Below are 461,373 nucleotides of genomic sequence, written 5' to 3'. Positions count from 1 at the left end.
ATGGCAGAAACACCCAAAGAATCTAAATAATTTATTTTATCTAAAACACCTTGTAAATCGCCACCGTAGCGTCTCATTTGAACTTTATCTACAAATTTAGTTAATGTGTTTCCGTAGAAATCTTTATGGTTTTTATAGTCTTTAAAATATGCATCATCTTTATACCAATCTTGTGTCCATGGAGTAATTTTCCAACCTTTTGGAACAAAACCAGGATAAGAACCTTTAATATCTTCCGAAGTCGGATCATTAGTTGTATCTCCATTATGAAAACGTTCAACAGCGATTTCATACCAAACAACTTCCTTAGTCCATTTTGGTGGAGCATCTAAAAGAGTAGAAGCACTATGGTTTATCTGAATTTCTTTTTGAACTTCTTTTTTACAACTAATACAACATAAAAATAATGTTACAAATACGAATTGCTTAATTAAAATAGAGTGTTGAAATCTCATAAGAAAACAGAAATTAAATTAATTGTAATGATGAATTAGAAGCAATAGTACTCATGTCTTCTATTGATTTAAAAGTGCCTATTTTTATACCTGGACTAGAAGTTCTGGGTTTTGTTCCGTCTCCATAACTCGTATTTCCGTACATAAAAAGGATGCCGAATTTTCCTGATTCTATAGGAGAACGCCAATACACAACATCGCCAGCTTCAAAAATTTCTTTTTGACTTCCATCAAATTCAATATCTAAATCATATTGATAAAAGAAAACTTCACCTCCAATATTATTGGCAACTCCTGTTAGCGAATCATGTTTTATAAGTTGATTGTACATGTAAGACGAAGTATCCCATTCTATTTTTATCTGATTATCGTTGTATTGAAGTAGTCCTTTCATTATTTAAATACATTCTTTAGAAAGGTTCAAGTTAATTATTTTGTAGAAACGATAGAGTGACTTTAACGCTTAATTTTTAGTTCATATACCAACAATAAAAAAACACTAGTAAAATAGAAATGAATCATATTTTACTAGTGTTTAAAACGTATTAAAAATACTCTTATTTATGCTTCTGCTTTATTGTTTTTTTGTGCATTAATTAAAGCAATTAAGTTTTTAAGAGGCTTTTTAATTGTAGTAGATTCAGCTCTTTCTAACATTACCATTGCTTTTTTTAATAATCTATCATAATCTGCATCAGGATAAACTTGTATTAATTCTTTAAAATATTTGTCGATACCTCTAGCGTAAGTTTCTTTTTCTTTTTCAAAGAAAGAATTTTCTTTAGCGGCTAAGTTCAAGTAATCATCGTAGTTAATGATTAACTTTTTGATGCTTGGCTTTATTTTATCATCTAATTCTTTGTCTTCTACATTTTTTGAGTTTGCTAAAACTTGATCAAATTTTAAGTCAAATGCAGCTAATTGTAAACCTAAACCGAATTGCCAAATTTCTAGCATTTCTTTACCATAAAGATATCTATTATTTGTATTGGTGACATTATAAATCTGATTCATATCTTTCCATTGTGATAAGAATTCAGAAGCAATCTGGTTTTTTTGATTTAAATCTAGTTTAGCATCATCTAAGAATTTTTTATAATTCTCAGGGTTAATTAACTTTTCGAGTACTATTCTTTGTTCAGGATTATCAAAAGTAGGTTTAGTTTCATTACCTTCATAAGTGTATCGTAAATCGAAAATTACTTTATCATAATCGTTTACATCCCAGTATTCTTTATTAACAGGGAAATTATGTTTCTCAGTAGAACAACTAATAAAATAAAAAGCTGTTAAAAGCACCATAAAAACGCTACATCTTTTCATGAATTGAAATATTTAGTTTTTTTAAATTCGGTTGCAAATTTAATTAACTAAATATTTTGATAATGAGCTTTTTATGTTAACTGTATGTATAGCTACTAAAAACAATAAAAAAGCAATTTTTTTATTATAAAATGCTGTTTTTATATCATTTTTAAAGGGAAATAGTAATGTTTTTAACAGTATTGAGTGTTAAAATGTTTCAATATGTAACGTATTACTCTTCGATTTTAGTAACTATTGCATTAAAAACGTTTTTATAATATTCACTGTATTCAGGTAAAAGTACATTGTCATATGTTGCAGTATGATTCAGTATGTCTAAATCATATAATTTTAATCCGGCTACTTCACTTTCTTGGATTGTTAATGTTTCTATCGGTACTTTTAATTCAGCAATAAACACATGATGAAATTCATTATCTATAATTCCATTAGGATGATTTACTTGATGTTTCCTTGTTCCTATTTTAATTAAATTTTCTGGAGAAATATGATAGCCAATTTCTTCTTGAACTTCCCTAAGGGCAGCTTTTTCAATAATTTCTCCAGCACCAATATGACCAGCAACAGAAATATCCCACAACCCTGGAAAAACTTTCTTGGTGAAGGCTCTTTGTTGAAGTAGTATTTTACGATCAGTAGTATAAATCCAAATATGAACAGTAGGATGGAAGTAACCGTATTTATGTGCTTCAGATTTTAAACAAGTTTTTCCGGTATAATTTCCTTGTTCGTCAACGATGTCAATTAATTCATCTTCCATGTAGAGATTTTAATTTTCTGTATTTTCCTCATCAAATAGAGTTGAAATTTTTATTTTTCTTAATAAACCTTTATTGTTCTTTTTTTGCTGAAAAAACATTTGTTTGAATAGTACTATTTTATCCTTAAAAATAGAATCGTTGAGTATTTTGTTATAGCATGAAAAATAAAAAATATCATCACTATGGTTGTTAAAATCAGGAACAAATAAAGCTTTTAATTCGTTTTCCATTTTTTTATTTTGAAGCTCTGCTTCAGTAAATATAACTTTGGAGAATTGTAGGCTATCCAGTTTAGCTATTTTTTCAGCCTTTGTTTTATTGGTGTAAAACTCGTCTTTTTGAATTTGTTTAGTTAATTCAGTTTTTAATTTTTTATTGTAATAGTAAAACTGTAAGGCGATATATTTTGTAATGGTATCAGATACGGTTAAATTGTTTACTCTAAATTCTTTATTATTATAGGTGTCTGATAAAAATATATTAAAACCTAAACTATCTTTATACTTAAAAAAATCATCTATATATTTTATGATCTCTTCATTTTCTCGTATATAATTTCTTCCTATTTGATGTGAAGAAGTGTGTTCATTTCTATATTTTCTATTGGCTTGTATTGAAGCTTTAAGACCTTTTTGGTTATTATTAGTAAAGATTAATATGTTTTTAAATTGTTCTTGTTTTTCAGTTGTAAGAGTTCTTAAAGTTGAAATTTTAGTATTCACTTTTTTAAAACTTTTGTTTACTTCTTCGGCACTACCACCATAATAAACTTTTTCTAAGGCATTTCTATTCTTGTGTTTTTGATTTGTATTTAAGAGAAAATACCAAAATATTAGTCCTCCAAATATTAAAATTTTTATAAATAAATATGGGAAATTATATTTTTGTTTTTTCATAATTTAAAATCAGATCTCTATTTCAGAAAGAATACATTTAGTTAGTTTTTCAAAATGCGCTTCAGTATTATATAAATGACAAGAAATTCGAATGTAATCTCCTCTAAAAGAAACAAAGATTTTCTCTCGAGTTAATTTTTCTTTTAAGGCTTTTTTGTTAACAGATTCAGGTAGTTTAATTCCAAATAAATGTTTAGCTCTGTAAGTGTCTTCTTCAATTTCGCATCCAGCCTTTTTAAGTTGATTTACAGAAGATACTGTAATTTTATGACAATAATCTTGAATATCTGACGCTTTCCATTTTAATAATTGGGTGATTGCAGCTATTTGCATTTGAATGTAAATAAAACTTCCATGTTCACCTACAGAATAGCGATTTGCCAATGCTTTATAGTTAGATTCATAATTGGTAAGATTGGTTAAATTTTCACTACCTAATCGGTTTGCCCAATTTTCTTCAATAGGATTTCCATTATCAAAATAAGACCCAAAATAAGCATAACCACAACCATAAGGCCCAAAAAGCCATTTGTAACCTGCACAAACCATAGCATCAGGTTGAATTTCTTTAACAGAGAATGGTAAGGCTCCTATAGATTGACTTCCATCTATAATCAAAAGTGCATCATGCTGTCTAGTTTTTTTGCGAATGGCTTTTAAATCAAAAATAGTTCCATTTGCCCAATGGATATTTCCTAAAGCAATTAACCCCGTATTAACATTTATAGCATTTAATATAGCTTCGTTCCATAGTTTTCCGTTAATTTCTTGTTGAACTATTTTAAGTTTAGCATTGTACTTTTTAGCTAGTTTTTCCCATACATAGTAATTACTAGGAAACTGTTCTTCAATTAATACAATTTCACTGTTTTCCTTTAAAGAAATATTATGAGCTATAGTTGCTAATCCGTAAGAAACAGAAGGAATGTTTGCAATTCTATTGTAATCATTTACATTAATGAGTTGAGCGAAAAGTTTTTTTAATTCTGTTACTGGATTAAAGAAATCTGAACTTGGTATTAAGTAAGGTCTACTTTTTTCTTTTACGGCTCTAAGTCCAGCTTCTTCAATACTTTTAAAAGAAGGTGATAAGCTTGCGATATTTAGGTAAGTTACATCTTCTGGAAGATCAAATAAATGCTTTTGATTTGTTAAACTCATTTGAATTGATTTTTCATAAAAATAAATAATACCATTTTGAACTTTAGTTAAAATTATTACAGTTTTTCAAACTTGTTCAAAATACTACAAATTACATACTCCTGTTTAGTTATACTGTAAAATGATTATGTTATTTATTCGTAATCTAATTGATTTTCTTTAACAGTAAACTGCTTTACTTTTCCGTTATGTTTCCCTTTTAAATCTTTTAAGAACATAGATGTAAAAGAGGTGATGTTTTTATGAAATGTAATACTATCTATTGGTTTGTTGTAACAAGAGAAATAAAAAACTCCATAATTATCAGGGCTTATTCTAGGAGCAAAGAGTTTTATTAATCCGCTTTGTTTTATTTTTTGATCTTTTAATTCTGATTCGCTTAAAATAATTTTAGAAAATTGAATACTGTCTAATTTAGCTAATTTTTTTTCTTTTGATTCAAAAGAGAAACTAAAGTGGTTATTGGGCTTTTCATTGATACGTTTGGCTAAACGTTTTTTCTGCTTTTCAGTATAATAATAAAAATAAGAAACTTTAAATCTGTAATTTGTATCAATAGCGTTTGTTTGCATCAATTTTACTTCTTGATTTTTAAAAGCATTTAAAACATAAATATTAAAACCTAGACTGTCTTTTCTATTAAAAAAATCATTTATATAATCAATATCCTCTTCATTTTTTTGAATTGTATTATAGCCAATACTGTAAGGATTTTTATAGTTGTCTCTGTATTTTCTGTTGGCTTGTAAAAGAGTAGTAACAGTTTTAGTTGTATCGTTGGTGAAGACTAATAGGTTATTATATTTTTTTGCTTCTTTATTTTCAAGTTTGTTGAGCTCTATTAATTTTTCATTTCTTTTTTGTATCGTAGTATTAGCTTCAGAAACGCTACCTCCATGTAGTATTAACTCACGTTCTTTTTTATCTTTATATGCTTTTATAAGTCCTGGTCCAAACCATTGGAATAGAAAAAAAGCTATAGTACCACCATAAATCAATATTTTTAAGCCTAAAAACTGGAAATCAAACTTTTCTTTTGCCATTTTATAAAATTAATATCGATTAAATATATTGCTAAAAAAAGAAACCCTTGCAAATTAATAAATATCTGCAAGGGTAAAGAGTTTTTTTGTATTGCTTTTACTTAAAATAAGAGAAATCTTCTCCGTTTTCAATTTTTAATAAAGCTTGATATATCATTTTAATTACATTCTCTACATCTTCTCTGTGAACCATTTCTACGGTTGTATGCATATATCGTAATGGTAAAGAAATTAAAGCAGAAGCAACTCCTCCGTTACTGTAAGCAAAAGCATCAGTATCTGTTCCAGTAGCTCTAGATAAAGCAGAACGTTGGAAAGGAATGTTGTTTTCTTCAGCTCCTTCGATAATTAAATCACGAAGCTTTTGTTGTACAGCTGGAGCATAAGCTACAACTGGGCCTTTACCAATTTCTAAATGACCTTGTTTCTTTTGGTCGATCATTGGAGTAGTAGTATCGTGAGTTACATCAGTTACGATAGCTACATTTGGCTTAATAGTTTGCGTAATCATTTCAGCACCACGTAAACCAATTTCTTCTTGAACTGAGTTGGTAATATATAAACCGAAAGGTAATTCTTTTTTATTTTCATGAAGTAAACGAGCAACTTCAGCAATCATAAAACCACCCATTCTATTGTCTAAAGCTCTACAAACGAATTTATCTCCATTTAATACATGGAATTCATCTGGATATGTAATTACACAACCGACATGAACACCTAAAGCTTCAACTTCTTCTTTGTTTGTACATCCAACATCTATAAAAATGTTATCTGGTTTTGGTGGAGTTTCATTTCCGCGATCTCTGGTATGGATTGCTGGCCAACCAAACACACCTTTTACAATTCCATTTTTAGTGTGAATATTGACAATTTTACTTGGTGCAATTTGATGATCACTTCCTCCATTTCTTATCACATAAATTAATCCCTTATCTGAAATATAATTTACATACCAAGATATTTCATCTGCATGACCTTCTATAACTACTTTATATTTTGCATCCGGATTAATAACTCCAACTGCACTACCGTATGTATCGGTAATAAAATCATCAACATATGGTTTTAAGTAATCCATCCATATTTTCTGACCTTCCCACTCGTATCCTGTAGGAGCGGCGTTATTTAAGTATCTTTCTAAAAAATCAAGTGATTTTTCGTTTAAAATAGATTTGTTTTCTCCCATTATAGTATATGTTAATTATTCTTCTTCCTCTTTACCAGAATCAGGTCCCCAAAAACGTCTTTTTTCTCGATATTCTTGTTCTTCTTTTATTTGTTCTGGAGTTAAAACTTTTAAGAAAGAAGGGTGTTGTTCTATAGCGTATTCGATTTTCTCTACAATACTAGCAACATCTTCGTTTTCATAATCAATTTCTAAAGGTTCTTTAATCACCATAGATTGAAGAACATTTCTTTTTTTAATCATTAATCCTTTTTTATCAAAAGAACGTCTGAACCCATCAATAACAATCGGAACAACAGTTGGTTTAAAAGTTTTAATGATATGTGCAGTTCCTCTTCGTATTGGTTTGAATGGAGTTGTAGTACCTTGTGGGAATGTAATTACCCAGCCATCGTTTAATGCTTTTCCAATATTAGAAATATCAGACATTTTTACTTGTCTTTTAACATCTTTACCAGCATTTCTCCATGTTCTTTCTACAGAAACAGATCCAACATAAGCAAAAACTCTAGGTAAAAAACCAGAACGCATAGTTTCTCCAGCAGCTACGTAGTAAATATTTAATTTCGGTTTCCACAAGTAACCAATATTCTTAATATTATCATCTCTACCTTTTAAGGCAGCATTAAAAACATGAATCATAGCTGCAACATCAGCAAAATAAGTTTGATGGTTTGATATGAATAATATGTTTTTATCGGGTAATTGTCTTAGTATGTCTGATCCTTCTATTTGTAATTCATTAAAACTTCGATATCGACCATGAGATATAATTCCTAAAATTTGAATTAATAATCGTTTTACAAATAAAATATGACCAAAAGGATTCCTTTTAAACAGGGGCATAAAAACTTCTTTAATTAAACAAATTTACAAAACATTTTTAATCATGATTCTTTTATTAAGTCTTTTATTTCAGATAGAATCATGGCTGTAGCTCCCCAAACCACTTGTTCGTTTAATAAAAAGCAAGGAACAGCTATTTTTTTCATGTAAGAAGTGTCTAGCTCAACCGATGAGATTTTTGAATCATCCAATAAGTCATCTAATTGTACTTCAATGATTTCTGCAACTTCTTTATTGGTAACATAGTTCGGTTTTTTGTTTAAGTATCCAATGAAAGGAGTTACCATAAAATTACTTGGTGGAATGTAAGTGTCTGAAATTTGTCGAATAAGTTGTACACTATTTCTATCGACTCCAACTTCTTCTTCTAATTCTCGTAAAGCGGTATCGGCAAAAGTTTTATCTTCTTCGTCTGCTTTTCCTCCGGGAAAACTAATTTGAGCAGAATGTGTACCCTTGTAACTAGCTCTCTTTGTAAGTAAAAACACAGTTTTTCCTTCAGAATCTGGGTAAAAAAGACAAAGAACAGCTGCTTTTCTAGGATTATTTTTTTTTATAGTTTCCTCAGAGATTTTAATTCTTATTTCAGGAACTAATTTAAATTGAGAGGTAGTACCTCCTAAATCGTTGTTTTTTATTGCGTTTATTTGATTTTTAAAATATGTAAAATCCATTAAAGGTGTTACTTTTTCTAGTTTGATGTGTCTAATATAATGGCTTGAAGTTTGATTCAAGTTAATAAATAACTAAAATACAAATATGAATAGAGAAAATAAATACCAAAAATTATTCTTAAGTATTCTTTTTGATCTTATTGGATATGCTTCTTTTTTAATTCCAGTATTAGCTGAGTTTACAGATATTATTTGGGCACCTGCTTCAGCTTATATTATGACCAAAATGTATAAAGGAAATCAAGGGAAAATTGCTGGAGCAATTTCTTTTATTGAAGAAATTGCTCCAGGATTAGATATCATACCAACTTTTACTTTAATGTGGCTATATACCTATGTATTTAAAAGAAAAAAAGAAGCTAAGAAAACAATTGATGTTTAATTATTTCTTGAATAAGAAACCTAAACCTAGTCGAGATAAAAATTTCTTTTCAAATTCCCAAAAGAACTTAAATTGACCAAATAACCAGCCAACTATTGGTAAAGTAGTTTGATAAATAGGGAATATTAAAAGTATTCTTAAAGGATAATAAATCCAAGGATTTAATGTTCCTGGCGATAAACCAAGAAAATTAGTAATTGGTTTAGCAACCCAAGCAGAAAATGAACCATTAATGGCAAATACTATTAAGACGGCAACAACATCCCAAGTTGTTTTAAGTCCCCAACGTTCTTTTAATTTATCCACAGAAAAAAGTTAAATAAAGGGCAAATGTATACAAAAGAAAAAGGGTAAACAAGCATGTTTACCCTTTTGTTATTATATAAATTGAATCTTATTTCTTACCAAATAAACCACCTAAAAGTCCGCCAAGTAAACCTCCAGAATTTTTCTGACTTCCGCCTAATACCATACCAGCTACATCATCTATAACACTTCCATCTCCATCAGCGTCTAATATTTTTTCTAAAAAGCTTTGCTCTTGTTGTGTGCTGTTTCCACCTAACATTCCGCCTAATAAGTCACCGATTCCTCCAGAGTTACTTAATCCGTTTTGTTTAGATTGTTTTCCTAAAACTCCCATTAAAATAGGAGCTGCAGTTTTTAAAATATTTCCAACAGCACCAATATCCATTCCGGTTTTCTGACCAATAACTTGTTCAACTCCTTGTTGTTTAGCTCCTAAAACATGGCCTAAGATTTTTCCTCCATCATTTACTACATCATTGTTTACACCACCATTAAACAAATCACCAAGGTTATCTAATATTCCACCATCGTGCTTATTTAAAGCTCCCATTAAACCTTCAGCTCCTTCAGGTGTAGCTGCATTACGTTGCATTGCTTTCATTAAAACAGGTAAAGCCATTGTTAAAACACTTCCTGTTTTACTGCTATCTTGTCCAGTAGATCCAGCAACTCCATTGATAATAGTTTTACCCATTGGGCTATTTAGTAAGTCTAAAATTCCTTCCATTTTTTTGATTTTAATATTAATTCTTCAATTATGTTGACACAATATACAAAAACAAAGTCACAATTTTCCTGTAAATTATAAATACGCTAATTGTATTCTATTTTATATTTTTACGCAAACTAAATTAAATTTATGAAGAAATTAGCACTACACTGGAAGATCTTGATAGGAATGGTTTTGGGGATTCTATTCGGATTAATAATGACAAATGTTAGTGGAGGAAGTACTTTTGTAGGAAATTGGATAAAGCCTTTGGGCTCTATTTTTGTAAAGCTCTTAAAATTGATAGCTGTTCCTTTAATTATTGCTTCATTGATTAAAGGAATTTCTGATTTAAAAGATATTTCGAAGTTTAAAAATATAGGATTAAGAACTATAGCAATATATGTAGGTACTACAGTAATTGCAATTACCATAGGCTTATTATTAGTGAATGTAGTAAAACCAGGAGATGGAATTTCTGAAGAAACTATTCAAAAATTAACAGAAACCTACGCGAATAGTGGAGGAGTTCAATCGAAAATAGCAGAAGCTACTCGTCAAAAGTCAAGTGGACCACTTCAGTTTTTAGTTGACATGGTACCTGACAATGCTATAGCAGCAATGAGTAATAACAAAGCAATGTTACAAGTAATTTTCTTTGCTATTTTCTTAGGTATTTCAATGTTATTGATAGGAGAGAAAAAATCAGAGCCTCTTAAAAATTTCTTTGATTCTTTAAATGAAGTAGTATTAAAAATGGTAGATCTTATAATGTTATCTGCTCCTTATGCTGTTTTTGCATTATTAGCAAATGTAGTTGTTTCTTCAAATGATCCAGATTTATTATTAGCATTGTTGAAATATGGTGGAACTGTTGTTTTTGGATTATTCTTAATGATAGTTTTCTATATGATTTTAGTAAGTGTGTTTGTGAAAAAAAATCCGTTATGGTTTTTAAGTAAAATTTCCCCAGCACAATTACTAGCTTTTTCAACTAGCTCAAGTGCGGCAACTTTACCTGTTACAATGGAACGAGTTGAAGAACATGTAGGAGTAGACAAAGAAGTGTCAAGTTTTGTATTACCAGTTGGAGCAACAATTAATATGGATGGAACTAGTTTGTACCAAGCAGTAGCAGCCGTATTTATTGCACAAGCTTTAAGTTTTGATCTTACTTTTGCAGATCAGTTAACAATAATTTTAACAGCATTATTAGCATCAATTGGTTCTGCAGCTGTACCTGGAGCAGGAATGGTGATGTTGGTAATTGTTTTAGAAGCTGTAGGTTTTCCTGCAGATAAATTAGCTATTGGATTAGCATTAATTTTTGCAGTAGATAGACCGTTAGATATGTGTAGAACAGTTATTAATGTTACAGGAGACGCAACTGTTTCTACTCTAGTAGCAAAATCTGTAGGTAAATTGGGAGATCCTAAGCCAAAAAACTGGGACGATCATTACGATGAAGTAAAATAATTTTATTTCTTTATCATATATAAAAAAATAGTAATTTTATAAACACCAGTACTTCATTTAGTACTTGGTGTTTTTTAATGTAATAATCAAATTTTAAACTAACTTAATTTATAATTACTTAAATGAATATTTGTTTTTTAATGTACCCTTGGGAAGAAATTAATCCAGAAAAAGATTCTTCTCTAACACTTATTCATGAGTGTGCAAAAAGAGGACATGGAGTAGCTATTTGTACACCATCTAACTTAACAATTCGTAATAGTGTAACGAATGCTTTTTGTACCATTATCAATAGGATGGAAAAAGTTCCATCTTCGTATAAAACATATTATAAGAAAGCAACTGTAAGAGAAGAAATGTTACCTTTAGCTGGGTTTGATGCCATTTTTATGAGAGCAAATCCGCCTTTAGATCCATTAATGCTGAATTTCTTAGATTCTGTAAAAGATGATGTGTTTATCATTAACTCAGTACAAGGGATGCGAGAAGCAAATAATAAGTTATATACAGCGGTTTTTGAGGATCCAAATAACGAGATTATTCCAGTTACTCACGTTTCAAAAAATAAAAACTACCTTATAAAGACTATTGAAGAATCGACTTCAGATAAAATGATTTTAAAACCATTAAATGGTTATGGAGGATCAGGAGTTATTTTAATAGAGAAGTCAGCAATGGGAAATATTAATTCTTTATTAGATTTCTACATCAGTAAAAGTGATGGTTCATCAGATTATGTAATTCTTCAAGAATATATTGAAGGAGCAGAAAAAGGAGATGTTCGTATTTTAATGCTAAACGGATTGCCAATTGGAGCGATGAAAAGAATTCCTGGAGATAAAGATCATCGATCAAATATAACCGCTGGTGGTACCGTAGAAAAGCATCGATTAACGCCAGCAGAAAAGATTTTATGTAAAAAAATTGGTCCGAAGCTAGTAAAAGACGGATTGTATTTTGTTGGAATTGATGTAATCAACGGAAAATTAGTTGAGGTAAATGTTATGAGTCCAGGTGGAATTACATATATCAATAAAGTTTCTAAAGTAAGACTTCAAGAAAAAGTAATAGATTTTTTAGAAAGTAAAGTATTAGAAAAGAATGCAGCTTTCAGAAGAATGACAGACTTAAAGCGTAGAGTAGAAGAAGCTTAAAAGTTATTTATGATGTTAAAAGTTGATAAATCTATAGTTTCGGTACAATGGCTTCATGAAAATATAGATAACAATGATTTAATTATTTTTGATGCAACCATACCTAAGGTAACTTCAAATACAGTTTCTAATACTAAAAAAGAAATTATTCCAAACGCAATTTTCTTTGATTTAAAAGGAGTGTTTTTAGATAAAGATGGTAAATTTCCTAATACTTTTCCAGAAACATCATATTTTGAAGAAAAAGTGCAAGAAATAGGAGTGAACAAAAATAGTTGTATCGTAGTTTACGATGATTTAGGAATTTATTCTTCAGCAAGGGTTTGGTTTTTATTTAAAACTTTTGGTTTTAATAATATTGCTGTTTTAGATGGTGGACTCCCTGAATGGAAAAACCAAAACTTACCTGTGGTAGAAGAGTTTGTTACTAAACTAAATAAAGGAAACTTTAAAGCTGAATTTCAAAGTGAAAAAGTAACATTTACTAAAGATGTTTTATCGAACATTGAAAAGCAAAATTATTGTTTAGCAGATGCTAGATCCAAGGAGCGTTTTTATGCAGAAGTAAAAGAGCCACGAGAAGGATTACGAGGAGGACATATTCCAGGTTCATGTAGTTTACCACATACAGAATTAAAAGAAAATGGGAAGATGAAAACTATGAGTGAATTGAAGGCTATTTTTAAAGCTATAAATCCTACAGATAAATCATATATGTTTTCTTGTGGAACAGGAATTACAGCTTGTATTCTTGCTTTAGGATTAGAATTAACAGGACAGGATAATTACACAATTTATGATGGTTCTTGGACCGAATGGGGAAGTACCCTAAACTTACCAATTGAAAAATAATATGATAATAGACTGGACAAAAACTGAGTTTGAAGCATATGTGTTATTGTATGCAGCACAGTGTAATATGTTAGAAACAGAGGAAGAAAGAAAGTATATACTTTCTAAAGTAGATGAGAAAACATTTAACAAAGTACATACCCAAATTGTTTTTGATAAAGAGGAAGATATTTTAGAAAATATTAAAGAGTATTTATTAATTAATAAATTTTCTCAAGAAGAAAAAAGAGCATTAATTAAAGATATAAAAGAAGTCTTTTTTGCAGACGGAACTGTAGATAAAGTTGAGAAGTCGATTTTTAAAACATTACAAAAGATTTTGAATTAAATGGAGAGATTATCAGTTCAAGAAATTATTCATAAAATTACTTCTGAAGAGGTTTTTGAAGCTGTTTCAAATGAGTATTCTTTCACTGTAAAAATTGATGATTATGTACCATATGTTTGTGGAGCTGTACATGATGGACATCAATTTAGGAAAGAATTGTGGAGTAATTGTTTGCATACTGAATACGATCGTTGGTATGAAGAAGATCCTTGTACAAAACAAATGATAGCATCTCATCCAATTGTAATTGCAGGTTTAGATTCTCGATTCGAATATGATTTAAATAGAGCTCCAGATAATGCGATATATGAAGATGCTTGGGGAAAACAACTTTGGAAAACTCCTTTACCATCTGAACAAAAAAGTAAAAGTTTACAAAAACATTCGGCATTTTATGAAGTTGTTCATGCCTTAATACATAAAATAGAAGAGAAATTCGGATTGTGTATTGTTTATGATATGCATAGTTATAATTGGCAACGTTGGGATAGAGAAGTGCCAACTTGGAATTTAGGTACATCTAATGTTGATCAAATTCGTTTTAAACAAGAAATAGAAAGTTGGCGAGCAATTTTAGAAAAAATGCCTTTGCCAAAAGGAATAAAATCTACTTCAAAAATTAATGATACTTTTCAAGGAAATGGGTATTTCTTAAAATATATCACTCAAAATTTTAAAAATACTTTGGTTCTGGCAACTGAAATCGCTAAGGTTTATTGCGATGAACTCAATCAAGTTATATATCCTGAAGTTGTACAAGCTGTAAAAGTTTATTTAGATGTAATGTTAAAAGAACATGCAGAAACTTTTTATGCAAAACATAAATCTTAACTTTGCTACTTAGAGTTTTTTAAATGATAATGGATACTTCTGTAAAAGCACAAAGACTATTAGATATAGACAAGCAAATTGATACGCTTGTTAAGAAAATTGAATTATTGAGATATGTAAATCCTGTTAATATAGAAGAGGAAAAACAAAAGTTTTTTGCTTCAAAATATTTAACAGATCCAGATTTTAAATATCCAGAAAGAGATTTCGATAAATTTAAATTGCATAGTCAGTTTTTTGCTTTAGAATTAGAAGCAATAGAAGATGAGAGGGTTAGAAACTTATATGAAGAAATCATTTATTTCTATTCAGGATTAATTCAATGTATAGAAACTATTGGAGAAGGGAAGAAGTTTTACTACAATAGTTTACGATCTTTTGGTTCTCCTACAGAAGCCGATGTAGAGAACGCAAAATTTATTCTTCATTTTGAGGATGATACAGATAATAATCCTATTTTTCAGCCAAAATATTCACCATCTGAAGCCGAGGCAATTTTCAAAACTTATGGGGAGAAGTACGACTTTGATTTCAATATCAAACATTCTTCAAAAATGAGTGCTATAGCTATGGTGTTAAATAGTACCAAAAGTTTAGTTATAAACAGTAATCATACGTATTCAGAAAATGAAATGGCCATTTTAACCAATCATGAAATTGGAGTTCATATGGTAACTACAATGAATGGTTTGGAACATGATTTAAAAGTTTTTTCTCATGGGTTTCCTAATAACGAAGAAACTCAAGAAGGGTTAGCCGTTTTTAGTGAATATATGTCTGGAAATCTAACTATAAAACGGTTGAAAGAATTAGCATACCGAGTTTTAGCTGTAAATGGTTTAGCTAAGGGATATTCATTTTCTAAGACATTTAGATTACTTCACAATACTTACGATTTAAATAGAGAAGCAGCTTTCTATATAACATTAAGAGCCTACAGAGGAGGAGGTTTTACAAAAGATTATTTATATCTAACTGGTTTAAAGAAAATATATAATTATTATAAAGAAGGGAAAGATTTAGGAGTATTACTCACTGGAAAAGTGACACTAGAATTTGCAGATGATATTAAATATTTGATAGATCAAGGTTATGCTGTACCACCAAAATTTATTACAGATTCTTATGCTATGAATGGTAATTCAAATAGAACAATAAACTTTATTCTAGATAATTTAAAGTAGGTTATTCAATAGAGGTTGAGTCATTACTTGCAAGAGTTGAAATCTCAGATCTCTGAGTTAAAAGTAAATCTAACCATTCATTAAAATTATTAACTCCGTAGTATAACTTTTTTTCTTCTTTATTGAAATAAGCTATTGGCCATTCACCTGTGTTATTGCTATCGTCTTCAGTTAACCAACACCAAACGCCTTTTTTTGAGTCTTCAGAAGTTAGACATAAAATAGAGTTTGTATTGATTTGTAATCCATCTTCATCTTCAACTTTTCGATCTGTATTTTCTAAGTATTCGGATAAAAATAAAGGCTTTTTGACATTAAGGATTTTATTGTCATAAATAGATCCACCATTACCGAAATATTCCAAAAAAGTAACATAAGATTGTGGGAAAATCAAATCCAAACGTTGTTCTATTTCTTGGATATCAAAATGTGTAAGTTTCCCTCCAATTTTCTGATGTTTTTCATAATCATCAAGCAATTTTATAATTTGCTCCATGGTATCATCTTCAGTTTTACTATCTAATGTAACCGAATCTATCTGGTCTCTAACTCTTTTTACCATTTGAAGTTTTTCTGCTACATTTTTCTTCTCCGCATTAGATTTCGACTTTTTAGATATGTATATAGATAAGCCTCCAAACGATAATATAAATACAAGCGTAATAAAAAACGCTTTTAATGACGTTGCTTTCATTAAAATAACTCAATTAATTCCTTGTAATCAGAGATAATCATATCAGCATTTTCTAAAGTTTGATTTGTAACTACAGGATTATTATATCCCACAACAAATACACCAGCATCATTTGCCGCTTTAATACCGTTATCAGAATCTTCGATTACAATACATTCCCCCTTATTATAACCACCCAAATGTACAGCTTTTTCAAATATCTCAGGATGTGGTTTAGAAGCTTTTAAGTCAGCACCACTAATTTTGGCTTTAAAATATTGTTGAAGATTAAATCTATCAAACACTCTATTAATATTTACCATAGCAGAAGAAGATGCTAAAACCAAAACATATCCTCTGTTATAAAAGTATTTAATTAAATCTTCAACGCCATCTATTAATTTTAAATTTGGATCAGTTTCAAAAAAATCTACGTATCGTTTTCTTTTGTTTAAAACTAACTGTTCAGGTTGTTCATTCAAATTAAAATGTGCAACTAATTTTTGAAAAGCATTTAGAGTAGACGAACCTGTAAAAGATGTGTACAGTGAATTGCTAACCTCTAGTCCTAAAGATTCAAAAACTTGATAATAAGCTTTTTTATGTAGTTCTTCCGAATCTATTATGACACCATCCATATCAAAAATCACACATTTTAAATCTTGTACCATTTAATTTAAAAATTTCGATGTTAATTCTGGGGTTGGTATCATACACTGTTCTTTTTTACCAAACCACCTGTAACGATTTTTGGCTATAAAATCGTAGGCAAGATTACGTAAAGGTTTTGGAATTAACCAGAAAAAATAAGTTAATTTCCAAACACTTCCGAAGGAATTCATAATTTTTAATGCTGCTGAGGATTTAATGTAATAGGTTGAAGTGGGTTCAAATAAAATAATAGAATCTATTTTAGTTGTATCAATGTTTAAATGTGCAAGTATTTCTTCTCCAGTTTTCGATTGTAAAGACGTAAATAAAAAGTTATTTTTCTTATCATATTTAATAACCTTTAACACAAAATCATTACATAAATTGCAAACACCGTCAAATAATATGATTTGTTTCTCTTTAGGGAAATCATTCATAAAAAAAGAGATTTAATTTTTTTTACAAAATTACGATAACTTCTTGTAACAAATATTAATTGTCGGCGTCTAGTGTTTATAAGTGTACTTAATACATTTTTAATGTATGCTTATTTTAAAGTAACAATTAACTAGCCAATATGATTCGAATAGAAGCACTACACAAATCTTATCCAATAGGAAAAGATTCTCTACATGTACTTAAAGGACTTGATTTACATATAAAAGAAGGTGAATTTGTATCTATTATGGGATCTTCGGGTTCTGGAAAATCAACATTATTAAACATTGTTGGTTTATTAGACAGTCACGATGAAGGGAATTATTACTTAAACGGACAACTAATTCAAAACCTAAACGAAAAAAAGGCAGCTATCTTAAGAAATAAATTTCTTGGGTTTGTTTTTCAATCCTTTAATTTGATTTCATACAAGACAGCAGTCGAAAACGTTGCATTACCACTATACTACAAGGGTATGGGAAGAAAAGAACGTTTAAAAATAGCCCAAGAATATTTAGAAAAGGTAGAACTTGGACCTTGGGCGAATCACTTACCAAATGAATTATCTGGAGGACAGAAACAAAGAGTCGCAATTGCTAGAGCTTTAGTAACCAAACCAAAAGTAATTTTAGCAGATGAGCCAACTGGAGCATTAGATTCTAAAACAACAGATTCTGTGATGGACCTTTTAAAAGGTATCAATGACGAAGGAATGACAGTTTTTGTAATTACTCACGAGGAAGATGTAGCAGAACAAACCAATAGAATTGTTCGTTTAAAAGATGGAGTAATTATTAGTGATGAGTATACTAATAAACAAGATTTGAAAAAAGTTTACTAGTATGTTCGATATAGATTCTTGGCGAGAGATATTTCAAAGTATTAACAAAAATAAACTTAGAACTGTACTTTCTGGATTTACCATTTCATTTGCGATTTTATTATTCACATTACTTTTTGGGATAGTAAATGGTCTTCAAAATTTTTTTACTCAAGCTTTTGTTGATGATGCCAATAACTCAATGTTTGTGAGAGTTTGGAAAACCACTAAACCATATAAAGGGTTGCAATCTGGTAGACGAATAAAATTAAAAAATAAAGATTTAGATTATATCGTTGAAAACTACTCTGATAAAATTCAATACATATCAGCTAGAAAGTATTTAAGTGCTCAAGTTGTTTATAAAAATAATCAAGATAATTATAATATTAGAGCCGTTCATCCAGATCACAGATATTTGGAAAAAACAATTATTGACGAAGGTAGATTTATAAATCAATTAGATTTAAATCAAAACAATAAAGTAATTGTTATTGGACGTTTGGTAAAGAAAGATCTTTTTGGAGAACGAATAGCTTTAGGTAAATATGTTAATGTTAACAATATATCTTACAAGATAGTTGGAGTTTTTTCCGATGAAGGAGGAGACCGTGAAGAACGTAATATTTATATGCCGATAACAACGGCACAAAAACTTTACGGAAACAATGATTTTATCGATAATATTTTAATTGGATATAATCCAAGACTTACGATTGATAGAGCTTTAGCATTTGGAAATGGATTAGAAAGAGATTTAAAGCAACGTTTAGATATCCATCCAGATGATCAGAGTGCCTTATTCATTAGAAATATGGCAGAGGCAAATAAAGGGGTTGGCCAATTAACTACAGCTTTATTTTTTATAGTAATTTTCGTTGGTTCAGGAACATTAATAGCAGGAATAATCGGAATTAGTAATATCATGATTTTTTCGATTAAAGAACGTACAAAAGAATTTGGAATTCGAAAAGCATTAGGAGCTAAACCAGTTTCAATAATAGCTATGGTAGTAAAAGAATCACTCTTAATTACAGGTTTAGCAGGGTATTTTGGACTTTTACTCGGAACCTTTATACTTGATCAAATAGGTGATGGATTAGAGAAGTATTTTATCTATAACCCTAGCGTAAGTACAGGAATAGTTGTAGGAGCAACAATTATCTTAATATTAGCAGGTTTACTTGCGGGATATTTACCAGCGAAAAGAGCAGCACAAATCAAACCAATTGTAGCACTAAGAGCAGATTAATTATGATTAAATTTTTATTTGATTCAGATACTTGGCAAGAGATTTACGGAGGAATTCGTAAAAACAAAACTCGTACAGTGATTACGATTATTGGAGTGCTTTGGGGAATATTCTTGTTAGTTGTTCTTTTAGGAGCTGCTAGAGGAATGGAAAATAATTTTAAAAACTTATTTGGTGATTTTGCAACAAATAGCTTAGTAGTTTGGACACAAAGAACAGATAAACCTTTTAAAGGATTTCAAAAAGGGAGAAGAATCCAATTAAAAACAAGAGATGTAGAAGTGCTACAGGAGGAGTTTAAAGGACGCTTAAAATATATTGTACCACGATGTCAAACCATGAATTTAATGGTGAATGGTTTTAAGTCTGGAGATTTTCAAGTCAGTGGAGATTATCCTGTTTTAGATAAAGTCCAAAAGAAGAATTTGATTTATGGAAGATTTTTAAATCAGAATGACATAGATAACAAAACTAAAGTAACTGTAATAGAGGAAAATATTTATAAACAGTTGTTTGAGAAAAATGAAGATCCTATAAACCAATACATCATTATTAATAATGTAAACTATAAAGTAGTTGGAGTTTATAAATCTGGAGCAATTGATTTTGATGGTGACACAGCTTACATACCATTTACTACTTTTCAGCAAATTTATAATAGAGGAAATAGAATAGATTGGATGATGATTACTGCAGAAGAAGGGATAGATATTGAGCAGTTTGAATTAGATATTCAACTAGCTTTAAAAAACCTACATACGGTAGATCCTGAAGATAATAAAGCACTAGGAGGTATCAACTTAGGAAAAGAAATAGGAAAGTTTACAGGTTTTTTAACTGGAATGCAATTTTTAACTTGGTTTGTAGGAATAGCAACATTAATAGCAGGAGTTTTTGCCATTGGAAATATCTTATTGATTACGGTGAAAGAAAGAACCAAAGAAATAGGGATACGAAGAGCGTTAGGAGCAACTCCAATAGAAATAAGATTACAAGTGATACTAGAATCTATTTTCTTAACTGTCGTGGCAGGAATGTTAGGAATCATTTTTGGAGGTCTTGTTCTTTACGGAATAGATAAAGCATTTGCTACAGGGCCAGATGCAGCATTACTAAATCCAACAGTTAACATTCCAATCATACTAATAGCTTTCGGAATTTTAATAGTATTAGGAACATCAATAGGATTAATACCAGCTTATATGGCAACTTTAATAAAACCCATAGAAGCATTAAGAGAAGAATAAAATAATAATCAGACTTTATAAATAAATACAATGAGTAAAAGAGCCAAAATTATATTAGCAATTGTAGCAATTTTGTTTGCAGCCGTTTTAGTTTGGTTTGCGAAAAAGAACAAGAAAAATGTGGTCGAATATGAAACTGAAAAACCTTTCAAAACGACTATCGTTAAAAAAACAGTAGCAACAGGTAAAGTAGTACCGTTAGAAGAAGTAGAAATTAAGCCTCAAATAGCAGGAATAGTTGATAGAATTTTAGTTGAAGAAGGTCAAGTTGTTAAAGCAGGAGATTTAATTGCAACAGTTAGAGTGGTACCAAATGTTGAAGCTTTAAACTCAGCAAATAATGAAATTAAAAACGCACAATTATCTTACGAGAACGCAAAAACACAGTTTGATCGTAACAGAAGTCTTTTCGAAAAAGGTGTAATTTCTAGACAAGAGTTTGAAAACTCAGAACTTTCGTTTAATAATGCGAAGCAACGTTTATCGAATGCAAAGTCTAATATGGATATTGTAAAAAGAGGAACAACTGCTGGTTTAGGAAATGCCGCAAATACCAATATTAGAGCAACTTCTTCTGGTATGATAGTAGAGATTCCCGTTAAAAGAGGATATCAGGTAATTCAGAGTAATAGCTTTAATGCTGGTACAACAATAGCTACTATTGCAGATATGAATAAAATGATATTTGAAGGAAAAGTTGACGAATCTGAAGTAGGAAAATTAGTTAGAGGAACTAAATTACAAGTATCTCTTGGAGCGATAGAAGATAAAAAGTTTCCTGCAATATTGAACTTTATCGCGCCTAAAGGAACTGAAGAAGCAGGTGCTGTTCAGTTTAAGATTAAAGCAGATGTAACTTTAGATGATAGTAATTTCATTAGAGCTGGATATTCTGCAAATGCAGATATTGTTTTAGAAAAGAAAGATGATGTTTTAGCGATTAAAGAAGCTTTATTACGTTTCGATAAGAAAACTGAAAAACCTTATGTTGAAATAAAAAAGGAAGATGGTAAGTTTGAGAAAAAGGAATTAGAATTAGGTATTTCTGATGGAGTAAATATTGAAGTTAAATCTGGAGTTACAACAACAGATGAAATTAAAATATGGAACAAAGCATCTAAAGATAAAAAAGACGAAGAAAAAGATAATTAACGAATCTAATTATTAATAAATAACAAAAAGGAGCTGTTTAACAGCTCCTTTTTTATTTTTAATGATGTTGGTCTAATCATTCCTACCATTAACCGTTAAAAACCTACGAAACAGTATTTTTCCTGAGAGATTTGAGTGTTTTAATCGTAAATTGCTGTAAACATTATTGTTAAACCCCCAATTAGCGAATCTCACCATGAAGAATTATTACTCAAAAATTAAAAATTTCACACTTATTATTTTAATTAGCTTCTCTTTTCAAGGGCTATTATCTCAAGCAAACGAACCTTTTAATTGTGTAACCGAAGCATATTTGTTTCAAACAAATGATGTGTATGCGCAAAATTTAGCATCAGGTAATGCTGTACTAGAAGGAATTGATCTTGCTCTAGACAATATTAATGCTGTAGGTTACAACGAAAAGGACGGCTACATTTGGGGATCTTTACGATTTCCTGACAATACTATTATAAGAATAGGTAAAGATTACAGTACAACCACTTTTGAAATACCAGGAGCTAGTTTTTCTTATGTAGGAGATGTAAATAAAGATGGTATTTATTACTTAAGAAAATCAAGTAATTCATATTATACTATAGATTTAGATCCTAGCTCAGCAACATATTTAACGGTATTAGGAACACAAACAATTAGTAAATCATTAAATGTTCATGACTGGGCTTTTAATGCAGTTGATGGTAAATTATACACGGTAGAAAAAAACTCTAACAATTTATATAGAATAGATACTGCTACTAATGTAGTTGAAACTTTAGGTGAAGTTCCAATTTTATCTGGACTTAATTATACTTATGGAGCTGTATATTTCGATGTAGATGGAAATTTCTATGTATCAGCTAATCAAACAGGTACAGTTTATATCATAAGAACTGTGCAAAACGTGACAAGTAGTTTAGATATGAATTCTAATTTATTTGCATTCGGACCATCAAGTAATAGTAATGATGGAGCAAGATGTCCAACTGCACCTGTACCGCAAGAAGACTGTACTAATGGAGTCGATGATGATGGTGATGGTTTGGTAGATTGTGATGATCCTTCATGTTCAGGAGTTGCAAGTTGTCCTACCATTACGCCAACTTCAACAGGTAATAGTGGAGGTTTAGAAAGTAACAATCGTTTATCAACTCAAATCAATAGAAGAAATATTAATAGAATTAAGACAAACTATACTTTTGATGTAGCTAAGGCTAGAAAAGTAGAGAAGAATAGTTTCTATGCAAGAAGATCAAGTAATCAAAATATATCATTATGGGATTTAGTTCCTATGGATGTTATTCCAGGTACAACAGCAGTAGAAAGTTCTCCAAGTGATTTAGTAGATATCACAAATGCTACTGATTTGGTTTCTGTAGATTATATAAGAGATAATAAAGGTTATGGAACTTTATTGTTACTAAAAACAGAAAATAAAGTTTATGAGCATACAAAACATATTTGTGATCGATTCACTGGAGCCGAATTATTATCGGTATCTAACATGGAAATTAATGACGCTTTATTTATAAAATCTAGAGTTAAGCAACCAGATGGTTCTATAGAGTTCGTAGCAACTTTTTCTGTAAGAGAATCAGATGATAATTCATCTTTTATTGTAGAATCTCATTGGAATCTGGATCAATATGAAGAAAAAGGATATTACAATTTTCAAGTATGGGCGAGTTCTATAGATGACTTATATAATGTTTCTCAAGAAGTTTTAAATCTTTTAGAAGTACAAAAGCCAATTAGTGAATACAAAAGTTCAGATGCACCACTTGTATTTATTAAAAAAGCAGCATACAGAAGAGGTGGTAAAATAGATTTAGAGATCATTAATAATTTAAGACCGTCTACAATTATAATTGAAGGTAATAAAAGAGCAACAGAAACAGCAACTAGTGAACCTGTAACTTTTAATGTTGATTTAACAGGTTATATTAATAATGTGACCTTAGATATTGGAAACTTGTATGATTTCGGATTTAGATTACGTAATCAGTATAACTTAACTCCAGATGATTTATTCCTTTCAGATGGTACGTGGGGAGTTGATGATAGTTCTCAAAGATTTGTAGATACATTTAATGTTATAGCGAATAATGAAACTGATGAAGAAGGTGTATATAAAGTAGAACGAAATATTTCTTTAGTTGCAACAGCTAATCAAGATGTTTCTGTATACAGATCATTAACACCAAAATTTGAACCAGTAGATTTAACTGCTTATGATCAAATATCTTTTGATGCCAAAGGTGTTGGCACAATGAAAATGATTTTTGTTAAAGAAAGCATCTCAGATTGGAATAACCAACCTTACATCACTGTTAATCTTACAGACAATACAAAAGATTATGTTATCTATAAAGGAGATATCACATCTAACGCTAACGGAGAAGTAAATTTAAATGATGTAAAGATGTTGTTTATAACTTTAGTTGCAGATGACGGTAGTATGGTACAAAAGAATTTAGATGTAGGTAACATTAAGTTTGCTAAACAAGCTACAGCATCTATAGGTAACGAAGTTTCACTAGAGCGAGCGTTAGTTAGTCCTAATCCAGTAGAAACTAGTGCTACATTTACATTTAACTCTAAAAGTACCAATGATTATAATTTTGAAGTGTTTAATGTGTTAGGAAAACAAGTACACAGCGAAAAGATTACTTCAAAAGTAGGAAGCAATACAATAAACTTTGATAGAAAGCAGTTATCTTCAGGAATCTATTTTTATAAAATAAGTTCTAAGTCATTAGAAATGAAAGGAAAATTGATTTTTAAATAATATAGTTGTAAGGGAGAATAGAATTATTACGTCTATAAATAACAAGAAAACGTTCTTAAATTTGGTTTAACGGGTAAATAATACCATTTATCGATTATATAGCTACTAGAAATCTAAAAAATGAATTAGAAATTTTAAAAGCTTTGTAATTTAGCCAATGTAAGAAAGAATATATAATCCCAAAAAACCAAGGTCATGAAAGTTTTAGAATTGTTAAACGAAGTAATAACTAAATTATTCACAACTGAGAATCCATCAAAGATGAACGTACAAAAGATTCCAGTATATGTAAATAAAAACAAATTCCCTTTTAATAAATAAACAGTAAATGTTCGTATAATCCCCAAATTATTCACATTTCAAATGTTTTCCCCTTATTACATCTAAAGAACATGTAATTCCCCAATAAAAAAAGGAACTCTTAGACCAGAGTTCCTTTTTGCTTTTTATAAAATAACCATTAATGGGTATTGACTTCATTTTTCTTTAAAAATAATTTTGTTTAGAACACAAAAGAGAATTCAAATGAAAATCAATCTTAAAAAAATAACTTTCATAATACTTTCTATTTTTTTGATAGCCTGTAGCAGTTCAGATGATGAAATGGGCGGAGAAAGTGCAGGTGATGGTGATGATGGAAATGCATCAGATAATTTTTGCGACTTAGAATTTAGATTGAACGTAGTAGAACGTTTTTTCTCAGTTTCTCATGTTACAAATTACGAAACTCAGTTTGAAAATTATTCAATTAGAAGTTAATAATATGCGTGCAGGAAATGCTGCTTATCCAGGGAAAAGAGCCGGACAATTAAATGGTAATGAAGGAGAGTTTGATAATCCTTTGCCTGGTTCATATGATATTTCATCTGTTGATGATCAATTTTGTAGAGTTGTTAAAAGATTTATTTTTCCTGGTTTTTATATAGTAGATCATAATTTGAAACTTAATGATAACATTACGCGATTAGACTTGGTTAAGAATGATGTTTTTATGAACGACGGTATTTCTTTGTTAAGTATTGGTGGACGTTGGAATGATAGATTTGATCCAGTAGATGACCCAATAATTTCTAATGATGTTGTTTTAAGACCACAAATTACTATTGTTGATTTTTCTGAAGATTTTTTTGATCCAGGATTTAAAGTATATAATCCACGAGATTTAGCAGATGTGAGTTTACAAATTCCTATCGATGGAGAGTTAGAAGATTTTAGACCTAATTTTGGAACTAACGGTACAATAACTAAAGATGTAATTCGAAGTCAAAACTTTGAACCTAATGAAGAGATATTAGAGCAACAATATCAAATTTTGATCAAATTTACAGATGTACAATTAAGGAATTCGTTCGGAGCTGGTCCTGATCAATTACTAAATGGTTCTATTTTAATTACTTGGGTGGGAACTGATACTCCACCGCAAGAATTAAATCCAATTCAAGATTAAAATTAAAAAAGCTGTTAAAATTCTTTAACAGCTTTTTTTAATTTTTATGTGATGATGATGTTTTAACTAAACATTTTAGCTACATTTTCAGCTTTTCTACTTTCACTATAATCGTAAAAACCTTCTCCAGATTTTACTCCTAATTTACCAGCAGTTACCATATTTACTAATAAAGGACATGGTGCATATTTTGGATTTTTAAACCCATCGTACATTACATTTAAAATAGATAAACATACATCTAAACCAATAAAATCAGCTAATTGTAATGGTCCCATTGGATGTGCCATACCTAATTTCATTACAGTATCTATTTCTTTAACACCAGCAACTCCATTATATAAAGTTTCAATAGATTCATTAATCATAGGCATTAAAATTCTGTTGGCCACAAAACCAGGATAGTCATTAACTTCTACAGGAACTTTATTAATCTTTTTTGTAAGATCAACTATAAAGTCATTAACCTCATCAGAGGTATTGTAACCTCTAATAATTTCTACCAACTTCATAATAGGAACAGGATTCATAAAATGCATTCCTATTACCTTTTCAGGTCTACTTGTAGCAGCAGCAATTTGAGTTATTGAGATAGAAGAGGTATTTGTAGCAAGAATAGTATCTTCAGGGCAAACTTCATCTAAATCTTTAAATATTTTTAATTTTAAGTCAATATTTTCAGTAGCAGCTTCAACTACTAAACCAGCATATTGCACACCTTCTTTTACTGATGTAAAAGTTGATATGTTTTTTAATGTATCTTCTTTATCTTGAGCAGATATTTTTTCTTTAGCTACCATACGATCTAAATTTTTAGAAATAGTAGCTAAACCTTTATCTAAAGCTGCTTGAGATATGTCAATTAATTGAACATTGTAACCAAATTGAGCAAATGTATGGGCAATTCCATTTCCCATAGTACCTGCACCAATTACTGCAATATTTTTCATGTAAGATTTAATTTTAGTGTTGTTTTGGATTATTATTTAGAAAAACAATCGATAATTTGATGTGCTACTCGTAATGCTTCTGTTCCTTGTGTTAAGGAAACGATGGGAGTAGTTTTATTAAGAATTGCATCTGCAAATGAATTCAATTCATCTAAAATCGCATTGTTTGATTCTATCTTTGGATTTTCAAAATAAATTTGTTTTTTAACTCCTTCAGCATTTTGTAAAATCATAGCAAAATCGTCTGGAGTTTCTGGAGCATCTTTCATTTTAACAACTTCTGATTTCTTTTCTAAAAAGTCAACAGAGATGTAAGCATCTTTTTGGAAAAAACGCGTTTTTCTCATGTTCTTCATAGAAATTCTACTCGAGGTTAAATTGGCAACACAACCATTTTCAAATTCGATTCTAGCATTTGCAATATCTGGAGTTTCAGAAATAACAGAAACACCGCTAGCAAAAACATTCTTTACTTTCGATTTTACAACAGAAAGAATAATATCAATATCATGAATCATTAAATCTAATACAACAGGAACATCTGTTCCTCTAGGATTAAACTCGGCTAATCGGTGAGTTTCAATAAACATAGGACTTTCAATAATGTCTTTTACAGCAGTAAAAGCAGGATTAAAACGTTCTACATGTCCTACTTGTCCGCGTACATGATTTTGACTAGCTAAAGTTCGAATTGCTTCTGCTTCTTGTATGGTATTTGTGATAGGTTTTTCAATAAAAATGTGTTTTCCTTTTTCAATAGCTTGTTTTGCACAATCAAAATGAGAAAGGGTAGGAGTTACAATATCGACAACATCAACTGCATCAATTAAACTTTCTACAGTTTCAAAATATTTGTAGCCATATTCAGTAACTACTTTATCTGCGTTTTCTTTATTAGGATCATAAAATCCAACGAGTTCGTATTTATCAGATTCTTGTAAAAGGCGTAGGTGAATTTTTCCTAAATGACCTGCACCTAAAACTCCAGCTTTTAGCATAAATTTCAGATTTATTTTTATTGAACTGATTTACAAATCAGTGTTAACAAAGATACACTTTTATAGACTTTTTTTGGTATTTATTGCTACTTTTAGCCTGCGGAAAATTTACATGTTGTGAGAGATACTACCAAACATCAAGGACTTAGAAACCAATTAGCTACTGTGTTAAACAAAAAAGGAATAGTAGATGAAAAAGTGTTAAATGCTGTTAGAAAAATTCCACGTCATCTTTTTATCGATAGTAGTTTCGAAGATCATGCGTATCAAGATAAGGCTTTTCCAATAGCAGCAAACCAAACTATTTCTCATCCCTACACAGTTGCGTTTCAATCACAAGTATTAGAAATTAAAGAAGATGAAAAAGTTCTGGAAATTGGTACAGGATCAGGTTATCAAACAGCTGTGTTGTTAGAGCTAAAAGCAGAAGTATATACTATAGAAAGACAACATGAGTTATTCAAGAGAACTTCTTTGTTTTTACCTAAAATCGGATATAAACCAAAGCGTTTCATTTTTGGAGACGGTTATAAAGGCTTACCTGAACAAGCACCGTTTGATAAAATTATAGTCACAGCTGGAGCACCTTTTATTCCTAAGCCTTTATTAGGACAATTAAAAGTAGGAGGAAAGTTGTTAATTCCTGTTGGCGAAGGAACTCAAATTATGACTTTACTAATTCGTAAATCTCTTAAAGAGTTTGAAAAGCACGAACTTGGTGATTTTAAGTTTGTACCGATGTTAAAGAAGAAGAATTAATACAGTTATCATTTTGAAATTGCTATTTAAAAATTATGAGTATTAAAGATCATCCAAAGTTTAATGAAGCAGGTTCTTATGAGATTAATGAAAACCATTCAATGGTCTTTTTACATTCAGATGGTTTTACCGAGAGGCTACTAAATATTGATATTTTTATAACTAAATCTCATAAATATGAAGTTTATTTGAGATGCTTTAAAAAAGGAAATGATTATGGAGGTTTCAAACATGAGTTTGAATCAAATCATATTCCAAATCCTGTAATAAAATTTATCAATACAATAAATGAAATTGAAGAACTTGATTTTGGATATATTAATGATAATCACGTCTTCATTGATGATTGTCTGAGGCAAGAAATATTATTTAACCATAAAGAAAAAACTATCGGATTCTTTATTAATGGTGGAGTTACAATTAATTCAGATGATTTTAAAACAGAGTTAGGAAAAAGTTTTTTTGAGTTTTATACTTATTTGGATAATTGGAAAGAAGAATTATATAAGAGTTTTTGCTCTAAAAGTATTTAATTATAGTATACTTTAATAAATCAAGTTCTAATAAATAGAAAACACTACTTGGTCCCCTATCTTTTTATAATTTTTCGTGTTATTATAAAGTTGTTTGTTTGATCTTTCAATCTCAAAAAATAAATTCCATTAGAAAGATTATTAATATCAATAAAATTACGTTCTGTTGTTGTATTATAATTCGGAATGTCTTTCAATACTTGTCCGTTTACATTGTAGATTGAAATATCAAATGTATTGTTAGTTTGACTTTCAATTTGAAAAACATTACTAACAGGGTTAGGAATTATAGAGATATTGTTTTCTACGATTTGGTTTTCTTCTGTGCTTAATACAGGTCGATTATAAAATATTCTGCTATTTCCATTTGGAAAGTTAAAGTCATTGAGTTCTTGAGCAATAAAACTTCGAATCTGAGTCAAATTATTTCTTATAGCAGAACTGATAATTGAAGAAGGCATATAACTAGCTGGAATTTCTTTTTCATACATCGCCATATAAGTTATCATTCCTGCTAAAAAATAGATATTAGCTCTACCATGTGGATCAGAATCTTCGTATAATTCATTAAACGGAATTTGATTTGGAATCACAGAAGTTAATATCTGACTAATAATTCTTCCTACAGGAATTAAACGAGCGTTATAGCTAGGTCTAGAAGCAATAATTGCATCTTGATAATCAGTCCACCAAGAATTAAAATTTCCAGAAATTCCCATTGTAATATTATGAAATTCATCAATTTCATTTTGAGTTGGTAATGTAGGAGGGTAACTATTCATTAAATCCATCTCAGGCCAATTTCCATAAATATAAAAACGCAAATTCGGTTTTTCATTATTCAACCAATCAAAAAGTGTTTCAGTTTTACTAACTACAGTTCTACCGGTAGTTGAGTCAGCTGGATCTTGTTGTGTAGGAGAAACATATTGTATAAAATTAGCCGCAGTAATTAGAATTGTATTTGTAGTTGAGGTTGTAAATGTACCTCCAGTATCTGGATCCCATGTGCCTGGAACACCGTCATAACCAATTCCGGGATTAGGAGGAAGATTACGATCAACATGATCTGTCAATTGACCAAATGTACCAGAGGCGGCAAATGTATCAGAAGTACTTTGTACAATGTCATTTACCCAGTAAAAAGTTGCAGTTTCAGGAATTGGAGTTTCTCTTAAAGAAGAATGGTGAACTAAGCTATGTATGAAACCAAAAACTTGAACATCGTTAACTTGAGAGTTAATGTTGTATGGTTGAAATAGTGCGGTGAATATTAAAACTATTACTAAAGTAATTTTTGATTTCATATTTCTATCTGGTTTACGTTCAAGTACAGTTAAAACTAGTGAAATATAATTTAAAAACCTATTAGTTAGTTTTTTAAGTTTTGTTATTGGTAACAAAAAAATCCGCTAAAGAAGCGGATTTATTGAATTTGAAAAAAGAACGATCAACTTATTCTGCTGTTGCATCTGCAACAACAACTTCTTGTTGATAGTTTTGTTGAGTTTGCTTAGTTTTTGTTTGTGATAAGCCGCATGGTGCTGTACTTCCACATGATGTTAATCCTAATAAACCAACTACACAAATTGCAATAAATACTACTCTTTTCATTTTTTTACTTTTAGAAATGCTAATTTATAAAATTTTAATCAATTTACCAGAATCAATTTTCTCTTCAATAACGTTAAATGTTACCATTTTATTTTGAATACTGGTTAATAAATTTTCAGACATCGGTTTTCCGTCGTTCCACTCGGTAATAGATAACCATTTTTGTATGTCTTCTAATTGTTGTTCATATCGTATAGAAAGTGTTTCATCTATGTTTTCAATAGACTTGAAGTCAGAAGTACAATGATTAATAATATTTAACACTGTTTTAATTTCTTCAGGATGATTTTCTAATATTTCTTCTCGAATAGCTACAACAAAACAAGGCCATGGAGTAGGGCAATCACCAACTCTTCTAAAAGTACCATTATCTACTAAGGGTTTTGTTGTAAAATGTTCCCACATAAAATAATCGGCTTCGCCATTGGTTAAAGCGTCTATTCCTCCTTGTAGATTTTTAACAACTTTAAACTTCAATTTATCAATATCCCATCCATTGTTGTAAGCGTTTACAATGGCCATTAAATGAGAACCAGAACCATGTCTACTAATAGCTACAGTTGCATTTTCTAAATCGTCAATAGATTGAAATTTAGATTTAGCTCCTACGTGAATTCCCCAGATTAAAGGACTTTTTACAAAGGTTTGAATAATTTTTGAAGGATTACCATTAATAATATCTTTAATAATTCCTTCAGTTAAAACAATTGCAATATCAATTTCTTTTTCACGCAAAGCTTTACACATTGCTCCTGTACCACCAGGGAAATCTTGCCAACGTAAATTGATGTTTTGTTTGGTGTATTCTTTATTTTTTAAAGTGATGTACCATGGATAATTAAAGTGTTCAGGAACACCACCAACTTTTAAATTCAACATTTATTCAACTAATTTATCTAAGGTATACAAAATTAATTTTTCTACAACTACACTTGGGTTTTCACTAAAAGTTCCATTTGCTCTATTGGCTAAAATTGCATTCATAGAACATGCATGATGACCTAATAATTTTGAAAGTCCATAAATAGCTGAAGTTTCCATTTCTAAATTGGTAATTCTATGGTTTTGATATGAAAAATTATCAATTTTAGAATTTTGATTAGGGTCTTGAAGTTGTAATCGTAAAACTCTTCCTTGAGGTCCGTAAAAACCACCAGCAGTAGCTGTAATTCCTTGATGAGTTTTTTCAGAACTTAATTTATTAGCTAGCTCTTCAGAATTAGCAATTACTACAGGATAAGCTTTTCTTTCCGACCAATCGGTTTGTTTTACAAATGCTTCTTCAATATCTGGATGTGCAATATCTTTTAAGTCATAAGCTTGTAACATACCGTTTAAATCTATAGAATGACTACTTAGTAAAAAGCTGTCTACAGGAATATCGTCTTGTAAAGAACCAGAAGTTCCAATACGTGTAATATTTAATTGAGTGTGATTTTTTTTGATTTCTCGAGTTTCAAAATCAATATTTACTAAGGCATCAAGTTCGTTTAAAACAATATCAATATTATCAGGGCCAATACCTGTTGAAATTACTGAAATTCGTTTTCCTTTGTAAACTCCAGTAGTTGTTTTAAATTCTCTTTTTTGAGTAGTAAATTCTATAGAATCAAAGTGTTTAGTTACTTTTTCTACTCTATATTGATCTCCAACAAATATGATGTCTGTTGAAATATGTTCAGGTTTTAAATTTAAATGGTAAATACTACCATCATTATTTAAAATAAGTTCAGAATTTTTAATCTTCATTAAGATGTTATAATTTCAGTAGCTTGTCTGTAGCGTTTACATACAAATAACTGTACTTTTTAGACCCGCCAAGATACGAAAAATCAGAACGTAATTCTCTATAGAAGTTTAATTGATTATGAAGTACTTTAATACCATCTTCACTAAGTTTCACAGGATTTAATGAAGAAAAAAGCTTTTTTAGCTCTTTTATTTTATTGTTATACTGTATATCTCCAAAACCATAAATTTTTTGATTGTTTAATAATGAACGAACTAATTCATTTTCATTTTTTAAGTTTAAGGTATTGGCAGTATTAAGAATTGTATTTTCAACATTATTTAACCCATTTTCCATAGAAGGAAAACGTTTTAAATGTGCATTTATAGCATCAGTTAAATATATAAAAGGAGAAGAAGGGTTGAATTTATGTACAGTTTCTAATCGTAAAGGACTGTCAGAACAATACAATTGCCAAATATAATCAGCATATTCAATATCATCTTGTGATAGTGTTACCCTTTCATTATACAGTTTTATTAAGTTTTCTTTTGAAACTCCAGAAAAACCATATCTACTTTGAGAATTATCACTAATATCAGTTTGAACTAAAGTTATTTTTCTACCCTTTCTATATTTTTTAAGCCAGCTGACTACAGCAACTAGATTAATTTGACAAAATAGATCATGATCAAACCACAAAATAATTTCATCTTGATTTTGTTTACAAAGGTTTCTGTATTCCTTTAGTGTAAAATCTATAAAAGTTTTTTTAGTTACTTTATAAGCAGAGTTTAAAAAATCAAAACGGACTTTCCAAAAATCTTCACTACCAACATCTGTAGTTGTTTTTCCTTCACACAACATTTCTCTCCAGGTAATAATTTCACCATCAAGTTTTAAGTTATTTAAAATTTCGGTTGTAACATCACCATTAGTTATATGTAAATAAGTGCTCATATGTAGGAACTTAAAAATGCATTCCAATATTAGTGAAAAAAACAATATACTGAGAATATTATTTTGTTTTGATTTAATTTTTAGATGATTATTGTTTTTTTTGTTAAAAAAATGATTTTTCAAAAATTGGTTATAGGCGTTTTAACAAAAATGGTTAATACTTCTAAAGCATTAACCACCAACTCTCTTAACATTAAATCCTTTTTCTTTTAACAGTTCCATAATTTTATCACGATAATCTCCCTGAATTATAATCTTATCATCTTTAAAACTACCCCCAACAGAAAATTTAGTTTTTATTTCTTTGGCTAGCTTTTTAAAATCTTCTATAGCTCCATTATAACCATCTATAATCGTAATAGGTTTACCTTTACGTTTTTCATATTTACATAGTAAAGGTTCGTCTTGTAACCAAACATCAGGCTTTTCTTCCTGTTTTGGTTCCTCAAATTTATGATCTGGAAAAAGGTTTTTTAATTGATCTTGTAAATCCATAGTTTATTTAAAGTCTAAGGTATATAGTTGTGAGACTTTTTGTATTTATATTTTTACCAACAGCCAACAGCCAACAGCCAACAGCCAACAGCCAACAGCCAACAGCCTATTTTATTAATCCTAATTCGCGTAAACGTTCATTTAAGAATTCTCCAGCAGTAATATCTTCAAATTGTTTTGGGTTGTTTTCATCGATGCAATTTTCTAAAACATCTAATTTCATTTCAGAAACAGGATGCATAAAAAACGGAATAGAATATCTTGACGTTCCCCAAAGTTCTTTAGGAGGATTTACTACTCTATGAATTGTAGATTTTAATTTATTGTTACTATGCCTTGAAAGCATGTCTCCAACATTAATCATTAATTCGTCTGGTTCAGCTATTGCGTCTATCCATTCTCCGTTATGGTTTTGAACTTGTAATCCTTTACCATGAGCTCCCATTAAAAGTGTAATTAAATTTATATCACCATGAGCAGCAGCTCTAACAGCTCCTTTTGGTTCTTCTTGAATAGGCGGATAATGTATAGGTCTTAAAATACTATTACCATTTAAGATATGATTGTCGAAGTATTCTTCATCTAGATTTAAAAATAAAGCCAAAGATCGTAATACATATTTAGCAGTTTTTTCCAGCATTTTGTAGGTTTGTTTACCAACTTCATTGAATTCTGGTAATTCTTCTACATTTACATTTGCAGGATATTCTTTTTCTAAAGTAGGGTTATTTTCAACATATTGACCAAAATGCCAAAATTCTTTTAAATCACCTTCTTTTTTACCTTTTGCACTTTCTTTTCCAAAAGAAACATACCCACGTTGTCCGCCAATACCAGGAATTTCATACTTCTGCTTAGTTTCTACAGGTAAATCAAAAAACTTTTTGATTTGTGCGTATAAATTATCAACTAGTGTAGTGTCCAAAAAATGACCTTTTAAAGCAACAAAACCTATAGTTTCATATGCATTTCCAATTTCCTTTATAAATTTTTGCTTTCTACTTTCATCTTCAGATAAGAAATCTCTTAGATCAACGCTAGGTATTCTGTCCATTGTTAATAAGTTTGTTTATTACTTAGTGTAAAATTAGTAAAATAGAGGGAAAGCTCTAAAATTATTTATTAACAAAAGGTATTAAATAGGAAATTGTGTAATTAAAACCAAAACCTGTATTACTTTCAAAGACTCGATTAAAACCAGGCGCATATAAGGTTTTGAAGTTTTCTTGATCATCAATACTTAAACCAATCTTGTAAGCACCATGAAAACCTATAAATAAATTTTTAAAAGTTTCTACTTTTATACCAATCTGAAACTCGAACCAATGTGCTGTTAAACCAGATTCGCTAACAGGTGTGTTTACTGGAGAGTTAGGAAATATAATAGGTATATCTGGATTCCCCGTTGATATATTTGGAGTAAAGTTATTTAAAGTATGTTCAAAAATTGCTAAACCGTATCTACCACCAACATATACTTCATTATTCATATCTAACCAATTGGTATAGGTGTTCAGATTAGCTCCTAATCGTATATAATTACCTTTTGAAGTTGAAGTAGTAAAATCTTCAAATGTAATTTCTTCTTCTCTTCCAATTTCTCCTGCGATGTACCAATTTTTAGAAACCCGGTAATCACCAACAATCTCAAAGCCAGTATAACTTTTATCAATAAAACTTAATCCAGGTTTACTTAAATCTATACCTAATCGTAAACCATAACCTGTTTTATAAACTACACTATCTTTTGGTGTTTCTTTTTTTGAAGTTTTTTGAGCTTGCAAGTTAACTACAAATAAGAAAATAAATACCTTAATGGAAAATGTTAACGTGCGCATTAGTTTGATTTTTAATAGATTCTAATTGAGTTGTAGACAAACGTTCAATCCAGCCAGAGGTTTCAAAAGTAACATCATTAAAAATTACTCTAAAACCACAAGATCTAGAAACATATTCGTTTTCAGGAATGTATTTAACAGTTAGAGTAGCAGATTCATCTCCTGTATTATCGTCATTATCAGTTTCATTTCGTATGAGTGTAAATACTGTTTCTTCTGCAATAGTATTAAGTGGTATTGCTATAGAATCTGTTGAAATATTTGAAAAAAGAGTAACTCCACCAGTAGACATTGTAAAACGTTCTACTGCTTTAAATTCAGTTAAACTTTTATTGTTGTAAAAACGGAGAACAAGGTTAGGTGTAACAGGATTTTGTGTGCAAAAATCATCTTTTTCACACGATAAAAAACAAATTGTTGCTACAAATAAAATGATAGCATATTTTAAAAATCTCATAAACTATTACTTTTCAAATAAAACTACAGTTTCGATATGAGCTGTATGTGGAAATTGATCTACTAAACTTATTTTCTTAATAGCATAGCCTGCTTCCTGTAATTGCTCTGTATCTCTTGCTTGAGTAGCTGGGTTACAAGATACATAAACCATTCTATCTGCGTTTAGATTTATGATTTTTTTAAGTGTTTTAGGAGCTATACCAGCACGTGCAGGATCTAAAATAATTGTTTTGATTTTATTCTTGAATTGAGGTTGTTCTAATAAGAATTTTCCTACATCGGCAGCGTAGAATTCAACACCTTCAATATGATTTCGCTTGGCATTTTCTCTAGCATCTTCAATAGCTGAGGCAACAATATCAACCCCAACAATTTTTGCATTTTCACTACGAGAAGCTAAAATCTGACCTATAGTTCCTGTTCCACAGAATAAATCCATAACAATTGTATTGTCAACAGCTTCTTTATTCTCTAAGGCATAATCTACTACCTTATTATATAATTTTTCAGCAGACTTCGGATTTGTTTGAAAAAAGCTTTTCATACTTATTTCAAAGTTTAATCCAAGTAATTCTTCTACAATTTTATCTTTACCATATACCAAATCAATACTTCCAGAAGTAGCAATTGTTCTATCTCCAGTTTCATCATTTATAGTATGCAATAAACCAGCTAATCGATCACCAAACAATTCTTGTAAAAGCGCTATAAACTTTGGGAAACTAAATTTATCTAAATCTTTAGAAGTAGTGACAAGATTGCATAACAACTCGTTTGTTTTGTATGATTTTCGTACTACAAAATATCTGAAAAAACCTTCTTTTTTTGGTCCATGCCAAGGAGCTAAACCTGTTTCTTCACAGAAAGTTCGTATTGTTTTTAAACTATTTTCAAAGTCGGCATCAAAAAGTCCGCTATCTTTATCTAGGTTTTCACCCATCCACCAAACACCACGTCTCTTAAAACCTAATGTAAATTCATCAACATCTGTTTTTTGTTCACGATCGTAACCAATAGCAGAAAAACTATATTCCATTTTATTTCTATAATGAAATACGTTTGGCGAACTCACAAATTCATCAAAGTAATCTTCAATATTTTCAATTTTTCCTATTTTTTTGAATAACGACATGGTACTTGTGTATTTGTACTCGTGTTGTTTTTCTATAGGAAGTTGAATGTAAGGTGCGCCTGGAACTTCTTGATAATTTGAAGAAATTTCATCTTCAGAAGCTTTTAAAACATCAATTAATTTACATTCAGCGTATTTTTTCTGAGATTTCGCAACTCTAGCTTTTACTGTTTGTCCTGGTAAAGTATTGGGAACAAAAACTACAAATTCTCCGTGTTCGTTACGAATACGTCCTATACCTTTTCCTCCAAAGGCATAATCTTCAATAAGAATTTCAATAATTTCTCCTCTTTTAACAAACTTGTTACGTTCTCTTCTTGGCATCTTTATATTGATTTAAAGGATTGCAAAATTAGAAAAGATATCTCTTATTAAGATTGGTTTCGAATATTAATTTATATTAAAATGAACCTTTTGTAAAATTAAACGTCATGTAAGTGAATACAACTTATGAAAAATAAAATTCTACATACAGATGAAGATCTTGTTAAAGCGTATTTGAAAGGGGAAAAAAGAGCACTTGTGTTCTTGGTAAAAAAATGGCATCAGTCTTTTTGTAAAATCGCTTTCTCGTATGTAAATAGTTCGTTTGTGGCTAAAGATATAGCTCAAGAAAGTTGGGTAACTATAATAAATAAGCTAAATACTTTAGAAGATGCGAACAAGTTTAAAAGTTGGGCGATACAAATCGTAAAAAGGAAAGCTTTAGATTATCTAAGGAAAAAACAAAGGCAAACGAGGCATGTCATGTTGTATAGAGAAGCTGAAATAGAAGAAGAACTCCAAGAATCGATACATGAAAAGAAAGATAAATTAAGTAGAGCAATAAAAGAATTAACAATTGCACATCAGCAAGTGATTCGTCTTTTTTACGTTGAAGAAAGATCATTAACTGAAATAAGTGAATTATTAAAAGTTTCGGTAGGTACTGTGAAATCTAGATTATTTCATGCAAGAGAAAAATTAAAGAATACAATAAAATAATACATTATGAAATTTACTGAAGATATTGATAAATTGATCAAAGAAACATTAACAGAAGAAGAAGCTGTTTTTTATCAAGAACTAGAAGAGCAAACCATGTGGCAGATGGTATTTGGTTTATTCAAAGGGAAAAATAAGTGGATTTTAGTAGCCATGAATATGATTACATTAATCTTTTTTGGATTTTTTATATTCTGTCTTGTTCAATTTTTTGAAGCTTCAGAAGCTAAAGAACTAATAAAGTGGGCTTCGGGAGCAATAATATTTTTATTAGGCGTAAGTATGTTAAAGATATTTGCTTGGATGCAAATGGATAAAAACGCTTTATTAAGAGAGATAAAAAGACTAGAACTTTTACTCTTATCTTTAAAAAGAGAATAAAAAAACACAGATAAGAAATTTATCTTAATCTGTGTTTTTTGATCTGTTTATTATATAAATTGAATTATTTTTTATTGAATTTATCTAAGATTTTTTCCATTTGTTTACCTGCAGCTTCTCGTCCGCCCAAACCAAATGATAATACAACTGTTAAAGCAACAGCTCCTAAAGTAATACCAAAAGCTAAATTTATGATATCATCTGCAATTCCCATTCTTCGCAGACCGATAGCTAAGAAAATAGCTAAAACAGCAATACGAATGATATTTGCTATAAATGGATTATCATCTGACTTTAAAAAGTTTTTTGAAGCTAAGTTTGCTATCCAATTTCCTACAGCTAAAATTAATAACCCAAAAAGAATATTACCTCCAAGTTCTACAATTGTTCCCATCATTTCAGAAAGTTTAGTGAACTCTAACTTATCAATCGCAGTCATTAACCCAAATAAAATAATAAAAGCATATACAATATTTGCAATTAGTTTTTCTACGTTTGTTTTTCCAGTTAATGAAGTTAAACCAGCTTTCTGCATAAACTCGTTAATATTTAAACTTCCAAGTAAATCGCTAAGTAGTTCACTTAAATATTTACCACCAACTACGAAAACAATCATAATTAAGGTGGCTACTAATACTTTAGGAATTGCTTCAAAAAAGCTTTGTAGCATATCACTAGCTGGTGCAGAAATAGCTTCAAAATTTAAAATATTTAAAGCCACAATTAATAGAGGGATGAAAATAAAAATAAAAACGATTTTCTTTAAGATATGTACTAAATTAATATTTTCAGGTAATCGTAGTTTAGGAGTGAATTTTTGAATAGTTTCACCAGATAATTCCACTAATTCAGAAACAATTGTTGCTAGCATATATCCAATGTAAGCAACCAAGGAAGCACCTATAATATTAGGGATAAAATTAGTAAAACCATTTAGCAAGTCTTTCACAGGTTCAAGTACACTAGTCATGCCTAATTTTTCTAGTGCTAACATAAAAACTAGTATCATAATTAAGTAGTATACAAGTTTACTAATTAGGTTTCCTAAATTAATATTGTCATTGCTTAATTTTTTATCGATTTGTGTTTTAGAGAAAGCGCGTTTAATTAAGTTTTTAATTGTTCCTGCAATTAACCATCCAAGAATAATAATAATTACAGCGCTTAAAGGACCACCAAAAGATCCTGTAATGTCATTAAATGTTTTTAAAATTTGTTCCATTTTCTTCAGTTGATTTTTTGTTAATACAATTAATTAGACCTAAGATGATACTAAAAGTCACTTTGTTAAATAAATAGAAGATGGAGTTTTAAAAAAATAAGCACGAATTCTTTAGTAATTTTTGTAATCTTTTTAAATTGCAGCTCTCTTAGGGATGATTTCTCTCCCACGCTGCTTTTTCGAACTTCTTCGAAAGAATAAAGGTACAGTAGGAATGGTTATTTTATAAATTTTTAAAATTAAAGAAATGGCTGTTTTAGAAAAATTAACGTCACAGCAAGCAATCGATTTAGAAAACAAGTATGGAGCTCACAATTACCATCCGTTACCAGTAGTTTTAAGTAAAGGTGAAGGGGTGTATGTTTGGGATGTAGAAGGAAAAAAATATTATGATTTCTTATCTGCTTATTCTGCCGTAAATCAAGGACATTGTCACCCTAAAATTGTGAATGCAATGGTTGAACAAGCTAAAACGTTAACATTAACGTCTAGAGCTTTTTACAATGATATGTTAGGGCAATATGAGAAATATGCCACAGAATATTTTGGTTTTGACAAGTTGTTACCAATGAATACCGGAGCAGAAGCTGTTGAGACTGCATTGAAAATATGTAGAAAATGGGCTTATGAAGTGAAAGGAATTGATGAAAATGAAGCTGAAATTATTGTATGTAAAAACAACTTCCATGGAAGAACTACAACAATAATTTCATTTTCAAACGATCCTGTTGCTCGTAAAAACTTTGGTCCTTTTACAAATGGTTTCATCAAAATTGAATACGATAATTTACAAGCTTTAGAAGAAGCATTAGCAAATAATAAAAATGTAGCTGGGTTTATGGCTGAACCAATTCAAGGTGAAGCTGGAGTTTATGTTCCTTCTGAAGGATATTTAGCAGCAGCAAAAGCATTATGTGAAAAGTATAATGTGTTATTTATTGCAGATGAAGTACAAACAGGAATTGCTAGAACTGGTCGTTTATTAGCTACTTGTGGAAATTGTTCTTGTGAAGATAAAAATTGTTCTGGAACTCCAGATGTAAAACCAGATATTTTAATCTTAGGAAAAGCATTAAGTGGAGGAGCTTATCCTGTATCTGCTGTATTAGCAAATGACGAAATTATGAATGTAATTCGTCCTGGAAACCATGGTTCTACTTTTGGAGGAAATCCTATTGCAGCAGCAGTTGCTATTGCTGCTTTAGATGTAGTAAAAGAAGAGAAACTAGCTGAAAACGCAGATCGATTAGGGAAAATCTTTAGAGAAGAGATAGGTAAATTAGTTGAAGAGACTGAATTAGTTACTTTAGTTAGAGGAAAAGGATTGTTAAATGCGATTGTAATTAACGATTCTGAAGAGAGTGAAACGGCTTGGAATATATGTATGAGATTACGAGATAACGGATTGTTAGCAAAGCCAACTCACGGAAATATTATTCGTTTTGCACCACCATTAGTAATGAATGAAGAAGAACTTAGAGATTGTATTTCTATTATTAAGAAAACAATTTTAGAGTTTGACAACTAAGTTAATCTATAAGTCTATAACTTTTATATTCCTGTTGTTTTTAATTCTTAATTGTAAGAATAATAAACAAATAATGGAAGATGAAAAAAATTGGAAGTATTGTGGAGGTATGCATTTAAAAGATGTAATTACTTTTGAAAAAAGATACGGTTGGACTTATAATAATGATACAATTTTCTTGAAAAAGAAACCTTATGCTACTTATTATTTAAAGTTAAAATTAGACGGAAGTTATTATTTAATTTTAAAAAGCTTTTCAAAAAAAGATAGTAGTATTTTTTGTAATAAATAAAGAGGATAACATCAATATAAAAATAAAAGATCCGGAAAATATTTTCCAGATCTTTTATTTTTATAACTAAACTTATTGGTTGATAACAGCTAATTTACAATTCAATTAAGTTGCCATTTCATAAATATTCAAATGTTTCTTCAAAACTCCTGAAGGAGTGTTTTTTGTTTCGTCAAAAATTCTAGTATCTCCAAATAAAATAAAACTATCTTTTGCTCTAGAAACAGAAACATTTAGCATATTCGGCTTATTATCTTTTTCAAAGAACATAGTACCTTCATCTTCATTAGTGTATACAGAACTAAATAAAATAATACTTCTTTCTGCACCTTGTAATGCGTGCACTGTTCCTAGTTTAATATTGCTAACTTTAAAACCAGCTTCAATTAAAGCTTTAGATAATTCTCCTTTTTGACTTGCAAATGGAGTGATAATTCCTAAAACTTCTTCAATATGATCTACATTGTAAGCATCTTGTATTTTTTCTTTATTTTGTTGTAACCAAGTAATAATAGCTTTTACTTCCTGTATATTTTGTCGGCTATTGTATTTACGTTCACTTACGCCGTTAATGTGATATGCCATCATCGAAGGAAAAGCTTGTCCTTCTCTAGCTTTACCTTTCATGGGTTTTAAAATACCACCATAAGCTAATTCGTTACAGAAATCAATAATTTCATCGTTACACCTTCTATGTTCTAAAAGAATTAAACCTTGTTCTTTGGTATTATTAATTGGTGTTTCATACTCACAAGAGTTTTGAGCCATTTTCATAATGCATCCATTGGAAGCTAAAAAACCTGAATTTTCTAAAGAATACATGTCTTGTTCTTGCTGAATGATATTTAAGCTAGATAAATTTCCTTTATCAATTCTAGAAGGAATAGACCAAATAGGTTCAATTTGTTTTAAATCACCAACAACAAAAGCTTTTTTAGCTATCGCAAAAACAGGAATACTTACTTCCGGAGTAACTTGCCCGGCCTCATCAATAATTAATAAATCGATAAAATTATACAGCGGAAAATATTCAAAAATAGGTTTTCCATTTTCATTTTCTCCTTGATATTGGCTATATAAAAAGTGACTTGGTGCCATGTAAAACGTTGCCACAAAACAAGGTGTTAACATGGCTCTACGTTTCCATTTTAACATAATGGCTTGTTCTCCTGTTCCTCTTTCAGTATCTTCTTCTAAAGCTTCTCTTGTTGCTAATAACCATCTCCCTTCCCAGTAATGTGTTGCTAATAAAAAAGCTTTGTGGCGTAAAGAAACGTCTAGTTCATCATAGTAAAAACGAGGAGTAGTATTTTTCGAATTTAATTTTTCAAATTCAGAAGCCCATAACTCTTCTTCCTTCAAAATAGGGAAGCTTTCAATATTCATTTGCTTTCTCCAACTTTTCAATTTTAAATTGGTTTGAAGCGCGATGTTCAAATGATTGATAAGCTCTTTTAGATATGTATTCGTTTTTTCTTTATCGTTAATTGTGCTTTCACCTATTTTAAAAACCCACTCTTTAGGTTCTTTAAGTTCTTCACTATTAACTTTAAAGTATTCTTTTACTAAAGGAAGAAAATCAGTTTTTTTATAGCTAGCCTTTAAAGAACTTAAAGTCGTTCTCCAAGCGGTAAGTTTACCTATATTGAAGTTTTCTCGAGTAACATGATCTTCTTCGTTTAGTAGTGTTTTATTAATGAAATTAATTGACTTTATATGATTTCTAGGAAAATCGACACTGTCAATCAATTGTTCTTCAATAATTAAAATTTCATCTTGAATATGATCAATGGCATCTTCTATAGAATTGCTCTGTACATTAAAATAATTACAGTATTCGGTTAAGAAATTATATTCTGCATCTTCTAAATATTCTTCATTTTCAAGATTACATAAAGTTCCCTCATGTCCGAATAAATTACCTTTTAAGAAATTAATATCTCCTAAATACTTTTCATTCTTTCCATTTGAAGGTAAATAAGTGGCATAACCTTTAAAGTTTGGAATCCATCTTTTTGATAATTCTGTTAAGCTACTTTCAGAGTTAATAAAACTATCTATAATATTTGTTACAGCTTGATTGTTATTTGAACATGCTAAAACAATTGGAGGTTCTTCGCCAATAATAGCACTTCTAACTACTTCTGTAGCTACCAAACTTTGTAATAAAGTTGTTTTTCCAGTTCCTGGAGGTCCATTAACTGCGGTAACAGAACTTTCTTCAGCAGATAAATAGGATAATAAAGTTTTACGTTGGCTTACAGATAGAGGAAAACTATCTGACATTTGACCTAAATGTAGGTGATTGAAGTTTAAAAAATCATGATCTGTAATGGCATCTCTTTTTACAACTTGTTCAGGAGTAATTATTTTAGAGAGTAATGGTAACTCTTCATCATAATTTAATAAGTTCTCGTATAAAAATAATATACTTTTTGCTGTAGATATTTTAGAACTTACAGAAAAGTAAGTTAACTTAAACTGTGTAGTATATTTTTCAGCTCTATATTGGTATAAGTTTTTGTAAGTAATAGCATTAAAAACCTCATTAATATAGTCCCAGTATTCATTCCAAGGAACCACTTCGTCTTCATATTCTGGCATTGGAGGTTCAATTTCTTTAGCATCTAAAACTGTGTCGATAGAAGTGAAAATGAAATCGTTTTTTACATCTGCCATTGGTGTCATGTAATTACGAACAATTAGTGGGAAAATATCTTTAGGAGCAGATAATTGTCCTAGTCGATTTACTGTAGCATAAATCCAAAAAGGATGAATTAATTTTTGTTTGAATTTCGGGTTATCCGTTTGATATTCTAAATGAAAAGGAGCAATTAAAATTTTAGTTTTATCAATTTCGTGCCAGTTGCTACTGTCTTTTTTTAAGATACCACGCAATCTATTAATTCTTCTTTCTTCTGCGTCTATTAATGCTTCGGCTTGTTTATTGTTGATAAAGCCATTGCTGAGATCAGAATTATTTTGATGGTATAAATTTTTAATTTTAGCAATATCTACTGCTAAATTCTCACTATCTGTTAAGCTGTTTTTGTAGTAGTGTAACCAGTTTTTTTCGTTCATTATTTATTCCCCGTAACTTAAACTAAAGCTGGCGAAAATAGAATAATAATAAAATAAGAAGTTACTTTTTAAAGGTTTTTTATTAACGAAAAGCAGACTTTTATAAAAGTCTGCTTTTCATGTTGTTAAAAGTGAAATCGTAATTCCTTTTAAACTTTGAGTATTTTAAAAGCTATTTTTATTGCATTTGCTCTAATTCCTCCATTCGTTCTCTTAATAATTCAGGGTCTTGTAATGCATCCCAACCAATCATAGAAATTGCCCAAAAAATCATCATTATAAAAATAACACTTAGTATAATTCCTACAATTGATAATATAAATCCTGTATTTAAATTAGAGTAGTTTGTGTAAACATTAGGATTAGATAAATACAAATCTTTATCTTTTTTGTGTAAAATTAAGGCTACAACTCCTAATAAAATTCCTGGAACACCATAGCAACAACAAGCTAATATAGATAGAATACCAAGAACTAATACAGTAGTGGCATTTGGTAGTTTTCTTTCTTCAAATTCGAACATGTTTTAAAGTATATTTAATTTAAAAATAATTTATTCATTTTTATCAGGTAAGCTATAATTAAGGTTAAAACATTAATTATGGCAATAACAAGCAGTATTTTTGCTGTGATTTTCTTTTTAAGAAAAAAATGTAAACCGATGGCTAAAATAAAGAAAACAGAAGTGTAAATCGCCGGAAATAAATTAAAGGCTTTTTTAAATTCACCTTTAGCAACTAAAACAGTAGATCTTTGAAAACCACAGCCTGGGCAATCAATTCCAAACATCTTCTTGTTTAAACAAGGCAACATGTAATCTTCTGCCTTTTTATTGTCTTTTATGTCTTGCATACTTATTTAATTCTCCAAGGCGGATTTAATCTATTGTCTCCACCGAAAAATAAAATGATTTTATTCCCATCTAAATCTCTTAACCTAGCTTCACGCCAAAGCCAAGTTTGGTCTACAGGATCTTGATCAAATACGATTCCTTTTTCTTTAAGAATTTTAACTTGAGTATCTAAATCTTTGCATTCAAAATAGACATAAATTCCATCTCCAACAGGCAATTCTTCAACCAAATGAATTGAAAAAGTAGCATTTCCATCTGGGCATTCAAATCGAGCATAATGTGGAAGTGCTTCAACAATTAGCTTTAAACCTAATTGCTCATAAAAAGGAATTGATTTTGTTAAATCTAAAGAAGGAACAGTAATTTGATTTAAATTCATCTAAACGGTTATTTGAACATATCCATACCTGGAATATTTGGCATTCCGCTTTTAGCAGCTACAGCCATTTCTTGCTCATTTATTTCTCCTGCTCTTTTTAAAGCTTTGTTTAAAGTTAACACTAAATAATCTTCTAATTCTTCAGCATCTTGTAACAAAGTATCATCAACACTAATTGCTCTAATTTCTCTGTTAGCAGTAATAGTAACTTTAATTTTACCGTCAGCACCGCTTTCATCAATTAATACAGTGTTTAAACGTTGTTTAGTTTCCTCAACTTTTTGTTGTGCTTGTTTAAGCTTATCCATCATTCCAGATAAATCTCCGAACATATCTTATTGTATTTTAATAAAATTCAACTACAAAATTACTACAATACTAAACTAAAAATTAGCGAAATGAGAAAAAAACTTGTTTTAAGTATTGCTTTAAGTGTTACTTTTGCATTCTGCAAAAAAGGAAAGATGGAGAATAATATAAAACCACCTGTAGCTGATAAAAATCCAGAAAAGTTAGAGAAACATGGTGATGTAAGAATTGATAACTATTTCTGGATGCGTTTAACAGATGAACAAAAGAACGCAGAAAAAAAAGACGAACAAACTCAAAAAGTTTACGATTATTTAGAAGCTGAAAACACCTATTTTGATAAGGTAATGGGCCATACAAATAACTTTCAGGAATCTTTATTTGAAGAGATGAAAGGAAGAATTAAGGAAGACGATGAGTCGGTTCCTTATAAAAAGAATGGATATTTCTACATTACTAGATATGAAAAGGGACAACAATATCCTATTTACTCTCGAAAGAAAGGTAATTTAGAAGCTGAAGAAGAGATAATGTTCGATGTTAATAAAGAGGCAGAAGGACATGATTATATTCAACTAGGCGGGTTAAATGTGTCTCCAGATAATACTTTAGTTGCTTATGCAACGGATACAGTAAGTAGACGACAGTATTTTATCAAAATTAAGAACCTTAAAACAGGTGAAGTTTATAGTGATAAAATAGAAAATACAACAGGAGGAAGTGTTTGGGCTAATGATAATAAAACATTATTCTACACAAAGAAAGATCCTGTAACATTACGAAGTTCTAAAATTTATAAACATGTTTTAGGAACAGATACTTCTGAAGATGTTTTGGTTTTTGAAGAAAAAGATGAAACGTTCGGAACTTTTGTAACTAAAACAAAGTCGAGAAAATATTTAGTTATAGGTTCTTACAGTACAGTTTCTAGCGAATACCAAGTTTTAGAAGCTGATAATCCAAATGGTGAGTTTCGTTTAATTCAGCCACGTGAGCGTGATTTAGAATATGATATTGCTCATTATGAAGATCATTTCTATATCAAGACAAATATTGATGGAGCAACTAACTTTAAGGTTATGAAAACTCCAGAAAATAATACTACTAAAGAAAATTGGGTAGATGTTATTCCGCATAGAGAAGATACGTTTTTAGAAGATTTTTCAATTTTTAAAGACTATTTAGTTTTAGAAGAAAGAAATAATGGATTATTTAAAATTAGAATAAAACGTTGGGATGGAGCAGAGGATTACTATTTGCCTTTTGATGAAGAAACGTATTCAGCAGGTGTATATTCAAATCCTGAATTTGATACAGATGTAATTCGTTATTCGTATAACTCAATGACCACTCCAAGTTCTGTGATTGATTTCAATATGAAAGATCAATCTAAAGAAATCAAAAAAGAACAAGAAGTTTTAGGTGGAAAGTTTGATAAGAATAATTATACAAGTAAGCGTTTATGGGTGACAGCCAGAGATGGTAAAAAAGTTGCACTTTCTATTGTTTACAGAAAAGATACTAAGATAGACGAGAACACTCCGGTATTACAATATGCATATGGTTCTTACGGATATACGGTTTCTGATGGATTTTCAACGACACGTTTAAGTCTGTTAGATCGTGGTTTTATTTTCGCTTTAGCACATATTAGAGGAAGTCAATATTTAGGAAGAGAATGGTATGAAGATGGAAAAATGTTGAATAAGAAGAATACATTTAACGATTTTGTCGATTGTTCTAAATATTTAATTGATAACGGTTATACTTCTTCAAAGCATTTGTATGCTATGGGAGGTTCTGCAGGAGGTTTATTAATGGGAGCTGTAGTGAATACAAATCCTGAATTATATAATGGAATTATAGCTGCTGTACCTTTTGTTGATGTAATTTCTACAATGTTAGATGATAGTATTCCATTAACGACAGGAGAATATGACGAATGGGGAAATCCAAATGACAAGCAATATTATGATTACATTAAATCATATTCACCTTACGATCAAGTAGAATCGAAATCATATCCAAATATGTTAGTGACTACAGGATTACACGATAGTCAGGTACAGTATTGGGAACCAGCGAAATGGGTAGCTAAACTAAGAGAAGTGAAAACAGATCATAACTTACTGTTTTTACATACAAACATGGAAGCAGGTCATGGGGGTGCTTCTGGTAGGTTCGATTCATTGAAAGAAACAGCTAGAGAATACACTTTCTTATTAGCATTAGAAGACAAGTTAGAAAAATAATTATATTTTTGCGCTCGATTGAGTAAGTGTAAACGTTATTGTAAAACAAACATCTCAATTACAACTAGATGACTCAATTTTGCAATAACGTTTCTTTATATATAGAATGGATAGGAATAAAGCAATAGTAAATTCGGTTTTAGATTTAGTAGGAGAAACCCCAATAGTTAAATTACATAGTATTACTAAAGATTTACAGGGAGAGTTTTTTGCGAAATTAGAATCTTTTAACCCAGGACAATCAGCAAAAGATAGAATTGCACTTCATATTATCGAAAATGCTGAAAAGAAAGGTATTTTAACTCCTGGCGATACTATTGTAGAAACTACTTCAGGAAATACAGGATTTAGCTTGGCTATGATTAGTTTAGTAAAAGGCTATCGTTGTATTTTGGCTGTAAGCGATAAATCTTCAAAAAATAAGATTGATGTTTTAAAAACAATGGGAGCAGAGGTTCATGTTTGTCCGGCTAATGTGGCAGCAGATGATCCAAGATCTTATTATGAAACAGCAAAACGAATTCATAAAGAGACTCCAAACTCAATTTACATCAATCAATATTTTAATGAGTTAAATATAGAAGCTCATTATGCGACTACTGGACCAGAAATTTGGAAACAAACAGAAGGTAAAATTACTCACTTGGTTGCTGCTAGTGGAACTGGAGGAACTATTTCTGGAACAGGAAGGTTTTTGAAGGAACAAAATCCTGATATAAAAATTTTAGGAGTAGATGCTGTTGGTTCTGCAATTAAAAAATTTCACGAAACAAAAGAGTTTGATCCAAACGAAATTTCACCATACAAAATAGAAGGCTTAGGTAAGAATTTAATTCCTACTTCAACAGATTTTGATATTATTGATATTTACGAAAAAGTAACCGATGAAGATGCTGCTTTAGCTGCCAGAGAATTAGTTCGTTCCGAAGGTTTATTATGTGGTTATACTTCAGGAGCGGTAATTCAAGCAACACAGCAATATGCCGAAAAAGGAATGTTTAAATCGGATAGTTTTGTAGTTGTCATCCTTCCAGATCACGGAATTCGTTATATGGATAAAATTTATTCAGATGAATGGATGAAAGCTCAAGGTTTTTCTATTACTCGTAAAGTAAATATTTAGCTCTTACTTTTTTAAATTCTTCCAAATCTTTTTGCCAGGTTGTTCTGATTTCTTCTTCAGATAAGCCATTTTCTATTTGTTCTTGTAATAGTTTAGTTCCAGCTAATTTTGTAAAGAAAGAAGTAAAAAACACTTTTTCTTTTGAATGCTCTTTATGAGCATTGTAAAACTCAATTAACCATTTTAAACTCAGTTGATCTAATTTTTTTTCTGAAGATAAATCGTAACCGAAACATTCTTTGTTTTCGTGTTTTGGGTATTTAGCACCTTCATTTGGTTTTGGCGTAAAACTATATTTATGGTTTTCTAAATGGTGAAATGGACTACCTACAACTTGGAATTGCTTTGAAGTTCCTCTACCTACAGAAACATTTGTTCCTTCAAAAAAACACAAACTAGGATATAAATTAATAGAAGTGTCGTTTGGTAAATTCGGAGAAGGTTTTACAGGTAAACTATAACTAGAATTATGAGTGTAGTTTTTATTAGGTATTACTGTTAAATCACATTGAATTTCATTTTTCAACCATTTTTCTCCATTAATCATTTTACCGTATTCACCAATCGTCATTCCATAAACTACAGGAACTTTATGCATTCCAATAAAACTTTTATGTTCAGTTTCTAACATTGGCCCATCTACATAATGAGCATTCGGATTAGGTCGATCTAAAACTAGTAAAGGAATATTATTCTCTGCACAAGCTTCCATAACATAATGTAAGGTAGAAATATAAGTGTAAAAACGAGCTCCTACATCTTGAATATCAAAAATCATAAGATCTATGTCTTCTAATTGTTTTTTAGAAGGCTTTTTGTTTTTTCCGTACAAAGAAATAATTGGTAATCCTGTTTTAGTATCAATTCCATCTTTTATTTTTTCTCCTGCATCTGCTTTTCCTCTGAATCCGTGCTCAGGCGCAAATACTTTTTTTACATTAATTTTTGTTGAATTATGTAAGTAATCAACCAAGTGAATTTGAGTGATATCTGGATTAAATTTTGAAATTTTATTGATTATAGAAGTTTGATTAGCTACAATTCCAATGTTTTTATTTAAAATCTTAGGAATATAAATTCCAGTCTGATCTGCTGCTGTAAGAATTATAGTGTCCTTTTTCTCAATAACAATTTCTTTTTCTTTTTTTTCTTGAACTGGTATCTGAGAAGTTTGTTTACAAGAACTAAGAAAAAAAATCGTAGTTAAAAACAAGAATAAATATGTACTTTTGGTTGTATTAAAAAACATTTCTTTGAATTACGAATTATTTATTGCAAAACGAATAATTGCTGGTAAAGAGCATAAAAATAGTATATCATCACCAATAATAAAAATAGCAATCGTTGCTATTAGCTTGGGGATTATCATAATGTCTATTTCTGTATCTGTAAGCTTAGGTTTTAAAAATAAGATTCGTGAAAAAATAGCTGGATTTAAAGGTCATGTTCAAATTACCAACTACGACAATAATTATTCTGATGTTTCTACAGTTCCTATAAACTTAAATCAAGATTTTTACCCAAATTTCACTACTGTTTCTGGAATAAAAAAAGTTCAGCCTTACATTAATAAAGCAGGTTTAATTAGAACAAAAAATAATTTTCAAGGAATTGTATTTAAAGGAGTAAATAAAGATTATGATTTTTCTTTTTTTGAAGAATTCCTAATTGAAGGTCGATTACCAAATTACGATCAACCACGTAATAGAGAAATATTAATTTCTAAATCGATTGTTGATCAGTTGGAGTTGAAATTAAAAGACACTATAAATGTTGGATTTCAAGTAGAATCTTCTACAGGCTTTAAATCAAGAAAACCAGTTATTGTTGGAATTTTTAAAACAGGTTTTGCAGAATTTGATAATTCTATAATTGTTGGAGATTTAAAAGAAGTTCAACGAATAAACAGATGGAAAGAAGATGAAGTTGGTGGTTTCGAAATATTAATAGACAATTTTGATGAAATAAGAGAAAAAGGAGAGGAGATTAATATGAATATTAGTCCCGTTTTAAAAGCCGACACATTATTACAAACATTTTGGCAAATTTTTGATTGGTTAAAATTATTTGATAATAATGTTTGGTTTATCTTAGGAATAATGATTTTAGTGGCAGGGATTAATATGATTACAGCTTTATTGGTGTTAATTCTAGAGCGTGTTCAAATGATTGGAATTTTGAAATCATTAGGAAGTAAAAATACAGAAATAAGAAAGGTTTTTTTATATAATGCTTCTTACTTAATATTGAAAGGATTGTTTTGGGGAAATTTAATAGCTTTTGTATTATTATTTGTTCAAAAATACTTTAAGTTAATAAGTTTAGATCCACAAACATATAATGTATCTACAGTTCCTGTAGAATTCAATTTCTTGTATCTCTTTTTATTAAATTTAGGAACATTGTTTTTGTGTTTAGTAATGTTATTGCTACCATCTATGATTATTTCTAAAATACAACCATCAAGAGCAATTAAGTTTGATTAAAAATTCAATTCTTCTACAGTATTCTTCAAGGATTTATTCATATTGATAAAACCATTTTTAATTTCAGTATTTATTTTTTTTGAAAAAAGAGGAACTAATACTCCTTTAAATTTTTCACTTTGAGTAAAAGTTGTAGAACCATCTTTATTGTCTTTTAAAAAGAATCTATGTTCTCCATCAAATAATCCTTTAAATAATAATTTTCCAATCCACCTTAACTCAGTGCTAGGTATCGATTCTAATACAACTGGTTTAAATTTCATTGACTCTATTTGAACTTCTAGTGTGTTTCCAATCTCGGCAACTCCAGATATTGAAGAAATAAAAGGATTCCATTGAGGGTATGCATCAAAATCTAAAAGGGTTTTCCAGATTTTTTCTGGAGTAGCGTTAATATTTATGGAAGTAACTATTTCTGTATTCATGGTTAAATATTTTATGGATACAAATTTCTTATGGAATGAAATGATTCCTCTTGATATAAATCAAGAATTAAATTTGGTAACTATATATAATTTTACACTAGATTAATTTGGTTTTAGTGTAATGAACTTCTATATTTGTGTTGTCAAAAAGATAGTACAATGATTAACAAGGACTTCAAATCGATATTAGACTTACTTAATACTTTCCCAAATGAGCAAACTTGTATTGACCATTTAGAAAAGTTACGTTGGAATGGTAATGTTGTAAGTCCTTTTGATTCTTCAAGTAAAGTCTATAATTGCAAGGGTAATAAATACAAGTGTAAAAACACAGGTAAATACTTCAATGTAAGAACACAAACTATATTCGACAATACTAAAATGCCATTGCAAAAGTGGTTTTTAGCTATTTGGTTAGTAACTTCACATAAAAAAGGTATTTCTTCTCTACAGTTAGGGCGTGATTTAGATATTACTCAAAAATCAGCTTGGTTTATGCTACAAAGAATAAGAAACTGTTTTGGTATTGATAACGATACTCAATTAGATAATGAAGTTGAAGTAGATGAAACTTATGTAGGTGGTAAAAATAAGAATAGACACTCCAATAAAAAGGTTAAAAACTCACAAGGAAGAAGTTCTAAGGATAAAACAGCTGTAGTGGGTATGGTAGAAAGAAAAGGTAAATTAACAGCTAGAACCGTAGAAAACGTAAAATCAGAAACGTTAACATCTGAAATAATCAGAAATGTAAAAGAAAGTGCTAAATTGTATTCTGACGAATGGTTAGGTTATAAAGGTGTAAACCGTATTTACGACCATAGCATCGTAAAACATAATCAAAAAGAATATGTTAATGGTAGAATTCATACTAACACAATTGAGGGTTTTTGGTCTCTTTTAAAACGTGGTATCATTGGAATTTATCATTTTACATCTAAGAAGCATTTACAAATGTATGTTGACGAGTTTGTTTTTAGATATAACACAAGAAAAGGAACAGAAAGCAATAGGTTTAATCTTTTACTTTCAAATATAGAAAATAGAATAACATATAAAGAGTTGATAAATGGATAAGAAATTGAAAGCCACACACGAGGGAAACCTTGTCTTAAATGATTTTAACATATCTGCATACAATCTTCCAGACGGAGAGAGGGTATTAAGTAGAATAGGTTTTTTAAAAGCTATAGGTAGAACAGGAAAAGCTAAAGGAGGTAGGCAATATGACGATGAATTCAAAACACCTATATTTTTAAGTGCAAATAACCTTAAACCCTTATTAACAGAGGAAATTTTAGAGAATTCAAAACCTATTTTATTTACTGATTTAAACGGAAATGATAGCATTGGATATAGAGCAGAATTACTTCCGCAAGTGGCTCATTTATTCTCCGTTGCTTACCATAAAAATATACTAAAGCCTAATCAAAAGCATATAGGTATTCAAAGTGATATTTTAGTAAAAGCTTTTTTAAAGATAAGTATAACATCTTTAGTTGATGAGGCTACAGGTTATCAATACGAAAGGGAAAAAGACGAGTTACAAAAAATTTTAAAGCAATATATAAGTGAAGAATTATTACCTTGGCAAAAAAGATTTCCTGATATATTTTATAAAGAGCTTTTTAGATTAAATGAATGGGATTTTACTGTTAATGGAATTAAAAAAAGACCAGGAGTTATAGGTACTTGGACTAAGAAATTAGTTTATGAACAATTACCTAAAGGTGTTTTAAATGAACTAGAAAAGAATGTGCCTAAAAGTAACAAAGGAAATAAAACTGCTAGATTTCATCAACTTTTAACAGATGATATTGGAAACCCACATTTAACCGCACAAATAAACCAAATAGTTACATTGTTTCAATTATCTGACAACATGAAACATATGTGGGAACAATTTGAAAGATTAAAGTTAAGACAAAGTGGTCAAATGGAGTTACCTTTTAATTTTGACGAAAAAGGTCATACAATAGAACCTATAGAAAAAAACACTTTATCGGATTTCAATCGAAAACTTAAAAAAGGGTTAGATTACAACCCTAAAGAAGATTAAAAATTAAAAAGCCCGAAATTAAAATAATCGGGCTAATTTTTTATTTAGTGTAAACTTGTAAATAGTTACCTTAAATTTTTTACGAATTCTACTTAAAGTTTCAGGAGTCATTCCAAGCATAGAAGCTAAAAACTGTAAGGGAACTTCATTAAATAAACCTTTGTTTTGATGAAAGAATTTTAAATAACGTTCTTCGGTATTTAATGATAAATGATCAAAAACGCGATCTTCAAGTGTAGCAAAACAATTTGCAATAAACTTTTTCTCCAAATTGTGCCAGTTAGGAAGGATTTCAGATAGTTTCTTATAGTTTTCTTTAGATATGGTAAATAAATAACAATCAGTTAATGTTTGTATGTTCCAACGCGCTCTTTGATCAAAAATAAAGCTATACAAATCGGTTATGAAATAACCCTTAGTCGCTATCCATTGTGTTATTTCTTTATCTTTTGAATTTGCATAAACACGCACATAACCTTGCTGAATAAAACTCATTTTTTCACAGTACTGTTCTTTCCTGATAAAGAAATCACCTTTTAAAATCTTTTCAGCTTCAAACAAATGTTCTATACTAGAAAAATCTTCTTTGGTAATCGAAAAATAGGGTTGAATATGTTGTGCTAAATTTTCCATTGAGAGAAAATAAAATTAAAGATAACGCATTTGGAGATAAAAAAAGCACCAACTATTGTTGATGCTTTTACATGTATATAATTAAGAAATTAGTTTTCTGAATATTTGATTGCAGCTTCAATAAAGCTTAAGAATAAAGGATGCGGATTTAAAACCGTACTCTTGTATTCTGGGTGATATTGTACACCAACAAACCAAGGGTGATCTGGAATTTCAACAACTTCTACTAATCCTGTTTTTGGATTAATACCAGTTGCTTTCATACCTGCCGCTTCAATTTGTTCTTTATATTCACTATTGAACTCATATCTGTGACGGTGTCTTTCACTAATATCAGCAGTTTTATACGCTTCAAAAGTTTTAGAACCTTCAGTTAATTGGCAATCCCAAGCTCCTAAACGCATTGTACCTCCCATGTCGGTAATATCTTTTTGCTCTTCCATTAAATTAATAACAGGAGCAGAAGTTTTTTCGTTCATTTCAGTAGAATTCGCATCAGATAAGTTTAATACGTTTCTAGCAAATTCAATCACTGCCATTTGCATTCCTAAACAAATTCCTAAGAAAGGAATGTTATTTTCTCTAGCATATTTAACAGCTTCAATTTTACCTTCAATTCCACGTTCTCCAAAACCAGGAGCAACTAACATACCATCTAAACCTTCTAAATGTTCTTTAATATTATCTACTGATAATTCTTCAGAATGAATCCAACGAACATTTACTTTAGCTTCATGAGTAGAACCAGCATGAATAAATGCTTCCGTAATCGACTTATATGAATCGTGTAACTCTACATATTTTCCAATAAGTCCAATTTCTAAAGTACGTTTTGGATTCTTATATTTTTTAACGAAACAGTTCCAATCAACAAGTTCTGGTTGTTTTTCTGTAGAAAGATCCAGTTTGTTTAACACTACACGATCTAAACCTTCTTCAAACATTAAATTAGGAACGTCATATATTGTTTCAGCATCTAAAGATTGAATCACATCTTCTTTCTTTACATTACAGAATAAAGCAAGTTTTCTCTTGATGTCTTCAGAAATTTCATGTTCAGATCTACATACTAAGATATTCGGACCAATACCACTTTGCATTAACATTTTTACAGAGTGTTGTGTTGGTTTCGTTTTTAATTCTCCAGCAGCTGCTAAATAAGGAACTAAAGTTAAATGAATAACAATAGCATTGTCTTCACCAAGTTCCCATTGTAATTGACGAACAGCTTCAATATAAGGTAACGACTCAATATCACCAACAGTTCCACCAATTTCAGTAATTACGATATCATAATCGCCAGTGTTTCCTAAAATCTTAATACGGTGTTTAATTTCATCAGTGATGTGAGGAATAACCTGAACTGTTTTTCCTAAGAAATCTCCTCTTCTTTCCTTATTAATTACAGATTGATAAATTCTACCAGTTGTAACATTGTTGGCTTGTGAAGTAGGAATGTTTAAGAAGCGCTCGTAGTGACCTAAATCTAAGTCCGTTTCTGCACCATCATCTGTAACATAGCATTCCCCATGTTCATATGGGTTCAAAGTACCTGGATCTATATTAATGTAAGGGTCCAGTTTTTGAATTGTAACAGAATATCCACGTTCTTGTAGTAACTTTGCTAAAGAGGCAGCAATGATTCCTTTACCAAGTGACGAAGTTACACCACCTGTTACGAATACATATTTAGTGTTGTTCATGTAGTATTAGGTTTGGGCAAAAGTAATAACAATGATAGATTTTGCAACCAAAAAGTGTAAAAAAATGTGTGAAAATCACTCCAAAAAAAATATTCTAAAAAAAAACTTTTTAAGACTTGTCAAAATGAAAAACTGTTGTATATTTGCCCACGCTTTTAGCAGTCGAATTTACTATTAGCAAAAGATAAGTTTAGAAAAATTTTAAGATTTATTTAAAATGAGTAAGAGAACCTACCAACCATCAAAGAGAAAGAGAAGAAACAAACACGGTTTCCGCGAAAGAATGGCTTCTGCTAATGGTAGAAAAGTATTAGCTAGAAGAAGAGCAAAAGGAAGAAAAAAATTATCAGTTTCATCTGAAACGAGACCAAAGAAATAATGATTGTTATTCAATTATATAGAGGTGTTACTTTTTATTAGTAACACCTTTTTTTATACCTAATCAATTTTATATTTTTACATAAACAACACAATACAACACAAATGCCTAAGAGAGAAGAACTAAAATCGATTTTAATTATTGGATCTGGACCGATTGTAATCGGACAAGCGTGTGAATTTGACTATTCAGGGTCGCAAGCATTACGTTCATTACGAGAAGATGGAATTGAAACGATATTAATCAATTCTAATCCAGCAACGATAATGACTGATCCTTCAATGGCGGATCACGTTTACTTATTGCCTCTTAATACTCGTTCTATAATCAAAATTTTAAAAGAACACCCACAAATAGATGCAGTTTTACCAACTATGGGAGGTCAAACAGCATTAAACTTATGTATCGAGGCTGACGAAAAAGGTATTTGGGAAGATTTTGGAGTAGAGATTATCGGAGTAGATATTGATGCTATTAATATTACAGAAGATAGAGAAAAGTTTAGAGAGTTAATGGGAACTATCGATGTACCGATGGCACCACAAGCTACAGCTACTTCATATTTAAAAGGTAAAGAAATTGCTCAAGAGTTTGGTTTTCCATTATGTATTAGAGCATCGTTTACATTAGGTGGAGCAGGAGCTTCTATCGTATATAACGAAGAAGAGTTTGAAAAATCATTAACTAGAGGTTTAGAGATTTCTCCAATCCACGAAGTTATGATTGATAAAGCCATGATGGGATGGAAAGAATATGAGTTAGAATTACTTCGTGATGATAACGACAATGTTGTTATTATCTGTTCTATCGAAAATATGGATCCAATGGGAATTCATACTGGTGATTCAATTACTGTTGCTCCAGCAATGACGTTATCTGATAAAACATATCAGAAAATGCGTGACATGGCAATTAAAATGATGCGCAGTATTGGTGAATTTGCTGGTGGATGTAATGTTCAGTTCGCAGTTTCTCCAGATGAGAAAGAAGATATCATTGCAATTGAAATTAATCCACGTGTATCTCGTTCTTCTGCTTTAGCAAGTAAGGCAACAGGATATCCAATTGCAAAAATCGCTTCTAAATTAGCTATCGGTTATACTTTAGATGAATTAGATAATCAAATTACAAAATCTACTTCTGCATTATTTGAACCAACTTTAGATTATGTAATCGTAAAAATTCCTCGTTGGAACTTCGATAAGTTCGAAGGTTCTGATAGAACTCTAGGATTACAAATGAAAGCAGTAGGAGAAGTAATGGGAATTGGACGTTCGTTCCAAGAAGCGTTACACAAAGCAACTCAATCTTTAGAGATTAAGCGTAACGGTTTAGGAGCAGACGGAAAAGGATATAAAGATTATAACCAAGTAATAGATAAATTAACTCACGCAAGTTGGGATCGTGTTTTTGCAATTTACGATGCTATTGCAATGGGAATTCCTTTAAGTAAGATTTATGATATCACTAAGATTGACATGTGGTATTTAAAACAATACGAAGAGTTATTCCACTTAGAGAAGGAAATTTCTACTTATACAATTGATACTTTAGATAGAGAGTTATTACTTGAAGCTAAACAAAAAGGATATGGAGATCGTCAGATCGCTCATATGTTAAACTGTTTAGAAAGTGAAGTATACAAGAAGCGTGAAGAGTATAAAATAAAACGTGTTTATAAATTAGTTGATACTTGTGCTGCTGAGTTTAAAGCACAAACTCCTTACTACTATTCAACATTCGAGCAAGAGATTGAAACTGCTGATGGAGAACGTTATGTAGCAAATGAGAGTAAAGTATCTGACAAGAAAAAGATTATCGTTTTAGGTTCTGGACCAAACCGTATTGGTCAAGGTATTGAATTCGATTACTGTTGTGTTCACGGAGTTTATGCAGCAAAAGAAGCTGGTTACGAAACAATAATGATTAACTGTAATCCAGAAACTGTTTCTACAGATTTTGATACAGCTGATAAGTTATATTTCGAGCCTGTTTTCTGGGAGCATATCTACGATATCATTAAACATGAGAAACCAGAAGGTGTAATTGTTCAGTTAGGTGGACAAACAGCTTTAAAATTAGCTGAGAAGTTAGATCGTTACGGAATTCCAATTATCGGAACAAGCTATAAATCTTTAGATTTAGCAGAAGATAGAGGAAGCTTCTCAACATTATTAAAAGAAAACAATATTCCTTATCCAAGATTTGGTGTAGCAACTAATGCTGATGAAGCTTTAGCTTTAGCTGATGAGTTAGATTTCCCAATCTTAGTTCGTCCTTCATATGTATTAGGAGGTCAAGGAATGAAGATTGTAATCAATAAAGAAGAGTTATTAGAGCACGTAGTAGATTTATTACGTAAGATTCCAAATAACAAATTATTATTAGATCACTATTTAGAAGGAGCAATTGAAGCAGAAGCTGATGCAATTTGTGATGGAGAAAATGTGTATATCATCGGGATTATGGAGCACATTGAACCATGTGGAATTCACTCTGGAGACTCAAATGCAACATTACCTCCATTTAACTTAGGAGAGTTAGTAATGGAGCAAATTAGAGAGTATACTAAGAAAATCGCTTTAGAATTAAACACTGTAGGTTTAATCAATATTCAGTTTGCAATTAAAGACGATAAAGTATACATCATTGAGGCAAATCCAAGAGCTTCTCGTACGGTTCCATTCATTGCTAAGGCATACAAAGAACCATATGTTAACTATGCAACTAAAGTAATGTTAGGAGATAAAAAGGTTACTGATTTTGATTTTAATCCGCAGTTGGAAGGGTATGCAATCAAACAGCCAGTATTCTCATTTAACAAATTCCCTAACGTTAACAAGAAACTGGGACCAGAGATGAAGAGTACAGGAGAAAGTATCTTATTCATCGATAGTTTAAGAGACGATGATTTCTATGACTTATATTCTAGAAGAAAAATGTATTTAAGTAAATAATTACTTATGTGTAAATTATAATATGAACCTGAAGAGCAATCTTCAGGTTTTTTTATGTCTTTTTTTAACAGAAAGTTAACTTGTTGTATATGCAACTAAATTAAACCTTAACCGTAATTTTGCATCTTATAAATAGCTTTTATGGGATTAGAAAATACATTAGCGCCTTGGTTAGGTAAAACAACGAAAATGATTGACAATCATATTCAAGATATATTTCATGAGCAAAATATAAAGCTTACTAAAACACAATGGATTTTGCTGAAGAAATTAGACGAGAAAGATGGTGTGCCTCAGCAGGAATTAGCATTTTTAACTGGGCGAGATAAAACTTCGCTTACCAGGCTAATAAATACAATGGAGAAAAAGAGTTTGGTAGCTAGAATTCCATCGAAATTAGATAAGAGAATAAATCATGTTTTTTTAACTAAAAAAGGAGAATTATTATTTAAAGAAACATTACCAGTTATAGAAAGTTTTGCACAGTCGTTACAAGAAAACATTTCAGCAGAAGAGATAAAAGCAACAATCAAAGTCATTAGAAAAGTACAAGAAAATTTAATAGCTAAATCCAATAACAGTTGTATTAGCAACTAAATATAAACATGAGAAAACTAATCATATCAGTAGGAGTAGGGATATTAATCTTAGCCTTAGCAGTAATTATATCAAAACGATTTGAAAATAGTAAGAAAAAGCCAAAGAAAAAGGTAACAAAAGTAGAGAAAACAGTTTTTGTAACTTCAGTAAAGAATAAAGAAATTCCGGTTAAGATTACGGCAAACGGTAACTTAATAGCAAAAAACAAAGTAGATATTTATTCTGAAGTTCAAGGAGTTTTACAAACTGCTGGAAAGGATTTTAGGGTTGGAACTTCATATAAAAAGGGACAAACTTTACTAAAAATAAATAATCAAGAGTTTTACGCTTCTATTCAATCTCAAAGAAGTTCTTTACAAAATTTAATAGCATCTGTAATGCCAGACATTCGTTTAGATTATTCTGAATCTTTCCAAGTTTGGGATACTTATTTAAAAAACTTCGATATTAATTCAACTTTAAAACCATTACCAGAACCAAAGTCGGATAAAGAAAAGTACTTTATTTCAGGTAAAAATATTTACACGACGTTCTATAACATTAAAAATTTAGAAGTTCGTTTAGGAAAGTATAATATTAGAGCTCCTTTTAATGGGATTTTAACTGAAGCTTTGGTTACTAATGGAACCTTAGTTAGAGCTGGACAAAAAATGGGTGAGTTTATTGATACTTCGGTATTGGAACTTCCTTTGTCAGTAAGTGCAAGTTTTGCTGATCTTTTAGAGAAAGGAAAAAAGGTAGTTTTATATAATCTTGAAAAGACAAAAACTTGGGAAGGAATAGTAACTAGAATTAATGGAAAAATAGATCAAACTTCACAGACAGTTCAGGTTTTTATTGAGGTAAAAGGAAAAGGTTTACGTGAAGGAATGTATTTAGAAGCGAGTGTTGCTACGAAATCTGTTCAAGATGCTTTAGAAATCAACAGAAAGTTATTGGTAGAAAACAAAGCTGTTTATGTAGTTAACAACAATCAATTAGAGTTGGTAGATATTAATCCTGTTCACTTTAATGAAAATACGGTTATTATAAAAGGATTAGAAAATGGAACACAATTAGTCTCTAAAGCTGTTCCTGGAGCTTACACGGGTATGCCAGTGAAATTATTTTCAGAAACAAAACAAGAAGCTAAAAAATAAGGAATGAAGAAAATAATAGCATATTTTATTAAGTATCCTGTTGCAGTAAATATTATTATAATCGCTTTTGTAATTTTAGGATACTTTGGTTTTTCAACCTTAAAATCATCTTTCTTTCCTTTAACAAGAGCAAAGTTTATCAATATTAATGTTGTGTATCCTGGAGCTTCTCCACAAGAAATAGAAGAAGGTGTTGTATTGAAAATAGAAGACAATTTAAAAGGTTTAGTTGGAGTAGATCGAGTTACTTCAACATCTTCTGAAAATTCAGCAAGTATTCGAGTAGAAACGCTTAAAGATTACGATATAAACGTAGTTTTAGCAGATGTAAAAAATGCAGTTGATAAAGTTCCGAATTTTCCCACAGGAATGGAGCCGCCAGTTGTAGCTAAAGTTGAAAATGTTGCAGAGACCATAAGTTTCGTAGTTACTGGAGATAAAATTCCGTTAAAGTCATTAAAAGATATTGCAAGAAATATAGAAAATGATATTCGTAGAATTGATGGGATTTCCCAAATAACAGTTTCAGGTTATCCTGCTGAAGAAATAGAAATAGCAGTTCGAGAGAATGATTTAATTGCTTATAATTTAACGTTCAATCAAGTTGCAAATGCAGTTTCTACATCAAATATTTTAACTACAGGAGGTTCTGTAAAAACAGATGCTGAAGAATATTTAATTAGAGCGAATAATAGATCGTATTACGGAGATGAGTTGGATAATTTGGTAGTTAGAGCAGATGCTTCTGGAAGAATTATTCGATTAAAAGATGTAGCTACAGTTAGAGATATTTGGAACGAAACTCCAAATAGAAACTATTATAATGGAAACTTAGCGGTAAGAGTACAGGTAAGTAATACAAATAATGAAGATCTTTTAAGTTCAGCTAAGAAAATTAATGAGTATGTAGAAAAGTTTAATGAAGAGCACGATACTGTTAAAGTAGAAATTACACGAGATTCTTCTATTACTTTAAACCAACGTACCGAACTATTATTTAAAAATGCTTGGCAAGGAATGTTGTTGGTAATGTTATTTTTATCATTATTCTTACGTCCACGATTAGCATTTTGGGTAGCAGCAGGTTTACCAGTAGCATTCTTTGGAATGTTTATGTTAGCAGGATATTTTAATATTACAATTAACGTATTATCGTTATTTGGAATGATTATCGTAATTGGAATTCTGGTGGATGACGGAATTGTAATATCCGAGAATATTTATCATCATTTTGAGCAAGGTAAAAATCCAATTCGTGCAGCAATTGATGGAACTATGGAAGTTGTTCCTCCAATTATTTCAGCGATTACAACAACAGTTTTAGCCTTTTCGGTTTTCTTCTTTTTAGATGGTAATATTGGAGAGTTCTTCGGAGAAGTTGCAACAGTTGTAGCGCTTACATTAATTCTTTCTTTGGTAGAAGCATTAATAATCCTTCCTGCGCACGTAGCACATTCTAAATCCTTAGATAGAAACCAAAAATTATATAAGTTTAATAAGTATGCGGAAGATGTAATGGATTTTATGCGTGATAAAATCTATGCGCCAGCCTTAAGATTTGTCTTAAATTATAAATTAATAGGATTAATAATTCCTTTTGCATTATTATTAATAACTACAGGAGCGTTTAAAGGAGGTATCATTAGAGGAACATTTTTTCCGTCTATAGCAAGTGATCGTGTTTCTGTAAATCTAACAATGCCTCAAGGAACAAATGAGAAAATTACAGATAGTATTATTTCTGTTGTTGAGGCTAAAGTTTGGGAAGTAGAGAAAGAGTTTACAGAAAAGTATGGAGTAAATGGAGAACCAGTTGTAGAAAATGTATTAAAGCAAATAGGTCCGGGTTCAGCACAAGCTTCTTTACGAATTAATTTATTACCTGGAGAAGAAAGAACTTTTGGTTCTAGGGAAATTACTAATGTAATTCGAGATAGAGTAGGAGAAGTTTATGGAGTAGAATCTTTAACCTTTGGTTCTGGTGGAAATTTTGGAGGAAGTCCAGTTTCTGTTTCTTTATTAAGTAATAATATTAAAGAACTTAAGGCAGCAAAATTAGAGCTGAAAGAAGAACTGAAAAAAAATCAAGAATTAAAAGATGTTACCGATAATGATCCACAAGGAATTAAAGAAATTAAGATTCAATTAAAAGATAACGCTTATCTTTTAGGTTTGAATTTAAATGGGGTAATGTCTCAAATTAGAAGTGGTTTCTTCGGAAGACAAGCACAACGTTTTCAAAGAGGTCAAGATGAAATTAAAGTTTGGGTTCGCTACGATAAGAAAGAACGTTCATCTATTAAAAACTTAGATGAAATGCGAATCGCAACTCCTTCAGGAAGTAGAGTTCCTTTGGCTGAAATAGCAACTTATGAGATTGAAAGAGGAGAAATTTCAATTAATCATCTTGAAGGACAACGAGAGATCAAGGTAGAAGCAGATATGAAAGATGCGCAAGCGAGTGCTACAGATGCATTAACTGATATTCGTGAAAGAATAATGCCAGAAATCACGGCAAAATATCCTTCAGTAACTGCATTATATGAAGGTCAAAACAGAGAAGCTTCAAAAGTTTCAGGATCAGCTAAAGTCGTAGGTCCAGTTATTTTATTATTAATCTACATCGTAATTGTATTTACATTCCGTTCTTATGGTCAGCCTTTTATGTTATTGGTAATGGTTCCTTTTAGTTTGATCGGAGTAGCTTGGGGGCATTGGATTCACGGATTTGCTGTCAATATTTTATCCTTATTAGGAATTATTGCTTTAATTGGTATTATGGTGAATGATGGACTAGTGCTGATTAGTAAATTCAACAGTTATTTAAAAGAGGGACTTAGATTTGAAGAAGCATTATTTGAAGCAGGAAAATCTAGATTTAGAGCAATTTTCTTAACGACTATAACTACAGTAGCAGGTTTAGCACCATTAATTTTTGAAGAAAGTAGACAAGCTCAGTTTTTAATTCCAATGGCAATTTCTATAGCATATGGAATTGTAATTGCCACTTTCCTTACTTTACTAACTTTACCAGTTTTACTTTCTTTTTCTAATTATGCAAAAGTATATGTAAAATGGTTCTGGGAGGGAAGTAAACCTAGCAGAGAGGAAGTAGAAAGAGCAATTAAAGAATTAGAATCAGAAAGAGAAGAACTAGCATAAAAAGATATTCAAATGAGAAATACAATAGGAATTATATTCGGACTTTTATTAACGAGTTATTCTTTTCATGCTCAAGAACTATTAAGTAAAGAAAAGGCAGTCGAATTAACGTTAGAAAATAATTACGATATACGAATCACTAAAAATAATTTAGAGACAGCTAAAAACAATAAAAGTATTTACAATAGTGGATATTTACCAACCGTAACAGGTAATGCTGGAGCGAATTATAGGAATAATGATTCTGAAGCTGAATTTACTGATTCGAGTTTTAACAATAATAATACAGGTGTTGAATCACAAACTTACAACGCTTCTGTAGGTGTAAACTATACGCTTTTCAATGGATTTAATCGAAGTAATACATTTAAAAGATTAAAAGAGAGTTATAATCTAACCGAATTACAAGCGCGACAAGTAATGGAAAATACATTAATAACCTTGTTTATTGCTTATTATGAAGTTGGAAGATTAACAGAGAATGAAAGCACTCAAAAACAAGCGTTAACTATATCGAAAGAGCGTTTAAAAAGAGCTAAATATAGTTTTGATTATGGACAAAGTACAAAGCTTGAGGTCTTAAATGCTGAGGTTGATGTAAATAATGATAGTATAACTTATATCGATATAAAAAGACAACTGAATAATGCTAAAAGAGATTTAAATGTTGTTTTAGGAAGAAAAGTAAATACACCAGTTGCTGTAGATACTAATGTTTTGTATAGAGAAGATTTGGTATTGAACACTATCTTATCTGAAGCTAATGCTAATAATGCTAATTTATTACAATCTCAAAAGAATATTGAGTTAAGTAAGTTAGATGTAAAAATTAATCAATCAGGTTGGATGCCGAATGTTAGTTTAACAAGTTCTTATGCATGGAATAGAAATATTAGCGATCCAACAAATAGGATTAGTTTAATAAGTAGCACGCAAACTGGTTTAAGTGCAGGCGTGAACTTATCTTGGAATATTTTTGATGGCGGTAGAACTAAGACAAACGTAACTAATGCAAGAATCGCTTTAGATACACAAGAGATTCGTAAAAATCAGTTAGAAGAACAATTAGAAAGAGATGTAAACAATGCCTGGGAGACTTATCAGAATAGTTTATTTTCACTTAAGGTTCAAGAGCAAAATGTTCAAACGAATAAATTGAATTTCGAGCGTTCAAATGAACGATATAAACTAGGTCAAATATCTTCAATCGATTTTCGTCAAGCTCAGGTTAATCTTATTAATGCAGAGCTAAGTAGAAATAATGCCAAATATGTAGCTAAAAATGCAGAGCTTCAATTACTTCAGCTGGCAGGTAATTTGCTAGACAACAAAAATTTTTAAAAACAAAGCCCTAAGAAAATCTCTTAGGGCTTTTTTGATTTTCTAATAAATATACTTACTTTAAAATCGAATTTTAAAGTATATGAAAACAAAAAAATATTTGTTATCAATAGCATTACTATTATATGTTTTTGTTGCTAAATCTCAGGTTTTACCTGGTGTTCCTGTTTCAGGATTTCCAAGTGGAACAACAGCTCAGATACAAGCAATAAGTTCTCCTGTAGAAAGTGTAATTGCCTACAGCACCGATGAGAAAATTTTTTATTATTACGAAGGAACGAACTGGATTCCTTTAAATAATCCAAATTCCTTAAAAGTTGTGGTATTAAATCGTACAGGCGGTTATACTTTACCCAATGCAACGAATACATATTTCGATTTTCCTATTAATGCCGCACATACTCAAACTATAGATTCTGATGTTTTTACTGTTACAGGAAATGGAAGAATTCGAATACTTCAAACAGGTGTTTATTTAATTTCTGCTGAATTATCTACATCGGATATGCCTTCTGGAGGGACAAAATATATTATAGGAGCTTTTAGAAATGGAGGTTTAATAGGATATTTAACACGCGGATTTGTTACTTTACCTTCACAAGATTGGTGGGGAGGAACAGGAGTTTTAATGTATAGCTTAAATGCTAATGACGAAATAACTCTTCGCTATGTTTTAAATGCAGGAAGAACTCTTACAGGTCGTTTTATGAATATAGGAATAACTAAAATGAGGTGATTATTCAGATTAAAATCAAAAATTATGAAATCACTATAAACAAGTTTATTTTTCAAAATATTTTTCGCGAAGATCAGACACAATTCTTGAGTGTCTTTAAATGTTCAAGGGTTTAATCAATTTAAATCTTAATTATTATGAGAAAATCAATTTTAAATTTAGGAAAAGCATTAACTAAAACTGAACAAAAGAGTTTAAACGGAGGTGGTGTCATTCGATACTGTAACAATGTAGGAGGTTTCTGTGATCCTCTACATATTTGTGAAAGTATTCCTACACGCTTTGGTTTAGGCGTTTGTATTGGAATAGGATTAGAATAATTTTAAGCAATAGTTTATAAAAAAGCCGAAGTAACTACTTCGGCTTTTAGCGTTTAAATCTTTACCCTTCTTTAAAAGAAACCGCCGCCACCTTGTTTCTCATTACTATCTCTTTGTCTTCTCGATTTTGCTTTGTTTTTTCCACCACCAAATCGGTAATTGAATCCAATATATGCTGTTCTGCTTTCCCATTTAAATCGTCCATTCTGTACAAATGGATTACTAGATTGGAATTGAAATTGCATTGTGTTAAAAATATCATTAACTCTGAAAGTTACATTTCCTTTTCCTTTAAATACCGTGTAATTTGCTCCTAAGTTTACCATTTTCATAGGATCTGTTTTCCATTGAATATCTTCTTGAGCTCCACGATACATGGCAAACAATTGTAAACGTAATCGTTTAGATAGTGTAAAGCTATTACTAATTCTTGCATTAAATACTTCGTTTTGTACTTCTAATCTTGGCGCATTAGAATCGCTTAAATCAGCAACACCAAATTGCTTTTGAGAGTAAAAATCTGCACTAGCATTAGCTCTCCACCAGTTTGCAATTTTATAATTTGCAGAAAGTTCAATTCCATATGCATCTGTATCTTCAAAGTTTTGAAACGTTAAAATCTGACGTACATCTGAAACATCTGTAGGATCTTTAAATGTAACTCTAGAGATAACATCATTAATATTTCTATAGAATGTTCCTAAAGTAATAGATCCGCCTTTAATTCTACGTGTATAGTTTATTTCAAGAGAGTTTGTAAACTGTGGAACTAAATTTTCATTACCAATTGAAGTAATTAATGGTGTACTCCATTCTCGAATCGGATTTACTTGTTGTATACTTGGTCGATCAACTCTTCTACTATAACTTAGTTGAAATTGATTCTTTTCTGATGGATTGTATGTAAAGAAAGCTGACGGATAAACAGAGAAAATATCATCCGTAACTACTTCTGTTGTTAATACAGAATTATCATCTAATCCTGTGAAGTTTCCAACAATTTCATATTGTTCTAAACGAGCTCCTAACTGCATCGTAAGTTTTCCGAATTGATGTCCGTAATTTACATAACCAGAATAAATTTTTCTATCGTATGTAAAACTAGAATTTCCAATAGGAGTAGTACCTGTAATAGTATTTCCAGTAATTACATGTCTCTCTTGGTTTGTAATGTTGGTGTTGTCAGTTTCGTTACTTCTGTATTCTAACCCAACTTCTAATTTTCCTTTTTTTGAAATAGGATTTGTATAATCTAAGTTCATCAAGATGTTTTCACCTTCATTGTTGATATCATTGAAGTAATTCAACAATCTATAATCTCTATCCGTAGGATTTAATAATAAATCAGAATTTGTTAAAAATGTTGGATTATCGTTTAATGAATAGGTAGATTCAAACTCGATATTATGTCCTTTGTCATTAAAATCGTGTTTATAATTTACATTGTAAGTTTGATTATGACTATTCGGATCTTGTGTGTTTGGTGAATTACTAATTAAAGTATTCGTGTTATCTGTAATTAATACACGACCATTTGCAAAATTGTTAGCCCAGTTTTGTGTTGTGTAGAATGAAAATGTGTTTTTATCGTTGATGTATACATCTGCTCCGATTTTGAATAAATGAGATTCATTATCGTTTTTAAAAAGAAAATCTTGTAGGTTTACATTATCTCTGTTTACAAAACCAAAGTTAAATTGCTTTCCTCCATTAAATCCGTAATTACCAAAAAAGTTTACTTTTCCTGTTTTATAATTCATATTTGTAGAAGCATTATATCGAACATAATGTCCAGCTTCAACTCCAGTATTTATAGAACCATTAAAACCAATATTTGCATTTTTATTCAAAATAATATTTATAATTCCACTCATTCCTTCAGGATTATATTTTGCAGAAGGATTGGTAATTAACTCTACACTTTTTATAGAAGAAGAAGGTAATTGTCTTAATAATTGTGCTACGGGAACATTTGTTGGTCTCCCGTCTACTAAAACTCTAACATTCTCGTTACCACGTAAACTGATATTTCCAGTTTGACTGTCTACCCTTACAGATTGTACGTTATTTAATAGTTCAGAAGCTGTTGCACCAGCAGAAGTTAAATCTTTACCAACATTAATAACTTTTCTATCTACTTTTTGAACTACAGTAGAGGTTTCTGCTCTAACTTCTACTTCATCTAATGTTGTTGAATCTTCTTCTAAAGCGATAGTTCCCATTTTTATATTTCGACTTTTACTATCAATTGTAATTTCTTTAGTAATAGTTTTGTAGCCAATGAATTGAACTTCTATGATATTTTTCCCTAATGGAATTTTAGGAACATTAAAAAAACCTTTTTCATTAGTAATTCCTCCAGTTATTACTTTGTTAGTAGTGTCTCTAATAATAATATTTACATATGGTAATGGTTCTTTTGATGTTTTATCTATTACCTTTCCAGATACTTTTCCTGGTTTGGATAAATATTCTTTTTTCATTTGAGAAAATGAAAATGTGCTTATTAAAATAACAAATAAGCATAGTACTTTTTGCATTGTTGTAATCTTTTAGTTGTTATACCGACTAGACATTTTGGGAAGTAAATTGTTACCTTAAAATTCCCTTTTAAGTTTTATTTAACTTAAATTAACAAGCATGAAAAAAACAACATTAGTTATTGGAGCTTCAGTAAAACCTGAGCGATATTCAAATAAAGCAATTAAAAGATTAAGAAGTAATACTATTGAGGTTAAAGCTATTGGATTAAGAGCTGGAAGCGTTTCAGATGTTACTATAGATACAGAATTAAAATCGTACAAAGATATTCATACGGTAACTTTATACTTAAATCCGTCAAGACAAAAACAGTATTATGATTATATTATAAACTTAAAGCCTGAACGCGTAATTTTTAACCCTGGAACAGAGAATTTTGAGTTTATAAAATTATTAGAAAAAGAAAATATAACAACTGAAATTGCTTGTACTTTAGTTTTATTAGGAACTGGTCAATATTAATTAACGAGTTGTTTACAAGATTTTATAGTTGTATATTTTTTACCAACTTCACCTAGCTCTACATTGTTAAACACAGTTTCTGCTTCTTCTTTAAAACAGGTTACATCTGAATAACGACTAGAATAATGTCCTAAGATTAATTTACCAGCATTAGCTTCTTTAGCAATGGTAGCAGCTTGTTCTGCAGTAGAATGCTTTGTGCGTTCACAAAGATGTTCTAATTCTTTTAAAAATGTTGATTCATGATATAATAAATCAACATTTTTTATAATCGGAATAATATCCGGTTTAAAAGTAGTGTCGCTACAATATGCGTAGCTTTTTGGAGCTTCTGGGGATACTGTTAATTCAGCATTAGGAATAATTTCCCCTGAACTTAAAATGAAATCTTTACCAGCTTTTAAATTATGGTAATCACAAATTTCTATTTCGTCGTATTGTTTAATATTGTCTAAATGTAAATGTCTTGTTTTAGGTTTTTCAGTAAATAAAAAACCATTAGTATATACTCTATGATTAAGAGGTATTGTTCTTACAGAAACTTTATCATCTTCAAAAATTAATTCACTTTTTTTAGATGTTAATTCATGAAAAACAATAGAATACCTCACGTGAGACATCGAAAGTTTGAGTTGCAATTTAGTTACTTCTTCAATTCCTTTAGGACCATAAATATGAAGCTCTTTCTCTCGGTTTAAAATACCAAAAGTTGATATTAATCCTATTAAACCAAAAAAATGATCACCATGTAAATGAGATATAAATATGTGATTGATTTTAGAAAAACCAACTTTATATTTTCTCATTTGTCGTTGCGTGCCTTCGCCACAGTCAATTAAAAAATGACGGTTATTGATCTCTAAATATTGAGAAGTAGGGTAGGCATTTACTCTTGGTGTAGCAGAATGACATCCTAAAATTGTTAACTGTAAACTCATTTATTATTCAAAAAACGTTTAGATATTATTTCATTGTTCGTTTGAATAGCGTAAATATAAATTCCAGATTTCAATTTATTTTTGTCAAAGTGAATTGTGTTCTTGCCTTTGCTGGCCACAATTTCTTTGAGAAAAACAGTTTTACCCAAAACATTTTTTACACTAATAATAACTTTTTGTTTGTTAGTTGAATTAAATGATATGTTGATTATTGCACTGTATGGACGTTGAGATGCTACTAATTTATTCACGGATTTTTCCTGTGAAAAAACAGTAACAAAGCAAGTTATACAAAAAATAAAAAGTAGTTTTCTTATCATAATTGGGGATTATAATTAATTAAAAACCTAGATCTCGTTGAATATTTTCCATTTCTAAAACATCTTCAGCTTCAACTAATGTTGGAACAATATTAAATGTTTCAGGAAAACTGTCCACATCTACATTGGGATAAATAACAACAAAAGTTGTGCCGCTTTGTTGATGTATATCAGCATATTGCAAAAATAGAAAAATATCCGATGATTCTACGTTAAGTTTCGACGAAAGGTCAATTATTACATTATTTTCTGTCAGATTTTTATGTTCAGCTGTAAAAAAATCATAAAATTCTTTAAAATCTTCTTTTTCAGAGCTTAATAAACTATAATCGTCTTTCTTTTCGAGTTTCATTTTTTATCTTTTAATCTGTTGTGCTAGCAAATATAACACAGCCATTCGAACTGCAACACCATTTTCTACTTGATTTAATATAATAGATTGTTTACTATCAGCTACATCACTCGTTAATTCAACACCTCTATTAATTGGTCCAGGATGCATAATTACAATATCCTTACCAACATTATCTAATATTTCTTTATTAATTCCGAAGAGTTGGGTGTATTCTCTTGTAGAAGGAAAATATTTTATAGCCATTCTTTCATGTTGTACACGTAAAACATTGGCTACATCACACCATTCTAAAGCTTTTTTAAGATTAGTTTCAACTTCAACACCTAAACTCGTAATATATCTTGGGATTAAAGTTGTTGGTCCGCAAACTTTTACTTTTGCACCTTGCATTTGAAGTGCAAAAATGTTAGATAAAGCCACTCTAGAATGCAAAATATCACCAACGATTACGATCTTTTTTCCTTTCAAATTAGAGTTTAAAGCTTCACGCATTGAAAAACTATCTAATAATGCTTGGGTAGGATGTTCATGAGTTCCGTCTCCAGCATTTACAATTTTTGCGTCTACATGTTTAGAAAGAAAAACTCCAGCTCCTACATTACCATGACGCATTACAACAATATCAACTTTCATAGAAAGAATATTGTTTACTGTATCAATTAAAGTTTCTCCTTTTTTAACAGATGATTGTCCTGCGGAGAAGTTAATTACATCAGCAGATAATCTTTTTTCAGCTAACTCAAAAGATAATTTTGTTCGTGTACTATTTTCAAAAAATAAGTTTGCTATTGTGATATCTCGTAAAGAAGGTACTTTTTTAATCGGACGATTAATTACTTCTTTAAAATGAGCTGCGGTTTCGAAAATGAGTTCTAAATCATTTTCTTGTAAATATTTAATCCCTAATAAATGTTCAACACTTAACTGCTTCATTAGTTATCTATCTTAGGTTGTTTTGGTATTAAATAAATTTCGTCTTTGGAATGTGTTTCTTTCCAATTTACTACTACTTTTTCTTCGTTAATAGCATCTACTTGCCTTCCTCTGTAATTTGGCTGAATAGGTAAATGTCTACTAAATCTTCTGTCGATTAAAACTAAAAGTTCAATGTTTACAGGTCTGCCGAAAGCTTGTAAAGCAGTTAAAGCTGCTCTTACACTTCGACCAGAATATAAAACATCGTCTATAATTACTACTTTTTTGTTTTCAATTAAGAAATCAATTTTAGTAGGAGTAGCTTCTAAAGGTTCGTCTTTTCGTCTAAAATCATCACGATAAAAAGTGATATCTAAAAGACCAAGCTTTAAGTTTTCTATTTGATAATCTTCAATAAGAATCTTCTTTAAACGTTCTGCAAGATAAGTTCCTCTTGGTTGTAAACCTATTAAAACAGTATTAGAAAAGTCGTTGTGGTTTTCGATTAACTGACAAGCCAAACGATGCAGAATAATGTCGATTTCTCTTGAAGTAAGTAAAGTTTTTCTGCTCATGAGTTGCTACCAATTTTCTTGATAGTTATAGAGTTCAAAATTAAAGTAAAAAAGTAAGTGAACAAAATTTAAAGTTAACGAAACTAAAAAGTATATCAATAAAATTATCTTTACATTTGCCAACTTTTAGAAAAGCCTTGTATTATTATGATGAAATACATTAGAAATAAGAAGATTAACGTTAAAGATGATGCCTTAGCTGGTATAACAGTTTCTTTAGCAATGATACCCGAAGTTGTAGCCTTTGCCTTTGTAGCACAAATTAGTCCAATTGTAGCGCTTTTTGGTGCTTTTGTAATCGGTTTAATTGCTGCAATTTTTGGAGGAAGACCAGGTTTAATATCTGGAGCAGCTGGAGCTGTAGCAGTTATTTTTGTAAATATGATTCAAGAAGGACACGCAAAAGGTCTTTTATTTGATGTGCCTGTAGAAAACATGGGATATTTTTATTTACTAGCAGCTGTAGTTTTAATGGGAATTATTCAAGTATTGGCAGGTGTTTTTAAATTAGGAAAGTTTGTGCGTTTAATTCCACATTCTGTAATGATGGGGTTTGTAAACGGTTTGGCAATCGTCATTTTCATAGCACAATTAGGAATGTTTAAAGAACATGTAAAGAATGTGTATGGTGAAAATAAAAGAGAAACGATTTCTAAAGAGTTAGTCTATAATGTAGATAATAACCAGGTTAAAGATTTAGCTTCTAATACAGTTTTATTTACTATTAATGAAAATTCTGTAGTTAATGCAGAGACAAAAAAAGAAGCATATCTTATTTCTGGAGGTCAAGTTTTTGATGTAAATACTAAAAAAGTAGCTTTTAATGTTACTGATGAAGGTTTTTATTCGGTAAAAGATCACGGCGTTGTAAAAGAAACTATGACTGGTAAAGATTTATATACTATGATTGGTTTAGTGTTACTTACGATGTTAATTGTTTGGGGATTACCAAAATTGACTAAAAAAGTTCCAGCTGCATTGACAGCAATTCTAATTGTTTCTCTAGTGGTTATTTTAGGAGGAATTAATTCTATAAATGTAGGAGATTTTATTAGAGAAGGTGGTGGAGCTGGTTTAAACGGAGTAGACGAAATTTCTAAGAAATTAAATATTTTCGAATTATGGAGTCACCTTCCATTCAATTTAGATACCTTAAAATTTATTGCACCTTATGCATTTTTAGCTGCTTCTGTTGGATTAATAGAAACACTAATGACAATGAATTTAGTCGATGAGTTGACAGATTCTAGAGGAAATGGAAATAAAGAATGTGTGGCTCAAGGAGCAGGAAATATTTTAAGTGGAATGTTTGGTGGTACTGGTGGTTGCGGTATGATTGGTCAGACAGTAATTAATATTAACGCAGGAGGAAGAGGAAGACTATCTGGAGTTTCAATGGCAGTTACGCTGTTAGTTTTTATTTTGTTTGCTGATAAATATATCGAACAAGTACCAATCGCAGCTTTAGTTGGAGTAATGTTTATGATGGTAATTGAAACATTTGCTTGGTCGAGTTTTAGAATATTAAAGAAAATTCCAATTTCAGATGCTGTGGTATTAATTGTTGTTTCAGCGGTTACAGTATTCTTTGATTTAGCAATAGCTGTTTTCGTTGGTGTCATAATTTCTGCATTATCTTTTTCTTGGGAAAATGCGAAAAGAATTAGAGCAAGAAAGCGTATGCGTGAAGATGGAACCAAAGTATATGAAATTTGGGGACCTTTATTCTTCGGAAGTATCACGTCATTCAATGAAAAGTTTGATGTAAAAAATGATCCTGTTAACGTAGTTATTGATTTTGTTGAAAGTAGAATTTCAGATCACTCTGCATTAGAAGCCTTATTTGTTTTAGTAGAAAAATATCAAGCAGCAGGAAAAACTATTAAAATGAAGCATCTAAGTGAAGATTGTAAAGTTTTAATGTATAAAGCAAGTGATACATTTAGAGATGTTATCATTGATGATGTAGACGATCCACGTTACCATTTAGCAGCGAATCCAGAAGCTTTTCCAAAATCATTAAGAGAATATACTTTTTAAATAAAAAATCCTGCATTTAGCAGGATTTTTTATTTCTGAAACAACCAAACATCTTGTTGTGGTTTTCCGTTTTTTATTTTTCCAGGTACATGTTTTAGAATCTTTAAATCATATTGTTCAGCAATTTCTAACATAAAAGATTCTGGCTGATATGCAGAAAACAAACGATTTCCTTCTTTTTTAAAATCATGTACAATTAGATTTCCATTATTAAATTTTTCAAGTTCTTTAGCTGTTAGTTTAAATTGATGAGCATTTCCGTGTGTAGTTAAAAATAAGATACCATCAGTTTTAAGGATGTTATACAACTCTTCAAACCATGAATGATGTTGAGCCAAAGAAAGGTGAGTAAAGATGGAAATACCATATACTAAATCAAATTTTTCTCTGTCGTAAGGTAGAGGAGGAGTGATATGATTGAGTTTAAAATCAATTCCATCTAAATTATTTTGACACCATTTAACATATTTAGGATTATAATCGCAACCAAAATATTTATTAGTTATTCCAGCTACCTTAGGTAAATGTCTTAATATTCTACTTGTTCCACATCCCCAATCTAAAATGTTAACGTTTTTCAACGATTTAAATTCATTTACATAATCGTAAATCCATTGTGCAGTAGGAAGGCCATCTGTGTAAAACTTCTTGTAGTTTAACTGAAATGTCTCATAAATATAAAAGTCAGGAGGAAGTTTAACATCAGGATTTTCTGATAAAAACGTTCTGTTATCTTCTCTGTTTTTAAGCTTTTGACGATAGAAATTAATTTGTTCAACTAATGATAGCAAGTTTAATCTGGTTAAAAATCTTTTTATGACGATTTTTTTCATTGTTTTTTCTGCGTATTTCTAGTCAAAAGTAAATAGGTTATTTATATACTTTACCATTAAATTTTAAAACTGTTTTCTGAAATGATATTTTTTCTTCGTCTATACATTCACCAGTTTCATTAGTGTCAGATTTTCTATTGGTGATTTTATTATTTACGATAATATCGAAAAAATCATTTGTTTTATTTTTAGATAGAATTAATATTTTTTCCTCATTAATACTCCATCCGGCACATTGCATATCCCATTCACCAACATATTCTTTGCTCTCAAAATGATCTAGTATGGGAATCAGTTTTTCTTCTTTTTTAAAAAATAAAGTAAGTGTCTCAGAACTATACGGATTTGGTTTAGATAAAGTGTAATGTGAAGAACGAATTCCGAATGCTCTTTTATTTTTTGATACATGATATGGAGCAGTATCAATTTTTATTTCAGATAAAATTAAAGCATCAGAAGTCCAATAAGAGGGCTTAAAGTACTTGTGTTTTATTTTGTTGGTATTGCTGTCTATAATTAATATATAGCCATTATATTCTTCTGTTGTATCATCACTTTTAATAATTTCGGGTATGACAACTATTGTTTCATTCTTAGCATTTGGTAGTTGTTTAGAAACTATAAATCCTACTTCACACTGACTTCTTTTTAAGTTCAATTGATGTAAAATTTTATCTAAGTCAAAATTTGTTTGACTGTAGATATTATAAGTCAATACTAAGAGTAAAAGAACTGTGAGTTTTATTTTCATAAAAGATTACTTGTTCGTTGTAATTTCGCCGTTTTTATCCCATTCAATGTTTGTAATCAAACTATTGTTGTCCCAAAATTGTTCTTTCCAAAGTGCTCCGTTTTCATAGAATATTTTCCACTTTCCATGTTTAATTCCAGCTTTAAAACTTCCTTCTGCACTAAGTTTTCCAAATTCAGATTCGTAAACTTTCCATAAACCTTCTCTTTTATCATTTAACATCAGGCCTTCTCCTGCTAGTTTACCATTTTGATGAAACCATTTCATTGGTCCGTTAGCTTTTCCATGACTATAAATTCCTTCAGAAGCAAGAACTCCATTGTCCCAATATTCTTTTCTGATTTCCTTTTTTATTTTAGGAGTAATTTCTTTTTTATTGTTCTTTTTTGTGTCACAATTCATAAGAATTAAACCTAGCATTATGAAAGAAAGGAAAGTCTTGTACATTATTTTTTAATTTTAAAAACAGGTAGTCTTAAATGAGCTTTTTCATAATGTTGTGTTTTGGTATAAATCCAATTTAATTGTGCTCTTGGATTTTTATTGAAAGTAGAATCCATATTCATTTTCTGATCAAATTCTGCTTTTACAAGTGGATTCTCATTTAAAAAAGCTTCAGCTTTATCTTCAAAAACATAACTAGAAAATCCTTCTTTACGTTGTAAAATTGTATCGAAAAAATTCCAATTAAAAAAACTATCCACTGCTTCAGCCTCTAAGGTTTCTAATAAATAACGAATTCCATTCTGATTTGTAGGAATTATGTAATCTCCTTTTTGGAATTTGATGTCTTGAAAAGAAGAATTTACTTCAGTATTGTAATGCAAATAATGTCCTTCAAATGGAGAACTAACTGTTTTAAAGTCTTTGATGTGATTTACTTCTACGTTTAAAATAGTATCTTTTTCAAAACGAGTAAATTCAATATTGTTATTTTGTAAACGAGAAATAACATTATGCCAACCTTTCGGAATTATATATGCCTTAGGAATTGTTATATTTTTAGTAGTCTTAAAGTTGTTATAGTATTTTACAGGAACTTCGTAAGGTTTATTTTTATCATAAAATAAACGTTTTCCATTGGTTACTTTACTATCAATATAACTTACTTTGTAAGCTTTAAAATTGAATTCAGTAGGATTGTCTAAATCAACTTTAAATTGAATAGCGTAGCTTTTGTTATTAATAATTTTTCCAACAGCTTCAGCTCTTAACGATTTTATTTGACTACTATTTTTCTCAGTGAAGTCGAACATCGATTTCATAAGTTCGTAAGTTTGTTCTACACGAATTTTATAAGGTTTTAACATGTGTGTCTCTACCATCATACCAAAAGTGTTAAACAAAGTTGTATAGCCAGTTGAATACCTTGGAGAATCCATAAACTGACTCCAACCTTTATCTGGTGTTGATCCCCAAACATTTACATATGGTGTAATCGGAATTCCTTTTTTAGCTAAAGATTGCTCTAAAAACGGACGCATTTTTTGTTCTAAGTAAGTACCAAGCTCACCACCTAATTTATTATGCTGTGTAAATAAATGAGTAATTGCGTATTGATAATCGGCTCCGTTACTTACGTGATTGTCTATAAATATATCAGGATTTACAGTGTGAAAAATTTCAGCAAAACTTGCAGCGTTTTTAGTATCTTGTTTTACAAAATCACGATTTAAATCAAAGTTTCTAGAATTTCCTCTAAAACCGTATTCTTTTGGTCCATTTTGATTAGCACGTGTGTGAGCATTTCTATTTAAAGCCCCGCCAATATTGTATACAGGAATTACACAAATTAAAGAGTTTTTATAAGCTTCTTGTAAAGAATCATTTTGTACAATATCTCTTAGTAGAAGCATAGAAGCATCAATACCGTCTGATTCTCCTGGATGAATTCCATTATTGATTAAGATTCGATTTTTTTTTGAATCTTTTATTTGATTTTTTTTAGTTTTTCCTTCCGGATTATAAACTACTAAATGTAAGGGTTTACCGCTATCTGTAGTTCCAAATTCGAGTAAAGAAACTTCAGAATATGTATCTGCTAAGTCAGAATAATAAGAAATTACTTCATTATATTCTGGAGTTTCTAACCCGTTAGATTTTTCAAATGTGGTTGTAAAGTCTTTAGAAGATTTAGTTTCAGTTTTATCACAAGAAAGAATACAAGTTACTAAAGCAAGTAGTATTATTTTTTTCATTTTTGGCTCTTGGTTTCACCAAATATAAATCTTTCAAAATAATTTTAAGCCACAGTATATCTTTCTTAACATATTGTTCGTCATGGTTATCGAATCCCAATAAATTATATTGATTTTGCTTTTTTAGAAAAAGAACACCATTAAAAACTCTTGATCAAGAATCGTAATTATGATCTCACGGCATCAGGAACTAAACTGGTATAATCTCCATCATTTCTAATCACATCTCTAACAATAGATGAAGAAATATAACTCTTACCAGAAGAAGTAAGTAAAAACACAGTTTCTATTTCAGAAAGTTTTCTATTTGTGTGTGCAATAGCTTTTTCAAACTCGAAATCTCCAGGATTACGTAATCCTCTTAAAATAAATTGAGCGTCAATTTCCTTACAGAAGTTTACAGTTAAGCCTTTATAAGTGACTACTTTTATCTTTGATTCGTTTTTAAAAGTTTCTTCAATAAACTGTTTTCTTTTTTCTAAAGGAAACATGTATTTTTTATCGGCGTTTACTCCGATTGCGATAATAAGTTCATCGAATAAAGTAATACCTCTTTCAATAATATCTAAATGCCCTAAAGTAATAGGGTCAAAAGATCCTGGGAAAATAGCGCGTTTCATTTTTATTTGTGTTGTTAATGGTTGTGTTATTTATATTTTTTATTTAGGAATTTAGGCTGCTTTCTATTGCGTTTCCAAATAGTTCAGTTAAACTAATTCCTGCCTCTTGAGCTTGCTGTGGTAAAATACTTTCTTCAGTTAATCCAGGAACGGTATTCATTTCTAAAAAGTGAGGTACACCATTTACAAAGATATATTCAGATCTAGAAAACCCACTCATATTTAAAACGGTATATACTTTTTTAGCAACTTCACGTACTTTAGATTCTTCTTCTGAAGTTAGTCTTGCTGGAGTAATTTCTTGAGATTTACCTTCATATTTTGCTTCATAATCGAAAAAATCGTTTTCTGAAACAATTTCTGTAATTGGTAAAACTATAGTTTCATCCTTGCATTGAATAACTCCAACAGAAACTTCTTTACCATCTAAAAAACTTTCGATTAAAATTTCACTGTCTTCTTTATAAGCTTTCTCTATTGCAGGAAGAATATCTTCTTTTGTATGTGCTTTAGAAATACCAAAACTTGATCCAGCGTTGTTGGGTTTTACAAAACAAGGTAAGCCTACTTTTTTTATAATTGTATCTACATCAACAGTTTCACCTTGATTTAAATATACTGAGATTGCTGTTGGTATATCATACTTTCTTAAAATACTTAATGTATCTCTTTTATTGAAAGTCAAAGCCATTTGATAAAATGGAGCAGAGGTATGTTTGATCCCTAATAAATCAAAGTATGCTAAAATTACTCCGTTTTCACCTGGAGCACCATGAATTGCATTAAAAACGCAATCAAAAGTTAATTTATTTCCTTTAAAATCAACAGAGAAATCATGTTTGTTTACAGGGAACTTTTGTTCATCTTCAACTAAAAACCAACCTTCTTTTAAAATGTGAATACAATAAGGATTGAATTTAGATGTATCTATATGTTGATATACAACATTTCCGCTCTTGAGTGAAATAGCTACTTCAGAAGAGTAGCCGCCCATGATAATGGCGATATTTTTTTTCATTTTCAATAATTAACCTTACAAACTTACCAAAAAAGTATTTTAAAAATTAATGTTTTTAAATTAGTATTATTTTTAATGTACATTTGTTGAATCTTTCAAAAAATCAATAATGAAATTGTTACAATTTTTAAAGAGCAAGGTTTTTTTAAAACAAATCATAATTGCTATAATTGGATTACTACTATTTGTATTTTTATTACAATGGTGGTTAGGGTATACTACAAATCATAATCAGAAAATTCAAGTACCAAACTTAGAAAAGAAAAGTATTGCTGAAGTAAAACAATTACTAGATGAATTGAGTTTAGATTTTATCGTAATTGATAGTGCTAGTTACAATCCAGATTTTCCAAGAAAATCAGTAATGGAGCAAAATCCTGAAGCGGGAGATTTTGTAAAAGAAAAAAGAAAAATTTATTTGACATTAAATCCGTCAAAATATAAAGACGTTGCAATTCCTGATTTAAATGGGAAAACAAAACGTCAAGCAATTACACATTTAATATCTATAGGTTTTTTAGTAGGAGAAAAATTTACTTATGTTCCAGATATAGGAAAAGATGTTGTAAGAGGATTAAAGCATAAAGGAAAGCAAGTAGGCTTAGGAGATAAATTACCTAAAAAATCTGTAATTGATCTTATTTTGGGTGACGGATCTTTAAATTAATATTTTAAATAAATAGAGATTAGATGCAGGAGGAGAATTATGATATTCAAGACGAAAGTTCTGAATTATATGAACATTATCGTTTTACAGCTACAGAAGGACAAGACCCTTTACGTGTAGATAAGTTTTTGATGAACTTTATTGAAAATGCTACACGAAATAAAATTCAACAAGCGGCTAAGGCAGGGAACATTTTAGTAAATGATAAAGCTGTAAAATCGAATTACAAGGTAAAACCAAAAGATGTAGTTCGTGTAGTTTTAGCACATCCACCACACGAAAACTTATTAGTAGCTCAAGATATACCAATTAATATTGTATACGAAGATGATGATGTTATTGTGGTGAACAAAGAACCTGGTATGGTAGTTCATCCAGGTCATGGAAATTATTCAGGAACTTTAGTAAACGGATTAATTCATCATATCGAAAACTTACCAAAGAATAGCAATGAACGTCCTGGATTAGTTCATAGAATCGATAAAGATACCAGTGGTTTATTAGTTGTTGCTAAAACTGAGTTTGCGATGGCGCATTTATCTAAGCAGTTTTTTGATAAAACTACGGAGCGTCTGTATTATGCATTAGTTTGGGGAAGTGTTGAAAATGATGAAGGAACTATTGAAGGACATATCGGACGAAGTGCTAAAGATAGAATGCAAATGGCAGTATATCCTGATGGAGACTATGGTAAAGCAGCAGTGACACATTATAAGGTTATTGAACGTTTTACTTATGTTACTTTAGTTGAATGTCGTTTAGAGACAGGGCGAACACATCAGATTAGGGCACATTTTAAATATATTGGTCATACTTTATTTAACGATGAGCGTTATGGAGGTGATCAAATTTTAAAAGGAACAACATTTTCTAAATACAAACAATTTGTAGATAATTGTTTTAAGTTGTTACCAAGACAAGCCTTGCATGCAAAAACTTTAGGTTTTGTTCATCCAACTACTGGAGAGTTTATGCAATTTAATTCTGAAGTTCCAGAAGATATTAAAGCTTGTTTGGAAAAGTGGAGAAGATACTCTACGAATTCAACATTTGAAAGTTAAAGAAAGCTATTTGCTGAGAATCGCGTATTTCAAAAAATCTTATCATATATGCAGAATAGACGATTCTCAGCAGGTGTAATTTTAAGCTATTGTTTTCTATCGTTTACCAAACTCATAATACGTTCAAATTGTTCATTTAATCCCATATCAGAATTATCAAACTCTATAGCATCATCAGCTTTAGTTAAAGGAGAATCTTTTCTTGTAGAATCTATTCTATCTCTCTCTTGAACATTAAATAAAACTTCTTCATAATTTACTTTATCACCTCTATCTAATAATTCTTTATAACGTCTTGTAGCTCTTTTATCAGCAGAAGCAGTCATGAATAGTTTTAATTCAGCGTTAGGAAAAACAACAGTACCAATATCTCTACCGTCCATAACTATTCCTTTATCTTTTCCCATATTTTGTTGCTCTTGAACTAATTTCTTTCGAACTTCAGAAATAGCGGATACCTTGCTCACTAATTTAGAAACTTCAATGGTGCGTATTTCTCTTTCAACATTAGTATCATTTAAAAACATTTCGGCAAAACCAAGTTCAGCATTAAATAAAAAAGATAATTTGATGTTGTTTAAGTTATCAATTAATTGTTCTGAATCTAAATGGTTTGCAGATACGTAATTGTTTTTCATTGCGTAAAGCGTTACCGCTCTGTACATAGCTCCAGTATCTACGTATATATAGTTTAGTTCTTTAGCTAATTGTTTTGCAATTGTGCTTTTTCCTGTTGAAGAGAAGCCATCAATAGCGATAATAATTTTGCCTGTTTTCATTTAAAAAAAATATAGGGCAAAGATATAAGTTAAAGTGGAAGATAGAAGGAATAAGTTAATATTTAGTATCGTATTTACTAGGTTTTCCTCTGTTTAAATCTACTGCTATTCCAAAGGTACTTACGTTAGATGCAGTATGAAACCTTGAATAAGCATAATTTAATTTTACTTTATTCATTCGAAGTCCAAATCCAAAAGAAATTCCCCCAAACGATCTTATATTTTGTAATTGTAATTCTTTTCCTCTTCTGAAATTATAACCAACTCTAAGATTAACTGCTCTTTTAGGAAATAATTCAGCGCCAATACTAAAATGACGAAATAAATTATCAATAAAAGAAATATCTTCATTGGTTATGTTTCCATCTAAATCAGATGTTTGATTAGATGGATTAGCAACACTGATATTCCACTTTTGTAAGTTATCTGCAGTTAAATACCAGCGTATGGGTACATTTTCTAATAAGTACGAAGCACCTAAAGCAATTTCGAAAGGTAGCTTTTCTTTTTCCCCATTGAATGATGTAATTTGGGTACCTATATTCCTTAAAACTAAAGAGAAAATGTAAGGTTTTTTATCATTGTAATATGTGGCTCCAATATCTCCAGAGATTCCAAATGAAGAAAAATTAGCAATAGAGGAATTGATAAATCTTAGGTTGGCACCAAGATAAATATCTGTGTTAGGTATTCTGTATGCATACCCAAAAGACAAAGCAATATCACTTGCTCCAAATGTTCCTGTCTCATTACCTTCTGTGTCTGCTTGTATTAAAGTTCCGTAATTTACATAAGTAATATTACCATGTACTGTTTGTGAATATCTAGAAAAGCGATGTGCGTAAGATATAGAACCAACAGAAATATCAGCTAAATAACTGGTGTAATTTACAGAAAGCTTTCTGTCTAAATCTAAATTAATAACAGCAGGATTCCAAGTAGGTTGATCAACATCATCTACTAAAGTTAAAACTTTTCCTCCCAAAGCAGCTTGTCTGGCATTTGTTGTTGTATTTAGGAAGGAAAAAACAGAAGTTCCACCGACCTGACAATAGCAAATATTGGTAATAAACAAGCTAATAACAATAAAATGTTTTAGCATTTTTAAATGTTCGTATAATAAGTCTGTAAAATTAACGTATTAATTTTAAGGATAGTGTTTAATTTATATTTTAAATAATAAAAATTTTTTTTTATTATAAAATGAATATATTTGTGTGTTAAATGTGTTTTCACATTATAATTTTAATTGTCCCCATCAATTATGTATAAGTGTAAAAAAAATAAAGTACAATTTCTTTTTTTACTACTAACAGTAATGTTTAGTGGTGTTTCTTTTGGGCAATCTACATTAGAAAAGCCTGATTTACAATTTACTTTTGCTTGTGCGAAAGATGGGAGTAACAATTTCTGTTTAGATTTTACTTATCTAGGTACAGGTTATGATCCTAATAATGTATTTACAATTCAATTATCTGATCCAGATGGAAACTTCGATACAGGAAATAATAGAAATTTAAGAACTGTAACAGGTCAAAATAACACTTTTTTTGTGCCTGACGTATGTTTCCCATTTCCAGAAGACACTTACGGTTTTAATTATAGAATTCGTGTTTTATCTAGTATTCCAGATGAAAGTGGTCCACCTTCCGATCCTTTTGAAGCTTTCTTTACTACATCAGAACAATTAGTTTTAAATGACAGAAATCCAGTTGTTTTATGTGGAGGTTCTCAAACAGTATCAGTAAATGTAATAGACCCAGAATTTACATATTTATGGTTTAAGCAAGAAGGAGGAAGAGATGTTTTAATACCAGGTGAAACTGGTTCTTCTTTAGATATATCTCAACCTGGACGCTATTATGCCGCTATCAATTATGGTGATTGTACACAATCTGGTTCAGGTGTACGATCTAATTTTATAGATGTTACAGAAGTCGCTCCAACTAGTTTGAATATTGGTACAGAAACATTAATACAAATTTGTGCTAATGAAACTCATCAATTTATAGCAAGTGTAGATGATCCCTCATTTACTTATAATTGGTTTAAAGATGATGTACGTATAGATTTACCTCCTTATACACCAACATATACAACACCATCAAGCAATCAATTTGGTATATATCGTTTAGAAATAGAAGTAGGCGGGTGTAATTCTGTTTCTCAAAATGTTACGGTAGAACAAAGAGCAGGAGCGAGTTTTGATGTAACAATCGAAAATCCTGCTACTAGAGTTAGATTACCTAGAGAAACGATAAATTTAACTATAGATCATAACGCCAGTTCTTCTACAATCACATGGTTTAAAGATGGTGTAGCTTTACCATCAAGTAATTCTCTTACATTTCCCGCAGTTGAAGAAGGAGTATATTGTGCTGAAGTTGTAGATAATTCTTCATCGTGTCCAACATCAAAAAAGTCACCTGAATATACAGTCTTAGATGTTGTTTCAATAGAGCCAATGATAAGGGCAGAGTCAGATTATGTTGATTGTACAAATGAAAGTACTACTTTATCTATATCAGGAGTAAACGCTACAGCAACAGATGGAAATACTTATAGTTTAACTCAAGATCAGATAGATACGTTAACTTTTCAATGGTCTAAAGATGGAACTGATATAGCAGGCGCAACTTTAGATCAGTTAGATGTAGATTCATATAATGATAATGGAAGTTATGTTTTAAATGCTACTATTAGTGCAACGATGAATTTTGATTCTATGCCTTTAGATGTTTTATTAACTTTAACTGGTGTAGAAATACAATCTTCTTCTGTTTCTAATGCTTTATGTCCTGGTGAAACCATAACTTTTAATCTAAATATTGTTTCAGGTTTCACATATAGATGGTTTAAAGACGGAGTAGAATTGGTCGTTGCAGACCCAAGTACACTAGTAATTGATGAAATTGGTGTATATAGTGTGACTTATGAAGGATTTGGTTGTCTTAATAATGTAGCCGAAATTAATGTTGTTGAATTTGATGAGTCAGTTTTAGAAGTAAGTCCTTCTTCTACAGCAGTTTTAGAACCAGGAGAAACAATTACTTTAGAAGCTAGCGGAGCAGATTCATATGAATGGTTTAATGAAGCAGGAACGTTATTGTCTTCAAATGAAACTTTAGATGTTAACACTTTAGGAACATTTACAGTTTTTGGAACAGTAGGTGGGTGTAGAGCGCAGAGAGATATCAATGTTGTAGAAGATGATGGTAAATTAGTAATACCAAACATCATAACTCCATTTAATAGTGATGGGGTGAATGATACTTGGGAATTGCCAAATAGATTTGCATTTCAAGATAATGTTCAAGTAATTATTTATAATTCAAGAGGTAAAGAGGTTTTAAATACAACTGATTATCAAAATGATTGGCCTGTAAATAATAATTTGAAAGATGGAATGTTATTCTATTTCAGAGTTATCAGAGATAACAATATAATCAAATCGGGGACAATTTCTATATTGCAATAATATATGGTAAGGAAAATTACTTTAATTACACTATGTGTGTTTATGAACTTACTTTCTTATGCTCAAACGAGTATAGCTAGTGAAGATTCTTATAACGGTTTCTCTTCAAGGAGCTTCATGAAGTTTAATAACTTTATGACAGTTCCAACATTTTCTTTATTACATAGAGAAACATCAACAATAGAAGCTATTAGCAGAAGTTCTAATATAGAATTTGAAGACGCTTCAAGATTACATGTAGTTAGCTATTCGGGAAAAATGCGATCTAATGTTGGAGCTGGTATTGCGGTTTTTCAACAAGAAATCGGTGTTTTCAAAGATTTTGGAGCAATGGCTAATTATGCTTACCAAATAAATTTAAATGAAAAAACACGTTTAACTTTTGGGTTTAACTTTTTCTACAGTAGAAGAAGTTTAGATGAACCTAGAGTATTAACGAATACACCAGATCCTTTAATTAATAATTATCAAGATAGGCCAGTAGTTGTTTTACAACCAGCAGCAACAGTGTCTTTCGGTAATTTTGATGTCGGTTTATTCTTTGAAAATTTAGGAGATTTTAATCTGAAAACCAGTGATTTCGTAACTTCTTTTGGAGATAAAACAATTTCTGCTCACGCAGCCTACACACATAAATTGAAAAATACTAGTGGTTTATTAGCGGGTACTACTATTAGAGGTTTAGGAATAGGTAGAAGAACAAATACAGATGGTTTTTCTTATGCAGCAAATGTTTTAGCGGACTTACCGCGAGTAGGTTGGTTAAAAGTAGGCTATGATAAACTTTTCGGTTTAAATGCTGGTTTTGGTATCAATTTAAATAAGAGATTATCTATAGGTTTTTCATATGAAAAACAACAAAATTTAAGTGGAACTAACGAAGTAGGTTTAATTTATCGTTTAGGAAGAACAAAAAAGAAGAAAACTGGTTCTGTTACTGTTAATATTCCTGATAATTCACCAAAAGAAACAATTCAAAGAAATGAACAGGAATATGAAGATCCTGAACATAATGATTTATCTGATGAAATTAGAATAGCACAAGATTCTATTGATGCTTTAAACAAAAAAGTAGACGAAATTCTGAAGAAATTAGAAAATCAACCAACGAATACAAATACGACTACTATCATAAAAGAAGTTACACCAGCTAAACCAGATGAAGAAACGAGAGATCAATCTTTACCTAGAAGACCTGGTACACCTTGGAGAGAAAGAACAGTAACTGAAAGAGGTGGTGGTGGAACAATGTATTATGTTGCTATAGAGCAGTTTAAGTCATTGCAAAAAGCTAAAAATGAGGTGAAGTTTTACAACAATAAAAAGAGTGTAAAACAATACAATAGAACACATAAAAAGAAGATTAGAGCTAGATATGTTAGAGATCCTAAATTTAATGTGTACGTAGTTTACATCGATCGTCATGCTAAAGAGGAAGATGCTGAAGAACAGAGAGATGATATCAATGGAGCAATTAAAAATGAAGCAGAAAGTGATAGTGATGAAGATACAGGACTAGGTGAAATTACTGTTTCTGGTGGAGGAAACACATCTTCATCTAAAGATAGAGTTTATGTGATGAAAGTTACGTTAGGTCCTGAAGGTGAGACGTATAAAGTGCCGAAAACTCAGCCTAGAGCACGTATACAAACGATGCAAGTAACTGAAGGTGTAGCTCCTGGGTATTACATGCAAATAGGTGTGTTCTCGAAAAAACCTTATGCAGATAGGTTATTAGATGAACTAGAGAAAGATGGAATTAAAGCAGGTTATTTCCTTAACCCTAAAACAGGATATAGACATGTTTACATTCATAAGACACAAGACAAACAAGAAATTTTGAAATTATATAATAATAATTTAAATAATTCGTATTATGATAGGAAGAATATTGTTCATGTACGATAAAATGTACAAACAATAAGGATTTAAATATGTCATAAAAAATGATTATATTTAAGCGAACCCTATTTTTTAGTTTTATAAGTTTTTGATTACAAGTTTTTTATAGAAAAGCATAAATCCCCAAAGATGAAAAAAAAATTACTTTTTCTATTCGCAGCTTTTACTCTATTGTTTGGTTTTTCTCAAGAAGAACAAAATCAGACGCAGGTAAAGTATAAAGTTCAAAAATTCTCTAAAGAAACTAGAGAAAGCCTTAATCCAGATGCAACTGTGAAAAAAGGTATATCTGAAACTCCACCAAATAATTTAATGGCAAGGAGAAGACCAGATGTTACCTTCGCAGAAAGAAGATTACCTGTTGGAGGTATTAACCTAAGAGGTAATATTACTTTTGTAGGTAATAATATCTTAAATAGAGATTATCAGGATTTCACAAGGTATACGAGAAGTGCTACAACAAGGAGATTTACAGATCGTTGTGGGAACCGATATAGAGATTTCACTTACACTGCTACTTCACAAAATATAGATGCTAACGTACCACATCCTAACAATGCAGCTGGAGATGACTTATATATAGTTAGTTTTGTAAATGGTTGTGGAAGAGCGTTTTTTACAAGCTTAAATGATGCCCAGTTTAACAATGGGGATTATTTTATGGATTATATTGATATAGATGATATAGAAGGCATAACGGGGAATGCCGATACGTTTTCATCTTCAAAATCTACTTTAAATCTACCTGACTGTTCAAGAGTTGTTCATGCAAGTTTATATTGGGCAGCAGTATTTCCATATGAAACTTGGGAAACAGAAAACGCAAGACCAGGTGACTATAGAGATATAAAATTTAAATTACCAGGGCAACCTTATCAAGATATCACTAGTGATGAAGTTCTTTATGATAGTGGTATTGCAACGCAACGACCTTATGTCTGTTACAAGGATGTAACTTCTATGGTTCAAGGACTTTCTAATCCAAATGGTGATTATTTTGCTGGTAATATTAGAGCAACAACAGGTTGGGATAGAAACAACGGATTAGGTGGTTCTGCTGGTTGGGTAATGGTTATTGTTTATGAAAATGAAACGGAATCAAGTAAGAATATTTCACTATTCGATGGATTTGCAACCATTGATGGTTCAAATGCAGCTACAGTAAATTTCACAGGATTTAACACTATTCCTTCTGGACCAGTGCGTGCACAATTTTTAACAGCTGCTTTAGAAGGAGATAATTTTATTTCAGGAGATAATTTTCAAATTAGAAATACAGCTGGAGCTCAAGTAAACGTAAGTACACCAACTACAAATCCAGTAAATAACTTTTTTAATGGTAGTATAACACAATACGATGCACATACTACATCTCGAAACCCAGATAGTGAGAATACTTTAGGTTTTGATGTAGATTTATTTAATGTAGACAATCCTCTAAATATCAATATTGGAAATAATCAATCTAGTTTAGATGCTACATTCACCACCGGTGGTGATGTGTATTGGCCTTTTCTAAATGTTTTTGCAATTGAAATTATAGAACCTGTTATTCAGTTAGTTAAGACTGTTGATGATAATGCAGGTAATGATTTAGCTGGAGCAACTGTTGGTCTTGGAGGTGATTTATGGTACAATGTATCCTTTCAAAATACAGGAACTGATGATGCAGTTAATACTACAATTAGAGATATTTTACCAAGAAATGTAAATTTAGTTCCAGCAGACGTAATTACACCACCTGGTGTAACATTAGCAGGTTATGATCCTCCTTCTTCATTAAATGGATTTAGGGGAGTATTAACATTTGAAGTAGATGATTCTCTTGTAGAAGAAGGTGGTGCGGTCCATAACATACGTTTCCATGTTCAAGTAGTAACAGATTGTAGTTTATTAACTGATGTTTGTTCTAATATAGTAGAAAATGTAGCAGAAGCTAGCTACGATGGTCGAACTGGAGGTGTTTCTGTAAGTTTAAGTCCTAGTGTATCTGGTATAGATGCATGTAATTTTGGTATAGCAGGTTCTACAAACTTCTTAGTAGATATTGCTAGTTGTAATAATTTTACTCAAAATGTTTCTTTGTGTGGAGCAACAGTTGATTTAACAGCTGGTGCTGGATTTGCAAATTATGAATGGAGAGATGATTCAGGTAATATAATTGCCTCAGGAGATGAAGCATCAACTAGAACAATAACAGTAAGTGCAACAGGTACTTATACAGTAACGAAAACAAATCCATCAGGATCACCATCAGCTTGTGTTCCTTTTGATGAAACTTTTGAAGTTGGACCATTTGGTTCAGGTACAAATCCAATCATACCTTCAGCAGACAGAGTTGTTACTTGTGTAAACGATACAACTTTAGAACTAGCAGAAATTTATTTGTGTGGTAGCGCAGATTCAAGAACAATACCGACAGGTGTAGGTTCACCGACAACTGTAAGGTGGCAGGTTCTAACTTCAGGTACAACACCAACACCACATCCAACATGTCCAGATGTAGGAGGAACTTGGGTTGACGTAGCTACTGATGCTAATAGTACAACGAGAACTTTTTCTGATGCAGGACAATATAGACTTATTGTAGAAGAACCAGGAGGATGTTTTGAACGTTATTATTTTAATGTATTTAAAGGTACAGTTAATCCTACTATTGTTACAGAAGATATTATTTGTTCTACTGATGGTAGCATAACTATTAATAACGTACCAGCAGGTTATGAATACGCTGTTGTACCTGCAGGAGATCCTGCACCAGGAGCAGGAGCATACCAAACATCTAATATTTTTCCAATTAGTACAGCAGGAAATTATGATGTTTATATAAGAAATGTAGCAATTTCTTGTGTATTTCCTTATCCAGATCAATCAGTTGGTATAGTTGGTATTGATGTAGATGTAACAACTACTCCAATTTTATGTGCTGGAGATACAGGAGAAATTGATGTTCAAATAAATTCGCCTACTTCAGGACAATTTATTTATAATATAACAAGTGGTGGATCAGTAGTTAGTTCTTTTGGACCAACAACAGATCGTTCTAGAACTTTTCCAATAACTACTTCAGGAACCTACACAGTAGAAATTACTTCTACTACTAGTAGTTGTAGTTATTCTGAGACTCTTCCAGCAATCACAGTACCACCAGCTTTAAATTTAAATGCAACAAACTCAAAGAATATAGATTGTTCTAACGGAGTTATAGATTTATCAGCAAGTGGAGGTACGCCAGGTGCAAGTGGTTATACTTATGCTTTATGGTCATATACACCAGCAACTGGAGCAACAAAAGCAGCAATTTCTTATTCTGCTGTAACTGATATTCCTGCTACTTACAACGCAACAACTTTTGAGGGTTTTACAACAAGCACAACATATAATATACCAACAGGAAGCGAAGGTACTTATGAATTTATAGTTGTTGATGATAACAACTGTACTCAAACATCTTCTCCTGTTACAATTATTTTAGAAGAGCCTTTACAGTTTTCAGAAACACACACTGATGCAACTTGTTCCGGAAATACAGATGGAACAATTACAATTAATACTGAGAGTCCTCCAGGATTATTAGCATATTCTTTAGAATATAGTAATGATGGTGGTACTACATACCAAGCGTCTAGTTCATTTACTGCTTTAGCACCAGGTGATTATACAATTACGATTAGAGCTACCAAAGGTCGTTCAGTATGTAGTTACACAGTAGGACCTATTAACATAGCAAATCCAAGTTCACCAACAAGTAGTGCGAGTTTAACGCAAGATTCTACATGTACTCAGCCAAATGGAATTATTACATTTACAACGGCAACAGGTGGTTCAGGTTCTGGTTATCAGTATAGTGTTGACAATGGAGTAACTTGGCAGTTTTCAAATGTTTTCAATAATATAACTCCAGGAACTTACAATTTACAGGTTAGAGATTCTAACGGATGTAGTAATCCTGTATTACCTGCAATAGTGGTAGATCCTCATCCTGTAATTCCAGATTTCACTAATACTATAGATTACAATTGTGATGGAACTGCTACAGTAACTTTAATAGCTCCAGCAACCCCTTCATTAACATATACTTATAGTATAGATGGAGGAACACCTCAAGCTTCAAATGTTTTTACAAATGTAAACCCAGCAGCACATACCTTCACAGTAAGAGCTGACAGAGCTTGTCCTAGAGATTTTATCATAAATGTTTTACAGAATCAGCAATTTAATGGTAGTATTGTTTCTTCTACAAATTCTGAATGTAACTCTTCAAATAATGGATCAATAACAATACAAGCAAATAATTTTAATGGAGGAAGTTATGAATACTCTATTGATGGTGGAGCTAGTTGGTCATCTACAGGAGATAATCCTTTTAGAATTGTAGGTGTTGCAGCTGGTACTCATAATGTTAGAATCCGTGAAACATCTGGAACTATCATTTGTGAGTTAGATTTAGGAGATGTAACGATCACAGAGCCAACACCATTAAATGTTACAGGAACAATTACTACAAGTCCTGATTGTAATGGAGGTACAGCTACAATTGATGTCCAAGGAAGTGGAGGAACGCCACCATATGAATATAGTATTGATAATGGAACAACTTGGCAAACTTCAACTGTATTTTCAGGATTAGCACCTGGAACTTATACAGTTAATATAAGAGACGGTAATAATTGTACTGAATGCGGTTGTTCAACAGATCCATTTACTAATGGAAGTTTTGAAAGTGTTCCTTCCGGTATTACAACTTTTAGAATTTTTGATGAGAATCAATTAGATGGTTGGGATAGTACTGCTTCCAATAACAGAGTAGAAATATGGAGAGATGGTAATCAAGGAGTTCCAGCATCAGATGGAGATTATTTTGCAGAGTTAAATGCAGATGAAGCATCTGCTTTGTACCAAGAATTTTGTACAATTCCAGGAGATATTATCAATTGGTCTTTAGACCATAGAGGAAGAAGTGGAACAGATGTTGCAGAAGTAAGAATCGGAGGAGATTTAGTAACAGCTAATTTCACCCAAACTATGTCTGATGGAAATACTACATGGGGAACATATTCAGGTTCTTATACAGTTCCAGTTGGCCAAACAACTACTGTAATTTCTTTCGTCGCAATTTCCACAGCTTCAGGTCGTTTATCTATAGGGAATTTTATAGATAATGTAAGAATGACAGTGAATGCTGTAGGATGTGTACCTTTTGAAGTAGATATTCCTACACCTTCAAATCCTACTCATGTAGCTACTCCTACAGTTTGTTACAATGGAAGTAACGGAGAGATTTCAGTTACAGCATCAGGAGGATCTGGAAGTGATTATAATTTTAGTATTGATAATGGAGCGAGTTGGTCAGTACCAAGTCCAGCATCATCAACTTTTGTATTTACAGGTTTAACTCCAGGAAGTTATGAAGTTTTAGTTCGTGATGGATTTGGCTGTGTTTCACTAGCCTCGACAGAAGTTATCAATCCAGTTTTAACCGCTACAGTTGCAACAAGTCCAGTTACATGTAACGACGGAAGTGTTACTATAACAGCAAGTGGAGGAAATAATTCATATGAATATTCAGTAGTTACTTCAGGAGGAGCAACTAATTATGTTTCAAGTAACACCTTCCCAATAACTACAGGAGGAAGTTATGACATTTCGGTTCGTGATGGATTAGGATGTATCTATAATGAAACCATCACAGTTGGTTCTGTTGCTAATCCAAGTGTTGTTGTTACACCAACGCAACCTTCATGTTCAGGCGATAGTGGTGCTATTAATATTAGCATTTCAGATGGAGTTGCAGATTATACAGTCACAGTTACAAGTACAGGGACAGCTATTGCTACGGCTACTTCGAGTGATGTTATCCGTAATTATACAGGTTTATCAGATGGAGATTATGAGTTTGTAATTACAGATGGCAACGGTTGTAGTTCGGCACCAGTTAGTGTAACTATAGCCGCACCAACAGCATTAACAAGTACAGCTAGTCTTACACAAAATTACACTTGTGTTCAGAATGGTCAGATTACTTTTACAGGAGCTATGGGTGGTACTCCACCATATAGTTATGGAGTTAACGGAGTTTACTCTAGTGATTTAGTTTATAATAATTTAACAGAAGGTACTTATGTTTTAACGGTTCGAGATGATAATGGTTGTGAGATAAGTTTACCTAATATCGTTATAGATCCATTACCAGCTTTACCAACGTTTAGTTCAAGTGTTAGTTATGAGTGTAATGGAGACGGAAATATATCAATTACTCCAGTAGATCCAAGTTATACCTACACTTTAGGAGGAACGACAAATAGTACAGGAGTATTTCCAGGATTAACAAATGGTAATTATACTATTACAGTTGATTACGGACGCGCTTGTACTACAGATGTGATAGTTACCGTTTTAGACAATCAAGAATTATTAGGTTCAGTAAGTAAACTGACCGATGCAGTTTGTAATGGAGATACAAATGGAAGTATAGAAATAAGTGCGAGCAATTTTGGAAGTTCATTTGAATTTAGTACTGATGGAGGTACAAGTTGGTCAGCTCCAGTTTCAACGAGTCCAGTTGTAGTAAATACATTAGGATCAGGGAGTTATGATGTTCGTATTCGTACTACAGTTAATGGTACACAGTGTGATATTTCATTAGGATCAGTAACTATTACAGAGCCAGCACCAGTAGTTGCAAGTGGAAGTATTACCCAAGATCCAACATGTAATCCAGCAGTTGGAGCAACAATTACCCCGAGTGCTACAGGAGGTACAGGTCCATATACATATCAATTAGATTCAACAGGAGCATTCCAATCAGGACCATTTACTGATGTTGCAGTAGGAAGCCATACGATTATAGCTATGGATTCTAACGGATGTTTATCACCAGCATCAGCACCAATAAATGTTGTAGCACCTTCAAATCCTACTCATGTAGCTACTCCTACAGTTTGTTATAATGGAAGTAACGGAGAGATTTCAGTTACAGCATCAGGAGGATCGGGAAGTGATTATAATTTTAGTATTGATAATGGAGCGAGTTGGTCAGTTCCAAGTCCAGCATCATCAACTTTTGTATTTACAGGTTTAATTCCAGGAAGTTATGAAGTTTTAGTTCGTGATGGATTTGGCTGTGTTTCACTAGCTTCGACAGAAGTTATCAATCCAGTTTTAACCGCTACAGTTGCAACAAGTCCAGTTACATGTAACGACGGAAGTGTTACTATAACAGCAAGTGGAGGAAATAATTCATATGAATATTCAGTAGTTACTTCAGGAGGAGCAACTAATTATGTTTCGAGTAACACCTTCCCAATAACCACAGGAGGAAGTTATGATGTTTCGGTTCGTGATGGATTAGGATGTATCTATAATGAAACCATCACAGTTGGTTCTATTGTCAATCCAAGTGTTGTTGTTACACCAACGCAACCTTCATGTTCAGGCGATAGTGGTGCTATTAATATTAGCATTTCAGATGGAGTTGCAGATTACACAGTCACAGTTACAAGTACAGGGACAGCTATTGCTACGGCTACTTCGAGTGATGTTATCCGTAATTATACAGGTTTATCAGACGGAGATTATGAGTTTGTAATTACAGATGGCAACGGTTGTAGTTCGGCACCAGTTAGTGTAACTATAGCTGCACCAACAGCATTAACAAGTACAGCTAGTCTTACACAAAATTACACTTGTGTTCAGAACGGTCAGATCACTTTTACAGGGGCTATGGGTGGTACTTCACCATATAGTTATGGAGTTAACGGAGTTTACTCTAGTGATTTAGTTTATAATAATTTAACAGAAGGTACTTATGTTTTAACCGTTCGCGATGATAATGGTTGTGAGATAAGTTTACCTAATATCGTTATAGATCCATTACCAGCTTTACCAACGTTTAGTTCAAGTGTTAGTTATGAGTGTAATGGAGACGGAAATATATCAATTACTCCAGTAGATCCAAGTTATACCTATACTTTAGGAGGAACGACAAATAGTACAGGAGTATTTCCAGGATTAACAAATGGTAATTATACTATTACAGTTGATTACGGACGCGCTTGTACTACAGATGTGATAGTTACCGTTTTAGACAATCAAGAATTATTAGGTTCAGTAAGTAAACTGACCGATGCAGTTTGTAATGGAGATACAAATGCAAGTATAGAAATAAGTGCGAGCAATTTTGGAAGTTCATTTGAATTTAGTACTGATGGAGGTACAAGTTGGTCCGCTCCAGTTTCAACGAGTCCAGTTGTAGTAAATACATTAGGAGCAGGGAATTATGATGTTCGTATTCGTACTACAGTTAATGGTACACAGTGTGATATTTCATTAGGATCAGTAACCATTACAGAGCCAGCACCAGTAGTTGCAAGTGGAAGTATTACCCAAGATCCAACATGTAATCCAGCAGTTGGAGCAACAATTACCCCGAGTGCTACAGGAGGTACAGGTCCATATACATATCAATTAGATTCAACAGGAGCATTCCAATCAGGACCATTTACAGATGTTGCAGTAGGAAGCCATACGATTATAGCTATGGATTCTAACGGATGTTTATCACCAGCATCAGCACCAATAAATGTTGTTGCACCTTCAAATCCTACTCATGTAGCTACTCCTACGGTTTGTTATAATGGAAGTAACGGAGAGATTTCAGTTACAGCATCAGGAGGATCGGGAAGTGATTATAATTTTAGTATTGATAATGGAGCGAGTTGGTCAGTTCCAAGTCCAGCATCATCAACTTTTGTATTTACAGGTTTAACTCCAGGAAGTTATGAAGTTTTAGTTCGTGATGGATTTGGCTGTGTTTCACTAGCTTCGACAGAAGTTATCAATCCAGTTTTAACCGCTACAGTAGCAACAAGTCCAGTTACATGTAACGACGGAAGTGTTACTATAACAGCAAGTGGAGGAAATAATTCATATGAATATTCAGTAGTTACTTCAGGAGGAGCAACTAATTATGTTTCGAGTAACACCTTCCCAATAACTACAGGAGGAAGTTATGACATTTCGGTTCGTGATGGATTAGGATGTATCTATAATGAAACCATCACAGTTGGTTCTGTTGCTAATCCAAGTGTTGTTGTTACACCAACGCAACCTTCATGTTCAGGCGATAGTGGTGCTATTAATATTAGCATTTCAGATGGAGTTGCAGATTATACAGTCACAGTTACAAGTACAGGGACAGCTATTGCTACGGCTACTTCGAGTGATGTTATCCGTAATTATACAGGTTTATCAGATGGAGATTATGAGTTTGTAATTACAGATGGCAACGGTTGTAGTTCGGCACCAGTTAGTGTAACTATAGCCGCACCAACAGCATTAACAAGTACAGCTAGTCTTACACAAAATTACACTTGTGTTCAGAATGGTCAGATTACTTTTACAGGAGCTATGGGTGGTACTCCACCATATAGTTATGGAGTTAACGGAGTTTACTCTAGTGATTTAGTTTATAATAATTTAACAGAAGGTACTTATGTTTTAACGGTTCGAGATGATAATGGTTGTGAGATAAGTTTACCTAATATCGTTATAGATCCATTACCAGCTTTACCAACGTTTAGTTCAAGTGTTAGTTATGAGTGTAATGGAGACGGAAATATATCAATTACTCCAGTAGATCCAAGTTATACCTATACTTTAGGAGGAACGACAAACAGTACAGGAGTATTTCCAGGATTAACAAATGGTAATTATACTATTACAGTTGATTACGGACGCGCTTGTACTACAGATGTGATAGTTACCGTTTTAGACAATCAAGAATTATTAGGTTCAGTAAGTAAACTGACCGATGCAGTTTGTAATGGAGATACAAATGGAAGTATAGAAATAAGTGCGAGCAATTTTGGAAGTTCATTTGAATTTAGTACTGATGGAGGTACAAGTTGGTCCGCTCCAGTTTCAACAAGTCCAGTTGTAGTAAATACATTAGGAGCAGGAAATTATGATGTTCGTATTCGTACTACAGTTAATGGTACACAGTGTGATATTTCATTAGGATCAGTAACCATTACAGAACCAGCACCAGTAGTTGCAAGTGGAAGTATTACTCAAGATCCTACATGTAATCCAGCAGTTGGAGCAACAATTACCCCGAGTGCTACAGGAGGTACAGGTCCATACACATATCAATTAGATTCAACAGGAGCATTCCAATCAGGACCATTTACTGATGTTGCAGTAGGAAGCCATACGATTATAGCTATGGATTCTAACGGATGTTTATCACCAGCATCAGCACCAATAAATGTTGTAGCACCTTCAAATCCTACTCATGTAGCTACTCCTACAGTTTGTTATAATGGAAGTAACGGAGAGATTTCAGTTACAGCATCAGGAGGATCGGGAAGTGATTATAATTTTAGTATTGATAATGGAGCGAGTTGGTCAGTTCCAAGTCCAGCATCATCAACTTTTGTATTTACAGGTTTAATTCCAGGAAGTTATGAAGTTTTAGTTCGTGATGGATTTGGCTGTGTTTCACTAGCTTCGACAGAAGTTATCAATCCAGTTTTAACCGCTACAGTTGCAACAAGTCCAGTTACATGTAACGACGGAAGTGTTACTATAACAGCAAGTGGAGGAAATAATTCATATGAATATTCAGTAGTTACTTCAGGAGGAGCAACTAATTATGTTTCGAGTAACACCTTCCCAATAACCACAGGAGGAAGTTATGATGTTTCGGTTCGTGATGGATTAGGATGTATCTATAATGAAACCATCACAGTTGGTTCTATTGTCAATCCAAGTGTTGTTGTTACACCAACGCAACCTTCATGTTCAGGCGATAGTGGTGCTATTAATATTAGCATTTCAGATGGAGTTGCAGATTACACAGTCACAGTTACAAGTACAGGGACAGCTATTGCTACGGCTACTTCGAGTGATGTTATCCGTAATTATACAGGTTTATCAGACGGAGATTATGAGTTTGTAATTACAGATGGCAACGGTTGTAGTTCGGCACCAGTTAGTGTAACTATAGCTGCACCAACAGCATTAATAAGTACAGCTAGTCTTACACAAAATTACACTTGTGTTCAGAACGGTCAGATCACTTTTACAGGGGCTATGGGTGGTACTTCACCATATAGTTATGGAGTTAACGGAGTTTACTCTAGTGATTTAGTTTATAATAATTTAACAGAAGGTACTTATGTTTTAACCGTTCGCGATGATAATGGTTGTGAGATAAGTTTACCTAATATCGTTATAGATCCATTACCAGCTTTACCAACGTTTAGTTCAAGTGTTAGTTATGAGTGTAATGGAGACGGAAATATATCAATTACTCCAGTAGATCCAAGTTATACCTATACTTTAGGAGGAACGACAAATAGTACAGGAGTATTTCCAGGATTAACAAATGGTAATTATACTATTACAGTTGATTACGGACGCGCTTGTACTACAGATGTGATAGTTACCGTTTTAGACAATCAAGAATTATTAGGTTCAGTAAGTAAACTGACCGATGCAGTTTGTAATGGAGATACAAATGCAAGTATAGAAATAAGTGCGAGCAATTTTGGAAGTTCATTTGAATTTAGTACTGATGGAGGTACAAGTTGGTCCGCTCCAGTTTCAACGAGTCCAGTTGTAGTAAATACATTAGGAGCAGGGAATTATGATGTTCGTATTCGTACTACAGTTAATGGTACACAGTGTGATATTTCATTAGGATCAGTAACCATTACAGAGCCAGCACCAGTAGTTGCAAGTGGAAGTATTACCCAAGATCCAACATGTAATCCAGCAGTTGGAGCAACAATTACCCCGAGTGCTACAGGAGGTACAGGTCCATATACATATCAATTAGATTCAACAGGAGCATTCCAATCAGGACCATTTACAGATGTTGCAGTAGGAAGCCATACGATTATAGCTATGGATTCTAACGGATGTTTATCACCAGCATCAGCACCAATAAATGTTGTTGGTCCTGCTACTGTGGTATTTACTGCGACTCCAACAGCTTGTTTTGATGGAACAAATGGAGAGATTGTAGTAAATGTTACTTCTGGAAATGGAGATTATCAGTATATTTTAAATGGTGGTGCTCCACAAACACCAGGAACTTCGACATTTACATTTACAGGATTAGGAGCAGGTAGTTATACAATCGATGTAGTTGATGGAAGAGGATGTACAAATACACAATTAGTTAGAGTAATAAATGAACAATTAACAGCATCTGTTGATATTATAGATGCTAGCTGTAACGACGGATCAATAACAGTTAATGCTTTAGGAGGAACAGGAGCAGGTACTTATGTATATTCTGTTACACTAGCAAATGCAGGAACTCCAGCAGATGCAACATTTAGTAATACTAACCCAATAGCTTTATCAGGAAATACTTATGATGTTTACGTAAGAGATAACAATGGAAATTCAGGATATTGTGAATTTTTATTAGAAGATGTTATAGTTAATACATTAACTAATGTTTCTATAAGTTTAACAGATACTCAACCTACATGTAATGGAGACACAGGTAGCATAGAAGTAGTAATATCAGATGGTTTATCACCACATGATTTATCAATAACTGATGGTAGTACAACTACAAATGTTAATGATTTTACAGGAACTAATTATACGTTTAATAGTTTACCTGCAGGAAATTATACAGTTTCTATAACAGATGATTTAGGATGTACAGATACTGCATCTGTAACTTTAACGGATCCACCAGTATTAACTGCGAATATAGATCCTATTCTTCCTGCATGTGGAACACCATTTGTTGGAAACGAAAGTTTATTTGGATTTGAATTTTCAGGTTTTCCTTCAGTAGCACCATATACATTAGAATTTAGTTCAGATAATGGAGCTACTTGGCAAACTTCACCAACTTTTACAGGAATAAATCAAGGAACAATAGTAAATCCAGTTATACGTATAGTTGATGGAGCAACAGTACGTTGTTTAACAACTTTCCCTCCTTACACCATTCCGTTTAATGTAGAAGGTTTAATTGTAGACCCTGTAGCTAATCCTGCTACTTGTGCAGGAGGATTTAGTGTCACTGTAGAAGCGATAAATGGAGCACCTCCATTCGAATTTGCTATTGATGATCCAACAGTTTGGTTCCCAGCAGATGCTTCTGGAAGTCCAGATCCAACAAGAACAAGAACTTTTAGTGGTTTAACTCCAGGTCTTACATATACATTCTATGTTAGAGATGCTTCAGGGTGTATAGAAGAAAATAATGAAGACGTTTATGATACATTTACACCAGGGGTTCTTTTAGTAGGAACAGCAACAAGTGATGATTGTGCAGGAGGACCACCAGATACAGGTAGTATTACTTTTACAATAACAAATACATCTGGAGATTTATCTGATCCTTTTGATTACACATTATATAGAAGAGATGATGTTACCAACGCAGGCGTAGCAGTACCAGGATTTACTGGTATAACACAAAATGGTTTTGCAGATATTACAGTTTCAGGTTTAGGAGAAGGACGTTATTATATTGAAACAACTTCTTCACCTTCCGGCTGTATGTTTGGTAGTGAAGATGTTCAAATAATAGAAGGAGTACCAATTTCAGGTGATCTAACAGTAGTAAATGACATTACATGTGATACACCAGGAGTTGTAAGAATAGATAACGTAGTAGGAGGTTTTCCACCATATACATTTACACTAGGAACAGTTACCAATGCAACAGCGACATTAAGTGGAAACACAGTAGAAGTAGCCTTTGCTGATGTTACAACTATAACCTCTCCTGTAGATGTTTCAGTTATCATCACAGATAGCAATGGAAATAGTTGTACAACAACATTAGGACCAGAAACTTTAACGGTAAGCCAACCACCTGTTTTAGAAGTAGCAGATGTTACATCAAGTACTTGTTCAACAGATAAAAGTATCACAATAACAACAGCTAATGGGGTACAGACTATTGGAGGTACTGCACCTTATCAATATTCTATTGACGGAGGAACAACTTATAGTGCTCCTACATCAGACACTTCATTTACTGAGAGTGGTTTAGCACCAGGTAATTATAATGTAATTATAAGAGACGCTAATGGATGTACTAGTACTACAGTTCCAGTTACTTTATATGAAGAATTAGATTTTAACTTAGCGATACAACAAAATTTAAATTGTACACCAGGGGAAGCAATAATCAGAATTACAGTAGCTTCAGGTGTAGACTTAGGTGCTACAGGAAACTTTACTTACACTATTAATGGAGTTGCTCCTACAGCAGATCCAGCTCTTACGAGCGGAACTATATCGGGTACAGATACTTTTGAAGACCATATTGTAACTACAGATGGTACTTATGAGGTTGTAGTTACAGATGTACCTTCAGGTTGTAGTGTGACTAGACGAATCACAGTTAATCCAGTTATATTACCAGACTTTACAGCATTGGCTATCGATAATGGTAATTGTAATGGAAGTAATGAAGGTATTATTGAGATGGTTGCAGTAGATAATGGATTATTACCATTAAGTTACGAGATCAATGGAACTTTAACAGCTGGAGGAACGTTTACTGCAACGACTACTACGACACAGTTTACAGGTTTAGCCCCTGGAGATTATGTAGTAACAGCAACAGGAACAAACGGATGTACATCAAATTCAGCTACGATTACCATTACAGAGTTACCAGTAGTAAACTTCACAACAGCTCCAGTAGTTACAGGATTTGGCTGTACTACAGATAATAACACAGATTCAGCAGTTGTTACGGTAAATGCTAGTGATGTATCAGGCGGAAGCGGAAACTATGTACGAGTAGAGTTTGTTTATGATAATGGTACAGCAGCTACAGGAGACGATATCACTCAAGATGGTACAAGCTTTAGCTTTACAACGAGCAATGTTTTAGGTGGAAATGTATCGATTACTGTTTTCGATGATGAGGGATGTTCAGCGAATACTACAGCCTTTATTCCAGCGTTCCAATGCGTTAATAAGTAATCCAGCAGGGTGAAGATTACAGTTTCAGTAGATACAGTGATTGAGGTAGATTTTACTACAGCAGGAGGTGAGGAGATTACAGTTTCAGTAGATCTTACAAGTGCATTAGGAGCAGGTGAAGATTTAATATTCACAATTACAGGCGCAGGAGGATTTACTTCAAGTAATACGGTAAATGGTCCATCAGCAGGTAGTACAGTGAGTAGTAGCTTTACAGGATTAGGTAGTGATAATTACATAGTATAACTATCGAGAACTCAGTAACACGTTGTGTACTGACGACCTCACATCAAGTTGATGCAATTCCAAGTTTCGATTTAGATATTAACAGAGACAGTAATGTTGTTTGTTTTGGAGATACAAACGGTTCAATCACTTTTGATTTTGCTAGTAGCAGTCCATATGCAGGCGCATACGATTACCAGATATTCAACACCAATGGTACAGCAGCTCCAGGAGATGACTTTACAGTAGGAGGCTTGGTATCAGTAGCAGCAGGCTCAGGTCCAGTTACAGTTAATACTTTAGGTGCAGGTACGTATTATGTTGAAGTTACTATGACTGATAGTCCATTCTGTCCAGTTAGTTCAGCAGAAGTAACAATAGATTCACCAACAGCTGCATTAGACTTTACTACCGTTGATGTAAATCCAACATGTAATGGAAGCAATGATGGAAGTATCACAGTAAACGCAGTAGGTGGATGGGGTAGTTATGAATATCAATTAGAAGATGGTTCAGGAGTTTTAGTAGCTTATACAACAAGTAATGTATTTACAGGAAGTTCAAGTTTACCATTAGTTGACGGTACTTATACAGTTCGTGTACGAGATGCTAACGGTTGTATTGATAGCGATACAGTTACTTTAACTGAACCAGCAGCAGTTACCTTTAGTTTAGTAAAAGATGACAATGCTTGTGATTTAACTGGAGGTGGAAGCATCACAGTTACCGCATTAGGAGGTTCAGGAAGTTACACATATATTTTATTAGATGGCGGAGGAGTAGAGATTCGCAACCAGACTACCAATGTATTTACGAATTTACCAGCAGGAAATTACACTGTTCAGGTTAATGATAGTAATAGTTGTCCAGGTACAAGTCCAAGTCCAACCATTACATTAGAGCCAAACTTAGAGTTTGCATTAAATACGACCAAGTTATTAGATTGTAGTGCAAGTCCAGATGCTACGATAGAGTTATCGATTAGTTCAGGGATCAGGGAACTATGAATATGAAGTGTTTGATAGTGGAGCAGGAGTAATTGTAAGTCGTACAGGAACAGGAGGAGCTACAGTTAGTTTCGCAGTTTCATCGGCAGATACGTATACAGTAAATGTTTATGATATAGGAGTTACACCAGTTTGTTCACGTACTCGTACGATCACAGTTAATCCAGTAATATTACCAGACTTTACAGCATCGGCTATAGACAATGGTAATTGTAATGGAAGTAATGAAGGTATTATTGAGATGGTTGCAGTAGATAATGGATTATTACCATTAAGTTACGAAATCAATGGAACCTTAACAGCTGGAGGAACGTTTACTGCAACGACTACTACGACACAATTTACAGGTTTAGCCCCTGGAGATTATGTAGTAACAGCAACAGGAACAAACGGATGTACTTCGAATTCAGCTACGATTACCATTACAGAGTTACCAGTAGTAAACTTCACAACTGCTCCAGTAGTCACAGGATTTGGCTGTACTACAGATAATAACACAGATTCAGCAGTTGTTACGGTAAATGCTAGTGATGTATCAGGCGGAAGCGGAAACTATGTACGAGTAGAGTTTGTTTATGATAATGGTACAGCAGCTACAGGAGACGATATCACTCAAGATGGTACAAGTTTTAGCTTTACAACGAGCAATGTTTTAGGCGGAAATGTATCGATTACTGTTTTCGATGATGAGGGATGTTCAGCAAATACTACAGCCTTTATTCCAGCGTTCAATGCGTTAAGTAATCCACAGGTTACAGTTACAAAAGATATTGATTGTAGAGTTTTACCAGCAGGAGGTGAGGAGATCACAGTTTCAGTAGATCTTACAAGTGCATTAGGAGCAGGTGAAGATTTAATATTCACAATTACAGGTGCAGGAGGATTTACTTCAAGTAATACGGTAAATGGTCCATCAGCAGGTAGTACAGTGAGTAGTAGCTTTACAGGATTAGGTAGTGATATTTATAGTATAACTATCGAGAACTCAGTAACACGTTGTGTACTGACGACCTCACATCAAGTTGATGCAATTCCAAGTTTTGATTTAGATATTAACAGAGACAGTAATGTTGTTTGTTTTGGAGATACAAACGGCTCAATCACTTTTGATTTTGCTAGTAGTAGTCCATATGCAGGCGCATACGATTACCAGATATTCAACACCAATGGTACAGCAGCTCCAGGAGATGACTTTACAGTAGGAGGATTGGTATCAGTAGCAGCAGGCTCAGGTCCAGTTACAGTTAATACTTTAGGTGCAGGTACTTATTATGTTGAAGTTACCATGACCGATAGTCCATTCTGTCCAGTTAGTTCAGCAGAAGTGACAATAGATTCACCAACAGCTGCACTAGACTTTACTACTGTTGATGTAAATCCAACCTGTAATGGAAGCAATGATGGAAGTATTACAGTAAACGCAGTAGGCGGATGGGGTAGTTATGAATATCAATTAGAAGATGGTTCAGGAGTTTTAGTAGCTTATACAACAAGTAATGTATTTACAGGAAGTTCAAGTCTACCATTAGTTGACGGTACTTATACAGTTCGTGTACGAGATGCTAATGGTTGTATAGATAGCGATACAGTTACTTTAACTGAACCAGCAGCAGTTACCTTTAGTTTAGTAAAAGATGACAATGCTTGTGATTTAACTGGAGGCGGAAGCATCACAGTTACCGCATTAGGTGGTTCAGGAAGTTACACATATATTTTATTAGATGGCGGAGGAGTAGAGATTCGTAACCAGACTACCAATGTATTTACGAATTTACCAGCAGGAAATTACACTGTTCAGGTTAATGATAGTAATAGTTGTCCAGGTACAAGTCCAAGTCCAACCATTACATTAGAGCCAAACTTAGAGTTTGCATTAAATACGACCAAGTTATTAGATTGTAGTGCAAGTCCAGATGCTACGATAGAGTTATCGATTAGTTCAGGATCAGGGAACTATGAATATGAAGTGTTTGATAGTGGAGCAGGAGTAATTGTAAGTCGTACAGGAACAGGAGGAGCTACAGTTAGTTTCGCAGTTTCATCGGCAGATACGTATACAGTAAATGTTTATGATATAGGAGTTACACCAGTTTGTTCACGTACTCGTACGATCACAGTTAATCCAGTAATATTACCAGACTTTACAGCATCGGCTATAGACAATGGTAATTGTAATGGAAGTAATGAAGGTATTATTGAGATGGTTGCAGTAGATAATGGATTATTACCATTAAGTTACGAAATCAATGGAACCTTAACAGCTGGAGGAACGTTTACTGCAACGACTACTACGACACAATTTACAGGTTTAGCCCCTGGAGATTATGTAGTAACAGCAACAGGAACAAACGGATGTACTTCGAATTCAGCTACGATTACTATTACAGAGTTACCAGTAGTAAACTTCACAACTGCTCCAGTAGTCACAGGATTTGGCTGTACTACAGATAATAACACAGATTCAGCAGTTGTTACGGTAAATGCTAGTGATGTATCAGGCGGAAGCGGAAACTATGTACGAGTAGAGTTTGTTTATGATAATGGTACAGCAGCTACAGGAGACGATATCACTCAAGATGGTACAAGTTTTAGCTTTACAACGAGCAATGTTTTAGGCGGAAATGTATCGATTACTGTTTTCGATGATGAGGGATGTTCAGCAAATACTACAGCCTTTATTCCAGCGTTCAATGCGTTAAGTAATCCACAGGTTACAGTTACAAAAGATATTGATTGTAGAGTTTTACCAGCAGGAGGTGAGGAGATCACAGTTTCAGTAGATCTTACAAGTGCATTAGGAGCAGGTGAAGATTTAATATTCACAATTACAGGTGCAGGAGGATTTACTTCAAGTAATACGGTAAATGGTCCATCAGCAGGTAGTACAGTGAGTAGTAGCTTTACAGGATTAGGTAGTGATATTTATAGTATAACTATCGAGAACTCAGTAACACGTTGTGTACTGACGACCTCACATCAAGTTGATGCAATTCCAAGTTTTGATTTAGATATTAACAGAGACAGTAATGTTGTTTGTTTTGGAGATACAAACGGCTCAATCACTTTTGATTTTGCTAGTAGTAGTCCATATGCAGGCGCATACGATTACCAGATATTCAACACCAATGGTACAGCAGCTCCAGGAGATGACTTTACAGTAGGAGGATTGGTATCAGTAGCAGCAGGCTCAGGTCCAGTTACAGTTAATACTTTAGGTGCAGGTACTTATTATGTTGAAGTTACCATGACCGATAGTCCATTCTGTCCAGTTAGTTCAGCAGAAGTAACAATAGATTCACCAACAGCTGCATTAGACTTTACTACCGTTGATGTAAATCCAACATGTAATGGAAGCAATGATGGAAGTATCACAGTAAACGCAGTAGGTGGATGGGGTAGTTATGAATATCAATTAGAAGATGGTTCAGGAGTTTTAGTAGCTTATACAACAAGTAATGTATTTACAGGAAGTTCAAGTCTACCATTAGTTGACGGTACTTATACAGTTCGTGTACGAGATGCTAACGGTTGTATTGATAGCGATACAGTTACTTTAACTGAACCAGCAGCAGTTACCTTTAGTTTAGTAAAAGATGACAATGCTTGTGATTTAACTGGAGGTGGAAGCATCACAGTTACCGCATTAGGTGGTTCAGGAAGTTATACATATATTTTATTAGATGGTGGAGGAGTAGAGATTCGCAACCAGACTACCAATGTATTTACGAATTTACCAGCAGGAAATTACACTGTTCAGGTGAATGATAGTAATAGTTGTCCAGGTACAAGTCCAAGTCCAACGATTACATTAGAGCCAAACTTAGAGTTTGCATTAAATACGACCAAGTTATTAGATTGTAGTGCAAGTCCAGATGCTACGATAGAGTTATCGATTAGTTCAGGATCAGGGAACTATGAATATGAAGTATTTGATAGTGGTGCAGGAGTAATTGTAAGTCGTACAGGAACAGGAGGAGCTACAGTTAGTTTCGCAGTTTCATCGGCAGATACGTATACAGTAAATGTTTATGATATAGGAGTTACACCAGTTTGTTCACGTACTCGTACGATCACAGTTAATCCAGTAATATTACCAGACTTTACAGCATCGGCTATAGACAATGGTAATTGTAATGGAAGTAATGAAGGTATTATTGAGATGGTTGCAGTAGATAATGGATTATTACCATTAAGCTACGAGATCAATGGAACCTTAACAGCTGGAGGAACGTTTACTGCAACGACTACTACGACACAGTTTACAGGTTTAGCCCCTGGAGATTATGTAGTAACAGCAACAGGAACAAACGGATGTACTTCGAATTCAGCTACGATTACTATTACAGAGTTACCAGTAGTAAACTTCACAACTGCTCCAGTAGTCACAGCATTTGGATGTACAACTGAAAACTTTACAGATGCAGCAGTTGTTACGGTAAATGCTAGTGATGTATCAGGTGGAAGCGGAAACTATGTACGAGTAGAATTTGTTTACGATAATGCTACTCCAGCAGATACAACTGATGATATTACTCAAAATAGTGGAAGCTTTGATTTCGCAGTAAGTAATATTTTAGGTGGAAATGTATCGATTACTGTTTTCGATGATGAGGGATGTTCAGCGAATACTACAGCCTTTATTCCAGCGTTCAATGCGTTAAGTAATCCACAGGTTACAGTTACAAAAGATATTGATTGTAGAGTTTTACCAGCAGGAGGTGAGGAGATCACAGTTTCAGTAGATCTTACAAGTGCATTAGGAGCAGGTGAAGATTTAATATTCACAATTACAGGTGCAGGAGGATTTACTTCAAGTAATACGATAAATGGTCCATCAGCAGGTAGTACAGTGAGTAGTAACTTTACAGGATTAGGTACTGGAAGTTATAATATAACTATAGAGAATACATCAACAAGATGTATAATAGCAACATCACATCAGGTATTAGATATACCAACTTTTGATTTAGACATCAATAGAGGTAATAATGTGAGTTGTATAACTGATACAGATGGTTCTTTAATATTTGATTTTGCTGCTAGTACACCATATACAGGTACTTTCGATTATCAAGTATTTAATACAAACGGAACTACAAATACAGCAGATGACTTTACAGTAGGAGGATTGGTATCAGTAGCAGCAGGCTCAGGTCCAGTTACAGTTAATATGTTAGCTGCAGGTACTTATTATGTTGAAGTTACCATGACAGATAATCCATTCTGTCCTGTTACATCACCAGAAGTAATTATTGAAGCTCCAACAGCAGCCTTAAGTATTGCTTTAAGTACAACTCCTATTACATGTGTTACAAATGATAGTGGAGAAGTTACAATCACACCAACAGGTGGATGGGGTGGTTATGAATATCAGTTAATAAATTCGACCACATCTACTACAGTTCAAGCCTTTGGAACTAATAATATTATAGGAGGTTTAACTGCAGGTAATTATGAAGTAACAGTTGTAGATGCTAATGGATGTTCTATTGTAGACACATTTACATTAACTGACCCTACAATAATAGATTTTGTTCCTCAAGTAACAACACAGATAGAATGTGAAGGTGATGAAACAGCAGTAATAACTGTTACGGGAGTAACAGGAGGAGCGCAAGTTGCTACACCAGTTTACTCATATAGCCTAGAATTCCCTGACGGAACTTCTACAGCAATTCAATCTTCTAATATATTTACAGGGTTAGGAGCAGGAGTATATCAAGTAACAGTTTATGATGAATTCAGTTGTAGAAATACAAGAAGTATCACTGTAAATGAGCCAACAGAAATTATTGCTAGTGCAGTAGTAACTAGTATTATTTCTTGTACTAGCCCAAATGCTACAGTTGAAGTTAGCGGAATGGGTGGTACAGGTGCTTACGAATATAGTGTAGACGGTTCAACGTTTGTAGCTTCTAATGTATTCTCAGTACCAGCAGGTGATCACGAGTTCTACGTTAGAGATGCTAACAACTGTATTTCAGATCCATTTGTAGTATCAATTCCAGCATTAGAGCCATTAGTAGCTACATTAGATGCTTCTTTAGGATTCATTACTTGTAATGGTAATGCTGATGCAGTTTTATCAGCTACAACTACTGGAGGTTTAGGAAATAATATGTATGAATTAATAGATGTTAATACATCTAGTTCTATAGCAGGACCACAAGCAGACAATACATTTAGAAACATAGGTCCAGGTACATATTTAATTAGAGTTACAAGTTTTGACTGTACAGATGATACACGTGAAGTTACTATTGAAGATCCAGACTTATTAGAAACTACAGCAACAGTAGTAAATGTAAGTTGTAATGGTTTAACAGATGGTAGTATTACTTTAAATACAATTGGAGGAACAGGAACTTATGTTTATGAAATTGATACAGCACCAGGTAGATTCCAATCTTCTAACGTGTTTACAGATTTAGCTGCAGGTATGTATACAATTACTGTATTAGATGAAAATGGTTGTCCTAATACATTAAATGTTGAAGTATTAGAGCCAGCAATTTTAGAAGCAGAAATAGATTTAACATCAGTTGTACAACAACCATGTGTTACAGATCCAGCACCTTCGTTTACAGTAAATATTATGGGAGGAACACCTCCATATACATTACGATTAAGTGATGGAAGTGCACCAGTAACATTAGCTATAACAGAAACTAGTTTCACTTATAATAACTTAAATTCAGGGCAATCATATGCTGTTATTGTAACAGATTCTAGAGGATGTAGAGTACCAACGCCATTAACAATAACTTTCGACCCAGCTGTTGATTTAGGTTTTGAAGAGTTAAATGTAACTTATGATTGTACTCAACAAGCTACCATTACTGCTACGGTTGACGAAATCTATAGAGATGAAGTTGTGTACATGTTAACTGGTCCAGAAAGTGCAAGTAACGATACTGGTATTTTCCCAGTAAATACACCAGGAACTTATACTGTAGAAGTAACGCATGCAGTAGGATTAGGATGTACGCCTCCTTCTAGGCAAATTACTGTTATTCCAGTAGCTCCATTAGTATTTACTGAAGCGAACATTGATCATTCTCAGTTAAATATGTTAATAGCAAATGCATCTGGAGGTATAGGACCATACGAATATAGTATAGATGGAAGTGCATTTACATCAGAAAACACATTTACAATAAATCAAACGAGAGATTATGTAATTACTGTAAGAGATGACAGAGGTTGTGAGGAAACTGTAACAGTAAGAGGTGAATTCATCACTATTGATGTTCCAAACTTCTTTACTCCTGATGGAGATTCTCAACAAGATTTCTGGTATCCAATTAATGTACAACCATATCATAATATAAAAGTTTATATTTATGACAGATATGGAAGAGAGTTACAATTGTATTCTGGAATTCAGCAAGGATGGGATGGAACATATCAAGGAAGACCATTACCTTCTGGAGATTACTGGTATACTATTGAATTCACAGAAATTACAGGTGAAGAAAAACGATTAATAGGACACTTTACGTTATATAGGTAAAAAAATAAAATGAAGAATACATTTTTAACATTTGTGCTACTGATTTTTTCAGTAGCACGTTTATCAAGCCAAGAGGTAGATTTACCCCAATATGTCAACCACATGGCAGATAATCCTTTTTTAATATCTCCAGCTTATGCAGGAATTGGAGCTGGACTCCAATTTCGTTTAAACGGAGTAAGTCAATGGTTAGGTGTTAAAGATGCACCTAACACGCAATCTCTAAGTGTGGAAGCAAGATTAGCAGAACGATTCGGAGGTGGATTAACTGTTTTTAATGATAAAAACGGTTTTACTAGTCAAAAAGGAGTTCGTCTTTCATTAGCAAGTCACTTAACATTGAGTGATCTATATGACAGTTTTTTATCTTTAGGTCTTAGTTATAGTTTCATTCAATTTGGAATAGATACTTCAGAGTTTGAAAATCCATTCAATCCTGGAGCACCAGTAAATTTACCAAACAGAGTTTTAAATTCATCAAACTTCGATATTAGTATGTTATATCGATTTGGTAGATTCGCCATTAGTGGTAATGTTGTTAATTTATTAGACAAAAAAATTGATGATTTTAATTCCGGAGAACCTACTGTTTTAAGACGTTATTCTGTATACACAAATTATAATTTTAGAGTAAATAGAAATACAGAGTTCGAACCTTCTTTATTTGTAGAGCATTTTGAGTCTACTAATCGTACTAGATTTGATTTTAATGTAAAATTAAGAAAGAGAATTCGTGATGGTTATGTATGGGGTGGAGTTAGTTATACTTCTTTAATAGACCAGCCATTTAGACCAAATGCATTGGCGCCTTTATTTGGAATAAAAAAGAATAAATTATATGTTTCTTATGGATTCAGTTTAACGTTAAATGAAATCATAGGATTAAACAACGGAACACATATGATTACACTTGGTTTTGATTATGATCGTAGGCCAAGTTTAGCAAGATGTACAAGAAAAATGATTATGTTCTAACAATTATACTCATATAGAATAATAAAAAAGCCTTAAGTAAAGTTACTTGAGGCTTTTTTATTCTAATTTTGTAATAATGAATAACAGTGAATCAACAAACCTTAATAAATTTATTAGCTCAACAGGAATTTGTTCTAGAAGAGAAGCTGAGAAATTAATTGTTGCAGGTAGAGTAACCATAAATGGTAAGCCAACACAACTGGGAAATAGAGTTTTTGAAGGTGATATTGTAAAAGTAGATGGGAAACCATTAAAAGCAAAACCAAAAACCATTTATATCGCATTAAATAAGCCTGTAGGTATAGTTTGTACAACAGATAGTAAAGAAAGAAAGAATATTGTAAAGTTTGTAGGCCACCCTCAACGATTATTTCCAATAGGTCGTTTAGATAAACCTTCTGAAGGATTAATCTTTTTAACAAATGATGGAGACATCGTCAACAAGATATTAAGAGCAGGAAACAATCATGAAAAAGAATATATTGTAACGGTTAATAAAGAAATTAACGAGCGTTTTATCACTAGAATGGGAAATGGAATTCCAATTTTAGGTACGGTAACAAAAAAATGTAAAGTCACCCAAATTAATTCAAATACATTTAAAATTATTCTTACTCAAGGCTTAAATCGACAAATTAGAAGAATGTGTGAGTATTTAGGATACGAAGTAACCAAATTAAAACGTACCCGAATCATGAATGTAGCTTTAGGAAGTTTAAAAATTGGAGATTGGAGAGAGCTTTCAAGTCATGAAATGGATAAAATCAATGAGTTGGTAAAAACTTCAGTAAAAACAGAAGAAGCTTCCAAAGAAAAATCACCTAATAACAAGAAAAATAAGCCCAAATCAAAGAATTATAAATCTAAATTTGGTAGACAAAGAAGAAGTAGGTAATACGATATTCTTCAAAAAATAAGAAACTTTTAACGAAGTGCTTTTTAACATTTAACTTACATGTGTATCTTTGTCGCCTATGCAATTTGACTTAAAATTAAAAGATCCTAAAAGTAAAGCGAGAGCAGGAGTTATAACCACAGATCATGGTACTATAGAAACTCCAATTTTTATGCCAGTTGGTACAGTAGCTTCAGTAAAAGGAGTACATCAATCTGAGCTTAAAGATGAAATAAATCCTGATATCATTTTAGGAAACACTTACCACTTATATTTAAGGCCAAAAACAGATATTCTTGAACAGGCTGGAGGATTGCATAAATTCATGAATTGGGATAGAAATATTTTAACCGATAGTGGTGGTTATCAAGTATATTCTCTTTCAGGTAGAAGAAAGATAAATGAAGAAGGAGTCAAGTTTAAGAGTCATATCGATGGTTCTACACATTTTTTTACTCCAGAAAATGTAATGGAAATTCAGCGTTCTATTGGAGCTGATATTATTATGGCTTTCGATGAGTGTACTCCATATCCATGTGACTATAATTATGCAAAAAATTCAATGCATATGACACATCGTTGGTTAAAACGTTGTATCAATCACTTAGAAAAAACGCCACTTAAATACGATTACAATCAAACATTATTTCCAATTGTTCAAGGAAGTACATATACAGATTTACGTAAGCAATCTGCAGAATTTATTGCTTCAGTAGAAGCAGAAGGAAATGCCATTGGAGGTTTGTCTGTAGGTGAGCCAGCTGAGGAAATGTATGCAATGACAGATGTAGTTTGTAGTATTTTACCAGAAGATAAACCAAGATATTTAATGGGAGTAGGAACACCAATTAATATTCTTGAAAATATAGCTTTAGGTGTTGATATGTTCGATTGTGTAATGCCTACCAGAAATGCTAGAAATGGAATGTTATTTACAGCACACGGAACAATAAATATTAAAAATAAAAAGTGGGAGAACGACTTTTCAGCTATAGATGAAATGGGAATCACTTTTGTAGATACTTTATATTCTAAAGCATACCTAAGACATTTATTTGCATCAAAAGAATTACTAGGAAAACAAATTGCTTCTATACACAATTTAGGATTTTATTTATGGTTAGTAAGAGAGGCAAGAAAACATATTTTAGAAGGAGATTTTGCAGTTTGGAAAGATAAAATGGTAAAACAAATGAGTAAACGATTATAAATTGAAAATACTCGATTGGTACATATTAAAACGTTATTTAACAACATTTCTGTTTACCCTGCTTATATTAATACCTATTGCAGTAGCTATAGATATAGCTGAAAAAATAGATAAGTTTTTAAGAAATGAAAATTTAACGTTTATAGAGGTAGTAGATGATTACTATAAAAACTTTATCATCTATTATGCAAATACTTTTATGCCGTTGGCATTATTTTTAGCAGTAATAGTTTTTACATCCAGATTAGCGAATAATACTGAAATAGTAGCAATTAATAGTTCACAAATTTCGTTTACACGTTTTCTATATCCATATTTTATAGGTGCTACTATCGTTACTGTAATCGCTTTAGGAATGAATCATTATGTAGTTCCAAGTAGTAGTAAAACTAGAAAAAAATTCGAAAGAACATATTTAAAGAAAAAACGTTATCAAGATCAGTTAGTTAAAGAGTTTAGTTTACAGCTTAACGATAGTACATACATGTTTGTTCAGAATTATAACTTAAAAACAAACTCGGGAAGTCATTTTTCAACTTCAATTTATGAAGACAGAAAGCTGAAATTTAAATTAATAGCAGATCATATCCGATGGAAGGACACTATTTTTAAATTACAAAATTGGAAAGCTAGAAAAATTTACAAAGACAGAGACAGCATTTGGTTCGGAAGTTCAATGGATACTTTGTTCAGTTTTACTCCAAAAGATTTCAACTATAAATCAGCAATGGCTCAAGAAATGCCATCGAATGAATTAAAAGAGTTTATTGATATTTCTAAAAAACGAGGAGTAAAAAATTTAAATGCTTATTGGGTAGAATTATATAAAAGAACTAGTTTACCACTAGCATCATACATTCTAACTATTATAGCCGTAGCATTAGCATATAAGAAAAGAAGAGGAGGAATAGGAGTAAATTTAGCATTAGGAATTGCAGTTATGTTTATTTATGTATTCTTCTTAAAAGTAGCTGAAGTTTTAGGTGCTGTAGCAGGAGCAAACTCATTACTTAATGTTTGGATGCCGAATTTTGTCTTCGGTGCATACGCCACTTACCTTTATGTCAAATCAAGAAAATAGACTCAAAAACTACCTTTTATTACATGTAATCGTATTTATTTGGGGATTTACAGCCATATTAGGAAAGCTAATATCTATAGATGCCATTCCTTTAGTTTGGTATAGAATGCTTATTGCTGTTGGTTTTATAGGCTTATATTTTGTAATAAATAATAGATCTTTTACGCTCACTAAAAGAGCTGCTTTAGAATTTTCAATAACAGGAGTTATTATTGCTGTACATTGGATCACTTTTTTTAAAGCTATAAAGGTTTCCAATGTTTCTGTTGCTCTAGTAACCATGAGTACTGGTGCTTTTTTTACTTCTTTATTAGAACCAATATTTTTTAAACGAAGGGTTAAACTTTTAGAAATGATACTAGGGCTACTCGTAATTTTTGGTCTTTATATCATTTTTAGTTTTGAAAGTAAATATACTTTAGGGATTATTTATGCATTAATATCAGCATTTTTATCTTCTCTATTTGCAGTCTTAAACGGACTTTTTGTTAAAAAATACGAAGCTGATTCTATCTCATTTTATCAATTGTTTTTTGGAGTTGCCTGTGTAACAGTATATTTAGCTTTCTCAGGAAGTTTTACGGCTGAGTTTTTTAGTTTATTAGGAACAGATTGGGTTTATCTAATTATTTTAGGAAGTGTATGTACAGCTTATGCTTTTATCGCTTCTGTAAAAGTGATGAAATACTTAACACCGTACACAGTAATGTTAACAATAAACTTAGAGCCTGTATACGCAATTATACTAGCATTAATAATATTTGGAGAAAAAGAAGAAATGAATATAGAGTTCTATTATGGAGCGTTTATAGTGCTTTTTGTGGTATTATTAAATGGTCTAGTGAAAAATTCTTCAAAAATTAAAAAGAAATTACAACGATAATTTATTATGTTTGCTTAACAAACAGCAAATAAAATCAAACTTTAATAAATGGAATATTTAGATTTTGAAATGCCAATTAAGGACTTAGAGGATCAGTTGGCAAAATGTCATGATATTGGGAAAGAAAGTGAGATAGATGTTACTGAAACATGTAGTAAGATCGAAAAGAAGTTAGAAAAGGCAAAAAAAGATATTTATAAAAACTTAACTCCTTGGCAACGAGTTCAATTGTCTCGTCATCCTAACAGACCGTATACATTAGATTATATCAAAGCAATTTGTGGAGATACGTTTATGGAGTTGCATGGAGACAGAAATGTTCGTGACGACAAAGCTATGATTGGTGGTTTAGGAAAAATCGGAAATCAGTCTTTTATGTTTATCGGCCAACAAAAAGGATACAATACTAAAACGCGTCAGTATCGTAATTTTGGTATGGCAAATCCTGAAGGATACCGTAAAGCCTTACGTTTAATGAAAATGGCTGAGAAGTTTGGAATTCCTGTAGTAACATTGTTAGATACTCCAGGTGCTTATCCAGGTTTAGAAGCAGAAGAACGCGGTCAAGGTGAAGCCATTGCAAGAAATATTTTTGAAATGACTCGTTTAAAAACTCCAATCATTACTATTGTTATTGGTGAAGGAGCTTCTGGAGGAGCATTAGGTATTGGAGTAGGAGATCGTGTTTACATGATGGAAAATACTTGGTATACTGTAATTTCTCCTGAATCTTGTTCTTCTATTTTATGGCGTAGTTGGGAGTTTAAAGAGCAAGCTGCAGCTGCTTTAAAATTAACTGGTGATGATATGAAAAAGTTAAAACTTATTGACGGAATCATTACCGAACCAGTTGGCGGAGCTCATGCAAACAGACAAGGAGCTTTCGAAGCCGTTCAAGAGCAAATTTTAAAAGCTTTTGATGAATTAAAAGATTTAGATGAAGTTAGCTTAATTTCCAAAAGAATGGATAAATATGCTAATATGGGAGTTTACAAAGAATAGTAAGATTCCAAACTTTATACATAAAACAAAAAAACTCGCTAATGAATAGCGAGTTTTTTTGTTTTACAAGTAAAATTATATTTTAACTTCCGACTTCCGACTTCCGACTTCCGACTTCCGACTTCCGACTTCCGACTTCCGACTTCCGACTTCCGACTTCCGACTAAATAAATCCTTTATCTTTGGCTACATGAATTAATTCACGATCATCTGTGCTAGTAATATCAAAAATCTTTTTAAGCTGTCTTTTACGCTTTTCTATAGCTCTTAGCGATAAATGTACCATATCAGGTAAATCTTTCATCATAGTACCAATAGAAAGCTGATACATGATTTTTCGATCTACATCATCAATAAAATATTCGCTAGATACTTCATTACGCATAATTTTTGTTACTGTTTTACTATAAAACGGAGGATCGCAGAGAACTTCTTCTATAGCTTGTACTAATTGCGGAGGCGTAATGTCATTTTTTACTAAAAAGCCATCAGGATTAATATTTTTTAAAATACTATGAACTCTATAATTATCATTAAAAGTAGTAGAAACAATAATTCTTGTTTCTGGTAGCATTGCATTAATTTTAATACCCAAATCTTCACCAGAAAGTATAGTCCCATCTTTAGAAGCTGGCAAACGCATGTCTAAAAACACGATATCCAAATGATCATTATTTTTAGCGTAATCCTTTAAAATCTCACAGGCTGTATCACAATCATTGGCCATTGAAATATGAAAAGATACTCCATCTTTCTGATTTTCAATAAAAGTAAAGGCACTTTTGTAAGCTTCTGCGATTAGTGGGTGATCATCAATAATTAGGGCATTATACTTTTTTGCTATCATGCTTAGGTTATAGGTATTTTAATTTGCAAATGGGTTCCTTTATTAGGTTCAGATGTAAACGAAACGTTACCCAGTAATTTTGCAACTCTTGAATTAATATTTTTAATTCCTATTCCTTTTCTACTCTTTTTAGTATCAAAACCAACACCATCATCGGTGATTTGAATGACTAGTTTTTCGTTTTCATTCGAGAAAGCTAAAGTAACATTTTTTGCCTTTGCATGCTTAATAATATTCTGTAAAGCTTCCTGAATTATTCGATAAACATTGGCTTTAGTTACTTCACTAATATCATTCCAAACAATGGTGTCATCACTTTTAAAATGTGTAGTAAACTGACCAATAACACTTTTGTCTGAAAGCAGCTGTTTAATAATAGTGGTAAAGTTAATATTAGCATCATTAAAATTATCACTTAATTTATGAGAAACTTCACGAATTTCTTTTTCGATACTTTGCAATTCATCTAAATATGCCTGCTGTTTTTCTTGAGTATCAGTATTCATTTGCATACCTAAAAAGCCGAGATTAACTCTTGTACCAAATAACTTTCCTAAAATACCATCATGTAATTCAGCTGAAATTCTGTTACGTTCTTTAACGCGTTCTTCTTCTAATTTCGCTTGTTGCTGAAGTGTTAATACGTATACTTCTTCATTTGCTTTTTGCTGATCAGCTTCTAATTGAAGTTTCTCATTTCGTACTTTTTGTACACGTAAAAAGTAGAGCAGGGTAGAAATTAAAATAATACTAATACTACCACCGATAATCCATATCAATTGCTGACCTAAACGTTCTTTCTCTTCAATATGTTCATCAGTTTCAAACTCTATACGAGTAAATTTATTTTGAGCTTTACGCTCTACCGTAATTAAACTGTCATTATACTGAATATAACGATCTAAATATTTCTTAGAGTTTTTCTTATCTAAATTTGAAAGTTGTTTTAAAGATGTTAAATAATCTCTACCATTTTTTAATTCTTCAGCTAAGAGGTTTGCTTCCTTAGCATATTGTATAGCATTAATAGTATCTTTCATATAAGAATAATAATCTGAAATTCTAATTTTACTCATTAAAATTCCTGTTTTATTATTTAAACTATCTCTAATATGGAGAGCATGAAAGAAATCTTTTTTAACATTCAAAGTATCTTTCATTTGCAGTTTGCAAAATGCTCTATTATCTAATACTCTAGCTAAATGAATTTTAGTTATTTCTTTCGCTAAATTTTTTTCATAGAACTTTAAAGCGATTGAATATTTTTCCTTTTCAATATATATATTGGCTATGTTGTTTTCAATAAAATTAAATTTTACAGGTATTTTTTTTAATTTTTTTAAATGCTTTTTAGCCTTTTCATAATAATTAAGAGCTTTGTCATATTCTTTTATATCTTCTTGTAACCTTGCTAGGTGTACATAGCCAGTAAATAAAAATTTATGATTTTTTAATTCTTTTAATAACTTTATAGATTTAATATTTAATATTTCACTATGGTTATAATCTTTATATTCACCCTTTATTTTAGCCATTCCAAATAGAACTCTAGCCATTTCAAATTTAAAATTACCTTTATTAAAGGATTTAAAAGCGTTATTGAAATACTTGTATGCTTTCTGATTATTTTCCTTTGCAGCATAATAAGTCGCAAAATTCCAATAAGAATCACCAAGAGCATAGTCATTATTTAATTTTAATGAAGTTTCAACAGCTACTTTGTTTATTGAGAAAAAGTTAATAGAATCATTTAAATTATAAAATTCATAAGCTATTGAACTCAAATGAATTGGAGTTTCAAGTTTATTTTTTATAATAAATTTATAAGCTTTAGTTAATAAGTATTTTTTGCTAGATAAATCTAAGTTTTTATTTTTTGATTGATTAATCCAGCTTTGAATACTATCCAATTCATTTTGTTGATAAAATCCAAAAGAATTAATTATGGATAATTTTATAATTATAAAAAAAAGAAAAAAAGTTCTAATATGATTTTGTTTTTATTATAACAAAACTAAAAAAAACCTCTAACAATTAGCTAGAGGTCAGATAAAATTCTGTTAGTTTCCCTTTCCACCAGTATCTCCACCATTACCACTAGATCCTCCAGTGTAATCATTTCCATTTCCAGTTCCGTCGATAGGGATATTTATACTATCACCAAAGTCATCTGTATCTTCTACGTTTGAAGCATTGGTGGTTCGTGTGTTTGTCACGAGATTTTCTGTGTTATCTGTACAACTTACGGTAAATACAAATACGACAATACATAGCAAAAATTTTAAATTTCTCATAATTCAATTTTTAGTGTTTAATAATAGTTTTCTGAACCACATTTAGCGGCGTACATAGCTGATCGAATGTTCTTTTCGATGTTTCGTATCGGTTAAACCGAGACATAGATTTCCCATCCCGAGTTTTCAGGTGGTATTTTGTAGAATTGAATTGATATAAAAATCAATCCACAAAGACTAGGAACTACCAAGGCCTATTGAGTTTAGACTTCAGGAAATTCTACAGTTTTAATAAATAAGGAAGCGTTTTTGCAATTTTTATAAGTAACGCTAGCTGATTTTTTAATTAAATTACATTTGGTATACTTTATACCAAACTAATTTTTAGCCAATGTTACGTTTCAATGAGTAAACGTCCTTTTTCGTTTAGAATTAGCAATATTATTTTTTTCATAATTTTAACAATTTCTCTTATACATAAGATACAAAAAATAAATGATGTTACCAAGTTTTTCGTTGTTTTCTTAACCTTTAATTTTAAAAAAAGTTAAACTAAAAAAGGCATCTTTTAAATAAGATGCCTTTTGAATATATAAACGATACTTTGTTTTACTATTGTACCAAATTTTTCATATTACAAAAAACATCATAATGCATTTTTAAATCAAAGCGAACACCTCTAACTGGTAAATTCTTACTGCTAATTTGCATAAAATGTGTTTTCATTTTTTTTTAATAATAATGAGATTTCTCTCGTTTAATTACACGACAAATATATAATGTTTTTTGATAATTACAAATAAAAATTAAAAATAAATTACTGGTTATTAGTTGTTTAGGTTGTTTTTAAGCAAGAGAGTTCTTGTCCGGATATTTTCCAGATATTTTAACTAATGTTTACTTAATGAAACAACTTTTCAGTGTTTAAAACTTTCAACCTTTATGTATTTTTTTATCTATTTATCATGTATTACTGTATTAAAAAAGGCGTCAGATATGAATCGGACGCCTTTTATATATTGTTATACTAACATTTATACTAGTATAAATGCATAGTGTAATTTCTTTTGTTCCGATTTTTTACGAATTGATCACCAATTCTTGTTATAACACGTAAGCTATTAGTAACTGACATATGTGTATGTAAAATCATTTTATTCATCTGTCACAAATATACGAAATAAAACCAATATGTTAAAAACTGTTAAAACAAGTGCTTTTTTAAAAAGTGCGGGTGACCCACACCAAAAGTGTGGGTCACCCGTACCAGTGTAAGAAATGTGTGTAATATCTTTGTCAACGTTAAAAGTCCTTATATATAAGGTAATGGGTATAAAAAACAATTTATACCATAGTCGTTCGGGGGAAATTCTATGGAAGAAAAACACTTAGCTTAAAAAGGAGGAAAATTGTTTGAAACTAAAAAACGTCCAAGGTTGGACGTTTTTTTAGTTTATGGTATATTTAAGTATTTGTGTGTTTGTAAGGAAATTTTCCATTTAGGATGATTCATTACATAATCTATAATTAAAGGAATCATTTTATCTCGCTTGCTCCACTCAGGTTGTAAATAAAGCTTACAGTTATTATTAACTTTTGCGGCTTGTTCTTCAGCAAACTCAAAATCATTTTTATTGTGAATGATCATTTTGAGTTCGTCGGCTTCCTCATAAGCTTTATGTAGAGGTAATTTTGTTTTTTTGGGAGATAAACAAAACCAATCCCAAACGCCAGAGAATTTGTAAGCTCCAGAAGTTTCTATGTGTGTTTTCATTCCTTTAGCTTGCAATTGTTTAGTAATATAATCTAAACTCCACATTAAAGGTTCTCCACCAGTAACAACAACAGTTTCTGCGTATTTTTTAGCATTGGTAACTATTTGATCTGTTAAAGTTGGTGGGTGTAAATTTGCATCCCAACTTTCTTTAACATCACACCAATGACAACCAACATCACAACCACCAATTCTAATAAAATAAGCTGCTGTTCCCGTATGGGCTCCTTCACCTTGTATGGTATAAAATTCTTCCATTAAAGGAAGCATTTCTCCTTTTTTAATTAACTCTTGCGTCTTTAAATCCATCTGCTTTTACCGCTATTACATCAATCTCAATTTTTGCCCCTACGAGCAAACCGGCTGCAAATGTAGTTCTTGCAGGCTTATTTTTAGGGAAATATTCACGAAAAATTTTATTAAACGCCGCAAAATCATCTGTAGTAGATAAAATTACGGTACATTTTACTACATGTTCTAAATCTGAACCGTGTGCTGCTAAAACAGCTTTTATATTTTCTAAAGTTTGTCTTGTTTCCGGACCAATACCTCCTTCAGGTAATTTTTTAGTTTCAGGATTAATACCAACCTGACCTGCTAAATACAATGTATTACCAACTTCAACAGCATCTGAAAAAGGAGCATTTTTTTTACGTTCTAATTTAGAACTATGAAAGATTAAGTCTTCTTTTTCATTAGGTGTTTTGATATGATTTGTACTATCATTTGTAGTACAAGAAGAAATAAGTATTATAATAGTTAAAGTTAAGATATTCAGTAATTTCATATGAAAGTATTTAGTTGAATTACAAATTTACTCAAAACAGAAAGAAAGTTCCTTAAAATTATTATGCTCTACTTTTTGAAATGCTGATATTAATAGTATTTTTATCAAAAAATAATAAAAGATGAGTCAAACGGAGTCTTTCTTCAATTACATAAATGAAGGGTACAAATGCAAAGGAGATTTTATTACGTTGGGTGCAGGTATGTTAGGAGAAGAAACTGCAACTAACGCTTTAGTAAATATACCTTTAAAAACGCTTAACAGACATGGGTTAATTGCTGGTGCCACAGGTACGGGTAAAACTAAAACGTTACAGATTTTAGCAGAAAATATGTCTGAGAAAGGTATTCCCGTTTTATTAATGGATGTAAAAGGTGATTTGAGTGGATTGGCACAGCCTAGTCCTGGACATCCAAAAATAGATGAACGTCACGAGAAAATTGGTATTCCGTTTGATGCTAAAAAATTTCCAATAGAAATTTTATCAATATCTGAACAAGATGGAGTTCGTTTACGAGCAACAGTTTCTGAATTTGGTCCAGTTCTATTGTCTAGAATTTTAGATTTAACAGAAACACAATCAGGAATTGTAGCTATCATTTTTAAATATTGTGATGATAATCAATTACCTCTTTTAGATCTTAAGGATTTTAAAAAAATGCTCCAATTTATTACTGCGGAAGGAAAAGAAGAAATTTCTGCAGAGTATGGTAGAATTTCAACTTCTAGTACTGGAGCAATTTTAAGAAAAATTGTAGAATTAGAACAACAAGGCGGAGAGTTATTTTTCGGTGAAAAATCGTTTGAAGTTGATGATTTAACCAGAGTTGATGAAAATGGTAGAGGTGTAATATCTGTACTAAGATTAACTGATATTCAAGATAAACCGAAGCTGTTTTCAACGTTTATGTTACAATTATTAGCTGAAGTTTACGAAACATTTCCTGAACAAGGTGATAGTGGTAGACCAGAGTTAATTATTTTTATAGATGAAGCACATTTGGTTTTTGATGAAGCTTCAAAAGCATTATTAAGTCAAATAGAAAGTATTGTTAAATTAATACGATCAAAAGGTATAGGATTATATTTTGTAACTCAGAACCCTAAAGACGTTCCAGAAGATGTTTTGGCTCAGTTAGGTATGAAAGTACAGCATGCTTTACGTGCATTTACTGCAAAAGACCGAAAAGCATTAAAGTTAGCAGCGGAGAATTACCCTGATTCAGATTTTTACAATACAAGTGAAGTTTTAACTCAGTTAGGTATTGGTGAAGCTTTTGTAACTGTTTTAAATGAAAAAGGTATTCCAACTCCTTTGGCAAGAACCATGCTAAGAGCTCCAATGAGTAGAATGGATATTTTAACAGAGAGAGAAATTCAAGAGGTTATAGGAAACTCTAAATTGGTTAAGAAGTACAACGATACTATTGATAGAGAAAGTGCATATGAATTATTAGGTGAGAAAATTGATAGTATCAACAAGAAAAAATCAGAGGAAGATAGAAGAAAAGAAGAAGAAAAGTTAAGTAGAAAAAGAAGTACTAGTAGTTCGAGGCGAAGTACACGTCAAAACCCTGTTGTAAAAGTATTAACAAGTGCTACATTTATTCGTGCTGTGTTTGGTATTTTAAAGAAAGTTATTTAAACTAAAGAGAGTAAATAAACGTTATATAAGAAACTAATTTAAATGAGAAAATTATTCAAAATCGTGTTGATTGTTTGTGTTGCGATTGCAAGTACACAGTGTAGTAAAGATAAATACACGATTGCTAAAGGAAAAGTAGGGCAAATCACAAAAGAAACTACAATGCAAGATTTAGAGAATATTTTTGCAAAAGATTCTATTGTTAAAATTTTGAGCGAAGGTGCCAAAGGAAATTATTATTTCCAAGATGATGATGAATATCAAATTTTTGAAAAAGGAGGAAAACACTTACTAACTATAGTACCAAGAGAACAGTTAGATTCTACTTCAACAATTAAAAGTATTGAATTGTTTGATGAGAGATTCAAAACTGTAAATGGATTGAATATACTTTCTACATTTAGAGATATAAATGCAAATAACGCAATTAGTAAAATTGAAACATCATTCTCTTCAGCCACTATTTTTATAGATGATTTAAATGCTACTATAGCTATAGATAAAGAAGAATTGGGTTTAAAAGAGTTTAATATGAAGAAAGTAAGTATTGAGCAAATACCTGATTTAGCAAAGATTAAATCCTTCATTGTTTGGTTCAATTAAAATATACAAATCCCGATTTATCGGGATTTTTTATTGGCTTTATATTATCGTTAGATAAACCTATATTTGCAAAGCAAACTTAACGAAATGAAATACGCAAAGAATATTCTAGAGACTATTGGAAATACTCCTTTAGTTAAGATAAATACATTAGCTGAAGAGCTGCCTTGTTTGGTTTTATCTAAATATGAAACATTTAATCCAGGAAATTCTGTTAAGGATAGAATGGCTTTAAAAATGATTGAAGACGCAGAAGCAGACGGAAGATTAAAGCCAGGAGGAACAATTATTGAGGGTACTTCAGGAAATACAGGAATGGGATTAGCTTTAGCTGCAATTGTAAAGGGATACAAATGTGTATTTGTAATGGCAGATAAGCAGAGTAAAGAAAAGATAGATATTTTAAAAGCAGTAGGAGCAGAGGTTGTTGTTTGTCCTACAAATGTAGAGCCAGATGATCCTAGAAGTTATTATTCGGTTTCAAAAAGGTTAGCAGAGGAGACAGAAAATGCTTGGTATGTTAATCAATACGATAACCCAAGTAATGCAAAAGGACACTATGAAAGTACGGGTCCTGAAATTTGGGAACAAACAGAAGGAAAAATTACCCATTTTGTAGTTGGTGTAGGTACTGGAGGAACTATTTCTGGTGTTGGAAAATATTTGAAAGAACAAAATCCAGATGTTAAAGTTTGGGGTATAGATACTTATGGTTCTGTATTTAAAAAGTATCATGAAACTGGTATTTTTGATGAAAATGAAATTTATCCTTACGTAACTGAAGGTATTGGAGAAGATATTTTACCAAAAAATGTTGACTTTAGTATTATTGATGGATTTACAAAGGTTACAGATAAAGATGCTGCGGTTTATACACAGTTATTAGCTAAAAAAGAAGGAATGTTTTTAGGAAACTCTGCAGGAGCAGCAATGAAAGGTCTTTTGCAGTTAAAAGAACATTTTAATGAAGACGATGTAGTTGTGGTTTTATTCCATGATCATGGAAGTCGTTATGTTGGAAAAATGTTCAACGACGAATGGATGAAAAAAATGGGATATTTAGAATAAGGATTAATAAATGATTCAGCCATTTTGTGGAAGTCCAGAAGGGATATTTGGTTTTTTATTTATTATATTGATTTTTAGCACTCCTGTGGCAATATTTGTCGTAATTGCTAATATTTTTCTTAAAGATACTGAATTCTACAAAAAACGAGTATTTAATAGCTTTAGGAAGACTTTATATTTTACTGTTTTAATCCTTATAGCGTTATTACTTTACATGATATTCACAATAGGTTTTTAAATCAAAAAACAATAGAGAATATATCAAAGCCACCTATGAAAGGTGGTTTTTTATTTTTGTAACAAAGTATTTATGTAAGTATTATAAAAATCAAAAGCCATCTCTATGAGACGGCTTCTGTTAATCAACTAATTCAAATAATTTACACAATGAAAACAATTATTGTTTACACGATAATTAGTTTTCAATTACTGTGCCAAAATTATGAATTATAACTGTAAGTTTTTTGTTTTATTTTATAGTTTACAATTTTTTAACTTTAAAAAACTGTTTTGTTAAGGAATTCACAATAAAACATTAGCTAGCATGTTTATGTGCCTTGTACGATGAACGTACTAAAGCTCCACTCTCTACATACATAAAGCCCATTTCTTTACCAAGTTCTTCATATTTTTTGAACTGATCTGGTGTAATAAATTCTTTAACAGGTAAATGTTTTTTGGTAGGCTGTAAATATTGCCCTATAGTTATAACATCTAAACCAACATTTCTTAAATCTGTCATAGTTTGTATTACTTCCTCTTCAGTTTCACCCAAACCAAGCATCATACCTGATTTGGTTCTCATTCCATTTTCCTTCAAGTATTTTAAAACTCCTAAACTTCTATCATATTTTGCTTGAATTCTAACTTCACGTGTTAATCTACGAACGGTTTCCATGTTGTGAGAAACAACTTCAGGGTGAACTTCTATAATACGATCAATTAGTTTTTCATTCCCTTGAAAATCTGGAATTAAAGTTTCTAAAGTAGTATTCGGATTTGCTCTTCTGATAGCTTGTACAGTTTCAGCCCAAATTATAGAGCCTCCATCTTTCAAATCATCACGATCTACAGAAGTAATTACAGCATGCTTAATATTCATGATTTTTATAGAACGAGCTACCTTTTCTGGTTCATCCCATTCTACCGTTTCAGGTCTTCCTGTTTTTACTCCACAAAACCCACAAGATCTTGTACAGATGTTCCCTAAAATCATAAATGTAGCAGTACCTTCTCCCCAACATTCTCCCATGTTAGGACAACTACCACTTGTACATATTGTATTAAGTTTATATTTATCAACTAAGCCACGAAGTTCTGTGTATTTTTTACCCACAGGTAATTTAACACGTAACCATTTTGGTTTTTTTACTCTCTCACTAGGTGGGTTAGTAATTGTTGTAGCTAAATTATCAGACATTCTATTATAAATTTGAATTACAAATTTACGAAGAAATGTTTGTTATTGCATAATATCTAGTTCAGTTGCTTTATCAATAGCCATTTGTAGTGCACCGTCGTTAGTTTTTACAAGCGATACAATTCTTCCAATCTTTTCTAAATCATCTCTATTAGGGCTCCAAAAAGTAATACCGCTAACTTCTACATTCATTTCTAAACCATCAATTAAATCGCTTCCTCCAACTTTAAATGCACCATAAATAATTCCTAACCAAGAAGGACCACCTCCATGATAACCACTAGCTTGAAGATCTTTAGCTAGAGAGTCTTTCTCATAAATGTCGTGATAATCGTAACGGAATTTCCCATTTTGCTGTTGTAACACACCCGTGAAATGCAAATCTTTTGTATTCAAAGCATTTTTAAAATCTTCTCCTTGAGAAAAAGAATTATGAACGGATAATAGAACAGTTAATAATAAAACTGCTTTAATAATAACGTTTTTCATTTGTTTTTAAATATTGGGGTTTTATTTGCTCCGATAGAAATAAATCAAAAAGCATGCTAATTTAATTTTTTTTCCGTTTTTTTTTAAATTTTTTAAGAAAAAATAAAAACAAACCAGGTTAATAGCTTGTAATAAAGGTTTTTAAATACCATAAACTGAACGATAAAAGGAAGATAAAACCTAAAATACTAACAATTTTTAAGAATAAATTAGGTTGAGATGTTTTTGGAGTATGGGAACTCGTAATCAATTTAAAATTAAGAAAAGCAAATATAGGAGCTGTTAAAAAAGAGAAGATTGTAGCTATTTTTACTAAGGTAAGCATGCTACTTTTAAAGAAAGTTAAAATAATGCAAGTACCAATTAGTAGAAAAAGTATCCAGAACCAATAATTAAATTTTTTGAAACCAAATAACTCAGCACTTTTACTCATCGCTCTTGGTGAAGCATCTAATGTTGTAATAGTAGTACTAAACATAGTTGTAAAAGCTGCTATACCAATAATTATTTTAGAATAATTTCCTAGATTTTTAGTATATAAATCTATTAACTGAATAGCAAATTTTCCTCCACTAGAAGAAAAAGTTTCTCCTGTGTTAAACATGACCAAAGTTCCAAGTAAAATAAAACAGATTCCTAAAAATAAAGTTCCTAAGTATCCAACGTTAAAATCAAAAATTGATTTTTTAACTGTAATTTTTTCTGAAGTTGTTTTGCTTTTTTCAACAGACCAAAGTGAATGCCATATAGAAATATCCAATGGAGCTGGCATCCAACCTAAAAAAGCGATTAAAAAACTTATTTCTAGGGCGTTTTTAGGTAATATTTGTTGAAAAGAATAGTTAGATTCATTTTTTAAAAAAGCAATACTTACAGCGAGTAATGTGCTAATGGTGAGAAATAAAATAATGTATTTAATAAATTTATCTAAGAACGAATATTTACCAAATAATAAAATGATAATAATTACAATTAAGAGTATGTAAGACCAATAAACTAAATTATGAGTAATACCAAAAAGTTGACTAGCTAATCCGGCAGTTACTATAGTCACTGCTGCTTGAATAGTAAACATGGTTACAAAATTTACAACCATATATAATATTAAATAAGGTTTTCCTAGCTTCTTATAACCATCTAGTAAACTTTCACCTGTTGCGGAAGCGTATTGTGGACCGAATCTAAAAAATGGATATTTAAAAAGGTGAACTACTATTATAGCCCATAATAATCCAAGACCATAATCAGCGCCAGCTCTTGTTGCTTGTACTAAATGTGATACTCCAATTGCAGCTCCAGCAAAAAGTAATCCTGGACCAAGTACATTTAGTATCGACTTTTTCATACATCACTTTTTTTGATGATTTCTGCTAGTAATTTCTTAGCTCTCAAGAGCTTTACTTTAACATTGTTTATAGGTTCATCAATATGCGATGAGATTTCTTTGTAAGAAAGTTCCTGGAAAAAACGTAAGTTGATTACTTCTTGATACTTAGGTTTTAGCTTTTTTATATCTCTTAAAAGCTTAGCTAAATTTTGTTCTTTTATAATTTTGTCTTCAGGCGAAGGTGTGTCATCAACAATATCATAAATTTTATCTTCATCTGCTGTAGAAGCTTTAAATTGAATTGATGATTTTCGTTTTCTTATAAGATCTTGATATAAGTTCTTAGAAATAGCTATTAACCAAGTATTAAACTCATACTCTTCGTTGTAAAGATGAATTTTGTTAAAAGCTTTTGCAAAAGTTTGGATGGTAATATCTTCTGCATCATTTTCGTTACCTGTATTTTTTAACTGATAACCATAAACACTACCCCAATAGAAATCCAAAAGGTAATTGAAAGCAACTTGATTGCCTTTTTTTGCTTGATCTATATGTGTAAGGATTTCCTTTTTTATGAGATTGTTTTTTTATTGATGTTGAGGTTCATTACAAGTATCAAATTGATCTGGTGTTTTACCACAAAAGCCACATGCTTCACCAGTTTTGTTCAACATCGGATTTTGACTTGCGCATGTTCCAGCAAATTCACCATCTTTTTTTGCCCAAATCTTAATAGCAATTCCACCGAATGCTAAAGCTAATAATCCTATTGTTAAAAAAATTAATTTCATAAAAATATTTTTGTGCTACAAAGATACGTAAACTAATTTTTAAAATAGTTAGTGACTTTTTGAAAAAGAAAGTGTCATACATAGTGTAAGTTAAAAAATTAAATCCCTCAGTCATGAAAGAATTTTTAGTGAAGAGTTTAAATAGTTTGATAGGTTTTATAACAGAAGGATACAATAAAGATTTAAAACCTAACTATATTAAAGTAAAGAGTAATTCCCATAAAACTAGATTTAAAAATTAATCTGTTTTTCTAGAAAATCTAACATATAAATCAATTTTTAATCTAATATAACATGTTTAAATTCAGTTATATTAGATTTTTTTTTGTAAATTATTTAGCGAATTTTTAAACCTTTTTAATTCTTCACGGTCTAAAAATAAAAGTACGATACATGAGATTGATTTTATCCCCAATACTATTAGTACTATTAGTACTATTAGTACTGATTACTTCTTGTAGTAAAGATAATGTAGATACAGAATCGCCAATTGATTCTAATCCAGTAACTACAAAACCTAATATTTTATTAATCATAGCCGATGATATGGGATTGGATGCAACGCCAGGTTATTCTGTCGGAAGTATTAAGCCTAATATGCCAAATCTTCAAAGTATGATTAATAATGGAGTTCGATTTGAAAATTTATGGTCTTATCCAACTTGTACTCCAACTAGATCAAGTATTTTAACTGGTAAATACGGTTTTAGAACTAGAGTAATGCAAGTAGATGATGAATTGTCTAATTCAGAAACTTCAATTCAAAAATATTTAAAAGATAATGGTGCTGGTTACCAAAATGCTGTTATAGGTAAATGGCATTTATCAAGAGATGCTAATCATCCAAACGAATTAGGCGTAGATTATTATGCAGGTTTATTGAATGGAGCTGTTACTTCTTACTGGAATTGGACTTTTACTGAAAATGGAGTTCAAAGTAACTCAACAGAATATACAACAACTAAATTCACAGATTTAGCTATAGATTGGGTTAAAGATCAAGATAATCCATGGTTTTTGTGGCTAGCTTACAATGCACCTCACACACCTTTTCATTTGCCACCAACCGAATTACATTCTCAAGGAAATTTACCAACAGATGAAGCGAGTATAGATGCTAATCCGCAACCATATTATATGGCAATGATAGAAGCGATGGACTCTGAAATAGGTCGCTTATTGAATTCCATGTCAGAGGAAGAAAGAAATAATACAGTTGTCATTTTTATTGGAGATAACGGAACTCCAAATCAAGTAGCTCAAGAATATAGAAGTAGAAGAGTTAAGGGAACAGTTTACCAAGGAGGTGTAAATGTGCCTATGATTGTATATGGTAAAGATGTAAATCGATTTAATGAAACAGAACCTGCATTAGTAAATACCACCGATTTATTTGCCACAATTGCAAATATAGCTGGAGTGAATGTAAGTACAATTAATGACAGTCGTAGTTTTTGGGATATAGTTTCTAATAATTCTGATACCAAAGTAAGAGATTATGGATATACAGAAATAGGTAGAGATTCTGGTTCAGAAGATATTACAGTAAGAAATGATAATTATAAATATATTCTTTTTTCCGATGGAACAGAAGCTTTTTACAATGTTTCCAGTGATTTTTTTGAGACGAATAACTTATTGAATAATTCCTCTCTAAGTACAACAGAACAAGCTGTTTTAATAGAATTAAAAAATGCAATTAATAACATAAAGAATTAATTATGAGAAATAGATATAAAACTTTAATAGGTAGTCTTTTAATTTTATTTGTATCATGCTCTTCAGACGAAGACAATAATACTCCAGATACACCTACAACACCCTCAGAAACTTATGATATAACAAGTGTGTTGTCTAAATTTGATAACGTACCAGGTGTTTCTTATGCAATAAACGGAGATGTTGTTGAAATTACTACCGATGATTTACCAAATCATGGAAGTCCTTATTGGGAACAAACAAATCCAATGTATGAAGCTTATAATGGAGATAATCCTAATTGGAGAAAAAATCCTAATTTAATTGAGAGTCAGAATATAGTTTTCACAATTCCTTTAAAACCACAAGAAGCTTCAAGTAATGCTGCAACACCTCTAGGTCCTATAGGTGTATCTGTAAATGGAATTGTCTTTTATAATCAATATGCTGGTCCTAATAACCAACCTTTAACTAATGAAATAGATTCTTTTGATCAATATTTAGGACATCCAGACGCAAGAGGAAATTATCATTATCATATAGAACCAACTTTTCTAACTGGTGTTCTGGGGAAATCAGGTTTTTTAGGATTATTAGCAGATGGTTTTCCTGTGTATGGACCAGAAGAAAATGGAAGTCCAGTTACAAATTCAGATTTAGATGAATTTCACGGACATGTTGGTGTAACTCCTGATTTTCCTAATGGAATTTATCATTACCACGTTACTTCAGAAGCTCCTTACATTAATGGAAATGGATACTTCGGTACTCCAGGAAACATTTCTCAATAAATGAAGAGATTTTTCTTAGTAATTTTTGTAGTGTTTTTATCTTGTAAAAAAGATGAAATTAAATATCAAGAAGAAGTTTTTAACACAACTGATTTTAAATTGGTCAATGGTGAACTCTTTTTGAAGCAAAACTTGTACTCAGGAAAATTAACTAAATACGATACTTTAAATAGATTAAAAACAATTTCTAATTACTTAAGAGGAAAGAAGGAAGGACAAGAATTAAAGTATTTAAATGATACCTTAAAAATAGAAGAACGATTTTATACGAAGGGAAAAAAGAGTGGTATTCATAATGGTTGGTGGCCTAATGGAAATAAAAGATTTGAATACCACTTCAATACCACAGGAGCTTACAACGGAGAAGTAAATGAATGGTATAAAAACGGTCAACAAATGAAGGCTTTTCATTTTGTAAAAGGAAAAGAAGAAGGTAAACAACAATTGTGGAGAGATGATGGAAGGATAAGAGCTAATTTCGTAACAAAAAATGGAGATCGTTTCGGGTTAATTGGTTTAAAAAAATGTTATACAGTAAATACAGTTAATGAAAGTTATAAATAGAACTATATTATGGATTTGCACTGCACTATTTTGTGTAAGTTGTAAAAAAGAAGTTAAAGTTGATAAAACAGTTACGTTACCTTTCTTTAATTCTGCTGTTTTTACTCCTGAATGGATTTCAGAAGATTCAAAAGAATACAATACTATTCATAAGATTGGAGATTTCAGTTTGATAAATCAAGAGGGAGAAACAATCACTAATGAAAATTATAAAGGTAAAATCTATGTAGCAGATTTTTTCTTTGTGAGTTGTCCAGGAATTTGTCCAGTTCTTGAAAAAAACATGAGTACGCTGCAAGAAAAGTATAAAAAAGATGCAGATGTCCAGTTATTATCGCATACGGTAATGCCTGTTAAAGATTCTGTTCCTGTGTTAAAACAATATGCTTTAGAAAATGGAATTGATTCTGAAAAATGGAATTTAGTAACAGGCGATAAAGAACTAATTTATGATTTGGCAAGAACGTCGTATTTTGCTGACGAAGATTTTGTGAAAACTCAAGACAAAGATGCTTTTATACATACAGAAAATTTTATTTTAGTTGATAAAAGAGGAAGAATAAGAGGTGTTTACAATGGTACAATTCAACTAGAAATAAAAAGATTAATCCGACATATCGATCTGTTGAAAAAAGAGATTTAGCATAAAAACTATTTGCGATTATTAAGAGGTAACTAATTTTAGTTACTTTTTTTATATAGTTTTGTTTTGGTAGTTAAATGAATAATTATTTGCTATCCAATAATTACAAGGCTATGAAAAGAAATAAAAGTTTTTTTATTGTACTCTCTCTTTCTATTTTCATTTTTACGAGATGTATTTCATTCAACAATGATAATCAACCACGAATTGAAGGTGATATAATTGATGAAGCAGGAAATCCAATAACGCATGTAGAACTATTTTACAGAGATTCTTTGATTTCAACAAAGACAGATGCTAATGGTCATTATCAATTTAATACATCAAGAACTCTTTTCTTAAAGTTTAAAAAAGAAGGATATCACACTAGATCTGCTAAAATTGAAAACTTTTCTGAAAATGAACAGTATCATTTCAGAGATGTTGTATTAAAGAAAAAAGGAACAAATACTATCGAATATGAGAAAATTTCTCTAAATAAAAAACACGAAAATGTACCTGCCGAATTCTCCGGAAAAGTAGAAAATCTTTTTTCCAATCCATTACAAAATGTAACAGTTACTTTAACAGACTCTCTTAAAAAAGAAAAAATAGTTTCATCACATTTTAGATTTAAAAAATATCGAACGAATTTTATATTAGAAAAAGAAGGTTACGATACAGTAGATGTTTCTATACCATATTATAAAAGTAAAGACCATAACATTACACTAATAAATAAAGATCAAAAGAAACAAGGTATTTATCTTGTAAAATCTAATGAACTAATACCTTTACCACAGGCTAAATTATTATATACAACCGAGAAAAAAATAGGAAGAATATTGTGGGGTGGAAATTTTGGATACAATATTAGAAAGTTTTTCTATCCTAAAAAAATAAAAGAATTTAAAATAGAAAAGGATAGTTTAATTCGTTTTATTGTTTTCGATCCTGTTTTTGCTTCGTATTTATACAAGGCAAAAGAGAATGATAATTATTTAGGCACGGCAGATTATAAATACAGTGCTTCTCCAATTTCAAAAGGATATGTAGATACTGAGGTGGTTTATCCAAATAAAGAATCTTTTTACTACAGAGGGAAAAATAAAGCTCGTGTAATAGAGTTTACTCCAGATTCAACGGGTAATTATGTTTTTATCAATTCACAAACTAAAAAGGGATACTATTTTTCATATTGAAGTCAACACTACTACAAAAATTATTTATAGTTAACGATTTGAAATTTTAATAAAATGCAACGTTTTAAAAAAAATTTAGTCTCTATTGTATGTTTAAATCTCATCATACATGAAATTGAAAATATTTAGCTTATTCTTATTTTTTAGTTATATAATTTCTTTTGCTCAAAGCGAAAGAAGAATTTTAAATTTTGATTTTGAAGGAATTAAACTTGAAGGAGTTTTCAATACTCCAAAGAATAAGAATCCGAAAGGTATAGTAATTATAGTACATGGTTCTGGGAAAACAAATGCGGTTCAACAAGAATGGCATCTTGATGTCAGAAATGCTATTTTAAAAGCTGGATATGCAACTTACATGTGGGATAAAATGGGTTGTGGTAAAAGTGAAGGTGTATTTAATTACAATCAATCTGTACAAAACAGCGCAGATGAGGTTATAGCAGCTATTAAGTCCTTAAAAAAGCAAAAGATTAAAGGTGCCGATAGGATAGGTTTGTGGGGAATTAGTAGAGCAGGGTGGATAAATCCTATTGTAATTAATAAATTTAAAAATATTAGTTTTTGGATATCTGTAAGTGGAGTAGGACCCAAAGAAAGTTTTGCGTATTTATTCAAAGAGAATTTAAAAACTGAAGGTGTAACTAAAGATTCTATACATATTTTACAGAACGAATTAAAAGAGAGTTATAGAATTACACATTCTGGCGGAAGTTTTAAAGACTATATGAATGCCACTAAAAATCTAAGAAAGAATAAGTTTTTAAAGAGATTTAATGAAGGAAGAGTTGTTACCGAAAAGGGATATCTAGCGTATCAAAAAGAGTTTATGAAAATGCCTTTTGATTATAAAACGAATCTTCAAATTTACGTTCAAGATTTTGAGTCAGAATTGTTAAAAATTAAATGTCCTGTTTTAGCTTTGTTTGGGGAAAAAGATACACAAGTTGATTGGAAGAAAACAAAAGCTTTGTATCAGAAAACTTTAGGAAAAACTACACATTTTACAACAAAATCATTTCCCAATTGTAACCATAATTTATTTACATGTAAAACCGGAGGGTTTTATGAGTTTCAAGATGACAATTTACCTTGGATAAGATCTGAAAACTTCTTGTCTACTATAACAAATTGGTTAAATAAAATTGAAGAGAAGATATAATTAGATAACATTCACTTCAATTTCTAAATCAATTTTAAAGTTCTCTTTGATAGTGTTTTGTATTTGTTGCGCAAGTTTATAAATATCTTTACCAGAAGCATTTCCATAGTTCACTAAAACTAAGGCTTGCTTTTCATGAACACCATAATCACCAAAACGTTTCCCTTTAAATCCACTTTGTTCAATTAACCAACCAGCTGGGACTTTAATTTCTTCATCAGAAACTGGATAACTAGGAATATTTGGGAATTGCTCTTTTAAATTCTCAAAAAGACTTATAGAAATCACTGGATTTTTAAAAAAACTACCGCTATTTCCAATTTCTTTAGGATCTGGTAGTTTTGACTGTCTAATCGCTATTACAGCATCAGAGACGTTTTTAATTGTAGGATTTGTAATGTTTTTAGAGGCAAGTTCAGTTTCAATAGCACCATAAGAAGTATTAAGCACATGATCTTTCTTTGTCAATTTAAAACTTACAGAAGTAATAATATACTTTCCTTTAACTTCATTCTTAAAAATAGAATTACGATAACCAAATTTACATTCAGTGTTCGAAAATTGAACTAGTTTTCCTGTTTCTATCGAAACAGCTTCTACTTTTGTAATTACATCTTTAACTTCAACACCATATGCACCAATATTTTGAATAGGACATGTACCTACATTACCTGGAATTAAAGATAAATTTTCAATTCCACCATAGTTTTGGTCAATACACCACAAAACAAAATCGTGCCAGTTTTCTCCTGAATTTACTGTAAGATAAACTGAGTTTTCATCTTCTCTATCAATACAAATTCCTTCGGTATTGATATGCACAACTAAATCATCAATATCTTTAGTCAATAACATATTGCTTCCTCCAGAAATTAAAAAAATAGATTTTTCCTTTACTACAAGTTGTTGCAGTTCATGAACAGAACGGATAGAAATAAAACGTTTGGCATTAACATCAATGCCAAACGTATTATAATTCTTTAGTGATATATTTTGTTGAATTTCCAAATGAAATTATTTATTGTAAGCTTCTAAAGCTGCTTTTAAAATAGCGACACAACGTTTTAAATCTTCTTTGTTTAAAACATAGGCAATACGAACCTGATTTTTTCCTTCTCCTTTGGTAGAATAAAAACCTCCAGCAGGAGCAACCATTACAGTTTCATTATTATGATTAAAACTTTCTAAAATCCACTGTGCAAAATCTTCTGAGTTTTCAACTGGTAACTCGGCAATACAATAAAAAGCACCCTTTGGTTTGGCTACTTTTACACCTTCGATTTTTTCTAACTCAGAAATTAGTGTATTTCTACGTTCTACATATTCTTCAATAACATCGTCAAAATAACTTTGAGGCGTATCTAAAGCTGCTTCACTAGCGATTAAAGCATAAGTAGGCGGACTTAATCTTGCTTGTGCAAATTTAATTGCAGTTTGAACAAATTCTTGGTTTCTAGAAACAATGCATCCAATTCTTGCACCACACATACTGTAACGCTTCGAAACAGAATCTATAACGATAGCATTTTTGTCTAAACCATCTTCTTTTAAAATAGAATGATGTTCTGCACCATCGTATGCAAATTCTCTATAAACTTCATCAGCTATTAAAAATAGATCGTGTTTAAGAACAATTTCTTTTAACTTTTGAATTTCTTCTTTACTGTATAAATATCCCGTTGGATTTCCAGGATTACAGATTAAAATTGCTTTAGTCTTTGGAGTAATTAACTTTTCAAAATCTTCAATCTTTGGTAAAGCAAAGTTATCGTCGATAGAAGAAATTACAGGAACTACTTTTACTCCAGAAGCAATAGAAAAACCATTGTAGTTAGCATAAAAAGGTTCAGGAATAATAATTTCATCTCCCGGATCAGTAATACTACCAATAGTAAATAATAAAGCTTCAGATCCACCTGTAGTTGCAATAATATCGTTTGCAGTTACAGAAATACCATTTTTATCGTAGTATTCAGAAAGTTTGTTTCTATACGTTTCAGAACCTTCAGATCTGGCATAAGATAATACTTCAATATTATTATTTTTTACAGCATCTAATGCTACCTGAGGAGTTTTAATATCTGGCTGACCGATATTTAAATGGAAAACTTTTACACCTCTTTTTTTAGCATCCTCCGCAAAAGGAACCAGTTTACGAATTGGTGATTGCGGCATTGAATTTCCTTTGTCAGAAATTGATGGCATAATTAGAATTTTTATAGTTGTTTTACAGTGAGCAAAGTTGCAAAAAATATATGAAAAATTAAATAATCTTCTACCTTAAAAAACACACATTTCACCGAAAGAAAATGGTTAAAACTATCTTAAAAAATTAATAATTAATAAATTTGATTGTATATTGAATAGTTGAATATTAAAAGACACAGCTTGAAAAAAGGATTACTATTACTCTTACTTTTTTGTGGAGTTTACACATTAACTTCTCAAAGTAAGTTTCAGTTTTTTGGTAGAAATGATGTTAAACAGAAAGTTAAGTTTAAAAAAATTAACAACCTGATTGTAATTCCCTTAGAAATTAACGGTAAAAATTTATCATTTATTCTAGATACTGGTGTAAATAAAACCATACTTTTTAATTTATCTGAAAAAGATAGCTTAGGTTTAAATGATGTAAAAAAGATTCAATTACAAGGACTTGGAGATCAGGAACCAGTCGAAGCTTTATTATCTAAGAAAAATCACTTTAAAATTAATAATATTGTTAATCCTAGTCAGAATTTATACGTTATTTTGAGAGACAGTTTCAATATGTCTTCTAAAATGGGAGTAACTATTCACGGAATTATTGGATTTGATCTTTTAAAAGATGTTATTGTAAAGATTGATTATGATAGAGAATTATTAACCTTTTATAATCCAAAAAAATACAAACACAAAACATGTAGTAGGTGTGAAGAATTTCCTTTAGAGTTTTTTAGAAATAAACCTTACATAAATACAGTTACACAATTAGATACAGTTTCAAATAAAAAAATTGACACAAAACTTTTAATAGATTCTGGAGGTAGCGACTCTATTTGGTTGTTTGAAGGTACACACGAAGATATTGTCACTCCCAAAAAATATTTTAAAGATATTTTAGGTGAAGGTTTAACAGGTAGTGTTTACGGAAATAGAAGTAGAATACCAGAATTTAGATTAGGTAGATTTGTAATGCCAGAACCTGCTGTTTCGTTTTTAGATACTACATCTACTGTTAATGCCAGACAATACAGAAGTAGAAATGGAAGTATAGGAGGAAATATTTTAAAACGCTTTAAAGTTTGGTTAGACTATCCAAATAAAAGAGTAGTATTTAAAAAGAATGGGTCTCTGAAAAAAGGTTTTTTCTACAATATGAGTGGGTTAGTTATTGTATATTCTGGAAAAGATTTAGTTAAAGAAGAAGTGACTAAAAATAGTGTTAATTCATACAATATAGAAAATACAACATCTAAGTCAGAAGTTTTCTCAGCATTCACTACATACAGATATAAGTTTAAGCCCGCTTTTAAAATTCAAGAAGTTATTAAAGATTCTCCTGGCTATAATATAGGATTAGAGAAAGGAGATATTATTAAAAAGTTAAACGGTAAACCAGCACATGAATATACATTAGATGAAATAAATGGAATATTAAGTGTAAGACCAGGAAGAAGAATTTCTCTTGTTATTGAAAGAGATGGATTAAATTATAGATATAGATTCAGATTAGAAAGACGTATATAAAAAAAAAGAGTTCCGTTTCGGAACTCTTTTTTTATAAAATTATGCTTTTGTTATTACATTGAAGATTTTTGAGCCTTTTCTTTAGCATCCTTTACAATGTAACCTTTTATTTTTAACATTTTTCTCTCTTGCTTAGCGTTAGAGTAAATTGTAATAGCTTTAGAGAATCCTCCAGGTCTCTTAGTATCGTAAGAAACTTCGATTTTTCCTTTCTCACCTGGCATGATTGGTTTCTCTGGTTTACTTGGAACCGTACATCCACATGTAGACTTAATATCTTTTATTACTAAAGGAGCATCACCTACGTTTGTAAATTCAAATACTCTCTTACCTTCAGAACCTAAAGTTATTTTTCCGTAGTTAATTACTTCTGTTTCAAATTTAAACTCCTGAGCGTTTACAGATAAAGTAATAAAACAAACTGCGATAATTGATAAAATTGTTCTCATAATGTTATAATAATTGTTTAGGGATTTTCCTATGTTTACAAATTTAATATAATTTTTTAGTTATAAAAAAATCAACATCTAAATTTTCAAAACATAATTAGATAATTGTATTTTTGTCAACTATATTTCAAAAATGATGCCAAAAATCATTTTTATTATTTGTAAACAACTTGATTAACAAGAGAACATATGAAAATTTCACCTAAATACAACGCCGGCGAAATAGAAAGTAAATGGTATGATTACTGGATGAAAAACAATTATTTTCATTCAGAAGTAGATGAAAGAGAACCATACACAATTGTAATACCACCACCAAATGTCACAGGTGTCTTGCATATGGGACACATGTTAAATAATACAATTCAAGATGTATTAATTCGTCGCGCTCGTTTATTAGGTAAAAATGCTTGTTGGGTTCCAGGAACAGATCACGCTTCTATTGCTACAGAGGCAAAAGTAGTGGCAAAATTAAAAGAGGAAGGGATCAATAAAAATGATTTAACCAGAGAAGAATTCTTAAAGCACGCATTTGAGTGGAAAGATAAGTATGGTGGAATTATTTTAGAGCAGTTGAAAAAACTTGGAGCTTCATGTGATTGGGAACGTACTAAGTTCACCATGGACGATGATATGAGTGAAGCTGTAATTAAGGTTTTTGTTGATCTTTATAACAAAGGATTAATTTATCGTGGATTCAGAATGGTAAATTGGGATCCAGAGGCTAAAACTACATTATCTGACGAAGAGGTAATTTATGAAGAGCGTCAAGGAAACTTATATTATTTACAATACGATATTGTAGGTTCTGATGAAAAAGTAACCATTGCAACTACGCGTCCTGAAACGATTTTAGGAGATTCAGCAATTTGTATTAATCCAGAAGACGAGCGTTTCACGCATTTAAAAGGAAAAAAAGCGATTGTACCTTTATGTAATCGTGAAATTCCAATTATTGAAGATAGTTATGTAGATGTTGAATTCGGAACAGGATGTTTAAAAGTAACTCCTGCGCATGATGAAAATGATAAGGTTCTTGGAGATAAACATAATTTAGAGGTAATTGATATTTTCAATGAAGATGCTTCTTTAAATTCTTTCGGATTGCATTATGAAGGAAAAGATCGTTTTGTAGTTCGTAAAGAAATAGCCAAAGAACTCGAAGAAAAAGGATATTTAGTTAAAGTAGAACAACACACCAATAAAGTTGGAACTTCTGAAAGAACAAAAGCAGTAATTGAGCCTCGATTATCTGATCAATGGTTCTTAAAAATGGAAGATTTAGCGAAACCAGCTATTGAAGGTGTTTTAGGAGAAGATAGAGATGTAAAATTATATCCTAGAAAGTTCGAAAATACATACCGTCACTGGATGGAAAATATTCGCGATTGGAATATTTCTCGTCAGTTATGGTGGGGACAACAAATTCCTGCATTCTATTATGGAGATGGTAAAGAAGATTTCGTAGTTGCAGAAACTAAAGAGAAAGCTTTAGAATTAGCCAAAGAGAAAACTTCTAACGCAAATCTTCAAGCTTCAGATTTAAGACAAGATCCTGATGTTTTAGATACTTGGTTCTCGTCTTGGTTATGGCCAATGTCTGTTTTCGACGGAATTAGAAATCCAGAAAATGAAGAAATCAATTATTATTATCCTACAAATGATTTAGTAACGGGACCAGATATTTTATTCTTCTGGGTGGCACGTATGATTATTTCAGGATATGAATATAAAGATGCTCGTCCGTTTGAAAATGTATATTTAACAGGATTAGTTCGAGATAAACAACGTCGTAAAATGAGTAAATCATTAGGGAATTCTCCTGATGCATTAAAATTGATTGAAGAATACGGAGCAGATGGAGTGCGTGTTGGTTTATTATTGAGTTCTGCTGCCGGAAATGATTTATTATTTGATGAAGCTTTATGTCAGCAAGGAAAAGGTTTAGGAAATAAAGTTTGGAGTGCATTTTACTTAACATCTATCTGGGAAGTTTCTGAAGAAATCGAGCAGCCAGAGCATAGTAAAATAGCTATAGATTGGTATAAAACCAAATTACAAAAAACTTTAGCAGAAATAGAAGATCATTATAGTAAGTATCGTTTAAGTGATGTAATCATGAGTCTATACAAATTGATTTATGATGATTTTTGTGGTTGGTTATTAGAAACAGTAAAGCCAGCATACCAACAGCCAATCGATAGAAAAACCTATGATGAGGTGATCGCTATTTTTGAAGATAATTTAAAGGTATTACATCCTTTCATGCCATTTGTTACTGAAGAAATTTGGCAGTTAATTTCAGAAAGAACCGGAGAAGAAGCTTTAATTATAGCAAAGTATCCAGCAATTAATGAAATTGAAAATCCATCTATTATTGAAGAATTCGATTTTGCTACGAGTATTATTTCAGGAATTAGAACGATCAGAAAAGAGAAAAATATAGCTTTTAAAGATGCTATAGAACTTTATGTAGTAAATAATGAAAACTATACGAAGAGTTTTGATAGTGTAATTAAAAAGCTTGTAAATGCTTCTGAAGTTAATTATGTAAAAGAAAAAGTAGACGGAGCTTCATTCAGAGTAAAATCTAATGAATACTTTGTGCCTATTTCAGCTGATAGTATTAATGTAGAAGAGGAAATTAAAAAGATAACTGAAGAGTTAAATTATACAGAAGGTTTCCTAAAATCAGTACAAAAGAAGCTTTCTAACGAAAGATTTGTAAATAATGCACCAGAACAAGTTGTAGCAACTGAAAAGAAGAAAGAAGCTGATGCATTAGCCAAAATAGAAACATTAAAAGCAAGTTTAGCATCTTTGCAGTAAAAAGAAGTTATTCTTAAAATATAAGGCCAAAAAGAAATTTTATCTTTTATTATAAAATTTCTTTTTGGCCTTTTTTTATTTTTCACACTCTTTTTTTATCACTTTCATAATTTTAATAGAGCTTTATTTTATGATGTTTAATTCTTTTGAGTTACGTATATATTTATTTAAAAATTAAGTATAAATACTTAGATTTGTTTGGTAATGTATTTGTTATATGGAATTTAAAACAACATGTTCTTATTGTGGAGTAGGGTGCGGAATAAAAGTAAAAAAAGGTAACGACAACAAAGTACATGTTACTGGTGATGAAAACCATCCTGTAAATAAAGGAATGTTATGTTCTAAAGGAATGAATTTACATTACGTTGTTAATGACCAATCTGATAGAATTCTTTATCCAGAAATGCGTTGGAGTCGATCACATCCCAGAGAACGAGTAAGTTGGGACGATGCTTTGGATCGGGCAGCAAAAGTATTCAAATCTATTATAAAAAAACATGGTCCAGATAGTGTAGGCTTTTATGTTTCTGGACAGAGTTTAACAGAAGAATATTATATAGCAAATAAACTTACCAAAGGTTTTTTAGGAACTAATAACATAGATACAAATTCTAGATTATGTATGAGTTCTGCTGTTGTAGGCTACAAAAAAACATTTGGTGAAGATAGCGTTCCAATTTCTTATGCTGATATTGAGTTAGCTGACTGTTTTTTAATTACCGGAGCAAATCCTGCTTGGTGTCATCCTATTTTATTCAGAAGAATAGAAAAGCATAAAGAAGAAAATCCAGATGTAAAAATCATAGTTATTGACCCTAGGAAAACAGATTCTGCGAATTTTGCAGATTTACATTTGCAATTATTACCCGGAACAGATGTAATTCTTTATAATGCCATAGGTCAATACTTAATAAAAAGAGGAATGATAGATGAAGAATTTATCAACAAACATACAGAAGATTTCTCAGCATATAAAGATTTAGTTTTTTCAACATCAATAAAGCAAGCATCTAAATTGTGTGGCGTATCAGAAAAAGACATCAAAAAAGCAGCTAATATTATAGGTGCTTCTAAAGGCTTTATTAGTATGTGGGCTATGGGATTAAATCAAAGTGTTGTTGGAACAGATAAAAATACCTCACTATTAAATCTTTCATTAATTACGGGACAAGTAGGAAAACCAGGTTCTGGGCCGTTTTCTTTAACAGGTCAGCCTAATGCCATGGGAGGAAGAGAAGTAGGAGGAATGGCCAATTTATTGGCAGTTCATAAAGATTTACAAAATGAAGAACATAGAAGAGAAGTTGCTCAATTTTGGGGAGTGAATACAATATCTGAAAAACCAGGTTTGACAGCTACTGAGATGTTTGAAGCACTAGAAAGTGGAAAATTAAAAGCAGTTTGGATAGCTTGTACAAACCCTTTGGTAAGTCTTCCAAATTCACATCAAATTGAACGCGCAATGAAAAATGCAAAATTTGTAGTAGTTCAAGATATTTCTTTCAAATCCGACACAGTATCGTATGCAGATTTAGTTTTACCTGCTGCTGGCTGGTTAGAAAAAGAAGGAACAATGACGAATTCAGAAAGAAGGATTTCTTATTTACCAAAGGCTATTGATCCTCCTGGAGAAGCTAGACCAGATGTTGAAATTCTTTGTGATTTCGCTCAAAGAATGGGGTATAGAGGTTTCAGTTATAATGAAACTAGTGAAATTTATGACGAATATGCTTCTATGACCAAAGGAACGAATATCGATGTTTCTTTTTTAAATTATGACCGATTAAAAAATGAAGGAACTTTTCAATGGCCAGTACCAGAGTATAGACATCAAGGAACAGCAAGGTTATTTCAAGATAAAAAATTTTATACGCCTTCCCAAAAAGCAAAATTTAATTTACCTGTTGCAAATCATAATAAGGTACTCGATTTAGACCCAGATTTCCCATATATTTTAACTACTGGACGTATTCGAGATCAATGGCATACCATGACAAGAACTGGTAAAGTAGCACGTTTAAAAACTCATTATGCTGTTCCTGTATTGCAGATAAATCCTGTTGATGCACACCTATGCAAAATTAGTGATGGAGATATTACAGAAATAAAAAGTAAAAATGGAGTAGTAAGGGTTAGAGCGAAAGTTACAGACGATATAAAAAAAGGAGTGGTTTTTTTACCCATGCATTGGGGAAAACAATTACAAAGTGATTTAAATAGGGCTAATAATTTAACCAATACCTTAGTTGATCCAATTTCTAAAGAACCTGATTTTAAATTTACTCAGGTTTCAATTTCTAAGTACATTAAAAAGGCAGAGAAAATTGTTGTTATTGGAGCGGGAGCTGCTGCATTTAGATTTGTACAAAATTATCGTGAAAATAACGATTACGACGAAATCCATGTGTTTTCTAAAGAATCAAATTTATTTTACAACCGAGTTTTGTTACCTGAGTATGTTACAGAGGAACTTTCTTGGGAACAGTTATTAAAAATACGAAAATTAGAACTAGAAGAACTAGATTTAAAATTATATCCTGAAACTTCAGTTTCAAAAATAAATAAAGAAAATAAAATAATTACAGACAGTAATGGAGTAGAACATAGCTTCGATAAATTGGTAATTGCTACAGGAAGTAGAGCTTTTATACCAAAAGATGTTCAAATCGATTTACCGGGAAGATTTACTATGAGAAGCAAAATTGATGCTGATCGATTTAAATCCTATTTAGATGCTACGAATTTACCACCAGAAGAGCAACACGTGGTTATAGTTGGTGGAGGTTTACTAGGATTAGAACTGGCTGCGGCAATGAAACATAGAAATGTGAAAATTACTATTGTCCAAAGAGCTTCTCGTTTAATGGAGCGTCAATTAGATTTAGTTTCTAGTAAACTGCTAGCCTTAGACGTTCAAGAGCGAGGAATACAAATTTATTTTGATAATGAAGTAAGTACTGTTTTTGATGACGAAGAAACTGGAGATTTAAATATCACGTTAAAAAGTGGTAAATCAATCACGGCAAATGCTATTGTTTACGCAATAGGGACAAAACCTAATATAGAAATAGCAAAAGAGAATGGAATTGCATGTGGTAGAGGAGTTATAGTAAATCAGTATTTACAGTCTTCTCATCCAGATATATTTGCTATTGGAGAAATAGCTGAATTTAACAATCAGTTATTTGGAATAACTTCAGCAGCGGAAGAACAAGCAGCTATTTTGGCTAATTATTTAGCAGGAGATGTAAGCAGCCGATACAAAGGTTCTGTATTAATGAATATTTTAAAATTCAACGATTTAAGCTTGTGTTCGATAGGAAATGTATTAATTCCTGAAAATGAAGAAGGATATGAAGAAATTGTCTTTACGGATACAAGTAAACGTTATTACAAAAAATGTATTGTAAAAGACGATTTACTAATTGGTGCAGTTTTAATGGGAGATAAAAGTGAGTTTGCTGAGTTTAAAACACTTATTGAGAGTAAGATTGAGATGGCAGACAAAAGAGATACATTACTACGAGGAACTTCTAATGATAAGCCAATGCTAGGTGAATTAGTTTGTTCATGTAGTCAAGTTGGAAAAGGAAATATAGAAGAAGAAATAGCATCAGGCTGTACAGATTTTACAGATTTGTGTAAGAAAACTGGTGCAGGTTTAGGCTGCGGAAGTTGTAAAACCGAAGTAAGAGAAATATTACATAATGCTAAGAGTTTAGTATGAGAGAATTAAACAGATTATTAATTAATGGAGGTGTACTTTCTCCTGGAGAATTAAAACATATTTGTGAAGTAGCAGAAGCTATGGGAATGAATGAGATTTCGTTTGGTTCTCGTCAAGATATTATTTTTCCTAAAAGAATTGATGAGAAGATAATAGCAGATAATCCAAATTTGCAACTTGTAGATCCAAGTAAAAATGCTATTCAAAATATTATGTCTTCTTATGTCTCTTCAGATTTATTTCATAATACATCTTGGTTAATTAGTTCTCGATATTTATACATTTTAGAACAATTTAAATATCACCCTAAATTAAGAATTAACATTACAGACCCTAAACAACGTTTGGTCCCATTATACACAGGAAATATAAATTTTATTGCTTCAGAAAACGAAGATTATTGGTATTTATATTTGCGTTTACCAGCATGGAGAAAAATTAAAATGTATCCAGCTTTAATTTACAGCTGGGATCTACATAAGGTTGCTAAAGCTATAGAAGAAATCTTAATTGAAGAACCAGAAACTATAGAAACAGTTTTTGAATTGGTTAATGATGCTATAGAAACCAATAATAGAACAGTAGATAAACCACTAGAAGTTCCATTTCATCCGTTTCCTTATTACGAAGGAATGAATAGAAGAGGAGACAAATATTGGTTGGGACTGTATTGGAGAAATAACTTATACGATACTACATTTCTAAAAAGTATGTGCGATTTATGTAATGATAATAAAATCGGAAAAATTTCACTTACACCTTGGAAATCTTTTATAGTAAAAGGAATTCCTGTAGCATCTAAGCTAGATTGGGAAAAGTTTCTAGGTCGATTTGGTATTAATGTTCGACATTCAATGTTAGAGCTTAATTGGCACTTGCCTGTTGCTGATAAAGAAGCATTAAGTTTAAAGAGATATTTAGTGTCTAACTTTGATCAGAATGATATTAGTACATACGGATTAACTTTCGGAATTACGAATTATATTGATAATCCATATCGATTCACTGCCATAGTGATTGAGAAAAATAAACAACCTGAAGTAGTTGGAGATTTTGTTATTAGAGATACGTATAATTTGCTATTTGCCAAAAATTTTGATCCAAATACGCAAGAATATATCATGTATGTTCAAGATGTTGATAAAGTAGAATTACCTGGTTTATTAATGGAATTGAGTAAGTTGTATTTTGAACAATTAGGAACAGAAAAAGAGTCGAATACGGCAAAATCTTCAAAAAAGACACAAGAAGAAGAAGAAATCCATCAATGTGAGCATTGTGGAACTATTTATAATGATAGATATGGAGATATCACTCAAAATATACCATCAAATACCTTGTTTAAAGATTTACCAACTACTTATGTTTGTTCAACTTGTGAAGCACCTAAAAGTAGTTTTATAAAAAAGGTTTTAGTAAAATAAATCAATGTTTATTAAGTTTTTACTAATGAAAAGTTGTTTCTATTGAATTTTTTTCTATTTTTAAGATCATTAACCTTTTAAAATCTAAGAATATGTTAAAAAAAGTAAATCAATTAGGGAAATCACTTACTAAAGAAGAGCAAAAATCAGTAAATGGAGGCTTACGTTTTCCTATCGGATGTCAAACAAGAAGAGATTGTTTCTTTGTAGATTATGCAGTTAGATGTATCAATAACATATGCGTTTTTCTTTAATCATAAATAAACTATGTATTTTCTAATTGAAATTAAACCAAAAACATTTCAAGTTTAGAATTATCCGTACAACATAGTGTTTATAAAAATTACAAAATGGGAATATTCGATAAAGAATATTCCCATTTTAGTTTTCTTCTATTCTCTTTAAATCTTCTATAGTATTTATGTTTCGAATATAAATTGCATCTTTTTCTGAAAGTAAAATGTTTTTAGGGTTACATGTATTTACGACAGATTGAAGTCTATGAATCTTATGGTTTATTGCATGTTCAAATCTAGAAAGGCAGTTTTTATGATATAGTGCGATCAGAGGAGTGGCCTTATCCTGATATTCAAATTGAATAATATCAAATTCATTATCAATAGCATGAACAAGTTTATTTAATACATAGGAATTAATTAAAGGAATATCACAACTTAAAATAATAGCATATTCAGTTTTAATGGCTTTTAATCCGCTATAAATTCCTGCAACGGGACCGAAATTTTGAATTTCATCTGGAATTCTTTCATAAGAAAAAGTATCATGATCGCTAGTATTAGAAATAATTATAATATCTGAAGTAATACATTCTAAAGCAGAAATACTATGCTCTATAAAAGTTTTTCCATTGAAAACAATTTTACTTTTATCAGTTCCCATTCTAGAACTTTTACCACCTGCCAAAACAATTCCTGTAATATTATTATTTTTCATGAAGGTTTTTTAAAGTTTCCAACTCTTGATCTAAAAAAGACCAACAATTCTTATTGATATTTTCAAATACTCTAATCAAATCTTTTCCATATTCAGTAAGTTCAGTTCCGCCACCACCTTTACCACCAATAGTATTTATAGTTACGGGTTCTTTTCCTGAAGAGTTTATTGAATTTAATAAATGCCATGCTTTTTTATAAGATAAATTTAAATATTTGGCTGCTTTTGATAATGAGCCTTCTTGATGTACTGCTTTTAAAAGTTGAATTCGACCTTCACCTAAAAAGACACGATCATCAACTTCAATCCATATTCTACTTTTTATTTTATAGTTCATTTTAAAGTGGGAGTAAAATAGTTTCTACAGTATCGTTAATTTCTACAGTATTAATATTCTCAGGAATATAAATTAAAGCATTAGCAGCAGCAAACGTTTGTAGCATTGCAGCACCCTGTTGATCTAAAATTTTGATAGTTCCTTGATTGTATTTAGCCATTAAGAATTCTGAACGTTGCCTTTTTTTAGTATAAGCGTTAGATAATATTGCTTTTTTTCTAGGTAATTCAATATTTATTTTACCAGCAAACTTTTGAAGCGCTATATGGACATAAGTATAAAAACAAGTTAATGTTGCAGCAGGATTTCCAGGTAACCCAAATATTTGAGTTTCATTTTTAACACCATAAAATATAGGTTTTCCAGGTTTCTGATTTACTTTGTAAAACAATTCGTTTACATTAAGCTCTTGCAAAGCTTTGAATACAAAATCATACTTACCAACAGAAATTCCTCCAGATATTAAAACAATATCATGTTTATTTATTGAAGAGGTAATTGTAGATAATGTACCATCATAATCATCTTTAACTTTATATATGTTAATATCATAGAATTTTAAATTATATAAAGCGCTAATTAACATTTTAGAATTACTTTCATAAATCTCTCCGTAAGCTAAAGTTTTACCGGTTTCAATTAATTCGTTGCCGGTTGAGATGATTCCAATACTAGGTTTTTGGATAACTTTTACAGTATCGATACCTAAAGAATACAAAAAACCTACAATAGCAGGATTAACTACTGTTCTTTTTTCTAATGCGATTGTTCCTTTTTTTACCTGTTCGCCTTTCAATCTTATATTTTTTTGAAAAGAGATTTCTTCTTGAATTGTAACCACATTGTTATGTAATGAAGTTTTTTCCTGCATGATAATAGTGTCTACACTACTCGGAACAGCAGCTCCAGTTAAAATACGTACAGCTTCCCCTTTTTTTAAATGATAAGTTTTCGTATCACCAGCTTTAATTTCACCAACTATTTTATATTCATTTTGATTTTTATAATCATCAAATAAACATAAACCATAACCATCCATAGCAGACTGATTAAAAGGAGGCAAATCAATAGGAGCAATAATAGCTTCAGCTAATAAATATCCATTAGCTTTTTCTAAGGTTTTATCTACAAAATTAGTACCTATTTTACTATATTTTTTTAGAGTTTGAATAGCGTTTTCAACAGAAATCATAACTTATATTTTCGTTATATCTTCATAAACATAATGAAAATAGAGGGTTAATTTTTAATCAATTAGAAGTAATTTTTAATTACTATAGATATCATAAAAAAGAATCATTCAAAATGAATTATTAAAAAAATAGAACCTTTATTTTAATAATTTGAGAAAAATGAAAATCAGATTATTTTGAACAAGTATTATTACGTAATTTCCAGACTTAATTTTAGCTTTTGAGTACAAAAAACAACATCACTAATTCGAATTATTCTTGTCAAAACTGTTTAAATATTAACTGTTTGATATACGTAAATCGTAAGAATCAAAATATTTCAAAATTTGTTGAAAACAAAAAACTTTTACGATGTAAAAAAGGACAGCAGTTTATAATGGAGGGAGCTATGGTGAATGGTTTATTTATAATTCTAGAAGGAACTGCTAAAGTTTTTAGAACAGGAATCAATGGTAAAGAGCAAATTGTTCGATTTGCAAAAGACGGAGAAGTAGTTGGTCATCGTGGTTTTGGAACAGAAGAGTCTTATCCAATAGGTGCTGTAGCTCTAGAAGATACTTTATTGTGTTATTTTTCTAAAGAACATTTGCAAGAAGCATTATTAAGTAGTGCTAAATTATCTTATGATATGATGTTATTCTATGCAAACGAACTGAACAGAAGTGAAAGTAAGGTAAAAACAATTTCTCAAATGACTGTAAGAGAAAGAGTAATAGATACCTTATTATATATAAATAGAAAGTTTGGAACTACTGGGGGCTATTTGAACTTATTGTTAACTCGTAAAGAGTATGCAGATTATGCAGGGACTACAGAAGAACAAGTAATTCGTACTTTTTCTAGTCTGAAAAAGGAACAGTTTATTGGTGCTAGAGGTAAAAAAATAAGTATTCTAGATGTAGAAGGCTTAAAAGCTGAAATTAGTCAGCATAATTTTTTCTTAGATAGTTAAGTATTTAATTTTTTAGAATATAAAGCAAAAGTGTTGTTTAAGTAATTAAGCAACATTTTTCTTTTTACGTATTTTTTAGTCTTAAAACTACGTATTTATTGAGGGTTTGTCAAAAACCTGCGTTTTGTCAGTTTTTGTTATGGTTTAAAAAGATGTTTAGCTATGGGTATTATCATAAGCTATATAAAGGAGTACGTATATATTTGTTAAAACTAAGTATTAATACGTATAAAAACTCATCAATGAAAAAAATGAAAACTATACTACAGAGAACAATTTCAGTAATAGCATTAGCTGTTTTATTGAATTCTTGTGGAGGTAAAGAAAAAAAAGAAGTAAAAGCCGAAACTAAAGAAGAAGTTAAAACTACTGGTTTAGAAATTGAAAAACCTCAATTAACTTTTGGTTTTATAAAGTTAACAGATATGGCACCTTTAGCAATTGCTAAAGAGAAAGGCTATTTTGAAGATGAAGGATTATTCGTATCAGTTGAGGCGCAATCAAATTGGAAAAATGTATTAGATAGAGTTATAGATGGACAATTAGATGGTTCGCATATGTTAGCAGGACAGCCAATTGCTGCAGGAGCAGGTTTTGGTAGACAAGCAGAATTAGTAACTACATTTTCTATGGATTTAAACGGAAATGGTATTACGGTTTCTAACGATGTTTGGGCTAAAATGAAGCCAAACGTTCCTAAAGACAAAGAAGGAAAACCAATTCATCCAATAAAAGCAGATGCATTAAAACCTGTTATAGACGAGTACAGAAAAACAAAGCCATTTAAAATGGGAATGGTATTTCCTGTATCTACACACAATTATGAAATTCGTTATTGGTTAGCTGCTGCAGGTATTCATCCAGGAATGTATACGGCAGAGAATACTCAAGGACAAATAGATGCTGAAGTATTATTATCAGTAACGCCACCACCACAAATGCCTGCAACTCTTGAATCAGGAACTATTTATGGATATTGTGTAGGAGAACCTTGGAACCAACAAGCAGTTTTTAAAGGAATTGGAGTTCCAGTAACTACAAATTATGATATCTGGAAAAATAATCCAGAGAAGGTATTTGTAATGACTAAAAAATTCATTGAAGAGAATCCAAATACAGCGACAGCAGTAACTAAAGCATTAATAAGAGCAGGGAAATGGTTAGATCAGCCAGAGAATAGAGCAGAAGCAGTTAAGATCTTATCTAAACCTCAATATGTAGGAGCTCCAGAGTCTGTGTTAGCGAATTCAATGACAGGTACTTTTGAGTTTGAAAAAGGAGACAAAAGACAAATGAAAGATTTCAATGTGTTTTATAAATATCATGCGACATATCCTTTTTATTCAGATGGAATTTGGTTTTTAACACAAATGCGTCGTTGGGGACAAATTCCAGAAGCCAAAGCTGCAAATTGGTATCCAGAAACGATTCAAAAAATTTATAGACCAGATATCTGGAAGAAAGCAGCTGAATTATTAGTGAAAGAAGGAAAAATCCCAGCAAGTGATATTCCACAAACAGATGGTTATAAACCAGCAACCACAGACTTTATCGATGGTAAAAAGTTTGATGCGAAAGACCCTATAGGTTATATCAATAGTTTTTCAATAGGGAATAAAGATAAATAAAGAAAAAACCAAAAAACATATAGATCATGAAGCAAAGTGTAACAGTAAATCAACCAGCGGAAGCAAAGTGGCAAAAGGTAATTAAAACACTTTTTAGTAAAGTAAGTGTTAAAAAACCAAGTTTTAACTTATTATCAACCTTAAAAAAAGTAGGTATTCCTTTCGCTTCTATAGTAGTTTTTATAGGTATTTGGCATTTAGGAGCTGAAGGTTTAAGACAAAGAGAGATAAATTATAGAGTAGAAAAAACTCTTGCAGATCAAGGGGAAGCAGCAGCAGCAGCACTTAAATCTTGTTTTGCATCAGGTGACGCTACTTGCCAAACAAACACTTTACCTTCTCCAACTATGGTTTGGGCTTCAGTTATGACTTTGATTAATGATCACTTTATCATTTTAGAAGATAAAAAAGCATTTAGAGATAAAACTGCATCTTTAAATGAAAAAATAAAAGTATTCAATAAAGAAAATGCCGCATTAATTAGTGCAGGTAAAGTCGCAAAAAAAGAATTAATAGAATATACAGGTAGAGCTTCTTTTATCGATATTGTTTTAACAAGTCTTAAAACGGTATTTGCTGGATTCTTATTAGCGTTTTTTATAGCTGTTCCTATCGGAATTGTGATTGGGTTAAGTGATAAGTTAAGAAATGCCTTTAATTGGTTTATTCAAATTTTTAAACCAGTTTCTCCTGTCGTTTGGTATTTATTAGTATTCATGATTGTAAAAACATTATTAATTGGTACTAGTACAGATAACTCATTTGTTATTTCTTTTATAAGTGTTGGTTTGTGCGCAATGTGGGCAACTTTAGTAAATACAGCTGTTGGAGTTTCAACAGTAGATAAAGATTATATCAATGTAGCAAAGGTTTTAAAATTAGGACCATTGCAAAAAGTATTCAAGGTAATTTTACCTTCATCTTTACCGTTGATTTTTACCGGTTTACGTATTACATTATCTGTAGCTTGGATGGTTTTAATTGCAATTGAATTATTGGCACAAAGTCCAGGTTTAGGGCTTTTTGTTTGGGAAGAATTCCAAAATGGAGCTAACGATTCAAACTCTAAAATTATCGTAGCGATGTTTGTGATTGGAATTATTGGTTTCCTTTTAGATCGATTCATGCTAACTATTCAAAATATGGTTTCATTTAATAAAAGTGAAGGAATATAAAACTACAAGATATGGCATATTTAGAATTAAAAAATATTAATAAGACCTATGGTGTAGGAGAACAAGCTACTGAAGTTTTATCAAATATTAATTTATCTATTGAAGAAGGAGAATTTGTAGCTATAGTTGGGTTTACAGGAAGTGGTAAAACTACCTTAGTAAATTTAATCAATGGTTTATTAGAGCCTACTAGTGGAGAAGTTTTATTTAAAGGCGAGCCTGTTAAAGGAACGAGTCATGAGAGAGGTGTAATTTTTCAAAATTATTCATTATTACCATGGTTAACTGTTGAACAGAATGTATTAATGGCTGTAAAAGAGGCTTTTCCTAAAAGGGAAAAAGCAGTCTGGAAAAGAAAAGCAGGACATTATATAGAAATGGTAGGTTTAACTCCTGCTATTAACAAATTACCAAAAGAATTATCTGGAGGAATGCGTCAGCGTGTTGCTGTAGCTCGAGCTTTAGCTATGAAGCCAGATATGATTATTATGGATGAACCGTTAGGAGCTTTAGATGCCTTAACTAGAGGTAATCTTCAAGATCAAATATTAAAGATTTGGGGTAAAGACAAACGTACAGCATTGTTAATTACAAATGATGTAGATGAGGGAATTTATATGGCAGATCGAATTATTCCATTAAGACCTGGACCAAACGCTACTTTAGGTCCAGAATTTAAAATAAACATTGAACGACCTCGAGATAAAACAGATTTAAATGATAATCCTGTATACAAGAAAACGCGAAATGCTATTATAGAATATTTAATGGATATCGGTGAAGAACGAAAGTCTGAACAACAAAATACATATGTATTGCCAGATTTAATGCCAAAGAGTTTTGTAAGAGTCTAATTCAATAAAAAGATTTAAAATGAGTATATTAGAAGCAGAAATAACTCAAAATACCCCCCAAATAGAAACCAAAGAGTTAATGTTGGATTTAAAAAATCTTAAAAAAGTTTATCCAACACCTAAAGGAGATTATATAGTTTTAGAAGATTTGAATCTTCAAATCATGAAAGAAGAGTTTGTAACCATTATCGGTCATTCTGGATGTGGTAAAACTACTATGCTTTCTATGATTGCAGGTTTAAATGAGATTACTGGTGGAAGCATATCAGTGTTAGGAAATCCTATTAAAGGTCCAGGACCTGATCGAGGCGTAATTTTCCAGGCTCCAAGTTTAATGCCTTGGATGACTTCATTACAAAATGTATTGTTAGGAGTAAATCAAGTATTCCCACATGCAACAAAAAAACAACGAAACGATATTGCTAAATATTATTTACAAAAAGTAGGTTTAGAAGATGCTTTTTACAAAAAGGCTAGTGAGTTATCTCAAGGAATGCAACAACGTGTTGGTATTGCGAGAGCATTTGCTATCAAACCTAAAGTGTTACTATTAGATGAACCTTTTGGAATGTTAGATTCTTTAACAAGAGGTGAGCTACAAGATATTTTGATAGAAATCTGGAATAAAGAAAAAATTACTGCGGTTATGATTACTCACGATGTAGATGAAGCTATTTTCTTAGCAGACAGAGTTGTAATGATGACTAGTGGTCCTAAAGCAAAAATTGGAGATATTTTAAACATTAACTTTGAAAGGCCAAGAACAAGAAAAACAGTATTAGAACACGACGATTATTATAAATATAGAAAACATTTAATTGATTTTTTAGAACATTAAAACTGAAAAAGTATGAGAAGCAAACTACTACTATTAGGTATATTATTTACAACTTTTAATCAATACGTAAACGCACAGTTTACCCTAGATGGAGAATTTAGACCACGTATCGAATTTCGTAATGGATTTGGAACATTAATTGCTGAAAATTCAGATCCTGGCTTAGGAATAGCCACAAGAGCTAGACTTAATGCAGGGTACAAAACAGATGCCTACAAGTTTTACCTAAGTTTACAAGATGTATTTGTTTGGGGAGAAAATAGACAGATTTTACCTAATGATTTTAATAATTCATTCGCTATTTTTCAAGCATGGGCTGAAATTAGACTTGGAGGAGGTTTCTCAACGAAGCTTGGTAGACAAGTGTTATCTTATGATGATCAAAGAATCTTGGGTGGTTTAGATTGGGCACAACAAGGACGTAATCACGATGCAGGTTTATTAAAGTATAAAAAAGGAACTTTTAGCGCAGATTTAGCTTTAGCATTCAATCAAGATAATCCAACACCTGGAGGATTTCAATCGGAAGGAACAGCATTTACTACTACAGGTTTTTTTACTTACAAAACTATGCAAATGTTACATGTTCATAAATCTTGGACAGATTTTTCAGGGAGCTTTTTATTCATGAATAACGGATTTCAAAAAGGAACTACAGTAGCTGGTGTTTTTCAACCTGAAGAAGGTAATAATAATCTACAAACTTTTGGAACTCACTTAAAATACAAGAAAAATAAATTTAGCATAGCTGCAAATGCGTATTTACAAACAGGAGAAAGACAAGGAGACATTGAAGTTAGTGGTGCTTATTTAGTAGGTTTAGATGTAAATTATAAAGCTTCTCCAAAGATAGGAGTAGGAGCTGGATTAGAAATAATTAGTGGAAGAACAGATGATACTGCTGCATTTTTCCCATTATATGGAACAAATCATAAGTTCAACGGGTTAATGGATTATTTCTATGTAGGAAATCATGCGAACTCTATCGGTTTATTTGATATACATGCTAGCGCTAATTTTAAATTAGATGATAAGGCAAATCTTATGGTTAAGGTTTTAAATTTCAGAGGAGAACAAGAATTAGCAAGCGGAGAAAAATCTTTAGGAACTGAAGTAGATTTAGTATACAAAAGAAAATTTAAAGGTTTTACAGTTGTAGCTGGATATTCTCATATGTTTGAAAGTGATGGAATGTATGAATTAAAAGGGATAGCTGAAGCTGATGTGGCAGGTACTCAAAATTGGGCTTGGGCTATGCTAGTTTTAAAACCTAAGTTTTTAAATGGAACAAAATAGCAAATGATAACAAAGAAAAATCAATCATTATTTAGATAAATAATTTGATTTATATGTTTTGGATTAAGAAGGGGGTACTTTTTCAAGTGACCTCTTTTTTTATTATTATATTATCAGTAAAGTGGGGCTCGTGTTAAGTTTATATTAATTGATTTTTAAATGTTAATAAAAAGTTAAGGTTTAAAATTAGAATTTAACAACTTTTTTTATTTTGTTAAATATTTGGTTTTCAGGCTTTTGTATTTTTTATTTTTATTTTTTTTATTGATAATAATGAAATATAAGTTTGTTTATTTCTTTTATGTTTAGAATAATAATTTACAATTTAGCACATTATGTAAGTGAATTAATTGTTTTTTAACGCTTACGTTAAAAACTCCCAATATCAATTTATAAAACCATTATTATGAAAAACTTCAAACTCCCATTAGTAGCTTTAGCTGCTTCGATGTTAATTTTTTCTTGTCAAAACGAGGAAACAAATGATTTAAATGAAATTATTCCACCAGAGAGTGCAACAATTAGTCCAGAAGAGGCTTTTCCGGCACTTAGCGGTGATGTTAAAGAAATGTACTACGGAAGTAGTAAGGTAAATGTAGAGAAAGTTAATGATGTATATGTAATGGATGGAGACATTCTTTTTGATGCAAATCAATTAACAGAAACACCAACTGAAGCAGGTGAGCCTTCTTCTGCAGAAACTTTAGGAAAATCTGTTGGTAGAACTGGTGGTAGATGGAGAAATAATACTGTATACTATTCAGTACAATCATCTTTAGCAAATAAAAGACGTGTAACTGACGCAATTGCGCATTGGGAAAGAAACACAGCTTTAAGATTTGTACAAAGAACAAATCAGTCAGATTATATTTATTTCAGAACTGGTTCAGGATGTTCTTCTTTCGTAGGTAGAAGAGGAGGTCGTCAAGATATTAATTTAGCTACAGGTTGTACTACAGGTAACACTATTCATGAAATTGGACATGCAGTAGGTTTATGGCATGAGCAAAGTAGAAAAGATAGAGACACTTATGTGAATATTAATTTCGAAAATATTGTTGATGGTCGTTCATTTAACTTTCAAACGTATGTTCAACAAGGTAATGATGGAAATGAGTACACTTCTACTTTAGACTTTGGATCTATCATGATGTACGGACCAACATTTTTCTCTAAGAATGGTAAACCAACTATCGAAAAGAAAGATGGATCATCATATTCTATTCAAAGAAATGGATTATCTGCTGGAGATATTCAAGGAATAAATAGAATGTACCCTCCTTCAAATGCTAGTGATAAATGTAATGGAGTATCTGCATACGTTAGAGGAAGAAGATATTCTATAGGATCAAGAGTAACATTCCAAGGATCTTTATATGAAAGAGTATCTGGTGGATGGAATAACTTAGGTCAGTGTGGATCTTAGTTAGATTAACAATAAAGGAAAGAAAGTAAGTAGACAATAAATCCTTATCCCAATCCTAATTATTAAAATGGATTTAGGTTGCCCGAAAGGGCAGCCTTTTTTATTTATATTAGATTGTATTCATTTGCTTTCTGATTTAGCTCCATGATATTTTTCACATTGAGTTTTTTCATCAGATTAAAACGATGTACTTCAACGGTTCTCTTACTAATTTTAAGTTCTTCTCCAATATCTTTATTGTTTTTTAACTGTAGAACTAGCTGAAGTATTTGTGTTTCTCTTTTAGTTAATTTAAAAGGATTTTCAGATTTTTTTGAAGTTGTATTAGTTTTCTGAGTTGTTTTTCCATTCACAAAATTATTCATGATAATATCTGAAACATCACCTGTAAAATACTTATCGCCAGAAGCAATTTTATGTAAAGCTTTTAAGAACTCTTCTTTACTAGAACCTTTTAACAAATAACCATCTGCTCCTGCTTGGATAGATTGTACAACGTACTCTTCTGAATCGTGCATGGAGAGAACCAACGTTTTGATATCTTTTTCAGTGTGTTTTTCTTTTAAAATAGTTACTAACTCTATTCCTGTCATTTCAGGCATACGAATGTCAACAATTAAAACAATAGGAGTAGTAATACTTTCTATAATCTGTAAAGCATCTTTTCCGTTAGAAGCTTCGTTTATTACTTTAATATCATTTTGATCTTCTAACAATGCTCTAATTCCGTCTCGAACTAAAACATGATCGTCTACTAAAACAACATTAATAATTTCCATAGGTCTATTAATTTATAAGCAAATATACTTAGAAACTACATATTATGTTGATGTAAATACGTAGTAAAAATCTAAATAGTGTTAACTTATTTCAGTACGAGACATAGAAAAGAAAAAGGTCATCTAAACTTAGATGACCTTTTATGATAATAAACAAAAGAAAATTATTTCTTAATCAATTTGATTCTTGAAATGATTTGATCATTTGTATCTGTAACTCTTAAAATATAAATTCCAGTAGGTAAACTTCCTACATTAACTTGACCTTTTTGTTGTTCATTTAAAGAGAAAAGAACAGGTTGTTTCATGGTAAATCCTGATAATGTATGAATAGAAACTTTTAAATTCATATTGGCAATATCTTTAAAATTGTTATTCTCTTTTAAAGTAACAGTAGCAATATCTCTAACTGGATTAGGAGAAATTTGACCATTAACCATTTGATCAGTAGATGAATTGTCGTTAATAACAGTAAAAGTAACTGAAATACCAGATCCTGGTTTTCCTTTACCAAATATTCTCTTATAAGGAGTTGCAGTGATTGTATTTGTTCCAATAGGGAATTTTATACCGTTAAAATTTCCAGCAAAATCTCCTTTTAAACTATAAGGAGCAAAATTTTCTACATTAAACCTGTTACGGTTGTTAAATTCAAATACTACACTTCTAGTATCAGCTCCTTCAGTATTTGCTAAAACAGAGAAACGATTAGCACCAAAGTTTGCAATATTAATAGTATCACCTTCATTTAAAGGACCTAATAATTGATTGGTAACCGCATCTATTAATGTGAAACTAGTAACTAAAGGTGCGTCACTATCAATAACTTCAAAAGTTATTGTCACAGGAGTTCCATTATCACCTTGTCCATTATTGTTTCGGTATGGTGTAGCTGTAATAGTTTGAGTTCCTATACTAAATGGTACTCCGAAATAATTTGTTCTTCTGAAAGTAAGATCTCCATTTAATGAATATGGAACATTGCTTTCTGTATTAAAATTAGTACGATCGTTGAAATCGAAAATAACACTTTCAACTCTAGAGCCAGAAGTATTTGCAACTACTGAAAAATTATTCCTTCTAAAATCAGCAAGATCAATAGTGTCACCTTCATTTAAAGGACCAATAATAGAATTGTTAGTTGCGTTTATTAATATGAAATCTGTAACCGTTGGAGGATTAGAATCTATTATTTCAAAATTAATTGTAAGTGGAATTCCAGAATCTCCATCACCGTTTTTTTCTTCAAATGGTGTAGCAGATACAGTATTCGTTCCTAAATTAAAAGCGACGCCTCTAAAATTTGTTCCGTTAAAATCACCCTTTAAAGAAAAAGGAGCTCTGTTTTCAGTATTGAATGCAGTTTCTTCGTTAAAATCAAATACAACACTTGCGATATCTAATGTTCCTTGATTAGCGATAATACTGAAATTATTGAAACCATTATAATCGTTAAGATCGATGATATCACCATCATTTATAATTCCAACTTCTGTGTTAGTCGTTGCGTCTATAAGCATAAAACTTACAATTTCAGGAGAGTCAAGAACATTTAATGTTACTGGAACAGTTACTTCTGAATTTGCAGGATCGTTACTGCTAATGATTATATTCGAATTATAAGTTGTGTTTGCTTCTAATCCTTCAGCAGAAAAGGCTACAGGTACTTCAATAGAAGCTCCAGGTGCTACACTACCCATTATTGGAGGAGTAAATGTAATAGCTAATTCATTAGTTAAAAATTCGGTATTAAAAATTACCTGTAATCCACTTTCTCCGTTCGGACCTTCTAAACCAACTGTTGAACTCGTACTAATTTCAGAATCAACATTTTTATATTGCATTTTAATAGATCCATCTTTAAATAATATAATTTGAAAAGTAACAGGAGTTTTTATTGGCGATGAACCAAATCCAGGAACATTTTCATACTGAACAATAAAATAATCTTCAAAAGCCTGATAAAAAACACCGTCACCATCTTGAGGTTCTAAATCATCCCATAAACCAGCAATTAAGAAATTAGGGTTTTCTGTAGAAGGTATTTGTTGATTTAAAAATGCACCAAAACTAGCCGTAATAGGACTAAAACTTAAAAACCCGTTTGCAGCAATAATTACATTATTTTGATCTTCACCAAAGAAGTTGAATGTAAAAGGTAAATTAACTGTTTCATCACCATCTGCACCAACATTAGCGAGAGTTCCTGTACTACTAATATCTATAAAGTTATAAGCAGGTCCACCGCTATTATTATCAGTCCATATATAACCAAACGTTCCAGGACCGCCACTAGCATTTAAAAATTTAGGGCCAATTCTGTTATCAGTTTGTTCTTTTGTAATGATCTGTTCTTCATATTCAATTTTACTATATCCTACAGTTCGTGTATTGTTGGTAAGATTAGTAGAAAATGGAGTTTTTACCAATGAATAATTTAATGTACTTCCTCCAGTATTTTCTATTGTAATAATTTCTGTAGTCGTTTTTTCTCTTTTTAATGTTAAATTAAATTCTTCTGGTGTAACATTGATAACAGGAGGATCAACACCAATACCTGATAAAGGAATTGTTATAGATTGATTACCAAAAGCATCATTACTTGTAATTAAAAGATTATCTGTTATGCTACCGACTGAAGTAGGAGTGAAGTTTACCGTAATAGATTGACTAGCGCCTGGTATAATTGAAGTATTGGTTGCAGTTACAGTAAAATCTGAATTTTGATTGCTTAAATTGTATTCTAAAGTTTTACTTCCTGTATTTTCAATTAAGAAGGTTGTACTACTTTCTAAACCAACAAAAATAGGTTCAAAAGTAATTGAATCTCTAGGCACTTCAATTCTCGGGAAACCTTTAACGGTTAATTCTATAAGAGAAGTACTAGTGGAAGTATCAGGAGAATTACTAGATACCACTAGTTCATCAAAATAAACACCATCATTTAAATTGGTAGCATCTGAAGTTACGGTAAGATTTCTAGAGCCACCAGCAGGTACAACACCAGAAATCGGAGTCACATTTGAAATAAATGGAGTTAAAGCTACGTCTGGTTTAACAAAACGTAATGCCAATCTATTTTTAATATAATCTGAATTGAACACAACTTGTGCGCCGTCTGTTCCGTCTGCATTTTCTATACCAACAGTCGCAGAATTTAAGAAAGAAGCAGTTTCTACATCTTCATAAAAAACATCGATATTCCCGTCTGAATGTAAAACAATTTGGAAAGTAACGGTTTCATTTTCTGAACCTAAAAATACAGAAGCATTTGTCCATTGTACAATAAATGCATCATCTATAGTTTGATAATGAACAGTTCCATTAAAGTTTTGAGGTTCTAAATCATCCCATAAACCAGCGATCATATTATTTACACCATTATCTACTGGAATTTGACTATTAACGAATGTAAGTGTTGAAGATTCATCAAAAGAGATAAAACCATTTGCGTTTACAGTTGCGTTAGTGTAAGTATTACCATAGAATTCAAAAGGAAACTGTAAAGGAATACCTAAACTTCCATCTCCACCTAAATCGGCAGTAATTTCTGTTCCAGTTCCAGATATATCAACAAAATTATAAATAGGTCCACCATTTTCATCACTGTCAATCCAGCTATATCCAAAACCATTGTCAGTACCAAGACTATATAAAACTTTGGATCCAATTCTATCATCTTTAGCTCCTTTTTGATTACTAAAGTTGCTAAAGTTTAAAATTTTAGTATCGTTTAATTTTACGTCAGGTTTTGCTAAAGCAGCAGCTACAGCAAGATCAGGAAAAGAGAAGAATAAAGGTGCTTTACCTTCATTTTTTAAAGCAATTTGCGTGTCTACTGTATTTCCTGAATCTACAGTTTCTGAAACGTTAGCAGGATCTAAAACGGCAATTGGAGGTTCTACACCAACTCCATTAACGATAATTTGTAAAGAACTAGCATTTGAGGCATCACTATCTACTGTAATTATTCCATTAATATTCCCAGTGATATTAGGAGTGAATTTTACAGTAATATCGATACTTTCTCCTGCGGCAATAGTTGTACTGCTAGGTGTTACAGAAAAAGCAACATTATCGGATGAAATTGATGAAACGTTTATTTGTGAAAGTCCAGAATTACTAAGTGTAATTATTCTTTCAGAATCATTTCCAATAAATACATTATTAAATAAAATGAATTCATCTGATAATTCAATAAAAGAAGTTTGACCAGATACATCTAAACTAGTAGTAACAGTTGTTGTTGGATTTACAGGATCATTACTTGAAATTAAAATATCTGATGCATAATTACCATTTGATAAATCAGTAGCATCAAAAGTAACAGAAACATCAACAGAAGCTCCAGGAGCAATTGATCCTTCAGAAGGATTTAAAGTTATACTATTATTTGTTTGTGTATTTAAAGCTCTTGTTAAGAAAACAAAATCGACAGTAGAAAAAGTAGCACCACCATCATCACTTATAAAATAAGTATTTGGTCTTACAGGAGCGCCATCATTTACACCTTGTGGGAAATTAATATCTTGAGGATATTTATGAACAACCCAGAATGAATCACCATTAGAAAAACTAAAAGCTTGATTCAGTGTTTCGATATCAAAAACTCCATCTGCACTAGTTTTTGTAATAGTTTGAGAAAGCAATAATGTTCCGTCATTTGGAGTTGTTCCTCCTTGGTAAATTTCAAGAATTATTGGATCTGCAGAAAGTTCAGTTCTATATCCGTTACGAATTGCAGTTAATGTGAAATTTCGATCAACATCAAATTTAACAGCCGTAGTTAATGCAGTTCCATTATTAAACCCTACAAAATCGTCAGGGAAATTAATTCCTGCATCATAAGCTATAGAATCTATTATAGGAGCACTATTTTTTAAAGCTTTCTTTTTTAAAGAAGATAAGTTATTTCCAGACGTAGAAGCTCTTTTTAATTCATGGTTTACATTGTTAGAAACTCCATATTTCGATAAGTCTAGGGAACCTAGTATTGTATTAGAATTTGATGGAGGAGTAAATGAAATATTACCAATAACAGAAGTAAAATCTAAATTTGCTTGTCCTGTATTTGTAATTGTAAAAATCTCTGTTTTTGTAGCAGGATTATCTGTTTGAACATTAATAGCAGTTGATAAACTATCAGGATTTACTGTAATAGTAGGAGGAGAGAGTACTGTTAATGCTACAGGAATATCAATTTTTGCATTTCTAGGATCATTGCTAGAAATATTAATAGTGGCGCTATATTCTCCAGCTTCTAAGGCTCTAGTGTCAAACTTTACATCCAGAGTGGTTTCAGAGCCAAAATTAACAGAACCACTTGTTGGAGAAACAGATAAGAAGAAAGCATTTGCATCACCATCAATAATTTCAATATTATCAACATTCATAGTAGATGTTGCAGTTTCCATTTCAGATAATAAAACAATTTGTTCAATCTGATTTGCAGCAGCTCTTCCACTATAAATTAATTCGTCATCAAAGAAAATAGTTAATGCGGCATCATCTCTGTCAATTACAATTCGAATGTTAAAATATCCACTTGGTGTTGTTCTATCAATTCGTGTAAAATCACCAATATCTGAATCAAAAATATCAATAGTGTTATCTGGATTAAAACGTACTCTAGTATTTACTAATTCAGCTGTGTTAGACTGCGGAATAAATTCCCATGTAACACCACTACCTTGAATATTAATGTCTGCTGAAGCAATCATAAAAGGTTCAGAACCTGCGGCAATCGAAGGAGTAAAAGCTAAAGCTCTAGTTGCAGAACCATCACCCTGTAATTGAATAGCATTGGCACCTGTAGCAGGATTTTCAGTAGTTACTTCCCACGTGTTTGGAGAAGTTTGCCAACCAAACTGACCATTTAAATCACCAATAGTATAATTTTCAAAGTCAGCAGCAAATAAATTTGTAGCTAAACGATTAAAGGTATTGTCTATTGATAATAATTTTATGATAGGGTTTTGAAGAGGATTAAAATTTGTTGCTCTAGTTGCTGTTTTAAATCCATTTTTAATAATGAAATCATTAGTTTTTGCAGTTCTTGTGTTTACCGTGTTTAAAAGACTATCATTTACAGTAATATTATACGTTAATGTATCGTCACCCGTATTTTGAATCACTAAATCTCTTGTTACGACTTGTAATTTTTGTAATGTTTCACTGAATGATGTTGGATTTATAACTAGTACAGGCGCTTCAGTACCATCTATTACTCTAATGTTTACAGGAATATTAACAGCTTCTTCAAAACCTTCTATTAAGATTTCAATACTTTCTTCATAAATTCCTTTATTAACATCAACTGTACTAAGTTCTACTGTAAAAGTTGTTGTTTCACCAGCAGGTATGGTAAAATTAGAATTGCTAATAGAGTTTATTAAAAGTGCATTTGAACTAGGATTTATAGTAATATTAACTGGATTTTCTGAAGTGTTAGTTATACTTATTTCTTCATTTATAGTTTCATCTACATTAAGTACGTCACTAATTTGATTTGGAACAATAGTAATCGGAGCTTGTTCTGCTAAAACCCATCCCATGTCTCTGAAGAATCCACGAGTAATATCTCCAATATCAAAATTAGATTCAGCACTACCAATTTGTGGAGTCATTAGTGAATTAGAATCACCTGCAGGAAAAGTAGCTTCATCCCAATGTGCTATACTTGATCCTCCTTGAAAAGGATTTGGAGCAAATAATTCAGGATTAGTTCCATTATTTGCAGCAACAGCAAAATTTCCATTAACAAAAACATCTCCACTAGTATAAAAAACTCCAAGATCTATAGAAGGATTAGGTAAATCTAATACTGAGTTGTTATTTCCATCAACAACAAATGTGTCAAAAACAAAAGGATCACCTCCATTATTAATATTTCCGACACCTCCAGAAACATTACCGCCATCAATAAAACCTAAACCATGTCCGGCTTCGTGAAGAGCAACGGATACAAAGTCGAATAAACCTGCTGGTGTATTTCCATCAGTACCGAAATACCAAGGAATTCCATTTCCTAAATTTACAACCAAATCAAACTCAGTATCTGGAGCTAAATCTTCTCCAGCTAGAGAATTTGCTAATGCTATAGGGTAAAAAACATCTTGTTGAGGTGCTCCCGGGAAATTACGAACTAATGTTGTAGGTCCTGCTGAAGCAAGTACTCCTGGACCTAAGTTTGCAAATTCAGCAGAGATACGGATAGGAACAGAAGAAACTATTTCTTCAGACCAAATAGCTAAAGCAAAATCGAAAGCTGCTCTAGCTTCTGGATTAGCCTGAGCACCTGGTCCGTAGGTCACAATAATTTCTGCAGTTGCATTTCTTTGAATAATAGATCTTTGTTTTGCTGAAGCTTGCTTCATTCCCATTCTAGAATGCATATCTTCAAATTTTGCAGGACAAATGACCTGTGTGCCAGGTATTCGTTCCATTTTTTGCGCAATTAAAGATTGGAAATTAAAACATAATGATAAGATAATTAGGAGTACTATCTTTTGGTTAAGTATGGGCAATAATTTCCCCCTCATACTTAACAACGAGTAGTAGTTAATCATGATAATTGATTTAATAGGTTAATTACCTTAAAAATAAGAATTTTTTTTTGCTTTCGCTAGAGCAAAGTTTTGATATGTAGTGAATTATTAAAAAAGTAAATAAGAATAAATATGTAATGTAGGGATTAAATTAACTTGTAGTCTAGGATTGATGTAAAGGAATGTTTAATGTAACTCGAGTTCCTTTATCTTCTTCAGAATTTATAAATAATCGGCCATTTATATATTTGATACGTTCTTTCATAAATGTTAGTCCCATACCACCATCTTTACTCATAGGTTTGTTAGCATCAAACCCTTTACCATTGTCGTCTATAGCAATACTAAGAATACTTTCACTATGTGATATAGATAGTAAAATATGTGAAGAATTAGCATATTTTATTGCATTATTAATCGCTTCTTGAGTAATTCTGTAAATATTAATTTCAGTTAGGGTATCTAAACGGAAATCAAAATTCGTTTTATTGAAGAAAATAATGTTTTTATCTGTTAATCTACTTAATTCTTTAGAGAGTTTAGTTAATGCAGGAACTAATCCATGATCTGATAATTCAGAGGGCATTAAATTAAAAGTAGCAGTTCTTACACCTTTAATAATATCGCTAGTTTGTGATTTAAGTTGATGAATTTTTTCTTTTGTTTTTTCTATGTTTTCTGGATTTACACTTTCTAGGTTAAATTTCAGACCAGTTAACATTTGTCCAATTCCATCATGAACATCTTTTGCAATTCTACTTTGTTCTTTTTCTTGGTTTTCAATGATTTTCTTTGAAATTATTTTTTGTTGATTCATTTTTTCTTCGAATCCAACTTGTTTCAAATAATCAATTTCAAGTTGAGCGGTTTTCTTTTCGGTAATATTAGAAGCTATAATTAATAATTCTGACTTTTCGTTTGTTGGATTATATGGAATGATAGCCATTTCTAACCAAATATCTTCATTATCTTTTGTAGAAGCTTTTACTTCACCTTGCCATCCTGTTTTTTTATGTTTTAAAATTAGCTCTTCAATACTATTTCGCTCATTTTTAACAGGAGATAACATATTCCAGAAGTATTCTTCATTAAATTGAGAATATTTAAAAAGTCGAGATAATCTGTTTCCAATATGTATAATACTTCCATCAGGTAAAATTCGAGCAGATAAAAGAGTTTCATCCATAGCTCTACTTAATGCTTTTAATTCTTTTACAGATTTTTCTTTTGCTAAACTAAGTTCGTCAGCATCAAAAGCCATTTTTTTAGCAAGTTTCTCAGCAGATAATAATTCTGCTAATGTGGTTCGGATGGATTTAGCAGTTGGCCAAAAAATGAATAAAAACTCTCCCAAAAGAATGATCAATGTAATGACCATTAGCAGTAACTCTAGTCTTCGTAACCAATTTATTTTAGCATTGGCTTCAATGTCATATTGATTTACAATAGCATCCATTTTAGTCAGAAATGAACTTTCATTAACCTTTATAATGTCAATATACGAATTGTAAGATTTTCCAGTAGAGATTTTAGTCTCTTCAACATGTGTAATTATTGAGTTTGTAGCACTATTTATGACATCAAAAATTGGATTGATTTCAGTAAATTGTTTACTAACAATTGCGCTATTGTTACCGGGTAATCCTAAAGAATCATTTCCTTTTTGTAAGGCTATATGAGAAGATTTCCACAGTGAAAGTGTTTTCTTTAACTGTTGTGTTATTTCTTGTTTTTTAGACGCGTCTTTTTCTGAAAATAATAAAAGAGTTTCTTTAGTAAGTTTTTGACTTAACATACGTTGCCTTCCAGCTATGTTAATCACTCTAGAATCACTTTGTTGGTTTTTTAAGTGTTTACGAATTAAAAACTGACTTACAATTACAGAAATAGCAATTGTACTTAGAGCTATAATGTATAGTCGGCTAAGCTTTTCAAAGGTTCTTTGATCTAATGAATTACTATGCTTAGTCATGTATTTTTAAAATTTTCTAGTGTATTGCTTTTTGTACTAAAGCTAAACTTTTATCTGAAAATTTAATTTTTAGAGCTTCTTCTTTTCCTTTATCAGACATTTTTACGAGTGTTTTTTGCAGGATATCAATTACTTTTTCATCGTTATGTTTTGCAGCAAATTCTTCAAAATAGAAATCTAGAAATACCAAACAAATAACATCTTCTAATGTTTGTGCTTCTTCATTTTTTTTGAGTTGTTTTTTTAAGATAAGAAAACGAACTCTTTTTATAAAGTCGTCATTATAACCAACTTCAGCAAGTATTTCTGCAGTAATAGTAGCATGCGATCTTTTTAATTCTTCTCGCCATTTTAAATATCCTATTCGATCCATTGGATATTCACTACGTGGAATTTTCCAACGACAAATATGTTGCGCTCTTGCAGCTATTTGCAACGCTCTAGATGCATTAGGATTAAATTGCAGTAACTGCCTACTCATACGTTGTGAATACAATAATTCCTTGGGGAAGTTCATGTTATTTACAGTGTAAAGATTTGGGTCTTCAGCATTTTTCTTGTCAATTAAAGCTAAAGCAGTTTCAAAGCGAGTTGGTTTCATGAATAGTTAATTAGTCTGAAAAACCAATATACACATTTTCTTCTTCTATTTTTACAGGATATGTAGCAATTGCATCTAAATCACCATTTAAGTTTTCTCCATTTTCTAGAGAAAATGTCTTTTTGTGTAGTGGGCAAGCTACTTTTGGAATACCTTCTTTGTCACCAATCATTCCTCTTGATAAAACCATTTCCATTTTATGTGGACAAACATTTTGACATGCATACCATTTATTTAACCTTGTGAAATTGAAAACAGCGATTTGTTTGTCTTTGTATTTTACACATGCACCACCGTCTTTTGGGAAATCGTGAATAGTAGCGGCTTTAAACCAAAATGTTACATTTTTTAATTGTGTAGTTTTATATTTTTCAAGAATTACTTCCATATTCTTTGTTGCATTTTGTGTACTAATTAACTCCATGGTTCAGGCATTTTTTGTTCTCGCATTGGTACAAAAACAAGGTTATCGTCTTCTTCTTTACTATTTACAAAGTGATTGAAACGTTTCATCATTTCAGGATCATTTATAGCTTGTGTCCATTCACATTTGAATCTATTTACTAAAGTTTGCATTTCTTGTTCTAAATCTTCAGCAATACCTAGTTTGTCATCAATAATAACTTCTTTCAAATAGTCTAAACCACCTTCTAGTCGTTCTTGCCAAGCAGCAGTTCGTTGTAATGGTTTTGCAGTTCTCATGTAGAACATTAAATAACGATCTAAATATTTAATTACAGTTTCATTATCAATTTGTTCAGCAAATAACTCTGCATGGCGAGGGTTTGCACCACCATTTCCACCAACATATAAATTCCAACCGCCTTCAACAGCAATTAAACCAAAATCTTTACCGCGTGCTTCTGCACATTCACGAATACATCCAGAAACTCCACCTTTAATTTTATGTGGTGCACGAATACCTCGATAACGGTTTTCAAGTTCAATTCCGAAACTTACACTTTCATCCATTCCGTAACGACACCAAGTAGATCCAACACAAGTTTTTACAGTTCTAAGTGATTTTCCATATGCATGTCCGCTTTCAAAACCATGACCGATTAAATCTTTCCAAATTAGCGGTAATTGATTTAATGTTGCTCCAAATAGATCAACACGCACGCCACCAGTTATCTTAGTATATAAATCGTATTTCTTTGCAATTTGACCCAACGCAATAAGTTTATCTGGAGTAATTTCTCCACCAGGAACTCTAGGAACAACAGAATATGTACCGTTTCTCTGAATATTTGCCATAAAACGATCGTTAGAATCTTGAATAGCATATTCTTCATTTGCTGTATCGGCATTAATTGTCGCCATTAAGGAAGCAACTAAAGGCTTGCATTTTTCGCAACCATGACCGCCATTTCCATGATTATCTAATACTTCATTGAAAGTTTTATAGCCTTTAACCTGAATGATTTTATATAAATCTTGTCGGTTTAAATCAAAATGTTCACAAACTGAATCTTTCACTTCAATTCCTAAAGATTTTAAAGTAGCATTGGTTAAATCACTAACCATAGGTTTACATCCACCACAACCAGTTCCGGCTTTTGTACAGCTTACAACTCCAGCTAAATCTGTAGCTTCACCTTTTTCTATCACACCACAAATTTGACCTTTTGTAACGCTTTCACAAGAGCATATTTGAGCGTCATCAGGTAAATCCATTACATCACCAAAAGCAGTATTTCCATCACCAGCAGGTAAAATTAATTGTGCTGGATCTTCAGGAATTGCCATGCCGTTTAAATATATCTGATGCAACATACTGTAATCAGAAGCATCACCAACTAAAATACCACCTAGTAATTTTTTACCATCTAAACTTATATTTATTCTCTTATATAAAAATTGAGTTTTATTTTCAAAAATTATAGAATGTCCTTTATCTGCAGGCATAAAAGGCTCACCAAAACTAGCAACATCAACACCTATAAGTTTTAATTTAGTAGACATATCAATATCTTCTTGCATAACAGATGCTGAAGTTCCAATAATTTGTTCAACAGCAATGGTAGCCATATCATAACCTGGAGCTACTAAACCGTAAATCATTTGGTTGTATAAAGCAACTTCTCCGATAGCATAAATATTTGGGTCTGAAGTTTGCATTTTGTTATTAACAATAATACCACCTCGAGTTCCTGTTTCTAAATTACATGTTTTAGCTAGTTCATCTCTTGGACGAATTCCTGCAGAAATAATAAGCATATCTACATCTAAACGATCGTCTTCACCAAACTGCATTCCAGTAATTTTTCCATCACCTAAAATTTCGCTTGTAGCTTTGCTTAAATGAATATGTAAGCCAATAGACTCTAGTTTTAATTGTAGTACTTTACTACTTCTAAGATCTAGTTGTCTTGGCATTAATTTAGGAGCAAACTCAACAACGTGAGGCTCTAATCCCATGTCTAAAACAGCTTTACCAGCTTCTAAACCTAATAAACCACCACCTAATATTGCAGCTTTAGCATTTGGCTTTTCAGCGTTTAATTGATCTGCATAGGCAAGCATCCCTTCTAAATCTTCAATAGTACGATATACAAAAACACCGTTTTTTTCTACACCTTTGATATTTGGAACGAAAGGAGATGATCCAGTAGCCAATACTAAATAATCATAGTTATATTCTTTACCATGAATTGTTTCAATAGTTCTAGCAACTTTGTCAATACTATTAACTCTAGTGTTGGTAATTAAATCAATATTATTATCATTATACCATTCAATAGGAGCCATTTCAAGTGCTTTTGCATCTTTATTTTCAAAATATTCACTTAGATGAACTCTATCATAAGCTGGTCTTGGTTCTTCTCCAAAAACAGTAATTTTAAAATCTTTTGAAGTGGCTTGTTCTGTAAATTTTTCACAAAATTTATAACCAACCATTCCATTTCCGACAACGATAATATGTTTCATATTCATTGATTTTGAATATAAAACTACGTATAAATACTTAAAATAATACGTAAAAAGGAGTAAAAAAATACGTGTAAACTTGTTTATTTTGGAATTGAAGAATATGACTATGTTTTTTTAATAAAGTCATAATTTCAATTGTTTTAAATTATAAAATTGATAAGGAGATGGATTTAAATTCTATAGTATTCTAAACAATATTGATATTATTTTAAACTATTGATAAGTAATTTGTTCTAAAACTTAATTATTGATTTAAATGAAAAGAAATAATGTTAAATTGTAAAATTTAACAACCAAATTTATGATAGGAATAATATCGTTTGTAGGATTTACGATACTAGTTGCAGTTATTTCGTGGAGTGCTACTCGTAAAACTAATGAGAATACATCAGAAGGCTATTTTTTAGGTGGTAGAAGTTTAACAGCAGGTGTAATTGCAGGTTCATTACTACTAACTAATTTATCTACTGAACAAATAGTAGGATTAAACGGAGCTGCTTTTTCAGAAGGTATTTTAGTTATGGCTTGGGAAACTTTAGCAGCTATTGCTATGGTAGTAACAGCTATTTTTTTATTGCCAAGGTATTTAAAAAGTGGATTAATTACTATTCCACAATTTTTAGCAGAACGTTTTGATACCACAACTAAAACATTGACTTCTATTTTATTTTTGAGTGGTTATGCTATAGTTTTATTACCTACTATTTTATATTCGGGTTCTTTAGCTATTAGTGGAATGTTTGATATTCCTTCATTATTGGGGGTTTCTAAAGAAGTTGCTTTGTGGATTTGTGTTTGGTCAATTGGAATTATAGGTTCTATTTACGCAGTATTTGGAGGTTTAAAAGCAGTTGCAGTCTCAGACGCAATTAATGCGATTGGTTTATTAATTGGTGGAATTTTAATTCCTGTTTTTGGTTTGTTGTATATAGGTGAGAATAATTTAGTAAACGGAATACAAATTTTACAAAATCAAATACCGAATCATTTTAATGCTATTGGTAGTTCTTCTGCTTCTGTTCCTTTTATGACAATTTTTACAGGAATGATGCTTGTACAAATTTTTTATTGGGGTACAAACCAACAAATAATTCAAAGAGCTTTGGGAGCAAAGAACTTAAAAGAAGGTCAGAAAGGTTTGTTATTAGGAGCTTTCATAAAAATACTAGGTCCGCTAATAGTTGTTCTACCAGGAGTTGTAGCATATTATATGTCATCACAAGGAATGTTGAATGTTGGGGCTTCAGATGAAGCTTATGGGGCTTTAGTAAAACGTGTTTTGCCTAAAGAATTTATTGGTTTTTTTGCTGCCGTTTTATTCGGAGCTATCTTAAGTTCATTTAACAGTGTGCTAAATAGTTCTGTTACTTTGTTTGGTATTGATATTTACAAAGAACATTTAGAACCCAAAGCTAATGAAAAAGAAGTGGTGAAATATGGTAAATCTTTTGGAATTATTTTAGCTATCATAGCAATGTTTATTGCTCCTTTTTTATCAAGCCTAAAAAGTATATTTGCTTATTTACAACAAGTAAACGGCGTATATAGTATACCTATTTTAACTATAATTTTTGTTGGATTTGTTACCAAACGAGTACCTGCAATAGCAGCTAAAATTGGATTGATAACTGGTTCTCTATTGTATATAATAAGTGAGTTCATACTACGTCCAAGCTTTATAAAATCTGCATTAGAAAGGGCTAAAGCCTCAGGTGAAATTTTTAATGAAACTATAGTAAAAGCAGAAGCCTATCCACATTTTCTTCATATTATGGCTATTCTTTTCCTATTGAATACATTAATAATGTTATTTATTGGAATTGTACATCCAAAACAAAAAGCTTATGAGCAAAAAGAATCAAAGCAAGTTGATGTTACACCGTGGAGATACACAAAACTTGTCGGTGGATGTATTTGTATTACTGTAATTTTAATTTATTATTATTTTTCTTAGCAGGGTTTAAGAGTTTTACTAGGTTTTAAATAAGGCTTTTACAGTCATTCGACTAAGCATTTCTGTCATTTATCGATAGAGTGTTTGCTTGTATCTAATTTTTAAAATTTTAAGTAGAGATAGATAGTACTTTTGCCCCGGTTTTTAACCGATTATATTATTCCCCCACTTACGAAGTCACACAGTTTTGTGTGGCTTTTTTTTATGAAAAACGGATTTAAAGCCAGAAAAAATTACTTGTTGATATGTATATCTTGAATAATATTTTTTGCTACAGTTTCGCCTGAATGCATAGCTGCATTTAAAGAACCATTTAATAGATAATCACCAGCTAAATAAATATTTTGATCAACTTTAATATTTGTATTAGTATTTACAACATTGATATTTTGAGGTAGGGCATATGGTATTTTGTAATCTTTAATGAATTTAATATCTGTGATATTACATAACTCTTCTAGTTCCTTAGTTACTGTATCTAATAATGTTTTATCATCTAAATTATGTTCTTTAACTACAGTTACAGACAAAAGTTCGTTTTTAGCCTTGTGTTTAGATTTTAAGCTAGTATGGTAGAAAATATTATTAATCAAGGAAGTTTTGTCTGTTATAAGCCCAATTAAGGGTTTACTTATCTTTTTATTTGTTGTTTCAAAATATAAAGTGTGACATGATTTCCATGAACTAGCCTTAGTTTTAGTAGGTAGAATTTTATCAGGATTTGTTGCTATAATGGTATAATCACTTTTAATTACTTCACCGTTTTCAAGTTGAATTTTCGAGTTTTCAACCTTAGAAACTTCTGAATTAAATATAAAGGTCGTTTGTTTTAATTTACTTTTCAGTTGATTAGGAATAGCTTGCATTCCTGATTTTGGAATAGCAGCGTAACCATTACCAAACATTTTATAAATAAACTCAAACATTCTACTAGAAGTTTCTAGTTTATCTTCTAAAAATATTCCACTAAAAAAAGGGATAAAAAAGTGATCAATAGCTTTTTTCGAAAAACCAAAGTTAGATAGATACTTTAATGTCGTTGTTTCTTTTTCAGAAAATATAGCAGAGATTGTTTTCTTTTTTAAAGTATTATTTAATTTGAAAACTTTTAGCTTATCCTTTATTGAAAGTAAATTAGAAAAGATAGTCGATAGAAAAAAAGAGAATTCTCTTAAAGGATCACCGATAACAAATTCCTTTTTATTATTGTAAATAAGTGCACCTGGTAAAATCTTTTGAAGTTCTAAAAGATCAAAATCTAAATATTTTTTTGCAAAAGGATACGATGTTAAGAGTACTTGGAATCCATGATCGAGTTGATAATTATTTATATAATCTGTTTTAACTCTTCCCCCGACACTGCTGGTAGCTTCAATTATAGTCGGTTTAAATCCATGTTGTTCTAATACCAAAGCAGCTACTAATCCGCTAACACCTGCACCTACAATATTAACATTTAGATGTTCTTTTTCCATTTGTTTTAAAAAATTAAAGTTAGTTTAACTACGCATTGACTTTTTCCCAAGTTTGGTCAGCATTTAAAGTAAAGCTTCCAACATAATTAAAGTTGCACTGTTCAGGAGCGATTAATGATAAAAAGTGTATTTCTTTTTTGTTGATGTACAAATGATATGTTTGTCCGATAATAGGTTCAAAAGAAAACTCTGCATTTAAAATTAAATTATTATATTCAAACTCTTCCATCATTTTCGTATATGCTTCTTTGAGTTCTTCGTACTTGGTTTTAATTTTATGATTCACTTTGTTTGTCACTCTGTTTTTCCACGCAGTGTTATCATCAATGGTAATTTTTGGAGCACCAACAGAGGTTGAATAAGGTTTTAAAGCAGCATCGTAAGATTCTGTTTCATAATTATATACAACATAATCAGGTTTTTTTTTCTTCTCCATTTTAAGATTGTTTGTTTAAAGATTCTATTTGTTGTAAAACTTGTTCAGCTTCATAAGCCTTTTCATCACTAAGTTTTCGATTAACAGTCGAGAGTTTGTAAGATTCATGAAGTAACTTTTTATAGCGTTCTTCCAATTGTTGTTTCGGTGACTTCTTCTTAAAAAAATTGAACATATGAATAGTATTAGTACTACAAAGATACGTTTTGTTTAACTAATAAAATAAAAAGATAAACAAAATAATCGATATTTTATTTTGTTTGGTTTCTATTTAAAACTATTCAAATTAGTAAATAATAAGGTTTTATTAACATATTTTTTTAAACTGTTTAAGTATATTTGAATAAGTTTAAACAAAAAGATTATGGATATAGTAAGTGAAGCATTAGCATTCGAACAGGCCAAGATGAAAAATATGACTACTAGTGATAGAGTTGTAGCATCTAGAGAGGCAAAAAGATTGGTGTTAGCATTGAATGAAATCTATAAGAGAACTAAAGATGCTAACCTGATGGACATTATGAAACGTATAACCGTTAAAAAAAGAAGGATAGAATCACGATTGAAAGGTAAACCGTTGTTATAAAATTTATAAATTTCTTTTAATTCTTCCTCTTAATTAAAAGCCAACCATAGCAAAATTCGCTAGGTTGGCTTTTTTTATTTACAAAAAAATAAGTTGATTTTTAGTGAAATAAATCTAAAACGAATATTTATTACAAATTAGCGAATATAACTTTGACTTTAAGATTTTCGAATTCTGCATATACTTTTGCTTGCGAACTAAAAAATAATATTTAGAATGAAAAAAATTATAACAATCAAGCAAGAGTATAATTCATTAGAAAAATTACAGAGTTATATTAATGAAGAGTCAAATTATAGTTCTAACATACAGTACGATAAATGGGAAATAAGAAAGGATAATAATGGAAATATGCAGAAATGTATTATGCTGAAGAAAAGTGCAATGCATGGATTAAAAGTTTATTTCTTAGATGATAAAACTATCGAACTTAGCTATGCTATTCCTAATGTATTTCTTCATGGATGGTTTGGTAAAAGTCAAAAAGCTTACAGAGGTATAGATGAAATTATTTTAGGAAAAATAAAAGATGCAGTTTTAGTAGGATCACAGAAAAAAGCATTTACAGAGTTAGAGCAAGTTTTTAATAAAGCAACAGTTTAAGTTAAACAGATGAAAAGTATAATTTATCTATTTTTTCTTCTAATGCTAACAAATGTTTATACCCAAGATAATGTAACATGGGTTAAAACTAATGGAGTCATTAAAGAATTAGAAAAGAAGAGGAGAGGAAAAACTTTTGCTACTGTGAGCTTTACAACAAAAGATGGAAAAGAAGCTTCAGCTTACATTCAGTTATTAGGTTTACCAATTATAGGAAGTTTTAAATCAGTAGGAGATAGTATTGAAGTTTATTATGATAAAACTAATCCTGCTATTGCTAAAAGCGAAAGTGGAAAATTTTTATCACAGTACGGCATAATTATTTTAATAGCTCTGGGAGTATTCTTTTCTGTAAAAAGATATTTAAATGTAGTAAAACTTCATAAAACAGCATAATGAGCAAATCAAACATTACATTATCAGAATCTCAAAAACGTAAATTAGTTTTTGGAGCCATATTATCATATTACCGAGGAGAATCAATTTTAGATACAACATTATCAGGTGATAATGAAGAGTATATTGAAGGATTAGTAAATTGGTGGGGAATAACTAATACTGAGGAAGCAAAAAGTGTGTTAGGAGATTTATTAGCTCTTAAGAAAAGTACAAGTATTAATGTTTTATTGGAAACACCAGACGCTGAGCTTAACGCAATAAAAAGTGAAATAGCAGAAGGTTTAGATATTCATTTTTCTGAAGTAAATAAAGTAACAGATACTTATGCTTGGGATATTGTTCGACTAATTGTAGTTTCTAAATATTCTTATTGGAGCAGCTATATCACAGAAGAAGAAATGTGGGATTTTATTTCCTATGGAGCTGAACGAGCAACAGAAATTGGAACAGATTGGAAACAGTATACTATATCTTTTTTATTAGGTAGATGTATTCATGGTTTCGACCTAGAAGACGTTATAGATGAATGTAAAGAATTGTATTATTCAAAACAATCTATGTTGTCTTGGGTTTTTAGGGTGAAAAACTTAGATGTTTACAAGAAATTCTCATTTAAGTAGTACTTAGAATGTGATAGAATTATAGCGAATATTCTTTCAATACTAACGAAAATCTATTGAAGTGTATTTTTTATAAAGTCCTCCATTAATTTTAACATATCAAATACAATAATAACAATGAAAAAAATTATCTACACATTAGCTTTAATAGTTCTAATTTCATGTGGAAAAGAAAAAAGATTTACAGAAAATGCAGATTCTATTAAGGAATTACAAACTTTACTAGCTGATGAATTTGGAAAAGATGCTTATTACACAAGTATTTCTATAATTAATTCTTCTACATCTTCTGGAGATATTATTAATACAACTCAAACAAGTGATCCAGCTTCATTAAAAATGGGAGAATGGAATCATTTTCAAGGGAAATGGACACAAAGTTCAGAAGTAACTCTAGAATTAAGTGAAGGAGCAAAAGCGAAAGATTTTATGTTTAAGTTAGATGATTCGGTTATTAATTTCAAATTGTTAGGAGATTTAGTAGAAAAATCTAAAGAAAAAGTAAAAGAAGAAAAGAAAATAGATGAAGTAATTGTGAGTAGCATTTACATGAATGCTCCAAATAATGGAGACTTTGAAAAAATGGAATATTTCATAACTATAAAACCAAAAAATGGGGGAACTAGTTTCGATTTTTGGTATAAACTTGATGGGACATTAAGAAAATTCGATTACTAGCTTTTTGTAATGAATTCCATCCAACTATTATACATATAACTTTAAATCATATTACCGAATATATCTGTATTACACATTGAGCTATAGATGAGAAAAAAATAATTTAAGCATAAACAAAAATGTTTGTGATGTCGATAAAAGTTCAAGGTGAACGAACACGAGGGGAAAAGCTAAAGGGAAAGTATGCTAATATACAGTGAATACAGATAGCTTTCACAAAGTAAAAATGATATAAAGTAAATTGTATTTTGGGGTAGAAAGAAAGTGAGTTACGCTTTCAATATGTTGGATGGGTTCATTATAATTTTTACGACTACAAACTTCAATAACGGATTAACATTAGTTTTTGTGTTAATCCATTAACATTTATAATCAATATAAAAAAGTTATGAAAAAAATAATTCTACTTACCATATTATGTATTGTAGCATTATCTTGTGCAAAACCAACCGTTAAAGACGTAATTAAAGCCATAGAAAATGATGATATAAGTCGTTTTCAAAATTTAAGAAAAGAATTCCATATAGATACTTTGAGGTTCGAAACAGGAAGTACAGTTTTTCACTACGCCTATCAAGTAAAAGCAACTAGAATTATGCAGCAGTTAATACAAGAAGAATTGCTGATACACGAGAAAGATTCTTTAGGTTATACACCTCTTTTAGCACTAGTACAAGATACACAACCAAATTATGAAATCATCGATTTATTACTTAGTAAAAATGTTGGAGTTAATGATTTTGAAAGTTACAACGGATTTACACCATTACATTATGCAGTTTACAACAAAGAAAATTCTTTAGTAAAGAAATTATTAGCGAAAAAAGCTAAGCCAAATCAAGTAAGTAAATCTTTAATGAGATCAACACCTTTACATATTGCTGTAGAAAATAAAGATATTGAAAGCATAAAAAGTTTAATTGAAATTACATCAGATACAATTAAAGATTATAATGAAAAAACTGTAGTAGATTTAGCAATTCGATCTAAAGACATTGAAATACAAAAGTTATTTTATCATAAAATGGCAGTTAAAGACAAACGTAAATTATTTCTGAATGTATGTAGATTTTCAGATGATGCTGTGTTTTTAGATGAATTAATACAGAAAAAATGGATTACGAGAAAACTATTGAATAAATCATTAGTATTTGCTAAAGACACTATTACAGTTCAAAAATTATTAGATAAAGGAGCGCAAATAAATTATTTACATGACGAATATAAATATGGAGCTCTTCATTACGCAGCGGCTCGTGGTAATGTCGTAATGTTAAAATTTCTGTTAGAAAAAGGAGCAAATATTAATCAGTTGTCAAAAGATAAAACCATGTCTGTATTAATGCATGCGGCACAGTTATACGATAATTTTAATTCTATAGATAAAAAAGGTGCTAAATTAGGTATAAGTTTAACACAAGCAGCTTTAGATATTTTTGCTAATAGTAAAGAAAAAAATGAAGAAAATAGTTTAGAAGCAGTTAAGTTTCTAGTTTCAAAAAAGGCTAACTTACATTTTAAAGATAAGTTCAACGCTAATGCACTTTACTATGCAGAAGCGTCGAAAAATTCAACTGTTGCTGAATATTTAAAAACAATAGGAGTAAAAGAAACTAAGAAGTACTCAGAAAGTAAATCTGGTTTCAGAAAATATTATAATTAAACAGTTTATGAATAAGTTTTTAGTTTTAGTAATAACTACGATAATTATAGGAGCTTGTAATTCAACGCTGCCAAAATATAAACAAGAAATAGAACTTTGTTTTCAAAGTTATTTTCAGCATTTATCAGATCAAGAGTTTGATAAAGCAATGACATATTTACCAGAAGATTTATTTTCGTATGTATCTAAAAGAAGTCTGATAAATTCCTATGAAGAAGCTTATAAATCAGACGACATGAGTTTTATACATTATCCACCCACTGTAACTCGAATTAAAGATTCGTTAAAAATTCAAGACAAATACTACGCATTATTATCATTTAAAGAGCGCATGGATATTGTTATAAAGTTTGAGGAAAATATTTTAGAGGAAACAAAACAAGAAGATTTAAAAGCATTAAAAAAGATTTATAAGAAAAGATTCGGTAGTTCTAATGTAAAACTTAATGATAAAGATCATTTTGAAATAAAAACAAAGAAAAGAGCCTATGCAATTTTGAATGAAGGTGAAATTGCAGCATGGAAGTTTTTAATTTTAGAAGAAGATAGTCGTCAATTATTACAAGAACTATTACCAGAAAAACTTCATAATAGTTTGTAATATTACTACATGAAATTCAATAAGTTTATTATAATTAGTATTCTATGCAATTTTGCAGTTAGTTTTTTGCATGCAAGTGAATGTTACCATTATCATACAAAGCATTATTATAAACTATTTTCTAATGCTAACAACCTTGTTTTTCAACATACCGTTAAAGATCCAAATCAGGTGAGTTTTGTTTCGCAAGAACAAGTAGTTTTAGATAAAATCAGTACTAAAGATTTTCGCATAATTTCAGAAAACACAAACAGTTTTATTTTCTCAAATGAGAGTGGTTATTTCTTAATTCCTAAAGAAATATATCAAATCAAAAATTACGGAGTAAAAAAAATAGGAACTGCACAAACTGTTAGTAAACATATAGGGAATTACTTTTTTTGTATTGATAATGAATGGAATTATGTAGAAAATATAAGCTATTCAACTGCTATTAAAATGAAAAAAGTAAAACTTCCTGAACCATTGAGTTTACTAACAGATTTTATGGCTCGTAAACTTTTATTAAAAGGAAGTAATCATGTTTTTTCCTTTGATACCGATCAATTAAAATTTGTAAGAATTCCCAAGTTAAAAGCAGAAAATACAAGTTTCTTTAAAATTGAAAACAGATACCAAGAGTTTGGAGGTTTTTTATATGATACGAATACACTTTATAAAGCTGGAGTTCATGATATAATAAACCTAACAAAAGAATTTTCTGATCAACAGAAAGAGTTTACATTAAAAAAAGCAGTTATTAATCAAATTGATGATGCAATTTCTATAGACACTAATGATGGTTTTTTATGGTTGTATAGAGAAAATGGACTGTTAGAAAAGCAACAAGGATATAGTAGCATTCCTTTACATTTTGTTAGAAAAAAAGCTAGTTATTTAAATTCGTATAAAGAGTTTGTTGTTTATCAAAACAAAGTTTATAAAGATTTTTATGAATTGGTTAGAAACTGGAAACCTATAGATATTAGTGCTGTAAAAAATGTAAAAATATTTCGTAGAGAAGGCGATACACAATACTTTGATGGAATTAAAAGATATTTTCTAGACTATAAAAACAAAAGAATAGCTGTTTTAAATTATCCAGAAAATTCTAGTAAGTATATCCCAGGAATTTCAGGTTATCATGGTTTTGGAAACTACGATATGTATTTAGGAAAGGAGCACTTATATAGACGAACTGGGAAAAAAGTAATTAAAAAAGAAGTTGTTTTTTTTAGGGATTTTAAGTTGTTTGTAGCTTATAACGATCGTTTAGTTATAGAAAATAATGATGTAAAAAACTTAGCGGACATAGAATCTATGGAATTTACAGGATCTATTGTAGATGTACTCTCGCCTTGTGACGCTGAAGATGAAGAAGGGAATTACTACGATGTAGAAATTAATGTATATTATTTCTTTAAAGATGCTAGAGGTTTCTATGTTTACAGTTCTAAGGACAAAAAAATGAAAGCTATAAAAGAAGTAAAACTTACCAATACTAAAGATAGGTTTACCAATTTGCAAAATCTGATGCGTGTTGCTAAAGAATCTAAAAATTAAATAGAGGTTTAATCTATTTCTATGAAGCAAACAATTACACCAATACAAGAATTTATTTTCGTTTTAGGATTAATGACTACTATGGGAATCTCCATGTTATGTTTAGCTGCTCTATCTTTAGATGATGCTCATCGAAAGTTATTAAAGTATTTTAGCACTTCGGGAGATTTACTATTTATTTCTGTAATCATTATTTACATGTTGAATAATTACATAGGAATGAAAGCTTTTACATCTTTCTATCGAAAACGTGTTTCTAATAAAAGCCCACAATTAGTAGAAGATACATATGTATTAAAATTAGAATATTCAAAAGAGGAATGGACAAAAGTTAAAAAAGCTGAATACCTACAAAAGAAAAATAAGATAGAAAATCGAAGATTCGTTATCACATTATTTTTATTTGCAATAGCCATATTTTTCTGTTTTATAGAATTTACAGTAGGGTTGATTGTTGGCCATTTTATTTTTTTCTTTGCGTTGCCTTTTCATTCTGTTATAAAGGAGCCATTTCAACAAGAATATTACAATAATATCTTATTTAACTCAAATACTTATGTAGTAAAAATTTATCAAAAAGGATTAACCGTAAACGATTGGTATTGTGGGTTTAATCATTATCATGGAGAAGGCGCTAGTACCACATTAACCGCATTAGATCTTATTGAAGAAGAATCTTTAAATTTTTTACAATTCACCACACTTTCTCAAGCAGTTTTAACATCTTTTGATGATTTTAATGGAGGTGAAGTAAAGCATACAGCTACATTAAAGATTCCTGTTTTGGAACACCATCAAATCGATATGAATAAATTGAAAAAGAAACTGCTTTTTTAATTTAACATGTTCAATATAAAAGGTTACAAAAGTATATTAAAGATTCATAAGGTATCTATTAGTCTATAGATACAAGTATCGCTGATTTTTATCTTTTGCTGAATATTTGATAAAAAACAAAGTTTTTTTCATAAATAAGTTCAACACTAGCATATATAAATCAAGAACTTATTTGTCAGTAGACTACTATTACTTTTATACTATAAATAAAACATATCATGGAAAATAGTGTGACAGTAAACGAAAATGAAGAAGTAAAATTTGAAATAGTAGAAAAAGTTCCTAAGGAGAAAATTCAAAAATCATTAAAGCTCTACAGCGATTCAACATCTATAGAAACATATGTGAAAATTCCATTTGCATTATTTGCTGTATTTATTTTAATACATAATGTATTTATAGCAGGAAAAAGTTACGATTATCAAACTTATGAAAGTATTAAGGCCATAGAACTTACCATAGTTGTAATTTTAGGAATTTCAGTTATAATTATGGCTATAATAGCAATGAGTAAAAACGCAACCATAAAAAAAGAATTGAAAGAAATTTCTAATCGTTATGGAATAAAAAAAGAGATTGTACAAGATGAATTTAGTGCTTTAGCCATGCATTTATATGGGGGTAGAGGTATAGTTTTAAAATAGAGTTGCACTTAAGGTTGTAAACATAGGTTGGTTATTGTTTTTGTAATAAAGGAATTTAAGAATTAACTCTTGAATTTTCAAAAATGAGATAAAGAACACAAAAAAATGTATGTTAAAGATTAGTAAGTTTATAGCTGATAAATTTTATCTTTCGCATTTGTAAAGCAAAAAGAAATTAAAGATGAAGAAAATACTTAGTAGTCTATATATTTTACTATTAGTATGTGCTTGTAAAAAAGAAGATAAAAAAATACAGTTTTATCATTGGAAATCGAATGCAAAGATTTCTGTTGTAGAAAAAGAAGCTCTCAAAACTACAAAAGCAGAAAAGACCTTTATTCATTATTTTGATGTGGTTGTATCAGAAGGAATCAATCAACCTGTAAGTGTGATTCAAGATATAGATACTTTTTTTAATGAAATAGAAGTTGTTCCAGTAGTATTTATAAGCAATTCTGTTTTTAAAGGAAATTCATATGGAATTAACAGTTTAGTTGATAAAGTTGAAAATTTAGTTCAACAAATTCACCAGAAATATTTTAATAAAAAAGCGATTGAAATTCAAATTGATTGCGACTGGACCAAAACTACTAAAGAAGCATATTTTCAGTTTTTAAAATTATTAAAAAAAAAGATTCAAGTAAGTACAACAATACGTTTACATCAAATAAAATATCAAAAAGAAACTGGTATTCCACCTGTAGATTTTGGTGCTTTAATGCTTTATAACGTAGGAGATTTAAGTGATTTTAACCATAATTCTATTTTAAATAGTAAAATAGTTTCTCAGTATATTAAAAACCATACGAACTACCCGCTAGAGTTAGATTTAGCCTTACCATTATTCTCTCAAGTTGTAATTAAAAATAAAGAACACAATATTAGACTCATAAATAGAGTTATTGAAAAAGATTTTAAGAATGATACTGAACATTTTAAAAATATAGGAAATCATCAGTATTTAGTACTTAAAAAGAAACTTTACAGGGGACAATATTTATATAAAGATTTTGTGTTAAAGTTAGAAAAAACGAGTATTGAAGAGATTGTGAAATCTAGCGAAATTGTAAAAAAAAGTAATTTAAATATTAGAAATACAATTTTGTATCATTTAGACGAAACAGAAATTAAAGAACTAAATTTTAAAGAATTAATCACCAAATTATAATGAATAAAATACTAAAGAGAAAGTTTGTAGTTGGGCTATTGTTAATAATAGTAACAACGCCTAAAGTATTTGCAGACGACGCACCAAACTATTTTTGTGGAGGTTGGTATTACGATGCTGATTCTTTTTATTATAATTTGTTCAATCAAGAGAATATATCTCAAAAGGCATTTTATCCATTTTTGAGAACAGATGTGAATCCGTTTTATGAAAAACAATCTTTAGTTGACTCAAAAAATGTTCACGAATGGTATTCTTTTTTCAACAAAAAATACACTAAAGATCAACTTGTAAAAATTCTTTACGGAAAAGAAAAAAAAGTAATCACTATACAAGGAAAAACAGCAAAAGAGAAAGCTGCTAAAACATATATAAACTTTGCAAAATCTTGTGAGAAAATAACAGTTAGTAATGAAGGATATTACTGGGATTATGAAGCTTTAATTAAAAAGAGGAAACACAACGCTCCAGACTTAATTAATAAAGGGTTATCACTATATAGTAAGGAGAATAACGCGAGTTTAAAATTACGCTATGCATACCAATTAATTCGTTTGTATCGCTACAATTATCAATTTCAAACTGCTATTGAATTCTATAATAATGAAGTAAAATCTAATGTAGCTAAGAATGAAGTTTATTACTATATATTAGATCAAATAGCAGGATGTTATTACAAATTGAAGAATTATGAAAAAGCAGCATATTTATTTTTAAAAGTATTCGATAAAAGTATCGATAAAAAGAAATCGGCTTTTGTTAGTTATAAATTTTGCACCTATAAGAAAGCTGAAGGAAAATCGTTTTTAACAACTAAAGAAGAAAAGGCAAATCAAATTTTTATTACTGCAATTCGAAAGTTTTCAGATACTATGCAAGACCTTGAAGAGATTACAGATTTAGGTATTGCAGAAGATAAACAAGAATTATTAGCTATTCGAATAATTAATAATTTAGAACGAGCAATTTTAGATATAAATTATAGGAGATCTATTTTTCAAGTAGAAGAAAGGGTGGCTGATGAACTTATTGCATTACAAAGTTATGTTGACAGAAAATTAGAAGGAACTCCAGTTAATCTCGAGTTTTGGAAATTAACAGATGCTTATATATCGTTTTTAAATCAAGATTTTAAAACGGCAGAAAAAAAGTTAAGCTTAATTAATTCTAAAAAGTTTCAAGAGCAAAAAGAAAGTTTAGCGAAAGTATTTGAAGTGTTTTCTTGGACCACGATAAACAAAGAAAATGAACTTTGGTTATCAAAGTTTCTAGGTAAAAATGAAAAAGGAATTATCATGTTAGGTCCTTGTGATATTGAAGAGAATCAAGCTAAATTTTCATGCAATTTGAGAGGGATTATTTTAGAGCAAGTGAGTCATTTATATTTAAAAGAAAATAAACTAGCTCAATCTTATTTAATTCATAATTATTTAGAAGATTTAAAAGAAATTAGTTCTCACGATTTAGTAGATGATATCATTCAATTTATTAAAAAAGAAGATAAAAATGATTTTGAAAAGTCATTGTTAGTAAGTGTAGAAGATAAACGTTTTCAATCGTTAATTGCTATAGCAGAAGAAGCAAAAGGTTTAATGTATTTTAGAAGTGGAGATTTCAATATAGCTAAACCTTATTTCACACCTTCTGAAAACAAAAATATACCAGCTGCTATTTTCAGTAATAATACGATTGAATGTTTTAATTGTAAGGCTAATACGGTTATGGAAGATGAAGTATACAAAGCAAGCGCTTACTCTTTTTTAAATAAAAAGATGAATTTATATGATTTATTAGACAATCTACAAACTTTAGAGCGTATGACACAAGATGCAAATACAAAGCAGTGGAAGAAAAAATTAGCATACTATTTACTAGGGAATTATTTTTATAATGCTTCTAATACAGGATATTATAGAGCATATACTTACTACGGAAAAGATCGTCATTACAATTATGATTTAGGATCGAAACGATCAGATATTAACGATGTAATAGTAAAGAAGAAAACATACAGTTTTCCTTATGGAGGTTACAGAAATACGTATAATGGTTTAGCTAAGAAAGCAAAATACTATTATCAGAAAACCATTGCAATGTCAACCGATAATGAATTAAATGCACGATGTTCTTACATGATTGCGAAGTGCGAATTAAATGAATATTATAACAATGGTTGGGATTCAGACTATTCTGGTTACGAAGGTGATGAGTTTACTAAATTTGAAAACTCAGGATTTGAAGCTTTGAAAACAAAGTATAAAAACACAAAATTCTATGATTTTATAAGAAGTAAATGCAGTTATTTTAGGCAATATGATGCGAATTAAATCATTACAAATATGATCTAATTTATAGCAGATATTTATTCTTAATAGTAGTTCATTATAAATTGTTTTACTTTCGGGTTAAATTACTAATAAGTAAAGGTTAAGACAAACAAATGAATTTTATAAGAAGAATTTTAGGACTGGGGCCTAAAGAACCTATAAATACTATTAAAAAACCACAAGCTGTAAAAGAGAATAGAGTAGAAGAGAAAGAAAAACATTTTTATGATTTAGATTTGATACTTCCTGTATTAGTTACAGAAAAGACTACTGCAATTGAGTTAGAAAATCAAATGACATCCATTTTTCACAATAGAGAGAATGTCTTTAATCGAATTGTAATTGGATTGGCTTCTTTTAATTACAAGAATTTAGATGAGAGTAATGGGGGAGAGCTTTTTCAAGTAAAACCAGATGATGAAGAACTTTTCCTTAGGTTTTTGGTAGAACATGCAGAGAAGAATATTCAAGCACTAGATATTAATTTTGATTATTGGAATCCTGTTGATATGAATTTAGATTTTTCAATTTTATCAGCTCCGATTACCTTCTTTAGTTCAGAATTAATTATGAGTAAAAAACACATGTTATCAGCTCATGAAAAGTTAAATAGTAAAGAGCTGTTTGTGTCTATTCCTAGAAGAGGACTGATATTTGTTTGTGATAAAAACTTAAATGAAGAAGATTATAAAACTTTTTTAAATCTCCATTCCTACGCTGTATTAAAAGGTGATACAGATGATGAGTTGCTATGTGAAGATATTTTTGTAGTTGAAAATGCAGAAATCATGAGTGTTTTAGAAATGTATCAATTGTCTGAAATTTTACAGGCAGGAATATAACAGTATGAAGAAAAAGATAGGTATTGGTTTTGCAATTTTAGTTGTTGTTTTTTTAGGATCGAAAGGAATTAAAAAGATTAATTTTAATACTAAATACGAGGTTGGAGAAAAGATAGATAGCATTAATAATGTATATGTTTACTACAATGGAGGTGTAGATAATGTTACCGAAAGAAATACAAAAGATGGTTACAATCTGGGACTAAAATACCAATGTGTAGAGTTTGTAAAACGTTATTATTATCAACATTACCAACATCAAATGCCAGATTCTTATGGTCATGCAAAGAGTTTTTTTGATGCCAATGTTTCCGATGGTAAATTAAATTCGCGTAGAAACTTATATCAATATAAAAACCCAAGTCAAACAAAGCCTCAAGAAGGAGATTTATTAGTTTTTAAAGGAACATTATTAAATAGATATGGTCATGTAGCTATAGTTTCAAAAGTAAGTAAAGACGCGATTGAAATTATCCAACAAAATCCAGGACCATTTTCACCTTCAAGAGAAAAAATGGTTTTAACCAAGTCAAATAATACTTGGAAAATAAATAATGATAGAATTCTAGGTTGGTTAAGAAAGTAATTGAGTTATTGTAATCTTTTAAAGATCACATACTTTTCGTCCGCTTCTTCTATTTTAGTGTAATAATTCATGGCATTTCCATAATTCTGAATCACAAACTCATTACTTTCAAAATTTATAGTTGTACCAATTTGTGTGGGTAAAGGTAATGTCTCTTTTTTCTCGATACCTTCTTCATCTATAGCTCCTCCAGCATATTCACTCCATTCAAAGTCATCAAAAATAATCATATTGTTTTCAGTGATTTTTGCAGTTCCACTTAATGATCTTTTAGGAGAAGTAAATGTATATTTTAATTGATGATTTTCAATAAATAATTTAAAGTTTAAGTTTGAAGTTTCGTTCTTCCAATTTCCAATAGCCAACTTTTCCTTTTTTTGATTTAGAAAAGCATCAGTCGTAATTTGAATAGTATCAATAGTTTCTTTTACATCAGAAAAATCGTTCCAAGTTTTTACAATTACTTTATCTTCTATCAGTTCAGATGTAACAGATAAAAAACCTTCGGCATTATCATAGGCTACTTGAAGATCATCTAAATAAAAATTATTTTTATTCACTAGGCAAAGCCATGTTGTGTTTTCAGTATCATAAAGACGTTCAATAATTTTTAAGGAGTCATTTTTATGGCTGATATAGTAGTTAAAATTGGGATTAAAACTTTCAATATTAAAGAATCCGTATTTATTCCATAAATCTTTAGAAAGTTTGGTTCGATTTAAGTTTTGGTAAGCTTCTATAGCTTCATTAGATATTTTGAAAACGAAACCTTTTTGCTCCTGTTTTTTACAGTTGATAATTATTAAAACAAGTAATAATAGTGGTAATCTCATTATTGAATCTTTTTTATTGATGAAACTTTTTTTGAATTGTTGAAAGTAAATTCCCATTGTAATTTCTTTACTTTTTTATCCTCTTCTTTTTCTGAAATACTGAAATAAAATTTACTAGGATTTATCATTTGAAGTTCTGTAAGAGAATAATCAATATCGTATTGTAAATCGTAAAAATGAGTTAAAAATTCTTCTTTATCTACATTTACATGGTTAACCTTTATTTGCTTTGAAAGTAAACTTTCAAATTCTTTGGCAGGTTTATCAGACCTATAATAAATAGTTGGTCCGTCATTCAATATTAATACTAAATAATTGACAAAATATTCTGCATAAATCAAGTTAAGATCTATAATTTCTTCTTTATATTTTTGTTTTTTTCCAGGTTTTTCAAATGTATTTTCACCTTCAAAGGAACAGTCATTAAATTTTGGAGAAAATTGAGTAATATCAAGATTAAAACCAATTGTTGTTGAGTTGTAATAATTACGATACTCTTCATGTTCTAAAAGATTGTAAAAATCTTCAATCGTATCATTAGAATTGTATAATTTCTCACTCTCGTTATCATAAAACTCACAGGAGTTAAAATTTAGCTCACTAAATTGAGTGTAAATAAGAGGATATTCTGTAAAAACTGTATTGTTTCCATAAAAGCTACATTCATTAAAATTAATGTCTTTTGAGTTTACAGCTGATACTGCATGAAAAGCATTCCGGAATAGGTTTGTATTAAGAAAGTTTACATTTTCTGAGTCAATTAAATAAGCTCCAATAGCTCCACTACCATTTAGGTTTGTGTTTTCTATAACTACATTTTTACAAGTCTCTAAAAGTAGTACATAACCATTACATGTTTCATCCATATGATAAATGGAAAGATTATTAAAGTTTAAATTATCACAATTTTTAAAAGACAAAATATCTTCGTGTTCTTCAAAAGAGATAATATTTGTACCGTTGTTGCTATGTAAAGTTAAATTTGAATAGCCTTCTAAAACTACTCCATTGTCGTCAATGTAGTAAGACGGTTTTTTTGTTGTCTTTTTACGATTTAATAATGGAACTTTCGTTTTGATTGTATCTAAGGTTAGATTTAAAATATCAGTTTCAAAAACAATTTCAGTATTATTGTTTAAAGCATTAAAGAACTCAATAACATTATGTACTTTTTTTATTGTTTTTTGTTGTGAAAAACCTTGAGTAACTACCATTAAAGTTACACAAACTTGAAATAAGTTTTTAATATTACTCTTGAGTAAACTTACCATTTATAAATTTAAATTTCTTTAGGTCAAATTTACGAGTATAAAATCCTGTATCATCATCCATTTTAAACTGTTTAAAAGACAATTCTTTGGTATCTGGATTAAAATTTAAATCGATATTTTGACTACGATTACATTCGATAAAAAATAGTTCTTTATTTGGGTATGCTTCTATATTTTCTATCAAATCATCATTTTTCTTTTCAAATACACGAATAACGAAATGTTGTTTTCCACTTCCATAAGTACCATAACCTAATAAAATATAGTAATTGTTAATTTTATCTACTTTGTAAAAACCTACACTTTTATCTTGTTGACTTTTGTCTAAATTTATGACTTTCCATGTTTGATTTTTGGTTTTAAATTGAATGTAATTCAAATATTCATGGAACGAACCATTATCTAAAACATCGGTAGAAAATACTCTAATATCTTCATTTGTGTTAATAATGATATTATTGATAAATGCATAAGCCAATCGAATTCCTTTTTTTGCATCTCTTAGCTTATTTTCAACAAGATAATACTGTGTTGTATCTGTATTCACAAAAAGCTTAGCATCATCACTTGCAATAGTTTTAGAAATTAAAGTATTTAAAGAATCTTTTTTTGTCCAGTTTCTTAGATTTTCTAAACGTTTTAATTGAAGGTCATTTAATTTATCTAACATTGACTGTTTTTGTGCTTGTAATGTCCAAGAAAGTAGGATTACACAGGCGTAGAAAATATACTTCATAGTGAATTATTAGTTATAATTTTTTTCAGATATCTGTTTTCCTTTATTAAATTCTACCTCTTTAGTAATTTCACCAGCAGCATCGTAATGTTTCCATAAACCATGTTTTTTTCCACTTACATAATTTCCTTCCATGTCAACAGTTTTTGATTTCAAATTATAGAATTTTCCAATTCCATTTAACTTTCCATTTTTATATGTTAGTGCAGAAATTTGTCTCCCTTTTTTTCCATCAAATGTTTTCCAAATACCACTTTTAAAAGTATCAACATATTTACCTTCTTGTATTTTAACTCCATCTTCATTAAACTTAGTATAAGCGCCATTTCTTTTTCCATATTTAAAACTGGTTTTACTCTCTAAAGTTCCGTTTTCAAAGTACTTTTCCTCATAAGTAATATGATCATTATCATAGTTAATTTTATATTGTAAGATACCTTCTGGAGTGTAATATGTAGTAATTCCGTTTTTTCTGCGATCCTTTATTTGTAATTCTTGAGCAATTTTCCCATTTAAATGATAGCTTTTTTTCAAGTAATCAGTAGGTGAGGAGTGAACTTTTTCCCATTTCAATTTTCCATCAGTTAAGCGTTCTTCCCAACGTCCTGTAGGTTCATTGTTCTTGTAGTATTCTACAATAATAGAAGTAGTGTTATCTTGAACATTTTTTACTTCTCTAGTCCATTTTCCTTCTTTTTTATCGTTCTTATACTTTTCTGTACGAAACTTTTTTCCTTTTCTATTATAAGTTACCCATGTACCATGCTTGAGTCCATTTTTATATTGCGTTTCTTCTTGAATTTTTCCGTTTTGAAAATATGAGATTTGTTTTCCTTCTATTTTTCCATCAATATAATTTGCTTCTGAAGATTTATTTCCTGCAAAATCGTAACTGGTATACGTTCCATTAATTTTACCATTTTTGAAACTTATATCAGCGTATGCTCCACTTGTTTCAGAAATTTTATAATCGCCATTTAGCGGTTTATTATTTTCAATTAGTAGGAAAATAGACTCTTTACCAAATCGTTTTGTTTGAACTTCATTCCAAGAGATATATACTTGCGCATTGGTGTTTAAAACTCCAAGAGATACTATTAGAAAAGCTAATAAATGTTTGATTGAATACATGTTATGTTTTTTATAAAGTAAAAGTATAGCAACACCTCACTTTATTAATGTGCTAACATATATTCGTTTTATAAGAGCTTATATTTGAAAAAGAATTTTAATAACGTTCGTGTAAAGTAAACTGAGAACATATTCTTGTAGCTTCATCTAGTTTACCTTCCGGAATTAGAAAAGTTCTAGTATGAATATTATGCCTCGGGTTTTTACCAGCGAAAATATTAATGGTAAATTCAATAAAACTTTGTTTGTTTTTATGTACTATTTGCACATCAAGCAGTCTAGTATAATATCCAGAAATAGGAGTAGTATATGTTTTATCTATAAGAATGGCTTCTTTATAAATTTCTATATTTCTTTGAGTTGAACTCAAAATATCTTGCCATCTTTTTATTTGTGTTTTGTAAGCAAAAAATCTAAACACAAGAATGATATAAATGCTAATAAGTGAGAATAAGAGTAAAGCTACAGGGCTAAATTCGTTGGCATAGTAAATAATAGTCCACAGCAAAAGATATCCAGCCAAAAAAAATGAAGAGTTACGGATATTTTTTTTGTGTCTTTCTTTGAAGAATATTAACCATTCTTTTTGATTGTAGGTCCAACTAACTAATGGTTTTGTAGAGTTTTTCTTAATGTAAGTCTCGATTTCTGGAATTTGGCCACCATTAATAATAGACATTCCTTGAATAGAAAAGAGGTTTATTACCAGAGCAAAAAAGCTTACAATACTTAATGTGATTTTTTCTGAACTGCTATTATCGCCTTCAAAAAAAGCAAAATAAGGAAATATAGCATAAACCATTAAAGAGCCAATAAAAACTAACAGCACGATAAGTATCAAGAAAGTATTTAAACAACCTGGTTGTGATATTTCGTTTTCTTCAATTCCAGAAGTACTCATTTTTAAAAATTAGTTATTGACTTTAAAAGTAAGTAATAAAAAAAACTAAGGATGTTTTACCATCCTTAGAATTGAACTAATGAGAAAAACTAATCAATTAACTTGATTAGATGTCGTTTATTTCATTTGAGCTAATAACTCATCTATTGTTTTAGCCATTACTACTCCAGGAAGTTTTACAGGAGATCCTATTTGAGCAACAAATGTTCCTTTTACTTCACCTCTTTTAAATGTAGTAAAACCTACACGGTATAATCCACGTGTTAAAGCTTTTGTAGGGTTTCCAACTTTACTTTTATAACGTAATAAAGAATTGTAACTACGTCCGCTAGGTTGCTTTGGCATTTCACCACTATCATCATTTCTAGCTAATACAGTCCAGTTTGCAGAACTAGCATCTTTAATTTGCTCTTTGGTTACAATGTTAGAACGTTCTAAAGTAATGTAAGTATCGAAAAAGTCGTCTGAGCTAGAGTTAGCGTCATAATTTTTTCCTTTAATAGGGTTTTTTGCTTTTACTTTTTTTGCAGGTGACATCATACGTAAACCTAATTCTGGAGCAACAGCAGGAACCCAAACATAAATGTAGTAGAACTTTTTTCCGTTTTTTACTTCATCTTCTGTGTTTGGAGCAGCATGCCCTAAATAAGTAACTACATCTGTATATGGAACTTTCTTTTTAACGAATCCTATTTTCTTTTCAATTGAACTGCCAAATGATTTTAACTTTTGAGCATTTACTTGAGTAAAAGCGAACATAGAAATAGTTAATACGGCAATAAAATTTAGTTTTTTCATATTTGATTGATTTTTAATTTATGGCTAAGTTATTTAGTAATTCAAGTTTTTAGATACTTGAAATTAGATACGGTTAGTTAGAATGTATATTTGTTAGAGTTTAGACCTTTTTTGAAATCTTATAAATACTTAAAGAGAAGATATATGCTTCTGAAATTGTTTTAAGACTTTATAAACAGTAGCTGCATTTCCTTCATTAGATCGTCTTGCCCAGAAACCATAACTATCAAATATATCTTGAGTATAAATTTCGTGAGTTGTAAATATATCTGCAATTGTACTTTTCATTTCCTCACTAGGTATAGTTTTCAGTTCACTCCAATCCCAACTATCAGAATTAAATTTAGCATACAATTGTAAAAATAATTCTTCATCTGTGCTTTCATGCTCATAGGTAGCAAGCAAACAAGTGAGTCGTTTTTCTAATCCAGATTTCTCATAAAAACCAGTTTGTTTGATAAGGTAAGCAATGTGATTAATGGTTTCTGTGTCAAAAAAACGTTCAATATTTTTACTACTTCTATCAAACTTATTCATTAGATAATGTAGGAATTGCATTTTATCTTGGATAGGGTATGGTTCGTAAAGATACAGGTTGAAGAAATTGTTGTAAATTCTGTAGAAACTATTATTTTCAAAGTTAGCTAACTTTATTGCTTTTTCTGCAAAATCCTTTTTATCTAGAAGAAAATTCAACTCATCATCAATAATAAAGTTTACGGTTTCTTTATCTAAATACAATTCTTTTTCATATTCTGAAACACATTTTTCTGAGTGTTTTTCTGATTCATTGTTTAATACTTCAATTCTCTTTTTAAAGTTTTGATTGGCTTCTTTTAAAGCATTATTTATCGCTTCTTGAGTTGCAATTTCTTTTTGTAGTTCATTAATTTTAGTATCACTATTAGTGTTAAGGTTACACGAAACGACACTTACAGTAAAAATGATTAAACAAAAGAATTTTAAAGAAAAAATGTTTGCTTTCATTATGTGTTTTTTAATGAAAGCAAACATAGTTTTGATTCAACTAGAATTTATGTATGAATCTATATCTGTAGTTAAAAGATTTATATTTGGATTATAGTAAAAGACGAGAAACAAACTCTTCTCTTTTTCTCGTAGAAACAGGAATTTTTGCTCCAGATTTTAAAAATGCATATCCAGTTTTATCATACTTGTCAATAAACTTTAAGTTCACAACATAAGATTGATGTGTTCTAACAAAAAGTTCTTCTGGTAATTGATTTTCAAATTCTTTAATCGGTTTAGAAGCGATGTAAGATTTTTTATCTTCTGTGTAAAATGTAGTATATCCTTTGTCAGATTGGCAATACATTAAGGTATCGAATCGAATAATTTGATATCCTTCTTGTAAACGAAGTACGATGTGTTCTCTTTTATTTTCTACGAACTGTTCTTTAACAATTTCTATGTGTGGTTGTATACTTTCAGAATTTACTTTTACACGATCTATTGCATCACTTAGTTCATCAATATCAACAGGTTTTAAAATATAGTCTATAGCACCATTTTTTATTGCTTGTAGTGCATATTGATCATATGCAGTTATAAAAATGATTTGAAAATTTAGATCTTTTACTTGATCTAAAAAATCAAAAGCAATTCCGTCTTTAAGATTTATGTCTAAAAAAACTAATTCAGGTTTACAAGCTTTTGTTACTGTAACAGCTTCTTGAACAGACTCACATTCACCAATAATATCAATTTCTTTATCTAAAGATTCGATCATAGAAATTAATCCTTTTCGGATATATAATTCGTCTTCAACAATAAGTGCTTTAATCATATACTTCTAATTTATAAGGTAAAATTAATATGGTTTTATTTATAACTGCATCTTTCATTTTTGGATTAGTAAAACTAATGTTAGATGTTATATTCATTTTTTTTGAAAACGCATTAAAAAGCTCTTTCATCTGCATATTAGAAATTTTTTCTTGAAACTTAGATTTTTCTAACAAATGTCCATTATCAGAAATTACACAAGTTAAGATATTTGCTGAAAATGTTAGCGCAATGCTAATTTTTGGTGTACTATCTTCTGTGTTTTTACAATTATCTAAAGCTATTTCTATAAAAGGTTGTATTAACATAGGAGGTATTAGGATTTCTTCTTCTTTAGATGCATCATCAGTAATAATATCAAATGTAAACGATTGATTACTTTCTATTTGTTGGATTTCTAGAAAATACTTCATCGTGGTAATTTCATCTGTTATTGTGATAAAAGACTTTCGTGAATTTTCTAGTAAAAGTCTAAGAAATTTTGAAAATTTTGAAAGATATTTAACGCTATTCGGGCAGTCATTTTCAATCATTTTTTCCATAGATAAAAGAGAGCTGTTAATGTAACTTGGTTTTAATTTTACCCAGCTCAAAGTTCTGTCTATCAGTAAATTTTTATAAGTAGATTGAATGTTTCTGTAGCGAAAGATGAAAAAAGCTATGATTAAAACAAAGAGTATAGATAAAAAAACCAATGTACTTTGTAGTATAATTTGTTTAGTTCTTTCTAATTCATTGTCAATATATTTCACTTTCTTTATTAAAAATTTTTCGTTTTTATCTGCTTCTGAAATAGATAAAATACGTTCATCAATTTGCTTTTGTAAGATGAGTTCATTTATAGTATAAATACTATCTAAATAATTACTAGTCAATTGATTTTGCTCTTTTATTTTATAATACAGAAAGTAGCTGTCAAAAATATATTTCTTATTATAAAGTTCACTTTTTGGAGTTAAAGAATTGTATGCAGAATCTAAATAAATTTTACTGATTTTAAGTTTACGTAGGTTTAAATACGATACTGCTATGTTATGATAATTGATGTTTATATATGGACTTTTTCCGTCTTTATATTTTCTTTTTTCTTCTAGCAAGCTTAGCTTAAAAAAATCAATTGCTTCTTGATGTTTGTTTAATTCTAGAAGTATAGTTCCAAAGTTATTGGTGTATAATGTAAGCTTCTTATAGGCAGGTTTGGTGATTTTCTTATAAGTATCGTATGCCTTTTCAGGCTGGTTGTTAATTTTATATAACATTCCACAAGGAAAACAAGTTCTCATTAAAGTTAAAGAATCTTGTTTACGGAATACAGGCATAATTGAATCGCAAAGATGAACACCTTCGGCAATTCTATTCAAATCGGTTGAGTGTTCAATTTTTAATTGATACCCCATTAAAATGTTGGAAGTATCATTTGCTTTTTGAGCCTTTCTAATGATTTCATTTGACAAAATATACCCATTTCCAAACTGTTTGGTTCGTCCATAAGATCTTGACAAATAATAATACTCTTTAAAAGTTAAATCTTTAGTCGCCTGTTTTTTGGTTAAAGAGTCTATAACTTTTTGATATTCTTTATTATCGAATAAGTTTTTTACCTCGCTATCTTGTGAATAAACAACAATAGCATTTTTAAATACGAACAACAAAAATAAAATAGTGAGTTTATGCATACTTTTTAAAATTATTGTTATGATATGGAAGATTTAGAAGTACTTCTGTACCTCTTTTGTCTTTATATTGTAAGTTTCTAATTTCTACTGAGAAGTTACGGTTTAGTTTTCGAGAAAGTATGGTTAGTCTTTCTTTTACAATTTGAGTTGCTAAAGATGTTTTTTCTTGATTTTTTCTAGGTTTTTCTCCAATAGAATACCCAACTCCGTTATCGCTAATGATACAAATAAGTTCTTCATTTATGAGTTTAAGCGATAATTGTATGGCTGGGTTTTTTATTTCTTTTTTAAAACCATGTATGATGGCATTTTCAATAAAAGGTTGTAAAATCATAGCCGGAATACTATGATCTGTATTTACATCATTACCTATTTCAATAGTGAAATTAATGTTTTTACTTGTACTTAAATTTTGAATATCAACATAATCTTGTAAAAGTTTTATTTCATTTTTTATAGAAATGTATTTTTGAGATTTTTCTTTAACTGTTGACTTTAGAATGTTAGAGAACTTTTTAATATACTCAATTGCTTTTGTTCTTTCTCTATTAAGAAGCATTCCTTGGAGTATGGAAAGAGAATTAAAAATAAAGTGTGGGGTCATTTGAGAAGAAAGTAATTCTTGCTCATTAACTACTTTTTTATATTTAAGTTGCACATTCTTGTATATTTTTAAAAGTGTCCAAGAGGTTAAGAATAAAATCAAAGAAATTAAAATAACATAAGTTTTTAATTTTTTGTTATGAACCACTTTCATAGAGTCATTAATTACTGTAACTTTCTTTGTAAGTCGCTTTTTTCTAGAATTTACAGCATTTAATTCTTTAATTTTTTGTTGTATTTCAAGATCATATCTACTATTATTTTCTACTTCAACTCTACGTAATACATTACGAGCTTCACCAAACCTATTTTGATATAAAAAGTAGATATAATAAGTTTCTAGCCATATTTTTCTATGTCGAACATAATAACGTGAATGTTTTAAAGATTTACCAGCTGAATCAATATAGTCCTTAGCTTTATTCCATTGTTCTTTTTGGATATACATCCTAGCTATATTAGTTAAGTTTAAACTTATAAACTCTAATTCGTTCTTGGATGTACTAACGTCCACTCCTTTTTTTAGAAAAACTAAAGCTTTATCGTAGAGGTTATTGTTAACTAAAACCTGTCCGTAGTAATTAAAGTAAGGAGAAGATGTTTTGATGTAACCCTTTTTAATTTTTTTAAAGAAAACTAAGGCCTTTTTGTATTGTTTGTTTAAGTTATATAACATACCGCATCTCAAACAAATTTCTTCAATGTAAGGGCTTTCATTTTGTTCCATTTTAGGAACTATTCGATCACAAAAAGATACTCCTTCCTCTATTTTATTTAGGTCAATTAAGTTTTGGGCTTTTATGTTATAAAGTAGCGCTAAAGTCTTTTTATCGTCGCCAGACTCTATGTTTTCTAATATATTCTCAATAATAATAAGACTCTTATACAGAGAGTTTTCTTTACTATAAAGTTTAACCAGTTCTATATATTCACTTTGAGTAAGCCCTATAGTACTTTCTTTGAGTTCTAGATTTTTAAGTGCATGTTTATCTTCTTTTGTAAACTTTCTAGTCTGTGCATTCAAGTCAACAATAAAAATGAAAACAAATATTAATATGTTTTTTAAAATGATTTTCATTAAATAAAAATAATCCGAAAAATAAGAAAGATAGATAACATTAAGATGCTTAAACTAATATTCGTTTGTAAATAATAAATTTTTGCAGTGAAATAAAGAAAGAGAATTATTCAAGCTAATAACAAATTACCCTGAAAACAGGGGGGTAATATATTATTACTGAAACTACTTTTGCGCTCTTAAATTGAGTTCAAAGATGAATAAAAAAATAAGTGTATTAATATTGTTGTTATTTCAATGTATTGTATATGCACAATCTCCTTTTATTACTACTTGGGAAACCACCACAGCAAATGAATCGATAACTATACCGACTAATGCTTTTGAAAGGTATAATTATACCGTTGATTGGGGAGATGGTACTGTTACTACAAATGAAACAGGTAATGCAACTCATAATTATGTAATACCAGGAATTCATACCATAAAAATTTCAGGAACCTTTCCTCAAATTATTTTTAGTAATATAGGAGATAAAGATAAAATTTTAACCATAGAGCAGTGGGGCGATAATCCGTGGATTTCTTTTCAAGGAGCTTTTTGGGGATGTACAAAACTTAATATTACAAATCCAGCTGCAGGAAATCCTAATTTAACAAATGTAACAAGTATGTCCTCTGCTTTTAGAGGAGCAACCCTTTTTAATGGAGATGTTAGTGGTTGGGATGTAAGTAACATTACTAACATGAATAGTATGTTTTCATCAACTAGAGTATTTAATCAAGATATTGGAGATTGGGATACCAGCAAGGTTGAAAATATGAACTTGATGTTTTTCAGAGCAGAAGCTTTTAATCAGGATATAGGACGTTGGGATGTGAGTAAGGTAACTTCAATGTGGTCTATGTTTGGGAATGCAATAACATTTAACCAAGATATTGGTGGGTGGGACGTAAGTAGTGTTGAAAGTATGAATGCGATGTTTTCCAATGCACAAGTTTTTAACCAAGATATAAGTAGATGGAATACAGGTGCTGTAACAAATATGGGAGAGATGTTTATCCAGGCTAGAGCTTTTAATCAAGACATTGGAAATTGGGATGTTAGTGAGGTTATTCATATGTTTCGTATGTTTCAAAGTGCTACTAGTTTCGATCAAGATATTAGTAATTGGAATATTAGTAAAGTTACTTCATTAAATGGAATGTTTTTTAGGGCAAAATTATCTATTACTAATTACGATGCTTTGTTAAAAGGATGGAGTACACAAACAGTAAAACCAAACCTAAGTTTTGATGGAGGATATAGTACCTATTGTACAGCAGCTACAGAAAGATCAAATTTAGAAACTGCTAATGCCTGGGATATTTCTGATAAGGGTATTGATTGTAGTACATTATATTTTATTACTACTTGGGAAACCACTACAGCAAATGAATCCATAACAATACCTAGTAATCTTTTTGAAACGTATAATTATTCAGTTGATTGGGGAGATGGTACTGTTACTACAAATGAAACAGGTAATGCAACTCATAATTATGTAATACCAGGAATACATACCATAAAAATTTCAGGAACCTTTCCTCAAATTTATTTTAATAATGCTGGAGATAAAGATAAAATTCTAACCATAGAGCAGTGGGGAGATCAAGTTTGGAGTTCCATGGAAAATGCTTTTCACGGATGTTCTAATTTAAATATAACCAATACAAGTATTGATGTTCCAGATTTAACAAATGTAACAAGTACAAGATTTATGTTTAGGTTTGCTACTTCGTTTAATGCAGATATAGGTAATTGGAATGTGAGTAACGTAACTAATATGTCAGGTATGTTTATAGCAGCTTCAAAATTTAATCAGGATATAGGAAGCTGGGATGTTAGTAATGTAACTGACATGAGTAGTATGTTTTCTAATGCTTTAGCTTTTAATCAAGATATTAGTAAATGGAACGTAAGTAACGTTACAAATATGAGTTCGATGTTTGGAGCTGCTTTAGTATTTAATCAAGATATAAGTACTTGGAAAGTAGGAAAAGTTACTGCGATGCGGGCTATGTTTTCTTCAGCAAGAGCATTCAATCAAGATATAGAAAGTTGGGATGTTAGTAATGTAACTGACATGAGTAGTATGTTTTCAGATGCTAGAGTTTTTAATCAAGATATAGGAAGTTGGGATGTTAGTAATGTAACTGACATGAATAGGATGTTTTTAGGTGCACAAGTTTTTAATCAAGATATAAGTAGATGGAAAACAGGTGCTGTTACAAATATGGCAGAGATGTTTTCTAGTGCTAGAGCCTTTAATCAAGACATTGGAAGTTGGAATACAGGTGAAGTTACTAAAATGAATGATATGTTTTACTTTGCTAGAGCTTTTAACCAAGATATCGGAAGCTGGAATACAAGTAAAGTTACTAGAATGCATGGAATGTTTCAAAGTGCAGACGTTTTCGATCAAGATATTAGCAATTGGGATATTGGTCAGGTTACTACATTAGACAGAATGTTTAATAATGCAAAATTATCTACTGCTAATTACGATGCATTATTAAAAGGATGGAATGCACAAACAGTACAACCAAACCTTAATTTTGATGGAGGAAACAGTACTTATTGCACGGCAGCTACAGAAAGAGCAAATTTAGAAACTGCCAATACATGGAATATTAAAGATGGAGGATTAAGTTGTCCGCCGTTAACTTGTTCTGCTCAACCAGATGTAAACAATATAAAGTTAAGACCTAATATTACTTGGAATCCTATAACAGGTGCTAATAGTTATAGAATTACTATTGGAACTACTCCAAAAGGAGATGATTTTGATAATATTACTTTAGGAAATGTTACCGCTTATCAACTTACAAATGAACTTGCAGTAAATACTAAATACTATGTTACTATTTATGGGGTAAATGCAGCGAATATTGATATAGCTTGTATAAGTATTGAAATTACTACTAGACCAGAGTTGACGTGTACTACTCAAGTGGTTTCAGGAAGAATATTAGTAAGACCTGCTATAAATTGGGTTTTTACTCCTGGAGTTGTAAGTTATGATTTAACCATAGGAACTACACCAAAAGGTACAGATTTTCTTGATGTTTCTTTGGGAAATGTGAATACGTATACACCAACTAATGATCTACTAAACGATACTAAATATTATGTGACTATTTACGGATTAAGTGCTGTTGGAGAACGTATAGGTTGTCATTCTATTGAATTTACAACAGTTCCATTGCCACCAGCTTGTCCAACTATTACGGCTCCTCTAGCAGATGCTACTTCTGTAGCATTACAGCCAAGTATTGAATGGAATAAAGTAGTTGGCGCTACAAACTATCGTGTAACTGTAGGAACTACATTGGGTGGAAATGATATCGTGAATTCGAATGTAGGAGATGTAGATAATTTTACTTTTACTAGTAATTTATTGAATAACACGCAATACTACGTAACTATTTATGCAAGTAATGCAGGAGGAGAGTCTGTAGGTTGTACAAGCATTTCATTTACAACAATACCCGTTTCAAAACCTTTTATCACAACTTGGCAAACAACAGCAGCAAATGAATCTATAACTATACCTACCAATTCTTTAGAAACGTATAACTATTCTGTTGATTGGGGAGATGGAACTATTACTACAAACGAAACAGGTAATGCAACTCACAATTATGTAGTGCCAGGAATTCATACTATAACAATTTCAGGAACCTTTCCTCAGATCTATTTTTTTAATGCTGGAGATAAAGATAAAATTCTAACCATAGAGCAGTGGGGAGATAATCCTTGGGTCTCATTTTTAGGAGCTTTTTGGGGATGTACAAAACTTAATATTACAAATCCTGCTGCTGGAAATCCTAATTTAACAAATGTAACAAGTATGTCTTCTGCTTTTAGAGGAGCAACTCTTTTTAATGGAGATGTTAGTGGTTGGAATGTAAGCAATATTACTAACATGAATAGTATGTTTTCTACTAATGATGTTTTTAATCAAGATTTGAGCAGTTGGGATGTTAGTAAAGTTACTCAAATGGGATTTATGTTTTCAAATACGAAAGCTTTTAATGGAAATATTAGCTCTTGGAATGTAGAGAACGTGTTATCATTTGAATCCATGTTTAATGGAGCTGAAGTTTTCAATCAAGATTTAGAAAACTGGAATCCAAAGTCAGCAACAAATATGGCTAGAATGTTTAGAGAAGCAGAGGTTTTCAACGGAAAAGTTACCAATTGGGATGTTGGTAATATTACTACTATGGAAGAAATGTTTCAGAGAGCAGTAGTATTTAATCAAGACATTAGTAAATGGAATGTTAGTAACGTTACAAATATGCGTTCGATGTTTGGAGCTGCTTTAGAATTTAATCAAGATATAAGTGCTTGGAAAGTAGGAAAAGTTACTACGATGCGAACTATGTTTTCTTCAGCAAGAGCATTCAATCAAGATATTGGAAGTTGGAATGTTAGTGAGGTTACTGATATGTATGGTATGTTCTCAGACGCTAGAGTTTTTAATCAAGATATAGGGAGTTGGAATACAGGTAAAGTAGAGAAAATGGAAACTATGTTTGCCAGAGCCTTTGCTTTTAATGGAGATATAGGAAGTTGGGATGTGAGTAAAGTAACTTCAATGTGGGCAATGTTTTCAAACGCTACCGCTTTTAATCAAGATATAGGAGGTTGGAATACAAGTGAAGTTACTAAAATGAATGAAATGTTTTCCAATGCTGAAGCTTTTAACCAAGACATCGGTAATTGGGATACAAGTAAGGTTACAAGAATGCATCGTATGTTTCAAAGGGCTACTAGTTTCGATCAAGATATTAGTAATTGGGATATTGGTCAGGTTACTACATTAAATGGAATGTTTAATAGTGCAAAATTATCTACTGCTAATTACGATGCTTTGTTAAAAGGATGGAATGCACAAACAGTACAACCAAATCTTAATTTTGATGGAGGAAACAGTACTTATTGCATGGCAGTTACAGAAAGAGCAAATATGATTGCCAGTGATATGTGGGTTATTACTGATGGAGGTAAAGTCGCAAGCCCGAATTTAGATCCAATTACGAATGTAAATCAAGCAGATACTTATACGTTACCAACTATAGTAGGAACAAATTTATCAGGTTCAGAAAAATATTACACACAATCTGGAGGTATGGGAACTTCTTATGTAGCAGGAAGTGTAATTAATTTTGCTGATTTCCCATCATATCCTATTACTCTTTACGCTTATGACACTGGAAGTTGTGGAGATTCAGAACAAAGTTTTGAGCTAACATTAACCAAAACAATTTTATCAACACCAATTACTGTTACAGCAGATGCAAAAACAAAAGTTTATGGCGATGCCGATCCAATATTAACATATCAAATCACTTCAGGAAGTTTAAATCCTGGTGATGTTTTAACAGGAAGTCTAACTAGAGTTGCAGGAGAAAATGTTGGAGATTATGTAATAAATTCTACATTATCACATCCAAATTATACGATCACTTATGTTTCTGATGATTTAACAATTACACCAAAATCGATCACAATTACTGCGGATGCAAAGTCAAAAGTTTATGGCGATACTGATCCAAGTTTGACTTATCAAATTACTTCAGGAAGTTTAAATCCAGGAGATGTTTTAACTGGAAGTTTAACCAGAGTTGCAGGCGAAAATGTTGGCGATTATGTAATAAATTCTACATTATCTCATCCAAATTATACGATTACTTATATTTCTGATAATTTAACAATCACGCCAAAATCAATCACAATTACAGCAGATGCAAAGTCAAAAGTCTATGGCGATGCTGATCCAAGTTTTACGTATCAAATTACTTCAGGAAGTTTAGAAACAGGTGATGTTTTAACAGGAAGTTTAACCAGAATTGCAGGAGAAGATGTTGGCGATTATGCGATCAATTCAAGTTTATCAAATTCTAATTATACGATCACTTATGTTTCTGATGATTTAACCATCACACCAAAATCAATTACAGTTACAGCGGATGCAAAGTCAAAAGTTTATGGCGATGCTGATCCAAGTTTGACGTATCAAATTACTTCAGGGAGTTTAAACCCTGGAGATGTTTTAACAGGAAGTTTAACCAGAGTTGCAGGAGAAGATGTTGGCGATTATGCGATTAGTTCAAGTTTGTCAAATTCTAATTATACGATCACTTATGTTTCTGATGATTTAACAATCACGCCAAAATCGATCACAGTTACAGCAGATGCAAAGTCAAAAGTTTATGGCGATGCTGATCCAAGTTTAACGTATCAAATTACTTCAGGAAGTTTAGAAACAGGTGATGTTTTAACAGGAAGTTTAACTAGAATTGCAGGCGAAAATATTGGCGATTATACAATCAATTCAAGTTTATCAAATTCTAATTACAATATTACTTATGTTTCTGATGATTTAACAATTACGCCAAAATCAATTACAGTTACAGCGGATTCAAAAACAAAAAATTATGGCGATGTTGATCCAAGTTTGACGTATCAAATTACTTCGGGAAGTTTAAATCCAGGTGATGTTTTAATAGGGAATTTAACTAGAGTTGCAGGAGAAAATGTTGGCGATTATGCGATTAATTCAAGTTTATCAAATTCTAATTACACAATTATTTATGTTTCTGATGATTTAACAATCACGCCAAAATCGATTACAATTACAGCAGATGCAAAGTCAAAAGTCTATGGCGATGCTGATCCAAGTTTGACGTACCAAATTACCTCAGGAAGTTTAATTTCAGGAGATGTTTTAACAGGAAGTTTAACCAGAGTTACAGGTGAAGATGTTGGTGATTATACGATTAATTCTACATTATCGCATCCAAATTATACAATCACTTATGTTACTGATGATTTAAAAATCACGCCAAAGTCGATCACAATTACTGCAGATTCAAAAACAAAAGCTTATGGCGATGCCGATCCAAGTTTGACGTATCAAATCACTTCAGGAAGTTTAAATTCTGGTGATGTTTTAACAGGAAGTTTAATCAGAGTTGTAGGGGAAAATGTTGGAGATTATGTAATCAATTCAAGTTTGTCAAATTCTAATTATACGATTGCTTATATTTCTGATGATTTAACAATTACGCCAAAATCGATCACAGTTACAGCGGATGCAAAGTCAAAAGTTTATGGCAATGTTGATCCAAGTTTGACGTATCAAATTACTTCAGGAAGTTTAAATCCAGGTGATGTTTTAACAGGAAGTTTAACTAGAGTTGTAGGGGAAAATGTTGGAGATTATGTAATCAATTCAAGTTTGTCAAATTCTAATTATACGATTGCTTATATTTCTGATGATTTAACAATTACGCCAAAATCGATCACAGTTACAGCGGATTCAAAAACAAAAGTTTATGGCAATGTTGATCCAAGTTTGACGTATCAAATTACTTCAGGAAGTTTAAATCCAGGTGATGTTTTAACAGGAAGTTTAACTAGAGTTGTAGGTGAAGATATTGGAGATTACAGGATTAATTCTACATTATCTCATCCAAATTATGCTATTACTTATGTTTCTGATGATTTAACAATCACACCAAAATCAATTACAGTTACTGCGGATTCAAAATCAAAAGTTTATGGAGATGCCGATCCAAGTTTGACGTATCAAATTACTGCAGGGAGTTTAAATCCAGGAGATATTTTAGCAGGTAGTTTAACCAGAGCGGTTGGTGAAAATGTTGGCGATTATGCAATCAATTCAAGTTTATCAAATTCTAATTATACAATCACTTATGTTTCTGATGATTTAACAATCACACCAAAATCAATTACAATAACAGCCGATTCAAAAACAAAAGTTTATGGGGATGCTGATCCAAGTTTGACGTATCAAATCACTTCAGGAAGTTTAATTTCAGGAGATGTTTTAACAGGAAGTTTAACCAGAGTTACAGGTGAAGATGTTGGTGATTATACGATTAATTCTACATTATCGCATCCAAATTATACAATCACCTATGTTTCTGATGATTTAAGAATCACACCAAAATTGATTACAGTTACTGCAGAATCAAAAACAAAAGTTTATGGCGATGTCGATCCAAGTTTGACGTATCAAATTACCTCAGGAAGTTTAATTTCAGGAGATATTTTAACAGGAAGTTTAACTAGAATTGCAGGTGAAGATGTTGGCGATTATGCGATCAATTCAAGTTTGTCAAATTCTAATTATACGATCACTTATGTTTCTGATGATTTAACAATCACACCAAAATCAATTACAATTACAGCGGATGCAAAGTCAAAAGTTTATGGTGATGTCGATCCAAGTTTTACGTATCAAATCACTTCAGGAAGTTTAGTAACAGGTGATGTTTTAACTGGAGGTTTAACCAGAATTGCAGGCGAAAATGTTGGAGATTATGCAATCAATTCAAGTTTATCAAATTCTAATTATACGATCACTTATGTTTCTGATGATTTAACAATCACACCAAAATCAATTACAATTACAGCGGATTCAAAAACAAAAGTTTATGGCGATGCTGATCCAAGTTTGACGTATCAAATTACTTCAGGAAGTTTAGAAATAGGAGATGTTTTAAACGGTGATTTAGAAAGAGAATTAGGTGAAAATGTTGGGATTTATGAAATCACACAAGGAGATTTAGATAATACGAATTATGATATCACATTCTTACCGAGTTCATTTGAAATTACAGCTGCAATTCCAGAAAACATAGAGTTTCCAAATGTATTTACTCCAAATGGAGACGGAGTTAATGATGTATTTGAAATCAAAGATTTAGAAAAGAAATATCCAAATTTTGAAATTCAATTTTTTGACAGAAACGGCTCAAATCTTTATAAGTACAAACATAACGGAGATACTAGATCAACACCAATTTGGTGGGATGGAACATATAAAGGAGAGAAACTTCCTACAGGAATCTATTATTTCTCTTTAAACTACAATAACGGAGACAAAGAACCGAAAGCAACATGGGTCTTTTTAAACCGTGAATAAATAGCTAAAAAAAAAAGACGATGAAGAATTTAAAAAGAGAAAATAACTTGATTAAACTTTATACAAGTTGTGTATTATTATTTAGCTTGCTTTTAGTGTCAAAACTAAGTGCACAACAATATCCTCAGTTTACTCAGTATACGTACAATATGAATATTATAAATCCTGCTTATGCAGGAATTAAAAATTCTTTAAGTATAAATATAATGGGAAGAACACAATGGGTTGGAGTAGAAGGAGCACCAAGAACAGGAACTTTAGGTATTCACACACCTTTGGGAGTAAAAAGAGCGTTCGGATTAGGTTTTTCTGCAATTTATACAGAATTAGGACCTTTAAAAGAAACTCATCTTTACGGAGATTTAGCCTACAAGTTGGAAGTTTCTAATGATGGTTTTTTGTCTTTTGGTTTGAAATTTGGAACATCAATCCAAAGTTTAAATCAATCGTTATTACGATTCAATTCTAATGAAAGTTTAAACACAGTTTTTAATAATAGAACAGAATTTAATTTAGGTTTTGGTTTGTTTTTTTCTCAAGAGAAATTCTTTATAAGTGCTTCTATTCCTAATATATTAAATACAAACTTTTTTGAAGTTGATTCTTCATTAGATAACCCAAACCGAGTTTCAAGGAATAGTACTGTATTTTTAGGTTCAGGTTATGTTTTTGAAATTAGCAATTCATTAAAAATGAAGCCAGCTATGATGTTACGATATTCTTCAACAGTACCAGTTGCATTAGATGTTTCAAATACCGCTTTTATTGATGAAATTTTTGAACTTGGAATATCATATCGAATTAAAGAGTCTGTCGCTTTAATAGCAGCTTTAAATTTGAATAAAAATTTGAGAATAGGATATTCATACGACTTTTCCACAGGAAATTCATTTAATAGTAATGGATCTCATGAAATGATGTTTTTATATGATATCGATTTAAGAGATAGGATTAGAAGAACTCCTAAATATTTTTAAAAAAAGAGGTATTCATTTTTGAATACCTCTTTGCTTTTAAATTTCTTTTATAAAATCTGAGAAAACTTTTTTATGTAATTCTAAATTAAGATTTGGAGAAACTGCAACACGAGCAATATAATCCTTGTCACCTTCTTTAGTCGTTCCTTGAGTAGAAGTTGCAGGAATAGTCCAATAACAACCTTTTAATTGTCCATAACTTACACAATATTTACTTTCCTCAGGGATTTCGGTAATCATCAAGTTAATTAGCTTTAAGTTCAAAGCTCTTTTATAAGCTTCTCTTTCTTCATCAGTATTTCCTTTAGTAGGTAAATCTAGAGAGAAAACAGATGGAGTAAAACCTTGAGAAGCTAATTCTTCTGAAACAAAATTAATTTTTGCATCAGGTAAGTTTTCCTCAATAAAAGTTACAAACTCACGAGTATTTACATAAGCATCTTTAATTCTCTGATTCATCGAAGGCATTTGTTCAGCTAAAATTTCTAATTGAAGAGCTGTAGCTTCGTTATTACAAAGTTGAATATGCGCTTCTATTTTGTCCATTAAAAAAGCTGCTTTTGTATTTGCTGTACAATAACCTGCAGTACATTTTCCACCACTAGGAAATTTAGATCCACTAACATATGCTATCGTTTTTACATCAGCTAACATTTCATTATCTCCTAAAAAGTGTACATTCGGACAAAAAGTTTGGTCTAAAATAAAAACAGGTTCAACAGCTGGCATTCCATTAGCGTTGAAACGTTTTTTACTTAATACCGATTTTAATTCTTCTAAATTTGGAACTTCTACTCTTGGATTAGTCGGAATTTCAGCAATAATGTAAGGTACTGCATCAAGCTCTGTAACTTTAGTTAGTACAATATCAATACTTTTTACCATATCGTTATCACCATCTACAGGTAAATCCATAATTTCAACATTATCTAAGCAAGCAGCAACTCTTCTAGCTTGGTCATTTGTACCACCATAACAATTCGGTGGAACTATAATTTTAATGTCTTTACCTTTATGATTTTCAATAGCATGATGAATTAATCCCATCATTATCGCATATTGAATTGAAAGTCCGCTAGATCCTGTAATAGCTTTTGTTTTTACACCAGTTACATTAGCAATTGTATTTAATACTTTTGCCTTGTTAGCTTTAGTGTTATAAGAAACTAGTTCAGGTGAAACTCCAACAATATTTTGTAACACAATTAAAGTGTTTGATGGAGTCATGGCAATAGTTTCTCTCCTTCTTACATGTTGAATCTCTGAAACATAATCTTCATTTGATGCGTCTTTAATAACTAAAATACTCCCGAGTTCTGATGTAGAATTTATAAAGAAATCAACGTTTACATTGAAATCAAATTCGTGAATGTTTTCCTGTTCAGAAAAAAGAACGATACTTCCGTCGAATTCAGGGATATGATTTAGATCGGCTATTTTTTGAACTTCAAAATTATAACCATAAACTTCTTTTATGATGCTTTCATTAAATACATCAGGTAACTGATCTTTATAAACAAGTAACGTTTTTTTCTGATCAAATAAATTTTTCCTTAAGATAGCTAAGAAAGGAATTGTTACCGAAGAAAAAGAGATCACTCTTTCAGATGCAATGTTATTTAACTGAGCGATTGTCCATTCTAAGACAGAAGATAAAGGATGTCCTAACCTGATATAATCATAAGCAGTAGGTAATTCACTCAAAGCTATTTTATCTGCGTTATCATTTTTAAATAAATTCTCAAATTGCTCTAAAAATTCAGTTTTAGCTTGAGATTCATTATAGATATCTAATCTATGAGTAGTTAAGTTTAACCAGTCTGTTGGAAGGTTATTTACTACTTTTTTTATATAGTCAAAAAGATTGTTGTTGTGCATAATATTTTCCTAAAAAAAACGACTGCAAGATACGTTAATTAGCTGGGGCTTTACAATTAAATTCAATCGAGTTTTTCGTGTTAAGAATCAATTTTTTTGATAGCTGAAATAGTAAAGCACTCACATATTCATAAGAATATCAATATCTTTTTTATGTTAAAAATACAAGGGTTAACCATGTGTTTACATTAAAATTTTACAGATTTTATCATTTTTTCTAGAAAGTTGGGTAACATATTGAATTCTCTGTAACAATCTGAAAATGTTAATAGAATAATGTAAATTTGCAAAAAGTTAATATTCGAAAATTGTTATTAATTAATTGCTAAAAATCATTTATTTATGAGAAATAATTTGTTCAGCATTGCTATGCTGTTATTGTCTATTGTAGGGAGTGGACAACAATCTTTAGATGGCTCTAACAATTCGGTTACAGATCTTCCGAATGTAGTACCACCATCGCCAACTGTGGCTAACCTAATGAAATTTGAAGAAGTACCTGTTGAAATGTATACAGGTCAACCTAGTATTTCAATTCCATTGTTTTCAAAAGGTTTAGATGGAGGTTTAGGTTTTTCTGCATCATTAAGTTACAATACTTCGGGAGTCCGTATTGATGAACGTTCAGGGTGGACTGGCACAGGTTGGTCTTTATTTGCGGGAGGTGTAATTTCTAGAACCGTTATGGGAATTCACGATGAAGCAAGAGAGGTAAATGTAGTTGGAGATGGAGCACCTGGTGACGTAGGATCTTTTCATAGTGGATATTATGATCAGGTGAAGTTCTTATATGATTTTCAATCTGGTGTAAACGATTCTAGAAATGTATTAGGGCCTGGTCTCTTGGAATATCAAGAGTTCTTGTGGAATACAACATACGGGATTCAAAATTTTGATTATCAATCTGATTTATTTCAGTTCAATTTTATGGGATATTCAGGAAGATTTATTATTGTAAATGATAATAACACTTTGGTACCAAAATTATTATCGTCGTCGCAAAGAGTAAAGATTGAATTGGATTATGATAGATCGTCTTATGAGATTAATAGTTTTACTGTTAAAACACCAAATGGATATCAATTTGTGTTTGGAAATGAAGCAATAGAAACAACGATTACTCATGGCAGAAAAGCTGGTCAAAGTCAATCTGGATCTTTTATTAGTGATGATGTTAGCTCTTTTAAAGAGAGTAGATATACATCTTCATGGCATTTAACAGCCATTAAATCTCCGAATAATTTTACTGTTTGTAACTTCAATTATCAAGATATAGTAGTTAATTTTAGTAGTCCTAAAAGTGTTCAAAGAGCCAAAGCTCAGGTAGATCAAGTAACATTTTCTAGTAATTTCGGATCTTCTAATGCAAATGCTGATTACAATGCTTCTTTAGTACCACCAGCAATTATTTCTACATGGAATATTTTACAAGTAAATACAAAGAAGTTAAAAGATGTAGTTTTTAGAGATGGAAGTAAAGTAGCTTTTAAAATAAAGGGAGGTCATCCTGAACAAGACAACTCAACAGGTTGTATATTAGAAAAGATAGAAGTTTTCGAAGCGACGTCAACTATTCCAAATAAAGAGTTTATTTTCAATTATAAAACTTCAACAAAAAACAGATTATTTTTAACTGGAGTTACAGAAAAAGCAGGAACAGAAAGACAAAATTATAATCTGTCTTATCATTCTGAAGATATATTACCTGGTTATGGTAGTCCAGAAAAAGATGCTTGGGGATATTACAAAGCACCTAAACTTACTAGCAACACAGATCTTACATTAATTGGTGACGTTTTAGTAAATGGAAATATTAATGCAGGTTTACTAAAAGAAATTACATACCCAACAGGTGGAACAAAGGAATTTACATTCGAACCACATGAGTTTTCATTTTTAGGAGATGTTTTAATTGATCCTAAAGATATTGATGAAAATTACGAAAGTATAACAGCTATTAATAACATTACATTAAGAGGAAACCCTTTAAATTCAGGTTCAAACAATAGCCTTTTTTTACAGATTCCAAATGATGCAGATGTTTCAATTATTCTAGGAAACACATCAGGAAGTAGTGAAGGAATAAACAACCATTACATCGAAATAATTCCTGCTAATACTTCAGATATTACCAATTTGGTAAGTTTAGATGAAACGACAGAAAAAATATTTTTAAAAAAAGGAAGTTATCAGGTTCGTTTAAACTCTAGTAGTTATTTCCCAAATCCTAATCTAGGTCCAGCAGAAGTATCAACACGTATCACTTTACGTTACAGTAGATATAAGGGACCAAATGTAAAACATAAAACAGGAGGAGGTTTTAGAATTAAAGAGATACGTTTTATGGAAGGAAATGAACAGCAAACAAAAGTAAGTTACAATTACCCTTTGTTTGATAACACTACTATGAGCCGTTATGGAATCTCAGGAACTAGCTACAGTTCTGGATCGTTTGATGGAGCTTTAGGAACAAGGAGGAAATCTGTAAAACGTTTAAAGGTAAATTTAAGAAATAAATTTGCTTTAGGGCAATTAGGAGCTCCACCATGCAGTGGTAATGCTAAAGATTTATCTTTTTTAATTGAACGTTTTGGTAGAAGTGTAGAAGCAAATATGAGTAAAGGGAATTACGTTGGATATAAAAATGTAGAAACCTATCAAGACAATAATGGAAAAAGTACTATGTTGTATACAAATGCCATAGACTTTCCTGCATATGATGCAGATTTTTATGAAGATATTTCACCTATTTATAATAATACTCCAGATAAGGATTTAGATTTTAAAAGAGGAAATTTATTAGAAAATATAGCTTATGATAGTACTGGTAGAAAAGTAAGTAAAACCACAAATCAATATGATTATGAGATTATTTCTAGTGAACGTTATTTTTTCAAATACAGTGAAAATGAATCATGCTCATCTGCAATATCTTTAAAAGGAAGAACATTTAGTAGTTTTAAAACGTATTTTGCATTCACATCTTGTGAAGGCTGTACCAATCCAGCAAATTTTATTGATGTTCGTCCTGCGTATTACGAGTATGGTTTACCATTTATGAAGGAAAGTATTTCAAAGCAATATTTTTACGATGCATTAGGAAATGAGACATCAACAACAAGTAATACTACATACGATTATAGCTTAAATAATTATCAACCTTTAGTTACTAAAACCACCAATAGTAAAGGAGAAGAGATTATTACTAAAACTAAATATGCGCATGAGGTAAATGATAACAACTTAAAATATTTACACCGTATATCAGAACCAGTGGAAGTTGAGGTAATAAGAAAAAAAGGGACAACAGTAACTAAATTAAGTCATCAAAAGACCAAGTATAAGTTTTTTGGACCAGATTTATATCTACCAGAAATGATTCAAACAAGTAAAGGAACTCAAGCTTTAGAGGACCGAGTTGTATATCATAGTTATGACACGAAAGGAAATCCGACAGAAGTTAGTAAAGCAGACGGAACATCAGTCGTTTATATTTGGGGATATAATGAAACCAAACCGATTGCTAAGATCGAAGGAGCTACTAAAACAGAAGTAACTTCAGCAATTAATGGTTTACCGAGTACTTATTATAATTCCTTATTAAAAATCCAGAACTTATCTAATGTAGATAATGATCGTACACAAGGTACATTAGGAAAAGAAGGTGCTTTAAGAAATGCGTTACAAAAATTAAGAGAATCATCAATATTGGCTACGGCTCAAGTAACAACATTCACTTACGACCCTTTAATAGGTGTAACTAGTATTACTGATCCAAGAGGAGAAACGGTGTATTACGAATATGATGTGTTCAACCGTTTAAAAGTGATTAAAAATTCAGACGGTCATATTGTCACAGAACATCAGTACAACTACAAAAACTAAAAAGAAAATGAAAAAGTTATTATATATACTAGGTTTAGTAGTGCCTATGTTTGTATTCTCCCAGAATACTAATGAGAACTATGTGCTTACAAAAACATACAAAGAAGCCAGAACTACACCACTTAATGGTCATGATAAGAATAAAGTGATGACTAATATTCAGTATTTTGATGGTCTAGGAAGACTAAAACAAAGTATTGCATTAGAAGCAGGTGGAAAAACACTTTCAAATAATAATCTACCGATAGATTGGACATCAGGAAATACAGGTTCTACAGGTTTTTATAATAGAAATGGATCAGATTCAGAAAATCGCATCATCTCAGGAACAACTCCATTTGGTGGAACAGATTTATTATGGGAATGTATACCAGATGCCACAAGTAACGCAGATGGCGGTTGGAATACAGATTATTTTCCTGTAGATAACACCAAAACCTATCGTTATACTATTTGGGTTAAGAAAAACAAAGTGGGCGGTGTCGCTCAAGGTAGAACATACCATGGTACTCGTAACGTAAATAACTTAAATGGAACAGTTAATAACAATCCGTATTTTAAGCATATTTTATTACCTCAAGCAAATACTTGGTATTTACTAGTAGGTATAGTTCATCCTTATAATTACAAAGGAGGATATACAGGAGTGAGTGGAGTTTATGATGTAAATGGAAACAAAATTTCAAATGGTACAGAATTTACATGGAGACCAGATACTAAAACAACTCAATTAAGAAGTTATTTATATTATACTACAGACACCAGTGTTCGTCAATACTTTTGGAGTCCATTATTTCAAGAAATAGACGGAAGTGAAACATCGTTAAATGCTATTGTAAATCGACCAACGACTTTAGTCGGTGAAGAGCAGACTAAAGATATCATCACTCATGTTTCTTATGATGCTTTAGGAAGACAAACCAAAGAGTATTTACCATTTACAAGTGGATCTAATAATGCGAATTTACGAACAGGAGATGTGGGGTTAGCAACGCAAACATACTATGGTCAGAAATATGCGAAGGATTTTGCAGGAGTAACAATTCCGGTGGAAATTAATGCCTATTCAGAAAAGAGTTTTGATAACTCACCGTTAAATAGAGTATTAGAACAAGCTGCACCAGGATCAGATTGGAAATTAGGGAACAATCACGAAATTCGATTTGATTATCAAACTAATGGTAACAGAGATGTAAGAGCTTATTATGTAACAACTAGTTTTTCAAATAATACTTATACTCCAACATTACAATTAAACACATCTAGTAGTAATAATAGTGGTTATTATAAAGCTGGTGAATTGTATAAAACTATAACGAAAGATGAAAACTGGACATCTGGTTTAGATCACACTACAGAAGAGTTTAAAAATAAGCAAGGACAAGTCGTATTGAAACGTACGTACAATAATAGTCAGCGACACGATACATATTATGTATATGATGATTTTGGTAATTTAACTTATGTAATTCCACCAAAGTCTGAAGGAACAGTAAGTAAACCTACTAGTACAAAATTAAACGAGCTATGTTATCAATACAAATATGATTACAGAAATCGTTTGGTAGAAAAGAAAATCCCTGGTAAAGGTTGGGAATACATCGTTTATGATAGATTAGATCGTCCTGTGATGACACAAGACGCCAATTTAAAAGCAAAAAAACAATGGTTATTTACAAAGTATGATAAATTGGGAAGAGTAGTATATACAGGTATTTACTATGATTCAGGAGGTAGAAGTAGAACTACTCATCAAGTAATTGTAGATAATTATTTAGCAGGTAATACAACCAGATATTTTGAGGATAAAACAAATTCCAAAAATTATAATGGTGTATCTGTATTTTATTCAAATAAAGGTTATCCGAACTCTTATCATTTGACTACACAAACAATAAACTACTACGATACTTATGTAGATTTACCAAGTGGATTATCAAATACAGTAACAACAAGTTACGGACAAACATCAACTAGTAGAACTAAAGGTTTAGCTACAGTAACTAAAGTACGTGTTTTAGGAACCAATAATTGGATTACTACCGTAAGCTATTATGATGAAAAAGCACGTCCAATTTATGTGTATAGTAAAAATGATTATTTGAATACAATTGATATTGTAGAAAGTAAGTTAGATGATTTTACAGGAAAAGTGTTAGAGACCAAAACGACACATAAGAAAACAGGAAAGACTGATATTATTACAGTAGATCGTTTTGAATACGATCATATGGATCGTTTAGTGAGTCAAAACCAACAGGTAAACAATCAAACTTCAGAACGAATTGTAAAAAATAATTATGATGATTTAGGGCAATTAGAAAGTAAACTCGTAGGAAATGGAACAAAAGTAGGTTATAAAGATGTTACTAGTGGACTTTCTATAAGTAATAATATCATTACCAAGACAGGAGCTATAGGCTGGTCTCACGCATTGGCTACTCAAGGAAGTATAAATGGAGATGGATATGTTGAGTTTATATCAGAAGCTAATGGGAAATATTATATGGCAGGTTTATCTAGTGATAATACAAACTCTCATTTTAGTACTATTGATTTTGCGATTTATGTTTTAAATAATTCAAGGATTTTTATTTACGAATCAGGTAGTAATAAAGGTCAAAAAACGACACATAAAAAAGGAGATATTTTAAGGGTTGAACGAATAGGAGATCAAGTTCACTATAAGAAAAATGGAGAAACCTTTTATATCTCAGAAAAAAGATCATCAGGTTCTTTATTAGGAGATATTTCTATGTATCATAACGGAGCTAAAATCAAAGACTTTAAGATTGTAGACAACAGTAAAGGACTACAAAAAGTTGATTACAAGTACAATGTACGCGGATGGTTAACAAATATTAACGAAGATGTGCATAATGACAATGATTTGTTTAACTTTAGCATAAAGTATAACGATTCAGATGTGGAATTAAGCAAACGCTTATATAATGGAAATATCGCCCAAACTCGTTGGCAAACAGAGAATGTAGATAAAACTACAAAAACTTACAATTACTCTTATGATGCATTAAATAGGATTACAAATGCAATAGGTGTTGAAACACCTTATTATGATCTTTTTGGTGTGAGCTATGATAAAAATGGAAATATATTGAAATTACATAGACATGGTTACCAAGAAAATGGAGTTGATTATAATATGGATAGACTTACCTATGGTTATTTTAATTATAGCAACAAATTGAAAACGGTTTCAGATGCAGGAAATAAAGTCTATGGTTTCAAAGATGGTACAAATACTACTGATGATTATGCTTACGATGCCAATGGAAACATGATAATTGATAAGAATAAGAAAATCACTAACATTAGATACAATCATTTAAACTTACCCATATCTGTAAGTTTTGAAGATGATAGCAGTATAAGTTATAAATATGATGCTTCTGGTGTTAAACTTTATAAACAATCTGTTAATGAAACTACAGGAGAAGAAAGCTTTACTAGTTATGCTGGGAATTATATATATGAAAGAGATAAATTACAATTCTTTAACCACCCAGAAGGATATGTAAAAGCAAATGTCACATCGAGCGGAGTCGAGATGGATTACGTATACCAATACAAAGATCATTTAGGGAATGTTCGTTTATCATATACCGACAATAATGGAGATGGTAACATTACCCAAAATGAAATTATAGAAGAATCTAATTATTATCCTTTTGGACTCAAACATAAAGGATATAATAACAATGTTTCGAGTCTTGGAAATAGTACTGCGCAGAAGTTTGGGTATAATGGAATTGAGTACAATGAAAGCTTAGGTCTTAATCTTCATGAAATGGATGTGCGTAGTTATGATCCTGCAATAGCTCGTTGGACAGGTATTGACCCTGTTATACATTATGATTATTCACCCTATCAAGCTTTTGATAACAATCCTGTATATTGGTCTGATCCAAGTGGTGCAGATTCAGAATCAGAGCATGATAAGTGGGTAGCAAATGTCGAAGCTGGTTGGAGAGCTGTAGATAATGGTGCTTCTGCTCATGAAGCGTTTGGAAATGGAGCTAGTAATGAAGAGCAGGGAAATAATTCTGAGAATGAATGGTTAGATCTCACCAAAAATAAATTACTTGATATAACTAGGGAATTAACCGGTATAACGGCAGATAATTCTGATGGAAAACTTAATGATATTGCAGGTGATATTTTTGAACAAGCTTATCATGAATTTGCTAATGCAAGGATAATAGGTTATCATGCTTCAATAGATTTAAATTTAAGAGGTGTTAAAGTACCTGATGGTAAATCTTCTGCAAAATTTATAATAAGAGAAAGCTGGCTTCGTGTTAGAGGTACTTTGGTTCCAGATGCTACATGGCATGAGGTTAAAGCAAAAAATAGTAGGACTAAGATTAAATTAGGTACAAGAGAAGGTTCTCAAATGATGGGATTTGCAGAACAATTAGTTAAATCTAACCCACCAATGGCAAAACGAGGTTATTTGGCTTTAGTTTACGCAACAACGTCTGATACTAAAATTTCACCTAAACTCAGAGGTATAATTAAGTTAAGACATAATATAAAGGTCACTCAATTCATAGCGCAATACAGAAAATCAAAATCAGGATACGAAGTAAGATGGATAGATCAAAAGCGTGGTGGTAGATATGGAGCTGGCTCTAAAAATGGTGTAATTTTAAAATACTAATAATGATAAGATTTTTTCTATATATTATATCTATCAATTGTATGTTTGCTCAGAATAAAATCAATAAAAATATGAGAAAATTGAGTAAAAAAGAGTATGCTGATTTGCTCTCTAAACATTCATGTGTAAAACTTAATAATGCAAATGCTAGTTGGGAAGAGTTTTCATCTCCAAAAGTTTATTTTGAATGCGATGGAAACTTTTATATCAAGGAGGATAACTTAAAAAATGAACTTTATCTTTTTGAAAACAGAAAAACTTTTTTGGAAAGTTTGGAGTTAGATGAGCAAGAAAATATTTTTAGTCCACTTAAGGATAAGAACTACTTGATTACTAATATTGATAAGCACAAAGAAAGTATAATTAAAAATTTCTTAAAGGAAATTAACTATAATAGGGTTAATAATAATTTAAAGGAGATTGATTTACATGAGTTAAATATAAAAATTAATGAGTATTCTAGTTTAGAGGATCTATATAAAAAATATTATCTAAATTTTATTGTCTTTTTGGGGGAGTTAGTAAGAGAAAAAAAACAAGGGAATTGGGAATATAAAACTAATATAAGTAAGCCGACAGAGTTAATTCCTTATTTTATTGATTCTTCAAATAAAAACTATGAGTTTTTAATTAATGTCTTTTTGGTTAAAGAAATATCAAGATCAATAAGAGAAGAGAAAGAATTTGATTTATTTAGAATTTTAAGATTATTAGAAATAGATTGGAATAATTTCAGAGTAGGTAATGAGTGATGAAGTCCCCGCTAGCGCCCGAATCCTTTCGGGTGCCAAGCAAGAGTAATTAAAAACAATAATAAATAATATTAACCACAACATTTTTATAAGTGTTGTGGTTTTGTAATTGTGTTTATTGGATAAGTTTATAATCACTCGATACAGTCGAGCGATAGCGAAACAAGTAAAACTTATAGAAGGAACTAATAATGAAAAAATGTTAGTTACTGAAGCGAATGGGAATTTTATTACTATTCTCAATAAGACTTCAAATAATTGGTATAATAAAGAAAAGGCAACCATGTAATTATGGAAATATTTAAAGATTTAAAAAATCAGAAAGTAGAAAGATTGTATCTTGTGGTTTGGCCTCCATTAGGAGAGGAAAAAGAATTAGATATTGATATATCTTTTGGTTTAGTATTATATAAATACTCAGATCATTTAACTATTATTACTACGGATAAAGAGGATATGTGGACACCTCGTATTCAAACTCAGAAAATACCTCTAAAAGTATATTCTTGGTCATCATTTAGATCAAGAATGGATGCTTGGATAAATTTAGAATGTGAAGATGATTTAGAAACGGAGTACTACGAAGTAACAAATGTTTCAGAATTTTCTACTATAGTTAATTCTAGAATAGAGTCTCTTGAATTAATAGGAGTAAAGAATAACCCAGAGCCATTTGGAGTAAAAGTAAAGTTTAAAAATGATTATATTTTATCGACTCCAATATCAGATGGAAATACAATTGAGACTTCTTTGTTTAATAAGAACAATAATCTTTCTAATTTTGAGAGTTTAGGAAGTATAGAATCCAAGGTAATATATTAAAATGAGTAGTTTATTTACAGTTTCCGTGATAAAATTCTTGCTCGCGCTTGAATCCTTTTGGGGCACATATTAGGTCATTAATTATGTTTTTAACAAAAGAAGAATTAGAGTTAAAATATTCAAAAGCTAAGAATGCTTTTGAAAAGTGTATAAATTATGAAGAAAATGAATACTTAAGTGATGAGATTGGTTTTTCAGTAAAGGATATTATAGTCAAATATGATTCTGTCAAGATAGAATATTCATATAGTTCAGGTATTTGTCTTACTTCAATAAAAGTTTTACTATTATCAGAAAAAAATGAAAGAATAGGAACTTTTACACTTGTGGAAGACGACAATGAAGATATAATTGATGATATATTAGTTTTTACTTCTAGCTAACTGACCCTCGCTAGCGCTCGAACCCTTTCGGGTGCCAAGCTAGAGTAAGCAAGATCAGTAATTAAACATACTAACCACAACATTTTTATAAGTGTTGTGGTTTTTTTATAGTTTTAAAAGATAATAGTTCTACAAGCAATCGATAAAATCGAGGGCTAACTTGTGATTTAGAAAAGAAAGAACACTCAATAATTTTACTTCCCAATACAGAAAGTAATAAGTCGAGTAAGTATAGTACTTTCTGGACATACAGGTGGAGTATAGGTGTTAGATTTTGTTTTCCTTTGTTTGATTTTTAAAGATATTTTATAAACCTTGGTAAATCTCTACTTTGATGTAAAACTCTTAAAATATCTATTTTTGTTTCAGTTATTTTATTGAGAATCAAATGTTCTTTGTGGACGAAACTGTACACGACAAATTTAATTTCAGATCTATCTTTTCCAATATGAGGATATTCACATAGATTGAAAAAGGTATTTTCTAATTCATTCAAATATTTAATTGCAATATCTAAACCAAAATTATCTTGAGAATAGTCAAAAATATCTTCTAAATCAAATTGAGCTTCTTTTCTTAATTGATAATTAAGTTTTGACATTATTGCTTTTCTTTAATCTTGGCTTCAATAATGTCTTGAACAGATTTTTCACTAACATCACTATCAAGACCTTTTTGAACAGCCATTCTTAAATAGTTTAATTTAGAGTTATTAGCTTGGTCTTTTCTTATTAAATCTCTAATATATTCACTATCGTTAGTGTAATCCCCACCTTCTATTTGTGATTTAATCCAAGCATCTTGTTGTTTTGTAAATGTAATTGATTTTCTTACTGTAGCCATATTGCATCATTTTTATTACTATTGATGCAATTTATAAAAAATCATTTTGATCTCAAAATTAAACTGTTTTTTGAGGTTGATTTAATATTGAACATAAACATGAACCGATTAAATTATTGAATTGGCTCATAATATGTTTTCCTATATTTTCTCCTTTTAGCAAAGAGTAAACAAAGTAATAGTAAAGGAAAATCTATTTCCCAATACAAAAGTTAGAGAAAATATGGCCTAAAATATCTTTATCTACGTCATACTCACCAGTAATATTTCCTAAATGACGTAAACACTCGCGGATGTCGATAGCAAATAAATCAGAAGAGATACCAAGTTCTATTCCATTATCAACAGATTGAATACTTTCTAAAGCATTATTTAAAGCCTCAAAATGACGAGAATTTGTCACAATAGTTTCATTATTACTTAAAGCTCCAGTATTCACTAAAGAAGTCAATTCACTTTTTAAAGAATCTACACCTATTTTCTGCTTTGCAGATAATAATAAAGCTTGCGGAAGAGTAGTTTTAATTTGTTCTAAAGCAGTTTCAGATAAATTATCGATTTTATTCGCAATTAAAAGTAAACGTTTATGTTCAAAACGATCTTTAATTTGTGAAATCTCTTCTATAATATCCGAAGAGTTATTGTGAATCTTTTCAGCATTTACTAAAAAGATCACAAGCTGTGCTTTATCGGCTTTTTCATAAGCCTTTTGTATACCGATACTTTCTACCACATCTTCAGTTTCACGAATTCCTGCAGTATCAATAAAACGAAAAGCTACACCATCAATAATCATTTCATCTTCAATAGCATCACGTGTAGTTCCAGCAATATCAGAAACAATAGCTTTTTCCTCGTTTAATAAAGCATTTAAAAGTGTCGATTTCCCAACGTTTGGCTCACCAATAATAGCAACCGGAATTCCATTTTTCATGGCATTACCAAAAGCAAAACTATCAATTAAACGTTTTAAAACTGATGTAATTTTAGTCACCAATTCACGGAATTTTGTGCGATCTGCAAACTCAACGTCTTCTCCAGAAAAATCCAATTCTAATTCAATTAAAGCAGCAAAATCTAAAAGTTGGCCGCGTAAATCTTTCAATTCATTGGTAATTCCACCACGCATTTGCTGAATAGCCATTTGATGCGAAGCTTCAGAATTAGAAGCAATCACATCTGCCACAGCTTCAGCCTGACTTAAATCCATTTTACCATTCAAAAAAGCACGCATGGTAAATTCACCATTATCGGCCATTCTACATCCGTTGCTTAAAAATAGTTGTAAAATTTCTTGTTGAATGAATACAGAACCATGGCAAGAAATTTCTACTACATTTTCACCAGTATACGAATTTGGATTTTTAAAAATAGAAACCAAAACTTCATCTATAATCTTTCCCTTATTAGTAATATGACCTAAATGAATCGTATGTGTTTTTTGATCTAATAACGATTTGTTTTTTTTAACTGAAGTAAAAAATTGATTTACAATTTCAATAGACTTTTCACCAGAAAGTCGAATTACAGAAATGGCTCCAACTCCTGAAGGAGTAGCTAAGGCAACAATTGTATCGTTAATTAGTGTTTGCAAAACGTATTTTTTATGCAAATATACTACAGTTCAATACAATTTTAAATTGAAGATTTCTTAGAAATATAATTTTCACATGATTCCAAATTTATTTTGGAATTATGTCACTAGAGGAAATAGTAGTTTACAAAGAAAACCAGAAACGATTTCAGTTTGCTATCAGTATGTTATATTACATATAATCATATGATTTTTTGTAACAAAACGATAAACCTTACGTCTAACATATGTAAACAACAACAAAAAATGCAGAGAAATAAAGAATTATTAGCAATTACACATTTAAGTCAGTTATTAGATCTATTAACCGTTATAGGAGGTTTTGTAACACCTTTAATTATTTGGATTCTTAAAAAGGACGAAGTTGAAGGAATGGATGAGCATGGTAAGTCGATTCTTAACTTTAGAATTTCGATGTTTATTTATGCGTTATTGTGTGTGCCGTTAATTTTATTTTTTGGGTTAGGAATTTTAGGTCTTATTTTTTTAGGAATAATTTATTTTATTTTCCCAATTATAAACGCAATTAAAGCTACTAATGGAGAAGCTCCTAATTATCCATTAAGTATTAGATTTCTAGAATAAAAAATATTAAATAGAAATAAAAGTCTTCAGTTTACTGAAGACTTTTTTATTGACTTATAATTCTGTCGTATGCACTTGCAAATGCTTTAATTCCTTTTTTAGTAAGAGCAGCACTTATCATCGAAAATAAAAGCTGAATATAATATTTGGTATGATCTGTTTTTATTCCAGAACTCAACATAGAAAATACAGCTTTATCAAAAACCCAAGAATTAAAAATAATAAGTAGTCCATGAATTTTTAACTTCAATTGTTTTCAATGAGTTCTCAAGCTTAAAACAATTTATGAGAAAAGCTGCGAATATTGTAAACGTAAATTAGAGCTGAAAGCAGGATAATTATCTTCTAATAAAGATGTTGGTGTAATACCAAGCTCCATTTTTATTTTGCTTTGCAGTGATATTAAAATGTGTGAAATTTCCCTCAATATTTCTACGATGCCCATCACTATTTATCCATGCGTTAACTAGAGATTGGGCATTATTATATCCAAAAGCTACGTTTTCTGCTGTACTTCTAGCATCCGCATTTTGCTGTAAGAAATCACTACGATCACTAAAATTATCATGTGAAATATCACCTTTACCTATCATGTAATCGGTGTGAGCTTCTGTTTGTGTTTTTATAATATCTAAAACAGCTAACTCAGCTAAACCATTATCGGTTCTATGTTTATTTAGTAAGTTTAGAATTTGAGTTTCGTAATCAACTTCATTCGTTGGATTTTCAAGGTTTTCATCTCCATTAGTGTCAATGTTTTCTTCGTTAGAACTACAAGAAAAAATAGCTAAACAACAAATAAAGAATAATGATTTAATTAATTTCATAAGGGGATAATAAGTTATGATTAAATGGCTTGTTTTATAAAATCTTCATATTCATAATAAAACAATTCAAACTGAGTCATTGTTTCTACAAAAAATTCGTAACAATCACGCCAAGTATTTTTGTTATGAATACTAAATTTCTTTTCATGTAAAACGTATATTCTGTGAATATATTTTCCGCTTTCTAATTGAAAAGCGTTGTCAAAAATAACTTCAGGTAAATATTCCGTTTCTAATATTTTTCTTAATGCTAGTAACTGATCATATAACAATTCGTTAGCAACTTCTTCAGGATGTTCAAAATCTAAACATACAAAAGCTTTTTTTCGATCAGCTTGAAATTTAAATGCAAATCCTTTGATTTTTGTATTGTATAATAACCATTTTCTAGGAAACGATTTTCCAAAGCTCGTCCAGAATTCTTTTCTAATTTTTGCAGATTCTTCCTTACTAAACATTTATTTCAGTTGTCAGTTATCAGTTGTCAGTTGTCTTTATGATTGATATTGAATAATTCTACCCGTGAACTTTAGCAGAAGTACCTCTGTTTTTCATCATTAGGGCTTCAAAAGCAAGTAGATCTCCCCATTTATGATTAACAATATCTTTGTCCATATACTTTCTTGCATAGCCTAAAAATAAAGTATAATGATTTGCTTCAGAAATCATTAAATCTTTATAGAACTGAGACAATTGTTCGTCTTCCATATTGTCTGAAAAAACTTTAAAACGCTCACAGCTTCTTGCTTCAATTAAAGCAGCAACTAACAATCTGTGAACTAGAGCCTCTGTACGATCTTGAGTCTTAGGGAAAAAACCTTGTAATTGTAAAGCATAATCATTTTTTGTAGCCTGACCTAAAACCATTCCTCTTTCAACCATTAAATTATGTACCATTCTAAAATGTTCCATTTCTTCAATAGCAATATCACTCATATCCTTTACTAATTCAGTTTCCTCAGAATAGTTAATAATGATAGATACAGCATTACTAGCCGCTTTTTGTTCAGCAAAAGCATGATCTGTTAAAAGTTGTTGTAAACCACTTTTAGCTACATCGACCCATGAAGTTTCTGTTTCAAATTGTAATCCTAACATATAAATTTAAGTGTGCATATTATTTACAGTACAAATTTAGCAAAAGCGTGAACGAATATAAGCTAGTTAAGACCAAATTTTTAATTACACCTTGATTTTATATTTTGTGTAGTTAATTTTGAGTATAAATAATTTAAATTCTATTAATTATTGCATGATGTATAAAATTGTGATTTGTTTACTTGTAATTTTTACTATGAATTCTTGTACTCAAGAAAATAAAAAGGAATTTTATGATAATGGTCAGCTTAAAGAGTCTGGAAAAATAATAAACAATAAGAAAGAAGGAGTTTGGAAAGAATTTTACAAAGAGGGTGAAGTTAAAGCGATATTACATTATGAAAACGGACTTCGTTCAGGTGATTTTACTGTGTTTCATCAGAATGGTGTAGTCGCTAAAAAAGGAAAGTTGATTAAAGATACTATTCCTATTGGTAAATGGCAGTGGTTTTATGAAAATAAGCAACTCAAAAAGGAAGGTGTTTTAGATAATAAAGGAAATCAATTTGGAGAATGGAAGGCTTATCATAAAAATGGATTACCAATGATTATAGCGAATTTTCCAACAGGTAAAGAGGTACGATATTTTGATGATGGTGTTACCATTGAAGAAAAAGGTTTTTATAAAAATGGAAAAAAAGATAGTATTTGGCAAACATTTTATAGAAGTGGAACACCTAGATTTATAAAAACATATAAAAATGGTTTAAAACATGGTGTTGCTAAGAGTTTTTTTAAGAATGGAAGGTTAGATCAAAAGGGTTTTTGGTTTGAAGGAGAAGCAGAAGGAGAATGGGAAGAATTTGAAAAAGAAGGTTATTTAAAAAGACGTTATCTGTACAAGAAAGGAGAAGAAGTATGGATAAAAGATTACACAAAAGAAGGTGTTTTGGAGATTGAAAAAAAGTTTATCAAAATATTAGGTGATTCCATAGTTGAAACATTTCATAGTTATTATACTACAGATAAATTACTTGCAGAAAAAGGATTTACAAAAGAAGGTTATTTATTTTATAACGAGTTTTATGAGAATGGTAAAGTAAAGGTTACTGCAAATCAAATATCAAATGGAAATTATCGTCATAACACCTATCATGAAAATGGTCAAATTAAATCTAGCTTTATTTATGAAGAATACAAAGAAGGATTTAGAAATGATGACGAATATTTTAACAAATTAACCAATGGAAATTGGAAAGAATTTCACGAAAATGGTACTATAGCAGAAGAATTTTCAACAAAAAATGGAATAATTGTCGGCACACACAAAATATTTTATGCCAATAACAAGCTTAAAAAAGTTATAAATTATAATGACGAAGGGGATGAGGTTGGAGAAAAAATTTCCTTTCATAAAAATGGAAATAAGACAAGTTACACGCATTATGATGAAAATGGAAAAAAGGATATGACCAAAACTTTTTTTGAAAATGGTAATATTTCTGAAGAGCTAACTTTAAAAAATGGTGTCATGTTAATTTTTAAGGAGTACTATAATACAAAAGATAATAAGCTGAAATCAATCAGTTATTATGATGAAAGAGGGAATGGAAATAAGACAAGTTACACGCATTATGATGAAAATGGGAAAAAGGATATGACCAAAACTTTTTTCGAAAATGGAAATATTTCTAAAGAAGAAATCCTAAAAAGTGGTGTCTTGGTAACTATTAAAGAATATTATCATAATACAAAGGATATTAAGTTACGATCAATCACTTATTATGATGAAAAAGGTGAATATAAAACTGCCGAGTATTATGATGAAGACGGTACTAAGTTAAAAAGGAAAAATTAAATCAAGAAAATAAGCTTAATAAACAAAGACGTATTTTTTTTGATTTTGTAGTAATACAAATTTAGTAAATCTGTAGACGAATAGAGAACAAGAATCCACGAATTTAGAAAACTCTAATTAATATTATAAACGTTTTATTAGTTTTGAAGGAATTTTGAACACAAATAAAATATTTAGAATTTTGATTTTTAGTTTTTTAACTTGTTTTGATCAGAAACAGACTTATGAAAGTAATTTTAAGTGTATGATTGTATGTTTTTAGTCTCTTTGAGATGATTCAACAATTATTAATATAGAAATTACGGCTAACATAAGTTTATATACAGTTAACTCATCGAAACATTCAATTTACGAATTCTAAAATCTTTTTCACCTCTATTTTATTAACTTTGAATATCAGTTAACTAGAAAAAAATTGTAAAAAACATGACCAAAAAAATCTCATCTTACTTGTTGATTCTTATTGTTTTAGTAACAGCATGTAAAAAGAAAACAGAAACTAAAGAAAGCGATGTAACAAGTTTTACCGAATACATTAGTGTTTATCCAGAAAAAATGATTTCTGTTTTACCTAAGTTAGACTTTTACCTGAACAAAACAGTAGATGTACAAGAAATTGGGGATGATGTAATTACAATGAGTCCGAAAGTAAAAGGAAAAATAGAACTTAATAATACTATTTTGTCCTTTGTTCCAGAAACAAAATTAGAAAGTAATAAAGAATACTCAATTACAGTTCATTTAGATAAATTATACACTAACGTAGATAAATCGCTACAGGATTTTACAGTAGCCTTAAAAACAAAACCTTTACAATTTAGTATCGCATTACAAGCACCTTCTATTTACAACAAAGATTGGTATTATATTGAAGGAAGTTTAACTTCTAGCGATGTAATTGAAGGAAAAAAAATAACAGAATTAGTAAAAGCAAATTACAACGGAAAAGAAAAGAATATCAAGTTTGATATCACTTCAGATACTTATACAAATGCGGTACGATTTAAAATTGATAGTTTACAACGTTTTCCTGATGATAAGACTGTAAAAGTAAATTGGAACGGTGAAATTGTTAATTCAAGTTCTAAAGGAGAACGTGAAATGGTCATTACAGGAAAATCAAATTTTAAAGTATTGTCGTTTGATGTTTTTAATGACAACAAGCAAAGAATAGATATTAACTTTTCAGATCCAATTAACAAAAGTCAAAATTTAAAGGGATTAATTCAGTTTGTAAATACTCAAAAACAAAATTTCACAACCAAAATAAAGAACAACGTTATCAGTGTATATCCAAAAGCTTCTATTCGTAATAAAGTAGATATTGAGGTTTTTAAAGGCATAAAAAATACTGAAGGTTATACTTTAAAAAATAATGTCGTTAGAACTTTATATTTTGAACAATTAAAACCAGAATTAAGTTTCATTAAAAGTGGAACTATTTTACCTAATTCTGATAATTTAAAAATTAACTTTAAAGCTGTAAACTTAAAAGCTGTAGATGCGACTGTTTATAAAATTTATAAGAATAACGTTCTTCAATTTTTACAAAACAACAACTTAAATAATCAAGGTAATATTCGTTATGTAGGAAGACCAACTGCAAAATATACAGTGAATTTAGCGAATCAAGGATTACATTTAAGTAAACCAAATGCTTTTGCTGTAGATTTATCTGACTTAGTTACTGTTGAAAATGGAGCGATGTATCGAGTTGAGTTATCGTATCATAAAGAATATTCTAATTATTCTTGTGATGGTGAAGAAAGTAATGCAACTATTGTTTTCGGAAAAAAAGAAGTAGATACACGTAATTACGATCGTGCTGGTTATGGTTATTACTACGATGATTATTACGACGATTACAATTGGAATGAACGCAAAGATCCTTGTAAAAAATCATTTTATAGGAATAAAAAAATAAGCACCAATTTATTAGCTTCTAACTTAGGAGTTATTGTAAAGAAAGGAAATAACGATAATACTTTCGTAGCAGTAACCAATCTTTTAAGTACTCAACCTTCAAACGGTGCTAAAGTCGAATTAATTAATCTGCAACAGCAAATTGTAGTTTCTGCTAAAACAAATGCGGAAGGTGTCGCAATTTTTGATGATGTAAAAGGAGCATATTTTGCAAAAGTATCTGATAATAACAGTACAACTTATGTAAAGTTGAATGATGGAAATTCATTGTCGATGAGTAAGTTCGATGTTTCAGGAGCAAGATTGCAGAAAGGAATTAAAGGATACATTTACGGAGAAAGAGGAGTATGGAGACCAGGTGATAAAATGTTTTTAACTTTTGTGTTGAATGATAAAGCAAATCCAATTCCTGAAAAGCATCCAATTAAATTTGAATTAGTTGATCCGCAAGGAAAAATTACAGATCGAAAAATTGTTCAAAAGAATAATTTAAATGTATACACTTATGCGCCTAAAACAGATGCAGAAGCCATCACTGGAAATTGGAAGTTAAGAGTAAATGTAGGAGCAGCTAAATTCAATAAAGTATTAAAAGTTGAAACGATAAAACCAAATCGTTTAAAAATTAAAGTAAAAACAGAAGACAAGTTTGTAAAATCAGGAAGACCTGTTCATGGTGAGTTAGAGGTAAAATGGTTACATGGAGCTATTGCAAGAGGTTTAAAATATGATATAGAATCTAAGTTTTCGAGAACAACGACTAAATTTCCAAAGTACGATAATTATGTTTTTGATGATGTTACAAGAAGAATAAGAACATCAAATTCAGTAATCGCATCTGGAAATTTAGATAATGAAGGTAAAGTTAGTTTTACTAAAAAAGCAGATTTAGGAACTAGAGTTCCGGGAATGGTTCGTGCTAGTTTTATAACTAAAGTTTATGAAAACGGAGGTGATTTTAGTACAGATGTGTACAGTACCAAAGTTTCACCATACAAATCATATGCAGGACTAAATTTAGCAGAAGAACAACAGTCTAAAAACTATTTATTTACAGATCAAGAATATGCTTTTAATGTAGCATCTGTAAATGAAGAAGGAAAAGGAATTATAAATGATTTAGAAGTAAAAGTTTATAAGTTAAGTTGGAGATGGTGGTGGAGTTCTTCTAGCGACGGATTATCTTATTACGATGGTTCAACTCAACGCGAATATTACGATTCTAAGAATGTACGAACTAGTGCAAATGGTAAAGGAGCTTTCAATTTAAAAATTGATAAAAATGATTGGGGGCGTTATTTAATTAAAGTAAAAGATAAAAAAAGTAAGCATGTTACTTCAGCAGTTGTTTATTTTGATTGGCCTTCTTGGTACGGAGCTAAAAGAGGAAGTCAAGACAAAACAAATGCAACAATGCTTGTGTTTTCAAGTGATAAAGAATCCTATAATGTGAATGAAAACGCTACAGTGAAATTTCCTTCATCAGCAGGTGGTAGAGCTTTAATTACTATTGAAAATGGGACACAAGTTTTAGATCATTTTTGGGTAGAAACAAAAGATAAACAAACAGATTTTAGTTTTCCAGTTTTAAAAACATACACACCAAATGTATTTGTAAATATTTCATTGTTACAACAACATTCTCAGACAAAAAATGATTTGCCAATTCGAATGTATGGAGCTATTCCGATGTTGGTAAAAGATCCTGAAACTAAATTGGAACCAGAAATTCAATTAGCAGATGAATTAAAACCAGAAAGTGTTGCGAAAATTAGAGTTAAAGAGAAGAATGCAAAAGCAATGACTTACACAATTGCTTTAGTTGATGATGGATTATTAGATTTAACTCGATTTAAAACACCAAATCCATGGTCGACATTTTATGCAAGACAATCTTTAGGAGTAAGAACTTGGGATATTTTTGATGATGTTATTGGAGCTTATGGAGGAGAAGTAAATCAGATTTTAAGTATTGGAGGTGATGAAGCTAAAGCAGGAAGTAAAAACAAGAAAGCGAATCGTTTTAAACCGATGGTTTCGTTTTTAGGACCTTTTAAGTTAGGTTCTGGAGAGGTAAAAACTCATGAAATTAAAATTCCGAATTATGTAGGTTCAGTGAGAGCGATGGTTGTTGCATCTAATGGCACTAAAGAAGCTTATGGAAGTGACGAAAAAAATGCTTTTGTACGTAAACCTGTAATGGTATTAGCATCTTTACCGCGTAAAATCACACCAAAAGAAACCGTTACTTTACCAGTAACAGTTTTCGCAATGAAAGAAAATGTAAAGAATGTAAAAGTTACGGTTAAGCCAGATCCTTCATTTAGCATTGAAGGTAAAGCAACACAAACATTACAGTTCAATCAGCCAGATGAAAAAATGGCATATTTTACTCTAAAAGTAAATGATTTTAAAGGTATTGGAAAAGTAAGAGTAGAAGCAAATTCTGGAAGCGAAAAAGCATTTTACGAAGTAGAAATAGATGTCTTAAATCCAAATCCAGTAACTACCGAAATTAAGGAGTTAGTATTAAAATCAGGAGAAGAAAATCAATTAGATTTAGCAACTTTCGGAACAAAAGGAACGAATTCTGCAAGTATAGAATTATCTACATTACCTCCAATGAATTTTACAAGTCGTATGGAGTATTTAATTCGTTATCCTCACGGTTGTGTAGAACAAACGACATCTAGTGTTTTTCCACAGTTATATTTTCCTGAGCTATTTGAATTATCAGGAGAGAAGAAAAAATCAATAGAACGAAATATAAAAGCAGCGATTAATAGATTATCATCATTTCAAAAGTTAAATGGAGGACTTTCATATTGGCCAGGAGGAGTAAGCGCTAATAGTTGGGGAACATCTTATGCAGGTCATTTTTTATTGGAAGCTGAAAAAAGAGGATATGCATTACCAATAGGATTTAAAGCCAAATGGTTAACATATCAGAAGAATGAAGCTAGAAAATGGAGGAAATCTTCAAAATATTACAATAATGAGTTTGCTCAGGCTTATCGTTTATATACGTTGAGTTTATCGAATAGTCCAGATTTAGCATCAATGAATAGATTAAGAGAAACTTCAGGAATATCAAGCTCAACAAAAAGACGTTTAGCAGCTGCTTATGCGTTAATAGGAAAAAAATCTACAGCTGAATCTATTTTAAAATCAATTACAAGTAATGATTATAACAGAAGATATTATTATAATTATGGTTCAGAAATTAGAGATAAAGCAATGTCGTTAGAAACGTATACATTAACAGGAGACGAAGTACAATCGATAAAGTTAGCAAAAGATATTGCCGAAAGTTTATCTAGTGATCGTTGGATGAGTACTCAAACAACTTCATATGGTTTATTGGCGATGGCTCAATATGCATTAAAGAATGGAGAAAATTCAGGTATTAATGCAAATTATACTTGGAATGGAACCCAAACATCAATAAACACAACCAAATCACTATTTGTGAAAGATATGAATTCCTTAAAGAGTAATAATGCACTTGTGATTAATAACAGTTCTGAAAGTCCATTATATGTAAGAGTATACAATAGAGGGATTTTACCAGTAGGAGAGGAGAAAGTTATTCAGAAAAACCTTGATGTAAAAGTAGTTTATAAAAACAAAGAGGGAAATAGAATAGGTGTTGGAAGCTTATCTCAAGGAACAAATTTTGTAGCGGAAATAACTGTTAGGAACACAACAAATGAAACGGTTCAAAATATAGCATTAACACAATTTTTACCATCTGGTTGGGAAGTTGTAAATACTCGTTTTACAGAATTCGGAAGCAATACCACTTCTTCTGCAGTAGATTATACAGATATAAGAGATGCAAGTATTAGCAATTATTTTACACTCTCTGGTTTTAAATCGAAAACATTTAGAGTGTTACTAAATGCATCATATTTAGGAGATTATTATTTGCCTGGAGTACAAGCAGAAGCGATGTATGACAATGATTATATTTCAAGAACAAAAGGGCAATGGATTAAGGTTTTGAAATAGAAAGTTTAGATGATGAAAAATAAAAAGGTCACTCAATTTTGAGTGACCTTTTCTTTTTTAAAGAAGTTTATATTATTTTTTAAGGAAGCGTTTTGTAACAGCTTTACCATCTGAAACAAACTTCACGAAATAAGAACCAGTTGTGAATTGAGAAGTATCTATAGTTGTTTTTTCATTTACTACTTTATCTGAAGCATAAACAACTTGTCCAGTAATAGAATAAATCGTAACCTGACTAAAACTACCGTTTAAAATTTCAATATTTAAACTATTTACAGCTGGATTCGGATAAAGTTTTATATTCTTCAGAGAGTTATTTGTAAAGTCTAATAATTCTTCGCGAGGAGTACTTTCACTTTTCGTATCTGGTACAAAAGGAGTTCTTACATTATCTCCACTAATAGTGATTTGATCAAAATAAACTCTATCAGCATTTCCACTTGCATCACAACGTAAACGGAATCTGTTTGCAGTAGTAAAGTTAAAATTAGCAGCATCTAAAGTGATAATGTCAGTGAAGAATTCTTCATTGTTGTAATCTACACCTACAGTATACTGACCAATTACTTGATAAGAAGTACCGTTGAAGAATTCAACCAAGAAGTTTTCACCAGATTCAAAACTATTAATGAAAGCAAAAAACTCAAAAGTTACTTCGTTATTTCCAGAAAGATCTAATTCAGGAGAAACAGTATTTGAAGTAGAAGTATCGTCTCTTAAACGAACAGAGAAATTTCCATCGTAAGATCTTGCAGAAGTATTTACACGAGCACAATCACTTCCTGGATCACTCCAACCTTCTAGTCCAGTTTCAAAACTAAATCCAGCAATAACACCAGATGATCCTCCTCCGTCGCTTCCAGCTTCTAAGTTTACAGTATAATCCTCAACTTCACCGTAGGTAAAAGTTTCACAAGAAGTAGGAATAGCATTATATTTCATAGAAACTCTCATTCTAACAGAAGTTTGAGCAGTTCCATTAGGAATGGTAAAAGAACCAGAATTAGTAGCATCAGAAGAAGGTGATTTAGACCATACTAGTTCACCAGAATCATCAAAATCTCCATTATTGTTATAATCAATCCAAACTGCATAACCTTCATTATAAACAGTTCCTGTCCAAGTAGGAGTAATAGTTATGGTATAGCTTTGTCCTTCACTTAAATTAGTAGAAATACTAGAAAAATCAGAATATCCTTGTGCTCCAGAATTATTGTTAATCGTATTTAAAGTAACGTTACTTATAAATTCATCACTTACATTATTTCCTGCTGAATCACAATATGGTAACGGACCATTAACAGTAGTAAATACAACATCTACACTTCCCGAATTATTTCCGGCAGCATCTTGTGCAACAATAGCAGCTGTATATTGAGTATTAGGTGATAATCCAGTAACATCAAAAGTCGTATTTGATGAAGTTCCAACTTGATTCCCATCTATAGAAATTAAGTATCTCACTACGGCCACATTATCTGTAGCAGCAGTCCAATTTAATGTAGCGCCACTGGAAGTAATATTAGAAGCTGTTAAGTTTGAAGGATTTGTTGGAGCTTCAGTATCTGGTGGTCCAGCAGGTTGCATTTCAAAAGTACCGATAACACCTTTTCTACCATTATTCATATACTCTGTAATATACCAGAATGTGCTATTATTTGATGGATCTACATCAATTTTACTATAATCACCATAACGTGTACCTGGAATATTTTGATTACCATTTGCAATTAATCCTTCCGCAGCTGTCATTGTACCTAAAGGATCTCCATTTGATCTACCTGTAAAATAAGAACTTACTCTCGTTGTAGTTGTCGTTGTTGGTCCAGATAAAGAAGTATATCCCATACCAATATTTCCACTTGCATCCATGGCTAAACTAGCATTCCAAGCATGTCTTCCATCAGGAGCATTATATGTTCCTTCTTGATACAAAGACCAAGGTTGATTATCACCAGTCTGACGAAATTCCATCCAACGCACACCAGCTAATTTTCCTGAAGAAGCATCAGTGTCTACAACAAAATTAAATACAGCAGAATTATGAGTTGGAAACTTTCTAAACTGAGCTTGATTCATAATTGTCGCTTGTAAAGCATCAATAGTTGCTCCACCGTTTGGTTGAGGTAGATTAGCAAAGCTACCACCATCAAAAACACCAATAAATGGAGTTACAGTAATTTCTTGTGGGTTAGAAACTGTTGAAGCAGAAGTGTTATTCCAGTCAACATCTATAGTCCAAACTTTTACGTGGTCTGTAGAAACTCCAGCCCAGGCATTATCTTGCATATAAACAACAGTTGCACCACCAGTTGCAGGTAAGTTATTGTCGGTTACATTCAATACTTGCGGACTGTAAAAACCACTAGTTCTAATATTTGGTAGATTAAATCCTAAGATACCAGCATTAGTATCTCCTTGTAACATTGCATCTCTTTCTAAAGCCCAAACTCTATTAGAGCTACTGGTGTTATCTGTTAAGTAATAACCATCACTCCAAATAGACAATTTTTGATAATCATTAATTTGATTGATATTATAAATATACCATCCAGCAGTTAAAGGGTTAGGCCCATCAGAAACTGCAATTTGAGCACCACCACCTAAAAATGATAATACCCATCTATCGGCAGCATTATCGTAAGATACAGTCAAATCACAACATCCACCAGATGGGAAAATTGCAGGATTAGGAGCAGTTTCACCCAACAATTCGTTTCCTTGCTTATCATAAATCATAAATCCAGTATTAAATACTACCATAACATGATTAGGACCAACTGCTAAAGAAGGATCGGTAGGTTGTGAACTAGAAGAATAGGTGTCAAATACTAATCCAGCATTTGCCATTTTTCTACTTTGTTCCATAGGGTGTCTGTTTCTTTTAAAAAAGTCGTCTTGTTGTTGAGGATCTTGTCCAGGAATAATAACATTTCCCATAGATCTTTTGTCTTTAGCTTCTTTAGGAACATCAACAAAAGGAACTAAATCTGCAGTTCTAGATATGATTGGAGATACATACTCTACTGAAGAAATTTTTCCGCGATAAAAAGGTTTGTTTTCTTGAGATATTGCCACAATAGACAATAAGAAAAAGACAATGAGTAATTGTTTTTTCATAATGTGAGGGTTTTGAGGTTAATTAATTAACATAAAATTAACGAAATGTTTTTTTAGTATTTTTCTGATTTCCAGTGTTTTTCCTGTTGTTTGTAATTGAGACTTATTTAATTGAGTAGAATTTGATAATTTACTTATAAATCAATATTAGTTATTGTTATATTTCTTCTAAAGAGTAACTAAAGAGTGTTTATCTTGAATTCAAATAATTTTAGAATTACTACAGAAATGAATTGAAAGTATTTGAAAAAAGATTATAAATCGGAAACTTCCTACGATTATAATACATTTGTTCAATCAACTTAAAAACTAAAAATGTATGAAAAAAGTAATGTTTTTATCTATAATGATTTCATTATTTGTGTGCTGTTCAACTCAAGAGAAAACAGATCAGGAATTATTAAAACTAGATAAAAAACAGTTAGAGAAAAGTCTAGATTCATACAAGATATTCCCATACAAATTTGGGAAAATAGCAATACGATCGGCAGTTACAAGAGATACAATTTCTTCAGAATATCAATCTTTTAAAACCTCTTTAGATAAAGTGTCGAAACGATTAATGCGACATGATTTATCAAACCCTGATGAATTATCATTATTAGATTATTTAAGTATATATCGGGATTATAAAAAAATGGAAAATTTCATTATGAAAACAGATGAAGACATGTTTCCAACTGTTGTAGATGCTTTACGAGTTACTTATGGAGATTCTATTCAAAAACAACAACCCTATTTTTTAGGTAAACAAAAGGAATTAGTTCAAAATTTAGAGCATTCTGTTTTAAGTGCAATTGTAATTCTGAGTAAAGATTTAGGTAAAGAAGTATCATTATATGAATGTTCTAAAACAAATCCAGAAATTTTACCAGATTCAGAATTAAAAGCATTACTAAGTTACTTTAGAGGCTTTTTATTTTTTGAAAAGAAACTCTATTATCTTTCTGAAGATGAGATTTCAAGGAATATAACTTGGTTAGATAAAAATCAAAATGTCGATTTACACTATACACGAGCAATGTTTCAATGGGGAAACTTAAATAATCAACAAACTCATTTAGGTTTTCATGCGTTGAATCATTTATTTAGAGGTTTTGACAGATTAATGATGAAACGAGAGATCGATGAAAAACGTGCCTTAGAAGATTTTGAAGCTTTCTTAAATGATGCAAATAAAATCGGACTTAACAACGAAATTACATGGTCTATAGAAACATTTTTATACTTAAAAACTGAAAACAAAGAGAAAGCTGTAGCTTCATTAACCAAATTACAATCTAGTTCTTTACTGTCGACAAAAGAGAAAGAAAAAATTGAAGAATCGATTAATTATATTAAAAATAGAGAATCAGGTAAATTACTTAATGGTGTTTATGATAAATTTTTCTTAAGTAAAATAGCAACCAAATACATGTTCTCTGTTTTATCTCAGGTTGAATGGGAAAAATTACTTAAAGAAAACAACGTGCCTCATACAGAAGAGATGTTTGTTGTTGTAAATAATTTGAAAGAATTCATAGATAAATTAAGTACTTACACATCTGCAGACGGAATTAAAAAAGCAGGAAAAGATTTAAAAGATAAAGGAAAAAACCTTTTAGATAAAGCAAAAAGTTTAATGGAGTAAACTTAACTTTTAGTGAGTTTTAAAAAGTAAGTTAAAGAAGACGAGATTGATATGTTAAATTTTAATAAGCAATGATGATTACCATTAAGAGTTTATATAAAAAAAATAAAGATTCTATTAGTTTATATACTATTGGTTTTATAGTACTAATTTTTCTGATAGGATGTAAAAGTAAGGAGGATTCTAAAACCAAAGATGAATTATATAAATCTTGGGAAGGAATCTATACTTTTTGTAGTTATAATAAAAAAGATGATAAAATTTATAGCGCTCGATATACATTTATTATTGACTCTCTGAATACAGTCGTAATTAATAACAAGCAAAAAGAATATCAAGGGGAAATCACTCAGCTTGGAGAAAAAGAAATTACCTTAAATTTCTTTGATAAAGACAGTGAAGAAGAGTACAGAATATCTAAAAACGATAGCACTTTTTTTGTAAAAGGAACTATACCTAAAAATGATTCTCTCGAAATAGTTGCTAACAGATATAGCAAGTACGAAGATTATTATAAATTAAGATTATCGCTAGCACAAATTTCTAGAATATATAAAACAGAATACACAGAAGGAAATGCTAGAGTAAATTCAAAAAACGGATTAGTATTAAGAAATAAGCCAACATTACAATCGGAAAAGTTAATTACAATACCTTATAATACTCCACTAACTATTATTGCCGATACTGATAGTTTTGAGTATTTAACATTAGGTAAAAATAATAAAGTAGTAGGAAGGTGGATACATGTGTATTTTAAAGATAGTGAAGGAGTTTTTCGTCAAGGATATGTTTTCGACTATTTTATTACTTATGATTATAATATTTACAATTTACCTATTGATAGATCTTCGGAAGATCCTGAAAGAGCTCAAATAGATATTTATAATGCAAAGCAATTTTTTGAAAACCTTGGTGACATGAGAACGCTAAATATCAAAGCGAAAAAGATTGATTTGCACAGATATTTAAAAAACAGGCTAGCATTAGAATATGACTATGATGAAATAGATTTTACAATCGATTTTTTAGATAGCCAACGTAATTATGGATATTTCAATAATTCTGTTGCGAAAATAGAAATGTTTCTACAAGGGTATTATGATTTAGAAATTAGGAGTGATGATAGATCAGAATTAGTGGTTCCTCCATTACATTTTTTTGGATGTCATGGAGTATTATTCAATAATGTAAAGTTTAAAACTAAATATACACAAGCAGATTACCATAAAGAGTCTGGTGAATCTTTTGCGTTTAATATTAATAGAACACAAAGTTTATTCTTTAGTAATGTAGAATTTAATAATCAGCAGTTTAAAATTAGTTATTTAAGTACAATGCCTTTAACGTTTGATTATTGTAGGTTTAAAAATTACACTAAAAATTGTATTGTAAGTAGAAATGAGTTTAAAGGAGAAGAGTATTTTCCTAGTGTAAATATTGATAATTCTTACTTCTGGAATAATAAGTTAGAAACTTTTTTTGAGTTAAGAGAAGAAAAAAATTCAATACGCAATTCTTTTATTGGATATAGTCATTTTAAAAATTTGAATACAAATCCGAAAACGAATTACGACAAATCTTTTTTCAATTTAGAAGATACCTACTTTACTAGTAATTCAGATAAATTCATATCGAGTAGAAAATAAAATTGAAGTTTACAATATTTTAATTTCAAAAAAAAGTAAAAAGTCAGATGATCAAAAAACTTTTAATTATCGTAGTTTTTATGTTGTTTTCTGTAGCTCAAGCTCAAGAAAAAGTTACCGAAGAAATGCTTAAAGAACAAGAGCAATTATGTGTTGATAAATATGATATTGAAAGAATAGAAAAAGATATTCACTCTTTCATAGACACATTATCAATCAAAGAAATAAAGAAAAGATTAAAAACGAACTTTAATTATATTGTAAATAATAAGGACACAATAATTAAACAACTACAGTATTACAGAGTAGCTGAAGACAATAGATTCGAAAGAGATACTAAACATTATACTCTGGAAGAAGAAAGATATGAAAAGAAAAAAAATATAAAGTCAACATTGGTAAATAATAACCATCTTCATTATAGAGATACAGTTCAAAATGGGGCATATTTTGAACAACTTTTTAAAGACAATGCATCATCTTTAAAAAACAAGGTAAGAAATAATGGAGCCACAGTTTTTAAATTTTCATCAGAGAAAACTATTCAACCATATTATTCTTTAAATCAACATTCAGAAAAGGAATTAAAAATTAGGAATATATATTATCATGATGGTACTGTTAATAACACACCAACATCGATTCCATCACATTCATTCCCTTTAAATAGTATTCCTATAGATCAAATGAAACATGTAGATAGTATTCAATTGGAATTCAAAATAAAATATGTTTCTAAGATTGATACCATCCATTTTAACAAAAGTGATATAGGAGTAAAAAAAGGAAATTTCAAACTTTTAAAAATGGAGAAAAACTATGTAGAATACGAAACTCCTAACGATTACTATCCATACCATAAAGGATCTATACTTGAAAAAGTGTTTTATACAAGTGAAGGTAAGGTTTTAGAAAATGAATACAGTTTAAGTAATATTTCACTTAAAACTTTAGAAGAAGATTATAAAGGTAGATTAAACTATCGTAAGATAAACTATGAGTATGTTAAAGATGCTACGACCAAAAAGCAAATATTCAGAATATTAAAATATCTCTCACTTAAATATATAAATGCAGATATTAAAAACAGTAAAAAAGAAAGAGTTTTAGTAAAAGGAAATGTAAATGCATTGACTTTATACTTAGAAAATAGAAGAGATACGATCACTTTTTTAGCAACATTAAAAAATGAAGCGCCAGTCACTAAATTGTACACGCATAAACTTGAAAATAAAACAGAATTCATAGATAAAAACGGAAAAATAATTACATCAATTCCCTATCCAATTTCATTCTATTATTCTTCAGTACTCGATGAACACTCAAAAAATATATTCTTTACAGATACTAAAAGAGTAAAAGATAGAACGTATTATTTTTTGAATAAAGAACAGCAACAAATAAATGAAATTCCGTATGATATTATTCAATTTTTATGTCCTTCAATTATAGTAGTAGAAGAAAAAAATAAAGAAGGGTATAAACTGTTGTCTACACAGACAAATAAGTTACTGTCAAACAAAACATTTACTCGTTATTTTGTAATGAGATTCTCCGATAAAAGAATCTATATGTACGATTCTAAAAATAGCTATGTGCTTTATGATCAGAATGATGAATTAGTTACTAAAAATTCAACTAATGTAAAATCAATAAGATTAGTAAAAGAGGATTATTAATAATTTTTAACTTTAAAATATTATGATGTAATTCATCATAGAGGCCTAGAAATACGGGTTAAAAACTAAAATAGAAAAGTGTATTAATTATATATTTCCCTGAAATTATATGGATACAAATTTTGAGTTTTAATAATAGATTTTTAAATAATGAGAGAGAAATTTTCCTTAATAATATTATTCATATCGTTAGTTGCTGTTAGCCAAAGCAAATATCTCGTAACAGCTAAAAGTGGTTTGTCTGTGAGAAATAAGCCTAGCATAAATGCGAGTAGAATAGGAAGATTAGATTTTAATGAAAAAATAACAATTACAGAAACGACAGATTTTTCATTTACTACAGAAAAAATAAAAGGATATTGGGTTAAGATTAAAAATCCAAAATTAGAAGGATATGTATTTAATGGTTTTTTAAAACCGCTTAGCCCAAACAAAATCACCTATAAAATCCATAGAAAAGATGGAGATATTCATGAAGAATTAAGAGCAAAAATCGATGGAAAAGAAATGAGCATAACAAAAGGTTGTTTCTCTATTTTAGAAGTACAAGATTATAATAATGATGGATTAGAAGATGTGCTTTTAGAACATGATGCTTGTGGAGGCAATTGTTGTGGTGCTTCTATTTCAATTTATGCTTTTAACGGAAAAGAATTTGTTGCTACTAAACAAGTAGGCTATGATTTTACAGGAATAGGATTGCATTACGATAAAAATACAGTTCGACAATTTGCGATTAGCAATAACCACATCGGTCATGGAAATACAGATTTATGTGAAGATGAAAGGAATACGTACGTTTTTGATAATTTCGAATTTAAATTGATTCACACAGAAAAAGATCGCAAGCTGAAAGCTATAAAGGAGATTAAATCTGAAGACTTTTTACCAGATGAATTCGGAAGAGAAAGTCGAGAAACTGAAGTGTTATCCATAGCATATGATTTAGATAATAATGGAACACCAGATCAAATAACTTCAGGATATTGGAGTAGATGGGGAATTTTACACGAAGTTGATATCATTTTGAATGGTAAAGTATTAAAAAATCAAAAAATCGGTTCGCCAAAACGAGTGGGTATTCTAAAGACTAAAACTAATAATGTTCACGATTTGGTAATCGAGTGTGATAAAATATTTGTTTGGAATGGAAAGAAGTACGTGTATGATAAAAAGAAATCAAAGACCAAGTAAGTTAAAGATGAAAGTTATTTTAAGTTGTTTCTGTATTATCTTCTTTTCAATTCAGATCTGTGCGCAAGTATACAAAGGAAATTTACAGTTTAAAACTCAAGAAGAAATCAATAAAGCATTTAGTACTTCAGGAAAACTTAAAGATATAACAAGTATTGAAGGATATGTTATTATTGGTGATCGAACAAGTCGAAGCAATATTAATAGTCTTCAACTATTTTCTAAGATTACCAACATTAAAGGTGGAATCTATATTTTTAGTAATCCGGAATTGAAATCATTACAAGGATTTGAAAAATTAACGAGCTTACAAGAGTTAGAAATTATAGCAAATTCACAATTAAAAAACCTTAAAGGATTTGATAATGTGATAGCAATTAAAGAATTATGTAAAATTACCCATAACAGTTCATTAATATCTTTAAAAGGTTTCAATACATTGAAAACAGTAGGAGAATTTGAGTTATTTCTGAATAAGAACTTGAAAAACTGTGATGGATTAGAAAAACTAAGTCATATAAAAACAAATTTTAGTATCGACGATAATGAAAATCTAGAAACGATAGCTTCATTAAAATTAAAAGAAATAGGGAATGTTTTAAGTATTAAAAACAATCATAAACTTCAAAATTTACAAGGTTTAGAGCACATAAAAAAAATTGACAATTTAGTGTTAACGAGTAATACTAGTATAACAACTTTAAAAGGTTTGAATAATTTAAAATCTGTTACTGGAGGAATTTTAATTAGAGGTAATTCGGCCTTAGTTTCTCTTGATGGTTTACAAAATCTACAAAATATAAACGACTATTTAGATATTTGGCTAAATAAAAATTTAGCTTCTGTATCACAGCTTAAATCTCTAACTAAAATAGGAGGTGAGCTTCATATTGCAGAAAATAAAGCATTAAAAACTTTAATTGGATTAGAAAATATAAAAACTGTAGGGAGTTTAAGTATTCGAGATAATCTAAACTTAAATGATTTTTGTGCGTTAACTATTCTATCTAAAAGTATAGAAGAAAAAGTTTTTACAACAAAGTTTGATGTTAAATACAATAAATTTAATCCTACAATTACTGATTTAAAAAAAGGAAAGTGTGTAGCGATTAATTAAGCTGTTTTCTAATTACTTTTACAAAATATTACGAATACTACTTTTTGAACTGTCAAAATTTAAACAGGATCATATGACAAGAATATACTACAAAGAAGAAAAATTAAGCGGAGAATCAATCCAACATAAATTTATTAATGTAGCACTATTCGATTATATCTTTAATAGTACAAATACCAATAATTTTGAGTTAAAAGTTAACTCTAAATTACCATTACCAAAAGCTATAAAAACTAAATTAGATGTATTTAAGAACGTACAAATAGTAAGAGACGATTTACATTATAATACAGAAGAAGGTGATTTTTATTTGCCAAATTCAATAGTTTTTACAGATAATAACGATTTTAGTTTTCCAACAGAATTTTATTTTATTTCCAAAATAGGAGAACAAATAGAACTCAGAAAATGTAACGGAGGAGAAGATGTAAAATGGTATCAAATACCTATTTTACATCAGTCAGTTCAAGATAAAAATGTAATTCTTAAAGTAAAAAACACACTAAAAAGAATCAAAAAACTAGTAGCAACTACTCATAATAAAAAGATAGAAGAAGAATTAAAACAAAAAGAATTAGAAAGAAAAAGAAAAATAGAAGAAATGAGGCCATTGCTAACAGAAAAGCAAAAAGAAGCCTACAGAGAACTAGTTTCTTTATGTGTTCAAGAACAATCAAGTAAAACTAACATTGTACAATTTATAGAAACATTAAAAAATTATGATAATGATGAAGAATACTTAACTACGTTTAATTACTTTCTAGAGTTTCTTGAAAATGAAGATCATAATTTCATCATTAGATTAGATTGGAAATCTGAAGTAGAAGATTTAGAATGGTCATTAAAATCATCATTAAAACAAAACTACGATGAGGTGTTAAAACTACCCAAACATCAAGATTACAATGCGAATACAACAGTATCACATGAGGGAGTTTTAGAAGATTATATAAAACCTTTACGCTTAATTGGACTTCAATTAGGAATTATTGACACAAAATCTGATGAATATATTCTTTTGTTACACAAACAAGAAGACAAAGAAAAATTAAAAATAGCAGTAGAAGGAATAGGATATACTTATCATGAGAAAGTATAACTAAGATAATTTCTTTTTAAAAACTTCAATTAACGATAAAACCCATTTTTGTATTTCGTTAGTATTTTCAAAGTAACGATTTGCTTCTATAACTATATTTTCTAAGACTTGAGCATTATCATCAATACGAGTTAAAGATTCAAAAGTTTGTTGAACTAATTCATTAGAATTTATAGTAATAAATTGCTCAGTAACTTGAATATCAGTTAATCCATCTAAATCAGCGTCAGGAAAATAGCCAGCAAAAAAATCAAAAAGTAAAGGATGTGTACTTTGTAAATCGTTCATAGAGTAATATTAAAAGAACACCATAAAAGTACAAAGCTTTAAGGTGTTCTTGTGTTATGTTAAAATTAATTATTCGAGTGCAAGTTAATATGAGTTTGATATTAAATTCTTTATTAATTTCATATAAACTGATATTTTTAGTTGTTTCGAATTCACGTTAGTTAGGATACGCAGTTAATATTCTATAACCATATCCAGAACAATTTCTACGTTCTAAGACCACACGTAATCTTCTAGAATTATAAGGTGAAGAATTTCCTCTTCTTAATACTTTACCAATATTCCTATGGTGAGAGTAATTTAAAACTAGTCGATAGCCACCACTACCATTTAACCAATTATTTACACGACTACTATTGCTGTTAATTGCATTATAAATTACTTGCCCAGCCTGATTCAATTCATAAAAAGTACTGGCAGCACTAATACTAGAATTGTTTAAACGCCAACGTAAATAACTATCAGATTTATTTACATGGCGTTCAATCGTGTGTCCGCCACAATTTTCATGTGTAATTAAAAATCCAGAACCACCTCGAGTTAGTATTGCATTTGTTTCAGAAGTATTTTCACTAGTTGTTTGGGGAGTAATTACTTCTGAAGGATTCATTACTAATTCTTCATCCTGACAAGACGTAAAAGAAGTTGTTATAAATAAACCTAAAAGGAATATTTTAAGATAGTAGTTTACTTTAAAAAGTTTCATAATGTATATATTTTTGAGGTTGATAAAATCGTCCACAAAATAGAAGTCTAATAAAAAGTTACCATCAAGAGTAGGTTAGACTTTAGTTAGGGTACTGTTAACTCATTTTAGCTATAATATCTAAAACTTTTTATCTAATTTGCAGTGAAATAAAAGAGAGAGATATCTTTTAGAAGAGAAAATTGCAGATGAATAAAATAAAGCAAATTTTACGAAAACATAAGTTTAAAATAATCTTTACAATACTTCTTGTTTGGTATTATTTTGCTTTACCTAAAGAGTTATTTAACACACCTACATCAACTGTAGTTACGTCTAGTAATAATGAGTTGTTAGGTGCTACTATAGCTAACGATGGTCAATGGCGTTTTCCTGAATTAGATTCTGTTCCTACCAAATTTAAACATTGTATTATTCAGTTTGAAGATGCACATTTTTATCATCATTTCGGTTTCAACCCTGTTTCCATTGTCAAAGCATTACAGCAAAATATAAAAGCAAAAAGAGTAGTTCGAGGAGGGAGTACATTAACACAGCAAGTTATTCGTTTATCAAGAAAAAATAAGCAAAGATCCTACATAGAAAAACTCAAAGAACTCATTTTAGCTACACGATTAGAGTTTCGGTATTCTAAACAAAAAATACTTCAATTATATGCTTCTCATGCACCTTTCGGTGGAAATGTGGTCGGATTAGAAATGGCAGCTTGGCGTTATTACGGTTTACAACCACATCAATTATCTTGGGCAGAAAGTGCTACTTTAGCGGTATTACCAAATGCTCCATCGTTAATTTATCCAGGAAAAAACCAACTGCGATTAAAAAAGAAACGAAATCGACTATTAAAAAAACTATTTCAAGAAGAAATAATCGATAGTTTAACTTACACATTAGCGATAGAAGAAGAATTACCTCAAAAACCACATAAATTACCTAATCTAGCTTCGCATTTTGTACAAGAAGTAAAAAAGAAACATAACGGAAAACGTATTCATAGTACTATAAATATTGAACTTCAACAGCAAGTTCAGAATTTAGCAAAGTTGCATTATCAGCAAATGCGACAAAATGAAGTCCACAATTTAGCTGTGTTAGTATTAGATGTAAATACAAGAAAAGTATTAGCTTACTTAGGAAATTCACCAACAGATAAAAAACATCAAAAAGATGTAAATAATATCATAGCTCCTAGAAGTACAGGAAGCACGTTAAAACCGTTCTTATACGCCCATATGTTACAATCAGGAGAGTTATTACCAAGTCAATTAGTAAAAGATATTCCGACAGAAATTGCAGGTTATACACCAAAAAATTTCGATTTATCTTTCGATGGTGCAGTTCCCGCTGATGAAGCTTTAACACGATCTTTAAATATTCCAGCAGTTCGAATGTTACAGGAATATGGATTAGAAAAGTTTAGAGATCATTTACAAGAATATAATATTACACATATTAATAAATCAGCAGATTATTACGGGTTGTCATTAATTCTTGGTGGAGCAGAGGCGAGTTTGTGGGATTTGTGTAAAATTTTTGCAGGTTATGCAGGAACGGTAAATCATTATGAAACCTTAAAGCATCAGTATTATAAAAATGAGTTTGTAAATCCTGTCTATCAGAATACCAGTAAAGTTGATTTTGGAAAAGTAAATACCAATCAAAGTATTATCGATGCAGGTTCGGCATATATCACTTTAGAAACACTTACGAATGTAAATAGACCATTATCTGATCAAGCATGGAAATACTATGATTCTTCTCAAAAAATAGCATGGAAAACAGGAACAAGCTTTGGTAATAAAGATGCTTGGGCAATAGGAACTACATCGAAATATGTTGTAGGTGTTTGGGTAGGAAATTCCGATGGTGAAGGACGACCAGATTTAACAGGAGTTGGAAGCGCCGCGCCACTTATGTTTTCTGTGTTTGATGTATTACCAAAAGCAACTTGGTTTTTAGAACCGTTTGAAGATGTAAAAGAAGTAGCTATCTGCAAACAAAGTGGTTGTATTGCATTACCAATTTGTCCATCAACAAAAAGAAGAGTTTCCAAGAATGGAGTTAGAGGAGCATCTTGTATGTATCATCAAGAAGTATTGTTAGACAGTGATGAAAATTTCCGAGTAAATTCTGAATGTGAATCAGTAAATAATATGATTACAAAATCTTGGTTTGTTTTACCTCCATTAATGAGTTACTATTACAAACAAAAAAATCCAGAGTACAAAAAATTACCAGAGATAAAGGCAGGATGTTCAACAATAGAAAAAAATACAATTGATTTTGTATATCCAACAACTATTCAGTCTAAAATGTCTCTTACTAAAGATAATAATGGAGATATTAATCCAATTCTAGTAAAACTCACACATAGTAATCCTGAAGCCAAAATTTACTGGTATATCGACGATACTTTTATGAAAGTAACAGAAGAATATCATGAATTACCAATTCAGCCCTCAAAAGGAAAACACACTATAATGGTTATCGACGATAATGGAAATGAAGCCAAACGTTTCATCGAAATTTATTGATGAAGTATAAATAGAATTAATTCTAGTCTATACTTGCTGATTGAGTTCACTGAAGCCCAGTTACTGAGCTACGTCGAAGCCAAACCCGGTGGCTGAGCTTTGTCGAAGTCAAGCTTGATGACTGAGTTTATCGAAGTCAATACGGCCCTTCGAGAACCTCAGGGACCTTTGCAATCAAAATAAATTAGTATGAGGATGGAGGCTGTACCTTGCCGAAGTTAAATCTGTTGACTGAGTTTATCCAAGTCTGGTGACTGAGCTAAGTCGAAGTCAGAAATCTATTAAAATCAACACATTAAATATAACATCAATTATTCTCTTTTTTACATGTGTTAAATGATCAACAATAGAAATGCTTCAAAGTTTTATTATCAGCTAAAAATAGTATACATTTACAGGTAATAATTAAATAAAAATGTTAGAATTAGCAGGAATTATCATTTTAGGGATTTTAGCGCAGTGGGTAGCATGGAAATTGAAAATCCCTGCCATATTACCTTTAATTTTAATCGGATTATTAGTAGGTCCTTTCGCAGCAGAATTCTTTAACGATGGAAGCAAATGGATAGAACCGATATGGAATGGAGAAAAAGGTTTATTTCCAGGAGAAGGTTTGTTTTATTTTGTATCACTTGCCATTAGTATTATTCTTTTTGAAGGAGGTTTAACACTTAAAAAGAGCGAAATAAGGAATGTAGGACCAGTAATTACAAAACTAATTACTTTAGGTTCTGTGGTTACTTTTTTCGGAGCAGGTATTTTCGCAAGATATATTTTCGATTTAAGTTGGGAAATGTCGTTGTTATTTTCATCATTAATTATTGTGACAGGTCCGACTGTAATTTCTCCAATTTTAAGGAATATTCCATTAAAGAAAGATGTTGCTGCTGTATTAAAGTGGGAAGGAATTTTAATTGATCCAATTGGAGCTTTAGTTGCCGTTTTAGTTTTTGAGTTTATAAGTGTTGGAGGTGATAGCGGATTTACACAAACAGCTTTAATTGAATTCTTTAAAATTGTATTATTTGGTTCTACTTTAGGATTTGTATTTGCAAAAGGATTAATTTTTATAGTAAATAGAAAATTTGTACCACATTACTTATTAAACGTAGTGTCACTTTCTATGGTTTTACTGGTATTTGTATTATCAGATTTATTAGCGCACGAATCAGGTTTATTAGCTGTTGTAGTTATGGGAATGGTAATTGCTAACAGTAAATTAAAAAGCTTTGACGAATTACTATATTTCAAAGAATCACTAACTGTTTTATTGATTTCGATTCTATTCATTTTATTAGCTGCAAACATGAAAATGTCTGAATTGCAATTAATTTTAAATTGGAAAACAGTACTATTATTCGCTTTAGTAGTTTTCATTGTTCGTCCTTTGGGAGTATTTATAAGTACACATAAATCTACACTACAATTAAACGAAAAAATCTTTATCAGTTGGGTTGGACCAAGAGGTATAGTTGCTGCGGGAATTGCGTCTTTATTTGGAACGAAACTGATGAAACAAGGCGTAGCTGGAGCAGAATATATTACACCATTAGTGTTTATGATTGTTTTAGGAACTGTATTATTAAATGCAACTACAGCAAGAATGCTATCTAAAATGATCGGAGTATTCTTAAAGAAATCAGAAGCAATTGTATTTGTTGGGGCTTCAAGATCTGCACGTTTAATAGCAAGTTATTTAAAACAAAATAATCGTCGTGTAATTTTATTAGATAGTAACAAGGATTATGTAAATGATGCGAAGGAAATGGGCATGGAAGCATTTAATATCGATATCTATAATGACAGTTTAGACAATAATGTAGAATTGAATGATGTAGGATATTTGATTGCTATGACAGGTAGTGATGTCATTAATAAGTATGCGTTAGAACGTTTTTCTGATATCTATGGAGAAATGGGAGCTTATCGTTTAGCAACATCAAGAGAAATAGCTTCAAAACAATTAGAAAACACTGATGTGTTGTTTACAGCAAATGATGATTTTATCAATGTAACAGAAACAGTTCGTGATTTTCCAAAAATGAATGAATTAACAGTTACATCTTCAGAAGACTTCACAGAAAAAATAGAAGCAATACTCCAAAAAGATAAAGCCATACCATTGTTTTTGAAATCTGATAAAACAATTAAAATTTTAGCAGAAGTAACTTCGCAAGACATCAAAGAAAATGATGTAATAGTGTATGTAGGAGAAACATTGTAACAGAATAAAAATATTCATAACAAAACCCCTTGAAGTAATTCAAGGGGTTTTTCAGTTTTCTTTTTTATAATTGGTTTATGGTTTTCCGTATTTAATACACCTATTGTTTTGTTATTTCCAATTTTTAAATGATTATAAATTTTTAAGAAAAAAATGAAACAATTTTATTTAACTATCTTATTATTATCAAGTGTACAAATTTATGCTTTAAAAGATTCTGTCTCTGTAGTAGATTTAAATTTCAGAATACCTTTAATGTCTGATTATAAGTTATTATACGGTTTTGCAGAAGGTGACAAAATTATAATTAATTACAAAGAAGAAAGAAATAAAAAACTAAAAACTTTTGAAGTAGGAGAATATAAGGGAAGTACTTTATATTCAGATTTTAATATGATTACTTTAACAAATAAAGTAATAACAATAAAGAAAACAGGAATCTACATCTTTAAGTTTTCAAATCTCTCTTTAGGTAAACGAGTTTGTAGTTTTAAGTTAGACAGAGTTCCTGCCTCTGAAAATACTATTGCTTTTGATACTACAGTGAAAGAAAGAGTAGTTGCTGATACAACTTATACTACAAGAAGAGAGACTTACATTAAAAAAGAAAAGTACATTGTTAAAAAAATACATGAGAATCAACATTTTTATGTAAATAGTGGATCGAATGCTTTTTTTAAAGGAGGAAAATCTAGAATTGCTTTACCGTTATATTTACCGAAAAATACAGTGAAATGGTATTATACAGTTGTAGCGTTTAGGGACAAAGCAAAAGTAGAAACTATGAAACAACAAATACATTTAACATCTGAATTAACTAAGTTGATTGATACATCAGGAGGATTAGGTTTTTTAGTAAATCAATTGACACTTCCACCAGGAAGAGATTATTGTGGTGTATACCTTATAAATCATAATAATTTAAATAATTTTTTTAATAAAAAAACTTATAGTTATTATCCTAGCGGAACTAGAGAAAATATTGTTGCTGCTAACGTCGAAGTTCCTAATACTTTTAGTGAACAAATGTATTTAGCAATTTTAAATCCAAGTAGGACCTATGGTGTTAATGTTTTACTAAGTGTTTCAGCTATTGTTTTAGAGCGAGAGTTAGAAGAGCGTACAATTAAAGATCCACATATTAATTATAGGAAAGAATTGTATCTAGATAATTAAACTTTAAACCTAACGGAAATCCACATTTTTTTCTGCAGAAATCACATTTTTTATCAAGTAGCTATACCATAATTTTGTGTATATAATTAAAGGGCAATAGATATGGAAGAAATCGTTTTTAAAACATTAGCAAACAAAAAGAAATATACAAGTATAGATCACTTTATAGCTGAAGTGATGAAAGGCAATGAAGCAGATGAGTTTATATATGACGGTATAAAAGATGCTGTTTTTAAACTTATCATTTACGGATTCATAACAGTAGATACTTCATCAGTAAAAAACTGTATAAGAAAAGAAGGTAACTTCTATAAAGCAAAAAAACTAGGCGGAGTAGGAGAATGGTTAAAATACCGTCAATCTCATAGAAACGCAGCTTAAACAACATAAAAATATAAAAACGAATCCTGAACTAGTTTCAGGATTTTTTATATGAATTTTTGAGTTGTTATGAATTGTTACTTAATTTAAATATGGCCCTTCGAGAACCTCAGGGACCTTATAATCAAATCGGTGATTGAGCCAAGTTTAGCTGAGTTTATCGAATTCGGGTGACTGAGGTTTTCAAAGTCATCGAAGTCAAACATGGTGACTGAGTAAAGCCGAAGTCAGACATCCAGCCCAAAAGTCTGTTTTAATTTATCCAGAAGTGGATTTTTCTCACGTAACTTAGCGTATTTTTCTTGTGGAGTGTAAGCGAACTTTTTTTCTACGGTTTCACTTACTTTAATATTAATTACAAGTCCATAGTTGTTTAAACGCACACGGATAAACTTTAATAAAGAAGGTTTACCTTTTTCAAGTTGATTCTTCATTAAAGTATTAGGGAGCGTTACAATAACCTCAAAGTTTTGATGTAATTTAGGTTGTCCTGCTAATAAGATAGAGGCTGTGTTTTTCTCTCCTAATTCTTGTAATTTAAAATAATATTTCTTCCAAGCTTCTTCTAGTTGTTCTTGGGTAAACGGAGTTCTAGGATGATTATCGTAGTTTTCTTCTTCAACTTCTACAACCTGTGTTTCTTTCTTTTGTTTTAAACCTTTAAAAGATAGGGCAGAAGTTCTACGTTTAATATTTTTAATTGATGGCTTTTTTTCCTCCTTTGGTTTAGTTTCTGCAGTTTTTGGTGGAGGTGGAACAGCTTTAGATTGTTGTACAGATGAAATCGCGTCAGCTACTTGTTTTTTAGTAGGAGCTAACGAAGTAAAAAAGGTAGCAGGAATTATAAAGTTGCTATTTTTTTTTTGCTCCATCAAAATTGATAGAGGCAATTTGCATTAAGCACAGCTCAACTAGCAATCGTTGATTCTTACTTGCTTTATATTTTAGGTCGCAATCGTTTGCCTTATCAATAGCCGGTAATAAGAAAGGCATGGCAGCCTTGTTGGCTTGTTCTAAATATTTCTTTTTGGTAGTATCTCCTACTTCTAATAAAGGAATTGTAGCAGCGTCTTTTGCTACTAACAAATCTCTAAAGTGTGAAGCCAATCCGCTAATAAAATGTTGTCCTTCAAAACCTTTTGCTAATACTTCATTATAAGCCATTAACACTTCAGGAATTTTATTTTCTAGTAATAAATCCGTCATGTTAAAATACACTTCATAATCCAGAACATTTAAGTTCTGAGTAACAGCTTCACGAGTTAAATTATTTCCAGAAAAACTAACTACACGGTCAAAGATTGATAACGCATCTCGCATCGCTCCATCTGCTTTCTGAGCTATAATATGTAAAGCATCATCATCTGCAGTAATGTTTTCACGTTCACAAATTACTTTCAAGTAATTTTTAGCGTCCAAAACACCAATACGTTTAAAGTCAAAAATTTGACAACGTGATAAAATCGTTGGAATAATTTTATGTTTCTCTGTAGTTGCTAAAATAAAAATAGCATGTGCTGGTGGTTCTTCTAAAGTCTTTAAAAAAGCATTAAAAGCCGCTTGAGATAACATGTGCACCTCATCAATAATGTAAACTTTATATTTTCCTGTTTGAGGCGGAATTCGAACTTGATCGGTTAAGTTACGAATATCATCTACAGAGTTATTAGAAGCTGCATCTAATTCGAAAATGTTAAATGCAAAATCTTCATCTGCACTATCTGAACTTTCTTGATTGATGCGTTTTGCTAAAATACGTGCACACGATGTTTTACCAACACCACGCGGACCTGTAAATAATAAAGCTTGAGCTAAATGGTTGTTTTTAATAGCATTTTCAAGCGTATTTGTAATCGCTTGTTGACCCACAACATCCTCAAATTTTTGAGGTCTGTATTTTCGTGCCGATACTATAAAATGTTCCATTCGATCTTGTGAATTATATAGCAAATGTAGCAAAGACTAAGACTAGAAACAAACAAAGTTTCTAACAATGTTTTATTATAAAACAAAGCATAAAGTTACTAACCTCATTATGATTATCATTACAGGTATAAATCAATAGAGAATAAATTAATAAAAAAAGCCTTACTCTAGAGTTAGTAAGGCTTTTATAAATATAACATAACAAATTACAACAACGAACGAAATTATTTGATAAAACTATCTATAATCTCATTTACTTGTTTTTTAGAAGCATCTGCTTTTAATTTAAAAAGATGCGAGTATAACTTCTTATTATCTACTTTTGCTTGTAAAGCAATATCTTTATCATTATCAAAAGCTTTATCCCATTTTTTACGAACTTTTTTCCATAATACTTGGTTGTTTTTCCACCAGTTTTGAGCAGCAATACATTTATTATCAGGAACTCTTTTGTACGTATTAAATCCTTTTTCTTGAGCTAATAAGAAATCTTCTTTACCATCTTCTCTAACTATTTTATCGTTATCCTGATTGTGAATCCAACCGTTTTCTGTGATTTCATGCCTGTTTCTTCTTAACATAACATTATAGTCAGATCTTTTTGTTAATTCTCTTCTCGCTAAAGGAGCATCAGCAGCATTTTCCCAGAAGCTTTTTCCATCAACATGTACCCAAGTTGCAGTTCCTTCGTATCTCGGACTATCATCTACTTGATAAACTTTTTGTGTCCATTGCCCTTGTACGCTTTCTTTGTCTAATTTTCTGTATTTCCAGTGACTATCTTTATGGAAAAGATATAAATCTTGGTTTTCGTACAGCCAATCTTGACGCCAATGTTTTACAATATGTGGCCTTTCTTCTGGACCAACAATCAGTAAATGTTGCATCTGAATTTTATTCTTTTTGTCAGTAATTACTTCTACCCATTCTAAAGCTTTGTCATGTTTCTTTTTAGATGGTTTATATAAACTGTCTTTAGAATAATTGAAGGTTTCAGCAAAATTGAATCCTACTTCAAAGCATCCACTCATAGATTTAATAGCTTTTAAATCTTTCGCTTTCTTGTCTTGTTGTGCATTAGCTATCAAAATGAAACTAATCATTAAAACAGTTACTACTTTTTTCATTTTATGTCTGATTAAATAATTCGATACAAATTTATAGTTTATTTAGATCAATTAAAAATAAAATATATATTTGCATCAAAATTATTAAGAATGTTTCTAAATAAGTGTTTCGGATTTTTAATTTGCTTGATTACTTTGAATAGTTTTTCACAAGAAAAGAAAGTAGTAAAAGATACGATTGATGATAGATTAGATGAAGTTGTGGTAACCGCAACAAGAACGAAGAGACAGTTATCTTCTTTACCAATGCCGGTAACTTTAATTTCTAAAAAACAAATTTTAGCAACGGGTTCTACTCATTTAAGAGATATTATTGCTGAACAAACAGGAATTATTATTGTTTCTGATGTAGGAAATTCTGAAGGAGTACAAATGCAAGGAGTTGCAGCCGATTATGTTCTGATTTTAATTAATGGTTTGCCTTTAGTTGGAAGAACATCAGGAAATATTGATTTAAATAGACTTTCGGTAAACAATATCAAACAAATTGAAATAGTTAAAGGTCCCTCTTCTTCTTTATACGGATCAGAAGCTTTAGGTGGTGTTATTAATATTATTACTAAAATGCCTGATAAAGATAAAACTTCTGGTAATGTTAGTTTTATGACTCGATTTTTAGCTCGTGAAGAATTAGATTTAAATGCTAATCTTACGCATCAAAAAAATAAGTTAGGAATAGACACCAGTATCAATTTAAACTCAGGAGGAGCTTTTGATTTATCGCCAGAAACTCCAGAAAATACAAGTGTACCATACCAGAATTTCACTGGAAATTTACGTTTGTTTTATGAGCTTTCAGATCAATTACAAATAAATACGGATGTTAGATATCTAAGTGAAGAGATTTTTGAAAATGGAGGAGATAGTAAAAAAACAGACTTTTATTCTTCATTAAATGTTTCGCATGAGTTAACTGATGCAATAAAAATAGATTATCTATTGTTTGGAACTCGTTTTAAGACAGAAAGTATTTTTAATGATGCAAGTTCAGTTTTTGATAGGACTTTATATAGACCTGAGATTAAAGCGGAGTTTGATTTCTCTTTCGGAAATATTATTGCTGGAGTGGGAGGGAATTTTGATGGACTCGAACGTACTTTTTTTGAAGGAAACGAACAATACAATGCCAAGTATCTTTTTGGACAATACGATACAAATATTGGAAAAGATTTAAATGTAATTCTAGGATTTAGATACGATACATTCAATAAATTTAAATCTGCATTTAGTCCGAAACTATCGGCAAATTATAAAATAAATAATTGGTTAGCAGCTAAGGCATCTGCTGGTTTTGGTTACAAAGTTCCAGATTTCAGACATCTGTTTTTCAACTTCAGAAATACAGGTAGTGGTTATATTGTGTTAGGAACACATGTGTTAGAAGATCTTTATGGACATAGACCAGAAGTTCAAAACCTAGATAAAGAACTAAAACCAGAAAGTTCTATTGGTTATAATTTTGGTTTTCAATTAAAACCACTTCGTGGTATAAGACTAAACATCAATTTCTTCAGAAACGACTTTAAAGACCTAATCAATACGTTTGCTGTAACTAGAGGAAACTTCTCAGATCTTCCTGGAATCTCTGTGTTCTCTTATGAGAATAGAGCAGAAGTATTTACACAAGGAGTAGAAGTTGACATGAATTATAAAATCAATAACAATTTAAGGTTTACAACTGGATATCAATTTTTAGACACTGGTGATAAACAAGAATTAGATGAAATAAAATCAGGGAATGTATTCTTTAGAAGAACTCCAAGTTCTCCATCAGAAAGATTAACAACAAGTCAATATTTCGGTTTACCAAATAGATCAAAGCATATTGTAAATGCAAAACTATTTTATGAAAACTTCGAACATAATTTCTCAGCAAATGTAAGAGTATTATATCGAAGTGAATATGCATTATTTGATACGAATAATAGTAGAGGGATTATAGATAATCATGATGATTTTATAACTGGTAACATGCAAGTAAATACGACACTCCAAAAAACACTTTTCAATATAATGAGTGTACAATTAGGAGTAGATAATGTATTTAATAACAGAGGAAGGGAAAACCTAGATAATTTTCCTGGTCAAGATTCAGCTTTACGTTTAGGACGAACTTTTTACACAAGAATACAATTTAACTTATAGGAACATATATAAATTTTAATACAATTAATAATAATAGTCATGAAGCAAATAAAATTAATTTTAACATTATTAGTCATAGGTTTTGTAGTCACATCTTGTAACGATGAAGATAATACAATTCCAGCACAACCTGTAGAATCAAAAACAATTACAAACCTAGCAGCATTACAAGACACAGATTTTACTCAAAATCCTCCAGTAACAACAGGAAGTTTCACAAAATTTAGTTTCAAAGCTGGAACAGTAGTAACTGATGATAATTGGGATATCGCTTTTAGAGGAACTACAATTTTAGTAAATGGAGGTACTAAAATAGGAAGTTTATCTGATGAACCAGAGAGAACAGGAAATGCAGCTTTAGTTATTCAAAGTGGAACATTTGCGAATGTAACAACAGCTCCAGATGGTGCCGAGTTTTCACAAGATGCTTCCGGAAGTTATGCTTTACCAACAGGAAGTGATAATGGATGGTATAATTATGCAGGACCACCAACACATTTAATTAGTCCTTTAGCTGGAAAAGTAATTATCGTAAGAACTAAAGATGGGAATTATGCAAAAATGGAAATTTTAAATTACTATAAAGATAATGATCCTACAGAAGCAGATAATGCTAGATATTACTCATTTAACTATGTGTACAATCCTAATGTAGGTGATAAAAGCATTCAGTAGGAGTCTCTATTGAATTTTGTTAGTTTATAATTTGAAAAGCTATCCGAATTTTCGGGTAGCTTTTTGTATGTTTTAGTATTTTTAAGCGACGAATAGTAAAATTTTTGAAATCATGAAGAATATCATATATGTAACTCTTTTTTTATTAGGCATAAATTTACAAGCGCAAAAAGATAAAGAAGTAGCTTATTTTGCAAGTGGTTGTTTTTGGTGTGTAGAAGCTATTTTTGAAAGCGTAGAAGGAGTCGATGAAGCTGTTTCTGGTTATGCAGGAGGTCATACAAAAAATCCAACGTACAAGAGTATTGGTACAGGAAGAACAGGACATGCAGAAACTGTAGCTGTGTATTACGATCCTAAAAAAGTAGATTTTAAAACTTTAGTAGTTGTGTTTTTTGGTTCTCATGATCCTACAACTGTAAATGGTCAACATCCAGATTATGGAACACAATACAGATCTATTGCTTTTTATAATAATGATGCAGAAAAGCAAATCATCGAAAAATATATTAAATCATTAAACTACAAAGTATATAAAGGTAAAGTTGCTACAGAAGTACTACCAATTAAAAAATTCCATGAAGCTGAAGCTTACCATCAGAATTATGAGCGTTTAAATCCAAACAATCCTTATGTACAAAATGTATCCATTCCTAGATTGAATAGATTTAAAAAGAAATTCCCAAGTTTATTAAAGAAAGATTCACACTAATCAAATGAGAAAAATAGTAAGTTTTTTAGTTGTACTGGTTGGTTTTCTTTCATGTCAATCAAATCATAAAAGTGAAAAAATGAATAATAGCTTAATTGTTAAAGAAAGTCCTTTAGATTTTCAAACTACATACACACAAGTTAAAAGTAAAATTGAAAATAATCCGAATTTAAAGTTGATTTTTGAACTGGATCATAGCGAGAATGCTAGTAAAAAAGATTTGTCGTTGCGTCCAACTAAATTATTAATATTTGGAAATCCTAATTTGGGAACACCTTTAATGAATGTTGCGCCAACATTAGCTATCGATTTACCTCAAAAAATCATGATTTACGAAGAAGCAGGAAAAGTATTTATTACATACAATAATCCTGAATATTTAAAAGAAAGACACAATATTGAAGGTAAAGATGAATTGTTAAATAAAATTTCAAATGCCTTAAATAAATTAACTACAGTTGAGTAAGTTTTTTACTCAATTAGTCTATAAAAAGACAATTCATAATCTGGTAATAATTCTGGATTAGTAATTTTAATTAGGTCTTTTAAAATTAAATCTGGACGAATAGGTGCAAATTCAAAGTACTTTATTCCTCCAGATTTTCCTTTTACGGCACCAATAGTGTAAGTTTTATTGGTTTTTAAAGGAGTAAATTCATTAAAATTCTTATTTGTACTTAACAATTGTGATTTTGTTTCATGTATCCCACACCCAATCCAATATTCTGCTTCTTGAGTTTTTTCTAAAACACTTTCAAAGCTTAGTTGTAAACTTCCAGTTCCTGAAGTTTCTTTCCACAGATAATCTAAATTAGCATCTGCTAAAAATTTAGCTTTAAAACTTTCACCAGCTGGAGCATACCAAATATCTTTAAAAAAACTACCAGACATAATTTTTGGTGATTTATCTATACTTTGAGTTATTTTTTTAACCGCTAAATAATCCTTTTCAATAGTTTCGAAAACTGTTTGAGCTTCTTTTTCTTTACCTAACAAAACACCGAAAAATTTAATCCATTCAGCTCTTCCTAAAGGAGTTTCTTCTAACCACTCACCATTAAAAACAACAGGAAACCCTAACTTCTTAATATTGTTATACAGTTTATTATTAGGGTGTAATGAAAAACCAACAACTAAATCTGGAACCAAATCAATTAAGATTTCTGTATTCATGCTTTGTTCTGAGCCAAGTTCAGTAACTAATCCGTCTTCGATACGTTTTCTTGTCTTTTCTGAAGAAATATATTTAGTATTCGGAAAACCAATAATTCGATCCTCTGCACCTAACAATTCAATCATTGGAATATGAGTAGTACTTGTAACAACTAATCGATTTACTGGAACTTTGATCTCGTTATTTTTAAAGTCATTTTTTTCTGAAAGTAAGTATTTAAAAGAGCTTATTTCGTTCTGAAAAACTTTTTTTATAAGTAGATATTTATTTCCATTTTCTTCGATAATATCAAATCCTTTGGCATATTTAATTGTCGAAGTATTCTGACTTTGAATGTTTTCTTTTGCTTTTTCTTGTTTACATTGAATAAAAAGAAAAAGACTTAAAATTGTATAGATGTAAGATAATTTAGTTGTCATTATCGGTTGATATTTTTTAAAAGTAATTGAAAGTGTTTTTTTTAGATAAAATTCAGTCACAATTAATTATAAACGTTGTTGCACTTAATGTTAATGATTTTACCTTTCTAGTTTATCAATACTTTCTAGTTTATTTAAAATTAGAGATAACTCTTTTAAATTCCATTTAGATAATACTTTTAAACTCTCTTTTTCTTTGTATAAATCTTTAATGAATCCTTCATAGGTTAAAGTTATCTTTTTGTTCTTTGTTATTTTCTTATTCAATAATTCTTTCTTGTAGTATGCAATTTGTTTATCAATAACATCCACTCGATTCTCTTCAATTATTTTCTGAATTAATTGAAATTGTCTTTTGATTACTTCTTTTAAACTAACAGCTTGAACTTCACAACCACTTTGATAAGAAACTTTCATAGGATACGATGAGTAGAACTCATATAACCAAATAACTTTATCAATGTCTTTTCGATTAACAAGTGATCTTAAAGAGTAAAACCTTAGAGAATTACTTCCATTTTTTGCAAAATGAAATAGCTCTTCATTTGTTGCTATTGAATCAATTTTTCTATAATCAGAATAGATTATACTAGGTTTTCCAGAAACACCAACATGACTACTTTCTGCATAATGAATAGCTTCTAACTTTTTTGATAACTCAGATACTTGACTAGAGACTTGAGATAGAATACTTCCGATTGAGATAAAAAATAACGATATGAAGACAGCTTTTTTAATCATTGAGTTTATCGGTTGATATTTTTAAGATTTGACCATAAGTCAATTTCAATTCAAAAGTTTTATCTAACGGAATAGTATTGTAATGTGCCCAAATACAACGCATAACTCCAGCATGAGTTACAATAACAATATTTTTAGTGTTTGATTTTTCTATTTCTTGTAAGAAATTCACAACACGATTATTCAAGTCGATGTATGATTCTCCATTAGTTACAGGAACTTCAACAAAATTTTCCATCCAAGGATTAATTTCTTCAGCTGGAATATCATCCCATTTTTTCAATTCCCAATCACCAAAATCTAATTCTTTCAATCGATTATCGAAAGTAATATTTGTACTAATTTTTTCAGCTAGTTTTTTACAACGCTGTAACGGACTAGCATATATATGATCAAAATCAATTGATTTTAATTCTTTCAAAATAGGTTGTAATTCTTCAGAAAAAGTTGAAGTAACATCAATGTCTGCTTGTCCGTAACAAATTCCTTTTTCTATGTTTGGAGTCGTATGTCGTACTATAATAATTTCCATATGGCAATTAAAGAAATATAAAAAACAACTTCAGCAACTTGCTGTAAAGCACCAGCGCAATCACCAGTTTGACCACCAATCCATTTTTTAAAGAAATTCCCCATATATAAATAAGCAACTAACAAAGGAAAAATGCTAATAAATACAATTGGTTTTTGAAAAAAGAATAATGGTAGTACACCAAAAATAGCTGAGATAACTAGTGATATTATACTCATTTGTTTTGTAGTTGGTTTTACTTTAGAGCTATCAAAATCTCTCACATATTCGTGAGTATACAATAAAATAGTTGCTATAAAACGACTGACTGCATGACCAGAAATTAAAACTAACGGAATATTAACTTGACCTGAAAGTTCCTTTAAACTCAAGAATTTTAAACTTAAAATACTGAGTAAACCAATAACTCCGAAAGTTCCTAAGCGAGAATCTTTCATTATGGTAAGAATCTTTTCTTTAGTCCATCCGCCACCAAATCCATCACAAGTATCAGCAAAACCATCTTCATGAAAAGCACCTGTAGTCCAAATAGAACTTACCATACTTAAAACCAAAGAAATTTCAGAAGAGAAAATAAAAGAACTTGCGTAATAAACAGCGGCAGCAATACTACCAACTAGAATTCCAACCAATGAAAAATAACGACTACTTTTATTTAAAGCTTCAGAAGAATGATCTACCCATTTCGGACACGGAATTCTTGTAAAGAATAATACAGCAGTTAAAAAATAATGGATTTGTTTTTTCATGAAATGACGTTTTTACTCAGCTTCAGAAACATTAGCACTTTCGAATGTTGCCATTTCATTTAAAAAGTTTACAGCCGATTTAATTATAGGATAGGCAACTGCTACACCAGAACCTTCACCTAGTCGCATTCCCAAATTAAGAATTGGTTTTACGTTTAAATAAGACAACATTTTTTCATGACCTTGTTCACCTGACGTATGAGAAAAAATACAATAATCTAAAACATTTTTATCTATAGCATGAGCAGCAAGTAGGGCAGAAGTAACAATAAATCCGTCAACTAAAATTGTCATTTGTAAACGAGCTGCTTCTAACATTGCGCCACATAACATAACGATTTCAAAACCACCAAAACTAGTTAAAACATCAATCGGATTTTGAATATCGTTTTTATGTAAATCAAATACAGTTCTTAAAATTTCACCTTTGGTATTCACACCATTATCATCTAAACCAGTCCCTTTTCCAACACACTTTTCAATTGGTGTATTAGTAAAATAACTCATTAATAAAGATGCCGCCGAAGTATTTCCAATTCCCATTTCACCAAAACCAACAATATTTGTTCCTTGGTTATGTAATTTCTGAATTACTTTCTCACCAGCTTCTAAAGCAGCTTTACATTCATTTTCTGACATTGCTTTTCCTTCGGAATAATCTGAAGTTCCATCAGCAATTTTATGATTTAAAAGTTTTTCATTGTACTCAAAAGTTCCATTTACACCAGCATCTACAATATACAAGTCAATACTATTTTGTTTACAAAACACATTAATTGCTGCTCCACCTTGAGTGAAGTTTAAAACCATTTGTTGAGTAACTTCTTGTGGATATGGACTTACAGGTTTGTTTTTTACAATTCCATGATCACCAGCAAAAACAACAACTGCTGGATTGTTTAATTCTGGAGTTAATGTATTTTGAATCTGACTAATTTGTAATGCGATCTTTTCTAAAACGCCTAAAGAACCAATAGGCTTAGTTTTAAAATCTATTTTCTTTTGAATATCGTCAGTTAATGTAGTAGAGATTGGTGTAATCATCTAGTTTTATTTTAAAGTTAAAGGTAATCCAGAGACCATAAAAGTTGCAGTATCAGATTTTTTTGCAATAAACTGATTTACCCAACCTTGTAATTCTGTAAACTGTCTTCCAGATTTAGTTTGCGCGTGTAATCCCATTCCTATTTCATTTGAAATAATGATAATAGTAGCATCAATTTCTAAAAGTTTTAGAATTTCTTCTTTAGCAAGTTGTAAACAAAGTTCAACATTACTATCGGTATCCATAAAAAAGTTGGTTAACCATAACGTTACACAATCGATTACTACAGTAGCATTTTCTGGAATTACTTGACTGATGTTTTTTTCTTCTTCGATGGTGGTCCAACGTTCGTCTCTTTCAGAAATATGACGTTGTACACGATTTCTAAAATTATCATCCCATATTCTTGAAGTTGCTAAATAATAAGGATTATCAGACAAAGATTCAGCAAGTTGTTGTGCGTAACTACTTTTACCAGATCGTTCTCCTCCTGAGATATAATGCATCATAATCAAAGAAAATTTGAAAACAAAGATTATAAAGATTTTTTAGAAAAAGAAAATATAATTTATTACTCCGTATTTTTGTGCTGTTAAAAAGAATAGTATGAAAGTATCGTCGTTTATGCCCGCAGTAACCCAAATGATTTATGATATGGGGTTACAAGAATACTTAGAAGGAGTAACATTTGAATGTCCTGCTGTAGCTTTAGAAGAGAAAAAAGTTGTGGTAAAATATAAGTTAGAAGGACAAACACTTACTAGTGAAGAAATCAATACGATTTTTTCGAAAACCAAAGCTGAAGGAGGAACTTTATATTATGTAGATGAACCAGTTTTAGAAAGTATTGCTCCAGATTTAATTTTTACGCAAGATGTATGTGATGTTTGCCAGATCGATACTGAATCTGTAGCAAAATCAGCTTATAAACTACCAAAGATTCCTGAGTTAATTTCAATTACACCAAATTCTTTAGAAGATGTTTTTGAGAATGCATTAACTGTTGCTAAAGCTATGGGAAAAGAAGAAGTGGGAGTTCATTATATTCAAAAATTACGAGATCGTATTGCGGCTGTAGTTGATGTTCAACGTGAACATAAAATCCAATCTAAAAGTATCATGTTATTAGAATGGATTGAACCTTTATTTAACTGCGGACATTGGATTCCTCATCAAATCGGTTATGCTGGTGGAATCGATTTATTATCACATCCATCAGGAGATAGTATTGTAATTCCTTGGGATAAGATTATAAAATATGATCCAGAAGTTTTAATCATTGCACCATGTGGTTACGGAATAGAAAGAACTCTAGAAGATATGGAGTTTTTAATCAATAAACCGGGTTGGAACGAATTACGAGCTGTGAAAAATAAGAATGTTTATATCGCAGATTTTGCCATGTTTACGCAATCGTCTGCAGGAACTTTAGTAGACGGAATAGAATGTTTAGCAGCTATGATTCATCCTGAATATTATTCTGTTTCAAATGAATTGAGAATAAAATTCGCAAAATATCACGATTTGTTAGTTGGTAATTTATAATTATGCCATAAATTTGCTGCGATTTTTGGTTTTTCTTTAACTATCGCTTAAAGAAAATTAAAAGGGAATTCGGTGAAAAACCGAAGCTGTACCCGCAACTGTAAGCTATATAGCCTGTAACTAATTACTTTTTAACCACTGCGAAAGCGGGAAGGTAAGTTGCAAGACGCAAGCCAGGAGACCTGCCAATAGTTAATAGATAACAAGCCTTCGGGAAAAGGGGATGTTACTCATTTTTAAATCAAATGTAAATCGATGAAAAAACAATTTGTAGTCGTAGGTGTGCTAGCGTGCCTTTTTACAAACATTAACTCGCATGCACAACAAAAAGAAAAGAGCGAGAAATTAGATGAAGTAGTAGTTACAGCTACGAAGTTTAAAACCAATAAAAAAAATATTGGTAGAATTGTTCAACAAATTACAGCTCAAGATATTGAGAATAATCAAGGAAAAACTATTGTAGATTTTTTAAATGATCTTGCTGGTGTAGAAATTAATGGTAATTATAGTAATAGAGGGCAAAACTTAGGGTATTATATCCGTGGTGGACGAAATAGACAAGTTGCTATTTTAATTGATGGAATTAATGTAAACGATCCTTCTTCTTTTTCTGGAGATTTTGATTTACGTCAGATTGATATCAATCAAGTTGAGAGAATTGAGGTAATTAAAGGAGCTTCTTCTACTTTATATGGTACAGGAGCGGCGACAGGAGTTATCAATATAATTCTAAAAAAAGCTTCTAAAAAAGGTTTTTCAGGAACTTTCACAACTTCTGTAGGAAGCAATAGAGCTAGTCAGAATACTAAGTTAGCTCCAGATGAATTTTCAGCAAACTTTAGCTTTAGTGGAACTGTAGATAAAATAGACTACATGCTATCGTTAAATTCTAATAATTCTTCAGGATTATCGGCTTCTGAAAATGAGAATAAAAATATTATTAATAGAGAAGATAAGTTTAGCCGTCAAAATGCTTTAATTAAAGTTGGTTTTAATGCTACAGACAAAGTAAGAATTGTTTTTTTTGGTAGCTACGATGAGTTTAGAACTGAGTTTGATGGTTTTGAATTTGATCCAGTAACATTTGAAGGCGTAGCTGTAGATCAAAATAATAGTTTTGCTAACAATCAAAGAAGATTTGGACTTACTGCCGATTATAAATACAATAAAGGTGAGCTAAAAGTTAGAACGACTATATTAAATATCAATAGAGATTTCTTTCCTTCTAATGATATTTATAAAGGAGATGTATATGGTTTTGATGTTTTTAATAACTATAAAATTAATAGTGAATTTTCTTTCATCACTGGAGTTGCTGGTCAATACCAAGATATGTTACAAAGTACTTCATTCAGTGCTATTCCAGAAGGAGAAGGGAAGCAACATTTCTTCGATCCATATATTTCTGTAAATTATAATTCAACATATAATTTCAATATTAATGTAGGAGGTCGATTAAATATTCATAATGAGTATGGAAATAACTTTGTGTACAATATTAATCCATCATACAATTTTAATTTTTCAGAAAAGAATAATGTAAAAGTTTTTGCTTCATACAGTACGGCATTTGTTACACCTACATTAGCTGAAATATTTAATAAATTACCTTCTGTAGATGAATTACAACCTGAAAAAGATGTAACAATAGAAGGAGGATTTGAGTTAGCTTTGGCAGATAAGTTAACATTAAATGGAACTTATTTCTACAGAGAAGAAACAGATAAGATAGGTTTTGATCCAAGTACTTTTCAATCAATTAATGATTTAGGAACTTTTTTAGCAAGAGGTATTGAAACTGAAATAACATATAAGCCTATAAAAGATGTGTTATTAAGAGGTAATTACACATATATCGATAGAGAAGAAAGTTTATTATTAAAAATACCACAGCACAAATTTGGTGTAGCTGTAGATTATAAACCTTTCGCGAAAACTAATACATCATTATCATATAAATTTGTTGATGAAACTACTGATTTTGGGAATGCTTTTCTAGATTCTTATAGTGTGTTAGATTTCTTTGTAAACCACACTCTTTATAAAGATAAAGTAACTTTATTTGGTAGTGTAACCAATATTTTAAATGAAGATTATCAGGAGATTGCTGGTTTTTCAACTAGAGGAAGAAACATCAATGTAGGTTTAAAAATTAGATTTTAATCAAACAAAGCAATCTACATAAATATTATTTCAAAAAAGGTTACCTAAATTTAGGTAACCTTTTTTATATCAATTTCTTTACTTGTTGTTTTATAATTGCTATGGCAGTTTCTGTAGGACTTTCAACTTGCGCATAATCAATTAGTAAATTCTCTCGTAATTCTTTTGCATTATTACTATTTTCAGCAGTAGTTCGAATTTTATTAGCAATAGCTAATTTAGAACCAACAACTGCTTTCCATGCATCTTCATGTACATAAATTTGCTGTACTAAGTTATGTTCGTATTCTTGTTCAATATTAGCTAAAAGTAAATGCACGTAGCTATTTACGTCATCACCAATAGGATTTACTCTAGTTAACAATTTAGCAGGATTAATTCGTTCACAGAAAAGTAATAAACGTTCGTAAGCTTGTAATTTAATAGGTAAGCTTTCCTTTTTTTTAGTTACCAAAGCTTCATGTTTTTTCTCATTTTCATCTCTTTGTAAAAATGAACTAAACATTAAATAAGCCACCCCGCCTGCAACTAAAGCAGGTAAAGCATATGCAAATCCTTCAATTAATTTGTCTTCCATGTATTCAGTTAATTATTTTATAGTAGCATTTCAGCTAAGTAAATATACAACAAGTTTACACAAAAATTATTTTTTAAAGCTGTACATAATTGTGAATAAAATTGATTGTTACTACTAGAAAAACAGGAAATAATAATTTAATTTAGCGCTGAAATACTTTCAACCTATTATTTTATTCCATTGAATACTTATTTAGAACAACTTAACGAACCTCAAAAGGCTGCAGTTTTGCAGAAAGATGGACCAATGATTATAATCGCTGGAGCAGGTTCAGGAAAAACAAGAGTATTAACTTACAGAATTGCTTATTTAATGCAACAAGGAGTTGATCCTTTTAACATTCTATCATTAACCTTTACAAATAAGGCTGCTCGAGAAATGAAAGATAGAATTGGAAAAGTTGTAGGGTATAGCGAGGCAAAGAATTTATGGATGGGAACTTTTCACTCTGTTTTTGCCCGAATTTTAAGATCTGAAGCAGATAAATTAGGTTATCCTTCTAATTTTACCATTTACGATTCTCAAGATTCAGTTCGATTAATTACAACTATTATTAAGGAAATGAACCTTGATAAAGATCGTTATAAACCAAAACAAATCTTAAGTAGAATTTCTTCTTTTAAAAATAGTTTAATTACAGTAAGAGCTTATTTTAATAATTCTGATTTACAAGAAGCAGATTTAATGGCAAGCAGACCAAAGGTTGGAGATATTTATAAAGAATACGTAGATCGTTGTTTTAAATCTGGAGCAATGGATTTCGACGATTTATTACTAAGAACAAATGAATTATTAGCACGTTTTCCAGATGTTTTAGCAAGATATCAAGATCGTTTTAGATATATTTTGGTAGATGAGTACCAAGATACCAATCATTCTCAGTATTTAATTGTGAGAGCTTTAGCAGATCGTTTTCAAAACATTTGTGTAGTAGGTGACGATTCTCAGAGTATTTATGCTTTCCGTGGAGCAAATATTCAAAATATCTTAAACTTCCAGAAAGATTATCCAGATGTAAAAACATTTAAACTAGAACAAAATTATCGTTCTACTAGTAATATTGTAAATGCTGCAAATTCTGTAATTGCAAAAAATAAAACACGTTTAGATAAAGAAGTCTGGACAGCCAATGAATCTGGAGGTTACATAAAAGTAATGCGAACGATTTCCGACGGTGAAGAAGGTAGATTTGTAGCACAATCGATTTTCGATAATAAAATGAACAACCAGTTAACAAATAACGAGTTTGCTATTTTATATCGAACAAATGCGCAATCTAGAGCAATGGAAGATGCGTTACGTAAAAAAGATATTAAATATAAAATCTATGGGGGTATATCATTCTATCAAAGAAAAGAGATAAAAGATTTATTATCCTATTTACGTTTGTTAATCAATCCAAATGACGAAGAAGCGTTAAAACGTGTGATTAATTATCCGGCAAGGGGAATTGGTCAAACAACGATAGATAAACTTGCTATTGCAGCGAATCATTACAAGAAATCAATTTTTGAAGTAATTCTGAATATGTCTACCATAGATTTAAAAATAAATTCAGGAACAAAAACAAAACTTGAAAATTTTGCCAATATGATTCAACGTTTTCAAATTGAATCGCAAACAAAAAATGCTTTTGAAGTTGCAGATTTGGTGGTAAAGAAAACACAATTAGTAAAAGATTTACAAAAAGATGGAACTCCTGAAGGAATCAGTAAAGTAGAAAACGTTCAAGAATTATTAAACGGTATCAAAGATTTTATTACTGATAAAATAGAAGCAGGCGAAGATGCTTCATTACCAATTTTCTTAGAAGATGTTGCTTTAGCTACAGATTTTGATAGTGATAAGAAAGATGAAACTCCTCGTGTATCGTTAATGACAATTCACTTGGCTAAAGGATTAGAGTTTCCATACGTTTATATTGTTGGTATGGAAGAAAATTTATTTCCTTCAGCAATGAGTATGAATACGAGATCTGAATTAGAAGAAGAACGAAGATTATTCTATGTAGCATTAACAAGAGCTGAAAAACAAGCTTATTTAACATATGCACAAACCAGATATCGTTGGGGGAAACTTACAGATGGAGAACCAAGTCGCTTTTTAGAAGAAATAGACGATAAGTTTTTAGAATACATAACACCAAAATTACCAGAACCAAGAGCGAATCGATTTATAGATGCAGATTTATTTGACGATGCTCCTAAAAAGATTCGTTTTCAAAAGCCAATTCAAAAGAAAAGAAAAGAGTTTTTAGATAAAAAATCTGGTGATTTACTTCCTAAAAAAGGAAAAATGAAAAAAGTTTCTGAACTATCAGGAGCGAAAGCTAATCTTTTTGATGGAGAAGTGACTGTTGGAAATATTGTAGAACACAATAGATTTGGTAAAGGTGAAGTTATCGCTTTAGAAGGAAAAGGACCAAATAAAAAAGCAGAAATTCAGTTTGCTACAGCAGGAAAGAAAAAGTTACTATTGCAATTTGCAAAACTTAAAGTGATAGGGTAATTTATCATTTGTAGGTTAAAATAATATCATTATTACTTACGTGTAAACGAATATGTATTGAGTATTGGTTTGCTTGGTAATCATAAATTAATTTGTGATTATTAAGAAGTTATAATGGGACATAGAAGTTTTTTATTTTTTGTAAACAAAGACAGTCAAGAGGAAGTTGATTTCTTTTCAGGTACAAATTCGTTACTACTTTTTGAAGCAAACAATTCGTTACCATTGTTTTGGTTGACGTTAATAGATAAACAAACTTTAGAAAATAAAATTAAAGATTGGGAAGCATTCGAACGTATAGATTACGAAGATCATGATGCAATAGATGTATGGGAAGAGAATAATTCTTTAGAGTTTTTTATCACTAAAAGTCAATTCAATAAAAATTCTACATTAGGATTAGACTATATAAAGAGATTAAATGCTGATTATATTTCTTTATATCAAGAATTCACTCATGTAATTTTATCAAATTTTGAAGATAATTATGAATTAGTTATTGATATTTTTCAATTACGAGGATTCGAAGAAAATTTAGCGGATTTTATTGAACCTTTACGGCAGCAAATAGAGAGTATAACACATCAAGAAAAAAATACAAATTACTTTTTATTTCCTGAAGATTTAATTGTTTCTGGAACTGGATTTTTATCTCATTTTGTTCAAGAAGATTTTTCTCTTCCTAATTACGAAAAAGTATTAAGAAGCAGGGAGATATCTAGATATGAAGGGGAATCAAATCATGCTGTTAAAGAAATATATAATAGGGATTTACTTCTTTTTTTTATTTTTATAGTATTACTCTGTCCATTATTCACATACGTAGCTTACAGAGGTTATCAAAAAGAAGGAATTACAATGGCTGTACTGATGGTGTTAGTATTGAATATCCTTTTTTACTATTTTAGTTTGTCAGGTATTTTGAGACAACTAAAAGCGTTTAAAGATCTAAAAAAAAATAAACAATTATCTGTAGATTAAATACGAAGTAAATTAATAATTAATCCTTACTTTGCACTAAATATATTAATAGGAAATGACGTTTGATTTAGAATATAATTCAGGAAGAACAAAACTTATAATACCAGAATATGGTAGGCATATTCAAAAGCTTGTAGATCACTGTGTAGGTTTACCTACCAAAGAAGAAAGAAATACGATGGCGCAAGCTATTATTGATGTAATGGGAAATCTACAACCGCATTTACGAGATGTTCCTGATTTTAAACATAAATTGTGGGATCAGTTGCATATCATGTCTGATTTTAAGTTAGATGTTGATTCACCTTATGAAAAACCTTCACAAGAAGAGCTAAAAGAGAAGCCACAATCAATGCCTTATCCAAGATCTGCTTCAAAGTATAGATTTTACGGGAACAATATTCAAAATATGATTGATGTTGTTTTAACTTGGGAAGAAGGGGAAATGAAAGAAGCTCTAGTTTATACTATAGCTAACCACATGAAAAAATGTTACCTTAACTGGAATAAAGATAGTGTTGAAGACCAAGTAATTTTTGACCATTTATACGAGTTAACTGATGGGGAAGTAGATTATAGAGGTAAAGAAGACGAACTAGCTGATATCAAGGTTTTATTGAAACAAAGAGGGAATCAAGGTCAAGGTAAAAAGAAATCAACTCACAACAAAAATTCTAAAAACAGAAAAAAATAAATGGCATCTTTTAAAATTGAAGGAGGACATCCGCTAAAAGGTACAATAACTCCTCAAGGAGCAAAAAATGAAGCTTTACAGGTAATTTGTGCAGTTTTATTAACAGCAGAAAAAGTAATCATTAATAATATTCCAGATATTATCGATGTAAATAAATTAATATTTATTCTAGGAGAATTAGGTGTAAAGATTGAAAAATTAGGTGATAATTCTTACAGTTTTCAAGCTGATGAAATCAATCTAAATTATTTAGAAAGCACAGAATTTAAAAGAGACGGAAGTTCTTTAAGAGGTTCTATTATGATCGTTGGTCCTTTATTGGCTCGCTTCGGAAAAGGATATATTCCTCGCCCTGGCGGAGATAAAATAGGAAGACGTCGTTTAGATACTCACTTTGAAGGTTTCATAAACTTGGGAGCTAAATTCCGTTACAATAAAGAAGAATATTTCTACGGAGTTGAAACTGATACAGGTTTAACGGGAACAGATATGTTGTTAGATGAGGCTTCAGTAACCGGAACAGCCAATATTGTAATGGCAGCCGTTTTAGCAAAAGGAAAAACAACAATCTATAATGCTGCCTGCGAACCTTATTTACAACAACTTTGTAAGATGCTAAATAGTATGGGAGCTAAAATCACTGGTGTTGGCTCTAACTTATTAACTATAGAAGGCGTAAAAGAATTAGGTGGATGTGAACATCGAATCTTACCTGATATGATTGAAATAGGTAGTTGGATTGGTATGGCAGCAATGACTAAATCTGAATTAACAATTAAAGACGTAAGTTGGAAGGATTTAGGACAAATTCCTAATGTATTCAGAAAACTAGGAATTCAGTTAGAGAAAAAAAATGACGATATTTATATTCCTGCTCAAGAGAGTTATGAGATCCAAAATTATATTGATGGTTCAGTTTTAACTGTTGCAGATGCACCATGGCCAGGTTTTACTCCAGATTTATTAAGTATTGTTTTAGTAGTTGCAACACAAGCAAAAGGAACAGTTTTAATACATCAGAAAATGTTTGAAAGTAGATTGTTCTTTGTAGACAAACTAATTGATATGGGAGCAAAAGTTATTTTATGTGATCCACATAGAGCAACTGTTATAGGACACAATCGCCAGTCACAATTAAAAGCAACAAAAATGACTTCTCCTGATATTAGAGCAGGTATTTCATTATTAATAGCTGCACTTTCTGCAAAAGGAACTAGTATTATCCATAATATAGAGCAGATTGACAGAGGATACGAACGCATTGTACCTCGTTTACAGGCTTTAGGAGCTAAAATAGAAAGAATAGAAGAGTAAAATCGTAAAGTGAGATGTACAAAAGGATAATAAGTGTTTTTGTCTTCTCACTTTGTGTTACTTCCGTTATAGCGCAAAAGTTTATTGTATCACCAACAAAGTTGTACTCAGAACCTAGTACAGGTGCTACACATTTAGGAATTTTATTACGTGGAGCTTTAGTTAATAATATTGAAGAAAGTGATATTAATCAAGAGTTTGTAAAAGTAACAGTAGATAATACTTCAACAGGCTACGTCCTAAAGTCTTTTATTAGAAAAACTTTAAATGCTTCTGATAATTATACACCTTCACCGAGTCCCATTATTGAAAATGACGGGATTTATGGTTCTCCTCATATGTTTATCACTGTAGCCTCTTTGAGAGGAAGACTTGGTCCGTCAACGAAAACCAAAGTGGGAAAAGTATTTACCATGGGTGAAGTGGCTAGAGTCAATTATTATCCATATGATCCAGAGGATTGGGTTAATGTGGGTGGATACTTTATTCAACAAAAGTTTCTTGGTAAACGGCCAATATTGGAAGAACTCTATAAACAGTTTGATACAATTCCGTATTCAAATGTAGCAGAAAGACAAAAAATAGGCCAACGTATAAACGAGTTCATTTGGAATACAAATGTAGATGCATCAAAAGCATCAGGATTGAAGCGATGCCTATCAGTAGCGAAACAAGTAAATGATAAAAATCTAATCAAAAAAATAGTACTTGAAATTACCATTGAAGAAGAAAAAAAGAATAAACTATCCTATGCAGAGCTTGAAAAAATAGATAAAGAAAAAAACTTTTTAATTATCAATGGGGTAAAAGTAGAAGGTTATGAATTAACACTAAAAGAACTACTAAACATTAAAGGAAGCCCAATTAAAAAGGTAAAGGAAGAAGATGATTGTTGTTTTGCAGGAACTATTCGTTATGTTTATAAAGATGCAGAGTTTATGGTTGAAGAAACTAAAGGAGTTGCTGAAATCATCTGGCTATCTTTAAAAACAAATGCATATGTGGTGAATGGGTTTAAAATTTCGTCTAAAGTTACTAGAGATCAATTTGTAAAAAAATTAGCAAGAATATTTTATTACAATGGACATTATCCTAATGATTATGGATTTTATTTCCTCGATTATGCAGGTATTGAAGTTACTTTTAAAAATAATCGACCTGATAAGTTCTCTTTTTCTATCTACCCATAAATATTAAAAGTAACTTTTTCAGAGGGTTATTGGTGGATTCACATTATTTAGATTTATTGAACTTCAAACCATTTTGAATTGTAAGGTATGGAACTAGGTTTATTGTTCAGCCAATCTAAATTCGTATTAGCATAAATAATTGCTTTTCTAACTATAGAAGGAGTTATAGTTTTTACTTCGTGTTGTTGTTCAACTCCATTGTGAATATAACGTTTATGACTGCTATCTGCTCCTCTCCAAAAACTAAATCTAAAATTCGGCTTTTCAATTAAACCCACATTACATAGAATTATACCATAATCTTCTTCATAATCTATTGTCCAATAATATCCAATACCATTAACTGTTATTTTTCTATTTTTCTATTTTTTTTATTTTTTGGTAACGTTACTTTCTTTTTTTAATAATGATGACTATCACTCTGAATTTATTTAACGAAAGTCAAAATTAAAAGCGACTACTTTAGTCGCCTTTTTTTTATTGATTACAGTTGTATTCTTGAGAACATGAAATGATTTGTTCACAATATTTAGGGCCAGAAACTTTTCCACTACAATCGCACTCACAATATTTAGCATTGATTAGAACAATACCTCCATTTAAAGTTTTTTGATCTTTTTTTGTTAATACAGATACTCCATTAACATTTAATAAGTTTTTCATAGTAATATAAATGAGGTTAATAATTGTTTTAAATTTAAAAACTTTCCTTGTTAATTAAAATATAAATAACATTTTTTAATGTTAAAAAAGTAAGGTCTCATAATAATATCGACCTTTAACTCATATAATTGATGAATAACTAATACTTATTAAAATGAAAAAAATCTTTATCACACTATTCTTAATCGTATCAATTACGGTCTCTTCTCAAGAAAAGAAAGAGAACTTCATAAGAAAAATAGAAGATACACATAAAAAAGTTGATTTTTTAAATAAAAAATACCTTAGTTACGATATTTCCATTCAGTTTGGAGGCAAAGATTACATGAAAGGAACTATAATGCAGGAAACTGGAGGAGGAAAGATTAAAATTATAAAAGAAAGTGGAGCCGTTATTATTTTTGATGGAACCAATGTTTATGGAAAGGGAATTACTACTAAAGCTAAAGCTGGAGCACGATTCGATATTTTTACATGGTCATATTTCTTAGGTTTACCATATAAATTAAAAGATTCTGGTACAGTTTGGTCTGAATTTAAAAAGAATACTTGGGGAGGTAATGATTTAGATACTGGTAAGCTAGCATTTGAGTCAGGAACTGGTGATGCTCCAGATGATTGGTATATTATTTATAAAACAAAAGATCATGTTTTAGAAGGAGCAGCTTATATTGTAAGCTTTGGTAAAGGCAAGGAAGCAGCAGAAAAAGAGCCTCATGCTGTAAAATATAATAGCTATAAAACTATAGAAGGAATTCCTTTTTCAACGAACTGGACATTTCATTTATGGACAATAGAGCAAGGTTATACAGATCAAATAGGAGAAGTTAGTTTATCTAATATTAAATTTTTAGACAATATTGACTTTAAAATTCCTGAAGGAAGTGAAATAATTAATGCTCCAAAGTAATTTTTCAACACTTAAAAAACAAAAAAAACTACCGTTCTTACACGGTAGTTTTTTATTCTTTATAAGAAATGATAAAAATTATTTCTTTTCCTCAGTAGTTTCTTCTTTACTTTTATCTTCAGCAGCCATTTTAGCGTCTTCAGCTTTTACTTTTTCATGATCTTTAACCATTTTGTTGTGTTCGTCTAACATTTCTTGGTGTTGTTTCTTTAAAACTTCATGATCTTTTACCATTTGCTCTAAAGAAATTTCTCCAGTTAAATGTTTTTCTTCTAAAGCTTTGTGTTCACTCATTAGTTTTTTATGTTTTTCAACTAAAGATGTATGAGATCCAAGTATAGCCGCATGAGCTTTTTCATTCACTACATGTAAAGAATCATTTTTTAAATCTTTGTGAGATGAAAGCATAGCACTGTGATCGTCGCCCATACTTGCATGTTTCTTTTCAATCTCTTCATGAGTTTTCATCATAACTTCATGTTCTGCAACCAAAGCTTTATGTTCAGGGCTTTCTGCGGGATTTTTTTTACATGATACGATTGCTACAGTCAAACAAATCAAGATTGATTTTGATAAAAATTTCATAATTGGGTATTTTTGGGATTATTTAATTACAATATAACGATTAAAAAAAGAAAATCATATGTAGAGTATTAAGAAAATGTCATAATGACATTTTTTTAGTGTTGGCAGTATTCTTGCAATCAATAAGCAAACAAAAAATAAAGAAACGATTTACAATGAGTAAAGATCAATATACTAAAGAAGACGAATTTAATGACGCAATGAAAGAAGCAGAAATGAATTCTGTTGAAGGTCAATTAGATGAAAATGAGTTAGAAAACAAAGAAGAGGATAATAAATCGGAAGATGAAAAACCATCATCAGAGGCTTTATTACAGGCAGAAAAAGATAAATATTTGCGTTTATTTGCTGAATTTGAAAACTACAAAAGAAGAACATCTAAAGAAAGAATTGAACTTTTTAAAACTGCAAATCAGGAATTAATGACAGTTTTACTGCCAATTCTTGATGATTTTGAAAGAGCATTAACACATATTGAAGACGATAAAGAAGCAGAAGAGTTAAGAAAAGGAGTATTATTAATTTATCAAAAATTACTTAAAACTCTAGAACAAAAAGGATTGTCTGCTATAGAAGTGAATCAAGGAGATGTTTTTGATGCAGATACTCATGATGCAATAACACAAATCCCAGCACCATCTGATGATTTGAAAGGGAAAATTATAGATTGCGTAGAGAAAGGATATAAACTTGGAGATAAAATCATTCGTCATCCTAAAGTTGTAGTAGGACAAGCTTAAATATTTATCAGTTGTCAATCATCGGTGATCAATGATCATTGTTAATAGATAATTGTTAATTGTTAATTGAATAAAAATGGCAAAACAAGATTATTACGAAATATTAGGAGTAGCAAAATCTGCTACACAGGCAGAGATTAAAAAGGCTTATCGTAAGATGGCAATTAAGTACCATCCAGATAAGAATCCAGATAACAAAGAAGCTGAAGAAAAGTTCAAATTGTGTGCTGAAGCCTATGAAGTTCTAAGCGATGAGCAGAAAAAAGCGCGTTACGATCAGTTTGGTCATGCAGCCTTTGAAGGCGGAGCTGGAGGTTTCGGCGGTGGCGGAATGAACATGGATGACATTTTTAGTCAGTTTGGAGATATCTTTGGAGGAGCCTTCGGAGGCGGTTTTGGCGGTTTTGGCGGTGGTGGTCGCGGAAGAGCTAGAGTAAAAGGAGGAAATCTTCGTATTCGTGTCAAATTAACTTTAGAAGAGATAGCTAAAGGAGTAGAGAAGAAAGTAAAAGTTCGTAGAAAAGTTCAAGCAGACGGAGTTACTTATAAAACCTGTACAACATGTAATGGTACAGGTCAAATCATGCGAGTTACCAATACAATATTGGGAAGAATGCAAACAGCAACCACATGTACAACTTGTCAAGGTGCTGGAGAAATGATTGATAAACGACCTAACGATGCAGATGCTCAAGGAATGGTTGTTAAAGAAGAAACGGTTTCGATAAATATTCCTGAAGGTGTTACAGAAGGAGTTCAATTAAAAGTTGGAGGAAAAGGAAACGAAGCTCCAGGTAAAAATTCTATTCCAGGTGATTTACTAGTTTTGATTGAAGAAGTACAACACGAAACAATCAAACGTGAAGGAAGTAACTTACATTATGATTTATACATTAATTTTTCTGAAGCAGTATTAGGAACTTCAAGAGAAATAGAAACAGTTACAGGGAAAGTTAAAATTAAAGTTGAAGCAGGTACTCAATCTGGAAAAATCTTAAGACTTAAAGGTAAAGGATTGCCAAGTATAGAAAGATATGGAACAGGAGACTTCTTAATCCATATTAATGTGTGGACGCCACAAGAATTAACAAAAGAACAACGTAAGTTTTTTGAGTCGATGTTGGTAGATGATAACTTTTCTCCTAACCCTCAAAAATCAGATAAATCATTTTTTGATAGAGTAAAAGATATGTTTTCTTAACGAAAACATATTTTTTTTGTTTTTTTTTGTTAGAAGTTAAAAAAAGTTATATATTTGTAGTGTCTAGAAGACGTTCTAGATACTTTTTCTTTTTCATAGCAATTTTCCCACTCAATCTTTGAGTGGGTTTTTTTATGAAAACTATCAAGTAAAAAATTAAATTAGCAGACCTAGCCTTATCGCTAGGAGTTTAACTCTTAGAGGAAAGTCCGGACACCGAAGAGTAAGCATAGCGGATAACATCCGTCCAGTGTAAACTGAGGACAAGTGCAACAGAAAGAATGTACAGGTAATGCTGTAGTGAAATCAGGTAAACTCTATGCGGTGCAATGCCACGTATATTAGAGCTCGAGTGCTACTCGCACGATTCTAAGGGGTAGGCAGATAGATTTTTGCAGTAATGCACTAACTAGATAAATGATAAGGACTTTTTTGTATTAAAAAGTTACAGAATCCGGCTTATTGGTCTGCTTTTTCTTTTAAATTATTTTTTAATATCTCAAAATCTTGTATTTAAAATTGTGAATTTGATAATTTACGTTTTCTTTTTTAGTAAATTGATAAAAAATGTCTTTTTAGGATGGTTTTTGTTAGATAATATTTAATGTTTGATCGAAAACGTTATATTATTTTCAAATATGAACGAAAATTAGTAAATTCGCCAGACTTAAAATTATAAACATTTACTGTGTAATTTTTGTTTGTAAGCAACTCATAAAAATTGAGTCTTATTTAATAGAAATTACATAGGACAATTAAACTAGAATAGTCTTGCAGATGATATGCAACTATACAAACGACATTGTTACAATTAACTATGGCAAAGTAAGATTAGGCGTAAACAACTAATTGATAAAATTGCCTTTAACATTGAAAAGATTTTTCTATTATGAACTACCAAGATTACCTAAAAGAGATTGAAGAAAGGAAAGAGCTAGGTTTACATCCTAAGCCAATTGATGGCAGCGAATTGCTTAGTGAAATTATCTCACAAATTAAAGATGTAAATAATGAGCACAGAAAAGAGTCTCTTAATTTCTTTATTTATAATACATTACCAGGTACAACAAGTGCAGCTGGCGTAAAAGCAAAGTTTTTAAAAGAGATTATCCTAGGAGAATCTGTAGTAGAGGAGATTACACCTACTTTTGCTTTTGAGCAGTTATCACATATGAAAGGAGGTCCTTCAATCGAAGTACTTTTAGATTTAGCATTAGGAAACGATTCAAGTATTGCTGAAGAAGCTGCTAAAGTTTTAAAAACACAAGTATTCTTATATGAAGCAGATACTGAGCGTTTAGAAAATGCGATGAAAGATGGTAATAGCTTAGCTAAAGATATTATCGAAAGCTATGCTAAAGCTGAATTCTTTACTGAGTTACCAGAAGTTGACGAAGAAATAGAAGTAGTGACTTATGTTGCAGGTGTTGGAGATATTTCTACAGATTTACTTTCTCCTGGTGCTGATGCACACTCAAGATCAGATCGTGAGTTACACGGTCAATCTATGTTTGAGCATAATAAGGATATGCAAAATGAATTATTAGCACTACAAAAACAACACCCAGATAAACGTGTAATGTTAATTGCAGAGAAAGGAACAATGGGAGTTGGTTCTTCTCGTATGTCAGGTGTAAATAACGTGGCTTTATGGACAGGTATTTCTTCTAGTCCATATGTACCATTTATTAACATTGCTCCAGTAATTGCAGGAACAAATGGTATTGCGCCAATTTTCTTAACAACAGTTGGTGTTACAGGAGGTATTGGAATCGACCTTAAAAACTGGGTAAAGCAAAAAGATGAAAATGGAAATACTATCGTAGATGAAGATGGTGATCCAATCTTAAAAGAAGTATATTCAGTTAAAACAGGTACTGTTTTAACAATCAATACTAAAGAAAAGAAATTATACAACGGAGATACTGAATTAAAAGATATCTCAACTGCATTAACTCCTCAAAAGATGGAGTTTATTAAAGCAGGAGGTTCTTACGCAGTAGTTTTCGGTAAGAAATTACAAACTTTTGCATGTAAAGCTTTAGGAATTGATGTTCCTCAAGTTTATGCGCCTTCTAAAGAAATTTCTATTGAAGGTCAAGGTTTAACTGCAGTAGAGAAAATTTTCAATAGAAATGCTGTAGGTAATACTCCAGGTGTTACTTTACATGCTGGTTCAAATACTCGTGTAGAGGTTAATATTGTAGGATCTCAAGATACTACTGGTTTAATGACTTCTCAAGAGTTAGAAATGATGGCAGCTACTGTAATTTCTCCAATCGTAGATGCTGGATATCAATCGGGATGTCACACAGCTTCTGTATGGGATGATAAGTCAAAAGCTAACATTCCAAGATTAATGAAGTTTATGAATGACTTCGGATTAATTACTGGACGTGATCCAAAAGGAGTTTACCATGCAATGACAGATGTTATTCATAAAGTATTAAATGACATTGCTGTTGATGATTGGGATGTAATTATTGGTGGTGATTCACATACAAGAATGGCAAAAGGTGTTGCTTTCGGAGCTGATTCTGGAACAGTAGCTTTAGCTTTAGCAACAGGAGAGGCTACTATGCCAATTCCTCAGTCTGTTAAAGTAACATTCAAAGGAAACATGGTTCCTTACATGGATTTCCGTGATGTAGTGCATGCTACACAACAACAAATGTTAGATCAATTTGAAGGAGAAAATGTATTCCAAGGTAAGATTATTGAAGTACACATTGGAACTTTAACTTCTGATCAAGCATTTACATTTACAGATTGGACTGCTGAAATGAAGGCTAAAGCTTCTATTTGTATTTCTGAAGATGAAACATTAATAGAATCATTAGTAATTTCTAGAGATCGTATTCAAATTATGATCGATAAAGGAATGGATAATGAAAAGCAAGTATTACAAGGTTTAGTTGACAAAGCTAACAATCGTATTGCTGAATTAGAATCTGGAAGCAGACCAGCTTTAAGACCAGATGCTGATGCTAAATATTATGCTGAAGTTGTTATTGACTTAGACAAGATTGTTGAGCCAATGATTGCTGATCCAGATGTAAATAACGAAGATGTTTCTAAGCGTTATACACACGATAATATTCAACCTTTATCTTTCTACGGAGGAACTAAGAAAGTTGATTTAGGTTTCGTAGGATCTTGTATGATTCACAAAGGAGATATGAAAATTTTAGCTCAAATGTTAAAGAACATTGAAGCGCAACAAGGTGAAGTTAAATTCAATGCTCCATTAGTAGTTGCACCTCCAACATATAACATTGTTGACGAGTTAAAAGCAGAAGGAGATTGGGAAGTATTAGCTAAATATTCAGGTTTTGTATTTGATGATGATGCACCTAAAGCTGCAGCACGTACAAAATATGAAAACGTATTATATTTAGAGCGTCCAGGATGTAACTTATGTATGGGGAATCAAGAAAAAGCAGAACCAGGAGATACGGTAATGGCTACTTCTACTCGTTTATTCCAAGGTCGTGTAGTAAGAGATTCTAAAGAGAAAAAAGGAGAATCTTTATTATCATCAACTCCAGTAGTAGTATTATCTTCAATTTTAGGAAGAACTCCAACATTAGAAGAATATCAAGCAGCTGTAGAGGGTATTGTATTAACTAAATTCAAGCCTTCTCAAAAGCTATTAGTTGTTTAATTAGCAACTTTTATAACACATTATAAAGCTCAAGTTTTTACTTGAGCTTTTTTTATTTCAAAAAGCTTATTTAAACTCATTATAATTAAAAAGCGTATAAGTTTCTATCATGTTTTTTTGGTAAATTAGTCTACAAACTAAAACTTAAAGTTCATGGCTTTTGACATTGATATGATAAAAGAGGTTTATGGAAAAGTAGTTGAAAGAGTAGATGCCGCTCGAAAGATTACTGGTAAACCGTTAACATTAGCAGAAAAAATATTATACACGCACCTTTGGGATGGTAATCCTTCTAAAGCTTTTCAAAGAGGTAAAGATTATGTAGATTTTGCTCCAGATAGAGTTGCTTGTCAAGATGCGACAGCTCAAATGGCATTGCTACAATTCATGCAAGCAGGTAAAGATAAAGTTGCTGTTCCAACTACTGTACACTGTGATCATTTAATTCAAGCAAAAGAAGGAGCAAGCACAGATTTACAAAATGCATTAAACATAAGTAATGAAGTATTTAATTTCTTAGAGTCAGTTTCAAATAAATACGGAATTGGTTTCTGGAAACCTGGAGCAGGAATAATTCATCAAGTAGTTCTAGAAAATTATGCTTTTCCTGGTGGAATGATGATTGGTACAGATTCACATACCGTAAATGCTGGTGGATTAGGAATGGTTGCTATTGGAGTTGGTGGAGCTGATGCCGTAGATGTTATGGCAGGTATGCCATGGGAATTAAAATTCCCTAAATTAATCGGAGTAAAATTAACTGGAAAATTATCGGGTTGGACTGCTCCAAAAGATGTGATTTTAAAAGTAGCAGAAATTTTAACTGTAAAAGGTGGAACAGGTGCTATTGTTGAATATTTTGGACCTGGAGCAACAGGAATGTCTTGTACAGGAAAAGGAACAATTTGTAACATGGGAGCAGAAATTGGAGCGACAACTTCTACTTTTGGTTACGACGATTCAATGGAACGTTATTTACGTGCTACAGATAGAGCTGATGTTGCTGATGCTGCAAATGAAATAAAAGATTATTTAACTGCTGATGCTGAAGTTTATGCAAATCCTGAACAATATTTCGATCAAGTAATTGAAATCAACTTATCAGAATTACAACCATTATTAAATGGACCTTTTACACCTGATTTATCTACGCCAGCTGGACCTGAAATGACAGAAAAAGCAAATGCAAATGATTGGCCTTTAAAAGTTGAGTGGGGATTAATTGGTTCTTGTACGAACTCTTCTTATGAAGATTTATCACGTGCTTCTTCAATCGCACAACAAGCTCTAGATAAAGGATTAAAAACAAAAGCAGAATTCGGAATTAATCCAGGCTCAGAACAAGTTCGTTATACAGCAGAACGTGATGGAATTCTTGGAGTTTTTGAAAAGTTAGACGCAACCATATTTACAAATGCATGCGGACCTTGTATTGGACAATGGGCACGTTATAAAGATCCAAAAAATGCACCTAAGAATAGTATTGTACATTCTTTCAATAGAAATTTTGCTAAACGTGCAGACGGAAATCCAAATACACATGCTTTTGTAGCTTCACCAGAATTAGTGGCAGCTATTGCGATTGCAGGTAGATTAGACTTTAATCCGATTACAGATACATTAATTAATGAAAATGGTGAAGAAGTAAAACTTGATGAACCTACAGGATGGGAATTACCACCAAAAGGTTTTGAAGTTAAAGAGAATGGATACTTGGAGCCAGTTGCAGACGGAAGTGGAGTAGAAGTAGTTGTAGATCCAAACTCTGAACGTTTAGAATTATTAACGCCATTTACACCTATCGGAAACGAAATTAAAGGAGCAAAACTTTTAATTAAAGCTTACGGTAAATGTACAACCGATCATATTTCTATGGCAGGTCCATGGTTACGTTACAGAGGACATTTAGATAATATTTCTAACAACTGTTTAATTGGAGCTGTAAATGCTTACAATAAACAAACAAATTTTGTGAAAAGTCAAATAAATGGAGAATACGATGCAGTTCCAGCAACTCAAAGAGCATATAAAGCAGCAGGTATTCCAACAGTAGTTGTTGGTGATCATAATTATGGAGAAGGTTCATCTCGTGAACATGCAGCTATGGAACCACGTCATTTAGGAGTAGTAGCAGTAATTGTTAAGTCATTTGCTCGTATACACGAAACAAATTTGAAGAAACAAGGAATGCTTGGTTTAACTTTTGATAATGAATCGGATTATGATTTAATTCAAGAAGATGATACTTTCAATTTTTTAGATTTAAATGAGTTTGCTCCAGATAAACAATTAACAATCGAAGTTGCACATGCAGACGGTTCAAAAGATGAAATTAAAGTAAATCATACTTACAACCAAAGTCAAATAGAATGGTATAATGAAGGTTCTGCTTTAAATTTAATTAAGAAGCAAAACGCTTAAGAAAAATATATAAAAACTAATTAAAAATTAACTCTTGATTAAAAAATCAAGAGTTTTTTTGTAAGTAAAGAAAAAAATTACCGACTAAAGCGCATAATTAACGAAAAAACTAATTTATAATGAAAAAATTAATTTTAGGGGTTATAGCTTTAGCCTTTACTTTTACATTTACTTCTTGTAACGACGACGAAGAAGTAGTAAATACTGAAGCTGGTACTTTAAACGGAGGACCTTTTACTTTTTTTGTAGATGGTAAAGTAGATAATGTATCAGGTGTTACTGTTACAGGTAATATACAAGGATCTAATACTTCATTCATTGTTACAGATGATACTGGTTTAATTTTAGGATTACCAGGTGATATTACAGCTTTAGAAGGTGTGAACTTCGATGGAGCTGGTGTAGGTAAATGTTATATTTGGCATATTGCTTATGAAGATGGTTTATCAGGTTTAGAAGTTGGTGAAAACGCTAATGACTTAACACCAGGAAATCTTTTTGATTTATCAAACAATATTGAAGTAAACAGAGAAGGTGGACCAGTAGCAGGAACGCTTACTGGTGGACCATTTATTTTTGCTGCAGGTGATGGAAATGTAGATAATGTTTCTGGAGTTGCTGTAACTGGAAGTCCTGAAGGATCTGAAAGTTCATTCATTGTTACAGATGAGGCTGGTATGATTTTAGGTTTACCAGGAGACATCGCTACTTTAGAAGGAGTTGATTTCGATGGTGCTGGAGTTGGTAAATGTTTAATTTGGTATATTCGTTATGAAGGATCTGCGGTAGATTTAGGACTAGAAATGGGGAAAAACGCGAATGATTTAAACGGTGTTTTCTCATTATCTAATTCAATTGATGTAGATAGAGTTGCACCTCCAGTAGCTGGAATGTTAACAGGAGGACCATACCAATTTGGTGTTGGTGATGGTATTGCAGATAATGTTTCTAATGTTATGGTAACTGGTAATCCAGTAGGTTCTAAAAGTTCTTTTATTGTAACAGACGATGCAGGAATGATTTTAGGTTTGCCAGCAGATATGACAGCTTTAGAAGGAGTTGATTTTGATGGTGCCGGAGTTGGTAAATGTTTAATTTGGTATATTCGTTACGAAGGTGAATTAGAAGGTTTAGCAATGGGAGAAAATGCAAATAATATAGAAGGTATTTTTTCTTTATCTAACTCAATTGACGTTGATAGAGTTACAGCTCCAGTAGCAGGAATGTTAACAGGAGGACCATTTACTTTTGTAGCTGGTGACGGTATGGTTGATAATGTTTCTGGTATCGCGGTTACAGGATCTCCTGTAGGAACTAACAGATCTTTTATTGTAACAGATGATGCAGGAATGATATTAGGATTACCTGGAGATATGACAGCTTTACAAGGCGTGAACTTTGATGGTGCCGGAGTTGGTAAATGTTTAATTTGGTACATTAGATATGAAGATGGTCTAGAAGGTTTAGAAATGAATAAAAATGCAAATGACCTTAAAGGTGTGTTCGCTTTATCTAACTCAATTGATGTAGATAGAGTTGCGCAACCTGAAGCTGGAATGTTAACAGGAGGACCATTTAATTTTACAGCTGGTGATGGTATGGTAGACAATGTTTCAGGCGTTGCAGTTACAGGAAATCCAGTAGGTTCTAAAAGTTCATTTATTGTAACAGATGACGCAGGAATGATTTTAGGATTACCTGGAGATATGACAGCATTAGAAGGTGTTAATTTTGATGGTGCAGGAGTTGGAAAATGTCTAATTTGGTACATCCGTTATGAAGGTGATCTAGAAGGTTTAGAAGTAGGTAAAAATGCATCAACTGATCTAAATGGTATTTTTGATTTATCAAATTCTATAGATGTAAATAGAAACTAAGCTTTAAGTTTAAATTTATATAAAAAGAAGTGCAGTTTTTACTGCACTTTTTTATTTTTATCACATGAAAGAAATTCTAAATTCTATACAGAAAACTAGTTTGAAAGTAATAGATACTCGTTTTACTATTAACGATTTCATTCCAATTTCTATCTCAACTAAAAATAATGATTTAAACACTTTCGATGTAAGCTCTTCAGAAGAATGGTCAACATATTTAGAGAGGTTTTTAAAAGAAAAAAACGCTAAAGTAGCTTTTGGAGGGTATATTGAAAAAAGAGACATTTATAAAAGAAGTGCTTATTTTAATTCTTCCGAAGAAAATGAGCGAAATATTCATTTAGGAATAGATTTATGGTGTGACGCTGGAACAAAAGTTCTTTCAGTTTTAGATGGAGAAATACACAGTTTTAAAAATAACTTGAATCATGGAGATTATGGACCAACAATAATTATCAAACATCAAGTAAAAGATATTGAGTTTTATAGTTTATACGGTCATTTATCTTTAGATTCATTGGAGAATATTAAAGTTGGACAAAAAGTAACTCAGGAAGAAGTTATCGGATATTTAGGAGAGAATACAGTAAATGGAGATTATGCCCCGCATTTGCATTTTCAATTGATTGTAGATATGCAAGGTAAGCAAGGAGATTACCCTGGGGTTTGTTCAAAAGAAGATGTAGATTTTTACAAACAAAATTGTCCAAATCCAAATTTACTCTTAAAATTGCCAAATGAAATATAGACAGCTAACAAAAGAACAGTTTGAAAGTTTACATGAAGAATTTTCAAAGTTTTTAGCAACACAAGGAGTAGATTTTAACGAGTGGAAAAAAATAAAAGAACAACAGCCTGCTTTAGCAGAAAATGAATTGAATTTATTTAGCGATATCGTTTGGGAAGATGTATTAAAAAGAGCAGAATATTTAGAGCATTTTTCTAAAAATACTATCAATCTCTTTGAATGTAAAGAAGATAAAATTTCTAGAATAGTAATTAAAGTTCATAAAGAAGTTGATTTATTGACACAAAATGATTATAATTGGTTACTAGAAAACTATGATTCTGAAGATGTAGAGCTGTTTAATGGAACAAAAAACTATTCTTCAGAGAGAAACATAGAAATATTTGATTTAATAGAAAAAGGTAGTGCCATTAGTAAGGGTGATTTATACAACTTTTTTGAAAAAATTATAAGTTAATTATCAACAATTACATTTTTGGTCTAACTTTTGTTTATTTTTGAGTAAAAACACAATCTATCAAAATGAAGAAATTAGTATTAGCATTATTTTTAGGTTTATTAACTTTCACTGTTAAGGCACAAGAAGTGGAAACAATCTTAACTTCTGGAAAATGGTTCATTGAATCTATTCAAGAAAAAGGTGAAGAACCTGAATTAGCATCGAATAAAACCGATGAATGGTTAGTATTTTCTAAAGATGGAAAAGTTGAGGAGAATCACTTTGGTGATTCTAAAACCTTTTCATGGACTTACGATAAGAGTAAGAAAATGATTAAACTTTCTGGAGATGAAACAATTTTCCATAGAGTTATTGAAATTTCTGAAAGTAAACTTATCATCGAGTTAGTAGAAGATCTTGAGAACTCAGACGACAATTTAATGATTACTTACATTAAGTAATTCTAATAATTTTTTTGTCCCCAAAGAAGCTACGTCTTTAATAATTGTTAAATTATTAAAGGCGTTTTTATTTACCATAGGTTTAGGATCAATAAAATATATAGGTGTTTCTTCCTCAATAAAATTGATTAAACTAGCTGCAGGATAAACTTGCATTGAAGTTCCAATGATAACAAAAATATCTGCTTGTTCAACAATTTCAACAGCTTTTGGTATCATAGGTACATCTTCACCAAACCACACGATGTAAGGGCGTAATTGAGAACCATCTTTAGCTTTGTCGCCAATATTTATATCTTTAGTCCATTCACAAATAAAATCATCTGAAATCGAACTTTTTGCTTTTAAAAGCTCTCCATGCAAATGAATAATATGTGAACTTTTAGCTCGCTCATGTAAATCATCAACATTTTGTGTAATGATATGTACTTCATATTCATCCTCTAACTTTTTCAGGTTAAAGTGAGCTTCATTAGGAGAAACGTCAAATAGTTGTCTTCTTCTTTGGTTGTAAAAATCTAAAACCAATTCAGGATTATTTCTAAAACCTTGTGGAGAAGCTACTTCCATAATATCATGACCTTCCCATAATCCATCAGCATCTCTAAAAGTATTTATTCCGCTTTCTGCGCTAATTCCAGCTCCTGTAAGTACAACTAATTTTTTCATGTTTCTAAAGTAATAATTTTTATAAGTTTGCGGTATGATAGATGAAGAATTATTACAATATTTAGAAGGTTACGTTACAGACAATAGAAAGCAAACATTTAAAGAGGTACTAGCTAATAGAACTAAGCATTTTACTGTAGTTTTAGAGAACGTCTTTCAACCACATAATGCAAGTGCTGTAGTAAGAAGTTGTGATATTTTCGGAATTCAAGATGTATATACTGTAGAGAATAGTTATGTCAACAAGGTTTCAAGAAAAATAGCCAAAGGAAGTCAAAAATGGTTAGATTTTCATCGATTTAAATCTCAAAACAATAATACTCAAGAATGTTTTGAAGATTTAAAGAATAAAGGATATCAAATTATAGCAACCACACCACATAACGATTCTTGTTATTTATCTGATTTTGATATCACCAAAAAATCTGCTTTTGTTTTTGGAGTAGAAAGAGAAGGAGTTTCTGAATTTATGATGGAAAATGCAGACGGTTATTTAAAAATTCCAATGGTAGGTTTTACAGAAAGTTTAAATATTTCCGTTGCTGCAGCTATTATACTTCAAGATGTTACCACTCGTTTAAGAAAATCTGATGTAAATTGGCAACTAACAAAACAAGAACAGTTAACTATTTATTCGGAGTGGATTGAAAAGTCTCTTAAAAATGCAGATAAACTGAAAGAGTTTTATAAAGACAATAAATAGTATGAATTTCCTTTAAAGTTAATTAGAACTTTAAGTTTACTGATTTCAATCATTTGTTTATTCCTACTGATCTCCACCAACAAAACAGGAGAAAGAGGAATGATAGTTGTTTTATTGCTTCCTATATTTTTTATTTTTTTACTAGTATTTGCGTTTGTATATAAAAAATAAAGCTATAAATCGTAAATGGTAGTAGGAAGAAATTATTGTACACTTAACTACAAATACTTTATTTCTTATAATTTATTAGCTTAAATTTTAATAATAACTTAAAATAATCATGTTATTTTTTGTAGAGTATTAATTTTTTTTTAAGTTTGGTCAACCAATCTGGTAAACCAGTTAAAAATATACTGTTTTAAAATCATTAAAATGTTATGTTTTTGTAACCAGAAAATCTAAGAGCTACAATATAATGGGGAAAATTATCCTAAAAGTAAGAAAGTTTATTTTATGTTTCATTATTATTGCTATGTGTTGCAATTGTAATACGGTCACTAAAAATGAAATTTTAGTTAAAACTAAGGCGGCTTTGGAAGAAGCTATTCATAAAGCAAAACCAGGAGATGTTATTCTGTTATCTAATGGTGAGTGGGAAGATATTGAGTTAAAGTTTTATGCTATAGGAACAAAAAAGGCTCCAATTACACTTAAAGCACAAGAAAAAGGGAAAGTATTTATTACAGGTAAATCTTTTTTAAAAATTGGAGGCGAGTATTTAAAAGTTGAAGATTTACACTTTAAAGATGGTTACACAACAGAGAAAGCAGTAATTCGTTTTAAGGTAGATAATAATAAAATCGCAAAAAATTGTACAGTTTCTAATTGTGTAATTGAAGATTTTACTCAACCAGATAGAAATAAAAAAGATCATTGGATTGAATTTTGGGGACAACAAAATCAGTTAGATCATTGTTACATAACAGGAAAAAGTAACCAAGGACCCACACTTAGAGTTTTCTTAAAAGGAAACGAAAACATAAATACTTACCATAAAATTTTCGCTAATCATTTTGGACCTAGACCAAGAAAAGGTGGTCCTAGAGCTGAAACTATGCAAATTGGCGATAGTTATACTTCAATGACTCCAGCTTATGTTAAGGTAGAGAATAATTATTTTGAAAAATGTAACGGAGAAGTAGAAATTATTTCTAGTAAATCTAATTTTAATGAGTTTAATCACAATGTTTTTTACCAGTGTGAAGGTTCTTTAGTATTGAGGCATGGTAATTACAATAAAATAAATGGAAACATTTTTATAGGTAACGATAGCTCTGATTTCATCGGGGGAATTAGAGTTATCAATACCGGTCACTGGATTACCAATAATTATTTCTATAATTTAAAAGGAAAAGAATTTAGAGCGCCATTAGCTATAATGAACGGAATACCTAAGTCACCTTTAAATAGGTATAATCAAGTAACAGACGTTGTTATTGCTAATAATAGTTGGGTGAATTGTCGTGCGCCATTTCATTTTAGTGTTGGAGCAAATTTAGAACAAAGTGATGTTTTACCACCTTCAGAAATTAGATCAGCAAGACCAGAAAGAGTCATCATCGCGAATAATATCCTATATAACGAAAGCTATGAAGATATTCCAATTGTTACTTACGATAAAGTTGATGGAATTTCGTTCTATAAAAACATTTCTAATAATCCAAATATAAGTAAGGTTCAAACAGAAGGAATAATAACCCAAAAGTTTGAAACTAAAGTAGAATCAAGCTGGTTGCAAATTTCAATAGCGATAAATGAAACTCCTTACGATGGATTTGAATTTGAAGATCGAATTACTACTGATTTATTTGGTAACAAAAGAGTGAATAATACTATTGGAGCTATTCAAATTGATGGCAAAAATATTAGTAAAGAAATAAATACAAATCAATACGGAACAGATTGGTTTCATCCAAATGATAAAAAAGTAACTGAAGAAGAATTTACAGTAAATACTGCTAAAGAATTAAAAGTTGCTATTGAAAAAACTAAAGAGAAAGCAGTAATCTACTTAACAGGAAATGATTATGAGTTAGAAACTTCTCTTCATATTAAAAAGAAGATAAAAATTACTCCAAAAGGCTCAAACAAAAAAGTAAATATAACCTTTATTTCTGATGTTCCAGCGTTTGTTTTACATCCAAATGCTAACTTAGAAATATCAGGGTTGAATCTGAAAGGGAATAAGAAAAATAAGGCATTTACTACTTTAAAAGAGTTGATGCATTCGCCATATAATTTAACTGTAAATGATACTAATGTAGAAGATTTTCAAACAATTTTAGAAGTTTCTAAAGGATCATTTGCAGACGAAATTACTATTAAAAACTCACAATTTGCCAACTGTAAAAATGGAATTCTTTTAAATAAAGAAACCAATGATAAAGGAGATTATAATGCAGAATTTTTAAAAATAGAGAATACTACTTTTAACAAGATTGAAAACAATGTTGTTGATTATTACAGAGGTGGATATGATGAATCTACAATAGGAGGGAATTTGATATTACAAAACTCAAAATTCATTAACTGCGGAAGAGGAGCTAAAAATGAGATTTTAATTAAAACAAGAGGAATTGTAAATATGGTTTTTAAAGACAATACATTTACAAATAATGCAGTAGATTATATCGCTATTTTGTGGGGAGCAAAAGGTCAAAAAGGAGTGAATAATACAATTCAAAACTCAGGGATTTTAAAAGTAGAAGAAAATTTAGCATTAAAATTAATCTACTAATCTCATGTTAAGAACAACCCAAATTATTCTTATCCTTTTATTGTTTTCGTTTTTTTCATGTAATAAAACTAATGAGAGTCAAACAAAAGCAAATAAGCACACAGCAGCTCACCCTAATTTAATGTTAACGGTTGATGGTGTAAATAGCATCAAAAAGAATTTAAAAACGACACCTTTATTCGATCAAACATTAGAACAAACCAAAAATGAAGTAGATGAGCAGATAGCCAAAGGAATTGATATTCCTATTCCAAAAGATATGGCTGGAGGTTATCCACATACTCAGCATAAAATAAATTATGCGGTAATGCAAAAGGCAGGACTTTTATTTCAAATTTTAGGTGACGAAAAATATGCAGCTTACATAAAGGAAATGTTGATGGGATATGCAGATTTATACCCAAAATTAAATCGTCATCCCGAAACAAGATCATATGCAAGAGGTAAAATATTTTGGCAATGTTTAAACGATGCGAACTGGTTAGTGTATACAAGTCAAGCTTACGATTGTATTTACAATTGGTTATCGGAGAAAGATAGAGGCCATTTAGAAGAAAATTTATTCAGACCCTTTGCTGATTTCTTATCAATAGAAACACCACAATTTTTCAATCGTATTCATAATCATAGTACTTGGGGTTGTGTTGCTGTTGGTATGATTGGTTTGGTTATGAATGATGATGAATTGGTAAATAGAGCTTTATATGGTATAAAAAAAGATGGGATTTCAAATGAAGCTTTAGATAATGACGGTGGTTTAATTAAGTCTAAAGATGGAAAAGCAGGATTTCTAGCAAATTTAGATAGCCCGTTTTCTCCTGATGGATATTATACAGAAGGACCGTATTATCACAGATATGCATTGTATCCTTTTTTAATTTTTGCTCAAGCACTTCAAAACAAAAAACCTGAGCTTAAAATTTTTGAATACAAGAATGGTGTTTTACTAAAGTCTGTAGATGCGATTTTAAATCTAACAGATGAAGATGGAGATTTCTTTCCTTTAAATGATGGACAAAAAGGAATGTCATACTTCAATTCTTCTCTAATTTCTGCAGTTGATATTGCATATTTCTATGGAAATAAAAATAAACAGCTATTATCTATCGCAAAAGCTCAAAATAAGGTTCAATTAGATGAAACAGGTATGGCTGTTGCTTTAGCTTTAAAAGAGGATTTAGCAGAACCTTTTGAGAAAAGTTCAATTGAATTAACAGATGGAGCTAATGGTGATGAAGGAGCCATTGGTATTTTAAGAGGAACTTACAAGAATCAAAAATTGACTTTAGTAATGAAGTATTCTGCTCATGGTTTAAGTCATGGACATTTCGATAAACTTTCTTTTTCATTGTATGAAAATGGTGAAGAAGTAATTCAAGATTATGGATTATCAAGATTTGTAAATGTTGAACAAAAAAATGGTGGCGGGTATTTAAAAGAGAACAAAACCTGGGCAAAACAAACTATTGCTCATAATACCATTACGGTAAATCAAACCTCTCAATACAAAGGAAAGTTTAAAGAGAGTAGTAAAAATCATTCAGAAAAATATTTGTTTAACAGCTCTAATAAGAAAGTACAAGTTGTAAGTGCAATAGAAAATAATGCATATAATAATGTTGTACTTCAAAGAACAATGGTTTTGGTAACAGATACTGATTTAGCAGCTCCTTTTGTTTTAGATATCAATAAAATAAAATCTAAAAATAATAACACTTACGATTTACCTTTTTATTATTTCGGACAAGTAATTGGAACGAATTTAAAATTAGAAACTTCTTTCCAATTAAATACTTTAGGTAATACAAATGGATATCAGCATTTATGGAAAGAAGCAAAAGCGAAGCCTTTAAATCAATTCACACAGTTTACATGGTTAAATCATAATAAATTCTATTCGATATCTTCTGTATCTGAAACAAATGAAGATTACATTTTAGGAAGAATAGGTGCAAATGATCCTAATTTTAATTTAAGAAGAGATCCGGTTTTTATTCACCGTAAACAAAATAAGTCCAATACATTATTTGTAAATGTTATAGAATCTCACGGAACTTATAATGCAGTGCTTGAACTAGCAAAACAATCAAAAAGTACTATAGAAAATACAAGTATAATATATGATGATAAAGATTATACTGCTATAAAAATTGTATTTACCAATAAAGAACAACGCGTATTTATAATTTCAAATACAAATCCCTCAGAAAATACAAAACACGAATTAACTATAAAAGATAAGCATTACAAATGGGTGGGTGCTTACTATTTCAATAATTAAATACAATAGAAATGAAAACATTTGAAGCGAGTAAAGAATTTCTCTTTGGAGATGAAATTGAATGGGAAGTTGTTGGGGAAGGAGTTAAACGAAAAATTATGGGGTATGATGATAAAATCATGTTGGTTAAAGTACACTTTGAAGTCGGTGGAGTAGGACCAATGCATGAGCATTATCATTCTCAAGTTACTTATGTAGAAAATGGAGCTTTCGAATTAACTATAGGAAAAGAAACTAAAATACTTAAGGGAGGAGATTGTTTTTACATCCCACCACACGTTATGCACGGAGCTATCTGTAAAGAAGCAGGAGTTTTGATTGATGTATTTAGTCCTATTCGAGAAGATTTTATGCAAAATACTGACAAATAATTTTTTATAAATCAAAAAATAAATTATATTTGGTTAACCAAACTGGTAAACCAATTTATTTTGATCTAAAAAAAAGGATAGTTTAAGGTCCTATCCTTTTTATATACTTCTTTGGAACCGAAGTAATATCAAGTGCAAAAAGCAATCGATAAGGCAAAAATACTAAAGATATGAGAATTGCCAAAATCTGGTTTTAGATTTTGAACTTGAATAAGATCGAAATGACGCAAAAAACAACAAACAAATTATGAAATTACAAACCAGATTAACTTTTATAGCAATGCTCTTCTGTTGGATTGCTATATCAGCTCAAGAATCTTTCACGGTAAGTGGTACCATACTTTCCAAAGAAGATAACCAGCCTATACCTGGAGCTAATATTATTTTATTTGGTACAGTTAAAGGAACTTCAACAGATTTTGATGGTAAATTTTTTTTAAAAGTAAAAAAAGGACAGGTACTTCAAATTTCAAGTGTTGGATTCAAAGATCGATTAATTACGATTGAAAATAATAAAGAATTAACCATTGTACTAACCGAAGAAGCAAATGTTCTTAATGAAGTAGTGGTAGTAGGTTATGGATCACAAAAGAAATCGAATGTAACAGGAGCGGTATCTAAACTTGTTAACAAAGATTTAGAACAGATCGGTGTAGCTCGTGTTGATGATGCTTTAGTAGGACAAGTTTCCGGAGTAAACATTCAAGCAACTGAAGGAGAAGCAGGTTCGGCACCAACGATTAGAATAAGAGGTACAGGTTCTATTTCAGGAGTTTCTGATCCGCTTATTGTAGTTGATGGATTAGTAGTTGATAATGAGTTTTTAGGCTCTTTAGATATGAATGACGTCGCTTCTTTTGATGTGTTAAAAGATGCAGCTTCTACAGCTATTTATGGATCTAGAGGTAGTAATGGTGTTATTCAAATCATTACAAAATCAGGAAAAGAAGGAAAAACCAAGTTTTCGTACAATACCTTCACAGGTATTAAGGAAGCGAGACAATCAGAAGCTTATAATCTTACCTTAGCAAAAACAGCTCAAGCAGAATTAGCACTTAACGGTTCGTTATCTGATAGAACAAGATATAAACAATTAATTGGTACAGATAGAAGTTGGCAAGATGTTATTTTTGATGGAGGTACAATTACAAATCATTCATTTAGTGTAAGAGGAGGAACAAAAAAAACAAAATTTAGTGCAAACCTTGGATATGTTCATGATGAAGGTGTTTTAATTACAGACGATTTTAAAAAATATAACTTAAAACTTAAAGTCGATACAGAATTATCTAAGAAGTTTAAAGTTGGTTTTAGCCTAACACCAACATTTACAGATCGAAGACGTTTTGATGGTTCAGCTCATGATATTTTAAGACAGCCATCTTGGTTGCCATTATATGTAGATGCAAATAATATTCAATTTGTAAATCGCTTGAGAGACAATGGAAGATGGGCTAATGTACAAATTGGCGATTATGCTGTACAACGTATGTTTGATGATTACGATTTACTTACAGGTCAGCCAATAGCTACAGGAGGAACAGATATAAGTAATTCTTCAAATACAAATCCAGCTGCTAAAGTATTGGAAAGAAACAGAACAGAAGAAAGGTTTAGATTATTTGGTTCTGTATATTTGAATTATAAAATTGTAGATGATTTAGAGTTTAAAACTTCTTTCTCAGGAGATTTTGAACAAAGAAACGGATTTCGTTACTCTGGAGTTTTAGCAAATAGAAATGGAGCCGATGCAGCTTTTTTAACAACAACAGATTTAAATAGAATTCATTTAGTTTCAGATAACTATTTCACATATAATCATGTGTTTAATGATAAACATAACATAAATGCTGTAGCTGGTTTTTCAACAGAAACTTTTGATACCAAAACACAATCTATAACAGGAACAGGATTTACATCAGATATTTCTCAAACTTTAGATGCGGCAACTAATATTTCGAATAAATCTTCTTTACAGTATGAAACTACATTTATGTCTTTCTTTGGAAGAATAAACTATGCTTTTGATGATAGATATTTAGTGTCTTTAAGTTTTAGAAGAGATGGTAGTTCTATTTTCGGACCCGATTCTAAGTTTGGAAATTTCCCAGCAGCATCTGTTGGTTGGATTGCTAGTAACGAAAAGTTTTTAGAAGATAGTGATGTAGTATCCAATTTAAAAATTAGAGCAAGTTATGGATTAAGTGGAAATAATAGATTGAATACGGGTGATGTATTAATAGATACGTATCCTTCAATAGCTTTATTACAAGCTACTTCTACAATAATAGACAACAACGTACTCTCTGCTTTTGATCCTTTAAATTTACCAAATCCAGATTTACAATGGGAACAATCTAGTGAGATCAATCTAGGTTTAGATTTTGGTTTATTCAATAATAGAATCAGCGGAGCCGTAGATGTATACAAAAGAAACAATAACAAACAACTACTTTTTAACCCAGTTTCAGTAACTACCGGATTTGCTCAAGCTTTAGTCAACCTTGGAGAAGTTGAAAATAAAGGAATTGAACTTGAGTTACAAACTCGTAATATCGTAACAGAAGATTTTAGTTGGTCATCAAGCATGTTAGCTTCAATAAATGAAAATGAATTAATCAATTTTGGAGATTCTGATGGTCAAATTTTAAATGTAGATTCTAAAAGAGCGGCAGAATGGATCAATTCTGTAGGAAATCCGGTAGCTTCCTTTTATGGTTGGGTGGTTGATAGAGAAATTCCTCTAGAGTTTATTAGAGATCCTTTTCATCCAGTTGGAGGTCAAGCTCAAGATGTTTATGTAAAAGACTTAAATGGAGATGGATTAATTGATGATGATGATAAAACAATTTTAGGAGATCCTTATCCAGATTTAGTTTGGAGTTTTAGCAATAGTTTTAGATACAAAAATGTAGATCTAAGCTTTATGTGGCAAGGAAGTCATGGAGCTGAGGTCAGAAATATGGGAGATCAGTATTTATTCAATCATTTCAATAGCTCACAAGATTTTGATCCTGCTATAACACCAGATCAAGGATTCATAAAACAAAAAATATTCACCAATTCAATCATTCAAGATGCTTCTTACATCGCTTTAAGAAATGTAAATATTGGCTACAATTTTTCAAATGATTTACCAGATACTTTCGACTTTTTTACTAGAGCAAGAGTATATGTAACAGGGCAAAACTTATTATACTTTACAGCAAGTAATTATACAGGATTTAACCCCGAGTTTGTGCAACGTACAGGACCTTTAACTTTTGGATATCAAAGAGCAGGTTCACCAATTGCAAGAACTATTTCATTAGGATTAAACTTAGAATTTTAAAACAACACCATGAAACAAATAAAAAATATTTACACAATATTAATTATCATTTTGATTTCGTATTCATGTAGTGATAATTTTTTAGAACCAGCACCAGTTGGAACTCCGAATGGAGAGACATTTTACTCTAATGATGATGAATTAGAACTAGGTGTTGTTAATATGTATGACGGAATTCAAGGAATTAATTCGACAAATTCTAATGACAATCACGGAATTCAAGTTGAATTCTATGTTACTGAAATGAGAAGTGATAATACTCAAACTAAAAGTAGTGAAGGAGAAGCAGCTCAATTTGAAAACTATACAATAGAAGCTAATAATGGTATTGTAGCAGATTATTATCGTAGTTTTTACAATGTTATTTTTAGAGCAAATATCATCTTACAAAATTTAGGAAATGCAAGTAGTTCAAACCGAACTAGATTTGAAGGTGAAGCTAAATTTGTTAGAGCATATGCATATTTTAATTTAGTACGATTATTTGGGGATATTCCATTAATAGATCGAGTTATCGCTCCAGCAGATAAAGAAATTCAATTTACCAGAAAATCAAAAGATGAGGTATATACTCTAATTGAATCAGATTTAAACAGAGCCATTGAAACATTAGGAAACGGGTCAAAAAACAGAGCATCTAGAGCAGCAGCACAAACGTTATTGGCTAAAGTTTATATGACTACAGAAAACAAACGTTACTTAGAAGCACAACAATTATGTGAAAGCGTAATGAATTCTGGTTTTTCTTTAGAAACTAATTTTAAAGATATATTCTTTAATGAAGGAAACAACGAAGTTATATTTTCAATAGGATATTTAGGTGATGATGCACAAAATAGCCAAAATTTTTCTGCAGAATGGTTGAATGCAGTTGGAAGAACTAGTGGAGTAAATTATGTAACTCCAGATGCAAAAGAAGCATTAGATAACTTCGGAGGTAATCGAACTGATTTTTCATATAGAGTAGATCAAGCACAACCAACACAATTTCAAGTAGTAAAATATATACCTGAAGGAGATGCAAGTCTAGGAATAGACCCTACTTCAAGTAATCCAACACAAGCAGGAAATGATTGGGTAGTACTACGTTATGCTGATGTATTGTTATTACATGTTGAAGCCATTATAGGATCATCAAATGAAACTAGTGTTCCTGCGGCTTTAGCTTCTTTCCAAGCAATTCGTGATAGAGCAGGATTAACAACTACTGTAACCAATATAACTAAAGAAGACTTATTGTTAGAACGAAGAGTAGAATTGGCTTTTGAAAATCATCGTCTTTTTGATTTGTTACGATTCAATAAAGCACAAGAAATCTTAACAACATTCTCTACTAATATTGGAGCAAGTTTTAGCGCAACAGATTTACTATTACCTATCCCACAAAGAGAAGTGAATTTAGGAGGAGGGATTTTAGAACAAAATCCTGGTTACTAATTAAAAGAGCTTACAAAAAATGAAAACAATAAATAAATTCAAAAAACAAAAAAAATACTTGACAAAGGTTTTAGTTTTTGTTGGTATATTAATATTTGGATCATGTAATTTCGAATTTGAACTTCCAGAAGAAGGATCTATTGAAGATGCAACACCACCATCTGCTGATTTCGATTTTAGTCAGAGTACAGAGAATTTCAGACTGTATAATTTTGCTAACTTATCTAACAGTGCAACAAATTTTAGCTGGAATTTTGGTGATGGTAACACATCTATAGAAAAAGAAGGAGTTAATGAGTATCCGGGTGAAGGAAGCTATACCGTAACTTTAACAGTTTCAGATGCTCTTGGAGTAGAAAGTACCATTTCTAAAACAATAGAGGTAATACAGCCAGAAGAACCAGATGTTCCAGATCCAATTTTAGTAAATGCAGATTTTACAAAATTACCGAAATCATCAGGTTCAGATTGTACATGTTCAGCTTGGATAAACAAAGATTTAGGTGATCAAGGAGAATCTAGTTCTGGTAATGGTGGATCAGATAATGTATTAAAATTCGATAATAATGAACCAGATCATATTTATCAAGAATTCGAAGTCACACCAAATTCAGATTATACAATAGAGATTGTAGCTTCATTTAAAGATTTAACAGGCGGATCATTTCCAAGTATGTTAGAAGTTAGAGCTTTAGCAGGATCGGGATATGTAAGTGGTTACTCTCCAATGTATTTTACAGATACAGCATTATTTCCACAAGAAAACTGGGGTTACACTTCGATTACTCAAGTTGAAGATGCTGCGAATAATCTTTTAACAGAAGCTATAAGTAATCCTGGAGATGATAGTTATGTTACCTATCGTTTTACTTTTAATTCAGCAGCCAACAATAGTGTTGCTCTATTCATTCGAGGAATAGGAGGACCAGCTACTGGAGGTGGCGGTGGAGATTTTGGTTATAATAGCGGAGATGAAGAAATACGAGTAGATTCAATAGTTATTACAGCAATCAATTTGTAAAGTTTAATGAAAAGTATTCTAAAGCACATAGTAAAGCTTTTAGTATTGATATTCTTATCTGTAAACGCTACCTGTGTGGCGCAAAAAAGTAGCGTTTCAGGTAAGAAAAATAAGATCGAGAAAAAAAGGAAGAAAAGAAGAAAAAAAGCGAAGCTTCCAAAAATAGATCTTACACATTGGAAAGTTACCATTCCAGAAGGAAATGATAAAGGAAAACCTTATGAGGTAAGTCCACCAGAAATTTTTGATTATGCTAATAATGATGTATTAAAAAAGTATATGTATAACGATTCTGCAAGAGGAGCTTTAGTATTTTATGCAGAACCAAATATAACTACAGCAAATACAAAGTATTCTCGTTCCGAATTACGTGAGCAAATGAAGCCAGGTGACAATAATGTAAACTGGACTTTTAAACAAGGCGGTAGAATGAAAGGGAAATTAGCTATAGATGAGATTTCTAAAAATGAAAAAGGAGAATATCATAAAACAATCATTATGCAAATTCATGGAAGATTAACGAATGAACAAAAAGAGTTGATTGGTCAAAAAGATAATAATGCTCCTCCAATTTTAAAGATATATTGGAAGAACGGTAAAGTAAGAGTTAAGACTAAAATTCTAAAAAACAAGACAGCAACATATAAAGAGTTGTTGCATAAAGATGCTTGGGATGATGATGAAGGTTATACATTTAAACAGAAAGTAGGTTTTAAAAAATTTACACTTGAAGTAAAAGTATCTGATGGAAAAATGGTAGTAATTTTAAATAATAATGAATTTAAAGTATACGAGAATATTCATATGAAAAGGTGGGGTATTTTTGAGAACTATTTTAAAGCAGGTAACTATTTTCAAACTAGAGATAAAGATGCATTTGCCCGAGTTCGATTTTACAAGTTAGAAGTATCACATTAATTAGCAATTAATTTTTCAAAAAATAGCAGATAAATATAAACTTTAACAGATGTAATTTATTAAATTCGTAAATCGGAACTGGTTAACCAATTATATAGAAAGTACATGAAATTAGATATTTTAACAACAAATGACAGCGAAAATGTTCAAAAGAAAATTATTTCTCAAATCAGAGAATTGATAAACTTTAAGAACTTAGAACCAGGTGATAAGCTTCCTTCAGAACGAATGTTGTCTGAAAAGTTTGGTGTTTCAAGAGGAAATATAAGAGAAGCCATTCAAAAACTTGAGTTTTACGGATTGTTGAAATCAATTCCTCAAAGCGGGACTTTCGTAGCTAATATTGGTGTAATTGCCCTTAATGGTATGATTGAAGATATTCTAGGGTTAGAAGATCCAAGTTTTAAATCTTTGGTTGAAACCAGAATTTTATTAGAACTTAAAACTGCAAGGCTAGCAGCATTAAGACGTACTGATGAAGATTTACAAGCCATGGCTCAAACTTTAGAAGCGTATACAGAAAAGGTAAATAAAGGTGAAGATGCTGTTCAAGAAGACTTATTATTTCATTTGGCAATAGCAAAAGCAAGTGGTAATAGTACAATAAATACTTTCATGTTAATGATTACGCCAGGTATCATAACCAATTTTGAAAAATATCATGTATGTGATAAAAACTTGGCGCAAAAAGGTATACAAGAACATTACGATATATATGAAGCGATAAAAGATCAAAATCCCCAGTTAGCAAAACAAAAAATGAAAGATCATTTTAGCGTGTTATATCAGTATTGTTATAATTCAGACAAAGAAATATAAATCAAAACTCAAAAACAGCTTTTTAATTAAGCGAAAACAAACAAATTACATATAGAGTATTAGTTAGATAATTTCAAACAACTGAAATTCTGACAGATATATTAGAAAAATCAATAAGGTTCATAAAGCCAGTTTTATGAGCCCAGACCAAATACGTTGTAAACTAAAGTAAAAATGAAAATCAAAGGACTTAGATGGTGGGTAATAGGTTTAATTGCATTGGCAGCTATTATCAACTATATAGATAGACAAACATTAATTGTTTTATGGCCAGACATTGCAGAAGAATTGTATCCTGATAAGAACGCAGATCAAAGAAAAGAGATTTATTCTTGGATAACCATAGTGTTCATGTTTTCTTATGCATTTGGACAAGCTATTTTCGGGAAAATTTTTGATTGGATTGGAACACGATTAGGTTTTATTCTTTCTATAGGAGTTTGGTCTATAGCTACAGCTTTACACGCTTTAGCAAATTCGTTTGCAAGTTTTGCATTATTCAGATCGATCTTAGGTATTTCTGAAGCAGGAAATTGGCCAGGAGCATCAAAAGGTAATGCAGAATGGTTTCCTACAAAAGAAAGGGCCTTCGCACAAGGATTGTTTAATTCAGGAGCAGCCATAGGTGGTACAATTGCAATTCCTTTAATTGCATACTTAGCTGTTCATTTCAGCTGGCAAACCATCTTTATTTTGGTGGGTTCTCTTGGACTATTATGGTTAATTCCATGGATTATAATGGTAAAAGCTCCACCAAAAAAACATCCTTGGATAACAGAAGAGGAAAGAAATTATATTTTGAAAGGTCAAAATGAAAGTACGAAAGCCTCAAGTGAATCTACAGCGGAAGAATATAATCCAAATACTTCAAAATTATTAGCTCACAAACAAAGTTGGGGAGTAATCATTTCTTCAGCAGCAATCGATCCAATATGGTGGCTATTTGTATCGTGGATTCCTATTTATTTATTTGAAGTTTATGGAATGGATGTAAAAGGAATTGGACTTTATGGTTGGGTACCTTATTTAGGAGCAGCAGTAGGAGCTTGGTTTGGTGGTTTATTAGCTCACAATAGATTAAAAGTAGGTTGGAGTATTGATAAAACAAGAAAGATGGTCATTACTTTAGGATGTTTAATTATGCTACCTGCGTTATTAGCACTAGCTAATCCAGGCGGACCAACTACAGCTGTACTAATTATGGCAATAATTCTATTTGGATTTCAAACTGCAATTGGGAACATACAAACTTTACCAAGTGATTTATTTAGTGGAAAAACAGTAGGAACACTTTCCGGATATTCAGGTATGGCAGCAAAATTAGCTGCGGCAGGGTTAACATTCTTTGTACCATGGTTAACTAAAGGAGGAAATTACACACCAGTATTTGTCATTGGAGCAATTTTAGCAACAATAGCTTTAGCAAGTGTATGGATTTTATGTCCAAAAATAGAACGTCTTCAAGCGAAAAACTAGAAATATAAATAAGAAACAATTAACAAAAAAAACAAAAATTAAAATGAGCAAAATAGCTGTAATTACAGGAGCAACAGGAGGAATAGGTTTTGCTGTTGCAAAAAGGTTAGGATTAGATGGATATACTGTCATTTTGAATGGCATTGAAGATGATATGGGCGCAAAAAGAGTTGAAGAATTAACAGCTGAAGGTATAACAGCAGAATATTATGGTTTTGATGTCACCAAAGAAGAAGCAGTTACAGAAAATATCACCAAAATAGGAGAGAAGTATGGAAAAATAGACACACTTGTAAATAATGCAGGTGGTTTAGGAGGTCGTCAACGTTTTGAAGAAATGACAACTGATTTTTATCGTTTTGTAATGGCTTTAAATTTAGACTCGGCTTTTTTCGCTTCAAGAGCAGCAATTCCTTATTTGAAAAAAAGTGATAATCCATCAATTATAAACTACACATCAAATGCAGGTTGGAATGCAGGTGGTCCTGGAGCTGGTATTTATGGAACTTCAAAGGCTGCAGTTCATACTTTAACTAGAGCATTAGCGAAAGATTTAGCGGAATACGGAATTAGATCAAATGCTGTTTCTCCTGGAACTATTGATACAGATTTTCACAAACAAATTAAATCTACAAAGCCAGAAGTATTTGCTTCATGGGCTAAAAATATTATGTTAGGTAGATTAGGGCAGCCAGAAGACGTAGCAGGTGTAGTTTCTTTTTTAGCAAGTAAAGATGCTGCATTCATCACCGCAGAGACAATACAAATTGGAGGAGGACAAGCTCTAGGTATTTAATTAAATCATTATTTGATTATAAAAATATTTTAAGAAATGAGTAAAGTTGTTGCTTTTGGTGAAATTTTAATGCGATTGGCTACAGAAAGACATCTTCGCTTTTCTCAAGCAAATTTCTTTGATGTAACCTATGGAGGTGGAGAATTCAATGTAGCTGTGTCTTTGGCAAATTATGGTGTTACTTCAGATTTTATTACTTGTTTGCCTAATAATGATATTGGGCAATGCGCAATAGAAAAGATAAGACAACGTAATGTAGGTGCGAATCATATTGTTTTAGATGGAAAAAGAATAGGTATTTATTTTTTAGAAACTGGAGCAGGAACTCGTGGCAGTAAAGTAATTTACGATAGAGAAGATAGTGCGATTGCTAATATTAAAGAAGGTCAAATAAATTGGGATACTGCATTAAAAGACGCAACTCATTTTCACTGGAGTGGTGTAACTCCAGCGATTTCTCAAAATGCAGCAGCAGAATGCTTAAGAGCAGTTAAAACAGCTCACGAAAAAGGTATTATTATTTCTTCAGATTTAAATTATAGATCTAAGTTGTGGAAATATGGTAAAGATCCTAAAGATATCATGCCAGAGTTATTAAAGTACAGTAACATCATATTAGGAGACATCGATACTGCACTTTTTATGCTGGGTAAGTCAAAAGTAACACCTAATTATGAGGATTTAGAATCTTTATCTAAACTATATGATATTATAGTAGAAAATTGTCCTAATTTAGATGTAATGGCAACAACTTTACGTTATTCTGTAAGTGCATCACATCAAAAAATTGGAGGAATTTTATATGATAAATCTAAAATTTTAAAAGCTCAAACTAGAGATGTTACACCTGTAGTAGATAGAGTAGGAAGTGGTGATGCTTTTATGGGAGGTTTGTTATACGGGTTAATAAATCCTGAATTTGATTTACAAAAAACATTGAATTTTGCAGTAGCTGCATGTTGCTTAAAGCATACAATTTCTGGAGATTTTAATTTAACAACTAAAGAAGAAGTTTTACAGATGGTAGATGGAAATACATCTGGTAAAGTTTCAAGATGATTTAAACAATAGATTATGGCTAAATTTTCACGTATACAAGTGATTATAGCAATGGATAGAACAGGATTAGTTCCTCTTTTTTATCATGAAGATATAGAAGTATGTAAAAAAATAGTAGACGCATTATACAAAGGTGGTGCTCGATTACTAGAATTTACTGCGCGAGGAGATTTTTCTCATGAAGTTTTTGGTAAACTCTCTAAATATTGTAATACTCAGTATCATGATATGATTTTAGGAGTAGGTTCTTTAACCAGTGCCGCTGAGGCTTCTCTTTTTATGCAATTAGGAGCAAATTTTGTAGTAACTCCTGCTTTTCAAGAAGAAATAGCTATTACATGTAATAAGAAAAAAGTTTTATGGTCTCCAGGATGCGGATCTTTAACTGAAATTTCAAAAGCAGAAGCTTTTGGATGTGAAGTGGTAAAGTTATTTCCGGGAAGTGTTTACGGACCAGAGTTTATTAAAGCAGTCAAAGGACCAAGTCCATGGACAAGTATTATGCCAACTGGTGGAGTTTCACCAAATGAAGAGAGTATAAAATCATGGATTGAGGCTGGAGCAGTTTGTTTAGGTATGGGATCTAAATTAATTTTAAAAAACTCTGAAGGAGAGTATGATTATGAAAGAATTCAAGATTTAACAGAAAAATCTTTAGAGTGGATAAAAAAATACAAATCCTGATTTTAAATTAGGATTTGTATAATTTTTATTCTTAGTCTTTAGCTTTTAGTAAATTCAATATAATTTCTTCTAAACTGTCTAAATTATTTTCATGGGCTTCTTCAGCAGATACTTTATAAGTCTTACCCTCATGAGTGGTTGTTATTTCCATAGAAGCACCAGTTTTAACTGCTTGGATAATATTATTTTCATCGATTGCATATATTGTTGGAAAACCTGCACAGTGTTTAAATCCAGAAATTGAAATGCAAGCAATGTTTTCTTCTTGAATCTTTGATGGAATTAATGTGATTTTATCGTTGTATTTATCCTTCATTTCAACAACATCTCTTTTTAAATCCCATAATAAAGTAAAGAAGTCTACTTTAGAGTAATATTTGTCTACTAATTCATTTACTGCTAAAGTTTGAGCTTGGCAAGGAGCACACCAAGAAGCTGAAACTATCATTATTCTAGGTTTATTCTTTACTACGTTATTTATAGAAAGAGTATCTCCGTTTAATGTTTCAAAAGTATAATTACCAAAAGGTTTTCCAACTAGATTTTCGCTTTTAATGGCTTGAGAAAAAACTAGATTTACGAATAATAGAAAAGTTACAATAAATATTTTTTTCATAGGTATATTTTAATAATTTTTATCAAAATATAAAATTAAAAATAAAAGACTAATGTTTAGTGAAATAGAAATCTCAATATTCAATAAAGAAAATATTATAAATTAATTTTTAAAAAACTTGAAGGAGAGTATGATTATGAAAGAATTCAAGATTTAACAGAGAAATCTTTAGAGTGGATAAAAAAATACAAATCCTATGTGATTTTTAGGATTTGTGTTTAATTAAAAAACCAAAGTTTATTTCCTTCCCCCTAAATAAATTATTTAATTCATATTGATTGTTTATGCGAATGGCTTTGGTTTTACTCAATTATTCAAACTTTTTTGTTAAAAAATCATACACCATTGCTTTGGTAATATCTTTTCCATTAGCTAATTCTTTAATTTTAGCAAAAGGAAAAACATAAGTACAACCATTACTATACTCTGAGCATCCATAAGCAGATTTACCTTTTAAAATAGTCCCTTTTTTACATTTTGGACAGGTAATTTTATCAGGAATGGCTTTAGTTTTTTCCGCACCTCCTTGTTTAGGTTCTAACTTTAAATTAAAATGCTCATCAAAGCGAACTAAACCTTCTACTTTTCCTTGTTCAGTTTTCCAACCTTTTAAATTAGTAGTACATCCTTTGTCAAGTAATCGAATTAATTGACTTTCAGAAATCTTTTTCTCTAAGAAAGAGAAGGGAAGTTTAAAATCACAACCGTTTTTATAATTCGAGCATCCGTAAGCAGTACTACCTTTTAGTAAGTTTCCTTTTTTACATTTCGGACACTCTTTTCCAACTACTGTCTTTTTACTCGTTGTTTTCTTTTTCGTTTTTTTTGCAGTCGAATCTTCTGTATTATTTTCTGCGGAAAGGCGAACCGTTTTTTTACTAGATCGAACCTCATAAACCAATTGATCTACCATTTGTTTCATTTGTTTAATGAAAGTACTTGCATGATAATCTCCGCGTTCAATTTCCTTTAAACGTTTTTCCCAAAGTCCAGTAAGTTCAGCAGATTTTAAAAGTTCATTGTCAATTAGTTGGATTAAATCTATACCTGTTTTAGTTGGTAGAATTAATTTTTTCTGACGTTCAATATATTTACGTTTAAAAAGTGTTTCTATAATACTTGCACGTGTAGATGGACGACCAATTCCGTTTTCCTTCATTAGCTCTCGCATTTCATCATCATCTACTTGTTTACCTGCAGTTTCCATAGCACGTAACAAACTTGCTTCTGTATAATTTCTTGGAGGCTTTGTTTCTTTTTCTAAGAAACTTGGTTCATGCGGACCTTTTTCTCCTTCTTCAAAATTAGGAAGTAAACTTTGGTCTGAAGTTACTTTTTTAGGTTCTTCATTGTATTCAAAAACTACTCGCCATCCTTTAGTTAAAATCTCTTTTCCAGTAGTTTTAAAAGATACATCATCAGCTTTACCAATAACGGCTGTATTTGCAATATCACTATCAGGATAAAAAACAGCTATAAAACGACGAACAATGATATCATAAACTTGTTGTTGATTGTATTGTAAATTCGTTTGAACTCCAGTAGGAATTATAGCGTGGTGATCGGTGACTTTTTTATCATTAAAAACACGAGACGATTTCTTAATTTTCTTACCTAATAAAGGCTGAGCTATTTCAGCATAATTAGTTAAGTTTTTAAGAATACCAGCAACTTTAGGGTATATATCATTTGGTAAGAAAGTAGTATCAACTCTTGGATAAGTAACTACTTTCATTTCATATAATTTTTGAACAATTTTTAAGGTTTCATCAGCAGAAAATCCAAATTTATTGTTGCAGTATACTTGTAATCCTGTTAAATCAAAAAGTTTAGGAGCATAATCTTTTCCTTTTTTCTTTTTCACAGAAACAATTTCAAAGTCAGATTCTTTTACTTTATCTGCGAATTTTTGTCCATCTTCTTTTTTTAGAAAACGACCTTCTTCACAATTAAAAAGTGTATTTCTATAGGTAGTTTGTAGTTCCCAGTAAGGTTGAGGTTTAAAATTTTGGATTTCTAAATAACGATTTACTAACATCGCTAGTGTTGGTGTTTGAACTCTACCAATAGAAAGTACCTGTTTGTAACCACCAAATTTTACAGTATATAAACGTGTAGCGTTTAAACCTAATAACCAATCTCCAATTGCTCTAGAATAACCAGCGTAGTATAAATTATTGTAATCTTCTTCTTCTTTAAGATTACTAAATCCGTCTTTTATAGCTTCTTCAGTTAATGAGGAAATCCACAAACGTTGTACTTTTCCTTTGTAATCAGCTTGATTAATTACCCAACGTTGTATTAATTCTCCTTCTTGTCCGGCATCCCCACAGTTGATAACCACATCGGCTTTTTGGAATAATGACTTTACAATATTGAATTGTTTTTGGATTCCAGAGTCAGCTGTAACTTTGGTTCCAAATTTCTCTGGAAGCATGGGTAAATTGTTCAAATCCCAGCTTTTCCAGTGAGGTTTGTAGTCTTTTGGTTCTAAAAGTGTACACAAATGGCCAAAAGTATAGGTAACGGCATAACCGTTTCCTTCAAAATATCCATCATGTTTGGTGTTGGCTCCCAAAATGTTAGCGATTTCTCTTGCCACACTAGGTTTCTCAGCGATACAAACTTTCATTATTCATTTTTAATCGCCGAAAAATAGTAAAATTGATATAATAATTCTATTTTTAGGCGTTATTAAAGTAATTAATAAAAATACGAATCCCTAAAATTAGAAGAATTATGAGAAAAGCTTTATTGTTATTATTGTTAGTTGTTTCAGGATCTGTGTATTCACAAATCGAATTTATTGAAACAAGTCAAAGCGAGGTTGTAGGAAAAATTAGTTATGTGTATTTAGAGAAGGTTGGTGAGAATGATTACAACTTCTTCTTTAAGAACATTAATGCAATCGGACATGAATATGTAAGCTTTAGTTTTAAAAACTTAGATAACGATTTAGATAAATTATATAATGGAATAATGGGAGGTTTTCAAACTGTACCAAGAGACCCATTAAAAATGAAAGCAAACGGACAAATTGTTTGGTTAAAGTATTCTAGAGAAGATGGTGAAGCTTTCTTACAAATTCAAATGACTAGTGGAGATAATCCTGTAGATGTTGAAGAAAATGTAAAAGTATCTAGATTATTAACTGCTGAAGATATTACAAAGCTATTTAAGAAGTAATAATAGCTTAACAATATAAACAAAAGCGTTTCTAATTTTTTTAGAAACGCTTTTTGTATTTATGAATTCAAAAAAGACTTTAATTCATCGTAAGTACTAATTTGAATTGATTCTTTCTTTTTGGTTATGATTTCTTGAATTTCTTCTGGAATAGGAATTTTTTGAGATAATGTTTCCTCAACCACATCTAAAAATTTTACAGGATGTGCAGTTTCTAAAAACACACCAAACTCTTTCTCTTGTAAACCATAAGTTTCTAAACCTAAATAACCAACAGCACCATGAGGGTCTGCTACGTAATTAGACGTGTTGTAAATTCTTTTCATTGCATCTTTAGTAAGATCATCTGAAAATGAAAAAGAAGAAAATCTAGTTTTTAAATCTTGAAAATCGTTGTTAAATAACTTTTGAATTCTAATAAAATTACTCGGATTTCCAACATCCATTGCATTAGATATTGTAGCTGTAGAAGCTTTAGGTTCGTATTTCCCTGCCTTCATAAATTGAGGAACAGTGTCATTTACATTTGTAGCAGCAACAAAATGTTTAATAGGTAAACCTAATTTTTGTGCCATCATTCCAGCACAAATATTTCCAAAATTTCCACTTGGCACAGAGAAAACAATATCTGAATGTTGTTTGTATAGTTGTTTGTAAGCAAAGAAATAATAGAACATTTGCGGTAACCAACGTGCTACATTTATAGAGTTTGCAGAAGTTAATTGTCTTGAAATCCCTTCGTCTAAAAAAGCAGATTTAACCATATCTTGGCAGTCATCAAAAACCCCATGAACTTCTAAAGCAGTAATATTTTTACCTAAAGTAGTTAATTGTTTTTCTTGAATATCACTCACTTTACCACTTGGGTACAGTATGACAACATCAACACCATTGACACCTAAAAAACCATTAGCAACTGCACCTCCAGTATCTCCAGATGTTGCAACCAAAACAGTTACTTTATCTGGATTCTGAGAATTAAAGTAGCCTAAACATCTAGCCATAAATCTAGCTCCAACATCTTTAAAGGCTAGAGTAGGACCATGAAATAATTCTAGAGCTCCAATGTTTTCTTCTAAAGAAACCACAGGAAAATCAAAATTAATAGTTTCAGAAACGATTTTTTGTAAAGTTTCTTTTGGAATTTCATCTCCAACAAACTGTTTAATTGCTTCAAAAGCAATTTCTTCATTAGAATATTGATCAATATTAGCAATGAACTCTTTTGGTAAAGGTTGAATTTCTTCAGGGAAATATAAACCTCTATCAGGAGCTAATCCTTGTATTACAGCTTCACTAAAAGAAACGGGTTTAGCATTATTATTTAAACTATAGTATTTCATGATTAATTAGATTCTAATATGGTTACTCCTTGTGTGTTTATTTTTGATAATACCATGGTATAATCGATACCAGTTTTTTGATATAATTCATCTATTTGTTGATGTACTTTTTTAGCGGTTTCTTTCCCTTTACAAAGTGCAAAAATTGTTGGACCGGATCCAGAAATACCAGCGCTTAAAGCTCCATAATCTAAAGCAGTTTGTTTTACTTCGTCAAAATGAGGAATTAAATGTTTTCTTGCTGGTTCAACAATAATATCTTTAAGTGAATTAGCTATAGTTTCATAATTATTAGCATATAAACCACTAATTAATCCTCCAACATTTGCCCATTGTGTGACAGCGTCTTTTAAAGGAATTTCTTCTGGAAGTACATCTCTAGCATCTTTAGTTTTCACTTGTACCTGTGGATGAATAGCGACAAGCATTAATTCAGAAGGAACAGGAATTTTAATTACATTTAAAGGCGAATACTGTTGTACTAAAATAAAACCACCATAAATTGCAGCAGCTACATTATCTGCAATAGGTGAACCACAGGCTATTTGTTCACCAAACATTGCAAACTTAGTTAACTCTAATTGAGAGAAAGGTTTGCCAAGTAATTCATTTACAGCAAAAGCAGCACCTGCAGAACTAGCTGCACTACTACCTAATCCACTTCCAGGAGCATATCCTTTATGAATCTCAATCTCTAAGCCAAAATCTGCTGGATGTTTTTCTAACATAGCCAGCGCAACTGCACTAGCAGCATTTTTATCACTTTCGTAAGGTAGATTAGCACCTATGATTTTAGAGATTTTAACTCCTTTTTCTTTTGTTTTTGTGAATGACATTGTATCTCCAAGGTCATTTACAGCAAAACCTAAACAATCGAAACCACATGAAACATTAGCTACTGTAGCTGGTGAAAATATCTTTATTTTATTCATTATTTACATTTCTGTTAATATATGTTTGTTGCTGATTATTTAAATATGAAATTTAGTTATTAGCAACTCTTATTACATCTGCAAAAATACCAGAAGCAGTAACATCTGCACCAGCTCCTGCACCTTTAATTTGCAGCGGTTGTACTGGATATCGATCTGTAAAGAATAATACAATATTATCGCTCCCTTCTAAATTGTAAAAAGGATGATCCTGAGGAATATGTTGTAAACCAACCTTTGCCTTTCCATCTATAAATTCTGCAACATATTTCAATTTACAGTTTTCATTATTTGCTTTAGCATAAATCTCTTGAAAATGCGATTCAAATTTTGTTAAGCTTTCATAAAAATCTTTATTGTTTGAAGTATCTAAGCTTTCTTGTGGTAAAAATGATTGATTTTCTATATCTGATAATTCCAGTTCATAACCACTTTCTCTAGCCAAAATTAGAATTTTTCTAGCAACATCAACACCGCTTAAATCAATTTTAGGATCTGGTTCGGTGTATCCTTCATGCTGAGCTTGTTCTACAATATCATGAAAAGTATTAGTATTATTGAAATTGTTGAAAACAAAGTTTAAACTACCAGATAAAACAGCTTGTATTTTATGAACGCGATCACCAGAAGCGATAAGGTTTTTTAAAGTATCGATAATAGGTAAACCAGCTCCTACATTAGTTTCAAATAAGAAAGGAGCGTTAAATTGTTTAGAAACTTTTTTCAATGTTTTGTAGTTGTTTAATTCTGAAGCACAAGCAATTTTATTACAAGTAACTACAGCAATATTATTTTCTAAATACTGTTGGTACATTTTTGAAACATGCTCGTTAGCTGTATTATCAACAAATACACTATTTCTTAAGTTTAAAGCTTTAGCTTTAGCATGAAAAAGATCTAAACCTGTAGTTTCTCCTTTGTTTAATAGTAAATCTTTCCAGTTTTGTAAATCGATTCCTTGTTCATCGAAGTACATTTTTTTTGAGTTTGAAAGTCCTACAACTCGTACATTAAGTTTAAGCTGTTCTTGTAAATATTCTTTCTGTTGTTGTAATTGTGCGAGAAAACGATTTCCAACATTTCCTACTCCAGTAACAAATAAATTTAACTGCTTTGTTTGCTCTCCAAAGAATTGCTCATGCAAAGTATTTAAAGCTTTTTTGGCATCAGAACGCTTAATTACTGCAGAAATATTTTTTTCAGAAGCACCTTGAGCTATTGCTCTAATATTAACATTATTTTTTCCTAAAGCACTAAACATTTTTCCACTTAAGCCTTGATGATTTTTCATATTATCACCAACTAAAGCTAATATGCTTAAGTTTTTTTCTGTATGAATAGGATCTATCTTCTTTTGATTGATTTCTATTTCAAACTTTTTATTTATACTGCTAACTGCTTTTTCTGCATCTTCTTCTAATACACCAACACAAATAGTATGTTCGGAAGAAGCTTGAGTTATTAAAATCACATTGATATCATCATCTGATAAAGCTTCAAACAAGCGTTTAGAAACTCCAGAGATACCAACCATTCCACTACCTTCAACAGTTAGTAAAGCGATGTTTTCAATATAACTAATTCCTTTAACAGAAGAACTTTTATCAGTATTTAGGGTGATGAATGTACCTTCATCATTAGGTGCATTAGTATTTTTAATTACTAATGGAATTCTCATTTCTCTTACAGGTTGAATAGTAGGAGGGTAGATTACTTTTGCTCCAAAATGAGACATCTCCATGGCTTCCTGATAAGAAATATGACGGATAGGTTCAGCTTGTTTTACTATAGTTGGGTTTGCAGTAAACATACCACTAACATCTGTCCATATTTGTAATTCTTCCGCATGAACAGCCGCCGCATAAATAGATGCAGTATAATCTGAACCACCTCGTCCTAACGTTGTTGTTTGTCCGTTATAACATTTTGCAATAAAACCAGGTAAAACTACTACCTGAAAATCATTTTCGTTAAAATAAGAAGAACAGTTACTATATGTTGTTTCAAAATCTACCTGAGCTTTTAAATAATTATTGTCAGTAATAATTAACTCTTGACTGTCTTTAAACGTTGCATTTAAACGTTCTTTAGCAGCTTCAGAAATAATGTAAGAAGATAAACGTTCACCGAAACTACTAATAATAGCTTTAGCTTTAGGTGAAAGTTCTTCTAATAAATAACACCCCTTATGTAGAGTTTTTAATTGATTGAATAATTCATTTGTTCGTTCTATGACGTTGTGAGAATTATTACCAATTAAATTTTCAATAGTTTCGAAATGATGTCGTTCAACCTCATTAATTAAGGTCAAATAACTTTCATCTTTACTCTTTGCTAATTGTGCACTTTTTAATAGAGTATCTGTAGTTTTACCAAATGCAGAAACTACTACTGCTAATTGATCTTCTTTTGATTTTTCTTCAATGATATTCAAAACTTTTTGTATGTTTTGATAATCTTTAACTGATGAACCTCCGAATTTTAGGACTTTCATTTTATGTGAATTAAGGTAGAATGATTACTAATTGTGATTTAACTTTTAGTCTTTTTTAAAAAGACCTATACCGAGAATTATATGTAGAAAAACAACCCCTAAAGGGTCGTAATAATAGTAGAAATAGTTGTGTAAGCGAATCTTAACGTAGTAGTTACGTTTTTAAGAAAAGATGTATTTTTTTTATTCGCTTTCACGTCGATAAAAGTACTATTAATTTTCAAATAAAAAAATGACAGTACTTTTTAGACGATAAAAAAGTAGGTTTAAACATGAGAATAATAAAGAGTATTGTTTTGTTTAGTGTTGATTTGATAATTTAATAAGGTTTAAGATGTGTATTTATTAATTCTATATCGATTTAGATTCTAAGTTATTTTTAATATCATAAAAATGATGTTTTTTTAAAAAATTAGTGTTTCCATTCATTTTTGATATAATTAAGAGCTTCAGTTAGAGCTTTTTTACTCGATTTAGGACTGAAATTTAATTCAGTTTTGGCTTTATTAATGTCATAATCCTGTTTTAAACCATAAAACATATCAATATATTCTTTTTGTAATAGTGGTTCTTTTCCAGTTATTAAACTTCCTGTTTTCATAAAGAAGGCAATTATGTATAGTAATGGTTTCGGTATTTTTGGAGGAGTTTTTAATTTCAAATCAGGAAATATTTTTGCTGCTATAGCTACACTTTCTTGAATAGAAGTATGTTTTTCATTCGCCAAAATATAACGTTCACCATTTCTTCCTTTTTTCATTGCTGAGTAAGCTCCTAATGCAACATCTTTAACATCAATCCAGTTTAAAGTAATATTTGTATCAGCGATCATTTCACCATCTAAAATCTGTTTTACTAATCGATTGGAGTAGCTTAATTGATGTGCTTTTCTACCAATCATAGCTGATGGTAAAATAAGTACAGTCCTAATATTAAATTTTTTACCCAACTCTAAAGCTAATTTATCTGAATCATTTTTAGAATTGTAATACCAATTTCTTCGATCAGTATTGTAACCATTACTTTCTTTTGCTGGAAGTTTAGTAAAGTCTAATGAAGCTACAGAACTCACATAAACAATATTTTTTACACTACTTTCGTTAGCTGCTTCAAACAATTTTCTTGTGCCTTCTACATTATTTTCATAAATATCTTTTATGGGGTTTTTCGACCACATTTTAAAAGATGCAGCAACAGCATAAACATTAGTTACTCCTTGAAATGCTTTTATCATAGCGTTTTTATCCATAATGTCAACTGGTAAAGTTTCACATCCTAATTCAGATAAAATTTTTCGGTTTTTTGGATTTCTGTATGTTGCAATTACGTTTTCACCTTTATCTATAAGTAATTTGCAAAGATTATAGCCTAAATGTCCGTTAGCCCCAGTTACTAAAGAAGTTTCATTCATTATTTTAAAATTTATATCAAAATTGATCTTTTAAAATGATGAAAAAAATGACAAATGTTAGAAAACTTGTTTTCGTATTCTGCTTAAAGATGAGGGTTCTATACCAAGATAAGATGATAAATCACTTATAGACACTTCTTGAATTAAATTAGGAGAGCTATTTAGAAGTTTTAAATAACGCTCTTTAGCATTTAATTTTTGAAAATCTTGTAAACGTTCCATTTTACAGGATAAAGATTCTTGTAGTATTTTATTTAAAGCAGTTTGAAATGACGGAGATTTCTCTTGAAGTGTTTGAAATTTTTCATAGCTAATTTTTAGTACTTCTATATTGGTTATAGCTTGATAATTTTCATGACTAACTTGTTTGTTTATGAAACTTTCAAAATCTGTAAAGAAGTTATTTTTTTCTATGAGATGTTGTACGATTACCTTTCCATTTTCATATTCAAAGCCTTTTACAAGTCCTTTAATTAAAAAATAGATGTAATTAACTTTTCTTTGAGATGATATAAGAAGCTCACCTTTATTAAATTTTTCATAAATGAAATTATTTTCTATATAATATAGTTCAGAATTGTTTAGTTTTGTGTAGCTATTAATATAGTTTATTAGCTGTATCATTTATAGATTTAAATTAATTACTACTAAAAAACCGCAATTTAAAAATTGCGGTTTTTGTTTTATTATAATTCAAAAATTATCCTTTAGTTTTATTTTTAAAACTATTGAATTTATTTTGAGTTTTCTTTGGCCATGAATTATTAGAAGTATCAATGTCTGCTGTTTCAGCATCTGGATCTACAATAATACTCTTAATTTCTTTAGTAGAAGTAAAGATTCTAAACGCTTTAGTATCATCTTTACGCCAAATTTCAGCAGGAAATTGCTCACGTTTTTTTGTACCATCAGTATAGGTTAATTCTACAATTAAAGGTAAAACTAATCCGCCTGGCTTTTCAAATTGAACCTGATACATATATTTAGGAATTTCTTTTAATTTTGCTTTCTGATCAGCTGGTAAACCTTTAATGTATTTTGCAATTTCATCGCTATTAGCATCTTCTTTTTTATCTGTTATGTAAACTAATGTACCTAAAGAATCGAAATATGCTTTAGCTCGAGGGTTTGTTTTTATTGCATTTTGTATACGTTTACTCTTCTTATCTGTAAGGTATAATTGTTTTACTTCTTTAATCCCCATATCACAGTAATCAGTTGTGTAAAACCAACCTCTCCAGAACCAATCTAAATCCATTCCAGAAGCATCTTCCATAGTTCTAAAGAAGTCTGCTGGTGTAGGATGTTTGAACATCCAACGTTTAGAATATGTTCTAAATGCGAAATCAAATAATTCAGGTCCCATTATTGTTTTTCTAAGCATGTATAATCCAGCAGCTGGTTTGGTGTATGCATTAGGTCCAAAGTTCTTTACATAATCACCTTGCGACATAATTGGAGATAAATTGTTTTGATCTATACCCATGTAACGAGTAATATTTTTAGTTGGATTTTTAGCAAACAATTCAGCATCATAATCAAATTCAGCTAATATTTGTACAAATGAATTTAATCCTTCATCCATCCAAGTCCATTGACGTTCATCTGAGTTAACAATCATAGGGAAAAAGTTATGACCAACTTCATGAGTAATTACACCAATCATTCCCTTTTTCAAACGTTGAGAATATGAACCATCTGGGTTTGGACGACCAAAATTAAAACAAATCATAGGGTATTCCATTCCCATTCCATCATTAGCATTAATAGATGAAGCCTTAGGATAAGGATAATCAAAAGTTAATTTAGAATACTCTTCTAACGTATTAGCTATAGTTCTAGTAGAATGTTCTTCCCATAATGGATTTCCTTCTTTAGGATACATAGAAAGAGCGATAACTGTTTTACCATTGATATCTACAGCCATTGCATCCCAAATATATTTTCTCGATGTTGCGAAGGCATAATCTCTAACATTTTTAGCTTTAAAATGCCAAGTTTTTGTCTTAGTACTTCTTTTTTTCTCGTTTTCTTCTGCTTCTTTTTGAGTAACAATTAAAACTGGATCTTTAAAAGACTTTTTAGCTTTAGCCCATCTGCTACGTTGTTCTTTGGTAAGTACTTCTTTTTCGTTTTGTAATTCTCCTGTTGCATCTAAAATATGATCAGCTGGAACTGTAAGTTTTACGTCATAATCACCGAATTCTAAAGCAAACTCACTACGTCCCCAGAATTGCATATTTTGCCAACCTTCTACATTATTATATACACATAATCTTGGGAAAAACTGAGCAATTGTAAATGCTTTGTTACCATCAGAGAATTCTTCAACTCCAGAACGACCACCATCAGTAACTACATTGTTAATTAAATAGTTCCACTTTATCTTGAAAGTAAAAGTACTACCAGGAGCTAAAGGTTTTGTTAAATTGATACGCATCATAGTACCGTTAATAGTATGAGATAAATCTCTTCCATCTTCATATTTAACAGCTTCTATTTTGAAACCAAAATCTTTCTCAGCTCCCATATTTTTACCTACAAAATCTTCAGGAGTCTGGAATGAACGAAGATTATTTGAACTAGCTAACGGAGTTTTAGAATCTGGAGCACGCATATTTTGGTCTAATTGTAACCATAAATATTCTAAGTGATCTTTTGAGTTATTAGCATAAGTAATTGTTTCGTCTCCGTATAGTTTGTTGTTTTCTTCATCTAAACGAAGGTTCATTACATAGTCAACTTTTTGTTGCGTATACTGGTGACCAGGAGCACCAGAAGCTGTTCTATTTGAATTAGGTGTAGCTAGAACATCTTTTAATTGTCGGAATTTATTATTATCTGTATGTCCCTTTTGAGGTTCTTTTTCAGTATCTTTTTGAGCCTCTTGAGCATATACTGAAGTAGTGATTAACATCACAGTTAGTAGTAAAGTTGATAACTTTCTCATTATAAAATTTAGTTGATTTTAAAATAATTCATGGAAATTAAAAAAATAATATTGGTTTAAGAAAGTTTGTTTAAAAAATTAACAAACTTTTTTAAATAAAAAAACCGATAGCTAAGCTATCGGTTTTCTATTTTGTTTACTAACCTTTGACCTTGTTTTTAAATTTTTGAAATTTATTTGTTTGTTTTCTAGGCCAACTATTATTGTTTGTATCTACATCTGCAGTTTCTAAATCTGGATCTAACTCAATACTCTTAATTTCTTTATCAGAAGAGAATACTTTAGTAATTTCATTATCATTTAGTCTCCATATTTGAGCCGGATACTTCTTTCTTTCTTTTGTTCCGTCTGCATAAGTAAACTCTACAATTATTGGCATTACTAAACCTCCAGGCTTATTGTATGTAATTTCATAGTGGTACTTAGATTTTGGATTTTTTGCCGACCCAAAACCTAATCCTTCAGTTTTGTCTTGAACAAACTCTACGATTTCTCCTTGACCAGGCTTAGTATAAAACTTTTTAACTCCTTTAATTCCTATATCAGTAACATCTGTAGTATAGAACCATCCTCTCCAGAACCAATCTAAATCCATCGCAGATGCATCTTCCATTGTTCTAAAGAAATCAGCAGGAGTAGGGTGTTTAAACTTCCAACGTTTTGAATATGTTTGAAAAGCATAATCAAATAATTCAGGACCCATTATTGTATTTCTTAAAATATATAAAGCCGTAGCAGGTTTTCCATATGCATTGTTACCAAAACTATACACATTATCTCCTTTTGACATGATTGGCGCTATTGTAGATTGATCACCATCCATATATTTTATGATGTTTTTTGGTAAACCTCTTACGATAGGGAAATTAGGATCATAATCTAATTCAGCTTGCATTTCCATGAAAGAGTTTAATCCTTCATCCATCCAAGTCCACTTTCTTTCATCAGAATTTACAATCATAGGGAAGAAGTTATGTCCAACTTCGTGAACTGTAACTTTAATCATTAAATATTTAGTTCTATCAGAATACGTTCCATCAGGATTTGGACGACCTGGGTTGAAACAAATTTGTGGATATTCCATTCCCATTTGACCGTCTACAGAAATTGCTTTGTGATACGGATAATCGAATGTATAACGAGAATATGTTTTTAATGTTTGTGCAACTGCTCTTGTAGAGTGATCTCCATATAAAGGATTAGCTTCTTTAGAATATAAAGAGTAAGCCATTACATTTTTTCCATTGATATCAACAGCCATAGCATCCCAGATAAATTTTCTAGAAGTAGCAAAGGCATAATCTCTAACGTTTTTAGCTGAAAACTTCCAAGTTTTAGTCTTTTTAGACTTACTTTTTTCTGTCTTTTCTGCTTCCTTTTGTGTTACAATTAAAACAGGTTTGTCATAAGTTTTTCTAGCTTTAGCTAATCTACTTTGTTGTGTTTTAGATAAAACTTCGCTTTCATTTTGCAAAACTCCAGTAGCTCCTAAAACATGATCAGCAGGAACAGTAATATTTACATCGAAATCTCCGAATTCTAATGCAAATTCACTACGACCCCAAAATTGGTCATTTTGCCAACCTTCTACATTATCGTAAACACATAATCTTGGATAAAATTGAGCAATTACATAATTGTTATTATTGTCTTTTGGGAAATGCTCATAACCAGATCTACCTCCTTGAGTTCTATGGTTATTGATATTATACCACCACTTAATATTAAAAGTAAATGTTCCTCCAGCTGCTAGAGGTTGTGGAAGATCTACACGCATCATAGTTCTATTAATAATGTATGGTAATTTAGATCCATCAGAGTTTGTTACTCCCATAATTTTAAAACCTCCATCAAAAGGCTCTTCAGGGAAAAATCTGTTAAAATTTTTCTTGCTAATGCTTTTTGGCACTCTAGAAGTAGTAATATCTGGAGTTTTAGAATCAGCTGCTCTCATGTTCTGATCTAATTGAACCCATAAATAAGGAAGTTCATCTTCAGAATTATTGTGATATGTAATTTCCTCACTACCTGTAATACGTTGTTTGGCATCATCTAAAGTGATATCCATTTTATAATCGACCTTTTGCTGGGTATATTTTTTACCTGGAGCACCAGAGGCAGTGTGAACTTCATTAGGAGTAGCTAAAAGATCTTCTAACTGTTTAAATTTGTTTTCATTAGTATGTCCTTTTTGTGTTTCTCTATCTTTATCTTGAGCATTTAAAGTAATGGTAAATGCTAATGAAAATAGAAAAAACGAGTAAAAGTGTTTTTTCATCAGTTGTAATTATTTGAATAAAAGATTTGATAAAGTTAAAGTATAGTAGACATATGGATTAAAACTTTAACAAACCTTTATCATTTTTTTTAGTTAGGAAAAGACTTTTTCTTTCTCCATTGATCTTTGATTTGATTAAATTTTGTTGATCTGGAAAATGTTGAGTTAAAACATCGTTCTTTACTTCTATACTTTTTACTTCGATAATGTTATCTATTTCGAGGTAGAAATAAACAATATCACCATCATATTCTTTTCCTATAAAATTATAGCTATAAGCCTTGTTATTAATTAAAATCTTGAAGTGTTCATTTAAATATTTAAAGAAAAGTTGATCTGTATTCTTAGCTTCTAATTTTGTGTTTAACTGAAGATCTGCATCATAGTCTTTATTAATCGCGTCTTCGATATCATCAACAAAAACATTCATGATCATTTGAACTGATTCACTTTCTTTGTTATGTTCAATTTCTGTTAACGCTATATAATATTTGTGATCTATAAAAGATAAAAAAGATACCCCAATAAGTAAAAATAAAATTTTTTTCATGACTCAAAAAAGCAAAAGCTAAGCCAAAGTACTGTTTTTTTACAAGAAGCCTAGATTATCTTCCTAATTCTTTTAGGTAATCAACACTTTTTTCTTTTAAATTTTGAATAACTTTTAAATGTTCTTCTCGTTGAACATTGGTTTTTATTTCATCATCTATACTGTAGTTAATGAAGTTTAATATTTGATCTTCAGGTATTTTTATAGTTTCAGTAAAGTTCTTTTTACCAACAATATTCATAATTCGTTCAGGTAAATGATCTCTAAAAACCTCTTTTTTAATTTGATTATTTAATCTTTTTTCTTCATTGGATGTTAGTAGTGAAAATCGCATTAAAGTTAATCCCTCAAATGCTAAAATTGGATCGGTTTTCATTTCAGAATCACTTTTTTCTATAGCACTAGCAAGTACAATATTATCTGTTGCACTAACATCTTTAAATTGAGTTGCATTTTTAGATTTTTCAACACCTGGATCTTTAGGTGTTTTTTTTGCATCTGCAGTAAGTTTTTGCAATAAATTGGTTTTCTTAATTTCTATTTCGTCAAGTACACGATCTTGAATTTCTAAAAGAATATTGATTTTCTTTCTATCCATAGTAATTGAAGATACTTTCATTTTTTTGCTGTAGTGCTGAATAGAGGTAATCTGTAGTACATCTCCTACTTGCGCGTTGATTAAGAAATACCCCTTAGAGTCTGAAAATGTTCCTTCAACAGATGTTAAGTTAATAATATGAGCATTATCAACAATTCCTAAGTTATCAGAAATAGTTCCATTTATCTGAACTCTTTGAGCATAAAATTGAATAGAAATGAATAGTATAATAAGCGATGTAATTTTTCTCATAAAACAAAATTTATATGTCTAATTAATTGTTTTAACAAATTACGAAAAATACGGCGCTTTGAAGATATTATACTATAAATAATACTTATCGATGTATTAACTTAAGATATGTTTTAGACTCTTTAAAAAAGATATCCATAACTCCAATTATATCACCATTTTTAAATAAATTTTCAATACCTAATGGTTCACAGTACAATAGAAAATTATGATATTTATCTTTTGGTATACCAAGTTTTTTATGAAAGAAGTCTGCTCCTAGTTTAGCTTTTAAAAGTTTAGGAAACTTTTCTTTATATCTTAACTCTCTTTTTTGCTTATTATCTTTTTTAATTCTTGAGAAGGGTAACGCAAACCCAAAACTAGCGCCTTCGAATCTTTTCGTTGGATCTACAATATTATTTAAACGTTTGTTAACTTCATCATTTTGATTATAATCTGAATTAGCTACAGGTTTTACATTAGAAAAATCAAGAGTATTTTTAGCACTAACTAAAGCAATTTCTTGCATTTTTGGATCTACAGTGCTTTGAAATCTACTAAATAAATCACCATTTGTCACTTCAACTTCATTTAATAGATTACTTTTTAAAAAGACTTCACATTCTAATTTTTTCAAATCAAAAATTTCTTTGGTAACAGTAATTATTCTTTTGTAATGTTGTATGGAGCTGATTTCTATAATATCGTTGATGCTTACAGAAATTTCAAACTTTCCATTTTCATCTGAGATCGCTCCTTTTTTTGTAGTTCTATTTACTACATGTGCATCAGCTATACTTCCGGTGGTATCTATAATTTTTCCTTCTAATATGGTTGTTTCTTGAGATAAAATCGTAAAAGATGAAAGTGAGAAGAAAAGTATGGTTATTAAATTACGCACGATTTTTATTTTTCTTTAGTTTTTTTAAATAGCTTAACTTGTTTTTGAAGAAACTCAATCATTTCAAATTCACTTTTAGCGTATACTTCTTTGAAATCTTTATCAAAATGACAGAAATATAAAAAACGAGAAACTTCTGTAGAGTCTATTTTGAGTTGACTAATAATCATAGGTTTGTATTTATTTTCTACAGCGATCATTCTTTTTTCGTTTTCAAGTAGTTCTCTCTTTTTCTTTAGTGATTTTAATCTACCAGAAATTGTATTTATAATTAAATCTAAAGGAATTGGTCCAGCACTAGTAGAGGCTGTGTATATTTCACGATCTATCTGAGGAATTTTTTTAGGAAAAGGATTAAAACCCAAGTTTTCCATGAGCACTTGTTTGTTACTCTTTTTAATGTGTTTAGTATCTGTACCAAGTCTTCCACTTAAGTATGTCTTTTTCACTTCGACCTCTTCTAGTAGATAATCTTTTACAAACAGAACTAAATCTAAACGTTTTCTCTTGATAATTACATTAGCTACAATTAAACTTTCTTCCTTATGCTGAATAGAAGTAATCTTTAATTCATCACCTAATTTAACAGGGATAGTAAAGTTTCCAGTTTCATCAGAAAAAGTTCCTTGTTTGGAAGTCGTATTTATAATATGAGCATCCGCTACCTTTCCAGCACTATCGGACAGCGTACCTGAAATCTCTATTCTTTTATTTTGAGAATATGATAACAAAGTTTGAAATACAATAAGATAAAGTAATAGTTTTTGCATAAAATTAGTTGATATGCAAATAAAAGGACTAAACTTCTTAAAAAGTTTTAAGGACTCTGTAAATATATGTTAAATAAGAAGTTCTATATTATGAAATAGTTTATTAATCCTTTTTCTTTTGTAAGAGTTTAAATAGTTGAGCTTGATCTTTTAAAAATTCAATTAATTCTACACCACCTTTTTTATAAACTGTAGAGAAGTTAAGATCAAAATGTGAAAAGTATAAAAACCTAGAAACTTGAGTAGAATCTATCTTTAAATCATTTATGATGTAGTTTTTGTAAGTAGATTTTAACTCTTTTAATTTACTTTCATTATCTAAAAGTTCTTTTTGTTGTTCTAACATATCTATTCTTCCAGAAGCAGAATTAATAATATAGTCTAATGAAGCTACTATACCAAAACCATATTGAATGCCACCAGCATAAGCAGTTTTAATTTCTCGTTCAATTTTAGATAGTTTTTTCGGAAAAGGATTAAAACCAAGATTTTCCATCACAGCTTGTTGATCACTCTTTTTTATTCCTTTTGAGTCTGTCCCAAGAAGACCACTTAAATAAGTCTTTTTTACTTCAACTTCCTCCAGAAGGTAATCTTTAAGAAATAAGGTTAGATCTAATCGCTTATTTTTAATAATAATATTAGCAACTATTAAGTTTTCCTCTTTATGTTGTATGGAAGTAATTTTTAATTCATCTCCTAATTTTACAGGAATAACAAAGTTGCCAGTTTCATCTGAAAAGGTACCTTGTTTCGAAGTAATGTTTATGATATGAGCATCTACAACTTTACCTGCGCTGTCTGAAAGCGTACCAGATATTTCTATTCTTTTGTCTTGAGAATAAGAAAGGATAGAAAATAATAAAATAAGATAAAGTAATAGTTTTTGCATACAATCAATTGATTTACAAATAAAAGAACTATCCTTCTTAAAAAGTTTTAATACGGCTGTAAATTTTTGTTAATTTGAACTATGAAAAGATTAATTGTAGCAAGTACATCAACGGTTCATGGCAGCGGATATTTAGAATATATTTTACCAGAATTATCAACTTTTTTCAAAAGTGTAAATACAATTGTATTTATTCCTTACGCGCGTCCAAGTGGAATTTCCTATGATGTTTACACAGCTAAAGCTAAAGAAGCCTTTGAAAAAATAGGAATAGTTGTAAAAGGAATACATGAATTTGATAATCCTGTAGATGCAGTTAAAAAAGCAGAAGGAATTTTTACTGGTGGAGGAAATACTTTTGAATTGGTCAATCAATTATACAAGAATGATGTGATTCATCCGCTTAAAGAAGCTGTTGAAAATGGAACTCCTTATTTAGGGACAAGTGCAGGAAGTAATATTTGTGGAGTAACCATGATGAATACGAATGATATGCCAATAGTATATCCACCGAGTTTTGATACCATGGGATTAATTCCTTTTAATATCAATGCACATTATTTAGATCCAGATCCAACATCGAAACATATGGGGGAAACTAGAGAAACAAGAATTAAAGAATATCATGTTTTTAATGAAACTCCTGTTTTAGGTTTACGAGAAGGAAGCTGGTTACAAGTAACTGACAATCAAATTTTATTAAAAGGAGAGTATACTGCTCGTTTATTTAGAAAAGATGCAGTAGCTATAGAATTAGATACAGATACTGTAATTAAACAGGAAACATTGATTTAAAAATCGAATAATTTGTAATTTTGTGTTTTATGAACACAAACCTATGCCAGCAATTCAAAATATTAAGGTAGCTGTAGATGCAGTTGTTTTCGGATACGAAGCCAAAAAAATTTCGGTTTTATTAATAAAAAGAGGAGTAGCACCTTTTAAAGATTCTTGGGCATTACCAGGTGGATTGGTTATGGATGATGAATCTTTAGAAGATGCTGTAAAACGAGAATTAAAAGAAGAAACCGGAGTTAAATTCGATTATTTAGAACAACTGTATTCTTTTGGGAAACTTGGTAGAGATCCTAGAAATAGAGTGGTATCTATTACATATTTTGGATTAGTACGTCCTAATCACTTCACTATTAAAGCAGATACAGATGCTAATGATGTACAATGGTTTTCTTTAGATAAATTACCAGAATTAGCTTTCGATCATCACACGATTTTAAGTATGGCTAAAGATCGTTTAAAAGCTAAACTACAATATCAGCCTATAGGTTTTGATTTGTTAAACAAAGAATTTCCATTTTCAGATTTAGAAAACTTATATACTACAATTCTAGAACATAAGATTGATCGTAGAAACTTCAGAAAAAAAATATTGAGTTTTGAAATTGTAGAAGAAACCGATAAAATTCATCAGCAAGGTAGCGGTAGACCTGCAAAACTCTTCAAGTTTAATAAAAAGAAATACGATCAATTAGTACAAGAAGGATTCCACTTTGAGATTAAGATAGTGTAAATTTTACACAAATTATTTTGTCAGTTTGTTTTTATGTTTTAGTTTTGCGTAAAAATAACACAAAAATGATTTTCAATTTAGATTCAACATTTCAACCATTAGGGGAGAACCAAGTAACATTTAAATCGTTCACTTTTTCAGGAGGAGAACCTCACATTAAAATATCGTCCGATTTAACTAATGTTGAAAAAGTAACGATAACAACTAGAGTTACTTCTTTTAACGATATGGGATTGTTACTGTGTGCAGTTGATGCTATTAAAAGATGTGGAGTAAAAATGATCGATCTTTTTATACCGTATTTTCCAGGAGCAAGACAAGATAGGGTTATGATATCAGGAGAGCCGTTAACAGTAAAAGTGTACGCTGATTTGTTAAATAGTTTGAATTTAAATGAAATTACTGTTTTTGATCCACATTCTGAAGTTACACCAGCAGTTTTAAACGATTGTAAAGTAGTAACAAATTATAAGTTCATTGAAAAAGTAATTGAAAAAATCGGATCTGAAGTGTTATTAATTTCTCCTGACGGAGGAGCTTTGAAAAAGATATATAAAGTGTCGGAATATTTAGGGGGAGTTGCTGTGGTAGAATGTTCAAAAAAGAGAAATGTAACTAACGGAAAACTAGAAGGTTTTAAAGTTTATGAAGAAGATCTTGGTGGGGAAAATTGCTTAATTGTTGATGATATTTGTGATGGAGGAGGAACTTTTATGGGATTAGCAGATGAATTGAAAAAGAAAAATGCAGGTGATTTATATTTAGCTGTAAGTCACGGAATTTTTAGTAAAGGGATAGAACATTTAAGAGAAAAGTTTACAAAAGTGTTTACAACAGATAGTTTTAAAGATGTTGAAGACGTTCAGCAGATAAAATTAGAAACGCTTATGTAATAATGTCAGTTCGAGTAATTCCGATTTATCGGGATTGTATCGAGAACTATTTAAGAGATGAAAACTTCTCGATAAAAAATTATTTGTCATTGTATTACAAATAATTTCACTCGAAGTGAGAAAAATAAATTAAAAATGAAACTGAAATTAAAAAATTATAAAGAACAATTGAATGAATGGCCAGAGTCAGGTCACCATATCATGGCGCAATACGATGAAGAGAAAGTAATTGTATATCAGTCATACAGACCAGCGATTGGGAATTTTGCTGTGAGAAATCAGTTTTTTGGAGGTCCGTTCAAGTATACAAGAATGACTTGGATTAAACCAAACTTTCTATGGATGATGTATAGAAATGGTTGGGGAACAAAAGAAGGTCAAGAAGTTGTTTTAGCAATTCATTTAAAGAGAACAGCTTTTGAACGCTATTTAAGTCAAGCAGTGTATTCGAGTTATCAATCACGTTTGTATGAAAGTAAAGAAGCTTGGAAACAAGAAGTTCAAAATTCAAACATTCGATTACAATGGGATCCAGATCATGATCCGTATGGAGCAAAACTAGAACGTAGAGCGATTCAATTAGGAATCAGAAACGAAGAAATAGTAAAATTTGGTAAAGAAAATATTATTGAAATAGAAGACATATCAGCATATGTGAATCAACAATATCAGTTTGTGTTAAACAAAAATTTAGATGTCTTAGAGCTTCCAGAAGAAAAACCATATTTGAGTTTTAATGAAGAAGTGAATCGGTTTTTGAAGATAGGTTAGATTTAAAATCTAAGGCGAAAAGAGTAAATAGGAAAGAAGATGAAAAAGTCAACACGAAAACTAAAAGCAGAACAGACTATTGAAATCATAGAAAAGGGATATTACACAATGCCTTTAGGTGAAAAAATAGATCTTAAAGAAGAAATAGATCATTGTATCGATAATACTGAATTGTATTTATCAGAAGATTTAGATGATGTAAAAAGAAATTTAAAATTAGAAAATAATCAAAATACTGTATTTGAAGTAACACATGAAGATTCTGTTAGCGCTATTCATAGAATAAATCAAGAAGAAGGAAAAGTGATGTGTTTAAATTTTGCTTCAGCAAAGAATCCTGGAGGAGGGTTTTTAAATGGAGCTTTAGCACAAGAAGAAAGTTTAGCAGTTTCATCAGCATTGTATGGAAGTCAAATGAGTGCTTTCGATTTTTATGATACACATAGAAGTATGAAATCTTGTATATACACTGATGCAATGATTCATAGTCCAAATGTGCCAGTTTTTAGAGATAGAAGAGGAGAATTGGTAGCTGATTATTCAGTATGTGGATTTGTAACTTCAGCGGCTGTTAATTATGGTGTGGTTAAACGTAAAGAACTACATTTAGTTGACAAGGTTAATGAAATAATGAATACAAGGATTGAAAAACTATTGAGTTTATGTGCCGAAAAGAAGTATAATACTTTGATTTTAGGTGCTTGGGGATGTGGAGTTTTTCAGAATGATCCTAATGATATAGCAAAGTTGTTTAAATCGCATTTTGACAATAAGTTTAAAAATCAATTTAAAAGAGTAGTCTTTGCGATTTACTCAAAAAATGAAAAGTTTATAGAAGCATTTCAAAAAGAGTTTGATTAAATGATGTTCGTCAACCTGAACTTACTTGTGCTGAATTTATTTCAGTATTTCAGGTTCTCATCATAAATGAATGAATTATCATTTTACAGAAATTTAAAACCAACAAAATGAAAAAGAAAATAGAACAAACATTTTTAGGATTAGCAGTAGGAGATGCTTTGGGAGTTCCTGTGGAGTTTAAAACAAGATTTGAATTACAGCAAAATCCAGTAAAAACAATGAGAGCGTTTGGTTCTCATAACCAACCTAAAGGAACTTGGAGTGATGATAGTTCTTTAACATTTTGTTTGGCGGAAAGTTTATGTAAAGGTTATGACACAAAATCTATAGCAACAAATTTTGTGCGTTGGTATGGAGATAATTATTGGACGGCACACGGACAAGTTTTCGATATAGGAATTGCAACAAATACAGCAATAAATGCTTTCGCAAAAGGAACGCCAGCAACATTAGCTGGTGGAACTGGAGAGTTTGATAATGGAAATGGATCTTTAATGAGAATTAGTCCGTTAGCATTTTATGTAAAAGATATGTCAATTGAAGAACGATTTCAAAAAGTGAAAGAAGTTTCTTCAATCACACATGGACATATACGTTCTGTGCTGAGTTGTTTCATTTATGTGGAGTTTATGATAGGTTTATTAAGAGGATTGGAAAAATTTGAAGCTTACGGAAATATGCAACACATAGTGAATAAATTCTTAAATGAAAACGCGATTTGTTCTGAAAGTGAAATCAATAAGTTTCATAGAATATTAGAAAATCCAATAGGTGATTATACAATTGAACCTGTATATAAACTGGAAGAAAAACAGATTAGTGGATCGGGTTATGTATTAAATACTTTAGAAGCAAGTTTGTGGAGTTTTTTAACTACAGATTCTTATGCTGAAGCAGTTTTAAAAGCTGTGAATTTAGGAGAAGATACTGATACTACTGCTTGTGTTACCGGTGCCTTAGCAGGATTATATTATGAAGAAGAATGTATACCAAAGGATTGGTTACATGATTTAGTAAAAAGAGAAGAAATAATCGATTTATCACATCGATTTTCAAAAAGTTTAGAAAAATGAAAAATAGAATAGATTTAGCAAAAAAATCACTAACAGGTATTGCAATTGGAGATGCTTTTGGTGATAGTTTTTTTAGAGAAAGAGCAATTGTAGAATCTGCTTTAGAAAATAGATTCATTCCAGAGACAGAATGGAGATATACAGATGATACAATTATGGCGATTCCTTTGTTAAAATCTTTAGAACTGTATGGAGAAATGAATCAAGATTTTGTTGCAAATCAGTTCGCTCAAAACTTTTTGAAAGATAGGCATAGAGGTTACGGACCTTCAATGCATAGAAAACTTTTAGAGATTGATACAAATAAAAATTGGTTAGAAATATCAAAATCAAGTTTTAATGGTACTGGGTCGATGGGAAATGGAAGTGCAATGCGAGTTGCGTTAATTGGTGCATATTTTTATGATGACTTAAATAAGGTTGCAGAACAAGCAAAACTTTCATCAGAGATAACACATTATAATAACGAAGCTATAGCAGGAGCAATAAGCGTAGCAATTGTAACAGCTTTATGTACAATAAGTAACGAGTTAAATAAAGAAGTTTGGTTAGATACAATTATTGATTTTACACCAGAAAGTGATTTAAAATATAAAATCAAAAAGATTAAGCATTTACCTAAATCGTACGATATACGAACTATAGTAACTGCTTTAGGAAATGGAACAAAAATGTTGGCTCAAGATACTGTTCCAATTGCATTATGGAATGTATATCACTATCTAGGAGATTTTGAAGAATCGCTTTGGAATACAGTCTCTGCGTTAGGAGATAGAGATACAACTTGTGCAATAGTAGGAGGAATTAATATTATGTGTTCTAAAGAAAGTAGCGTTCCAAAACAATGGGAAAATGATGTAGAAAAATGGAACGAGAGTATTTTTTATAAATAAAGAATTTTAGAAATGAAAAAGATAAAGTTATATAGACCAGTAGGAGAAAAAGAAATGTTATTAATAGCTGAAAGTGGATTTGAAAAATTTCCACCAAGGTTGGAGTGGCAACCTATTTTTTATCCTGTTTTAAATGAAGAATACGCCTCAGAAATAGCAAGTAAATGGAATACTACAGATCCTTTTGGTAACTATTTAGGGTTTGTAACAGCTTTTGAAATTTCTGAAGAAGAATTTAAAAAATATCCAATCGAAAATGTAGGAGGGAAAATTCATAACGAATTATGGGTTCCAGCAGATCAATTGGAAAGTCTTAATGAAGCAATACAAGGAGAAATTAAAACACTTAAAGTTTATATCGGTAAAGATTATAAAACTAGTGAAAGTCTACTTGTAAATGAAATTATGAAAACTGTTGAGAAAGTTTATTGTTAATATAGAGGACATTGATAAAAAGTTTAAAAATCAAGGTAACAGTGTTGGAAGAAAAGATGAAAAGCTGTTTGAGCGATAGCGAGTTCTTTTCATCTGTGGCTGGAGATACCGTAGTATTTTCTTAGCTTTTTATCATCCGTCTTGATTTTTGATTCTTTGTATCAAGACAAAGAATAGAGAAACAAAGTAAATCTTATATCAATTAAGAATAAAAAAATAAAAATGAAACTAACCATACATGGATATTCAACAGCATTATTTTCAACATGGTATTTTATTGAAGAACTTGGATTGTTATTTGATGCTGGTGACGGATTAACATCTAATTTATTAGGAAAGTGTGGGAAAATAAAAAATATTTTTATCTCACATGCAGATAGAGATCATTTGGGTGGAATTTTTCAGTATAATCAATTGTTTGCACACCGTAAACCAAATATTTATTATCCGAAAGATTCTGGATCGTTTCCATTTATAGAAAATTTCACTAGTCAATTTGATCCACATACATCAGGAACAACATGGAATAGTTTAGAAGACGAGCAAGTTATTCAGATAAAATCTGGAATCGAAGTTTTATGTTTCGAAAATCAACATATAGATGTGAAAGATCAATTGAAAAGTTTGTCCTTTCAAGTATTTGAAACAAAGCATAAATTGAAGCAAGAGTTTACAAATTTATCTTCAAAAGAGATTATCGCCATAAAACAAGATAAAGGAGAAGATTTTATCAAAGAGAAGATTAAAAATTCAGTTCTAGTATATTCAGGAGATACACCAGTGTATGATTATTCAAAATATGATAATTGCGGAGTGTTAATTCATGAAGCTACATTTTTAAAGAAAGAAGAATTAGCAAAAGGGAATGATAAAAATAAACACAGTTCTTTAGAAGAAGTGTTGGAAATGGTGAGTCAGATCAATATTGAAAAATTGATTTTAGGTCATTTTTCATTACGATATGATATGCAACAGATTGATCAAACGATTAAAGAACTCATTACATACTATAATATTAAAATACCAGTATTTAGAGTTCCTTTAGGTCGATCACAAAGAGATATTTTAAATCAAAAACCTTTGAATTAATTAATAATATGGGAAATATAGCTTATGTAAAAGGTGATGCTACAAAGCCTCTAGGGATTGGTAATAAGATCATTGTACATGTTTGTAATGATATTGGAGGCTGGGGAAAAGGGTTTGTAGTTGCGATTTCAAGACGATGGAAATCACCAGAAATAAATTTTAGAAATTGGTATAAATCGAAAGACGGATTTGTATTAGGAGCGGTTCAATTTGTACAAGTAGAAGAAAATTTATGGATTGCCAATTTAATAGGACAACATGATATTAAAAGAAGAGGAAAACAAAATATTCCTATTCGTTATGAAGCCATTGCAGAAGGAATGCAAAGTGTAGTTCAAAAAGCTAAAGAATTAAATGCTTCTGTACATATGCCAAGAATAGGATGTGGATTAGCAGGAGGAAAGTGGGAAAATATTGAACTAATTTTAGAACAAAGTTTACTTAAGAATCATATAAAAACTACAGTGTACGATTTTGAGTAATGATTAAAAACAAAACAAAATGAACGAAAGAGAGATAAAAAGTATAAGTAAGTTTCTTAGTCTATTACTAAGACATCAACCAGATTTAATCGGATTGAAATTAGATGAAAATGGTTGGGCAGATGTAGCTGAATTGATTCAGAAATCGAAAAGAAAAGGAAAGCACTTTTCAATAGAAAAACTAGAAGAAGTAGTTGCAACAAACGATAAAAAGCGATTTAGTTTTAATGAAGATCAAACAAAGATTAGAGCCAATCAAGGTCATTCTTTAAAAACGATTGATTTAAAATTAGAAGCTATTCAACCACCAGAATATTTATATCACGGAACGGTACCAAAGTTTATGCAATCGATAAGAGAAAAAGGATTGCAAAAAATGAGCCGACAACATGTGCATCTAAGTCAAGATATAGAAACAGCAACAAAAGTTGGAAGTAGAAGAGGAGTTCCTACGATTTTAACTGTTCGCTCAGGAGCTATGCATGTAGCAGGATACAAATTTTACCAATCTAAAAACGGAGTATGGTTAACTGATCATGTGCCAGCAAAGTTTATAGACAAATAAAACGGCTATGAAAAAAATTAATGTACACGACGAAATATTTTTAATAGAAAACTTCCTTTCAGAAGAAGAGTGTTTTGAGTATTTACTAAAATATCAGACAGTTGAATTTGAAGAAGCAAAAATTTCTGTAGATGGAAATCAGGTAATGAATAAAGGAGTTCGTAATAACGATCGTTATTTGTTTTTTGATGAAAGTTTAGGAAAAGATTTTTGGAATCGATTACAAGATTTTATTCCGAAGCAAGTTGGATTTTACGAAGGAATTGGCTTAAATGAAATGTTTCGAGTATATAAATACACCAAAGGTCAACGCTTTAAAATGCACATTGATGGAAGTTACAGAAGGAATTTAGAAGAGCAAAGTTTATATTCTTTTCTAATTTATTTGAATGATGATTTTGAAGGAGGGGAAACAGCTTTTAGAAATATTGGTACAGTAAAACCAAAGAAAGGAACTGCTTTAGTTTTTAGACATCGACTACGACATGAAGGAAAAGAATTAATTTCAGGAGTAAAGTATGTGTTAAGAACAGATGTAATGTATAGAAGAGTTTAAAAGTTATTATGAGAAGTTTCATAAAGAGAATACACCTAAAAATCTACCGTAAGATATGTTAAGAATGAAAAGCTGTTTGAGCGATAGCGAAATCGTGAGATTCGTGAATTCATTAACATAAAAACACATAGTAATGAACAATTCTTTTCATTTAGTATCGAGGATATTATTTTTAGAGTGATATGATCTTAAGACTAGATTTTTTTGATTCTTTTTTTATCAATGGAAAAAAGAATAATAATTTATAAAAGCATGAAAATAAAACTAGTATATAAGGAACCAGAATTAGGAAAAGCTTGGGAATCTTACTTTGCAGAATATGAAGATGTTGAAATTATTGAAGAAGATATCGTTAAGGTTGCTTGCGATGCTATTGTTAGTCCAGCAAATTCTTTCGGTTTTATGGATGGAGGTTTAGATATTCATTTATCAGAAACTTTAGGTTGGCATATTCAAGATGAATTACAAAAACGAATAGCTCTTTTAGATGAAAGAGAATTATTGGTAGGGCAGTCAATGATAATTCCAACGGAGAATGAAAAAATCCCGTATTTGATATCTGCTCCAACAATGCGAGTTCCTATGAGTTTTAATATCGCAACTTCGGTGAACGCTTATTTAGCAATGAAAGCAATTCTAATAGCAGCAAAAAAACACGAAGAAATTCATACCATTGCTGTTCCAGGTTTATGTACAGGTTGTGGAAGAATGCCTTTTGATATTGCTGCGAATCAAATGTTTTTAGCATACGATGAGGTTGTTTTAGGAAATTATAAAGACTATAAAACTTTTGGAGATACACAAAAATTCCAATATCGATTAAATGAAAAAGGATTGATCTGGGATTATTAAAAAAGAAATAAAATGAAAGAGTTAAAAGAAATACTAACTAAAGTAAATTCAAAAAATAATAGAAATAACATCACATTCCTAACAGGAGCAGGAATATCATCAGCAAGTGGAATTCCAACCTACCGAGGAACTGATGGAATATGGATAAAAGGAACGAAATATTACAAACCAGAATCGTTTGGAACTTTTGAACATTTTAGTAAGAATGCAGATGAAGTTTGGCAATACACGTTTTTTAGGAAGAAAATGTTTGCAGAAGCTAAACCGAATGCATCGCATTTTAAATTAGTTGAAATAGAGAACACTTTACAAGATCGTTTTCATTTAATCACACAGAATATAGATAACTTGCATCAAAGAGCAGGATCTAAAACTGTATACGAAATACATGGTAATTTAAGAGAAATGCGTTGTGCAGATGAATGTTCGAAAGATGTTTATGAAATGCCTAAAGAGATTCCGCTAAAAGCTATAGATGAGGATTTAAGTTACGATGAAAAGAAATTATTAGTGTGTCCAAAATGTGGAACAGATACGCGTCCGAATATTTTATGGTTCGATGAGTTTTATAATGAACGAAATTTTAAACTTCATACAACATTAAAAATAGCTAAAAATACTGGAGTTTTAATAATTTTAGGTAGTTCTGGCGCTACTACTTTACCGAATAGATTAGTGGAACAAACAATTAAATACGGAGGAGCTGTAATAGACGTAAATCTAGAAGACAACAACTTTACAGAAAACTTCGGAGATAAAAAGCAGTTTTACAAGTTTAGAGGTACAGCGCTAGATTTTTTAACACAATTTCAAGAAGCATTATAAAATGGAACCAAGAACATTTACCATAGGAGATATACACGGAGGCTTATTAGGCTTACGTCAGTTAATTGATAAACTAGAGTTACAGCAAAACGATACCTTAATTTTTTTAGGAGATTATGTAGATGGTTGGAGTGAATCTGCTCAGGTTATCGATTATTTAATGAAATTAAGAGAAAAACACGATTGTATTTTCATCAAAGGAAATCACGATGAATATTGTGAAAATTGGTTAAGAAGTGGAATAACGAATGACATTTGGTTATTTCATGGAGGTGTAAAAACAATTGAAAGTTATGAAGGATATACAGAATACGATAAACTACAGCATTTACAGTTTATAGAACAAATGAAGTTATTTCATATTGATGCTGATAATCGATTGTTTATTCATGCTGGATTTTCATCAATGCACGGACCGCAAAAAGAAGTGTATGAATCTAATTTTAATTGGGATCGAACACTTTGGGAAACGGCAATTTCTTTAGATAAAACTTTAGATAAAGATTCACCTTTGTATCCGAAACGATTGACTTTATTTCATGAGATTTATATCGGACATACACCAACAACTAGATATAATCAATTCGAACCAATGAACGGAGCTAATGTTTGGAATGTAGATACTGGCGCAGCTTTTAAAGGACGTTTAACGGCCTTAAATATCGACACGAAAGAGTTTATACAAAGTGAAGAGGTTAGAAAACTATATCCTAAAGAAAAAGGTAGAAATTCAATGCCTTATTTAGTGATTTAAGTTTATTATTCTAAATATTTGATTTAAGAATAAACGTCAACCTGAATTTATTTCAGGTTCTCATCAAAATAAGATTGAAGAATATAATATTTTAAATTAATAATAAATATAAGCTGTTATTAGAAAATAAGCCTAAAAATCCATCGTAAGACACGTAAAAAATAAAAAGTTGTTTAAGCGTAGCGAGTTCTTTTTTATTTAGTGTGGAGGATGAGATTTTTAGAGTGTAATTTTCTTAAGACTAGATTTTTTTGATTCTTTTTTCATCAATGGAAAAAAGAATAATTAACTATTTAAACTAATCTCATGATTGTTATTCAAAGTAAAAGAAGAAAGGTAGAAAAAATACTAAAAGATTTTCCAGATGCAGTTATCGTTGATGTAACTTCAAAAGGAGAAATGCCAATGGTGAAATTTAGTCCGTTTTATCCTGTAGGAAATATTCCAATTCCTTTTTCTGAAGGTAAATATTCTGCTTCTGTAGAAGGAATATGGCAAGGATTAAAAGTTTTTGAAACACATGATGTAGATGAATCAAAGTTTGAGGTGACTTCTATGAAAGGTTTAAAAAGAACAGTTCGAAAATTTGGAAAGCCTTTAGGACATAGAAAAGGAGTGAAAGGAGAGGAATTGTTAGATTATATTTCAGCAAGAAAGGAAATTTATTTGCCAATATATAATTGGGTTTTAGATCATGTTTTAAAAGATGAATTAAGTGAATTAACTGAATTATCGAAGAATAAAACATTAGTTCTTTTAGATTATGAAACAAATGAAGATGTTGAAAACCCTAGAAAACCTCTATCCCATGCTGGATTGATAAAAATGAAAATAGAAGGAAGATTATAGAATATAAAAGCTATGAAATATTCAAATACAACTATACAAGAAAGATATAATACAGGAGAACATTTAAAATATATATTCTTCTGGGGACATCAACCCAGTAAAGATGGAAGCATAAGTAAATCATGCTTTAGTCAATGGTGGGAGTCTGATTTTGTGATTAACGGAATTACATACAAAACTGCTGAACATTATATGATGGCAGAAAAAGCTAGATTGTTTAACGATGATGAGGTTTTAGAAGAAATCTTATCCTCAAATCATCCGCATGATGTGAAACAACTAGGACGAAAAGTTAAAGGATTCAATTCATTAGTTTGGGATAATCAGAAATACTTAATAGTCTACAAAGGGAATTTAGCAAAGTTCTCTCAAAACGACGCATTAAAAGAATTTCTAATGAACACTAAAGATAGAATTTTGGTAGAGGCTAGTCCGTATGATAAAGTATGGGGAGTTGGTTTGGCTTCAGATTACAAGAATATTGAAAATCCGAACAGATGGAAAGGATTAAATTTGTTAGGCTTTGTTTTAATGGAAGTTAGAGACCATTTAAGAAAAAATTAGGATTTGTTTAAAAAATAATAGGTAATATGCAAAGTCAAAAACCTATTAATTTAAACTATGAAAATTCTCAAAATTATTACTTTTGCGCTTATTTTTTCCGGAATGCAAAGCATTACTTCACAACAAAACTTAGGATATCAAAAACCTTCAAAAGAAATTTTAGATTTAGTAGATGTTCCTCTTGCTCCATCGATACGAATAGATGATAAAGGAGAGAACTTAGTTTTTCTATACAGAGATAGTTATAAGTCTATAGAAGAATTATCTGAAAAAGAAATGAGATTAGGAGGACTTAGAATTAATCCTAAAACAAATATTTCTAGTAGAGCTACATATTTTAATAATATTAAACTTAAAAAAACAAGTAGCGAAACTATCAAAGAAGTTCAAGGTTTACCTACTTCACCAAGATTAGCAAACTTTTCTTGGTCTCCGAACTACAAAAAGATTGCATTTACAAATACAGTTAGTACAGGTGTAGAACTTTGGATTTTAGATGTTGCTTCTGCAACAGTTCATAAAATTACCGAAGCAAATTTAAATGCTAATATGGGAAGTCCTTTTTTATGGTTTAAAAATAATGAGGCATTATTAGTAAAAGTTTTACCAAACGATAAAAAAGAATTAATAAATCAAGCTACTGCTGTTCCTTCTGGACCAACAATTTCTGTTAGTGAAGGAGTTAAAGCTCAAAACAGAACATATCAAGATTTATTAAAGAATCCTAATGACGAACATAATTTCGAACAATTAGTAAGATCAGATATTTATAAAGTAGACTTAAAAGGACAAAGAAGTAAGTGGGCAAAAACCGCTATGTATTGGAGAATGTCATTTTCTCCAGATGGTTCTTATATAATGACTACAGAATTAGATAAACCATTTTCGTACTTAGTGCCTTATTCTCGTTTTCCGCACGAAACAAAAATTTATAAAAGTGATGGAACATTCTTTAAAACTATTAATAAAGTTGAAAATGATGAGGTCCGTCCAAAAGGATTTATGTCTACAATTAAAGGAAAAAGAAGCTTTAGTTGGAGAGCAGATGAAGGAGCTACTTTAATATGGGCAGAAGCTTTAGATGGAGGAGATCCTAGTGTTGAAGTATCTCACAGAGATGAAGTTTTTGAATTAAAAGCGCCATTTTCAGGAACACCTAGATCTATTTTAAAAACAGTTAACAGATTTAGTGGGATTTTATGGACGAATGATAAAAATAAAGCTTTAGCCTACGGATATTGGTGGAATACAAGAAACTTAAAAACGTATTTATTCGATCCAGAGAATAACAGTAAAAAACCAGAAATATTATTCGACTATAATTATCAAGATAGATATAGTGATCCAGGAAGTTTTGTAACTGTTAAAAATGAATTAGGAAGAAACGTAGTTTATATTGAAAAAGGAAAAGTGTATCTTAATGGAGATGGTTATACGAAAGAAGGTCAATTTCCTTTTATAGACAAGCTATCTTTAAAAGATAAAAAGACAAAAAGAGTGTATCAATCTGCTTATAAAGATAAAAAAGAAGAGATTTACACTGCTTTAGATTTAAAGAAAGGTAAATTTTTAGTTGGAATAGAATCTGCTAATGATTATCCTAACTTCTACATTCGAAACATTAATAAGAATAACAAATTAAAGCAAATTACAAATTTTGAAAACCCATTTAAGAGTCTTCAAAATGTTCACAAAGAAGTAATTAAATATAAAAGAGAAGATGGATTAGAGCTTTCAGGAACATTGTATTTGCCAGTTGGTTATGATAAAAATAAGAAAGAGAAAAAGCCAATGATACTTTGGGCTTATCCAAGAGAATTTAAAAATAAAAAGAGTGCAAGTCAATCAACTTCAAATGCAAATTCTTTTACTTATCCTTATTGGGGATCAGTTATTTACTGGGTAACTAAAGGATATGTTGTTTTAGATGATGCTTCTTTCCCAATTGTAGGTGAAGGAGATGAAGAGCCAAACGATTCGTTTAGAAAGCAACTTGTAGGAAATGCAAAAGCTGCTATCGATGCTGTTGACAAATTAGGATATATTGATAGAAACAAAGTTGCTGTTGGCGGACATTCTTATGGAGCGTTTATGACAGCTAATCTTTTATCTCATTCAAATTTATTTGCTGCAGGAATAGCTAGAAGTGGAGCTTACAATAGAACATTAACTCCTTTTGGTTTCCAAAGTGAAGAGCGTAGCTATTGGGATGCACCAGAAGTATATTATAAAATGTCACCTTTTATGCATGCAGATAAAATGAAAACTCCTTTACTATTAATTCATGGTGAAGCTGACAATAACTCAGGAACATATCCATTACAGAGTAAACGATATTTCAATGCATTAAAAGGATTAGGAGCAACTGCAAGATTAGTAATGTTACCAAAAGAGAGTCATGGTTACAGAGCGAAAGAATCAATATTACATCTTTTATGGGAACAAGAACAATGGCTAGATAAATATGTAAAGAATAAAAAATAAGTTATTTCAAATCAATTTAAAAGAACCATCTAATTAGGATGGTTTTTTTTTATGGAAAAAATTTAATTGTGTAAAAATAACGCAAAATATTTTGCAGATCCGTTTTCTTAAATTATATTTGTGTTGTAATTACGCAAATTAATTCATTTGTGATAAAATAAATAGTATGAGTGAAGAATTAAAACCAAGATTTGTTGATGCCTTACGAAGGAATAACGATCAAATTAGAGAAGACAGAGCGAGAACTATTGGAGAAGATGCAGAACTAATCTATCGAAGAAGAGTAGAAGACATCGAGTTAAAAATTAAAAGATTAACTAGAGAACAAGAAGGAGCGATAGACATCAGTCCATTAGATAAAAACAGTTTAACGTTTGCAGATTTTAACCCGGAAAGTTTTGTGATAAAAGACATAGAATTATCCTTAAAAATCAGAAACTTAAACATTCAATTAGAAATTGCACAAAAACGATACGAATACTTATTCGGTAAAAAAATATAATTATGGGAGGAACTAGATACAATTTAAGTAAAAGAGCTTTGAAAGCACAAAAGGAAGGTTACGCAAGTAAGTCAATAAATGAAATCTTTAAGCAAAATAGAGAAAGACGTGCGCACAATTCAATGAATCCTAATGGAGTAGATTTCAGAGAAGCGAGAGATTCAGAAGTACACCCAAATTCATTTCCAATAATCTTAGCGTTAGATGTTACAGGAAGTATGGGACATATTCCACACGATTTAATCAAAGAAGGTTTACCTAAGTTAATGGGAGGGATTATTCAAAATGGAGCAGAAGATGTCGCTTTATTATTCTTAGGAATTGGAGATCATGAATGTGATAGTTATCCATTACAAGTTGGTCAGTTTGAATCTGGAGATGAAGAATTAGATATGTGGTTAACGAGAACTTATATCGAATCTGGTGGAGGTGGAAATGCAGGTGAAAGTTATTTATTATCATGGTATTTCGCTGCTTTTCATACAAGAACAGATGCTTTTGAAAAGAGAAATCAAAAAGGAATTTTATTTACGATTGGAGACGAACCTAATTTGAAACATTTACCAGCTTCAGCAATACAAGAAATCATGGGAAGCGGTCAACAAACATTTTCAGAAATGGAACTGTTTCAAGAAGTTCAAAAGAAATATGATGTATTCCATATCAGTGTAAATCATTCTGGAAGAGCTATTCAAGCAGAAAAAGGCTGGAAACAATTATTAGGAGACAATTGTATTTCTGTAAGTGATTATAGAACAATTCCTGAAGTTATTACAAAAGTAGTATGTGAAAATTATCCAACAGCAAGTGGAAAAACAGATATTTCAGGAGTAAATTTTGATGATATAGAAATGTTATAGAGATGAAAAAAGCAAAAATAGTTATAGGATTAGGTTTTGGTGACGAAGGAAAAGGTATTACAACAGATTTTTTGTGTACTAAAAATCCTGAAGCTATAGTAGTTCGTTTTTCGGGCGGACAACAAGCAGCGCACACGGTTAAAATTGGAGACAGAAAACACGTACACTCTAGCTTTTGTAGTGGAGCATTACGCGGATTACCTTCTTATTTTAGTGAACACTGTACTATTCATCCTACTTTTTTGCATACAGAATTACAAGAATTAAAAAAGAAGAAAGGCAACGTTACTTTGTCAGTTCATCCATTGGCAAAAGTAACGACTCCTTTTGATGTTTGGTCGAATAGGAAAAACAGTAAAAATTTAGCTCACGGAAGTTGCGGTAAAGGAATAGGAGCAACGATGAAGAGAAATGAAGGTCCGTATAAATTGTATGCAATCGATTTGGTCGGTCCTAAATCTATGCTTTTAGAAAAACTAAACAGTATTGCAAACTATTACGGATTATTTGATATTCCAGAATTAGCAAATGAAGTAGCATATTTTTTAGATTGTGTTTCCGATTTAGATATAAAAATTAAAGACTATTCTTTTTTAAATACATATGAAACCATTATTTTCGAAGGTAGTCAAGGAGTATTATTAGATATGAATCATGGTACGTTTCCTAATGTCACTTATGCAAATACAACAGCAAAAAATGCTATTGAGATTTGTGAAAAGTTAAACATTGAAAATATAGAAACCTATTATATCACAAGATCTTATGCGACAAGACATGGAAATGGTTGGATGCTAAATGAAGAAGAATTAGAATTAATAAATACAGAAGAAGAAACCTGTGTTTATAACGAATTTCAGAAACATTTACGAACAGCTAAACTAAACATACCGTTATTATTACAAGCGAAAAATATCGATCAGATTTATAATAAATCAAAGAAATCAACTTTAGTAATGACGTGTTTAGATCAATATCAACCAGAATTAAATTGGGAGTTATTAAAAGAACATTTTGATGAATTTTATGGCTCTTACGGTGCAGAATCAACAGCAATTAAAAAAATAAATATATGAATCCTTTATTATATACAGACGGATACAAAGTAGATCATAGAAGACAATATCCTGATAACACTACTTTAGTATATTCTAACTGGACACCAAGAAAAAGTAGAATTGAAGGTGTAAATGAAGTTGTATTCTTTGGTTTACAATACTTCATTAAAAAATATATTATTGAAGATTTTTCGAAGAATTTCTTTCAGCAACCAAAAGAAGAAATTTCAAAAAGATATGCGAGAAGAATCAATAATTATTTAGGAGAAAATCAAGTGGGTATAGCACATATTGAAGCATTACACGATTTAGGATTTTTACCAATGGTAATTAAAGCTTTACCAGAAGGAGTTTCAGTACCGATTCGTGTACCAATGTTTACCATGTATAACACATTACCTGAGTTTTTCTGGTTAACAAATTATTTCGAAACCTTATTGTCTACAACAATCTGGATGCCATGTAATTCAGCAACAATAGCGAAGCAATACAGAAAGATTTTAGATAAATATGCTTTAGAAACATCTTCAATTCCTGAATTTGTAGACTGGCAAGGTCACGATTTTTCTATGCGTGGTATGGCAGGATTAGAAGCAGCTGTTTTATCTGCATCTGGTCACTTATTAAGTTTTACAGGAACCGATACGATTCCATCAGTAGATTTCTTGGAAGAATACTATAATGCAAATTCTGATACAGAATTAATTGGAGGGTCTGTTGCAGCAACTGAACACTCTGTAATGTGTATGGGAACGAATAGTGGAGAAGAAGAAACTTTTAAACGATTAATTACAGAAGTGTATCCTAAAGGAATTGTTTCTATTGTTTCTGATACTTGGGATTTATGGAAAGTGTTAACAGAATATCTTCCGAATTTAAAAGAAGAGGTTCTAGCTAGAGATGGAAAAGTAGTGATTCGTCCAGATAGTGGAGATCCAGTTGATATTATTTGTGGAAATCCAAACGCTACTTCAGAAGTTGAACAAAAAGGAGTAGTAGAATTACTTTGGGATATTTTTGGTGGAGTTACAAATGAAAAAGGATATAAAGAATTAGATGCGCACATCGGAGCTATTTATGGAGATAGTATCACTTTAGCTAGAGCAACTCAAATTTGTGAACGATTAAAACAAAAAGGATTTGCATCTACTAATGTTGTTTTAGGAATCGGTTCTTTTACATATCAATATAATACAAGAGATACTTTCGGGTTTGCTATGAAAGCAACGTATGGAGAAGTTGACGGAGAAGGAAGAGAGATTTTTAAAGATCCAATCACTGATGATGGAACTAAAAAATCAGCGAAAGGATTAATTAAAATTGAAAAAGAAAATGATACGTACAAGTTAGTTGATCAAGTTTCTTGGGAAGAAGAACAAAAAGGCGAACTCAGAGAAGTATATAGAGACGGAAAATTGTTAATTGATGATAGTCTATCAGCAATTAGAAATAGATTGAAAGCTAATTTATAGTGTACAGGTTATGAATTAGATTTATTTCAGAATACTAAACTTTTAGTAAAACCATTTTTTAGAAAGATTTGATGTAAAAAAAACCTAAAAAATGGTTTTGTAGTTTATAAAGTTATCAGATTATTTTTCTCCATTGTATACTATGGGTACTATGAATGTCCACAATATTACAGCAGCTTGTATAATACGTTCATCTTCAATTGGAAAACCTGCGAACTTATTTCCTATAGCATACACCCAAATGACAAAAGATATAGCTGAAATAGTTATAGCTCCCCATTGTGCTGTTTTAAGATATTTCATTGTATTGTAACCTGTTATTTTAGTTCCAAAAACTCTTGAAACAAATACAAGAACAAAACAAACTATTGAAATTCCGCTACTCCATGACTCATCGAACTGTCCATTATATGAAGCTAATGGATGAAGTGCCAAGTACAACGCAATTATTTCAGCAGGAACAAGTTTTATTAATTTTTCAAAATAAAAATTTCGAGCGTCTTTTTTGGGAGGAGATTGACTCTTAGATTTTTGACTTTCAAAATCGGTTTTTAATGATTTTGTAGTTACTAATTCTTCATTTTCATTGATAGATTCATCATGATTAGAAGGCGATAACCCAATAGTTTCTATTTTTCTATCAATCCTAAATACACTATTGCTAAAAGCTCCTGATTGATATAAGCATTCATGATAGCTTTCATAAGTGCTAGGTTTTATAGGTAAAACATAGGCTTCACAACCATTTTTTTTATGTCTTTGTACCGCTAATGCTGCATCTAAACAATCATCATAATTAGTCTCGGTATTATTCGTTTTACATACTACTTTGTAAGGCATAATTGATAAGTTTAAAAGTTAAAAGGAAACGAGGTTTGTAGTCCAACAATACTTCTGTTTAATAGTGTATTATTAGCATCCATTGTATTAAATACATCTTTAAATCGATAGAAAATTTCAACATTCACAACAGATTTTTGATCTTTCTTTTTGCTGAATGGAATAAGGAGTCCCAGTTGTACATTAGCAACAGGTTTTTGATTTTCTTTAAAGTCTATAGTCGGATTAATGTGGATTGCCGCAAAATTTGAGTTTTTACTAAAAAAAGAATAGTAATCAACAAACAGATTAACACCAGCTAAATCTTCTTGATAATCTCCTAAAAAAGCTTTTTGAGTTTTTGTAACCGTACGACTATTTCCACTATCAACAAACCTAGTATCTACTACTTCGACTTGTTCAAGACTTGATTGATTATCAGAATAAGTCAAATTTGCACCAATTGATAAATACTTATAAGTAGCAACATTAAAATTGTTATTTGCGAAGTTTTTTACATTGGTAATGAAGTTATAACTAACATTAAAGTTATGAGCTATGTAGTTTATCGGTTTCAATTGATTAGCACTATCAGAACTCTCAATAAAACGAATAAAATTATTATTTCTAGCTTTATAACCAAAAGAGAGAAAATTAAGATGGACAGCTAGTGGTTTAAGTGCATCTAAACTCTTTTTTGCTGCTTTTTTTTTGATATTCATTTCATCAATTAATTTCTCGTTATTGATTACATACATGGCTTTCTTTTTTCTGTTTTTTTTGTCACTAGCATTATTAGCTTTAATTTGTTTTATCAGTTGATCTCTTTTAGCTTTTAAAGCAGTTCTAATTTTCTCTGCTTCTACATAATTATCTACATCTCCTTTACTTTTCAATATTGCAGCAAGTCCATCATTGTTATTTAAATCATTACTAATCTTTATGTATAAGTCATTTATTTTTTTGAACTTCTTTAATTTTTCCTTGTTAAGAGCAATATCAATACTTCCTTTAGGAAAGGTTTTGGTACCATCAATGAATACTTTTAATTCTTTTTTTTCTTTAGCGGTTAATTTTGGATTTTCAATAGTATTCAGGAGTTCTATTTGTTTTAAAATGTATTCTTCTTCTGCAGTTTCTATTTTCCTATGTAGTTTTGATCTTGTCACTGCATCATAGCCAACAAATTTTTCCCCAAATGCCCATCGATAAGAAAAACCAAGCTGAACGTTAGAATTTAATTCTCCTTGATCAAAAAGAGTAGCTATTCCTTGAGAAGCACCAGCTTGAACATCAATAGTATACATTCCACTATTATCATCAAGAAAATAAAATGATGCGGATAAAGTATTATTTGCTGTGGATAAAGCAGCGTAGTTTCCTACACTATTGAATGAATTTCCTGTAGCAAAGTATGATAACGCTCTAGAGTATTCTTCTTTATTGATATTTTGGCTCAGTAACGAATCAAAGTTTAATAAAAGAATCAAGCAAAGATAAATTTGAGTTTTCATCATCTATTTTAGTATTATTTGTTTGACAATTTCAACAAATTGTAAAAGCAAATGAATACCTACTAATAGGTATTAATTAGTTGATTATTTTTTTGAGGAGGACTAGTAAAATCTGAACTAATAGAAGTGAACATCGATGGAAATTATTACTAGACGATAGTTTAAGAGAAATTAGCTAGAGGCGGAATTAATTTTCAACAATTTCTAAACGTCATTAATATTTTCCAAAAGAAATATCGATTGTTGATATATAAAATTTTTCTGGCACGTTGTTTGTTTTTAAATGTCAAATAACTCTAAAAAACAACCTATTATGAAAAAACTAATAGCATTAACAGTCCTTTTTTTTAGTATTAATTCTTTATCTGTTTTTGGTCAGGTACGAGTTGGAGGAGGAATTTCAATAGATATAAATTTACCTATTCCAGATGTTGTTATAATAGATACTCCTCAGCCGAGAAACCCTATGCCAGCTCCCAGAAGACAGCCAAGGAGAATAAAAAAACGCCGTAATGAATGTAATAGTTGTCGTCACAATGAAAGGTATAGTTATGGTGAAATTCAAAATCAGAATGGACCCTTAGGTCGACAAATATATAATGTAGTAGGTGCTCGTTTAGAGCCTTTGCAAAATGGAGTTGAAGTGGTGAGTTACAAGTTAAACTCTGGTGATATTTTAGAATTATTTATTATTACTGAGAAACCTAATGATTATAATTATCATGTTTATGGTGGTGATTGTATGTGTGAGAACAATAGAATAGAAAAGGTATTATTAAATGGACAGTATTTAGAACTAGAAGATGGAAATTTATCATTACAGCCTAGAGGAAGAGGTTTTCATTCAGTTGTAAATTTACACAGTGTTTATGAAGGTGATTTTAACGGAAGTGTAAATTTCTAAATGAAATATATTTTTAGGTTAGATACAACTAGTAATCGTATCTTAACATTTTAATAATCTATAGGAGAAAGTGCAGTATGGTACTTTCTTTTTTTTTTGTAGCAAATTTTAAATATGGACTATTTTACAATTATGGGCTGGCTAGGTGTTCTAATTTTTATTGTTTCGTATATATTATTAGGACTTGAAGTTTTAAGTGCTAAGAAATCATTATACCATTGGTTAAATTTTATTGGAGCTTTGTGTTTGGTGGTAAATGCTATAGGAATTAAAGATCATCCTACTATTACAGTAAATAGTATTTGGGGATTAATAGCCTTATTAACAGTGATTAAAATTTACACACGAAAAGAATTACGAAAAACGAAATAGGCTTAAAATGTGATTAATATAAATATTAGATTGCTTTGTACAAATCTCATGATTTGTAACCTGGGTACTTAAATAAAAGTAACTTCCATCAATCATAGCAAAAATAATTTCATTTAATTCATCAATATTTGAATTGGTTATTACGCCATGCGATTTTGCACTATTTAATTTTGATTTTAAAACCTCACGTAAGATATTACTAAATGTTTTAAAACTTTCACTAACATTTTTGTTTCTAAATAACATAGCATATAAACTATAAAAAACACCATCATCTACATATTCACTCCATTCACGAGTAAACATCTTACGTATAAAATTTTCTAATGATGCTTTAGAGTCTATTTTATTGGGTGTACTGTTATTAATAAAATCTATGTAAGCTTCTAAAATATAAGTATTTAAATCTTCTAGAATTTGTTCTTTAGTTTCGTAGTAATGCATTACTAAACCTTTACTAATTCCCATATGATTAGCAAGATTTGCTATAGATACATTTTCTAAACCAATACTTTTAGATACTTCATAAAACGCTATTACAATCTCTTTTTTTCGTTGATCTGATAAGTTTTTTCTACCCATATTATCATTAGTTGCTGGCAAATATATAATTATAATTTAATCATTTTTTGGTTAACATTCTGTTCATATTTAGCCAATAGCTCTTAACTCTATAGTAACTATTTTTTAATTGAACGATCGTTCAATCTATTTTTTTGATTCAATAATTTTATCACCGTAAAAATATTTACAGGGGGATGATTTCATGTCATAGTGAATAAATCTAAAAACAAAAACCACACAATTAATATTTGGGTGAAAAATTAAAATCAACACAATAAAAATGAAGGGACGTTTAACAATTGTATTAGTATTTCTTGTTGCATTACTATATGCACAAGAAACTGTAAAAGGTACCGTACTGGATGCCAACACAGGAGAAGTTTTACCTGGAGTAGGAATTATGATAAAAAATACTACGAAAGGAACATCAACAGATTTTGATGGAAAATTTTCATTAAAGGTTAATAAAGGACAAATATTACAGTTTTCTTTTATTGGTTTTAAAACACAGGAATTAGTGTATAATGGACAAGGTTTTCTAAAAGTTTTATTAGAAGAAGATAATGCTCAATTAGAAGAAGTAATAGTTACTTCTTTAGGAATAAAAAAAGAAAAAAGAGCTTTAGGTTATGCTGCAACAGAACTTAAAGCAAATGAATTAACAAAAGTAAAAACTCCAAATGTCTTAAATGCTTTAGCTGGTAAAGTAGCAGGTTTACAAGTTACAGGTGCTAATAATGGAGTAGCAAGTTCTGCACGAGTAGTAATTCGTGGAGAAAATTCATTAAATATTAATAGTAATCAACCATTATTCATTTTAGATGGAGTACCTGTAAATAATAGAATTTTTGGTGTTGGGGGAAACACTACAGATCAAGCAGATTTACCGACAGATTATGGTAATGGTTTATCAGAATTAAATGCAGATGATTTTGCATCAGTAACAATTTTGAAAGGAGCTGCAGCTTCAGCCTTATATGGTTCACGTGCAGCAAATGGAGTAGTAGTTATAACTACCAAAAAAGGAAGTCAATATGATGAAGGAATTGGCTTAGAAATTTCATCTTCTTCAATGTTCAGTAGTGCATTACGATTACCAGAATTGCAAACGCAATTTGGTGGAGGTTGGGCAGGAGCTTATGCTTCTAACTTCGGAACTAATTTTGGACCAGCTTTAAATGGTGCTGTTATTCCCCATGAATTATCTTTAGGAGAAGTGGTAAATAGGCCTTTTATAAATCGATACGATTTAAATGATTTCTTTAAACAAGGTGTAAATCTTGATAATACAGTCACTTTAAGTGGAGGAAATGAAAAAGGAGATTTTCTTTTTAGTTATGGAAATACTTATAATGAAGGTATTGTACCTAATACGAATTTAAGAGGGAATAGTTTTAGAATTAATGCAGGTTATAAACTAAGTGAAAAATTAACCGCAAATGTTAGGGCTAACTATGTTACTCGTGGATCGGATAATTTGACAGTAGCAGGGTATGGTAACCAAGGAATTATGTATGCATTACTATGGAACTATATTAATGTAGATTTAAATGAATTGAAAGATTATTGGAGAGTTGAGAATCAGGAGCAAAGAAGACTATTTACTTGGGGGGATAATCCATGGTTTATTGCGAATGAAAATATTAATGCGTTCGATAAAAATAGATTTGTAGGAAATGTAAGTTTAACTTACGATTTTAATGATAATTTAAGTTTATTAGGAAGAGTAGGTATAGATCAATCTAATGATTTTAGATGGTCGAGAAGATCTATTGGTGCTGTTAGAAACCCTAATGGAATGTATAGAGAGCAAGAGATCGACTTTTCTGAAATAAATGCTGACTTTTTATTGACTTATAAGAGAAACTTTGGTGAAAATTTCACAACAACAACTTCTGTTGGAGCAAATAGATTCGATCAACAAATACAGGAAGGTTTTTTACAAGGAAATGGTCTTTCAATTCCTGGCTTATACAATGCACAAAATATTAATGTTACACCAGTAATTAGAAGCAATTTGTTTAAGAAGCGAATAAACAGTGTATATGCGTTTACCAATTTAGGTTACAAAGATTATTTATTTTTAGATCTTTCAGTAAGAAACGATTGGTCTTCAACATTACCATCAGATAATAACTCGTATTTCTATCCTGCAGCTTCTGTATCTTTTATTCCTTCAAGCGCTTTTGAATTGCCAGAAGTAATTGATTTTCTAAAATTAAGATTTAATGTTGCTGAAGTAGGAAAAGATACAGATCCTTATAGTTTATTTACGGCTTATGAATTTGGAACCTTAGGAGGAACATTAACCAATCCATCTCAATTATTAAATGCGAATTTGAAACCAGAAAGAACAATTTCTACAGAGTTTGGATTGGAAGGAGTATTCTTATCAAATAGAGTTAAACTAGACGCTACATACTATACATCTACTTCTAGAGATCAAATTTTAAATGTTGGAATTTCTGGAGCAAACGGGTTCAATTCTATTGTAGCAAATGCAGGAGAGATTAAAAACTCTGGTGTAGAATTAGGATTAGGAATTACTCCAGTTAGAACTGATAATATGAATTGGACAATTAATGCAAATTTTACTAAAAATAGGAGTGAAGTTGTATCGTTGCTTCCAAATTTAGATACATTTATTATCGGTCAAGGTCCTGATGGTGTTACTGTTGAAGCTAGACCAGGCGGACAAATGGGAGATATTTACGGAGATAGTTTTATCAGAAATGATAATGGAGATATTATTTATGAAAATGGTTTACCATTAACAGGAAATAGAAGAAAAGTAGGGAATTATAATCCTGATTGGATGTTAGGTTTAGGTACAAGTTTTACCTACAAAGGATTTAATCTTTCTGCACAATTTGATATTAGAGAAGGAGGAGAGATCTATTCATACACAAATGCAATTGGTAGAGAAAGTGGAATTTTAGCAAATACATTGTCTTGGAGAGATGGAATTGTAGGTGAAGGAGTAGTAAGAGATGATAGTGGAGGTTTTGTTCCAAATACACAAGAAGTTACTGCAGAAGCTTGGGCATATGCTATTCCTAGAAGTAATGCTGAAGCAAATATTTTCGATGCTTCGTTTGTTAAATTAAGGCAATTAAGTTTAGGATATACATTCTCGCAACCAGTAGTTGAAAAATTAAAACTACAAGGGCTATCAATTAGTTTGGTGGGATCTAATCTTTTTCTATGGACAGGTGTGCCTAACATTGATCCAGAAGCACAAGGATTGAATGGAGGCACATTATTACCTGGTTTTGAAGTAACGCAATTACCATCAACAAGAAGTTACGGTTTTAAAGTAAATATGAAATTATAAGTACAAAAAAATGAAAAAATTAATATATATATGCATAGCATTACTAGTATTTAGTGCTTGTACAGAAGATTTTGAAAATATTAATACTAATCCTAATAACCCAGTAACGGCAAGTGAAGAGTTATTGTTACCTACAGTAATTTTTGATTTAACTAATATTATAGTAAATGAGTCGTATAACTTTGGAGATATAATAGGACAGTATGGAGCTAGATATGAATTTAATGATTTAGACATTTACAGGTGGCAACCAGATGATCGATTTTGGTCTCCAATGTATGCTATTTTAGAAAACATTAAAGACATCAAAGAAATTGCTCAATCTAGAGGAAATAGCAATTATCAAGCGATTGCATTAATTTTAGAGTCATATATCTATAGTGTAATAACAGATGCCTATGGAGATGTTCCTATGTCTGAAGCAAATAAAACTCAAGAGGGAATTATAGCTCCAGTGTATGATAAACAAGAAGATATTTACACACGTATTTTCGATAAGTTAGAATCAGCTAATACTATGATAAATCTTGCAGAAAGTGTTACAGGAGATATTTTGTATAGAGGTAGTATGATACAATGGAAAAAGTTTGCAAATTCATTACGTTTACGTTTGCTAATGCGTACTAGTGATGTTAGAAATGTAGCTAGTGATTTAGCAACAATAATTAATAATCCAACAACGTATCCAATTTTTGATTCTAATAATGATAATGCGATTTATAATTACAGTGGTTCTTTACCAGATGTTTCTCAAGTTGCTTTACCTGGAGGAGGAAGAGATTATGATTATTATTTATTAATTCCTTCTAGTCATTTTATTAATTTACTAAATACAAATAACGATCCTAGATTAGATTTATGGGTAAGTCCAAAAGAAGGAACTAACGATAGAACATTAGGTGTACTTCCTGGTCAAGCATTAAGTGATATCGGTAGACCAGCTGAATTTAGTAGAAGATCTACGGATTTTTACGAAAGTGCAACTTTAATCCAAGGAATTTTTATGACGTATAGTGAAGTAAACTTTCTTTTAGCTGAAGCTAGTGAAAGAGGATTAATTACTACAGGTTCTGCTAGTATGTATTATAATACAGCAATTACTGCTTCTTTTGAGCAATGGGGCGTAAGAATGCCAACAGATTTTTTGACAACAACTGTTCCTTACGATGCAAGTACTGATAGATTATATGAGCAAAAATGGTTAGCATTATATCATTCAGGAATTGAACCTTGGTTTGATTGGAAAAGAACGGGTAAACCAAGTTTTATTCAAGCAGGAGCAGGGAATTTGAATAGTAATAATGTACCTGTACGATTAAAGTATCCAAGCTTAGAACAATCTGTGAATAAAGCAAACTATGATGCTGCATCAAATGCTATGGGAGGAGATGAAATTAATTCTTCTTCTTGGTGGTGGTAAAAATATACCTCCTTTTCATTTTAATTATTCTAAAAACGGAGAGCCTAAATGTTTGTTTAGGCTCTTTTCTCAAATAATGCCCACAAAAAAAGGAAGCAATTTGCTTCCTTTTTTATTTTATCTAATCTATATAGAATTAACTATTTCTACGTTTATTCGCAATAAGTGTATTCTTTAATAACATTGCTATAGTCATCGGTCCAACACCTCCAGGAACTGGAGTGATGAAAGAAGATTTCTCTGCTACTTCATCAAAAGCAACGTCTCCAACTAATCTAAATCCGCTCTTTTTAGAAGCATCAGCAACTCTAGTAATTCCAACGTCAATTACAACAACACCATCTTTTACCATATTACCTTTTAAAAATTCAGGAATACCAATAGCAGCAACAATAATATCTGCTTCTTTTGTAATTGCTTCTAAATTTTGAGTTCTACTGTGTGTTAAAGTAACTGTAGCATTTCCTACTTTTCTCTTTTGAGAAAGTAAAATACTCATCGGACTTCCAACGATATGACTACGTCCAATAACGACTACATTTTTTCCTGAAGTTTCAACTTCATAACGGTCTAATAATTCTAAAATTCCAAATGGAGTTGCAGAAATAAAAGTTGGTAAATTTAAAGCCATTCTACCAACATTTTCAGGATGAAAACCGTCTACATCTTTAGCAGGATCTACAGCTAATAATACTTTTTGTTCGTCGATATGTTTCGGTAGAGGTAACTGTACAATAAATCCATCAATATCATTATCGACATTTAAAATTTCAATTTCATTTAACAATTCAGCTTCAGTAGTTTCTTCTGGCAATTGAATTAAAGTCGATTCGAAACCTACACGCTCACATGCTTTTACTTTAGCATTTACATAGGTTAAACTTGCTCCGTCATTACCAACAATAATTGCAGCTAAATGTGGTGCTTTTTTCTCATTTCTCTTTAACGCTCCAACTTCTAAAGCAATTTCTTCTTTAATGTCTGCAGAAGTCTTTTTTCCGTCTAATAAAATCATTTCTTGTTGTTAGTGTGTTGTTTATGTTACGTAAATAAAAAAGAGAAGTGGGCACACTTCTCTTCTGTAATTTTTTATCTCATTCCTCGCATCATTTGCATCATTCTTTTGCCTCCGCCGCCTTGCATCATTTTCATCATTTTACTCATCTGATCAAATTGTTTCATGAGCTGGTTTACTTCTTGTACTGAGGTTCCAGAACCTTTTGCGATTCTCTTTTTTCTACTTGCGTTTATAACAGAAGGTTTACTTCTTTCTTCTGGAGTCATAGAACGTATTATAGCTTCTATTCCTTTGAATGCGTCATCATCAATATCTACATCTTTTAATGCTTTTCCAGCACCAGGTATCATTCCAACTAAGTCTTTCATGCTACCCATTTTTTTAATTTGCTGAATCTGATTTAAGAAATCGTCAAAACCAAATTGGTTTTTAGCAATTTTCTTCTGTAATTTTCTAGCTTCAGCTTCATCGTATTGTTCTTGAGCACGCTCAACTAACGACACAACGTCTCCCATTCCAAGGATACGATCTGCCATACGATTCGGGTGGAATACATCAATTGCATCCATTTTCTCACCAGTACCAATAAACTTAATTGGTTTATCAACTACAGATTTAATAGATAATGCAGCACCACCTCTTGTATCACCATCTAATTTCGTTAAAACAACTCCGTCGAAATTTAAAACATCGTTAAAGGCTTTTGCAGTGTTTACTGCATCTTGCCCCGTCATAGAATCTACAACGAATAATGTTTCATTTGGAGTAACTGCTTTGTGAATATTAGAAATCTCTGTCATCATTTCTTCATCAACAGCTAAACGACCAGCGGTATCAATAATCACCACATTTTTTCCGTTTGCTTTTGCATGCTTAATTGCATTTTGAGAAATTTCAACAGGATTTTGGTTTCCTACTTCAGCATAAACTTCAACACCGATTTGTTCTCCAACAACTTGTAACTGATTAATAGCGGCAGGACGATACACATCACAACCTACTAATAATACTTGTTTAGTTTTCTTGTTTTTTAAGTAATTGGCTAGTTTACCAGAGAAAGTTGTTTTACCCGATCCTTGTAAACCAGACATTAAAATTACAGTCGGACTTCCACCAAGGTTAATACCTACAGTATCGCCACCCATTAGTTCAGTTAATTCATCTTTTACGATTTTTACCATTAACTGACCCGGATTTAACGTTGTTAATACGTCTTGTCCTATGGCTTTTTCCTTAACCGAGTTTGTGAATTGTTTTGCAATTTTAAAGTTAACATCGGCATCTAAAAGTGCTCTTCGAACTTCTTTTAAAGTTTCGGCAACGTTAACTTCATTTATCTTACCATGACCCTTCAGCGAGTGTAGAGCCTTATCTAATTTTTCACTTAAATTATTAAACATCGATGTCTGCTACATTTTTTAGAGGCACAAATATAGGTATTTTAAGAGTAGTTTTCAATTAAATCTCTAGTGTGATGTTCAGTATGATGTGCTGTCCACATAATTATTTCGCGAAGTGGCATTTTTCCTAGTAAAGGATGAGGTAAAATTAAGTTGTCTAGTTTATGATTACTTAATTTTTGAGTCTTATTTTGTAGTTCTTTATTTTGTTTTTTTAAGGTAGTAACAAGCTTAATGAGTTTCTTTTCGTCTGGTGTACTTACTTTACTATTAAAATCTCTAGCCTTGTCTTTATATTGAACTAACTTTTCATTGTATTTTTTTACAATTTCATCATAAGTTCTTAATTCTCGATTAGTTGTGCCAAATTTTGCTTTTAAAATAAATGAAGGTAAACTTAAAGCTAGATTTAATGGCTTTATAGAATCTACAAGATGTTGAATTTGTTGTCCGGCTGTCCATCTATTTTCTGGGCCTTTTTCCCAGTAGTTTCCTTCTTGTTGTTCTATCCATTTGAATAACTCTTGATGTTTTTCTTCTAATAAATCTGAAATTAACTTTTTATCCATGAAAGTGTAAAATGAAATGTATTTTAAAGATATAAAATTAAACTTTACAATTGACTACATTAAAAATACAGTTGATTACATTTCGTTTTTTTGAAGTCTAATCATCTAATACTTTTGAAGTTGTAAAAACAAAAAATAGTAATTATGAAAACAAAATCAATCATACAGATATTGCTGATCATGTTATGTTCAGTTGCATTTAATACATCAGCTCAAACAACCATCAAAGTTTATGAAAAATATAGTAAACTGAAAAAACCAGTTGGAGATATTACCCTTTTTATTAAAGGAAAAGGGAAGTTCGAAATAGAATATGAAGGAGATATTGAAGTTTCTGACGACGATAAAGATATTGTTTCAATTACTAGAGGAGGTTTTATAGAAATTAAAAAAACAAGTTTTGGAAAAAAAAGAAAGTTGATTGTAGAATCTGAAAATGGGATTTTAAAGAAAAGATACTACGTAGGCTGGGATAAAAAGAATTATGATCCTGAAGGAAAGTTATGGTTAGCTGAAATTCTTCCTGAAATTATTAGATATACGGGTATAGCAGCTGAAAATAGAGTAGCTAGATTTTATAATAGAGGAGGAGCAAAAGCTGTTTTTAATGAGGTAGAAAAAGTAGGCAGCGACTATGTTACATCTAAATATTTGAAGTTATTATTGGATAAAAATTTAAAAACATCAGAATTAACTAAGCTTATAAATATAGCTGGGAATACTATAAAGTCAGATTATTATTTATCTGATTTACTTCAGAAGAATCAGGATTTATTCCTACAAAATGAACAAATAGGAACTGCATATATAGATGCTACAAAAACGATACAATCAGATTATTACAAGTCTCAATTGTTAACTAATGCAATAGACAATATGGTAATAACAGATGATCAATTAGATAAGTTATTGGAAATTTCTAAAAATATTAGTTCAGACTATTATTTAACTGAAGTATTGACAAAAATATTAGATCATAGAGATTTAAATAAATCTAATATGAGCAAAATTATGATGTTATCAAACCGAATTAGTTCCGATTATTACAAAAGTCAGATATTAAGAAATGCGTTGAAGAAGAAAGATTTATCTAAAGAAAATTATGATGCATTTATCAAATCTATGGGAGATGTAGATTCAGATTATTACGCATCAAGTGTGATAAAAGATTTACTTAAAAAGGAATTAGATGATACATCATTAAATGAACTAATTACACTTATAGAAACAAATGTAGATTCTGATTATTACAGATTAGATGTTTATAAAAAGATTGCAAAAAGAAACTTAACAGAAGATCAACTTTTAAGAGTTTTAGATTCTTTAAAATCAATAGATTCTAGTTCGTATTTATCATCATCTTTAGTTGCGTTTGCACCAAAAGTTAAAAGAGCTTCACAGCGTGTAAAGGATGCCTATTTAAAGAGAGCTAAAAGTATAGATTCAGATCATTACTTTGGTAAAGCCATGAAAGCATTCTATTAAAAATAGTAAAGTAACTAAATGTCTATCTGATTTTTAGTTACTTTACTACAGTGATATCAATTACCAAACATGAAACTAATGAAAAAACATCTTCTCACTAACATCATCGGACTAATATTAGGAATATCAGTGGGATATTTTATGTTAATTGGTGAACAAAAAGGAGAAGAAATCAATACATTCATTGTCTTTTTATTTGCGTGCTTAGGTGCAGTATGTGGATATGTAAATTTGTTTGTTTCTAGGGTTTTAGATAAACAATTACCTTGGAAAACAAATGAAGGAACACGATTGTTTTTAGGAATAATATTACATTTTGTGATTACTTTTTTAGTCAGTGTTTTTATTTTGTATTTCTATCTTCAGCTAGTGAATCCTATTTCTGATTTTCTATCAGAATATTCATTGATTTTAATAAAGTTGAGTATTATACTTTTTATAATTTCAATACTATTTCAGGTAGTTTATTTCGCTTTGTATTCATATTATGCATACGCCACATTGCAGATAGAAACCATAAAATTAAAGAGAAATCAAATAGAACATCAGTTAGAAGCTTTAAAATCACAACTAAGTCCACACTTTTTATTTAATGGTTTAAATGCAATTTCATCATTAACTCATAAAGACAAAACAAAAGCCTCTTTATTCATTAGAAAGTTAGCTTTAATGTATGATTATGTTTTAAAAAGTTACGATACAAAACTCACCGAATTAGAAAAGGAGATGGAATTAGTAACGTCGTACATTTTCTTAATTAATAATAGATTCGAAAATAAATTTAAATGTGAAATAACATTATCTCCTGTTTTATCAGGAACTAAAATTCCACCATTATCCATACAAATGTTGGTTGAAAACGCTGTTAAACATAACGTGTTAAGTGTTGAAAAACCTTTGATGATGAAAATTACCAATGACGAGGAATTTATTTATGTTCAAAATAACATAACATCGAAGCCTAAAAATGTTAGTTCTTTTAAAATAGGATTGAAGAATATTAACAACAGGTATTTGCTTTTAACAGGAAAAAATATAGAAATGAGTAACGGAGATAAGTTTCTAGTCAAATTACCAATTATACGATGAAAAAGTTATTTATACATAAACCTTTATTTCGATTACTAAGTCCTGTTTTTAGTGGAGTAGTGGTGTATTTATTAATTCTTTTAGTGAATAATAATGTAGCACAAGTTCAACAAGAATTTTTAGGACAAGAATTATACGTGTGTATTGGGTTATCTTACATTGTTCAAGAGTTTTTAAGATTTTCATTATTACAATTTAAAAGATTTTTTAAATCATTAAGTACTCCTGTTTTTATACTGATTCAAGTCTTCGTTACTATATTATTATGTATTGGAATTGTATCGTTATTTATGACGATTTATTACAAGAAAGTATTAGGTTTTTCGCCAAATTTTGAAGAATTATTATTGTTCAATAGTATTTTTAGTGTAGTAAGTGCTATTTATATTTTACTTTTTATTAGTCATGAATATTTACATAAAATAAATACAGATAAATTAAAGGAAGAACAACAGTATCTTCAATTTATTGAAGAAGATTTTCAAGAATTTAAACAAGGAATCAACCCTAGTTTATTATTCGAAAGTTTAGAAAATTTATTAGTATTAATTCAAAATGATACTGATTTAGCAGATGATTTTATTGATCATTTAGCAACTATATATCGTTATATTTTATCAAGTAAGGAAAAACAATTAGTAACAATTCAAGAGGAATTAGAAACTACAAACGAGTTGGTACATCTTTTTAATTATTTACCATACAGAAATATAATTATGGTAAATGAAGTAAAAAGTGATTTCTTAGTCGTACCAAGAAGTTTACTTTTTACAATTGAACAAATTATTAGAACAACAATTATCTCATCGAATTTAGAATTAAAAATAGAATTAAAAGAAACTGAAAACAGTTTTATTCTTACTTATCAAACCAATGATAAAATAACAGCACCATTTACATTACAGCATATTAAAGAGATAGAAAGAGTTTATAAGATTTATAGTGATTTAGAAATACAACTTATTACAACCGATCTTAAACGAACGATAACCCTACCAAAACTAACTACCAAAACTGAAGAAAACTAAAATGAAAGTAATAATAGTTGAAGATGAATCCTTAGCAGTAGAGAAACTAGAACGTTATCTTTTAAAGTATGATGGAACTATTGAAATTGCTGCGAAGCTTGATAGTATTCAAAGCGCAGTAGAATTTTTTCAATCAGAAAACGAATTTGATGTTGTTTTTATGGATGTTCAATTAACAGACGGTCTAAGTTTTGAGATTTTTAATCAAACCAAGATTGATAAACCTATCATATTTGTTACAGCTTTCGATGAATACGCGATAGATGCTTTTAAAGTGAATAGTATAGACTATATTTTAAAACCGATTACATTCACTGATATTTCTAAAGCAATGACTAAATTAAAGTCAATGCAAAACCTTTTCAAAAAAACAGAAGCCGTATCTAATGTTGCTAAAGATTTAATCACAAGAAAGTTTAAAGATCGTTTTTTAGTGAAATTAGGAAACCATATTCATTCATTAAAAACAGACGAAATTTCTTTGTTTTATGCTGAAGGAAGAACGGTGTATTTAGTAACCAATTCAGGAAAAAAATACATTTTAGATTTTAAGTTAGAAGATTTGGTGAAAGTTTTAAATCCTAAAAATTTCTTTAGAGTAAATAGAACATTTATAGTTGGAATCAATTCAATAAAAGATGTGTTAGTTTATTCTAATAGTAGATTAAAAATTACAACATCATTTCAACTCGAAAAAGAAATTATAGTAAGTAGAGAAAAAGTAGCTATTTTTAAAAATTGGTTTGAAGGAAATTAAAATTAACGAGCTATTGAATAGCTCGTTTTTTATGTCTTTTTATTCCTAAAATTAATCCGCCAATACTAACAGATAAAATACCAATTAACAGCAGTAAGAGATCTCTTCCATTTTTGATAAAACCAACGCACATCATAATCAAAAGAAAAGCGAAACCCATAAGAGTCCAAATAGTATCCGATTCTAGTCTGTTTACATCTGGAAAATTTGGTTCTTTGTCTACCAATACTTTTAAGGTATCCCAATCCCAAACCAACAGCATAATATTAGCTAAAAGCATAAGTCCAGTTATAATTGGTGTTCCATTAAAATCATAAGAAACTGTAATCACAAAAACATTGGCTATCACAGGAAAAAAAACAACAGCTCCTAGTTTAGAATAACGTTGTGTCATTAATAACAGTCCTGCTATTAATTGTCCAACTCCTATAAATTTCCAATACAAACCAGATTGATATAAAGTTTCAAAAAAATGCCAAGACGTATTGATTGGGTTTTCTTCACCACTAACACTAGTAAATCGTCGTCCTTGAATTTTTTTTACACTGGCAAATACAAAAGCAAATCCTATTAAATACCTAGTGTATATAATAAACAACTGCGGTAATAGTTTATTTTTCATCTCTAATTTTTTACTTAGTTACTAAAAACGGAGACGAGTATGGTTAAACTTTGTTACAGAATTTTATTGCTTAATTTTATATAAGACACAAGATTCAAGATTAGGATATTTTTTCAATAACGGATGATTAAAAGTACTAGCTTTTTGCATTCCTATTTTCTCCATTACCTTTATTGAAGGAATATTAATTGAAGGAGCAACTGAAACAATTTCAGATAACTTTAAAGTTTCAAATCCGTATGATAAACAACGTTTTGCGCCTTCAGTAGCGTAACCATTTCCCCAGAACTCAGGTAATAAGCGCCAACCAATATCTGTAGAAGGATTAAAATCAGCTTCATAAGTTTGTAAAGAAAGTCCCACAAAACCAATAAATTCTTGAGTTTCTAATTTTTCAGTAGCGAAATAGCAATATTTATGCGTCTCAAATTGCTGTTGCATTCTTTTTACAAAATCTTCGCACTGTTCTTTAGAAGCTGTAGAAGGAAAAAAACGCATTACTTCAGTATTAGAGTTTAAGCGATATAATTCATCTAGATCACTAGTTTTCCAATTTCTAAAACCTAAATTTTCTGAAGTAAAGATGTAAGAGTTCATTTGGTATAATTTTATAATGGTGAAACCATATTTTTTTTGATCACAAAAAGCAAATTAATACATTTACGACCGAAGGAACCGAACAAATATTAATTTTTATGAAAAAAAGTATCACGCTAAAAGAGTTGGCAAAGATTCTTGATGTTTCTGCATCTACAGTTTCTAAAGCTTTAAATGATAGTTACGAGATTAGTGAAGCAACTAAGAAAAAAGTTGAAGAAGCTGCCAAAAGATACAATTACAGGCCTAATAGAGCAGCATTAAATTTAAAATCGGGGAAAACGAATACTATTGGTGTTGTTTTACCTAGTATTAAAGATTTCTTTTTAGTTAGAGCTTTAAGAGGTATTGAAAGTGTATTAGCGGATACAGATTACAATATTATTATTACTGTAACTAATGAATCTTACGATAAGGAAGTAAAAGCAGTAGAAACATTAGTAAACGGATTGGTAGACGGTATTATTATAGCTGTTACAGAAGAAACACAATTAAAACAAGATTTTAGTCATTTAAGTGACATTTCAGATAATATTGATTTAATTATGTTTGATAGAGTTGATAATTCTGTAGCATGTGATAAAGTATTAGTAAATGACTTTGAAGCCGTACAAAAAGCAGTTCGACATTTAAAATTTAAAGGAGCTACTAATATTGCATTAGCTTCCTCTAATAAAAATTTAAGTGATGAAAATGCAAGATTATTAGGATATTTAGAAGCAATTAAAGACGATAAACAAGAACCTCTTATTGTTAAGGGAAATGAGATGTATATTGAAAATGAATTCCATGTTTTGTTTGATGAGGAAGCCGTTGATGGAATTATTGCTTTAGATGAAGAAGCTTCTCTAGCAGCTTATAGAATAGCAAGTAAAAGGCAACTTTTAGAAGATAGAAAGTTGTTAATGATCGGTTATGCAGGTACTAAAATTTCTGAACATTTAAAACCAAGTTTAAGCACAATTGATCAACACGGAAAGCGTTTAGGAAGAACCACAGCAAAACAACTCTTAGATCGACTGAGTAAAAAAGATACATCAGCTAATAAAGCAACTGTAATTTATTCTTCTTTATGTGAAAGAGCAACAACGCAAACAATTATAAATCCTCTGTAAAGTGTTTACGCATTTTATCTTTTGAGAATTTTTCTTGATTGTATTGTTTTGAATTTCCTTTTGGAATTGATAAAGATTGCCATTTTTCGTTAGTTAGCATTTTTCCTAAAAATACAATTTGTCCTGTATGATAAGAATAATGACATAACTGACGATTAATTGCTTCTGTAACAGTATGACCGTGATTTCTGATGTAAATAACTTTTTCTAAATCATTTGTAGTAAGTGGAATAATTGCATCAAATAAACATTGCCAACCTTGTTCCCAATAATCAATTACTTCTTTTTTAGTTGTGAATGAATTTTCAAATTCCTGATCTCTATTACGCCAATCTTTTTCACCATCTTCAGTTAAAAAATTTGTCCACCTAGATAACATATTTCCCACCATGTGTTTTACTACAATTGCTATAGAATTTTCATGAGCATCAGCAATCCAGAAAAACTGATCATTAGTAAGTTGATGAAACGTTTTATCTCCTAAACTTTTGTAATATTCAAATTGTTTGATAGCGCTATTTAAGTAAGAATGAGCCATAAAAAAAGAGTTGAATTTTCAACTCTTAATTTACGTTATATTTTTGAAGGAATAAATTTTAAAGCTACACCATTAATACAATCTCGCAATCCTGTAGTTTCTCTTGGTCCATCATTAAATCGATGTCCTAAATGTCCGCCACAAGTATTACATTTAAGTTCTGTTCTGGCATAACCAATCTTATAATCTACATCAGTTTCAATATTGTTTTCAATAGCTTTATCAAAAGAAGGCCAACCTGTTCCTGAATTAAATTTACGTTCCGATTTGTACAAAGGAGTTTCGCATCCAGCACAAACAAAAGTTCCTTTTTCTTTCAAGTAGTTAAATTCACTTGTGTTAGGTCTTTCGGTTCCAGCTTTTCTCAATACATAATATTGCATTGGAGTTAAAGCTTCTTTCCATTCTTGATCGGTTTTTTGAACCTTATATTTTTTCGATGAAGCTTTATCTTTCTGAGCAATAGATTCACAAGAAATTAAAGCTAATACAGCGAATAAAAAAAGTATTTTTTTCATGTTTAAGAAATTATAAAATCAACAACTCTATTCATGGTTTCTTTATCTCGCAAAATTTTCGTGTGTCCTAAACCTTGCGTAATTAAAATAGAACCTTGGTTTAAGTTTTGACGAATACTGTATGCACAACTTACAGCCACATCACCATCTAAAGAATCATGAACAACTAAAGCAGGTATATCTACTTGTTTTGCAGTTTCAGAACTAGCATTTAAATCGATATCTCTACCTAATTTCTTATCATAATAATTTTTCATTCTTTTAGTAATCTTAGGTTTTAATGTAAGATTATTTGTAAAGTTCATTAGAATTTCACTGATCGTATCTCCAGAGCCAATAGATACAATTTTATTTGTTTTAAAACCATCTGCATATGCTGAATATAAAGACATTCCGCCTAAAGAATGACCAACAGCAGCTTCAAAAGGACCGTGTTCTTTATTCACAGCATGAATAGTTTCAATAAATTCAGGCATTAATGTTGTTTTTCCTTCAGATTTACCATGAGCAGGCGCATCAAAAGAAATTACCATATATCCTTTTTCTAGTAATTTATCAGCAACCATAAACAACTGAGTACTTCTACCACACCATCCATGTACTAAAAGTACTTTTTTAGGGGAATATCCATAAGTTAATACATCAATCTCCCTATCAATCGAAGAAACTTTTAATCTGCTTTTTTGAGCACTCTCCCACATAGTTTTCTCTCGATTTGGTAAAGGAAATTTTATAGGAGTAGAAAATAATTTTAAAGAGAATTTTGTTACTAGGCTAGGGGATACAAATTGAATGAATCTGCTTATCTTCTTAATTTTGTTTGGTATAGGCATACTTGAAGGTAAGATTCTGTTCTGACTAGTTTCCATTAAAATATTTGATTTTTATGGTAAAGATAGAATTTGTATTTTTAATTTCATAGAAAGTGACTTTTACTTCGAAAATGAGTCATAACTTTGTAGCGTGTAAAAAAATCATAACAGATGAGAAAAATACTAGTATTTATCGGAATTTTATCATTATTTATACAATGTGATACAGTTCCAATAACCGGAAGAAAGCGAGTTAATTTTGTAAGTGATGCTCAAGTATTACCTATGAGTTTTCAACAGTATGATGGGTTTTTAAAAGAAAATAAAAGTAAGATCATCAATAATACCAAACAGGCTCGAGAACTAAAAACTATAGGTAAAAATATAGCTGGAGCTGTAGATCGTTTTATGAGAGCTAATGAAATGACTGCTGAAGCTAATTCTTACCGTTGGGAATTTAATTTAATAAATGATAAAACGATAAATGCATGGTGTATGCCAGGAGGTAAGGTTGTGTTTTATACAGGTATCATGCCTATTTGTGCAAACACAAATGGAGTTGCAGCTGTTATGGGACACGAGGTTGCTCATGCTTTTGCTAAACATGGGCAAGAAAGAATGTCTTCTGCTCAAATGCAACAATTTGGAGGAATGGCTGTTGCTTTAGGTACTGCAAGTAGTAAGCAAAGTAATCTGTGGAACATGGCTTATGGTATAACATCACAGTTAGGAATGTTAAAGTTTAGTAGAACTCATGAAACAGAAGCTGATAAATTAGGTTTAGTTTTTATGATCATGGCAGGTTACAAAGGAGAAGAAGCTGTAAATGTATGGTTTCGTATGAGTGAAAATGCTAAGAAAACAGGTAGTAAAGCACCACCAGAGTTTTTAAGTACTCACCCACACAACCAAACCAGAATTACTGATTTAAGAGCATATTTACCTACTGCAAAACAATTGGCTGCAAAATATAATGCGCAGACAAAAAATATGGGAGTTAGAAAATAATACGATAACTTTTTAAGTATATTGCAAACCGTTCTTGTACAAGAACGGTTTTTTTAATTTCTACAAGTTATGCAAAAAATACAAGGAGATTCAAAAGTAATTAAAGCATGGGCTTTTTACGACTGGGCGAATTCAGTATATTCATTAGTAATTAGTACAGCAATTTTTCCAATGTATTATGATGCAGTAACAGAAGGGAATTTTGTGAGATTTCTAGGAATAGAGTGGGAGCATCCTAATTCTTTATATACATATGCATTATCGTTTTCATTTTTAATTGTAGCAATTATTTCACCTATTTTATCTGGTATTGCTGATTATAGAGGAAATAAAAAGAGTTTTATGAAATTCTTTTGTTTACTAGGAAGTATTTCAGTTATGAGTTTGTATTTGTTTGACGGTTTATCTACAACTTGGATTGGTATTATATCAAGTATTTTAGCAAGTATAGGTTTTTGGGGAAGTATTGTTTTCTATAATGCATATTTACCAGAAATAGCACATCCTGAAGATCATGATAGAGTAAGTGCTAGAGGTTTTATTAATGGTTACATAGGTTCTATATTATTACTTCTTTTATGCTTATCGTTGGTAATGTTACATGATTCCTTTGGGTTAACAGAAGGTGTTGCTATACGTTTATCTTTTGTTGTCGTAGGTGTTTGGTGGCTAGGTTTTGCTCAAATCACTTTTAGAAGGTTACCAAAAGAAAAAAAAATACCTAAAGATCAATTAGAAGAAGGTTATTTATGGAAAGGATTTCAAGAGCTTAAAAAAGTATTGAAAGAAGTTAAAAAAGACCACCCAGTTTTAAAACGTTTTTTAATTGCATTCTTTTTATTAAGTGTTGGAGTACAAACTATTATTTTAACCGCTACTTTATTTGGGACAGCCGAATTAAAATTAGGTAAGATCAATTTAATTGGTACAATACTAATTATTCAAGTATTAGCAATTTTAGGAGCTTTTCTTTTTTCTAGAATATCAGAAAGATTTGGAAACATAAAAGCATTAACAATTACTATAATTGTTTGGATGTTTGTTTGTTTTGGAGCTTTTCTTCTACATAAAGACTTGAATAATATATTAGTCTATTTTTATATTTTAGGCGGAGTTTTAGGTTTAGTTTTAGGAGCTATTCAATCTTTAGCAAGATCAACGTATTCTAAATTAATACCAGAAACGGAAGATCATGCTACTTTTTTTAGTTTCTTCGATGTTACAGAAAAAATAGCCATAGTAACAGGAACTTTTGTTTACGGTTTGTTAAATGCCATAACTAATTCTATGCAGTGGAGCGTTTTATCGTTAGCTATTTTCTTCTTTGCATCTTTAGTCGTTTTATTAAGACTGAAAAAGACAAAGTACGTGTCTTAGAAAAATATATTTATTAGTTTTTATTTATAATCATTTCTTGCATCTGTAAGTGCTTTATGACAGTTGTCACATATTTCATCTGTAAGACAAGTTAAAAATCCACCTTTTACAATTCCATATTTCAGAGTATATTTTTCTCTATTTAAGTTTTTAAAAGATTTATTTAGATAGTCTTTTTCTTTCTTAGTCAATAAGTCATAATATTTGAGCTTTATGATAGCTTCACCATTATTATTTTCAAGAATACCAATGTCACTTAACTTTTCTTTAAGTTCTGGATTATTATTTAAAATATCAATATAATTTTCTATACTCATTTCTTTACAAGGAGTGTTCATAACAATAATACATTAAAGTTTATCTTCAAATTTAGTAAATAAAAAAAGAGCTTCATAAAGAAGCTCTTTTTTTATTTGGTTGATTAATTCTTGTTTAAGAATACTACTGAACAGTTACATTAAATGTAGTTTCAATATCAGTTTCACCACCAGCATCAGTTGCAGTTCCATTATTTGGCTTGCTTGGCTCATGCTTTAAAGTAAAAGTTAAAGAACCTGTACTAGCGTCAGTAGTTGTTAAAGTAAAGTCTAATCCTACAGGATTTCCATTTTCATCACTATCTGTGTAAGCAAAAGTAGCATTAACACCAGTAGCTACGAAAAAGAATTGGTGCTCTTCATCTTCTTCTTCAATTTCTTCAGTTATAATATCAGCAGGAGATACAGTTTCGTTTAATAATTCGATTGAACCTGTATACGTTGTATTAGCCGCTAAATCACCAGAAACAGATAAAACAGGAGCATTTGGTCCATCACCATCTGCATCTCTTGTTTGTAAAGTTACAGCAGTTCCACCACCAGCAGGAGTTAAAGTAATTGTCATTGTAGTAATTACTTCTTCTTCATTTACTTCATCAGGTAAATTGTTGTCATCATCATCATCAGAACATCCTGTGAAAATTAATGTAGAAATAAATAAAAATGCTAATAATTTAATTGATTTCATAATATATAATTGTTTAATTTATTTAAGGTTTCTATTTAATAATTAAGTTTTAATTGTATTTTAAAATTTCTTCCAATATCGTCTGCAAAGAATCGTAATTGATTTAAGTAGTCTCTGTACGTTGTATTTAAAATATTATTAACAAATAAGTTAATACCTACTTTTGTTTTTGACAATTTAAAATTAAATCCAGTAGAAAAGTTAAGTAAATGATATGCATTTGGAGGAGTACTAATATCGACTAATTCATTTGTATTTGTTGTAGCAACAAATGTTGTAAAGTTATTATTAGGAAAATCATTTTGTCTTGCATTAAAATCACTTTCCAAATTAGCGTAAAAATCATTCCATTTATTGTTGCTATACTGGATGGTATTTACTGTTTTAAAAGGAGGAATATCTATCAAAGCTCTATTACTACTTAAATCTTTTCCTTTGATGTAAGAAGATCTATTTCTAATTGAAAAATTATCATTAATTTGGTACGAAATATCAGAGTCTAAGCCAAATAGATTGGCTTTAATTTGTTTATATGACCAAACAACAAAAGCACCTCTAATGGTAGTTTCTGTTCCAGATGGTTCTATGTAAATAAAATCGTCGATAAAGTTATAAAAACCTTCGACTGAAGCTTTGAATTTCTCTCCACTATATTTATAGGTTGAAGAAATTCTATGGGAAGATTCTGGACGGATACGTAAATCTCCTAACTCTATCCTTGCTGCGGTGTGATGTAAACCATCACTAAACAGTTCGGCTGGATTTGGAGCTCTATTCGATAATCCATAATTAAATAATAAAGAATTTTTAGGATCAAATTCATACGACAGCCCAACTGAAGCTGATAAATTATGATAATTAAAAGTTGGATCTGTTAAGAATTGTGTTCCTCTGTCGTCTAATATAATAGCGCTAAAATCTTGATCGTAATTAAGTGAATTCCATCTTGATTTTAAGTAAAATTTCTTTGCATTAATATGGCTAAAGTCGTATCTGATACCTGATGAAAAAATTAAACCATTAAAAAAAATCAATTCAGATAAAGTATAAACTCCCAATATATACTTATCGTAATCAGGTATTAGTCGCCTTACCCCAGTACCAGGGTCAGGAAAATTTGTTTGGTATCCGCCAGAAATCCCAATTTTGAATATCTTGTTCGGATTAGCATCAAACTTCATATCAGCTCTAACATTATGAGTTTTTAAATTCAAATCCAAGGCCGCTAAAGAACTTCTTCCTCCACGTCTTACATCGAATTCTTTTCTCTCATTTTGCTGAAAATCATATTGTAACCTAAACTTTCCTAAGCCTTTAAACCTTTTATAAAAGTTCGCTTTTAGAAGAAGATGTGTAACATCTTGTTTAGGGTTATTAATATCATAACTAAAATCTCTTATTACAGAGGGTGTACCACTGTTAATACTATTTACCAAATCGGTTGTACTACCGATATGAGCAGCTCTAAGTATTCCTATCTCATTAGATACATGACTAACGAAGATTTCAAAACCTTTGTCAAATTTTTTAAAACCACCACTTAAGTTTATTCCAAATGATTTTAAACTCGTGTTAGTTAAATTGTAATTTGGAGCTTCAAAATCTCCCGCTCTTTTTAAAGAAGCTTGTCCGTTAATAAACCAACCTTTCTGATATGATTTATTAATCGATGTATTTATTGAAGCAAGTCTACCGTTAGTTTGTTGAGATATAATAGTTTTCCCATACAAAGAATCTTTTAAGATAATCTTTGGAGGATTTATAACAACAACACCACCAATTGCATCACCACCGTATTCAAGTGCATTTGCACCTTTAATAACTGATATGCTTCCTGCGGCGCTTATATCTACATTAGGAGCATGTTCTACTCCCCAATCTTGATCTTGTAGCCTTACGTTGTTTATTGATATTAATATTCTACTACTGTGTAATCCATTAATAATTGGCTTTACTATTGAATTACCCGTATTTAAAGTTGAAACCCCAGACACTTCTTTTAAAGCGTCACCTAAACTAGCATCACTATATTCTTCAATTATATTTTCTTTAATTAAAGTTTCTTGCGATGTTTTAGTTTTAACGCCTATTGATGACTTAACTTGAACTTCATTTAGTTCTTCTATGTGATGTTCTAAATCAATAACCTTATGTGTGTTTTTGGTTAAATTGATTTCAATAATTTGTGTATCACAAGCAACATGAGAAACTTCAACAATTAATTTACCAGCACACAAGTTTTTAAAAGAGAACTTACCATCTAAATCTGTGGCAGCATATCTATTTAAATTTTTAATGTGAATAGTAGCATCAACTATTGGAGATTTATCATGAAAATCTTCAACAAGTCCAGTAAAAGTGTATGTACAATTTTGACCAATTATTGAGTTTGATATTAAAATCAATAATACAATCAAAATACATTGATTAGGTTTCATTATGATTGTTTAGTTTGAATTATTTGCTAAAACGAATAATTAAACTAAAACAGGTGGAGCTCTTAATGAAAAATTTAATTTAGAAAATTGTTGTAATGAAGAATATTGACTTTCTAGTTGGTCAATATCTAATGTTTCAATGAAAGGAACTATTAAAATATCATGAGCTATAAAACTATTAAATTGAAATTTACAAATTTCACAATCTAACTCATGTTCATGCAAATGATTATCGTCTTCAGAAGTACAAATCTCAGATTCTATATGATCAGAATCTAAAGAGTGCATTAGTTGTATTACTAATGGACTTAGTAATAACATTAAAAGCATCCCTACGGATAAATATTTCTTAAACACCTTCATCAATTCGCAAATTAAATGGATTTATTTTAAATAACCAATTAATTAACTTAGTTTTTGAAAGGTGTTTTACTAATATACACTGTTCCTTTAGGTGTAAATTTAGAAAAACCTATTCTAGAAATGTAATTATAAGAAGAATCTGTAATCTTACTCATCTGAACATTAATAGGATCTTTATCTAAATCTGTTTTTGGATTTTTCATTTTTAACGTATATGAAAAATTATTTCTCCAAGTAATAAACAAAGTATCTATTTGTTGTACTTCTTTTTCGATTACAGTACTATCTGTAGAAATTGTTACTTTTTTAGTGTAATATTCTATTTGTAAGCTATCTTTTCTAACTATAATAGTCTTGCTGTAGTTGTCTCCTGCAGGAATCTCAAAAGTTCCATATTTGAAACGTTCAGGATTTCCTTCTGTATTAATATTACAAGAAGTAAGTACTATAGCTAGAAAAGATAAGATTAAGTATTTCATTAAATTCCAGTGTAATTTGATGGTGTAATTTGTTTTAATTCAGATTTTATAGTATCTGAAACTTCTAAAGTATCTATAAAATTAGCAATAGATTGTTGCGTAATTTTTTCATTAGTTCTAGTTAAACCTTTTAAGGCTTCATAAGGGTTTGGATATGCTTCTCTACGCAAAATGGTTTGTATAGCTTCAGCAGCAACAGCCCAGTTATTTTCTAAATCATCTTCAAATTTTTGTTGATTTAGTAATAATTTATTTAAACCTTTTAAAGTAGCTTTAAATGCAATTAAAGTATGTCCGAAAGGAACACCAACATTACGTAAAACCGTACTATCTGTTAAATCACGTTGCATACGAGAAACAGGTAATTTAGCAGCTAAGTGTTCAAAAATAGCATTAGCAATTCCTAAATTTCCTTCAGAGTTTTCAAAATCAATTGGATTTACTTTATGCGGCATTGCAGAAGAACCTACCTCACCTTTTTTAATTTTTTGCTTGAAATAATCCATTGAAATGTACGTCCAAATATCACGATCTAAATCAATAAGAATAGTATTCACACGTTTCATAGCGTCGAATAAACTAGCCATATGATCGTAATGTTCAATTTGTGTAGTTGGAAAAGAGTGGTGTAACTCTAAAACTTCTTCTACGAATGAAGTTCCAAAAGCTTTCCAATCAATATCAGGATAAGCAACTTTATGAGCGTTATAATTTCCTGTAGCTCCACCAAATTTAGCTGCATTTGGTATGTGTTGTAAGAATAATATTTGCTGATTAATACGTTCTACAAAAACGAATAATTCTTTTCCTAATCTTGTAGGAGAAGCTGGTTGCCCATGTGTTCTGGCTAACATTGGAATATTTTCCCATTCGTTGGCTAAATCAGCTAATTTAGAAGTTAAGCTATCTAATGTAGGGAAATACACTTCTTCAACTGCATCTTTAATAGATAAAGGAATTGCAGTATTGTTAATGTCTTGAGAAGTTAATCCGAAATGAATAAATTCTTTGTATTGCGATAAGTTTAATGCATCAAATTTTTCTTTGATAAAGTATTCAACGGCTTTAACATCGTGATTTGTTACACTTTCTATATCTTTAATCTTTAAAGCATCTTCTGCATTAAAATCAGTATATATTTTACGTAATTCAGGATATAAATCTTTATTAATATCTTGTAATTGAGGTAAAGGAATTTCACATAAAGCGATAAAGTATTCTATTTCTACTTTAACTCTGTATTTGATAAGTGCTTCTTCAGAAAAATAATTTGTTAGTTGATCTACTTTGTTTCTATATCGACCATCGATAGGAGAGATGGCATTTAATGTAGTTAAACTCATATTAGTGTGTTGTGTTCAAACGACAAAAATAGAAAATCCAAATAGTATTTTTTGTATAATTAGATCTTTATTTTAACGATAAACCTTTCTATTTTCAATTTTTACTTCTCCTTGTTTTTCAAGTTGCTTTATAGTACGTATTACGGTTTCTACTCGTAAGCCTAAAATGTCTGATATTTGCTGACGTGTATAGTTTATTTTTAATGTGAATTTTCCTTCTTGTTTAAAAACATCGTTTTTTAGATAATCGAAAAACCTTAAAATTCGATGTGATGGTTCTTGGCTAGAAATTTCTGAAGCTATTATCGCTTTGTAGTATAGTCTTTTTGCAAGGCTTTCTGTGATTTTAAAATGTACTTCTTTATTGTTTTGGAGTAATTTGTAGAACTTTTCTTTGGGTAAAATATAAATTGTACTTTTTTCTATAGCTGTTGCATTTGCAGGATATTTAACATCAATAAATAAAGGCGGTTCACCAAAACTTTGTCTTTTATAAAAAATACCTTGAATGAATTCTTTAGCATCATCATTAAAGTTATTCATTTTGATAATTCCATGTTTAACTTGATAATAATTTCTAGCAAATTCTCCCTCTGAAAAGATAATCTCATCTTTATCAAAAGTTTTCAAAGTAGCATTATATTCAATTAAAAGTGTTTCAGGTATCATAATGTTATGACTATAATCATAAAGTTTAATTATACTAAAGATATAATTTTACCACAGTAATTTTATATATTTCGATCAATGAGTAAAAAAGAAATAGTGAACCGAGCAGATGTTTATTTATTAGTTTCTTCTTTTTATGATAAAATAAAAAAAGATGAAATTATAGGGCATTTTTTTCTTAATGCAATTCCTGAAAGTGAATGGAATAATCATCTAGAACATTTAACTGATTTTTGGGAAACTAATCTGTTTTTTGTTCGAAAATTTAAAGGAAATCCAATTCAGAAACACAGAAATGTAGATGCAAATTCTAACTTTAAAATTTCTCAGGAACATTTTGGTAGATGGTTACAATTATGGTTTACTACAATCGATGAGTTATTTATTGGAGAAAAAGCTTATCAAGCCAAAGAAAGAGCACGAAATATAGCTTCTATGCTCTTCTTTAAAATTTATGAAAATAAACCTAAAAATATAGGGTAATTAATTGCATTAGAATTAAAACAATATTAGTTGTAATACTAATAATTCCTGCCCAGGCTACATATTTAAACGGACTTTGACTAAATGCAGTTGCATTTGTTCCCATAGCTGTTACTAAAGCTAGTGCTAAATACATAAAAGAGAATTGATGATGTATAGCTAATGCAGCTGTAGCAGAACTGATCATTGTGCTTATCATGATAAATAATACAGTGATTCCAAAAGCATTCTCTTGTTCAACTTTAATTTTATGGTTGATTAAGTCAATAATATTTGTTGGCTTTGTGTAAGTAATATTTTGAATTGCGGTGTTATCTGTTGTGATCATAATATTTAATTTTAATACAAAGCTACTTTCAGAAAAGTTAAAATTTTATGACCAAAATCATATTTAGGAAGATTTCAAATAAATTATGTTAAAGGTTATTCATATCTTCACAATTCAAATTTTTTAATGTGCAAACAGAAACTCTAGTTTATATCATTTTAGCTTTATTAGTAAGTTTAGGTGTTGGCTTTTTTCAATATTTCTTTAAAGTAAAAAAGACACCAAAAATTACAGTTTTATTATTCTTTTTAAGAGTTTTAAGTGTTTTCTTAATTCTATTATTATTAATAAATCCGAAAATAGAATTAACAACCACTAAAAACGTAAAACCATCATTGTCTGTTTTGGTTGATAACTCATCATCAACTCAATTTTTTAAAGAAACTGATTTTGTGAATTCTTTTGTAGAAGATTTAAAAAAGAATGATGCTGTTAATGATAAGTTTGATGTTGACTTTTACACATTTGGTAATCAGGTTGAAAAATTAGATAGCGTAACTTTTTCTGATAAAAACACGAATATCACAAAAGCTATAAAATCAATCAACGAATTACAAAAGAACAATGAAGGAACTATAGTTTTACTTTCAGATGGAAACCAAACTTTAGGAGAAGATTATGAGTTTTTGAATTCTCAAAAAACTGTTTATCCTGTTGTATTAGGAGATACCATTCAATATCAAGACATCAGAATAAGTCAACTAAACGTAAACAAGTATAGTTATTTAAATAATAAATTTCCGGTAGAAGCTTTCATTAATTATGAAGGAAGAGCACAAGTGAAATCTGTTTTTTCTATCTATAAGAGAGGAACAAAAGTTTTTAGTAAAACTGTTGAACTATCACCAAATAAGAAATCAACTGTAATTACCGCAGAATTGAATTCAGATAAAGAAGGAGTTCATTATTACTCGGCGTCATTAACTAAGTTAGATAAAGAGAAAAATGTAAGAAATAACACAAAGAATTTTACAGTAGAAGTTATAGACGAACAATCTAAAGTTTTGATACTTTCTTCAATTTTACATCCAGACTTAGGTGCGCTTAAAAAAGCTATAGAAAGTAACAAACAAAGAAAAGTAGAACTTGTTCAAGTAAACGAATTTAAAGGAGATTTAAAAGACTATCAATTAGTTGTTTTCTATCAACCTAATGCTTATTTTAAAAAATATTTACAAGAAAGAAAATCGAACTTTCTTTTAATAACAGGTTCCAAAACAAATTGGAATTTGGTGAATTCTTTAGACTATAATTTTAATAAAAAGGCGATTAATCAAAAAGAAAATTACAGACCGGTTTACAATTCTAATTTCTTAACCTATTTACAAGAAGATATTGGTTTCGATGGTTTTCCTCCGTTAAAAGATAAATTCGGATCAATTGCGATCAAAGAACATAGTCCTTTATTGTTTCAAAGATTAAAAGGAATAAATACGTCAAATCCATTATTAACGACCTTTGAAAAGAATGATACAAAATATGCTGTGCTTTTTGGTGAAGGTATCTGGAAATGGAGAGCTTCTAGTTTCAGAAAAGAAAATTCTTTTGAAGTTTTCGACGAGTTTATAGGAAACCTAGTTCAATATTTAAATTCAAATAAAAAGAGAAGACGTTTAGATGTAAAACTAGACAATTTGTATTTAGCTAATGATAAGATTAATGTTTCAGCTTTATATTTGGATAAAAATTACAAGTTTGATAACAGAGCTTCTTTAGAGATTCTAGTGAAAAACGAGAAAACAAAAGAACAAAAAGTTTATCCTTTTTCTTTAATGAACAGTTCTTACAAAGTAAGTATCGAAGGTTTAGATTCTGGAGATTACACTTATCGAGTAAATGTGTTAGGACAAACTGTATCTAAATCAGGAAAGTTTAAAGTAGCAGATTTTCAGATTGAAGAACAATTCTCTAATGCAAATCATAGAAAGCTAAATGTTTTAGCTGAAAATTCAGGAGGAAAATTATTTTTTAAAGATCAACAAGAAATATTACTACAAGATTTAGTAGCGAATGAAAATTTTGCTACTATTCAAAAGTTAGAAAAGAGAGAACAAGATCTAATTAATTGGAAATGGATTTTGTTTTTAGCAATTGCTTTACTAGCAATAGAATGGTTTACACGAAAATTCTTTGGTAAAATTTAATGAAAGAACATTTTTTTCAATGTCCGTACTGTTGGGAAGAAATCTCAATGTTATTGGACCCAAGCTCATCAGAAACATATATAGAAGATTGTGAAATATGTTGCAATCCTATACAAATCACCACACAGTTTGAAAATGCAGAATTAGTAAGTTTTCAAGCAATTAACATAGAACAATAATTTATGAAATTTCATACAAGAAAATGGGTAAAACCTGAAGATTTAAATCCTAACGGAACATTATTCGGAGGGAGGTTACTACAATGGATAGATGAAGAAGTTGCTTTGTATGCAATTATACAATTAGAAATTCCTAGAACAGTAACAAAATTTATGTCGGAAATAGATTTTGTAAGCTCTGCTCGTCAAGGAGATATTATAGAAATAGGAATTGATGTGGTAAAATTTGGAAGAACTTCAATTACTTTAGGTTGTAAAGTAAGAAACAAGCTTACAAGAAAAGATATCATTACAATTGATAAAATTATCATGGTAAGTTTAGATGATGAAGGAAATCCTGTACCACACGGAAAAACTAAAATAGAATACGTAAAAGATAGACTAGAAAAAAAATAAATTTAAAATTATGAATAGACAACCAAATTTAAATTTTCCTAAGCGAGGAATATTATTAATACCAATAGCATTTGTATTAATGATTTTCATAGCGAAATCAACAGAAACAATTAACTCTGGAAAAGCGGGTGTTTTATACAAAACCTTTGGAGGTGGAGTAGTTGTAGATGAACCTTACATGGATGAAGGTTTTCACTTTGTATTACCATGGAATAAAGTTTACGTTTACGAAGTAAGACAGCAAGAATTGTTTGAGCAAATGCAAGTATTATCTTCAAACGGATTAGAAATACGATTAGATGCTTCTGCTTGGTATCAGCCACAGATTAATAATTTAGCAAGATTACATAAAGAAAAAGGAGAAAATTATTTAGATCGTGTAATTAAACCAGCAATAAGATCTGCTGCCAGAAGTGTAGTTGGACGTTATACTCCAGAACAATTATATTCAAGTAAAAGAGATGTAATTCAACAAGAGATTTTCATTGAAACTAAGAAGATTTTAGATAAGCAGTACATTCAATTAAATGAAGTTTTAGTTCGTGATGTAGAGTTACCTCCAACAATTAAAAACGCAATTGAACGTAAATTAAAGCAAGAGCAAGAAGCATTAGAATATGAATTTAGAATTGCAAAAGCTAAAAAAGAAGCAGAAAGACAGCGAATAGATGCAGAAGGTAAAGCAGCTGCAAACCGTATTTTAAGTGCTTCATTAACGGATAAGATTTTACAAGAAAAAGGAATCGAAGCTACATTAAAATTATCGGAGTCTTCTAACAGTAAAGTGGTATTAATTGGTTCTGGAAAGAACGGAATGCCTATAATTTTAGGAAATCAATAAGAGAACTTCTTAAAAAAAAGTTAATTCAATTTCAAAAGCGTAACTAGATTGGTAATTGGTCGTCTTATATGTAATTACTTCCTGTAAGTTAGTGATTAGTTAGTTTTTGATAGTTGATTGAAAAGCCCAAGGAATTCACCTTGGGCTTTTTTACATTTATAATTTAAATCTATATAAAAAAAGACACTCTTTTTGGGTGCCTTTAATAATTTAGTTTACAATAATTTTTTTCGTAATCAACGTATTTTTATTCTTGATTTTAAGAAGATATATTCCGCTATTTAAGTCTTTAATAGCAAAAGCCTTATTTTCAAAGTTAGGATTCTTTTTTGTGTATACTTCTTTTCCTAAAATAGAATACACTTTAATTTCATTAATCCCTTGTTCGTTAGATAAGATGGTTACATTTCCATTTAAAGAAGGGTTAGGGAAAATACGAGCTTTTAATGTGAGTTCTTCATCAACACTTGCAGTGGCCCATCTATCATTAGCAACAGGTCCGCCCCATATTTGAGTTGCTAAATTCGGATTATCTATGAAAGGATTTCTATTTCCTTGTGCGTATCTATTAGAAGTATCACCGTGATATTCGTTTCTATTATCTTCAATTTCAGAAACTGGATCTTCTGCATTCCATTTTAAGAATAAATCGATCATGTCATCAGGTGTACTTGCAGAACTACCAATTCCAACTACTGTAGGTAAACATCTATCTCCATAACGTAAATACATATACATCATCATTCTAGCCACATCACCTTTCCATTCATCACCAGGATACCAACCACCATTTACTCTTCGAGAGTTTCCTGTACTTTCTACAAAAGCTAAATTTCCTCGATCTCTATTATGATCTACATCAGATGGACGTAAACTGTGTGCATCAGTTCCTGCTCCAGGTGAACGTGTAGATAAAGAAGGATTAGCTAAACTTCTAGGATATACATGTTCTCTGTTCCAATCACCAGTACTTCCTCCGTTTTTATTAATCCCTCTAGTTCTAGCAGTTATGCCAGACGTGCTATATCCATAAATTAAAATAACTTCATTAGCATTTTCTGGGTTGACATCTGTTTTTCTAGATGCTTCCCAAACGCCAGGAGTATATACTAAAAAGTTAGTGTGAGTAGATGTGATTTTAGAAGCTAATTCATCTTTTAAAGCTAAACCAGATTTGGTTAAGTCCACATCATTATAATAACTTTGTTGAGAGAATCCAACAAAAGAGTAAATAAATAAGATTAAAAAGAATAGTTTTTTTGTCATAATTACTTTTTTTCTAATAGCGCCATGTAAAAACCATCAAATCCAGAAATGTGAGACAATACTTTCTTATCATGTACGAAAGTAAAATCTTTTCCTGCGTCTGATGCTAAGAAAAATTCGACTTGTTGTTGATTTTCTGATGGTAAAACAGAACAAGTAGCGTATACTAATTTTCCGCCTGATTTAACCATTTTAGAATAACTCTTTAATACTTCTTGCTGAACATTTTTAATGTTATCTAAAAACTCAGGCTGTAATTTCCATTTACTATCTGGATTTCTACGGATTACACCTAATCCTGAACAAGGAGCGTCAATTAAAACACGATCTGCTTTATTATAAAGTTTTTTAATAGCTTTAGTAGAGTCAATTACTCTAGTGTCGATATTATGAACACCATTTCTACGAGCTCTAACTTTTAGTTTTTTCAATTTACTTTCGTAAATATCCATGGCAATAATTTGCCCTTTATTTTTCATTAAAGAAGCAAGGTGTAATGTTTTACCTCCAGCACCAGCACAAGTATCTACTACTTTCATGCCTGGTTCAACTTCTAAATAAGAAGCAACTAATTGAGAAGAAGCATCTTGAACTTCAAAAAATCCTTTTTTGAAACTTTCTGTTTTAAATACATTAGCTCGTTCTACTAACTTTAATGCATCAGGATATCCTTTTATAAATTCAGTGTCAATCCCTTCAGATTGTAATTTACTTCTTAAGTTTTCTTTGGTAGTATTTAAAGTATTAGTTCTTAAAATAACTTCAGCTTGCTTATTTAAAGAAGCAATTTCTTTAGTCCATACTTCTTCACCTAGTTCACTTAAGCAAACATCATCGATCCAATCAGGAATAGATTCTCTAAACTTTCTGATTTTTGATAACTCATCAAATTTTCCTTTGATTCTTCTATTTGGAGTAGGTTCAATTTGGTTCCAATCTGGTAATTGAATACCACGTAAAACGCACCAAACTGAAAATAAACGCCATAAATCTTGACGCGAGAAAGGTTCTTTTACATTTGCTATTTCAGCATATAGGCGTTTCCAACGAACAATTTCATAAATAGTTTCAGCAACAAATTTACGGTCTCTAGCGCCCCAGCGCTTGTCTCTACGCAAAGCTGTTTCAACACCTTTATCAGCATAAACACCTTCGTTGAAAATGTCTCTTAGACTGTCTATTACAGCAAAAACTAAATTTCTATGTAGTCTCATTCGTTTTATTTTGGGCTGCAAAGATACTACGATTTATTGGGTTTTTGTATTTTCGTTCTATAACTTATTTGTATTATGAAATTTACTCTACTTTTTTTTATGTTCTTATATGTTTTTATACCGATACATGGACAATCAAAAGAGGTAATGTTTCATTCAAAAGATGAATTTTCAGATAAAGATAATGCGGTTGCATATGTATTTGGAGATAAAGTGAAGTTACGTTCCATGCCTAATGTTAATTCTGAAGTGCTGGCCATGTTAAGAATATCAGATAAAGTAACTGTTTTAAGTGGTGGAGCCTATAAAAATACTCAAATAAAATATAATGGGATCAAATGGTTTTGGAGTAAAATCGAATATCAAGGAGTTGTAGGTTATGTTTTAAACGGTTTACTTTCTCAAACCACAAGCAAAACAGGAAACACGACCTATTTAACATCGCTAAAAAAAGAAGGTGACGAACTTTATATTCTCATTAGAGCAAAGAATGAAGGATTTAATTATTTTGAAAGCAAGTTAGCTTTCAGTAAATGGGATAGTTTTACGATTGAAGCTTTCAATGATAGAGGTGTGCCCAGTGTTAATAACATGATTAAGTTTGATGTTAGCCATAATATTTCAAGAACTGAGTATTATTTTTTTAATACGACAGAGGGTTTGAAAAAAGCAATAGAACTAAGACATCATGAGGATGGAGGAAGTTATCTGTTTCATGAAGTTGTAACGTTTCCAAATGAAAAAGATGGTGAAATAGGGAAGATTAAATACCAATGTTATCGAGATGAAACTGGTAAATCTTATGATGATGTCATTATTAATTTTGTTTGGAAGGGAGAGGAATTAAAATCGAATATAAACGTAATGGAGACAAATTAGGTTGTAATGAATTTAAATCAGCCAATTACATATATAAAAGGAGTAAGCGTAGCTAGAGCCGAATTGTTATATTCTGAGTTAGGAATAAGGACTTGTAATGATTTTTTACACTTATTCCCAAATCGTTATATTGATAAAACTCAGTTTTACACCATTAATCAGTTACAACAAAATAGTTCCGAGGTTCAAATCGTTGGTAAAATTACAGGAATTAAAACCGTACAACAAAAACGAGGTAGTAGATTAGTTGCAACATTTGCTGATGCAACTGGTACAATGGAATTAGTTTGGTTTAAGGGAGTAAAATGGATTAAAGATAGTTTAAAGGTAAATACACCTTATGTAATTTATGGAAAATTAAATTGGTTTAAGGGAACTGCAAATATGCCTCATCCTGAAATGGAATTAGTATCTGAATATAAAAGTAAGATACAAATGGCAATGCAACCTGTTTATCCTTCTACCGAGAAATTATCAAATAAAAGTGTTAGTAATAAAGTCATGAGAACCATGATTCAAAATTTATTACAGCAATCTTTTGATAGTATAGAAGAAACATTTACAACTGATTTTAGAACTGAAAATCAGTTATTACATAAAAAAGAATCGATTCTTAATATACATTTTCCTAAAAGTCAAGAATTATTAGCCAAAGCACAATATCGATTAAAATTTGAAGAACTGTTTTATATTCAATTACAGTTGTTAGTAAAAAAACTAATCAATAAATCAAGAATTAAAGGTTATGTTTTTGAAAATGTAGGAGAGCAGTTTAATACCTTTTACAATAATCATTTACCTTTTGATTTAACAAATGCTCAAAAAAGAGTATTAAAAGAGATTAGAAAAGATACGGGAACTGGTGCACAAATGAATCGTCTCTTACAAGGAGATGTTGGATCGGGTAAAACTATAGTTGGACTTTTAGTGATGTTATTAGCAATTGATAATGGTTATCAAGCTACAATAATGGCTCCGACAGAAATTTTGGCAAATCAGCATTATAACGGAATAAAAGAGTTACTTGCTAATACTACGATCAATGTTGAATTATTGACGGGTTCTACCAAAACAAAAAAACGAAGAGAGATTCATGAAGGTTTAGAAAATGGATCACTTCATATCTTAATAGGAACACATGCTATTTTAGAAGATAAAGTTCAATTTAAAAAATTAGGGTTAGCAATTATAGATGAACAACATCGATTTGGTGTTGCACAAAGAAGTAAACTTTGGAAAAAAAGTGAGATTGAAGGAGTTCCTCCACATGTTTTAGTGATGACAGCAACTCCAATTCCTAGAACCTTGGCTATGTCTGTTTATGGAGATTTAGATGTTTCTGTAATAGATGAATTACCTCCAGGAAGAAAAGCTGTAAAAACAGTACACCGATACGATAGTCATCGTTTAGGGGTATTTCGATTTTTAAAAGATGAAATAGAAAAAGGAAGACAAGTGTATGTTGTTTATCCATTAATTCAAGAGTCTCAGGCTATGGATTATAAAGATTTAATGGATGGTTATGAAAGTATTGTCCGAGAATTTCCATCACCAAAATATCAAATTAGTATTGTACATGGGCAGATGAAACCTGCAGATAAAGATTATGAAATGGAACGTTTCTTAAGAAAAGAAACTCAAATTATGGTGGCAACTACTGTTATTGAAGTTGGTGTAAATGTTCCAAATGCATCTGTAATGGTGATAGAAAGTTCTGAGCGTTTTGGTTTAAGTCAATTACATCAGTTACGTGGTAGAGTAGGTAGAGGAGCAGAACAGAGTTATTGTATTCTATTAACCGGAGTAAAATTGTCTTCTGATGCCAAAACTAGAATTAAAACCATGGTAGAAACTTCTGATGGATTTAAAATTGCTGAAGTAGACTTAAAATTAAGAGGACCAGGAAATATTATGGGAACACAGCAAAGTGGTGTTTTGAATCTTAAAATTGCTGATGTGGTTAAAGACAGTCCGATTTTATATAATGCTCGACAATGTGCAATAAAAATATTAAATGACGATCCTGGGCTTAAAAAAGAAGAAAACGCTTTGATGTTAAAACGACTTACATCTTTACAACGTACCAGTGGAATTTGGAGTAATATAAGTTAATAAAAAACTCCGCCAATAGGCGGAGCTAATCATACTCTTTTATGTTGTTTAGTTAGGAACACAAGTTCCGTAAAAAGAACCATATCTTTTTACACAAGAAAAGTCTCCAGGAAAAGCATAATGAATACTTTCCCAACAATCTCTATGCGTGTTACAAAAAATGTTTGTGTAACCACCGTTGATACTTTTTTGCTGTTCTTTCGTTAGTTTTTTTCCTAAGTTTTTTAACATAATAGAAGGTTTTAGTTAAATAATTTTATGAAAAACTAATATACAAAACTTAAGGTGCTAAGAATAAATTCTACTTTAAATTATTTTCTTTTTATTTTATTATTAACGCAACCCATTCATTAGGAGTTTCAAGCATGGGAAAATGCCCTGAATTATTAAGAGTGTATAATGTGCTTTTTTGTATTTCTTGATGAAGTAATTCAGCCATTTTGTAAACAGCTACCGGATCATTTTTAGGCCAAACGATTTTAGTTGGTATAGTCGTCGTTTTTAAAGCACCGATCCATCTATTCCAGAAAAAATAACGTTCATTAATGTAGTTGGATAATTTATGAATTACAGCTTTACCATCATTATGGGTAAGTTGTAACCACATTTCCTTGAGTTCTTCGTTGGTTATTTTATTCTTGTCGAAATAAACATTTCGTATGTTTTTAGAAAAAATAAACTCGTTGGATAGTTTGGCAACATGCTTACCAGTAAGTTTATTCTTTAATAACTTTTGAATCAATCGTAGTTGCGAAAGTTCAATATGTACGCTTCCATTGCATAAAATGAATTCTTCAATAGTAATATCAATTTGTTTTTTATTAAGACGAGCAATTATTTCTGTAGCTACGCTAGTACCGTAATCATGAGCGAGTAAAGTAAATTTAGAAATACCAAGTTGTTTCCATAATGCTAAGGCAACATCAGCTTGTTCAATGAGAGAATAGGAATACTCTTTAGGCTTATCAGAAAAACCATAGCCCAAATGATCGTGAACAATAACTCTGTATTTTTTAGTAAGTTGATTTAAAACTTTATAATAATCGTAAGATGAAGTCGGATAACCATGCAAAATAACTAATATTGGTTTGTCTTTTTCTCCAGTATCTACAGTGAAAATTTTGTGATTAAAAACAGTTCTAAATTCACCTTTTTTTACCCACTCATTTGAAGTCATAATCTTATTTAAAAATATGTAAACAATGTAGTGAATTTTGCTTAGTTTTGATATAATAAAATCTTTCTCTTATTTATTTTATAGACGTCATATTACCTATACCAATACAAAAAACATTTACGTATTCGGTAACTAAAGAAGAGGCAAATTTCCTTGAAAAAGGAATGCGAGTTGCTGTGTCTTTTGGTAAAACTAAAATGTACGCAGCTTTAGTTTTTAATATCCATCAAAATCCTCCAGAACTTTACGAAGCTAAAGAGATTCATCAAATTTTAGATGAAAAACCTATTGTAAATGAAAGGCAGTTAAAACATTGGCAATGGATTTCACAATATTACATGTGTTCTTTAGGAGATGTATACAGAGCAGCTGTTCCTTCTGCATTTCTTTTGGAAAGTGAAACTGTAATTCATAAAAATGAAACATTTACTGATATTGATGTTTTAAATGATGAAGAATACTTGATTTATGAAGCTTTACAACGTCAATCACAGTTAACAATTCATGAAATAACGGCGATTTTAGATCGAAAAAAAGTATTCCCCGTTATAAACCAATTGATAAATAAATCTGTACTATATGTAAAAGAGGAAATTTACGAAACCTACAAGCCTAAGTTAATTAAATATGTGAGACTTCATAAATCTTATGAACACGAGGAAGGATTGCAAGGTTTGTTATCAGAATTATCTCGTGCAAAAAAGCAAAGAGATGCTGTTTTAACCTTTTTTCAATTAAAAACAGAGAAAAAACCTATTAAGGCTAAAACTTTACAAGAGAAATCAGGAGTTTCTAGTCAAATATTAAAATCTTTAGTAGATAAAGAGATTTTTGAATTTTATCATATTCAAACAGATAGAGTTCAATTTAAAGGAGATGAAAATCCATTAAAAGACCTTAATGAATTTCAAGAAAAAGCATTACAGGAGATTAAAGAATCTTTTAAGGAAAATGATATTACATTATTACACGGAGTAACAAGTTCTGGAAAAACAGAAGTGTATACAAAATTGATTAAAGAAGTTTTAGCTGAAGGGAAACAAGTGTTATTTATGTTGCCTGAAATTGCTCTTACTACTCAAATCATTACGCGTTTACAGAATTACTTCGGAAATCAAATTTCTGTTTTTCATTCTAAATACTCAGTGAATGAAAGAGTTGAAGTATGGAATAATACACTCAACCAAAAAACAAAAGCACAAATTATTTTAGGAGCTCGATCAACTGTTTTTCTTCCATTTTCTAATTTAGGATTAATCGTTGTTGATGAAGAACATGAAGTTTCTTACAAACAATTTGAACCATCACCAAGGTATAACGCTAGAGATTCAGCTATTGTTTTAGGTAAAATTCATAAAGCAAAAGTTCTTTTAGGTTCAGCAACACCTTCTATTGAATCTAAATTTAATGCTTCAGAAGGAAAATATGGATTGGTCAATTTAACAAGACGACACGGAAATGTTTTGTTGCCCAAAATAGAATTGATTGATGTAAAGGAAAAAAGAAAGCGAAGAGAAATGGTTGGACATTTTTCTGATCGATTAATTCAATTAATTAATGAAGCTTTAGAGGAGAAAGAACAAGTAATTTTGTTTCAAAATAGAAGAGGATATTCACCAATTGTTGAATGTACAACTTGTGGGAATTCACCTCAGTGTCCGAATTGTGATGTTAGTTTAACATATCACAAATACAACAATCAATTAAAATGTCATTATTGTCATTATCAAAGAGCCATGCCAACTAGTTGCGGAGCTTGTGGAAGTTCTACATTAGACACGAAAGGTTTTGGAACAGAGCAAATAGAACTTGAATTAAAAGAGCTTTTTCCAAATCATAATATAGGAAGAATGGATTCTGATACAACTAGAGGAAAATTTGGTTATCAGAAAATTATAGAGGCTTTTGATGCTCAGGAGATAGATGTTTTAGTAGGAACTCAAATGTTGTCTAAAGGTTTAGATTTTAAAAACGTGACTTTAGTTGGTGTTTTAAGTGCTGATACAATGTTGAATTTCCCAGATTTCAGAGCACATGAAAGAGCTTTTCAATTAATGGTTCAGGTTGCTGGTAGAGCTGGAAGATATCAAAAACAAGGAATGGTCGCGATACAAACTTATAATCCTTATCATCAAATTTTACAGCAAGTTTCAACGAATAATTATGAGGAAATGTATAAAGAACAATTGCAAGATCGTTGGCAATATCATTATCCTCCATATTATCGCATTATAAAAATTACATTAAAACACAGAGATTATGCTAGAGTTAATGATGGGGTAAATTGGTTAGCAAAATCGTTGCAAAATGTATTTAGAGAAAATGTTTTAGGGCCAACAGCTCCTGCAGTTTCTAGAGTTCGAAATCAGTATATTAAAAATTTAGTAATTAAAATTCCTCCGAAACAATCTCTGCAGAAAACAAAACAAGAAATTCAAAGAATAAGAACTACGTTTGAAGCGATTAAAGAATTTCGTCCTATTCGTTTTATTTTAGATATTGATGCTTATTAAACAATAAATGCGATGAAGTTTAACTATGTTAATCTTAACAAAGAGAAAAAAGTAATTGATTTACCTATTAGTGAAAAGATTTTTAATAAAACGAAGAGTTTAGTAAAAGGTTCAGATCTAATGGATATGGATTATTGGTTGATATGGGATTTAAGAGATTATTTTTTTGATAAAATGATTTTAGATTCATTCAGAAAAGAAATCAATTCTTTTTGTAAAAGAATTCAACTCGCTGATTTTGATTATGAAAAGAACGCAGGTCCTGAAGATGTAAAAGTAGTTCAGATGTATTATCATGTGTATATTTGGGATCAGATTTTTATTGCTTGTGAACCCGAAGGATCGTTTCATAAAGAAAGTTTAGTGCAAGATCGATTGGAGTTAGACTTAGAATTTGAACTAAACGAACTAGAACATGTATTGCTACAGTTATTAGATGCATTAGAAGTAGATTATTCTGAATTTAAGGAAGAAGAAGATATTTCAACAAGTGAATTAGGTATAGATACTTTAGTTGAAAATTTACTGAGGGAATGCTGGAGCAAAACAAAAGAAGAAACCAATTCTAAAATTGTAGGAACTTTATTTGAAGCGACAGGTTTAGGTTCTACAGGAGATTTAGATACGGATGAAGTTATTGGTGAAAGTGAAGAATTGATTATAGAATTCTTTAAGAAAAGAAACATAAAAACATAGTGTTTATTTCTACGCTTTTTTATTTAATGTTTGTGTTATCTGTGGAGTTGATAAGTTTAAAGCTTGTTTCTTTATTTTTTAAAATTAAAGTCAAAAGTCTTTGAATGTGGAGTTTTTAATAAATTTTATAAAGTTTAAGAATTGTTTCGAGTTTCGTTATCTTCTCTTTATTCATTTTTTTATCTTCTTGGTAATTTAAAAAAGGCCCAATGCCTTTACCAAATAAAGCACAACCTAAAATAAATATACAAGCTAAGACGCCAAGAACAGAACTAGGGTAGTAAGCTCCATTTTCAGCAGATAACATGTCATAAGGTTTTATATATTTCAGATAGAAAAAATAGTCAAGAATTAAAACTAGTATTCCTAATAAAGGAAAAAGAAAAAGCCTCAGATACATTTTTTTATTTTTAAAATTTAAAATATCACGTTGTAAATAAAGTTCATCGCTTTTTTCTTCAAGCTTTTCATCTAGTTTAATGTTTGTACAACTTTTATAGAAAATAGGAGTGTGGCTCGTTAAACTACAAATCAAACCTAATTTTAAGTTAGTTTTACTAAGATCACAAATAGCACAGTGATCTGTGTTTTTTATTAATGTGTTATCTTTTTTCAAGGAGAAATACTGGATTTATTTATCTTCAATCCTTATACTCTTTAACATAATTCGAGTGTCTAAAAAATTTCTTTTAGGATAATATTCAGCGATGTATTTTTTTCGATATAAGTTTAAAACTGAATTTGTGTTTTCTATTTCATTATCTACAATTTCTTTCTGTTTTTTAAACTCTATAAATGGACCAACTCCCATTCCGATAAGTACAATGCCAACTACAAAAAGTATGATATTTAATACAGAATATGCATTTTTAGCATAGATGTAATTGAAGAGATAGTAATTAATAAAATGAACAGCTATTCCTATAAGAGGCCAGAAAACAATTCCTCCATATGCATCAAATTTAGATTCATATAGTTTTTTTCTTTTTAGGTCTATATGTTTTATTCTATGATGAGCTACAGTATCAAATTCTATTTTGTTACAAGTTTTGTTAAATGCAGGAGGCTTATTATTTAATTTACAAATAAAACCATGTTTAATATCTGGTTCATGGTTATTACATAATCTACAGTGATCTGTATTTTTTATCATGGCAATCTTTTATAAAGAGTTTATTCTAAATATATTTACTTCAAAACTAAAATAAAATCCATGAATTTCGAAAAAGAGTACGATTTAATTTGTGTAGGAGGTGGTATAATGAGTGCTAATCTAGCTTTGTTAGCTAAATTGTTAGATCCTAAGTTAAAAATTTTAATCCTTGAACGTTTAGATCAAGTAGCTTTAGAGAGTTCAGCAGCTTGGAATAATGCAGGAACTGGACATGCAGCTTTGTGTGAACTAAATTATTGTCCAGAAAAAGAAGACGGATCTATAGCTATGGAAAAAGCAATTCGTATTTGTACTCAATTTGAAATTTCTAAACAGTTTTGGGCATATCTAACCGAAAATGGATATGTAGATAATCCTAATGATTTTGTAATGCCAGTAAAACATCATAGCTGGGTTACAGGTAAAACGAATAGTGATTATCTCGAAAAAAGATTCAAAGCTTATAAAGAACACTTTATGTTCGATAATATTAGTTTCACTAGGGATATTTCAGAAATGGAAAAGTGGTTTCCATTAATTATGAAAGATAGAGGAAAGGAAGAGATTATGGCGGCTTCTCGAATGGATAGAGGAACAGAAGTGAACTACGGAGCATTAACCAAAGCGCTTTTTAAAGTTTTAGAAGAGAAATTTGATACGCCAGTATATTGCAATCAAGAAGTTTTAGATGTTGATCCGGATACAGATTTAGATTGGACTGTAGCAACAAAAAACACAAGAACAGAAGAGATACATAATATAGAAGCAAAACATGTTTTTATTGGAGCTGGCGGAGGAAGTTTATTATTACTACAAAAAGTAGAGATAGAAGAGAAAGAAGGTTATGGTGGTTTTCCTGTTAGTGGCGAATGGCTAGTTTGTAATAATGAAGAAATTATCAATCAGCATAATGCAAAAGTATACAGTAAAGCAGGAATTGGAGATCCGCCAATGTCTACACCACATTTAGATACAAGATACATCGACGGAAAAAAGTCATTATTATTTGGTCCATTTGCTGGTTTTAGTCCAAAGTTTTTAAAAGAAGGATCAAATTTAGATTTATTTAAATCGATTCAGTTTGATAATATTTCACCAATGTTAGGCGCTTTTTGGCACAATTTACCACTAACAAAATATTTAGTTCATCAAGTATTAATGAATAAAGAAAACCGAATGGATTCGCTTCGTAAGTTTATGAAGAATGCGAAAAGTGAAGATTGGGATGTTGTAAAGGCAGGTCAACGCGTTCAAATTATTAAGAAAGATGAATTCGAAGGAGGTCAGTTACGATTCGGAACTGAAGTAATTAGTAGTAAAGATGGAAGCATTACTTGTTTGTTGGGAGCATCTCCAGGAGCATCAACAGCAACAGCCATAATGTTTGAAGTATTAGAAAAAGCTTTTCCAGAATTGTTACAAAATCAAGAAAATAAAGACCTATTAAATAAAGTAGTTCCTTTTTATAATAAAGAAGTTGAAGAAGTATTATTCAAAAAAGAGCTAAAAAGGGTAAAAACCATTTTAAATTTATAAACCAAACTAATTGTTATGAAAGCTAACTTTAAACTATTGTGGTGTTTTTGCTTTATTTTATTCTATGGAGTAATAAATGCTAATAATTTATTTCATTTTTATGAACAAGATAGCATTGTAGCACAACAAATACCACCATCAACATTTATAAGTCCCAAGTATGAAAACATAAGTATTTATAAAGTTGATAATGTTCCAGATCCTAAGAAGGGTAGTTCAAATGGATTTGTATCAGATCCTAATAATTATATCAATCCATCTGAAGAATATAAAATTAACTCGATTCTTTGGGGGTTAGAAGAAAATTCTACAGCTCAAGTTGCAGTTGTAATTTTAAAAAGTATCGGAAATGAAGTTCCAAAAGATTTTGCAGTAAAATTATTTGAAAAATGGGGTATTGGTCAAGCTGATAAAGACAATGGTTTATTAATCTTAACTGTTATCGATCAACGTAGAACAGAGTTTGAAGTTGGTTATGGTTTAGAACCAGTTTTAACGGATTTAATTTGTCATAGAATTGGAACAGATGAAATAGTACCTAACTTTAAAAAAGGTGAATTTGGATTAGGTTTAATTTCGGCTTCCAATAAAGTAAAACAAATAATTGAAGACCCTAAAAATATAGAAGAAGTATATTCTCAAAACATTAGTTACCCAGAAAAGAGAAATTCGTCTTTAAGTTCTGTGTATGATCAATATCTAGATTCTAAAGAGCCATCTCCGTATAAAACTTTTCTAACATTTTTACCATTATTAATAATGGTATTGGTTTATGCAAGTTTAAATGGAGTGCTTTTTCAACGAATGAAGGAGAAAATAAAGATTATAGACAATAGTAAAGAAGATTATTACGATAAGTATAATGAATTAAAAGGGACTACTAAAGGTGCTATTGGTTGTTTATCCTTGATTTTAGGCTTGTTTTTCCCGATATATGCATATTTCAGGTATGCTACCAGAAGAAAGAAATTGAAAGAATATCGTTACGCTCCAAGATTTAGTAGAGTTAACGGTCAAAAGATGGAACTGTTAAATGCTTGGGCAGAAAATAAGTTTTTAAAAGAAGGTGAGATTTTAGAAGAAAAGTTAGACGCCGCAGAGTATGATGTATGGGTTACAGAAGATGAAAGTGATGTTATGGTTTTAGAATATGAAGGTTCAAGTAGAAAATATTCTGACTGTCATGCTTGTGGTTACAAAACCTATGGGCGTTCGAGTACAAGAATTATAAGAAGTGCAACCTATGAAAGAACAGGAAAGAAAGAAGAAATTTATTTATGTAGAAACTGTCATTATACAGATTCGGTAATAATAACAATTCCTAAAAAGATAAAACCTCAATCAACTAGCAGTTATTCTTCAGGAGGAAGTAGTTGGAGTAGTAGTTCTTCATCTTCAAGTTGGGGAGGCGGAAGTTCTGGTGGAGGAGGAGCTGGTGTAAGTTGGTAGAATGAATATTCCAAAAGAGTTTTCAGTAAAAAAAGTGTTAATGAAAAGTTAATTTTGTTTATCTTTTCTTTCGGGACTATTAACAGATTAAAAATATTTCTTCAGTGAATTAATTTAAATTATTGTTTTTTAGTGTTTTATTGTTTTTTGTGGTCAAAAGAAATTATAGCTTTTTATTTGGATTTAACAGTTTAAAAAGGGGTTTTTCCTTAACAGAAAACTTAAAGAAGTCTGTATATTTATGATGTAAGTAAATCTAAAATCAAAATACTTTCTTTCCCCCGATTTACATCTTGTGTATGTAGCTTTAAACCTTCTAAACCAAAATTTAGAAGGTTTTATGTTTTATTCAGGCAACCTTTTTCAAAACCATGTAGTCTATATATTTGTAAGAGGATAAAAACAGTGAATTGAAAATAATTTCTTTACATACAAAATCACAACAGCAACGCAAAAAAGCGATAAAAGGAAATCGCGAAGCCCAAGAGCAAATTTTTAATGAATACGCTCCTGTTATGCTTAGTGTATGTAGACAGTATGTTAAAGATATTCATCATGCAGAAGATTTAATGTTACAAGGTTTTCTAAAAGTTTTTAAAAACTTAGAAAAATTTAAAAACGAAGGAAGTTTTGAAGGTTGGATTAGAAAAATAATGGTGAATACTTGTATTAGTTACTTAAGAAAGAAAAATCACTTAGAATTTACAGATGAAGAATATCAATTTAATGATTTGGTTACTCATAATATTGAAAACACTTCAGTAGAAGATATTCAAAAATTAATTGATGCCTTACCTGATGGTTATAAAATGGTTTTCAATTTGTATGCTATAGAAGGTTACAAACATCACGAAATAGCTAAGAAGTTATCTATTTCAGAAAGTACTTCTAAATCACAATTGTTTAAAGCTCGTAAATGGTTACAAGTTAATTATATTAAAATGAATAGGATTAAAGATGCAGACTGATAATTTTGACAAACAAATAGCCGAAAAGCTAAAGAATAGAAGATTATCACCTTCTGGTTCTGCTTGGGAAAGATTGAGCAATCAGTTAGATGAAGTCGATCAATCTAAGCGTAAGAATAAAATAGTTGTTTTAGGTTATGTAGCAAGTATTTTGTTGTTAGTTTCCATAGGAGTTTTTTATTTGAAAGGAGAAACAAGTAACTCAGTTGAATTTCCAAAAGAAGAAATTATTACTAAAACAGATATTAAGGTTAAAGAGAACGAAATATTAGAAACAACAATAAAAGAAGATATTCAGCCAGTAGTTTTAGCTAAAACAGATGAGGTTGAAAAAAATAAAACAACTACCATACCAGTAGATAAGACTCAAGATATTGAGTTATCTCAGGAAGAATTTGATAAAAAGATAGCTTTTGTAAAAGCTGAAATTAAAGATGATAAATTACAAATAACAAAACAAGAGTCAATTAAAGATTCGGTAATAACACAAAAAATAGAATCTGTAACTCCCACAACAAAAAGAATTTATGTAAATGCAGATGATTTATTGTATGCTGTAACCCATACTCCTGAAGAAGTGAAAGATTATTATGCTAAATACAATATAAACAGAAATGATATTATAGATACGATTAGATATAAATTGCGAAAATCTAATCTAAAAATTGATCCTGAAGTAATTTTAGCAGAAGTTGAAAGCTCGATAGATGAATCATACTATCAAGAGAATTTTATGGATAAATTTAAATCAAAACTATCGCAAGTTATAGTTGCAATAGCAGAAAGAAATAACTAGAAGAATATTAAAATAATTATCGATAATTAGACTTACCAAACCTTAAATCACGTTTAATTTAAAATTTAAAAAATGAAAAGAATACTACTAATATTAGTACTTCTATGTACTACCTATGTCCAGTCTCAAGATAAAACTTTTGAAAAAGAAGTCAAGAAGATTTCATTAGAAATAGAGAAAATTACAAAACAGGAAAAAGATAGCTTAAAGAAAAAAGTAAAGGCGATTAATAAAAGATTAAGTAAAGGAGAAATAACAGAAGAAAAAGCAAAACAATTAAAGAAAGAAGTAGCAGAATTGCATGCATCAAACATTGAGAATAGAGTTGGTAAAGAAGAGTTGAAACTACAACAATTGGTTCAGGATAAAACCAACGGAAAAATAGCTAGTGATGAAGCTTATTTTAATGATTATATGTTTAATTTTCAGATTTTAGATAGAGGAATAGGTATTTTAGATCCATCAGCAGGAGAAAGAAGAAGAAAAAGAAATCGCAAGAGAAATAAAAGAACCACAAGTCAAATAGTCTTAGCGATGGGATTAAGTAATGTAATAGAGAATCATAATATAGGATCAATTAACGATTCAGAATATAAATTTTGGCAATCTCATTTTTATGAAATAGGTTTCTCTCTTAAAACAAGACTTTCAAAAAAAGCCTCTAAAACTTATTTTAAATACGGACTTTCTTTTTTATGGAATAATCTACGAGCAGATAATAATCAAGTTCATGAAGTCAATGGAAATCAAACCAATTTGGTAACATTTCCACAGCGATTAACAGAAAGTAGATTGCGCCATGTTCAAATGAATTTCCCAATGCATTTGGAGTTCGATTTTTCGAAAAATAAAAAATATGATGATGGTTTTGTAAAAGATCGAACAAACAAAGGAATTCGTTTAGGAGTTGGAGGTTTTTTTGGATTTAAATTGGGAACAAGACAGTATTTAGAATATGAAAATAGTAATGGAATTGAAATCGAAGAGGTTCAAAAAGATCCATTTAATATGAATACTTTAAACTACGGATTAAGTGGATATTTATCATACAAGTGGTATGGTCTATATGTGAAATACGACTTAAATCCATTATTTAAGAATTCAAATACCAGAAACTTATCTTTAGGTGTCCGATTAGATTTAAATTAAAAACAAAATAAATTGCTATACACTATTTAATTAGAGATATAAATGTTATATTTGCACGCTTTAAAAAATAATTTAAACATTTAATTATGAATCATTACGAAACTGTTTTCATTTTGAATCCCGTTTTATCTGAAACTCAGATAAAGGAAACAGTAAAAAAGTTCGAGGACTATTTAGTTTCAAAAGGTGCAGAAATGATCCACAAAGAGGATTGGGGCTTAAAGAAATTAGCTTACCCAATTCAAAAGAAAAAAAGTGGTTTCTATCACTTGTTTGAATTCAAATCATCTGGTGAAATCATTTCTCCATTTGAATTAGAGTTTAGACGTGACGATAGTATCATGCGTTACTTAACTGTAAAGTTAGACAAGCACGCTGCTGCTTGGGCTGAAAAGAGAAGACAAAGAGTTAAATCTGCAAAAAAGTAATCAATTATGTCATCAATTGAACAACAAGCAAAAGGAAACAAGCAAGGAGAAGTACGTTATTTAACTCCACTTGACATTGAAACTAAGAAGGAAGCTAAATATTGTCGTTTCAAAAAGAACGGTATCAAGTACATTGATTACAAAGATGCTGATTTCTTAATGTATTTAGTAAACGAACAAGGAAAAATCTTACCAAGACGTTTAACAGGAACTTCATTAAAATATCAACGTAAAGTTGCACAAGCTATCAAAAGAGCTCGTCACTTAGCTTTAATGCCATATGTTGGTGATATGTTAAAATAAAAAAGAAGTAGAACAATGGAATTGATATTAAAACAAGACGTAGAAAATTTAGGTTTTAAAGATGATGTTGTAACTGTTAAGAACGGTTATGGACGTAATTACCTAATACCTCAAGGATATGCAGTTTTAGCTACTTCTTCAGCTAAGAAAGTATTAGCAGAAAACTTAAAGCAACGTGCTTTTAAAGAAGCTAAATTAGTAGAAGATGCTAACAAGTTAGCAGAAACTGTTAAAGGTTACGAAATTAAAATAGCTTCTAAAGTAGGAAGCGGAGATAAATTATTTGGATCGGTTAATAATGCAGATGTTGCTGAAGCTTTAGCTAAAGAGGGAACAGAAATCGAAAAGAAGTTTATCAAAGTTACTGGTGGTAACGTAAAAAGATTAGGTAAATATAATGCAGCTGTTCGTTTACACAGATCTGTTATTGTAGACATCGTATTTGAAGTTGTTGCTGAGAAGTAAAAACAGTAAAATAAATCTATATTAAAAAGCACGCTCAAAATGTTGAGCGTGCTTTTTTTATTAATTTTGTCTTAACAAATTAATCTTAATCAAATAATATGAAATCTTTTGAAATAAGGAAAATTTTATATTTATCCTTACTTTTTGTCGCACTTAATATTAGTGCACAAGTTACTACATCTAAAATTAAAGGTCTGGTTGCAGATACAAATGGCGAGCCTTTATTTGGAGCAAATATCGTAGTCTTACACGTACCATCTGGAACAGTTTCTGGAGCAGTTGCTCAAGACAATGGAAAATATACGGTACCTAACTTACGTGTTGGCGGACCATATAAAATTACATTTAGTTTTGTAGGTTTTAAATCTAAAGAAGTTGATGATGTTTTTCTAACATTAGGAAAAACAACTAACATAGATGCTACTTTATCTGAAGATGGTCAAACATTGGATGAAGTAGTTATTTCAGCATCTAAAAGTAAAATCTTTAATAGCGATAGAACAGGAGCACAAACAAGTGTGTCTTCAACGCAATTAAAAACTTTACCTACTATCTCTAGATCAGCTGCAGATTTTACGAGATTAGAACCAACAGCAAGTAATGGATCTTTTGGAGGAAGAAATGATCAATTTAATAACTTCTCTTTGGATGGATCTATTTTTAATAATCCTTTTGGATTAGATGCTGCAACTCCTGGTGGACAAACAGGGGCTCAACCAGTTTCCTTAGATGCAATTGAACAAATTTCTGTTTCTGTAGCACCGTATGACGTTACTTTAGCAGGTTTTACAGGAGCTTCTGTTGATGCGGTTACCAAAAGTGGAACAAACGAATTTAAAGGTACAGTATATGGTTTTTACCGAAATCAAGATTTGACTGGAGGAAAAATTTCAGGTTTCGATGTATTTAAGCCTAAATTAAATCAAGTTCAATACGGAGTAAGTATTGGCGGACCCATAATTAAAGATAAATTATTTTTCTTTGCTAATTTTGAAAAAGATGATAGAGTTGATTTAGGATCTAATTTTCAACCAAGTTCTGGTACTACTATAGGAGTTAACGATTCTAGAGTTACAAGAGATGATTTACAGTTAGTAAATAATATTTTAAGTCAAGTTGTAGTAGGAACTGATGCACAAGGAAACGATGTGTTCTACAACCCTGGTGCTATAGAAGGCTTTACATTTGATCAAGAATCAGTAAAAGGTATTTTTAAATTAGATTGGAATGTAAATAAGAAGCACAGGTTAGCTTTCATTTATAATTTCTTAAGAGCTTCTAAAGAAAATCCAGCTCATCCAACAGCCTTAGGATTTAGAGGTCCAAGTGCTGCTACATTACAATTTGAAAATGCAGGGTATGAGATCAACAATAATATTGATTCTTTCTTGTTAGAGTTAAATTCTAATTTTAATGAAGAAACTTCTAATAAATTACAAATTGGGTATACTCAATTTGATGATTTTAGAAATCCATTATCTACGCCAGCTCCTTCAATCACTATTTTAGACGCTGCAGGATCTTCAAACTATATTATTGCTGGTCATGAACCATTTTCTATTAATAATACATTAGATCAAAAAGTACTTCAAATTACAAATAATATGAATTTCTTTAAAGGAAATCATACAATTACAGTTGGTTTTTCTTTTGAAAAATTCATGTTTGATAATTCTTTTAATTTAGGAGCTTACGGAGCTCAAGGAGTATTCTTTCCATCGGGTTCAATTAATGATTTCAGAAATTTAGATGCAGCAGGAGAGGCTGCTTTAGTAGCGACATATCAAGCTCAGTTTGATGCAGCTATTTCGGCGAATAACCTATTAACTGCTAACGGAATTGGTAATCCAGGCGGTTGGTCTTTAGCAGAAACTAATGTTGGTCAGTTAGCTTTTTATTTACAAGATGAGTATGAAATTAACGATGATATAAAATTAACATACGGAGTTCGTTTTGATAAACCTTTATTTTTTGATACTAAAGTAAAAATTCAAGAGAATATAGATAGAAAAGGAACTTACCAGCCTGGAAATGTATATTTCGATCCAGAAACAAATCAAGCGACAACATTAAACTCTTTAAATTTACCTTCTAACGATTGGTTAATTTCTCCAAGATTAGGGTTTAATTGGGATGTAAATGGAGAAAATAAATTACAAGTAAGAGGAGGAACAGGTTTATTTACAGGTCGTTTACCTTTTGTGTGGTTAGGAAACCAAGTTCAAGGAGTAGATTTCTTTTTCTATCAAACAGTAGATAGAGATTTTAAATTTCCACAAGTTTGGAGAACAAATATCGGTCTAGATTATAAATTCGAAAACGGATTTGTAGTAAGTACAGATTTAGCATATACACAAGATATTAATGGAGCTCATGTACAAAACTGGGGGTTAAGTAATCCTACAGGTAATTTAGCAGCTCCTGGAGATACTAGGTCTATATATACAGATGCAGATAAAGCGTTAAACCAATTTGGAGGTCAAACGAATGCCTATGTATTTACAAATTCAGACAAAGGAAGAACATACAACGCTACTTTTAAAGTAGAGAAATCATTTGAAAATGGTTTATATACAAATATTGCTTATAGTTATTTAAACTCTAAAGATGTAAATTCTATTGAAGCTGAAATTACAGGTGATGCTTTTGCTTTTAACCCTGTTATAGGAAATGCAAATAACGATGTATTAGCTTTTTCTAGGTATGGAGATACGCATAGAATTATCGGAGTAGCTTCGAAGAAATTTAATTATGCAAGTGATAAATTTGCAACAACTATAGCTACTTTCTTTGAATACGCTCAAGGAGGAAGGTTTAATTACACATATGGTGGAGATATTAATAATGATGGATCTAGAGTAAATGATTTATTATACGTACCAACTTCAGATGAAGTTACTCAAATGCAATTTTCTGGTGCTGGACAAGCACAAGCCTTTGAAGAATACATTCAACAAGATGAATATTTAAGTGGTAGGAGAGGACAGTACGTAGAACGTTACGGAGCTTTAGCACCTTGGAGAAGCAGATGGGATGTTAAATTATTACAAGATTTTAATTTCAATGTTTCAGAAAACAAACAAAATACCATTCAATTAAGTGTAGATGTTTTAAATGTTGGGAACTTAATTAATTCAGCTTGGGGAGTTGTACAACAGCCAGTAAATGTACAGCCATTAGGTGTCGTAGTAGATCAAAATACTGGAGTACCTACTTACACTTTTGGAGGTAACTTAGTTGAGACTTTTACTTTTGATTCAAGCTTAAACTCTCGCTGGCAGATGCAGTTAGGTTTACGTTACATCTTCTAAAAAAGAAGTGAAAAATATACAAATGCAGAAAACCGCAATTTAAATTGCGGTTTTCCCATTTTAAAAACAGGGTTTTTCCTGTTTAAAATATTAGAATAAGTTGCAACTTGCTAATGCATATACTTTTATATAATTTATTTAGGGGATTATTTAATTATATAAGAAATAAAACTCCGACGTTAGTCGGAGTTTTTTTATGAATTAAATTACGATTTCTTGATTTCTCATGATATCATCAAAAGTCTCTCGCTTTCGAATTATATAATCTTTTCCTTCATGAACCATAACTTCTGCAGGTCTATATCTTGAGTTATAATTAGAAGCCATAGAAAAGCAATATGCACCAGCATTATGGAAACATAAAATATCATCTTCTCTTATTTCATTAATTCTTCGATTTGTACCAAAAGTATCCGTTTCACAGATGTAACCTACAATACTATAAAAACGTTCTCTTCCTTTCGGATTCGATAGGTTTTCAATAAAATGATATGAATTATAGAACATAGGTCTAATTAAGTGATTTAATCCACTATCGATACCAGCAAAAACTGTAGAAGTCGTTTGTTTGATTACATTTACTGTAGCAAGGAAATATCCAGCTTGACTTACAAGAAATTTACCAGGTTCAAACATTAATGTTAAGTCTCTACCGTATTCTTTGCAGAAATCATTAAATCTTTTTGATAAATGCTTTCCTAAATCTTCAATATTTGTAGCTATATCTCCTTCTTTATAAGGTACTTTAAATCCACTACCAAAGTCAATAAACTCTATATTTTTAAATTCTTTAGCGGTGTTAAAAAGGATTTCAGTTGCCATTAAGAAAGTATCAACATCAAGAATATCAGAACCAGTATGCATATGAATTCCATTAATATTCATACCTGTATTTTCTACTACTCGTTTAATATGAGGTACCTGATGGATAGAAATTCCAAACTTAGAATCGATATGTCCAACAGAAATTTTAGAATTACCACCGGCCATAACATGCGGGTTTATTCGAATACAAACTGGAATATTTGGATGTTTTTGACCAAATAATTCTAAAATTGATAAATTATCAATATTTATTTGAACACCTAGCTTAGCAACGTCTTCAATTTCCTTCAATGAAACACCATTTGGAGTATAAATAATGTCTTTTGGATCAAATCCAGCTAATAATCCTAATTTAACTTCCTGTATAGAAACAGTATCTAACCCACTACCTAGTTTATTAAACACTTTTAATATGTTAATATTAGAAAGTGCTTTAGTAGCGTAATTAATTTTTACATTCTTTACCTTAGAAAAAGCTTTAGTAATTCTTTTATATTGACTTGTAATTTTCTCTGTATCATAAACATACAAAGGGCTTCCATGCTTTTTGGCTAGATCTAATAGTAAGTTGTTCTCCATTTTAAAATTAATTTTTTTCAAATGTAGAGATATAAAAAATGAAAAAAAATTGAATGTGAGAATATAACACAAAAGCCTATTATGTAAAAAAATTACATTTTTTTATTACAAATTGCAATTTTTACTTGGTTTTTGGTAAAAAAATGTATTATCTTTGTATCGAAATCAAAATTGATGGGAGTGTTTTCATATATTTGATTTTAATAGGAGGTTAATTAAAAACTCTGGTATTCTTCACCAGAGTTTTTTCTTTTTATAATATGTATGTAATTTTTACTTGAATTTTTCAGTAATCTTTTCTGCAATTCCAACAATTACTTCAGAAGCTTTCATTATTGATTCAACAGGTACATACTCATAACGACCATGAAAATTATGTCCACCTGCAAAAATATTTGGACAAGGTAATCCTTTGAAAGATAGTTGAGATCCATCAGTACCTCCACGGATAGGTTTAATTAATGGAGTAATACCAAGATCTTTCATTACTTCTTCAGCAATATCAACGATATACATTACAGGCTCCACCTTTTCACGCATATTGAAGTATTGATCTTTAATCTCTACCTGAATAGCATTGCTACCTATTTCTTCATTTATCTTTTTTACTATAGATTTCATAGTTTCTTTTCGCTTTTGGAAAAGATCCATATCATGATCTCTAATAATATATCTCAAAATAGTTTGTTCTACTTTTCCTTCTATGCTATGTAAATGGAAGAATCCTTCGTAACCGGTAGTATGTTCTGGAACCTCTTTAGCTGGTAAAGCATTTATAAATTGGCTGGCAATAGTCATAGAATTTACCATTTTCCCTTTTGCATAACCTGGATGAACTATTTTACCATTGATAGTAATAACAGCTCCAGCGGCATTAAAATTCTCATATTCTAATTCTCCGATTTGACTTCCATCCATTGTATATGCCCATTGAGCACCAAATTTATCTACATCAAATTTATGCGCACCTTTTCCAACTTCTTCGTCAGGAGTAAAACAAATTCTTATTTTACCATGTTTTATTTCTGGATTTTGTATCAAATATTCCATTGCAGAAACAATTTCAGTAACACCAGCTTTGTCATCGGCACCTAATAATGTAGTACCATCTGTAGTAATTAAAGTTTGTCCCTTATATAAAAGTAAGTCTTCAAAATACGAAGGTGATAAAATGATATTTTGTTCTTTATTTAATACAATATCTTCACCATCGTAATTCTCATGAATTTGTGGTTTTACATTTGCTCCAGTATAATCTGGACTTGTATCAATATGAGCTACAAATCCAATTGTTGGTACTTCATAATCAATATTACTTGGTAAAGTAGCCATTAGGTAACAATTTTTATCTAACTCTACATCTTCCATTCCTATTGCTATCAATTCCTGTTCTAATATTTTAGCTAAATCCCATTGTTTTTCTGTACTAGGAAAAGCTGGATTATTAGGATCAGATTCAGTATCTATAGTAACATATTTTATGAATCGATCTATAATATTTTGTTTGTTCATTAATTTAATATGTTTGTTGTATGTTATTTAAGTTGTATTTTGTTTAGTAGTGTAATTGCTGAGCAAAGTCTTGAGTCAATTAAAGAATCACCATAAATTTCAGTTTTTGCATGAATAAAACCAGTTTGGGTTTTACTATAAAAGTTTAAAATATGATAATTGAATTTACCTCTTTTTCCTTTTGCTAAATTATAATATGCGTCTTTTCTTTTAAATTTAATTCTATTCGCTTTTACTTCAGTTAATTGAAGTTCTTCATTATCTTTTTTCACTTTGTAAACAAAGTTGTCGTCGATATTATCTGGGTTGTTAATAAAAGATACATCAATTAAGGTAGCTTTAGAAAGAGCTAATGTTGTATCAGCTGCATAAATTGATGATACAGCATCTTCGTAATACAAATTTATTTTCCAATGTTTAGGAAATTTTACTGAGAATTTTTTCTTAAAATCTTCAACAGTTTCTAAGTTATTAGGTGAAGGCGATTCGCAAGAAAATTCTTTTCCTAGTTGGTTAGAATCACAAGATATACACAAGAAAATACTGAAAATTAATAGTAAATACTTAGTCATAATATTTTTGTTCAAAATAGGCAATAAGCAAATCTACAACATAGCTGTAAGATTCTATTCCTTTTGCTTGATTATTCGCTTTCAAATATGAATTATACCCTTTTTTAATATACGGCTCTATTGGGTTTTCATATTTTTTCCAGAATAGATAATTGTCTTTTAGTTCTTTTTTAATTCCCTTATTAACTGTTTCCCAAAGTTTTTTATGCAATTCTCTGTCACGTTTTCTAATTTCTCGCATACAGTACCGAAAAGCCATTCTATATCCAGAATAGTTAAAATATATATCATCACTATAAGTACAGGCTAAAAAGCCTAAAAAGTTTGCGTCATTTTCTGCTGACCAACCAATTTGATGTGCAACTTCGTGACAAGTAGTTGCAGCGTATCCTGCTTTAGGTAACATACTATTTACTTGAGCTTCCCCTGTAATAGGATTTAAATAGCCAGCAGTTCCATTATAAGATTGAAATAAACTGACTAGCGAATTTTTTATAGCTGGGCTTTTGTAAGCAAGTTGAGGATAATCTACAGCAACTTTTTGATATGCGTTTGGTACTTTATCGTATATTTCTTTAGAAGAATACGGGACCTGAATTTTTAAAGTATCATTTTGTGTAATTTCAAGATGAATCTGATTAAAAATTTCAATTGTTTTTTGAGTAGTATTAATTAATTGTTCTGTAGTATATTTAGATTGTTGTAAACCTAAATTATCAGCTAGTGGTTTTCTAAAATAATTTAGCCCCCAAAAAGTATAAAAACAAAAATAGGTGATAGATAAAACCCCAATAAATTGAATTAATTTATTGACGATTCCTTGAAGTTTATTTTTAATTAGCTTATAAATTTGTCTGACGAACAAGAAAATCAAAATTAAACCCAAAAGATCACCAAAAGAAAACGGTAACCAACCTAAAATAATTCTAAAAAATCTTGAAATATATGGGTATATTCCGTTTGAATAGTATTCTTCTATGAATGCAGGTTTTTGGCTTAAAAATTGTACAATGAAATATTGCAAAGGCAATAACATAGCGAGAAATACATGTTTCTTTTGTAGTTTCATTACGTAAAAATAAAAAACAAAAATGTTATCAACACATTAGTAACAGTTTTGTTTACATTTTTTGTGAAAAAAGAAAAATGTATAAAACAAGGAACTATGTGAACCTAAAAAATTACTTTTGTCACCATGGAGAAAACACAAAGTTTAAGGGGAGGTAGAGTTGACCGATCTAAAGTTGTTAATTTAGAAAAAGGAAAATTACCGCCACAAGCATTAGATCTTGAAGAGGCTGTATTAGGAGCTATGATGACCGATAAGAAGGGAATTGATGAAGTGATTGATATTTTGCATCCTGAGGCTTTTTATGATAGAAGACATCAAGAAATATATGCAGCAATTTATGCTTTGTTTCAAAATTCTGAACCGATTGACTTACTTACAGTATCTAATCAGTTAAGAAAAGAAGGTAAGTTAGAAATTGCAGGTGGAGATTTTTATATTATTGGATTAACACAAAAAGTAGCTTCTTCTGCACATATTGAATTTCACTCTAGAATCATTTTAGAGAAGTTTATTCAACGAAAACTAATTTCTATTTCTTCGGAAATTATTGAAAGTGCTTATGATGAAACTACAGATGTTTTTGATTTACTAGATGATGCCGAAGGAAAACTTTTTGAAGTAACACAAGGAAACCTTAAAAAAGGAGCTGAAAATGCACAATCTCTTGTGCAACAGGCAATAAATAAAATTCAAGAAATTTCGAATAAAGAAGGAATGAGTGGTTTAGCTACTGGTTTTACCAAGTTAGATGCACTTACTTCTGGTTGGCAGCCTACCGATTTAATTATTATTGCAGCTCGTCCTGGTATGGGAAAAACGGCATTTGTAATCTCGATGGCGAAAAATATGGCAATTGACTTTAATCATGCAGTTGCGTTATTCTCTCTGGAGATGTCATCGGTACAGTTAATTACTCGTATGATTTCTTCTGAAACTGGATTAACTTCTGAAAAATTACGTAAAGGAAATTTAGAACCGCATGAATGGGAGCAATTAAATGTAAAAGTGAAGAAACTTTCTGATGCGCCTATTTTTATAGATGATACTCCAGCACTTTCAATCTTTGATTTACGAGCAAAAGCGCGTCGTTTGGTATCGCAACATGGTGTTAAAATTTTAATTATTGATTATTTACAGTTAATGACAGCTGGTGGAGCAGGAGGTAACCGTGAACAAGAAATTTCGATGATTTCACGTAACTTAAAAGCTTTAGCAAAAGAATTAGATGTACCAGTAATTGCATTATCGCAGTTATCACGTTCGGTAGAAACTCGTGGAGGAAGTAAACGTCCACTTTTATCCGATCTTCGTGAATCTGGAGCGATTGAGCAGGATGCCGATATCGTATCGTTTATTTTCCGTCCAGAGTATTATGGTATGACAGAATGGGATGATGATGATCATTCGCCATGTGAAGGACAAGGAGAGTTTATTGTAGCAAAACACCGTAATGGTGGATTAGATAATATTCGTTTGAAATTTACAGGACACTTAGCTAAATTCTCAGATTTAGAAGAAGGGTTTAGTAGTGAATTTCAATCAAGTATGAATACATTCGAGTCTGGTTCTTTACCATCCCCATCTGCAACAGATGCTTTTGGAGCTCCAGAACCACCTTCAACTCCAGATTTTAATGATGATGTGCCGTTTTAAAATATAGAGTGGAAATAGTTTTTATCATATCTGTAATATCAATATATCTATTCATTTTTATTTGGGGATATAGTTATGAATTTAAAAAGGGTCCCAAAGCTTTCTTTAAAACTATTATAGGTATGCCAATAGCAATGCTTTTATCTTACATTGGTTTTCCTGAATTAGATAAGAAAATTAAAGATTGGACAGAAAAATAGCACAAAACAAATCACAAAAAATATTAAAATACACAATTGCTTTATAGTAATTGTGTATTTTAGTTATTATTTATCACGAATAGTTAAATGAGGTTTAGTCATACACTTATTTTTTTCTTAGTTGTTTCATCCTGTTTCTCACAGATTGTTGAATCTAAAATATTAAATGTAACTGAAGTGGATAAAATTTTTTCATCTGCAAAAAAGAAAGTGTTAAAAATAAAGTATCCAATTGTTAGAGTTTATAAGTATAATGACAGAACTGGTGAAAACTATTTAGTGTTAACTGAAAGAAAAGATATTAGAAATAGTATCGAGACAAAACAAAATGATTCAATTCAAGCTTTTAATTTCAGACTAAAAAATGGTTTGTTAAAAGAAGAGTGGTCGTTAAGAGACTTTATTTACAAGGATAAATATATTGAGGAAAGTTCAATATGGTTTTGGACAAAATATATTGAAGTTAAAGATTATGATGGTGATGGTTTTATGGAACCAATTATAATTTATGGAACTAATGAAGAAGATCATGGAGATGATCGAATGAAAATATTAGTATACCATAAAGATGAAAAAAAAGCAATACGACATCAAAATTCTGATCTAGATGATGCAAGAACAACACAAGTAGATGCATCTGTTTTTAAAATGCCTTTGCTAATAAGAAAGAAAATTAAAACACTTTTAGAAGAGATAGATGAAAAAGGATTCACAAATTTTAATCATATTTATGTGTCTTCTAAAAGGAGGTTTCAGTTTGAAAAAGAACAGTTATTAGTACCTCAAAAATAATATCAAAAACTTTTTTACGTAAAGTAATATGAAGAAATACATACTATTATTAGTAATTATATTAATATCTAAAACTGTATCGGCATCTTTTATTTATTTGCCGATGAGTCACGATAATCAGAAAAATCATTTAAAAGCTTATGGAATTGTATTTTTTGGACTTAAAAATGGTTTAAAAGCAAAGTGGTTATTAAACTATGATGGAGGAGCTTTTTTAATTGAAAATAATGACGCTGTTGTTCAAGAATGTAAAATTAGAGGAGTATCGTATGAAGTGATTTCAGATGCAAAATCACAACTAATACTAGAAGAAATATCTTCTCCTAGTAAAAATCAAGAAGCTGTTACTCTTGAAAAAGCACCGAAGATAGCGGTATATTCTCCCAAAGATAAAATGCCTTGGGATGATGCAGTAACGATGGTATTAACTTATGCAGAAATTCCATTTGATGTAGTGTATGATGAAGAAGTATTATCCGATAAATTATTGTTATATGATTGGTTACATTTACATCACGAAGATTTTACTGGACAGTATGGTAGATTTTATGGAGCGTTTAGAACTGCACCTTGGTATATTCAGCAAAAGAAAGATGCTGAAGCGTTAGCAAAAAAGCTAGGTTACAGTAAAGTTTCTGAAGCAAAACGCGATGTTTCTAAAAAAATAAGGGACTTTGTAGTTGGTGGAGGATTTATGTTTGCCATGTGTTCTGCGACCGATAGTTTTGATATTGCTTTAGCCGCTGATGGTGTAGATATTTGTGAAGCGATGTTTGATGGTGATCCTTCGGAACCTAATTATCAATCAAAAATAAATTACAATAAAACCTTTGCATTTAAAAATTTTGAATTGATTCGTAATCCAACTACTTACGAGTTTTCTTCTATAGACATGACAAGAAAACGTAGAATTAATAAGGAAGTAGATTATTTTGTGTTAAAAGATTTCTCAGCAAAATGGGATCAAGTTCCAACTATGCTATGTCAAAATCATACACAATTAGTAAAAGGTTTTATGGGGCAAACCACTTCTTTCGAAAGAAAATCAGTTAAGTCTAACGTAATGGTTTTAGGTGAAAACAAAACGAATAGAGAAGCGAGATATATACACGGAACAAAAGGGAAAGGATTATTTACTTTCTATGGTGGACATGATCCTGAAGATTATCAGCATAGAGTAGGGGATCCAAAAACAGAATTAGATTTACATCCAACTTCACCAGGATATCGTTTAATTTTAAATAATGTTTTATTCCCAGCAGCTAAAAAGAAGAAGCAGAAAACTTAAAATATATTGAATAATAAAAAAGCAAAACCCAATTGGTTTTGCTTTTTTTATTTAAATAGTTTGTTTTACTTAAACTTTTCTGAATTTTTAATGTAAAGGTCAGATTTAATATAATCAAGTATAAGTTTTATAAGATATGAGTCAGCAAATCCAGGACCTATATCATTTGCTTCAGCTAAATTAGTAACATCTTTAATTTTACTTAAACTACTTGAAAAACTAATTTCAGTTAAATCACTTTTAACGATACATTTTTCTAAAGCTTCAACTATATTTTTTTCGATATCTGAACGAATGTCAATTAATAAGTCATTAAAATATAATCGTCCAGGAATTCGTTTAGAATTAAAATTTTCTTTAAATACAAATTGATAAATACATATAGTAAACTTATTATCATTTTTATCATTACCAATAATATATTTAGTGCCTCCATCGGATACAGTAACAGAATTAGTTATAGTAAAAGGTTGATTTATTATCATTTAAATTCAGGTAAAACTATTTCAAATCCTTTAACATTTCTTGAACAGATCGCTCTAATTGTTGATCACGACCTTTATCAATAATACCAGGCATATTCTTTATTTTAATCATAGGCTCGGTTTGGTTGTTTTCCATCCATCTACCAGATTTATCTTTGGCACTAACAGGAACAACTCCCCAGTAACTTCCATCAGGTAAACCTTCCCAACCAGCAAAACTACAAGTTCCAGGAACAGGCATTCCTACTGTTTTACCAATTTTAAGATCTGTATATCCAGCAGCATAACAATGCCCGTCAGAATAGTTACTTTCATTAAACATAGTTAATGTTGGTTTTGTCCAACGAGATGTAGGCTCACCACCAACAACTTTAGCTTCTGTTTCATAAGATATAAAAGGTACACCAGTAAAGAACATCGCTAAATCGGCAACTAAATCTCCACCACCGTTAAAACGAGTATCGATAATCATTCCTTTACGCTCAAAGAATTTACCCATAATATCTTTGTAAATACTTCTGTATGGACCATCACTCATTCCAGGGATATGAACATATCCTAATTTTCCATTACTTAATCGTTCTACTTCTTTTTCGTTGGTTTTTACCCATCTTTTGTATAATAAACTACCTTCTTTACCAAGAGAAATTGGTTTTATGGTTATGGTTTGTTTTTTCTTAGTTTTAGGATCTGTGATATCTAATAAAACAAACTTTCTAGCTTTTCTATTTAAGTATTTAGCAACATCAACATTTTTATCGATAGTAGCACCATCAATTTTTTCAATAATCATTCCTGCTTTTACATTTAAAGAGGATTTGTCTAACGGACCATCTTTTATGATTTCGTCAATTAAAATACCATCATCTTTGTGGTCGTAATTCATGAAAATTCCAAGAGAAGCAGTAGCGTCAGCATTGTAAATACTATTTCTGTAGCCCGCACCAGCATGTGATACATTTAATTCACCTAACATTTCAGAAAGCATTTCAGAAAACTCAAAGGAATTACCAATTGATGGTAAGTACTTTTTATATTCCTTTTTCATTTGCTTCCAATTGATACCATGAAAATCTGGATGATAGAAAATAGCATTAGTTCTAAGCCAAACGTGATCGAACATAGCTTCTCTTTCAGCATTTGTATCTAGTTCCATTTCACCATTAATCTTAATCCCTTTATTACTTTTCTTAGCAGGTGCGATTTTAGAGATTCTTCCACCGTTTAATAAGTACAAGTTTTTCATGTCTTTATCCCATTGAAGAGAACCAAAATTAGCATTTAAACGCATTACCATTTTAGTCTCTTTTGTACGTAAATTTGTACTCCAAAGGTTCATTTTTCCCTCAAAACGAGCTAAATAATATAAAATATCTCCTTTTTTAGATAAAACAGCATCTCCTAAACTAGATGAATGGATAGTAAGTCTTTTAGTACGGTCTTTCATACTATCCCAGTCAAAAGTAAGCAGTTTAACTTCCTTCTTTTTATCCGTTTTCTTTTTATCCTTCTTATCGTCTTTTTTATCTTTTTTACTAGTATCTTTTTTCTTGTTTTTCTTTTGTTCAGCTTTAATAGCTTCCATTAATTTGAAATCTTCATCACTAAGATTGAATTGATCCCAAGCATCTTGTGTAAAAAACATACTGTATACATCAGTTTGAGACTGACCACTAGTTGCGTAAGATTTTAAACCGTTTCGGTTACTAAACCATAACATTTGTTTTCCGCCATTAACCCATTTCGGATAATAATCGCTATAACCGCTTTCTGTTAAATTAACACGTTTAGACCCGTCTGCAGCCATTAACAAAACTTCGCTATTACTTAACGTTTTACTCCATCCAACTAATAACCATTTACTATCTGGACTCCAAGTATAATATTTATCTCCATCTCTCATATGGAATAAGTCTTTAGGAGTAAGTAATGTTACTTGCTTTTTAGATTTTAAATCCATTACTTTTAAAGTACGACGACCTTCAACAAAAGCAATTTTAGATCCATCAGGAGAAAACTCAGGTAAGTAATTATCTGATTTATTTTCAATTAATGGAGTTTCTTTTATTAAAGTTGAAGCAAAGAAGAAAGGTTCCTCTTTTCTAACTTTTTCAGTTTTATAAATACTCCATCTTCCATTTCTTTCACTACTATATACGACAGATTTACCATCTGGTGTCCAAGTAACAAAACGTTCTCTTTCTGGTGTATTCGTTAATCTTTTAGTAAAAGATTCGTTTACAGAAGTTACAAAAACTTCACCACGAGCGATGAAAGCAATTTCTTTTCCGTTAGGAGAAATAGCCATTTCATTTACACCTCCATTTATAGATACAAATTTGTCACTGTTGTCAATACTTTGTGTTCTGATAGTTACATTTACTTTAGAAGGTTTTTGTCCTTCTTTCATTGTATATAACTCACCGTCGTAACCAAAACTTAAAGTTCCGTTACCCATGCTTAGAAAACGAACAGGATGCAATTTGAAACTAGTTATCTGTTGATCTTGATTAGGATTGTTTAAGTTCATTTTATGAACATTAAATGTTCCACTTTTTTCACTTAAATAATACATACTTTTTTCATCTTCAGAAAAAATAGGTTGTCTATCTTCTCCTTCGAATGAAGTAATCATTTTATGAGTTTTGTTGTTAGTATCGTAACTCCAAATATCTCTTGTGATTGAAGATTTGTGGTGTTTACGCCATTCATTTTCTCCTCCTTTTTTATCGTGATACAGCATCGTTTTCCCATCTTTAGATACTTGAACATCTTCAGCTGGTACAGTTAACAACTGGCTCACTCTACCACTAGAAACAGGAACGCTATACAATTCAGGTTGAGATCCTGTAGGATATTGCCTATGTTTTACATGATCTTGACGTTGAGCTCCAAAGATTATATTTTTATTATCTGCTGAAAACGAAAATGGAATTTCATTAGTTGAATGAAAAGTTAATCTTTCGGCAGCTCCTCCACGAGCATCCATTACATAAATATCGAAATTACCATAACGATTAGAAGCAAAAGCAATTTTTTTACTGTCTTTACTCCAAATAGCTTTATAATCATGAGCTTTATGAAAAGTCAGTTGTATAGCATTTCCTCCGGCAGAAGGAACTTTGTACAAATCTCCTTTGTATGTAAAAACTATTGCTTTTCCATCTGGTGAAATAGACGAATGCCTTAACCAGTTGGGGCGCTCTTGTGAGAATAAATTAAAGGTTAATAATGTAAATATTATTGAAATATATTTCATTTGGTTAATTTTTTCGGCCAATCTACTAAATAGATGGGGGTTAATTATGTTAATTTTGGTTAAAAAGCTTGAAAAGTATTTAATTTGAGTTAATTTTTCTCAATTCATTAATAAAGAAAGAAGGTTTAACATTGGTAAATTTGTAAAAAGCTTTGGAAAATGATTCCGAACTTTTAAAACCAATTTCTTCTGCAAGTGCCTTTACCGTATATTTTTGCAAAGTAGTATTACGTTTTAATTCCACTATTATGTAATTTACACGCAGTTGATTAATATAGTTAGTGAAATTTTGTTGCTTGTGTTGATTAATAACTTTTGACAGATAAGAAGAATTTGTTTCTAATTGATCTGCTAGCTTTTTAAGATTGATTTCTGGTTTTAAAAACTCTTTATTTTTTTCGAATACGTCTAGTTTTTTTAAGAGAGTTTCGCTTACTTCTTTAGAAATTTGATAAGAATCTTGTTTAGGTGACAAAATCGTATTTTCAATCGAAATAGTTGATTTTTGTTCTTCTTCAATTAGCTTTAAAAATTGTTGTTTATAGTTGCGTTTTCTTTTGGTTTGGTGCAATAAAACTAGAAGAACAATCAAAATTCCAGTTCCATATAATATTTTATATAATTGATTTTTATTTGCTTTCTCTTTTAGTTTAGCTATGATTTCATTTTTTTCGGCGATAAGTTTTGGTTTGTCATAATTTTCAGAGAGCGATTTATTTAGTTCTAGACTTGCCTTGTTGTTATAGTTGTTGATATCAATTAAACTATTTAAAAAGTTTAGCTGTTGAGTTAAGTTATTTTTATTTTTTGAATGTTGAATTAGAAAGTAATACGTTTTTTCAATTTCAGAATTTATTACATTTTCTTTATTGTAAATGGAATCAACTTTAAGATGAAATTTTTTTGCTTTCTCATAATTATCTGTTCGATCATAACAGAGAGCTAATAATGTATAACAATGCGATAATCTTTTAGTATATTGATAGTCATTTTTTATATACCTAATATATCTTTCTAGATATTTTATAGCTTTTTTGAAATTCTGTTTTTCATATGAGATTTTTGCATTTAAATATATGGTATTTCTAAGATCTTCTATGTTACCAGCATATTCCCCATGAGCTTTATCAAGATAATAATATGAAGAATCAAACTGTTTTAATTTAGAATAGGCTAATGTTATTTTTTCATATATTTTAGATTTCATATGAAGGTTGATCTCTTGTTTATTTGTTTGAGATAATAAACCTTTAAGAATGGTTATAGCTTCTTCATTATTACTTGACATTTTAATATTACCAATGTAAAACTCAGATAAGAACCTAATACTATCATTTTTTTTATCTTTTAATATTTCTTTTATTGAAATAAATTCAGCTAGAGATTTTTGTAAAAGATTGTCATGATATAAAACTTCACCTTTTCTGCACTTGATTCTTAAAAAATTAGTGTAATCTTTTTCTTTGTTTTTTATCAGCATTAGTGAGTCACAAAAAGAATAGAAACTTGTATAGTCATTTTTGTATTGAGAAAGTAAAAATTTACCAGTCAACATGTAATCAATATTTTTTCTTCGTTTAGCTTTTTTGAAATATGCATCAGCATAAATTTTTGCTTTGGGTGCATTTTTAAAATTCCTGTTATACATTTCAGTATAATAACTGTATGATTTTTCAATCAAACTATCATTTATAATTTCTTGTCCTTTTAAACTCATAGTGATGAAAAAAGAAACAATGAAGAAAAAGAAGAATCTAAAAAAATTCATTAACAGAGCGATTTTCAACAAAAATAAGTATTAAAAACTTAAAAATAAATGTCTGTTTTATACCCTTGTTTTACAGTGTTTTGGATGTTTTAGGACTGGTTTTTTATAAAAGAGAGGTACAATTTATTGTATAATTAAAACTTTAGAATTTACTTTGAACCCAGAAAAGGGTTCGGGGGAACTAAAGAGGACGGGAAAATCTCTTACGAAAAAGAAAACTTAATCAACCAAATAGACGAGCCCTTTTTTCTCAAAAATTATCTTTTTTTTCATTCTTATTCTATTACTTTTGTGTCCACAAAATAATATACAATGCCAACAACACAACAACTTCAAGATTTTACACAACAAGTACGTAGAGATATACTTCGTATGGTGCATGCAGTAAATTCAGGTCACCCTGGTGGATCATTAGGATGTGCAGAATTTTTTACATGTTTATATCAGGAGGTAATGGATTATTCTACTGATTTTAATATGAATGGAGAAAACGAAGATTTATTTTTCTTATCTAACGGTCATATTTCACCAGTATATTATAGTGTTTTATCAAGAAGTGGTTTCTTTCCAGTAGAAGAATTAGCTACTTTCAGAAAATTAGATTCTCGTTTACAAGGTCACCCAACTACTCACGAACATTTACCGGGAATTAGAATTGCATCTGGTTCATTAGGACAAGGAATGAGTGTTGCAATTGGTGCAGCAGAAGCTAAGAAATTAAATAACGATGATAAATTAGTATTCTCTTTACACGGTGATGGAGAATTACAAGAAGGTCAAGTTTGGGAAGCTGTAATGTATGCAGCTGCTAAAAAAGTTGATAACTTAATTTCAACTGTAGATGTAAACGAAAAGCAAATAGATGGTACTACAGATGAAGTATTAGCTATGGGAAGTTTAAAAGCTAAATTTGAAGCTTTTGGATGGGATGTTTTAGAAGTTAAGCAAGGTAATGATGTTGCTGCTGTTTTAGAAGGTTTAAATGAAGCAAAATCTAGAACAGGAAAAGGAAAACCAGTTTGTATTTTATTGTATACAGAAATGGGTAATGGAGTAGATTTTATGATGCATACACATGCTTGGCATGGAAAAGCACCTAACGATGAGCAATTAGAATCTGCATTAGCTCAAAATCCTACTACTTTAGGAGATTACTAATCAGATTAATATCAATATAAAACGCCGCTACTCAACATAGCGGCGTTTCTTTTTTATTATTATTAACATATCGACGTAAACAAATATGTATTTTTACGTACTAAAAGATCAAACAATTTTAACTCGATGAAAATAGGTATTGTATGCTATCCTACTTTTGGTGGAAGTGGAGTAATGGCAACTGAATTAGGAATGGCATTAGCTAATAAAGGACATGAAGTTCATTTTATAACATACAATCAACCTGTTCGTTTAGATTTTATTTCACATAACCTACATTTTCATGAAGTTATGTTAGAAGAATATCCTTTGTTTCAATACCAACCTTATGAATTAGCACTATCTACAAAAATGGTAGAAGTTGTAAAGCAATATAATTTAGAAGTTTTACATGTACATTATGCTATTCCTCACGCTTATGCTGCTTATATGGCAAAAAAAATGCTGAAAGAAAAAGGAATAAAGGTAAAAGTAGTAACGACTTTACATGGTACAGATATCACATTAGTAGGTAGTCATCCTTCATACAAAACAGCTGCTGAGTTTAGTATTAACAAATCAGATGAAGTAACGGCAGTTTCTAATAGTTTAAGAGAAGATACTTTACGATTGTTTTCTATTGAGAAAGATATTAAGGTTGTATACAATTTTATTGATACTGTTAAATATGATATTGCAGATCAAGAAGAATGTATGCGAAGTGCCGTAGCTAATCCTGACGAAAAAATTTTGACTCACGTTAGTAATTTTAGACCTGTAAAAAGAGTTTTAGATGTCGTTAAAGTATTTCACCAAGTACAACAAAACATCCCTGCAAAACTATTGATGGTAGGCGATGGACCAGAACGTTCTAAAGCTGAAGTTTTAGCCAAAGAGTTAGGAGTTTATGATAAAATTTTATTCTTAGGAAATAGTAATGAAGTAGCTAAATTATTATGCTATTCTGATGTGTTTTTATTACCATCAGCTGCAGAAAGTTTTGGATTAGCGGCATTAGAAGCTATGGCAGCAAATACGGCTGTAATTTCAACTAATGCTGGAGGTTTACCTGAAGTAAATGTACATGGAGAAACAGGTTTTTTAAGCGATGTAGGTGATGTAGAAGATATGGCCAACAATACATTAAAAATTTTGGAAAACGATGCTACTTTATTAGGATTTAAGCAAAGAGCAAAAGCACACACTAAACAGTTTTCTTTAGATAAAATTTTACCTCAATATGAGAATATTTATCAGACAGCTTTTAGTTAGATAGATATGAAAAAGCAAAAAGCTAATGTGTTACACATTAGCTTTTTTAATCTTTAAGCGAAAAAGAATTTTAATTTTGTTTAAATATCTTTTTAGAATTACCATTATCATCTTTGATAAAATAAAGTCCTTTAGGTAGAGTTTTTAATAATGATTTTTCTTCATCTATATGATTAATTTTTTGCTCTTTAACTTTTATTCCTTTCTTGTTATAAATAGTTATTTTTCTTAAAAAATCATCATAATCATCTTCACAAAAATAGTTTTGTAAAGTGAAATCAGACTTAGAGAAAGTATCACGATCTCTGAATTCTCCTGATCTAGATCTAATGATGTATACATATCTTATAGTTCCTTCATCATTAAACCTATAAATTCTTCCTGAAATTAATCTATTACTTCCTTTAGGTTCACTAACATTTAAATCCATACGAGAACCTGCTGTAGCCGGATTTTGATTGCAATAAATATTTTGAATAATAAAAGGATTTGTCCCTAAGTTTCTAGCGTCATAAGATTTAGTGTCTTCACAAATAATATTTTGTAAAGAAAAATCAGATTTCGAAAAAGTGTCACGATCTCTAAACTCACCATTTCTTGTTCTAACAATATAAATATATCTTACAGTTCCTTCATCGTTAAATTTATAGATTTTTCCTGGAGTTAATCTACTACTTCCTCTAGGTTCACCAACATTTAAATCCATACGAGAACCTGCAGTAGCTGGATTTTGATTGCAATAGATTTGATTTGCTAAAAAAGCATTGGTTCCTAAGTTTCTGGCGTCATAAGATTTAGTGTCTTCACAAGTAATATTTTGTAAAGAAAAATCAGATTTCGAAAAAGTGTCACGATCTCTAAATTCGCCATTTCTTGTTCTAACAATGTAAATATATCTTACAGTTCCTTCATCATTAAATTTATAGATTTTTCCTGGAGCTAACCTACTACTTCCTCTAGGTTCACTAACATTTAAATCCATACGAGAACCTGCAGTAGCTGGATTTTGATTACAATAGATTTGATTTGCTAAAAAGGCATTGGTCCCTAAGTTTCTAGCATCATAAGATTTTGTATCCTCACAAATGAAGTTTTGTAGTCTGAAATCAGAAAATAAAAAAGAATCCCTGTCTCTAAATGAGCTGGCGTTTTTTCTAGCAATGTAGATATACATAGGATTACCATCATTTTCAAACCAAAACATTTTTCCGACAGTTAATTCTTCATGATTACCATCTGAAATCAAGTTAATTTTTCTTTTATTCAAAAGGTTAGGGTTTTGATTGCAAAAAATATTTTTTGCTGTACGATAGTTAGAACTTAAGTTCACTATTTCATATCCAATATCTACTCTATGAGCAAATGAATAGAAACAAAGTAATAAAGAGGTAAAAAGTAAAAATTTTTTCATGCGATTAGATTTAAGGTTAATATTTGAAATCTAAATTTATAACGCAGAAAGAACGAATTGGTTAATTAGAAGTTATAATATTTTAAACTTAATCTACAGGATATTAAAACGAAAAAATGCCATCATTAGTAAACTATTGACAGCATTAATTGTAGTTATTTTCAGTTTTATCAGTGTTTTAGTTTATATAAAAGTTAATACTTTCACGAATTAATTCTTCAGAAGCTTCACAGCTTAGTTCGAAATCTTCATAATCATTTAATAAAACAAACTTAACAATACCTGCTTCGTTTTTTTTATCGTGAATTAGTAAAGCCATTATGGGGTTTATATCTTCAGGTAAAATTTCAATTTTCCCATAAATATTTACAATCGCGTTTTTAATTTCAGCTATTTTTTCTTCAGGGAAATTTAAAATTCTAGAAGATAAATAAGCTTCACAAACCATTCCTATAGCTATAGCTTCACCATGAGTAAGATTTTCTTTGTGTTCAGCATCTAAAAAGTAAGATTCAACAGCGTGTCCAATTGTATGTCCCCAGTTTAAAACTTTACGTAAGCCTTTTTCTTTAGGATCTTCAGTTACAACTTCATTTTTAATTTCTACAGAACGATGTATTAAATCAACAATATTTAACTCAGTATTATCTTTTATTTGATTAAACAAACGAATATCGTGCGTCATACCATATTTGATAATTTCTGCAGTACCCGAACGAATTTCACGAGGATCTAATGTATGTAAATATTCAGGATCTACTATAACCATTTGCGGATTAGCAAATACACCAATTTGATTTTTCAATACTCCTAAATCTACTCCAGTTTTTCCACCAACAGAAGCATCTACCATAGAAAGTAATGTCGTAGGAATATTAATAAAATCAATTCCTCTTTTAAATGTAGAAGCAACAAATCCACCTAAATCAGTAATTACACCACCACCAAGTGTAATTAATAAACTTTTACGATCCGCACCTAATTCAGTCATTACATTCCAAACGCCTAAACAAGTATCTAAATTCTTATGAATTTCTCCTGGATCGATTTGGATTAATTCAATTTTTAAGTCGGTTTCTAAGCGTTGTATAAATTTAGGATAGCAACATTCAAAGGTATTATCATCAACTAAAATAAAAATTGATGAATACGTATTTTCTTTTAAATATAAATTTAATTCTTGATATGCTTTGTCAGAAAAATGTACAGGATATGTAGTTGCTTGAATTGTATTCATTGGTTGATATAAAAGATGCAAATTAAGTAGAAATTATTAAAATATTTGAATGTTGTCATCTATATTTGTCAGAATAAAGTAAACTTGGTACTACTATTAATGAAACTTTTTGAAAATACCGAAGTAGCGTTTAAATTAAAAACTGATTCTGAGTTAGAAAGAGCTCATTTTTTATTTCGCTTAATACAGAGTCAACCTATGGTAAAAATAGGAACTGCTGTTACAAATTTTGCTTTAAAAGCGCATTTACCTGTTGAAGGTTTAATTCGTTCTACAGTATTCGATCATTTTTGTGGAGGAATAACGGAAGAAGATTGTATTCCTAATATCGAAAAAATGTACAACAAAGGAAATGTCCATAGTGTTTTAGATTATTCTGTTGAAGGAAAGGAAGAAGAGGAGAGTTTTGATAGTGCTGTAGAAACTATTGAAAATATTATTAAGTTCTCTGAAGAAAAAGATTCTATTCCTTTTGCAGTTTTTAAACCGACAGGTTTTGGACGATTTGGTTTGTACCAAAAAATAGGAGAACAAAAAGAATTAACTTCTGAAGAAAAAGACGAATGGGAGCGAGTTAAAGCTAGATTTCATAGTGTATGTGAATTAGCATATAGCAAAGATGTTCCTTTATTAATTGACGCAGAAGAAAGTTGGATGCAAGATGCTGCAGATGATTTGGTAGAAGAGCTAATGGAAAAATACAATAAAGAAAAAGCTATTGTATTTAATACATTACAAATGTATCGTCATGATCGTATGGAGTATTTAAAAGCATTACACCAAAGAGCACACCAAAAAGGATTTCATATTGGTATGAAAGTAGTTCGAGGTGCTTACATGGAAAAGGAAAGAGCCAGAGCAGAAGAGTTTGGTTATCTTTCTCCTATTTGTAAGACAAAAGAGCTAACAGATAAGAATTATGACGAAGCTATTTTGTACATGATGGAGCACAAGAATATGGCTTTGTTCGCTGGGACACATAATGAGGAAAGTTCTTATTTACTTATGGAATTAGCAGACAAGTACAACATCGAAAAAGAAGATAAACGAATGTGGTTTGGTCAATTATATGGAATGAGTGATCACATTAGTTTTAATCTAGCCAAAGAAGGCTATAATGTTGCCAAATATGTTCCATTTGGTCCAGTTAGAGATGTGATGCCATACTTAATTAGAAGAGCAGAAGAAAATACATCTGTAGAAGGGCAAACTTCACGAGAACTAAATTTACTTAAAACAGAAAAAAAGCGTAGAAAACTTTAATGACAACAGTAGAAGAAATAAAGGCTTTACTTCATAAAAATAAAGTACGATTTTTATACGAATTGAAAGAGAGTAAAGAACTTATTTTACTATTAAAAAAGTCTGCAACAACAAAGTTATCTACTGAAGAAAAAAGTAAGATAAAAGAACAATTATTAGATATTTGTAAAACAATACCAGCTTTTGCTATTTTCTTATTACCAGGAGGTTCTTTATTATTACCTTTGTTGGTGAAATTGATTCCTACAATTTTACCAAGTTCTTTTAGAAAAGACATAGAAGATTTAAAATAACAAAACAACAATGCAACAAGATCATCAAATATTTGATTTAATTCAGGAAGAGAAAGAGCGTCAGCTTAATGGTTTAGAGTTGATTGCTTCTGAAAATTTTGCAAGTGAGCAAGTAATGAAAGCTCAAGGATCTGTATTAACTAATAAGTATGCTGAAGGTTATCCTGGTAAACGTTACTATGGAGGATGTGAAGTAGTTGATGTAGTAGAACAGATTGCAATTGATAGAGCTAAAGAGCTTTTTGGTGCTGAATATGTTAATGTACAACCTCACTCAGGAAGTCAGGCAAATACAGCAGTTTTTGCAGCATGTTTACAACCAGGAGACACTATTTTAGGTTTTGATTTAGCTCATGGAGGACATTTAACTCATGGATCACCAGTAAATTTCTCAGGGAAATTATATAATCCTGTTTTTTACGGAGTTGATAAGGAAACAGGTTTATTAGATTATGATCATATCGAAAGTCAAGCTAAAGAGCACAAACCAAAATTAATTATTGCCGGTGCTTCTGCTTACTCTAGAGATATGGATTTCAAACGTTTCCGCGAAATAGCAGATAGCGTAGGAGCTGTTTTAATGGCAGATATTTCTCACCCATCAGGATTAATTGCAAAAGGTATTTTAAGTGATCCATTACCTCATTGTCATATTGTAACTACTACAACTCACAAAACATTACGTGGACCAAGAGGTGGTATGATTATGATTGGTAAAGACTTTGAAAATCCATTCGGTTTAAAACTGAAAAGTGGAAAACTAAAGAAAATGTCAACGTTATTAAATAGTGCAGTTTTCCCAGGAAATCAAGGAGGACCATTAGAGCACGTAATTGCAGCTAAAGCAGTTGCCTTTGGAGAAGCTTTAACAGACGAATTCTTAGAGTATCAAATTCAAGTAAGAGCAAATGCTCAAGCAATGGCCGCTATATTTGTAGAAAAAGGATATCATATTATTTCTGGAGGAACAGACAACCATATGATGTTAATAGATCTTAGAAACAAAGGAATTACTGGAAAAGATGCTGAAATAGCTTTAGGTAAGGCAGAAATTACTGTAAATAAAAACATGGTTCCTTTTGATACTGAGTCACCGTTTGTAACATCTGGAATTAGAATTGGAACTCCAGCTATTACTACAAGAGGTTTAGTTGAAGAAGATATGCTAGCTGTAGTGAACTTAATAGATGAGGCGATACAAAATGCTGATAATGATGAAAAACTACATGAGATAGGAGAAAAGGTGCAAGATTTAATGCATCATAGAAGACTATTCGTGATGTAATTTTTCTAATTCATAAAAAAGTAAACTGCTTTAAGACAATTGTTTTAAGGCAGTTTTTTTATATCCTATTTTTTAATAATAAAAGTACAATAGCTAAATAAAAACACTAGTTTTTAACTTTAATTTTTTGAAATAAGTATAAAAATTTTATCCCACAAACTATCAATTTGATCCCCAAGAAAAAGGGATCAGTTTTGAAAATGATAAAATTATTGTCTTTTTTATCATAGTTGATAACATTGCTAAGGGATAAATAATTAAAAGTTTTTAGTTGGTATAATTTGAATGGAAACTAAAAACTTTTATCATGAAAAAAAACTTTCAATTGTTATTATTGCTATTAGTACTTATAGTGTACTCTTGTAGCAACGAATTAGAAAATGAAGAATCTTTAAATGACGCTTTAGTTAAAGTCGAAGATGGAATCTTAGTTTTCAAAGATACGGATGTATTTACAAGTCAACTCGAAACTTTACATAGTATGTCTGATGAAGAACGTATTGCTTGGCTTACTGAAATTGGCTTTAATAATTCATTGTATTTAAAGACCAAAGATTTAACTCTAGATGAATTACATGAAAAAAACTATATCAATGTACCAGATGATATATTTGCAACAATTCTTAATAAAGATGGGGTTTATATTGTTGGTGAAGAAGCTCATAAAATTGGACACTCAGAAGAGTTGATTACCAATAAGAATAATATTAAGAATAATGAATTGGCATGGTTAAACAAAGATAATTTGAAATCATATGCTATAGATTTTGGTAATGATGATAATTCGTTACTAAAAAGAGAAGACTTACAAAAAACAGAACCTTATGACGGAGATTTCTTTAATCTTAATGGTACTAGAGCTAATTTAGGAGTAACGCATTTAAGTGCGCATTTAATTGGTTGGAATAGAGGATATGTTGGTTATGCTTCTGTAGGAATTAAAATTAAAGGAAGAAAAAAGAAAAGAAGAAAATGGAAGGATGATGAAATGTGGTTTGCAGGTATAGCTTATGAAGCTTGGGTTATTGGAGATTTTGCAAATAGACATACATTAGGATTTGTAGGTGAAGATAGAAAGAAAAGTGTGCAAAAAACATTATTCTGGAAAGCTGGTGGGGCTTATTTTGGAGCAAGAATAGAAGCAGCTTTTACCTACGAGGATGATGGATATCCTAGAGTAGTTTCTGATACAAAAGTATTTTTACCATAAACTAAAAAGATCCCTTGTACTTTCAAGGGATCTTTTTTTTAGTTATTTCAATTTAGTAAAAACTTAATTTTTTATGACTTTTATCGGCTTAGTTATATTTACATTATCTAAAGTAGTTGAGATAATATAAATTCCTTTAGCTCCAAAATCATTATTATTTAATTCAATTGTATGATTTCCTGCATTATTAGTTTTTTCATACACTGTTTTAGATTGTCCTAATAGATTCATGATAGAAACCTTTAAAACACCTTTCTGAGTTGTCGTGATAAATAAGTTTCCATTCTGATGTATTGGGTTAGGAGCAATTCTTACCGAGTTTTCTGTTATTAAATCAGTAGTACTTGTTGCTATCTGTCTTGAAGATATACATCCTGTAGGACATGAATTAGACCAAACTCCTGTAGCTTTTCCACTTGAACTTCCAGTAATTCTAAACCATCCTGATGTTCCTCTGTTTAAATCAACAGTTTGCTGCCCATTTCCATTATTAAAAACGACACCAACATTATTAGGAGATACATTGCTTGGTAAAGTGAACGAAGTTGAAGACCAAGAAGTACTAGCTTGATTTTGCATTGTTCTACCTGGCCAAGCTGGAGTTCCAGCTAAAGTAGAATTTGTATTCGTATTGTATAAATATACATTTACAGTATTTCCCCAAGAAGATGTTCTTAAAAAGTTTAATGTAACATTGTTATTGCTCGGAGGTGGAGTAGTAGTTCCACTACAATTAGAAGGGCAATTATTTGTCCATGTTCCATTATCATACCAACCAGTTGAGCTTCTTGTTAAATCATCAGTTTGATTACTTCCATCATTAAAGATAACACGAACATTACTTAATGAAGTTCCAGCTGGAATAGCAACTTCATAAGAATACCAAGGTGTTCCTGAAATATTTGTAGTTGATTGTCCTGGCCATCCAGCCGTTCCAGAAATTGTTGTATTAGAACCAGCATCAAAGAAATAAGCATTTATGTTATTTCCCCAACCATTTGGTTTTTTGAAATTAACTGTAAATCTAGTATTTGTATTTGGTGGATTTGGATTTCCACTACAATCAGAAGGACAATTATTCGTCCACGTTCCATTATCATACCAACCGTTAGTACTTCTGCTTAAATCATCAGTTTGGTTAGTTCCATCATTAAAAATAACTCTAATATTTTGAGCTGCTACACCAGAAGGTGGATTAACTTGTAATGAATACCATGGAGTTCCATTAATATTAGTAGCTGATTGTCCTGGCCAACCTGAAGTTCCAGGAATAATAGCATTTGTAGAAGCATCAAATAAATATACATTTACATTATTTCCCCAACCACTAGGTTTTTTAAAGTTTACAGTAAAAGGATCAACTTGAGCTGGAGGTGGAGGAGGAGGTGTAACAGTTCCGCCTTTTGTCCAAACTGCATAATCTGTTCCAGAAGTACGTAAAGTCCAACCAGAACCTTGAGGAGACCAATTACCACCACCAAGTTTCATTGCAATCGTTCCATTTCTTCCATCAATGTAAGCTGCATAAACATCGTTTCTTGCTTCAGCAATATTAATAGATGAACTTGCAAAAATTCTTACATCTTTTCTAATTGCTATTAAATCTTTTATTGCTTGTCTTACACCATTTCCAGCATCAAAATAATGTGTCCAGAAAATCATTGGGTTACCTGGGTGAGTTAGAATGTAAGCATATCCTTTCCTTAAGTTTGTTTCACCACCTGGGAAAACATAGTTAGAACCACAACATTGTTGTGCAAAACCAGTATCGTGATTATCTAAGAATGTTACCGATTTTCCTGGATTAATACCAATCATACCAGAAGGTCTTCCTTGTCCATCTCTTAAATACGACATATTGTTGTCTCTAATAGCATCTTGTAAAGTAACTTTAGTATTAAAGTCAAATGCAGAAGAAGACTGTTGTGTAAAGTTTACCCAGTTGTTTGTTTGAACTCTACTACTTTCTAATAATTCTCCTACAGCAAAGTAAGGCTGTGTAGCATCATTATATTCTTTGTTATATATTGGATCATATCCATGAACAAAATCATATCTCCAACCGTCGAATCCTAAATCATTCTTTAAGAAATTCATCCAGTTTTTTATTTCTTGTCTTACAGCAGGATTTCTATGATCTAAATCTCTAGCTGGACCATAAGTTCCATTTGATCCATCAGCTTTTAAAGCTGTACCAGGGAAGTAATCAGAATTGATACTGAACTCTACAGGAAAGTTTACAAAGTTCCTTCCTTCATCATCGGCAGTAATAAATGTTGTTGGCCAAGCAGGATTTGTAAAAGTAACAGCATCTCTAGTACCAACTCTATGGTTAATTACAATATCTCCAATAATTTTCATTCCTAAGCTATGATATTGATTAATTAAACCTCTTAATTGAGCTTCTGTACCATAAGCACTATTGAAGTTATACAATTCTCTTGGTAAATATCCTTGTGGCGCAGCAGAATCACTTACTGGAGGTAACCAAATTAAATCGACACCAGCACTACTTATTTCAGCACTATTTTGAGTGACAACATTGAACCAAGTTTGTCCAGCTGGTTGATTTTGAACATTCCAATCGAAAGCTTGAAACATTACATCTTCGTCTTGCGCTTGTATATTCCATGCAAAGAAAAATACTAAAGCAAGTTGTAAAATTTTTAGGGTTTGTTTCATTGTGTTTGTGTTATTTTAGGTTTATTTGAAAAAGGTTAAAATGGAGCACTAAAATTTTAAAAAACATTACGAAAAACTTACGTTATAGATATGGTTTTTTAAATGTTAAAAAAATGAAGGTTAACCATTTTTCAGCGAATTTATTGTGAAATAATCAATCAAAAAAAATAAGTAGAGTACTAAATCGATTTCGTGTTGATAAATAAATCGATTTCGTTCTGTATTAGTTATAGAAAATGAAATTTTTAACCTTAAAAACTAAGTTTTGTGTATTACGATACCGTTGTAGATTTATAAGATTGTAATGGAGTGAATTGATTGTTAAGTTATTTTTATTTTTTGCTTAAGAACTGCCAATTTATTCTCATTACAACTGCTAATTTGTAAATAGGTTTTCTCTTGATCTGGAAAAGTATGTATAGCTAAATGACTTTCAGCCAATAACCAAACAGCTGTGTATCCTTTAATAGGAAAATTATGTTCTATGAAGTTGACAATGTTAAATCCAGAATCGATTAATAACGTTTCTAATTCGTGTTTTAATTGATCAGTATTAGTGGTAGATAACCAAGTGTCAAAGTGGAACATTTCTGCCTTTAAAGCAATGTATTTTTCGTTATTTTTTTTCATAATTAATAAATGTCCCAGTTTCCTTTGTTATAATATTCGTAAAGCACCGGATTACTAATCTGATTGATTTCTATTGAATCTAATTTTTTCTTTTTAAAAAAGTCTTTTCCGAAGGAAGTAATTAATTGTATGGCTTCTTTATTTAACCATTTTGTTGCAATTATTTGCGTATCTAATTGATTCAATTTAGTTATCATTTCTTGTTTAGAAAGTTGATTTTTAGTTCCTAAAATCCAACCCCATTCTCCCATAGAAAGTACTTGGTTATGTAATGCTAAAACACTGTAATTGGCTTTTTCCATTGTTTTTTCTATACATTTATATGCATAAGGAGTATAATAAGGACTTCCAGCTTGAGTAATTAAACCACCATTTGGAGTTAATTTTAATCGACACAATTCATAAAATTCTTTAGAATATAAACGAGCTAATTCTACATTTCTAGGATCAGGAAGGTCGATAAGAATTAAATCGAAGAACTCTTTAGTATCCGTAACATATTTAAATCCATCTTGATTTATAATGCGAACTTTTTCATTGGTTAGAGACTTTTCATTAATGTTTGTTAATTCTGATTCATTAATAAAAAGATCGGTCAGTTTTTTATCTAAATCGACTAGAGTTATGTGTTCTAAAGAAGGATATTTTAATAATTCCCTAGCAGCACAACCATCACCACCACCAAGAATCAGAACGTTCTTAGGTTTATCTAAAATATGCATTACAGGATGCACTAAAACTTCATGATACATAGGTTCATCAAAAGTAGAAAACTGTAAATTATCATTTAAATATAACCAGTAATCGTTTTTCCATTTCGTAACTACAATCTTCTGATAAATAGATTGCTCTTGGAAAACAATTTTATCTTTATACTTACTCTGTTCTCCATGCAGAATGATCTTCCCAGCAAAAATATTTCCAGTGATTAATATGGTAACCAATAATCCTGCAAAAGCGAATAGCATGTTTTTCTCTTGTTTATTCAATTTGTTTTTAAAGAAGACAAGAAGAAGTATAGCAACAAAAAGATTGATAAAACCTAATATAAAAGGCGTATGAGTTAGTCCTAAATACGGAAGGCCAACAAAAACAAAAAATAATCCACCAATTAGACTTCCGTAATAATCTTTTTCTAAAATATTAGCTACGTTTAGTTTAAGTGATTGGAAATCGTTGTTTAATCGCATTGCTAAGGGAAGTTCCATACCAATTAACATTCCTGTTAAAATAGCCATTGAGTAAATGTAAATAGATACATATTCTAATTGAGTAGCTAGATAATAGGTTGTAACTGCCGAAAAAGACACTAATAACGAAAGAGCGAATTCAGTAAAAATGAAAAGTTTAAATACATTTCCATCAAAAGATTTCGTAATTCGGCTACCTAATCCCATGCTAAATAGCATCAAAGAAATTACAATAGACCATTGTTTAACAGAATCTCCAATAAAATAAGTAGATAACGTGGCAAAACAATATTCTGCAACTATACCAGATAATCCTGTTGCAAATAAGGCAAGAAATAAAATTCTTCTTTTAACTTTAATGGGCGCCATTTACATACAATAACTTATAATTACAGCACTACCGATATAAGCAAAAGCTTCGATTAAAGCAGCTCCTTTATTCGGAATTTCTTGATGTACAATTTCGTCAGTTAAATTACTCTTAGGGAGTATTATTTTTTCAACAAAAATTCTAGATAATGGTAATAAAACGATAGCTAAGCCTAAATGATACGCAATATCTTCTAAAGCAACTTCCCATGATTCTATATCACCTCTTGATGCAAATGAGTATAAGAAAGAAACAGCTATAAAAATACTTGCATATACAATTCCTACGGCATTATTGTCTTTTTGAATTTCTTTAACGAAATCGTATTTCACAAATTTGCGATATACTTTTAAAAATATGTATAAAATAACTTGCCCCAATAACCAGAAGAATAATAAGCTTAAAAAATCAGATAAATAATGTCCCATTTCTCTTTGATCTGGAAAGAAATTAATGTTTCTACCAGAAATAGCTCCATAAACAATGAGTCCAGCACCAATAAAATTGGCAGCCTCCATAAATCCAGTTCCTAAGTTTTCGTCTCTAATAATCTCTTTGTAAAATCTAAATTTCTTACCAAAAACTATTTTTTCATTAATGATTGAAGAGAGTATTAATAATAAATTTCCAAAAAAAGAATAGAATAAAATTAAAATAACATCTTTAATTAATCCGTGAGATTCACCATGTAAAACACCAACAAAAATGATTAAAGTAGCTATAAAATAGCCTGTAGCAGTTACAGCAAAGGCAACATTATCTTTTATGGTTAATTCGTTTTCAATATCTATTTTTCTGTTTTTGAATTTAAAAAACAGCTTAGCAACTATAAATGAGGCATAAAATAAAGTAACGTACGTTACGGTTTTAGTAAGCCAAATAAGTGTATTTTCTTCCATAATTTTTTATTTACCAAATCCTCTTGAGCTTCTACCTCTATAATAATTGTTTGTATTTCTATAAACCTTTGTAGAATCGTTATAATTTCTATCGTTCCAAGAATTCTTATTAGAACATTTCCCTAGGAGTAATGTCATTAATATGAAGCCTCCAAAAATTATCCCAACAAAATATTTACTAATGAAACTTCCTAAGGAGCTACCATCAATAAAAGTTCTTCTTTCTTGAATATTAGTAATTTCACTTCTTGATATAGTTTTTCCTGTACAAATCTCAATTTCATCATCCCATAATTGAATAGAAAAAAAGCGATTATCATTAAGATTTGTATAATCCAAAGAATTTACCCTTTCTGATTCGTAATCATAATAACAGGTTCCGTCACAACGCTCATCAAAATTATATTCTACGTTTTTGTAATTAAATTTCTTAGGAAACTTAGCATTATTAATAGATACGTAATCAGTTTCAGTTTGTGTAATTTGAGAAAGGAAATGATCTATATTATATAATTTTTCCCAAAAAGAATATTTAGGAGATTCTTTTCTAACGTATTCAATCATTAAGTATCTAATAATACCGTTTTTATCTTTTACTTTATATTCTGTAGTATTAGAACCGTCATCCCACTTTATTTTATAAATATCAGTAACTTTCCACGTCTGAGTTCTATAATTGAATAAATATCCTTTTTTTAACTCTTGCATTTACATTTCAATTTTTTGATTAGCTATTGTCATTCGATCTCACAATAATATTTTCAGGAAGTGTTTTTTTAGCTTTAGCTCCCATTTTCTTAAGTTTTTCTACGCTAGTAATTAAGTTTCCTCGACCTTCAACTAATTTATTCATGGCGGCGCTATAATCGCTTTTAGTTGCGTCTATTTTTTTACCAATATTAATTAAATCTTTTAAAAGACCTTCAAATTTATCATATAAAGCACCAGCCTGACGCGCAATTTCTATAGCATTACGTTGTTGTTTTTCATTATTCCACATCGTATCTATTGTTCGTAAAGTAGCCAATAAGGTTGTTGGAGTTACAATTACAATATTACGTTCAAAAGCTTTATTATATAACGTATTGTCTTCATTTAAAGCCACAGCAAAAGCAGGTTCTATAGGAATGAAAAGTAACACGAAATCTGGAGATTCTATTTTATAAATATCTTCATATTTCTTTGCAGAAAGTTGTTCTATGTGTCTTTTTAATGAAATTAAATGTTCTTTTAAGTGTGTTGCTTTTTCAGTTTCATCATCGGTATTAACGTACTTTTCATAAGCAGTTAGTGATACTTTACTATCAATAACCATTTTTTTATGATCTGGCAAATGAATTACAACATCAGGCAAAATACGTTTCCCTTTTTCATTCGTAAATGATTGTTGTACAAAATACTCTCTATCTTTTTCTAAACCAGATTTTTCTAAAACACGTTCTAAAACTAATTCACCCCAATTTCCTTGAATTTTACTATCACCTTTTAAAGCTCTAGTTAAGTTTAAAGTTTCTTTACTCATTTGGGCGTTTAATTCTCTTAAACCAAGAATTTGTTGACGTAAAGCAGAATGGTAATCAATACTTTCTTTGTGAGTTTTATCTACTTTATCTTCAAAATCTTTGATTTTTTTCTCTAGCGGATTTAAAATATTCTGAATATTCTCTTTATTTTGAACGGTAAATTTATTCGATTTTTCTTCTAAAATTTTATTGGCTAAGTTTTCGAATTCTTTAGTGAATTTTTCTTGTAATCCTTCTATTTCACCTTTTTGTTCTGTGAGTTTATGTTGTAAGTTTTTTAAATCAACATCCTGACGCGTATTAATTTTAAGTAAACCTATTTTTTCTGTTTGTAAAAACTTCAATTCACTTTTTAATTCTTCTATGTTTTTTTCTGAAGAAAATTTGTATTCGGTTAAAGATTGATTTCTTTCTTTTAAAGTATCTTTTTCTGATCGAACAGTTTTTAATTCTTCTTTTAAAGTTACCATTTCATTTCCTGTAATGGTTTTTTCCTCTAAAAGCATTGAATTTCGTTCTTGTAAGTTAGAATTATCTCTTTCAAGTACAGAAGTTTTACTTTTTTGAATGATAAAACTTATTAAAAAACCTAGGATAACTCCAACAAAGCCAGTTGTTAAAATGTATAATAGCTGATCGCTCATCTACATAAAAATTTAAGCCTTAAATTTACCGTTTTAAAATCAATTAATGATACATGTAATTTCTAAATTTATTTTTCATAAAATTCTAGGTTGGAAGATTGATGGTAGTTTTCGTGGAGATATTAAAAAATATGTTTTAATAGGTGCACCACATACAAGTTGGAAGGATTTTCCCATAGCAATTTTAACAAGGAATGTTATTCAAATACCAATAGATTTTGTTGGAAAAGCTTCGTTATTTAAACCTCCATTTGGTTTTATTTACAGAAAGTTAGGGGGAACTCCAGTAGATCGAACGAAGAGTAGTAATTTTGTAGATTCAGTAGTTCAGATTTATAATGAAAAAGAAGAGTTTCGATTAGGTATTTCTCCTGAAGGAACTAGAAAACTAGCAAAGAAATGGAAAACAGGATTCTATTACATCGCAAAAGGAGCAAATGTGCCTATTGTAATGTTTGCTTTTGATTTTGGAAATAAAACAATTAAAGTAGCTGAACCTTTTTACACAACGCATGATAAAGAAGCAGACTTTGCTCATTTTTTAAGCTTTTATAAAGATGTTAAAGGAGCAAAACCAGAGTTATTTAATGCAGAAAACTTATTATAGAAGTACTTTTAGGTTAAAAGGTTTATACATAATTTTGTTCATTAGAAAAATATAAAATTTAAGTTAAAAATAATATGAAAACAAAAATTGCATTGATAGTCCTTTTAGGACTAAGTGTTGCTGTAAAGGCACAGAATGATTATTTAACAGGACAAACAAAATTAACAAACCCAACAGGTAGAACATTATTGTTAGAAAGAAATGATAGTGATTCGTGGTTAACTTTTCACGACAATGGAAATGCATGGTACTCAATGGGAATAGATCAATCGAATGGACATGCATTTAGTTTAAATTATGGCGGAAATTTAACGAGTAGTCATTTTGTAATGACTAGAGATGGAAAGATTGGTATTGGAACTTCTTCCCCTAGAGGAAGGTTAGATATAGGACGTAGCTTAGGAGCTAATAATGGTTTAAGAATAGGTGATTATATAGAGTTGAATGAAAGGGAAACCATAAATAACGCTGGTGTAATTTCTTTTAATGCTAGTGTAAGTAGTACAGATGTAAGTAAATTTGTTCCATCTTGGACTGGATCATCTGCGGCTTCGGGAATGGTTGTTTCCATGAAAACAGGAGGAGTAAGTGATTTGACTTTTTATGGTTATAAATGGGGTAATGACGCTACGCCAAGATCTATAGACGAATTTACTAAAATTTTGCACTTATCTACTAATGGTAACATTGGTATCGGAACTTCATCATCAGATGATAAGTTAACAATAATGAATGGTATCAATGGTATGAGTTTTCAGGCTCAAAAGGATTGGATTGGACTTGGTTTCAATAGAAGTGTTCAAACAGGAAAGATATATAATAATGCTAAAACAGGGTGGCAGTTAACAGCAAGAGATGAGCGTTTTTCTTTAGAAGGTTATAATGGAGGACCAAATAATCCTCTAAATATTTTAAAAAACGGTAACATTGGTGTTGGTACAATTACTCCATTTCAAAAATTAGATATAGTTGGTGTAACATATTTAAGAAATGCACCAACGCATTCAAGAGTTTCAGAACAAGTAAGATTTGGTAGAGGAGATTCGGATATCAGATATCATTCTATTTATAGTAATCATACAGGTAGTGCTAAAACTAATTATTTAGATTTTAGGGTACACTCAGGAAATAGCTCTGATGTAAGAGAACAAATAAGTGTAATGACACTTAATGGAGAAGGTAATGTAGGTATAGGAACTATAAATCCCAAAGGCTTCAAATTAGGTGTAAACGGAAAAATAGCAGCTACAGAAGTAAAAGTTGCTACGTATGCCAATTGGGCAGATTTTGTATTTAAAAAAGACTATAATTTACCTACGTTAGCAGAAGTAGAAAATCATATCAAAACGAATGGACATTTAGTAGATATTCCTTCTGCGGAGGAGGTAAAACAAAACGGATTCTACTTAGGAGCAATGGACGCTAGATTATTACAGAAAATTGAAGAATTAACTTTGTATACGATTCAGCAAGAGAAAGAGATTAAAAGGTTGAAAAAGCAAGAATCAAGAATCAAGAAGCAGGAAGTTAGAATTAACAATCAAGAGGCAAGAATAAAGAATCAACAAAAAGAAATTAACGAATTAAAAGCATTAGTTAATAAATTAATAAAAAAATAATATGAAAACAAAAATTGCATTGGTAGTCCTTTTAGGACTAAGTGTTGCTGTGAAAGCCCAAGATGAAATAATAAATGGAAATCTAAGAGTTGAAGGAGATGTAACCGTATTTAAAAATACATCGACAGCAAATTATCCAAGTCAAATATCTAGAGGAGATATTTTTCAATTTTATCGAAATGTAAATAATAGCTTAGAAATAGGAGTAGGAGGTAAATCAAATACTAGACGTTCTTGGATCTTATCTAGACATTCTGATATCAGCGGAAGATATGGTAAACATTATAGTACTTTGCATTTGCAACCAGACACAGGAGATAAAACTCAATACAAAGGAGTTGCTATTGGATATAATGCAGGAATACATGTAGCAACAGGAACACATTTAGCAGTAAATGGAAACGTTGGTATTGGAACTACCTCACCTACTCAAAAATTAGAAATAAATGGAAGCGCTTTATTAAAATCGGATAGTTATGTAAGCTATAGAGTAGAGAGAGGTAATGGAGCGAATTCTGCTTATGGTATTACTTCTAATACACATGATGCATTTTTATCTAGTTCAGGTAATTTAAAGTTTTTGACCAGTAATGATAATGGTTCTGATACAAGTACTAAAATGTTGTTAAATGGTAATGGTAATTTGGGTATTGGTACTACTTCACCATCTCAAAAATTAGAAGTTGCAGGAAAAATAAAATCAGCAGGTTTAATTTCTACATCAGTTGCTTCTTTTTATTCTACTGAATCAGGAAAAAATAGCAGAAGATTAACAATTAATACCAATGATGCAGACAACACATATATCTATAATTATGATGAACCAACTACTAATTTTCATACTATAAACATTGGAGGTATGCATAATTTGAATAGCGGTGTTACAATATTAGGAAGTGGAAATGTTGGCATTGGAACAGGAAATACCAAAGGCTTCAAATTAGGTGTAAACGGAAAAATAGCAGCAACAGAAGTAAAAGTAGCTACTTATGCAAATTGGGCAGATTTTGTATTTGAAAAAGACTATAACTTACCAACGTTAGCAGAAGTAGAGCATCATATTCAAGAAAAAGGACATTTAGCAGATATTCCTTCTGCTGAGGAAGTAAAAAAAGAGGGTTTCTTTTTAGGTGAAATGGACGCTAAATTATTACAGAAAATTGAAGAATTAACTTTGTATACGATTCAGCAAGAGAAAGAGATTAAAAGGTTGAAAAAGCAAGAATCAAGAATCAAGAAGCAAGAGGAGGCTCTTAAAAAGGAAACTGAAAAAGTAGCGTCTTTAGAGGAAAGATTGGCAAAACTTGAAAAATTATTAGAGTCTAAAAACTAATTACATATTTAGATAGCAAATAAAAAAACCTCACAGATTTCTGAAATCTGTGAGTTTTTTTTTTATTAAAGTATGATTTATCCTTTATAAAAAGGCAATTTAACCACTTTAGCAGGAATTTGTTTTTTTCGTATCTGTATTAAGATATCAGAATCTACTTTAGAATTTTCAATGGTAACATATCCTAAACCAATTCCTTTACCTAAACTCGGACTCATAGTTCCTGAAGTTACTTCACCGATTACTTCTCCGCTTGTATCTACAATCTCATAATCTTTTCTAGGAATTCCACGTTCAGTTAGCTCAAAAGCAACTAACTTTCTAGAAACACCATTTTCTTTTTGAGCTTTTAAAGCTTCAGCATTTACAAAATCTTTCGAGAATTTAGTAATCCAACTTAAACCAGCTTCAATAGGAGAAGTTGTATCAGTAATATCATTACCGTATAAACAATATCCCATTTCTAAACGTAGCGTATCACGAGCTGCTAATCCGATAGGTTTAATATCCCAATCTGCTCCAGCTTCAAAAACTTTTTTCCATAATGCTTCTACATCTTCATTTTTTACATATACTTCAAATCCGCCAGAACCTGTATAACCAGTAGCAGAAACCACTACATTTGGAATCCCAGCAAAATCAGTAATTTCGAATGTATAAAACTTGATAGCAGATAAATCAACCTTAGTTAAAGATTGCATAGCCTCGGCAGCTTTAGGACCCTGAATTGCAAGTAAAGACCAATCTTCAGATCTATTTTCCATTTCAACATTTAAGTCATTATGTTGAGAAATCCAGTTCCAATCCTTTTCAATGTTAGATGCATTAACAACTAACATGTATTCATTTTCTTGAATCATGTAGATAATTAAATCATCTACAATTCCACCTGTATTGTTTGGCATACATGTATATTGCGCTTTTCCAGGAACCAACTTAGCAGCATCATTAGTTGTAATTTTTTGAATTAAAGCTAAAGCATTTTCTCCCTTAAGAAAAAATTCTCCCATATGGCTAACATCAAAAACACCAACACCTTTTCTAACCGTTTCATGTTCAATATTTACACCTTCGTATTGCACAGGCATATTATATCCAGCAAATGGAACCATTTTTGCACCAAGAGCTTCATGTACATGTGATAACGCAGTATTTTTCATTTTGAATTGTTTGTTTTTTAGATGATTCAAAAATATTGAATCCTTTTTAAAGACTATAATCTTTTTAGGAATTCTCTTAATTTTTTGTATAAACTTTATTATTCACAGTAATCAGTAGTTATGTTTTACAAATACAATATCTTCGTGATTACAAAATATTTTAAGTAATGATTAAAAGAAGAAGTAGCTTTTTAATAGTTTTTATATGCTTTTTAAGTGTTATTAACGCTCAGGATGGTTTATTTAGTCATACACATAAGTTTACTAAGCAAGATACTTTACGAGGAAGTATAACTCCCGAGAGAGCTTGGTGGGATTTAACGTTTTATCATTTAAATGTTTCAGTAGACCCAGAAAAGAAGTTCATCAAAGGAAAAAATGAAATTAGATATACAGTTTTAAATTCTAAGAAAACTTTGCAAGTAGATTTACAACCACCTTTAAAAATTACAAAAGTACTTCAGGATGGAAAAGAATTGAAGTTTACTTCAGATACAAATGCACACTTTATCCATTTAAAAAAGAAACAACGAAAAGGAAAAACAAATGCTATTACAGTATTTTATGAAGGAAAGCCTAAAGTTGCAAAAAATGCACCTTGGGACGGTGGTTTTTCTTGGAAAAAAGATGGGAATGGAAAACATTTTGTAGCTACTTCTTGTCAAGGTTTAGGAGCGAGTATATGGTGGCCAAATAAAGATCATATGTACGATGAAGTAGACAGTATGGCTATAAGTGTTAGAGTGCCAAAAGATTTAACTGGAGTTGCTAATGGAAGATTGCGCAAAGTAGAAAAGCATACAGATAACACAACAAGTTATCATTGGTATGTTAAGAATCCAATTAATAATTATGGAGTTAATGTAAATATAGGAGATTACGTTAATTTTTCTGAAAAATATAATGGAGAAGGAGGAGAGTTAGATATGAATTATTATGTATTGAAAGATAATTTATCAGAAGCAAAAGAACATTTTAAAGATGCGCCTAAAATGATGAAAGCTTTTGAGTATTGGTTTGGAAAATATCCTTTTTATGAAGATAGTTTTAAGTTAGTAGAAGTTCCTTATTTAGGAATGGAACACCAAAGTTCTGTTACTTATGGAAATAAATATTTAAAAGGGTATTTAGGAAATGATTTATCCGGAACTGGCTGGGGTTTAAAATTTGATTTTATTATTATTCATGAAGCCGGACATGAATGGTTTGCTAACAATATTACCAATAAAGATATTGCAGACATGTGGGTGCATGAAAGTTTCACAGCATATTCAGAAAGTTTATTTTTAGAGTATTACTATGGAAAAAAAGCAGGATCAGAATATGTAATAGGTACAAGAAGAAATATTGCAAATGACAGACCTATTATTGGAGTTTATGATGTAAATCATGAAGGTTCTGGAGATATGTATTATAAAGGAGCTAATATGATTAATACAATAAGAACAATAATTAATAATGATGATAAATGGAGGGCGATTTTAAGAGGTTTAAACAAGACTTTTTTTCATAAAACAGTAACTACTCAAGAAATAGAAAATTATATAAGTAAAATGGCTGGAATTGATTTGTCTAAGGTTTTCGATCAGTATTTAAGAACTATTCAAATTCCTACTTTTGAGTATAAAATTGAAAATGAAGAGCTCTTCTATAAATGGACTAATGTTATTAAAGGTTTTGATATGCCATTAAGAATTAAGTTTGATAATAAAGAAATAGTTTTACAACCAACAACTTCATGGAGTAAGATGAATATAAATTCTAATAGTATTTTCATAGATGATAATTACTATATAAACAAAGAGAAAAAGTGACTTTAATTTATTTTTTGTTTCTTAACTAAATAGTTACACAGATTAACTTATAATCAAAAGTTAAATGTTATATTTAGTTTTGATTATAAGTTGCTTATAACTTTTTTAATACCCCAATATTAACTGAAATATTCATAGATTTATGAAGAAAATGATTTGCATAATCTTGTTATTGTGCGTTAGTCAAGTATCTTTTGCTCAAACAGATGCTGATTATGAAAAATTAGTTGAAAAGATTACAGATTTGATCAATACTAAAGATATAAAGAGTATTTATGATTTGTTTTCGGAGCCTCTTAAAAAAGAAAATAGTTTTGAAAATTTCGAAAAATCTATACTAGGATATCAAGAAGAATTAGGAAAAATTACTTCTACAGAATTCTGGATGGAGGGTGAGTTAGGAAACTGTTATTTACTTGAGTTTGAACAAGCGTCTATGGTTTTAATTGTAAAACTTCTTTCAGATAATAAAATATCTGTTTTCAATGTAGAAGAATATTAATTAAAACATGAAATAGTATAATAAAAAAACCTTCTCAAAAGAGAAGGCTTTTTTATGTTAAACTCTGTCGTACATTTTTTCGTACAAATCTTTATAAATATCTTTAATAATCTTACGTTTCATTTTCATTGTTGGAGTTAAGTGTCCTCCATCAATTGTCCATTGTTCAGGAGTAAGTTCAAATCGTTTGATACGCTCCCATTTTCCAAAGTGACAATTACAATCGTCTAATTCTTCTTGAATTCTAGCGATAACCTTTTCGTTACTTGCTAAATCTTTTTCAGAGCTAGCATTAATATTGTTACGTTTAGCCCATTCTCTAACAAATTCAAAATTTGGCTGAATTAAAGCTGTTGGCATTTTTTCACCTTCACCCACAACCATTACTTGCTCGATAAAACGAGATTGTTTTAGTTTATCTTCTAGTAACGTAGGAATAACATATTTACCACCAGAAGTTTTAAACATCTCTTTTATACGACCTGTAATGCTTAAGAATCCGTCTTCGATTTTACCTTTATCACCAGTATGGAAATAACCGTCTTTCAAAACTTGAGCAGTTTTTTCAGGATCTTTATAATACCCCATCATTACGTTATTACCTTTCACTAAAATTTCGTCTTCCTCAGAAATCTTAACTTCCACACCTTCAATTAATCGTCCAACAGTTCCAATTTTAAATCCGCCTTTTCTTTCATCATTTACAGAAATAACAGGAGAAGTTTCTGTTAAACCATAACCTTCCATTACTGGCATTCCAGCAGCAGCAAAAACTCTAGCTAATCTAGGCTGTAAAGCAGCACTACCAGAAACCATTATTTTTAGTTCTCCACCTAAAGCAGCTTGCCATTTAGAGAAAATTAATTTTCTAGCAATACCTAACTGTTTTTCGTACCACCAACCGTTCGCTCCGTATGGCTGATATTTTAATCCAAGTTCTATAGCCCAGAAAAATAAAGCCTTTTTTATACCAGATAACTCTGTTCCTTTGGCATATATTTTGTCGTAAATCTTTTCATAGAGTCTAGGAACAGCAGTCATTACATTAGGTTTAACTTCCTGTGCGTTTTCACTTAATTTTTCAATTGATTCAGCGAAAGTGATTGATATACCACAATACTGATACAAGTACAAGATCATACGTTCAAAGATGTGACAAACAGGTAAGAAACTTAAACTTTTACCTTGTCCTTGATCTACTGGTACACGTAGAGAACTTGCTAAAACATTTGAAACAATATTATTGTGAGAAAGCATTACACCTTTAGGTCTACCTGTAGTTCCTGAAGTATATATTAAAGTAGCTAAATCTTCTGGTTTTACATTAGCTTTTCTTTCTTCAACTTCTTGTTGATTGCTTTCGTCTTTTCCTAACTCTAAAACTTCATTCCAGTTTTTTTCGCCAGCAATCTGATCAAAAGTAAATACTCCTTTCAATTTTGTATTACCTTTAATCTGATTTAGTTTTTCTATAATCATTTCGTCTGAAGCAAAGCAGTATGTCGATTCAGAATGATTTAAAACATATTCGTAATCTTCTTTAGAAATTGTTGGGTAAATAGGAACATTTTGAGCTCCAGTTTGTAAAATACCAATATCACAAATATTCCATTCTGTACAGTTATTTGTAGAGATAATAGCTATTTTATCGTTAGGCTGTACACCTAATCTTAAAAGTCCACGACTTATAGCATTAGCTTTATCAATGTATTCTTTTGTTGAAACGGACTCCCATTTTCCGTTATACTTAGTAGTTAGTGATTTTTCAAGATTGTACTTTTCCAATTGGTAATATGGAAAGTCAAATAAACGCGTAATTTCAATCGACATATAAACCTAAATTTGTGTGTTCCAAATTAAACAAATTAACTTGGTTAGACAAAATTTGTTTATCCTTGATTTGCTTGGTTTTACGGAGTTTTGTTTAACATATGTAAAAAAATCAACTAAGAAAATCTCTTAGTTGATTTAAAAAGTTAATTAAATTCATAATTATCTACAGGTTTTATATAAGATTTCGAAAAATTTCTAGTAGACTTTTATAAATAATGTTTCTATTGTTTTTTTAGCTCTTTTATAATTTCTTCAATTTCATCTTTTTGTGCAGCTGTTATTGCTTCTTCAAAAGTTTGATAAGGATCAGGTCTTACTACAGGTTTGCCAGCACCACTATCTAAAAGAAAGCTAAAATCAGTTCCAAATGTCGATTGTGCTTGACCATGACATCCCATGCAACCACCCATGTTAAATTCTTTACCATCAGAAATAATATTTTGCACCTTGGTATCAAAAGGATCTCCAAAAGAGCCATGAAAGTTTGTTAATTTTAGATCAGATTCAATAACGAAATTAGCCATGAAATAATTATTATCGGAATTTCTGTCTTTATAATCTATAGGTTTTCCCTGAACACCAATTAATTGATAATATTGCCATTTCGATTGGTTATTATTCTTTATTATTTTCTTGTGTACTTTAGAGTTTATGGTTTGAAGAGTTTCAGGAATTACTCTTTCTATAACAGGATTTAGTCTGTGTGGATCTACATCTGTATATTCTTTGTTATTTACAGTTACAGCATCTATACCAATGGTCTGTGTGTCTTTATTTCTTTCATCTACTTGTTCCCAAGAGGCAAAAATAAATGTTGGATGATTCTTAGTTTTTCTGATAATATGCATCCCGATTAGTGCAAATTGTTTTGTAAATGCATTAGAGTATTTTTGTTTATCTACTATAGAATCTCTAAAGTAAACGACTTCTTTTACCATGTATCTTGAAGCATCATCTTTTGTAGGATCTAATTCTCTAAAAGCAAGTTTGATTTCTATTGCGCCCTCGTTTTGATTATCTTCTGAACAAGGTAAACATACATATCCATCTTTACTATTGAGATCAGAGTTGCACATTTCCTTTAAACTCAAACCTTTTAAACGATTTCTAAAACTAGTGCTATCATTACTTTTATCTATCGCTTTGTATAAATCTGTATCAGTAGGAAAATAATCTTTAAGATAATTGTATTCAACTAAGTTTGTTTTAGCTGCATACAGTACTTCAAACTGATTTTTGTGAGCAAAAACATAAGCGGAACCAATTTCATTATCTTCATCTAAAACATTCCAATAATTATCAAGATTAACAGGATTAATAGTATTTACTTTTTCAAAATCTACAAAAGTGTAATAAGGTTTTCCAGAACTAAGATCTTTAGTTCTTGTACCGTTTGCAGGTCTTAATTCAGCTCTGTGGATATAGGTTTCCCACACACTTAAAAAATTTTCTCCGTTATCTGTTTGGTAATCCCAACTAGTGTCTGGTTTAGTTCTTAAGCCATCTTTTTCCCATGAAGATTTCCAATTTAAAGCAAAAAATTCTTCCCAAGCAAAATTAGCCAATTCTTCTTGAGTAGCGTTTATGGGTACATCTACTGGTAAATTATAAGATATATTAACTTCTACAGGAGTAGTTTTCTTTTTACAGCTCATGAGAAGTACAATAATAAATATAACAACAAGTGTTATTTCGAATTTAGGGTTTGGTTTTTTTAAAGTCATGATGATGATAGTTAGTTTCATGACTAAAATAAAAACGAAGTGAACTAACTTTTAATTATTTTCCATAAGAGCATGAAATTGAATCATGAATGTTGAATTATATGTAATAAAAAATCGGCCAAGAAAAATATCTTAAACCGATTTCAATAGTTAATAAAATCCCCAATCAACTATAAAGTATTAATAAAACGCAGGGGACTTTTTTATATTGTCTAAAATATCTGTTAAAATTTTACAACCCTTTATTATCTCTTCGTCTGAAATAGTTAGCGGAGGAGTGATTCTTACAGCTCTTTTTTCATATAACAACCAAAATAAAATTAAACCGTTTTCTAAAGCATTTAAAACTATGGTATTTGCGATTTCAGGTGATTCAACAATTAAAGCTAACATTAAGCCTTTACCTCTAATTTCTTTTATTAAAGAATGTTGTAAATGTTTACGGAACAATTGTTCTTTTCTAAGTGCTTCTTTAGTTAAAACTTTAGCATGAATTTCATTTACAGTTGCCAATCCGGCTGCAGCAATAACAGGATGTCCACCAAAAGTGGTTATATGACCTAATTTTGGATTGTCTTTTAAGGAATCCATAATCTTTTTAGAAGAAATAAATGCACCAATTGGCATTCCTCCACCAAGACCTTTTCCGGTAATTATAATATCTGGAATAACATTGAAGTTTTCAAAACCCCAAAATTTACCAGTTCTTCCAACTCCAGTTTGTATTTCATCAAGAATTAGCAGAGCTCCAACTTCTTCACAATGCTTTTTTACCTTAGTTAAGAAGTTGTTTTTTGGAACAACAAAACCAGCGCCACCTTGAATAGTTTCTAAAATTACACCAGCAGTTTTACTAGTAATTTTATTTAGATCATTTTCATTGTTAAACTGTATAAACTTACTCCCAGGAACTAATGGTCTAAAAGCTCTATTTTGCTCTTCTGCACCACAAACACTCATTGCTCCAGCAGTATTTCCGTGGTAAGCATTATTTGCAGCTATAACTTCTGTTCTACCTGTAAAACGTTTAGCTAATTTTAAAGCACCTTCTGTTGCTTCTGTACCAGAATTTACCAAATATACACACGATAAGCTTTCGGGTAATGTACTGGCTAAAGCTTTACAAAGTTCTAATTGAGGTTTTTGAATAAACTCTCCATAGACCATAACATGTGTGTATTGATCTATCTGTTCTTTTATGGCATTATTTACAATTGTATTGTTGTGTCCAAGACTATTTGCAGAAACACCGGCAACAAAATCTAAATATGCTTTATCATCATTACTGTATATATAGCTTCCAGATGCATGAGATATTTCAATACTTAAAGGATGAGGAGTAGTTTGTCCCTGATATTTTAAGAAATCATTTTTCATTCCTCTTCTTCCTTTAATTGTTGTAGTTCGCGTTTTTTGTTCTCTTTTATAAGTTGATCTTTTGCTTTTTGAACAGCAGAATTTACTTTAGTTTCAGTTTTGACTTTTGGAGTATCTCTTTTAAAAATATCTTCCATTACTTTAGGTTGTTCATCTTCTCTCCAAATAAAGCCAGCAAATTTAGCTTTATCACTAGGGAAATCTGGTGGAGGATATGTTTTTCCTTCAGATTTTTTAAAGTATTTTGTTTGAATAACTTCATTATTTTCTAACAAAAACTCGATGTCACTAGCAATTTCTTTAGTAATGGTTTCTAATTTGAATGTTTCTTCGTTTCTATTATAATATAAAGATTCAGCATTTCCTTTTACTAAAAGAACTCTTAGATCATTATTTTCAAATTTCCCAAAGATATCTCGACCCTTAATTTGATTGAAATTCTTAGGGTCTAAAGAGTCATTTTCTATAACAAATGCATTTCTTAACACACGCAGCGAATCTAATTTATTCGTTTCTTTATGAGTTGTAAATTGAATACTATCACCTGTAATTTGACTTTTACCAGACCATAAAACAGGGTTTTTAAACATTCGGGTTAAACCTATAGCTTGGTTCGTATGAATAGAATCACATTTACCTTGCAAATTCGATTTGAAAATTTTTACATGATGGTAAGTTCTCACAATTCTATTGTCTTTCTTTCCAGTAACTAAAATAGTGTCACCATGAATGTAAAGAGAATCCTTTTCCATAATGGAAATAGCAACAGGTTTCTTTACAATAAACATAGAATCTTTTAGTTCAAAAATCTCGGCATAATTTCCTTTAATGACCATTTTTTGAACAGTATCGATCACTTTAATTTTATTGTTTGCAGAAGCAAATCCTTTTCTTTTATCGTAATATAAACTATCGGCAGCTACAGTTCTATCTTTTAAATATAACTTTGCGTTTTTTACAAAGTATGAAATATCTGTATTGGTATCAAAAAAACCTCGTTCAGCATAAACCTTTGTACTATCTTTAAAGTTAAAAATTGTTGAAGGTCCGTAAACATAAGCCAAATTAGTATTTGTGTAATAATCTAAATGATCTGAGTTTAACTCATTATCAGGATTAACTACATTTACACGAGTTTTTGCAGTAAATTTTTTGTCTTCTAAATAATAAGTTCCTCGAATACTTTTTAAGGTATTCTTTTTATCTCGAATGGTTCCTTTTGCAGGATAAAATAATTTTTGTTCTGTTCTATCGAAATATAAAGTATCTGTGGTTAACTTCATTTCTTTGTCGTTAACTTCTACATTACCCCATGATTTTGCAATTTTGGTATTGGCATCGTAATTCGCAAAGTCAGAGTATTGAATAATACTGTCACCTTGTTCAATAACTACTTCACCAATAGCTTTAAAAATATTTTGCTCTCTGTATAAAAGAGCTCTTTTACAATCTAATGTTGCTCCTTCATGAGCTACTTTAACATCTCCAATTAATATAGTTGCTCCAGGCCATCTTTTTTCATCAAAAGTTGAAATTTTAGATGATAGAATCTTTATTCTCTTGTTTTGAGAGCAAATTTGTAATGAAGTTATTATTAAGATAAAAAGAAGTATTCTCTTCAAAATTTTTCAATTTAATGCACAAAAATAAAGAAAAGAACATGCCAAATTTCTAAATGATGTTATAAAATTAGTTTGAATTCCTATTTCTATTCGTTAAAAGAAGCATAATTTTGCAACAAATTTAACAGCAAACATGGAAAATTACTTCGATCTATCTTTAGAAGAGATGAAGTCTTATGGATATAAAATAGTAGATTTAATAGCGGAACATTGGGACAGTATGAATCAAAAGAAACCAGTTCCAGAATTTAAAACTCGTAAAGAACTAGATGCTATATTTTTACAAGAAGCTCCAGAGCAACCTACAGATGCAAATGAAATATTAGATTTTGTGATGCAAAATGTTGTACCCAATAGTACAATAGCGTCACATCCTAAATTTTATTCGTTTGTACCTGGACCAAGCAACTTTATCAGTACAATGTCAGATTCTTTAGCAACAGGATTTAATATTTTTTCTGGTGGATGGTTGGTTTCTTCTGCAGCTGCAGAGTTAGAAATTGTAACGATTAACTGGTTGTTAAAAATGTACGATTTTCCTGTAAAAAAAGGTGGAGGAATTTTTACTAGTGGTGGTTCTATGGCGAATTTAACTGCATTAGTAACTGCTAGAAGACGAAAGTGTGGAGATGATTTCTCTAAAGCAGTAATTTACCTTTCAGATCAAGCGCATTCTTCAAATATTAAAGCAATTCGAGTATTAGGATTTAAAAAAGAACAAATTCGTATTATTCCTACTGATTTTGAATTTAGGTTAGGCGTAAACAAATTGAAAAATGCTATTGCTAAAGATAAATTAGAAGGTTTACAACCTTTTTGTTTTATTGCTAATGCAGGAACTACAAATACAGGAACTGTAGATCCTTTAGATGAAATTGCAGATATATGTGAAGCTGAAGATATTTGGATGCACATTGATGGAGCCTATGGAGGAGCAGCTATTTTATCTAAAAAAGGAAAGCGAATGTTAAGAGGAATTGAAAGAGCAGATTCACTTACCGTAGATCCACATAAATGGTTTTTTCAACCTTATGAAATTGGGTGTTTATTAGTGAAAGATGCTTCTTGGTTAAGTAGTACATTTAGTGAAAAACCTGAGTATTTAAGAGATATAGAAGGAAATGAATCTGAAATTAATTTCTATGATTATGGAGTACAGTTAACAAGACGTTTACGTGCATTAAAATTTTATATGTCTATTAAAACTTATGGTTTAGAAGCTTTTAGAAAGGCAATTACGTATAATATTGATTTAACAGAACAGGTTGAAGATTATTTACGAAAGAGTAGGGTATGGGAAGTAGTTTCTCCTGCTACTTTAGCTGTAGTTAATTTTAGATATAATCCGATTGATAAACAGTATTCTGAAGAAGAAATAGATAAAATTAATCAAGAAATTTCTAAAAAAGTAATGGATTCTAGAGAAGCAGTTTTTGTGACTACAGTTTTGAATAAACAAGTGGTTTTAAGAATGTGTTTAATTAATCCAAGAACTACTTTAGATGATGTTTTAGAAACATTACAACAATGCGAAAGTTACGCTACTGAAACTTTAATAGCTAAATAAAAAAAGAGTTCTGAAAAGAACTCTTTTTTATGAATTATCTTACGATAGTTTGTTTTCTATCTGGACCAACTGATACAATTTTAATCGGTACACCAGTTTCTTTTTCAATAAAGTCGATGTAATTAACTAAGTTTTCTGGCATAGACTTTTCATCTGTCATTCCAGTTAAATCAGCTTCCCAACCTTTAAATTCAGAGTAAATTGGGGATACATTTTCAGGTTCAATATTATATGGTAAATGTGTAATTTCTTCTCCCTTATATTTGTAAGCAGTACATACTTTTAAAGTATCGAAACCAGAAAGTACATCACCTTTCATCATCATTAATTGTGTAACTCCATTTACTTCAACAGCATATTTTAAGGCTACTAAATCTAACCAACCACAACGTCTTGGTCTACCAGTTGTAGCACCAAATTCGTGTCCAACTCTTCCCATTGTTTCTCCAACTTCGTCAAATAATTCAGTAGGGAATGGTCCAGAACCAACTCTAGTAGTGTATGCTTTAAAAATTCCGAAAACTTCTTTTATTCTGTTTGGAGCAACACCTAAACCAGTACAAGCACCAGCAGCTGTGGTATTACTTGAAGTTACAAACGGATATGTTCCAAAATCAATATCTAATAAAGATCCTTGAGCACCTTCTGCTAGAATTTTTTTACCTTCTTTCATTGCGTTGTTTAAAAACGCTTCTGAATCGATAAATTGTAATGATTTTAATTTGTCAATTCCATCACAGAACTCTTGCTCTAATTCATCAAGATCATACTGAATATCAACATCAAAGAAGTTTAGCATTTTAATATGCTTTTCTGTTAATGCTTTATATTTTTCTTTCCAGTTATCTAATTCTAAATCACCTACACGCATTCCATTTCTTCCTGTTTTGTCCATGTAAGTTGGTCCAATTCCTTTTAAAGTAGAACCAATCTTAGCTTTTCCTTTAGAAGTTTCAGAAGCTGCGTCTAATAATCTATGTGTAGGTAAAATTAAATGTGCTTTTCTAGAAATTAAAAGTTTACCAGCATAATCGATATTATGTTGATCTAAATTTTCTAATTCCTTTTTAAAAATTACAGGATCGATAACAACTCCATTACCAACTACATTTAAAGCTGTTTTGTGGAATATACCTGAAGGAATAGTATGTAAAACATACTTATTTCCGTCGAAAACTAGAGTATGACCAGCGTTAGGGCCACCTTGAAAACGAGCGATGATATCGTAATTTTGAGTAAGAACGTCAACGATTTTACCTTTACCTTCATCTCCCCATTGCAAGCCTAGTAATAAATCTACTGCCATTATATTAGTGTGTTGTGTTATGTGTATTTAAAGTTTAATTCGGTTTTTTCTTAGTTCCGTAGAAGTATAAAGAATGGTTATGGATATCTATATCGAAAACCTCTTCAATTGTTTGTTTGATAATTTGAATTCTTGGATCACAAAATTCTTTTACTTCTCCTGTATCAGTTAAAATAACGTGATCGTGATTTTTATCGAAGTAACTTTTTTCATATCGTGCCATAGATTGTCCGTCAAATTGGTGTTTACGAACTAAACCACAATCTAAAAGTAAATCCATTGTGTTATAAAGTGTTGCTCTACTAACACGATAGTTTTTATTTTTCATTTTGATATATAAAGATTCGATATCAAAATGTTCGTCGGCATCATAAATTTCTTGTAAAATAGCGTAACGTTCAGGTGTCTTACGGTGCTTGTTTTCCTCTAAGAAAGAAGTGAAAACTTTTTTTACGATTTCTTGATTTTCAGCCGTGCTACTCATATATCTAGAATTTTACCAAAAGACAAATTTACGTTTATTTCTTGATATAAAAAGTAATGATGTAAGGAATAATATTTACAAAGTATTAACACGAGTTACTTTTTGAACTCCATCTACTTTTTTAATGTTGTTAATCAGCTTAGTTAACTGGTTTCTATTCTTTACAGTAAGTGATATTTTACCTTCAAAAATTCCAGCATTTCCAGAGATGTTAATACTATTTATGTAAACATTCATATTGTTGGAAATAATTCGAGTAATATTGTTTACAATTCCTTTATTATCAACACCACTAATTTTTAAAATAGCAGAAAATTCTTGTTTTGTAGAATCTATCCATTTTGCTTTAATGATTCTATACGCAAAATTGGATTGTAAAGAAATGGCATTTGGACAATTGTTTTTATGAACCTTAATTCCATCATTAATGGTTACAAAACCAAAAACGGCATCTCCAGGAATTGGTTTACAACAAACAGAAAGTGAATATTCTAGTTTTTCTTCATCCTGACCAAAAACTAAAGCGTCGTATTTGTCTGTTACTTCTTCATTATCAGTAACATTTTTATGAGCATTTCTTTTGAAAGGATTCTTTAAAAAACTCATAATTGGACTAGAACGTTGTGCAACAAACTCTTTAAGCTGAGTATTGTCGATAGCCCCGTTTCCAATTCTAAAGAATAAATCGAAACTAGTTTGCAAATTAAAGAAGCTTGCTATTTCATGTACTAACTTTTCGTCGTAGTTAATTTTTAAGTGTCTTAATTTTCTCATTAAAATTGCTTTTCCTTCTTCAGCAATTTTCTTTTCATCGGCTTTAAGAGCAGATTTTATTTTTGTTCTAGCTCTAGCTGTCATTACAAAATCTAACCAACGAGAGTTAGGTTTGTTTGTAGCAGAAGTTAGAATATCAACTTGATCACCACTTTTTAATTCATGACTTAATGGAACAAGCTTTCCGTTTACTTTTGCACCTCTACATTTTAATCCGACATCAGTATGAATAGCAAATGCAAAATCTAAAGCAGAAGCTCCTTTTGGTAAAGATTTTAAATCTCCTTTAGGAGTAAAAACATAAATCTCTTTAGCATATAAATTAAGTTTAAAATCTTCTACAAAATCTACAGCATTTAACGTATTGTTTTCTAAGGTTTCTTTAAGTTTATTTAACCAACCTTCTAAACCATTTTCACGAACATTTCCTTGTTTATATTTAAAATGGGCTGCGTAACCTTTTTCAGCAATTTCATCCATTCGTTGAGAACGAATTTGAACTTCTACCCATTTAGCTTCTGGTCCAACTACAGTGATATGTAACGCTTCATAACCCGTTGATTTAGGTTGAGAAATCCAATCTCGTAAACGAGCAGGATTTGGTTTATAAAAGTCGGTTACAATAGAGTAAATTTTCCAAGCATCGAATTTTTCATCATCAGAAGTAGGAGTGTAAATGATTCGAATAGCAAATTTATCGTACACTTCGTCGAAAGAAACATTTTGCTTACGCATTTTCCTTCTGATAGAGAATATCGATTTAAATCTACCTTTTATTTCATATTTAAATCCTTCTTTGTCTAAGGCTTCTCTAATTTTAGAGTTGAAAAGATCTATATATTTTTGTTGCTCTTCTTTACTCTCTTTTATTTTGATTAAAATATCGCTATAAACTTCTGGTTCAGTATATTTTAATCCTAAATCTTCAAGTTCTGTCTTAATATTATATAACCCTAATCTGTGTGCAAGTGGAGCATAAATGTATAATGTTTCAGAAGCTATTTTAACTTGTTTGTGTGGTGGCATTGCATCCATAGTTTGCATATTGTGCAAACGATCGGCAATTTTTATTAAAATTACACGAACATCGTCATGTAATGTTAATAGCATTTTTCTGAAGTTTTCTGCCTGTATAGAGTAATCTTGATCTTGTTTTAAGCGAGAAATTTTGGTTAAACCACTAACGATACGAGCTACAGTTTCACCAAAAAGTTGCTCCATATCTTCAACTGTGTAATGTGTGTCTTCAACAACATCGTGAAGTAGGGCAGCGGCAATTGAAGTTGCTCCAAGACCAATTTCATAAGCTACAATTTTTGCGACTGCAATAGGATGGAAGATATAAGGCTCACCAGATTTTCTTCTTTGACTTGAATGAGCTTCAACAGCTACTTCAAAGGCTTTACGTATTAATTTCTTATCATCTTCAGATAAGGTTTGATACGTACCTTTTAGTAAATCTTTATATCTGTTTGCGATTTCTTTGTTTTCTTCCTCTACAGTTGCCGTATACTTCATTTACAGGGGTATTTCTATACAAATTAAGATTGTAAAGTGAAGTTACTATAAAGATTTGTATTACACAAAAATGTTTAGGAGATCGGAGGTAATTCATACTGATTTAAAATAAAAGAGAGCCAGTATAAACTGACTCTCTTAACAAGCATTATTTAAAAGAGGGATTAAAATTTACCGTTTTCATTTTTCCATTCAGATTTTACCGGAATAGGTTGTATCACATCCCAATGCTCTACAATTTGTCCGTTTTCTAACCTAAATAAATCATAATAAGCTACATGATTTCCTTTGCCAAATTTACCTTCACTTAAAGTTAAAACGAAGTTACCTTCACCTAAAACTTTATGAACTTTTTCGTACTCCATTACTAAACCGTTTTCTGCAAAATATTTTAATGCGGCTCCTAAGCCATCTAAACCGTCGGCTACCTGAGAATTGTGTTGTAAGTATTTATTAGGATTGATTAATGTTGTTAAATTATCCATTTTACCGTTCATTAATACTTCTTCAGCAAATTGCTTAACTACAGCTTTATTAGCTTCAGTTTTATTTATATCAGTAATTTCAGTAATTCCGTCGAATTGAGTTCTACCACTAGGATTTGCTGGTGTTACTTCAGAAAGATTATCCCAGTGTTCTACTATTTTTCCATCTTCAAAACGGAATACATCAAAACCAGCTTTAGGACCAAAAAAATCATATTCTGTATGTGTAAAAACAAAATCTCCGTCTTCAAAAGCTCTAACTACGTTAGCTTTAAAACCTTGTGGAGGAGCAGCTTCCATAATTTCTCCAAAACCAGCTAAACCATCACCAACAGCTAAGTTATGTTGAATGTATTTTTCAGGATTGATGTAAGAGATTGGAGTTTTGTCTCCGGTATTAAAGCTGTTTAATAGTGCTACAACTTTTTCTTTGTTTGATAATTCCATTTTTACTTCTTTTTTTATTGGTTTTTGTTTTGTTTTAACTTCGTTATTAGTTGTTTTACAATTACTTAATGTTAGTGTAACTATTAGTAAAGTAGAATAGATGTTAATTCTCATTAGATTAAATTCATAATTTATAACGAGTTCAAAATTATAGGTTTAATCTAGTGTAAACCCTGTAAAAAAAGTTGTTTGTACTGTAAAAATGAGAAAATTAAGTTTAGTTGTTTTTTCTGAAAGACTCTGGAGACATGTATGTGTATTTTTTAAAATACTTGTATAAGTTAGAAGGTTCATCAAAACCCACATTATAAGCAATCTCTTTTACAGACAAGGATGTACTTATTAAAAAACGCTTGATTTGAGTGATGATTAATTCATCTATCACAACTTTAGCAGATTTACCAATAATATTATGGCAAATATTATTTAGTGTTTTTGTAGAGCAATTCATCATGTTAGCGTAGTCAATTACTTTTTTTGTTTTAGTGTAATTTTCTTCAACTAATTTTTGAAACTCAATAAACTCATTAAAGTATTTTCTTTGAAGTAATTTTTGATTATCTCTGGTTTTTATTCTAAATAGTTTTGTGATAATCATATGTAATGCACTGCGAATTATTCCTACAGAGAATTCATCGTAAGTGTCGAAATATTCTGATTTTATTCGTTCTATTAAACTTAAAATATCATTAAAATCCTTGTGATCTAAAACGATCTTAGGCATCGATAATAAGTTATTAAATAACTGAATGGATTTAGAAACTTCTATTTTGTTAAAATGGCTTAATAAGAAGTTTTCTGTAAATAAAAGAAGGTATCCGTTAGCTTTTGTGTTGGAATTAAAACAATGTAATTGTCCTTTTTTTAAGGTTAAAAGTGTTGCTTTTTGGTAAGAATATTCAGAAAAGTCTATAGTGTGTGAGCCTGTACCTTCTGTAATTAAAAAAATATGATAAAACTCAACTCTATGTATTTGTGTAAGATCGTGGTCTAAATCTCGAGTCAGTAATTCGTTAAGTTCAACTAAATCGAATTGAAAGTTAGGTTTCTGTACATTATTAAACTTTATTTTTTTAATGTCTTCTTTCATTTCGATTTAGTCAACTTAGTTTTAGGTTTAGTTACAAGTTATTTCACTAAATGTAGTTTTTTGTGTTGCTTCGTTCTGACTGTAATTAGCTTCATTGAACAGCATAAACTTATCTATTCCATGTCCTGAAGATCTTGCAGAAACTTGCATTTTATATACACCAGCATTTTTAAATTCTACATAAATTTTATGCGCATCGTTATCTGATGTTGCAGCTTGCCATTTAAAGTCTAAATCATTTCCACTTCTATATACTTTAAACCATCCATCTGCTGAAGAACCATTCGGATTTGGAGTTTTTCCTGTTCCTTTTGGATATATTTTACTTCCATCTTTTTCTCCGTAGAAATCATCTGCATCAGGAAATTTTAACCAACTATCGTTGTGGTCAGAACCGTTTGTTCCAGTTGTTACAGCAGAACTCCATAAAAAACGATAAATACCAGGATTGTTAATGTTTAATTTAAATTCTACTAATCCGTTTCCAGGTGTACCTAAAGACTGATTTCCAGCCCAAACATGATATCCTTTTCCTGTAGCAGAATTACTTGTTTTTAATTCCCATTCAGCAGGAAATTCATTGTTTTCAAATTCTACTAGAATAAAATTATCTTTTTCGTTAAAAATAAAACTTGAAGGATCATCACAAGTTTGATTTCCAGGGTTTCCAGGATTTCCTGTGTCTGGATTTTCTCCGCCGTTATCATTATCCGAAGAACATGAAAAAAATAATACAATTAATAGGGTTAATAAAGGGGATGTAGTTTTCATTTGGTTTTTAGTTTAAAAAATTACGTTGTCTTTTTGTTTCAAAAATTAAAATAGCACAGGCAACAGAAACATTCATAGAGTCTATTTCGCCTTGCATAGGTATATTTATATTTTGCGTAGCTTGTTCTCTCCAAATTTGTGTTAAACCTGTTGCTTCAGTACCAACGACAATTGCAGTAGGTTTAGTATAATCTTCTGCATGATATACATTAGAATTTTGTAAAGTAGCGCTATAAATATTTATTTTTTGTTCTTTTAAGTAGTTAATAATATTCTCTGAAGAATCTGTAATAATTGTGTTTGTAAATACGCAACCAACACTTGATCTAATAATGTTAGGATTGTACAAATCACTTTTAGGATCAGCTAAAAATACAGCATCAACATTTGCAGCATCTGCTGTACGTAACATAGCACCAACATTTCCAGGTTTTTCAATTCCTTCCATTACTAAAACTACAGGGTTTTCTGAAGGTAATTTTAAATCTTTAAGAGTTGTATTTTTTGTTTTTACGACAGCAATAATTCCTTCTGTAGAATTTCTATATGCTAATTTGTCGTAAATTTCTTTTGATATCTCTATGGTTGGAATTACACTTAAAGCTTCTTCAAGTTGTTCTTTTTCTTGATAAATATCTTTAGCTATAAGAATGTTTTCAATAGTATAGCCACCATTAAAGGCTAACATAATTTCTCTTTGTCCTTCAATAATAAAAAGTCCTTGTTTTTTTCGTTCTCTAGACTTTTCTTGAAGTTTAAATAGGTTTTTAATGAATGGATTCTGTAAGCTTGATATATTTTTCATTAGGGCAAAAATACCTATTTATGGTTATTTTTTTCGATTAGACTTTAAACTATATTGTAATTAAATTAATTGGGAAAAATTAATAGAATAGGAAAGGGATACAAAAAGCTCGGAATTAACCGAGCTTTTATTTGTATACAATATTTTTTTGTTCCCTATTTAATTAGAATTTTTTTAGTTCCTGCTTTAGATTTTAAAATATAAACTCCTTTACCTAATCCTCTGGTATCAACTTTATCCATAGATGTAGCTTCATACGCTTTTACTTTTTTTCCTAACATATCGAAAACAACAATTTGTATTGGAGTATGCGTAATTTCATTAGTAGTTAAATCATTCGTGCTAACTCTACAAGAATAAGGACCAACTAAATTGCTCACATACAAATCATCATCGGCATCTTGATCTTGAAAGTCTGAACTGCTAATTACTTTATAATATGTTCCATTAATTCTATAACTTTTACCTACAGTTAATTTAGAAGGAAGATTTTCTAAATTTAATTTATAGGTTCTAGAAATGTAATTACTACAAGGAGAACTTATTCTACCTAATTTGTGAAATCTTTTACAAGCGAAATTAATAGCAGAAGAATGATGAGTTCCAGACCAGTTTTCATCAGCATCTTGATTCGATGTATTTGAAATACTAATTACTTTGTAATATTCATTATCAATGATATAAACATTTCCTGTAGAAAGAGTTCCTGTCCAATAGTAGTTAGCTTTTACATTTTCTAAAACTCTATTTGTACAAAAGTTTCTGTTTGCTTCTGTGTAAGTGCTTCCTAATCTAGCAACTCGAATGTACTTTTTACATTGGTAATTTGTAATTGGAGTCGGTTGAATAGATACTGTCCAATCGTCATCTGCATCTTGTTCATAAACATCTGTTGCTTGAGTAACGATATAATATTTAGAGTTCGTGTAGTATAATGAACCAACATTTAATTTAGATGATAATCCGTAAAAGTTAATTTTTCTTGTACTACTAATAGTTGAATTACCAGAATAATAATCACATACTGATTTAGCAGTGGTTCCTAAGATTTTTATACGGTGATATTTAGCTTGAGCCAAAGAGGTTAATGCAATAAATAATGCAAAAAAGAGTGTAAGTGTAGTTTTTTTCATAATAAATAATTTCCTACGAAAATAAAAGCTGAGATTCAGCATAGGATTAATTATATATTATGTAAAAGTTATAAAAAAATAAAGCTCAGAAATTTCTGAGCTTTATAATAATTATTGATTTTTATATTTATTAGAATAACGTTTCCAAAGTTTGGTTTGATGAGTTTCTAAACTAATTTTTCTTCCTTGAATAAAAGCATTTGAAATAATATTAGTTCTCATATCTAAAGCATCACCTTCAGAAATAAATAAAGTAGCATCTTTACCAACTTCTAGTGTTCCAGTTTTAGCATCAATACCTAAGATTTTTGCATTGTTACTAGTAATAATTTGTACTGCTTTTTCTTTGTCTAAACCATAAGCTGCATAAGTTCCAGCATAAAAAGGTAAATTTCTTGCACTCATACGTTCCATTTCTCCTTCCATACCTAAGCCAACTAAAATTCCTTTATCAGTTAAAATTTTAGCCATTCTGTATGGTAAATCATAATCTTGATCTTCATTATCTGGTAATCTATGAGATCTTTCTAGTATCACAGGAACGTTATTATTTTTAATTAGTTCAGCAACTTTATGTGCTCCATGTGCTTTTACTAAAACTATATTTTTGATATTTAACTTATTAAAGTTATTAATTACATCAACAATAGCTTTTTCACCATTTACATGGACAAAAACTTTTTGTGTACCACTAAATACTTTCTCTAGAGCTTCATATGGAAGATTTTTAGGAGTTTTACTTCCAGAAAGATAAGTTTTAGCTTTGGTAAAGAAATCAGTTATGGTATTAACAGCTTTACTATAGTTTTTATTTGGTTTTAAACTAGCGTCTTCACCTAACCACCAACGGCCGCGGCTAAATGTAGATGGCCAATTGATATGAACAGCATCGTCTAAATTGATAACAGCATCTTCCCAATTCCATGCATCTAATTGAACCACAGATGACGTTCCAGATATAGTTCCACCTCTTGGGGTAATTTGTGCTATTAGTACTCCATTTGGTCTCATTGTTTCTACAACTTTACTCTCGGCGTTGTAAGCTATAATACTTCTAATGTGAGGTAAGAAGTTACCAACTTCATCAAAATCTCTAGTTGCTCTTACAGCATCAATTTCAGCTAAACCTAAAGAAGTATTAGCTGCAATAAATCCTGGATATACATGTTTCCCTTTAGCGTTAATTATTTCTCCTTTTTGATTGGAAGAAGTATTGTTTCCTACATAGGTAAGCTTTCCGTTAGAGAAAACTAATAAAGAATTTTCAATAATTTTACCATTACCAATATGTGCAGTCGCACCTACTATAGAATAATCTTTTGTTTGTTTAGATGCTGGTGTTTGTTGTGCATTAATATTTCCTAGGATAAAGAAACTTAATACAATAAGTATAAATTGATTTTTCATTTTTTTACTATTTAAGTTTCTATTCAGTATCACAGTGGAATAAAATTTTATGTTTTCTAGAAGGTGTTTGAGTTGGCGCTCCACCTATTTTTTCTTTTAACATCATAGATATTAATTTAGCTCGCTCAGCTTTTAAAGCTTTACGTTTTTGTTTATCTGAATCAATATCAAAATATATAGCACCTTCTACAATAGTTTGCTCTGGTTTAGCATAAATAGATAACGGATTATGGCTCCAAACAACAATATCTGCATCTTTTCCAACTTTAATACTTCCTGTTCTATCATCTAAGTGTAATAATTTAGCAGGATTAATAGTAACTGTTCTCCAGGCTTCTTGTTCTGTTAAACCTCCATATTTTACAGTTTTTGCAGCTTCTTGATTAAGTCTTCTTGACATTTCAGCGTCATCTGAATTAATGGCAACAGTAACACCTTGTCTGTGCATTATTGCAGAGTTGTAAGGAATAGCATCATTAACTTCATATTTATAACCCCACCAATCTGCAAAAGTAGAACCACCAACTCCGTGTTCTTTCATTTTATCTGCAACTTTATAACCTTCTAAAATATGTGTGAACGTATTTACGTTGAAGTTGAATTGTTCAGCTACTTTCATTAACATATTAATTTCTGACTGTACATAAGAGTGACAAGAAATAAAACGTTCTTTATTAATGATCTCAGCTATAGTTTCTAGCTCAATATCTTTACGATAAGGTTGTCCGCTTTTCTTTTTAGCTTCGTATTCTTTAGCACGTTGGAAATAATCGATAAAAACTTGTTCAACTCCCATTCTTGTTTGTGGAAAACGAATAGTTTGTGTATCTCCCCAATTTGATTGTTTTACATTTTCTCCCAAAGCAAATTTGATAAACTTCGGAGAGTTTTTATAAATCATATTTTTGGCATTTTCA

386 protein-coding genes, 1 other RNA gene, 1 pseudogene and 1 riboswitch (2 of these 389 only partly in view) are annotated in these 461,373 nt (G+C 30.6%); of the genes and pseudogenes, 209 read left to right on the top strand and 179 right to left on the bottom strand.

Annotated elements, in window-relative coordinates:
* The 10 genes from AQ1685_RS13395 to AQ1685_RS13350 all read right to left on the bottom strand — a co-directional run.
* Positions 1 to 455, bottom strand: partial view of an alpha-amylase family glycosyl hydrolase gene (locus tag AQ1685_RS13395; protein ID WP_095072944.1) — the start only. It extends 1,483 nt beyond the left edge of the window; the window shows 455 of its 1,938 coding nt (coding positions 1-455); the start codon lies at positions 453 to 455; its stop codon lies off the left edge, out of view.
* A 13-nt stretch (positions 456 to 468) separates the two neighbouring features.
* Positions 469 to 849 carry a cyclophilin-like family protein gene (locus tag AQ1685_RS13390; protein ID WP_095072941.1) on the bottom strand — a complete coding sequence of 127 codons (381 nt, stop codon included), beginning with the start codon at positions 847 to 849 and terminating at the stop codon, positions 469 to 471.
* Positions 850 to 1,016: 167 nt separating this feature from the next.
* Entirely contained in the window at positions 1,017 to 1,778 is a 762-nt protein-coding gene (locus AQ1685_RS13385; protein ID WP_095072939.1) for a hypothetical protein, read from the bottom strand.
* A gap of 214 nt (positions 1,779 to 1,992) precedes the next feature.
* Positions 1,993 to 2,541, bottom strand: a complete 549-nt coding sequence (locus AQ1685_RS13380) for an NUDIX hydrolase (RefSeq protein WP_095072937.1) — start codon at positions 2,539 to 2,541, stop codon at positions 1,993 to 1,995.
* A gap of 9 nt (positions 2,542 to 2,550) precedes the next feature.
* Positions 2,551 to 3,438 carry a hypothetical protein gene (locus AQ1685_RS13375; protein ID WP_095072935.1) on the bottom strand — a complete coding sequence of 296 codons (888 nt, stop codon included), beginning with the start codon at positions 3,436 to 3,438 and terminating at the stop codon, positions 2,551 to 2,553.
* A 9-nt stretch (positions 3,439 to 3,447) separates the two neighbouring features.
* Positions 3,448 to 4,599 carry an aminotransferase class V-fold PLP-dependent enzyme gene (locus tag AQ1685_RS13370; protein ID WP_095072933.1) on the bottom strand — a complete coding sequence of 384 codons (1,152 nt, stop codon included), beginning with the start codon at positions 4,597 to 4,599 and terminating at the stop codon, positions 3,448 to 3,450.
* Between the two features lie 134 nt (positions 4,600 to 4,733).
* Positions 4,734 to 5,642 carry a hypothetical protein gene (locus tag AQ1685_RS13365; RefSeq protein ID WP_095072931.1) on the bottom strand — a complete coding sequence of 303 codons (909 nt, stop codon included), beginning with the start codon at positions 5,640 to 5,642 and terminating at the stop codon, positions 4,734 to 4,736.
* 97 nt (positions 5,643 to 5,739) lie between these two features.
* Positions 5,740 to 6,831, bottom strand: coding sequence for a M42 family metallopeptidase (locus AQ1685_RS13360; protein ID WP_095072929.1), 1,092 nt, complete (start codon positions 6,829 to 6,831; stop codon positions 5,740 to 5,742).
* A gap of 15 nt (positions 6,832 to 6,846) precedes the next feature.
* A complete protein-coding gene (locus tag AQ1685_RS13355) occupies positions 6,847 to 7,677 on the bottom strand; it encodes a lysophospholipid acyltransferase family protein (RefSeq protein ID WP_095072926.1) in 831 nt (276 codons plus the stop codon).
* A 41-nt stretch (positions 7,678 to 7,718) separates the two neighbouring features.
* Positions 7,719 to 8,351 carry an NUDIX hydrolase gene (locus AQ1685_RS13350; RefSeq protein WP_095075078.1) on the bottom strand — a complete coding sequence of 211 codons (633 nt, stop codon included), beginning with the start codon at positions 8,349 to 8,351 and terminating at the stop codon, positions 7,719 to 7,721.
* A gap of 85 nt (positions 8,352 to 8,436) precedes the next feature.
* On the opposite strand from AQ1685_RS13350, the gene AQ1685_RS13345 reads away from it, so the two are divergent.
* Positions 8,437 to 8,733 (top strand): hypothetical protein, encoded by a 297-nt coding sequence (locus tag AQ1685_RS13345; RefSeq protein WP_095072924.1) that lies wholly within the window; start codon positions 8,437 to 8,439, stop codon positions 8,731 to 8,733.
* Here the strand turns inward: AQ1685_RS13345 and AQ1685_RS13340 are convergent, their stop codons facing one another.
* Both AQ1685_RS13340 and AQ1685_RS13335 read right to left on the bottom strand, forming a co-directional pair.
* Positions 8,734 to 9,039: a DUF6787 family protein gene (locus AQ1685_RS13340; protein ID WP_095072920.1), complete on the bottom strand. Its 306-nt coding sequence runs from the start codon at positions 9,037 to 9,039 to the stop codon at positions 8,734 to 8,736.
* An 88-nt stretch (positions 9,040 to 9,127) separates the two neighbouring features.
* A complete protein-coding gene (locus AQ1685_RS13335; protein ID WP_095072918.1) occupies positions 9,128 to 9,769 on the bottom strand; it encodes a DUF937 domain-containing protein in 642 nt (213 codons plus the stop codon).
* Between the two features lie 132 nt (positions 9,770 to 9,901).
* Between AQ1685_RS13335 and AQ1685_RS13330 the strand changes: the two genes are divergently transcribed.
* From AQ1685_RS13330 to AQ1685_RS13305, 6 genes are all read left to right on the top strand, one after another.
* Positions 9,902 to 11,227, top strand: a complete 1,326-nt coding sequence (locus AQ1685_RS13330; RefSeq protein ID WP_095072917.1) for a dicarboxylate/amino acid:cation symporter — start codon at positions 9,902 to 9,904, stop codon at positions 11,225 to 11,227.
* 122 nt (positions 11,228 to 11,349) lie between these two features.
* On the top strand, positions 11,350 to 12,381 hold the full coding sequence (gene gshB / locus AQ1685_RS13325; protein ID WP_095072915.1) for a glutathione synthase: 1,032 nt from the start codon (positions 11,350 to 11,352) through the stop codon (positions 12,379 to 12,381).
* Between the two features lie 9 nt (positions 12,382 to 12,390).
* Positions 12,391 to 13,233: a sulfurtransferase gene (locus tag AQ1685_RS13320; RefSeq protein ID WP_095072913.1), complete on the top strand. Its 843-nt coding sequence runs from the start codon at positions 12,391 to 12,393 to the stop codon at positions 13,231 to 13,233.
* A 1-nt stretch (position 13,234) separates the two neighbouring features.
* Positions 13,235 to 13,561, top strand: a complete 327-nt coding sequence (locus AQ1685_RS13315; protein ID WP_231970190.1) for a hypothetical protein — start codon at positions 13,235 to 13,237, stop codon at positions 13,559 to 13,561.
* Positions 13,562 to 14,392, top strand: coding sequence for an N-formylglutamate amidohydrolase (locus tag AQ1685_RS13310; RefSeq protein ID WP_095072910.1), 831 nt, complete (start codon positions 13,562 to 13,564; stop codon positions 14,390 to 14,392).
* 29 nt (positions 14,393 to 14,421) lie between these two features.
* Entirely contained in the window at positions 14,422 to 15,576 is a 1,155-nt protein-coding gene (locus AQ1685_RS13305; RefSeq protein WP_394341863.1) for a flavohemoglobin expression-modulating QEGLA motif protein, read from the top strand.
* 1 nt (position 15,577) lies between these two features.
* Here the strand turns inward: AQ1685_RS13305 and AQ1685_RS13300 are convergent, their stop codons facing one another.
* The 3 genes from AQ1685_RS13300 to AQ1685_RS13290 are packed head-to-tail and all read right to left on the bottom strand — an operon-like array spanning position 15,578 to position 17,337.
* Positions 15,578 to 16,270 carry an SMI1/KNR4 family protein gene (locus AQ1685_RS13300; RefSeq protein ID WP_095072906.1) on the bottom strand — a complete coding sequence of 231 codons (693 nt, stop codon included), beginning with the start codon at positions 16,268 to 16,270 and terminating at the stop codon, positions 15,578 to 15,580.
* A complete protein-coding gene (locus AQ1685_RS13295; RefSeq protein WP_095072904.1) occupies positions 16,270 to 16,920 on the bottom strand; it encodes an HAD family hydrolase in 651 nt (216 codons plus the stop codon). The genes AQ1685_RS13300 and AQ1685_RS13295 overlap by 1 nt, the downstream gene beginning before the upstream one ends.
* Positions 16,921 to 17,337 carry a thiol-disulfide oxidoreductase DCC family protein gene (locus AQ1685_RS13290; RefSeq protein ID WP_095072902.1) on the bottom strand — a complete coding sequence of 139 codons (417 nt, stop codon included), beginning with the start codon at positions 17,335 to 17,337 and terminating at the stop codon, positions 16,921 to 16,923.
* A 140-nt stretch (positions 17,338 to 17,477) separates the two neighbouring features.
* Between AQ1685_RS13290 and AQ1685_RS13285 the strand changes: the two genes are divergently transcribed.
* The 7 genes from AQ1685_RS13285 to AQ1685_RS13255 all read left to right on the top strand — a co-directional run bounded on the left by AQ1685_RS13285 (position 17,478) and on the right by AQ1685_RS13255 (position 26,041).
* Complete coding sequence (locus AQ1685_RS13285) at positions 17,478 to 18,179, top strand: ABC transporter ATP-binding protein (protein WP_095072900.1); 702 nt, start codon at positions 17,478 to 17,480, stop codon at positions 18,177 to 18,179.
* 1 nt (position 18,180) lies between these two features.
* On the top strand, positions 18,181 to 19,410 hold the full coding sequence (locus AQ1685_RS13280) for an ABC transporter permease (RefSeq protein WP_095072898.1): 1,230 nt from the start codon (positions 18,181 to 18,183) through the stop codon (positions 19,408 to 19,410).
* Positions 19,411 to 19,415: 5 nt separating this feature from the next.
* Positions 19,416 to 20,657, top strand: coding sequence for an ABC transporter permease (locus AQ1685_RS13275; RefSeq protein ID WP_095075077.1), 1,242 nt, complete (start codon positions 19,416 to 19,418; stop codon positions 20,655 to 20,657).
* A 30-nt stretch (positions 20,658 to 20,687) separates the two neighbouring features.
* Positions 20,688 to 21,809 carry an efflux RND transporter periplasmic adaptor subunit gene (locus AQ1685_RS13270; RefSeq protein WP_095072896.1) on the top strand — a complete coding sequence of 374 codons (1,122 nt, stop codon included), beginning with the start codon at positions 20,688 to 20,690 and terminating at the stop codon, positions 21,807 to 21,809.
* Positions 21,810 to 22,005: 196 nt separating this feature from the next.
* A complete protein-coding gene (locus AQ1685_RS13265; protein WP_095072894.1) occupies positions 22,006 to 24,594 on the top strand; it encodes a T9SS type A sorting domain-containing protein in 2,589 nt (862 codons plus the stop codon).
* Between the two features lie 525 nt (positions 24,595 to 25,119).
* Positions 25,120 to 25,353, top strand: a complete 234-nt coding sequence (locus tag AQ1685_RS13260; RefSeq protein WP_095072892.1) for a hypothetical protein — start codon at positions 25,120 to 25,122, stop codon at positions 25,351 to 25,353.
* Positions 25,328 to 26,041 (top strand): hypothetical protein, encoded by a 714-nt coding sequence (locus tag AQ1685_RS13255; protein ID WP_095072891.1) that lies wholly within the window; start codon positions 25,328 to 25,330, stop codon positions 26,039 to 26,041. Before AQ1685_RS13260 ends, AQ1685_RS13255 begins: the two co-directional genes overlap by 26 nt.
* 62 nt (positions 26,042 to 26,103) lie before the next feature.
* Here AQ1685_RS13255 and AQ1685_RS13250 read toward each other — a convergent pair whose 3' ends face one another.
* Both AQ1685_RS13250 and AQ1685_RS13245 read right to left on the bottom strand, forming a co-directional pair.
* On the bottom strand, positions 26,104 to 26,991 hold the full coding sequence (locus AQ1685_RS13250) for a 3-hydroxybutyryl-CoA dehydrogenase (protein WP_095072889.1): 888 nt from the start codon (positions 26,989 to 26,991) through the stop codon (positions 26,104 to 26,106).
* 32 nt (positions 26,992 to 27,023) lie between these two features.
* Entirely contained in the window at positions 27,024 to 27,989 is a 966-nt protein-coding gene (locus AQ1685_RS13245; protein WP_095072887.1) for a Gfo/Idh/MocA family protein, read from the bottom strand.
* Positions 27,990 to 28,106: 117 nt separating this feature from the next.
* On the opposite strand from AQ1685_RS13245, the gene AQ1685_RS13240 reads away from it, so the two are divergent.
* Together AQ1685_RS13240 and AQ1685_RS13235 are read left to right on the top strand one after the other, a co-directional pair.
* Positions 28,107 to 28,748 carry a protein-L-isoaspartate(D-aspartate) O-methyltransferase gene (locus tag AQ1685_RS13240; protein ID WP_095072886.1) on the top strand — a complete coding sequence of 214 codons (642 nt, stop codon included), beginning with the start codon at positions 28,107 to 28,109 and terminating at the stop codon, positions 28,746 to 28,748.
* A 35-nt stretch (positions 28,749 to 28,783) separates the two neighbouring features.
* Entirely contained in the window at positions 28,784 to 29,281 is a 498-nt protein-coding gene (locus tag AQ1685_RS13235; protein WP_095072884.1) for a hypothetical protein, read from the top strand.
* Between the two features lie 56 nt (positions 29,282 to 29,337).
* On the opposite strand, the gene AQ1685_RS13230 is transcribed toward AQ1685_RS13235, so the two are convergent.
* The 10 genes from AQ1685_RS13230 to rlmD all read right to left on the bottom strand — a co-directional run bounded on the left by AQ1685_RS13230 (position 29,338) and on the right by rlmD (position 37,832).
* Positions 29,338 to 30,588, bottom strand: a complete 1,251-nt coding sequence (locus AQ1685_RS13230; protein ID WP_157730222.1) for a T9SS type A sorting domain-containing protein — start codon at positions 30,586 to 30,588, stop codon at positions 29,338 to 29,340.
* 148 nt (positions 30,589 to 30,736) lie between these two features.
* Positions 30,737 to 30,895 (bottom strand): hypothetical protein, encoded by a 159-nt coding sequence (locus AQ1685_RS13225; RefSeq protein ID WP_157730221.1) that lies wholly within the window; start codon positions 30,893 to 30,895, stop codon positions 30,737 to 30,739.
* Positions 30,896 to 30,919: 24 nt separating this feature from the next.
* Complete coding sequence (locus AQ1685_RS13220) at positions 30,920 to 31,774, bottom strand: substrate-binding domain-containing protein (RefSeq protein WP_095072880.1); 855 nt, start codon at positions 31,772 to 31,774, stop codon at positions 30,920 to 30,922.
* Complete coding sequence (locus tag AQ1685_RS13215) at positions 31,775 to 32,644, bottom strand: nucleoside phosphorylase (RefSeq protein WP_095072878.1); 870 nt, start codon at positions 32,642 to 32,644, stop codon at positions 31,775 to 31,777.
* A gap of 7 nt (positions 32,645 to 32,651) precedes the next feature.
* Complete coding sequence (locus AQ1685_RS13210) at positions 32,652 to 33,584, bottom strand: DUF1835 domain-containing protein (RefSeq protein ID WP_095072876.1); 933 nt, start codon at positions 33,582 to 33,584, stop codon at positions 32,652 to 32,654.
* Positions 33,585 to 33,755: 171 nt separating this feature from the next.
* Positions 33,756 to 34,079 carry a translation initiation factor gene (locus AQ1685_RS13205; protein WP_095072874.1) on the bottom strand — a complete coding sequence of 108 codons (324 nt, stop codon included), beginning with the start codon at positions 34,077 to 34,079 and terminating at the stop codon, positions 33,756 to 33,758.
* 106 nt (positions 34,080 to 34,185) lie between these two features.
* A complete protein-coding gene (locus tag AQ1685_RS13200) occupies positions 34,186 to 35,133 on the bottom strand; it encodes an isopenicillin N synthase family dioxygenase (protein ID WP_095072872.1) in 948 nt (315 codons plus the stop codon).
* A gap of 61 nt (positions 35,134 to 35,194) precedes the next feature.
* Positions 35,195 to 35,917 carry a DUF6048 family protein gene (locus AQ1685_RS13195; protein WP_095072870.1) on the bottom strand — a complete coding sequence of 241 codons (723 nt, stop codon included), beginning with the start codon at positions 35,915 to 35,917 and terminating at the stop codon, positions 35,195 to 35,197.
* Positions 35,892 to 36,374 carry a DUF6452 family protein gene (locus AQ1685_RS13190; protein WP_095072868.1) on the bottom strand — a complete coding sequence of 161 codons (483 nt, stop codon included), beginning with the start codon at positions 36,372 to 36,374 and terminating at the stop codon, positions 35,892 to 35,894. The genes AQ1685_RS13195 and AQ1685_RS13190 overlap by 26 nt, the downstream gene beginning before the upstream one ends.
* Before the next feature lie 6 nt (positions 36,375 to 36,380).
* Positions 36,381 to 37,832 carry a 23S rRNA (uracil(1939)-C(5))-methyltransferase RlmD gene (gene rlmD, locus AQ1685_RS13185; RefSeq protein WP_095072867.1) on the bottom strand — a complete coding sequence of 484 codons (1,452 nt, stop codon included), beginning with the start codon at positions 37,830 to 37,832 and terminating at the stop codon, positions 36,381 to 36,383.
* 126 nt (positions 37,833 to 37,958) lie between these two features.
* Here rlmD and AQ1685_RS13180 point away from each other — a divergent pair, with 126 nt between their 5' ends.
* A complete protein-coding gene (locus tag AQ1685_RS13180) occupies positions 37,959 to 38,492 on the top strand; it encodes an RNA polymerase sigma factor (RefSeq protein ID WP_095072865.1) in 534 nt (177 codons plus the stop codon).
* A 6-nt stretch (positions 38,493 to 38,498) separates the two neighbouring features.
* A complete protein-coding gene (locus tag AQ1685_RS13175; RefSeq protein WP_095072863.1) occupies positions 38,499 to 38,873 on the top strand; it encodes a DUF6768 family protein in 375 nt (124 codons plus the stop codon).
* 64 nt (positions 38,874 to 38,937) lie between these two features.
* Here AQ1685_RS13175 and AQ1685_RS13170 read toward each other — a convergent pair whose 3' ends face one another.
* Entirely contained in the window at positions 38,938 to 40,095 is a 1,158-nt protein-coding gene (locus tag AQ1685_RS13170; RefSeq protein WP_095072861.1) for a mechanosensitive ion channel, read from the bottom strand.
* A 247-nt stretch (positions 40,096 to 40,342) separates the two neighbouring features.
* On the opposite strand from AQ1685_RS13170, the gene rocD reads away from it, so the two are divergent.
* Together rocD and AQ1685_RS13160 are read left to right on the top strand one after the other, a co-directional pair.
* Positions 40,343 to 41,623, top strand: coding sequence for an ornithine--oxo-acid transaminase (gene rocD / locus AQ1685_RS13165; protein ID WP_095072859.1), 1,281 nt, complete (start codon positions 40,343 to 40,345; stop codon positions 41,621 to 41,623).
* A gap of 73 nt (positions 41,624 to 41,696) precedes the next feature.
* Positions 41,697 to 41,915: a hypothetical protein gene (locus AQ1685_RS13160; protein WP_095072857.1), complete on the top strand. Its 219-nt coding sequence runs from the start codon at positions 41,697 to 41,699 to the stop codon at positions 41,913 to 41,915.
* A 105-nt stretch (positions 41,916 to 42,020) separates the two neighbouring features.
* Here AQ1685_RS13160 and AQ1685_RS13155 read toward each other — a convergent pair whose 3' ends face one another.
* The 5 genes from AQ1685_RS13155 to AQ1685_RS13135 all read right to left on the bottom strand — a co-directional run bounded on the left by AQ1685_RS13155 (position 42,021) and on the right by AQ1685_RS13135 (position 46,560).
* Positions 42,021 to 44,996: a DEAD/DEAH box helicase gene (locus tag AQ1685_RS13155; RefSeq protein WP_095072855.1), complete on the bottom strand. Its 2,976-nt coding sequence runs from the start codon at positions 44,994 to 44,996 to the stop codon at positions 42,021 to 42,023.
* Between the two features lie 178 nt (positions 44,997 to 45,174).
* Entirely contained in the window at positions 45,175 to 45,519 is a 345-nt protein-coding gene (locus AQ1685_RS13150) for a CCC motif membrane protein (protein ID WP_095072853.1), read from the bottom strand.
* Positions 45,520 to 45,533: 14 nt separating this feature from the next.
* Positions 45,534 to 45,848, bottom strand: coding sequence for a DUF2752 domain-containing protein (locus tag AQ1685_RS13145; RefSeq protein WP_095072851.1), 315 nt, complete (start codon positions 45,846 to 45,848; stop codon positions 45,534 to 45,536).
* Between the two features lie 2 nt (positions 45,849 to 45,850).
* Positions 45,851 to 46,228 (bottom strand): VOC family protein, encoded by a 378-nt coding sequence (locus AQ1685_RS13140; protein WP_095072849.1) that lies wholly within the window; start codon positions 46,226 to 46,228, stop codon positions 45,851 to 45,853.
* Between the two features lie 8 nt (positions 46,229 to 46,236).
* Complete coding sequence (locus AQ1685_RS13135) at positions 46,237 to 46,560, bottom strand: YbaB/EbfC family nucleoid-associated protein (RefSeq protein ID WP_095072848.1); 324 nt, start codon at positions 46,558 to 46,560, stop codon at positions 46,237 to 46,239.
* A 66-nt stretch (positions 46,561 to 46,626) separates the two neighbouring features.
* Here AQ1685_RS13135 and AQ1685_RS13130 point away from each other — a divergent pair, with 66 nt between their 5' ends.
* Together AQ1685_RS13130 and AQ1685_RS13125 are read left to right on the top strand one after the other, a co-directional pair.
* Complete coding sequence (locus AQ1685_RS13130; protein WP_394341862.1) at positions 46,627 to 48,789, top strand: S9 family peptidase; 2,163 nt, start codon at positions 46,627 to 46,629, stop codon at positions 48,787 to 48,789.
* 106 nt (positions 48,790 to 48,895) lie between these two features.
* A complete protein-coding gene (locus tag AQ1685_RS13125; protein WP_095072846.1) occupies positions 48,896 to 49,912 on the top strand; it encodes a PLP-dependent cysteine synthase family protein in 1,017 nt (338 codons plus the stop codon).
* Here AQ1685_RS13125 and AQ1685_RS13120 read toward each other — a convergent pair.
* Positions 49,890 to 51,161, bottom strand: coding sequence for an exo-beta-N-acetylmuramidase NamZ family protein (locus AQ1685_RS13120; protein WP_095072844.1), 1,272 nt, complete (start codon positions 51,159 to 51,161; stop codon positions 49,890 to 49,892). The genes AQ1685_RS13125 and AQ1685_RS13120 overlap by 23 nt on opposite strands.
* Positions 51,162 to 51,165: 4 nt before the next feature.
* On the opposite strand from AQ1685_RS13120, the gene AQ1685_RS13115 reads away from it, so the two are divergent.
* Positions 51,166 to 52,398 (top strand): ABC transporter permease, encoded by a 1,233-nt coding sequence (locus tag AQ1685_RS13115; RefSeq protein WP_095075075.1) that lies wholly within the window; start codon positions 51,166 to 51,168, stop codon positions 52,396 to 52,398.
* Here AQ1685_RS13115 and AQ1685_RS13110 read toward each other — a convergent pair.
* Complete coding sequence (locus AQ1685_RS13110) at positions 52,395 to 52,823, bottom strand: SRPBCC domain-containing protein (protein ID WP_095072843.1); 429 nt, start codon at positions 52,821 to 52,823, stop codon at positions 52,395 to 52,397. The genes AQ1685_RS13115 and AQ1685_RS13110 overlap by 4 nt on opposite strands.
* Before the next feature lie 159 nt (positions 52,824 to 52,982).
* Between AQ1685_RS13110 and AQ1685_RS13105 the strand changes: the two genes are divergently transcribed.
* Complete coding sequence (locus tag AQ1685_RS13105; protein WP_095072841.1) at positions 52,983 to 53,900, top strand: IS1595 family transposase; 918 nt, start codon at positions 52,983 to 52,985, stop codon at positions 53,898 to 53,900.
* Positions 53,893 to 54,882, top strand: a complete 990-nt coding sequence (locus AQ1685_RS13100; protein WP_095072839.1) for a P63C domain-containing protein — start codon at positions 53,893 to 53,895, stop codon at positions 54,880 to 54,882. The genes AQ1685_RS13105 and AQ1685_RS13100 overlap by 8 nt, the downstream gene beginning before the upstream one ends.
* Positions 54,883 to 54,900: 18 nt before the next feature.
* On the opposite strand, the gene AQ1685_RS13095 is transcribed toward AQ1685_RS13100, so the two are convergent.
* Together AQ1685_RS13095 and AQ1685_RS13090 are read right to left on the bottom strand one after the other, a co-directional pair.
* Entirely contained in the window at positions 54,901 to 55,515 is a 615-nt protein-coding gene (locus AQ1685_RS13095; RefSeq protein WP_095072837.1) for a Crp/Fnr family transcriptional regulator, read from the bottom strand.
* A gap of 89 nt (positions 55,516 to 55,604) precedes the next feature.
* On the bottom strand, positions 55,605 to 57,218 hold the full coding sequence (locus AQ1685_RS13090; protein WP_095072835.1) for a CTP synthase: 1,614 nt from the start codon (positions 57,216 to 57,218) through the stop codon (positions 55,605 to 55,607).
* Positions 57,219 to 57,435: 217 nt separating this feature from the next.
* On the opposite strand from AQ1685_RS13090, the gene rpmH reads away from it, so the two are divergent.
* From rpmH to AQ1685_RS13050, 8 genes are all read left to right on the top strand, one after another.
* Positions 57,436 to 57,597, top strand: a complete 162-nt coding sequence (gene rpmH, locus AQ1685_RS13085; RefSeq protein WP_095072834.1) for a 50S ribosomal protein L34 — start codon at positions 57,436 to 57,438, stop codon at positions 57,595 to 57,597.
* A gap of 104 nt (positions 57,598 to 57,701) precedes the next feature.
* Complete coding sequence (carB, locus tag AQ1685_RS13080) at positions 57,702 to 60,554, top strand: carbamoyl-phosphate synthase large subunit (RefSeq protein ID WP_095072832.1); 2,853 nt, start codon at positions 57,702 to 57,704, stop codon at positions 60,552 to 60,554.
* A gap of 141 nt (positions 60,555 to 60,695) precedes the next feature.
* Complete coding sequence (locus AQ1685_RS13075) at positions 60,696 to 61,151, top strand: MarR family winged helix-turn-helix transcriptional regulator (protein ID WP_095072830.1); 456 nt, start codon at positions 60,696 to 60,698, stop codon at positions 61,149 to 61,151.
* 8 nt (positions 61,152 to 61,159) lie between these two features.
* The gene (locus tag AQ1685_RS13070) at positions 61,160 to 62,293 is read left to right on the top strand and encodes an efflux RND transporter periplasmic adaptor subunit (RefSeq protein ID WP_095072828.1); all 1,134 of its coding nucleotides are present in this window, start codon (positions 61,160 to 61,162) and stop codon (positions 62,291 to 62,293) included.
* A 3-nt stretch (positions 62,294 to 62,296) separates the two neighbouring features.
* Positions 62,297 to 65,455, top strand: coding sequence for an efflux RND transporter permease subunit (locus tag AQ1685_RS13065; RefSeq protein WP_095072826.1), 3,159 nt, complete (start codon positions 62,297 to 62,299; stop codon positions 65,453 to 65,455).
* 12 nt (positions 65,456 to 65,467) lie between these two features.
* Positions 65,468 to 66,796: a TolC family protein gene (locus AQ1685_RS13060; protein WP_095072824.1), complete on the top strand. Its 1,329-nt coding sequence runs from the start codon at positions 65,468 to 65,470 to the stop codon at positions 66,794 to 66,796.
* A gap of 82 nt (positions 66,797 to 66,878) precedes the next feature.
* Entirely contained in the window at positions 66,879 to 67,532 is a 654-nt protein-coding gene (locus AQ1685_RS13055) for a hypothetical protein (protein ID WP_095072822.1), read from the top strand.
* Between the two features lie 137 nt (positions 67,533 to 67,669).
* On the top strand, positions 67,670 to 67,852 hold the full coding sequence (locus AQ1685_RS13050) for a hypothetical protein (RefSeq protein ID WP_095072820.1): 183 nt from the start codon (positions 67,670 to 67,672) through the stop codon (positions 67,850 to 67,852).
* Between the two features lie 71 nt (positions 67,853 to 67,923).
* Here AQ1685_RS13050 and AQ1685_RS13045 read toward each other — a convergent pair whose 3' ends face one another.
* The gene (locus AQ1685_RS13045; protein WP_095072819.1) at positions 67,924 to 70,392 is read right to left on the bottom strand and encodes an outer membrane beta-barrel family protein; all 2,469 of its coding nucleotides are present in this window, start codon (positions 70,390 to 70,392) and stop codon (positions 67,924 to 67,926) included.
* Positions 70,393 to 70,492: 100 nt separating this feature from the next.
* On the opposite strand from AQ1685_RS13045, the gene AQ1685_RS13040 reads away from it, so the two are divergent.
* On the top strand, positions 70,493 to 70,855 hold the full coding sequence (locus AQ1685_RS13040; protein WP_095072818.1) for a CoA-binding protein: 363 nt from the start codon (positions 70,493 to 70,495) through the stop codon (positions 70,853 to 70,855).
* On the opposite strand, the gene AQ1685_RS13035 is transcribed toward AQ1685_RS13040, so the two are convergent.
* From AQ1685_RS13035 to pyrR, 5 genes are read right to left on the bottom strand one after another with little or no spacing between them, the layout of a single operon-like run.
* A complete protein-coding gene (locus tag AQ1685_RS13035) occupies positions 70,852 to 71,793 on the bottom strand; it encodes a ribonuclease Z (RefSeq protein ID WP_095072816.1) in 942 nt (313 codons plus the stop codon). The two genes, AQ1685_RS13040 and AQ1685_RS13035, sit on opposite strands and share 4 nt — an antisense overlap.
* Entirely contained in the window at positions 71,790 to 72,113 is a 324-nt protein-coding gene (locus tag AQ1685_RS20645) for a T9SS type A sorting domain-containing protein (RefSeq protein ID WP_095072814.1), read from the bottom strand. Before AQ1685_RS20645 ends, AQ1685_RS13035 begins: the two co-directional genes overlap by 4 nt.
* Positions 72,114 to 72,132: 19 nt before the next feature.
* The gene (locus AQ1685_RS13025; RefSeq protein ID WP_095072812.1) at positions 72,133 to 72,465 is read right to left on the bottom strand and encodes a hypothetical protein; all 333 of its coding nucleotides are present in this window, start codon (positions 72,463 to 72,465) and stop codon (positions 72,133 to 72,135) included.
* 3 nt (positions 72,466 to 72,468) lie between these two features.
* Complete coding sequence (locus tag AQ1685_RS13020; protein WP_095072810.1) at positions 72,469 to 73,401, bottom strand: aspartate carbamoyltransferase catalytic subunit; 933 nt, start codon at positions 73,399 to 73,401, stop codon at positions 72,469 to 72,471.
* Positions 73,401 to 73,958: a bifunctional pyr operon transcriptional regulator/uracil phosphoribosyltransferase PyrR gene (gene pyrR, locus AQ1685_RS13015; RefSeq protein ID WP_095072808.1), complete on the bottom strand. Its 558-nt coding sequence runs from the start codon at positions 73,956 to 73,958 to the stop codon at positions 73,401 to 73,403. Before pyrR ends, AQ1685_RS13020 begins: the two co-directional genes overlap by 1 nt.
* 147 nt (positions 73,959 to 74,105) lie before the next feature.
* Here pyrR and AQ1685_RS13010 point away from each other — a divergent pair, with 147 nt between their 5' ends.
* Entirely contained in the window at positions 74,106 to 75,998 is a 1,893-nt protein-coding gene (locus AQ1685_RS13010; RefSeq protein WP_095072806.1) for a SulP family inorganic anion transporter, read from the top strand.
* A 29-nt stretch (positions 75,999 to 76,027) separates the two neighbouring features.
* Here AQ1685_RS13010 and AQ1685_RS13005 read toward each other — a convergent pair whose 3' ends face one another.
* From AQ1685_RS13005 to AQ1685_RS12980, 6 genes are all read right to left on the bottom strand, one after another.
* Positions 76,028 to 76,831, bottom strand: coding sequence for a class I SAM-dependent methyltransferase (locus tag AQ1685_RS13005; protein ID WP_095072804.1), 804 nt, complete (start codon positions 76,829 to 76,831; stop codon positions 76,028 to 76,030).
* A gap of 37 nt (positions 76,832 to 76,868) precedes the next feature.
* Positions 76,869 to 77,582, bottom strand: a complete 714-nt coding sequence (locus AQ1685_RS13000) for a PA3715 family protein (protein ID WP_157730220.1) — start codon at positions 77,580 to 77,582, stop codon at positions 76,869 to 76,871.
* A 6-nt stretch (positions 77,583 to 77,588) separates the two neighbouring features.
* A complete protein-coding gene (locus AQ1685_RS12995) occupies positions 77,589 to 78,029 on the bottom strand; it encodes a toxin-antitoxin system YwqK family antitoxin (protein ID WP_095072800.1) in 441 nt (146 codons plus the stop codon).
* Positions 78,029 to 79,780: a M14 family metallopeptidase gene (locus AQ1685_RS12990; RefSeq protein WP_095072798.1), complete on the bottom strand. Its 1,752-nt coding sequence runs from the start codon at positions 79,778 to 79,780 to the stop codon at positions 78,029 to 78,031. Before AQ1685_RS12990 ends, AQ1685_RS12995 begins: the two co-directional genes overlap by 1 nt.
* A gap of 167 nt (positions 79,781 to 79,947) precedes the next feature.
* Complete coding sequence (gene coaD / locus AQ1685_RS12985; RefSeq protein ID WP_095072796.1) at positions 79,948 to 80,400, bottom strand: pantetheine-phosphate adenylyltransferase; 453 nt, start codon at positions 80,398 to 80,400, stop codon at positions 79,948 to 79,950.
* Between the two features lie 43 nt (positions 80,401 to 80,443).
* Positions 80,444 to 81,418: a D-alanine--D-alanine ligase gene (locus AQ1685_RS12980; protein ID WP_095072794.1), complete on the bottom strand. Its 975-nt coding sequence runs from the start codon at positions 81,416 to 81,418 to the stop codon at positions 80,444 to 80,446.
* Between the two features lie 109 nt (positions 81,419 to 81,527).
* Here AQ1685_RS12980 and AQ1685_RS12975 point away from each other — a divergent pair, with 109 nt between their 5' ends.
* Complete coding sequence (locus AQ1685_RS12975; RefSeq protein ID WP_095072792.1) at positions 81,528 to 82,085, top strand: PASTA domain-containing protein; 558 nt, start codon at positions 81,528 to 81,530, stop codon at positions 82,083 to 82,085.
* A 23-nt stretch (positions 82,086 to 82,108) separates the two neighbouring features.
* On the top strand, positions 82,109 to 83,146 hold the full coding sequence (locus AQ1685_RS12970) for an RluA family pseudouridine synthase (RefSeq protein WP_095072790.1): 1,038 nt from the start codon (positions 82,109 to 82,111) through the stop codon (positions 83,144 to 83,146).
* An 86-nt stretch (positions 83,147 to 83,232) separates the two neighbouring features.
* Here AQ1685_RS12970 and cmk read toward each other — a convergent pair whose 3' ends face one another.
* Together cmk and porQ are read right to left on the bottom strand one after the other, a co-directional pair.
* On the bottom strand, positions 83,233 to 83,925 hold the full coding sequence (cmk, locus tag AQ1685_RS12965; protein WP_095072788.1) for a (d)CMP kinase: 693 nt from the start codon (positions 83,923 to 83,925) through the stop codon (positions 83,233 to 83,235).
* Between the two features lie 55 nt (positions 83,926 to 83,980).
* Positions 83,981 to 85,027 carry a type IX secretion system protein PorQ gene (gene porQ / locus AQ1685_RS12960; RefSeq protein ID WP_095072787.1) on the bottom strand — a complete coding sequence of 349 codons (1,047 nt, stop codon included), beginning with the start codon at positions 85,025 to 85,027 and terminating at the stop codon, positions 83,981 to 83,983.
* 162 nt (positions 85,028 to 85,189) lie between these two features.
* On the opposite strand from porQ, the gene AQ1685_RS12955 reads away from it, so the two are divergent.
* The 12 genes from AQ1685_RS12955 (at position 85,190) to AQ1685_RS12900 (ending at position 119,075) form a co-directional block, all read left to right on the top strand.
* A complete protein-coding gene (locus AQ1685_RS12955; RefSeq protein WP_095072785.1) occupies positions 85,190 to 87,403 on the top strand; it encodes a T9SS type B sorting domain-containing protein in 2,214 nt (737 codons plus the stop codon).
* 3 nt (positions 87,404 to 87,406) lie between these two features.
* On the top strand, positions 87,407 to 89,311 hold the full coding sequence (locus AQ1685_RS12950) for a PorP/SprF family type IX secretion system membrane protein (RefSeq protein ID WP_095072783.1): 1,905 nt from the start codon (positions 87,407 to 87,409) through the stop codon (positions 89,309 to 89,311).
* Positions 89,312 to 89,434: 123 nt separating this feature from the next.
* Positions 89,435 to 104,284, top strand: a complete 14,850-nt coding sequence (locus AQ1685_RS12945) for a beta strand repeat-containing protein (protein WP_095072781.1) — start codon at positions 89,435 to 89,437, stop codon at positions 104,282 to 104,284.
* A 9-nt stretch (positions 104,285 to 104,293) separates the two neighbouring features.
* Positions 104,294 to 104,530 carry a hypothetical protein gene (locus tag AQ1685_RS12940; protein WP_095072779.1) on the top strand — a complete coding sequence of 79 codons (237 nt, stop codon included), beginning with the start codon at positions 104,294 to 104,296 and terminating at the stop codon, positions 104,528 to 104,530.
* Positions 104,531 to 104,763: 233 nt separating this feature from the next.
* Positions 104,764 to 105,516 carry a hypothetical protein gene (locus AQ1685_RS12935; RefSeq protein WP_095072777.1) on the top strand — a complete coding sequence of 251 codons (753 nt, stop codon included), beginning with the start codon at positions 104,764 to 104,766 and terminating at the stop codon, positions 105,514 to 105,516.
* Between the two features lie 7 nt (positions 105,517 to 105,523).
* Complete coding sequence (locus AQ1685_RS12930) at positions 105,524 to 113,029, top strand: T9SS type B sorting domain-containing protein (RefSeq protein WP_095072775.1); 7,506 nt, start codon at positions 105,524 to 105,526, stop codon at positions 113,027 to 113,029.
* A gap of 9 nt (positions 113,030 to 113,038) precedes the next feature.
* Entirely contained in the window at positions 113,039 to 114,004 is a 966-nt protein-coding gene (locus AQ1685_RS12925; protein ID WP_095072773.1) for a PorP/SprF family type IX secretion system membrane protein, read from the top strand.
* A gap of 76 nt (positions 114,005 to 114,080) precedes the next feature.
* Positions 114,081 to 114,899 (top strand): 23S rRNA pseudouridine(2604) synthase RluF, encoded by an 819-nt coding sequence (gene rluF / locus AQ1685_RS12920; RefSeq protein WP_095072771.1) that lies wholly within the window; start codon positions 114,081 to 114,083, stop codon positions 114,897 to 114,899.
* 79 nt (positions 114,900 to 114,978) lie between these two features.
* Entirely contained in the window at positions 114,979 to 116,109 is a 1,131-nt protein-coding gene (gene tgt, locus AQ1685_RS12915) for a tRNA guanosine(34) transglycosylase Tgt (protein ID WP_095072769.1), read from the top strand.
* A 1-nt stretch (position 116,110) separates the two neighbouring features.
* Positions 116,111 to 117,190: an LptF/LptG family permease gene (locus AQ1685_RS12910; protein WP_095072767.1), complete on the top strand. Its 1,080-nt coding sequence runs from the start codon at positions 116,111 to 116,113 to the stop codon at positions 117,188 to 117,190.
* Complete coding sequence (locus AQ1685_RS12905; RefSeq protein ID WP_095072765.1) at positions 117,171 to 118,073, top strand: DMT family transporter; 903 nt, start codon at positions 117,171 to 117,173, stop codon at positions 118,071 to 118,073. Before AQ1685_RS12910 ends, AQ1685_RS12905 begins: the two co-directional genes overlap by 20 nt.
* A 48-nt stretch (positions 118,074 to 118,121) precedes the next feature.
* Complete coding sequence (locus AQ1685_RS12900; RefSeq protein ID WP_095072763.1) at positions 118,122 to 119,075, top strand: acetyl-CoA carboxylase carboxyltransferase subunit alpha; 954 nt, start codon at positions 118,122 to 118,124, stop codon at positions 119,073 to 119,075.
* A 163-nt stretch (positions 119,076 to 119,238) separates the two neighbouring features.
* On the opposite strand, the gene AQ1685_RS12895 is transcribed toward AQ1685_RS12900, so the two are convergent.
* The 5 genes from AQ1685_RS12895 to AQ1685_RS12875 all read right to left on the bottom strand — a co-directional run bounded on the left by AQ1685_RS12895 (position 119,239) and on the right by AQ1685_RS12875 (position 124,717).
* Entirely contained in the window at positions 119,239 to 119,922 is a 684-nt protein-coding gene (locus AQ1685_RS12895; RefSeq protein WP_095072761.1) for a response regulator, read from the bottom strand.
* Positions 119,923 to 119,924: 2 nt separating this feature from the next.
* A complete protein-coding gene (locus tag AQ1685_RS12890) occupies positions 119,925 to 121,832 on the bottom strand; it encodes a tetratricopeptide repeat-containing sensor histidine kinase (protein ID WP_095072759.1) in 1,908 nt (635 codons plus the stop codon).
* 150 nt (positions 121,833 to 121,982) lie between these two features.
* Positions 121,983 to 122,216 (bottom strand): hypothetical protein, encoded by a 234-nt coding sequence (locus tag AQ1685_RS12885; protein WP_157730218.1) that lies wholly within the window; start codon positions 122,214 to 122,216, stop codon positions 121,983 to 121,985.
* 1,393 nt (positions 122,217 to 123,609) lie between these two features.
* Complete coding sequence (locus tag AQ1685_RS12880; protein ID WP_095072757.1) at positions 123,610 to 124,239, bottom strand: 7-carboxy-7-deazaguanine synthase QueE; 630 nt, start codon at positions 124,237 to 124,239, stop codon at positions 123,610 to 123,612.
* The gene (locus tag AQ1685_RS12875) at positions 124,211 to 124,717 is read right to left on the bottom strand and encodes a RidA family protein (RefSeq protein WP_095072755.1); all 507 of its coding nucleotides are present in this window, start codon (positions 124,715 to 124,717) and stop codon (positions 124,211 to 124,213) included. The genes AQ1685_RS12880 and AQ1685_RS12875 overlap by 29 nt, the downstream gene beginning before the upstream one ends.
* 121 nt (positions 124,718 to 124,838) lie before the next feature.
* On the opposite strand from AQ1685_RS12875, the gene AQ1685_RS12870 reads away from it, so the two are divergent.
* The 3 genes from AQ1685_RS12870 (at position 124,839) to AQ1685_RS12860 (ending at position 128,033) form a co-directional block, all read left to right on the top strand.
* Complete coding sequence (locus AQ1685_RS12870) at positions 124,839 to 126,362, top strand: helicase HerA-like domain-containing protein (RefSeq protein ID WP_095072751.1); 1,524 nt, start codon at positions 124,839 to 124,841, stop codon at positions 126,360 to 126,362.
* 42 nt (positions 126,363 to 126,404) lie between these two features.
* Complete coding sequence (locus tag AQ1685_RS12865; RefSeq protein WP_095072749.1) at positions 126,405 to 126,965, top strand: hypothetical protein; 561 nt, start codon at positions 126,405 to 126,407, stop codon at positions 126,963 to 126,965.
* 87 nt (positions 126,966 to 127,052) lie between these two features.
* A complete protein-coding gene (locus AQ1685_RS12860; RefSeq protein WP_095072748.1) occupies positions 127,053 to 128,033 on the top strand; it encodes a PLP-dependent cysteine synthase family protein in 981 nt (326 codons plus the stop codon).
* Positions 128,034 to 128,568: 535 nt separating this feature from the next.
* Here AQ1685_RS12860 and lipA read toward each other — a convergent pair.
* From lipA to AQ1685_RS12835, 5 genes are all read right to left on the bottom strand, one after another.
* The gene (gene lipA, locus AQ1685_RS12855; protein WP_095072746.1) at positions 128,569 to 129,453 is read right to left on the bottom strand and encodes a lipoyl synthase; all 885 of its coding nucleotides are present in this window, start codon (positions 129,451 to 129,453) and stop codon (positions 128,569 to 128,571) included.
* 42 nt (positions 129,454 to 129,495) lie between these two features.
* Positions 129,496 to 129,942 (bottom strand): hypothetical protein, encoded by a 447-nt coding sequence (locus tag AQ1685_RS12850; protein WP_095072744.1) that lies wholly within the window; start codon positions 129,940 to 129,942, stop codon positions 129,496 to 129,498.
* A gap of 118 nt (positions 129,943 to 130,060) precedes the next feature.
* Positions 130,061 to 131,287 carry an Nramp family divalent metal transporter gene (locus AQ1685_RS12845; protein WP_095072742.1) on the bottom strand — a complete coding sequence of 409 codons (1,227 nt, stop codon included), beginning with the start codon at positions 131,285 to 131,287 and terminating at the stop codon, positions 130,061 to 130,063.
* Positions 131,284 to 131,844, bottom strand: a complete 561-nt coding sequence (locus tag AQ1685_RS12840) for an RNA polymerase sigma factor (protein ID WP_095072740.1) — start codon at positions 131,842 to 131,844, stop codon at positions 131,284 to 131,286. The genes AQ1685_RS12845 and AQ1685_RS12840 overlap by 4 nt, the downstream gene beginning before the upstream one ends.
* A 12-nt stretch (positions 131,845 to 131,856) precedes the next feature.
* Positions 131,857 to 132,060, bottom strand: a complete 204-nt coding sequence (locus tag AQ1685_RS12835) for a membrane or secreted protein (protein WP_095072738.1) — start codon at positions 132,058 to 132,060, stop codon at positions 131,857 to 131,859.
* A 113-nt stretch (positions 132,061 to 132,173) separates the two neighbouring features.
* Here AQ1685_RS12835 and AQ1685_RS20590 point away from each other — a divergent pair, with 113 nt between their 5' ends.
* The 7 genes from AQ1685_RS20590 to AQ1685_RS12805 all read left to right on the top strand — a co-directional run bounded on the left by AQ1685_RS20590 (position 132,174) and on the right by AQ1685_RS12805 (position 138,099).
* A complete protein-coding gene (locus tag AQ1685_RS20590; RefSeq protein WP_262509583.1) occupies positions 132,174 to 132,302 on the top strand; it encodes a hypothetical protein in 129 nt (42 codons plus the stop codon).
* Positions 132,303 to 132,453: 151 nt separating this feature from the next.
* Positions 132,454 to 133,779, top strand: coding sequence for a sulfatase-like hydrolase/transferase (locus AQ1685_RS12830; RefSeq protein WP_095072736.1), 1,326 nt, complete (start codon positions 132,454 to 132,456; stop codon positions 133,777 to 133,779).
* A 2-nt stretch (positions 133,780 to 133,781) separates the two neighbouring features.
* A complete protein-coding gene (locus AQ1685_RS12825) occupies positions 133,782 to 134,549 on the top strand; it encodes a YHYH protein (protein WP_095072734.1) in 768 nt (255 codons plus the stop codon).
* Positions 134,550 to 135,113, top strand: coding sequence for a toxin-antitoxin system YwqK family antitoxin (locus AQ1685_RS12820; RefSeq protein WP_095072731.1), 564 nt, complete (start codon positions 134,550 to 134,552; stop codon positions 135,111 to 135,113).
* Positions 135,097 to 135,756: an SCO family protein gene (locus AQ1685_RS12815; RefSeq protein ID WP_095072730.1), complete on the top strand. Its 660-nt coding sequence runs from the start codon at positions 135,097 to 135,099 to the stop codon at positions 135,754 to 135,756. Before AQ1685_RS12820 ends, AQ1685_RS12815 begins: the two co-directional genes overlap by 17 nt.
* 113 nt (positions 135,757 to 135,869) lie before the next feature.
* Positions 135,870 to 136,937 (top strand): carboxypeptidase-like regulatory domain-containing protein, encoded by a 1,068-nt coding sequence (locus AQ1685_RS12810; RefSeq protein ID WP_095072729.1) that lies wholly within the window; start codon positions 135,870 to 135,872, stop codon positions 136,935 to 136,937.
* Between the two features lie 109 nt (positions 136,938 to 137,046).
* Entirely contained in the window at positions 137,047 to 138,099 is a 1,053-nt protein-coding gene (locus tag AQ1685_RS12805; RefSeq protein ID WP_095072727.1) for an alpha/beta hydrolase family protein, read from the top strand.
* On the opposite strand, the gene murB is transcribed toward AQ1685_RS12805, so the two are convergent.
* Both murB and AQ1685_RS12795 read right to left on the bottom strand, forming a co-directional pair.
* The gene (gene murB, locus AQ1685_RS12800) at positions 138,100 to 139,107 is read right to left on the bottom strand and encodes a UDP-N-acetylmuramate dehydrogenase (RefSeq protein ID WP_095072726.1); all 1,008 of its coding nucleotides are present in this window, start codon (positions 139,105 to 139,107) and stop codon (positions 138,100 to 138,102) included.
* Between the two features lie 6 nt (positions 139,108 to 139,113).
* Positions 139,114 to 140,304, bottom strand: a complete 1,191-nt coding sequence (locus AQ1685_RS12795) for a pyridoxal phosphate-dependent aminotransferase (protein ID WP_095072724.1) — start codon at positions 140,302 to 140,304, stop codon at positions 139,114 to 139,116.
* 183 nt (positions 140,305 to 140,487) lie between these two features.
* Between AQ1685_RS12795 and AQ1685_RS12790 the strand changes: the two genes are divergently transcribed.
* Complete coding sequence (locus AQ1685_RS12790) at positions 140,488 to 141,828, top strand: aspartyl protease family protein (RefSeq protein WP_231970189.1); 1,341 nt, start codon at positions 140,488 to 140,490, stop codon at positions 141,826 to 141,828.
* Positions 141,829 to 141,881: 53 nt separating this feature from the next.
* Here AQ1685_RS12790 and AQ1685_RS12785 read toward each other — a convergent pair whose 3' ends face one another.
* On the bottom strand, positions 141,882 to 142,277 hold the full coding sequence (locus tag AQ1685_RS12785; RefSeq protein WP_095072721.1) for a DUF1573 domain-containing protein: 396 nt from the start codon (positions 142,275 to 142,277) through the stop codon (positions 141,882 to 141,884).
* Between the two features lie 189 nt (positions 142,278 to 142,466).
* On the opposite strand from AQ1685_RS12785, the gene AQ1685_RS12780 reads away from it, so the two are divergent.
* The 4 genes from AQ1685_RS12780 to AQ1685_RS12765 all read left to right on the top strand — a co-directional run bounded on the left by AQ1685_RS12780 (position 142,467) and on the right by AQ1685_RS12765 (position 150,514).
* Positions 142,467 to 145,106, top strand: coding sequence for a valine--tRNA ligase (locus tag AQ1685_RS12780; protein WP_095072720.1), 2,640 nt, complete (start codon positions 142,467 to 142,469; stop codon positions 145,104 to 145,106).
* 217 nt (positions 145,107 to 145,323) lie between these two features.
* Complete coding sequence (locus tag AQ1685_RS12775; protein ID WP_231970188.1) at positions 145,324 to 148,836, top strand: nitrate reductase; 3,513 nt, start codon at positions 145,324 to 145,326, stop codon at positions 148,834 to 148,836.
* Positions 148,833 to 150,260 carry a rubredoxin domain-containing protein gene (locus AQ1685_RS12770; protein ID WP_095072717.1) on the top strand — a complete coding sequence of 476 codons (1,428 nt, stop codon included), beginning with the start codon at positions 148,833 to 148,835 and terminating at the stop codon, positions 150,258 to 150,260. Before AQ1685_RS12775 ends, AQ1685_RS12770 begins: the two co-directional genes overlap by 4 nt.
* A gap of 92 nt (positions 150,261 to 150,352) precedes the next feature.
* A complete protein-coding gene (locus tag AQ1685_RS12765; protein WP_157730217.1) occupies positions 150,353 to 150,514 on the top strand; it encodes a hypothetical protein in 162 nt (53 codons plus the stop codon).
* Positions 150,515 to 150,641: 127 nt separating this feature from the next.
* On the opposite strand, the gene mobA is transcribed toward AQ1685_RS12765, so the two are convergent.
* Genes mobA through AQ1685_RS12750 form a run of 3 tightly spaced genes read right to left on the bottom strand, consistent with a single transcriptional unit; the run spans position 150,642 to position 152,743 of the window.
* The gene (gene mobA / locus AQ1685_RS12760; protein WP_095072716.1) at positions 150,642 to 151,214 is read right to left on the bottom strand and encodes a molybdenum cofactor guanylyltransferase; all 573 of its coding nucleotides are present in this window, start codon (positions 151,212 to 151,214) and stop codon (positions 150,642 to 150,644) included.
* Entirely contained in the window at positions 151,204 to 151,551 is a 348-nt protein-coding gene (locus tag AQ1685_RS12755; protein ID WP_095072714.1) for a winged helix-turn-helix domain-containing protein, read from the bottom strand. The genes mobA and AQ1685_RS12755 overlap by 11 nt, the downstream gene beginning before the upstream one ends.
* Position 151,552: 1 nt before the next feature.
* Entirely contained in the window at positions 151,553 to 152,743 is a 1,191-nt protein-coding gene (locus AQ1685_RS12750; RefSeq protein ID WP_095072713.1) for a molybdopterin molybdotransferase MoeA, read from the bottom strand.
* A 287-nt stretch (positions 152,744 to 153,030) separates the two neighbouring features.
* Between AQ1685_RS12750 and AQ1685_RS12745 the strand changes: the two genes are divergently transcribed.
* The 7 genes from AQ1685_RS12745 (at position 153,031) to AQ1685_RS12715 (ending at position 160,913) form a co-directional block, all read left to right on the top strand.
* Entirely contained in the window at positions 153,031 to 153,696 is a 666-nt protein-coding gene (locus tag AQ1685_RS12745; RefSeq protein WP_231970187.1) for a Crp/Fnr family transcriptional regulator, read from the top strand.
* 251 nt (positions 153,697 to 153,947) lie between these two features.
* Positions 153,948 to 155,324 carry a CmpA/NrtA family ABC transporter substrate-binding protein gene (locus AQ1685_RS12740; RefSeq protein ID WP_095075073.1) on the top strand — a complete coding sequence of 459 codons (1,377 nt, stop codon included), beginning with the start codon at positions 153,948 to 153,950 and terminating at the stop codon, positions 155,322 to 155,324.
* 26 nt (positions 155,325 to 155,350) lie between these two features.
* Positions 155,351 to 156,499, top strand: a complete 1,149-nt coding sequence (locus tag AQ1685_RS12735) for an ABC transporter permease (protein WP_095072712.1) — start codon at positions 155,351 to 155,353, stop codon at positions 156,497 to 156,499.
* Positions 156,500 to 156,510: 11 nt separating this feature from the next.
* The gene (locus AQ1685_RS12730; protein WP_095072711.1) at positions 156,511 to 157,353 is read left to right on the top strand and encodes an ABC transporter ATP-binding protein; all 843 of its coding nucleotides are present in this window, start codon (positions 156,511 to 156,513) and stop codon (positions 157,351 to 157,353) included.
* Between the two features lie 19 nt (positions 157,354 to 157,372).
* Positions 157,373 to 158,191 carry an ABC transporter ATP-binding protein gene (locus AQ1685_RS12725; RefSeq protein WP_095072710.1) on the top strand — a complete coding sequence of 273 codons (819 nt, stop codon included), beginning with the start codon at positions 157,373 to 157,375 and terminating at the stop codon, positions 158,189 to 158,191.
* 12 nt (positions 158,192 to 158,203) lie between these two features.
* The gene (locus AQ1685_RS12720; RefSeq protein ID WP_095072708.1) at positions 158,204 to 159,487 is read left to right on the top strand and encodes an alginate export family protein; all 1,284 of its coding nucleotides are present in this window, start codon (positions 158,204 to 158,206) and stop codon (positions 159,485 to 159,487) included.
* A gap of 406 nt (positions 159,488 to 159,893) precedes the next feature.
* A complete protein-coding gene (locus tag AQ1685_RS12715) occupies positions 159,894 to 160,913 on the top strand; it encodes a M12 family metallopeptidase (protein ID WP_197697483.1) in 1,020 nt (339 codons plus the stop codon).
* Positions 160,914 to 161,017: 104 nt separating this feature from the next.
* Here AQ1685_RS12715 and AQ1685_RS12710 read toward each other — a convergent pair whose 3' ends face one another.
* From AQ1685_RS12710 to nirB, 6 genes are all read right to left on the bottom strand, one after another.
* A complete protein-coding gene (locus tag AQ1685_RS12710) occupies positions 161,018 to 161,692 on the bottom strand; it encodes a response regulator (protein WP_095072707.1) in 675 nt (224 codons plus the stop codon).
* 164 nt (positions 161,693 to 161,856) lie between these two features.
* Positions 161,857 to 169,137, bottom strand: coding sequence for an Ig-like domain-containing protein (locus AQ1685_RS12705; protein ID WP_162288576.1), 7,281 nt, complete (start codon positions 169,135 to 169,137; stop codon positions 161,857 to 161,859).
* A 265-nt stretch (positions 169,138 to 169,402) separates the two neighbouring features.
* Positions 169,403 to 171,211 (bottom strand): sensor histidine kinase, encoded by a 1,809-nt coding sequence (locus AQ1685_RS12700; protein ID WP_095072703.1) that lies wholly within the window; start codon positions 171,209 to 171,211, stop codon positions 169,403 to 169,405.
* 16 nt (positions 171,212 to 171,227) lie between these two features.
* Positions 171,228 to 171,812, bottom strand: a complete 585-nt coding sequence (locus tag AQ1685_RS12695; protein WP_095072702.1) for a DUF4202 domain-containing protein — start codon at positions 171,810 to 171,812, stop codon at positions 171,228 to 171,230.
* Between the two features lie 10 nt (positions 171,813 to 171,822).
* Entirely contained in the window at positions 171,823 to 172,200 is a 378-nt protein-coding gene (gene nirD / locus AQ1685_RS12690) for a nitrite reductase small subunit NirD (RefSeq protein WP_095075071.1), read from the bottom strand.
* 26 nt (positions 172,201 to 172,226) lie between these two features.
* On the bottom strand, positions 172,227 to 174,743 hold the full coding sequence (nirB, locus tag AQ1685_RS12685; RefSeq protein ID WP_095075070.1) for a nitrite reductase large subunit NirB: 2,517 nt from the start codon (positions 174,741 to 174,743) through the stop codon (positions 172,227 to 172,229).
* 304 nt (positions 174,744 to 175,047) lie between these two features.
* Between nirB and AQ1685_RS12680 the strand changes: the two genes are divergently transcribed.
* A complete protein-coding gene (locus AQ1685_RS12680; RefSeq protein WP_095072700.1) occupies positions 175,048 to 176,700 on the top strand; it encodes a solute:sodium symporter family transporter in 1,653 nt (550 codons plus the stop codon).
* A 233-nt stretch (positions 176,701 to 176,933) separates the two neighbouring features.
* On the opposite strand, the gene AQ1685_RS12675 is transcribed toward AQ1685_RS12680, so the two are convergent.
* The 3 genes from AQ1685_RS12675 to AQ1685_RS12665 are packed head-to-tail and all read right to left on the bottom strand — an operon-like array spanning position 176,934 to position 178,786.
* On the bottom strand, positions 176,934 to 178,175 hold the full coding sequence (locus tag AQ1685_RS12675) for an FAD-dependent oxidoreductase (protein WP_095072698.1): 1,242 nt from the start codon (positions 178,173 to 178,175) through the stop codon (positions 176,934 to 176,936).
* Between the two features lie 28 nt (positions 178,176 to 178,203).
* Positions 178,204 to 178,611: a DUF2452 domain-containing protein gene (locus AQ1685_RS12670; protein WP_095072696.1), complete on the bottom strand. Its 408-nt coding sequence runs from the start codon at positions 178,609 to 178,611 to the stop codon at positions 178,204 to 178,206.
* A gap of 1 nt (position 178,612) precedes the next feature.
* Positions 178,613 to 178,786: a Lacal_2735 family protein gene (locus AQ1685_RS12665; protein WP_157730216.1), complete on the bottom strand. Its 174-nt coding sequence runs from the start codon at positions 178,784 to 178,786 to the stop codon at positions 178,613 to 178,615.
* A gap of 189 nt (positions 178,787 to 178,975) precedes the next feature.
* Here AQ1685_RS12665 and AQ1685_RS12660 point away from each other — a divergent pair, with 189 nt between their 5' ends.
* The 14 genes from AQ1685_RS12660 (at position 178,976) to AQ1685_RS12595 (ending at position 191,707) form a co-directional block, all read left to right on the top strand.
* A complete protein-coding gene (locus tag AQ1685_RS12660; protein ID WP_095072694.1) occupies positions 178,976 to 179,197 on the top strand; it encodes a hypothetical protein in 222 nt (73 codons plus the stop codon).
* Positions 179,198 to 179,413: 216 nt separating this feature from the next.
* A complete protein-coding gene (locus tag AQ1685_RS12655; protein WP_095072692.1) occupies positions 179,414 to 179,800 on the top strand; it encodes a hypothetical protein in 387 nt (128 codons plus the stop codon).
* A 9-nt stretch (positions 179,801 to 179,809) separates the two neighbouring features.
* Positions 179,810 to 180,196 (top strand): DUF3592 domain-containing protein, encoded by a 387-nt coding sequence (locus AQ1685_RS12650; protein WP_095072688.1) that lies wholly within the window; start codon positions 179,810 to 179,812, stop codon positions 180,194 to 180,196.
* Positions 180,196 to 180,819, top strand: a complete 624-nt coding sequence (locus AQ1685_RS12645) for a DUF1266 domain-containing protein (RefSeq protein ID WP_095072686.1) — start codon at positions 180,196 to 180,198, stop codon at positions 180,817 to 180,819. The genes AQ1685_RS12650 and AQ1685_RS12645 overlap by 1 nt, the downstream gene beginning before the upstream one ends.
* A gap of 117 nt (positions 180,820 to 180,936) precedes the next feature.
* Complete coding sequence (locus tag AQ1685_RS12640; protein ID WP_095072684.1) at positions 180,937 to 181,497, top strand: hypothetical protein; 561 nt, start codon at positions 180,937 to 180,939, stop codon at positions 181,495 to 181,497.
* A 388-nt stretch (positions 181,498 to 181,885) separates the two neighbouring features.
* Positions 181,886 to 183,160, top strand: a complete 1,275-nt coding sequence (locus tag AQ1685_RS12635) for an ankyrin repeat domain-containing protein (protein ID WP_095072683.1) — start codon at positions 181,886 to 181,888, stop codon at positions 183,158 to 183,160.
* A 7-nt stretch (positions 183,161 to 183,167) separates the two neighbouring features.
* Positions 183,168 to 183,761, top strand: a complete 594-nt coding sequence (locus tag AQ1685_RS12630) for a hypothetical protein (protein WP_095072681.1) — start codon at positions 183,168 to 183,170, stop codon at positions 183,759 to 183,761.
* A gap of 9 nt (positions 183,762 to 183,770) precedes the next feature.
* Positions 183,771 to 185,303: a hypothetical protein gene (locus AQ1685_RS12625; RefSeq protein ID WP_157730215.1), complete on the top strand. Its 1,533-nt coding sequence runs from the start codon at positions 183,771 to 183,773 to the stop codon at positions 185,301 to 185,303.
* 21 nt (positions 185,304 to 185,324) lie between these two features.
* Positions 185,325 to 186,140: a hypothetical protein gene (locus AQ1685_RS12620; RefSeq protein ID WP_095072678.1), complete on the top strand. Its 816-nt coding sequence runs from the start codon at positions 185,325 to 185,327 to the stop codon at positions 186,138 to 186,140.
* Positions 186,141 to 186,358: 218 nt separating this feature from the next.
* The gene (locus AQ1685_RS12615) at positions 186,359 to 186,784 is read left to right on the top strand and encodes a hypothetical protein (RefSeq protein WP_095072676.1); all 426 of its coding nucleotides are present in this window, start codon (positions 186,359 to 186,361) and stop codon (positions 186,782 to 186,784) included.
* A 181-nt stretch (positions 186,785 to 186,965) separates the two neighbouring features.
* Positions 186,966 to 187,952: a hypothetical protein gene (locus AQ1685_RS12610; protein ID WP_095072674.1), complete on the top strand. Its 987-nt coding sequence runs from the start codon at positions 186,966 to 186,968 to the stop codon at positions 187,950 to 187,952.
* The gene (locus tag AQ1685_RS12605; protein WP_095072672.1) at positions 187,952 to 190,279 is read left to right on the top strand and encodes a hypothetical protein; all 2,328 of its coding nucleotides are present in this window, start codon (positions 187,952 to 187,954) and stop codon (positions 190,277 to 190,279) included. The genes AQ1685_RS12610 and AQ1685_RS12605 overlap by 1 nt, the downstream gene beginning before the upstream one ends.
* 113 nt (positions 190,280 to 190,392) lie before the next feature.
* Positions 190,393 to 191,121, top strand: coding sequence for a hypothetical protein (locus AQ1685_RS12600; RefSeq protein ID WP_095072670.1), 729 nt, complete (start codon positions 190,393 to 190,395; stop codon positions 191,119 to 191,121).
* A 4-nt stretch (positions 191,122 to 191,125) separates the two neighbouring features.
* Positions 191,126 to 191,707, top strand: coding sequence for a CHAP domain-containing protein (locus tag AQ1685_RS12595; RefSeq protein WP_095072668.1), 582 nt, complete (start codon positions 191,126 to 191,128; stop codon positions 191,705 to 191,707).
* A gap of 5 nt (positions 191,708 to 191,712) precedes the next feature.
* On the opposite strand, the gene AQ1685_RS12590 is transcribed toward AQ1685_RS12595, so the two are convergent.
* From AQ1685_RS12590 to AQ1685_RS12545, 10 genes are all read right to left on the bottom strand, one after another.
* Positions 191,713 to 192,540, bottom strand: a complete 828-nt coding sequence (locus tag AQ1685_RS12590) for a hypothetical protein (protein ID WP_157730214.1) — start codon at positions 192,538 to 192,540, stop codon at positions 191,713 to 191,715.
* Positions 192,540 to 193,811, bottom strand: coding sequence for a right-handed parallel beta-helix repeat-containing protein (locus AQ1685_RS12585; protein ID WP_095072664.1), 1,272 nt, complete (start codon positions 193,809 to 193,811; stop codon positions 192,540 to 192,542). The genes AQ1685_RS12590 and AQ1685_RS12585 overlap by 1 nt, the downstream gene beginning before the upstream one ends.
* Entirely contained in the window at positions 193,789 to 194,547 is a 759-nt protein-coding gene (locus AQ1685_RS12580; RefSeq protein ID WP_157730213.1) for a hypothetical protein, read from the bottom strand. The genes AQ1685_RS12585 and AQ1685_RS12580 overlap by 23 nt, the downstream gene beginning before the upstream one ends.
* A 9-nt stretch (positions 194,548 to 194,556) precedes the next feature.
* Entirely contained in the window at positions 194,557 to 195,678 is a 1,122-nt protein-coding gene (locus tag AQ1685_RS12575) for a toxin-antitoxin system YwqK family antitoxin (protein ID WP_095072661.1), read from the bottom strand.
* A gap of 97 nt (positions 195,679 to 195,775) precedes the next feature.
* Complete coding sequence (locus AQ1685_RS12570) at positions 195,776 to 196,579, bottom strand: hypothetical protein (RefSeq protein ID WP_095072660.1); 804 nt, start codon at positions 196,577 to 196,579, stop codon at positions 195,776 to 195,778.
* 117 nt (positions 196,580 to 196,696) lie between these two features.
* Positions 196,697 to 197,377 carry a Lipl32 family lipoprotein gene (locus tag AQ1685_RS12565; RefSeq protein ID WP_095072658.1) on the bottom strand — a complete coding sequence of 227 codons (681 nt, stop codon included), beginning with the start codon at positions 197,375 to 197,377 and terminating at the stop codon, positions 196,697 to 196,699.
* A gap of 129 nt (positions 197,378 to 197,506) precedes the next feature.
* Positions 197,507 to 198,364, bottom strand: coding sequence for a hypothetical protein (locus AQ1685_RS12560; RefSeq protein ID WP_095072656.1), 858 nt, complete (start codon positions 198,362 to 198,364; stop codon positions 197,507 to 197,509).
* Between the two features lie 91 nt (positions 198,365 to 198,455).
* Positions 198,456 to 199,184, bottom strand: coding sequence for a LytR/AlgR family response regulator transcription factor (locus AQ1685_RS12555; RefSeq protein ID WP_095072654.1), 729 nt, complete (start codon positions 199,182 to 199,184; stop codon positions 198,456 to 198,458).
* Positions 199,177 to 200,859, bottom strand: coding sequence for a tetratricopeptide repeat protein (locus AQ1685_RS12550; protein ID WP_095072652.1), 1,683 nt, complete (start codon positions 200,857 to 200,859; stop codon positions 199,177 to 199,179). Before AQ1685_RS12550 ends, AQ1685_RS12555 begins: the two co-directional genes overlap by 8 nt.
* On the bottom strand, positions 200,852 to 202,540 hold the full coding sequence (locus tag AQ1685_RS12545; RefSeq protein ID WP_095072650.1) for a histidine kinase: 1,689 nt from the start codon (positions 202,538 to 202,540) through the stop codon (positions 200,852 to 200,854). The genes AQ1685_RS12550 and AQ1685_RS12545 overlap by 8 nt, the downstream gene beginning before the upstream one ends.
* A 196-nt stretch (positions 202,541 to 202,736) precedes the next feature.
* Between AQ1685_RS12545 and AQ1685_RS12540 the strand changes: the two genes are divergently transcribed.
* Complete coding sequence (locus AQ1685_RS12540) at positions 202,737 to 211,481, top strand: BspA family leucine-rich repeat surface protein (protein WP_095072648.1); 8,745 nt, start codon at positions 202,737 to 202,739, stop codon at positions 211,479 to 211,481.
* A gap of 20 nt (positions 211,482 to 211,501) precedes the next feature.
* Entirely contained in the window at positions 211,502 to 212,458 is a 957-nt protein-coding gene (locus tag AQ1685_RS12535) for a PorP/SprF family type IX secretion system membrane protein (RefSeq protein WP_095072646.1), read from the top strand.
* A gap of 36 nt (positions 212,459 to 212,494) precedes the next feature.
* On the opposite strand, the gene AQ1685_RS12530 is transcribed toward AQ1685_RS12535, so the two are convergent.
* Entirely contained in the window at positions 212,495 to 214,336 is a 1,842-nt protein-coding gene (locus AQ1685_RS12530; RefSeq protein ID WP_095072644.1) for a PLP-dependent aminotransferase family protein, read from the bottom strand.
* Between the two features lie 342 nt (positions 214,337 to 214,678).
* On the opposite strand from AQ1685_RS12530, the gene AQ1685_RS12525 reads away from it, so the two are divergent.
* From AQ1685_RS12525 to AQ1685_RS12500, 6 genes are all read left to right on the top strand, one after another.
* The gene (locus AQ1685_RS12525) at positions 214,679 to 218,221 is read left to right on the top strand and encodes an RHS repeat domain-containing protein (RefSeq protein WP_157730212.1); all 3,543 of its coding nucleotides are present in this window, start codon (positions 214,679 to 214,681) and stop codon (positions 218,219 to 218,221) included.
* Between the two features lie 7 nt (positions 218,222 to 218,228).
* Positions 218,229 to 222,902 (top strand): DUF6443 domain-containing protein, encoded by a 4,674-nt coding sequence (locus tag AQ1685_RS12520; RefSeq protein WP_157730211.1) that lies wholly within the window; start codon positions 218,229 to 218,231, stop codon positions 222,900 to 222,902.
* Positions 222,903 to 222,973: 71 nt separating this feature from the next.
* Positions 222,974 to 223,654, top strand: coding sequence for a hypothetical protein (locus AQ1685_RS12515; protein ID WP_157730210.1), 681 nt, complete (start codon positions 222,974 to 222,976; stop codon positions 223,652 to 223,654).
* A gap of 118 nt (positions 223,655 to 223,772) precedes the next feature.
* A complete protein-coding gene (locus AQ1685_RS12510) occupies positions 223,773 to 223,943 on the top strand; it encodes a hypothetical protein (protein ID WP_157730209.1) in 171 nt (56 codons plus the stop codon).
* Between the two features lie 2 nt (positions 223,944 to 223,945).
* Positions 223,946 to 224,476: a hypothetical protein gene (locus AQ1685_RS12505; RefSeq protein WP_095072636.1), complete on the top strand. Its 531-nt coding sequence runs from the start codon at positions 223,946 to 223,948 to the stop codon at positions 224,474 to 224,476.
* Positions 224,477 to 224,523: 47 nt separating this feature from the next.
* On the top strand, positions 224,524 to 224,859 hold the full coding sequence (locus AQ1685_RS12500; protein WP_157730208.1) for a hypothetical protein: 336 nt from the start codon (positions 224,524 to 224,526) through the stop codon (positions 224,857 to 224,859).
* 295 nt (positions 224,860 to 225,154) lie between these two features.
* Here AQ1685_RS12500 and AQ1685_RS12495 read toward each other — a convergent pair whose 3' ends face one another.
* The 3 genes from AQ1685_RS12495 to mnmE all read right to left on the bottom strand — a co-directional run bounded on the left by AQ1685_RS12495 (position 225,155) and on the right by mnmE (position 227,296).
* On the bottom strand, positions 225,155 to 225,460 hold the full coding sequence (locus AQ1685_RS12495; RefSeq protein ID WP_095072632.1) for a type II toxin-antitoxin system RelE/ParE family toxin: 306 nt from the start codon (positions 225,458 to 225,460) through the stop codon (positions 225,155 to 225,157).
* Positions 225,460 to 225,702 (bottom strand): type II toxin-antitoxin system ParD family antitoxin, encoded by a 243-nt coding sequence (locus AQ1685_RS12490; protein WP_095072630.1) that lies wholly within the window; start codon positions 225,700 to 225,702, stop codon positions 225,460 to 225,462. The genes AQ1685_RS12495 and AQ1685_RS12490 overlap by 1 nt, the downstream gene beginning before the upstream one ends.
* Before the next feature lie 193 nt (positions 225,703 to 225,895).
* The gene (gene mnmE / locus AQ1685_RS12485; protein WP_095072628.1) at positions 225,896 to 227,296 is read right to left on the bottom strand and encodes a tRNA uridine-5-carboxymethylaminomethyl(34) synthesis GTPase MnmE; all 1,401 of its coding nucleotides are present in this window, start codon (positions 227,294 to 227,296) and stop codon (positions 225,896 to 225,898) included.
* Between the two features lie 246 nt (positions 227,297 to 227,542).
* Here mnmE and AQ1685_RS12480 point away from each other — a divergent pair, with 246 nt between their 5' ends.
* Complete coding sequence (locus AQ1685_RS12480; protein WP_095075069.1) at positions 227,543 to 227,881, top strand: DUF4870 domain-containing protein; 339 nt, start codon at positions 227,543 to 227,545, stop codon at positions 227,879 to 227,881.
* Between the two features lie 46 nt (positions 227,882 to 227,927).
* On the opposite strand, the gene AQ1685_RS12475 is transcribed toward AQ1685_RS12480, so the two are convergent.
* From AQ1685_RS12475 to miaE, 4 genes are all read right to left on the bottom strand, one after another.
* Positions 227,928 to 228,131, bottom strand: a complete 204-nt coding sequence (locus AQ1685_RS12475) for a hypothetical protein (protein WP_095072626.1) — start codon at positions 228,129 to 228,131, stop codon at positions 227,928 to 227,930.
* Between the two features lie 88 nt (positions 228,132 to 228,219).
* Positions 228,220 to 228,708, bottom strand: a complete 489-nt coding sequence (locus tag AQ1685_RS12470) for a CAP domain-containing protein (RefSeq protein WP_095072624.1) — start codon at positions 228,706 to 228,708, stop codon at positions 228,220 to 228,222.
* A 20-nt stretch (positions 228,709 to 228,728) separates the two neighbouring features.
* The gene (locus AQ1685_RS12465; protein WP_095072622.1) at positions 228,729 to 229,166 is read right to left on the bottom strand and encodes a DUF4268 domain-containing protein; all 438 of its coding nucleotides are present in this window, start codon (positions 229,164 to 229,166) and stop codon (positions 228,729 to 228,731) included.
* Positions 229,167 to 229,224: 58 nt separating this feature from the next.
* Positions 229,225 to 229,806, bottom strand: coding sequence for a tRNA-(ms[2]io[6]A)-hydroxylase (gene miaE / locus AQ1685_RS12460; protein WP_095072620.1), 582 nt, complete (start codon positions 229,804 to 229,806; stop codon positions 229,225 to 229,227).
* A 196-nt stretch (positions 229,807 to 230,002) separates the two neighbouring features.
* Between miaE and AQ1685_RS12455 the strand changes: the two genes are divergently transcribed.
* A complete protein-coding gene (locus AQ1685_RS12455; RefSeq protein ID WP_095072618.1) occupies positions 230,003 to 231,604 on the top strand; it encodes a toxin-antitoxin system YwqK family antitoxin in 1,602 nt (533 codons plus the stop codon).
* A 426-nt stretch (positions 231,605 to 232,030) separates the two neighbouring features.
* Positions 232,031 to 237,538 (top strand): alpha-2-macroglobulin family protein, encoded by a 5,508-nt coding sequence (locus AQ1685_RS12450; RefSeq protein ID WP_095072617.1) that lies wholly within the window; start codon positions 232,031 to 232,033, stop codon positions 237,536 to 237,538.
* A gap of 72 nt (positions 237,539 to 237,610) precedes the next feature.
* Here the strand turns inward: AQ1685_RS12450 and AQ1685_RS12445 are convergent, their stop codons facing one another.
* Positions 237,611 to 240,658 carry a GEVED domain-containing protein gene (locus AQ1685_RS12445; RefSeq protein WP_095072615.1) on the bottom strand — a complete coding sequence of 1,016 codons (3,048 nt, stop codon included), beginning with the start codon at positions 240,656 to 240,658 and terminating at the stop codon, positions 237,611 to 237,613.
* 319 nt (positions 240,659 to 240,977) lie between these two features.
* On the opposite strand from AQ1685_RS12445, the gene AQ1685_RS12440 reads away from it, so the two are divergent.
* The 6 genes from AQ1685_RS12440 (at position 240,978) to AQ1685_RS12415 (ending at position 249,026) form a co-directional block, all read left to right on the top strand.
* Positions 240,978 to 242,288 (top strand): short-chain dehydrogenase, encoded by a 1,311-nt coding sequence (locus AQ1685_RS12440; protein WP_095072613.1) that lies wholly within the window; start codon positions 240,978 to 240,980, stop codon positions 242,286 to 242,288.
* Positions 242,289 to 242,362: 74 nt separating this feature from the next.
* Positions 242,363 to 243,937, top strand: a complete 1,575-nt coding sequence (locus AQ1685_RS12435) for an SH3 domain-containing protein (RefSeq protein ID WP_157730206.1) — start codon at positions 242,363 to 242,365, stop codon at positions 243,935 to 243,937.
* Between the two features lie 47 nt (positions 243,938 to 243,984).
* Positions 243,985 to 245,616: a hypothetical protein gene (locus AQ1685_RS12430; protein WP_095072609.1), complete on the top strand. Its 1,632-nt coding sequence runs from the start codon at positions 243,985 to 243,987 to the stop codon at positions 245,614 to 245,616.
* Between the two features lie 150 nt (positions 245,617 to 245,766).
* A complete protein-coding gene (locus AQ1685_RS12425) occupies positions 245,767 to 246,810 on the top strand; it encodes an SH3 domain-containing protein (RefSeq protein ID WP_095072607.1) in 1,044 nt (347 codons plus the stop codon).
* On the top strand, positions 246,782 to 247,927 hold the full coding sequence (locus tag AQ1685_RS12420) for a hypothetical protein (protein WP_095072604.1): 1,146 nt from the start codon (positions 246,782 to 246,784) through the stop codon (positions 247,925 to 247,927). The genes AQ1685_RS12425 and AQ1685_RS12420 overlap by 29 nt, the downstream gene beginning before the upstream one ends.
* 73 nt (positions 247,928 to 248,000) lie before the next feature.
* Positions 248,001 to 249,026, top strand: a complete 1,026-nt coding sequence (locus AQ1685_RS12415; RefSeq protein ID WP_095072602.1) for a DUF6630 family protein — start codon at positions 248,001 to 248,003, stop codon at positions 249,024 to 249,026.
* Here AQ1685_RS12415 and AQ1685_RS12410 read toward each other — a convergent pair whose 3' ends face one another.
* Entirely contained in the window at positions 249,027 to 249,314 is a 288-nt protein-coding gene (locus AQ1685_RS12410) for a hypothetical protein (protein WP_095072600.1), read from the bottom strand.
* Positions 249,315 to 249,471: 157 nt separating this feature from the next.
* Positions 249,472 to 250,020, bottom strand: coding sequence for an RNase A-like domain-containing protein (locus tag AQ1685_RS12405; protein ID WP_095072598.1), 549 nt, complete (start codon positions 250,018 to 250,020; stop codon positions 249,472 to 249,474).
* Positions 250,021 to 250,208: 188 nt separating this feature from the next.
* Between AQ1685_RS12405 and pbpC the strand changes: the two genes are divergently transcribed.
* The 4 genes from pbpC (at position 250,209) to AQ1685_RS12385 (ending at position 256,335) form a co-directional block, all read left to right on the top strand.
* On the top strand, positions 250,209 to 252,554 hold the full coding sequence (gene pbpC / locus AQ1685_RS12400; protein ID WP_095072596.1) for a penicillin-binding protein 1C: 2,346 nt from the start codon (positions 250,209 to 250,211) through the stop codon (positions 252,552 to 252,554).
* 415 nt (positions 252,555 to 252,969) lie between these two features.
* On the top strand, positions 252,970 to 254,778 hold the full coding sequence (locus AQ1685_RS12395; protein WP_095072594.1) for a cation:proton antiporter: 1,809 nt from the start codon (positions 252,970 to 252,972) through the stop codon (positions 254,776 to 254,778).
* Between the two features lie 153 nt (positions 254,779 to 254,931).
* Positions 254,932 to 255,954 carry a hypothetical protein gene (locus tag AQ1685_RS12390; protein WP_095072592.1) on the top strand — a complete coding sequence of 341 codons (1,023 nt, stop codon included), beginning with the start codon at positions 254,932 to 254,934 and terminating at the stop codon, positions 255,952 to 255,954.
* Positions 255,955 to 256,056: 102 nt separating this feature from the next.
* Complete coding sequence (locus tag AQ1685_RS12385; protein WP_095072589.1) at positions 256,057 to 256,335, top strand: hypothetical protein; 279 nt, start codon at positions 256,057 to 256,059, stop codon at positions 256,333 to 256,335.
* A gap of 227 nt (positions 256,336 to 256,562) precedes the next feature.
* Here the strand turns inward: AQ1685_RS12385 and dnaX are convergent.
* Together dnaX and AQ1685_RS12375 are read right to left on the bottom strand one after the other, a co-directional pair.
* Positions 256,563 to 258,261 (bottom strand): annotated as a pseudogene (dnaX, locus tag AQ1685_RS20520) (DNA polymerase III subunit gamma/tau).
* A 224-nt stretch (positions 258,262 to 258,485) separates the two neighbouring features.
* The gene (locus AQ1685_RS12375) at positions 258,486 to 259,388 is read right to left on the bottom strand and encodes a DUF6607 family protein (RefSeq protein ID WP_095072587.1); all 903 of its coding nucleotides are present in this window, start codon (positions 259,386 to 259,388) and stop codon (positions 258,486 to 258,488) included.
* Positions 259,389 to 259,478: 90 nt separating this feature from the next.
* Here AQ1685_RS12375 and AQ1685_RS12370 point away from each other — a divergent pair, with 90 nt between their 5' ends.
* The 4 genes from AQ1685_RS12370 to AQ1685_RS12355 all read left to right on the top strand — a co-directional run bounded on the left by AQ1685_RS12370 (position 259,479) and on the right by AQ1685_RS12355 (position 263,386).
* Positions 259,479 to 261,533: a TonB-dependent receptor plug domain-containing protein gene (locus AQ1685_RS12370; protein WP_095072585.1), complete on the top strand. Its 2,055-nt coding sequence runs from the start codon at positions 259,479 to 259,481 to the stop codon at positions 261,531 to 261,533.
* 39 nt (positions 261,534 to 261,572) lie between these two features.
* On the top strand, positions 261,573 to 262,208 hold the full coding sequence (locus tag AQ1685_RS12365) for an HmuY family protein (protein ID WP_095072584.1): 636 nt from the start codon (positions 261,573 to 261,575) through the stop codon (positions 262,206 to 262,208).
* A 112-nt stretch (positions 262,209 to 262,320) separates the two neighbouring features.
* Entirely contained in the window at positions 262,321 to 262,920 is a 600-nt protein-coding gene (gene msrA, locus AQ1685_RS12360; RefSeq protein WP_095072582.1) for a peptide-methionine (S)-S-oxide reductase MsrA, read from the top strand.
* 79 nt (positions 262,921 to 262,999) lie between these two features.
* Positions 263,000 to 263,386: a DUF302 domain-containing protein gene (locus AQ1685_RS12355; protein WP_095075068.1), complete on the top strand. Its 387-nt coding sequence runs from the start codon at positions 263,000 to 263,002 to the stop codon at positions 263,384 to 263,386.
* Between the two features lie 5 nt (positions 263,387 to 263,391).
* On the opposite strand, the gene AQ1685_RS12350 is transcribed toward AQ1685_RS12355, so the two are convergent.
* The 6 genes from AQ1685_RS12350 to AQ1685_RS12325 form a co-directional block, all read right to left on the bottom strand.
* Complete coding sequence (locus tag AQ1685_RS12350) at positions 263,392 to 264,513, bottom strand: ABC transporter substrate-binding protein (RefSeq protein WP_095072581.1); 1,122 nt, start codon at positions 264,511 to 264,513, stop codon at positions 263,392 to 263,394.
* Positions 264,514 to 264,612: 99 nt separating this feature from the next.
* Positions 264,613 to 265,254 (bottom strand): hypothetical protein, encoded by a 642-nt coding sequence (locus tag AQ1685_RS12345; RefSeq protein WP_095072580.1) that lies wholly within the window; start codon positions 265,252 to 265,254, stop codon positions 264,613 to 264,615.
* Entirely contained in the window at positions 265,247 to 265,786 is a 540-nt protein-coding gene (gene cobC, locus AQ1685_RS12340; RefSeq protein ID WP_095072578.1) for an alpha-ribazole phosphatase, read from the bottom strand. Before cobC ends, AQ1685_RS12345 begins: the two co-directional genes overlap by 8 nt.
* Positions 265,771 to 266,535 carry an adenosylcobinamide-GDP ribazoletransferase gene (locus tag AQ1685_RS12335; RefSeq protein ID WP_095072577.1) on the bottom strand — a complete coding sequence of 255 codons (765 nt, stop codon included), beginning with the start codon at positions 266,533 to 266,535 and terminating at the stop codon, positions 265,771 to 265,773. The genes cobC and AQ1685_RS12335 overlap by 16 nt, the downstream gene beginning before the upstream one ends.
* Positions 266,536 to 266,547: 12 nt before the next feature.
* The gene (cobT, locus tag AQ1685_RS12330; protein WP_095072576.1) at positions 266,548 to 267,579 is read right to left on the bottom strand and encodes a nicotinate-nucleotide--dimethylbenzimidazole phosphoribosyltransferase; all 1,032 of its coding nucleotides are present in this window, start codon (positions 267,577 to 267,579) and stop codon (positions 266,548 to 266,550) included.
* 6 nt (positions 267,580 to 267,585) lie between these two features.
* Positions 267,586 to 268,089, bottom strand: a complete 504-nt coding sequence (locus tag AQ1685_RS12325; protein ID WP_095072574.1) for a bifunctional adenosylcobinamide kinase/adenosylcobinamide-phosphate guanylyltransferase — start codon at positions 268,087 to 268,089, stop codon at positions 267,586 to 267,588.
* 97 nt (positions 268,090 to 268,186) lie between these two features.
* On the opposite strand from AQ1685_RS12325, the gene AQ1685_RS12320 reads away from it, so the two are divergent.
* Both AQ1685_RS12320 and AQ1685_RS12315 read left to right on the top strand, forming a co-directional pair.
* Positions 268,187 to 269,125, top strand: a complete 939-nt coding sequence (locus tag AQ1685_RS12320) for an ABC transporter substrate-binding protein (RefSeq protein WP_095072573.1) — start codon at positions 268,187 to 268,189, stop codon at positions 269,123 to 269,125.
* Between the two features lie 9 nt (positions 269,126 to 269,134).
* A riboswitch (cobalamin riboswitch) is annotated at positions 269,135 to 269,329 on the top strand.
* Positions 269,330 to 269,380: 51 nt separating this feature from the next.
* On the top strand, positions 269,381 to 271,288 hold the full coding sequence (locus AQ1685_RS12315; RefSeq protein WP_095072572.1) for a TonB-dependent receptor plug domain-containing protein: 1,908 nt from the start codon (positions 269,381 to 269,383) through the stop codon (positions 271,286 to 271,288).
* Between the two features lie 64 nt (positions 271,289 to 271,352).
* Here the strand turns inward: AQ1685_RS12315 and AQ1685_RS12310 are convergent, their stop codons facing one another.
* The gene (locus AQ1685_RS12310) at positions 271,353 to 271,865 is read right to left on the bottom strand and encodes a DUF7935 family protein (protein ID WP_095072570.1); all 513 of its coding nucleotides are present in this window, start codon (positions 271,863 to 271,865) and stop codon (positions 271,353 to 271,355) included.
* A gap of 180 nt (positions 271,866 to 272,045) precedes the next feature.
* On the opposite strand from AQ1685_RS12310, the gene AQ1685_RS12305 reads away from it, so the two are divergent.
* From AQ1685_RS12305 to AQ1685_RS12285, 5 genes are all read left to right on the top strand, one after another.
* Positions 272,046 to 274,373 (top strand): ATP-dependent helicase, encoded by a 2,328-nt coding sequence (locus AQ1685_RS12305; RefSeq protein ID WP_095072569.1) that lies wholly within the window; start codon positions 272,046 to 272,048, stop codon positions 274,371 to 274,373.
* Between the two features lie 114 nt (positions 274,374 to 274,487).
* Positions 274,488 to 275,354, top strand: coding sequence for a hypothetical protein (locus tag AQ1685_RS12300; protein ID WP_095072567.1), 867 nt, complete (start codon positions 274,488 to 274,490; stop codon positions 275,352 to 275,354).
* A 55-nt stretch (positions 275,355 to 275,409) separates the two neighbouring features.
* On the top strand, positions 275,410 to 276,048 hold the full coding sequence (locus tag AQ1685_RS12295) for a DUF4290 domain-containing protein (RefSeq protein ID WP_095072565.1): 639 nt from the start codon (positions 275,410 to 275,412) through the stop codon (positions 276,046 to 276,048).
* Positions 276,049 to 277,362: a UDP-N-acetylglucosamine 1-carboxyvinyltransferase gene (murA, locus tag AQ1685_RS12290; RefSeq protein WP_095072563.1), complete on the top strand. Its 1,314-nt coding sequence runs from the start codon at positions 276,049 to 276,051 to the stop codon at positions 277,360 to 277,362. It abuts the gene before it with no gap.
* A 14-nt stretch (positions 277,363 to 277,376) separates the two neighbouring features.
* A complete protein-coding gene (locus AQ1685_RS12285; protein WP_157730205.1) occupies positions 277,377 to 278,552 on the top strand; it encodes an SH3 domain-containing protein in 1,176 nt (391 codons plus the stop codon).
* Positions 278,553 to 278,605: 53 nt separating this feature from the next.
* Here the strand turns inward: AQ1685_RS12285 and AQ1685_RS12280 are convergent, their stop codons facing one another.
* Positions 278,606 to 278,830, bottom strand: coding sequence for a hypothetical protein (locus AQ1685_RS12280; RefSeq protein ID WP_095072559.1), 225 nt, complete (start codon positions 278,828 to 278,830; stop codon positions 278,606 to 278,608).
* Between the two features lie 199 nt (positions 278,831 to 279,029).
* On the bottom strand, positions 279,030 to 279,215 hold the full coding sequence (locus AQ1685_RS12275; protein ID WP_095072556.1) for a hypothetical protein: 186 nt from the start codon (positions 279,213 to 279,215) through the stop codon (positions 279,030 to 279,032).
* Positions 279,216 to 279,369: 154 nt separating this feature from the next.
* Here AQ1685_RS12275 and AQ1685_RS12270 point away from each other — a divergent pair, with 154 nt between their 5' ends.
* Positions 279,370 to 280,125 (top strand): heat-shock protein Hsp90, encoded by a 756-nt coding sequence (locus tag AQ1685_RS12270; protein WP_095072554.1) that lies wholly within the window; start codon positions 279,370 to 279,372, stop codon positions 280,123 to 280,125.
* A gap of 78 nt (positions 280,126 to 280,203) precedes the next feature.
* Here AQ1685_RS12270 and AQ1685_RS12265 read toward each other — a convergent pair whose 3' ends face one another.
* The gene (locus tag AQ1685_RS12265; RefSeq protein ID WP_157730204.1) at positions 280,204 to 280,710 is read right to left on the bottom strand and encodes a hypothetical protein; all 507 of its coding nucleotides are present in this window, start codon (positions 280,708 to 280,710) and stop codon (positions 280,204 to 280,206) included.
* Between the two features lie 155 nt (positions 280,711 to 280,865).
* On the opposite strand from AQ1685_RS12265, the gene AQ1685_RS12260 reads away from it, so the two are divergent.
* The 9 genes from AQ1685_RS12260 (at position 280,866) to AQ1685_RS12220 (ending at position 292,261) form a co-directional block, all read left to right on the top strand.
* Complete coding sequence (locus AQ1685_RS12260; protein WP_095072550.1) at positions 280,866 to 281,450, top strand: nucleotide exchange factor GrpE; 585 nt, start codon at positions 280,866 to 280,868, stop codon at positions 281,448 to 281,450.
* A gap of 76 nt (positions 281,451 to 281,526) precedes the next feature.
* A complete protein-coding gene (gene dnaJ / locus AQ1685_RS12255) occupies positions 281,527 to 282,651 on the top strand; it encodes a molecular chaperone DnaJ (RefSeq protein ID WP_095072549.1) in 1,125 nt (374 codons plus the stop codon).
* Positions 282,652 to 282,812: 161 nt separating this feature from the next.
* An RNA gene (rnpB, locus tag AQ1685_RS12250) (RNase P RNA component class A) lies at positions 282,813 to 283,129 on the top strand.
* Between the two features lie 411 nt (positions 283,130 to 283,540).
* On the top strand, positions 283,541 to 286,315 hold the full coding sequence (locus tag AQ1685_RS12245; RefSeq protein WP_173862357.1) for a bifunctional aconitate hydratase 2/2-methylisocitrate dehydratase: 2,775 nt from the start codon (positions 283,541 to 283,543) through the stop codon (positions 286,313 to 286,315).
* 153 nt (positions 286,316 to 286,468) lie between these two features.
* On the top strand, positions 286,469 to 288,736 hold the full coding sequence (locus tag AQ1685_RS12240; RefSeq protein WP_095072546.1) for an aconitate hydratase: 2,268 nt from the start codon (positions 286,469 to 286,471) through the stop codon (positions 288,734 to 288,736).
* A gap of 119 nt (positions 288,737 to 288,855) precedes the next feature.
* Positions 288,856 to 290,613 (top strand): hypothetical protein, encoded by a 1,758-nt coding sequence (locus AQ1685_RS12235; protein ID WP_095072545.1) that lies wholly within the window; start codon positions 288,856 to 288,858, stop codon positions 290,611 to 290,613.
* 64 nt (positions 290,614 to 290,677) lie between these two features.
* Entirely contained in the window at positions 290,678 to 291,361 is a 684-nt protein-coding gene (locus tag AQ1685_RS12230; RefSeq protein WP_095072543.1) for a peptidoglycan DD-metalloendopeptidase family protein, read from the top strand.
* Positions 291,351 to 291,818, top strand: a complete 468-nt coding sequence (locus AQ1685_RS12225) for a DUF6495 family protein (RefSeq protein ID WP_095072541.1) — start codon at positions 291,351 to 291,353, stop codon at positions 291,816 to 291,818. The genes AQ1685_RS12230 and AQ1685_RS12225 overlap by 11 nt, the downstream gene beginning before the upstream one ends.
* A gap of 65 nt (positions 291,819 to 291,883) precedes the next feature.
* The gene (locus AQ1685_RS12220; protein WP_095072539.1) at positions 291,884 to 292,261 is read left to right on the top strand and encodes a lipocalin family protein; all 378 of its coding nucleotides are present in this window, start codon (positions 291,884 to 291,886) and stop codon (positions 292,259 to 292,261) included.
* Here the strand turns inward: AQ1685_RS12220 and AQ1685_RS12215 are convergent.
* Positions 292,238 to 292,930 carry a Sir2 family NAD-dependent protein deacetylase gene (locus tag AQ1685_RS12215; RefSeq protein ID WP_095072537.1) on the bottom strand — a complete coding sequence of 231 codons (693 nt, stop codon included), beginning with the start codon at positions 292,928 to 292,930 and terminating at the stop codon, positions 292,238 to 292,240. The genes AQ1685_RS12220 and AQ1685_RS12215 overlap by 24 nt on opposite strands.
* Positions 292,931 to 292,964: 34 nt before the next feature.
* Here AQ1685_RS12215 and AQ1685_RS12210 point away from each other — a divergent pair, with 34 nt between their 5' ends.
* The 13 genes from AQ1685_RS12210 to AQ1685_RS12150 all read left to right on the top strand — a co-directional run bounded on the left by AQ1685_RS12210 (position 292,965) and on the right by AQ1685_RS12150 (position 310,563).
* Positions 292,965 to 293,633, top strand: a complete 669-nt coding sequence (locus tag AQ1685_RS12210) for a TrmH family RNA methyltransferase (RefSeq protein WP_095072535.1) — start codon at positions 292,965 to 292,967, stop codon at positions 293,631 to 293,633.
* Positions 293,634 to 294,048: 415 nt separating this feature from the next.
* Positions 294,049 to 296,370 (top strand): chondroitinase-B domain-containing protein, encoded by a 2,322-nt coding sequence (locus tag AQ1685_RS12205; protein WP_231970186.1) that lies wholly within the window; start codon positions 294,049 to 294,051, stop codon positions 296,368 to 296,370.
* A 4-nt stretch (positions 296,371 to 296,374) separates the two neighbouring features.
* Complete coding sequence (locus AQ1685_RS12200) at positions 296,375 to 298,651, top strand: alginate lyase family protein (RefSeq protein WP_095072533.1); 2,277 nt, start codon at positions 296,375 to 296,377, stop codon at positions 298,649 to 298,651.
* A gap of 11 nt (positions 298,652 to 298,662) precedes the next feature.
* A complete protein-coding gene (locus AQ1685_RS12195; protein ID WP_095072531.1) occupies positions 298,663 to 299,022 on the top strand; it encodes a cupin domain-containing protein in 360 nt (119 codons plus the stop codon).
* 247 nt (positions 299,023 to 299,269) lie between these two features.
* Entirely contained in the window at positions 299,270 to 302,353 is a 3,084-nt protein-coding gene (locus AQ1685_RS12190; RefSeq protein WP_095072529.1) for a SusC/RagA family TonB-linked outer membrane protein, read from the top strand.
* Positions 302,354 to 302,362: 9 nt separating this feature from the next.
* Complete coding sequence (locus tag AQ1685_RS12185) at positions 302,363 to 303,790, top strand: RagB/SusD family nutrient uptake outer membrane protein (protein ID WP_095072527.1); 1,428 nt, start codon at positions 302,363 to 302,365, stop codon at positions 303,788 to 303,790.
* Positions 303,791 to 303,809: 19 nt separating this feature from the next.
* Positions 303,810 to 304,811, top strand: a complete 1,002-nt coding sequence (locus AQ1685_RS12180; protein ID WP_095072525.1) for a PKD domain-containing protein — start codon at positions 303,810 to 303,812, stop codon at positions 304,809 to 304,811.
* Positions 304,812 to 304,817: 6 nt separating this feature from the next.
* Positions 304,818 to 305,729, top strand: a complete 912-nt coding sequence (locus AQ1685_RS12175) for a polysaccharide lyase family 7 protein (RefSeq protein ID WP_095072523.1) — start codon at positions 304,818 to 304,820, stop codon at positions 305,727 to 305,729.
* Positions 305,730 to 305,834: 105 nt separating this feature from the next.
* Positions 305,835 to 306,548: a FadR/GntR family transcriptional regulator gene (locus AQ1685_RS12170; RefSeq protein WP_095072521.1), complete on the top strand. Its 714-nt coding sequence runs from the start codon at positions 305,835 to 305,837 to the stop codon at positions 306,546 to 306,548.
* 174 nt (positions 306,549 to 306,722) lie between these two features.
* Positions 306,723 to 308,024 (top strand): MFS transporter, encoded by a 1,302-nt coding sequence (locus AQ1685_RS12165; protein ID WP_095072519.1) that lies wholly within the window; start codon positions 306,723 to 306,725, stop codon positions 308,022 to 308,024.
* A 43-nt stretch (positions 308,025 to 308,067) separates the two neighbouring features.
* Entirely contained in the window at positions 308,068 to 308,820 is a 753-nt protein-coding gene (locus AQ1685_RS12160; protein ID WP_095072517.1) for an SDR family NAD(P)-dependent oxidoreductase, read from the top strand.
* Positions 308,821 to 308,856: 36 nt separating this feature from the next.
* Entirely contained in the window at positions 308,857 to 309,879 is a 1,023-nt protein-coding gene (locus AQ1685_RS12155) for a sugar kinase (protein WP_095072515.1), read from the top strand.
* A gap of 15 nt (positions 309,880 to 309,894) precedes the next feature.
* The gene (locus AQ1685_RS12150) at positions 309,895 to 310,563 is read left to right on the top strand and encodes a bifunctional 4-hydroxy-2-oxoglutarate aldolase/2-dehydro-3-deoxy-phosphogluconate aldolase (protein WP_095072513.1); all 669 of its coding nucleotides are present in this window, start codon (positions 309,895 to 309,897) and stop codon (positions 310,561 to 310,563) included.
* Positions 310,564 to 310,594: 31 nt separating this feature from the next.
* On the opposite strand, the gene AQ1685_RS12145 is transcribed toward AQ1685_RS12150, so the two are convergent.
* Together AQ1685_RS12145 and AQ1685_RS12140 are read right to left on the bottom strand one after the other, a co-directional pair.
* Entirely contained in the window at positions 310,595 to 311,179 is a 585-nt protein-coding gene (locus AQ1685_RS12145; RefSeq protein ID WP_095072511.1) for a TlpA family protein disulfide reductase, read from the bottom strand.
* Positions 311,180 to 311,489: 310 nt separating this feature from the next.
* Positions 311,490 to 313,811: a type IA DNA topoisomerase gene (locus AQ1685_RS12140; RefSeq protein WP_095072509.1), complete on the bottom strand. Its 2,322-nt coding sequence runs from the start codon at positions 313,809 to 313,811 to the stop codon at positions 311,490 to 311,492.
* Between the two features lie 107 nt (positions 313,812 to 313,918).
* On the opposite strand from AQ1685_RS12140, the gene AQ1685_RS12135 reads away from it, so the two are divergent.
* Positions 313,919 to 314,365 (top strand): hypothetical protein, encoded by a 447-nt coding sequence (locus tag AQ1685_RS12135; protein ID WP_095072508.1) that lies wholly within the window; start codon positions 313,919 to 313,921, stop codon positions 314,363 to 314,365.
* 59 nt (positions 314,366 to 314,424) lie between these two features.
* Here AQ1685_RS12135 and thrC read toward each other — a convergent pair whose 3' ends face one another.
* The 12 genes from thrC to AQ1685_RS12075 form a co-directional block, all read right to left on the bottom strand.
* Positions 314,425 to 315,708, bottom strand: coding sequence for a threonine synthase (thrC, locus tag AQ1685_RS12130; RefSeq protein WP_095072506.1), 1,284 nt, complete (start codon positions 315,706 to 315,708; stop codon positions 314,425 to 314,427).
* Between the two features lie 2 nt (positions 315,709 to 315,710).
* Positions 315,711 to 316,640, bottom strand: a complete 930-nt coding sequence (locus AQ1685_RS12125) for a homoserine kinase (protein WP_095072504.1) — start codon at positions 316,638 to 316,640, stop codon at positions 315,711 to 315,713.
* Between the two features lie 52 nt (positions 316,641 to 316,692).
* The gene (gene thrA / locus AQ1685_RS12120) at positions 316,693 to 319,134 is read right to left on the bottom strand and encodes a bifunctional aspartate kinase/homoserine dehydrogenase I (RefSeq protein ID WP_095072502.1); all 2,442 of its coding nucleotides are present in this window, start codon (positions 319,132 to 319,134) and stop codon (positions 316,693 to 316,695) included.
* 412 nt (positions 319,135 to 319,546) lie between these two features.
* A complete protein-coding gene (locus tag AQ1685_RS12115; RefSeq protein ID WP_095072500.1) occupies positions 319,547 to 320,545 on the bottom strand; it encodes an NAD-dependent epimerase/dehydratase family protein in 999 nt (332 codons plus the stop codon).
* A gap of 57 nt (positions 320,546 to 320,602) precedes the next feature.
* Positions 320,603 to 321,169 (bottom strand): Crp/Fnr family transcriptional regulator, encoded by a 567-nt coding sequence (locus AQ1685_RS12110; RefSeq protein ID WP_095072498.1) that lies wholly within the window; start codon positions 321,167 to 321,169, stop codon positions 320,603 to 320,605.
* A gap of 76 nt (positions 321,170 to 321,245) precedes the next feature.
* Complete coding sequence (locus tag AQ1685_RS12105; RefSeq protein WP_095072497.1) at positions 321,246 to 323,495, bottom strand: M1 family aminopeptidase; 2,250 nt, start codon at positions 323,493 to 323,495, stop codon at positions 321,246 to 321,248.
* Between the two features lie 139 nt (positions 323,496 to 323,634).
* The gene (locus tag AQ1685_RS12100) at positions 323,635 to 325,773 is read right to left on the bottom strand and encodes a M1 family metallopeptidase (protein WP_095072495.1); all 2,139 of its coding nucleotides are present in this window, start codon (positions 325,771 to 325,773) and stop codon (positions 323,635 to 323,637) included.
* 58 nt (positions 325,774 to 325,831) lie between these two features.
* A complete protein-coding gene (locus tag AQ1685_RS12095; RefSeq protein ID WP_095072493.1) occupies positions 325,832 to 326,323 on the bottom strand; it encodes a DUF6702 family protein in 492 nt (163 codons plus the stop codon).
* A gap of 55 nt (positions 326,324 to 326,378) precedes the next feature.
* Positions 326,379 to 327,173: a hypothetical protein gene (locus tag AQ1685_RS12090; RefSeq protein ID WP_095072492.1), complete on the bottom strand. Its 795-nt coding sequence runs from the start codon at positions 327,171 to 327,173 to the stop codon at positions 326,379 to 326,381.
* A gap of 85 nt (positions 327,174 to 327,258) precedes the next feature.
* Complete coding sequence (locus AQ1685_RS12085; RefSeq protein ID WP_095072491.1) at positions 327,259 to 328,056, bottom strand: peptidase associated/transthyretin-like domain-containing protein; 798 nt, start codon at positions 328,054 to 328,056, stop codon at positions 327,259 to 327,261.
* A gap of 5 nt (positions 328,057 to 328,061) precedes the next feature.
* Positions 328,062 to 328,826, bottom strand: coding sequence for a peptidase associated/transthyretin-like domain-containing protein (locus AQ1685_RS12080; protein WP_095072489.1), 765 nt, complete (start codon positions 328,824 to 328,826; stop codon positions 328,062 to 328,064).
* A gap of 103 nt (positions 328,827 to 328,929) precedes the next feature.
* Complete coding sequence (locus tag AQ1685_RS12075; RefSeq protein WP_095072487.1) at positions 328,930 to 329,718, bottom strand: hypothetical protein; 789 nt, start codon at positions 329,716 to 329,718, stop codon at positions 328,930 to 328,932.
* 81 nt (positions 329,719 to 329,799) lie between these two features.
* Between AQ1685_RS12075 and pepE the strand changes: the two genes are divergently transcribed.
* The 22 genes from pepE (at position 329,800) to AQ1685_RS11965 (ending at position 349,084) form a co-directional block, all read left to right on the top strand.
* The gene (gene pepE / locus AQ1685_RS12070) at positions 329,800 to 330,513 is read left to right on the top strand and encodes a dipeptidase PepE (RefSeq protein WP_095072485.1); all 714 of its coding nucleotides are present in this window, start codon (positions 329,800 to 329,802) and stop codon (positions 330,511 to 330,513) included.
* A gap of 43 nt (positions 330,514 to 330,556) precedes the next feature.
* The gene (locus tag AQ1685_RS12065) at positions 330,557 to 331,246 is read left to right on the top strand and encodes an NUDIX hydrolase (protein ID WP_173862356.1); all 690 of its coding nucleotides are present in this window, start codon (positions 330,557 to 330,559) and stop codon (positions 331,244 to 331,246) included.
* Between the two features lie 65 nt (positions 331,247 to 331,311).
* Entirely contained in the window at positions 331,312 to 332,139 is an 828-nt protein-coding gene (gene prs, locus AQ1685_RS12060) for a ribose-phosphate diphosphokinase (protein ID WP_095072484.1), read from the top strand.
* A 135-nt stretch (positions 332,140 to 332,274) separates the two neighbouring features.
* Positions 332,275 to 332,910, top strand: a complete 636-nt coding sequence (locus AQ1685_RS12055; RefSeq protein ID WP_095072482.1) for a DUF4291 domain-containing protein — start codon at positions 332,275 to 332,277, stop codon at positions 332,908 to 332,910.
* A gap of 39 nt (positions 332,911 to 332,949) precedes the next feature.
* Positions 332,950 to 333,771, top strand: coding sequence for a TIGR02452 family protein (locus tag AQ1685_RS12050; RefSeq protein ID WP_095072481.1), 822 nt, complete (start codon positions 332,950 to 332,952; stop codon positions 333,769 to 333,771).
* A gap of 107 nt (positions 333,772 to 333,878) precedes the next feature.
* Positions 333,879 to 334,844 carry an ADP-ribosylglycohydrolase family protein gene (locus tag AQ1685_RS12045; RefSeq protein WP_095072479.1) on the top strand — a complete coding sequence of 322 codons (966 nt, stop codon included), beginning with the start codon at positions 333,879 to 333,881 and terminating at the stop codon, positions 334,842 to 334,844.
* Positions 334,841 to 335,737 carry an ADP-ribosylglycohydrolase family protein gene (locus AQ1685_RS12040; protein ID WP_095072478.1) on the top strand — a complete coding sequence of 299 codons (897 nt, stop codon included), beginning with the start codon at positions 334,841 to 334,843 and terminating at the stop codon, positions 335,735 to 335,737. Before AQ1685_RS12045 ends, AQ1685_RS12040 begins: the two co-directional genes overlap by 4 nt.
* A gap of 12 nt (positions 335,738 to 335,749) precedes the next feature.
* Positions 335,750 to 336,172: an ADP-ribosylation/crystallin J1 gene (locus tag AQ1685_RS12035; RefSeq protein WP_095072477.1), complete on the top strand. Its 423-nt coding sequence runs from the start codon at positions 335,750 to 335,752 to the stop codon at positions 336,170 to 336,172.
* A gap of 222 nt (positions 336,173 to 336,394) precedes the next feature.
* Entirely contained in the window at positions 336,395 to 337,261 is an 867-nt protein-coding gene (locus AQ1685_RS12030; RefSeq protein ID WP_095072476.1) for an MBL fold metallo-hydrolase, read from the top strand.
* An 8-nt stretch (positions 337,262 to 337,269) separates the two neighbouring features.
* Entirely contained in the window at positions 337,270 to 337,743 is a 474-nt protein-coding gene (locus AQ1685_RS12025; RefSeq protein ID WP_095072475.1) for a macro domain-containing protein, read from the top strand.
* A 19-nt stretch (positions 337,744 to 337,762) separates the two neighbouring features.
* The gene (locus AQ1685_RS12020; protein WP_095072474.1) at positions 337,763 to 338,308 is read left to right on the top strand and encodes an RNA 2'-phosphotransferase; all 546 of its coding nucleotides are present in this window, start codon (positions 337,763 to 337,765) and stop codon (positions 338,306 to 338,308) included.
* Positions 338,309 to 338,315: 7 nt separating this feature from the next.
* A complete protein-coding gene (locus AQ1685_RS12015) occupies positions 338,316 to 338,864 on the top strand; it encodes a prolyl hydroxylase family protein (RefSeq protein WP_095072472.1) in 549 nt (182 codons plus the stop codon).
* A 252-nt stretch (positions 338,865 to 339,116) separates the two neighbouring features.
* Positions 339,117 to 339,716 (top strand): macro domain-containing protein, encoded by a 600-nt coding sequence (locus tag AQ1685_RS12010; protein WP_095075065.1) that lies wholly within the window; start codon positions 339,117 to 339,119, stop codon positions 339,714 to 339,716.
* A 12-nt stretch (positions 339,717 to 339,728) separates the two neighbouring features.
* A complete protein-coding gene (locus tag AQ1685_RS12005) occupies positions 339,729 to 340,541 on the top strand; it encodes an SIR2 family NAD-dependent protein deacylase (protein WP_095072470.1) in 813 nt (270 codons plus the stop codon).
* Between the two features lies 1 nt (position 340,542).
* Positions 340,543 to 341,295 (top strand): metallophosphoesterase family protein, encoded by a 753-nt coding sequence (locus AQ1685_RS12000; protein WP_095072468.1) that lies wholly within the window; start codon positions 340,543 to 340,545, stop codon positions 341,293 to 341,295.
* A 306-nt stretch (positions 341,296 to 341,601) separates the two neighbouring features.
* Entirely contained in the window at positions 341,602 to 342,144 is a 543-nt protein-coding gene (locus AQ1685_RS11995) for a DUF6939 family protein (protein ID WP_095072466.1), read from the top strand.
* Between the two features lie 12 nt (positions 342,145 to 342,156).
* Entirely contained in the window at positions 342,157 to 342,708 is a 552-nt protein-coding gene (locus AQ1685_RS11990; protein ID WP_095072464.1) for an NADAR family protein, read from the top strand.
* Positions 342,709 to 342,810: 102 nt separating this feature from the next.
* Positions 342,811 to 345,192 (top strand): alpha/beta hydrolase family protein, encoded by a 2,382-nt coding sequence (locus AQ1685_RS11985; protein ID WP_231970185.1) that lies wholly within the window; start codon positions 342,811 to 342,813, stop codon positions 345,190 to 345,192.
* A gap of 166 nt (positions 345,193 to 345,358) precedes the next feature.
* Positions 345,359 to 345,694 carry a hypothetical protein gene (locus AQ1685_RS11980; protein WP_095072462.1) on the top strand — a complete coding sequence of 112 codons (336 nt, stop codon included), beginning with the start codon at positions 345,359 to 345,361 and terminating at the stop codon, positions 345,692 to 345,694.
* 2 nt (positions 345,695 to 345,696) lie between these two features.
* Complete coding sequence (locus AQ1685_RS11975) at positions 345,697 to 346,554, top strand: hypothetical protein (RefSeq protein WP_095072460.1); 858 nt, start codon at positions 345,697 to 345,699, stop codon at positions 346,552 to 346,554.
* Positions 346,555 to 346,556: 2 nt separating this feature from the next.
* On the top strand, positions 346,557 to 347,630 hold the full coding sequence (locus AQ1685_RS11970) for an adenylosuccinate synthetase (RefSeq protein WP_095072458.1): 1,074 nt from the start codon (positions 346,557 to 346,559) through the stop codon (positions 347,628 to 347,630).
* Positions 347,627 to 349,084: a nicotinate phosphoribosyltransferase gene (locus AQ1685_RS11965; protein ID WP_095072456.1), complete on the top strand. Its 1,458-nt coding sequence runs from the start codon at positions 347,627 to 347,629 to the stop codon at positions 349,082 to 349,084. The genes AQ1685_RS11970 and AQ1685_RS11965 overlap by 4 nt, the downstream gene beginning before the upstream one ends.
* Before the next feature lie 120 nt (positions 349,085 to 349,204).
* Here the strand turns inward: AQ1685_RS11965 and AQ1685_RS11960 are convergent, their stop codons facing one another.
* Both AQ1685_RS11960 and AQ1685_RS11955 read right to left on the bottom strand, forming a co-directional pair.
* Positions 349,205 to 349,924 (bottom strand): hypothetical protein, encoded by a 720-nt coding sequence (locus AQ1685_RS11960; RefSeq protein WP_095072454.1) that lies wholly within the window; start codon positions 349,922 to 349,924, stop codon positions 349,205 to 349,207.
* Between the two features lie 11 nt (positions 349,925 to 349,935).
* Positions 349,936 to 351,417, bottom strand: a complete 1,482-nt coding sequence (locus tag AQ1685_RS11955; RefSeq protein WP_157730203.1) for a hypothetical protein — start codon at positions 351,415 to 351,417, stop codon at positions 349,936 to 349,938.
* Positions 351,418 to 351,730: 313 nt separating this feature from the next.
* Here AQ1685_RS11955 and AQ1685_RS11950 point away from each other — a divergent pair, with 313 nt between their 5' ends.
* A complete protein-coding gene (locus AQ1685_RS11950; RefSeq protein WP_157730202.1) occupies positions 351,731 to 352,321 on the top strand; it encodes a hypothetical protein in 591 nt (196 codons plus the stop codon).
* A 114-nt stretch (positions 352,322 to 352,435) separates the two neighbouring features.
* Positions 352,436 to 352,693 carry a CBU_0592 family membrane protein gene (locus AQ1685_RS11945; protein ID WP_157730201.1) on the top strand — a complete coding sequence of 86 codons (258 nt, stop codon included), beginning with the start codon at positions 352,436 to 352,438 and terminating at the stop codon, positions 352,691 to 352,693.
* Here AQ1685_RS11945 and AQ1685_RS11940 read toward each other — a convergent pair.
* On the bottom strand, positions 352,676 to 353,275 hold the full coding sequence (locus tag AQ1685_RS11940) for a TetR family transcriptional regulator (RefSeq protein ID WP_095072446.1): 600 nt from the start codon (positions 353,273 to 353,275) through the stop codon (positions 352,676 to 352,678). The two genes, AQ1685_RS11945 and AQ1685_RS11940, sit on opposite strands and share 18 nt — an antisense overlap.
* 262 nt (positions 353,276 to 353,537) lie before the next feature.
* Between AQ1685_RS11940 and AQ1685_RS11935 the strand changes: the two genes are divergently transcribed.
* Together AQ1685_RS11935 and AQ1685_RS11930 are read left to right on the top strand one after the other, a co-directional pair.
* A complete protein-coding gene (locus tag AQ1685_RS11935) occupies positions 353,538 to 356,591 on the top strand; it encodes a SusC/RagA family TonB-linked outer membrane protein (RefSeq protein WP_095072444.1) in 3,054 nt (1,017 codons plus the stop codon).
* Positions 356,592 to 356,601: 10 nt separating this feature from the next.
* Positions 356,602 to 358,011: a SusD/RagB family nutrient-binding outer membrane lipoprotein gene (locus tag AQ1685_RS11930; RefSeq protein WP_095072442.1), complete on the top strand. Its 1,410-nt coding sequence runs from the start codon at positions 356,602 to 356,604 to the stop codon at positions 358,009 to 358,011.
* Positions 358,012 to 358,147: 136 nt separating this feature from the next.
* On the opposite strand, the gene folD is transcribed toward AQ1685_RS11930, so the two are convergent.
* The 3 genes from folD to AQ1685_RS11915 all read right to left on the bottom strand — a co-directional run bounded on the left by folD (position 358,148) and on the right by AQ1685_RS11915 (position 360,998).
* Entirely contained in the window at positions 358,148 to 359,026 is an 879-nt protein-coding gene (gene folD, locus AQ1685_RS11925; protein ID WP_095072440.1) for a bifunctional methylenetetrahydrofolate dehydrogenase/methenyltetrahydrofolate cyclohydrolase FolD, read from the bottom strand.
* A 74-nt stretch (positions 359,027 to 359,100) separates the two neighbouring features.
* On the bottom strand, positions 359,101 to 360,429 hold the full coding sequence (gene ffh / locus AQ1685_RS11920; RefSeq protein WP_095072439.1) for a signal recognition particle protein: 1,329 nt from the start codon (positions 360,427 to 360,429) through the stop codon (positions 359,101 to 359,103).
* A gap of 41 nt (positions 360,430 to 360,470) precedes the next feature.
* Positions 360,471 to 360,998 (bottom strand): DinB family protein, encoded by a 528-nt coding sequence (locus AQ1685_RS11915; RefSeq protein WP_095072437.1) that lies wholly within the window; start codon positions 360,996 to 360,998, stop codon positions 360,471 to 360,473.
* A gap of 144 nt (positions 360,999 to 361,142) precedes the next feature.
* On the opposite strand from AQ1685_RS11915, the gene AQ1685_RS11910 reads away from it, so the two are divergent.
* The 4 genes from AQ1685_RS11910 (at position 361,143) to AQ1685_RS11895 (ending at position 365,357) form a co-directional block, all read left to right on the top strand.
* Complete coding sequence (locus AQ1685_RS11910; protein WP_157730199.1) at positions 361,143 to 362,483, top strand: hypothetical protein; 1,341 nt, start codon at positions 361,143 to 361,145, stop codon at positions 362,481 to 362,483.
* 78 nt (positions 362,484 to 362,561) lie between these two features.
* Positions 362,562 to 363,572 carry a sensor histidine kinase gene (locus AQ1685_RS11905; RefSeq protein ID WP_157730198.1) on the top strand — a complete coding sequence of 337 codons (1,011 nt, stop codon included), beginning with the start codon at positions 362,562 to 362,564 and terminating at the stop codon, positions 363,570 to 363,572.
* Positions 363,569 to 364,600: a histidine kinase gene (locus tag AQ1685_RS11900; protein ID WP_095072432.1), complete on the top strand. Its 1,032-nt coding sequence runs from the start codon at positions 363,569 to 363,571 to the stop codon at positions 364,598 to 364,600. Before AQ1685_RS11905 ends, AQ1685_RS11900 begins: the two co-directional genes overlap by 4 nt.
* A 1-nt stretch (position 364,601) precedes the next feature.
* Positions 364,602 to 365,357 carry a LytR/AlgR family response regulator transcription factor gene (locus AQ1685_RS11895; protein WP_095072430.1) on the top strand — a complete coding sequence of 252 codons (756 nt, stop codon included), beginning with the start codon at positions 364,602 to 364,604 and terminating at the stop codon, positions 365,355 to 365,357.
* A gap of 10 nt (positions 365,358 to 365,367) precedes the next feature.
* Here the strand turns inward: AQ1685_RS11895 and AQ1685_RS11890 are convergent, their stop codons facing one another.
* Both AQ1685_RS11890 and AQ1685_RS11885 read right to left on the bottom strand, forming a co-directional pair.
* Complete coding sequence (locus AQ1685_RS11890) at positions 365,368 to 365,979, bottom strand: hypothetical protein (RefSeq protein WP_095072428.1); 612 nt, start codon at positions 365,977 to 365,979, stop codon at positions 365,368 to 365,370.
* Positions 365,980 to 366,042: 63 nt separating this feature from the next.
* The gene (locus AQ1685_RS11885) at positions 366,043 to 366,576 is read right to left on the bottom strand and encodes a GNAT family N-acetyltransferase (RefSeq protein ID WP_095072426.1); all 534 of its coding nucleotides are present in this window, start codon (positions 366,574 to 366,576) and stop codon (positions 366,043 to 366,045) included.
* Positions 366,577 to 366,674: 98 nt separating this feature from the next.
* On the opposite strand from AQ1685_RS11885, the gene AQ1685_RS11880 reads away from it, so the two are divergent.
* On the top strand, positions 366,675 to 367,691 hold the full coding sequence (locus AQ1685_RS11880) for a LacI family DNA-binding transcriptional regulator (protein WP_095072424.1): 1,017 nt from the start codon (positions 366,675 to 366,677) through the stop codon (positions 367,689 to 367,691).
* Here AQ1685_RS11880 and AQ1685_RS11875 read toward each other — a convergent pair.
* Genes AQ1685_RS11875 through AQ1685_RS11865 form a run of 3 tightly spaced genes read right to left on the bottom strand, consistent with a single transcriptional unit; the run spans position 367,675 to position 369,616 of the window.
* Positions 367,675 to 368,229: a DUF1572 family protein gene (locus tag AQ1685_RS11875; protein ID WP_095072421.1), complete on the bottom strand. Its 555-nt coding sequence runs from the start codon at positions 368,227 to 368,229 to the stop codon at positions 367,675 to 367,677. The genes AQ1685_RS11880 and AQ1685_RS11875 overlap by 17 nt on opposite strands.
* A 35-nt stretch (positions 368,230 to 368,264) precedes the next feature.
* Complete coding sequence (gene msrB, locus AQ1685_RS11870) at positions 368,265 to 368,747, bottom strand: peptide-methionine (R)-S-oxide reductase MsrB (RefSeq protein WP_095072419.1); 483 nt, start codon at positions 368,745 to 368,747, stop codon at positions 368,265 to 368,267.
* Positions 368,748 to 368,749: 2 nt separating this feature from the next.
* On the bottom strand, positions 368,750 to 369,616 hold the full coding sequence (locus AQ1685_RS11865; protein WP_095072418.1) for an alpha/beta hydrolase: 867 nt from the start codon (positions 369,614 to 369,616) through the stop codon (positions 368,750 to 368,752).
* 114 nt (positions 369,617 to 369,730) lie between these two features.
* Between AQ1685_RS11865 and AQ1685_RS11860 the strand changes: the two genes are divergently transcribed.
* Together AQ1685_RS11860 and AQ1685_RS11855 are read left to right on the top strand one after the other, a co-directional pair.
* On the top strand, positions 369,731 to 370,567 hold the full coding sequence (locus tag AQ1685_RS11860; RefSeq protein WP_095072416.1) for a M48 family metallopeptidase: 837 nt from the start codon (positions 369,731 to 369,733) through the stop codon (positions 370,565 to 370,567).
* 69 nt (positions 370,568 to 370,636) lie between these two features.
* Positions 370,637 to 371,944, top strand: a complete 1,308-nt coding sequence (locus AQ1685_RS11855) for an MFS transporter (protein WP_095072414.1) — start codon at positions 370,637 to 370,639, stop codon at positions 371,942 to 371,944.
* A gap of 20 nt (positions 371,945 to 371,964) precedes the next feature.
* On the opposite strand, the gene AQ1685_RS11850 is transcribed toward AQ1685_RS11855, so the two are convergent.
* The 7 genes from AQ1685_RS11850 to AQ1685_RS11820 form a co-directional block, all read right to left on the bottom strand.
* The gene (locus tag AQ1685_RS11850) at positions 371,965 to 372,282 is read right to left on the bottom strand and encodes a hypothetical protein (protein WP_095072412.1); all 318 of its coding nucleotides are present in this window, start codon (positions 372,280 to 372,282) and stop codon (positions 371,965 to 371,967) included.
* A gap of 103 nt (positions 372,283 to 372,385) precedes the next feature.
* Positions 372,386 to 372,949 (bottom strand): type 1 periplasmic binding fold superfamily protein, encoded by a 564-nt coding sequence (locus AQ1685_RS11845; protein WP_095072410.1) that lies wholly within the window; start codon positions 372,947 to 372,949, stop codon positions 372,386 to 372,388.
* A 35-nt stretch (positions 372,950 to 372,984) separates the two neighbouring features.
* Positions 372,985 to 375,387, bottom strand: a complete 2,403-nt coding sequence (locus AQ1685_RS11840; RefSeq protein ID WP_095072409.1) for a TonB-dependent receptor — start codon at positions 375,385 to 375,387, stop codon at positions 372,985 to 372,987.
* 39 nt (positions 375,388 to 375,426) lie between these two features.
* On the bottom strand, positions 375,427 to 375,750 hold the full coding sequence (locus AQ1685_RS11835) for a hypothetical protein (protein ID WP_157730197.1): 324 nt from the start codon (positions 375,748 to 375,750) through the stop codon (positions 375,427 to 375,429).
* A gap of 47 nt (positions 375,751 to 375,797) precedes the next feature.
* Positions 375,798 to 376,229: a hypothetical protein gene (locus tag AQ1685_RS11830; protein WP_095072405.1), complete on the bottom strand. Its 432-nt coding sequence runs from the start codon at positions 376,227 to 376,229 to the stop codon at positions 375,798 to 375,800.
* Positions 376,229 to 377,572 carry an adenylosuccinate lyase gene (gene purB, locus AQ1685_RS11825; RefSeq protein WP_095072403.1) on the bottom strand — a complete coding sequence of 448 codons (1,344 nt, stop codon included), beginning with the start codon at positions 377,570 to 377,572 and terminating at the stop codon, positions 376,229 to 376,231. The genes AQ1685_RS11830 and purB overlap by 1 nt, the downstream gene beginning before the upstream one ends.
* A 72-nt stretch (positions 377,573 to 377,644) precedes the next feature.
* Positions 377,645 to 378,241: a Crp/Fnr family transcriptional regulator gene (locus AQ1685_RS11820; protein ID WP_095072401.1), complete on the bottom strand. Its 597-nt coding sequence runs from the start codon at positions 378,239 to 378,241 to the stop codon at positions 377,645 to 377,647.
* Between the two features lie 78 nt (positions 378,242 to 378,319).
* On the opposite strand from AQ1685_RS11820, the gene AQ1685_RS11815 reads away from it, so the two are divergent.
* Positions 378,320 to 378,724: a group III truncated hemoglobin gene (locus tag AQ1685_RS11815; RefSeq protein ID WP_095072400.1), complete on the top strand. Its 405-nt coding sequence runs from the start codon at positions 378,320 to 378,322 to the stop codon at positions 378,722 to 378,724.
* Here AQ1685_RS11815 and AQ1685_RS11810 read toward each other — a convergent pair.
* On the bottom strand, positions 378,708 to 379,052 hold the full coding sequence (locus AQ1685_RS11810) for a hypothetical protein (protein WP_095072399.1): 345 nt from the start codon (positions 379,050 to 379,052) through the stop codon (positions 378,708 to 378,710). The two genes, AQ1685_RS11815 and AQ1685_RS11810, sit on opposite strands and share 17 nt — an antisense overlap.
* Before the next feature lie 128 nt (positions 379,053 to 379,180).
* Here AQ1685_RS11810 and AQ1685_RS11805 point away from each other — a divergent pair, with 128 nt between their 5' ends.
* The 4 genes from AQ1685_RS11805 to AQ1685_RS11790 are packed head-to-tail and all read left to right on the top strand — an operon-like array spanning position 379,181 to position 382,612.
* Positions 379,181 to 381,196 (top strand): VWA domain-containing protein, encoded by a 2,016-nt coding sequence (locus tag AQ1685_RS11805; protein WP_231970184.1) that lies wholly within the window; start codon positions 379,181 to 379,183, stop codon positions 381,194 to 381,196.
* Entirely contained in the window at positions 381,196 to 381,375 is a 180-nt protein-coding gene (locus AQ1685_RS11800) for a CPXCG motif-containing cysteine-rich protein (RefSeq protein ID WP_095072396.1), read from the top strand. The genes AQ1685_RS11805 and AQ1685_RS11800 overlap by 1 nt, the downstream gene beginning before the upstream one ends.
* A gap of 3 nt (positions 381,376 to 381,378) precedes the next feature.
* Complete coding sequence (locus AQ1685_RS11795; protein WP_095072394.1) at positions 381,379 to 381,771, top strand: acyl-CoA thioesterase; 393 nt, start codon at positions 381,379 to 381,381, stop codon at positions 381,769 to 381,771.
* A gap of 10 nt (positions 381,772 to 381,781) precedes the next feature.
* Positions 381,782 to 382,612 carry a prohibitin family protein gene (locus AQ1685_RS11790; protein ID WP_095072392.1) on the top strand — a complete coding sequence of 277 codons (831 nt, stop codon included), beginning with the start codon at positions 381,782 to 381,784 and terminating at the stop codon, positions 382,610 to 382,612.
* 210 nt (positions 382,613 to 382,822) lie between these two features.
* Here the strand turns inward: AQ1685_RS11790 and AQ1685_RS11785 are convergent, their stop codons facing one another.
* Both AQ1685_RS11785 and AQ1685_RS11780 read right to left on the bottom strand, forming a co-directional pair.
* A complete protein-coding gene (locus AQ1685_RS11785) occupies positions 382,823 to 383,878 on the bottom strand; it encodes an endonuclease (RefSeq protein ID WP_095072390.1) in 1,056 nt (351 codons plus the stop codon).
* A 2-nt stretch (positions 383,879 to 383,880) separates the two neighbouring features.
* Positions 383,881 to 385,092 (bottom strand): RsmB/NOP family class I SAM-dependent RNA methyltransferase, encoded by a 1,212-nt coding sequence (locus AQ1685_RS11780; protein ID WP_095072388.1) that lies wholly within the window; start codon positions 385,090 to 385,092, stop codon positions 383,881 to 383,883.
* 75 nt (positions 385,093 to 385,167) lie between these two features.
* On the opposite strand from AQ1685_RS11780, the gene AQ1685_RS11775 reads away from it, so the two are divergent.
* Positions 385,168 to 385,971 carry an SH3 domain-containing protein gene (locus AQ1685_RS11775; RefSeq protein WP_095072386.1) on the top strand — a complete coding sequence of 268 codons (804 nt, stop codon included), beginning with the start codon at positions 385,168 to 385,170 and terminating at the stop codon, positions 385,969 to 385,971.
* Positions 385,972 to 385,977: 6 nt separating this feature from the next.
* Positions 385,978 to 388,083, top strand: a complete 2,106-nt coding sequence (recG, locus tag AQ1685_RS11770; protein ID WP_095072383.1) for an ATP-dependent DNA helicase RecG — start codon at positions 385,978 to 385,980, stop codon at positions 388,081 to 388,083.
* Between the two features lie 48 nt (positions 388,084 to 388,131).
* On the opposite strand, the gene AQ1685_RS11765 is transcribed toward recG, so the two are convergent.
* Both AQ1685_RS11765 and AQ1685_RS11760 read right to left on the bottom strand, forming a co-directional pair.
* Positions 388,132 to 388,314: a hypothetical protein gene (locus AQ1685_RS11765; protein WP_095072380.1), complete on the bottom strand. Its 183-nt coding sequence runs from the start codon at positions 388,312 to 388,314 to the stop codon at positions 388,132 to 388,134.
* Between the two features lie 91 nt (positions 388,315 to 388,405).
* Positions 388,406 to 389,260, bottom strand: a complete 855-nt coding sequence (locus AQ1685_RS11760) for an alpha/beta fold hydrolase (protein ID WP_095072378.1) — start codon at positions 389,258 to 389,260, stop codon at positions 388,406 to 388,408.
* 71 nt (positions 389,261 to 389,331) lie between these two features.
* Between AQ1685_RS11760 and priA the strand changes: the two genes are divergently transcribed.
* Positions 389,332 to 391,773, top strand: a complete 2,442-nt coding sequence (gene priA / locus AQ1685_RS11755) for a replication restart helicase PriA (protein ID WP_162288593.1) — start codon at positions 389,332 to 389,334, stop codon at positions 391,771 to 391,773.
* 12 nt (positions 391,774 to 391,785) lie between these two features.
* The gene (locus AQ1685_RS11750) at positions 391,786 to 392,469 is read left to right on the top strand and encodes a hypothetical protein (protein WP_095072373.1); all 684 of its coding nucleotides are present in this window, start codon (positions 391,786 to 391,788) and stop codon (positions 392,467 to 392,469) included.
* Between the two features lie 115 nt (positions 392,470 to 392,584).
* On the opposite strand, the gene AQ1685_RS11745 is transcribed toward AQ1685_RS11750, so the two are convergent.
* Positions 392,585 to 393,085 carry a hypothetical protein gene (locus AQ1685_RS11745; RefSeq protein WP_095072371.1) on the bottom strand — a complete coding sequence of 167 codons (501 nt, stop codon included), beginning with the start codon at positions 393,083 to 393,085 and terminating at the stop codon, positions 392,585 to 392,587.
* A 15-nt stretch (positions 393,086 to 393,100) separates the two neighbouring features.
* Positions 393,101 to 393,622 carry a hypothetical protein gene (locus AQ1685_RS11740; protein ID WP_095072369.1) on the bottom strand — a complete coding sequence of 174 codons (522 nt, stop codon included), beginning with the start codon at positions 393,620 to 393,622 and terminating at the stop codon, positions 393,101 to 393,103.
* Positions 393,623 to 393,682: 60 nt separating this feature from the next.
* On the opposite strand from AQ1685_RS11740, the gene mqo reads away from it, so the two are divergent.
* The 9 genes from mqo to AQ1685_RS11695 all read left to right on the top strand — a co-directional run bounded on the left by mqo (position 393,683) and on the right by AQ1685_RS11695 (position 404,027).
* Positions 393,683 to 395,158, top strand: coding sequence for a malate dehydrogenase (quinone) (gene mqo, locus AQ1685_RS11735; RefSeq protein WP_095072367.1), 1,476 nt, complete (start codon positions 393,683 to 393,685; stop codon positions 395,156 to 395,158).
* Between the two features lie 15 nt (positions 395,159 to 395,173).
* The gene (locus tag AQ1685_RS11730; RefSeq protein WP_095072365.1) at positions 395,174 to 396,607 is read left to right on the top strand and encodes a TPM domain-containing protein; all 1,434 of its coding nucleotides are present in this window, start codon (positions 395,174 to 395,176) and stop codon (positions 396,605 to 396,607) included.
* 410 nt (positions 396,608 to 397,017) lie between these two features.
* Positions 397,018 to 397,575: an RNA polymerase sigma factor gene (locus AQ1685_RS11725; RefSeq protein ID WP_095072363.1), complete on the top strand. Its 558-nt coding sequence runs from the start codon at positions 397,018 to 397,020 to the stop codon at positions 397,573 to 397,575.
* Entirely contained in the window at positions 397,565 to 398,371 is an 807-nt protein-coding gene (locus AQ1685_RS11720) for a hypothetical protein (protein WP_095072361.1), read from the top strand. Before AQ1685_RS11725 ends, AQ1685_RS11720 begins: the two co-directional genes overlap by 11 nt.
* A 72-nt stretch (positions 398,372 to 398,443) precedes the next feature.
* Positions 398,444 to 399,520: a hypothetical protein gene (locus AQ1685_RS11715; protein WP_095072359.1), complete on the top strand. Its 1,077-nt coding sequence runs from the start codon at positions 398,444 to 398,446 to the stop codon at positions 399,518 to 399,520.
* Between the two features lie 86 nt (positions 399,521 to 399,606).
* Entirely contained in the window at positions 399,607 to 399,948 is a 342-nt protein-coding gene (gene rpsF / locus AQ1685_RS11710) for a 30S ribosomal protein S6 (RefSeq protein ID WP_095072357.1), read from the top strand.
* Positions 399,949 to 399,951: 3 nt separating this feature from the next.
* A complete protein-coding gene (rpsR, locus tag AQ1685_RS11705; RefSeq protein WP_173862380.1) occupies positions 399,952 to 400,251 on the top strand; it encodes a 30S ribosomal protein S18 in 300 nt (99 codons plus the stop codon).
* A gap of 15 nt (positions 400,252 to 400,266) precedes the next feature.
* A complete protein-coding gene (gene rplI / locus AQ1685_RS11700; RefSeq protein ID WP_095072355.1) occupies positions 400,267 to 400,716 on the top strand; it encodes a 50S ribosomal protein L9 in 450 nt (149 codons plus the stop codon).
* Positions 400,717 to 400,814: 98 nt separating this feature from the next.
* Positions 400,815 to 404,027, top strand: coding sequence for a TonB-dependent receptor (locus tag AQ1685_RS11695; protein WP_095072353.1), 3,213 nt, complete (start codon positions 400,815 to 400,817; stop codon positions 404,025 to 404,027).
* 201 nt (positions 404,028 to 404,228) lie between these two features.
* On the opposite strand, the gene lysA is transcribed toward AQ1685_RS11695, so the two are convergent.
* The 4 genes from lysA to AQ1685_RS11675 all read right to left on the bottom strand — a co-directional run bounded on the left by lysA (position 404,229) and on the right by AQ1685_RS11675 (position 408,584).
* Positions 404,229 to 405,452: a diaminopimelate decarboxylase gene (lysA, locus tag AQ1685_RS11690; protein ID WP_394341860.1), complete on the bottom strand. Its 1,224-nt coding sequence runs from the start codon at positions 405,450 to 405,452 to the stop codon at positions 404,229 to 404,231.
* Positions 405,453 to 405,704: 252 nt separating this feature from the next.
* Positions 405,705 to 406,943 carry a peptidase T gene (gene pepT, locus AQ1685_RS11685; protein ID WP_095072349.1) on the bottom strand — a complete coding sequence of 413 codons (1,239 nt, stop codon included), beginning with the start codon at positions 406,941 to 406,943 and terminating at the stop codon, positions 405,705 to 405,707.
* 23 nt (positions 406,944 to 406,966) lie between these two features.
* A complete protein-coding gene (locus AQ1685_RS11680) occupies positions 406,967 to 407,515 on the bottom strand; it encodes a hypothetical protein (protein WP_095072347.1) in 549 nt (182 codons plus the stop codon).
* A complete protein-coding gene (locus AQ1685_RS11675; protein ID WP_095072345.1) occupies positions 407,508 to 408,584 on the bottom strand; it encodes a DUF3810 domain-containing protein in 1,077 nt (358 codons plus the stop codon). Before AQ1685_RS11675 ends, AQ1685_RS11680 begins: the two co-directional genes overlap by 8 nt.
* Before the next feature lie 126 nt (positions 408,585 to 408,710).
* On the opposite strand from AQ1685_RS11675, the gene dnaB reads away from it, so the two are divergent.
* The 4 genes from dnaB (at position 408,711) to AQ1685_RS11655 (ending at position 412,520) form a co-directional block, all read left to right on the top strand.
* Positions 408,711 to 410,240, top strand: coding sequence for a replicative DNA helicase (gene dnaB / locus AQ1685_RS11670; RefSeq protein WP_095072343.1), 1,530 nt, complete (start codon positions 408,711 to 408,713; stop codon positions 410,238 to 410,240).
* Between the two features lie 8 nt (positions 410,241 to 410,248).
* Positions 410,249 to 410,440, top strand: a complete 192-nt coding sequence (locus AQ1685_RS11665; protein WP_095072341.1) for a hypothetical protein — start codon at positions 410,249 to 410,251, stop codon at positions 410,438 to 410,440.
* Positions 410,441 to 410,617: 177 nt separating this feature from the next.
* Positions 410,618 to 411,232 (top strand): M949_RS01915 family surface polysaccharide biosynthesis protein, encoded by a 615-nt coding sequence (locus AQ1685_RS11660; protein ID WP_157730196.1) that lies wholly within the window; start codon positions 410,618 to 410,620, stop codon positions 411,230 to 411,232.
* A gap of 28 nt (positions 411,233 to 411,260) precedes the next feature.
* Positions 411,261 to 412,520, top strand: coding sequence for an asparagine synthetase B (locus AQ1685_RS11655; protein WP_173862355.1), 1,260 nt, complete (start codon positions 411,261 to 411,263; stop codon positions 412,518 to 412,520).
* A 65-nt stretch (positions 412,521 to 412,585) separates the two neighbouring features.
* On the opposite strand, the gene AQ1685_RS11650 is transcribed toward AQ1685_RS11655, so the two are convergent.
* From AQ1685_RS11650 to AQ1685_RS11640, 3 genes are all read right to left on the bottom strand, one after another.
* Complete coding sequence (locus AQ1685_RS11650) at positions 412,586 to 413,005, bottom strand: hypothetical protein (protein WP_095072335.1); 420 nt, start codon at positions 413,003 to 413,005, stop codon at positions 412,586 to 412,588.
* A 16-nt stretch (positions 413,006 to 413,021) separates the two neighbouring features.
* Positions 413,022 to 416,264 (bottom strand): S41 family peptidase, encoded by a 3,243-nt coding sequence (locus AQ1685_RS11645; RefSeq protein ID WP_095072333.1) that lies wholly within the window; start codon positions 416,262 to 416,264, stop codon positions 413,022 to 413,024.
* Positions 416,265 to 416,343: 79 nt separating this feature from the next.
* A complete protein-coding gene (locus AQ1685_RS11640) occupies positions 416,344 to 417,816 on the bottom strand; it encodes a helix-turn-helix domain-containing protein (RefSeq protein ID WP_157730195.1) in 1,473 nt (490 codons plus the stop codon).
* A 528-nt stretch (positions 417,817 to 418,344) separates the two neighbouring features.
* On the opposite strand from AQ1685_RS11640, the gene AQ1685_RS11635 reads away from it, so the two are divergent.
* Both AQ1685_RS11635 and bshA read left to right on the top strand, forming a co-directional pair.
* Positions 418,345 to 419,190, top strand: coding sequence for a transketolase (locus AQ1685_RS11635; RefSeq protein ID WP_095072329.1), 846 nt, complete (start codon positions 418,345 to 418,347; stop codon positions 419,188 to 419,190).
* A 126-nt stretch (positions 419,191 to 419,316) separates the two neighbouring features.
* Positions 419,317 to 420,441: an N-acetyl-alpha-D-glucosaminyl L-malate synthase BshA gene (gene bshA / locus AQ1685_RS11630; protein ID WP_095072327.1), complete on the top strand. Its 1,125-nt coding sequence runs from the start codon at positions 419,317 to 419,319 to the stop codon at positions 420,439 to 420,441.
* Positions 420,442 to 420,511: 70 nt separating this feature from the next.
* Here bshA and AQ1685_RS11625 read toward each other — a convergent pair whose 3' ends face one another.
* Together AQ1685_RS11625 and aroB are read right to left on the bottom strand one after the other, a co-directional pair.
* Positions 420,512 to 421,852 carry a hypothetical protein gene (locus tag AQ1685_RS11625; protein ID WP_095072325.1) on the bottom strand — a complete coding sequence of 447 codons (1,341 nt, stop codon included), beginning with the start codon at positions 421,850 to 421,852 and terminating at the stop codon, positions 420,512 to 420,514.
* Positions 421,853 to 422,030: 178 nt separating this feature from the next.
* Positions 422,031 to 423,089 carry a 3-dehydroquinate synthase gene (aroB, locus tag AQ1685_RS11620; RefSeq protein WP_095072323.1) on the bottom strand — a complete coding sequence of 353 codons (1,059 nt, stop codon included), beginning with the start codon at positions 423,087 to 423,089 and terminating at the stop codon, positions 422,031 to 422,033.
* A gap of 99 nt (positions 423,090 to 423,188) precedes the next feature.
* Between aroB and AQ1685_RS11615 the strand changes: the two genes are divergently transcribed.
* From AQ1685_RS11615 to AQ1685_RS11600, 4 genes are all read left to right on the top strand, one after another.
* Positions 423,189 to 424,352 carry a proline dehydrogenase family protein gene (locus tag AQ1685_RS11615; protein ID WP_095072321.1) on the top strand — a complete coding sequence of 388 codons (1,164 nt, stop codon included), beginning with the start codon at positions 423,189 to 423,191 and terminating at the stop codon, positions 424,350 to 424,352.
* On the top strand, positions 424,352 to 424,645 hold the full coding sequence (locus tag AQ1685_RS11610) for an LETM1 domain-containing protein (RefSeq protein WP_095072319.1): 294 nt from the start codon (positions 424,352 to 424,354) through the stop codon (positions 424,643 to 424,645). Before AQ1685_RS11615 ends, AQ1685_RS11610 begins: the two co-directional genes overlap by 1 nt.
* A gap of 10 nt (positions 424,646 to 424,655) precedes the next feature.
* Entirely contained in the window at positions 424,656 to 425,930 is a 1,275-nt protein-coding gene (gene glyA, locus AQ1685_RS11605) for a serine hydroxymethyltransferase (protein WP_095072317.1), read from the top strand.
* 307 nt (positions 425,931 to 426,237) lie between these two features.
* Entirely contained in the window at positions 426,238 to 427,140 is a 903-nt protein-coding gene (locus AQ1685_RS11600) for a DUF4848 domain-containing protein (protein ID WP_095072315.1), read from the top strand.
* 63 nt (positions 427,141 to 427,203) lie between these two features.
* Here the strand turns inward: AQ1685_RS11600 and AQ1685_RS11595 are convergent, their stop codons facing one another.
* The 6 genes from AQ1685_RS11595 to rmuC all read right to left on the bottom strand — a co-directional run bounded on the left by AQ1685_RS11595 (position 427,204) and on the right by rmuC (position 435,078).
* Positions 427,204 to 429,822, bottom strand: a complete 2,619-nt coding sequence (locus AQ1685_RS11595) for a starch-binding protein (RefSeq protein WP_095072313.1) — start codon at positions 429,820 to 429,822, stop codon at positions 427,204 to 427,206.
* Positions 429,823 to 430,143: 321 nt separating this feature from the next.
* Complete coding sequence (locus AQ1685_RS11590) at positions 430,144 to 430,452, bottom strand: S-adenosylmethionine decarboxylase (protein ID WP_095072311.1); 309 nt, start codon at positions 430,450 to 430,452, stop codon at positions 430,144 to 430,146.
* Positions 430,453 to 430,454: 2 nt separating this feature from the next.
* Entirely contained in the window at positions 430,455 to 432,011 is a 1,557-nt protein-coding gene (locus tag AQ1685_RS11585; protein WP_095072309.1) for a polyamine aminopropyltransferase, read from the bottom strand.
* Complete coding sequence (locus tag AQ1685_RS11580) at positions 432,012 to 432,911, bottom strand: DUF350 domain-containing protein (protein ID WP_095072307.1); 900 nt, start codon at positions 432,909 to 432,911, stop codon at positions 432,012 to 432,014.
* Positions 432,912 to 432,917: 6 nt separating this feature from the next.
* The gene (locus tag AQ1685_RS11575) at positions 432,918 to 433,619 is read right to left on the bottom strand and encodes a DUF4178 domain-containing protein (RefSeq protein WP_095072305.1); all 702 of its coding nucleotides are present in this window, start codon (positions 433,617 to 433,619) and stop codon (positions 432,918 to 432,920) included.
* A 19-nt stretch (positions 433,620 to 433,638) separates the two neighbouring features.
* The gene (gene rmuC, locus AQ1685_RS11570) at positions 433,639 to 435,078 is read right to left on the bottom strand and encodes a DNA recombination protein RmuC (protein WP_095072303.1); all 1,440 of its coding nucleotides are present in this window, start codon (positions 435,076 to 435,078) and stop codon (positions 433,639 to 433,641) included.
* Positions 435,079 to 435,124: 46 nt separating this feature from the next.
* Between rmuC and AQ1685_RS11565 the strand changes: the two genes are divergently transcribed.
* The 3 genes from AQ1685_RS11565 to AQ1685_RS11555 all read left to right on the top strand — a co-directional run bounded on the left by AQ1685_RS11565 (position 435,125) and on the right by AQ1685_RS11555 (position 438,637).
* Complete coding sequence (locus tag AQ1685_RS11565; RefSeq protein WP_317042141.1) at positions 435,125 to 435,685, top strand: 1-acyl-sn-glycerol-3-phosphate acyltransferase; 561 nt, start codon at positions 435,125 to 435,127, stop codon at positions 435,683 to 435,685.
* Positions 435,686 to 435,759: 74 nt separating this feature from the next.
* Positions 435,760 to 437,304 carry a hypothetical protein gene (locus AQ1685_RS11560; RefSeq protein ID WP_095072301.1) on the top strand — a complete coding sequence of 515 codons (1,545 nt, stop codon included), beginning with the start codon at positions 435,760 to 435,762 and terminating at the stop codon, positions 437,302 to 437,304.
* A 1-nt stretch (position 437,305) separates the two neighbouring features.
* Positions 437,306 to 438,637: a hypothetical protein gene (locus tag AQ1685_RS11555; RefSeq protein ID WP_095072300.1), complete on the top strand. Its 1,332-nt coding sequence runs from the start codon at positions 437,306 to 437,308 to the stop codon at positions 438,635 to 438,637.
* A 77-nt stretch (positions 438,638 to 438,714) separates the two neighbouring features.
* On the opposite strand, the gene gcvT is transcribed toward AQ1685_RS11555, so the two are convergent.
* On the bottom strand, positions 438,715 to 439,797 hold the full coding sequence (gene gcvT / locus AQ1685_RS11550) for a glycine cleavage system aminomethyltransferase GcvT (RefSeq protein ID WP_095072298.1): 1,083 nt from the start codon (positions 439,795 to 439,797) through the stop codon (positions 438,715 to 438,717).
* 167 nt (positions 439,798 to 439,964) lie between these two features.
* Between gcvT and AQ1685_RS11545 the strand changes: the two genes are divergently transcribed.
* Both AQ1685_RS11545 and AQ1685_RS11540 read left to right on the top strand, forming a co-directional pair.
* A complete protein-coding gene (locus tag AQ1685_RS11545; protein ID WP_095072296.1) occupies positions 439,965 to 441,611 on the top strand; it encodes a M1 family metallopeptidase in 1,647 nt (548 codons plus the stop codon).
* A gap of 151 nt (positions 441,612 to 441,762) precedes the next feature.
* Entirely contained in the window at positions 441,763 to 442,113 is a 351-nt protein-coding gene (locus AQ1685_RS11540) for a DUF3887 domain-containing protein (protein ID WP_157730194.1), read from the top strand.
* Between the two features lie 57 nt (positions 442,114 to 442,170).
* Here AQ1685_RS11540 and AQ1685_RS11535 read toward each other — a convergent pair whose 3' ends face one another.
* From AQ1685_RS11535 to AQ1685_RS11520, 4 genes are all read right to left on the bottom strand, one after another.
* A complete protein-coding gene (locus AQ1685_RS11535) occupies positions 442,171 to 443,943 on the bottom strand; it encodes an AMP-dependent synthetase/ligase (protein WP_095072293.1) in 1,773 nt (590 codons plus the stop codon).
* Between the two features lie 224 nt (positions 443,944 to 444,167).
* Positions 444,168 to 445,670 carry a hypothetical protein gene (locus AQ1685_RS11530; protein ID WP_095072292.1) on the bottom strand — a complete coding sequence of 501 codons (1,503 nt, stop codon included), beginning with the start codon at positions 445,668 to 445,670 and terminating at the stop codon, positions 444,168 to 444,170.
* Positions 445,671 to 445,850: 180 nt separating this feature from the next.
* Positions 445,851 to 447,047: an aspartate aminotransferase family protein gene (locus AQ1685_RS11525; RefSeq protein ID WP_095072291.1), complete on the bottom strand. Its 1,197-nt coding sequence runs from the start codon at positions 447,045 to 447,047 to the stop codon at positions 445,851 to 445,853.
* The gene (locus AQ1685_RS11520; RefSeq protein WP_095072290.1) at positions 447,044 to 448,669 is read right to left on the bottom strand and encodes an OstA-like protein; all 1,626 of its coding nucleotides are present in this window, start codon (positions 448,667 to 448,669) and stop codon (positions 447,044 to 447,046) included. The genes AQ1685_RS11525 and AQ1685_RS11520 overlap by 4 nt, the downstream gene beginning before the upstream one ends.
* Before the next feature lie 133 nt (positions 448,670 to 448,802).
* Between AQ1685_RS11520 and AQ1685_RS11515 the strand changes: the two genes are divergently transcribed.
* Positions 448,803 to 450,236 (top strand): pyridoxal phosphate-dependent decarboxylase family protein, encoded by a 1,434-nt coding sequence (locus AQ1685_RS11515; RefSeq protein ID WP_095072289.1) that lies wholly within the window; start codon positions 448,803 to 448,805, stop codon positions 450,234 to 450,236.
* 34 nt (positions 450,237 to 450,270) lie between these two features.
* Here AQ1685_RS11515 and AQ1685_RS11510 read toward each other — a convergent pair whose 3' ends face one another.
* The 10 genes from AQ1685_RS11510 to AQ1685_RS11465 form a co-directional block, all read right to left on the bottom strand.
* A complete protein-coding gene (locus AQ1685_RS11510) occupies positions 450,271 to 451,542 on the bottom strand; it encodes an adenylosuccinate synthase (protein WP_095072288.1) in 1,272 nt (423 codons plus the stop codon).
* 34 nt (positions 451,543 to 451,576) lie between these two features.
* Positions 451,577 to 452,026, bottom strand: a complete 450-nt coding sequence (locus AQ1685_RS11505; protein WP_095072286.1) for a Fur family transcriptional regulator — start codon at positions 452,024 to 452,026, stop codon at positions 451,577 to 451,579.
* 75 nt (positions 452,027 to 452,101) lie between these two features.
* Positions 452,102 to 454,318: a RelA/SpoT family protein gene (locus AQ1685_RS11500; RefSeq protein ID WP_095072284.1), complete on the bottom strand. Its 2,217-nt coding sequence runs from the start codon at positions 454,316 to 454,318 to the stop codon at positions 452,102 to 452,104.
* A gap of 164 nt (positions 454,319 to 454,482) precedes the next feature.
* Positions 454,483 to 455,364 carry a nuclear transport factor 2 family protein gene (locus AQ1685_RS11495; RefSeq protein WP_095072282.1) on the bottom strand — a complete coding sequence of 294 codons (882 nt, stop codon included), beginning with the start codon at positions 455,362 to 455,364 and terminating at the stop codon, positions 454,483 to 454,485.
* A 103-nt stretch (positions 455,365 to 455,467) separates the two neighbouring features.
* Positions 455,468 to 456,340, bottom strand: a complete 873-nt coding sequence (locus AQ1685_RS11490; RefSeq protein WP_095072280.1) for an AraC family transcriptional regulator — start codon at positions 456,338 to 456,340, stop codon at positions 455,468 to 455,470.
* Positions 456,341 to 456,367: 27 nt separating this feature from the next.
* Positions 456,368 to 457,111 carry a hypothetical protein gene (locus AQ1685_RS11485; RefSeq protein ID WP_095072278.1) on the bottom strand — a complete coding sequence of 248 codons (744 nt, stop codon included), beginning with the start codon at positions 457,109 to 457,111 and terminating at the stop codon, positions 456,368 to 456,370.
* A 7-nt stretch (positions 457,112 to 457,118) separates the two neighbouring features.
* Positions 457,119 to 457,916, bottom strand: coding sequence for a TrmH family RNA methyltransferase (locus AQ1685_RS11480; protein ID WP_095072277.1), 798 nt, complete (start codon positions 457,914 to 457,916; stop codon positions 457,119 to 457,121).
* Between the two features lie 155 nt (positions 457,917 to 458,071).
* Positions 458,072 to 459,049 carry a T9SS type A sorting domain-containing protein gene (locus AQ1685_RS11475; RefSeq protein WP_157730193.1) on the bottom strand — a complete coding sequence of 326 codons (978 nt, stop codon included), beginning with the start codon at positions 459,047 to 459,049 and terminating at the stop codon, positions 458,072 to 458,074.
* Between the two features lie 111 nt (positions 459,050 to 459,160).
* Positions 459,161 to 460,456 carry an amidohydrolase family protein gene (locus AQ1685_RS11470; protein ID WP_095075062.1) on the bottom strand — a complete coding sequence of 432 codons (1,296 nt, stop codon included), beginning with the start codon at positions 460,454 to 460,456 and terminating at the stop codon, positions 459,161 to 459,163.
* Between the two features lie 19 nt (positions 460,457 to 460,475).
* A protein-coding gene (locus AQ1685_RS11465; protein WP_095072273.1) for an amidohydrolase family protein crosses the window boundary here: on the bottom strand, positions 460,476 to 461,373 show its 3' end. Its footprint extends 2,051 nt past the window's final position; only the last 898 of its 2,949 coding nucleotides appear in the window; its start codon lies off the right edge, out of view; it ends in the stop codon at positions 460,476 to 460,478.

This window comes from Tenacibaculum jejuense, assembly GCF_900198195.1.
Classification (GTDB): Bacteria; Bacteroidota; Bacteroidia; order Flavobacteriales; family Flavobacteriaceae; genus Polaribacter; species Polaribacter jejuensis.
The sequence above is the reverse complement of the archived record's forward strand: the minus strand, read 5'-3'. Positions and strand labels throughout refer to the sequence as shown.

Bases quoted from the DNA above. Each gene is read 5' to 3' on its own strand.
- AQ1685_RS13390 (WP_095072941.1), bottom strand. From the start codon at position 849: ATGAAAGGACTACTTCAATACAACGATAATCAGATAAAAATAGAATGG.
- AQ1685_RS13385 (WP_095072939.1), bottom strand. From the start codon at position 1,778: ATGAAAAGATGTAGCGTTTTTATGGTGCTTTTAACAGCTTTTTATTTT.
- AQ1685_RS13380 (WP_095072937.1), bottom strand. From the start codon at position 2,541: ATGGAAGATGAATTAATTGACATCGTTGACGAACAAGGAAATTATACC.
- AQ1685_RS13375 (WP_095072935.1), bottom strand. From the start codon at position 3,438: ATGAAAAAACAAAAATATAATTTCCCATATTTATTTATAAAAATTTTA.
- AQ1685_RS13370 (WP_095072933.1), bottom strand. From the start codon at position 4,599: ATGAGTTTAACAAATCAAAAGCATTTATTTGATCTTCCAGAAGATGTA.
- AQ1685_RS13365 (WP_095072931.1), bottom strand. From the start codon at position 5,642: ATGGCAAAAGAAAAGTTTGATTTCCAGTTTTTAGGCTTAAAAATATTG.
- AQ1685_RS13360 (WP_095072929.1), bottom strand. From the start codon at position 6,831: ATGGGAGAAAACAAATCTATTTTAAACGAAAAATCACTTGATTTTTTA.
- AQ1685_RS13355 (WP_095072926.1), bottom strand. From the start codon at position 7,677: ATGCCCCTGTTTAAAAGGAATCCTTTTGGTCATATTTTATTTGTAAAA.
- AQ1685_RS13350 (WP_095075078.1), bottom strand. From the start codon at position 8,351: ATGGATTTTACATATTTTAAAAATCAAATAAACGCAATAAAAAACAAC.
- AQ1685_RS13345 (WP_095072924.1), top strand. From the start codon at position 8,437: ATGAATAGAGAAAATAAATACCAAAAATTATTCTTAAGTATTCTTTTT.
- AQ1685_RS13335 (WP_095072918.1), bottom strand. From the start codon at position 9,769: ATGGAAGGAATTTTAGACTTACTAAATAGCCCAATGGGTAAAACTATT.
- AQ1685_RS13330 (WP_095072917.1), top strand. From the start codon at position 9,902: ATGAAGAAATTAGCACTACACTGGAAGATCTTGATAGGAATGGTTTTG.
- gshB (WP_095072915.1), top strand. From the start codon at position 11,350: ATGAATATTTGTTTTTTAATGTACCCTTGGGAAGAAATTAATCCAGAA.
- AQ1685_RS13320 (WP_095072913.1), top strand. From the start codon at position 12,391: ATGATGTTAAAAGTTGATAAATCTATAGTTTCGGTACAATGGCTTCAT.
- AQ1685_RS13315 (WP_231970190.1), top strand. From the start codon at position 13,235: ATGATAATAGACTGGACAAAAACTGAGTTTGAAGCATATGTGTTATTG.
- AQ1685_RS13310 (WP_095072910.1), top strand. From the start codon at position 13,562: ATGGAGAGATTATCAGTTCAAGAAATTATTCATAAAATTACTTCTGAA.
- AQ1685_RS13305 (WP_394341863.1), top strand. From the start codon at position 14,422: ATGGATACTTCTGTAAAAGCACAAAGACTATTAGATATAGACAAGCAA.
- AQ1685_RS13300 (WP_095072906.1), bottom strand. From the start codon at position 16,270: ATGAAAGCAACGTCATTAAAAGCGTTTTTTATTACGCTTGTATTTATA.
- AQ1685_RS13295 (WP_095072904.1), bottom strand. From the start codon at position 16,920: ATGGTACAAGATTTAAAATGTGTGATTTTTGATATGGATGGTGTCATA.
- AQ1685_RS13290 (WP_095072902.1), bottom strand. From the start codon at position 17,337: ATGAATGATTTCCCTAAAGAGAAACAAATCATATTATTTGACGGTGTT.
- AQ1685_RS13285 (WP_095072900.1), top strand. From the start codon at position 17,478: ATGATTCGAATAGAAGCACTACACAAATCTTATCCAATAGGAAAAGAT.
- AQ1685_RS13280 (WP_095072898.1), top strand. From the start codon at position 18,181: ATGTTCGATATAGATTCTTGGCGAGAGATATTTCAAAGTATTAACAAA.
- AQ1685_RS13270 (WP_095072896.1), top strand. From the start codon at position 20,688: ATGAGTAAAAGAGCCAAAATTATATTAGCAATTGTAGCAATTTTGTTT.
- AQ1685_RS13265 (WP_095072894.1), top strand. From the start codon at position 22,006: ATGAAGAATTATTACTCAAAAATTAAAAATTTCACACTTATTATTTTA.
- AQ1685_RS13260 (WP_095072892.1), top strand. From the start codon at position 25,120: ATGAAAATCAATCTTAAAAAAATAACTTTCATAATACTTTCTATTTTT.
- AQ1685_RS13250 (WP_095072889.1), bottom strand. From the start codon at position 26,991: ATGAAAAATATTGCAGTAATTGGTGCAGGTACTATGGGAAATGGAATT.
- AQ1685_RS13245 (WP_095072887.1), bottom strand. From the start codon at position 27,989: ATGCTAAAAGCTGGAGTTTTAGGTGCAGGTCATTTAGGAAAAATTCAC.
- AQ1685_RS13235 (WP_095072884.1), top strand. From the start codon at position 28,784: ATGAGTATTAAAGATCATCCAAAGTTTAATGAAGCAGGTTCTTATGAG.
- AQ1685_RS13230 (WP_157730222.1), bottom strand. From the start codon at position 30,588: ATGAAATCAAAAATTACTTTAGTAATAGTTTTAATATTCACCGCACTA.
- AQ1685_RS13225 (WP_157730221.1), bottom strand. From the start codon at position 30,895: ATGAAAAGAGTAGTATTTATTGCAATTTGTGTAGTTGGTTTATTAGGA.
- AQ1685_RS13220 (WP_095072880.1), bottom strand. From the start codon at position 31,774: ATGTTGAATTTAAAAGTTGGTGGTGTTCCTGAACACTTTAATTATCCA.
- AQ1685_RS13215 (WP_095072878.1), bottom strand. From the start codon at position 32,644: ATGAAGATTAAAAATTCTGAACTTATTTTAAATAATGATGGTAGTATT.
- AQ1685_RS13210 (WP_095072876.1), bottom strand. From the start codon at position 33,584: ATGAGCACTTATTTACATATAACTAATGGTGATGTTACAACCGAAATT.
- AQ1685_RS13205 (WP_095072874.1), bottom strand. From the start codon at position 34,079: ATGGATTTACAAGATCAATTAAAAAACCTTTTTCCAGATCATAAATTT.
- AQ1685_RS13200 (WP_095072872.1), bottom strand. From the start codon at position 35,133: ATGGACAGAATACCTAGCGTTGATCTAAGAGATTTCTTATCTGAAGAT.
- AQ1685_RS13195 (WP_095072870.1), bottom strand. From the start codon at position 35,917: ATGCGCACGTTAACATTTTCCATTAAGGTATTTATTTTCTTATTTGTA.
- AQ1685_RS13190 (WP_095072868.1), bottom strand. From the start codon at position 36,374: ATGAGATTTTTAAAATATGCTATCATTTTATTTGTAGCAACAATTTGT.
- rlmD (WP_095072867.1), bottom strand. From the start codon at position 37,832: ATGCCAAGAAGAGAACGTAACAAGTTTGTTAAAAGAGGAGAAATTATT.
- AQ1685_RS13180 (WP_095072865.1), top strand. From the start codon at position 37,959: ATGAAAAATAAAATTCTACATACAGATGAAGATCTTGTTAAAGCGTAT.
- AQ1685_RS13175 (WP_095072863.1), top strand. From the start codon at position 38,499: ATGAAATTTACTGAAGATATTGATAAATTGATCAAAGAAACATTAACA.
- AQ1685_RS13170 (WP_095072861.1), bottom strand. From the start codon at position 40,095: ATGGAACAAATTTTAAAAACATTTAATGACATTACAGGATCTTTTGGT.
- rocD (WP_095072859.1), top strand. From the start codon at position 40,343: ATGGCTGTTTTAGAAAAATTAACGTCACAGCAAGCAATCGATTTAGAA.
- AQ1685_RS13160 (WP_095072857.1), top strand. From the start codon at position 41,697: ATGGAAGATGAAAAAAATTGGAAGTATTGTGGAGGTATGCATTTAAAA.
- AQ1685_RS13155 (WP_095072855.1), bottom strand. From the start codon at position 44,996: ATGAACGAAAAAAACTGGTTACACTACTACAAAAACAGCTTAACAGAT.
- AQ1685_RS13150 (WP_095072853.1), bottom strand. From the start codon at position 45,519: ATGTTCGAATTTGAAGAAAGAAAACTACCAAATGCCACTACTGTATTA.
- AQ1685_RS13145 (WP_095072851.1), bottom strand. From the start codon at position 45,848: ATGCAAGACATAAAAGACAATAAAAAGGCAGAAGATTACATGTTGCCT.
- AQ1685_RS13140 (WP_095072849.1), bottom strand. From the start codon at position 46,228: ATGAATTTAAATCAAATTACTGTTCCTTCTTTAGATTTAACAAAATCA.
- AQ1685_RS13135 (WP_095072848.1), bottom strand. From the start codon at position 46,560: ATGTTCGGAGATTTATCTGGAATGATGGATAAGCTTAAACAAGCACAA.
- AQ1685_RS13130 (WP_394341862.1), top strand. From the start codon at position 46,627: ATGAGAAAAAAACTTGTTTTAAGTATTGCTTTAAGTGTTACTTTTGCA.
- AQ1685_RS13125 (WP_095072846.1), top strand. From the start codon at position 48,896: ATGGATAGGAATAAAGCAATAGTAAATTCGGTTTTAGATTTAGTAGGA.
- AQ1685_RS13120 (WP_095072844.1), bottom strand. From the start codon at position 51,161: ATGTTTTTTAATACAACCAAAAGTACATATTTATTCTTGTTTTTAACT.
- AQ1685_RS13110 (WP_095072843.1), bottom strand. From the start codon at position 52,823: ATGAATACAGAAATAGTTACTTCCATAAATATTAACGCTACTCCAGAA.
- AQ1685_RS13105 (WP_095072841.1), top strand. From the start codon at position 52,983: ATGATTAACAAGGACTTCAAATCGATATTAGACTTACTTAATACTTTC.
- AQ1685_RS13100 (WP_095072839.1), top strand. From the start codon at position 53,893: ATGGATAAGAAATTGAAAGCCACACACGAGGGAAACCTTGTCTTAAAT.
- AQ1685_RS13095 (WP_095072837.1), bottom strand. From the start codon at position 55,515: ATGGAAAATTTAGCACAACATATTCAACCCTATTTTTCGATTACCAAA.
- AQ1685_RS13090 (WP_095072835.1), bottom strand. From the start codon at position 57,218: ATGAACAACACTAAATATGTATTCGTAACAGGTGGTGTAACTTCGTCA.
- rpmH (WP_095072834.1), top strand. From the start codon at position 57,436: ATGAGTAAGAGAACCTACCAACCATCAAAGAGAAAGAGAAGAAACAAA.
- carB (WP_095072832.1), top strand. From the start codon at position 57,702: ATGCCTAAGAGAGAAGAACTAAAATCGATTTTAATTATTGGATCTGGA.
- AQ1685_RS13075 (WP_095072830.1), top strand. From the start codon at position 60,696: ATGGGATTAGAAAATACATTAGCGCCTTGGTTAGGTAAAACAACGAAA.
- AQ1685_RS13070 (WP_095072828.1), top strand. From the start codon at position 61,160: ATGAGAAAACTAATCATATCAGTAGGAGTAGGGATATTAATCTTAGCC.
- AQ1685_RS13065 (WP_095072826.1), top strand. From the start codon at position 62,297: ATGAAGAAAATAATAGCATATTTTATTAAGTATCCTGTTGCAGTAAAT.
- AQ1685_RS13060 (WP_095072824.1), top strand. From the start codon at position 65,468: ATGAGAAATACAATAGGAATTATATTCGGACTTTTATTAACGAGTTAT.
- AQ1685_RS13055 (WP_095072822.1), top strand. From the start codon at position 66,879: ATGAAAACAAAAAAATATTTGTTATCAATAGCATTACTATTATATGTT.
- AQ1685_RS13050 (WP_095072820.1), top strand. From the start codon at position 67,670: ATGAGAAAATCAATTTTAAATTTAGGAAAAGCATTAACTAAAACTGAA.
- AQ1685_RS13045 (WP_095072819.1), bottom strand. From the start codon at position 70,392: ATGCAAAAAGTACTATGCTTATTTGTTATTTTAATAAGCACATTTTCA.
- AQ1685_RS13040 (WP_095072818.1), top strand. From the start codon at position 70,493: ATGAAAAAAACAACATTAGTTATTGGAGCTTCAGTAAAACCTGAGCGA.
- AQ1685_RS13035 (WP_095072816.1), bottom strand. From the start codon at position 71,793: ATGAGTTTACAGTTAACAATTTTAGGATGTCATTCTGCTACACCAAGA.
- AQ1685_RS20645 (WP_095072814.1), bottom strand. From the start codon at position 72,113: ATGATAAGAAAACTACTTTTTATTTTTTGTATAACTTGCTTTGTTACT.
- AQ1685_RS13025 (WP_095072812.1), bottom strand. From the start codon at position 72,465: ATGAAACTCGAAAAGAAAGACGATTATAGTTTATTAAGCTCTGAAAAA.
- AQ1685_RS13020 (WP_095072810.1), bottom strand. From the start codon at position 73,401: ATGAAGCAGTTAAGTGTTGAACATTTATTAGGGATTAAATATTTACAA.
- pyrR (WP_095072808.1), bottom strand. From the start codon at position 73,958: ATGAGCAGAAAAACTTTACTTACTTCAAGAGAAATCGACATTATTCTG.
- AQ1685_RS13010 (WP_095072806.1), top strand. From the start codon at position 74,106: ATGATGAAATACATTAGAAATAAGAAGATTAACGTTAAAGATGATGCC.
- AQ1685_RS13005 (WP_095072804.1), bottom strand. From the start codon at position 76,831: ATGAAAAAAATCGTCATAAAAAGATTTTTAACCAGATTAAACTTGCTA.
- AQ1685_RS13000 (WP_157730220.1), bottom strand. From the start codon at position 77,582: ATGAAAATAAAACTCACAGTTCTTTTACTCTTAGTATTGACTTATAAT.
- AQ1685_RS12995 (WP_095072800.1), bottom strand. From the start codon at position 78,029: ATGTACAAGACTTTCCTTTCTTTCATAATGCTAGGTTTAATTCTTATG.
- AQ1685_RS12990 (WP_095072798.1), bottom strand. From the start codon at position 79,780: ATGAAAAAAATAATACTACTTGCTTTAGTAACTTGTATTCTTTCTTGT.
- coaD (WP_095072796.1), bottom strand. From the start codon at position 80,400: ATGAAACGCGCTATTTTCCCAGGATCTTTTGACCCTATTACTTTAGGG.
- AQ1685_RS12980 (WP_095072794.1), bottom strand. From the start codon at position 81,418: ATGAAAAAAAATATCGCCATTATCATGGGCGGCTACTCTTCTGAAGTA.
- AQ1685_RS12975 (WP_095072792.1), top strand. From the start codon at position 81,528: ATGAAATTGTTACAATTTTTAAAGAGCAAGGTTTTTTTAAAACAAATC.
- AQ1685_RS12970 (WP_095072790.1), top strand. From the start codon at position 82,109: ATGCAGGAGGAGAATTATGATATTCAAGACGAAAGTTCTGAATTATAT.
- cmk (WP_095072788.1), bottom strand. From the start codon at position 83,925: ATGAAAACAGGCAAAATTATTATCGCTATTGATGGCTTCTCTTCAACA.
- porQ (WP_095072787.1), bottom strand. From the start codon at position 85,027: ATGCTAAAACATTTTATTGTTATTAGCTTGTTTATTACCAATATTTGC.
- AQ1685_RS12955 (WP_095072785.1), top strand. From the start codon at position 85,190: ATGTATAAGTGTAAAAAAAATAAAGTACAATTTCTTTTTTTACTACTA.
- AQ1685_RS12950 (WP_095072783.1), top strand. From the start codon at position 87,407: ATGGTAAGGAAAATTACTTTAATTACACTATGTGTGTTTATGAACTTA.
- AQ1685_RS12945 (WP_095072781.1), top strand. From the start codon at position 89,435: ATGAAAAAAAAATTACTTTTTCTATTCGCAGCTTTTACTCTATTGTTT.
- AQ1685_RS12925 (WP_095072773.1), top strand. From the start codon at position 113,039: ATGAAGAATACATTTTTAACATTTGTGCTACTGATTTTTTCAGTAGCA.
- rluF (WP_095072771.1), top strand. From the start codon at position 114,081: ATGAATAACAGTGAATCAACAAACCTTAATAAATTTATTAGCTCAACA.
- tgt (WP_095072769.1), top strand. From the start codon at position 114,979: ATGCAATTTGACTTAAAATTAAAAGATCCTAAAAGTAAAGCGAGAGCA.
- AQ1685_RS12905 (WP_095072765.1), top strand. From the start codon at position 117,171: ATGTCAAATCAAGAAAATAGACTCAAAAACTACCTTTTATTACATGTA.
- AQ1685_RS12900 (WP_095072763.1), top strand. From the start codon at position 118,122: ATGGAATATTTAGATTTTGAAATGCCAATTAAGGACTTAGAGGATCAG.
- AQ1685_RS12895 (WP_095072761.1), bottom strand. From the start codon at position 119,922: ATGATAGCAAAAAAGTATAATGCCCTAATTATTGATGATCACCCACTA.
- AQ1685_RS12885 (WP_157730218.1), bottom strand. From the start codon at position 122,216: ATGAGAAATTTAAAATTTTTGCTATGTATTGTCGTATTTGTATTTACC.
- AQ1685_RS12880 (WP_095072757.1), bottom strand. From the start codon at position 124,239: ATGGATTTAAAGACGCAAGAGTTAATTAAAAAAGGAGAAATGCTTCCT.
- AQ1685_RS12875 (WP_095072755.1), bottom strand. From the start codon at position 124,717: ATGAAATTACTGAATATCTTAACTTTAACTATTATAATACTTATTTCT.
- AQ1685_RS12870 (WP_095072751.1), top strand. From the start codon at position 124,839: ATGAGTCAAACGGAGTCTTTCTTCAATTACATAAATGAAGGGTACAAA.
- AQ1685_RS12865 (WP_095072749.1), top strand. From the start codon at position 126,405: ATGAGAAAATTATTCAAAATCGTGTTGATTGTTTGTGTTGCGATTGCA.
- AQ1685_RS12860 (WP_095072748.1), top strand. From the start codon at position 127,053: ATGAAATACGCAAAGAATATTCTAGAGACTATTGGAAATACTCCTTTA.
- lipA (WP_095072746.1), bottom strand. From the start codon at position 129,453: ATGTCTGATAATTTAGCTACAACAATTACTAACCCACCTAGTGAGAGA.
- AQ1685_RS12850 (WP_095072744.1), bottom strand. From the start codon at position 129,942: ATGAAAAACGTTATTATTAAAGCAGTTTTATTATTAACTGTTCTATTA.
- AQ1685_RS12845 (WP_095072742.1), bottom strand. From the start codon at position 131,287: ATGAAAAAGTCGATACTAAATGTACTTGGTCCAGGATTACTTTTTGCT.
- AQ1685_RS12835 (WP_095072738.1), bottom strand. From the start codon at position 132,060: ATGAAATTAATTTTTTTAACAATAGGATTATTAGCTTTAGCATTCGGT.
- AQ1685_RS20590 (WP_262509583.1), top strand. From the start codon at position 132,174: ATGAAAGAATTTTTAGTGAAGAGTTTAAATAGTTTGATAGGTTTTATA.
- AQ1685_RS12830 (WP_095072736.1), top strand. From the start codon at position 132,454: ATGAGATTGATTTTATCCCCAATACTATTAGTACTATTAGTACTATTA.
- AQ1685_RS12825 (WP_095072734.1), top strand. From the start codon at position 133,782: ATGAGAAATAGATATAAAACTTTAATAGGTAGTCTTTTAATTTTATTT.
- AQ1685_RS12820 (WP_095072731.1), top strand. From the start codon at position 134,550: ATGAAGAGATTTTTCTTAGTAATTTTTGTAGTGTTTTTATCTTGTAAA.
- AQ1685_RS12815 (WP_095072730.1), top strand. From the start codon at position 135,097: ATGAAAGTTATAAATAGAACTATATTATGGATTTGCACTGCACTATTT.
- AQ1685_RS12810 (WP_095072729.1), top strand. From the start codon at position 135,870: ATGAAAAGAAATAAAAGTTTTTTTATTGTACTCTCTCTTTCTATTTTC.
- AQ1685_RS12805 (WP_095072727.1), top strand. From the start codon at position 137,047: ATGAAATTGAAAATATTTAGCTTATTCTTATTTTTTAGTTATATAATT.
- AQ1685_RS12795 (WP_095072724.1), bottom strand. From the start codon at position 140,304: ATGCCATCAATTTCTGACAAAGGAAATTCAATGCCGCAATCACCAATT.
- AQ1685_RS12785 (WP_095072721.1), bottom strand. From the start codon at position 142,277: ATGAGAACAATTTTATCAATTATCGCAGTTTGTTTTATTACTTTATCT.
- AQ1685_RS12780 (WP_095072720.1), top strand. From the start codon at position 142,467: ATGAAAATTTCACCTAAATACAACGCCGGCGAAATAGAAAGTAAATGG.
- AQ1685_RS12775 (WP_231970188.1), top strand. From the start codon at position 145,324: ATGGAATTTAAAACAACATGTTCTTATTGTGGAGTAGGGTGCGGAATA.
- AQ1685_RS12770 (WP_095072717.1), top strand. From the start codon at position 148,833: ATGAGAGAATTAAACAGATTATTAATTAATGGAGGTGTACTTTCTCCT.
- AQ1685_RS12765 (WP_157730217.1), top strand. From the start codon at position 150,353: ATGTTAAAAAAAGTAAATCAATTAGGGAAATCACTTACTAAAGAAGAG.
- mobA (WP_095072716.1), bottom strand. From the start codon at position 151,214: ATGAAAAATAATAATATTACAGGAATTGTTTTGGCAGGTGGTAAAAGT.
- AQ1685_RS12755 (WP_095072714.1), bottom strand. From the start codon at position 151,551: ATGAACTATAAAATAAAAAGTAGAATATGGATTGAAGTTGATGATCGT.
- AQ1685_RS12750 (WP_095072713.1), bottom strand. From the start codon at position 152,743: ATGATTTCTGTTGAAAACGCTATTCAAACTCTAAAAAAATATAGTAAA.
- AQ1685_RS12740 (WP_095075073.1), top strand. From the start codon at position 153,948: ATGAAAACTATACTACAGAGAACAATTTCAGTAATAGCATTAGCTGTT.
- AQ1685_RS12735 (WP_095072712.1), top strand. From the start codon at position 155,351: ATGAAGCAAAGTGTAACAGTAAATCAACCAGCGGAAGCAAAGTGGCAA.
- AQ1685_RS12730 (WP_095072711.1), top strand. From the start codon at position 156,511: ATGGCATATTTAGAATTAAAAAATATTAATAAGACCTATGGTGTAGGA.
- AQ1685_RS12725 (WP_095072710.1), top strand. From the start codon at position 157,373: ATGAGTATATTAGAAGCAGAAATAACTCAAAATACCCCCCAAATAGAA.
- AQ1685_RS12720 (WP_095072708.1), top strand. From the start codon at position 158,204: ATGAGAAGCAAACTACTACTATTAGGTATATTATTTACAACTTTTAAT.
- AQ1685_RS12715 (WP_197697483.1), top strand. From the start codon at position 159,894: ATGAAAAACTTCAAACTCCCATTAGTAGCTTTAGCTGCTTCGATGTTA.
- AQ1685_RS12710 (WP_095072707.1), bottom strand. From the start codon at position 161,692: ATGGAAATTATTAATGTTGTTTTAGTAGACGATCATGTTTTAGTTCGA.
- AQ1685_RS12705 (WP_162288576.1), bottom strand. From the start codon at position 169,137: ATGGAACGAATACCTGGCACACAGGTCATTTGTCCTGCAAAATTTGAA.
- AQ1685_RS12700 (WP_095072703.1), bottom strand. From the start codon at position 171,211: ATGACTAAGCATAGTAATTCATTAGATCAAAGAACCTTTGAAAAGCTT.
- AQ1685_RS12695 (WP_095072702.1), bottom strand. From the start codon at position 171,812: ATGAAACCAACTCGCTTTGAAACTGCTTTAGCTTTAATTGACAAGAAA.
- nirD (WP_095075071.1), bottom strand. From the start codon at position 172,200: ATGGAAGTAATTCTTGAAAAATATAAAACTACACAATTAAAAAATGTA.
- nirB (WP_095075070.1), bottom strand. From the start codon at position 174,743: ATGAAACATATTATCGTTGTCGGAAATGGAATGGTTGGTTATAAATTT.
- AQ1685_RS12680 (WP_095072700.1), top strand. From the start codon at position 175,048: ATGATAGGAATAATATCGTTTGTAGGATTTACGATACTAGTTGCAGTT.
- AQ1685_RS12675 (WP_095072698.1), bottom strand. From the start codon at position 178,175: ATGGAAAAAGAACATCTAAATGTTAATATTGTAGGTGCAGGTGTTAGC.
- AQ1685_RS12670 (WP_095072696.1), bottom strand. From the start codon at position 178,611: ATGGAGAAGAAAAAAAAACCTGATTATGTTGTATATAATTATGAAACA.
- AQ1685_RS12665 (WP_157730216.1), bottom strand. From the start codon at position 178,786: ATGTTCAATTTTTTTAAGAAGAAGTCACCGAAACAACAATTGGAAGAA.
- AQ1685_RS12660 (WP_095072694.1), top strand. From the start codon at position 178,976: ATGGATATAGTAAGTGAAGCATTAGCATTCGAACAGGCCAAGATGAAA.
- AQ1685_RS12655 (WP_095072692.1), top strand. From the start codon at position 179,414: ATGAAAAAAATTATAACAATCAAGCAAGAGTATAATTCATTAGAAAAA.
- AQ1685_RS12650 (WP_095072688.1), top strand. From the start codon at position 179,810: ATGAAAAGTATAATTTATCTATTTTTTCTTCTAATGCTAACAAATGTT.
- AQ1685_RS12645 (WP_095072686.1), top strand. From the start codon at position 180,196: ATGAGCAAATCAAACATTACATTATCAGAATCTCAAAAACGTAAATTA.
- AQ1685_RS12640 (WP_095072684.1), top strand. From the start codon at position 180,937: ATGAAAAAAATTATCTACACATTAGCTTTAATAGTTCTAATTTCATGT.
- AQ1685_RS12635 (WP_095072683.1), top strand. From the start codon at position 181,886: ATGAAAAAAATAATTCTACTTACCATATTATGTATTGTAGCATTATCT.
- AQ1685_RS12630 (WP_095072681.1), top strand. From the start codon at position 183,168: ATGAATAAGTTTTTAGTTTTAGTAATAACTACGATAATTATAGGAGCT.
- AQ1685_RS12625 (WP_157730215.1), top strand. From the start codon at position 183,771: ATGAAATTCAATAAGTTTATTATAATTAGTATTCTATGCAATTTTGCA.
- AQ1685_RS12620 (WP_095072678.1), top strand. From the start codon at position 185,325: ATGAAGCAAACAATTACACCAATACAAGAATTTATTTTCGTTTTAGGA.
- AQ1685_RS12615 (WP_095072676.1), top strand. From the start codon at position 186,359: ATGGAAAATAGTGTGACAGTAAACGAAAATGAAGAAGTAAAATTTGAA.
- AQ1685_RS12610 (WP_095072674.1), top strand. From the start codon at position 186,966: ATGAAGAAAATACTTAGTAGTCTATATATTTTACTATTAGTATGTGCT.
- AQ1685_RS12605 (WP_095072672.1), top strand. From the start codon at position 187,952: ATGAATAAAATACTAAAGAGAAAGTTTGTAGTTGGGCTATTGTTAATA.
- AQ1685_RS12600 (WP_095072670.1), top strand. From the start codon at position 190,393: ATGAATTTTATAAGAAGAATTTTAGGACTGGGGCCTAAAGAACCTATA.
- AQ1685_RS12595 (WP_095072668.1), top strand. From the start codon at position 191,126: ATGAAGAAAAAGATAGGTATTGGTTTTGCAATTTTAGTTGTTGTTTTT.
- AQ1685_RS12590 (WP_157730214.1), bottom strand. From the start codon at position 192,540: ATGAGATTACCACTATTATTACTTGTTTTAATAATTATCAACTGTAAA.
- AQ1685_RS12585 (WP_095072664.1), bottom strand. From the start codon at position 193,811: ATGGTAAGTTTACTCAAGAGTAATATTAAAAACTTATTTCAAGTTTGT.
- AQ1685_RS12580 (WP_157730213.1), bottom strand. From the start codon at position 194,547: ATGAAGTATATTTTCTACGCCTGTGTAATCCTACTTTCTTGGACATTA.
- AQ1685_RS12575 (WP_095072661.1), bottom strand. From the start codon at position 195,678: ATGTATTCAATCAAACATTTATTAGCTTTTCTAATAGTATCTCTTGGA.
- AQ1685_RS12570 (WP_095072660.1), bottom strand. From the start codon at position 196,579: ATGAGTACTTCTGGAATTGAAGAAAACGAAATATCACAACCAGGTTGT.
- AQ1685_RS12565 (WP_095072658.1), bottom strand. From the start codon at position 197,377: ATGAAAAAACTAAATTTTATTGCCGTATTAACTATTTCTATGTTCGCT.
- AQ1685_RS12560 (WP_095072656.1), bottom strand. From the start codon at position 198,364: ATGAAAGCAAACATTTTTTCTTTAAAATTCTTTTGTTTAATCATTTTT.
- AQ1685_RS12555 (WP_095072654.1), bottom strand. From the start codon at position 199,184: ATGATTAAAGCACTTATTGTTGAAGACGAATTATATATCCGAAAAGGA.
- AQ1685_RS12550 (WP_095072652.1), bottom strand. From the start codon at position 200,859: ATGCATAAACTCACTATTTTATTTTTGTTGTTCGTATTTAAAAATGCT.
- AQ1685_RS12545 (WP_095072650.1), bottom strand. From the start codon at position 202,540: ATGAAAATCATTTTAAAAAACATATTAATATTTGTTTTCATTTTTATT.
- AQ1685_RS12540 (WP_095072648.1), top strand. From the start codon at position 202,737: ATGAATAAAAAAATAAGTGTATTAATATTGTTGTTATTTCAATGTATT.
- AQ1685_RS12535 (WP_095072646.1), top strand. From the start codon at position 211,502: ATGAAGAATTTAAAAAGAGAAAATAACTTGATTAAACTTTATACAAGT.
- AQ1685_RS12530 (WP_095072644.1), bottom strand. From the start codon at position 214,336: ATGCACAACAACAATCTTTTTGACTATATAAAAAAAGTAGTAAATAAC.
- AQ1685_RS12525 (WP_157730212.1), top strand. From the start codon at position 214,679: ATGAGAAATAATTTGTTCAGCATTGCTATGCTGTTATTGTCTATTGTA.
- AQ1685_RS12520 (WP_157730211.1), top strand. From the start codon at position 218,229: ATGAAAAAGTTATTATATATACTAGGTTTAGTAGTGCCTATGTTTGTA.
- AQ1685_RS12515 (WP_157730210.1), top strand. From the start codon at position 222,974: ATGAGAAAATTGAGTAAAAAAGAGTATGCTGATTTGCTCTCTAAACAT.
- AQ1685_RS12505 (WP_095072636.1), top strand. From the start codon at position 223,946: ATGGAAATATTTAAAGATTTAAAAAATCAGAAAGTAGAAAGATTGTAT.
- AQ1685_RS12495 (WP_095072632.1), bottom strand. From the start codon at position 225,460: ATGTCAAAACTTAATTATCAATTAAGAAAAGAAGCTCAATTTGATTTA.
- AQ1685_RS12490 (WP_095072630.1), bottom strand. From the start codon at position 225,702: ATGGCTACAGTAAGAAAATCAATTACATTTACAAAACAACAAGATGCT.
- AQ1685_RS12480 (WP_095075069.1), top strand. From the start codon at position 227,543: ATGCAGAGAAATAAAGAATTATTAGCAATTACACATTTAAGTCAGTTA.
- AQ1685_RS12470 (WP_095072624.1), bottom strand. From the start codon at position 228,708: ATGAAATTAATTAAATCATTATTCTTTATTTGTTGTTTAGCTATTTTT.
- AQ1685_RS12465 (WP_095072622.1), bottom strand. From the start codon at position 229,166: ATGTTTAGTAAGGAAGAATCTGCAAAAATTAGAAAAGAATTCTGGACG.
- miaE (WP_095072620.1), bottom strand. From the start codon at position 229,806: ATGTTAGGATTACAATTTGAAACAGAAACTTCATGGGTCGATGTAGCT.
- AQ1685_RS12455 (WP_095072618.1), top strand. From the start codon at position 230,003: ATGAATTCTTGTACTCAAGAAAATAAAAAGGAATTTTATGATAATGGT.
- AQ1685_RS12450 (WP_095072617.1), top strand. From the start codon at position 232,031: ATGACCAAAAAAATCTCATCTTACTTGTTGATTCTTATTGTTTTAGTA.
- AQ1685_RS12445 (WP_095072615.1), bottom strand. From the start codon at position 240,658: ATGAAAAAACAATTACTCATTGTCTTTTTCTTATTGTCTATTGTGGCA.
- AQ1685_RS12440 (WP_095072613.1), top strand. From the start codon at position 240,978: ATGAAAAAAGTAATGTTTTTATCTATAATGATTTCATTATTTGTGTGC.
- AQ1685_RS12435 (WP_157730206.1), top strand. From the start codon at position 242,363: ATGATTACCATTAAGAGTTTATATAAAAAAAATAAAGATTCTATTAGT.
- AQ1685_RS12430 (WP_095072609.1), top strand. From the start codon at position 243,985: ATGATCAAAAAACTTTTAATTATCGTAGTTTTTATGTTGTTTTCTGTA.
- AQ1685_RS12425 (WP_095072607.1), top strand. From the start codon at position 245,767: ATGAGAGAGAAATTTTCCTTAATAATATTATTCATATCGTTAGTTGCT.
- AQ1685_RS12420 (WP_095072604.1), top strand. From the start codon at position 246,782: ATGATAAAAAGAAATCAAAGACCAAGTAAGTTAAAGATGAAAGTTATT.
- AQ1685_RS12415 (WP_095072602.1), top strand. From the start codon at position 248,001: ATGACAAGAATATACTACAAAGAAGAAAAATTAAGCGGAGAATCAATC.
- AQ1685_RS12410 (WP_095072600.1), bottom strand. From the start codon at position 249,314: ATGAACGATTTACAAAGTACACATCCTTTACTTTTTGATTTTTTTGCT.
- AQ1685_RS12405 (WP_095072598.1), bottom strand. From the start codon at position 250,020: ATGAAACTTTTTAAAGTAAACTACTATCTTAAAATATTCCTTTTAGGT.
- pbpC (WP_095072596.1), top strand. From the start codon at position 250,209: ATGAATAAAATAAAGCAAATTTTACGAAAACATAAGTTTAAAATAATC.
- AQ1685_RS12395 (WP_095072594.1), top strand. From the start codon at position 252,970: ATGTTAGAATTAGCAGGAATTATCATTTTAGGGATTTTAGCGCAGTGG.
- AQ1685_RS12390 (WP_095072592.1), top strand. From the start codon at position 254,932: ATGAAACAATTTTATTTAACTATCTTATTATTATCAAGTGTACAAATT.
- AQ1685_RS12385 (WP_095072589.1), top strand. From the start codon at position 256,057: ATGGAAGAAATCGTTTTTAAAACATTAGCAAACAAAAAGAAATATACA.
- AQ1685_RS12375 (WP_095072587.1), bottom strand. From the start codon at position 259,388: ATGAAAAAAGTAGTAACTGTTTTAATGATTAGTTTCATTTTGATAGCT.
- AQ1685_RS12370 (WP_095072585.1), top strand. From the start codon at position 259,479: ATGTTTCTAAATAAGTGTTTCGGATTTTTAATTTGCTTGATTACTTTG.
- AQ1685_RS12365 (WP_095072584.1), top strand. From the start codon at position 261,573: ATGAAGCAAATAAAATTAATTTTAACATTATTAGTCATAGGTTTTGTA.
- msrA (WP_095072582.1), top strand. From the start codon at position 262,321: ATGAAGAATATCATATATGTAACTCTTTTTTTATTAGGCATAAATTTA.
- AQ1685_RS12355 (WP_095075068.1), top strand. From the start codon at position 263,000: ATGAATAATAGCTTAATTGTTAAAGAAAGTCCTTTAGATTTTCAAACT.
- AQ1685_RS12350 (WP_095072581.1), bottom strand. From the start codon at position 264,513: ATGACAACTAAATTATCTTACATCTATACAATTTTAAGTCTTTTTCTT.
- AQ1685_RS12345 (WP_095072580.1), bottom strand. From the start codon at position 265,254: ATGATTAAAAAAGCTGTCTTCATATCGTTATTTTTTATCTCAATCGGA.
- cobC (WP_095072578.1), bottom strand. From the start codon at position 265,786: ATGGAAATTATTATAGTACGACATACGACTCCAAACATAGAAAAAGGA.
- AQ1685_RS12335 (WP_095072577.1), bottom strand. From the start codon at position 266,535: ATGAAAAAACAAATCCATTATTTTTTAACTGCTGTATTATTCTTTACA.
- cobT (WP_095072576.1), bottom strand. From the start codon at position 267,579: ATGATTACACCAATCTCTACTACATTAACTGACGATATTCAAAAGAAA.
- AQ1685_RS12325 (WP_095072574.1), bottom strand. From the start codon at position 268,089: ATGATGCATTATATCTCAGGAGGAGAACGATCTGGTAAAAGTAGTTAC.
- AQ1685_RS12320 (WP_095072573.1), top strand. From the start codon at position 268,187: ATGAAAGTATCGTCGTTTATGCCCGCAGTAACCCAAATGATTTATGAT.
- AQ1685_RS12315 (WP_095072572.1), top strand. From the start codon at position 269,381: ATGAAAAAACAATTTGTAGTCGTAGGTGTGCTAGCGTGCCTTTTTACA.
- AQ1685_RS12310 (WP_095072570.1), bottom strand. From the start codon at position 271,865: ATGGAAGACAAATTAATTGAAGGATTTGCATATGCTTTACCTGCTTTA.
- AQ1685_RS12300 (WP_095072567.1), top strand. From the start codon at position 274,488: ATGGGACATAGAAGTTTTTTATTTTTTGTAAACAAAGACAGTCAAGAG.
- AQ1685_RS12295 (WP_095072565.1), top strand. From the start codon at position 275,410: ATGACGTTTGATTTAGAATATAATTCAGGAAGAACAAAACTTATAATA.
- murA (WP_095072563.1), top strand. From the start codon at position 276,049: ATGGCATCTTTTAAAATTGAAGGAGGACATCCGCTAAAAGGTACAATA.
- AQ1685_RS12285 (WP_157730205.1), top strand. From the start codon at position 277,377: ATGTACAAAAGGATAATAAGTGTTTTTGTCTTCTCACTTTGTGTTACT.
- AQ1685_RS12275 (WP_095072556.1), bottom strand. From the start codon at position 279,215: ATGAAAAACTTATTAAATGTTAATGGAGTATCTGTATTAACAAAAAAA.
- AQ1685_RS12270 (WP_095072554.1), top strand. From the start codon at position 279,370: ATGAAAAAAATCTTTATCACACTATTCTTAATCGTATCAATTACGGTC.
- AQ1685_RS12265 (WP_157730204.1), bottom strand. From the start codon at position 280,710: ATGAAATTTTTATCAAAATCAATCTTGATTTGTTTGACTGTAGCAATC.
- AQ1685_RS12260 (WP_095072550.1), top strand. From the start codon at position 280,866: ATGAGTAAAGATCAATATACTAAAGAAGACGAATTTAATGACGCAATG.
- dnaJ (WP_095072549.1), top strand. From the start codon at position 281,527: ATGGCAAAACAAGATTATTACGAAATATTAGGAGTAGCAAAATCTGCT.
- AQ1685_RS12245 (WP_173862357.1), top strand. From the start codon at position 283,541: ATGAACTACCAAGATTACCTAAAAGAGATTGAAGAAAGGAAAGAGCTA.
- AQ1685_RS12240 (WP_095072546.1), top strand. From the start codon at position 286,469: ATGGCTTTTGACATTGATATGATAAAAGAGGTTTATGGAAAAGTAGTT.
- AQ1685_RS12235 (WP_095072545.1), top strand. From the start codon at position 288,856: ATGAAAAAATTAATTTTAGGGGTTATAGCTTTAGCCTTTACTTTTACA.
- AQ1685_RS12230 (WP_095072543.1), top strand. From the start codon at position 290,678: ATGAAAGAAATTCTAAATTCTATACAGAAAACTAGTTTGAAAGTAATA.
- AQ1685_RS12225 (WP_095072541.1), top strand. From the start codon at position 291,351: ATGAAATATAGACAGCTAACAAAAGAACAGTTTGAAAGTTTACATGAA.
- AQ1685_RS12220 (WP_095072539.1), top strand. From the start codon at position 291,884: ATGAAGAAATTAGTATTAGCATTATTTTTAGGTTTATTAACTTTCACT.
- AQ1685_RS12215 (WP_095072537.1), bottom strand. From the start codon at position 292,930: ATGAAAAAATTAGTTGTACTTACAGGAGCTGGAATTAGCGCAGAAAGC.
- AQ1685_RS12210 (WP_095072535.1), top strand. From the start codon at position 292,965: ATGATAGATGAAGAATTATTACAATATTTAGAAGGTTACGTTACAGAC.
- AQ1685_RS12205 (WP_231970186.1), top strand. From the start codon at position 294,049: ATGGGGAAAATTATCCTAAAAGTAAGAAAGTTTATTTTATGTTTCATT.
- AQ1685_RS12200 (WP_095072533.1), top strand. From the start codon at position 296,375: ATGTTAAGAACAACCCAAATTATTCTTATCCTTTTATTGTTTTCGTTT.
- AQ1685_RS12195 (WP_095072531.1), top strand. From the start codon at position 298,663: ATGAAAACATTTGAAGCGAGTAAAGAATTTCTCTTTGGAGATGAAATT.
- AQ1685_RS12190 (WP_095072529.1), top strand. From the start codon at position 299,270: ATGAAATTACAAACCAGATTAACTTTTATAGCAATGCTCTTCTGTTGG.
- AQ1685_RS12185 (WP_095072527.1), top strand. From the start codon at position 302,363: ATGAAACAAATAAAAAATATTTACACAATATTAATTATCATTTTGATT.
- AQ1685_RS12180 (WP_095072525.1), top strand. From the start codon at position 303,810: ATGAAAACAATAAATAAATTCAAAAAACAAAAAAAATACTTGACAAAG.
- AQ1685_RS12175 (WP_095072523.1), top strand. From the start codon at position 304,818: ATGAAAAGTATTCTAAAGCACATAGTAAAGCTTTTAGTATTGATATTC.
- AQ1685_RS12170 (WP_095072521.1), top strand. From the start codon at position 305,835: ATGAAATTAGATATTTTAACAACAAATGACAGCGAAAATGTTCAAAAG.
- AQ1685_RS12165 (WP_095072519.1), top strand. From the start codon at position 306,723: ATGAAAATCAAAGGACTTAGATGGTGGGTAATAGGTTTAATTGCATTG.
- AQ1685_RS12160 (WP_095072517.1), top strand. From the start codon at position 308,068: ATGAGCAAAATAGCTGTAATTACAGGAGCAACAGGAGGAATAGGTTTT.
- AQ1685_RS12155 (WP_095072515.1), top strand. From the start codon at position 308,857: ATGAGTAAAGTTGTTGCTTTTGGTGAAATTTTAATGCGATTGGCTACA.
- AQ1685_RS12150 (WP_095072513.1), top strand. From the start codon at position 309,895: ATGGCTAAATTTTCACGTATACAAGTGATTATAGCAATGGATAGAACA.
- AQ1685_RS12145 (WP_095072511.1), bottom strand. From the start codon at position 311,179: ATGAAAAAAATATTTATTGTAACTTTTCTATTATTCGTAAATCTAGTT.
- AQ1685_RS12140 (WP_095072509.1), bottom strand. From the start codon at position 313,811: ATGAAAGTTTGTATCGCTGAGAAACCTAGTGTGGCAAGAGAAATCGCT.
- AQ1685_RS12135 (WP_095072508.1), top strand. From the start codon at position 313,919: ATGAGAAAAGCTTTATTGTTATTATTGTTAGTTGTTTCAGGATCTGTG.
- thrC (WP_095072506.1), bottom strand. From the start codon at position 315,708: ATGAAATACTATAGTTTAAATAATAATGCTAAACCCGTTTCTTTTAGT.
- AQ1685_RS12125 (WP_095072504.1), bottom strand. From the start codon at position 316,640: ATGAATAAAATAAAGATATTTTCACCAGCTACAGTAGCTAATGTTTCA.
- thrA (WP_095072502.1), bottom strand. From the start codon at position 319,134: ATGAAAGTCCTAAAATTCGGAGGTTCATCAGTTAAAGATTATCAAAAC.
- AQ1685_RS12115 (WP_095072500.1), bottom strand. From the start codon at position 320,545: ATGAATGAAACTTCTTTAGTAACTGGGGCTAACGGACATTTAGGCTAT.
- AQ1685_RS12110 (WP_095072498.1), bottom strand. From the start codon at position 321,169: ATGATACAGCTAATAAACTATATTAATAGCTACACAAAACTAAACAAT.
- AQ1685_RS12105 (WP_095072497.1), bottom strand. From the start codon at position 323,495: ATGAGAAAGTTATCAACTTTACTACTAACTGTGATGTTAATCACTACT.
- AQ1685_RS12100 (WP_095072495.1), bottom strand. From the start codon at position 325,773: ATGAAAAAACACTTTTACTCGTTTTTTCTATTTTCATTAGCATTTACC.
- AQ1685_RS12095 (WP_095072493.1), bottom strand. From the start codon at position 326,323: ATGAAAAAAATTTTATTTTTACTTATTGGGGTATCTTTTTTATCTTTT.
- AQ1685_RS12090 (WP_095072492.1), bottom strand. From the start codon at position 327,173: ATGAGAAAAATTACATCGCTTATTATACTATTCATTTCTATTCAATTT.
- AQ1685_RS12080 (WP_095072489.1), bottom strand. From the start codon at position 328,826: ATGCAAAAACTATTACTTTATCTTATTGTATTTCAAACTTTGTTATCA.
- AQ1685_RS12075 (WP_095072487.1), bottom strand. From the start codon at position 329,718: ATGCAAAAACTATTACTTTATCTTATTTTATTATTTTCTATCCTTTCT.
- pepE (WP_095072485.1), top strand. From the start codon at position 329,800: ATGAAAAGATTAATTGTAGCAAGTACATCAACGGTTCATGGCAGCGGA.
- AQ1685_RS12065 (WP_173862356.1), top strand. From the start codon at position 330,557: ATGCCAGCAATTCAAAATATTAAGGTAGCTGTAGATGCAGTTGTTTTC.
- prs (WP_095072484.1), top strand. From the start codon at position 331,312: ATGATTTTCAATTTAGATTCAACATTTCAACCATTAGGGGAGAACCAA.
- AQ1685_RS12055 (WP_095072482.1), top strand. From the start codon at position 332,275: ATGAAACTGAAATTAAAAAATTATAAAGAACAATTGAATGAATGGCCA.
- AQ1685_RS12050 (WP_095072481.1), top strand. From the start codon at position 332,950: ATGAAAAAGTCAACACGAAAACTAAAAGCAGAACAGACTATTGAAATC.
- AQ1685_RS12045 (WP_095072479.1), top strand. From the start codon at position 333,879: ATGAAAAAGAAAATAGAACAAACATTTTTAGGATTAGCAGTAGGAGAT.
- AQ1685_RS12040 (WP_095072478.1), top strand. From the start codon at position 334,841: ATGAAAAATAGAATAGATTTAGCAAAAAAATCACTAACAGGTATTGCA.
- AQ1685_RS12035 (WP_095072477.1), top strand. From the start codon at position 335,750: ATGAAAAAGATAAAGTTATATAGACCAGTAGGAGAAAAAGAAATGTTA.
- AQ1685_RS12030 (WP_095072476.1), top strand. From the start codon at position 336,395: ATGAAACTAACCATACATGGATATTCAACAGCATTATTTTCAACATGG.
- AQ1685_RS12025 (WP_095072475.1), top strand. From the start codon at position 337,270: ATGGGAAATATAGCTTATGTAAAAGGTGATGCTACAAAGCCTCTAGGG.
- AQ1685_RS12020 (WP_095072474.1), top strand. From the start codon at position 337,763: ATGAACGAAAGAGAGATAAAAAGTATAAGTAAGTTTCTTAGTCTATTA.
- AQ1685_RS12015 (WP_095072472.1), top strand. From the start codon at position 338,316: ATGAAAAAAATTAATGTACACGACGAAATATTTTTAATAGAAAACTTC.
- AQ1685_RS12010 (WP_095075065.1), top strand. From the start codon at position 339,117: ATGAAAATAAAACTAGTATATAAGGAACCAGAATTAGGAAAAGCTTGG.
- AQ1685_RS12005 (WP_095072470.1), top strand. From the start codon at position 339,729: ATGAAAGAGTTAAAAGAAATACTAACTAAAGTAAATTCAAAAAATAAT.
- AQ1685_RS12000 (WP_095072468.1), top strand. From the start codon at position 340,543: ATGGAACCAAGAACATTTACCATAGGAGATATACACGGAGGCTTATTA.
- AQ1685_RS11995 (WP_095072466.1), top strand. From the start codon at position 341,602: ATGATTGTTATTCAAAGTAAAAGAAGAAAGGTAGAAAAAATACTAAAA.
- AQ1685_RS11990 (WP_095072464.1), top strand. From the start codon at position 342,157: ATGAAATATTCAAATACAACTATACAAGAAAGATATAATACAGGAGAA.
- AQ1685_RS11985 (WP_231970185.1), top strand. From the start codon at position 342,811: ATGCAAAGCATTACTTCACAACAAAACTTAGGATATCAAAAACCTTCA.
- AQ1685_RS11980 (WP_095072462.1), top strand. From the start codon at position 345,359: ATGAGTGAAGAATTAAAACCAAGATTTGTTGATGCCTTACGAAGGAAT.
- AQ1685_RS11975 (WP_095072460.1), top strand. From the start codon at position 345,697: ATGGGAGGAACTAGATACAATTTAAGTAAAAGAGCTTTGAAAGCACAA.
- AQ1685_RS11970 (WP_095072458.1), top strand. From the start codon at position 346,557: ATGAAAAAAGCAAAAATAGTTATAGGATTAGGTTTTGGTGACGAAGGA.
- AQ1685_RS11965 (WP_095072456.1), top strand. From the start codon at position 347,627: ATGAATCCTTTATTATATACAGACGGATACAAAGTAGATCATAGAAGA.
- AQ1685_RS11960 (WP_095072454.1), bottom strand. From the start codon at position 349,924: ATGCCTTACAAAGTAGTATGTAAAACGAATAATACCGAGACTAATTAT.
- AQ1685_RS11955 (WP_157730203.1), bottom strand. From the start codon at position 351,417: ATGAAAACTCAAATTTATCTTTGCTTGATTCTTTTATTAAACTTTGAT.
- AQ1685_RS11950 (WP_157730202.1), top strand. From the start codon at position 351,731: ATGAAAAAACTAATAGCATTAACAGTCCTTTTTTTTAGTATTAATTCT.
- AQ1685_RS11945 (WP_157730201.1), top strand. From the start codon at position 352,436: ATGGACTATTTTACAATTATGGGCTGGCTAGGTGTTCTAATTTTTATT.
- AQ1685_RS11940 (WP_095072446.1), bottom strand. From the start codon at position 353,275: ATGGGTAGAAAAAACTTATCAGATCAACGAAAAAAAGAGATTGTAATA.
- AQ1685_RS11935 (WP_095072444.1), top strand. From the start codon at position 353,538: ATGAAGGGACGTTTAACAATTGTATTAGTATTTCTTGTTGCATTACTA.
- AQ1685_RS11930 (WP_095072442.1), top strand. From the start codon at position 356,602: ATGAAAAAATTAATATATATATGCATAGCATTACTAGTATTTAGTGCT.
- folD (WP_095072440.1), bottom strand. From the start codon at position 359,026: ATGATTTTATTAGACGGAAAAAAGACTTCTGCAGACATTAAAGAAGAA.
- ffh (WP_095072439.1), bottom strand. From the start codon at position 360,429: ATGTTTAATAATTTAAGTGAAAAATTAGATAAGGCTCTACACTCGCTG.
- AQ1685_RS11915 (WP_095072437.1), bottom strand. From the start codon at position 360,998: ATGGATAAAAAGTTAATTTCAGATTTATTAGAAGAAAAACATCAAGAG.
- AQ1685_RS11910 (WP_157730199.1), top strand. From the start codon at position 361,143: ATGAAAACAAAATCAATCATACAGATATTGCTGATCATGTTATGTTCA.
- AQ1685_RS11905 (WP_157730198.1), top strand. From the start codon at position 362,562: ATGAAAAAACATCTTCTCACTAACATCATCGGACTAATATTAGGAATA.
- AQ1685_RS11900 (WP_095072432.1), top strand. From the start codon at position 363,569: ATGAAAAAGTTATTTATACATAAACCTTTATTTCGATTACTAAGTCCT.
- AQ1685_RS11895 (WP_095072430.1), top strand. From the start codon at position 364,602: ATGAAAGTAATAATAGTTGAAGATGAATCCTTAGCAGTAGAGAAACTA.
- AQ1685_RS11890 (WP_095072428.1), bottom strand. From the start codon at position 365,979: ATGAAAAATAAACTATTACCGCAGTTGTTTATTATATACACTAGGTAT.
- AQ1685_RS11885 (WP_095072426.1), bottom strand. From the start codon at position 366,576: ATGAACTCTTACATCTTTACTTCAGAAAATTTAGGTTTTAGAAATTGG.
- AQ1685_RS11880 (WP_095072424.1), top strand. From the start codon at position 366,675: ATGAAAAAAAGTATCACGCTAAAAGAGTTGGCAAAGATTCTTGATGTT.
- AQ1685_RS11875 (WP_095072421.1), bottom strand. From the start codon at position 368,229: ATGGCTCATTCTTACTTAAATAGCGCTATCAAACAATTTGAATATTAC.
- msrB (WP_095072419.1), bottom strand. From the start codon at position 368,747: ATGAAAAAAATACTTTTTTTATTCGCTGTATTAGCTTTAATTTCTTGT.
- AQ1685_RS11865 (WP_095072418.1), bottom strand. From the start codon at position 369,616: ATGGAAACTAGTCAGAACAGAATCTTACCTTCAAGTATGCCTATACCA.
- AQ1685_RS11860 (WP_095072416.1), top strand. From the start codon at position 369,731: ATGAGAAAAATACTAGTATTTATCGGAATTTTATCATTATTTATACAA.
- AQ1685_RS11855 (WP_095072414.1), top strand. From the start codon at position 370,637: ATGCAAAAAATACAAGGAGATTCAAAAGTAATTAAAGCATGGGCTTTT.
- AQ1685_RS11850 (WP_095072412.1), bottom strand. From the start codon at position 372,282: ATGAACACTCCTTGTAAAGAAATGAGTATAGAAAATTATATTGATATT.
- AQ1685_RS11845 (WP_095072410.1), bottom strand. From the start codon at position 372,949: ATGAAATCAATTAAATTATTAGCATTTTTATTTATTTCTACATTAATT.
- AQ1685_RS11840 (WP_095072409.1), bottom strand. From the start codon at position 375,387: ATGAAACCTAATCAATGTATTTTGATTGTATTATTGATTTTAATATCA.
- AQ1685_RS11835 (WP_157730197.1), bottom strand. From the start codon at position 375,750: ATGAAGGTGTTTAAGAAATATTTATCCGTAGGGATGCTTTTAATGTTA.
- AQ1685_RS11830 (WP_095072405.1), bottom strand. From the start codon at position 376,229: ATGAAATACTTAATCTTATCTTTTCTAGCTATAGTACTTACTTCTTGT.
- purB (WP_095072403.1), bottom strand. From the start codon at position 377,572: ATGAGTTTAACTACATTAAATGCCATCTCTCCTATCGATGGTCGATAT.
- AQ1685_RS11820 (WP_095072401.1), bottom strand. From the start codon at position 378,241: ATGATACCTGAAACACTTTTAATTGAATATAATGCTACTTTGAAAACT.
- AQ1685_RS11815 (WP_095072400.1), top strand. From the start codon at position 378,320: ATGAGTAAAAAAGAAATAGTGAACCGAGCAGATGTTTATTTATTAGTT.
- AQ1685_RS11810 (WP_095072399.1), bottom strand. From the start codon at position 379,052: ATGATCACAACAGATAACACCGCAATTCAAAATATTACTTACACAAAG.
- AQ1685_RS11800 (WP_095072396.1), top strand. From the start codon at position 381,196: ATGAAAGAACATTTTTTTCAATGTCCGTACTGTTGGGAAGAAATCTCA.
- AQ1685_RS11795 (WP_095072394.1), top strand. From the start codon at position 381,379: ATGAAATTTCATACAAGAAAATGGGTAAAACCTGAAGATTTAAATCCT.
- AQ1685_RS11790 (WP_095072392.1), top strand. From the start codon at position 381,782: ATGAATAGACAACCAAATTTAAATTTTCCTAAGCGAGGAATATTATTA.
- AQ1685_RS11785 (WP_095072390.1), bottom strand. From the start codon at position 383,878: ATGACAAAAAAACTATTCTTTTTAATCTTATTTATTTACTCTTTTGTT.
- AQ1685_RS11780 (WP_095072388.1), bottom strand. From the start codon at position 385,092: ATGAGACTACATAGAAATTTAGTTTTTGCTGTAATAGACAGTCTAAGA.
- AQ1685_RS11775 (WP_095072386.1), top strand. From the start codon at position 385,168: ATGAAATTTACTCTACTTTTTTTTATGTTCTTATATGTTTTTATACCG.
- recG (WP_095072383.1), top strand. From the start codon at position 385,978: ATGAATTTAAATCAGCCAATTACATATATAAAAGGAGTAAGCGTAGCT.
- AQ1685_RS11765 (WP_095072380.1), bottom strand. From the start codon at position 388,314: ATGTTAAAAAACTTAGGAAAAAAACTAACGAAAGAACAGCAAAAAAGT.
- AQ1685_RS11760 (WP_095072378.1), bottom strand. From the start codon at position 389,260: ATGACTTCAAATGAGTGGGTAAAAAAAGGTGAATTTAGAACTGTTTTT.
- AQ1685_RS11750 (WP_095072373.1), top strand. From the start codon at position 391,786: ATGAAGTTTAACTATGTTAATCTTAACAAAGAGAAAAAAGTAATTGAT.
- AQ1685_RS11740 (WP_095072369.1), bottom strand. From the start codon at position 393,622: ATGATAAAAAATACAGATCACTGTAGATTATGTAATAACCATGAACCA.
- mqo (WP_095072367.1), top strand. From the start codon at position 393,683: ATGAATTTCGAAAAAGAGTACGATTTAATTTGTGTAGGAGGTGGTATA.
- AQ1685_RS11730 (WP_095072365.1), top strand. From the start codon at position 395,174: ATGAAAGCTAACTTTAAACTATTGTGGTGTTTTTGCTTTATTTTATTC.
- AQ1685_RS11720 (WP_095072361.1), top strand. From the start codon at position 397,565: ATGCAGACTGATAATTTTGACAAACAAATAGCCGAAAAGCTAAAGAAT.
- AQ1685_RS11715 (WP_095072359.1), top strand. From the start codon at position 398,444: ATGAAAAGAATACTACTAATATTAGTACTTCTATGTACTACCTATGTC.
- rpsF (WP_095072357.1), top strand. From the start codon at position 399,607: ATGAATCATTACGAAACTGTTTTCATTTTGAATCCCGTTTTATCTGAA.
- rplI (WP_095072355.1), top strand. From the start codon at position 400,267: ATGGAATTGATATTAAAACAAGACGTAGAAAATTTAGGTTTTAAAGAT.
- AQ1685_RS11695 (WP_095072353.1), top strand. From the start codon at position 400,815: ATGAAATCTTTTGAAATAAGGAAAATTTTATATTTATCCTTACTTTTT.
- pepT (WP_095072349.1), bottom strand. From the start codon at position 406,943: ATGAACAAACAAAATATTATAGATCGATTCATAAAATATGTTACTATA.
- AQ1685_RS11680 (WP_095072347.1), bottom strand. From the start codon at position 407,515: ATGACTAAGTATTTACTATTAATTTTCAGTATTTTCTTGTGTATATCT.
- AQ1685_RS11675 (WP_095072345.1), bottom strand. From the start codon at position 408,584: ATGAAACTACAAAAGAAACATGTATTTCTCGCTATGTTATTGCCTTTG.
- dnaB (WP_095072343.1), top strand. From the start codon at position 408,711: ATGGAGAAAACACAAAGTTTAAGGGGAGGTAGAGTTGACCGATCTAAA.
- AQ1685_RS11655 (WP_173862355.1), top strand. From the start codon at position 411,261: ATGAAGAAATACATACTATTATTAGTAATTATATTAATATCTAAAACT.
- AQ1685_RS11650 (WP_095072335.1), bottom strand. From the start codon at position 413,005: ATGATAATAAATCAACCTTTTACTATAACTAATTCTGTTACTGTATCC.
- AQ1685_RS11645 (WP_095072333.1), bottom strand. From the start codon at position 416,264: ATGAAATATATTTCAATAATATTTACATTATTAACCTTTAATTTATTC.
- AQ1685_RS11635 (WP_095072329.1), top strand. From the start codon at position 418,345: ATGCCAACAACACAACAACTTCAAGATTTTACACAACAAGTACGTAGA.
- bshA (WP_095072327.1), top strand. From the start codon at position 419,317: ATGAAAATAGGTATTGTATGCTATCCTACTTTTGGTGGAAGTGGAGTA.
- AQ1685_RS11625 (WP_095072325.1), bottom strand. From the start codon at position 421,852: ATGAAAAAATTTTTACTTTTTACCTCTTTATTACTTTGTTTCTATTCA.
- aroB (WP_095072323.1), bottom strand. From the start codon at position 423,089: ATGAATACAATTCAAGCAACTACATATCCTGTACATTTTTCTGACAAA.
- AQ1685_RS11615 (WP_095072321.1), top strand. From the start codon at position 423,189: ATGAAACTTTTTGAAAATACCGAAGTAGCGTTTAAATTAAAAACTGAT.
- AQ1685_RS11610 (WP_095072319.1), top strand. From the start codon at position 424,352: ATGACAACAGTAGAAGAAATAAAGGCTTTACTTCATAAAAATAAAGTA.
- glyA (WP_095072317.1), top strand. From the start codon at position 424,656: ATGCAACAAGATCATCAAATATTTGATTTAATTCAGGAAGAGAAAGAG.
- AQ1685_RS11600 (WP_095072315.1), top strand. From the start codon at position 426,238: ATGAAAAAAAACTTTCAATTGTTATTATTGCTATTAGTACTTATAGTG.
- AQ1685_RS11595 (WP_095072313.1), bottom strand. From the start codon at position 429,822: ATGAAACAAACCCTAAAAATTTTACAACTTGCTTTAGTATTTTTCTTT.
- AQ1685_RS11590 (WP_095072311.1), bottom strand. From the start codon at position 430,452: ATGAAAAAAAATAACGAAAAATACATTGCTTTAAAGGCAGAAATGTTC.
- AQ1685_RS11585 (WP_095072309.1), bottom strand. From the start codon at position 432,011: ATGGCGCCCATTAAAGTTAAAAGAAGAATTTTATTTCTTGCCTTATTT.
- AQ1685_RS11580 (WP_095072307.1), bottom strand. From the start codon at position 432,911: ATGGAAGAAAATACACTTATTTGGCTTACTAAAACCGTAACGTACGTT.
- AQ1685_RS11575 (WP_095072305.1), bottom strand. From the start codon at position 433,619: ATGCAAGAGTTAAAAAAAGGATATTTATTCAATTATAGAACTCAGACG.
- rmuC (WP_095072303.1), bottom strand. From the start codon at position 435,078: ATGAGCGATCAGCTATTATACATTTTAACAACTGGCTTTGTTGGAGTT.
- AQ1685_RS11565 (WP_317042141.1), top strand. From the start codon at position 435,125: ATGATACATGTAATTTCTAAATTTATTTTTCATAAAATTCTAGGTTGG.
- AQ1685_RS11560 (WP_095072301.1), top strand. From the start codon at position 435,760: ATGAAAACAAAAATTGCATTGATAGTCCTTTTAGGACTAAGTGTTGCT.
- AQ1685_RS11555 (WP_095072300.1), top strand. From the start codon at position 437,306: ATGAAAACAAAAATTGCATTGGTAGTCCTTTTAGGACTAAGTGTTGCT.
- gcvT (WP_095072298.1), bottom strand. From the start codon at position 439,797: ATGAAAAATACTGCGTTATCACATGTACATGAAGCTCTTGGTGCAAAA.
- AQ1685_RS11545 (WP_095072296.1), top strand. From the start codon at position 439,965: ATGATTAAAAGAAGAAGTAGCTTTTTAATAGTTTTTATATGCTTTTTA.
- AQ1685_RS11540 (WP_157730194.1), top strand. From the start codon at position 441,763: ATGATTTGCATAATCTTGTTATTGTGCGTTAGTCAAGTATCTTTTGCT.
- AQ1685_RS11535 (WP_095072293.1), bottom strand. From the start codon at position 443,943: ATGTCGATTGAAATTACGCGTTTATTTGACTTTCCATATTACCAATTG.
- AQ1685_RS11530 (WP_095072292.1), bottom strand. From the start codon at position 445,670: ATGACTTTAAAAAAACCAAACCCTAAATTCGAAATAACACTTGTTGTT.
- AQ1685_RS11525 (WP_095072291.1), bottom strand. From the start codon at position 447,047: ATGAAAAATGATTTCTTAAAATATCAGGGACAAACTACTCCTCATCCT.
- AQ1685_RS11515 (WP_095072289.1), top strand. From the start codon at position 448,803: ATGGAAAATTACTTCGATCTATCTTTAGAAGAGATGAAGTCTTATGGA.
- AQ1685_RS11510 (WP_095072288.1), bottom strand. From the start codon at position 451,542: ATGGCAGTAGATTTATTACTAGGCTTGCAATGGGGAGATGAAGGTAAA.
- AQ1685_RS11505 (WP_095072286.1), bottom strand. From the start codon at position 452,026: ATGAGTAGCACGGCTGAAAATCAAGAAATCGTAAAAAAAGTTTTCACT.
- AQ1685_RS11500 (WP_095072284.1), bottom strand. From the start codon at position 454,318: ATGAAGTATACGGCAACTGTAGAGGAAGAAAACAAAGAAATCGCAAAC.
- AQ1685_RS11495 (WP_095072282.1), bottom strand. From the start codon at position 455,364: ATGAGAATTAACATCTATTCTACTTTACTAATAGTTACACTAACATTA.
- AQ1685_RS11490 (WP_095072280.1), bottom strand. From the start codon at position 456,340: ATGAAAGAAGACATTAAAAAAATAAAGTTTAATAATGTACAGAAACCT.
- AQ1685_RS11485 (WP_095072278.1), bottom strand. From the start codon at position 457,111: ATGAAAACTACATCCCCTTTATTAACCCTATTAATTGTATTATTTTTT.
- AQ1685_RS11480 (WP_095072277.1), bottom strand. From the start codon at position 457,916: ATGAAAAATATATCAAGCTTACAGAATCCATTCATTAAAAACCTATTT.
- AQ1685_RS11475 (WP_157730193.1), bottom strand. From the start codon at position 459,049: ATGAAAAAAACTACACTTACACTCTTTTTTGCATTATTTATTGCATTA.
- AQ1685_RS11470 (WP_095075062.1), bottom strand. From the start codon at position 460,456: ATGAAAAATCAATTTATACTTATTGTATTAAGTTTCTTTATCCTAGGA.